441 protein-coding genes, 5 tRNA genes and 1 riboswitch (2 of these 447 running past the window's edge) are annotated in these 461373 nt (G+C 35.0%); of the genes, 227 read left to right on the forward strand and 219 right to left on the reverse strand.

The window, feature by feature from the left end:
• The 5 genes in view from BM371_RS06430 to BM371_RS06450 are tightly spaced (at most 54 nt apart) and all read right to left on the reverse strand, a layout consistent with a single transcriptional unit that may run on beyond the window.
• Positions 1-456, reverse strand: partial view of a patatin-like phospholipase family protein gene (locus BM371_RS06430; protein WP_051882514.1) — the beginning only. The gene continues 1701 nt to the left of window position 1, outside the view; only the first 456 of its 2157 coding nucleotides appear in the window; the start codon lies at positions 454-456; the stop codon falls past the left edge of the window.
• Positions 457-459: 3 nt separating this feature from the next.
• On the reverse strand, positions 460-2907 hold the full coding sequence (locus BM371_RS06435) for a bifunctional UDP-N-acetylmuramoyl-tripeptide:D-alanyl-D-alanine ligase/alanine racemase (RefSeq protein WP_034672886.1): 2448 nt from the start codon (positions 2905-2907) through the stop codon (positions 460-462).
• A gap of 3 nt (positions 2908-2910) precedes the next feature.
• Complete coding sequence (locus BM371_RS06440) at positions 2911-3213, reverse strand: type II toxin-antitoxin system RelE/ParE family toxin (protein WP_034672884.1); 303 nt, start codon at positions 3211-3213, stop codon at positions 2911-2913.
• On the reverse strand, positions 3191-3529 hold the full coding sequence (locus BM371_RS06445; protein ID WP_051882513.1) for a hypothetical protein: 339 nt from the start codon (positions 3527-3529) through the stop codon (positions 3191-3193). Before BM371_RS06445 ends, BM371_RS06440 begins: the two co-directional genes overlap by 23 nt.
• Before the next feature lie 54 nt (positions 3530-3583).
• A complete protein-coding gene (locus tag BM371_RS06450; protein WP_034672883.1) occupies positions 3584-4174 on the reverse strand; it encodes a thymidine kinase in 591 nt (196 codons plus the stop codon).
• A 61-nt stretch (positions 4175-4235) separates the two neighbouring features.
• On the opposite strand from BM371_RS06450, the gene BM371_RS06455 reads away from it, so the two are divergent.
• From BM371_RS06455 to fabG, 5 genes are all read left to right on the forward strand, one after another.
• The gene (locus BM371_RS06455; protein ID WP_034672880.1) at positions 4236-5648 is read left to right on the forward strand and encodes a midas domain-containing protein; all 1413 of its coding nucleotides are present in this window, start codon (positions 4236-4238) and stop codon (positions 5646-5648) included.
• Between the two features lie 8 nt (positions 5649-5656).
• Positions 5657-6223: a hypothetical protein gene (locus BM371_RS06460; RefSeq protein ID WP_034672878.1), complete on the forward strand. Its 567-nt coding sequence runs from the start codon at positions 5657-5659 to the stop codon at positions 6221-6223.
• The gene (gene rsmI / locus BM371_RS06465) at positions 6223-6900 is read left to right on the forward strand and encodes a 16S rRNA (cytidine(1402)-2'-O)-methyltransferase (RefSeq protein ID WP_034672876.1); all 678 of its coding nucleotides are present in this window, start codon (positions 6223-6225) and stop codon (positions 6898-6900) included. The genes BM371_RS06460 and rsmI overlap by 1 nt, the downstream gene beginning before the upstream one ends.
• Before the next feature lie 5 nt (positions 6901-6905).
• A complete protein-coding gene (locus tag BM371_RS06470; RefSeq protein WP_034672874.1) occupies positions 6906-8378 on the forward strand; it encodes a WG repeat-containing protein in 1473 nt (490 codons plus the stop codon).
• 106 nt (positions 8379-8484) lie between these two features.
• Entirely contained in the window at positions 8485-9228 is a 744-nt protein-coding gene (gene fabG / locus BM371_RS06475) for a 3-oxoacyl-[acyl-carrier-protein] reductase (protein ID WP_034672871.1), read from the forward strand.
• A gap of 54 nt (positions 9229-9282) precedes the next feature.
• On the opposite strand, the gene BM371_RS06480 is transcribed toward fabG, so the two are convergent.
• On the reverse strand, positions 9283-10791 hold the full coding sequence (locus BM371_RS06480) for a tetratricopeptide repeat protein (RefSeq protein WP_131430853.1): 1509 nt from the start codon (positions 10789-10791) through the stop codon (positions 9283-9285).
• A gap of 407 nt (positions 10792-11198) precedes the next feature.
• Positions 11199-12239, reverse strand: a complete 1041-nt coding sequence (locus BM371_RS06485; protein WP_034672867.1) for a GMP reductase — start codon at positions 12237-12239, stop codon at positions 11199-11201.
• A gap of 186 nt (positions 12240-12425) precedes the next feature.
• Between BM371_RS06485 and BM371_RS20510 the strand changes: the two genes are divergently transcribed.
• The 4 genes from BM371_RS20510 to BM371_RS06500 all read left to right on the forward strand — a co-directional run bounded on the left by BM371_RS20510 (position 12426) and on the right by BM371_RS06500 (position 15067).
• Positions 12426-12575 (forward strand): hypothetical protein, encoded by a 150-nt coding sequence (locus tag BM371_RS20510; RefSeq protein WP_165571759.1) that lies wholly within the window; start codon positions 12426-12428, stop codon positions 12573-12575.
• Between the two features lie 64 nt (positions 12576-12639).
• A complete protein-coding gene (locus BM371_RS06490) occupies positions 12640-13410 on the forward strand; it encodes a prolipoprotein diacylglyceryl transferase (protein ID WP_228423575.1) in 771 nt (256 codons plus the stop codon).
• 10 nt (positions 13411-13420) lie between these two features.
• Positions 13421-13654, forward strand: coding sequence for a hypothetical protein (locus tag BM371_RS06495; RefSeq protein WP_034672858.1), 234 nt, complete (start codon positions 13421-13423; stop codon positions 13652-13654).
• A gap of 9 nt (positions 13655-13663) precedes the next feature.
• On the forward strand, positions 13664-15067 hold the full coding sequence (locus tag BM371_RS06500; RefSeq protein WP_034672856.1) for a radical SAM protein: 1404 nt from the start codon (positions 13664-13666) through the stop codon (positions 15065-15067).
• Positions 15068-15086: 19 nt separating this feature from the next.
• On the opposite strand, the gene BM371_RS06505 is transcribed toward BM371_RS06500, so the two are convergent.
• Both BM371_RS06505 and surE read right to left on the reverse strand, forming a co-directional pair.
• On the reverse strand, positions 15087-15752 hold the full coding sequence (locus BM371_RS06505; RefSeq protein ID WP_034672854.1) for a GNAT family N-acetyltransferase: 666 nt from the start codon (positions 15750-15752) through the stop codon (positions 15087-15089).
• Positions 15752-16522, reverse strand: a complete 771-nt coding sequence (gene surE, locus BM371_RS06510) for a 5'/3'-nucleotidase SurE (RefSeq protein ID WP_034672852.1) — start codon at positions 16520-16522, stop codon at positions 15752-15754. The genes BM371_RS06505 and surE overlap by 1 nt, the downstream gene beginning before the upstream one ends.
• Positions 16523-16779: 257 nt before the next feature.
• Between surE and BM371_RS06515 the strand changes: the two genes are divergently transcribed.
• The gene (locus BM371_RS06515) at positions 16780-18909 is read left to right on the forward strand and encodes a carboxy terminal-processing peptidase (RefSeq protein ID WP_034672846.1); all 2130 of its coding nucleotides are present in this window, start codon (positions 16780-16782) and stop codon (positions 18907-18909) included.
• Positions 18910-19122: 213 nt separating this feature from the next.
• Here the strand turns inward: BM371_RS06515 and BM371_RS06520 are convergent, their stop codons facing one another.
• The gene (locus BM371_RS06520) at positions 19123-19626 is read right to left on the reverse strand and encodes a superoxide dismutase family protein (RefSeq protein WP_034672843.1); all 504 of its coding nucleotides are present in this window, start codon (positions 19624-19626) and stop codon (positions 19123-19125) included.
• Positions 19627-19770: 144 nt separating this feature from the next.
• On the opposite strand from BM371_RS06520, the gene BM371_RS06525 reads away from it, so the two are divergent.
• The 7 genes from BM371_RS06525 to BM371_RS06555 all read left to right on the forward strand — a co-directional run bounded on the left by BM371_RS06525 (position 19771) and on the right by BM371_RS06555 (position 26178).
• Positions 19771-22002, forward strand: a complete 2232-nt coding sequence (locus BM371_RS06525) for a TonB-dependent receptor (RefSeq protein ID WP_034672842.1) — start codon at positions 19771-19773, stop codon at positions 22000-22002.
• A 260-nt stretch (positions 22003-22262) separates the two neighbouring features.
• Positions 22263-22913: a hypothetical protein gene (locus BM371_RS06530; RefSeq protein ID WP_034672836.1), complete on the forward strand. Its 651-nt coding sequence runs from the start codon at positions 22263-22265 to the stop codon at positions 22911-22913.
• A gap of 60 nt (positions 22914-22973) precedes the next feature.
• Positions 22974-24302: a 2TM domain-containing protein gene (locus tag BM371_RS06535; protein ID WP_034672834.1), complete on the forward strand. Its 1329-nt coding sequence runs from the start codon at positions 22974-22976 to the stop codon at positions 24300-24302.
• The gene (locus BM371_RS06540) at positions 24289-24594 is read left to right on the forward strand and encodes a 2TM domain-containing protein (RefSeq protein ID WP_034672832.1); all 306 of its coding nucleotides are present in this window, start codon (positions 24289-24291) and stop codon (positions 24592-24594) included. The genes BM371_RS06535 and BM371_RS06540 overlap by 14 nt, the downstream gene beginning before the upstream one ends.
• A gap of 187 nt (positions 24595-24781) precedes the next feature.
• On the forward strand, positions 24782-25078 hold the full coding sequence (locus BM371_RS06545; protein WP_034672829.1) for a 2TM domain-containing protein: 297 nt from the start codon (positions 24782-24784) through the stop codon (positions 25076-25078).
• 26 nt (positions 25079-25104) lie between these two features.
• Positions 25105-25233 carry a 2TM domain-containing protein gene (locus BM371_RS20365; RefSeq protein WP_117601810.1) on the forward strand — a complete coding sequence of 43 codons (129 nt, stop codon included), beginning with the start codon at positions 25105-25107 and terminating at the stop codon, positions 25231-25233.
• Positions 25234-25434: 201 nt separating this feature from the next.
• The gene (locus BM371_RS06555) at positions 25435-26178 is read left to right on the forward strand and encodes a LytR/AlgR family response regulator transcription factor (RefSeq protein WP_034672828.1); all 744 of its coding nucleotides are present in this window, start codon (positions 25435-25437) and stop codon (positions 26176-26178) included.
• Positions 26179-26220: 42 nt separating this feature from the next.
• On the opposite strand, the gene BM371_RS06560 is transcribed toward BM371_RS06555, so the two are convergent.
• From BM371_RS06560 to BM371_RS06570, 3 genes are all read right to left on the reverse strand, one after another.
• On the reverse strand, positions 26221-26424 hold the full coding sequence (locus BM371_RS06560) for a hypothetical protein (protein WP_034672827.1): 204 nt from the start codon (positions 26422-26424) through the stop codon (positions 26221-26223).
• Positions 26425-26542: 118 nt separating this feature from the next.
• Positions 26543-27313, reverse strand: a complete 771-nt coding sequence (locus BM371_RS06565; RefSeq protein ID WP_034672826.1) for an SDR family oxidoreductase — start codon at positions 27311-27313, stop codon at positions 26543-26545.
• 14 nt (positions 27314-27327) lie between these two features.
• Positions 27328-28083 carry an SDR family NAD(P)-dependent oxidoreductase gene (locus BM371_RS06570; RefSeq protein ID WP_034672825.1) on the reverse strand — a complete coding sequence of 252 codons (756 nt, stop codon included), beginning with the start codon at positions 28081-28083 and terminating at the stop codon, positions 27328-27330.
• A 120-nt stretch (positions 28084-28203) separates the two neighbouring features.
• Between BM371_RS06570 and BM371_RS06575 the strand changes: the two genes are divergently transcribed.
• Positions 28204-28620: a winged helix-turn-helix transcriptional regulator gene (locus tag BM371_RS06575; RefSeq protein WP_034672824.1), complete on the forward strand. Its 417-nt coding sequence runs from the start codon at positions 28204-28206 to the stop codon at positions 28618-28620.
• A gap of 92 nt (positions 28621-28712) precedes the next feature.
• Here BM371_RS06575 and mnmA read toward each other — a convergent pair whose 3' ends face one another.
• Positions 28713-29900, reverse strand: coding sequence for a tRNA 2-thiouridine(34) synthase MnmA (gene mnmA, locus BM371_RS06580; protein ID WP_034672823.1), 1188 nt, complete (start codon positions 29898-29900; stop codon positions 28713-28715).
• Between the two features lie 151 nt (positions 29901-30051).
• On the opposite strand from mnmA, the gene BM371_RS06585 reads away from it, so the two are divergent.
• Positions 30052-30579, forward strand: a complete 528-nt coding sequence (locus BM371_RS06585; protein ID WP_034672821.1) for a hypothetical protein — start codon at positions 30052-30054, stop codon at positions 30577-30579.
• Positions 30580-30679: 100 nt separating this feature from the next.
• Here BM371_RS06585 and BM371_RS06590 read toward each other — a convergent pair whose 3' ends face one another.
• Positions 30680-33211, reverse strand: a complete 2532-nt coding sequence (locus tag BM371_RS06590; protein ID WP_034672818.1) for an ATP-dependent Clp protease ATP-binding subunit — start codon at positions 33209-33211, stop codon at positions 30680-30682.
• Positions 33212-33362: 151 nt separating this feature from the next.
• Here BM371_RS06590 and BM371_RS06595 point away from each other — a divergent pair, with 151 nt between their 5' ends.
• The 5 genes from BM371_RS06595 (at position 33363) to BM371_RS06615 (ending at position 37116) form a co-directional block, all read left to right on the forward strand.
• The gene (locus tag BM371_RS06595) at positions 33363-33587 is read left to right on the forward strand and encodes a hypothetical protein (RefSeq protein WP_034672816.1); all 225 of its coding nucleotides are present in this window, start codon (positions 33363-33365) and stop codon (positions 33585-33587) included.
• Positions 33587-34702: a glycosyltransferase gene (locus tag BM371_RS06600; RefSeq protein WP_034672814.1), complete on the forward strand. Its 1116-nt coding sequence runs from the start codon at positions 33587-33589 to the stop codon at positions 34700-34702. Before BM371_RS06595 ends, BM371_RS06600 begins: the two co-directional genes overlap by 1 nt.
• A gap of 138 nt (positions 34703-34840) precedes the next feature.
• Positions 34841-35260, forward strand: coding sequence for a SufE family protein (locus BM371_RS06605; protein ID WP_034672812.1), 420 nt, complete (start codon positions 34841-34843; stop codon positions 35258-35260).
• Between the two features lie 2 nt (positions 35261-35262).
• Complete coding sequence (locus BM371_RS06610) at positions 35263-36228, forward strand: glycosyltransferase family 9 protein (protein WP_034672809.1); 966 nt, start codon at positions 35263-35265, stop codon at positions 36226-36228.
• Between the two features lie 3 nt (positions 36229-36231).
• Positions 36232-37116: a glycosyltransferase family 2 protein gene (locus BM371_RS06615; protein WP_034672808.1), complete on the forward strand. Its 885-nt coding sequence runs from the start codon at positions 36232-36234 to the stop codon at positions 37114-37116.
• A 41-nt stretch (positions 37117-37157) separates the two neighbouring features.
• Here BM371_RS06615 and BM371_RS06620 read toward each other — a convergent pair.
• From BM371_RS06620 to BM371_RS06630, 3 genes are all read right to left on the reverse strand, one after another.
• A tRNA-Val gene (locus tag BM371_RS06620) sits at positions 37158-37232 on the reverse strand.
• Positions 37233-37265: 33 nt separating this feature from the next.
• Positions 37266-37340 (reverse strand) — tRNA-Val (locus tag BM371_RS06625).
• Positions 37341-37382: 42 nt separating this feature from the next.
• Positions 37383-38627: a bifunctional folylpolyglutamate synthase/dihydrofolate synthase gene (locus BM371_RS06630; RefSeq protein ID WP_034672803.1), complete on the reverse strand. Its 1245-nt coding sequence runs from the start codon at positions 38625-38627 to the stop codon at positions 37383-37385.
• A 161-nt stretch (positions 38628-38788) separates the two neighbouring features.
• Here BM371_RS06630 and BM371_RS06635 point away from each other — a divergent pair, with 161 nt between their 5' ends.
• From BM371_RS06635 to BM371_RS06655, 5 genes are read left to right on the forward strand one after another with little or no spacing between them, the layout of a single operon-like run.
• Entirely contained in the window at positions 38789-40135 is a 1347-nt protein-coding gene (locus BM371_RS06635) for a TolC family protein (RefSeq protein ID WP_034672800.1), read from the forward strand.
• A gap of 1 nt (position 40136) precedes the next feature.
• Positions 40137-40727 (forward strand): SprT-like domain-containing protein, encoded by a 591-nt coding sequence (locus BM371_RS06640; RefSeq protein WP_034672795.1) that lies wholly within the window; start codon positions 40137-40139, stop codon positions 40725-40727.
• 2 nt (positions 40728-40729) lie between these two features.
• On the forward strand, positions 40730-41809 hold the full coding sequence (locus BM371_RS06645; RefSeq protein ID WP_034672794.1) for a mannose-1-phosphate guanylyltransferase: 1080 nt from the start codon (positions 40730-40732) through the stop codon (positions 41807-41809).
• Between the two features lie 32 nt (positions 41810-41841).
• Entirely contained in the window at positions 41842-42510 is a 669-nt protein-coding gene (locus BM371_RS06650) for a hypothetical protein (protein ID WP_034672793.1), read from the forward strand.
• On the forward strand, positions 42473-43012 hold the full coding sequence (locus BM371_RS06655; protein WP_051882512.1) for a GNAT family N-acetyltransferase: 540 nt from the start codon (positions 42473-42475) through the stop codon (positions 43010-43012). Before BM371_RS06650 ends, BM371_RS06655 begins: the two co-directional genes overlap by 38 nt.
• Positions 43013-43107: 95 nt before the next feature.
• On the opposite strand, the gene bcp is transcribed toward BM371_RS06655, so the two are convergent.
• On the reverse strand, positions 43108-43557 hold the full coding sequence (gene bcp, locus BM371_RS06660) for a thioredoxin-dependent thiol peroxidase (protein WP_034672792.1): 450 nt from the start codon (positions 43555-43557) through the stop codon (positions 43108-43110).
• 33 nt (positions 43558-43590) lie between these two features.
• Between bcp and BM371_RS06665 the strand changes: the two genes are divergently transcribed.
• Positions 43591-44214, forward strand: a complete 624-nt coding sequence (locus BM371_RS06665; protein WP_034672791.1) for an endonuclease III domain-containing protein — start codon at positions 43591-43593, stop codon at positions 44212-44214.
• Here BM371_RS06665 and BM371_RS06670 read toward each other — a convergent pair.
• The 4 genes from BM371_RS06670 to BM371_RS06685 are packed head-to-tail and all read right to left on the reverse strand — an operon-like array spanning position 44211 to position 47361.
• The gene (locus BM371_RS06670) at positions 44211-45065 is read right to left on the reverse strand and encodes a sulfurtransferase (protein ID WP_034672788.1); all 855 of its coding nucleotides are present in this window, start codon (positions 45063-45065) and stop codon (positions 44211-44213) included. The two genes, BM371_RS06665 and BM371_RS06670, sit on opposite strands and share 4 nt — an antisense overlap.
• A 41-nt stretch (positions 45066-45106) precedes the next feature.
• On the reverse strand, positions 45107-45508 hold the full coding sequence (locus tag BM371_RS06675) for an OsmC family protein (protein ID WP_034672786.1): 402 nt from the start codon (positions 45506-45508) through the stop codon (positions 45107-45109).
• A 5-nt stretch (positions 45509-45513) separates the two neighbouring features.
• On the reverse strand, positions 45514-46509 hold the full coding sequence (locus BM371_RS06680) for a tetratricopeptide repeat protein (protein ID WP_034672784.1): 996 nt from the start codon (positions 46507-46509) through the stop codon (positions 45514-45516).
• Positions 46510-46512: 3 nt separating this feature from the next.
• Complete coding sequence (locus BM371_RS06685; protein ID WP_034672781.1) at positions 46513-47361, reverse strand: hydroxymethylglutaryl-CoA lyase; 849 nt, start codon at positions 47359-47361, stop codon at positions 46513-46515.
• A gap of 185 nt (positions 47362-47546) precedes the next feature.
• Between BM371_RS06685 and pepT the strand changes: the two genes are divergently transcribed.
• Positions 47547-48794: a peptidase T gene (pepT, locus tag BM371_RS06690; RefSeq protein ID WP_034672779.1), complete on the forward strand. Its 1248-nt coding sequence runs from the start codon at positions 47547-47549 to the stop codon at positions 48792-48794.
• Between the two features lie 284 nt (positions 48795-49078).
• On the opposite strand, the gene BM371_RS06700 is transcribed toward pepT, so the two are convergent.
• The 3 genes from BM371_RS06700 to BM371_RS06710 all read right to left on the reverse strand — a co-directional run bounded on the left by BM371_RS06700 (position 49079) and on the right by BM371_RS06710 (position 51042).
• Positions 49079-49339 carry a CPCC family cysteine-rich protein gene (locus BM371_RS06700; RefSeq protein ID WP_034672777.1) on the reverse strand — a complete coding sequence of 87 codons (261 nt, stop codon included), beginning with the start codon at positions 49337-49339 and terminating at the stop codon, positions 49079-49081.
• A 70-nt stretch (positions 49340-49409) separates the two neighbouring features.
• A complete protein-coding gene (thiL, locus tag BM371_RS06705; RefSeq protein WP_034672776.1) occupies positions 49410-50474 on the reverse strand; it encodes a thiamine-phosphate kinase in 1065 nt (354 codons plus the stop codon).
• Between the two features lie 73 nt (positions 50475-50547).
• Positions 50548-51042: an acyl-CoA thioesterase gene (locus BM371_RS06710; protein WP_034672774.1), complete on the reverse strand. Its 495-nt coding sequence runs from the start codon at positions 51040-51042 to the stop codon at positions 50548-50550.
• Between the two features lie 286 nt (positions 51043-51328).
• On the opposite strand from BM371_RS06710, the gene BM371_RS06715 reads away from it, so the two are divergent.
• From BM371_RS06715 to BM371_RS06730, 4 genes are read left to right on the forward strand one after another with little or no spacing between them, the layout of a single operon-like run.
• Complete coding sequence (locus BM371_RS06715; protein ID WP_034672772.1) at positions 51329-52534, forward strand: BaiN/RdsA family NAD(P)/FAD-dependent oxidoreductase; 1206 nt, start codon at positions 51329-51331, stop codon at positions 52532-52534.
• A gap of 4 nt (positions 52535-52538) precedes the next feature.
• Positions 52539-52958, forward strand: a complete 420-nt coding sequence (locus tag BM371_RS06720; RefSeq protein ID WP_034672771.1) for an energy transducer TonB — start codon at positions 52539-52541, stop codon at positions 52956-52958.
• A gap of 5 nt (positions 52959-52963) precedes the next feature.
• Complete coding sequence (locus BM371_RS06725; protein ID WP_034672769.1) at positions 52964-53602, forward strand: DUF2306 domain-containing protein; 639 nt, start codon at positions 52964-52966, stop codon at positions 53600-53602.
• A gap of 5 nt (positions 53603-53607) precedes the next feature.
• Positions 53608-54525: a YARHG domain-containing protein gene (locus tag BM371_RS06730; RefSeq protein WP_034672767.1), complete on the forward strand. Its 918-nt coding sequence runs from the start codon at positions 53608-53610 to the stop codon at positions 54523-54525.
• A 431-nt stretch (positions 54526-54956) separates the two neighbouring features.
• Here the strand turns inward: BM371_RS06730 and BM371_RS06735 are convergent, their stop codons facing one another.
• From BM371_RS06735 to BM371_RS06745, 3 genes are all read right to left on the reverse strand, one after another.
• The gene (locus BM371_RS06735) at positions 54957-55331 is read right to left on the reverse strand and encodes a ribosomal maturation YjgA family protein (protein ID WP_034672765.1); all 375 of its coding nucleotides are present in this window, start codon (positions 55329-55331) and stop codon (positions 54957-54959) included.
• 89 nt (positions 55332-55420) lie between these two features.
• A complete protein-coding gene (locus tag BM371_RS06740) occupies positions 55421-56077 on the reverse strand; it encodes a thioredoxin family protein (protein WP_034672764.1) in 657 nt (218 codons plus the stop codon).
• A gap of 10 nt (positions 56078-56087) precedes the next feature.
• Positions 56088-56630 carry a TlpA family protein disulfide reductase gene (locus BM371_RS06745; RefSeq protein WP_034672762.1) on the reverse strand — a complete coding sequence of 181 codons (543 nt, stop codon included), beginning with the start codon at positions 56628-56630 and terminating at the stop codon, positions 56088-56090.
• A 275-nt stretch (positions 56631-56905) separates the two neighbouring features.
• Between BM371_RS06745 and BM371_RS06750 the strand changes: the two genes are divergently transcribed.
• A complete protein-coding gene (locus BM371_RS06750) occupies positions 56906-57367 on the forward strand; it encodes an energy transducer TonB (protein WP_034672761.1) in 462 nt (153 codons plus the stop codon).
• A 63-nt stretch (positions 57368-57430) separates the two neighbouring features.
• Positions 57431-57850 (forward strand): energy transducer TonB, encoded by a 420-nt coding sequence (locus BM371_RS06755; protein WP_051882511.1) that lies wholly within the window; start codon positions 57431-57433, stop codon positions 57848-57850.
• 41 nt (positions 57851-57891) lie between these two features.
• Here the strand turns inward: BM371_RS06755 and mutS are convergent, their stop codons facing one another.
• Positions 57892-60480: a DNA mismatch repair protein MutS gene (mutS, locus tag BM371_RS06760; RefSeq protein ID WP_034672759.1), complete on the reverse strand. Its 2589-nt coding sequence runs from the start codon at positions 60478-60480 to the stop codon at positions 57892-57894.
• Between the two features lie 238 nt (positions 60481-60718).
• On the reverse strand, positions 60719-61603 hold the full coding sequence (locus tag BM371_RS06765; protein WP_034672757.1) for a cupin-like domain-containing protein: 885 nt from the start codon (positions 61601-61603) through the stop codon (positions 60719-60721).
• Between the two features lie 81 nt (positions 61604-61684).
• Between BM371_RS06765 and BM371_RS06770 the strand changes: the two genes are divergently transcribed.
• The 9 genes from BM371_RS06770 (at position 61685) to BM371_RS06810 (ending at position 69805) form a co-directional block, all read left to right on the forward strand.
• Entirely contained in the window at positions 61685-62566 is an 882-nt protein-coding gene (locus tag BM371_RS06770) for a bestrophin family protein (RefSeq protein ID WP_034672753.1), read from the forward strand.
• Between the two features lie 164 nt (positions 62567-62730).
• Positions 62731-63267, forward strand: a complete 537-nt coding sequence (locus BM371_RS06775) for an RNA methyltransferase (RefSeq protein ID WP_034672751.1) — start codon at positions 62731-62733, stop codon at positions 63265-63267.
• Between the two features lie 246 nt (positions 63268-63513).
• On the forward strand, positions 63514-64164 hold the full coding sequence (locus BM371_RS06780) for a CBS domain-containing protein (protein ID WP_034672748.1): 651 nt from the start codon (positions 63514-63516) through the stop codon (positions 64162-64164).
• 1 nt (position 64165) lies between these two features.
• Positions 64166-65032, forward strand: a complete 867-nt coding sequence (locus tag BM371_RS06785) for an NAD kinase (RefSeq protein WP_034672745.1) — start codon at positions 64166-64168, stop codon at positions 65030-65032.
• Positions 65033-65104: 72 nt separating this feature from the next.
• Positions 65105-66175, forward strand: a complete 1071-nt coding sequence (gene fbaA, locus BM371_RS06790; protein ID WP_034672743.1) for a class II fructose-bisphosphate aldolase — start codon at positions 65105-65107, stop codon at positions 66173-66175.
• 97 nt (positions 66176-66272) lie between these two features.
• Complete coding sequence (gene accD, locus BM371_RS06795; RefSeq protein WP_034672740.1) at positions 66273-67127, forward strand: acetyl-CoA carboxylase, carboxyltransferase subunit beta; 855 nt, start codon at positions 66273-66275, stop codon at positions 67125-67127.
• Positions 67128-67260: 133 nt separating this feature from the next.
• Complete coding sequence (locus tag BM371_RS06800) at positions 67261-67770, forward strand: DUF6973 domain-containing protein (protein WP_034672738.1); 510 nt, start codon at positions 67261-67263, stop codon at positions 67768-67770.
• A gap of 131 nt (positions 67771-67901) precedes the next feature.
• The gene (locus BM371_RS06805) at positions 67902-69305 is read left to right on the forward strand and encodes a nucleoside recognition domain-containing protein (protein ID WP_034672735.1); all 1404 of its coding nucleotides are present in this window, start codon (positions 67902-67904) and stop codon (positions 69303-69305) included.
• 107 nt (positions 69306-69412) lie between these two features.
• Positions 69413-69805, forward strand: coding sequence for a hypothetical protein (locus tag BM371_RS06810; RefSeq protein WP_034672734.1), 393 nt, complete (start codon positions 69413-69415; stop codon positions 69803-69805).
• Positions 69806-69818: 13 nt separating this feature from the next.
• Here the strand turns inward: BM371_RS06810 and BM371_RS06815 are convergent, their stop codons facing one another.
• The 4 genes from BM371_RS06815 to BM371_RS06830 all read right to left on the reverse strand — a co-directional run bounded on the left by BM371_RS06815 (position 69819) and on the right by BM371_RS06830 (position 72535).
• Positions 69819-70697, reverse strand: coding sequence for a hypothetical protein (locus BM371_RS06815; RefSeq protein WP_034672733.1), 879 nt, complete (start codon positions 70695-70697; stop codon positions 69819-69821).
• Positions 70698-70787: 90 nt separating this feature from the next.
• Positions 70788-71183 carry an ExbD/TolR family protein gene (locus BM371_RS06820; RefSeq protein WP_034672732.1) on the reverse strand — a complete coding sequence of 132 codons (396 nt, stop codon included), beginning with the start codon at positions 71181-71183 and terminating at the stop codon, positions 70788-70790.
• A 12-nt stretch (positions 71184-71195) separates the two neighbouring features.
• Positions 71196-71900, reverse strand: a complete 705-nt coding sequence (locus BM371_RS06825; protein WP_034672730.1) for a MotA/TolQ/ExbB proton channel family protein — start codon at positions 71898-71900, stop codon at positions 71196-71198.
• 173 nt (positions 71901-72073) lie between these two features.
• A complete protein-coding gene (locus BM371_RS06830) occupies positions 72074-72535 on the reverse strand; it encodes a hypothetical protein (protein ID WP_034672728.1) in 462 nt (153 codons plus the stop codon).
• 196 nt (positions 72536-72731) lie between these two features.
• Here BM371_RS06830 and BM371_RS06835 point away from each other — a divergent pair, with 196 nt between their 5' ends.
• The 7 genes from BM371_RS06835 (at position 72732) to BM371_RS06860 (ending at position 84086) form a co-directional block, all read left to right on the forward strand.
• Entirely contained in the window at positions 72732-74528 is a 1797-nt protein-coding gene (locus tag BM371_RS06835; RefSeq protein WP_034672726.1) for a DUF885 domain-containing protein, read from the forward strand.
• 519 nt (positions 74529-75047) lie between these two features.
• Positions 75048-75467, forward strand: a complete 420-nt coding sequence (locus BM371_RS20675) for a hypothetical protein (protein ID WP_228376692.1) — start codon at positions 75048-75050, stop codon at positions 75465-75467.
• Positions 75468-75541: 74 nt separating this feature from the next.
• Positions 75542-76690, forward strand: a complete 1149-nt coding sequence (locus tag BM371_RS06840; RefSeq protein WP_228423576.1) for a T9SS type A sorting domain-containing protein — start codon at positions 75542-75544, stop codon at positions 76688-76690.
• A gap of 10 nt (positions 76691-76700) precedes the next feature.
• Complete coding sequence (locus tag BM371_RS06845) at positions 76701-79655, forward strand: hypothetical protein (RefSeq protein ID WP_034677686.1); 2955 nt, start codon at positions 76701-76703, stop codon at positions 79653-79655.
• An 8-nt stretch (positions 79656-79663) separates the two neighbouring features.
• Positions 79664-83296, forward strand: a complete 3633-nt coding sequence (locus BM371_RS06850; RefSeq protein WP_051882866.1) for a DUF6443 domain-containing protein — start codon at positions 79664-79666, stop codon at positions 83294-83296.
• Between the two features lie 17 nt (positions 83297-83313).
• Complete coding sequence (locus BM371_RS06855; protein WP_131430971.1) at positions 83314-83787, forward strand: hypothetical protein; 474 nt, start codon at positions 83314-83316, stop codon at positions 83785-83787.
• Positions 83784-84086 (forward strand): hypothetical protein, encoded by a 303-nt coding sequence (locus BM371_RS06860; protein WP_034677688.1) that lies wholly within the window; start codon positions 83784-83786, stop codon positions 84084-84086. Before BM371_RS06855 ends, BM371_RS06860 begins: the two co-directional genes overlap by 4 nt.
• A gap of 238 nt (positions 84087-84324) precedes the next feature.
• On the opposite strand, the gene BM371_RS06865 is transcribed toward BM371_RS06860, so the two are convergent.
• The 3 genes from BM371_RS06865 to BM371_RS06875 are packed head-to-tail and all read right to left on the reverse strand — an operon-like array spanning position 84325 to position 85764.
• The gene (locus BM371_RS06865) at positions 84325-84651 is read right to left on the reverse strand and encodes an SUF system Fe-S cluster assembly protein (protein WP_034677689.1); all 327 of its coding nucleotides are present in this window, start codon (positions 84649-84651) and stop codon (positions 84325-84327) included.
• Between the two features lie 33 nt (positions 84652-84684).
• Positions 84685-85386 (reverse strand): 3'-5' exonuclease, encoded by a 702-nt coding sequence (locus tag BM371_RS06870; RefSeq protein WP_034677690.1) that lies wholly within the window; start codon positions 85384-85386, stop codon positions 84685-84687.
• Positions 85387-85416: 30 nt separating this feature from the next.
• Positions 85417-85764 carry a tRNA-binding protein gene (locus BM371_RS06875; RefSeq protein ID WP_034677691.1) on the reverse strand — a complete coding sequence of 116 codons (348 nt, stop codon included), beginning with the start codon at positions 85762-85764 and terminating at the stop codon, positions 85417-85419.
• 220 nt (positions 85765-85984) lie between these two features.
• Between BM371_RS06875 and BM371_RS06880 the strand changes: the two genes are divergently transcribed.
• The 5 genes from BM371_RS06880 (at position 85985) to BM371_RS06900 (ending at position 91174) form a co-directional block, all read left to right on the forward strand.
• Complete coding sequence (locus tag BM371_RS06880) at positions 85985-86545, forward strand: DUF4840 domain-containing protein (RefSeq protein WP_034677692.1); 561 nt, start codon at positions 85985-85987, stop codon at positions 86543-86545.
• Between the two features lie 85 nt (positions 86546-86630).
• Positions 86631-87197, forward strand: coding sequence for an RNA polymerase sigma factor (locus BM371_RS06885; RefSeq protein WP_034677693.1), 567 nt, complete (start codon positions 86631-86633; stop codon positions 87195-87197).
• Positions 87190-88536: an outer membrane beta-barrel protein gene (locus BM371_RS06890; RefSeq protein ID WP_081874568.1), complete on the forward strand. Its 1347-nt coding sequence runs from the start codon at positions 87190-87192 to the stop codon at positions 88534-88536. Before BM371_RS06885 ends, BM371_RS06890 begins: the two co-directional genes overlap by 8 nt.
• A 30-nt stretch (positions 88537-88566) precedes the next feature.
• Positions 88567-89532 carry a T9SS type A sorting domain-containing protein gene (locus BM371_RS06895; RefSeq protein WP_034677694.1) on the forward strand — a complete coding sequence of 322 codons (966 nt, stop codon included), beginning with the start codon at positions 88567-88569 and terminating at the stop codon, positions 89530-89532.
• Positions 89533-89638: 106 nt separating this feature from the next.
• Positions 89639-91174, forward strand: a complete 1536-nt coding sequence (locus tag BM371_RS06900) for a YifB family Mg chelatase-like AAA ATPase (RefSeq protein WP_034678274.1) — start codon at positions 89639-89641, stop codon at positions 91172-91174.
• 134 nt (positions 91175-91308) lie between these two features.
• On the opposite strand, the gene BM371_RS06905 is transcribed toward BM371_RS06900, so the two are convergent.
• A complete protein-coding gene (locus BM371_RS06905; protein WP_034677695.1) occupies positions 91309-93507 on the reverse strand; it encodes a S46 family peptidase in 2199 nt (732 codons plus the stop codon).
• A gap of 188 nt (positions 93508-93695) precedes the next feature.
• Between BM371_RS06905 and BM371_RS06910 the strand changes: the two genes are divergently transcribed.
• The gene (locus BM371_RS06910; protein WP_117601833.1) at positions 93696-94028 is read left to right on the forward strand and encodes an META domain-containing protein; all 333 of its coding nucleotides are present in this window, start codon (positions 93696-93698) and stop codon (positions 94026-94028) included.
• Positions 94029-94081: 53 nt separating this feature from the next.
• On the opposite strand, the gene BM371_RS06915 is transcribed toward BM371_RS06910, so the two are convergent.
• From BM371_RS06915 to BM371_RS06925, 3 genes are read right to left on the reverse strand one after another with little or no spacing between them, the layout of a single operon-like run.
• On the reverse strand, positions 94082-94489 hold the full coding sequence (locus tag BM371_RS06915) for a hypothetical protein (protein ID WP_034677698.1): 408 nt from the start codon (positions 94487-94489) through the stop codon (positions 94082-94084).
• 7 nt (positions 94490-94496) lie between these two features.
• On the reverse strand, positions 94497-97013 hold the full coding sequence (locus tag BM371_RS06920; protein WP_034677700.1) for a beta strand repeat-containing protein: 2517 nt from the start codon (positions 97011-97013) through the stop codon (positions 94497-94499).
• Positions 97014-97017: 4 nt separating this feature from the next.
• A complete protein-coding gene (locus tag BM371_RS06925; RefSeq protein WP_034677701.1) occupies positions 97018-97497 on the reverse strand; it encodes a T9SS type A sorting domain-containing protein in 480 nt (159 codons plus the stop codon).
• Positions 97498-97705: 208 nt separating this feature from the next.
• On the opposite strand from BM371_RS06925, the gene hflX reads away from it, so the two are divergent.
• The 10 genes from hflX to BM371_RS06975 all read left to right on the forward strand — a co-directional run bounded on the left by hflX (position 97706) and on the right by BM371_RS06975 (position 107878).
• A complete protein-coding gene (hflX, locus tag BM371_RS06930) occupies positions 97706-98938 on the forward strand; it encodes a GTPase HflX (RefSeq protein WP_034677702.1) in 1233 nt (410 codons plus the stop codon).
• Positions 98935-99558 (forward strand): DUF4919 domain-containing protein, encoded by a 624-nt coding sequence (locus BM371_RS06935; protein ID WP_034677703.1) that lies wholly within the window; start codon positions 98935-98937, stop codon positions 99556-99558. Before hflX ends, BM371_RS06935 begins: the two co-directional genes overlap by 4 nt.
• A gap of 23 nt (positions 99559-99581) precedes the next feature.
• Positions 99582-100868, forward strand: coding sequence for a cation:proton antiporter (locus BM371_RS06940; protein WP_034677704.1), 1287 nt, complete (start codon positions 99582-99584; stop codon positions 100866-100868).
• A 27-nt stretch (positions 100869-100895) separates the two neighbouring features.
• Complete coding sequence (locus tag BM371_RS06945; RefSeq protein WP_034677705.1) at positions 100896-101552, forward strand: DUF4919 domain-containing protein; 657 nt, start codon at positions 100896-100898, stop codon at positions 101550-101552.
• Entirely contained in the window at positions 101542-102264 is a 723-nt protein-coding gene (locus BM371_RS06950) for a DNA alkylation repair protein (protein ID WP_034677707.1), read from the forward strand. Before BM371_RS06945 ends, BM371_RS06950 begins: the two co-directional genes overlap by 11 nt.
• A 75-nt stretch (positions 102265-102339) precedes the next feature.
• Positions 102340-103008 carry a hypothetical protein gene (locus tag BM371_RS06955; RefSeq protein ID WP_034677708.1) on the forward strand — a complete coding sequence of 223 codons (669 nt, stop codon included), beginning with the start codon at positions 102340-102342 and terminating at the stop codon, positions 103006-103008.
• A gap of 14 nt (positions 103009-103022) precedes the next feature.
• Entirely contained in the window at positions 103023-105077 is a 2055-nt protein-coding gene (locus BM371_RS06960; protein ID WP_034677710.1) for a hypothetical protein, read from the forward strand.
• 86 nt (positions 105078-105163) lie between these two features.
• Entirely contained in the window at positions 105164-106399 is a 1236-nt protein-coding gene (locus tag BM371_RS06965) for a hypothetical protein (RefSeq protein WP_034678275.1), read from the forward strand.
• 1 nt (position 106400) lies between these two features.
• Positions 106401-106739, forward strand: coding sequence for a DUF6122 family protein (locus tag BM371_RS06970; protein ID WP_034677711.1), 339 nt, complete (start codon positions 106401-106403; stop codon positions 106737-106739).
• A gap of 65 nt (positions 106740-106804) precedes the next feature.
• Positions 106805-107878 (forward strand): calcium:cation antiporter, encoded by a 1074-nt coding sequence (locus BM371_RS06975; protein ID WP_034677712.1) that lies wholly within the window; start codon positions 106805-106807, stop codon positions 107876-107878.
• Positions 107879-107908: 30 nt separating this feature from the next.
• Here the strand turns inward: BM371_RS06975 and BM371_RS06980 are convergent, their stop codons facing one another.
• Positions 107909-108289: a group III truncated hemoglobin gene (locus BM371_RS06980; protein WP_034677713.1), complete on the reverse strand. Its 381-nt coding sequence runs from the start codon at positions 108287-108289 to the stop codon at positions 107909-107911.
• Between the two features lie 165 nt (positions 108290-108454).
• Between BM371_RS06980 and BM371_RS06985 the strand changes: the two genes are divergently transcribed.
• Together BM371_RS06985 and BM371_RS06990 are read left to right on the forward strand one after the other, a co-directional pair.
• Positions 108455-109426: an ion channel gene (locus BM371_RS06985; RefSeq protein WP_034677714.1), complete on the forward strand. Its 972-nt coding sequence runs from the start codon at positions 108455-108457 to the stop codon at positions 109424-109426.
• Complete coding sequence (locus BM371_RS06990) at positions 109426-109914, forward strand: YkgJ family cysteine cluster protein (RefSeq protein ID WP_034677715.1); 489 nt, start codon at positions 109426-109428, stop codon at positions 109912-109914. The genes BM371_RS06985 and BM371_RS06990 overlap by 1 nt, the downstream gene beginning before the upstream one ends.
• 118 nt (positions 109915-110032) lie before the next feature.
• On the opposite strand, the gene BM371_RS06995 is transcribed toward BM371_RS06990, so the two are convergent.
• On the reverse strand, positions 110033-110398 hold the full coding sequence (locus BM371_RS06995) for an iron chaperone (RefSeq protein ID WP_034678276.1): 366 nt from the start codon (positions 110396-110398) through the stop codon (positions 110033-110035).
• A gap of 189 nt (positions 110399-110587) precedes the next feature.
• Here BM371_RS06995 and BM371_RS07000 point away from each other — a divergent pair, with 189 nt between their 5' ends.
• Positions 110588-111043 (forward strand): hypothetical protein, encoded by a 456-nt coding sequence (locus tag BM371_RS07000; protein ID WP_034677716.1) that lies wholly within the window; start codon positions 110588-110590, stop codon positions 111041-111043.
• A 133-nt stretch (positions 111044-111176) separates the two neighbouring features.
• On the opposite strand, the gene gdhA is transcribed toward BM371_RS07000, so the two are convergent.
• From gdhA to BM371_RS07015, 3 genes are all read right to left on the reverse strand, one after another.
• A complete protein-coding gene (gene gdhA / locus BM371_RS07005; RefSeq protein ID WP_034677717.1) occupies positions 111177-112535 on the reverse strand; it encodes an NADP-specific glutamate dehydrogenase in 1359 nt (452 codons plus the stop codon).
• 191 nt (positions 112536-112726) lie between these two features.
• Positions 112727-113836: a DNA-processing protein DprA gene (dprA, locus tag BM371_RS07010; protein ID WP_034677718.1), complete on the reverse strand. Its 1110-nt coding sequence runs from the start codon at positions 113834-113836 to the stop codon at positions 112727-112729.
• A gap of 39 nt (positions 113837-113875) precedes the next feature.
• Positions 113876-114643, reverse strand: a complete 768-nt coding sequence (locus tag BM371_RS07015; protein ID WP_034677719.1) for a rhomboid family intramembrane serine protease — start codon at positions 114641-114643, stop codon at positions 113876-113878.
• A 179-nt stretch (positions 114644-114822) separates the two neighbouring features.
• Between BM371_RS07015 and BM371_RS07020 the strand changes: the two genes are divergently transcribed.
• Positions 114823-115755: a DUF3078 domain-containing protein gene (locus BM371_RS07020; RefSeq protein ID WP_034678277.1), complete on the forward strand. Its 933-nt coding sequence runs from the start codon at positions 114823-114825 to the stop codon at positions 115753-115755.
• 186 nt (positions 115756-115941) lie between these two features.
• Entirely contained in the window at positions 115942-116862 is a 921-nt protein-coding gene (locus BM371_RS07025; protein ID WP_034677720.1) for a DUF3078 domain-containing protein, read from the forward strand.
• Positions 116863-116921: 59 nt separating this feature from the next.
• Here the strand turns inward: BM371_RS07025 and sufD are convergent, their stop codons facing one another.
• The 4 genes from sufD to BM371_RS07045 all read right to left on the reverse strand — a co-directional run bounded on the left by sufD (position 116922) and on the right by BM371_RS07045 (position 121048).
• Complete coding sequence (sufD, locus tag BM371_RS07030; RefSeq protein ID WP_034677721.1) at positions 116922-118229, reverse strand: Fe-S cluster assembly protein SufD; 1308 nt, start codon at positions 118227-118229, stop codon at positions 116922-116924.
• Between the two features lie 102 nt (positions 118230-118331).
• On the reverse strand, positions 118332-119075 hold the full coding sequence (gene sufC, locus BM371_RS07035) for a Fe-S cluster assembly ATPase SufC (protein ID WP_034677723.1): 744 nt from the start codon (positions 119073-119075) through the stop codon (positions 118332-118334).
• Positions 119076-119208: 133 nt separating this feature from the next.
• Positions 119209-120657 (reverse strand): Fe-S cluster assembly protein SufB, encoded by a 1449-nt coding sequence (gene sufB, locus BM371_RS07040; protein WP_034677725.1) that lies wholly within the window; start codon positions 120655-120657, stop codon positions 119209-119211.
• 61 nt (positions 120658-120718) lie between these two features.
• Positions 120719-121048, reverse strand: a complete 330-nt coding sequence (locus tag BM371_RS07045) for a HesB/IscA family protein (protein ID WP_034677726.1) — start codon at positions 121046-121048, stop codon at positions 120719-120721.
• Between the two features lie 144 nt (positions 121049-121192).
• Here BM371_RS07045 and BM371_RS07050 point away from each other — a divergent pair, with 144 nt between their 5' ends.
• Positions 121193-122029 carry a GLPGLI family protein gene (locus tag BM371_RS07050; protein ID WP_051882870.1) on the forward strand — a complete coding sequence of 279 codons (837 nt, stop codon included), beginning with the start codon at positions 121193-121195 and terminating at the stop codon, positions 122027-122029.
• Between the two features lie 36 nt (positions 122030-122065).
• Here BM371_RS07050 and ypfJ read toward each other — a convergent pair whose 3' ends face one another.
• The 12 genes from ypfJ to BM371_RS07110 form a co-directional block, all read right to left on the reverse strand.
• Entirely contained in the window at positions 122066-122917 is an 852-nt protein-coding gene (gene ypfJ, locus BM371_RS07055) for a KPN_02809 family neutral zinc metallopeptidase (RefSeq protein WP_034677727.1), read from the reverse strand.
• Positions 122918-122964: 47 nt separating this feature from the next.
• The gene (ribH, locus tag BM371_RS07060) at positions 122965-123492 is read right to left on the reverse strand and encodes a 6,7-dimethyl-8-ribityllumazine synthase (RefSeq protein ID WP_034677728.1); all 528 of its coding nucleotides are present in this window, start codon (positions 123490-123492) and stop codon (positions 122965-122967) included.
• A 3-nt stretch (positions 123493-123495) separates the two neighbouring features.
• On the reverse strand, positions 123496-124206 hold the full coding sequence (locus BM371_RS07065; protein ID WP_034677729.1) for a YfgM family protein: 711 nt from the start codon (positions 124204-124206) through the stop codon (positions 123496-123498).
• 172 nt (positions 124207-124378) lie between these two features.
• Positions 124379-124915, reverse strand: coding sequence for an adenine phosphoribosyltransferase (locus BM371_RS07070; protein ID WP_034677730.1), 537 nt, complete (start codon positions 124913-124915; stop codon positions 124379-124381).
• Between the two features lie 3 nt (positions 124916-124918).
• On the reverse strand, positions 124919-126097 hold the full coding sequence (locus tag BM371_RS07075; protein ID WP_034677731.1) for an NTF2-like transpeptidase: 1179 nt from the start codon (positions 126095-126097) through the stop codon (positions 124919-124921).
• 52 nt (positions 126098-126149) lie between these two features.
• Positions 126150-127169 (reverse strand): hypothetical protein, encoded by a 1020-nt coding sequence (locus BM371_RS07080; RefSeq protein WP_034677732.1) that lies wholly within the window; start codon positions 127167-127169, stop codon positions 126150-126152.
• 162 nt (positions 127170-127331) lie between these two features.
• Positions 127332-128663 carry a hypothetical protein gene (locus BM371_RS07085; protein ID WP_034677733.1) on the reverse strand — a complete coding sequence of 444 codons (1332 nt, stop codon included), beginning with the start codon at positions 128661-128663 and terminating at the stop codon, positions 127332-127334.
• Between the two features lie 8 nt (positions 128664-128671).
• Positions 128672-129358 carry a c-type cytochrome gene (locus tag BM371_RS07090; RefSeq protein WP_034677734.1) on the reverse strand — a complete coding sequence of 229 codons (687 nt, stop codon included), beginning with the start codon at positions 129356-129358 and terminating at the stop codon, positions 128672-128674.
• Positions 129351-129872 carry a DUF3341 domain-containing protein gene (locus BM371_RS07095; RefSeq protein WP_034677736.1) on the reverse strand — a complete coding sequence of 174 codons (522 nt, stop codon included), beginning with the start codon at positions 129870-129872 and terminating at the stop codon, positions 129351-129353. The genes BM371_RS07090 and BM371_RS07095 overlap by 8 nt, the downstream gene beginning before the upstream one ends.
• Positions 129859-131256 carry an NrfD/PsrC family molybdoenzyme membrane anchor subunit gene (nrfD, locus tag BM371_RS07100; protein ID WP_034677738.1) on the reverse strand — a complete coding sequence of 466 codons (1398 nt, stop codon included), beginning with the start codon at positions 131254-131256 and terminating at the stop codon, positions 129859-129861. The genes BM371_RS07095 and nrfD overlap by 14 nt, the downstream gene beginning before the upstream one ends.
• Before the next feature lie 25 nt (positions 131257-131281).
• The gene (locus tag BM371_RS07105; RefSeq protein WP_034677740.1) at positions 131282-134341 is read right to left on the reverse strand and encodes a TAT-variant-translocated molybdopterin oxidoreductase; all 3060 of its coding nucleotides are present in this window, start codon (positions 134339-134341) and stop codon (positions 131282-131284) included.
• Positions 134342-134364: 23 nt separating this feature from the next.
• Complete coding sequence (locus BM371_RS07110; protein WP_034677741.1) at positions 134365-135723, reverse strand: c-type cytochrome; 1359 nt, start codon at positions 135721-135723, stop codon at positions 134365-134367.
• 184 nt (positions 135724-135907) lie between these two features.
• On the opposite strand from BM371_RS07110, the gene BM371_RS07115 reads away from it, so the two are divergent.
• A complete protein-coding gene (locus BM371_RS07115; protein ID WP_034677743.1) occupies positions 135908-136444 on the forward strand; it encodes a hypothetical protein in 537 nt (178 codons plus the stop codon).
• Between the two features lie 50 nt (positions 136445-136494).
• On the opposite strand, the gene BM371_RS07120 is transcribed toward BM371_RS07115, so the two are convergent.
• From BM371_RS07120 to ricT, 5 genes are all read right to left on the reverse strand, one after another.
• Complete coding sequence (locus BM371_RS07120) at positions 136495-137769, reverse strand: DUF6080 domain-containing protein (RefSeq protein WP_034677744.1); 1275 nt, start codon at positions 137767-137769, stop codon at positions 136495-136497.
• Between the two features lie 60 nt (positions 137770-137829).
• Complete coding sequence (locus BM371_RS07125; RefSeq protein ID WP_034677746.1) at positions 137830-139371, reverse strand: protein adenylyltransferase SelO; 1542 nt, start codon at positions 139369-139371, stop codon at positions 137830-137832.
• A 76-nt stretch (positions 139372-139447) separates the two neighbouring features.
• Positions 139448-141829: a penicillin-binding protein 1A gene (locus tag BM371_RS07130; protein WP_034677748.1), complete on the reverse strand. Its 2382-nt coding sequence runs from the start codon at positions 141827-141829 to the stop codon at positions 139448-139450.
• Positions 141816-142298: a gliding motility lipoprotein GldH gene (locus tag BM371_RS07135; RefSeq protein WP_034677750.1), complete on the reverse strand. Its 483-nt coding sequence runs from the start codon at positions 142296-142298 to the stop codon at positions 141816-141818. Before BM371_RS07135 ends, BM371_RS07130 begins: the two co-directional genes overlap by 14 nt.
• Positions 142291-143712: a PSP1 domain-containing protein gene (ricT, locus tag BM371_RS07140; RefSeq protein ID WP_034677751.1), complete on the reverse strand. Its 1422-nt coding sequence runs from the start codon at positions 143710-143712 to the stop codon at positions 142291-142293. The genes BM371_RS07135 and ricT overlap by 8 nt, the downstream gene beginning before the upstream one ends.
• A gap of 276 nt (positions 143713-143988) precedes the next feature.
• On the opposite strand from ricT, the gene BM371_RS07145 reads away from it, so the two are divergent.
• From BM371_RS07145 to BM371_RS07170, 6 genes are all read left to right on the forward strand, one after another.
• Positions 143989-145227, forward strand: coding sequence for an OmpP1/FadL family transporter (locus BM371_RS07145; RefSeq protein WP_034677752.1), 1239 nt, complete (start codon positions 143989-143991; stop codon positions 145225-145227).
• A gap of 9 nt (positions 145228-145236) precedes the next feature.
• The gene (locus BM371_RS07150) at positions 145237-146673 is read left to right on the forward strand and encodes an SGNH/GDSL hydrolase family protein (RefSeq protein ID WP_034677753.1); all 1437 of its coding nucleotides are present in this window, start codon (positions 145237-145239) and stop codon (positions 146671-146673) included.
• An 85-nt stretch (positions 146674-146758) separates the two neighbouring features.
• Complete coding sequence (locus BM371_RS07155) at positions 146759-147697, forward strand: ribose-phosphate pyrophosphokinase (protein ID WP_034677754.1); 939 nt, start codon at positions 146759-146761, stop codon at positions 147695-147697.
• A 56-nt stretch (positions 147698-147753) separates the two neighbouring features.
• Positions 147754-148398, forward strand: coding sequence for a 50S ribosomal protein L25/general stress protein Ctc (locus BM371_RS07160; protein ID WP_034677756.1), 645 nt, complete (start codon positions 147754-147756; stop codon positions 148396-148398).
• Between the two features lie 382 nt (positions 148399-148780).
• A complete protein-coding gene (locus BM371_RS07165) occupies positions 148781-150001 on the forward strand; it encodes an aminotransferase class V-fold PLP-dependent enzyme (protein ID WP_034677758.1) in 1221 nt (406 codons plus the stop codon).
• A 46-nt stretch (positions 150002-150047) separates the two neighbouring features.
• A complete protein-coding gene (locus tag BM371_RS07170; RefSeq protein ID WP_074958640.1) occupies positions 150048-151166 on the forward strand; it encodes an aspartyl protease family protein in 1119 nt (372 codons plus the stop codon).
• Between the two features lie 45 nt (positions 151167-151211).
• Here the strand turns inward: BM371_RS07170 and BM371_RS07175 are convergent, their stop codons facing one another.
• The 8 genes from BM371_RS07175 to hemA all read right to left on the reverse strand — a co-directional run bounded on the left by BM371_RS07175 (position 151212) and on the right by hemA (position 157341).
• On the reverse strand, positions 151212-151532 hold the full coding sequence (locus BM371_RS07175) for a type II toxin-antitoxin system RelE/ParE family toxin (RefSeq protein WP_034677760.1): 321 nt from the start codon (positions 151530-151532) through the stop codon (positions 151212-151214).
• Complete coding sequence (locus tag BM371_RS07180) at positions 151529-151765, reverse strand: hypothetical protein (protein WP_034677763.1); 237 nt, start codon at positions 151763-151765, stop codon at positions 151529-151531. Before BM371_RS07180 ends, BM371_RS07175 begins: the two co-directional genes overlap by 4 nt.
• 127 nt (positions 151766-151892) lie before the next feature.
• A complete protein-coding gene (gene hemE / locus BM371_RS07185) occupies positions 151893-152930 on the reverse strand; it encodes a uroporphyrinogen decarboxylase (RefSeq protein ID WP_034677765.1) in 1038 nt (345 codons plus the stop codon).
• 28 nt (positions 152931-152958) lie between these two features.
• Complete coding sequence (locus BM371_RS07190) at positions 152959-153645, reverse strand: uroporphyrinogen-III synthase (protein ID WP_034677766.1); 687 nt, start codon at positions 153643-153645, stop codon at positions 152959-152961.
• A gap of 149 nt (positions 153646-153794) precedes the next feature.
• Entirely contained in the window at positions 153795-154457 is a 663-nt protein-coding gene (locus tag BM371_RS07195; protein ID WP_034678279.1) for a peptidoglycan recognition protein family protein, read from the reverse strand.
• Between the two features lie 6 nt (positions 154458-154463).
• A complete protein-coding gene (locus tag BM371_RS07200) occupies positions 154464-155045 on the reverse strand; it encodes a DUF1287 domain-containing protein (RefSeq protein ID WP_034677768.1) in 582 nt (193 codons plus the stop codon).
• Between the two features lie 126 nt (positions 155046-155171).
• The gene (gene hemC / locus BM371_RS07205; RefSeq protein ID WP_034677769.1) at positions 155172-156080 is read right to left on the reverse strand and encodes a hydroxymethylbilane synthase; all 909 of its coding nucleotides are present in this window, start codon (positions 156078-156080) and stop codon (positions 155172-155174) included.
• Positions 156067-157341 carry a glutamyl-tRNA reductase gene (gene hemA, locus BM371_RS07210; RefSeq protein ID WP_034677771.1) on the reverse strand — a complete coding sequence of 425 codons (1275 nt, stop codon included), beginning with the start codon at positions 157339-157341 and terminating at the stop codon, positions 156067-156069. The genes hemC and hemA overlap by 14 nt, the downstream gene beginning before the upstream one ends.
• A 238-nt stretch (positions 157342-157579) precedes the next feature.
• On the opposite strand from hemA, the gene BM371_RS07215 reads away from it, so the two are divergent.
• The 6 genes from BM371_RS07215 (at position 157580) to BM371_RS07240 (ending at position 163953) form a co-directional block, all read left to right on the forward strand.
• Positions 157580-158605, forward strand: a complete 1026-nt coding sequence (locus BM371_RS07215) for a rod shape-determining protein (RefSeq protein ID WP_034677772.1) — start codon at positions 157580-157582, stop codon at positions 158603-158605.
• 27 nt (positions 158606-158632) lie between these two features.
• Positions 158633-159487, forward strand: coding sequence for a rod shape-determining protein MreC (gene mreC, locus BM371_RS07220; RefSeq protein ID WP_034677773.1), 855 nt, complete (start codon positions 158633-158635; stop codon positions 159485-159487).
• Positions 159480-159986, forward strand: coding sequence for a hypothetical protein (locus tag BM371_RS07225; protein ID WP_034677774.1), 507 nt, complete (start codon positions 159480-159482; stop codon positions 159984-159986). Before mreC ends, BM371_RS07225 begins: the two co-directional genes overlap by 8 nt.
• Positions 159983-162010: a peptidoglycan D,D-transpeptidase FtsI family protein gene (locus tag BM371_RS07230; protein ID WP_034677775.1), complete on the forward strand. Its 2028-nt coding sequence runs from the start codon at positions 159983-159985 to the stop codon at positions 162008-162010. The genes BM371_RS07225 and BM371_RS07230 overlap by 4 nt, the downstream gene beginning before the upstream one ends.
• A complete protein-coding gene (rodA, locus tag BM371_RS07235; protein ID WP_034677776.1) occupies positions 162007-163254 on the forward strand; it encodes a rod shape-determining protein RodA in 1248 nt (415 codons plus the stop codon). Before BM371_RS07230 ends, rodA begins: the two co-directional genes overlap by 4 nt.
• A gap of 117 nt (positions 163255-163371) precedes the next feature.
• Entirely contained in the window at positions 163372-163953 is a 582-nt protein-coding gene (locus BM371_RS07240; protein WP_034677777.1) for a pentapeptide repeat-containing protein, read from the forward strand.
• 79 nt (positions 163954-164032) lie between these two features.
• Here BM371_RS07240 and BM371_RS07245 read toward each other — a convergent pair whose 3' ends face one another.
• Together BM371_RS07245 and BM371_RS07250 are read right to left on the reverse strand one after the other, a co-directional pair.
• A complete protein-coding gene (locus BM371_RS07245) occupies positions 164033-164719 on the reverse strand; it encodes a C40 family peptidase (RefSeq protein WP_034677778.1) in 687 nt (228 codons plus the stop codon).
• A 341-nt stretch (positions 164720-165060) separates the two neighbouring features.
• Entirely contained in the window at positions 165061-167256 is a 2196-nt protein-coding gene (locus BM371_RS07250) for a glutamine synthetase III family protein (RefSeq protein WP_034677781.1), read from the reverse strand.
• 207 nt (positions 167257-167463) lie between these two features.
• On the opposite strand from BM371_RS07250, the gene BM371_RS07255 reads away from it, so the two are divergent.
• The 10 genes from BM371_RS07255 (at position 167464) to BM371_RS07300 (ending at position 180723) form a co-directional block, all read left to right on the forward strand.
• Positions 167464-169971, forward strand: a complete 2508-nt coding sequence (locus tag BM371_RS07255; RefSeq protein WP_034677783.1) for a toxin-antitoxin system YwqK family antitoxin — start codon at positions 167464-167466, stop codon at positions 169969-169971.
• Positions 169972-170151: 180 nt separating this feature from the next.
• Complete coding sequence (locus tag BM371_RS07260; RefSeq protein ID WP_034677784.1) at positions 170152-171843, forward strand: DUF6909 family protein; 1692 nt, start codon at positions 170152-170154, stop codon at positions 171841-171843.
• 242 nt (positions 171844-172085) lie between these two features.
• Positions 172086-172562 (forward strand): DinB family protein, encoded by a 477-nt coding sequence (locus BM371_RS07265; protein WP_034677786.1) that lies wholly within the window; start codon positions 172086-172088, stop codon positions 172560-172562.
• A gap of 256 nt (positions 172563-172818) precedes the next feature.
• Entirely contained in the window at positions 172819-174660 is a 1842-nt protein-coding gene (locus BM371_RS07270) for a M1 family metallopeptidase (protein ID WP_034677788.1), read from the forward strand.
• Positions 174661-174814: 154 nt separating this feature from the next.
• Positions 174815-176278 carry a DUF5687 family protein gene (locus BM371_RS07275; protein WP_034677789.1) on the forward strand — a complete coding sequence of 488 codons (1464 nt, stop codon included), beginning with the start codon at positions 174815-174817 and terminating at the stop codon, positions 176276-176278.
• Between the two features lie 171 nt (positions 176279-176449).
• Positions 176450-177196, forward strand: a complete 747-nt coding sequence (locus BM371_RS07280) for an ABC transporter ATP-binding protein (protein ID WP_034677790.1) — start codon at positions 176450-176452, stop codon at positions 177194-177196.
• Between the two features lie 235 nt (positions 177197-177431).
• Positions 177432-177992, forward strand: a complete 561-nt coding sequence (locus BM371_RS07285; protein ID WP_034677791.1) for an RNA polymerase sigma factor — start codon at positions 177432-177434, stop codon at positions 177990-177992.
• Entirely contained in the window at positions 177979-178590 is a 612-nt protein-coding gene (locus BM371_RS07290) for a hypothetical protein (protein WP_034677792.1), read from the forward strand. The genes BM371_RS07285 and BM371_RS07290 overlap by 14 nt, the downstream gene beginning before the upstream one ends.
• A gap of 29 nt (positions 178591-178619) precedes the next feature.
• The gene (locus BM371_RS07295; RefSeq protein WP_034677793.1) at positions 178620-179657 is read left to right on the forward strand and encodes a porin family protein; all 1038 of its coding nucleotides are present in this window, start codon (positions 178620-178622) and stop codon (positions 179655-179657) included.
• A 16-nt stretch (positions 179658-179673) separates the two neighbouring features.
• Complete coding sequence (locus BM371_RS07300) at positions 179674-180723, forward strand: S41 family peptidase (protein ID WP_051882873.1); 1050 nt, start codon at positions 179674-179676, stop codon at positions 180721-180723.
• Between the two features lie 105 nt (positions 180724-180828).
• On the opposite strand, the gene fumC is transcribed toward BM371_RS07300, so the two are convergent.
• Entirely contained in the window at positions 180829-182223 is a 1395-nt protein-coding gene (fumC, locus tag BM371_RS07305; RefSeq protein WP_034677794.1) for a class II fumarate hydratase, read from the reverse strand.
• Positions 182224-182569: 346 nt separating this feature from the next.
• On the opposite strand from fumC, the gene BM371_RS07310 reads away from it, so the two are divergent.
• Both BM371_RS07310 and BM371_RS07315 read left to right on the forward strand, forming a co-directional pair.
• Positions 182570-184177 (forward strand): fumarate hydratase, encoded by a 1608-nt coding sequence (locus BM371_RS07310; RefSeq protein ID WP_034677795.1) that lies wholly within the window; start codon positions 182570-182572, stop codon positions 184175-184177.
• Positions 184178-184274: 97 nt separating this feature from the next.
• A complete protein-coding gene (locus tag BM371_RS07315; RefSeq protein WP_034677796.1) occupies positions 184275-184565 on the forward strand; it encodes a hypothetical protein in 291 nt (96 codons plus the stop codon).
• 100 nt (positions 184566-184665) lie between these two features.
• On the opposite strand, the gene BM371_RS07320 is transcribed toward BM371_RS07315, so the two are convergent.
• Positions 184666-185580 (reverse strand): helix-turn-helix domain-containing protein, encoded by a 915-nt coding sequence (locus BM371_RS07320; protein WP_034677797.1) that lies wholly within the window; start codon positions 185578-185580, stop codon positions 184666-184668.
• A 98-nt stretch (positions 185581-185678) separates the two neighbouring features.
• Here BM371_RS07320 and BM371_RS07325 point away from each other — a divergent pair, with 98 nt between their 5' ends.
• The 3 genes from BM371_RS07325 to BM371_RS07335 all read left to right on the forward strand — a co-directional run bounded on the left by BM371_RS07325 (position 185679) and on the right by BM371_RS07335 (position 189639).
• Positions 185679-187745: a T9SS type A sorting domain-containing protein gene (locus tag BM371_RS07325; RefSeq protein WP_034677798.1), complete on the forward strand. Its 2067-nt coding sequence runs from the start codon at positions 185679-185681 to the stop codon at positions 187743-187745.
• Positions 187746-187920: 175 nt separating this feature from the next.
• Positions 187921-189006, forward strand: a complete 1086-nt coding sequence (gene prfA / locus BM371_RS07330; RefSeq protein ID WP_034677800.1) for a peptide chain release factor 1 — start codon at positions 187921-187923, stop codon at positions 189004-189006.
• 69 nt (positions 189007-189075) lie between these two features.
• Positions 189076-189639: an STM3941 family protein gene (locus BM371_RS07335; protein WP_034677801.1), complete on the forward strand. Its 564-nt coding sequence runs from the start codon at positions 189076-189078 to the stop codon at positions 189637-189639.
• 44 nt (positions 189640-189683) lie between these two features.
• Here the strand turns inward: BM371_RS07335 and BM371_RS20685 are convergent, their stop codons facing one another.
• Together BM371_RS20685 and BM371_RS07345 are read right to left on the reverse strand one after the other, a co-directional pair.
• The gene (locus BM371_RS20685) at positions 189684-190517 is read right to left on the reverse strand and encodes a M23 family metallopeptidase (RefSeq protein ID WP_034677802.1); all 834 of its coding nucleotides are present in this window, start codon (positions 190515-190517) and stop codon (positions 189684-189686) included.
• Between the two features lie 27 nt (positions 190518-190544).
• Complete coding sequence (locus BM371_RS07345; protein WP_034677804.1) at positions 190545-191147, reverse strand: hypothetical protein; 603 nt, start codon at positions 191145-191147, stop codon at positions 190545-190547.
• A gap of 160 nt (positions 191148-191307) precedes the next feature.
• Between BM371_RS07345 and BM371_RS07350 the strand changes: the two genes are divergently transcribed.
• Entirely contained in the window at positions 191308-192066 is a 759-nt protein-coding gene (locus BM371_RS07350; RefSeq protein WP_034678281.1) for a type III pantothenate kinase, read from the forward strand.
• A 77-nt stretch (positions 192067-192143) separates the two neighbouring features.
• Here the strand turns inward: BM371_RS07350 and BM371_RS07355 are convergent, their stop codons facing one another.
• The 20 genes from BM371_RS07355 to BM371_RS07445 all read right to left on the reverse strand — a co-directional run bounded on the left by BM371_RS07355 (position 192144) and on the right by BM371_RS07445 (position 210321).
• The gene (locus BM371_RS07355; RefSeq protein WP_034677805.1) at positions 192144-192575 is read right to left on the reverse strand and encodes a nucleoside deaminase; all 432 of its coding nucleotides are present in this window, start codon (positions 192573-192575) and stop codon (positions 192144-192146) included.
• A gap of 69 nt (positions 192576-192644) precedes the next feature.
• The gene (locus BM371_RS07360) at positions 192645-193193 is read right to left on the reverse strand and encodes an energy transducer TonB (RefSeq protein ID WP_051882875.1); all 549 of its coding nucleotides are present in this window, start codon (positions 193191-193193) and stop codon (positions 192645-192647) included.
• Between the two features lie 127 nt (positions 193194-193320).
• Entirely contained in the window at positions 193321-194241 is a 921-nt protein-coding gene (locus BM371_RS07365; RefSeq protein WP_034677807.1) for a helix-turn-helix transcriptional regulator, read from the reverse strand.
• 30 nt (positions 194242-194271) lie between these two features.
• Positions 194272-194526 (reverse strand): hypothetical protein, encoded by a 255-nt coding sequence (locus BM371_RS20920; protein ID WP_316931476.1) that lies wholly within the window; start codon positions 194524-194526, stop codon positions 194272-194274.
• Positions 194527-194849: 323 nt separating this feature from the next.
• Positions 194850-195137 carry a hypothetical protein gene (locus tag BM371_RS07375; RefSeq protein ID WP_165571782.1) on the reverse strand — a complete coding sequence of 96 codons (288 nt, stop codon included), beginning with the start codon at positions 195135-195137 and terminating at the stop codon, positions 194850-194852.
• 22 nt (positions 195138-195159) lie between these two features.
• Complete coding sequence (locus tag BM371_RS07380; protein ID WP_034677810.1) at positions 195160-195705, reverse strand: hypothetical protein; 546 nt, start codon at positions 195703-195705, stop codon at positions 195160-195162.
• 290 nt (positions 195706-195995) lie between these two features.
• Positions 195996-196280 carry a hypothetical protein gene (locus tag BM371_RS07385; protein WP_131430974.1) on the reverse strand — a complete coding sequence of 95 codons (285 nt, stop codon included), beginning with the start codon at positions 196278-196280 and terminating at the stop codon, positions 195996-195998.
• A gap of 24 nt (positions 196281-196304) precedes the next feature.
• Complete coding sequence (locus tag BM371_RS07390; RefSeq protein ID WP_034677812.1) at positions 196305-196598, reverse strand: hypothetical protein; 294 nt, start codon at positions 196596-196598, stop codon at positions 196305-196307.
• Positions 196599-196825: 227 nt separating this feature from the next.
• A complete protein-coding gene (locus BM371_RS07395) occupies positions 196826-197392 on the reverse strand; it encodes an REP-associated tyrosine transposase (protein ID WP_034677813.1) in 567 nt (188 codons plus the stop codon).
• Between the two features lie 231 nt (positions 197393-197623).
• Complete coding sequence (locus tag BM371_RS07400) at positions 197624-198664, reverse strand: DUF2931 family protein (protein ID WP_165571783.1); 1041 nt, start codon at positions 198662-198664, stop codon at positions 197624-197626.
• Complete coding sequence (locus BM371_RS07405) at positions 198588-198992, reverse strand: hypothetical protein (protein WP_034677815.1); 405 nt, start codon at positions 198990-198992, stop codon at positions 198588-198590. The genes BM371_RS07400 and BM371_RS07405 overlap by 77 nt, the downstream gene beginning before the upstream one ends.
• A gap of 45 nt (positions 198993-199037) precedes the next feature.
• The gene (locus BM371_RS07410) at positions 199038-199715 is read right to left on the reverse strand and encodes a hypothetical protein (RefSeq protein ID WP_034677816.1); all 678 of its coding nucleotides are present in this window, start codon (positions 199713-199715) and stop codon (positions 199038-199040) included.
• Positions 199716-199989: 274 nt separating this feature from the next.
• The gene (locus BM371_RS20515) at positions 199990-200151 is read right to left on the reverse strand and encodes a hypothetical protein (RefSeq protein WP_177225346.1); all 162 of its coding nucleotides are present in this window, start codon (positions 200149-200151) and stop codon (positions 199990-199992) included.
• A 110-nt stretch (positions 200152-200261) separates the two neighbouring features.
• On the reverse strand, positions 200262-200702 hold the full coding sequence (locus BM371_RS07415) for a hypothetical protein (protein ID WP_034677817.1): 441 nt from the start codon (positions 200700-200702) through the stop codon (positions 200262-200264).
• Between the two features lies 1 nt (position 200703).
• Positions 200704-202005, reverse strand: a complete 1302-nt coding sequence (locus BM371_RS07420; RefSeq protein WP_034677818.1) for a hypothetical protein — start codon at positions 202003-202005, stop codon at positions 200704-200706.
• A gap of 11 nt (positions 202006-202016) precedes the next feature.
• A complete protein-coding gene (locus BM371_RS20690; RefSeq protein WP_228376778.1) occupies positions 202017-205805 on the reverse strand; it encodes a hypothetical protein in 3789 nt (1262 codons plus the stop codon).
• 408 nt (positions 205806-206213) lie between these two features.
• Positions 206214-208085, reverse strand: coding sequence for a pyocin knob domain-containing protein (locus BM371_RS07430; protein ID WP_034677819.1), 1872 nt, complete (start codon positions 208083-208085; stop codon positions 206214-206216).
• A 178-nt stretch (positions 208086-208263) separates the two neighbouring features.
• Positions 208264-208437, reverse strand: coding sequence for a hypothetical protein (locus BM371_RS20520; RefSeq protein ID WP_165571784.1), 174 nt, complete (start codon positions 208435-208437; stop codon positions 208264-208266).
• A gap of 260 nt (positions 208438-208697) precedes the next feature.
• Entirely contained in the window at positions 208698-209735 is a 1038-nt protein-coding gene (locus BM371_RS07440; RefSeq protein WP_034677821.1) for a patatin-like phospholipase family protein, read from the reverse strand.
• A 79-nt stretch (positions 209736-209814) separates the two neighbouring features.
• Positions 209815-210321, reverse strand: coding sequence for a M15 family metallopeptidase (locus BM371_RS07445; RefSeq protein ID WP_034677822.1), 507 nt, complete (start codon positions 210319-210321; stop codon positions 209815-209817).
• Positions 210322-210588: 267 nt separating this feature from the next.
• On the opposite strand from BM371_RS07445, the gene BM371_RS07450 reads away from it, so the two are divergent.
• A complete protein-coding gene (locus BM371_RS07450) occupies positions 210589-211866 on the forward strand; it encodes a Y-family DNA polymerase (protein ID WP_034677823.1) in 1278 nt (425 codons plus the stop codon).
• Between the two features lie 51 nt (positions 211867-211917).
• Here BM371_RS07450 and BM371_RS07455 read toward each other — a convergent pair whose 3' ends face one another.
• Both BM371_RS07455 and BM371_RS07460 read right to left on the reverse strand, forming a co-directional pair.
• Positions 211918-212532, reverse strand: a complete 615-nt coding sequence (locus BM371_RS07455; protein WP_034677824.1) for a YdeI/OmpD-associated family protein — start codon at positions 212530-212532, stop codon at positions 211918-211920.
• Positions 212533-212723: 191 nt separating this feature from the next.
• A complete protein-coding gene (locus BM371_RS07460) occupies positions 212724-213857 on the reverse strand; it encodes a serine hydrolase domain-containing protein (RefSeq protein WP_034677825.1) in 1134 nt (377 codons plus the stop codon).
• Positions 213858-213947: 90 nt separating this feature from the next.
• On the opposite strand from BM371_RS07460, the gene BM371_RS07465 reads away from it, so the two are divergent.
• A complete protein-coding gene (locus BM371_RS07465) occupies positions 213948-215246 on the forward strand; it encodes a M48 family metalloprotease (protein WP_081874571.1) in 1299 nt (432 codons plus the stop codon).
• A gap of 100 nt (positions 215247-215346) precedes the next feature.
• On the opposite strand, the gene BM371_RS07470 is transcribed toward BM371_RS07465, so the two are convergent.
• Both BM371_RS07470 and BM371_RS07475 read right to left on the reverse strand, forming a co-directional pair.
• Positions 215347-216873 (reverse strand): hypothetical protein, encoded by a 1527-nt coding sequence (locus tag BM371_RS07470; protein ID WP_034677829.1) that lies wholly within the window; start codon positions 216871-216873, stop codon positions 215347-215349.
• A 205-nt stretch (positions 216874-217078) separates the two neighbouring features.
• Complete coding sequence (locus BM371_RS07475; protein ID WP_034677830.1) at positions 217079-218620, reverse strand: glycine--tRNA ligase; 1542 nt, start codon at positions 218618-218620, stop codon at positions 217079-217081.
• A 318-nt stretch (positions 218621-218938) separates the two neighbouring features.
• Here BM371_RS07475 and BM371_RS07480 point away from each other — a divergent pair, with 318 nt between their 5' ends.
• The 3 genes from BM371_RS07480 to BM371_RS07490 all read left to right on the forward strand — a co-directional run bounded on the left by BM371_RS07480 (position 218939) and on the right by BM371_RS07490 (position 221136).
• Positions 218939-219133, forward strand: a complete 195-nt coding sequence (locus BM371_RS07480) for a DUF4177 domain-containing protein (protein ID WP_034677831.1) — start codon at positions 218939-218941, stop codon at positions 219131-219133.
• Positions 219134-219158: 25 nt separating this feature from the next.
• Positions 219159-219854: a pseudouridine synthase gene (locus tag BM371_RS07485; RefSeq protein WP_034677832.1), complete on the forward strand. Its 696-nt coding sequence runs from the start codon at positions 219159-219161 to the stop codon at positions 219852-219854.
• Between the two features lie 244 nt (positions 219855-220098).
• Complete coding sequence (locus BM371_RS07490; RefSeq protein WP_034677834.1) at positions 220099-221136, forward strand: quinone-dependent dihydroorotate dehydrogenase; 1038 nt, start codon at positions 220099-220101, stop codon at positions 221134-221136.
• Between the two features lie 129 nt (positions 221137-221265).
• Here BM371_RS07490 and BM371_RS07495 read toward each other — a convergent pair whose 3' ends face one another.
• Positions 221266-222510, reverse strand: a complete 1245-nt coding sequence (locus BM371_RS07495) for a DUF445 domain-containing protein (RefSeq protein WP_034677835.1) — start codon at positions 222508-222510, stop codon at positions 221266-221268.
• A gap of 203 nt (positions 222511-222713) precedes the next feature.
• On the opposite strand from BM371_RS07495, the gene msrB reads away from it, so the two are divergent.
• On the forward strand, positions 222714-223157 hold the full coding sequence (gene msrB / locus BM371_RS07500) for a peptide-methionine (R)-S-oxide reductase MsrB (RefSeq protein WP_034677837.1): 444 nt from the start codon (positions 222714-222716) through the stop codon (positions 223155-223157).
• Positions 223158-223268: 111 nt separating this feature from the next.
• Positions 223269-224030: a murein L,D-transpeptidase catalytic domain family protein gene (locus BM371_RS07505; protein WP_034677838.1), complete on the forward strand. Its 762-nt coding sequence runs from the start codon at positions 223269-223271 to the stop codon at positions 224028-224030.
• Positions 224031-224226: 196 nt separating this feature from the next.
• Here the strand turns inward: BM371_RS07505 and fabF are convergent, their stop codons facing one another.
• The 12 genes from fabF to BM371_RS07560 form a co-directional block, all read right to left on the reverse strand.
• Positions 224227-225468 (reverse strand): beta-ketoacyl-ACP synthase II, encoded by a 1242-nt coding sequence (gene fabF, locus BM371_RS07510; protein WP_034677839.1) that lies wholly within the window; start codon positions 225466-225468, stop codon positions 224227-224229.
• On the reverse strand, positions 225469-225894 hold the full coding sequence (locus BM371_RS07515; protein ID WP_034677840.1) for a PaaI family thioesterase: 426 nt from the start codon (positions 225892-225894) through the stop codon (positions 225469-225471).
• A gap of 4 nt (positions 225895-225898) precedes the next feature.
• Positions 225899-227167: an acetyl-CoA C-acetyltransferase gene (locus BM371_RS07520; protein WP_034677841.1), complete on the reverse strand. Its 1269-nt coding sequence runs from the start codon at positions 227165-227167 to the stop codon at positions 225899-225901.
• Positions 227168-227178: 11 nt separating this feature from the next.
• Positions 227179-227784, reverse strand: a complete 606-nt coding sequence (locus BM371_RS07525; RefSeq protein ID WP_034677842.1) for a TetR/AcrR family transcriptional regulator — start codon at positions 227782-227784, stop codon at positions 227179-227181.
• Between the two features lie 325 nt (positions 227785-228109).
• The gene (locus BM371_RS07530; RefSeq protein ID WP_034677843.1) at positions 228110-228529 is read right to left on the reverse strand and encodes an OsmC family protein; all 420 of its coding nucleotides are present in this window, start codon (positions 228527-228529) and stop codon (positions 228110-228112) included.
• A gap of 89 nt (positions 228530-228618) precedes the next feature.
• A complete protein-coding gene (locus tag BM371_RS20695) occupies positions 228619-229056 on the reverse strand; it encodes a helix-turn-helix domain-containing protein (protein WP_228376779.1) in 438 nt (145 codons plus the stop codon).
• 89 nt (positions 229057-229145) lie between these two features.
• On the reverse strand, positions 229146-229484 hold the full coding sequence (locus tag BM371_RS20700) for a hypothetical protein (RefSeq protein ID WP_228376782.1): 339 nt from the start codon (positions 229482-229484) through the stop codon (positions 229146-229148).
• 124 nt (positions 229485-229608) lie between these two features.
• A complete protein-coding gene (locus BM371_RS07540; protein ID WP_034677844.1) occupies positions 229609-232308 on the reverse strand; it encodes a TonB-dependent receptor domain-containing protein in 2700 nt (899 codons plus the stop codon).
• Between the two features lie 109 nt (positions 232309-232417).
• Positions 232418-232783 carry a hypothetical protein gene (locus tag BM371_RS07545; RefSeq protein WP_034677845.1) on the reverse strand — a complete coding sequence of 122 codons (366 nt, stop codon included), beginning with the start codon at positions 232781-232783 and terminating at the stop codon, positions 232418-232420.
• 22 nt (positions 232784-232805) lie between these two features.
• A complete protein-coding gene (locus tag BM371_RS21030) occupies positions 232806-233435 on the reverse strand; it encodes a hypothetical protein (protein WP_034678283.1) in 630 nt (209 codons plus the stop codon).
• 90 nt (positions 233436-233525) lie between these two features.
• Entirely contained in the window at positions 233526-234212 is a 687-nt protein-coding gene (locus BM371_RS07555) for a response regulator transcription factor (RefSeq protein ID WP_034677847.1), read from the reverse strand.
• Positions 234213-234242: 30 nt separating this feature from the next.
• Positions 234243-235790, reverse strand: coding sequence for a sensor histidine kinase (locus BM371_RS07560; protein WP_034677848.1), 1548 nt, complete (start codon positions 235788-235790; stop codon positions 234243-234245).
• Positions 235791-235969: 179 nt separating this feature from the next.
• On the opposite strand from BM371_RS07560, the gene BM371_RS07565 reads away from it, so the two are divergent.
• Positions 235970-236458 carry an SRPBCC family protein gene (locus tag BM371_RS07565; RefSeq protein ID WP_034677849.1) on the forward strand — a complete coding sequence of 163 codons (489 nt, stop codon included), beginning with the start codon at positions 235970-235972 and terminating at the stop codon, positions 236456-236458.
• Positions 236459-236568: 110 nt separating this feature from the next.
• Here BM371_RS07565 and BM371_RS07570 read toward each other — a convergent pair whose 3' ends face one another.
• The 4 genes from BM371_RS07570 to BM371_RS07585 form a co-directional block, all read right to left on the reverse strand.
• The gene (locus BM371_RS07570) at positions 236569-236913 is read right to left on the reverse strand and encodes a hypothetical protein (RefSeq protein WP_034677850.1); all 345 of its coding nucleotides are present in this window, start codon (positions 236911-236913) and stop codon (positions 236569-236571) included.
• Between the two features lie 90 nt (positions 236914-237003).
• The gene (locus tag BM371_RS07575) at positions 237004-239043 is read right to left on the reverse strand and encodes a S9 family peptidase (protein WP_034677851.1); all 2040 of its coding nucleotides are present in this window, start codon (positions 239041-239043) and stop codon (positions 237004-237006) included.
• A gap of 91 nt (positions 239044-239134) precedes the next feature.
• Positions 239135-239875 (reverse strand): uroporphyrinogen-III synthase, encoded by a 741-nt coding sequence (locus tag BM371_RS07580; protein ID WP_034677853.1) that lies wholly within the window; start codon positions 239873-239875, stop codon positions 239135-239137.
• Between the two features lie 12 nt (positions 239876-239887).
• On the reverse strand, positions 239888-240556 hold the full coding sequence (locus tag BM371_RS07585; protein WP_034677854.1) for a DUF4271 domain-containing protein: 669 nt from the start codon (positions 240554-240556) through the stop codon (positions 239888-239890).
• Positions 240557-240631: 75 nt separating this feature from the next.
• Between BM371_RS07585 and BM371_RS07590 the strand changes: the two genes are divergently transcribed.
• The 4 genes from BM371_RS07590 to BM371_RS07605 are packed head-to-tail and all read left to right on the forward strand — an operon-like array spanning position 240632 to position 244025.
• Positions 240632-241348: a polyprenol monophosphomannose synthase gene (locus tag BM371_RS07590; RefSeq protein WP_034677855.1), complete on the forward strand. Its 717-nt coding sequence runs from the start codon at positions 240632-240634 to the stop codon at positions 241346-241348.
• A complete protein-coding gene (locus tag BM371_RS07595) occupies positions 241345-241719 on the forward strand; it encodes a DUF4296 domain-containing protein (protein WP_081874579.1) in 375 nt (124 codons plus the stop codon). Before BM371_RS07590 ends, BM371_RS07595 begins: the two co-directional genes overlap by 4 nt.
• Before the next feature lie 45 nt (positions 241720-241764).
• Positions 241765-242895, forward strand: a complete 1131-nt coding sequence (gene tgt / locus BM371_RS07600) for a tRNA guanosine(34) transglycosylase Tgt (protein WP_034677857.1) — start codon at positions 241765-241767, stop codon at positions 242893-242895.
• A 17-nt stretch (positions 242896-242912) separates the two neighbouring features.
• Positions 242913-244025, forward strand: a complete 1113-nt coding sequence (locus BM371_RS07605) for an LptF/LptG family permease (RefSeq protein ID WP_034677858.1) — start codon at positions 242913-242915, stop codon at positions 244023-244025.
• Here the strand turns inward: BM371_RS07605 and BM371_RS07610 are convergent.
• Positions 244019-244735, reverse strand: a complete 717-nt coding sequence (locus BM371_RS07610; RefSeq protein WP_034677859.1) for a biotin--[acetyl-CoA-carboxylase] ligase — start codon at positions 244733-244735, stop codon at positions 244019-244021. The genes BM371_RS07605 and BM371_RS07610 overlap by 7 nt on opposite strands.
• 86 nt (positions 244736-244821) lie before the next feature.
• Between BM371_RS07610 and rsfS the strand changes: the two genes are divergently transcribed.
• The 6 genes from rsfS (at position 244822) to BM371_RS07640 (ending at position 251065) form a co-directional block, all read left to right on the forward strand.
• Entirely contained in the window at positions 244822-245190 is a 369-nt protein-coding gene (gene rsfS, locus BM371_RS07615; RefSeq protein ID WP_034677860.1) for a ribosome silencing factor, read from the forward strand.
• A 16-nt stretch (positions 245191-245206) separates the two neighbouring features.
• Complete coding sequence (gene ftsH, locus BM371_RS07620; protein ID WP_034677861.1) at positions 245207-247216, forward strand: ATP-dependent zinc metalloprotease FtsH; 2010 nt, start codon at positions 245207-245209, stop codon at positions 247214-247216.
• A gap of 134 nt (positions 247217-247350) precedes the next feature.
• Positions 247351-247932 carry an LUD domain-containing protein gene (locus BM371_RS07625; RefSeq protein ID WP_034677862.1) on the forward strand — a complete coding sequence of 194 codons (582 nt, stop codon included), beginning with the start codon at positions 247351-247353 and terminating at the stop codon, positions 247930-247932.
• Positions 247933-247955: 23 nt separating this feature from the next.
• Complete coding sequence (locus BM371_RS07630; RefSeq protein WP_034677863.1) at positions 247956-248828, forward strand: phosphatidate cytidylyltransferase; 873 nt, start codon at positions 247956-247958, stop codon at positions 248826-248828.
• A 4-nt stretch (positions 248829-248832) separates the two neighbouring features.
• Positions 248833-249486 (forward strand): phosphatidylserine decarboxylase family protein, encoded by a 654-nt coding sequence (locus BM371_RS07635; RefSeq protein ID WP_034677864.1) that lies wholly within the window; start codon positions 248833-248835, stop codon positions 249484-249486.
• 250 nt (positions 249487-249736) lie between these two features.
• Positions 249737-251065 (forward strand): peptide-N-glycosidase F-related protein, encoded by a 1329-nt coding sequence (locus BM371_RS07640; protein WP_034677865.1) that lies wholly within the window; start codon positions 249737-249739, stop codon positions 251063-251065.
• A 50-nt stretch (positions 251066-251115) separates the two neighbouring features.
• On the opposite strand, the gene BM371_RS07645 is transcribed toward BM371_RS07640, so the two are convergent.
• The 4 genes from BM371_RS07645 to BM371_RS07660 form a co-directional block, all read right to left on the reverse strand.
• Positions 251116-251463, reverse strand: coding sequence for a DUF1801 domain-containing protein (locus BM371_RS07645; protein WP_034677866.1), 348 nt, complete (start codon positions 251461-251463; stop codon positions 251116-251118).
• Between the two features lie 22 nt (positions 251464-251485).
• A complete protein-coding gene (locus BM371_RS07650; protein WP_034677867.1) occupies positions 251486-253315 on the reverse strand; it encodes an ABC transporter ATP-binding protein in 1830 nt (609 codons plus the stop codon).
• A gap of 52 nt (positions 253316-253367) precedes the next feature.
• Positions 253368-254291 carry a M28 family peptidase gene (locus tag BM371_RS07655; RefSeq protein WP_034677869.1) on the reverse strand — a complete coding sequence of 308 codons (924 nt, stop codon included), beginning with the start codon at positions 254289-254291 and terminating at the stop codon, positions 253368-253370.
• Between the two features lie 474 nt (positions 254292-254765).
• Complete coding sequence (locus BM371_RS07660; RefSeq protein ID WP_034677870.1) at positions 254766-255155, reverse strand: DUF4293 domain-containing protein; 390 nt, start codon at positions 255153-255155, stop codon at positions 254766-254768.
• A gap of 145 nt (positions 255156-255300) precedes the next feature.
• Here BM371_RS07660 and rho point away from each other — a divergent pair, with 145 nt between their 5' ends.
• Both rho and BM371_RS07670 read left to right on the forward strand, forming a co-directional pair.
• Positions 255301-257133: a transcription termination factor Rho gene (rho, locus tag BM371_RS07665; RefSeq protein ID WP_034677871.1), complete on the forward strand. Its 1833-nt coding sequence runs from the start codon at positions 255301-255303 to the stop codon at positions 257131-257133.
• Between the two features lie 260 nt (positions 257134-257393).
• Complete coding sequence (locus tag BM371_RS07670; RefSeq protein ID WP_034677873.1) at positions 257394-257990, forward strand: superoxide dismutase; 597 nt, start codon at positions 257394-257396, stop codon at positions 257988-257990.
• A gap of 55 nt (positions 257991-258045) precedes the next feature.
• On the opposite strand, the gene BM371_RS07675 is transcribed toward BM371_RS07670, so the two are convergent.
• Positions 258046-258465 carry a DUF6146 family protein gene (locus tag BM371_RS07675; protein ID WP_034677874.1) on the reverse strand — a complete coding sequence of 140 codons (420 nt, stop codon included), beginning with the start codon at positions 258463-258465 and terminating at the stop codon, positions 258046-258048.
• A 69-nt stretch (positions 258466-258534) separates the two neighbouring features.
• Positions 258535-259734 carry an endonuclease/exonuclease/phosphatase family protein gene (locus BM371_RS07680; protein ID WP_034677875.1) on the reverse strand — a complete coding sequence of 400 codons (1200 nt, stop codon included), beginning with the start codon at positions 259732-259734 and terminating at the stop codon, positions 258535-258537.
• Between the two features lie 238 nt (positions 259735-259972).
• Between BM371_RS07680 and BM371_RS07685 the strand changes: the two genes are divergently transcribed.
• Together BM371_RS07685 and BM371_RS07690 are read left to right on the forward strand one after the other, a co-directional pair.
• The gene (locus tag BM371_RS07685; RefSeq protein ID WP_034677876.1) at positions 259973-262738 is read left to right on the forward strand and encodes a TonB-dependent receptor; all 2766 of its coding nucleotides are present in this window, start codon (positions 259973-259975) and stop codon (positions 262736-262738) included.
• Between the two features lie 12 nt (positions 262739-262750).
• Complete coding sequence (locus tag BM371_RS07690) at positions 262751-264823, forward strand: DUF5689 domain-containing protein (protein ID WP_034677877.1); 2073 nt, start codon at positions 262751-262753, stop codon at positions 264821-264823.
• Between the two features lie 280 nt (positions 264824-265103).
• On the opposite strand, the gene BM371_RS07695 is transcribed toward BM371_RS07690, so the two are convergent.
• The 5 genes from BM371_RS07695 to BM371_RS07715 all read right to left on the reverse strand — a co-directional run bounded on the left by BM371_RS07695 (position 265104) and on the right by BM371_RS07715 (position 268750).
• On the reverse strand, positions 265104-265574 hold the full coding sequence (locus tag BM371_RS07695; RefSeq protein WP_034677878.1) for a DUF6702 family protein: 471 nt from the start codon (positions 265572-265574) through the stop codon (positions 265104-265106).
• 57 nt (positions 265575-265631) lie between these two features.
• On the reverse strand, positions 265632-266384 hold the full coding sequence (locus tag BM371_RS07700) for an LOG family protein (protein ID WP_051882878.1): 753 nt from the start codon (positions 266382-266384) through the stop codon (positions 265632-265634).
• A 6-nt stretch (positions 266385-266390) separates the two neighbouring features.
• Positions 266391-267104: a nucleotidyltransferase family protein gene (locus tag BM371_RS07705; protein WP_034677880.1), complete on the reverse strand. Its 714-nt coding sequence runs from the start codon at positions 267102-267104 to the stop codon at positions 266391-266393.
• 88 nt (positions 267105-267192) lie between these two features.
• On the reverse strand, positions 267193-267606 hold the full coding sequence (locus BM371_RS07710; protein ID WP_034677881.1) for a RapZ C-terminal domain-containing protein: 414 nt from the start codon (positions 267604-267606) through the stop codon (positions 267193-267195).
• 124 nt (positions 267607-267730) lie between these two features.
• The gene (locus BM371_RS07715; protein WP_034677882.1) at positions 267731-268750 is read right to left on the reverse strand and encodes an aminoglycoside phosphotransferase family protein; all 1020 of its coding nucleotides are present in this window, start codon (positions 268748-268750) and stop codon (positions 267731-267733) included.
• A 50-nt stretch (positions 268751-268800) separates the two neighbouring features.
• Between BM371_RS07715 and xrtF the strand changes: the two genes are divergently transcribed.
• Together xrtF and BM371_RS07725 are read left to right on the forward strand one after the other, a co-directional pair.
• Entirely contained in the window at positions 268801-269322 is a 522-nt protein-coding gene (xrtF, locus tag BM371_RS07720; protein ID WP_034677883.1) for an exosortase family protein XrtF, read from the forward strand.
• A complete protein-coding gene (locus BM371_RS07725) occupies positions 269319-269762 on the forward strand; it encodes an exosortase F system-associated membrane protein (protein ID WP_034677885.1) in 444 nt (147 codons plus the stop codon). The genes xrtF and BM371_RS07725 overlap by 4 nt, the downstream gene beginning before the upstream one ends.
• A gap of 206 nt (positions 269763-269968) precedes the next feature.
• On the opposite strand, the gene BM371_RS07730 is transcribed toward BM371_RS07725, so the two are convergent.
• The 20 genes from BM371_RS07730 to BM371_RS07825 form a co-directional block, all read right to left on the reverse strand.
• On the reverse strand, positions 269969-270961 hold the full coding sequence (locus BM371_RS07730) for a cation diffusion facilitator family transporter (RefSeq protein ID WP_034677887.1): 993 nt from the start codon (positions 270959-270961) through the stop codon (positions 269969-269971).
• 229 nt (positions 270962-271190) lie between these two features.
• On the reverse strand, positions 271191-272180 hold the full coding sequence (locus tag BM371_RS07735; RefSeq protein WP_034677888.1) for an aspartate-semialdehyde dehydrogenase: 990 nt from the start codon (positions 272178-272180) through the stop codon (positions 271191-271193).
• Between the two features lie 30 nt (positions 272181-272210).
• Positions 272211-272648, reverse strand: a complete 438-nt coding sequence (locus BM371_RS07740; RefSeq protein WP_034677889.1) for a hypothetical protein — start codon at positions 272646-272648, stop codon at positions 272211-272213.
• An 88-nt stretch (positions 272649-272736) separates the two neighbouring features.
• Entirely contained in the window at positions 272737-275460 is a 2724-nt protein-coding gene (locus BM371_RS07745; RefSeq protein WP_034677890.1) for a TonB-dependent receptor, read from the reverse strand.
• 211 nt (positions 275461-275671) lie between these two features.
• The gene (gene nadC, locus BM371_RS07750) at positions 275672-276532 is read right to left on the reverse strand and encodes a carboxylating nicotinate-nucleotide diphosphorylase (protein ID WP_034677891.1); all 861 of its coding nucleotides are present in this window, start codon (positions 276530-276532) and stop codon (positions 275672-275674) included.
• 76 nt (positions 276533-276608) lie between these two features.
• Positions 276609-277652: a PDDEXK nuclease domain-containing protein gene (locus BM371_RS07755; protein ID WP_081874572.1), complete on the reverse strand. Its 1044-nt coding sequence runs from the start codon at positions 277650-277652 to the stop codon at positions 276609-276611.
• 59 nt (positions 277653-277711) lie between these two features.
• Positions 277712-279289, reverse strand: coding sequence for an L-aspartate oxidase (nadB, locus tag BM371_RS07760; protein WP_034677894.1), 1578 nt, complete (start codon positions 279287-279289; stop codon positions 277712-277714).
• 29 nt (positions 279290-279318) lie between these two features.
• Complete coding sequence (locus tag BM371_RS07765; protein ID WP_034677896.1) at positions 279319-279948, reverse strand: NAD(P)H-dependent oxidoreductase; 630 nt, start codon at positions 279946-279948, stop codon at positions 279319-279321.
• 130 nt (positions 279949-280078) lie between these two features.
• A complete protein-coding gene (locus tag BM371_RS07770; RefSeq protein ID WP_051882880.1) occupies positions 280079-282349 on the reverse strand; it encodes a T9SS type B sorting domain-containing protein in 2271 nt (756 codons plus the stop codon).
• Positions 282350-282536: 187 nt separating this feature from the next.
• Positions 282537-284786 (reverse strand): T9SS type B sorting domain-containing protein, encoded by a 2250-nt coding sequence (locus BM371_RS07775; protein WP_051882882.1) that lies wholly within the window; start codon positions 284784-284786, stop codon positions 282537-282539.
• Between the two features lie 156 nt (positions 284787-284942).
• Positions 284943-285419 carry a ribonuclease HI gene (gene rnhA, locus BM371_RS07780; RefSeq protein WP_034677897.1) on the reverse strand — a complete coding sequence of 159 codons (477 nt, stop codon included), beginning with the start codon at positions 285417-285419 and terminating at the stop codon, positions 284943-284945.
• A gap of 63 nt (positions 285420-285482) precedes the next feature.
• Positions 285483-287060 (reverse strand): replicative DNA helicase, encoded by a 1578-nt coding sequence (dnaB, locus tag BM371_RS07785; RefSeq protein ID WP_034677898.1) that lies wholly within the window; start codon positions 287058-287060, stop codon positions 285483-285485.
• A gap of 154 nt (positions 287061-287214) precedes the next feature.
• Positions 287215-289284: a T9SS C-terminal target domain-containing protein gene (locus BM371_RS07790; protein ID WP_034677899.1), complete on the reverse strand. Its 2070-nt coding sequence runs from the start codon at positions 289282-289284 to the stop codon at positions 287215-287217.
• A gap of 114 nt (positions 289285-289398) precedes the next feature.
• Entirely contained in the window at positions 289399-291477 is a 2079-nt protein-coding gene (locus tag BM371_RS07795; protein ID WP_034677900.1) for a T9SS C-terminal target domain-containing protein, read from the reverse strand.
• A gap of 88 nt (positions 291478-291565) precedes the next feature.
• Positions 291566-292801 carry an MFS transporter gene (locus tag BM371_RS07800; RefSeq protein ID WP_034677901.1) on the reverse strand — a complete coding sequence of 412 codons (1236 nt, stop codon included), beginning with the start codon at positions 292799-292801 and terminating at the stop codon, positions 291566-291568.
• A gap of 92 nt (positions 292802-292893) precedes the next feature.
• The gene (locus BM371_RS07805) at positions 292894-293256 is read right to left on the reverse strand and encodes a hypothetical protein (protein WP_034677902.1); all 363 of its coding nucleotides are present in this window, start codon (positions 293254-293256) and stop codon (positions 292894-292896) included.
• Positions 293257-293390: 134 nt separating this feature from the next.
• A complete protein-coding gene (locus BM371_RS07810; protein ID WP_034677904.1) occupies positions 293391-293768 on the reverse strand; it encodes a hypothetical protein in 378 nt (125 codons plus the stop codon).
• A 22-nt stretch (positions 293769-293790) separates the two neighbouring features.
• The gene (locus BM371_RS07815) at positions 293791-295290 is read right to left on the reverse strand and encodes a GH3 auxin-responsive promoter family protein (protein ID WP_034677905.1); all 1500 of its coding nucleotides are present in this window, start codon (positions 295288-295290) and stop codon (positions 293791-293793) included.
• A gap of 112 nt (positions 295291-295402) precedes the next feature.
• Positions 295403-295657, reverse strand: coding sequence for a hypothetical protein (locus tag BM371_RS07820; protein WP_034677906.1), 255 nt, complete (start codon positions 295655-295657; stop codon positions 295403-295405).
• Positions 295658-295819: 162 nt separating this feature from the next.
• Entirely contained in the window at positions 295820-296209 is a 390-nt protein-coding gene (locus tag BM371_RS07825) for a hypothetical protein (protein WP_034677907.1), read from the reverse strand.
• A gap of 241 nt (positions 296210-296450) precedes the next feature.
• Here BM371_RS07825 and mfd point away from each other — a divergent pair, with 241 nt between their 5' ends.
• From mfd to pth, 4 genes are all read left to right on the forward strand, one after another.
• Positions 296451-299813, forward strand: coding sequence for a transcription-repair coupling factor (gene mfd, locus BM371_RS07830; RefSeq protein WP_034677908.1), 3363 nt, complete (start codon positions 296451-296453; stop codon positions 299811-299813).
• Between the two features lie 129 nt (positions 299814-299942).
• A complete protein-coding gene (locus BM371_RS07835; protein ID WP_131430979.1) occupies positions 299943-300860 on the forward strand; it encodes a hypothetical protein in 918 nt (305 codons plus the stop codon).
• 101 nt (positions 300861-300961) lie between these two features.
• On the forward strand, positions 300962-301891 hold the full coding sequence (locus BM371_RS07840; protein WP_034677911.1) for a hypothetical protein: 930 nt from the start codon (positions 300962-300964) through the stop codon (positions 301889-301891).
• A 91-nt stretch (positions 301892-301982) separates the two neighbouring features.
• Positions 301983-302546, forward strand: coding sequence for an aminoacyl-tRNA hydrolase (gene pth / locus BM371_RS07845; protein ID WP_034677912.1), 564 nt, complete (start codon positions 301983-301985; stop codon positions 302544-302546).
• Between the two features lie 61 nt (positions 302547-302607).
• Here pth and BM371_RS07850 read toward each other — a convergent pair whose 3' ends face one another.
• The 10 genes from BM371_RS07850 to BM371_RS07895 all read right to left on the reverse strand — a co-directional run bounded on the left by BM371_RS07850 (position 302608) and on the right by BM371_RS07895 (position 311622).
• Positions 302608-303243, reverse strand: coding sequence for a carbonic anhydrase family protein (locus BM371_RS07850; protein WP_034677913.1), 636 nt, complete (start codon positions 303241-303243; stop codon positions 302608-302610).
• A 58-nt stretch (positions 303244-303301) separates the two neighbouring features.
• Positions 303302-304897 (reverse strand): SulP family inorganic anion transporter, encoded by a 1596-nt coding sequence (locus tag BM371_RS07855; RefSeq protein WP_034677914.1) that lies wholly within the window; start codon positions 304895-304897, stop codon positions 303302-303304.
• 145 nt (positions 304898-305042) lie between these two features.
• The gene (locus tag BM371_RS07860) at positions 305043-305342 is read right to left on the reverse strand and encodes a hypothetical protein (RefSeq protein ID WP_034677915.1); all 300 of its coding nucleotides are present in this window, start codon (positions 305340-305342) and stop codon (positions 305043-305045) included.
• 23 nt (positions 305343-305365) lie between these two features.
• Positions 305366-306034, reverse strand: a complete 669-nt coding sequence (locus BM371_RS07865; protein ID WP_034677916.1) for a carbonic anhydrase — start codon at positions 306032-306034, stop codon at positions 305366-305368.
• Between the two features lie 156 nt (positions 306035-306190).
• Positions 306191-306742, reverse strand: coding sequence for a serine acetyltransferase (locus tag BM371_RS07870; protein WP_034678287.1), 552 nt, complete (start codon positions 306740-306742; stop codon positions 306191-306193).
• Positions 306743-306752: 10 nt separating this feature from the next.
• A complete protein-coding gene (locus BM371_RS07875; protein WP_034677917.1) occupies positions 306753-307904 on the reverse strand; it encodes a glycosyltransferase in 1152 nt (383 codons plus the stop codon).
• Positions 307905-307987: 83 nt separating this feature from the next.
• A complete protein-coding gene (locus BM371_RS07880; protein ID WP_034677918.1) occupies positions 307988-308881 on the reverse strand; it encodes a glycosyltransferase family 2 protein in 894 nt (297 codons plus the stop codon).
• Positions 308881-310035: a glycosyltransferase gene (locus BM371_RS07885; protein ID WP_034677919.1), complete on the reverse strand. Its 1155-nt coding sequence runs from the start codon at positions 310033-310035 to the stop codon at positions 308881-308883. The genes BM371_RS07880 and BM371_RS07885 overlap by 1 nt, the downstream gene beginning before the upstream one ends.
• Positions 310036-310237: 202 nt before the next feature.
• On the reverse strand, positions 310238-311041 hold the full coding sequence (locus BM371_RS07890; protein ID WP_034677920.1) for a glycosyltransferase family 2 protein: 804 nt from the start codon (positions 311039-311041) through the stop codon (positions 310238-310240).
• A gap of 11 nt (positions 311042-311052) precedes the next feature.
• Positions 311053-311622 (reverse strand): acyltransferase, encoded by a 570-nt coding sequence (locus BM371_RS07895; protein ID WP_051882884.1) that lies wholly within the window; start codon positions 311620-311622, stop codon positions 311053-311055.
• 70 nt (positions 311623-311692) lie between these two features.
• Between BM371_RS07895 and BM371_RS07900 the strand changes: the two genes are divergently transcribed.
• Positions 311693-312700, forward strand: coding sequence for a glycosyltransferase (locus tag BM371_RS07900; protein WP_034678289.1), 1008 nt, complete (start codon positions 311693-311695; stop codon positions 312698-312700).
• A gap of 2 nt (positions 312701-312702) precedes the next feature.
• Here BM371_RS07900 and BM371_RS07905 read toward each other — a convergent pair whose 3' ends face one another.
• Positions 312703-313719 carry a glycosyltransferase family A protein gene (locus tag BM371_RS07905; RefSeq protein ID WP_034677922.1) on the reverse strand — a complete coding sequence of 339 codons (1017 nt, stop codon included), beginning with the start codon at positions 313717-313719 and terminating at the stop codon, positions 312703-312705.
• A 128-nt stretch (positions 313720-313847) separates the two neighbouring features.
• On the opposite strand from BM371_RS07905, the gene asnB reads away from it, so the two are divergent.
• Positions 313848-315668, forward strand: a complete 1821-nt coding sequence (asnB, locus tag BM371_RS07910; protein WP_034677923.1) for an asparagine synthase (glutamine-hydrolyzing) — start codon at positions 313848-313850, stop codon at positions 315666-315668.
• A gap of 5 nt (positions 315669-315673) precedes the next feature.
• Here the strand turns inward: asnB and BM371_RS07915 are convergent, their stop codons facing one another.
• The 4 genes from BM371_RS07915 to BM371_RS07930 all read right to left on the reverse strand — a co-directional run bounded on the left by BM371_RS07915 (position 315674) and on the right by BM371_RS07930 (position 319560).
• Positions 315674-316354: an NAD-dependent epimerase/dehydratase family protein gene (locus BM371_RS07915; protein WP_034677924.1), complete on the reverse strand. Its 681-nt coding sequence runs from the start codon at positions 316352-316354 to the stop codon at positions 315674-315676.
• A complete protein-coding gene (locus tag BM371_RS07920; RefSeq protein ID WP_131430981.1) occupies positions 316351-317337 on the reverse strand; it encodes a hypothetical protein in 987 nt (328 codons plus the stop codon). The genes BM371_RS07915 and BM371_RS07920 overlap by 4 nt, the downstream gene beginning before the upstream one ends.
• A gap of 306 nt (positions 317338-317643) precedes the next feature.
• A complete protein-coding gene (locus tag BM371_RS07925; protein ID WP_034677928.1) occupies positions 317644-318498 on the reverse strand; it encodes a hypothetical protein in 855 nt (284 codons plus the stop codon).
• Between the two features lie 3 nt (positions 318499-318501).
• A complete protein-coding gene (locus BM371_RS07930) occupies positions 318502-319560 on the reverse strand; it encodes an acyltransferase family protein (protein WP_074958643.1) in 1059 nt (352 codons plus the stop codon).
• Positions 319561-319736: 176 nt separating this feature from the next.
• On the opposite strand from BM371_RS07930, the gene BM371_RS07935 reads away from it, so the two are divergent.
• On the forward strand, positions 319737-320618 hold the full coding sequence (locus tag BM371_RS07935; RefSeq protein ID WP_034677929.1) for a glycosyltransferase family 8 protein: 882 nt from the start codon (positions 319737-319739) through the stop codon (positions 320616-320618).
• Positions 320619-320625: 7 nt separating this feature from the next.
• The gene (locus BM371_RS07940) at positions 320626-321465 is read left to right on the forward strand and encodes a glycosyltransferase family 2 protein (protein WP_051882888.1); all 840 of its coding nucleotides are present in this window, start codon (positions 320626-320628) and stop codon (positions 321463-321465) included.
• Here BM371_RS07940 and BM371_RS07945 read toward each other — a convergent pair.
• The 14 genes from BM371_RS07945 to BM371_RS08010 all read right to left on the reverse strand — a co-directional run bounded on the left by BM371_RS07945 (position 321454) and on the right by BM371_RS08010 (position 336129).
• The gene (locus BM371_RS07945; RefSeq protein ID WP_034677930.1) at positions 321454-322434 is read right to left on the reverse strand and encodes a WaaS/CpsH family glycosyltransferase; all 981 of its coding nucleotides are present in this window, start codon (positions 322432-322434) and stop codon (positions 321454-321456) included. The genes BM371_RS07940 and BM371_RS07945 overlap by 12 nt on opposite strands.
• Positions 322435-322445: 11 nt before the next feature.
• Complete coding sequence (locus tag BM371_RS07950; protein ID WP_034677932.1) at positions 322446-323489, reverse strand: acyltransferase family protein; 1044 nt, start codon at positions 323487-323489, stop codon at positions 322446-322448.
• The gene (locus BM371_RS07955) at positions 323490-324614 is read right to left on the reverse strand and encodes a glycosyltransferase family 4 protein (protein WP_034677934.1); all 1125 of its coding nucleotides are present in this window, start codon (positions 324612-324614) and stop codon (positions 323490-323492) included. It lies immediately after the preceding gene.
• A 70-nt stretch (positions 324615-324684) separates the two neighbouring features.
• The gene (locus BM371_RS07960; protein WP_034677937.1) at positions 324685-325623 is read right to left on the reverse strand and encodes a capsular polysaccharide synthesis protein; all 939 of its coding nucleotides are present in this window, start codon (positions 325621-325623) and stop codon (positions 324685-324687) included.
• 3 nt (positions 325624-325626) lie between these two features.
• Positions 325627-326571, reverse strand: a complete 945-nt coding sequence (locus BM371_RS07965) for a glycosyltransferase family 2 protein (RefSeq protein WP_051882890.1) — start codon at positions 326569-326571, stop codon at positions 325627-325629.
• 24 nt (positions 326572-326595) lie between these two features.
• Positions 326596-327462 carry a glycosyltransferase family 2 protein gene (locus BM371_RS07970; protein ID WP_051882892.1) on the reverse strand — a complete coding sequence of 289 codons (867 nt, stop codon included), beginning with the start codon at positions 327460-327462 and terminating at the stop codon, positions 326596-326598.
• A 143-nt stretch (positions 327463-327605) separates the two neighbouring features.
• Positions 327606-328502 carry a glycosyltransferase family 2 protein gene (locus tag BM371_RS07975; protein ID WP_051882894.1) on the reverse strand — a complete coding sequence of 299 codons (897 nt, stop codon included), beginning with the start codon at positions 328500-328502 and terminating at the stop codon, positions 327606-327608.
• 10 nt (positions 328503-328512) lie between these two features.
• Complete coding sequence (locus BM371_RS07980; RefSeq protein WP_051882896.1) at positions 328513-329568, reverse strand: acyltransferase family protein; 1056 nt, start codon at positions 329566-329568, stop codon at positions 328513-328515.
• A gap of 55 nt (positions 329569-329623) precedes the next feature.
• Positions 329624-330406, reverse strand: a complete 783-nt coding sequence (locus tag BM371_RS07985) for a class I SAM-dependent methyltransferase (protein ID WP_051882898.1) — start codon at positions 330404-330406, stop codon at positions 329624-329626.
• Positions 330393-331637 carry an ABC transporter ATP-binding protein gene (locus BM371_RS07990; RefSeq protein WP_034677938.1) on the reverse strand — a complete coding sequence of 415 codons (1245 nt, stop codon included), beginning with the start codon at positions 331635-331637 and terminating at the stop codon, positions 330393-330395. The genes BM371_RS07985 and BM371_RS07990 overlap by 14 nt, the downstream gene beginning before the upstream one ends.
• Positions 331638-331733: 96 nt before the next feature.
• A complete protein-coding gene (locus BM371_RS07995; RefSeq protein ID WP_034677940.1) occupies positions 331734-332591 on the reverse strand; it encodes an ABC transporter permease in 858 nt (285 codons plus the stop codon).
• Between the two features lie 171 nt (positions 332592-332762).
• Complete coding sequence (rfbA, locus tag BM371_RS08000) at positions 332763-333626, reverse strand: glucose-1-phosphate thymidylyltransferase RfbA (RefSeq protein ID WP_034677941.1); 864 nt, start codon at positions 333624-333626, stop codon at positions 332763-332765.
• An 11-nt stretch (positions 333627-333637) separates the two neighbouring features.
• Positions 333638-334717, reverse strand: a complete 1080-nt coding sequence (gene rfbB, locus BM371_RS08005; RefSeq protein ID WP_034677942.1) for a dTDP-glucose 4,6-dehydratase — start codon at positions 334715-334717, stop codon at positions 333638-333640.
• An 89-nt stretch (positions 334718-334806) separates the two neighbouring features.
• The gene (locus BM371_RS08010) at positions 334807-336129 is read right to left on the reverse strand and encodes a UDP-glucose dehydrogenase family protein (protein ID WP_034677943.1); all 1323 of its coding nucleotides are present in this window, start codon (positions 336127-336129) and stop codon (positions 334807-334809) included.
• Between the two features lie 281 nt (positions 336130-336410).
• Between BM371_RS08010 and rimP the strand changes: the two genes are divergently transcribed.
• From rimP to pckA, 14 genes are all read left to right on the forward strand, one after another.
• Positions 336411-336878, forward strand: a complete 468-nt coding sequence (gene rimP / locus BM371_RS08015) for a ribosome assembly cofactor RimP (protein WP_034677944.1) — start codon at positions 336411-336413, stop codon at positions 336876-336878.
• 16 nt (positions 336879-336894) lie between these two features.
• Positions 336895-338130 carry a transcription termination factor NusA gene (gene nusA, locus BM371_RS08020; protein ID WP_034677945.1) on the forward strand — a complete coding sequence of 412 codons (1236 nt, stop codon included), beginning with the start codon at positions 336895-336897 and terminating at the stop codon, positions 338128-338130.
• A 79-nt stretch (positions 338131-338209) separates the two neighbouring features.
• Positions 338210-341212, forward strand: coding sequence for a translation initiation factor IF-2 (gene infB, locus BM371_RS08025; RefSeq protein WP_034677946.1), 3003 nt, complete (start codon positions 338210-338212; stop codon positions 341210-341212).
• A gap of 311 nt (positions 341213-341523) precedes the next feature.
• The gene (locus BM371_RS08030) at positions 341524-342201 is read left to right on the forward strand and encodes a hypothetical protein (RefSeq protein WP_131430983.1); all 678 of its coding nucleotides are present in this window, start codon (positions 341524-341526) and stop codon (positions 342199-342201) included.
• Between the two features lie 245 nt (positions 342202-342446).
• Positions 342447-344360 (forward strand): S8 family serine peptidase, encoded by a 1914-nt coding sequence (locus BM371_RS08035; RefSeq protein ID WP_051882905.1) that lies wholly within the window; start codon positions 342447-342449, stop codon positions 344358-344360.
• 285 nt (positions 344361-344645) lie between these two features.
• Positions 344646-347513, forward strand: a complete 2868-nt coding sequence (locus BM371_RS08040) for a SusC/RagA family TonB-linked outer membrane protein (protein ID WP_074958646.1) — start codon at positions 344646-344648, stop codon at positions 347511-347513.
• Between the two features lie 14 nt (positions 347514-347527).
• A complete protein-coding gene (locus tag BM371_RS08045) occupies positions 347528-349102 on the forward strand; it encodes a RagB/SusD family nutrient uptake outer membrane protein (RefSeq protein WP_034677948.1) in 1575 nt (524 codons plus the stop codon).
• 27 nt (positions 349103-349129) lie between these two features.
• A complete protein-coding gene (locus BM371_RS08050; protein WP_034677949.1) occupies positions 349130-349924 on the forward strand; it encodes a hypothetical protein in 795 nt (264 codons plus the stop codon).
• A gap of 91 nt (positions 349925-350015) precedes the next feature.
• Positions 350016-351956 (forward strand): putative porin, encoded by a 1941-nt coding sequence (locus BM371_RS08055; RefSeq protein WP_034677950.1) that lies wholly within the window; start codon positions 350016-350018, stop codon positions 351954-351956.
• A gap of 12 nt (positions 351957-351968) precedes the next feature.
• Positions 351969-353555, forward strand: a complete 1587-nt coding sequence (gene bshC / locus BM371_RS08060; protein ID WP_034677951.1) for a bacillithiol biosynthesis cysteine-adding enzyme BshC — start codon at positions 351969-351971, stop codon at positions 353553-353555.
• Positions 353556-353592: 37 nt separating this feature from the next.
• The gene (locus BM371_RS08065) at positions 353593-355314 is read left to right on the forward strand and encodes an amino acid ABC transporter substrate-binding protein (RefSeq protein ID WP_051882909.1); all 1722 of its coding nucleotides are present in this window, start codon (positions 353593-353595) and stop codon (positions 355312-355314) included.
• Positions 355315-355368: 54 nt separating this feature from the next.
• On the forward strand, positions 355369-356244 hold the full coding sequence (gene fabD / locus BM371_RS08070; RefSeq protein ID WP_034677953.1) for an ACP S-malonyltransferase: 876 nt from the start codon (positions 355369-355371) through the stop codon (positions 356242-356244).
• An 11-nt stretch (positions 356245-356255) separates the two neighbouring features.
• A complete protein-coding gene (locus BM371_RS08075) occupies positions 356256-357161 on the forward strand; it encodes a GYDIA family GHMP kinase (protein ID WP_034677954.1) in 906 nt (301 codons plus the stop codon).
• A 128-nt stretch (positions 357162-357289) separates the two neighbouring features.
• Positions 357290-358906, forward strand: coding sequence for a phosphoenolpyruvate carboxykinase (ATP) (gene pckA / locus BM371_RS08080; protein WP_034677955.1), 1617 nt, complete (start codon positions 357290-357292; stop codon positions 358904-358906).
• A gap of 133 nt (positions 358907-359039) precedes the next feature.
• Here pckA and BM371_RS08085 read toward each other — a convergent pair whose 3' ends face one another.
• Complete coding sequence (locus tag BM371_RS08085) at positions 359040-359447, reverse strand: type II 3-dehydroquinate dehydratase (protein ID WP_034677956.1); 408 nt, start codon at positions 359445-359447, stop codon at positions 359040-359042.
• A gap of 313 nt (positions 359448-359760) precedes the next feature.
• A riboswitch (SAM riboswitch) is annotated at positions 359761-359859 on the forward strand.
• A gap of 83 nt (positions 359860-359942) precedes the next feature.
• Here BM371_RS08085 and BM371_RS08090 point away from each other — a divergent pair.
• The 9 genes from BM371_RS08090 (at position 359943) to BM371_RS08130 (ending at position 370169) form a co-directional block, all read left to right on the forward strand.
• A complete protein-coding gene (locus BM371_RS08090; protein ID WP_034677957.1) occupies positions 359943-362852 on the forward strand; it encodes a SusC/RagA family TonB-linked outer membrane protein in 2910 nt (969 codons plus the stop codon).
• Between the two features lie 18 nt (positions 362853-362870).
• The gene (locus tag BM371_RS08095; RefSeq protein ID WP_034677958.1) at positions 362871-364364 is read left to right on the forward strand and encodes a RagB/SusD family nutrient uptake outer membrane protein; all 1494 of its coding nucleotides are present in this window, start codon (positions 362871-362873) and stop codon (positions 364362-364364) included.
• Positions 364365-364680: 316 nt separating this feature from the next.
• Positions 364681-365100 carry a Fur family transcriptional regulator gene (locus tag BM371_RS08100; protein WP_034677959.1) on the forward strand — a complete coding sequence of 140 codons (420 nt, stop codon included), beginning with the start codon at positions 364681-364683 and terminating at the stop codon, positions 365098-365100.
• A gap of 43 nt (positions 365101-365143) precedes the next feature.
• Entirely contained in the window at positions 365144-367096 is a 1953-nt protein-coding gene (locus BM371_RS08105; protein ID WP_034678299.1) for a heavy metal translocating P-type ATPase, read from the forward strand.
• A 338-nt stretch (positions 367097-367434) separates the two neighbouring features.
• Positions 367435-367797 carry a hypothetical protein gene (locus tag BM371_RS08110; RefSeq protein ID WP_034677961.1) on the forward strand — a complete coding sequence of 121 codons (363 nt, stop codon included), beginning with the start codon at positions 367435-367437 and terminating at the stop codon, positions 367795-367797.
• Between the two features lie 204 nt (positions 367798-368001).
• Entirely contained in the window at positions 368002-368277 is a 276-nt protein-coding gene (locus BM371_RS08115) for a YHS domain-containing protein (protein WP_034677962.1), read from the forward strand.
• Positions 368264-368947, forward strand: a complete 684-nt coding sequence (locus tag BM371_RS08120) for an SCO family protein (RefSeq protein WP_177225348.1) — start codon at positions 368264-368266, stop codon at positions 368945-368947. The genes BM371_RS08115 and BM371_RS08120 overlap by 14 nt, the downstream gene beginning before the upstream one ends.
• A 113-nt stretch (positions 368948-369060) precedes the next feature.
• Complete coding sequence (locus BM371_RS08125; protein ID WP_034677965.1) at positions 369061-369735, forward strand: superoxide dismutase; 675 nt, start codon at positions 369061-369063, stop codon at positions 369733-369735.
• 110 nt (positions 369736-369845) lie between these two features.
• Complete coding sequence (locus BM371_RS08130) at positions 369846-370169, forward strand: hypothetical protein (RefSeq protein WP_074958649.1); 324 nt, start codon at positions 369846-369848, stop codon at positions 370167-370169.
• Positions 370170-370424: 255 nt separating this feature from the next.
• Here BM371_RS08130 and BM371_RS08135 read toward each other — a convergent pair whose 3' ends face one another.
• The 9 genes from BM371_RS08135 to BM371_RS08175 all read right to left on the reverse strand — a co-directional run bounded on the left by BM371_RS08135 (position 370425) and on the right by BM371_RS08175 (position 378136).
• A complete protein-coding gene (locus BM371_RS08135) occupies positions 370425-371630 on the reverse strand; it encodes an MFS transporter (RefSeq protein WP_034677966.1) in 1206 nt (401 codons plus the stop codon).
• Between the two features lie 50 nt (positions 371631-371680).
• Positions 371681-372337, reverse strand: a complete 657-nt coding sequence (locus BM371_RS08140) for a FadR/GntR family transcriptional regulator (RefSeq protein WP_034677967.1) — start codon at positions 372335-372337, stop codon at positions 371681-371683.
• 129 nt (positions 372338-372466) lie between these two features.
• Positions 372467-372538: transfer RNA gene (locus tag BM371_RS08145), tRNA-Glu, on the reverse strand.
• Positions 372539-372634: 96 nt separating this feature from the next.
• Positions 372635-372706 (reverse strand) — tRNA-Glu (locus BM371_RS08150).
• A gap of 10 nt (positions 372707-372716) precedes the next feature.
• A complete protein-coding gene (gene rpsT / locus BM371_RS08155) occupies positions 372717-372971 on the reverse strand; it encodes a 30S ribosomal protein S20 (protein ID WP_034677968.1) in 255 nt (84 codons plus the stop codon).
• Between the two features lie 77 nt (positions 372972-373048).
• Positions 373049-373369, reverse strand: coding sequence for a hypothetical protein (locus BM371_RS08160; RefSeq protein WP_034677969.1), 321 nt, complete (start codon positions 373367-373369; stop codon positions 373049-373051).
• A gap of 157 nt (positions 373370-373526) precedes the next feature.
• Positions 373527-375650 carry a cation:proton antiporter gene (locus tag BM371_RS08165; RefSeq protein ID WP_034677970.1) on the reverse strand — a complete coding sequence of 708 codons (2124 nt, stop codon included), beginning with the start codon at positions 375648-375650 and terminating at the stop codon, positions 373527-373529.
• A 6-nt stretch (positions 375651-375656) separates the two neighbouring features.
• Positions 375657-376220 (reverse strand): hypothetical protein, encoded by a 564-nt coding sequence (locus tag BM371_RS08170; protein ID WP_034677971.1) that lies wholly within the window; start codon positions 376218-376220, stop codon positions 375657-375659.
• 107 nt (positions 376221-376327) lie between these two features.
• Positions 376328-378136, reverse strand: a complete 1809-nt coding sequence (locus tag BM371_RS08175) for a chloride channel protein (protein WP_228376783.1) — start codon at positions 378134-378136, stop codon at positions 376328-376330.
• A 278-nt stretch (positions 378137-378414) separates the two neighbouring features.
• On the opposite strand from BM371_RS08175, the gene BM371_RS08180 reads away from it, so the two are divergent.
• Positions 378415-378729, forward strand: a complete 315-nt coding sequence (locus BM371_RS08180; RefSeq protein WP_034677975.1) for a hypothetical protein — start codon at positions 378415-378417, stop codon at positions 378727-378729.
• Between the two features lie 78 nt (positions 378730-378807).
• On the opposite strand, the gene BM371_RS08185 is transcribed toward BM371_RS08180, so the two are convergent.
• Positions 378808-378879: transfer RNA gene (locus tag BM371_RS08185), tRNA-Glu, on the reverse strand.
• A gap of 55 nt (positions 378880-378934) precedes the next feature.
• On the reverse strand, positions 378935-380227 hold the full coding sequence (locus BM371_RS08190; RefSeq protein ID WP_051882910.1) for an N-acetylmuramoyl-L-alanine amidase family protein: 1293 nt from the start codon (positions 380225-380227) through the stop codon (positions 378935-378937).
• 52 nt (positions 380228-380279) lie between these two features.
• Between BM371_RS08190 and BM371_RS08195 the strand changes: the two genes are divergently transcribed.
• The 3 genes from BM371_RS08195 (at position 380280) to BM371_RS08205 (ending at position 383843) form a co-directional block, all read left to right on the forward strand.
• A complete protein-coding gene (locus BM371_RS08195; RefSeq protein ID WP_034677976.1) occupies positions 380280-382868 on the forward strand; it encodes a putative LPS assembly protein LptD in 2589 nt (862 codons plus the stop codon).
• Between the two features lie 136 nt (positions 382869-383004).
• Positions 383005-383385, forward strand: coding sequence for a RidA family protein (locus BM371_RS08200; protein WP_034677978.1), 381 nt, complete (start codon positions 383005-383007; stop codon positions 383383-383385).
• Positions 383385-383843, forward strand: coding sequence for a hypothetical protein (locus tag BM371_RS08205; protein WP_034677979.1), 459 nt, complete (start codon positions 383385-383387; stop codon positions 383841-383843). Before BM371_RS08200 ends, BM371_RS08205 begins: the two co-directional genes overlap by 1 nt.
• A gap of 68 nt (positions 383844-383911) precedes the next feature.
• Here the strand turns inward: BM371_RS08205 and BM371_RS08210 are convergent, their stop codons facing one another.
• On the reverse strand, positions 383912-385444 hold the full coding sequence (locus BM371_RS08210) for a trypsin-like peptidase domain-containing protein (RefSeq protein WP_034678301.1): 1533 nt from the start codon (positions 385442-385444) through the stop codon (positions 383912-383914).
• A 347-nt stretch (positions 385445-385791) separates the two neighbouring features.
• Here BM371_RS08210 and trhO point away from each other — a divergent pair, with 347 nt between their 5' ends.
• Both trhO and BM371_RS08220 read left to right on the forward strand, forming a co-directional pair.
• Entirely contained in the window at positions 385792-387156 is a 1365-nt protein-coding gene (trhO, locus tag BM371_RS08215; protein WP_034677980.1) for an oxygen-dependent tRNA uridine(34) hydroxylase TrhO, read from the forward strand.
• Between the two features lie 109 nt (positions 387157-387265).
• Positions 387266-387841 carry a 5-formyltetrahydrofolate cyclo-ligase gene (locus BM371_RS08220; protein WP_081874574.1) on the forward strand — a complete coding sequence of 192 codons (576 nt, stop codon included), beginning with the start codon at positions 387266-387268 and terminating at the stop codon, positions 387839-387841.
• On the opposite strand, the gene BM371_RS08225 is transcribed toward BM371_RS08220, so the two are convergent.
• Both BM371_RS08225 and BM371_RS08230 read right to left on the reverse strand, forming a co-directional pair.
• Positions 387790-388368: a hypothetical protein gene (locus tag BM371_RS08225; protein ID WP_034677982.1), complete on the reverse strand. Its 579-nt coding sequence runs from the start codon at positions 388366-388368 to the stop codon at positions 387790-387792. The two genes, BM371_RS08220 and BM371_RS08225, sit on opposite strands and share 52 nt — an antisense overlap.
• Positions 388352-389518 carry a hypothetical protein gene (locus BM371_RS08230; RefSeq protein ID WP_034677983.1) on the reverse strand — a complete coding sequence of 389 codons (1167 nt, stop codon included), beginning with the start codon at positions 389516-389518 and terminating at the stop codon, positions 388352-388354. The genes BM371_RS08225 and BM371_RS08230 overlap by 17 nt, the downstream gene beginning before the upstream one ends.
• A gap of 184 nt (positions 389519-389702) precedes the next feature.
• On the opposite strand from BM371_RS08230, the gene BM371_RS08235 reads away from it, so the two are divergent.
• On the forward strand, positions 389703-389933 hold the full coding sequence (locus tag BM371_RS08235; protein ID WP_034677984.1) for a hypothetical protein: 231 nt from the start codon (positions 389703-389705) through the stop codon (positions 389931-389933).
• A 73-nt stretch (positions 389934-390006) separates the two neighbouring features.
• On the opposite strand, the gene BM371_RS08240 is transcribed toward BM371_RS08235, so the two are convergent.
• The 7 genes from BM371_RS08240 to BM371_RS08265 form a co-directional block, all read right to left on the reverse strand.
• Positions 390007-390774: a TrmH family RNA methyltransferase gene (locus tag BM371_RS08240; RefSeq protein WP_034677985.1), complete on the reverse strand. Its 768-nt coding sequence runs from the start codon at positions 390772-390774 to the stop codon at positions 390007-390009.
• A gap of 104 nt (positions 390775-390878) precedes the next feature.
• Positions 390879-392240 (reverse strand): DNA recombination protein RmuC, encoded by a 1362-nt coding sequence (gene rmuC, locus BM371_RS08245; RefSeq protein ID WP_034677986.1) that lies wholly within the window; start codon positions 392238-392240, stop codon positions 390879-390881.
• 60 nt (positions 392241-392300) lie between these two features.
• Positions 392301-393056 carry a DUF5995 family protein gene (locus BM371_RS08250; RefSeq protein WP_034677988.1) on the reverse strand — a complete coding sequence of 252 codons (756 nt, stop codon included), beginning with the start codon at positions 393054-393056 and terminating at the stop codon, positions 392301-392303.
• Positions 393057-393114: 58 nt separating this feature from the next.
• A complete protein-coding gene (locus tag BM371_RS20705; protein WP_228376784.1) occupies positions 393115-393381 on the reverse strand; it encodes a YciI family protein in 267 nt (88 codons plus the stop codon).
• Positions 393381-393626, reverse strand: a complete 246-nt coding sequence (locus BM371_RS20710) for a hypothetical protein (protein ID WP_228376785.1) — start codon at positions 393624-393626, stop codon at positions 393381-393383. Before BM371_RS20710 ends, BM371_RS20705 begins: the two co-directional genes overlap by 1 nt.
• Before the next feature lie 13 nt (positions 393627-393639).
• The gene (pncB, locus tag BM371_RS08260) at positions 393640-394818 is read right to left on the reverse strand and encodes a nicotinate phosphoribosyltransferase (RefSeq protein WP_034677989.1); all 1179 of its coding nucleotides are present in this window, start codon (positions 394816-394818) and stop codon (positions 393640-393642) included.
• Positions 394819-394911: 93 nt separating this feature from the next.
• Entirely contained in the window at positions 394912-395388 is a 477-nt protein-coding gene (locus tag BM371_RS08265) for a Dps family protein (protein ID WP_034677990.1), read from the reverse strand.
• Between the two features lie 220 nt (positions 395389-395608).
• On the opposite strand from BM371_RS08265, the gene rpsL reads away from it, so the two are divergent.
• The 11 genes from rpsL to BM371_RS08320 all read left to right on the forward strand — a co-directional run bounded on the left by rpsL (position 395609) and on the right by BM371_RS08320 (position 409325).
• A complete protein-coding gene (gene rpsL, locus BM371_RS08270; RefSeq protein WP_031503575.1) occupies positions 395609-396022 on the forward strand; it encodes a 30S ribosomal protein S12 in 414 nt (137 codons plus the stop codon).
• Positions 396023-396045: 23 nt separating this feature from the next.
• The gene (rpsG, locus tag BM371_RS08275) at positions 396046-396522 is read left to right on the forward strand and encodes a 30S ribosomal protein S7 (RefSeq protein ID WP_034677991.1); all 477 of its coding nucleotides are present in this window, start codon (positions 396046-396048) and stop codon (positions 396520-396522) included.
• Positions 396523-396528: 6 nt separating this feature from the next.
• The gene (fusA, locus tag BM371_RS08280; RefSeq protein ID WP_034677992.1) at positions 396529-398646 is read left to right on the forward strand and encodes an elongation factor G; all 2118 of its coding nucleotides are present in this window, start codon (positions 396529-396531) and stop codon (positions 398644-398646) included.
• An 18-nt stretch (positions 398647-398664) separates the two neighbouring features.
• The gene (gene rpsJ / locus BM371_RS08285; RefSeq protein ID WP_002661363.1) at positions 398665-398970 is read left to right on the forward strand and encodes a 30S ribosomal protein S10; all 306 of its coding nucleotides are present in this window, start codon (positions 398665-398667) and stop codon (positions 398968-398970) included.
• A 286-nt stretch (positions 398971-399256) separates the two neighbouring features.
• Complete coding sequence (locus tag BM371_RS08290) at positions 399257-400771, forward strand: transcriptional regulator (protein ID WP_034677994.1); 1515 nt, start codon at positions 399257-399259, stop codon at positions 400769-400771.
• Positions 400772-401133: 362 nt separating this feature from the next.
• A complete protein-coding gene (locus BM371_RS08295; protein WP_034677995.1) occupies positions 401134-402096 on the forward strand; it encodes a T9SS-dependent choice-of-anchor J family protein in 963 nt (320 codons plus the stop codon).
• Positions 402097-402163: 67 nt separating this feature from the next.
• Positions 402164-405586, forward strand: a complete 3423-nt coding sequence (locus BM371_RS08300) for a carbohydrate binding domain-containing protein (protein WP_177225349.1) — start codon at positions 402164-402166, stop codon at positions 405584-405586.
• A gap of 40 nt (positions 405587-405626) precedes the next feature.
• The gene (locus BM371_RS08305; protein WP_034677997.1) at positions 405627-406145 is read left to right on the forward strand and encodes a hypothetical protein; all 519 of its coding nucleotides are present in this window, start codon (positions 405627-405629) and stop codon (positions 406143-406145) included.
• 186 nt (positions 406146-406331) lie between these two features.
• Complete coding sequence (locus BM371_RS08310) at positions 406332-407165, forward strand: GLPGLI family protein (protein WP_034677998.1); 834 nt, start codon at positions 406332-406334, stop codon at positions 407163-407165.
• A 356-nt stretch (positions 407166-407521) separates the two neighbouring features.
• Positions 407522-408757, forward strand: a complete 1236-nt coding sequence (locus tag BM371_RS08315; RefSeq protein ID WP_034677999.1) for a hypothetical protein — start codon at positions 407522-407524, stop codon at positions 408755-408757.
• Positions 408758-408827: 70 nt separating this feature from the next.
• Complete coding sequence (locus BM371_RS08320; RefSeq protein WP_034678001.1) at positions 408828-409325, forward strand: low affinity iron permease family protein; 498 nt, start codon at positions 408828-408830, stop codon at positions 409323-409325.
• 23 nt (positions 409326-409348) lie between these two features.
• Here BM371_RS08320 and BM371_RS08325 read toward each other — a convergent pair whose 3' ends face one another.
• The 3 genes from BM371_RS08325 to BM371_RS08335 form a co-directional block, all read right to left on the reverse strand.
• The gene (locus BM371_RS08325) at positions 409349-412057 is read right to left on the reverse strand and encodes a hypothetical protein (RefSeq protein WP_034678003.1); all 2709 of its coding nucleotides are present in this window, start codon (positions 412055-412057) and stop codon (positions 409349-409351) included.
• Between the two features lie 109 nt (positions 412058-412166).
• Entirely contained in the window at positions 412167-413138 is a 972-nt protein-coding gene (locus BM371_RS08330) for a hypothetical protein (protein WP_034678004.1), read from the reverse strand.
• Positions 413138-413551 (reverse strand): hypothetical protein, encoded by a 414-nt coding sequence (locus tag BM371_RS08335; protein WP_034678006.1) that lies wholly within the window; start codon positions 413549-413551, stop codon positions 413138-413140. Before BM371_RS08335 ends, BM371_RS08330 begins: the two co-directional genes overlap by 1 nt.
• 243 nt (positions 413552-413794) lie before the next feature.
• Between BM371_RS08335 and rplC the strand changes: the two genes are divergently transcribed.
• The 28 genes from rplC to rplQ all read left to right on the forward strand — a co-directional run bounded on the left by rplC (position 413795) and on the right by rplQ (position 427648).
• Positions 413795-414421, forward strand: a complete 627-nt coding sequence (gene rplC, locus BM371_RS08340; RefSeq protein ID WP_034678007.1) for a 50S ribosomal protein L3 — start codon at positions 413795-413797, stop codon at positions 414419-414421.
• Positions 414412-415041 (forward strand): 50S ribosomal protein L4, encoded by a 630-nt coding sequence (gene rplD / locus BM371_RS08345; protein ID WP_034678010.1) that lies wholly within the window; start codon positions 414412-414414, stop codon positions 415039-415041. Before rplC ends, rplD begins: the two co-directional genes overlap by 10 nt.
• Positions 415042-415044: 3 nt before the next feature.
• A complete protein-coding gene (gene rplW / locus BM371_RS08350) occupies positions 415045-415335 on the forward strand; it encodes a 50S ribosomal protein L23 (protein WP_034678011.1) in 291 nt (96 codons plus the stop codon).
• 22 nt (positions 415336-415357) lie between these two features.
• Entirely contained in the window at positions 415358-416179 is an 822-nt protein-coding gene (gene rplB, locus BM371_RS08355; RefSeq protein WP_034678013.1) for a 50S ribosomal protein L2, read from the forward strand.
• A gap of 2 nt (positions 416180-416181) precedes the next feature.
• A complete protein-coding gene (gene rpsS / locus BM371_RS08360) occupies positions 416182-416460 on the forward strand; it encodes a 30S ribosomal protein S19 (protein ID WP_034678015.1) in 279 nt (92 codons plus the stop codon).
• 2 nt (positions 416461-416462) lie between these two features.
• Positions 416463-416861 carry a 50S ribosomal protein L22 gene (rplV, locus tag BM371_RS08365; protein WP_034678017.1) on the forward strand — a complete coding sequence of 133 codons (399 nt, stop codon included), beginning with the start codon at positions 416463-416465 and terminating at the stop codon, positions 416859-416861.
• A gap of 7 nt (positions 416862-416868) precedes the next feature.
• Positions 416869-417612: a 30S ribosomal protein S3 gene (gene rpsC / locus BM371_RS08370; RefSeq protein ID WP_034678018.1), complete on the forward strand. Its 744-nt coding sequence runs from the start codon at positions 416869-416871 to the stop codon at positions 417610-417612.
• 96 nt (positions 417613-417708) lie between these two features.
• Positions 417709-418134: a 50S ribosomal protein L16 gene (rplP, locus tag BM371_RS08375; RefSeq protein ID WP_034678019.1), complete on the forward strand. Its 426-nt coding sequence runs from the start codon at positions 417709-417711 to the stop codon at positions 418132-418134.
• Positions 418135-418146: 12 nt separating this feature from the next.
• Positions 418147-418332, forward strand: a complete 186-nt coding sequence (gene rpmC, locus BM371_RS08380) for a 50S ribosomal protein L29 (protein WP_034678020.1) — start codon at positions 418147-418149, stop codon at positions 418330-418332.
• A 12-nt stretch (positions 418333-418344) separates the two neighbouring features.
• Positions 418345-418599 carry a 30S ribosomal protein S17 gene (gene rpsQ, locus BM371_RS08385; RefSeq protein ID WP_034678021.1) on the forward strand — a complete coding sequence of 85 codons (255 nt, stop codon included), beginning with the start codon at positions 418345-418347 and terminating at the stop codon, positions 418597-418599.
• A gap of 2 nt (positions 418600-418601) precedes the next feature.
• Positions 418602-418970, forward strand: coding sequence for a 50S ribosomal protein L14 (gene rplN, locus BM371_RS08390; RefSeq protein WP_007839504.1), 369 nt, complete (start codon positions 418602-418604; stop codon positions 418968-418970).
• Between the two features lie 19 nt (positions 418971-418989).
• The gene (gene rplX, locus BM371_RS08395) at positions 418990-419316 is read left to right on the forward strand and encodes a 50S ribosomal protein L24 (protein ID WP_034678023.1); all 327 of its coding nucleotides are present in this window, start codon (positions 418990-418992) and stop codon (positions 419314-419316) included.
• A 13-nt stretch (positions 419317-419329) separates the two neighbouring features.
• A complete protein-coding gene (gene rplE / locus BM371_RS08400) occupies positions 419330-419881 on the forward strand; it encodes a 50S ribosomal protein L5 (protein ID WP_034678024.1) in 552 nt (183 codons plus the stop codon).
• Positions 419882-419884: 3 nt separating this feature from the next.
• Positions 419885-420154: a 30S ribosomal protein S14 gene (gene rpsN / locus BM371_RS08405; protein ID WP_027387207.1), complete on the forward strand. Its 270-nt coding sequence runs from the start codon at positions 419885-419887 to the stop codon at positions 420152-420154.
• A 148-nt stretch (positions 420155-420302) separates the two neighbouring features.
• Entirely contained in the window at positions 420303-420701 is a 399-nt protein-coding gene (rpsH, locus tag BM371_RS08410; protein ID WP_034678025.1) for a 30S ribosomal protein S8, read from the forward strand.
• A 17-nt stretch (positions 420702-420718) separates the two neighbouring features.
• The gene (gene rplF, locus BM371_RS08415; RefSeq protein WP_034678026.1) at positions 420719-421264 is read left to right on the forward strand and encodes a 50S ribosomal protein L6; all 546 of its coding nucleotides are present in this window, start codon (positions 420719-420721) and stop codon (positions 421262-421264) included.
• A 14-nt stretch (positions 421265-421278) separates the two neighbouring features.
• Positions 421279-421632, forward strand: coding sequence for a 50S ribosomal protein L18 (gene rplR / locus BM371_RS08420; RefSeq protein WP_034678027.1), 354 nt, complete (start codon positions 421279-421281; stop codon positions 421630-421632).
• Positions 421633-421650: 18 nt separating this feature from the next.
• Positions 421651-422172, forward strand: coding sequence for a 30S ribosomal protein S5 (gene rpsE / locus BM371_RS08425; RefSeq protein WP_034678028.1), 522 nt, complete (start codon positions 421651-421653; stop codon positions 422170-422172).
• 11 nt (positions 422173-422183) lie between these two features.
• Positions 422184-422360: a 50S ribosomal protein L30 gene (rpmD, locus tag BM371_RS08430; RefSeq protein WP_007839493.1), complete on the forward strand. Its 177-nt coding sequence runs from the start codon at positions 422184-422186 to the stop codon at positions 422358-422360.
• Positions 422361-422379: 19 nt separating this feature from the next.
• Positions 422380-422829, forward strand: a complete 450-nt coding sequence (gene rplO / locus BM371_RS08435) for a 50S ribosomal protein L15 (protein ID WP_034678030.1) — start codon at positions 422380-422382, stop codon at positions 422827-422829.
• A gap of 9 nt (positions 422830-422838) precedes the next feature.
• Positions 422839-424218, forward strand: coding sequence for a preprotein translocase subunit SecY (secY, locus tag BM371_RS08440; protein ID WP_034678033.1), 1380 nt, complete (start codon positions 422839-422841; stop codon positions 424216-424218).
• A gap of 3 nt (positions 424219-424221) precedes the next feature.
• Entirely contained in the window at positions 424222-424437 is a 216-nt protein-coding gene (infA, locus tag BM371_RS08445) for a translation initiation factor IF-1 (RefSeq protein ID WP_029297754.1), read from the forward strand.
• A 114-nt stretch (positions 424438-424551) separates the two neighbouring features.
• Positions 424552-424668, forward strand: a complete 117-nt coding sequence (gene rpmJ, locus BM371_RS08450; protein WP_007839480.1) for a 50S ribosomal protein L36 — start codon at positions 424552-424554, stop codon at positions 424666-424668.
• 9 nt (positions 424669-424677) lie between these two features.
• Complete coding sequence (rpsM, locus tag BM371_RS08455) at positions 424678-425055, forward strand: 30S ribosomal protein S13 (RefSeq protein ID WP_034678036.1); 378 nt, start codon at positions 424678-424680, stop codon at positions 425053-425055.
• A gap of 12 nt (positions 425056-425067) precedes the next feature.
• Positions 425068-425457, forward strand: a complete 390-nt coding sequence (rpsK, locus tag BM371_RS08460; RefSeq protein WP_034678037.1) for a 30S ribosomal protein S11 — start codon at positions 425068-425070, stop codon at positions 425455-425457.
• A gap of 19 nt (positions 425458-425476) precedes the next feature.
• Entirely contained in the window at positions 425477-426085 is a 609-nt protein-coding gene (gene rpsD, locus BM371_RS08465) for a 30S ribosomal protein S4 (RefSeq protein ID WP_034678038.1), read from the forward strand.
• A gap of 33 nt (positions 426086-426118) precedes the next feature.
• A complete protein-coding gene (locus BM371_RS08470; protein ID WP_034678039.1) occupies positions 426119-427114 on the forward strand; it encodes a DNA-directed RNA polymerase subunit alpha in 996 nt (331 codons plus the stop codon).
• Positions 427115-427120: 6 nt separating this feature from the next.
• The gene (gene rplQ / locus BM371_RS08475) at positions 427121-427648 is read left to right on the forward strand and encodes a 50S ribosomal protein L17 (RefSeq protein WP_034678040.1); all 528 of its coding nucleotides are present in this window, start codon (positions 427121-427123) and stop codon (positions 427646-427648) included.
• A 95-nt stretch (positions 427649-427743) separates the two neighbouring features.
• On the opposite strand, the gene BM371_RS08480 is transcribed toward rplQ, so the two are convergent.
• Positions 427744-428163 carry a hypothetical protein gene (locus BM371_RS08480; protein ID WP_034678042.1) on the reverse strand — a complete coding sequence of 140 codons (420 nt, stop codon included), beginning with the start codon at positions 428161-428163 and terminating at the stop codon, positions 427744-427746.
• Between the two features lie 148 nt (positions 428164-428311).
• On the opposite strand from BM371_RS08480, the gene eno reads away from it, so the two are divergent.
• From eno to BM371_RS08510, 6 genes are all read left to right on the forward strand, one after another.
• Positions 428312-429604: a phosphopyruvate hydratase gene (eno, locus tag BM371_RS08485; protein ID WP_034678044.1), complete on the forward strand. Its 1293-nt coding sequence runs from the start codon at positions 428312-428314 to the stop codon at positions 429602-429604.
• A gap of 90 nt (positions 429605-429694) precedes the next feature.
• The gene (locus tag BM371_RS08490; protein ID WP_034678046.1) at positions 429695-430981 is read left to right on the forward strand and encodes a citrate synthase; all 1287 of its coding nucleotides are present in this window, start codon (positions 429695-429697) and stop codon (positions 430979-430981) included.
• A gap of 423 nt (positions 430982-431404) precedes the next feature.
• Positions 431405-432319, forward strand: a complete 915-nt coding sequence (locus tag BM371_RS08495; RefSeq protein ID WP_034678049.1) for a dimethylarginine dimethylaminohydrolase family protein — start codon at positions 431405-431407, stop codon at positions 432317-432319.
• A gap of 15 nt (positions 432320-432334) precedes the next feature.
• A complete protein-coding gene (locus tag BM371_RS08500; protein ID WP_034678051.1) occupies positions 432335-433699 on the forward strand; it encodes a hypothetical protein in 1365 nt (454 codons plus the stop codon).
• A 10-nt stretch (positions 433700-433709) separates the two neighbouring features.
• Positions 433710-434633 (forward strand): citrulline utilization hydrolase CtlX, encoded by a 924-nt coding sequence (gene ctlX, locus BM371_RS08505; RefSeq protein WP_034678053.1) that lies wholly within the window; start codon positions 433710-433712, stop codon positions 434631-434633.
• A 121-nt stretch (positions 434634-434754) separates the two neighbouring features.
• Positions 434755-436512 carry a discoidin domain-containing protein gene (locus BM371_RS08510; protein ID WP_117601834.1) on the forward strand — a complete coding sequence of 586 codons (1758 nt, stop codon included), beginning with the start codon at positions 434755-434757 and terminating at the stop codon, positions 436510-436512.
• A gap of 169 nt (positions 436513-436681) precedes the next feature.
• Here the strand turns inward: BM371_RS08510 and BM371_RS08515 are convergent, their stop codons facing one another.
• Together BM371_RS08515 and BM371_RS08520 are read right to left on the reverse strand one after the other, a co-directional pair.
• The gene (locus tag BM371_RS08515; RefSeq protein WP_034678303.1) at positions 436682-437545 is read right to left on the reverse strand and encodes an alpha/beta hydrolase; all 864 of its coding nucleotides are present in this window, start codon (positions 437543-437545) and stop codon (positions 436682-436684) included.
• 77 nt (positions 437546-437622) lie between these two features.
• Positions 437623-439908: an outer membrane beta-barrel family protein gene (locus BM371_RS08520; protein WP_034678055.1), complete on the reverse strand. Its 2286-nt coding sequence runs from the start codon at positions 439906-439908 to the stop codon at positions 437623-437625.
• A 241-nt stretch (positions 439909-440149) separates the two neighbouring features.
• Here BM371_RS08520 and BM371_RS08525 point away from each other — a divergent pair, with 241 nt between their 5' ends.
• A complete protein-coding gene (locus BM371_RS08525; protein ID WP_034678057.1) occupies positions 440150-440623 on the forward strand; it encodes a hypothetical protein in 474 nt (157 codons plus the stop codon).
• A 47-nt stretch (positions 440624-440670) separates the two neighbouring features.
• On the opposite strand, the gene BM371_RS08530 is transcribed toward BM371_RS08525, so the two are convergent.
• The 3 genes from BM371_RS08530 to recJ are packed head-to-tail and all read right to left on the reverse strand — an operon-like array spanning position 440671 to position 443453.
• Positions 440671-441009 (reverse strand): DUF3817 domain-containing protein, encoded by a 339-nt coding sequence (locus BM371_RS08530; RefSeq protein WP_034678058.1) that lies wholly within the window; start codon positions 441007-441009, stop codon positions 440671-440673.
• A 59-nt stretch (positions 441010-441068) separates the two neighbouring features.
• Positions 441069-441653 (reverse strand): nicotinate (nicotinamide) nucleotide adenylyltransferase, encoded by a 585-nt coding sequence (nadD, locus tag BM371_RS08535; protein ID WP_034678304.1) that lies wholly within the window; start codon positions 441651-441653, stop codon positions 441069-441071.
• A gap of 54 nt (positions 441654-441707) precedes the next feature.
• Positions 441708-443453 carry a single-stranded-DNA-specific exonuclease RecJ gene (gene recJ / locus BM371_RS08540; protein WP_051882917.1) on the reverse strand — a complete coding sequence of 582 codons (1746 nt, stop codon included), beginning with the start codon at positions 443451-443453 and terminating at the stop codon, positions 441708-441710.
• Between the two features lie 192 nt (positions 443454-443645).
• On the opposite strand from recJ, the gene BM371_RS08545 reads away from it, so the two are divergent.
• Positions 443646-444458 carry a M48 family metalloprotease gene (locus BM371_RS08545; RefSeq protein WP_034678060.1) on the forward strand — a complete coding sequence of 271 codons (813 nt, stop codon included), beginning with the start codon at positions 443646-443648 and terminating at the stop codon, positions 444456-444458.
• 82 nt (positions 444459-444540) lie between these two features.
• On the opposite strand, the gene BM371_RS08550 is transcribed toward BM371_RS08545, so the two are convergent.
• On the reverse strand, positions 444541-446163 hold the full coding sequence (locus BM371_RS08550; RefSeq protein ID WP_034678062.1) for an ABC-F family ATP-binding cassette domain-containing protein: 1623 nt from the start codon (positions 446161-446163) through the stop codon (positions 444541-444543).
• Between the two features lie 118 nt (positions 446164-446281).
• Here BM371_RS08550 and smpB point away from each other — a divergent pair, with 118 nt between their 5' ends.
• From smpB to BM371_RS08575, 5 genes are all read left to right on the forward strand, one after another.
• Positions 446282-446740 (forward strand): SsrA-binding protein SmpB, encoded by a 459-nt coding sequence (smpB, locus tag BM371_RS08555; protein WP_034678064.1) that lies wholly within the window; start codon positions 446282-446284, stop codon positions 446738-446740.
• A 77-nt stretch (positions 446741-446817) separates the two neighbouring features.
• Complete coding sequence (locus BM371_RS08560; protein WP_034678065.1) at positions 446818-448290, forward strand: OmpA family protein; 1473 nt, start codon at positions 446818-446820, stop codon at positions 448288-448290.
• 91 nt (positions 448291-448381) lie between these two features.
• Entirely contained in the window at positions 448382-449122 is a 741-nt protein-coding gene (locus BM371_RS08565) for a YebC/PmpR family DNA-binding transcriptional regulator (RefSeq protein ID WP_034678066.1), read from the forward strand.
• A 273-nt stretch (positions 449123-449395) separates the two neighbouring features.
• Positions 449396-450220: a UDP-2,3-diacylglucosamine diphosphatase gene (locus BM371_RS08570; RefSeq protein WP_034678069.1), complete on the forward strand. Its 825-nt coding sequence runs from the start codon at positions 449396-449398 to the stop codon at positions 450218-450220.
• Position 450221: 1 nt separating this feature from the next.
• Positions 450222-451193: a glycosyltransferase family protein gene (locus BM371_RS08575; protein ID WP_034678071.1), complete on the forward strand. Its 972-nt coding sequence runs from the start codon at positions 450222-450224 to the stop codon at positions 451191-451193.
• Here the strand turns inward: BM371_RS08575 and BM371_RS08580 are convergent.
• On the reverse strand, positions 451182-451472 hold the full coding sequence (locus BM371_RS08580) for a GNAT family N-acetyltransferase (RefSeq protein WP_034678074.1): 291 nt from the start codon (positions 451470-451472) through the stop codon (positions 451182-451184). The two genes, BM371_RS08575 and BM371_RS08580, sit on opposite strands and share 12 nt — an antisense overlap.
• A 157-nt stretch (positions 451473-451629) precedes the next feature.
• Between BM371_RS08580 and BM371_RS08585 the strand changes: the two genes are divergently transcribed.
• On the forward strand, positions 451630-452073 hold the full coding sequence (locus tag BM371_RS08585; protein WP_034678075.1) for a hypothetical protein: 444 nt from the start codon (positions 451630-451632) through the stop codon (positions 452071-452073).
• A 44-nt stretch (positions 452074-452117) separates the two neighbouring features.
• Here BM371_RS08585 and BM371_RS08590 read toward each other — a convergent pair whose 3' ends face one another.
• Positions 452118-452867 (reverse strand): RDD family protein, encoded by a 750-nt coding sequence (locus BM371_RS08590; protein WP_034678076.1) that lies wholly within the window; start codon positions 452865-452867, stop codon positions 452118-452120.
• A 26-nt stretch (positions 452868-452893) separates the two neighbouring features.
• On the opposite strand from BM371_RS08590, the gene BM371_RS08595 reads away from it, so the two are divergent.
• The 8 genes from BM371_RS08595 to BM371_RS08630 all read left to right on the forward strand — a co-directional run bounded on the left by BM371_RS08595 (position 452894) and on the right by BM371_RS08630 (position 460267).
• Complete coding sequence (locus BM371_RS08595) at positions 452894-453877, forward strand: stage II sporulation protein M (protein ID WP_034678077.1); 984 nt, start codon at positions 452894-452896, stop codon at positions 453875-453877.
• Positions 453861-454823 carry a hypothetical protein gene (locus BM371_RS08600; RefSeq protein WP_034678078.1) on the forward strand — a complete coding sequence of 321 codons (963 nt, stop codon included), beginning with the start codon at positions 453861-453863 and terminating at the stop codon, positions 454821-454823. The genes BM371_RS08595 and BM371_RS08600 overlap by 17 nt, the downstream gene beginning before the upstream one ends.
• A complete protein-coding gene (locus BM371_RS08605) occupies positions 454816-455601 on the forward strand; it encodes a hypothetical protein (RefSeq protein WP_034678079.1) in 786 nt (261 codons plus the stop codon). Before BM371_RS08600 ends, BM371_RS08605 begins: the two co-directional genes overlap by 8 nt.
• Positions 455602-455616: 15 nt before the next feature.
• Positions 455617-456774 (forward strand): DUF4350 domain-containing protein, encoded by a 1158-nt coding sequence (locus tag BM371_RS08610; RefSeq protein ID WP_034678081.1) that lies wholly within the window; start codon positions 455617-455619, stop codon positions 456772-456774.
• Positions 456775-456976: 202 nt separating this feature from the next.
• The gene (locus BM371_RS08615) at positions 456977-457921 is read left to right on the forward strand and encodes an AAA family ATPase (RefSeq protein WP_394334187.1); all 945 of its coding nucleotides are present in this window, start codon (positions 456977-456979) and stop codon (positions 457919-457921) included.
• 35 nt (positions 457922-457956) lie between these two features.
• Positions 457957-459279 carry a DUF58 domain-containing protein gene (locus BM371_RS08620; RefSeq protein WP_034678082.1) on the forward strand — a complete coding sequence of 441 codons (1323 nt, stop codon included), beginning with the start codon at positions 457957-457959 and terminating at the stop codon, positions 459277-459279.
• Positions 459280-459288: 9 nt separating this feature from the next.
• Entirely contained in the window at positions 459289-459786 is a 498-nt protein-coding gene (locus BM371_RS08625) for a YegJ family protein (protein WP_034678084.1), read from the forward strand.
• 61 nt (positions 459787-459847) lie between these two features.
• Positions 459848-460267, forward strand: a complete 420-nt coding sequence (locus tag BM371_RS08630) for an OsmC family protein (protein WP_034678085.1) — start codon at positions 459848-459850, stop codon at positions 460265-460267.
• A gap of 72 nt (positions 460268-460339) precedes the next feature.
• Here the strand turns inward: BM371_RS08630 and BM371_RS08635 are convergent, their stop codons facing one another.
• On the reverse strand, positions 460340-461373 hold the 3' portion of the coding sequence (locus BM371_RS08635) for a T9SS type A sorting domain-containing protein (protein WP_034678087.1). The gene runs 652 nt beyond the window's last position; only the last 1034 of its 1686 coding nucleotides appear in the window; the start codon falls outside the window, past its right edge — the gene reads right to left on this strand; it ends in the stop codon at positions 460340-460342.

Consider the following 461373-nt stretch of genomic DNA (forward strand, 5'->3'; position numbering starts at 1 on the left):
TGAAACGTTTTTAAATAATTCTTTTAAAAGATAGACATTCTTTTGTCCGGAGCTGATGGAAGAGGGAAGGGTTATTTTTCCGTTTTTCAGAGGAATTGAAAAAAGATATTTATCGACTGATTTATTGAAAAAAGTACTTTCTTTTCTTGATTTTGGATCACGTATCAATGAATAGAAATCAGTATCCATTACAATTTTTTCGATTTCTTTCCCGGAATAACCAGACGCATACAAACCTCCGACAATAGCACCCATACTTGTTCCTGAAATATAATCGACTTTAACCCCTAAAGAATCTAATACTTTGAGAACGCCGACGTGAGAAAAACCTTTTGCTCCGCCACCTGCCAGTGAAAGCCCGATTCTTGGATTTTTCGGAATCACAAGATTCTTTTTTACCTGTGACTGTATCAGAAGTAATTGGAATGCAAATAATAGGATCAGGAGCTTTCTCATAGGCTAATCTTTTACATAAATCCGTTTCACACGTGGCGAAATGGAGGTTAGAACTTCATAGGTTATCGTTTTGCAGTATTCTGCGAATTCTTTTAAGCTTGGTTTAGCATTAAAAACAGTTACCGTATCGCCTTCTTTTACATTGGGAACATCGTCTACTTTAATCATCATCATGTCCATACAAATGCTACCGACAATCGGAGCGAGAGTTTTATTAATTCCCACATTTCCTATCTGGTTTCCAATTAATCTCGGAATTCCGTCGGCATATCCTACAGGAATGGTGGCGATTTTTGTTTTATGATCTGCTTTAAATCTACGGCTATACCCTACAGATTCTCCATTGTCTACAACAGAAATTTGTGAAATTACGGTTTTAAAGCTTACAACAGAATGCAGTTGCTTTTGTATTTCACTATTTGGTGATTCTCCTAACATTCCGATCCCGATTCTTACCATATCATATTGATGATCGGTATAGCTGGTAATTCCTGATGAATTTAAAATATGACGGATAGGAGTGTATCCCAATTTTTCTATTAAATAGGTTGAATTTTTTTCAAAAGTTTTTAGCTGATTTAAAGTAAATTCTTTTTCTTCCGGTATATCTGAAGACGAAAGATGGCTGAAAATACTTTGAACTTTTAAATTTTTATGATCTAAAGTCTGGCTTAATTGATCCAATTCATATTCCTTAAAACCAAGACGATGCATTCCTGTCTCCAATTTGATATGAATAGGATAATTTTTATCATAACCCGATTTCTGAACTGCCTGATAAAATAATTCCAAAACACGGAAACTGTAAATTTCAGGTTCTAAATTATATTCAATCACCGTTTCATAACTGTGTTGCTCCGGATTCATGACAACAATAGGAACGGTAATTCCTTTTTTTCGAAGTTCAACTCCTTCATCCACAAAAGCTACTCCCAAATAATCGATGTGATGATGCTGTAAAAATTCTGAAATCTCATAACTTCCTAAGCCATATGAGTTTGCTTTTACCATGGCCATCATTTTTGTGGTTGGCTTCAGTAAAGATTTATGATAATTGATGTTATGAAGGATTGCATTGAGGTTAATTTCTAAAACAGTGTCGTGCTTTCTGAGTTCAAGAATGTCTTTAAGCTTTTCAATCTCAAATTTTCTTGCCCCTTTTAGTAATATGATCTGATTTTCAAGTTCAGTAAGATGTTTACTGTCAACTAATTCCTGAGTATTAATAAAAGTAAAAGTTTTAGCTTTAAATAATTCACTAAATTTTGATATTTCATCGCCGATCAGGAAAACAGAATCAAATTTTTGTTCATTTACCAAATCCGAAACTTCCTCATACAGTTCTTTAGAATTTGAATTGACTCCAACAATATCTGTTAACACCAAAGATTTCTTCGGTTTATTGTATTCATTTAAAAATTGAAGAGCAGTTTTCAGAGAATCGAGGTCAAGATTGAAAGAATCATTAATCACAATATTACTCTTAATTCCTTCAATCGCTTCAAGCCTCATTTCAACGGCCTTCAGAGCGTTGATTTTCTCGACGATCTTTTTATTTTCGACTCCTAACTCCTTTAAAACTGTTAAAAGCGCCAAAGCATTAGTTAACGTCGCTTCGTCTCTTTGATGAGCGGGAAAAGATATTTCTTCATCAAAATATTGTACAACAACGTCTTCGTTTTTCGAGATATTGTTTTTAAAGTAAACGTGGTTGTAATCTTTGAAACCGTAAGAGATTAATTTTTTATCAGAATATAATTCTCTTACTTTTTTATCAACCGATAAATTGTCACCGTTGTAAATGATAACTTCGGAATCTTTGAAGAGTTTAATTTTTTCATCAATCAACTCGTCTTCCGATTTAAAATTCGCCAAGTGAGCAGTTCCGATATGCGTAAGCAAACCAATTTGCGGATGGAAAATAGTTTCCAGTTTTTCCATTTCGTTTGGTTTGGAAATCCCGACTTCAAAAATTCCAAGTTCGTGAGAATCATTTATCTGAAGCAGAGAAAGCGGAAGACCGATTTGAGAATTAAAACTTTTCGGACTTTTTACCGTAGGAAATTCGTTCCAAAGGCATTGATACAACCATTCTTTTAAAATAGTTTTTCCATTACTTCCCGTAATTCCGATCGATTTTAAATGAGAATTTTCGAAATGAAACTTGGATAATTTTTGAAGAAACTCCACCGAATTTTCAACAATAATCCAAGTTATATTTTCAAATTGCGGGAATTGATGTTCAGAAATAATAACATTGATTCCTCTGTCAATAGCAGATTCAATAAATTTTTCCCCTGAATTTTTATGAGTATTGATGGCAATAAACGCAGTATTTTTAGTAGAATAAATAATTCTGCTGTCAAAAGCAATGTTTTTGATCATTAAACTTCTGTCTCCAATAACTTTTGAATTGGTGATTTCTGCGATTTGATTTATAGTGTAGTTCATAAACTACTTTTCTGTAATTAAGTTATAATTAGAATCGGGATTTCTGAAATTGTTGATCATGTTCAAAAGATTTATTTGATTTCCTGAAATTTCGTAAATGATAGAGTTGTGCTTTGTTACCAATAGTTTATGAAATTCCGTGTCTTCATATTTTTGGTGAATAAGATTTCCATTTTCAAGTAAAGATATTTTTCTTTCTAAAATTTCATAAAAATCCTCCAAAACATCAAAGCCCCAATTTTCAATGAGAAAATCTTCCAGAATTTCCAAATCTGATTTGGCTCTATTTGTCCAAAAAATGTACATTTTTCTTTTTTGCAATTCTTTCTTTTGCTTCATTCATTACAATCGAATGCTCCGTAATTCTTCCGTTTTTTACGTCTTCAATTCCTTCTCGAATAGCATTCAAAATATCATCTTTAGAATTTTTTTCCGGCTCAATAATTTCTGCAATCTTCAACAACTCTTCCGGAAGAAATTTTTTCTCTTTCATTTTTCTAAAAAATGTAGGCTCAGAAATCCCGCTTTTTTCAATGATATATTTCAACTTGAAGGGCGAATTTTTCAAAATCTCATCAATAGAATTGCTGATTTTTATATAATTTTTGATTTCTAATATCATTTTTTGAGAGTTTTTACTATTAAATTTTAAACAAAATTAAAAATAAATATGATATTAATCCTCTTTTTTATTCAAAACTTCATCCACAAAAACTCTTCGGCTTACAGCATCGTAAGATTCTGTTTCTCCGAGTTCTACAAGATCTTTTCCTGCGGAAGTTCTCATTGAATAATTAGCAAGATTTCCTGTTCTTCTGCAAATCGCATGAACTTTGGTAACATATTCTGCAGTCGCCATCAAATTAGGCATCGGTCCGAAAGGTCTTCCCAAAAAATCCATATCGAGGCCGGCAATTACCACTCTGATTCCGCTGTTTGCCAATTGATTGGCTACATCTACAATGCCTTCATCAAAAAATTGAGCTTCATCAATTCCCACAACATCGCAATTGGAAGCCAACAGCAGTATTTCATTAGGATTTTCCACCGGGGTGCTGCGAATTTTATTCTGATTATGAGAAATTACGTCCTCATCAGAATATCGCACATCTATTTTTGGTTTAAAAATTTCCACATTCTGCCCCGCCATTTCTGCTCTTCTCAGCCTTCGGATCAACTCTTCGGTTTTTCCGGAAAACATTGAGCCACAAATAACTTCCATCCAACCGCTTTGTTTGGAATGATTAATTGTATTTTCTAAAAACATTTGTTAAATTAGCCGTAATATTTTAACCTCAAAAGTAAGCAAATTTTAACAAGAATCTACGATGCAGAACATTCAAGATTTACAGGAAAAGATTTTTTTTGAATCCAGAAATCTATTAGATATTTTGGGCAAAATAAACAATGTTGACGAGCTGATTTCAAAGCATGATCTGATTAATGATCTCGCTGAAAAAACTTCTTTTTTAAAATTGCTTCACAAAAATCTGGAGCATTACAACGGCGAAAATATCGGTTTTTCTGATAATGCATTGCTGAATGATGAGCCTGTAACTGAGGAAGAAGCTATTTTTAACAATGAACTAAATGAAATTGGTGAAAATTATCCGGAAACAGATAATGAAATTTCTACAGAAGAACAGGAAGCCATTTTTGACCATCAACTGACTGAAATCATCGAAAGTGATTTTCATGAAAATATGGTAAACCTCGCAGAAGAAAACCAGCCTGAAGCGGATGTGAATTTTGTTTCGGACGAGATTTCTGATCATTTGCAACTTGAAGAAGAGGCCGTTTTCAATAATCAGTTAAATGAAATTGATGAGGACGAAGAACCGGAAAATACGGATCAGGTTCTGAGTTTTGTAGATGAAGAGCGCATTTTGGAAGATTCTCAGCCCGAAAATGATGATGATCTTGATGAAAATATTTTTGATCAGCCGGTTACTGAAGAGGAAGAGGTTTTCAATGATCAGTTAAATCAAATTGCTGAAAATGAGATTCTTTCTGAAGAAAAAGAAGTTATAGAAGATATTTTTGAGGTTGAACAAAATGAAGATGAAATTCTGATTGAAGAAACCGAAACCGAATATCAGTCTAATGAATTCAACCATAATCAGGAAGAAATAATCACTGAAAACTCTAATGTAGAAGCAATTTTAACCGAAATAAAAAAAGATTCAGAAGCTGAAATTGTTGGTGAGAAAACGGATTTAAAAGCTGAAGACTCAGAAAGAAGAAAGATTGTTGAAATAGAAAAACCGGAGGCTGAAATAGACCAGGAAAATCTTAAATCAGACGAAAGCTTTGAAAACATGGAAGCATATCGTCAGGAAAAAAAGATAAAATTAGCGAATATCAGAGGGTTAAAAAATATTCAGACTTTGTTTGATGATGATCCTTTGGAAAGAGAAACTCCGCATGAAAAAGTTGAAATTCCTGTGGTAAAAGAAGACACCGGAAGTTTGATTAAAACAAATATTCCTACAGATTTTATGGAGGCTGAAAAGCTAAGACCAGAATTCAGACTAGATCTAAACGACAGAATTGCATTTACAAAAGTTTTGTTTGGCGGGAGTCAATCGGATTTAAATAATGCCATGACGGAACTGAACAGCTGCAGAAATCTGGAAGAAGCAAAAGAATATCTAAGTGATCTTTATTACGCAAAAAGCTGGGATAAAGTGGATGAATACGCACAGAGACTGTGGATTTTGGTAGAAAATAAGTTCGCGTAAAAACTTAAATGAATAAAACGATAACAATTTTCGGAAAACAAATAAAACTTAGAAGGATTCTGTTTTATAGTATTTTTATTGTTATTTTTTCTATTTACAGTTTTGTTGAAAAGCCTTTTATTAAGTCAATTTATCTAAAAAGTGACATTGAATATTTTGCAAATAATCATTTTTGGAAAATTTATCTTGTAATTATTATTTTCTTTTTACTATTCGGATTTTTCAAAATTGAAAAAAGTAAAGAAGCAATAGGAGGATTTGTTCTTGCAACCATATTTTTTTTAATAGTTGGTTATGTTTGGCTCAATCATTTTATTACAACGCAAACTTTATTTTTAAATCAGATAAAATCTGTTGAAAAGAAAAAGGTTGTTTATCAGGTTTTTAATCACGATAAAATAATTTCACTTAGCAATAAGACTAACGAAGAATTTATTTTCGATGATAGTTTTACAGAGAAAATAGATAGAAAAAGAAAAATGAACCAACAAAAATCTTTATCACAATTAAAACATGGGGATACCATAAATGTGTTTTATGATAAAGGCTTGTTTGGATTCAAATATTTGAATTAATGAGCGGTATACTGTATTTTGTTCCGACACCCGTCGGAAATCTTGAAGATATGACTTTCAGAGCGATTAATACGCTGAAAGAAGTAGATTATATTTTGTGTGAAGACACGAGAACTTCGGGAATTCTTCTGAAACATTTTGAGATTTCGAAACCTCTAAAATCTTATCATCTTTACAACGAACATCAGGCGACAGAAAAAGTGATTGCTGACCTGAAAAATGGTCAGAATATCGCCATTATAACCGATGCAGGAACGCCAGGAATTTCAGATCCCGGTTATTTGCTGGCAAAAGCAGGAGCAGATCATGATCTTGAAATGATTTGTCTTCCCGGTGCAACAGCTTTGATTCCGGCTTTGGTGGTTTCCGGATTACCCAATAACGAATTTCTTTTTGCAGGTTTTCTTCCGCAGAAAAAAGGCAGACAAACGAAGCTTAAACAATTGGCTGAAGAGAAAAAAACAATTGTTTTGTATGAAAGTCCACACAAGATCAATACAACTTTAGAGCAAATCAAAGAATTTTTCGGCGAAGAAACAAAAGCAAGCTTAAGCCGGGAGATTTCCAAAAAATTTGAAGAAACCAAGAGAGGAACAATCAATGAATTAATAGAATTTTCTAAAAGTAAAACTTTAAAAGGTGAGATTGTTTTAATTGTCAATAATTCTGTAAAATAATTTCATTGAAAAAACTTATTTTTATACTTCTGTCCGGCTTTTTTTCTGCACAAACTAATCAATACAAAGAAATTCTTTTATCTAAACAGCTTGGAAAAGAAGTACATTCATATTCTAAAGGGTATGGTATTGTATCTGACGCTAAAATTTCATCATCTTCCATCATAGATTCTTTGGGAAATATTTCATTTAATTATCCTTTTAAAAGTGAAATTCTCCGACTCTCGAAAGACAGATTCATTCTGCAAGTAAAAGATGGAGATGCCATCGGAAAAACGGCTTTGATTGATGCTAAGGGAAATCAGTTGATCCCATTAGATAAATTTAAATATAAAACCTGGGAAAATAAAGACCGTTTAATTGTATCACGAGATGGAAAAGACGGTGTTTACGACTACAACGGAAAAGAAATTATCCCTTTTCAGGATAAAATAGAATTTGCGAACGAAAGCAGATTTTTCATTAAAAGAGATAAACTTTGGTTTATTTATAATTTTGACGGACAACAGGTTTCTGAAAGAGAGTTCAAAGAAAACCTGAGATTTTACAAAGGAAAAGTATATTTAAATACAGGAACCAAAACCGGAGAAGTGGTTGATATTGATGGTAAAACAGTCAGTCAGTTTTCAGATCATTACATTGAAGATATTAATGGTTTTCCTTTTTTAATAACGAAAGATATTGCCAGGAATAAGTATGGGATTGTAGATGAAAATGAGCAGGTTTTAGCAGAAAACATTTACGAACAGGCTTATGTAGGGAGAAATTATATTTACCTTATTAAAGATAATAAAGTAAGTGTCTTTGATAAAACACAAAAAAAAGTTTTCCCTACCGAATATCATTATGTGAATCATTTATTTAATGGTAATTTTAAGACGCTTAAAGATTATAAAAATCCTAAAATTGCTGTTATTAAAGTGAGTGGTGAGGTGATTTTGCCAAAAGAATACGACGTTGTAGAAAGTTTTAAAATAAAAGGTGAAGATTATGTTTTTGTAAGCAAAGACAATGAAGAGAAGCTTTTAGATAAAAACTTTGAAAGTGTTTTGAAAGATGGCTTTCAGATTGAGAAAATCTTTTTTAATAATGTCATTGTTAAAAAAGAAGAAACGTATTATAAATTTTCGCCGAAAGATAAATCTTATACGCCGATTAAAGATATTGTTTCCATAAAGCCATTTCAGTTTTACCCTGCCATTATCTGTAAAAATAAAGAAAATCTTTACGGAATGCTTGATGAGGAGGGAAAAGAAATTGTTCCTTTTATCTACGATGATATCGTAAGTTTTCTTTCCGGAGATGAAGTTGTAGTACAAAAAGGAGATAAGTTTGGAGTTACCAATCTCAAAAATGAGCCCCTTAAAGAGGTGGTTTATGATAAATATTCTGCAGATAACAAAAAACTTACCCTTACAAAAGACAAAGAGTCGGAAGTTATTGACTTTAGTTCTTCCGAAGACAAAGTAATGTTTTAGAAAACCTTTAGTTTGTGAATTTAAAATTCGCAAAGACAAATTATCTATATTTGCAAACCGAATAATTTATTTATTACACTCAATTTTTAAAATAAATAATCATTATATGAAACTATTAGAAGGAAAAGTAGCGCTAATTACCGGAGCTACAAGAGGAATCGGAAAAGGTATTGCCGAAATTTTTGCCCAGCAAGGTGCAAAAGTGGCTTTTACTTACGCCGGATCTGTAGATAAAGCGAAAGAATTGGAAACTGCTTTAAGTTCTGTAACTCAAATTAAAGGTTATCAGTCTGATGCTTCAGATTACGATGCAGCGCAAAAATTGGTAGATGATGTAATGGCTGAATTTGGTAAAATTGATATTCTGGTAAACAATGCAGGTATTACGAAGGATAATCTTCTGATGAGAATGTCTAAAGAAGATTGGGATACCATTATCAAAGTAAATTTAGATTCTGTATTCAACCTTACAAAGGCGGTAATTAAGCCAATGATGAAGGCAAAATCAGGTTCTATCATCAATATGACTTCTGTAGTGGGAGTAAAAGGAAATGCAGGACAGGCAAATTATGCAGCTTCAAAAGCTGGTGTAATTGGTTTTACCAAATCTATTGCTTTGGAGCTGGGTTCAAGAAACATCCGTTGCAACGCAATTGCTCCGGGGTTTATTGAGACTGAAATGACAGCTGCTTTAGACGAAAAAACAGTTCAGGGATGGAGAGAAGGTATTCCTTTAAAAAGAGGAGGACAACCTGAAGACGTGGCAAATGCATGTGTATTCTTAGGGAGTGAAATGTCATCTTATATTTCCGGTCAGGTTTTAAATGTTGACGGTGGAATGTTGACTTAATAAGATTTAAGCTAAATATTCGATCCCTCTCATAAAGCTTATGAGAGGGATTTTTTATTCTGCATCGATGTAATTTCTCAACCAGATCTGAAGATCTTTTTCTGGGGAAAGATTGATTTTTTTTCTGAAGTTATAACGGTTATTCTCAATAGTTTTTACCGCTTTGAAGGTATAATCTGCAATCTCTTTTGTCGTAAAACCTAAATAGATGTATGCTGCAAAAGTAAGTTCGCTGGGTTTAAAAGCTTCATTTAGTTTGAGCATTTTAGCCTGAAATTTCGGATAAACTTCCTGAAATCTGGTGTAAAACGAAGGATTATTGTCTTTTGCGAGTTGTATTATTTCATCAAAAGCTTCATTAAGCTGCTGTTTCAGTTTGTTAGATTCCTGTTCCTGCAGTTCTTTTTCTTTGATAAGTTTTTCGGTTATTTCAATTGTTTTTTGAGTTTTATGCTTTGATTTTTTTAAAAGATAAATGATGAAACCTGTGATGATGATAAGTAAAGAAATGATAATGAATGTTGTTCTCCAGGTATTTTTTACTTCCTCATCATGCTTTATTTTTTCTTCTCTCATAACCTGATTAAGAGCGAAATCACGTTCTTTCTTCATTCTTTCATCGAGCTCATTATGTATTTTAAGATAGAGATCCTGGTAATATTTTGCTTCACCGGAAATTCCCTGTGAGATTTTAAGCTCGGCAATTTTCCTGTACAGTTCGCTCAGAATATCTGGGAAATTATTGTGATCGAAGTTTTTTAAAGCCTGATCGTAAAATTTTTGAGCTTCGGAATAGTTTTTCTGTGAAGCATAAAGATTTCCCAAACCCATCAATGATTCAATTTTACAAGGATGTTCATTCTCCTTAAAATATTCCAATGATTTGTTGTAATAATTCTTTGCAGAATCGATCTTATTTTGTTTCAGATAATAATTTCCATATCCCAAACAGGAGCAGCCATTTTGAACATAATCATCTTTAAAATCAATTGTTTTCAGAATCTTATTTTCTTTTTGCAAAAAATAGAACATAGAATCCGGCTTATTGATGTTCTCATAAATATAGCTCAGGTTAGAATATGCAGCACTTTCAGTAAGTAAATCTGTGGGAGTTTTCTGTTTTTTACCGTCTAAAATCTCCAGTGCTTTCCGATAATGCTTAAAAGAGAGAGTATAAAGCTCTAAAAGCAGATAATTACTGCCTAATAATGAAGAAATTCGGGCTGAATGCGTTTCGTCCGTTTCCAGGTAATCAGAATATTTTTGTGCTTGTTTAGCATAATCAATACTTTGTTTAAATTTGGCCTGATCATAATAATAGGAAGCAAGATAAAAATATCCGTATGATAATCCTTTCTCATACTGGGATTTCTGCGAAAGCTTAATGATCTTTTCTGAATAATTTAAAACATTATTTGATTTTCCGGTTATATAAAACTGTTCTGTGCTTTTTATAAGCCGATCTGCTTCTAAGCTAGAATTTGTATTCTGCGCATGAAAAAAACATGACCAGAGAATCATAATCAGCACGAGCCTGATGGAGAAAAAATATATTATTTTCAATTGATTTGTGTTTTTTATTAATACAATAAGACAGCAAAAACTAATTGTTAAAACAAACAGTTAATTTTCAAATTGTTGATTGTAATGTAAGGGAATATTAAAGGCAATTTTTATGCCATTGAATTCTTAATAAATGTAAGAATATTTGGAAGAAGAAGTTCAATCTAAAAGAAAAAAAATCCGGACACTTTTAAACCCTACAGGCCAAAATATCCGGAGATTCTTTTTTCATCATTTGTGTTCTGAACTCTGAATTGAACAATGCAAATAGACAGAAATTTGAAAAAAAATGCAAAAATACAGCCCCTCAATTAGCCCTCTAGTTCGGGTAATGCTTTAAACAGGGAGTTTTGCATATGGTTAAAAATTATTGCTGTAAAATGAAGCAAAAAAGGTTTTAACGAAATTTAACTATTAAAAACTTGATTTTCCTGTTCCTGAACTCTGATAAAAGTCGTTCTTTTTGACAATTCTTTCAATGTGGAAGCTCCTACATAAGTGCAGGTTGAGCGAACACCACCCAAAATATCTTTCACAGTTTCTGAAACAGAACCTTTGTAAGCAACCTTCACGGTTTTACCTTCTGAAGCTCTGTATTCTGCCACACCTCCTGAATGTTTATCCATTGCAGTCTTAGAACTCATTCCGTAGAAGAGTTTGAATTTTTTACCGTTTTCTTCCACCATTTCGCCTCCGCTTTCGTCATGACCGGCAAACATTCCGCCCAACATCACAAAATCAGCTCCGCCTCCAAAAGCTTTGGCAACATCTCCGGGAACTTTACAGCCTCCGTCTGCAATGATGTGGCCTTTCAAACCATGCGCTGCATCGGCACATTCAATAATGGCAGAAAGTTGCGGATAACCAACTCCGGTTTTTACTCTCGTTGTACAAACCGAACCTGGCCCGATTCCGACTTTAATAATATCTGCACCGACTAAAAGAAGCTCTTCCACCATTTCTCCGGTTACGACATTTCCTGCCATAATAATTTTATCGGGGAAATTTGTTCTTGCTTTCTTCACAAATTCAACGAAATGCTCAGAATAACCATTGGCAACATCTATACAGAGAAACTCGATTTTTGGGTGCTTTTCGAGGATGGTTTTTATTTTCTCCTCATCAGATTTTCCGGTTCCGGTGCTCAAAGCAATATACTGATGAATTTCTTCAGGTTGATTATTTAAAAAGTTGCTCCATTCTTCCGGAGTGTAGTGTTTGTGAATAGCCGTGATGATCTTATCTTTTGCTAATTCAGCAGCCATTTCGAAAGTTCCGACTGTATCCATATTGGCGGCAATGATGGGAGTTCCTGTCCATTTTTTTTTGGTATGTCTGAAGGTGAATTCTCTTTCAAGATTTACTTCAGAGCGGGACTTTAATGTTGAACGTTTGGGTCTGAACATTACGTCTTTGAATCCCAGTTTTATATCATATTCTATACGCATATTTTGGAAAATTATTTTACTTAAAATTAAGCAAAAGATTTTTAGGAATCCCAAAAAGAATTGATTTTGTAAATAGATGAGAACTTATAAGAATACAAGAATTTCGATAATTAAGAGCGCACACGATTAATACAAAAATTATAACGTTGAACTTTGAATTATAATTTAAATAAAATATTTAGACCTATGGAAAATTTAGAGATAATTGTACAAGTTTTATATGCTATTAGTTTGAATCATCAATTAATTGAAAAAGTAATAAAGAGAATTTTTAAGAGTAACAGTAATGAAAAAAGATTAGGAAGAAAGAAGAAAAAGCAAAGACATAGAAAATAGATTTATCACAATCATCTGTGCAAATCTGTGGGAAATTTATTCACAAAATCTGTTTTATCATCATTTGAAATATCCTATTTTTGGTTTCATGGATTTTCCCGTTACTTTTCAGATTTTTGGTAAAACGATTTTGGCGCATCCTATTTTTGAAACCATCGGGATTTTCATCGGGATGCGGTATTATTTTTATTTAAAAAGGAAATCAAAAGAAAAACTGTCCTTCAATACTTCTGCAGCGGTATTAATTGGAGCAACGGCAGGAGCTTTAATCGGTTCAAAGCTCATCGGAAATCTTGAAAATCCGTACACATTATTCGAAAATTTCAACTTTAAAAGATTTTGGACAAATAATACCATTGTTGGAGGTTTGGCTTTTGGATTGATAGGGGTGGAATGGGCAAAAAAAATTGTCGGTCACAAAGAAAGTACGGGAGATTTAATTGTTTTTCCTCTGATCTTGGCAATGATTATTGGTAGAATTGGGTGTTTTCTGACTGGAGTTCATGAAGAAACGTACGGAATTCCCACAGATTTTATTTTCGGGATGCATTTGGGCGATGAATATCTGAGACACCCTGTCGCTTTGTACGAAATTGTTTTTCTCATTATTTTATGGATCATTTTAAAGGCTGCTCAGAATAAAAATAAATATCCTTCAGGTTTTGTTTTTCAATTATTTATGCTGAGCTATTTCAGCTTTAGATTGATGTTGGATTTTATTAAACCCAAAATAGAAATAATAGGAAATTTAGGAACGATACAGTTGGTTTGTATTGGCGTAATTATTTATTATTTCTTGAAACTGAGAAAAATAAAATCTGTAACTTCACTTTAAATATCAAATCATGAAATTTTTAACCTTACTTGAAGTCGGTGGTTTGGAAGGTCTTGTGATAATGATTATCGGAATCATTGCCATTGTGCTTTTCGTTGTTTCGTTGGTGATTGGGGCGATTACAAAAGTCATTTATGAATGGGACAATACAAAGAAATTTTCAACAGGTCAGTTTTGGAAAACTGTTCTGATATCAATGCTTATCGGTGGTTTGATAAGCGGTTTTGTTTGTGGTGGAATGTAAATCAAAATTATGCCGGTACGAAATTATACTTATTACGATTATACGATCAGTCTTTGCCCGGAATGTCTGAAAAGGGTAGGAGCAAAGATTATCATTGAAGATGAAACGGTTTTCATGACTAAAAGATGCCCTGATCATGGATTTTTTAAGACTAAAATTGCTTCTGATGTTCAATATTACAAAAATATCAGAAACTACAATAAAGCCTCAGAAATACCTGTACATTTCGGAACCGATGTAGAATACGGCTGTCCTTACGATTGTGGTTTGTGTGTTGATCATGAGCAACATAGCTGTCTTTCGATTGTGGAAGTGACGGATCGGTGCAATCTTACTTGTCCGACCTGTTATGCGATGTCTTCGCCACATTACGGAAGTCACAGAACTTTGGAAGAAATTGAAGCGATGTTTGATATCATTGTTAAAAATGAAGGTGAACCGGATGTTGTCCAGATTAGTGGAGGCGAACCGACCATCCATCCTGAGTTTTTTAAAATCATGGATATTGCCAAGTCGAAACCGATCAAACATTTGATGCTGAATACCAATGGAGTAAGAATTGCCAATGACCCAGGTTTTGCGGAAAAACTAGCGACTTATGCACCGGAATTTGAAATTTATCTTCAGTTTGATTCTTTTAAACCTGAAGTTTTACAAGATTTCAGAGGTAAAGATTTGACGGATGTGAGAATGAAGGCTTTGGAGAAATTGAATGCTTTAAATCTTTCTACAACGCTTGTTATCGTTCTTCAGAAAGATAAAAATATTGATGAAATCGGTAAGATCATTGATTTTGCTTTAAAACAGAAATGCGTCCGCGGAATTACCTTTCAGCCTGTAGAAATTGCGGGAAGAAACAGAGAAGACTCTGCGCATGAAAAAATTACATTGACGGAAGTAAGACAGGAAATTTTAAACCAGTTTCCGCTTTTGAATGGCGATGACATTATTCCCGTCCCGTGTAATCCGGATGCTTTGGCGATGGGTTATATTTTAAAACTGGAAGGGGAAACCATTCCTTTGACGAGATACATCAATCCCGCAGATTTGCTGAATAATGAAACCAGAAATACCATTGTTTATGAACAGGATACCGGATTGCAGATGCAACTTCTTGATATTTTCAGTACGGGAATTTCTGTGGATAAAGTTCAGCCTAAAGTAAATCAGTTATTGTGCTGTCTTCCTGAAGTTTCGGCTCCGAATTTAGATTATGATAATCTTTTCAGAATTATTATCATGAATTTTATGGATGCTCATGATTTTGATGTTCGTGCTGTGAAAAAATCCTGCGTTCACATCGTCAGTAAAGACTTAAAACTTATTCCGTTTGAGACGATGAATCTCTTTTACAGGGATGATAAGGTTAAATATTTGGAAGAACTGAGGAAAGATGATAAAGTTTTGTTTTAGATAAAATAGGGTATGAAAATTATCTTTTCACACCCCATAAATTTATTTTACCTCTCAAATCAAAGCCTAGTTTTTCATAAAGTTTCTTTGCTCCGAGATTATTTTCTGCAACATGAAGGAAAGGTGTTTTGCCATCTTCGAATATTGTATTGGATACAAATGCGACCAATTGCTTGGCAAAGCCTTTTCCCAGATAATCTGGGTCTGTAATGACGGCACTTACTTCTGTCATATCATTCATCTGCATTCTCTGACCTGTTACAGCAACAAGTTTTTCATCTTTAAAAATACCGAAATATCGTCCTAATTCCGGAGTTCTGCTTTTGAAATAATGCGGATAAAACTTTTTAACAAAAACCAATAATTCTTCATGGTTTTCATGTTGAAGTTCAACAATTTCTTCAGTATAATCAAGCTCAATTTTGTTTTCCAAAACATATTGATCACAAACAAGCTGAGACATTTCTGTTTTAAATTCTCCTAACTCAGGTTTTGCTCCGAAAATAAGAAAATCATCACAGATCTTTGCATAGTCTGTGATGTTATTTTCTTTTGCAACGTTTAATGATTCTCCAAAAGCAGCAACTTCAGGATTATAAAACTTAGAATCTCCGAAGTTTAAGCAAAAATTTTTATGATATTCATTAAGTGAGTGATATACAGGGTTATCTAATTTTCCGTACATTATTCAAAATCCATTACTTCACGAAGTGTATTCATATATTCGTAAGCGGTCATATCAAACTTTACAGGTACAATTGAGATATATCCGTTTGCCAAAGCTGTTTCGTCTGCATCTTCAGATTCATCCATATTGTTGAAATAACCGGTAAGCCAGTAATATTTTTTACCATGAGGGTTGATTCTTTCATCAAAGCTTTCTTCCCATTTTGCATGAGCCTGCTTGCAGATTTTCACCCCTTTTATTTCTTCTTTCAAAAGTTTAGGAATGTTTACATTTAAAACGACACCTTTAGGCATTGGATTTTCCAAAGTTTTTCTGACAATATTTTGAATGTATTCTTTTGCCTGCGTAAAATCTGCTTCCCAGCTGAAGTCTAAAAGTGAGAACCCAATTGAAGGAAGACCTTCTACACCGCCTTCTACGGCTGCAGACATCGTTCCCGAATAAATTACATTAATCGAAGAATTGGCGCCATGATTAATTCCGGAAACCACAATATCCGGTCTTCTGGGAAGTATTTTATCCAAAGCCATTTTCACACAGTCAACCGGAGTTCCGCTGCACGAAAAATCTCTTTGAGGACCGTCTAAATGCACTTCTTCATAGCTTAATGTAGAGTTGATCGTAATGGCATGACCTTTTCCGCTTTGAGGCGAATTGGGAGCTACCACAATAACTTCTCCAATTTCATTCATAAATTCTACTAAGTTTCTGATACCCGGAGCCGTGATTCCATCGTCATTTGTAACCAGAATTAGGGGTTTTTCCATATTGTATATTTAATTTTAACAAATATATGAATAAAGCATTGCTCTAAAAACAGCTTCAATTTAATTTATGGTCAACAAAATTTTGTACAGATAATCAAAGGATTACCGTTTCATATGTTTTATTATTAAAAAAAACTGAAATTTAACGGTTATTTCTAAATAAGGTATTAAATTTGATAGTTTGTAACAGCCGTTGAGTTTTAGAGACTTATTGGCAAACCATTTTTATTAAATAATATTTTATACTCTAAAGATTTATGTGGAAAAATTTTAAACTAAATAAATTTTTACTCTTTATTCCATTAACAAGTCTTATGTTTTGTTTCAATTCGCCTAAAAATGATGACGAAAAAATGCAGACGATAATGGTGAGCGTTAAAAACACTCTTTCATACTTACATTACAGCCCAAAACCTATTAATGACGCTTATTCAAAAGATGTTTACAAGCATTATTTTGAAATGATTGATCCGGGAAAAAGATATTTTCTGCAGTCGGATATGAACGAATTTGGCAAGCATGAAACAAAGCTTGACGATTATATCAATCAGGGTGATCTGCAGTTTTATAAACTTACAGTAGACCGATTGTACCAGAGAGTGGATGAAATAGATAAGATGACACAGGAAATCTTCAGCAAACCGATCAATCTGGAAGAAGATGAAACCCTTATTCTTGAATCTAAAATTAAAAAAGTTCCTGCAGACCAAAAGGAACAATATAATGAGTGGAAAAAATTTATCAAATACAATATCCTTCAGGAAATTGAATCGATGACCAGCAAAGAAGAAGCTCAAAAAGAGAAGAAAGATTCTGTACAGAAATTTAAATTAAAAGATACCATAAAACTGGAAATTCTTTCGCCTCAGCAAAAGCTTACAAAAGCAACGGATGAGGTAAAAGATTTGGTGAAAGAAACTTTTACGAGATTTAAGAAGAGAAAGAAAATGGATTGGTTCTCGGTGTATATGAATGCCTATACAGAAGTTTTTGATCCACATACCAACTATTATTCTCCAAAAGACAAAGAAGATTTTGATACTCAGTTTAAAGGAAAAGTAATAGGAATCGGTGCAATCATTCAGGAGAAAAAAGGCAACCTTTATCTAGGTGCACTTTCAATTGGGGCTCCTGCCTGGAAATCTAAAAAACTATCCGACGGCGATAAAATTTTGAAAGTAAAGTCTAAACCGAATGAAGAAGCGGTAAATGTAGTAGGAATGCTTTCTGATGAGGCCGTTCGATTAATAAGAGGAGAAAAAGGAACTCCGGTTACGTTAACGGTTCAGAAAAAAGATAAAACGATTATAGAAGTGACGATGATTCGTGAAGAAGTAGCTATTGAAGACACTTTTGCGAAAAGTATTATCGTAAATTCTCCCAACGGAAAAAAATACGGATTTATCAACTTACCAGGATTCAACGCCGATTTTGAAGATGAAAAAGGAAGAAATGCTTCTGATGACATCAAAAACGAAATTATCAAATTAAAAGCTGAAGGAATTGAGGGGGTTGTTTTAGACCTTAGGAATAACGGAGGTGGTTCGTTGACAGAAGTTGGGGATATTATGGGATTGTTTATGAATGCAGGTCCTTATGTACAGGTAAAAGATAGTAACGGAAAAATCCAGACGTTGAAAAACAAGCAGGAAACTCCGATCTGGACCGGACCTTTAGTGATTATGCAGAACGAGATTTCAGCTTCAGCATCAGAAATTTTGGCAGGTGCAATGCAGGATTACGGAAGAGCGGTAATTGTTGGGTCTCCTCAATCTTACGGTAAAGGTACAGTACAGACTTTTGTTGATCTGAACAGATTCTTAAATACGGAAGATGATTTCGGTTCTTTAAAACTGACGATTCAGAAATTCTACAGAGTTACAGGAGAATCAAACCAGAGAAAAGGAATTGTTTCTGATATTCAGATGAAAGATTTCTTCACGTATGCAGAAATTGGTGAGAGATACGACGATTTTGCTTTGGCATGGGATAAAATTCCGAGTGCTAATTTCCAGAAAGTAAATTATTTTGATGTGAAAGCTTTAGAAAAAGCAAGCAACGACAGAATGGCTAAGAATGCAAACTATCAATTGTTATTGGAGTCTGCACAATGGAGAGAGCAGCTGGATAAGGAAGAAAGCATTACATTAAATATCAATAAGTTTAATGAATTGATGAAGCAGAGAAAAGCTCAGATTGAAAAATTCAAAAAGCTTACGAAGTATGATAACGGATTGAAGTTTGCTATGTTCCCTGCAGAAATCGAAAGAGAGAAAAAGGATGAGGTTTTCAAAAAGAAATCTGAAATGTGGGTAAAAAACCTGAGAAAAGATACCTATCTTCAGGAAGCGATGAATATAATTGCAGACATGAAAGTGAAGCAATAAAAACTTATTAATAAAAGAAAAAACCACTAACGAAAATTAGTGGTTTTTTTGTGCTTAAATTTTATGTGGATTATTTTTTATTGCAAAAGCAAAAAAGATTTTAGTACCTCTTTAGTAAACTAAAAATTTACAAAAAGAATTAGTTTCTATTTTGTGACTTAGTAATCTTTCTTTTATCAAGAATTTCTTTTGCTCTTTTGCGGTAAAATAAATCTATTTAATCTCAATACAGCCCACTCTTCCGCCTGCATTTCCTGTTGGCTGGGTCTGGAAATCATCTTTATCGGCATGTATGATTAACCCTTTTCCGATAATGTTTTTGCTTTCTTCCACGCAATCAAGACACCATTTATCGGTTTTAAAAGTGAGTTTTGCATTCCCGTCTTTATCAGCTTCAAGATTTCCGATATCGCCCATGTGGAATTGATTTTCGCCCCATTTTCCATGATTGTGGCTTCCGGGATTCCAGTGTCCTCCTGCAGATGCTGCATCGGGAGCAGAGCAATCTCCTTTCTCGTGAATATGTACTGCGTGAATTCCCGGTGTAAGCTTGGTCACGTCAAGATTTAGAATTACTTCATTTCCATCTTGGGTAAATTTTGCTGTTCCGCCGGTTTCTGTTCCGCTTTTTGCGATGATGTTGTACGTTTTTGATGTAGAGCAGGAAACAGCAAATAATGTGCATCCTGCAAGAAGTAAAAGCTTTGTTGATTTCATTTTAATAATATTTTAGTGATTAATATTCTAGTGTTATTTATCTAAAATTAAAAAATACTGCTCAGTCATACAAATCTACCGTTCAGTCACAAAAAACTTAAAGAATAAAGTTTTAGATATAGATTTGTAAGCAAATAAACAGCCATGAAGACCATTTATTCTAAAAATCTTTGCTTTTTTACCCTTTTTGTCTGCGTTCTGCATTTTTCTCAGAACGTGAAAATTACGGGCAGAGTAAGTTACAAAAATAAAGGAATCAGCGCAGTAGATGTTACTCTGAAAGATACTTATGATGGTGCAACTACCAATAAAGAAGGTTTTTTTACTTTTGAAACTTCTGAAAAAGGAAATCACACGCTTATATTTTCGCACACTAAGTACATTGGTTCTGAAAAAAATATAACAATATCGGATCAGGATTTAAATATCAATATAGATTTAAAAGAACAGGTAAACGAAATCGATGCTGTGGTGATAACGGCGGGTTCTATCGAAGCCAGTGACAAAAACAGGTCGGCAATTATCAGTCCGCTGGATGTTTATACAACGGCTGGTTCGGATGCGCAGATTTCTTCTTACCTTACCTATCTTCCCGGTGTTCAGAAAGTCGGCGAGACAGAAGGGCTTTTCATCCGTGGAGGAACCGGAACTGAAGCCAAGATTTTTATGGACGGAAGCTTGGTTAATAACTATTTCTCCAATTCTGTTCCCGGAATTGCAGGCCGTGACCGTCTGAATACGTCTTTATTTAAAGGAAATGTATTTTCCAGTGGTGGATATTCTGCGCTTTACGGACAAGCCCTTTCCGGAGCCTTAATGCTTGAAAGTGTAGATTTCCCTGATCAAAGCTCTTACGATTTTGGCGTTTCTCCTATATTTTTGAATGTCGCCCTTCAAAGAGTAAATGATGATAAAACATTTTCTTTCGGAGCGAGTGCAGGATATTCGAACTTAAAACTGATGCAGGAAGTTTTTAATTTTAATACTGATTTTAATGAAGCTCCGAGCGGTTTCAATGGTGATTTTAATTTTAGAATTAAAACAAAATCCGGCGGTGTGCTGAAATATTACGGAATGTTCAATACCGATGCAATGGGAGTGAAAACTCCTGGTTTAGATCCAGATTCACAATATTCTTTGGTAAAACTGAGAGGTAAAAATACATTTCATAACCTTTCATTCAGACAAAAGTTAGGAAGATATCTTCTCAATGTCGGAAGTTCATATTCTTTCAACCGTTCAGACCTGAATTTTTCAACCCAAACAGATGAGGTTCAGTCTGTTCCTACAAGATTACTGAACGATGGGAATTATCTTAATTTTAAAACTGTTTTAGAGAGAAAGATGAATAGAATAAGCGCAGTGAGAGGAGGTTTTGAACTCAATTATGCGAATGAAGAGCTTTCGATCGAAGATGTAAACAAAGGTTACAGAGATTTGATTTCTTCGGCTTTTGTGGAGACAGATCTTGGTTTCAGCAACAGATTTTCGGCAAAGATCGGAGCCAGAGCAGAATATTCTTCTTATCTGAAAGAAAGCAATTTTGCTCCACGATTTGCACTCGCATATCGTTTGGCTAAAGACTGGACAACCTCATTTGCTTACGGAATTTTTTATCAAAATCCTGAAAGCAGATACATCAATTCTGCGGCACAATTAGATTTCCAGCAGTCACAGCATTATATTTTTCAGGTTCAGAAAACTGCGGAAGGCAGAAGTCTGAGATTGGAGGCATTTTATAAAAAATACAATGATCTAATCAAGGTACAGAATATTGCCAATATTCCCGGACAATATCAACCTGTACAAACTGCTGTTAACAATAATGGTGATGGCTATGCAAAAGGAGCAGAGCTGTTTTGGAGAGATAAGAAGACCATTAAAAATATTGATTACTGGGTAAGCTATTCGTACCTCGATTCCGAAAGAGATTTTATGAATTATCCGATGCCTTTAAAACCGGGTTTTGCATCGCAGCATACATTGTCGGTGGTTGCCAAAAGATTTTTCCCTGAAATGAAATTCCAGACCAATCTTTCATTCAATTATGCTAAAGGACGACCTTATTATGATATTATTTCTGATAATGGAGAGAATATCATTCGAAATGAAGGAAGTTTAAAAGATTTCAGCTCACTCAATTTAAGCTTTAATTATCTTCCGAATATCGGTAAAAAAGATGCGAAGGCATTTACCGTTCTGGTATTGAGTGTTTCGAATGTCTTAGGAAGAAAAAATATTTACGGATACAACTTTTCAAGTGACGGAAATTTCAGATCAGCCATTGTTCCGCCGGTGAATACCTTTGTTTTTGTAGGAATGTTTATCAGCTTTGGGGTCGATAAAACAGAGGATGCGATTAACAATAACCTTTAAATTTACTTTAATCGCAAATCGCAGATTAGACGAAGTCAAAAGTAACAAAAGCTTTTTGACACATGAGTCACATTAGTTTAGCTAAAATAATAACGTTGATAAGAACACATTTTCTTTTAATAAATCACTTAAAAACAATTCTGGTCATAGCTGAGTGAAACGCCTTTGCGAACGAAAGATATCCTCATTTATTTAAATAAAATCTTTGCGCACTTTGCGTTTAAAAATTATAAATATCAAACAATAAAATTTTAAAAATCATGAAAAAATTAATTTTAAGTTTTGCTTTAAGTATGTTTAGCTTAACTGCTTTTGCACAGAATCAGTACGAAAAAGTAATGACCGAAAAAATTGACAAAATTGAAGCCTGTAAAACGCCCGAAGACTTCAATGCTTTAGCAAACGACTTCCAGAGAATTGCAGATAAAGAAAAAGGGAAATGGCAACCGAGCTATTACGCTGCGTTTTCACACATTCAGAAGGGAAGAGTTTTAATGCGAGAAAATAAAATGAGCGAACTTGACGCTGTTGCAGATCAGGCTCAGAAATTTGTAGATCAGGCTGAAGAAGCCGATAAAAATAATTCTGAGATTTATCTTCTTCAAAAAATGATTTACTCTCTGAAAATGATGGTAAATCCGATGGAAAGATACATGACTTTCGGAACGAAGGCAGATGAAACACTGAAGAAAGCCGAACAGCTAAATCCTCAAAACCCGAGAGTAACTTTGATTAAAGCCGAAGACGTATATTTCACACCTGAACAGTTTGGCGGAAGTAAAAAGAAAGGAATGGAGTTATTTCAATCTGCTTTAGAGAAGTTCAATTCATTTAAACCAAAAACGTCTTTAGATCCGAATTGGGGAAAATCGGAAGCTGAATATTTCCTGAGTCTGCCTGCGGAAAAATAAATATCTATTTTTGTCTGCAATAACCTTTCTATTAATGCTTATTTAAGCCGGAAACCCATTATGAAACGGAAGAATTTTATAACCTTAGCGTGGATATCTCTAGGAACATCGATGTTTTTCTTTTTTGCATTTACAAATGAGAAAACGTTCGAAAATTTCATGCTGACCATTCTCATTTCTTTCATGTACTCGTTTGTTCTGGGTGCAGGAAACGGCTTGATAAACGATTATCTCAACAAAAAGTTTCCATGGTCTGAAGCAACGACTAAAAGAGGAATTATCAGCATTGTCGTTATTCTGATTGCTAATATTATTCTGGTTTATTTCTGTAATTACATAAATTTTGTTGTTTTTCAGAAAGCGGCGACAACAGAAGAGTATTTTACGGGCAGATACAATTTTATCAATTGGTTTACCATCAATGTGGCGCTTCTGATCTCTGCTTTTCTTCATGCAAAAGGTTTTATGGACGAATTGAAAAAAACGTCTAAAAAAGAAGTTGTAGAGCAGAAATTAATTGCAAAATCAGCAAATGCCCAGTTTGAAAGTTTAAAAAACCAGCTCGATCCTCATTTTTTGTTTAATTCTTTAAATGTTTTAAGTTCGCTGATCGACGAAAATCCTGTTCAGGCTCAGAAGTTTACCGCTTCCATGTCAAAGATTTACCGGTATGTTCTCGAGCAGAAAGATAAAGAACTTGTTACGGTTGAGGATGAAATTGAATTTGCAAAAATCTACTGCGATCTTCTGAAAACGCGATTTGAGGACAGCGTGAATTTCGATTTTAATGTGGATAAAGAAAGCCTGAAAAGATTTGTAGTTCCGCTTTCTTTGCAGTTGCTTTTGGAGAATTGCATTAAACACAACTTAGCAACTTCTTCAAAGCCTTTGGTGATCAAAATTTTTACGGAAGGCGATACTTTATGCATTGAAAATAACCTGCAGATTCGCGAGCAGATCAAAGAAAGTGCGGGAATAGGTTTGGCAAATATTGTTCAGCGGTATTCTTTACTCACAAAAAAGAATGTTTTTATTGAAAAGTCTGAAGACTATTTTAAAGTAAAAATTCCTATTCTTAATGAGAAGCCAAATCTTGTTTTGAATAAAGAAGATGAAAACAAAGCCTATCTAAGAGCTCGAAAACGTGTAAAAGAGATTAAAAGTTTTTATGCAAACCTTACCTCATATTGCATCATCATTCCTTTTTTAATTTTTGTGAATCTTTATACTCAAAATAAGTATCATTGGTTTTGGTGGCCGCTTTTAGGATGGGGAATCGGGGTTGCTTCCCATGCATTTCAGGTTTTTGGGATCGGGCAATCTTGGCAGGAAAAGAAGATTCAGGAAATTATGGACAAACAAAAAAACAAACATCATGGAAAAATTTGACGAAAACGATATTCATTATCAGCAAGCTAAGAAACAGGTCGAAAGACTGCGGGGTTTTTACGGACATCTCTTTTCTTATGTGGGAGTAAATATCATGATTGCCTTCTTTAATTACAGCAATTTGGCTCCCAATGAAAGCTATTTTCAGTTTAAAAACTTCTTCACAGCCATTTTTTGGGGAATCGGACTTTTAGCGCATGCTTTATTTGTTTTTTTGCCACGTTTCGATTTTGCAAAACGTTGGGAAGAAAAGAAAATCCGGGAGTTCATGGAGAAAAATAAAGAAGAATGATAAAACTTATTCTTATCTGAAAATTAAATGATATTTAGAAGCAAATCCCGATTTCAATTGAGTCGGGATTTTTACTGTTCAGTATTGAAAAATTACAGCTCAGTCATATATAGTTGAATCGAGCATTGTTATCGACTTAAATTTGACTCAAGAAAACAAACAAATAATAATTCTAAAACAAAACATCATGGAAAATTTATCATTCAACAAAGAAAATTTAGCGTACGAAAGAGCCGCAAAAAGAGTAAGAGACCTTAAAGGTTTTTACGGAAATCTTACTTCTTACTGTATGGTCATTCCTTTTTTAATTATTTTAAATTTTTTAACATCACCAAATCATCTATGGTTTTACTGGCCAATGTTGGGTTGGGGAATCGGAATTGCAGCACACGCCGTAAACACTTTCGGGATCGGAAAAGATTGGGAAGAAAAGAAAATAAAAGAATTGATGGAGGCGGAAAGAAAGAATTCAAAATCACTTTAATTAATCATCAATAAAAACTTATTATCATGAATTATAACAGCGCACAAAAAAGAGTAAAAGAACTGAAATCATTCTACAAAAACTGTATGTGGTTTGGAATCGTTGCCTTGTTCATATTTTTCAGAAGACTCATGAAAAGCGGAGATTTGTCTTAATCAATATTTAGCGGATCTATTATTTTGACGGTTTGGGGAATTATTTTAGCTGTAAAAGCCGTAAAACTTTTTGTTTTTGATGCTGAATGGGAAAACGAAATCATTGAAGAAGAACTTAAGAAGACCAAAAAGCCGATTAATTTTTAAAACTGAAAAGATTTAATTATTTTTATTTCGGAATAAAACTAAAACCAAAGCTCAATGATAAAAACGGTCATTATCGAAGACGAAAAACCCGCTGCAAGAAAACTGGAAAGAATGCTGAACGAATTTCCTGACATTGAAGTGCTTGCGAAAATAGAATCGGTGGAAGAGGGGATTGCCTGGTTTTCTGAAAACGAACATCCACAGCTCATTTTTTCGGACATCGTTTTGGGAGATGGTCTTTCGTTTGATATCTTCGAGAAAATTTCTACGAAATCGTTTATCATTTACACCACAGCTTTCGATCAATACACTTTGAAAGCTTTTAAACTCAACAGCATCGACTATCTTCTGAAACCCATTATGGATGAAGATCTTTCGGGCGCGATTGAAAAGTTTAAATCATTTCTTCCTTCAGATCAGTCGGTAAATTCGGATGATATTAAACAGATCATTAAAAAAGAAAGAACTACACTTTCAAGAATTCTGGTAAAGATCGGATATAATCTGAAAATTGTTCAAACCCACGAAATCAGCTGTTTTTACAGCGAAAATAAAATCGTTTATCTGCAGACTCAGGACAGAGCTTATCCTTCAGATTTCACTTTAGATGAATTGACAGATGTGCTTGATGATAAGAAGTTTTTCCGTGCAAACAGACAGTTTATTATTAATTCGGATTACATCAAAAATATTCATACTTCACCCAATTATAAAGTGGAGCTCAACTTCCAGCCGCAGGAAGAAATTACAGTAAGCCGCGAACGGGTGAAGGATTTTAAAGATTGGTTGGTAAATTAGAATAAAAAAGAGGTCTGAATTTCTTCAAACCTCTAGCGATAATTATTTTTCAATTTCCTTTTCCGGCTTATAACCATATTTTTCAACTAAGATATAAGTTAGAACCACAAGAATGATACTTATCGTTAATCTCGAATTCTCAGGATGTACAATTTCCTGATAAAGATTGTATCCTAAAACAGCAGATACTACTGCAATTAAAACCTGATTTACATAAGCGTACTGATTTTTCAAAAAAGTTTTCATAATGATGTTTTTTATTGTTATTTATCAGGTAAGTATCACAATCTTAAATATGTTACAACAAATAAAAGTCCGGAAATATTGCAAACCTTATTATAAATGAATATTTAATCTGATGAATTTATTTCATTAAACTAATATTTGTAAGACCACCATCCGAAAGAATTTCTGTTCCTACAATAAAAGATGATTCATCTGACGCTAAAAATACAGCAGCATTTCCGATATCAGAAGGCAATCCCTGTCTTCCGATGGGTGTAATATCTATCCAGGTTTGTTTCACCTGATCCAAATGTTCTTCCGGTACCATTTTCCCGAAAACCGGTGTGTCAATAGAACCGGGAGAAAGGGCATTCACTCTTATTTTTCGTGGAAGTAAATCTAAAGATAAGCCTTTTGCCAATGATATTATTGCTGCTTTTGCCGCCGAATAAATCGCCATTCCGGGTGCAGCACGATGAGCAGCACTGGAACCAATCAAAATAACCGAAGCTCCGTCGTTAAGGTATGGAAGTGATTTTTGGACCGTGAAATAGGAACTTTTTAAATTTAAATCCATATATTTATCGTAGCTCTCTTCTGTAACCTGGTCAATTGTACCCATCGCTACACCATCTACTACGCCTCCTGCATTGACGACCAATACATCTATTTTACCAAACTTTTCGAAGGTGTGTCTAAAAGTGTTTTCTAAATCATCAAGATTCGTGACATCTCCTACAATACCTATAAAATCTGTGCCCAAAGCTTCAACAGAATTATTCAGAGTTGCTTTATTTCTTCCGGTAATAGTGCCAACTGCTCCTTCGTTTTTAAAAGCTTCTGCAATCCCAAATCCGATACCGCTGTTTCCACCTGTAACAACGGTTACTTTATTTTTTAATCTGTTCATTTTTATTACATTAATTATAAGCCAAAAATTCCTCCTGAAACGGCGATCTGTTCACCGGTAATCCATCCTGCATCGTCCGAAGCAATAAATACAGCCACTTTTGCAATATCTTCCGGCTGTCCGGTTCGTCCGAGTGGAGTTGTAGATATAAGTTTTGCTTCAAATTCACTTCCGATAAAACCTGCGCTGTGAGATCCTTCTGTTTCTACAACACCCGGCAATATAGAATTGATGCGGATATTTCTTCCTGAAAACTCTTTTGAAAGCGCAACTGTAAAAGCATCTAACGCCGTTTTCGTAGCAGAATACACCGAACCTGTTGGCAACGGAGAACGGCTCGCTCCTGAACTGATATTGATGATGTTTCCTCCTTTTTCACCAAATAATTTTAATGCCGACTGAATCGCAAAAACAGATCCTAAAACATTAATGTTGAATTGCTGATGAAATGTTTCAGCGGTTACCTGTTCGATAGGTTCATAATTATAAATTCCGGCGTTGTTTACTAAAATATCCAGTGTGCCAAAAGCATTTTTGATTTCGTCAAAAAGTCTGATGACATCAGTTTCTTTCGAGACATCGCCCTGCACAGCCATTGCAGTTCCGCCATTGTTGGTAATCTCATTCACAACTTTATCTGCATCTTCTTTACTCGAAGCGTAGTTTACTACTACTTTTGCGCCTTCTGCTGCAAAATATTTAGCGATTGATGCTCCTATTCCTTTTGAAGCGCCAGTAACTAAAGCTACTTTATTTTTCAATTTGTCCATCGTTCTTATCTGTTTTAAAATTCTGAGACAAAATTATTATATATAAATTTATTTTGGTAACTTTGTAACGAAAAGTAACAGTAACAACGAAGTAACGTTGTAACATAAAAGTAACCACCTATGAGTTGTCAACCCTTAAAAACAGATGGTCATAAAAAAGAAATGATGGCCGTACAGGACTCGATGGATGTATTGAGCGGGAAATGGAAAATATCCATTATTTCATCAATTTGCTATTATAATAAGAGAAGATTTTCTGATATCCTCAACGACGTAGTAGGGATTTCTAATAAAATGCTGAGCAAGGAATTGAAAGAGCTGGAAATCAATAAATTAATTAAACGAACGGTTTTAGATACTCAACCTATAACAGTACAATATGAACTTACAGCGCATGGTAAATCTCTGCAGACAATCATAAATAATCTGACAGATTGGGGAATAAAACATAGAAAAGAAATCATTGGAGGAGACAATAAAATTTCTAACGATTCTGAGCCGAATTTTGCTTTGGCTGAAAATGTTGAAGGTTCATAGTTTTAATTAAAATCTTGATAATTAATTATCAGAATTCCCAACAGATTTCTAGATTATGAACACAAAAAAAGACCTGAAAAGGTCTTTTTTATTTATGAAATCACGCCACTTCCAATCAGTTCATCATCAATATACCAAGCTGCAAACTGTCCTTCGGCAATTGCAGATTGTGGTTTTTCAAATTCCATGTAGAATGCATTTTCAAACTGATAAATCGTTGCCTTATCCAAAGCCTGTCTGTAACGGAATCTTGCCATTACTTCCATTGATTCTCCATTTTGTAATCTAAGATCTTCTCGTACCCAATGCAATTCAGAATTATCGATTTTCAACGCTTTTTTATGTAATCCAGGAAAACTGTGACCTTCGCCAACAAAGATGATGTTGTTTTCCATATCTCTTGAGACGATAAAACAGCTTTCTTTATGTCCGCCTATTCCAAGTCCCTTGCTTTGTCCGATCGTGAAAAATTGGGCTCCTTGATGTTTTCCTATTACTTTTCCGTCAGTTTTTTTATAATTGATTTTTCTGCTTAAATATTCCAACTCTTCCTTTTTTGAAGAAAATTCCGGAGTTTCCTGAGCAAAAAGGGGAGAATCTTTGAAAATTTCTACAATTTCACCTTCTTTCGGAACCAATTGTTGTTGTAAAAACTGCGGTAAACTTACTTTTCCGATAAAACATAATCCCTGAGAATCTTTTTTATCAGCGGTTACCAATTCCATTTTTCTGGCAATTTCTCTTACTTCGGGCTTCGTGAGTTCTCCAATCGGAAATAAAGCTTTAGACAATTGATCCTGGCTCAACTGACATAAAAAGTAAGACTGATCTTTATTATTGTCTTTTCCGGCCAAAAGATGGAAGATTTCTTTTCCATTTTCATCGAAAGTAGAATCTACTCTTGCATAATGTCCGGTTGCGACTTTATCTGCACCCAATGACATCGCCGTTTTCATAAAAACATCAAATTTCACTTCTCTATTGCACAAAACATCAGGATTCGGAGTTCTTCCTTTCTGATATTCGTCAAACATATAATCAACGATTCTTTCTTTGTAAAGTTCGCTCATATCAATCACCTGAAAAGGAATTCCGAGCTTTTGAGCAACCATCAATGCATCATTGCTGTCTTCAATCCACGGACATTCATCTTCCAAAGTGACCGATGCGTCATTCCAGTTTCTCATAAAAAGAGCCACGACTTCGTGCCCTTGCTGCTGCAGCAAATATGCTGTAACACTCGAATCTACGCCTCCTGAGAGACCTACTACTACTTTCATATATTCAATTTTACGAAACTCTTAACGGGAGTTCTTAGTTGAGACGCAAAATTACAATAATCCTATTCGCAAAAAAAATGATAATTTTAGGGATTGATAAAAACGATTGTTTTAAAATCACCTAAAATTTAACCAAACAAAAAATTATCATATGAAAAAACTGTTTATTGCTTCACTCATTCTTATATCAGGACTTTCATTTTCTCAGATTGCAGTAGGAACAACTGAAGAAAACAATACCCGTTGGACCTTCGGTGGAGGAATCGGCTTCGGTTTCGGAAGCAATTCGATGTTTAATCTACAGGCTTCACCTCGTGTCGGTTACAGGCTTACCGATGATTTAGAAGCCGGAGTAACAGGAACGGTAATGTGGCAGACGTCGGATTTTTATAATTCTACCATGTTTGGAGTTGGTCCTTTTGTGAACTACTATTTCGCAAGGTCTTTTTATGTAAGCGGAAATCTGCAACATTTTTTCATCAACTATAAAGACAAATATTACGACTTTAAAGCAAGTGATGAAGAAACGGCTTTGTATTTAGGGGGTGGCTATTTACAGAGAATCGGAAATAATTCTTTTCTGCAGCTCGGTATAATGTACAATGTTTTATATAAAGAGAACAATAGTATTTTTGCCAATGGACTTGTTCCGAGTATTGGGTTTGTTGTTGGTTTATAAGTTTAAAATTACTCTCAATTATCTTCGGAAATTGTGTGAGATAAAATAAAAAAGCATCGAGAAAACTCCCGATGCTTTTCATTTATAATCAATTATTATTTTAAGACTGTGACTTTTCTGCCGATTTTTTTGGCTTCGAAGTTTTTCCTTCCAATCCGTCTTTAGCGTCATTTAGATCTAAGGTGACGGTTTCGCCTTCAGTTAATTGCTTGTTTACCAACATTTCTGCCAATAAATCTTCAATATATTTCTGAATAGCTCTTTTCAATGGTCGTGCTCCAAAATCTTTATCCCAACCTTTTTCAGAGATGAAATCTTTAGCTTCAGTTGTTAATTCAACTTTATAACCTAATTTTTCAAGTCTTCCGTAAAGTTTAGTCAATTCAAGATCGATAATTTTCTTAATATCGTTTTGCTCAAGAGAGTTGAAGATTACAATGTCGTCAATTCTGTTCAGGAATTCCGGCGCAAACGCTTTTTTAAGGGCATTTTCAATAGTACTTCTCGCTCTTGAATCTGAATTTGTTTTCTTCGCATTCGTTCCAAACCCTACACCATCTCCGAAGTCTTTAATATCTCTCGTTCCGATGTTTGAAGTAAGAATGATGATTGTATTTCTAAAGTCAATTTTTCTACCTAAACTATCCGTAACGTGACCTTCATCTAAAATCTGAAGTAAAATATTGAATACATCCGGATGCGCTTTTTCAATCTCATCCAAAAGAACTACAGCATAAGGTTTTCTTCTTACTGCTTCTGTTAATTGTCCACCTTCTTCGTATCCAACGTATCCCGGAGGCGCACCAACCAATCTTGAAACAGCGAATTTCTCCATATATTCACTCATATCAATTCTGATCAAAGCTTCGTCAGAATCGAAGAGTTCTCTTGCCATGACTTTTGCCAGCTCAGTTTTACCGACACCAGTTGTTCCTAAGAAAATGAATGTTCCGATAGGTCTGTTAGGATCTTTCAGTCCGGCTCTGTTTCTTTGAATTGCTTTCACAACTTTTTTCACTGCGTCTTCCTGACCGATTACTTTTCCATTCAGTTGGTCATCCATTTTCGCTAATTTATCAAGCTCATTTTTACCAACTTTCGTTACAGGAACACCGCTCATCATTGAAACAACTTCTGCTACATTTTCTTCCGAAACGGTTTCTTTTTTCTCTTTTACATCTTTATCCCACTGATCTTGCGCCGAATTAAGCTCCATCTGAAGACGTTCTTCCTCATCTTTCAGCTTTCTAGCCTCAAGATAATCCTGAGCTTTTACCGCTTTTTGCTTTAACTCTTTGATATCTTCAATTTTCTTTTCGAAATCAATGATGGCAGTAGGAACTTTCATGTTTTTAATATAAACACGGGATCCGGCTTCATCCATTGCATCAATTGCTTTGTCTGGTAAGAAACGGTCTGTAATATATCTTGATGTTAAATTCACACAGGCAGCAATAGCTTCGTCTGTATAAACAACATTGTGATGCTCTTCATATTTGTCTTTAATCTGATTCAAAATCTGAATCGTTTCATCGATAGAAGTCGGTTCCACCATTACTTTCTGGAATCTTCTCTCTAAAGCACCGTCTTTCTCGATATATTGACGGTACTCATCCAAAGTAGTCGCTCCGATGCATTGAATTTCACCTCTTGCCAAAGCAGGTTTGAACATATTTGAAGCATCTAAACTTCCTGTAGAACTTCCCGCACCAACAATGGTATGCAGCTCATCGATAAACAAAATGACATCACGGTTTTTTTCAAGTTCCGTCATGATGGCTTTCATTCTTTCTTCAAACTGACCACGGTATTTTGTTCCGGCAACCAAACTCGCCAAATCCAAAGTGATTACTCTTTTACCAAAAAGAACTCTTGAAACTTTTTTCTGCTGAATTCTTAATGCCAAACCTTCAGCGATGGCAGATTTACCAACACCCGGTTCACCAATCAACAAAGGATTGTTTTTCTTTCTTCTGGATAAAATCTGAGAAACTCTTTCAATTTCTTTCTCACGACCGATCACAGGATCTAATTTTCCGTCTCTTGCCAAAGAAGTCAAATCCCTACCAAAATTATCTAAAGTAGGCGTTTTGCTTTTTGCAGAACCCAGATTTCCTGTCGGTTTTCTCATCTGCTCAAATTCTTCTCTGTCGTCATCGTCATCGTAAGCAGAATTCTGTGGCGCCTGTCCGGAATTTTTGAGCATCGTTTGATATTCTCTTGAAACTCCTTCATAGTCGATATCATAAGCTCCCAAAATATTCGAAGTAGGGTCTTCATATTTATAAAGAATGCCTAAAAGCAGGTGAACGGTATTAATTTCACTGCTTTTGTATTGTCTGCACTCAAGTTCAGAACGTTTTATGGCATGGTCTGCCATTTTCGTGAACGAAATATTGGTAACCTCTTCAGAAATAGGATTTAGACTTGCTGTATTTAAAGTTTCAATTTTTCTTCTGATTTGTGTTAAGTCCGCATTGAGGTTTTGAAGGATTTCTTTCGCAGAGTTTTCTGTTTTTATAATACCTAAAAGTAGATGTTCTGTATTAAGAAATTCACTTTTCAGCCTTTTAGCTTCGCTTTTGCTTTGTTTGAACACCTGGCTCAAACCTTGTGAAAACTTATAATCCATAATGTAACTCATTAGAATAAAAGCAGAATTGCTTTATATTCACAATCTAAATTACAAATATTTTACCAAAAAACAAATAATGACTTTATGGCAGAAAATAGTTTTTTATCTTATTGAAAATGACTAAGTTTGTCTTCCTCAAATATTTCTCATGAGTCCCGAGATGGTCAATTATATCGGTTATGCCGCTTCAGTTTTTATTGTTTTAAGTTTTATTCTAAAGGATTTAACCAAAATAAGGATTGTCAATTTGATCGGCTGCATCTGTTTTGTAACCTACGGGTTTTTAAACGGAATGCTTTGGCCGGTTATCATTCCGAATGCCATTATTTGCTTTGTACAGGTATATCATTTAGTGACAGCAAAGAAAAAATAATGAGCCGAAAGAAAATCATTACTTCCGCATTCAGCAACCTTTACACAGACCAGAGAATCGAGAAAGTATGCCAAACTTTGCATGAAAACGGCTATGAAATTGACTTGATTGGAAATAATTGGGGTGGCGCAGAAAAGATGGAACGGCCTTATCAATTTTCAAGAATTCCTCTTGTTTCTAAGACTTTAAAAACCGCTTATTTTGAATTTAACTGGAAATTGTATTGGGAATTGTACGGAAAAGTGAAGGAAAATAAAAATGTTATTCTTCATGCCAATGATTTGGATGCACTTCTGCCAAATTATCTCATTTCAAAAAAATATAAAATTCCTTTGGTTTTCGACAGTCATGAGATTTTTTCTGAAATGCCCGCTGTTCAGGGAAAAATGTCGCAGAAACTGTGGCGATATTTACAGGATAAAATAGTTCCGAAACTGACATTCATGATGACGGCAAGCGGAAGTTATGGTAAATGGTTTCAGAATAAATATGGTATTCAGCCGGTTATTGTACAAAATGCTCCGAGAAAAATAGATTTTAATACTGAAATTGCGGATAATCACCCAAAAATACTTTTATACCAAGGTGCCATCAATCCTTTTCGCGGAATTGATAAAGCCATTTTGGCAATGCATCATTTAGATCATATTATTTTTAAAATCGCCGGTGATGGGCCGAGAAAAAAAGAATACGAAGATTTAGTGATTAAAGAAAACCTTCAGGATAAAGTTGAATTTTTAGGAAAATTATTGCCTGAAGATTTGAGAAAAATTACCTTAACTGCAGATCTTGGAATGAGTATCGAGGAAAATGGGGGTGAAAGTTATCTTTATTCGCTTCCCAATAAAGTTTTAGATTGCATTCAGGCGCGGGTTCCTTTAATCATGGCAAGTTTACCGGAAATGGTAAATATCAGAAATCAGTTTGATGTAGGAGAAATTATTGAGAATCATCAACCTGAAACAATTGCTGCAGCCATTCGAAAAGTTTTAGATAAAGGCAGAAAAAATTATCAGCCGGAACTTGAAAAAGCGGCATCTCATTTTTGCTGGGAAAATGAAGAAGTAAAATTACTCGATGTTTTTGAAAAAGCGTCTCAGAAAATTATTGATTAAGTTTATTTTCAGACTTAAAAAATCTATTTGATTTTTCATAATTCAACTTAAAGCTTTCAAAATCTTAATGTTTTGAATATTTCCAGCAAAAATTTAAATTTCTAAATTTAGTATCTTTGCGGAAATTAATTGTTTAGAATGACCATTAAAGAAAAACAGCAGGAAATAATCGACGAATTTGCCTTTTTGGAAGACTGGGAGCAGAAGTATGAATATATTATTGATCTTGGTAAAGAACTGAAAGGTTTATCTGATGACAAAAAAACCGATGAAAATTTAATCAAAGGTTGCCAAAGTAAAGTTTGGATCGATGCTGAATTTAAAGATGGAAAACTGTTTTTCAATGCCGATTCAGACGGTATTCTACCAAAAGGGATCGTTTCTCTCTTAGTAAGTATTTACAGCGGTCATTCTACCAAGGAAATTCTTGATTCTGATTTTGAATTCATTTCAGAAATCGGGTTGCAGGAATTTTTATCACCTTCCAGAGCCAATGGTTTGATGGCGATGACTAAGCAAATTAAATTTTATGCTGTTGCATATCAACTGAAATCTTAGTTGTGACCAGAATTTTAGCATACCGTTTTTCCGCTTTTGGTGACGTCGCTATGACGGTGCCGGTTTTCCGCGAATTTTTAGAGCAAAATCCTGATGTGGAAATCGTGATGGTCTCCCGGAATAATTTTGAGAGCTTATTCGCTGATATTCCGAATGTTATATTCCATGGGATTGATCTTGATGAGTATAAAGGTTTTCTTGGGATAAGACGTTTGGGAAAAGAATTACTTAAACAATATAGACCTGATTATGTTGCTGATTTACATGATGTTATCCGTTCAAAAATTTTAGATAAAATTTATGTAAGAAAAGGGTTGAAAGTTTTTAAAATCAATAAAGGCAAAGAAGAAAAAGAAAATCTTACCAATGTCTGGAATATTGAAAAATTTCAGCTTAAAAAAACAGTGGAACGTTATGCAGATGTTTTTCGAGATATGGGTTTTAAAGTTGAACTTTCACATCAGTTGAGACCAAAATCAACTCAAAAATCAGGAATCGGTTTTGCGCCATTTGCTCAGCATAAAGGCAAAATGCTTCCTCTCGAAAAGTCCTTTGAGCTGGTGAAAATTTTAGCACAAAAAAACACCATTTATTTCTTCGGAGGCGGAAAAAAAGAAACCGAAACGCTTGAAAGTTGGGAACAACAAATTCCGAATACAAAAAGTTTGGCAGGAAAACTGAATCTTTCTGAAGAACTTAACAGGATTGCGCAACTTGAAGTAATGATTTCGATGGATTCAGCTAATATGCATTTAGCCAGTATTGTAGGAACAAGATGTGTTTCTGTTTGGGGAGCTACTCATCCTTATGCCGGATTTTTAGGATTCGGACAAAGTGAAGAGGATGTTGTACAGATTAAAGATCTTACCTGCAGACCTTGTTCGGTTTTTGGAGATAAAGAATGCTATCGTGGAGATTGGGCTTGTCTGGAAGAAATCAATGTACAGCAAATCATCGATAAAATCTAACAGATGAAAATTTCTGTCTGTATTCCCGTTTATAATTTTGATGTTAGAAGTCTGGTTTTTGAACTTAAAAAGGAAATACATGATCAAAAAATTGATGCCGAAATTATTCTAATCGATGATGCTTCAGACGGTAATTTTATAGAAATAAACAATGAACTTCAGGATCAGGTAGAACAGTTTGTTTTTCTTGAAAAAAATATTGGAAGATCAAGAATCAGGAATTTATTTTTAAAACATACAAGAAGCAATTACCTGCTTTTTCTCGATTGTGATGTTCAAATAGACAACAATTACTTTTTAGCTAATTATTTAAAGGAAATAGCGAAAGATAAAGGAGTTGAGGTTATATATGGTAACTTCAAAATAGATCCGGCTTATTCCCAAACTTTACGAAATCGATATTCTGTTGATAAAGAAATTTTTTCTGTTGAAAGATCATCTGATTTAGAACTTTTAAAAACGGTCAATTTTATAATTAAAAGAGAGGTATTTGAGAAATTTCCCTTTAATGAAGACTTAAAAAACTACGGATATGAAGATTTTGTATTTGCTAAAACTCTTGAATTTGCGAAGATGAAATTTTTAGCCATTCAAAACCCGGTAATACATTTTGATGATACTTCTAATGAAGTTTTTTTAAGTAAAACAAAAACAGCAATAGATTCTCTTTTTCAGCTTTCTCAAGATCCGGGAAATGAAAGGTTTATTAATGATATTAAAGTTTATAAAGTTGCTAAAAATATTGTGAATCTTAAAATGAGAAGTTTATTTTTGTTTATTTACAATCTCATGGAAAATAGGATGATGAAAAATTTACGGTCTAAAAATCCCAATCTCAAATACTTTGATCTGTATAAGCTTGCTTTACTGCTAAGAAAAATGAAATAATTTAAAATAAAAAAATCTCTCAGATTTCTGAGAGATTTTTGTGGGTCCTGAGGGATTCGAACCCCCGACCCTCTGGGTGTAAACCAGATGCTCTGAACCAACTGAGCTAAGAACCCGAATTTTTTTGAAAGGTTTCGTTTCCTTTTCTGTGGGTCCTGAGGGATTCGAACCCCCGACCCTCTGGGTGTAAACCAGATGCTCTGAACCAACTGAGCTAAGAACCCTCTATACTTGTTTTCTCGTTTAGAGTGGTGCAAATATACAACTTATTTGATTATCTCCAAATTTTTTTCTAAAAAATCTCCCACTACAAAGTTGCTTCCGCCGATAAAAATCATTTCTTCATTTGTACATTCTTGTTTTGCAGAAAGATAGGCTTCCTGCACGGAATCGAAAATTTTATAAGAAATTTTTGCGTTAATCAGCAAATCTTCATAATCTTCGGGATGTCTTCCTCTGTTGATCGATGGTTTTGCAAAATAAAACTCAGAATTTTCGGGAAGTAGTGTCATCACGTCATCGATTTTTTTGTCATTCACGAAGCCTAAAACAATATGTTTATGCTTTTCAATAGAATTTAATTGTGAAAAGACATATTCAAGACCTGCCTGATTGTGTCCTGTATCGCAAATCGTCAAAGGATGTTGAGAAAATTCAAACCAACGGCCGATGAATCCGGTGTTTTTGTGAACGGATAAAAGTCCTGATTGTATATTTTCGTTAGAAATTATAAAATTTAATTTTTTTAATTCTTCAATTAAGGCTAAAACAACTTTTATGTTTTTCGCCTGATAATTTCCTTTTAAATCAGATTTTAAATCAGTATTCAATAGAGTAGCGTCGATAAATAGAGCGTTTTCTTTATCGGCTTTCGCTTTGATGATGTTTTTTACCACTTCATTTTCATCTCCGGAAATGATAGGAATGTTATTTTTGATAATTCCAGCTTTTTCTCCTGCAATTTCTTCAATGGTGTTTCCTAAAATATTTTGGTGATCCAACTGTACGTTGGTAATCGCCGAAACGAGAGGAGTGATAATATTGGTTGAATCCAATCTTCCACCTAACCCTACTTCAATAATGGCAAAGTCTACATTTTGCTGATAAAAATATTCAAACGCCATAATGGTGGTAAATTCAAAAAATGACGGAAGAATATCTTCCGGAAGATTTTTTAATTTTTGAATGAAATTGTAAACAAACTCCTTATTGCAATTTTTACCATTTACTTTAATGCGTTCCGTAAAATCAATAAGATGGGGTGAGTTATATAAACCGGTTTTGTAACCTGCTTCCTGAAGAACCGAAGAAAGTATGTTGCTCGTAGAACCTTTTCCGTTGGTTCCACCGATATGAATGCACTTTATTTTATCTTGTGGATTTCCAAAAAAATCGCAAAGTCTTTTTATGTTGTCTAACCCCGGTTTATAAGCTTTCAGCCCATCAATCTGATAGTTCGGAGCCTGAACGAAAAGCCATTCTACAGCTTCCTGATATTGTTCGTTTGTCATGTCGCAAAATTCTCAAAACTTTCATTAAAATAAAACAATAATTTTCTAAATCTGTAACTTTTTTACAATCTCAACGTCTAATGGTGAAAAAGCAAATTTAAATTGCACTAAATCGAAAAGATGAAGGTTTAAAAAATGCTTGAAAACATAAATATTTCCTTATGAAAAAAGTTTTGACGGTTGTTTTAGGATTAGCCTTTGCGGGAATGAACGCACAGGAGAAATGGTCTTTGCGTGAATGTGTAGATTATGCTGTGCAGCACAACCTTCAGGTGATTCAGAATGAATATTCAAAACAAATTCAGGATTCCAATCTTAAAATTGCACAGAAAAATTATCTGCCTTCGGTAAGTGCAAATATGGGGAATAATGTAAGTTTCGGGCAGGCTTCTTTGGGAACAGGAAGTATCCGGAACGACAGATTCAGCAATAATGCGAATGTCAGTGCAGATATTCTGATTTACAATAACGGAAGACTCGAAAAAACAATCAGAAAAACCCAGTATGATGTAGAAGCGAGTCAGTACGATATTGAAACGATTAAAAACGATATTTCGCTGCAAATAGCAAGACAATACTTAACAACTTTACTGAATAAGGAAATTGTAAAAATTGCGCAAAGTGCCACCGAAAATGCCAAAAAACAATTCGACAGAGCAAAAATTACAACAGAAGTAGGAACAACGGCCCAAACAATTGTTGCAGAAGCAGAAGCAGCTTGGGCAAGAGAAAAACAAAATTTAAAAACCGCAGAAATCAACGTTGACAGAAGTTTATTTGCGTTGGCACAATTGCTTCAGCTAAAAGAATATAAAGATTTTGATGTAGAAGATGTTGAAATTTCCGAACAGCTTGCTCCACAGTTGATTTCCGTGGATCAAGTTCTCAATACGGCTTATGACAGTCAGCCTCAGATTAAAGCTGCAGAAAGCAGAATAAAATCTGCAGAGGCACAGACTGAAGTTACAAGAACTGCATTTTGGCCAACATTAACGGCAAGTGTAGGTGTAGGAACTTTTTACAATAATTTGTTAAATACGAGTTATTCAGGATATGACCAATTTGGAAATGCAACAAAAGAGCCTACTTTTTTCCAGCAGTATAAAGATAATTTTGGGCAACAAGGAGGATTGAGTTTAAACATTCCGATCTTCAACAAAGGAATTACTAAACTTCAGGTAGAGCAGTCAAAAATCAATGAAAATATTGCTAAGAACTCTTTAGAGCAACAAAAACAGGCTGTAAGACAAAATGTTCAGCAGGCTCAGTTTGATGTGGATGCCAATTATGAGGTGTATCTTTCTGCTGTTGAAGCCGAGAAAAGTACAAAACTGGCAATGGATTTTGCAGATAAAAGTTATGCTGCAGGTCGTACCACCATTTATGATCTGAATATTGCGCGAAACAACTATGCAAATGCTCAAGGTTCAGTGGAGCAGGCAAAATATAATTATGTTTTCAGTCTTAAATTATTGAATTTCTATGCGGGAATTCCTTTAAGTTTGTAAAATGTCTATTCAGTCCTTAGAAAAATATTTACCACAAAATACACTTTCGTACTTAAGAAAATGGTTTTCAGATTATTATATTCATATAAAAGTTACTAAAAACCGCAATTCAAAGCTTGGAGATTACCGTAAACTCCGTGATAATTCGCATGAGATTACGATCAATTCCACATTAGCTCCACAGCTTTTTTTCTTTGTGCTGACACATGAATTGGCTCATCTTATTGCCTTCGAAAAATACGGACGAAGAATTTCACCCCACGGAAATGAATGGAAGCTTACTTTCAGGGAAATGTTGCTTGAAAGTCTCAATGTTTACGAAGAAGATTTAAAGCCGATTATTATTAAATTTTCACATTCTCCGAAAGCCAATTTTATGGCAAGTCCGGATCTGGTAAAGTATTTTCATATTGAAAATCATGATGATAATCTTCAATATATTGAAGAACTCTCGAAAGGAGACCAATTCGTTTACAGAAACCAAACGTATTTATTAGAAGGTCTGATCAAAAAAAACTATCTTTGTATGAATCTGGCTACAGGGAGGAAGTATTCTTTCAAACCTTTGGCGAGAGTGAAAAAATGTAGTTAAATATGTCAATATCAGATAAATACTGTGTGATTATGGCAGGAGGAATCGGCAGTAGATTCTGGCCATTAAGCACGCAGAAGTTCCCAAAACAATTTCAGGATATCTTAGGTACGGGTCGCACCATGATCCAGCAAACCTATGATAGAATCAGCAAAAGCATTCCAAGCGAAAATATATTTGTCATCACCAACAAAGAATATGTAGCCTTGTCTCATCAGCAATTGCCGGAAATTCCGGAGCAGAATATTGTGGGTGAACCGTTGATGAAAAATACGGCGGCATGTAATCTTTACATGGCGAATAAGATTGCAGAAATCAATCCGAATGCAACGATGATTGTGCTTCCTGCAGATCATTTGATCTTAAAAGAAGATGTTTTCCTGGAAAAAGTTGAATTGGCGTTTTCTCTTGCTTCTTCGCAGGACTATCTGGTTACTTTGGGGATTACACCTACAAGACCAGATACAGGATATGGCTACATTCAATTTGTTGAAAAGAAAAATTCCGAATATTATAAGGTTAAAACGTTCACAGAAAAACCAATTCTCGAAATTGCTAAAAGTTTCTTAGAAAGCGGCGATTTTCTTTGGAATGCAGGAATTTTTATCTGGAATGTAAATTCTATTCACAAAGCTTTCGAAACTTTCCTTCCGGATATGACGCAGCAGTTTACCGCTTGCGAGTACAATGCTGAAGCTGAAATAAGCTGTATAGAATTGATTTATCCTAAAATTCAGAAAATTTCAATCGACAACGGGATTTTAGAAAAAGCGAAGAATGTTTACGTTATTCCTGCAGATTTGGGTTGGAGCGATCTTGGAACATGGACTTCCGTTTTCGAGAACAGCGAAAGAGACGAAAACGAGAATGCCATCAATATAAAAACGGCTCTTACATACGATTCGACAGGAAATATCGTTCATGTAAAAAATACTAAGGCGGTCGTTATAGACGGCTTGAAAGATTTTATCGTTGTAGATACAGACAAGGTTTTGTTAATCTGCCCGAGAGAACACGATCAGCAGATCAAAGACTATGTTTTGGATCTGAAAAGTCTGAAAAAAGGCGAAAAATATATGTAAATATCGGCATAAATTCTGCCACAATTTGAGCTATGAAAAAAAGTATGAACCCTGTTTTTCTTTTTGTTTTTCTGTTTTTGGGAATTTCTGTTTTTTCCCAAGACAAGAAAAAATTCTCAAATATTGATGGCGTTATGTCTAAAATAATACCCGACAATAAGATTGATTTCTGGGTGCTTGTTCACAACAGTTACGGTAAAAATAAAGAAGTGAAAATTTCCGGAACCAAAAAAGAGTATGTCCCGCAGTTCGCCGGTTTCAATCTGAGACCGGGAGAAGAAAGCTTTTATTATATTGTGTATTCTGTTGGCGGAAAAATCAGTTATATCACCGAAATTAAAGATCTTAAAGACTTTATGGGTAAAGCTGATAATGTGGAAGAAGCTGCCTTATCTGCGGTTTTGGAAGGCTATATGATCGATGAGCAGTTTGTGGATGTTGCGGCAAATTATTACGAAGATGCGTCGAATTATTATTTGGACTTGGGAAAGATCACTTCGAAAGAGTGTCCTTATCAGAAGACCCATTATACTTTAACGGTTAACAAGTCTACAGGTGTAATTTCTATTGTAAAAGACAACGGGCCGTATATGGAAGTTTATACAAAAAAATGTCCCAATAACCCGCGGCTTTTAAAAATAGAAAAGAAAGAAGAACCTAAAGATGAGCCTAAAAAGCAACCTGTCAAAAAAAGAAAATAACTTTTACGAAACCGAAAGGCTTTTGATTCGTCCCATGTCTGTGGATGATGCAGATCTTATTTTTGAGCTTTACAATATGCCTAATTTCATTAAGTATATAGGCAATCGCAACATTAAGTCTCTTTCTGATGCTGAAAATTACATTAAATTTAAATTCTTACCACAATTCGAAAAACTTGGTTTCGGAAATTATTTAATCATTTTAAAGGAAGGAAATCAAAAAATAGGAGGAGTAGGAATCTTCGAAAGAGAAGGACTGGATGTAGTGGATATTGGTTTTTCTGTTCTGGAGAGATTCGAAGGGAAAGGTTTAATGTTTGAAGCGGCCCAAAAAATAAAATCTATTGGGATGGACGAGTTTGGTTTAAAGAAAATTTCAGCCATTACTACAAAAGACAATCTTTCTTCTCAAAAATTAATCGAAAGATTAGGCTTAAAATTCCAGAGAATGGTCACCATTCCCGAAGACTCTGAAGAATTGATGTATTACGAAACAGAATGATTTTCAGATCTATTTGTCATTCTGACGAAGGAAGAATCTAAGTTTAAAATAGATTCTTCACTACACTTTTTTTCATTAAGAATGTCAGACAACAACTATTCTTCCAAAATTTGCGCAGCTGCCATTTTTGAAGTTACTTTCTCAATCACTCTTGTACAGATTCCTTTTTCATCAAAAATAAAAGTGGTTCTTACGATTCCCATATAGGTTTTTCCGAACGTTTTTTTCTCTTGCCAAACTCCAAACTTTTCGATAATATCACGGTTTTCATCAGCAATCAGATCATAAGGAAAAGCAAATTTACTGTGGAAGTTTTTCTGCTTTTTCACCGTATCACCACTTATCCCCAAAAGCTGAAATCCTGCTTTTTCCAATTGCGAGTAATTATCGCTCAGATTACAGGCTTCTACAGTACAGGTCGGCGTACTGGCTTGCGGATAAAAGAATATCACCAGTTTTTTTCCGATTAAACTCTTAGAATTAATGGCTTCTCCGTCTTGGTTTTTTCCTTCAAATTGTGGCAGTTTATCTCCAACTTTCAGCATAATGACTTATTTTTGTTCAAATTTAGTGGTTAAATGACAAAAAAGCAAAGAGCTAAACTTGTTCAGACAGAATTGGAGAAACTTTATCCTGAAGTTCCTATTCCTTTAGATCATACAGATCCTTATACTTTAATGGTTGCCGTTGCTCTTTCTGCACAGACAACTGACAAGAAAGTTAATCAGGTTACCCCCGAACTTTTTGCTGTTGCCGGAACACCGCAAAGAATGGCGAAACTGGAAGAATATCAGATCAAAGAACTGATTAAAGAAATCGGACTTTCTAATACGAAAGCCAAAAACCTGAAAAGAATGGCAGAGCTTCTTCTGGAAAGGCATAATGGAGTAGTGCCTCAAACTTATGAAGAGCTTGAAGCGCTTCCCGGAGTTGGCCACAAAACAGCTTCTGTAGTAATGAGTCAGGGTTTCGGATTTCCTGCTTTTCCGGTCGATACGCACATTCACAGATTAATGACTCAATGGAAGCTCACTTCCGGTAAAAACGTCGTAGAAACCGAAAGAGACGCCAAAAGCATCTGGAAGGAAGAGGTATGGAATAAGCTTCATCTCCAGATTATCTTTTACGGTAGAGAATATTCGCCTGCAAGAGGAAAAGGGGAGAAGGATTTTATAACTAAAATGATGTTTGAGAAGATTTAAAAAGTTCGCAGAATATTAATTTCTGTGATAATTGCTTTGCCTTCTCTTCGGCTCCATTCGCTCCACGAACCAACATATAAACCTACGGTGTCAAATCCTGCGTAGCTTAATGCGAGAATTGTATGACATGCTGTAACTCCTGATCCGCAGTGAATAATTATTTTTTTAGAATTATTTTGAAAAAAGGAAGAGTATTTTTCTTTTAAAATCTCTGGTTTTAGAAAGTTCCCTTTTTCATCTAAGTTTTCTGAAAAAGGAATATTAATTGTTCCCGGGATATGTCCTGCAACCAAATCAATGGGTTCAGATTCTCCTCTGAAACGATACGCATCTCGCACATCAATAACAGTTGCTGTATTGCTCAATAATTCATTTTCGACATCTTCTAAGGTGAATAAAGGTAAAATCCATTGATGGTTTTTAATTAATTCTGACTTTTGAAAGTTTTCTTCCCCATTTGAAAACTCTACAGCTTCCTTTTCTGCACTTTGAATTCCGCCATCCAAAACCTGAATATTTTTTAAACCAAAAGATTTCAGCATCCACCAGGCTCTTGCTGCAGCATTTGAACCATTTTTATTATCATAAATTATAATATGGGAAGTTTCCGAAATACCAAGAATAGAAACTGTTTCTGAAAATTTTTCAATTTTTGGAAGCGGATGTCTTCCGCCAAAAGCAAGATTTTCAACAGTTCCGGCTAAATCCTTATTCAAGTCAATGAATCTAGCTCCTTTAATGTGATTAATTAAGTAATTTTCATAGGCATCTTTGCCGACTCTTGCATCAAGGATAATGAGGTTTTCGGGGGGAAGATTTTTAAATTGTTGTATTGAAATAATGGGCTGCATATTAAACTAAATAAAAAACGCAGAAATCTCTGCGCTAATTGTTATTCATAAGAAAAAGTAAAGATCTGTTTCAGGTCCGGATGCAGACTTTTTGCAACAGGACAATTATGTGCCGTGGCTTCAATAAAATCTTTTTCCTCTTCCGTAAACTGATCAGGAAATACAAATTCACAGAAAATTTCAGCAATTCTTCTCGGATTCGGAGCCATAATTTTCTGAAGATTGCAATACGCTCCTTCAATATTAATATTTTTTTCCTTTCCTAAAATCGCAATGGTTGTCAATGCACATTCTGCTAAAGAAGTTGCACACAAATCTGTAGGTGAAAACTTTTCACCTTTGCCGTGGTTGTCTGTTGGAGCATCGCTTTCAATGATGGTTCCAGACTGTAAATGTTCAGCAGAACATCTTAGATTTCCTATATATATTATTTTTGAAGTCATTTTATTTATTTTTTAGTTTTTTCTAAAATTTTTTTTATTTGAATCCGTAAATCTTCTAAAGTAAAACTGTCGTTTTTAAATCCTATTGGGTAAGTTGTATGTCCTTCATTAGATTCTTCACATATCACAAATTCTGCATCTGTTTTTTCTATCTGAAGCGTTTTTTCAATATTAAATTTGCGTTCAATTTTTTCTCCGGTCTTATCAATCAAATATACTTTATAAATTGATTCAAGCGTTTTTTGAGGTTTCTCAAAAGATTTATAAACATTTATCCATTGATTATTCCACTGAAATTCATCAACGACTAGATTTTTAAATTTCATATTGTCTTCAGGCAGTTTTTTCTCAAAATAAAGGCCTTTCATCTGATCAAAAATCTTATTTGCCTCAGTAAATTTATTTTGAGCATTTAAAGCTTTAATCAACTTTTCATATAGAATATACTCATCGGGATACGCAGTTATTCCATCAAAATATATCTTTTCAGATTTTGGGAAATTTTTAACTTGTGCGTAATAAAAATTCCCGGCGTTCTTTATTAATTCAAGATACCATTTGTCATCTTTCAATTTGGAATTTTGAAGCCCTTCAATATATGTTTTCTCTTCATTGGAAAGATCTTGCTTTATTGTATATATTCGCGCTTTTTCAACATAAAATTCAGCAAGAGGAGATTTTGAAATTGCAATATTTATGTTATCTAAAGCCGGATCATATTGTTTTAAAAACATTTGTGAATAACCTTTTTGGAAATACAAAATAGCATTATCAAATTTTTTTGCTAAGGCTTTATCATAATATTCTACAGCTTTCAGATCATTTTCTTTACTAAAAAAAGCATAGCCTAAATAGTACAGTTCCTCTCCGCTTAAATTTTCACTATCTTTTTCCAGTTTAATGATTTCATCAAAATTCTGCTCATTAAATAGCTTTAAAACTTTCTGAGAAAAAAGAGTTGAGTAGGTTAAGATTAAAATGAGTAAATAAAATTTTTTCATAACCTAAAAGTGAAAAATATCTTTCGCTCTGTTATAAGAACTTTCGAAATTGAGCAGATTCAAATTATGTTCCGCTTTTTCTACGCTCATAAAATTGATTACCTGTTCGGTCGGCATATTTCCTACCAGATCATCTTTTGCCATCGGACAACCGCCGATTCCTTTGATAGCAGAATCAAATCTTCTGCAACCCTGATCATAAGCAGCTTTAAGTTTAGAATAAGAATCTTCGTAGCGGTTATGAAAATGAGCACCAAAATTCATTTCAGGGTAGCTTGATGGGATTTTCTCAAAAAGAAGTGTAATTTTTTCAGGAGTTGCCACGCCAGTTGTATCAGACAGAAGAATGTTTTTTATGCCTATTTCCGAAAAACGTTTCGCCCAGAAATCAACATCTTCCCATTTCCATACTTCGCCGTAAGGATTTCCAAATGCCATTGAAAAATAAAGGTTAAACTCTCTGTTTTCAGCTTTGGTAAGTTCAAGGATTTTTACAACATCATCAAAAGCTTCTTCCTGATTCTTATTGGTATTTCTGTGCTGAAAAGTTTCAGAAATAGAGAAGGGAAACCCCAAAATATCTACAGACTGGTGTTTTAATGCTTTCTCTGCACCACGGAAATTTCCGATGATGGCAGAAACTTTCGTATTCGAAAGAGATTTATCGATATTTTCTGCCACTTCTGCAGAATCTGCCATTTGCGGAATAGCTTTCGGAGAAACAAAACTCACACAATCCAAGACATCGAAACCCACTTCCATCAGCGAATTGATGTAATCTATTTTTTTTGTGGTAGGAATAAATTCATCCCAACCCTGCATTGCGTCTCTAGGACATTCGGTAAGAAACATTTTACTTTTTGATTTTCTCAAATATAATAAAACTAAACTATTTAGTTCTGAAGAAAACAAAGCTAATATTAAACTGAGAATCAGTAAATTATTTGTGATTTAAAATTTCAATCTCTACTATTTAACGACAATAATTTACAGTCACTACCAAAATCAGTAACTTTGTTAAAATTTATGATATTAAAATGAGTACAATAGAATTCAACGCAATGTGGAGAGAAAAACTGCTGAACCGTTTTCTCAGCTATGTAAAAATATATTCGACAAGTGATGCAGAAAGCGAAGCTACACCTTCTACTGAAAGACAATGGGATATCGCCAATTATATTGTTGAGGAGCTGAAAACGATCGGTCTGGAAAATGTATCGATTGATGATAACGGTTACATCATGGGTTACGTTCCTTCTAATCTGGAAAATGATAATCAGTCAACGATTGGATTCATCTCACATTATGATACTTCACCGGACTTCAGTGGAGAAAATGTAAAACCACAGGTTTGGAAAAATTATGATGGTAATGATTTAGTATTAAATCAGACAACAGGATTTACTTTATCTCCTTCAAAATTTGAAAGTTTAAAAAAATATATCGGTCAGACATTGATTACAACTGACGGAAACACTCTTCTTGGCGCAGATGATAAAGCGGGTTGTGCAGAAATTGTAACGGCAGCGGAATATCTGATTGCCCATCCTGAAATCAAACACGGAAGAATCGCTGTTGGATTTACTCCTGATGAAGAAATCGGAAGAGGAGCCCATAAATTTGACGTTGCAAAATTCGGAGCTGAATTCGCTTACACAATGGACGGTGGAGAAGTTGGAGAATTGGAATACGAAAATTTCAACGCAGCGGGAGCAGTGGTAAAAATCCACGGATTGAGTGTTCATCCGGGCTATGCCTTTGGAAAAATGGTGAATGCAAGTCTTTTGGCAGCAGAATTCATTCAATCTCTTCCTGCAAACGAAACACCTTCTACCACGAAAGGTTTTGATGGTTTTTATCATTTAATGGATATTGCGTCTGATGTTTCTGAATGCAAACTGCAATACATCATCCGTGATCATGATGAAGAGAAATTTGAAGCGAGAAAAAAATTCATGGCACAGAAAGTTGCTGAATTCAACGAAAAACATGGCGAAGGAACGGCAGAGGTTGAAATCAAAGAACAATACCGCAATATGAAGCAGCAGTTTGAAGGGAAAATGCATATTGTAGATCTTGCTGCAAAAGCAATGAAAGAAGCGGGAATTGAGCCTAAAATCAAAGCCATCAGAGGCGGAACAGACGGAGCACAGCTTTCTTACATGGGATTGCCTTGTCCGAATATTTTTGCGGGCGGAATCAACTTCCACGGACCTTACGAATATGTGGCGCTGGAAAGTATGGAAAAAGCCGTTGAGGTGATTGTGAATATTGTAAAAGCATAGATTTTCACTTAAATAAAATTGAATCCAGCTCTTTTTTGAGTTGGATTTTTATTTAAAACAGAACAAAGTAAATTTATATGATTTCATTAAATTTAAGCTAAATATTATATCCTATATTTGTGACTATCAAAAATATCAATGCAGTTTAGAAAAGACATTCAGGGGATAAGAGCGCTTGCTTTTCTTTTGGTTTTTATATTTCATTTAAATTCTTCCTTGCTTCCCGGTGGTTTATCGGGGTTGATGTCTTCTTTGTGATTTCCGGCTTTTTGATGACTTCTATTTTATAAATCACCTTTTCTATATTTACTTTCAGGGTTTTCTACCACATTTTCTACGAACCGTTCCTCACAAGCACCAAAATTTTTAAAATTTTCTCTTCCTTCTTCCAAGGTCATATGATTTGGACCACTTTCTTCAAGTGGATCAAACACTCCGTCGTCTTCCCAAAAACAGACATCACAGATTTCAAAATGTCTTCTTTCAGATAGTGTAAAGTATCCACAACAATAACATTGAACATTTAAATCATTCTTTTCATCCATAAATTTAAAATTAACAAAAAACCACTACAAAAAAGCAGTGGTTTCACAATATTTAAAATTAAATAAAATTTTATCCGTTTGGCTGATTGCCTAAAAAAGCATCCCAACCTTGTGCCGTTAAAGCGACCAATTGATTAGAGCCTCTTGCCACCATGAAATTTCCATCTTCTTTTTCAACTGCATGGCCAATAATGGTAAAATCCGGGTGATTTTTTATTTTATCGAAATCGTTGGGAGAAATCGTAAACAGCAATTCGTAATCTTCGCCACCGCTTAATGCGGTCATTACTGGATTTAAATTAAAATCATCTGCCGTAGAAATTGTAAGATTATCCAACGGGATTTTCTCTTCATATAATCTGAAACCTACATTAGACTGATCAGAAAGATGCAGTATTTCAGAAGCCAAACCGTCAGAAATATCAATCATCGAAGTTGGTTTGATATCCAATTGTTCCAAAATTCCTTTTACATCGGTTCTTGCTTCAGGTTTTAATTGTCTTTCCAAAATGTAATCGAAACCTTCCATTTCAGGCTGCATATCCGGATTGGCTAAGAAAACGGCATGTTCTCTTTCCAAAATCTGAAGCCCCATATAAGCGCCACCTAAATCTCCGGTTACGACTAATAAATCGTTTGGTTTTGCGGTACTTCTTCTGACAATATTTTCTTCATTTTCAATTCCGACAGCAGTAATGCTCATTACCAAACCGGCATTGGAACTCGTTGTATCTCCGCCGATTAAGTCTACTTTGTATCTTCCGCAGGCTGTTTGAATTCCAGCATACAATTCTTCCAAAGCTTCCACTGGAAAACGGTTGGAAACAGCCAAAGAAACTAAAATCTGAGTTGGCGTTGCATTCATGGCTGCAATATCGCTAAGATTTACCACAACAGCTTTGTAACCTAAATGTTTCAAAGGAACATAGCCTAAATTAAAATGAACTCCTTCCGCAAGAACATCCGTCGTTAAAACGACTTTCTTATTATCAGGATTAATAATTGCAGCATCATCGCCGACTCCAAGCTCCGAAGACTCATTGGATAAAGGAAAAAATTCTGTAAGATGTTTTATTAAACCAAATTCTCCTAATTTGGAAATGGGTGTTAATTCTGGGTTTTTATCTTCAAACATACGCTAAATTATAATTGATTGTTGATAATTGATTAATGATGACTACAATCGATCATCGTTTATCAATGATCATTTATTGATTAAAAACTGCCGGGTCAATATTCTCAGGACGGAAAGGAAGCTTCTTAAAATCTTCTCTTGTCATCAAGATAGTTTCCGCAGTTTTGTATTTGTTCATCGCTTCTACAACATCATCCGGCGGAGAAGTCATTTTTCTCAGCATGGTATCAATCCAGACTCCGGTTGCTTCTGAAGTTGCACAGTGCGAACCATCCGGAAGGTAAAACTTATGTACAAAACGATAAATCGAAGCATCTTCTGCACAACCATCGATCTCTAAACTTACAATTACTTTTTGATCTGCGAATATTTCCTTAAAAAATGAAAATCTTTCATGCATAATCACCGGACCAATTCCCCATCGGCTCATTTGGGTAACACCCATTTTTTCTTTTTTCATAAAAGCCATTCTCGTTTGCGCACAATATTGCACGTAAGATGAATTGGCAAGATGTTTATTGGCATCAAGATCGCTCCAGCGAACTTCAAAAGTATGGTAGAATGTCATTTTAAATTTATTTTAAACCACAAAAGTCACAAAAGTTTAATTAATACATGATAAAGCTGAAATTTATCAGATTAAAGTTCAAAAAAGGAATGTGCCTGAGTCGTTGATTTATGGTCACAAAATTACTTAAATAAGATGGTTTATAAAAATTGTAATTTTGCAAAAATAATCCGTTGCATAAAAGCTTTGAATTAAAAAAAGAATAATCAATTTTCACAATTCATTTTTGTTCTTTTGAAATATTTAAAAATCTAAAAAAAATTTTGTGCCTTCGGTTAATAAAATTATGAAGCAAATTATCATTATCGGAGGTGGAGCAGCCGGATTTTTCTGTGCAGCCAATCTTGACGAAAAGAAATATAAAATCACCATTCTTGAACAGAATTCTGATGTTCTTCAGAAAGTGAAAATTTCAGGGGGCGGAAGATGCAATGTTACTCATGCCTGCTTTGATCCGAAAGAGCTGATTCAGTTTTATCCTCGTGGAAATAAGGAATTATTGAGTGTGTTTACTAAATTTCAACCGGGAGATACAATGGAGTGGTTCGAAAACCGAAAAATTTCGTTGAAGATTGAAAACGATAACAGAATATTTCCGGAAAGTAATTCTTCACAGACGATCATCAATACTTTTCTCAATGAAATTCAGAAAAAAAATGTTGAAGTGAAAACAAAATGTTCCGTAAAAGAAATTGAAAAGCTTGATGAAAAATATCTGGTAAAAACAAGTCTGGGGGACTTCGAAGCCGATTTTGTTATTTATACCACCGGAAGTTCGCCAAAATCATTGAAAATGATTGAAAATTTAGGTCATAAAATCATTGATCTGGTTCCTTCTCTTTTTACATTTAATATCAAAGATCCTTTGCTGAAAGATTTGTTGGGAACAAGCTTTGAAATGGCAGAAACTTCTATTCCGAAACTAAAAACAGAAGAAAGCGGACCGTTATTGATTACGCATTGGGGACTTTCGGGACCGGCGATTTTGAAAATTTCGGCTTGGGAAGCGATTAATTTAGCCAAAGTGAAATATAATTTTGAAATTGAAGTAAATTTTATTTCAAAAGATATGGATGAAGCGGAAGAATTATTTCAGAACTTTAAACAGACAAATCCGAAGAAAACAATCGGGCAATCGAAAATTTTTGAGGTAACGAATCGTTTTTGGCAAAGAGTTTTGGAGGTTTCCAATATAGATTTGAATAAACAGGTTGCACAGATTTCCGGAAAAGAAATGCAGAAAATTTTAGAAAATTTATGTAAAAAGAAATTCAATGTAACTGGGAAATCGACTTATAAAGATGAGTTTGTAACTGCAGGAGGTGTTGATTTAAAAGAAATTAACTTTAAAAATATGTCTTCGAAAATTTTGCCTAATTTTTATGTCGCCGGAGAGGTGTTGAATATTGACGCGGTTACAGGTGGATTTAATTTTCAGGCTTGCTGGAGTGAGGCTTGGCTGATTGCACAGGATTTAAATAATTTAAACTAAAAATATGAAGAAAAATTTAACGCTCATCTTATTTCTAGGATTTACGTTCGCTTTCTCTCAAGTACAAGAAGGAAGGAAAGCAACATCTTCAGAAAAAGAATCTTCGAAAGAAAGATATGTTCCAGAAGCCGATACTCCACCTTCTTTTCCCGGTGGAATTAACGAATTCAGAGGGAAAGTTGCACAAAAAATCAACATTAAAAAAATAAAAAACGCAAGTGGAAAAGTCAGCTCATCAGCCAAGTTTGCAGTTAATACTCAAGGTAATATAGAAAACATTACGGTATATGGGAACAATGATGATTTTAATAAAGAAGTAGAAAATGCAATAAAATCTGTAAAGATTAAGTGGAAACCTGCAACATACGACTCAGAACCCATAAAATATTGGTTTCAAATTCCATTTGCCGCTTTAATTGATTAATAATAATGTTTTCAGCTAAAAAAAATATCCAGAATATTTTAAAAATCCTTCTCATTCTAGGGTTCGGATATTTCTTTTGGCTCATGCTGAAAATCACATTAGAATATATTCCATTGAAAAGCGATGTGAGTTTTTTAATGATAAAGCAAACCGAAGTAGAGCACAGATCGGAATATCTTTACTTTTTTTACACTCATGTTTATACAAGTATTTTTGTTTTATTGACGGGTTTTTTAGCGATTATCAGAAAAGATTACGGATTAAAAAACTTCCATAGAAACGCTGGAAAAATTTATATTTTTTTTATTCTGATTTTCGCTGCTCCATCTGGAATTTATATGGGGATTTTTGCAAACGGTGGCTTACTTTCTAAAATTTCGTTCGTAATTTTGGGCTGTTTGTGGTGGTTTTCGACATTTAAGGCGTACCAATTAGCACGACAAAAAAAATTCAGCGGACACAAACAATGGATGTGGCGAAGTTTCGCACTCACAATTTCTGCTATTACATTAAGAATGTGGAAGGTAATTATTGTATATTTATTCCACCCGAATCCGATGGATGTTTACCAGATTATTGCCTGGCTCGGTTGGGTACCCAACATTATTTTAATAGAATATTTAATCACAAAAAAGCACATTTAATTTATATGAAAATTTTAAAATTCACGTTACTCACTTTAGTGGCGTTCGGTTTCACAAGCTGTAAAAAAGATGCGTCAACAGAAGAAAAATCCAAAGATAGTTTAGTCGCCAAAAAAGATTCAGCCGTTGTGCCTGAAGTTCATAAAGAATATTACGGAATTTATATGGGTGATTTTGCAGGAAAGGAAATGATTACCCCTGAATTTGGTGAAGAATATGAAGGTGATGTTTATAAAAAACTTTCTCTGAAGATCAATCGTATTACCAAAGACAGCGTTTACGGACAAAGTATTGTGAATGGCAACCAAAGACCTTTTCGTGGTGTTTTTAATGAATCTACACAATCTTTTATCCTTGATGAGCCCGGAAATGATAAAACTGACGGAAGATTTGAGATCAAGCTTAAAAACGACAGCATTACCGGAAAATGGACGGCTTTTAACAAGACCGCAGTAAAAGCCCCTTTGAAAAATTTAAAGCTGATCAAAAAAGAATTCGTTTACAATCCGAATTTTATGCTGGATGAAAATTCTGACCTGATCGACTGGGAAAATCCTAAAGATTTTAAAGAAAAATATACTGACGAGGAAACCGGAAAAACTGAAACTTATACCGAATCTAAAAACAGAATTGCTTCTGATGCCGTATTCAAAATCAATGCTTCCAAGCAAAAGCTGACTGAGAAAGATCTCAAAAACCTACGCAAACTCGATATGGAAATCATAAAGAATGCAGTTTTTGCAAGACATGGGTATGCATTCAAAAAGCCGACTTACAGATACTTTTTTGAGCAAACCGACTGGTATATTCCGGTTTCAAGCAATGTCGACAGTGAACTTTCTCCTATGGAAAAAGATAATGTAGCCTTGCTGAACCGTTTTATAAAATATGCGGAAGATAAATATGATTCTTTTGGGAGGTAATGATCTGATGTGCGCTTATTTTTGCTTGAATAAGAGTATCTTGTGATTTTTGTTTAGAATCTTAATAGTTCTGTGCAGTTTTCCTTCTTCGTAAGAGAAAACTTGTAGGGAATCGCAGATAGTTCCTTTTTTATATTTTTCATTATAATTAAGGCTATCTGCAATAAATTTCTTTTCTTCACAAAATAATCTTAACTGATTGTTATTTAATGACCATCATCCTGTTTCTTTTTGTGCGCAGGTTGAATATTCATAGGTGTTGTTCTTGTTTAATTTTAATGTCAATTGCAGTACTAAAGAACCGTATTTTAATCGATTTATACTACTATTTTCAGGGGATGTGTATGTTCCAAAAATTTGTTCAGAATTTTGTTTTGAGCATGAGCAAAAGAAAATGCAAAGCAGTAAAATATATCTGACTGACATTGTTTTTAATTAGATGTGATTTTAGTTGAAATATAAAGCAATAAACATCCCACCGCATAACATAAAATATCAATCCACGAAAAAGAATTTCCGATCACGATATACACCATGCTTCCCGGTTGGAAGCCTAATTTTTCTGCAATATTGAAAAACTGAGCGAATTCTACAATACACGAAAATGCAAAGATTCCGAGAATAAGTTTTATGTCATCGGTGACGAAAAAACTTTTTACTAAAGTATAAAGGAGCATGACAACAATAACGTCTCCCAGATAAGCCCGAATAAAAAAATTATCTTTTAAAACGGTGGCAATGAGTACCTCAATGAAAAAAATCAGAATGGATAAAAGGAAATATTTTAGGTTAAATTTAAATTTCATCAGATTAATTTTGGCTAAAGCCTTTGATTTTTGTGTTAAAAAAGAGCGGACTAAAGTCCGCCCAATTACTTTTATATGCTAAAATATAATTATTTTTTCGCTTTGATCGTACAGCCGATTGCTACGGTTTTCGTCATTTTTACCGATTCATTTTTAAGTAATGCATCCACTGCGTCTTCTGCATAACGTTCGGAAACATCATTCGGATCTTCGTAATTATTATCAATTGCACCGATGTATTTTACGATGTTTTTTGAGCCTTCTTTCTGAAGAACAAATACATGTGGGGTTTTTGTAGCGCCGTATTGAGGATAAATTTTCTGACCTTCATCTACCAGATAAGGAAATGTAAAACCCTTTTCTTTGGCTCTTTCGATCATTTTTTGGTAACTGTCTTCTGGCTGTACATTCGGATCATTCGGATTGATTGCAATCACAGGATAACCCTGAGATTTATATTTCTTGTCGAGAGCCACAATTCTGTCTTCGTATTTTTTTGCATACGGACAATGGTTGCACGTAAAAACCACGATGAAACCTTTAGCTTTTTTAAAATCACTTAAAGAAACCATTTTTCCGTCTGTATTTTTCAGCTTAAAATCTGTTGCTTCATCACCAACTTCATAACCTTTCGCAGAAGCCGTTTTAGATTTTGGCTCTTCATTTTTATCGCTGTTGATTTTTGTAAAACTCAGTAATCCAAGTCCGACGATAAATGCGGTCATTAAAATTTTGAAATTTTTCATAGTATTTTGTTTAGTTTAAATTTTTAACAATAATATTTTCTAGATCTTCTTTGCTCATTTCACCGTCGTTGAAATGTATTTTTTCTCCGTTTTTGTAGAAAATAGTTACCGGGATATTTCCGTCCCAGTTTTTTTCAAATTTAGGAATCCAGGTGTTCATTCTTTTAATATCATCCAGTAAAACAACTTCTGCGGTCAGGGTTTTGTTTTTAATAAACTGAATAACGCGTTCTTTATCTTTTGCGCGATCTAAAGAAACCAAAAGCATTTTAAACTTAGGATTTGCTTTAAGTTTATCATTAACTTCTATGAAATCCGGTAGCTCTTTCACACATGGAGCACAGGTCGTAGACCAGAAATTGAGCACCAGAAAAACATCTTTTTCTTCTTTAATTTTCTGTTCAAGCAATTCGTATTTAATCATCGGAATGTCGTTGATTATTACCCTTTTCTCATTCTGAGTAGGAATTTCCTGATAAGGAGGAGTATTTTCCTGAGAGAAACCTAAAGAAACCCCGAAAATCAACACGATTACACTAAAAATTTTCTTCATACTCAAAATTAGGGAATGAATATCTAAACAATTAAAATAATGCTGTTAAACTTTGTTAATTGTTTTATTAAGCAATATGATTGGTCATAATTTAATAAGAACATTGTATTTTTATTATTAAAAAAAGAAAATACCATCATAATTCTTCTGATGGAAGCTTGTATTTAGCAATAATGAAAATTTCGATCGCAATTGGTATTAAGTTTGCTGCCCTCAAAACATATATTTTACCTCTGAAGAATTTTAGAATCAGTCTTAAATAAAAATTAAATTTAATGAAGAAAGCAGTTTTATTGCTTGGTTTGTTTTTCACATCATTTGCATTTGCTCAGGAAAAAGACACAAAAAATGTTGTTGAGAATTTCGTTCCCGATGTTTCAGCCCTGCCTGATTATAATATTGTTAAAAGTAAATTAGACCTAAAACAGGTGGTTACAAAAGCAGACACAATCCCTGAATTTCCGGGTGGAATGATGGCTTTCAAGAAAAAATATTTCGAAAATATAGAAACATTAGACCTTAAAAACAATGAAAAAGTAGATATACGACTTTACTTTATCGTGGAAAAAAACGGATATGTAAGAAATGTCGCTGCGGTTTCGAAAAACAAAAAACACGCTGAAGAAGCAGAATTGGGAGTGAAAAGAATGTTTATACGTTGGAAACCCGCAAAATTGAACGGACAAGCAGTGCGGTATTTATTCTACTTTCCTCTGAAAAGCAAAAAATACAATTAAGAAAATTACTTCGATCGATGTCAGATTTTGGCGTCGATTTTTATTTTTTGATTAAATTTGATCATGGAAAATTTCATTTTAATAATTTCTTTACTTCTAAGTGGAATTGCTTTTGGACAAAATACAAATTCTCCCTCACCGCCACCACCTACAACAAGTAAATATCCTATTTATAATAATTCCAATACGTCCGTCGATGTTTTGGCAATTTATGAAAATCCAGATCAGATGCCTGATTTTCCTGATGGAGTTTTAGCTTTTAGAACTAAATTTCAAAATGCAATTGTTTTGGATTCTTTTCGGTCTGAAAATGGAGAAAATACTCTCAAAGGACTCATTAGTTTCGTGATAGAAAGAGATGGAAGTATGACTGATTTGAAAGTTACCGGTTCAAATGAAAAATTTAATGCAGAAGTAAAAAAAGCAGTTCGCAGCATTAAAGAAAAATGGATGCCCGGAAAAATTAAAGGCGAAACAGTATGAAGCCGATATAGAATTCCTTTAACAATTAATATCAGCTAATCTTACCCTCCAATCATCTTTTTAATCGAGTTCAGCTTCATCAACGCTTCAATCGGCGTCAAAGTATTGATGTCGATTTTCGTTAATTCTTCTCTGATGTTTTCCAAAACAGGATCGTCTAACTGAAAGAAAGACAGTTGCATGTTTTCTTCAGTCACTCTTTTGATAGTTTCTGAAGAGCTACCCTGAGTTCGGCTTGCTTCCAAAGTTTTCAGAATTTCATTGGCTCTGTTGACCACTTTTGAAGGCATTCCCGCCAGTTTTGCTACGTGAATACCGAAACTGTGCTCACTTCCGCCCGGAACCAACTTTCTTAAGAAAATAATATTCCCTTTGTTTTCCTGAATAGAAACATGGAAATTTTTCACACGTTCGAAATTCACGGTCATTTCATTCAACTCGTGATAGTGGGTTGCAAACAAAGTCTTTGCCTGAGTCGGATGCTGATGAAGATATTCCGCAATCGCCCAAGCGATGGAAACCCCGTCGTAAGTGGAAGTTCCACGACCGATTTCGTCTAATAAAATCAGGCTTCGTTCAGAAATATTATTCAGAATATTTGCTGCCTCATTCATTTCCACCATAAAAGTTGATTCGCCAGCGGAAATATTATCGCTTGCGCCAACTCTCGTAAAGATTTTATCTAAAACGCCTATTTCAGCGTGTTTTGCAGGAACAAAACTTCCGATCTGAGCCAGAAGACAAACAATTGCAGTCTGACGAAGAATTGCCGATTTACCTGCCATGTTGGGTCCGGTAACCATGATAATCTGTTGAGAATCTTTATCTAAGAAAATATCATTCGGAATATATTTTTCGCCTAAAGGAAGTGCATTTTCAATGATCGGGTGTCTAGCTTCTTTTAAATCAATGGCAAAAGTCTCCGTTAAAACAGGTTTTGTGTAACTTTCAGAAACGGCTAGTTCAGACAAGCCAACTGCAACATCAAGCTGTGCAATAATATTCGAGTTTTCCTGAATCCTGTCGATGTAAATCATCGTTTCGGAACAAACCTTTCTGTACAACTGATTTTCCAGAACACTGATTTTTTCTTCAGCTCCCAGAATTTGGTTTTCGTATTCCTTTAATTCTTCGGTAATATAACGTTCGGCGTTAACCAACGTCTGTTTTCTCAGCCAGTCGGACGGAACTTTATCTTTATGAGTATTTCTTACTTCAATAAAATATCCGAAAACATTGTTAAAATCTATTTTTAAACTGGTAATTCCTGTTCTTTCGATTTCTCTTTGGCACATGTCATCCAAAAATCCACGACCTTTAGATTGAAGTCCTCTTAATCGGTCAAGTTCTTCAGAAATGCTTTCTTTAATCACATTTCCTTTGGCAAGATTTACCGGAAGTTCTTCATTCAAGTGATTTTCAAGAAGAGCAATTAGTTCATCTAAATTATTTAACGGTTCAAGCCACGCCAAAACATCGGCATGAGGATGAAGCAATCCTTTAATTTTCTGAATATTTATTAAACTTTGACGTAAATAACCTAATTCTTTCGGTGAAATTTTTTCCGCCGCCAGTTTTCCCATCAATCGGTCTAAATCTGAAATTGATTTTAACAATTCTGAAATCTCATATTTAAGATGATCTTTCTCGTTCAAAAAATCAATCAGCGAAAGTCGTCTTGAAATTTCATCAACCGATTTTAAAGGAAGAATAATTCGTCTTCGCAACAATCTTCCGCCCATTGGGGTAGAAGTTTTATCGATAATATCCAAAAGCGATTTTCCTTTCGGATGGCTCGGATAAACGATTTCTAAGTTTCTCAGCGTAAAATGATCCATCATCAGATAATCTTCCTGCGGAATAATCTGAATTTTGGTAATGTGCGCCAGTAAATTGTGATGTGTGTCTTCAACAAGATAAGCGAAAATAGCTCCTGCAGCAGTAATCGCTAAATTTAAACCTTCAACACCAAAACCTTTTAATGAATTGGTTTTAAATTGATTTGTCAGTTTTTCGTAAGCAAAATTATACTGATAGGCCCAGTCTTCAAGCTTGAAAACATTTTTATTTTTAAGCTGATCCGGAATCTGAACGCTTCTCTGATAAATAATCTCACTCGGGTCAAACGTATTAACAATATGAAGTAGTTTATCGAGATTTCCTTCACTGACTAAAAATTCTCCGGTAGAAACATCGACTAAAGCAATTCCGTATTTTTCTTTTTCTTTATGAAGCGAAAGAAGAAAATTATTCTTTTTTGAACTTAAAACCTGGTCATTGAACGTAACTCCTGGAGTTACCAACTCGGTAACGCCACGTTTTACAATTCCTTTGACCATTTTTGGATCTTCCAACTGGTCGCAAATCGCAACACGAAGTCCTGCTCTCACCAATTTTGGCAAATAAGAATCTACCGAATGATGCGGAAATCCAGCCAATTCGATATGACCTTCTCCGTTGGCTCTTTTTGTTAAAACAATTCCCAAAACCTGAGAAGCTCTGATGGCATCCTGCCCGAAAGTTTCATAGAAATCTCCCACCCTGAAAAGTAAAAGCGCATCAGGATATTTCGCCTTGATGGTATTATACTGCGTCATTAACGGGGTTTCTTTCTTCGTCGCCTTTGCCATTAAAAAATTGTCTTAAAATTGGGTTGGTAAAAATAGGAAATAAAATCCTTGAGGCAAATTGGTTATTCGAAAATCTCCCACAGATTGCACAGATTTTCACGGATGATTGAGAATAGTATTTACCTTTAATAAATTGTCACGAATGCACAAATAATTGTTTTAATGTAAAATTTAAGGATAAAAAATTAGTGTATTCGTAGAAAAACAATCTGTGAAAATCTGTGTCATCTGTGGGATTTTAATTTTTCATCTTCTTTCTCTCAAATTTAGCCAAAGCTTCCGCAGCTTTTTCATATGCCCACTTCTGTTTGTGATCTACCCATTTTCCTTTAAAAAGTTTACGCAGAATTTTATCCGTATATCGCATGATGAAAACATGGTACAGCATATTTGCAAAAATTTTAGGTTTATTGGGCAAAGCTCTTAAAGACATCGAAAAGCCAGGCTCCAGATACCGGTTGAAATGCCAAAAAGCACCTGGAATAAAAAGGGCATCGCCGTGTTCCATGAAAATTTCGTAACCTTTGGCATATTTTAAAGCAGGGAACTTTTCGTAATCCGGATTTTCGTAATCTACATCGTAAATCGTATGAACTGACAAGGGAACTTTATATAAAAACTTCGACTGTTTCTGGTCAAAAAGCAGGATTCTTTTCTTTCCTTCAAAATGGAAATGCATAAAATCTCCCAAATCAACATCATAATGCATTAAAACATGAGCCTCACTTCCACCAAAAAATAAAGTAGGAAGTCTTTTGAAAAATTTAATTCCCAAATCGGGATAGGTGAAATTTTTTAATAATTCCGGAAGACGGTCTGTGATGATATAGAAGAAAATTCTAAGGTCTGAAGGGTTAGATTTTATCGTATCGATATAATCTTTCATTTTCATTTTGGTGACCGGAGCATCTGAGCTTTTTTTAGAATCTGCAGGTTTGTTGTCGTACAAAGGAACTTCCTGTTCGCCGGCTTTTTCTTTAATAAAATCAAAATTCCATTTATCAAAAGCGTCCCATCTTTGAGAGTAGTTTTTGATGAGAAGTGGTTTTTGTTTTTTAAAGTAGTTTTCCTGAAATTCTTCCTTGCTTATATCAGTGACAACGTCTACGTTTTCTAATATCATGCGTTTTTATTTTAATGCGAAATAAAAATAGTGTTTTTTTGAATTTTATAAAAATTTATCTTTGCAGAAGACACGCAAAGCATGAGAGTTTACAATACCAAACATTTCCTGAAAATCCTGGTCAGCTTACACAAAAGCGATACCATGAAAATCCTTTTCCCAAGCATGATTTTGATGGCGGTGTATTCTTTCGGGGTACAGTATTTGGAAATCGAATATCTTCATCTGACTTCAAAATCGAAGGTCAGCAATGTAGGAATGATTCATTCTCTGCTTGGTTTTGTTTTGTCTTTGCTGCTGGTTTTCAGAACGAATACCGCTTACGACAGATGGTGGGAAGGAAGAAAACTTTGGGGAAAACTGGTAAATGATACAAGAAATTTTGCAATAAAAATCAATATTATTCTTGCCGATGACAGGCAGTCTGCAGACCAAATTGCGAGATATTTAAAATATTTCCCACACTTTTTAGCCAAACACCTTTCGCAGGAATCAACAAGGCTCGCTTTGGATGAAGATTATTCTGAAATTGAAAAATCATTGAGAAGTCACGGGCCGACCGATATGATTATTCATCTCACTCACAAATTGCATCAGCTTAAAAAAGAAGGAAAAATTTCGGATGTTGAAATGCTGTATTTAGATACTCAGATTTCAGGTTTTCTGGATGTTTGCGGTGGATGTGAAAGAATTAAAAATACACCGATTCCCTATTCTTACTCTTCGTTCATTAAGAAATTTATCATTTTGTACGTTTTAGCATTACCGATTGCCTACGTAATCAATCTTGGATTGTTTATGATTCCGCTGACGGTTTTTGTATATTACGTCTTGATGAGTCTCGAACTGATTGCCGAAGAAATTGAAGATCCTTTTAATAATGATGAAAATGATATTCCGATGGAAACCATTGCTCAGAATATCGAGAAAAATGTTCATCAGATTATGGGTGCAAAAAAGTAAAAGATTCAATTGTGTTAAAAAAACCTGTATAAATCTGTGCTATCCGTGGGCAAAAACTCCCACAGATTGTACAGATTTACACAGATGCATATTGAAATATTTAATGGAAAATCAAATCCATAAGTAAAGAAGAATTCGTAAATTATAATAAGAAATAAATTATTTTGGTACATAAATTAAAGTTAGAAGAACTGAATAGAATCGATGTAGAAACATTTAAAAAAGTTGAGAAAATACCATTGGTTGTTGTTTTAGACAATATCAGAAGTATGCACAATGTGGGCGCAACGTTCAGAACGGCAGATGCTTTTTTAGTTCAAAAAATTATTTTATGCGGAATTACGCCTCAACCGCCACATCGTGAAATTCACAAAGCTGCATTGGGAGCAACAGAAAGTGTAGATTGGTCGCATGAAGCAGACATTAATGTTACGATTAACGATTTGAAAAGCCAGGGTTTTGAAATTTTAGGAATAGAGCAGACTTCAAACAGTAAAATGATTTCAGATTTTACCATTGATAGTGCTAAAAAATATGTAGTGATTTTAGGAAACGAAGTAGAAGGAATCAGCGATGAAGCATTAACGAATATTGATACATTTCTTGAAATTCCGCAATTGGGAACAAAGCATTCTTTAAATGTAAGTGTTTGTGGCGGAATCGTAATGTGGGAGTTTGCAAAAGCGTTAGGTGTAAAATAAAAAACTATTGCTAGTAAACTTCAATTTAAATTTAAAAGAGATTGAAAAAGCCCTAAAATAAAAAAACTGCATATGTCTAAAAGACAGTGCAGTTTGAAATAAATCTAATAAAAAGTAAAAATGAAAGGCGACAAAGATACGTTTTTTTTGTGTGTCAACAAATTTTTTTGACTGAATTTTTTATTTCATCAAAAAAAAGAATGTTTTTAAGGAAATGATTCGTTTAATTTTTTATAAATTAGCACAATGTTTATCAAGGACTATATCTCAAAAGATTTTCCGTGTTTTCATCTTACTGACTCTATTGAATCGGCTAGAGAAATGCTAGACGCTTTTGGATATACGCATATTTTCATCAAAAAATCCCATCACTTTTACGGAGCGATCGCTAAAGATTTTCTTTTTGAAGAAGAGGGTACTCTAAAAAACCTCGAACATCAGATTGAGCGTTTTGCAATTTTGGAAGATAATAATATTATGGACAGTATTCGTCTGTTTTATACTTTTAATACCAACGTAATTCCTGTTATTAATAAAAACGAAAAATATTTGGGTTATATTGGTTGTGATGATGTCTTCCAGAATCTTTCACTTTATCCTTTATTTTCTGAATCGGGCGCAACCTTGACGGTTGAGGTTCCGGCAAGAAGATATTCTATGACCGAAATTGCCAATATTATTGAGAGCAACAACTCTAAATTTTATGGTGGGTTTATTAGCCTGATGTCTGATGAAGCTATTCAGGTAACGATAAAAATCAGCAATGAAAATCTTGCTTCCATTGATGCAACATTCGACAGATACGACTACAGAATTGTTGAAAAATACTATTCTGACGAAAAGACCGATATGTTTAAAGACCGATTCGGCTTTTTACAAAAATTTATAGAAATCTAATATGAAGGCAGCCATATATTCTCAGAAAAAAGATCTTGATACTTTTTTATATTTAAGTAAATTTATTTCTGAACTGGAAAGCAGAGGCGTAAAATCGGTTTTGTTTGATGAAATGGCTGAAGCACTGCAGTTTTCAAAAATATTTGAGACTTTTGCCAACAAACAGGATCTTATTGAGAAAAAAGTAGATCTTTTCTTCACTTTTGGTGGCGATGGAACGATTGTAAATTCATTAACATTTATTGAAGATTTGGAAATTCCTATTGTCGGTGTAAATACCGGAAGATTGGGATTTTTGGCGAGCTTTACGAAAGAAGAAGCCTTTAAAGAGTTAGATTCTATTTTAAAAGGTGATGTAAAAACAAGTCGACGTTCCGTAATTCAGGTGGTTTCGCCGGAGCTGGAAGATTTTTTTCCTTATGCTTTAAATGATGTTACCATTTCGAGAAAAGAAACAACTTCGATGGTGACAGTAGATTCCTATATTAACAATGAATTTTTAAATGTCTTTTGGGGAGACGGTGTTATCGTTTCTACACCGACTGGTTCAACGGCTTATTCTCTAAGTTGTGGTGGTCCGATTATCTCGCCAAACAACGAAAATTTTGTCATCACCCCGATCGCACCTCATAATCTTAACGTAAGACCTTTGGTGGTAAACGATAAAGTGGAGATTAAATTTAAAGTTGAAAGCAGAGTTCCTCAATATTCTCTATCATTAGACTCAAGGTTAATTCACATCGAAACCGATAAAGAAATTGTTATTAAAAAAGCCGATTTCCAGATTTTACTGGTGCAGCCTAATAATTTAAGCTTCTATGAAACCATCCGTCAGAAGCTGCTTTGGGGCAGAGATAAAAGAAATTAATAATTTCTCAAAAATCATTACCTTTACAAGAATTTTTAAAAAAATACCCTAATATTATATAAAAGCTAAAATATGAGCAGAATTTTTCCGGCAGGAGTTGCCACAGGTCAGTTAGTTACAGATATTTTCCAGTATGCAAAAGAAAACAAATTTGCATTACCTGCAGTAAACGTTATTGGTTCTAGTAACGTAAATGCTGTTATGGAAACTGCGGCGAAACTAAATTCACCGGTAATCATTCAGTTTTCTAACGGTGGAGCTTCTTTCAACGCAGGAAAAGGATTGAGTAATGATGCTCAGAAGTCTGCTATTGTAGGAGGTATCGCAGGAGCTAAACACATTCATACTTTGGCTGAAGCTTACGGAGCAACGGTAATTCTTCACACAGACCACGCGGCAAAAAAATTATTGCCTTGGATCGACGGATTGCTTGATGCAAGTGAAGAGTTTTACAAGCGGACCGGTAAATCTCTTTACTCGTCTCACATGCTTGATCTTTCTGAAGAACCTTTGGAAGAAAACCTTGAGATCTCTGCAAAATATTTCGAAAGAATGGCAAAAATGCAGATGACTTTAGAAGTGGAGATCGGTGTTACAGGTGGGGAAGAAGACGGTGTAGATAATTCTGGTGTAGACAACTCTTTATTATACACTCAGCCTGAAGATGTAGCTTATACGTATGAAAAATTAAAAGCTGTTTCTGATAACTTCACGATTGCAGCTGCTTTCGGAAACGTACACGGAGTTTATAAGCCGGGTAATGTAGTTTTAACTCCGAAAATCTTAGATAACTCTCAGAAATTTGTTCAGGAGAAATTCGGAACTGCTGAGAAACCAATCAATTTTGTATTCCACGGTGGTTCAGGTTCTACTTTAGAAGAAATCAGAGAAGCGATTGATTATGGGGTAATTAAGATGAATATCGATACTGATCTTCAGTTTGCTTATACAGAAGGAATCAGAGATTATATGACAGAAAATATCGAATACCTGAAAACTCAGATCGGTAACCCGGAAGGAGAAGAAAAACCAAACAAAAAATTCTATGACCCAAGAGTATGGGTAAGAAAAGGGGAAGAAACATTCTCTAAGAGATTGGTTCAGGCATTTGAAGATTTAAATAACGTAAATACTTTAAAATAAATTAATTTGAGATTTGAAATTTAATATTGTCTGAGATAAAAATCTTATCTACAAGCCCGAATTTCAAATTTCAAATCAGCAATTTCAAATCAACAATATGGCATTCGACTGGTTTAAAAGAAAAGCACAAAATATTACCACTTCTACGGATGAGAAAAAAGATGTACCAAAAGGTCTTTGGCATCAGACTCCATCAGGAAAAGTTGTGGAGCATGAAGAACTGAAGAAAAACAACTATGTTTCTCCTGAAGACGGATTTCACGTAAGAATAGGAAGTGCCGAGTTTTTCGACATTCTTTTCGACGAAGGAAAATTCACTGAGCTTGATGCGAATGTTGAAAGTATTGATATCCTTAATTTTAAAGATACTAAATCATATACAGACCGTTTAAAAGAAGTAAAAGCAAAAACAAAACTTACAGATTCTATCAGAAATGCAGTAGGAACTGTAAACGGAGCTGAAATGGTGGTTTCTTGTATGGATTTTGCGTTCATTGGCGGATCTTTAGGCTCGGTAATGGGTGAAAAAATCAGAAGAGCAGTAGATTACTGTATCGAAAAAAGACTTCCTTACATGATCATCTGCCAATCCGGTGGAGCAAGAATGCAGGAAGCAACCTACTCTTTGATGCAGCTTGCAAAAGTTCAGTCTAAGTTAGCGCAACTTTCAGAAGCAGGACTTTTATACATCGCTTACCTTTGTGATCCTACTTTTGGTGGAATTACTGCTTCTTTCGCAATGACTGCGGATGTAATTATGGCAGAACCAAAAGCTTTGATCGGATTTGCAGGACCTAGGGTTATCCGTGAAACTATCGGTAGAGATTTACCGGAAGGTTTCCAGACTTCAGAATTCTTGCAGGATAAAGGTTTCGTAGATTTTATTGTGAAAAGAACCGAAATAAAAGATAAAGTTTCTAAAACAGTAAATCTTTTGGCTGCAAAGGCTTAAATTTTAACTAAAAAAACAGATCATCTCTCTCAATTTGGGAGAGATTTTTGTTTCAATGTTTTCAGTAATTTAAATTAAATTTTGTAGGCCGATTTTAGCCAATAGTAAAAAAGCCAATTGCCAACAGCAAATTATGAGGACTTTTAAAGTGATTTTCAATACGATACGAAGCATGAGTTTAAAAAAAATACTCAGGCTCTTATCAGCAGTATTGCCGCATCCTATTTTTTCGGTTTTAAGTTTTTATGCAACGGTAAAAGCTTTTTCGATTGCTCAGAAACTTTATCCCAAAACAGCCTCCAAAAACGGCGAAGGAAACGCTTTCAGACATGCGCTTTGGTGTTGCCTGATTATGATGTATTGCTGCAAAATATCATCGCCTGAAAAAGCATTAGACTTTTGTAAAAAAATTACAGATCTGCACGAAGAATTATTTCCGAATGAACCCTTGGAAACCAAGATGGATCTTCACAACAACAAAATCGGCATGGACTATTTCATGGAAATTCTTCCCGGAATTCACCGCCAGTTCTTTGAGAAAAGTTTTTTTATTGATGAATTACAAAAGAAAACTGCCAATGCAAAGGTTTTGAAAAATTTGGATGATGATTTTGACGGGCATTTGGTTTATTTGGAAGAATAATTTACAATAGCAGTTAGATTCTACGGGATGACAAACTTACTATAAATTTCTTTTTTCAAATTAATTTATATTTCATCACTTTTTGTAATCTCAATTTTTTTTAACTAAGTTTAAACAATTAATTTAATCAGATGGTTCTCAGCAGAATTTGGTCGGCTTTCATTATCATTGCCATTGCGATTGCAAGTATAAAATATATTTCTTCAAGCCATTATAAAACTATTTTCAACGACATGGTGGTTGGGAAAGGAGGAGATACGGTGCAGATTGCCACTCAGAATATAAACTCGCTTTCTCCGATAGTGAGAGACAGTTTGATGAAGAAAAACGATTTTGCGGACAACAGGATTCATTATAAAACCGATTCTCTAAAACAAAATGTCAACGTTTATCGTGTTCAGGAAGCAGATGGAGTAATCGGAACTTCGGAAACTGCTGTGAAAATCTGTCTCGGTTTGATTGGTATTATGACCTTATTTATGGGTTTCATGAGTATTGCTGAAAAAGCAGGAGGAATCAATTTATTAAGTCGGTTGATTCAGCCTTTTTTCTCAAAATTATTTCCTGAGATTCCCAAAAACCATCCTTCTTTCGGACATATGCTGATGAATTTCAGCGCTAATCTCTTAGGTTTAGATAATGCAGCAACGCCTTTCGGATTAAAAGCCATGGAAAGTTTACAGACTTTAAATCCAAACAAAGATACCGCAAGCAATTCGCAGATTATGTTTCTCTGCCTTCATGCAGGAGGAATGACCCTGATTCCGGTTTCTATTATTGCCATCAGAGCTTCGATGGGTTCAAAAACTCCTACTGATATTTTTCTTCCTTGTATGATTGCCACGTTTGCGGCGACTTTAGCTGCAATGATTATCGTTTCACTATACCAAAAAATTAATCTCTTAAGACCGATTGTTATCGCTTATGTTGGTGGAATTTCAGCAATCATCGGACTTTTGGTGGTTTATTTGGTTCAATTGAGCAAAGATGAACTGGATGATTTCAGTAAAGTTTTAAGCAATGGTTTGATTCTTTTTATTTTCTTAGGAATTGTTCTCGGTGCCGTTTATAAAAAAATAAATGTCTTTGATGCTTTTATTGAAGGAGCAAAAGAAGGTTTCACAACCTGTGTGAAGATTATTCCATATTTGGTCGGAATGCTGATTGCCATTTCGCTTTTGAGAACTTCAGGAGTTTTTGAAGTGATTATTGACGGTATGAAATGGGTAGCTTATTCAGCCAATTTAGACGCTCGTTTTGTTGACGGACTTCCGACTGCTTTAATTAAACCTTTATCCGGTTCCGGAGCAAGAGGAATGATGGTGGATACGATGGCAACTTTCGGAGCAGACAGTTTCCAGGGGAAATTGGCAGCAGTTCTTCAGGGAAGCTCAGATACGACGTTTTACGTGATTGCGGTTTATTTTGGAGCTGTAGCCGTGAAAAATACGAGATATACCGTAATTGCTATGCTTTTGGCAGATTTGGTGGGGATTATTACTTCTATTGTGTTGGCGTATTTGTTTTTTGCTTAAACCGGCATTATTCAAAATTCAAGATTTAGAATTCAAGATTTGAAATACCTTTAAGAATTAAAATGATTCTGAATTAAAATATTAAACATAAAACTCTAAACCAACTTATGATTACCGATAAAGAATTCACTCTAAGATTGATACGTCAGTTAACTCAAGCATTAGAAAAACTAATTTTAGACAAACCTGAAGAAAGTTTGATGCAGAAAGACCTGGATTTCGATTCTTTAATGAAAGACATTTTTAAATTTGATTTTAAAGAACTTTCAGCAAAATCAAAAGAAGATATCATTGAAATTGTGAAAGAAAGACAGGAAAGAGATCATAAAGATTACTACGAAATGCTCGGAAATCTTTTCTATTATAACGGAAAGGTAGAAGCAAACAGAGATTTTTTAGATAAGTCAAAAACATTCTACGAATTTTATTTACAGACCAGCGGAATTTTTGCGCTTCCCATTATCAATAGAATTAACGAAATAAAAAAAGCACTTCAATAAAGTGCTTTTATATTTAGAATGTAATATTGTAAGTTCCTGTAGAAGAAACATTGGCTTTTTCAGCTTTTACATATTTCTTTACCCAGCCAATAGAAGTAGAAACGATGCATGGATCAGAAATTCCTCCTGAACGTCTTGCTGAAACAATATTTCCGGCTTTATCTACAGTATAAGCTATGGTGATTGATCCACCAGCCGAACAATTGTGACTTGGTTGTGCACCGCCTCTTCCCATCGTTCCGGGAATATAGCCAATCAATCTTCTGTCGATTCCGATTTTGCTGTCGCCATTTCCGTCACCACCTAAAGGGTCGCCGTTATTTCCGATTCCGTCACCTGTTCCCTGGCTTCCTGCTTTCGTACCACGACCTTTGATAAGATTTCCGATCGCAGCATTTCCTTTTCCGTCACCATTTCCGGTTTTGGAATTGGCTGTTGTTGCAGAACTTTTTGTGCTTTTTGTCGTAGAGCTCGCCGTTGATTTCTTATTTGTTTTTGAATCTTCTTTTTTAGGAGCAGTAATCTTCGTATTGGTTCCGGTGATGATTTTGTCTTTAACCTCTGTTTTTTTTGATTCAGGTTTCGGATCAGGAGTGATTACAGTCTTAGGTTCAGAAACAGTGTTCTCAACCGGCTCAGGTGAGGTTTCTATAGCTTTTGCAGCCAGACTTCCTTCCTGATTTGCAGGTTCTTCAATTCCCGAGCCGTTTCGGTTGTCACCAAAATTTACCAGCATGGTGGTAATGACTTCAGGTTCTTTAGGCTGCTCGGTGGGAGTCATTTTATAAATGAAAACAAACAACAAAATAGCAGACCATATGATGATAGAAAGTACTGCACTTTTTATCTTATCTTTATTTTCTTCGTCTCTATTTATTGTATAATCTCTCATTTTAATTGTCTTAAATTATATTTAAAACGTTTTATAGTTCACAACAAATGCACTGGTTTTTATTCGTGTATTCGTGGCAATATATACTGATTATTCTTTTACCGTTGCAATCGCAATATTGAATTTATGCTTTTCTGCAATTTCCATTAAAAAAACAACATCTTTATGCATGGTACTTTCATCAGCTCTGATTGTAAATGACTTCGCAGATTTACTCTGAAGATCATTCACGATTGTTTGCTCTACCAATTCTCTGCTTACAGGTTTATCATTTACATAATAAGATCCGTCCGGTTTTACGCTTACCGTCATCGGATTCGGGATATTATTATCTATACTTCCGGTTTGCGGCAGCTTTACATCAATTGCACTCTGATTAGCTGCTGAAGAGGTAATCATAAAGAAAATCAGCATCAGCAAGATAACGTCTGTCATCGCTGCTAAACTGAATTCCGGGTGTGCCTTATTTCTTCTCTGGATTTTCATTGATGCAGATAATTATAAAGGTTTATTAATGATGTCTAAAAATTCACCGGAAATATTCTGAGCTCTTAATACAAACTTATCAATCTTGGTTAATAAAAGGTTGTAAAAAAAGTTAGCCGGAATTGCTACTGCCAAACCTACCGCAGTTTGTCCTAAAGCGGTATAAATACCTTCAGAAAGAGTTTTGGGAGAGAAAGCACCTTCTGCATGTGATAAATCGAAAAATGCAATAATCATCCCGATAACGGTACCTAAAAGTCCCAACATCGGTGCAATACTCGGAACTACAGCCAAAAGATTCATGTTTTTCTCCATATTTGCCACCTCAATCTGAGCCTGAGATTCCATTGCGCTTACAATATCAGAAACAGGTCTTCCTAATCTTGAAATTCCTTTTTCCAGGATTCTTGATTCCGGAGAGTTCTGGGTTTTACAATAATCTGCTGCGGCTTCTATCTTGCCGTCTCTTATGAAATCTTCAATGTTATTCATGAAATTAGAATCTGTTTTTGAAGCCATTCTTCGGATGAAGAAAAATCTTTCAAAGAAAAGATAGACAGACAAAACCCCGATCGTAAGAACGGTAATCATTACTATTTTAGCAAAAATACCACCATGGAAAAGGATATCCCAAAAAGAAAATTCAAGCTTTTCTACAGGTACAACAGGTACAGCTGCCTGTGCAAATAAAATCTGAGTAAGTTCCGTTAACAGCATTAATTGTTATTTTATAATGGTTTTAAACGACAAAAATAGTGGAATATTATCAATTCATATCTTAAAATAAGCTTAAAAAATACATCCCAAAATTTAATAATGTCACAAAAAAGCAAATTTCTTTCCAAAAGAGTATTTGAAAAGAAATTTAGTGTTTTATATGACGATGAAGACTAATCTTCGTCTACTTCGATCTCGTCTTGCTTAAATTCGCACTTAAGTCTGAACGGAAGCGGAGTCTCTGAACCAGTGTAAAAATCATCAATCGTTCCTTTCCATACGACCTGAAGTTCATCCTGCTCATTTTTCTCAAAGCAGAGTTCATTATCATAAATGAAAGCATCTTCATCATCAAACAGGTTTACTTCGGTGTAAACCTCGTCTTCAGAATCATTGATTTCAAATGTTTTACCCTCAATTTCTGCAGAATCTATCGGAAATTCAATTACTTCAAGCGAAAGCTGAGGAAAATTATATTGTAACGAATCGTCATCCACATGGTCCAAACCGTCGTCTGTAATGACTTCTACTTCCAAAAAGTGTTTTTGATTGCTATAAACAGCCTTGCAGTAAGTGCTTTTTATATTGTATTTTAGAGTTTCGTCCGGATGGTAAATTTTTAAAATCCCTTTCATTATTTCCTAAAAAAGAACTTGTAATACTATGATTGTTAAACGTTTTAAGCAAAGATAAAAAATTGTACGAATGTGAAAACTATTTTCAAAACTATTTTTACTAAAATCTGAATTAATAACAGATTCAAAGTCCCAATATTAGTATTTTTGTTTTTTATGCAATATTAAATTTAAGAAAAATAAGTTATCAAGATATATGAAGAATATTATTTTAAAAGCAATTCTCGGACTTGGATTGGCTGCAGGTATTGTATCCTGTAAGAAAACGGATTCACCACTTACTAAAGTTACACCTACGAATATTGATTCTATTGCGGCTAATTATTATGAGCAGTATTTAAAGCTTTATCCTTTGGAAGCCACTTCGCAGGGAGATTTACGATATAATGATCAGCTCCCGATTAATATTGATAAAGATTTTATTTCCGGAGAAATTGCCTTTTACAATTCTGTGCAGAAGCAGCTTGAAAATGTAGATTACAAAGGTCTTTCAGACGAAGATAAAGTAATTTATGATGTTTTAGATTATACATTAAAAGACAAAATTGAAGCATATGCTTATCATCCTGAATATATTCCGTTCAGTCAGTTTACAGGATTACCATTGAATTTTCCTCTTTACGGAAGCGGACAGGGAAGTCAGCCCTTTAATACAGAAAAAGATTATGAAGACTGGCTCAAAAGAATGGAGAAATTTCCTGAATGGATGACTGCTGCTACAGAAAATTTCCGTGAAGGGATCAACAATAAAATGGTTCTTCCTCGAAAGCTGGTGATCAAAATGATTCCCCAGATGAGAGCTGAAGAAATTACGACTTCCGACTTTGATAAAAATATTTTTGCGGGACCGATAAAGAACTTCCCGAAAGATTTTTCTAAAGAGCAGAAAGAAAAATTCACCAAACTGTATCAGGAAGCTATTGTAAAAAATATAATTCCTGCCTATACAAAAATGGGAGATTTTCTGGAGAAAGAATATTTGCCTAAATCCAGAGAAACAGATGGTTACAATGCCTTGCCAAACGGTGACAATATCTATAAATTTTATGCTAAAAGCTGGACAACAACCGATAAAACTCCCGATGAAATCAATAAAATAGGATTACAGCAGGTTGCTATGCTTCGTGGCGAAATGGAAAAAGTAAAACAGCAGGTTGGCTTTAGCAGAACGCTTGAGCAGTTTATTAGTTCTGTGAAAAACGATACGAAAGCAATGCCTTACAAAACTTCAAAGGAGGTTTTGGATGGTTTTAACGGGATTTTAGCTAAAATAACTCCGAAGCTGAAAACCATGTTCAGTGTAACTCCGAAAACCAAGTTTGAGATCAGACAAACCGAAAAATTCCGTGAAGCCAGCGCAAGTGCAGAATATATTCAGGGAACTCCGGACGGAAAAAGACCGGGAATTTTCTACATGCCGATTCCTGATCCTACGAAATTCAACGTGACTTCCGGGATGGAATCTTTGTTTTTACACGAAGCAATTCCTGGACATCATTATCAGGTTTCTTTACAGCAGGAAAATATAAAGCTTCCAAAGTTTATGAGATTTGGCTGGTTCGGAGCTTATGGTGAAGGTTGGGCACATTATTGCGAAACTTTAGGTCCGGAGTTTGGGCTGTACACCGATCCTTATCAAAAAATGGGATACTTAAGCGATCAGATGCTGAGAGCGGTAAGACTGGTTGTAGATACCGGAATTCACTCGGGAAAAATGAGCAGGGAAGAAGCAATTACTTATTTCTTAAATAATATTGCCTATGATGAAGCCGGTGCAACTGCAGAAGTAGAACGATATATGGCAATGCCGGGACAGGCTTTAGGATATAAAATCGGGTCATTAAGAATCAGAGAATTAAGAGAAAAATATCAAAAAGATTTAGGCACAAAATTCAGTCTTGCAAGTTTCCATGATGAGATTCTAAGTCAGGGATGTCTTCCATTGGATGTTTTAAACAGAAAAATGGAGTTGTGGGCAGGGAAGCAGAAGTAAAATTAAATTTTATAAAAATTTAAAACCTTCCAGATTTTGGAAGGTTTTTTTATACAAGACTGTTAAAACTACTGACTTGAATTCCTTTTATTAAATATTTCAATGTTTGTATATATAATAATAATAATAATAATAATAATAATAATAATAATAATAATAATAATAATAATAATAATAATAATAATAATAATAATAATAATAATAATAATAATAATAATAATAGGATTGACATACGACAAGTTTTGTCGCTGCATAGGATTATATTTGTATTATTAACTAATAGTCAATAGATTATGAGAAAAAGTACAGTGAATTATTTTGAAGTAAATTTAAAATATTTTAGATTTGTAGAATTAAACCAAACACAAAATATGATGAACAAAGATGAATAAAACTATTAACCTTCAACAGACGCATTTTTTCGTTATGCAAAAGAGACTATTCCCTAATCTTTAGATCATTTTTAGGATTTAAAAGATTTCTATAAAATTTAAACTTAAATATCATTAAAAACAAATCATGAAAAAACTCTACATGAGTGCATTTCTTATATGCACAACTGCTGTATTGTATTCTCAGGAAGTGGTATGGCAGAAAGATATCAAATCTTCGACACAGGATTTTCTTTCTCAAGTCACCACTACCGTAGATCAGCAATACCTTATTACAGGAAGTTCTATTCAGGCTGGAAGCGGGAAGCTCGGTGCTGGAAGTTTATCTTCTACCTCAAAACAAAACAACGGGTACGATTTCCATTTGGTGAAACTCAATCAACAGGGCGAAGAAGTCTGGGAAAAGTATTTCTCAGGAGAGAACCACGATTTTCTTTCAGCAACCATGTCTACGCAGGAAGGCGGGTTTTTACTTGCCGGGACTTCTTATTCGTCGAAAGGATTAGACAAAAAAGATGTTTCAAAGGCGGATCGGATATCTGGCTAATCAGAATTAATGAATTCGGAGATGAGCTTTGGCAGAAAACACTGGGAACATCACAGGATGAAGAAGCAAGATCGGTGATTCAGACCGCAGATTTAGGATTTATGGTAGCCGGAAATATTCAGAATGCTACAAATGGTTTCGGTTCGAAAGATGTGATCGTTTCAAGATTAGACAAAAATGGGAAATTGTTATCGGAATCGATATTGGGTGGAAAAGGTCTTGATGAAGTTGAAAAGATGATTCCCACTCCCGATGGCGGAGCTTTGCTTGGAATTTATTCGAGGAGTTCCGAGATCCGTGGTACGGGTTCCGGAGCGACAGCTAAAAATTCATCATCAGAAAACCCGAATCCCGTATCCCGTTATCCCAAATCTACCGAGAATTATGGAGAAGGCGATTACTGGATTGTTAAGCTTAACAATGACGGAAAGGTAGAATGGGAAAGGAACTTCGGAGGTAAAGGAGATGACCATGTAAGAACAATGGCATTTACTTCTTCTGGTTATATTATTGGCGGAGAATCTAGATCTGAAAGATCAGGCAACAAAACGGTGGGAATAGAAGAAGGAACAGATCTTTGGCTAATTTCACTAAATACCAAAGGTGACGAACAGTGGCAGAAATCCTACAATTTCAAAAACCGTGATATTCTGATGGGCATGAATGTGATCACCGGAAAACCATCAACAGATAACCGACAACCATCAACCAAAGGCATTTTACTGGGTGGCTATACTCAGGCAGAAGGAAAAATTGAAGCTGATGACGAAACTTTCTGGATGCTCTATATTGACAATGACGGCAATGAGCAGTGGAGAAAACATGTAAAAGGAGAATCGAGGAAGAAGGAGGAAAGGTTATCTGATCTGAAGATGAATAAAGACGGCTCGATTGTATTGGCGGGAACAAGTGCCGAAGAATTAGGCAAAGAAAACTGGAAGATTGTGAAATTGGGAGACAGTCAGATCGATCAGTTGATCGAAAAGCAGGATATGAAAATCTATCCGAACCCGGTGAGCGATTACTGTTATGTGGAAATAGGGTTTGAGTTTAAGGAAGCGGATATCACGCTGTATGATATGGGTGGAAGACAATTACAAAGCCTGAAAACCAAAAATAAGGTAACTAAGATCAATACCCAGAATTTAATTCAGGGAGCTTATTTAATAACTGTGAAGACTGATGATAACCAAACTGCGAATGCGAAATTGATAAAAAAATAAAAAAACAAATATGAAAATAGAAATTAAAAAAGTATTAATTAGTGGGTTATTAGCTTTAATTGGTGTGTTTTCAAATTTGTTTGCACAACAACAAATAAGCTATGGTGACTTTTCAAATCCTGTTCCCTCTGTCTCATCAATTGCTAAATATCAAGAAACCCCTGTTGCCTTGGCAACGGGCTTACCAAATATAACTCTGCCAATTGTAAGTATTTCCAGTACAGACAAAAATATTTCTGAAAACTTAACATTATCGTACAACCCTAATACTGCTTCTGAAGGAGAATTTATAAATCAAGTGGGATTAGGATGGACATTGTTCTCTGGTGGTGTTATTAGCAGATTAATTGTATCTGGTTTAGATGAGAGGTTCGATAATTCTCAAACCGGAAACTATACCCAAAATACATTTGATGATATTTATTATTATTCCCTACCGAATGGGTTGAATGGAAAGTTTACGATTAATCGAAACAATAATTCTTTTGTAATATACGATACAGGAGTAAATAATGTTAAAATAGATTATACTAGAACTGATAATAATTCTACTTTAATTGTAGATAGCTTTATAGTAACAGACGACAAGGGGTATAAGTTTATTTTCAGTGATTACAGCCAAAACCTTTATTCAGAAAACAACAAACTGTATAGATCTGCTTTTTTCCTAAGTAGTATTAAAAGTCCGAGCGGTGTAGAGTTACTAAAATATGAATATCAAAAGGATAATAGATATTATGAAAATACAAATGTTTTATTTTATCAGAGTTGTAAACTAAAAAAGATTGACAGCCCTGGTAACGGAAGTATTAACATTACTTACTTTTTAGATCATTCTTTAGAACAAACCCTTAATGATCCATATTCAATAAGTAGTATTTCGCTGAAGACGATTACAGGAAAAACTATTACAAAATATGATTTTCTATATGAATTGAGTGACTTCTTAAATTCACACATATCAAAAAGAACACTTAAACAGCTCAAGAAAGTAGATCCTATTGTTCAATCCAATGTTTTGGAAATTACAAGTTTTGTGTATAATACGATGCCACTCCCCGACAATATACCACCTGCTTCTGGTGCATTTTCATGTTATTATCATCAAGATTACTATACAATCTATCCAAAAGAAAGAATTGTTGGAGTTTTAAAGAAAATCATTATGCCTACTGGCGGTGTAACCGAATATAATTTTGAGCCAAATGAGTTTTTTTATGATAAATCTTCTGATAACTACACACAAGCACTAAAGGAGTACATAGACCCATACATCCAGCATGTAGAACAGCGAGATGTATTTACTTACAATACTAATCAAGCAAATACTGTAATCTGGAATATACCAGGTGACCCGACAAAAAAGAAAAGGTTTTATTATATATTTACAGCAGAACCTTATCGCCAAATACAACCTCTTCCCGGTGGCGGCCTTGATACAGATCCTGGAGATGGTTCTACTCCAAATCCTTCACAACCTAATTTGATAGCAAATTTTACTATAAATAATGGCGATATTAATTTAGTAAGATGTGGAGTTACCGAAAGTCCGTATGAGTATAATACTCAGGGATATGTAGATATTTACCCAGGTAATTATACAATACAATTTATAAGCTCAGGTACAATAAAAGGAAATTTTATTACTTCAGAACTAATTACAGAAAGCCCTCCTTTTTTAAATATTGGATATGGTGATGGACTTAGAATCGGAAGTATTAAAACTTATGTTTCATCAACAAATTCAACTCCTACAAAAACAGTAACTTATCAATATAATAATTTTGATGTCAGTACTAATCCGAGTGGTACTAAAATTCAAAATGAAAGTTATGTTGATGACTTTGGAACATCTGAATACATTGTATATAAAAATATAACAGTGACAGACTCTAGTACAGATGGTTTTGTCCGACATTATTTAAAGACTCCGGCGGACTATCCTAATACCCAATATACAGTTGCTGGTGAAATTTTTGATCTAAAGCACTATTATAATATTACAAAAGGTGGGCTTGAAAGTAAGACTGAAATTTATAATAATAGTAATCAAATTGTTCACAGTACCGATTACGAGTATGATTTATTAGATCAAAGTGGTACTACACCAATCAAATCTAGTATTGGTTATGTTCGTCCAGGTATTATTAAAAGAAAAATTGTTTACGATAGAATTCATAATAGCTCTCAAGTTTTAACCAATAAAGTTGATCAAGAATTTAATAATTCTAGAGGAAATTATAAATTACTAAAGGTGACCGCAACATCTTCAGATGGGCAAATGAACGAAAAAACATTGTTTTATCCTACAGGTCTGGTATTGCAGGGGCAAACTAACGAATATCAACATCTATGGGATTCAAACATGAAAGGACTTGTTATTAAAACCACAGAGAAAAGAAATGGTACAGAGATATCTTCTCTAGAAACAAAATTTGCTAACAACAGCTTATATCCAACATCCATAATTTCAAAAAATTCTTATGATAATAGCACAATCTCACATATCAGAAATGATAATTATGACAATCAAGGAAATCTAATTCAATTTACAGTTGTAATTGATGATGCCTCAGGGGAAGGTGTGCCAACAACAATTATTTACGGGTACAACAAAACCCTTCCGATTGCTAAAATAGAGGGAGCCAAACTATCGGATATTCCTTCGAATCTTATTACCGCAATTGTCAATGCTTCGAATGAAGATGCCAATGCAACTTCAGCCCAGGAAGAGTCAAAAGAACAGGCGCTTATTGCGGCTCTAAATACTTTTAAGAATGACCCTGCTTTGAGGAATTTTATGGTAACCTGCTATACCTATAATCCGTTGGTAGGAATCACGACAACCATACCACCGAACGGGCTTATGGAATTCTACAAGTATGATTCCTTCAACAGGCTTCTGAAGGTAGTGGACGTGAACGGAAACACGGTAAAAGAGCATTTGTACAATTACAAAAACTAAGCACAATCATGAAAAAAATAATCATTTCTTTTTTATTGCTTGCGGTTCATTGCATCTATGCGCAGTCACTCCCAAGCAACGAAAACTATATTTATACGAAAACCTACCTTTCAGCTGACGGAAGCAAAAAAACAGAAACCGTACAGTATTTTGACGGCTTGGGAAGAGCCAAAGAAGTGGTACAGGTAAAAGCAACTCCTTCGGGAAAAGACCTTGTGGCACCCGTCATTTATGACCAGTCCGGAAGACAGTCGAAATCACTTCTGCCTATTCCTGTAGCAACATCCAATTATGCAGTACACAACACAACCGAAACCGATGTCAACAGCTATTATGGTGTTGCCAATGCGTTTTCGGAACAGAAGATTGAAGCTTCGCCTCTGGCAAGGGTTCTTGAAGTCGCGAATCCGGGATCAGAATGGGCAATGTCTTCAGGACATACTGCCAAGATGCAGTATCTTACCAATCAACAACCCGATCAGGTGAAAAGGTATAATACCTCAGTTTCATGGGCAAACGCTACCTTAACGACGAGCATTACCGATGTTTCATTTTATTCACCCAACCAGCTGATTAAAAACGTGGTCACTGATGAAGACGGCAAGGTAACTGTTGAATTCAAAAACTCTGAGGGGCAAACCGTATTGCTGAGAAAAGAAAGCAACTCGGAAAAACTGGATACCTACTATGTGTACAATGTTTACAACCAGCTTGCTTTTGTGATCTCCCCAAAAGCCGACCAGCAGATCACTCAAAACGGGAATACCGTAAACCCGCAAATACTGAATGAACTATGCTACCAGTACGTGTATGACAACCGCTTCAGGCAGGTAGAGAAAAAGCTTCCCGGGAAAGGCTGGGAATATATGGTCTACGACCAGCAAAACCGTGTGGTTGCTGCTCAGGATGCAAACATGAAAAACAATCCTGAACAACCCAACCGATGGCTTTTTACGCGGTATGACAAGTTTGGAAGAGTTGCTTATACGGGGAAGTTTACTGGAGGAACGAGATTAGAAGAACAGGCAAACGCCAATGCGAAAGGACTGAATAATGAAAGCAGAAATACATCGTCATTTACCTTAAACGGCCAGGAGATCTTCTATACCAATACCGCTTATCCTTCTGCCGCCTTTGTACCGTACTCGGTTAATTATTATGATACTTATCCTACAAGTGGTCTTGGATTAGATTTTTATCCTCCGACTACTAATGTATTGGAGTTTAGTATGATCAACGGAGCACAAAGTTTTTCCAGCAACGGGGTAAGCAGTATAAGAAGTCTGAAATCGATGCCTACCAGTTCGTATATAAAAAACCTGGATGATGACAGCTGGTCTGCTTCGCATATCTGGTACGATGCACTGCTGAGACCTGTAGGAAGCAGAAGCATCAACCATTTGGGAGGGTATACCAATACCGAGAAACAGCTCGATTTTTCGGGGGTAGTTTTAAAAGCCAATACCTATCATAAAAAGACCAACGCAGATCCTTCTGAAGTGGTGATCAAAGAAAGGTTTGTATATGATGATCAGTTCAGGGTAAAGCAGCATTACCATCAAGTAAACGGCAATGCTGAAGAGCTGCTTTCAGATTATACCTATAACGATTTGGGACAGGTTACCAATAAAAAAGTTGGCAATAACTTGCAAAGCATCGATTATACGTACAATATACGGGGTATGATCACAAAAGTGAATGATCCTGAGAATTTAGGCTCTAAGCTTTTCGGATATGAACTAAAGTTTGCATCGACTTCGAATGCTTCGGTAGCACAAGCCAACTACAACGGGAACATTACCGAGATGATATGGAAAGATTCTGCAGAAGATGTATTAAAAAAATACAGCTATCAATATGATGCTTACAACCGATTAACTGCGGCTTTATATCAGGAACCCAATTCAACCGTTCCTCAGAATAATTTCTTTAATGAGACGATGAATTATGATGCCAACGGCAACATTATGGGTCTTAAAAGAAACCAAAAGGGTTATAGTGGTCTTGCCGAAGAGATCGACGACCTGGTTTACAATTACCAGAATACCAACAGGCTTGTATCGGTAATCGACAACAAGAACAATTATTATGGTTATCCCGATACTTCAGGAAACACCATAACCTATGATTTTAACGGCAACATGACCAATCATGTAGACAAAGGTATTTTAGAAATCAAGTATAATGATCTCGATCTTCCCAATTATATCAAGTTTAATAATTTTGTAACACGAACGAATGGGGACGTTTACAAGAATATAAAATATTCTTATCGTGCAGACGGTACAAAGATTAAAAAAGTACATCAATACTTCTTTGGAAGAAACAGAGCTGACGCTTTTACAACAACAGAATACATTGATGGCTTTCAGTATAATAATGAATCAGGTCTGATTGGGGTTTCTAACGGATTACAGTTTTTTGGTACTTCCGAAGGGTATTATGATTATGTAAATAATCGCTATATTTACCACTACAGCGATCATTTAGGTAACGTGAGGGTAAGCTTTGCAAAAGATAACAATACAGCGGTCATAGTACAGCAAAATGACTATTATGCATTTGGGTTGAAGCACGATATTCCGGGACATGCATTTAGCGACTATAAATACAGTTATAATGGCAAAGAAATGCAGGAAGAAATTGGCATGTATGATTATGGTGCAAGGTTCTATATGCCGGATCTTGGAAGATGGGGTGTTGTAGATCCGCTGGCGGAGTACACGACACATTTATCGCCTTATCATTACGCCAATAACAACCCGTTGATGTATAACGATCCTACGGGAATGTTATCTCAATCGTTTATTGACAATCTATGGAACTCTCCATCAGGAACAACCTGGTATAATACAGGAATGGGCTTTACCAGTGATGGAGGAAGCTCTATGGACTATGATGGTAATGACATCAATTGGGGTGCAAGCTATACCAGTAGTCTTTTAGCAAGTGTTGGAGTTGGCTATGGCGGCGGCGGTGGCGGCGATGTCCAAGGTGAAATACGATTAGCTCCTCTTATGCTGGGGAGCAGTAGTATATTTTGGGGAATAGAGGTGCAAAATCATCATAACGCATTTATGGAACGATGGAACTCTAATCAGGCATTTCAAGAGCAACAAAGAGAATGGTACCGAAATTGCGGACATTGCCACGATGGTCCTATAAAAATGATTGGAGGTGCAGGTGATCCATTGGGTATTTGGGAAGTTGGAGGAATGATGCTTGCTGCCAATAGTGATGGAAATTCAAATTATATTTTAGCGGCATTAATGATTACCAGAAGTGGAAACACTGGAGGTTTAAAAGCTTTAAATGCTGCTAAAGGTGGAATGTATATTCCCAAGACACCATTGGCTCAGCACAAAGTAGGAGGCTGGGATATTCCATTACCCAGCCCACTTGCTGGTAATTATCCACATACAACTTTAGGAGGTAAAATAGGTAGTGATGGTATTCTGTACAGACAGTCTGCAACATTTACCGGCGGTTCTTGGCCTTTGGCAAACGGGAAAATAGTTCCTTGGAGTAGAGTGGATTGGACGACACACGGACGTCCTTTGGTACACCCAAATCCACATCAGCATGTTTTCAATTTCAATGGAAAGAATTGGCAATATGGCAAAGCTGTATCATTTCCTTAAAAAATAATAATAATATTATGGACATAGGTTTCGAATTTTTATTACCAATAGAGTCAAGCGTTACAACATTTAAGTTTGAACAACCTGTTTATGAATGGCAGGGAGAAAAATTTCCCCAGGGTGAGGAAGAAGCATGGTTTCATTACTTTAAACTAACAAAGTCAAATGTTCCTGAACATATCACATCCTTGTTACCAAATAATTTTCAAAGAGAGCAATGGCAATGTATTTCAATTATTGACGGATTTGAAAGTTTGATAAATGAACTTTCTGTTGATAAAAAAATTCCAGAAGAGAATAATATATTGCTGAATCTATTACATTTATTAACTAAAACACAAAAAAAATGGGTTATGATTTTTGAACCAGATTATGATTGTATAAATGAAGTGATAGAAGGAAATGTTGACATTGCTTTTCACAAAATTATTGATTCATTAACAATTGAAAGAAATGGATTTGTTCTTTGGAATGAAAAAAAAGTTGAATGAAAGAATTAATTTTAATTGTAGAAATTATTTTTTTGGAAACAGCGAGAGAAAGTTTCAATTTTCCGATTAATAATTCTATTAGATTATCTTTTTGGATTCCTAATGATGTAATTTCTACGTTTTCCGAAATTCAAGTTCAAAATAAAAATATTGATATAGGTAAAACTGAAATTGTTAAGATAAATTTAGTAGAAAGAGATTTTTTAGTAAATAGAATAAAAAAAGGTGTTGAGTTTAGAATTGGAATATTTCCAAAAGAAGTTGCTTTAGGGAAGGTCTTGGAAGTGCAGAGCAATTAAGGGGAGGATAATATTTCCTCGCTCTCACACGATCATATCGTGTGGTAGATAACAAAAAAACCTCGCAAATTGCGAGGTTTTTTGTATTTTATAATGGTTCTGTTTTGTATCAGGAAATAAAACTAAAGCGTAACAATATTTTTGAATAAAAAATAATCTAATTACAATCATATCTACACAAAAAAAAGCTTTATGAACATATCATAAAGCTTTTTTGTATTTAATTGTGGGCATTATCTTAAAGCATTCCCAGCTCGAATTTTGCTTCTTCGCTCATCATATCTTTGTTCCAGCTTGGTTCAAAAGTGAGTTCCAGCTCAACTTCTTTTACGTTTTCTACTGCTTTCACTTTATCTTTTACTTCCTGAGGTAAAGTTTCGGCAACCGGGCAGTTTGGTGTTGTTAAGGTCATGATGATGTTTACATCGGCTTCATCAGAAATCTGTACGTCATAAATTAACCCTAATTCATAAATATCCACCGGAATTTCCGGATCATACACCGTTTTTAATACTCCTATAATCTCTTCTCCTATATCGGCAATCTGGTCGTCTGTAAATTTCATTTTATCGTTTTACTTACCGTCAAGCGGTATTTTTTAATCTAAATTGATATTTCTCTGTAATAAATCTTCCTGACGCATCCGTCTGAAAATATTTGCCAAAGTTAAGACATCTTTTTCACAATAGTCAACTATTCGCTGCAAGTCTTTTTCTATGTAGTAGATTGATGAAACCATTGATCCGTCGATGTCATCTTTCGGAGTAGGAATTCCGAAAACATGAGCCAGCAATTCCAGAGAAACAAAGCTTTTGTAGTCACCGAATTTCCACAATTCCATCGTGTCGATGTGCGGAATTTCCCAAGGTTTCTTCCCAAACATCTGAAAAGGAGTAGGAGGGAGCATTCCGTTGATCAGAAAACGTCTTGCAATCCAAGGGAAATCAAATTCTTTTCCGTTGTGGGCGCAAAGAATTACATCGCGAAGCCTCGTGCTGTTGAAAATCTCACCAAACTCTATCAGCAATTTTTTTTCATCGTGATCTGCGAAGCTTTTTATTTTTAAAGTATCGTTTTTTTCGAGCATTCCGATCGTGATGCAGATGATTTTTCCAAATTCAGCCATAATTCCTGCTCTTTCGTAAAAATCTTCGGCAGAAATCTCATCTTTCCGTTGGTATCTCGTCTTTTTATCCCAAAGCATTCGTTCATTTTCAGAAAGCTCTTCCCACGTTCCGTATTGTGGAACTGTTTCAATATCAAGAAATAAAACTTTTTCTAAAGGAATATTTTGTATCATTTGCGTATTTTTTTTAGAATTAAATTTAAATCATCCTACCTGAAGACCGTTTTTCACGGGCAACGAAGGGCTTAGAAGTGTAACATCTTTATGATTTTCACCATAAACTCCCAAAACCAGACATTCACTGAAAAAATTGGCAATCTGCTTTTTAGGGAAATTAACCACGGCCAAAATCTGTTTTCCAACTAAATCTTCTTTACTGTACAATGACGTGATCTGCGCAGCCGATTTTCTGATTCCAAGATCTCCAAAATCGATTTCCAGCTGATAAGACGGGTTTCTTGCTTTTTCAAAATCATTTACCGAAATGATCGTTCCGCTTCTGATGTCTAATTTTTCAAAATCTGCCCAGGAAATTTCAGGTTTTATGCTCATAAATAAATAATAAGTGTCTTAAAGGATGTCTGTGATAACAAATGTATCAAAATTTTAAAAAAAGCTAAAAATGATTTTAATGTATAAGTTTTTACAGCTGATTATCAGTTAATTAGTTTTATGAGTTTATTTTTTTTAAATTTTTCATGCAGGATTTTTCAGAATTGTTATTTATTCATTGAGTACTCAAAAAAGAAATGTTTAACGAACAAATTAAGAAATGAAAAAATTAATGGTACTTAAAACAGTTTTAATCATGTTAGCTTTAATGTTGACTTCCTGCGACGATAATTACGAACCCACTCCGGTTGCAGTGACAGACGTTAACGGAAATTACAAAGCAAAGCAAATTGTATCACAAGGAAATACCGGAACAGAGAAAATTAATGAATTTATGGCAAAAGATTCGGTGATCATTTTCAAAGATTTTCCGGTAAAGGAAATTGTGCAGGCTGTTGTAAAAAATCCAGTGAAGGTAGAAACAGCTTTGGCAGAGATGGGGAAAATAGAATACAAGCTGAATTATACTTCGAAATTAAACTTAAATAACAATACGGTAGAGCTTACTTTTTCACCCAAAATTCTAAATCTTGAAATTCCTGTTGACGGAACGATAAAGAATACAGTGATAACACTTGCCGGAAAACAGAAAGGATATTTTGTGGGACAAGACTGGTCTCTTCGCTTTGGTATCGTTGCAGAAAAAATTACGGTAGACGGGGCAGCAGTAAGCCCATTTGAAATTATTAAATATGATTTTCCGTATTGTCTGAAGAATTAAATGGTTATTGGTAGAGATAGGCTGTGATTAATAAAAGGCAGCCTATTTTTGCATGATGTAAGCTTGGCTTACGGTGTGAGTCTAAATGGAATTAAACAAAGAGCAGATTTTAATCGATCGTCTTCTCCTGAAGGAAGAGGCTGCCTGGAAGGAACTTTTCGAAGTTTATTCCGGAAATCTTACGTATGTCTGCTCACGTTATATTCTTGATAAAGATAACGTTCATGATGTTTTGCAAAATAGTTTTATAAAAATGTTCCGTTCCATTGAAAGTTTTCAGTATCGAGGAAACGGCTCGCTCAGAGCATGGATGAGCAGAATTGTGGTGAATGAATCTTTAACATTCCTGAAGCAAAATTCTGATTTTAAAAACTTTGTTGATGATTCTGAGCTTCCGGATATGACGGTGGATGAAGAGCCTGATCTTCAGCAGATTCCTGAAGCAGTAATTATGGAAATGATAAGATCTCTTCCTGAAGGCTACCGGACGGTTTTTAATCTTTTTGTGTTTGAAGAAAAAAGCCATAAAGAAATTGCAGAGGTTTTGGGGATCGCAGAAAACTCTTCTGCCTCACAGTTTCACAGAGCACGAGTGACTTTAGCTCAGAAAATCAAAGAATATAAACGACTAAAAATAGCGCAATATGAGTAAAGAGTGGTTTAATAGGATGCGCAATAAAATGGAGGATCACACCGAAGAGCCTCCCGAAGGTTTGTGGGATGATATCAGAAAAGAATTGTTTGATGATGATCAGGATAAACTGATGCTTCCAGTAAGCGAAATCAAAGCTCAAAAAAAAGTTGTGTCTGAAAAGGGTTTAAAGAATTTATTCTATAAAGTGAGCGGAGCTGCGGCTGTTTTGGCTTTTATCATCTTTGGAGGGGTAAAGCTTTCTGAGATTTATAAAAAGAATAATGTATCAATAGTAGCAAAAAAACAGGAAAAAGCAGACATATCAAATCAGCTTTTAAACAATCGGCTTTCCAATAATATTTCAGAAAATAAGAATCTTAGTTACTCAGAACCAATAATTTCGGGTTCAAAAAAGAATTTTGGAACTTCAGATTTTTTAGATAAGATTGAAAAATATCAGCAGGAAATTTTAAAGCCGTTTAGGAGTAATATTTCTGAAAATCAATTGGATAACGGTTTGTTTTTTCCGAATCTTTCGATTGCGAGACATGATTTAGTTGCTGCGGATTTTAATCCTGAAACTATTTTCGAAGAAACTAAAGCGCTCATTTCTAAAGACGAAAAAACTGAGAAAAAAGAACTTGTCAAAAAGCGTACAAAAAAAGCCTGGATGTTGGGAATGCTTACAGGAAGCACTTCACAATACTCAGCCGAGCAGTTTCCCGGATATGCCACTTTAAACGGAGCAAGCATGAGCCTGAGTGACGAAATCTGGACGGCCGGTTATCAGGATAATCCGCTAACCGCAATTCTATTGGCTAATCAGGATAAGCCCATTGATGCAAGAATTAAACATAAAATTCCGGTAACATTCGGGCTTTCTGTTTATCGAAATTTAGGAAAAAAATGGGGAATCGGAACGGGAATCAATTACACAAAACTTTCTACAGAGCTCCGTTCGGGCAGCGAATCTGATTACATAAAAAGCGATCAGTCTGTTCATTACATCGGCATTCCGGTACAGGTTAATTACAATGTGATCAAAAAAGGAAGATTTACAGGGTATGTAACGGCAGGTGCATTAGCAGAAAAGGCTGTTTCGGCAGATATTAAGACAAAATACATTGTCAACAACGAGGTAAAGGAAGAAACCAATGAAGAAATTGATAAAAAACCCTTGCAATTTTCAGTAAACAGCGCGGTAGGACTTCAGTTTAAGATCGTTGATAAAATCGGAGTGTATGCAGAACCCGGAGTTGGATATCATTTTAAGGATAACAGTACAATAAATACAGTTTATAAAGACAAACCTTTCAATTTTAATGTAAAATTCGGGCTTCGTCTTACCATTGACTGAAAATAGTTAATCACCTAAATATATTTTAATATGAAAACAAAACTAATTTTTCTTACGGTTTTACTTTTAAACCTTTTACATCTAAATGCACAGTGCAATCCGACGGTTACCAGTCCGAGACTCGGGACGATGTTTCCGGACAAAGTAGTATTCTGCAACACAGAAACAGAAACACTTACCGTTTCCCAGACCTACAGTAGTTATCAATGGTACAAACAAGAGTGGGATTGGCAGACCCCTAATACAAATCCTTGGGTTGCCGTTTCGGGAGCAACTTCTCAAAGTCTTACCATTAATGGGACAACAGATATGCTTTATTATTTCAAAGTCCAGGTTTCAGAAGGTGACTGTACAGCAGAAAGCGCCCCTATTCTCGCCGATGGTTATGCGTATGGTCTTCCCTTTATGATTGCCAATTTCACTCCCGGAACTTTCGAAGAAACTGCTCCCGGAGAGTATAACGTTTGTGACGGCGCATCGGTACAGCTTGAAAATGGTTTTCCAGTTTTATACGGAAATCATACGTGGTTCAAATGTATACCATCCAGCAATCCGCCTTCACCGAACGAGCCATGTGCCATTCCCGGCGCTAACGGAGATGTTTATCAGGCAACAACCAGCGGACAGTTTGGTTTCTATGCCTGTACAGAATATTGCCCGGATCAGTGTGAAATGTTAAGTTCATTCGCTTTCATTACACTTAATTTCGGTGGCTGGAGTTTCTGTAATCTTGGAACAGGTGAAACCAAAAAGCCTGAAAATAATTTGAGCATCTATCCTAATCCTACAACACAACTTCTGTACATTGGCAAAACTTCGGATAAAGCTTATAAAGAAATTTCCCTTATCGACATGTCTGGTAAGCTGATCAGACAAATAAAAGACCATGCTCCTGATAAAGCGATCGATGTAAGCAGTCTCGTTCCGGGAACTTATATGATTGTTTCTAAAAGCGTTGAAGGAAAGGTCTACAGAAATAAATTTATTAAAAAATAATATCCTTTTTTCATCCATTTTTATACCTCTGATCGGTGCAGTTTTTCTGTGCCGATTTTTTTATTGTTGAATGAAAAAAATTATTAATTTTACACAAAACACAAATATGCTGATTAAAATTTACGGAAGTGCCATCTATGGCGTGTCGGCACAGACCATCACAATAGAAGTAAACATCGATACCGGCGGAGTAGGGTATCATCTCGTAGGTTTACCCGATAATGCGATCAAAGAAAGCAGTTACAGAATTTCTGCTGCCCTCAAAAATGTAGGCTACAAAATCCCCGGAAAAAAAATAACCATCAACATGGCTCCCGCAGATCTGCGGAAAGAAGGTTCATCTTATGATCTGAGCATTGCGATCGGAATCCTAATTGCTTCAGACCAAATTGTGGCTGAAAATGTTCATGATTACATCATTATGGGAGAGCTTTCTCTCGACGGAAGTCTTCAGCCCATAAAAGGTGTTCTTCCTATTGCAATCCAGGCTCGTGAAGAAGGTTTTAAAGGAATTATTTTGCCAAAACAGAACACAAGGGAAGCAGCAATTGTTAATAATCTCGACGTTTATGGTGTTGAAAATATCAAAGAGGTTATTGATTTCTTTAATGAAGGAAAACCTCTTGAAAAAGTTGTTTTAGATACCAGAAAAGAGTTCCAGGATAAAGTCAATCTTTTCCCTTTTGATTTTTCTGAAGTAAAAGGTCAGGAGACGGCAAAAAGAGCAATGGAGGTTGCGGCAGCAGGTGGTCACAACATCATTCTCATCGGCCCACCCGGAAGCGGAAAAACGATGCTGGCAAAAAGAGTTCCAAGTATTTTGCCACCTTTGACTTTAAAAGAGGCGTTGGAAACCACCAAAATACATTCTGTTGCGGGAAAAATGGGAGCAGAAACGTCTTTAATGACTGTTCGCCCGTTTCGTTCACCTCATCACACCATTTCTGATGTGGCACTTGTCGGTGGTGGAAGTTATCCTCAACCGGGAGAAATTTCTTTAGCTCATAATGGTGTTTTATTCTTAGACGAAATGCCTGAATTTAAGCGAACGGTTCTCGAGGTCATGAGACAGCCTTTGGAAGATCGTGAAGTGACCATTTCAAGAGCAAAATTTACGGTAAACTATCCTTCCAGCTTTATGCTGGTTGCATCGATGAATCCCAGTCCGAGCGGATATTTCCCGGACGATCCCAACAATACTTCGTCATTATTTGAAATGCAGCGGTACATGAATAAACTTTCGGGACCTCTTTTAGACCGGATTGATATTCATGTAGAAGTTCAGAAGGTAGAGTTTGAACAATTAGCTGAAAAACGAAAAGGTGAGAAAAGCGAAGATATCCGTAGAAGGGTTTTGGTTGCGCGTGAGATTCAGAATGAACGATATAAAGATTTGAAGATCAGTTATAACGCTCAAATGGGATCGAAAGAAATCGAACAGTTTTGTGAACTCGATGATACTTCATTCAGTCTCATCAAAACAGCGATGGAAAAACTGAATCTGTCGGCAAGAGCTTATGACAGAATTCTAAAAGTTGCACGAACGATTGCTGATCTCGAAGAGAGTGAAAATATTCAGTCACACCATATTTCCGAAGCGATACAGTACAGAAGTCTGGATCGGGAGTTTTGGAATGTCTGATAAAAAGCATTTGAAATAATTACCGATTTATTTAAACACAGATTTATCTTAAGATTTTATTTTAATCTTCTATTAATAATACTAAAAAAACCGCAGAATTTTATTCTGCGGTTTCTGATTTTATGTAAGAAAAATTATTTCTTTTTCTTTGCCGGAGCAGCAGTTCTGATTTTTGATGCACCTGTATCAGCAGGAGTATTTTCATCCTTTACCAATTTCAATTCATCTACCAATCTTCTTGCACCTGCATATTTGTCGATCGTCCAAAGTACGAAACGGATGTCAACGTTGATCGTTTTCTGCCATTCTTCTTCGAAGACGATGTCTCCACTTAAAGCTTCACTATTTCCGTCAAATGCAATACCGATAAGGTTTCCGTCTGCATCGATTACCGGAGAACCAGAGTTACCCCCTGTAATATCGTTGTCTGAAAGGAAGTTTACGGGCATATATCCTGCTTTGTCTGCATACATACCGTAGTCTTTAGCATTGTGAAGAGCAATTACTCTTTGCGGAAGATCAAATTCTTCGTCACCTGCTTTGTATTTTCCTACAAGACCTGTCATGTCTGTATAATAATTATCAGTAATTCCGAAGTAGTTTCTGTCGGTTCTGATTGGTAAAGTTGCCACCGTTCCATATGTTAATCTCATGGTAGAGTTTGCATCAGGATAGAATTTCTTTTCCGGCATTGCTTTCATTAAACCAGCTAAGAAAAGACGGTTGTTTTTAGCAAAATTATCATCAACTTTTATAAATTTCTCACCAGAAGCTTTCTGATCTGCAGAAATACCTTTTGCGATTTTTAAAAGCGGGTCAGAATCAAGTTTCAAACGGTCAGGGTTTGCAATGTAATTGCTTACCGATGTTTTGTTGGCAAATAAAGAAGCATAAGCTACTGTAGAAAGATTTTTAGCATCCAAAGACATTAAAGTAGGTGAAGCAACGTCTTTGTTTACTTTAGTCTGATAAAGATTTACCAAAGAATTCAGCATTTCTCCTTCAAGCTCAGTATTGATGTTTTCGTAAGTGTTTTTTACAGCATCTTCCAATTTAGATTTCATGGCTAATCTTCCTGCCAAATCCTGTTTCGCATAAGAATCCAACATTGGAGCAAGCTGGTAAGCGATAGAAATGTACTTTGCATTTCTTGTTAATATAGAAGCGTAGTTTCTTTCTGTATTTCTGTCTGAAACCTGTTGATAATACGTTTGAATTTGTTCTAAAACACCATCATACATTTCATTACCCGGCTGATAAGACCACTCTTTGTATCTGTTCTCGATCTCTCTTTTATCGGCAATTGTTCCGTTTTTTTCAACAGCATCAATTGTTCCCTGTCTGTTTTTCCAGTAGTTCGCAACGCTTGCATACTGAGAAGCATAATTAAGCTGGGTTGCTTTATCCTTATCCATAAACTTCTTCATAACATCCATTGCCATTTTAGAAGCTTCTACCCAAGCCGGATAATCTTTAGTCACCATTTGATCAATACCGTAAGAAGTCAGATAACGGTTTGTTCTTCCCGGATATCCTAAAATCATTGAGAAGTCACCAGGTTTGATCCCCTTAAGAGAAACAGGCAAGAAATGCTTCGGCTTCAAAGGAACGTTTGTAGGCTTGAATTCTGCCGGGTTTCCTGCTGCATCAGCATAAACTCTGAATACTGTAAAATCTCCGGTATGTCTTGGCCACTCCCAGTTGTCTGTATCACCACCGAATTTTCCGATTGATGATGGCGGTGCACCTACCAATCTGATATCTTTATAATCCTGATAAACGAAATAGTAGAATTCGTTTCCGTTGAAGAAATCTTTTACTACGACAGTGTATTTTCCGTTCTCAGAATTTTCTGTCTGAATTGCTTTCGTTTCAGCTTCAATCACAGCTTTTCTGTCTGCACCAGACATATTTTCGTTTAATTTTGAATTGATTCTTTGTGTAGCATCATCCATTCTTACCAAAAATCTTACATAAAGATCTTTAGCATTAAACTCATCTTTGTCTTTCATTGCCCAGAAACCATTCTTCAGGTAATCTTTTTCGGGAGTTGAAGCCGCAGCAACAGCACCGTAACCACAGTGGTGGTTTGTAAAGATCAAACCTTTGTCAGAAACGATCTCTCCTGTACAGAATCCTCCAAAACTCACGATTGCATCCTTTAAGCTAGAGTTGTTTACAGAATAAATTTCTTCAGGAGTAAGATGCAGACCTTCTTTCTGCATATCAACACCATTAAGTCGTTTGATGAGCATCAACAGCCACATCCCTTCGTCTGCCCTCATTTGGGCAAAGCCTAGTAAGAAAGTGAATAGTAAAAATATTCTTTTCATTTTTTAAAATAATTTTAGTGGGGCTAATTTACTAATTTTTACGTTATTTAAAGTTTAAATGGTACGAAAATGGGTATCTGTGCCTTATGAATAAGTTTTTATCAATATTTATTGGAGTTATTTGCGTACTAATGGTCTCAAACTGCTCCTCGGCGAATTTAAAAGATCACCATATCCAAAGACAATGGATGATGGTTTCTTTTGATACGTTTACGAAAGAACAGCTTATGAAAAATAAGGCTGAAATTAATCTCACCGCAGAAATGAAAGACGGAAAAATAAGAGGAACTGCATTTATGGGCTGCAACAGAATGTTTTTTAATTCTGAATTTAAATCTAAAAATAATGTGAAAATTTCAGGAGTAGGAAGCACTTTAATGGCTTGTCAGGAAATGGAGCTTGAGAATAAATTTGTAAAAGCCTTTGAAACAATGACACATTATAAGATCGAAGGTCATTTTCTTACTTTGTACGATGAAAAAGGCAATGAAATGAAGTTTCTTGCAGCAGATTGGGATTAAAAAAGATAAAGCCCGCATTACTGTAGGCCTTATCAAAATTAAAAAATTGGATATTAGTTTTTAGGAATTGTTTTTTTTATTTCTTCCAATGTTGCGGTATTGGGTATTCCTGCGACAGTGGATTTTGTATTAGTTGTTACTCTGTTTTTTCTGCTTTCCCGACCAGGAATTGTTGCTAAAATTTCTTCCAGTGATGCCGTATTTGGCAGTACCTTGTTAGAATTATTTGCTGGAGATTGTGTTGCGGCCGGTTTGTTTTTTACTTCAAGTCCTTGTTCGGATGCCAATGTTGTCGATCTTTTTTCTGCTGATCTTGCTTGTGCTTCTTTCATCATTTTGGCTTCAAACTCTTTTGATTCTTTAAGGTGGGAAGCTTCTTGCAATTCTGTTTTTTGTTTTGAATCCTGAGCGTATGCATTTATACTTAGCGTAAATAATGCGATGATATATAGTGATTTCATGAGATGGTTATTTAATGTTTACTAATATTTTGATTTTACCGATTCCGTTTTGGTCATAATCCTGAAGGGCTTTTCCGATTACCTGTCCGATTTTTACTTTTTTAAGGTTGGCTTTCATGGCGACTCCGGATTGGGATGAAGTAACAATAAGATCACCTCTTTTTATTTTTCCTCCTTCCAGACAAACTTTAGTAGGAATTACACCGATTACGCCCATCGGAACTTTTCCGATTAATTCTGATTCAATGTTTTCTTCGGTAAGAAGAACTCCGGGTTTTGTAGCATAAACTCCGGCTACAAGATTAGAATAAGGTTTCGAAGATTTTTCAACGGTTCTGTCTGAATCTGTTGAAATAATTAAAATATCGCCCGGTTCGTATTCTGAAGAGTTTCCTACAACATCAAAAGCTTCTGCTAGGTCAGCTCCACTGTTCTGGGTTCCTCCGTTGAAAAACCCTTTTCCGGTAGCGTCTATACGGGCTACGTTTGCCGGGGTGCTGCCTGCTCTGAAAACCGCAATGCTTCCTCCGCTACGCTGCTCAGCAGTAATTACCGGATTGGTGTTTGCCGTATTAAAATTCGTAAATCTTGCAGCTCTACCTGTTGCGAAATTAGGAACCCATCCGTAAATAGCATTACCAGATCCGTCTACAGTTGCTTCTACGCCATCACCTCCATTTGATGCATTGGCGGTAATTCCGTTTCCGTTTCCGTCAGCTATTGCAAGTAATGCAGGTCCGTTTCCGGAAGTGTTGCTTGCGTGAAATAATCCTGCATATCCTCCGGTTCCTGAAGAAATTCCGTAAACTCCTGCTGTTCCGAAATTGGCAAACTGAGAATTTACTTCACCTTTTACGGCAGCAGAAGTTCCTGTCGTTCTGTCTACTTTAAAATTTCCTGCAATACCGTTACCAACGGTTGAGACTGTAATAGCATCGCTTGTATTGGAGGTGTTAAAGTTTTTAAATTCTGCTGCTTTTCCTGTGCTGAATGTGGGTGTCCAGGCATATAGTGCCCTTCCGTTTCCATCAACATTTGCTTCGATAGCATCTCCGTCTTTCCCGGCATTAGCTTTTATTGCATCTCCATTTCCATCGGTAATGGCAACCAATGCATTCCCGTTTCCTGATGTATTGGAAGCATGAAATAATCCGGCAAAACCTCCTGTTCCTGAAGAAACACCAAATATTCCTGCTGCACCAAAATTTCCGAAAATTGTTTTTACTTCTCCTCTTACTGCTGCTGCGACGCTATTTGTGTTGTTTACTAAAAAAGATGAAGCATTACCATTTGTGTTATCCGGGATGTTTCCGTTTCCGTTGGTTTCAACTTCAAAAGTATTTTTGTCATTGTTTGCATTCAGGTTTTCGAATCTTCCGGCACGACCTTTACTGCTATTAATACCAACCTGGCCAAAAACTCCGACTCCTGTTCCTGTTGTATTTGTAGCTAAAAAGCCTCTCACTCCATAACCACCGCCATCATTTCTTCCTACTACTGCTCCTGCAATATCGCTCGTAGTTCTTCCTACCACCGCTTCTCCTGCGCTGTTATTGTCCCCAATGATACCTGCGGAAGTTTGGGCGCTGGTTGTACCGTGTACTGCAAAACCGCTTCCTGTTGAACTCACAATTCCATGTCCGTTTCCGGTTGTGGAGACATTTACTACTGTTCCGTTTCCTACTGTATTGGCATTAAGAACATTATTGTTATTTGAATTATTAAATATGGAAAGAGAAGCTGCGATACCATTTGTACTCGTAGATGTTAACCCTGTTCCTGAATTACTGTTAGCATAAACTCCCGTTCCTGCGCCTGTCGCATTTCCATAAATTCCCAATCCGGTTGGCGTTGTACCGTAAACTCCCCATCCGCTTCCGCCCTGTGATCCGTAAACTCCGATTCCCAAACCACCTGTTCCATTATTAATTCCGCGAACACCAGAAGAAAATCCGCCCGGAGCTGTATTGCTTACAATTCCCCTTACAGAAGCCACATTTGATGTGGTTGCATTATTAGTTCCTTCCAAAGAAGTTCCGTCGCCATCATTGGTTATAGCAAACAAAGTTGCCGCATTATTTACAGTAGCAGTGTAAGGTAGCGTGAAACTTCCGCCTGAACTTCCTGCAGATTTTGCATACATTGCATATGGAACGCTTAATAATTGACTGGTTCCTGCAATCGTATAGTTCGTTCCGCCTGTAGGATCGGTTTCTGTTTTCAGATAATAATTTCCTGATGGCCAGTTAATCGTTGAAAAAGTACCTGAAAGAACCGTTCCTGAACCTATTTCAAGACTGATAAGTCCGTTCGTATTGGTAGTTCCTGTTAATCTTTCAGAATAAACTGCAGCTCCTGCGGGTGATCCCTGAAGCACGCTTATTTTTACACCAATATTCTGGTTGGTTAATAATTGTCCGGAGCTATTTCGCACTACTGCCTGATAACTCATTTTTTCCGGAGCCTGAGCTGAAACCAAATGACAGCCCAATAAAATTCCTACGGATAGTAAAATTTTTTTCATGGTATTATTTTTTAATTATTTTAAATGTTTTGATGTTTTTTCCATCCTTGTTTACTCTGATGATGTACATGGCAGATGGAAGTGATGAGAAATTAAATTCCGATTTGGAATCTTTTATTTTTTCTTCTTTTAAAAGTTTCCCTGAAGAATCAAATAGCTGATATTCGGAATTTTTGTAATCGTTTGTAGTGAAATCCAAAAAAACAAAGTCTTTGAAAGGATTCGGGTACAATAAAATGTCATTTTTGTCTGCTGCCGAAGTTTCGGTGGTGGAAAGGGTGGTGATTTCATATGCCTGTTGCACGCCTTCCATAATCTGGCTATTGCTTCCTTTGTTGTAGTAATCGATTTGTCCGACACTGTAAGAAAGAGAGCCGTTGCTTCCTGTTGCATCTGATCCTGTGGCAAGAACTGCTTTCTGGGCATTGATATGAAAGCAGATCCCGGGAATCAAAAAGAAACAGTAGGTAAAAATTCTTTTCATGTTATTTATTTTAGGTTATTAAAAATTGTTTTTGAGATTAGTCTCTGTAAATGAATTTTTTACAATGTAAAGGTAGTGGTGAATGCAGCAGATAGGTAAGAGGTAAAAAACTGAATTTGAAAAGGTGTTTTTCCTGTTTTTGGATCTCAGTTTGCATTTAATGTTTAAAAATGTTATCTTGTAAATCTCATAAATTATATAGATTTTAATGTTAGAAAAGAAGCAACATAATTACGAAAGAGCAGTTTTGGTGGGGGTTGTGACGCAGCAACAGGATGAAGATAAACTGACAGAATATATGGATGAACTTGAGTTTCTCGCTTACACTGCGGGAGCTACTGTAGATCGTCGTTTTACTCAGAAATTAACCCAACCGGATTCCAAGACTTTTGTAGGAAGCGGGAAAATTCTGGAAATAAAAGAATACGTCAAAGAAAACGAGATAGGAACCATTATTTTTGATGACGAATTGTCTCCTTCTCAGCTCAAAAATATTGAAAGAGAAGTTGAGGTGAAAATCTTAGACAGAACCAATCTTATTCTTGATATTTTTGCCCAAAGAGCGCAGACTTCTTACGCAAGAACCCAGGTCGAACTGGCGCAATACCAATATTTGCTTCCGAGATTGACCAGAATGTGGACCCACCTTGAAAGACAGAAAGGGGGAATCGGGATGCGCGGACCCGGTGAAACAGAAATCGAAACCGATAGAAGGATCATCCGTGACAGAATTACCTTGTTGAAAGATAAGCTAAAAACCATCGACAAACAGATGGCAACTCAGAGAAATAACCGCGGAAAAGTCGTTCGTGCCGCTTTGGTAGGATATACCAACGTAGGAAAATCTACTTTAATGAATGCCTTATCCAAGTCTGAGGTTTTTGCTGAAAATAAATTGTTCGCAACTTTAGATACCACCGTGAGAAAAGTTGTTATCGGAAACTTACCCTTTCTTTTGACCGATACGGTTGGTTTCATCAGAAAATTGCCTACGCAGTTGGTGGAGTCTTTCAAATCGACGCTGGATGAGGTTCGTGAGGCCGATCTTCTTATTCACGTTGTTGATATTTCTCACGAAAGTTTTGAAGACCACATCGAATCGGTGAATCAGATTTTAATGGAAATCAATGCACATCAGAAACCGATGATCATGGTTTTCAACAAAATCGATGATTTCAGCTATGAAAAGAAAGACGATGATGATCTTACACCAAGTACAAAGAAAAATGTTTCACTGGAAGAATGGAAAAAAACATGGATGGCAAAATCCAAACATCCTGCAGTTTTCATTTCGGCTTTAACGAAAGAAAATTTCCCGGAAATGAAAAAACTGATCTATGATGAGGTGATGAAAATTCACATTTCCAGATTTCCCTACAACGATTTCCTTTTTGAATATTTCGATAATGATGAAGAGGAAAACGAAAATAAAGAAGAATGAGATTAAAATTCTTATTTCTTATCCTCGTCATTCCTTTTTTAGGATTCAGCCAAAAACTTGATTTCAAGGAAATTGAGAGAAATCTTAATAATCCAAAGTCAAATTACAACTACGAAAAGCTGATTTTTAAGTTTAAAGGAATGCCTAAATCTTTAGACAGCATTGAAGCCCGTCATTTGTATTATGGCAGAAATTTCAGAAATGATAAAATTTCGACTTTAGATAATGATTTTAAGGAACTTGCAGAAGCATTTAAAGCAGGTGATTTTGAAGAATGTATTAAAAAAGGAAAGGTTCTTTACATAAAAGATCCTACCAATCTTGATGTGATTCTTATTTTGCTCAGAGCATACGATCAGACCAAAAAAGTAGATGATTTTGTACATCATCTTTCGCAATTAAGACTTCTGACCAACGCCATAAAAACTTCCGGAGACGGAAAGTCTGAAAAAACAGCTTTTGTTGTCAATTCTGTTGGTGACGAATATATTTTTCTCAATATTATGAATGTCGGTCAGGATTATTCCAGACATTCAACAACTTATAAAGATTCGGTGATTGATGTCTGGACAAAAGACAGCAACACATTATATATCAAAGTTCTCTATATGGACTTTTAAATTTTTTTAAAAAAAACTTAGTTTTGGAGTTATACTATTCATTTTCAGCGTTAATCGTATTAGCATCTATTTTCGCCTATATCAATTACAGATTTTTAAAACTTCCGAGTACCATCGGGATCATGGTCATTGCAATCGTAGTTTCTATCATTCTTGTACTGTTTGGCGAAAAATTTCTTCCGAAAACTTTTACGCATTTGCATGATCTGATGAGCGGTATTGATTTTACTGAAGTCTTGATGGGCGCAATGTTGAATTTTCTGCTCTTTGCGGGAGGAATTCATATTAATATCAACGATTTGAAGGAGCAATTCCGGCCGGTTCTCATATTTTCGACGGCGGGAGTTATTATTTCGACTTTTATAGTAGGTTTTGGGATGTTTTATTTGCTTCCGTTTATAGGATTGCATATTCCGTTCATTTACTGTCTGGTTTTCGGAGCTTTAATTTCTCCTACGGATCCGGTTGCGGTTTTAAGTGTTTTAAAACAGGCAAATGTATCAAAGTCATTAGAGACAAAAATTGCCGGAGAGTCATTATTTAATGACGGTATGGCGGTAGTTGTTTTTACGGTTGTTCTGCAGTTGGCGATCGGAAATGAGGTTGATTTAGGAATTGAAAGTATTGGAATTCTGTTAGCAAAAGAAGCGGGAGGAGGTTTGTTACTGGGAGTTGTATTAGGATATGTTACTTCCAGATTAATGCGTGAAGTCGATGATTATATTATCTCGGTTTTGGTTACGCTTGCTGTTGTGATGGGAGGTTATCTTGTCGCAAGACAGATGCATGTTTCGGGACCGTTGACGATGGTTGCAGCCGGATTATTTATGGGTAATTTTAATGTTAAATTTAAAATGAAATCCATCACCCAGGATTACTTGATTAAATTCTGGGAGTTGATCGACGAAATTTTGAATGCCGTTTTATTTCTCTTCATCGGATTCGAATTGTTGATGATTAAAGATCTGAACCATTACATCGTTCCAGGAATTGTCGCAATTATTGTGGTTTTAATTGCAAGATTTATTTCGATTTGGGGACCGACGAAGTTTATGTCATTCAGAACAAGGTTCAGTCCGCAAACGATAAAAGTTTTATTCTGGGGCGGAATCCGGGGTGGTGTTTCTATCGCGTTGGCAATGTCTATTCCGAAGAATGAGTATAGTAATGCTATTTTAAGTATTACTTATTGTGTAGTTGTATTTTCTATTGTTGTTCAGGGTCTTACGATTGCAAAAGTAGCCAATCCGAAAAAGATTGCTGATGAAGAAAAAGAGCTCGAAAGTATTGCTTTAGAAGAAAGTCATTAATTGTTTGTCAGTCAATATAAATAAGGTATGAAAAAGCTGCTGTTTTTCCTGTTGTTGTCTTTTAGTTTTTGCTTTTCACAGGTCAATATTGAAAACATAAAAGCGGATGTGACAAATGATCCTAAAAAATTTTACTACGATAATTTGGAGATTTTTAAAACAGATCCAAAGTCATTGAATCAGGAGCAGCTCAATTATATTTATTACGGAAATAATTATGTAGACTATGGTTTTAAAAGGTCAGAGTTTAATGATATTCTTGATGAAGTTACCAAGTTTTCAAACAGAAATATTTCATTTAAAAAAGCAGCTGAAGTTTTAGAGAAAGCAAAAGACCTATATCAAAAAAATCCTTTAAACAAAGAACTTTTACTAGATCTTCAAAAATTATATTATATAATAAAAGATGAAAACAAGGGTGATTTTCATTTCAGCCAATATCAACTTTTATTAGAAACAATAAAAAATAGCGGAACGGGAAAACTAGACATATCACCACTCGTAGTGACTAATTTTTCAGATCAGATGGCTGCTCTGGAAACTTCTAAAGTTTTTGCCAGAGGAATAACCTTCACAACTAAGGTTTTACCTGATGGTTCCTGGCTCAATATTTACAAAAACGGACAGGATTTATTTTTTGTAAAAACCACTCATCATAAAGATCTTTACAAAGATGACAAATAATATTCTAAAGGAAATCAAAGAATCATTAGCTGTTTTGTCCATTCCCGAAAAAGCAGCTTTTTTTCCTAAGTTTTTCAAAACCGGAAAAGGAGAATACGGTGAAGGCGATTTGTTTTTAGGGGTAAAAGTTCCTGATCAAAGGGCGGTTGCTAAAGAATATTATGCTAAAATTTCTTTAAATGAATTGTGCGAGTTATTGTCTTCTCCGTATCACGAACATCGTTTAACGGCTTTGATTATGCTGATTCACAAGTTTGAAAAAACGAAAGATCTAGCGCTGAAAGAAGAGATCATTAATTTCTATCTGAAAAATCTGGATTTCGTTAATAACTGGGATTTGGTTGATACAAGCTGTTACAAGATTTTAGGCCGGTATGCTTTTGAAAATCAGAAAGAAAACCTGTTGAGAGATTTAGCTTTTTCCGAAAAAATGTGGTTCAAAAGAGTGGCGATTGTCGGGACGATGTATTACATTAAAAAAGGTTTGTTTGAACTGACGAAGGAATTTGTAACACAGAATCTTCATCATCCTCATGATTTGATGCACAAAGCAAATGGCTGGCTTTTGAGAGAAATGGGAAATAAAAATGAAGCCGAATTGATCTCTTATCTTAATCGATACTACAAAGAAATGCCGAGAACGTGTCTTCGTTACGCTATCGAAAAATTAGACGAAGATTTGCGCCAGGATTATCTGAAAGGAAGAATTTAAATATAAACATGATTGATTTCACTTTTGATAGCGCTCAAACTAAAAATAAGTAAATTTGTTGATCAACACCAACTTATGAAAACATACTTCAGGCAGATTTTCCTGCTGATTCCTTTATTTCTTCTGACGAGCTGTTTTGATATTTTAGATAAAATCAATGTAAAAGCCGATGGAAGCGGAGAATATTCATTAATTCTAAATGCAAGCAAGAGCAAAACAAGATTGGCTTCCATTTCAAAAATGGAAACTATTAATGGTAAAAAAGTTCCGAAAAAAGCTGAGATTGAAAGCAAGATCAACGAAGCTGCAAGAATTTTTAAAACAACACCCGGAATTTCCAATGTGAAAACTTCGATGGATTTTGATAATTATATCATCAAATTAAGCTGTAATTTCAGAAAAATTGAAAACATTAATGCCGGATTGGAACAACTGAAGGCAAAGAATATTTTAGGCAAAATGATCCCGACGAAAATTTACAGTCAGAATTTAGCGGCAAAATCTTTCACGAGAAACAAGATCAATACTTTTAAAAGTGATTACGATAAACTGAGCTCTGCAGACAAAGAGGTTTTCAACGGAGCAAAATACACATCCATTATGCAGTTTGAGAATACGATTAAATCGCAATCGAACACTGCTTATCAAATAGCTCCCAATAAAAAAGCTTTGAAACTCGACGGAAGTATTTTAGATTTTATCCTTCAGAAAAAGCAGACTCAAAACAATATTATCCTTCAATAATAACCAAACTGAATATGAAAACTCTTTTTTTTAAAACACAAATCATTACCATTCTACTTTTGGGTTTTACAGCCGTTTTCGCTCAAAACGATATGAAAATCCCTCAAAATGCTGTTTTTTATATGGAAATCAACGGAAAACAGCTGAATTCAAAAATCAACTGGGAGAAATTCAATCCGTTTTTGAAACAGATTAACGAAAAAGAGAAAAAAGCGTCGTGGAACGATTATTCCAAGACAGGAATTAAATATGATGCGATTCAGTATCATTATGCAACGGTTAATGATTCTGTAAAGTCTTACAACACGCATTTTACTTTAGACAATAAAGAAAAATTTCAGGAGTTCATTAATTCTGTGAAGAAAAAAGGACAGGAAGTTACCCGAAAAAATAAGTATTCGTATGTTGATTTGGATAATGACATCTTCGTAGCCTGGAATGAAAATCGTGCCGTTTTAAGCATGATCAGTTATCAGAAACCTTATAGATGGGATGAAGGTGTATATGCTGTAGATAGTACAGATGTTGCTATTGATAGTGCGGCTACAGCAGCAATTGATGGTGCTTATGCTGAAGAAGTGAAACCTTTTGATTATAAAGAAGAGATTGAATATCTGAAAGATGAAGTTGGTTATTTAAAGCAAAATATCAAAGATAATAATACGGAGATTTTGAGAATTCAAAAAGATATTAAATACCTGCAAAAACATCACAAATATCCTGAAGAAAAGATAGAACCGGCTGAAGCAATAGAGGATTCTACCTATGCTCCGAAAGTTGAAGTGATGCCGCCACCCATTTCACAGGATGATTATTATGAGGCAGAACCGTATGCTCCCGATTCCATTTATCAAAAAGAAATGGATTCGCTGAATATCGAAAAATTCAAAATCGTAAAAAAACTGGCAGAAGATTCTTTTGACCGATATTTCAGTTCAAATTTAAACCTTGAAGTTCCGAAAGATATGCTGAGCTTTAGAGACGGCAATTCGGATGCTTTTATTTATGCAGATTATGAGAAAATTTTCAATCAGGGAATTTACAGACAGCTTTACAAAGGTTTTAATTTCAGTAGTCTTTTAGGTAAAATGTATAATTCCAACTCTGCTTACAACCTTTATTTTGATAAGGATAAAGTAAGAATGGTTAATCATTATCAGCATAAAAATGAAGCAACCCAAAAGAGTATTTCTGAGGTTTATAAAGGAAAAAAGAATAAAAAACTGGCTGCACTTATCAACGATAAAAGCGTGGGTTACTACGTCATGAACATCAATGGCTACAAATATTTCGATATGATGTACAGCATGATAAAAGAAGCGGGAGAAGCTGAATATCAGAAAGAACTGGAGCTGATTGTTGAAACCATGAAGATTGCTCTGGATGAAGAAGCAATTGCTAAAATCGCTCCCGGAAACGGAATTTTTGTTCTGAACGAATTGAAATCTAAAAATGTAGAATACACCGATTACGATTACGACGACAGTTACAATGAAAAAGAAGTAAAGAAAACCAAAGACGTGATGGTTCCCGACTTTACTTTTGCATTTGCCACCGAAAATGAAGGCTATTGGAAACGTATTTTCGATATGTTGGTCAGCAACAAAGAAATGTCTAAAAAATTCTCTAAAGATGGCGACTTTCTGACTTTTAAAGACGAAAAAAATAAAGACGGATATCTTGATCAGATCTTCTTCACCGTAAAAGACGGAGTGGTATATCTTACAACGTCCAAAGACAATATCAAAGTGCAAAATCAATCGGATGTATCTAAGCAATGGATGAAAGATTCTGCAAAATATCCTTTATCAGGAAGATTAAACATTCAGAAGCTTTTGATTGGTCTGGATAAAGAATTTAAAAGCAAATCTGAAAAAACAACACTTGATATTCTGAAAAAATATGTCGGTGAAATGTATTTTAAAACAGAAGTGAATGGACAAAGTATTCAGACTGAAATGAATTACAATATTAAAACCGATTCTGAAAATAGTCTGATGTATTTCTTCGATTTGTTTGATGAAATTTATAAAACGTCTCTTACTCACAAATCATCGGCTACTTTGTAAAGTTCAACAGGAACGGGCTTTAGCCCGTTTTACATTATTTATAGTCAAAATTGGCTTTAGCCAAAATATTTATTTACCGGAAATTCATGAAGAAAAAATATATTGTTTTTATCATCGCAATTCTGCTTTCGGTCGGTACGTATTTTTTGTTTTTTTATAAAGATAAAAACTTAAAATATATTCCCGAAAATGCAGACATTCTGATTTTGGTTGATGTAAAAAAAGCAACAAGACAATATATTTTCAGCTTTCTGGCTCATCCTTCAAAGTGGTTTGAGGACGGAAAAAAAGATAAAAACAAAATTTCCGTTTCAGATTCCGGATTAGAAATTCCCGATTTTATACAGGTTTTTCATCTTAAAGATACCAAAGTTTCTGAATGGTATTGTGTTTTGGAAATCAATGATAAAGCAAAATTGTCAGCTTTTTTAAAAAACCGGAAGTTTGTCAATGCAGGAAAAGATAAGTTTAAAAACAATCAGCTTTTCATTAAGATTGAAGGCGAAAAATGTATCGTAGGAACTTCAGATTTAAATATTAAAAATATTGGCAAACCACTTTCTGAAACATTCAAAAATAAAAAGCTAAATGCAGATTCTTTTGTAAATGATGGATTAGGAAGTATTTCTTTTATTTCTGAATTGCGAACTCAGAATTTTTCAATTTTCATTAATGATGATGAAATTGAAATTAAAAATGAGCAAAACAAAACAGATTTTTCATCACTTATTTCTGATCTGCTGACAAAAGCTCAATTTTTAGAGACTGAACTAAATGAAGAAAATGTAAAAAAAATAGCTTCAGTTTTTAACAAAGATTTAAATGATTCTGTATCGGTTAATCATTTGAGAATAAGAGCGGAATTAGCTCAAGTCAACGATACGATTATCAGCTATGGTTATGATGATAATTTTAATGAAATTGAAAAAATCAGTTATCAGAAAATCATTCAGCCGAATTATCATATTCTTATGCAAACGTCAGATCCGGATAAAACCTGGAATTATTTTCAAAGCAAAAAATGGATTAACGATCAAAATCAATTCACGGTAATTCCGTTTCAACCTAATTTGATTAGTAAGACTGAAAACCAGATTTCAATAAAATCTACACAAAGTCCAATAAAATTAAATGAGAACAGAAAACAAAATTTTATTTTCATTAAAAATAATGCTTTATTGTATTCATCGTTTAAAACACTGAGTGATTCGGATAAGAAATTTTTCAATACAATTGAATACATTTTCTACGGAAACAAAAATCTGGATTATTCCGTAAAAATTAAGTTTAAAAAAGACCAGTATCCTTTAATACTCAGATAAAATGTGTCCTCCTGAAATTGCTTTACTTAAAACATGTACGCATTATTTTCTCCATTTGGCTTTTCCGGTGGTAATTGCCTTTGTTTTTTACCGCAAACAATGGAAAAAAGCATATCTTATTCTGTTGGCAACGATGCTTGTTGATCTCGATCATTTGTTTGCTGATCCGGTTTTTGATCCGGATAGAATGAGCATCGGTTTTCATTTTCTACATTCTTATTATGCCATTGCGGTGTATTTTTTGCTGCTATTTTTTAAAGGAAATTTAAGATTGATCGGCATCGGATTGCTCCTTCATATGCTCACCGATTTTCAGGATTTTGTGCTGTGGTGTCATTAAAATTTGATTAATATTTTCTTTTAAGATTGTAAATTTCATAGATTTTTTGTATTTTAGGAACACTTATGAAGCTTAAAGACTTTTTACATTATACGTACGTTTTTCCTGTTTTGGCGGTAATTTATTACTTCCTCAATTTGATGGGAACTGGTGTCATCTACGATGTTATTGCAGGAATTCTTTTAACGGGCAGTGTGTTGTCTGCAGTGCATCATGCTGAAGTTGTTGCCCATAAAGTCGGAGAACCCTACGGAACAATTATTTTGGCGCTCTGTATTACCATTATTGAAGTTGCTTTGATTATTTCTCTGATGGTTGCAGGAGGTGAACAAGCTATAACTTTAGCCAGAGATACTGTTTTTGCCGCCGTTATGATCATTCTCAACGGAATTATCGGAATCTGTGTTTTGGTGGGTGGTGTAAAGTATTACGAACAGTTTTTTGCAAGAACTTCAGCGACAACTTATTTGGTAAGTATTGTTTCGATTCTGGTGATTACTCTGGTGCTTCCTAATTTCACTTCAAGCGTAAACGGACCATTTTATAACGATGCTCAACTGATTTTTGTATCGATTGCCTGTTTAGTAATTTACGGGGTTTTTCTGATGGTTCAGACCGTAAGACACAGAAACTACTTTATCGTTCCTGATGAAGAAAGTGGTGAAGAGCATTATATTCCGAATAAAAGTCAGGCGATTTTTAGTTTTTTCTTTCTGGTAATTTGTTTGGTTATTGTGGTTTTGATGGCGAAAGGGCTTTCAAAAACCATTGAAGATATGGTTCAGAGTGTTGGCGCGCCAAAGTCTTTGGTTGGGGTGATTATTGCAGCTGTCATTCTTTTACCCGAAGGTTTAGCGGCAATCAGAGCGGCAAGGAATAATCAGATTCAATCGAGCTTGAATTTGGCATTAGGTTCAGCTTTGGCAAGTATCGGATTAAGTATTCCGGCGGTTTCTGTGGTTTGTATCATGTATGATATTCCGCTTGTTTTAGGCTTAGATAAAAAAGATATTATCCTTCTCAGCTTATCTGTTTTTATCGTCATGTTATCTTTAAGCAGGGGAAAAACAAATATCCTTTACGGAACCGTTCTGCTCGTGAATTTGGCAGCTTATATTTTCACAGTGATTGTGCCATAACTTTAAATTTTAAACTTGGAACTCGAAATGCTAGAGTTTTCTTGCCATTTCCATTTTATATGCCATCAGGTTAGCAATATTTTCAGATTTTGTGATCGCCATTGATGCATTCTGACCTGTGAAGTTTTCTTCAATCGTCTGCTTCCAGAGTTTAAGCCATTGTTCGAAATGTCTTTTTTCCATCGCTTCCGTCCGGTTGATCGGGAAATGTACTGCCATCGGATTTCCTTTGTAGCTCATTTGTCCGAATAAAATGGTTTCCCAAAAAGAATACATCTTTGGTAAATGTTTGTCCCAATCTACTTTTACGATGTCTTTGAAGAAAAAACCAATTGTTTCATCTTTAACTACTTTTGTATAAAATGAATTGACTAACAGTTCTATATCTTCTCTTGATTCTAAATGTTTCATAGGGATTTTTTTTAATTTTAAGCTTAAAATAATACATCAAATTTAGGGTAATTTCAAATCTTAAAGAACTCCATAAGATTGATAAGATTCATAAAAACAATATTTTATCTTTGCAAAATATTGACCTATTAAAATTAAATAAAACACAAAATGATTTAAATAATTATGGCAAGAGGTTTCAGAAAGAGAATTACACAGGAAAACACAGAAAACAGCGGTTTTGGAAGTCGTGCATCCGGAAGGTTTATCAATAAAGACGGTCTCCCGAATGTGAGAAGAAGAGGAGTGAATGTTTTCAACAGGCTCAGTTGGTATCATACGATGCTGAATTTATCATCATTTCGCTTTATCACTTATCTGGTGGTGATGTATATTTTCATCAATCTCATTTTTGCATGTATTTATTATCTGATCGGCGTAGAGCATCTTACCGGAATCGATAAAAGCGATCCGATGAATGAATTCATAGATGTTTTTTTCTTCAGCTCCCAAACCTTTACCACGGTAGGTTACGGAAGAATTGCTCCGATCGGGTTTTTGGCAAGTTTAGTGGCTACTTTTGAGGCATTTTTAGGATTGCTTACCTTTGCCATTGCTACAGGTTTGTTTTATGGTAGATTTTCAAGACCGAGAGCTTATCTCAGATTTTCGGATATTGCTTTGATTGCTCCTTTTCAGGATGTTACTGCACTGATGTTCAGATTGGCGCCTTATAAAAATAATGCGTTAACGGATGCAGATGTTACGCTTTCGGCAGCAATCGAAATTAATGAAGGAGAAACACTGAAGAGCAATTTTTACAGGTTGGAAACTCATTTAAGTAAAATTAATACCCTAGCTCTGAATTGGACGATCGTACATAAAATTGATGAGAACTCTCCTTTTTTCGGATTTTCTGAAGATGATTTTAAAAATACAAATATTGAAATTATCGTTCATGTACGTGCATTTGATGAAGTATTTTCAAATACGGTGGTACAAAGATCATCATATGTTTCGCGTGAGATTATCTACGGAGCAAAATTCAGTACAATGTACTATCCGGATAAAGAGAAGGATTCAACTATTTTGGATCTTGATAAAATTAATGAATATCAGAAAGTCGAACTTCCGGCTTTTGATATGGAAAAAGCATAATGGATTTAGAAGCATACAAAAAACAAGCTCTACAAAAGCAGAAAGAGCATAAAAAATTCTTAGAAGGTTTAAAAAAGAAGCCTCCTAAAAACCTCGATTATGTTGTTCAGGAAACCCATGAAGAAGTTTTTGAGAAAATAGATTGTCTTCAATGTGCCAATTGCTGTAAAACAACCGGTCCGCTTTATACCGAAAAAGACATCGAGAGAATTTCAAAACACCTCCGGATGAAACAAGCTGATTTTGAAGCAAAATTTCTACGTGTTGATGAAGAAAACGACAAAGTTTTGCAGAATCTTCCGTGTTTTTTTCTGAATTCTGATAATACCTGTTCGATTTACGATGTGCGCCCGAAAGCGTGTCGGGAATATCCACATACAGACCGAAAAAAGATTTATCAGATTAATCATTTAATGATAAAAAATACAGTGATTTGTCCGGCTGCATTTGAGTTTGTGGAAAGTATGATGAAGAATTTAAATAAATAATTTTGTCACTCGAAGTTCTGAAATTTTAATTTTAAAAACGTGTCGCTCCTACGAAGCTCTTTAAATGTTGAATTTGCTTCTTCTACAAATGTTTGGCTCCTCCGGAGCCGCTCCAACTTCAAAAATTTTCATTTATCTCTGAAATCCTAAACTGTACCATTTTCCCGATCAGTTCCAAAGGTAGTTCCTCCTTTAAAGGAAACTGTACGGCTCCTTTTGAATACTTGTATTTTCTTTCAATAAAATCGTTTTCAAACTCTTTTAAAGCTTCGGGAAGCGGATAAAAACCAATGTGATTTTTGTAGGCGGCGAAGTAAACCAGAGGTTTGTCTTTATATTTAAAAGCAGGCATTTGATAACCTATATATTCTTCAAAATCATGGTCTTGAGAATGAATTGTTTTTCTCAAAACTTCAAGTTTTTTCTGTACTTCTTCCGGGAAAAGAAGAAAATATTCTTCAAAATTATTGAATGTATTTTTCATTGCAAATGTTTTAATAAAAATAAAAAAAGTATTGAATAGTACATTCAATGATTTTTCTTCATGCATTTTTATCCTTCTAAAGAAAGTCATCTTTAATTATCGAAACTCATAAAAAATGTTAATGTCACTCGTTGATAATTGAGTTGTATGTTATTTGTATACTATTCATTACCAACAAAATATTATTTTATGAAAAAATTAATTTTAGCAATTTTTGCAATAGGAGGTATCTTTGCTGTTTCAGCGCAAACATCGCCTCAGAATAGAAAGACAGGTTCAACGACTGTTACAACACCAACAACAACTGAGAAGGGAACGATTATTCCCAGAGGAAATCTTAATTCAGATGTGAAAGCATTAAATAATAATCAATTAAGCACAGGGAACAATCTCAATGGAATGATGAACAGTAATTTAGACACGATGAACAACGGAGCGGTTAACTCAGCAACCCCAAACGGAACGCTTCCCCTAAGTACGGGCATTATCGATAATAAAGTTTCATCTCCGGGAACAGTCAACATTGGAACTACAGGAAGTCTAAATACTAGCGGAACTGTAAATACGGGTGTTACTACACCGATGACAGGATCGGGAGCGGGTACTACCACAACGCCGTCAACTCCTGTTAAAAAGTCAAAATAGATGAATTTGAACGTAAAAAAAAGCATTGAACTGGACATTCAATGCTTTCACTTTCACTATTACTTTTTTCCCATTTAAACCCCGGGAACAGGCTTTATGAAAAAGGCCGGGAAATTTTCCCGGCCTTATATTTTTATACCACTCCTTGAGCTAACATTGCCTCTGCTACTTTTACGAAGCCGGCAATATTTGCACCTTTTACGTAGTTTACATAGCCGTCTTCCTCTTTACCGTAGTCTCTACAAGCTTTGTGGATTCCGATCATGATCTCTTTTAATCTTGCATCAACTTCTTCTGAAGTCCAGTTTAGTCTGATTGAATTCTGAGTCATCTCTAAACCGGAGGTTGCAACACCACCTGCATTTGAAGCTTTTCCTGGAGAGAATAATACTTTGTTCTCTAGGAAATAGTTGATGGCATCAAGCGTTGAAGGCATATTTGCTGCTTCAGTTACGCAAACGCAACCGTTTTCAACCAATCTTTTAGCATCTTCAAGGTCTAATTCATTCTGGGTTGCAGAAGGAATCGCAACGTCACATTTTATTTCCCAAGGACGTTTTCCTGCATGGAATTCTGCTGATGGATATTTTTTAGCATAATCTTCAGCTCTATTGTTTCCTGAAGATCTTAATTCTAACAAGTAATCGATTTTTTCACCATCGATTCCGTCTTTATCATAAATATAACCGTCTGGTCCGGAAATAGTAACAACTTTTCCTCCCAATTCATTTATTTTTTTGATAACTCCCCAAGCTACGTTTCCGAAACCTGAAACCGTTACTGTTTTATCTTTGAAAGTCTGTCCGATTGTTTTCAGCATTTGCTCAGCGAAGTATACAACACCGTAACCAGTCGCTTCAGGACGGATTAATGAGCCTCCGTAAGCAAGACCTTTCCCAGTAAGAACTCCTGTAAATTCGTTTCTGATTTTTTTGTACTGACCGAATAAATATCCGATTTCTCTCGCTCCAACACCGATGTCTCCTGCAGGAACGTCTGTTTCAGGACCGATGTGCTTGCACAATTCCGTCATGAAAGCCTGGCAAAAACGCATTACTTCCATATCAGACTTACCTTGCGGATCGAAGTCTGAACCTCCTTTACCACCACCCATTGGAAGTGTAGTCAAAGAGTTTTTGAACACTTGTTCGAATGCTAAAAATTTAAGAACTGACAAGTTTACAGTTGGATGGAAACGAATTCCTCCTTTGTAAGGTCCGATTGCAGAGTTCATCTGAATTCTGAAACCTCTGTTTACCTGAATTTCACCTTTGTCATCTACCCATGGAACTCTGAAAATAATAATTCTTTCAGCTTCAGCCATTCTTTCAAGCAGCTTCATGCCTGTATATTCTTTTCTTGTCAAAATAAACGGAATTACAGTTACGGCAACTTCTTTTACTGCCTGTAAAAATTCCGGTTCATTCGGGTTCTTTGCTTCTATTTTTGCAATAAACTCCTGAATTTTCTGGTCAATATTATATTGTTCCATATTAGGTAGGGTTGAATATTATGTCAACAAATTTAATTTTTTTTTCAAGATTCACAATAGCTCATTTATTATTTATGGAAAATTGAATAATAATGCGCCGTAATATTATTAAACTGATAATTTTTGTTTAAATTTTATTAAAAATTAAATGTTATATGTGAAATAATGAAATATTAAGAAATCGTTAATTCTTAAATCGCAACAAATTGTCTCCCGGAAAGTGATTTTACTCTCCCTAAAAGCTCGAGTTCAAGAATTATCGGCAATATTTTGTGTGATGAGAGATCCATTTTCTGGATTAATTCATCTAAATTGATGCTAGGATTCTTAATAATTATTTCATATACTAGTGATTGATTTTCAGTCAATTGAATGTTTATTTCGCTTGAAGGAAATAGCTCTTCAATTTTGTGTGAAGATTGATTAAAGCCTAATAAATCTATTAAATCTTTTATGGTCGAAATGGCAGTCGCTTTATTTTGTAAAATTAAATGATTACAGCCTTGGCTATATTTATCAGTGATTTTTCCTGGAAGCGCATAAACTTCCCGATTATAACCGTTGGCAAAGGTTGCTGTAGAAATTGAGCCACCACCAAAAGCAGTTTCTACAACGATTGTCGAAGGCGAAAGTCCGGCAACGATTCTGTTTCTCTGGATAAAGTTTTCGCGGTCGGGTTTTTGTGAAGAATTAAACTCAGTGAGTAAAACGCCGTTTTCTTCGAGTATTTTTTCTGAAAGTTTTTTATTTTTTGACGGGTAAAATGTGTGAAACCCATGAGCTAAAACACCAACCGTAGGGATTTTGTTCTGAATAGAAAAGTCGTGAGCTTCCTTATCTACGCCTAAAGCCAATCCGCTTACAGATTGAAATCTGTAATCTTTGGTTTCTGTAAAAAAGTCTTCAATAAATTTTTTGCCATAAGAAGTAATATTTCGTGTTCCGACAATACTTACCGCTTTTAAATCGTAATTAAAATTTCCCTTTTGATAAAGAATTGCAGGAGCATCATCACATTCATTTAATAAATCCGGAAGCTCATTCTGATGACGGAGCTTGATCTGAACAGAATTTTTTTCACAAAAGAGAATTTCTTTTTCGGCAAACTTCAGATGTTCAGGATTTCCGATGTCTACAACGATCTTTTTGCCGATCCCGTCGGTTTTGTTTAGTTCTTTCTTAGGTGTTTCCCAAACTGTTTTAGCACTGCCAAAAGTTCTTACTAATTTATTGAATGTAATATCGCCGATCAGGCTGCACTTACGTAAGGCGATAGAATAGAGTTGCTCTTCGGTGTACATTTGCGTTTTTATTTTACTCAAATGTACAGAATTTAAGTTTTATTTTCTTCGTAATTCTTCAAGATGATCCCAAATGTCGTCTCTTTTTTTATGAGGAAGTTCTAAGAAATCATCGGGATGATTTTCTTTATATTCCTGCCAAAGCTTATCATCTTTTTCACTGTAATAATTAGGAAATTCCCAGATAAATTTTTTCTTTTTCTCACCTGAACTTTTAAAAATATAAGCCATCGCACTTCCCATTAAAGCGCCTGATAAATGCGCCTGCCATGAGATTTTGCTCGGTTCTTCAAGATTGTAAAACAATTCTTCAGGAAACATTCCCCAAATTAAACTTCCATAATAAAGTACGACTAAAAGCGAGATGGTAAGAAGCTTCATATTCCATCTAAAGACACCGCTGAAAAAAAGGAAAAAAGCCAGAACATATACAACGCCGCTTGCTCCAATGGTACAGGTATAAAGATATTCTCCGGTCATCATATCAATCGGAGGAAGTAGCCAAAGCAAAAGTCCTGTACTTAGCCAACCCATAATAAATACTTTTGTAGCCACTTCATTGTAAAATTGGTACAGTAAGAACATCAGAACTGCAATCGGGATTGAATTTCCCACGATATGATCAATACTTCCGTGTAAAAGAGGAGAAGTTATAATTCCGAGCAAGCCTTCCGGTAAAAGCGGAATGATCGCACCAAAGCAACTAGAGAAAAATCCCTGCGTTTGAAGAAAATATCCAAACCACATCGCAGCCAGCATGATAAGTGGTGCAAAAACTGCTTTTTTATGAATTATGTTTTTAATCATAGAGATAAGCTGTCAAATCAAAAGCCAAGTATAAATTTCGGAAATTTTGGCGATGATTTTACTTTGCGGTTGCCTTTTGCGACAAAAAGTAATAAATTTGGGTTTAATTGAATGTAAATATCCTTCAGAAATAGAATTCAAGAGTATATATTATTTGTTGTATGGAAAAAAACGGTTTAATGAAAAAGGTTTTTGTATTGTTTTTCATGTACTTAAGTTTCAGTGCATTTTCTCAGGTCATTATCAGCGATTCTGCTGCAGTTGATACCATTAAAAAACCAAGACACTGGTCTATACTTGCCAAAAACAGCGTCATGTTTAATCAGGCGGCCTTCTCAAACTGGGTAGGTGGTGGCGCCAATAATGTCGGTTGGCTGGCCAGTGCTAATTATAATCTTACGTATGAGAAAGAGCGCAACCTCTGGGAAAACATTATTATTTTAAATTACGGTCAAAATACCACAAAGGGCATCGGAACAAGAAAAACACAGGATGTAATTAATGTTTCTACAAACTATGGGAGACAGTTTTCAAAAAGTTGGTATGTTTCTGCGGGAGCCAGTTTGCTCTCTCAGTTTTCAGGTGGTTTTGAAGACGGAAATAATCCGGAAGCAAAGAAAATATCAAATTTCATGGCGCCGGGTTATGTGAATGCCGGTTTGGGTATTACTTACAGACCAAATGAAAATCTTACTGTTACTCTACGACCGGCCAACGGAAGATTTACATTTGTTCTCGATAAAGAATTACAGTTTGCGGGTAGTTACGGATTAAAAGCAGATGGAGATTTTTTCCTGATGCAGCTTGGTTTTTTGGGTTCTGCAATTTATAAAGTTAAGCTGATGGAAAATATTGAAATGACAAATACGGGATCAATATTCTCAAATTATCTTGATAAACCTGATCATATGGTTTTGTCTTACAATATGCTCCTGAATATGAAAATCAACAGGTTTGTTTCATCAATAGTAACCTTGGATCTAATGTATGATCATAATCAGATTCAAAAAACGCAGCTTAAGCAGACTTTAGGGATTGGTTTTGCATACAATATTGATAACGGAGTGAAAAGATCGGATAGAAAAGATAATCAATTCTGGTTAAAGAAATAAAAAATAATATCGAAAGTAATTCAGATCTGAATTACTTTTTTTTATCCTTAAAATTATATTTTTTTTAATGAAACTGGTTTTAATTTGTGATTAATTATATCTTTGATACCTTTAGATAAGCATAAATGTTATTTATTTGTATTAACTGTGTTTGATTTTAAGACAGACATATTAAATATATTAGTTATGAAAAAAATTTTATTACCCATTTCTTTCTTTTGGGGAGTTTTTGCTTTTTCCCAAGAAGCAAATAAAGAAACTGCCGTTGCAGATACTACAAAAACATGGTCTATTCAGGCTCAGAATACTTTAATGCTCAACCAGGCTTCCTTTTCAAACTGGGTCGGCGGTGGAGCCAATAATGTTGGGTGGCTTGCCGGAGTAAACTATAATATGACCTATGAAAAAGGAAAATATCTTTGGGAAAATATTATCGTTCTCGGATACGGACAAAACAATACACAAGGAGTAGGTACCCGAAAAACTCAGGATGTTATTAATCTTTCGACCAACTTTGGAAAAGAATTTGTAAAAAACTGGTATTTATCTGCAGGAGCCAATTTACAGTCACAGTTTGCACCCGGTTATGAAGACGGAAATAATCCTGAAGCAGCAAAAATTTCGAATTTTATGGCACCAGGTTATGTAAATGTCGGTCTCGGGGTGACTTATCGCCCAAATGATAATTTTACAATGACTTTAAGGCCTGCCAATGCAAGAATGACTTTTGTTTTGGATAAAGAATTGCAAAAAGCGGGAACTTATGGTTTAAAGACCGATGGCGATTCTATGTTGTTTCAATTTGGTTTTTTGGGAACAGCGATTTACAAACTAAAAATCATGGAGAATATTAACCTGACCAACACGGCGTCTGTTTTCTCAAATTATTTGGATCATCCTGAAAGACTTGTGCTTTCTTACGGAGCTGTTTTAAATATGAAAATCAACAGGTTTATTTCTTCTAATATAACGGTTGATGTATTGTACGATCATAACCAGATTCAGAAAACACAGCTGAAGCAGACTCTAGGGGTGGGTTTTGCTTATAATATTGATAACGGAGTGAAACGATCTGAGAAAAAAGAGAACCAATCCTGGTTGAAATAATTAAAAACAATAGGGCGATCACTTTTGTGACCGCCCTATCATTTTATATATACCTATTCTTAAAATTCAATATTTACTTCCAGTTTTTCTGTCAGAAGCTTTGAAATTTTTTCTTTCAATGGCTCAATGTCGATATTCTGCATTGCGTCGTTTGCAAAGGCAAATAACAATAAAGCCTGAGCTTCTTTTTTAGAAATTCCTCTTGCTCTCAGATAGAATAAAGCGTCTTCGTTAAGCTGACCAACAGTACAACCATGAGAACACTTCACATCGTCTGCGAAAATCTCTAACTGAGGCTTTGTATCAATAGTAGCACCTTCACTCAAAAGAACGTTGTTGTTTTGCTGATAGGCGTTAGTTTTCTGAGCAATCTTATCTACGAATACTTTTCCGTTGAAAACTCCGTGAGATTTATCTTTAAAAATACCTTTATAATTTTGGTAACTTTCGCAGTTTGGCTGATTGTGATGAACCGCTGTATGATGATCTACCAACTGATCTTTTCCGATAATGGTGATTCCGTTCATGAAAGAATTGATATTCGACCCATTCTGAATGAAATCTAAATTATTTCTCACAATTTTTCCACCAAAAGAGAAGGTGTTTACCGTCGTTAAACTATCTCTTTCCTGTTTTGCAAAAGTATGATCTACCAAATACGAAGTATCATTGTCGTTCTGAAGTTTATGCCAATCTGCTTTTGCATTCGGATACGTAAAAATCTCCGTCACAGAATTCGTGAAAACATACGTTTCGTCAAAATTGTGGTGACTTTCAATTACTTCTACTTTTGCGCCGTCTTCTACGATCAATAAATTCCTTGTATTGTAGAACGTATTTTCTTCCTGATTTTGAGATAGATAAAAAATGTGGATTGGCTTTTCAATCACAACATTTTTAGGCACCTTCAGGAAAAATCCGTATTTGCAATACGCTTGATTTAAATTTGTAAAAGCTAAATCTTTTGCAACAATCGTATTAAAATATTTGTCGAAAACATCTTTATGATTCTCATCATTCAAAGCATAATTGAATGATAAAAATTCTGCATTTTCAATAGAAATCTTAGAAAGCTCTTTATGAAGCTGGCCGTTTACAAAGACAATCCAGTCAAAATTTTCTTCTCCAAAATGCAGCTCATCAAGCTGTTCTTTGGTGATATTGTGGCTTTCTTTCGGGAAAAAATTATAATCTTTCTCGATGATTTCCTTAATGTTGGTATATTTATATTCTTCGTCTTTCTTTGTAGGAAAACCAAGTTTAACAAATTTCCCTAATGCTTCAACTCTCGTTTCATCTAAAAAACGGTGACGAAGGGTACTAAGAAATTCGCTGTGATTATTTAAAATTTGTTCGTTTAAACTCATTATTTGAACGGTTATTTTGCCTTCGTAAAAAGTTTAGATTCCTACGGAATGACAAATATTGCGTTTAATTTTTTAAATATTTAAATGCTTTTAATCTTTAAATTAATTTAGAAGCCAGTCGTAACCTTTTGCTTCCAGTTCTAATGCTAAAGATTTGTCGCCAGTTTTGATGATTTTTCCGTTCGCTAAAACGTGTACAAAATCTGGCTGAATGTAATTCAATAATCTTTGGTAGTGCGTAATCAACAGAACGGCATTTCCTTCGTTTTTGAAAGTGTTTACACCATCTGCAACGATTCTCAATGCGTCGATATCTAATCCTGAATCTGTTTCATCCAAAATAGCTAATTTAGGATTCAGCATCATCATCTGAAAAATCTCATTTCTTTTTTTCTCACCACCCGAGAAACCTTCGTTTAATGATCTTGAAAGGAAATCTTTTTTTATTCCTAATTGCTCAGACTTCTCACGAATCATTGCCAACATTTCTTTTGCAGGCATATCTTCCAAACCATTTGCTTTTCTGTTTTCGTTTAAAGCAGCTTTAATGAAATTTGTCACAGAAACTCCCGGAATTTCTACCGGATATTGAAAAGAAAGGAAGATACCTTTGTGAGCTCTTTCTTCAGGAGCATCTTCGATGATGTTTTCACCTTGAAAAAGGATTTCACCTTCAGTAACTTCGTAATCTTCTTTTCCTGCAATTACAGATGAAAGAGTAGATTTTCCGGCTCCGTTTGGTCCCATGATTGCGTGAACTTCACCCGGCTTTATTTCAAGATTGATACCTTTTAAAATTTGAGCGCCATCTTCAATTCTGGCGTGTAAGTTTTTAATATTAAGCATTATATATGTTTAAAACTTTTTTAATTTATGTTGCCTTTTCGACGAATAAGATTTTTTTTTATAGAAGATTCTTCACTCCATTTTATTTCGTTCAGAATGACAAAAACGTGTCAGACTAAGCGGAGTCGAAGTCTTATCCTACACTTCCTTCCAAAGAAATCTCCAATAATTTCTGAGCTTCAATGGCAAATTCCATTGGAAGTTTATTTAAAACTTCTTTACTGAATCCATTTACAATTAAAGCGATTGCTCTTTCCGTATCGATACCTCTTTGGTTACAGTAGAAAATCTGGTCTTCACCAATTTTTGAAGTTGTAGCTTCATGTTCTAACTGTGCAGTTGGATCTTTAATCTCGATATAAGGGAAAGTATGTGCCCCACATTCGTTACCCATCAATAATGAGTCACATTGTGAGAAGTTTCTAGCCCCTTTTGCAGAAGGCATTACTTTTACTTGTCCTCTGTATGAGTTTTGAGATTTTCCTGCAGAAATTCCTTTAGAAATAATCGTTGATTTTGTATTCTTTCCGATGTGAATCATCTTTGTTCCGGTATCGGCATACTGATGATTATTGGTTACAGCGATAGAGTAGAACTCACCGATTGAACTATCACCTTTTAAGATACAAGAAGGATATTTCCAAGTTACGGCAGAACCGGTTTCAACCTGAGTCCAAGATATTTTTGCTTTATACTCACAAAGTCCTCTTTTGGTTACGAAATTGAAAACTCCACCTTTTCCTTCTTCATTTCCTGGATACCAGTTCTGAACGGTAGAATATTTAATTTCAGCATTGTCCATTGCAATTAACTCTACAACAGCAGCGTGAAGCTGATTTTCATCTCTCGACGGAGCTGTACAACCCTCAAGGTAAGATACATAACTTCCTTCATCTGCAATAACAAGCGTTCTTTCAAACTGACCCGTTCCTGCTTGATTGATACGGAAATATGTTGATAATTCCATCGGACATCTCACCCCTTTTGGAATATAGCAGAAACTTCCGTCAGAAAATACTGCGGAATTCAATGCTGCATAAAAGTTATCTCCTCTCGGAACTACTTTACCAAGATATTTTCTTACTAAATCAGGGTGATTTTTAATGGCTTCAGAAATCGAACAGAAAATAATTCCTTTTTCTGCCAATGTATCTTGAAATGTTGTTTTTACAGAAACTGAATCTATTACAATATCAACAGCAACACCTGAAAGTCTTTTCTGTTCTTCGATGTTGATTCCGAGTTTTGCAAAAGTTGCCAACAATTCCGGGTCAACTTCGTCCAGACTTTCTAATTCCGGCTTTGCTTTTGGCGCAGCATAATATTTGATCGCCTGAAAATCCGGTTTTTCGTATTTAATGTTTGCCCAAGTTGGCTCGGTCATTTTCAACCAGATTCTGTAAGATTCAAGACGCCATTCTGTCATCCATTCCGGCTCTTCTTTTTTTGCCGAAATAGCACGGACAATATCCTCATTTAAACCAGTTGGGAAATCTTCGTAATCGATCTTGGTTTCCCAACCAAATTCATATTTTTTATTTTCTAAATCGACGCGTAAATCGTCTTCAGTATATTTACTCATTTTAATAGATTTTAGAGGTCAGAAATTAGATATTAAGTTCAATCTAATTTCTAACGTCTAATTATAAGCTAAAACTTTCGCCACAACCACATGTTCTGGCAGCATTCGGATTGTTAAAAACAAATCCTTTTCCATTCAAACCTCCGGAATATTCTAAAGTAGTACCCGCCAAGTAAAGTATAGATTTTTTTTCGACAACGATTTTAATACCGTTATCTTCAAAAATCTGGTCTGTTTCGTTTTGCTTATTATCGAAGCCCAACATATACTCTAATCCTGAACAACCACCGCTTTTTACCCCAACTCTTATATAATCTTCAGCAGGGTTAAAGCCATCTTCTGTCATCAGTTGAATCGCTTTTACCTTTGCCTGATCTGAAACCTTTATCATTGTATTTATTTAGAATGATTTATCATGCAAAAATACGAACAATAATCAGTATATAAAAATCGGTGTTTTTATTTTATCAATTTTTATCATCGATGGTTTAACTTTGATTATAATTTAAAATCAAAACTATAAATCAGAGAAATAATGAAAAAAATTGGCGTTTTTGCTATGGTACTATTAGCGCAGATTACTTTTGCGCAGACCAACAGATTTGTATATCAGGTCACTATGAAGCCAAATGCAGAAGATAAAAATGATATTAAGACTGAGAATGCCTATTTAGACATTTCGGCAGACAAATCTATGTTTTATTCTGAAAACAGGATCAAAAGGGATTCTGTGATGCGTAACAACTTCCAGAGTGGCGGAGCAAGAGGATTTAATAGAAATCAGATGGAAAGTTTACGATCTGTAATTAATTATTCCGTAGAAAAGAATAAAAAAGATCAGAAAACAATTTATAAAGACAGAATCGGAAGAGATATTTATACTTACGAAGAAGATCGCCCTTTAAACTGGAAAATTTTATCTGAAACCACAAAAATAGGTGAGTACAAAGTGCAGAAAGCGGAAACCGATTTTGGTGGAAGAAAATGGACGGCTTGGTTTACAACAGATCTTCCTTATCAGGATGGACCATATAAATTCAGCGGACTTCCCGGTTTAGTTGTGAAAGCAGAAGACTCCACCGGAGATTATTCTTTTGATTTAATGAAAAATTATAAAATCGCTGATTTTCCTGAAATGAATTCTTTTGGAAATGTGATGAAAGTAAAACGTACAGACTACGTTAAACAACAGGAAAAATATAAGTCAGATCCTACTGCTTTTATGAACAGTCAGCGAGGAAGCGGCGGAATCAATCCACCGAGAAACCGTAATGGAGGTGGAAATCAGAATCCGGCCGACATGAGAAAAAGAATGGAAGAAAGAGTAAAAGAGGAGGCTAAGAATAACAGCAATCCTATTGAACTGAAATAAACAAAAAACCTGAAGATTTTCTTCAGGTTTTTTGTTTTATCTTAAAAGCTGGCTGAAAGTATCGCCCTGCTTAATGTCTCCGGAATTATATCCTTTCATGAACCATTCTTTACGCTGTGCGGATGAACCGTGTGTAAAGCTTTCTTGATTTACATATCCTTGTGATCTTTCCTGAATATTGTCATCACCTACAGCTTCAGCTGCATTTACGGCAGATTCCAAATCTCCGGGCTCAAGAAAATGCTCTCTTTCATTGGAATATCTAGCCCAAAGCCCGGCATAAAAATCTGCCTGAAGTTCTGTAGCTACAGAAACCTGATTCAATTGAGCTTCCGAGTATTTTCCGCTTCTTCTCAGTTGGTCTGTTTTATCTAAAGTTCCCAAAAGATTTTGAACGTGATGCCCCATTTCATGAGCCATTACATAAGCAACTGTAAATTCTGTCACTTTGGCACCAAATCTATTTTGAAGTTCTTCGAAAAAGCTCATATCCATATAAACTGACTGATCTGCAGGACAATAAAACGGTCCCATTGCAGACTGAGCTGTACCGCATCCTGATTGTGTAGCGGTTTTAAACAGAACAACTTTTGCAGGTCTGTACTGCATTCCGTTGTCTTTGAAAATTTTAGCCCAGGTTTCTTCGTTTTCGGCAGTAATCATTTTGATAAATTCACCTACCTGCAATTCACCCTGAGTGAGCTCTCTTTGTTCAGTCTGTTGTGTGCTTCCGCCACCCGAAGAAAGAATCGCTGATGGATCACCACCAAGGAAAAATACAATTGCTGCGATAATAATTGTTCCCAATCCGCCGCCTACAATTGCGCCGCCACTTCCGGAACCACGTCTGTCGTCTACGTTACCGCTTCTGTCGTCAGTCCATTTCATAATTTGTAATTTTTAAAGTAAAGTTAAAAATTTTATTGAATCAGAAATTATTTGTTTTGAGAATTTCCAAAGCCGATATTTCCTTTTTTGTCGGAAAGATTTCTTTTGAAATTAATCATGCTTAAAGCAGTTACTGCTGCTTCAACACCTTTATTGCCCAAGTTACCGCCGCTTCTTGCGATAGACTGTTCTTTGGTATCATCTGTTAGAACGCAGAAAATAGTCGGAGTATCTGTTAAAATATTGCAGTCTTTAATTCCCTGTGCAACGGCATCGCAAACGAAATCAAAATGTGGAGTTTCTCCTCTGATAACGCATCCGATTGCAATTACAGCATCGTATTTTCGCTCCTTACAAAGCTGCATACTCGCATAGTTGAGTTCAAATGCTCCGGGAACGGAAAATTGTTTTATGTTTTCAGCTTTTACACCTTCTTTTTCAAGAATTTCCAAAGCTGCGTCACGCAGATTGTAGGTTACAAAATCATTCCACTCAGAAAAAACAATGCCGATAGAAAAATCTTCGGCATTGGTAATATTAAGTGGCTTGTAATCTGAAAGATTAACTGTTGCCATGTTTTAATTTAAATATTTAGACATTTCGATATAAGAATCAGACATTCCGTTGTCGTAATCCTGATATTTTTCGTCGATGGTTGTAAAGTATTTTTTAGCTTCTGCATTTTTCTTCATTCCTAATGCTACAATACCTGCTTTTCTTGTGAAATAATAGGTAGTGTAAGGATCTTCAGATGCTGAAGCAGCTTTGTCTAATAATGCTAAAGCCTCGTCATTCTTATTAAGACCAGATTTTGCATCTGCCATTACTCCAAACTTCATTGCCATTAAAGTTTTGTTGTCTGAAGAAAATTTATCTAAAAGATCATAAGCTTCCTGGAATTTTCCTTCTTTAAATTTAAGCAAACCTGCATTATAAGCAGAAAGTTTACCCACTTTGGTAGAAGAATATTCGTTATACGTTCCCAAGAATCCTGGGTTTGCAGCAGATTTTCCGCCTAAAGCTTCTTTATCTTTACCTTCAGTAAGGTTTTTTTGTGCAGCAAGATATGTTTTTACGGCTTCAGCATTTTTTGGAGCAACCACAAACTGTTGGTATCCGAAAAATCCTAAAACTCCCAAAACCAAAACTCCAAAAGTGATACTTAATGGTTTTTGATATTTTTCAAGGAATCTTTCTGTGTTTAAAGCCTCTCTGTCAAGGTCTTTAAAGAATTCCACTGTTTCTTTGCCTTCTTGCTCATTTTGAGCATTCTTTCCCAATTTTGCCATAAATTTTTAAAAAATTGAACTGCAAATTTAATTGTTTCTGAGTGATTTACAAAATACTTTGCAGGATTATTGATAAATGCTCATGAAAGATTTAAAAATCTTCTTTATTATCAATATTAATTTGTTGATTTAAATTTTATTCCGTCTCTTTCTTAAGTTGAATATCTTTTATTTAATATTCTAAAGTGTGATAAATTTCTGCATTGAATTTTTTCAGTTTTTCATCACCTTTCAGATCTTTTAAACCAATTAAAAAGCTGAACTGAACGACTTTTGCTCCTTGCTTCTCAACTAATTTTGCAGCAGCTTCTGTTGTTCCGCCGGTTGCCAGAAGATCGTCATGAATTAAAATTCGCTGTCCTTTTTTGATGTGACCTTCCCGGGTTTCTATTTCGGCGCTACCGTATTCCAAATCATATTTTTCTGAAATGATTGGTGGCGGAAGTTTTCCTTTTTTTCGGATTAAAATAAAAGGCACTTCTAAAGCGACAGCAATTGCAATCCCGAAAAGATAACCACGGCTTTCGATTCCGCAGACTGCATCTACTTTTCCTTTGCTGAACTTTACCAGATCTTCAATGACTTCTTCATACAATTTAGGATCAAGAAAAATCGGTGAGATATCTTTAAACTGAATTCCCGGAATCGGAAAGTCAGGGATATTTTCTATTGTTGCTTCAAGTTTTGAGATGAGTTCCTGCGATGCCATATTTTAAGGATTGATCTTATAACTTGAGATTTTCCACTCTCCGTTTACATTTTTAAGTCCAAATGTTGCTTTCAAAGAAGTTGTTCTCCCGTTTTTGTCCGTTACATCATAGGTTGCATTGACGATGGATGAATTTGCTGTTGAAGCATTTGTCGATACATTTTTTACGCTTACGTTTTTAATCGCTCCAAAACCTGAAGTAGGATTTGAAAACGACTCATAGCTTCCCCAACTTGGGTTGCTTGATGCATCGAATGCTGCTTTTAAATTCTGAGAACTTACATTATTTAAAAACTTGTTTACAGTAGCTTTGGGGTCTGCTGTCGGCTGCTTCGGCTGAGCCGGAGTTGTTGTATTAGGATCTGTAGTCGGAGGAACAGGATTATTCGGATCGATTACCGCAGGATCCTGAGTAACCATTGTAGAATCTGTTTTTGGTGCTTCAGGAACTTTCAATGCTGAAGGATTTACATCCAGACCGATTTTAGACATTTTAAAAGTTTTGGCTGCAGTTTTTACAGAAACAGTAACATCTATTTTATTGTCAAATATTTTTGAGGCTAATAAAGATGAGAATTTAAGACTGAAACCTTTGAAATTGTTATCCTGCATCAGGTTTTTTGCTGTAGAGAGTTTCACTCCGTTACTGAAAACTTCTAAAGTGGTTTCTAAAGCCGCACCTGTGAATGCAATAGGATTTCCTGCATTGTCAACCAATCTTGGTACAATCTGAATGGAAGTCGGTCCGTTTCCGGTATCACCGCCAAGTCTTGTAAGGATGCTCAGTGAGCTTGCTCTTACATCATTCGGATCGCTTTCTTTTGCTTTTTCGTCACCGAAAATATTCATTTCACCTAATGAAGGAGGTGCTGTACTTGCCCATTCGATGCCGTTTTGCTGTGCTACCTGATCTGCCAGAGACAAAATTTCCGGAACTTTTTTACCGTTGATCAATTGGCCGAGAGCCTTCAATTCGTTTACATCACCTTCTGCTTCTACTCCGAAAGTCTTCAGAATATAAAGCGCTTCGTTGAATTTGATCTGCTTAATGGTGGTAAGACTAGATGCCATATCGTTGATACTCGACTGTAAAGTCTGGGTTGTAGTTGCATCTACGCTGTCTTTTTTACATGACGTAAAAAGTAACAGGCTGAACATGAGTAGCAAAGAAAACTTTTTCATTTTAATAATGGTTTATGGCAAATTTAGTAAAACCTTTATTAATACAGATTTTTTATTTTTTGTTTTCTTTTTCTTTTAAATCTTCTTTAAAAAATGAAGCAAAAATAGCCTGCATATTCGGGAAAGAAGAATCCTGCCAATAATTTGAAGAATAATTACTGTTATCTTTATTGAGTTTAACTTTTCCTTCAACATCATTATCATCACGGAAATCTAATTCGGTAGGATAAAAGTTTTTGTAAGAAATAAGCTGATTATAATCTGGTTCGCTTTTATGTTTGAATTTAATGTAACCAATTTCGTTGGATTCTAAGAAATCTCTCAAATCTTTTTTAGAGCCTTTTTCGTAAGAATGATTAATCAAAGCCTTAATATCATAAAGTCTGTAGCCGAAAAGAGCCATTTCTTTTTCCTGTAACGCTGAACCGCTGATCTCTATTTCATCTTTTGTATTTCCTTTAAGTTCTTTGATGGTTGCTTTTCTGTTTTTGTATTCATCAATATTTCCGACATTCGGAAGTTGTGGAAGATCTAAAAATGCGTTGTAATCCAAAAGACTTGTTTGCTTTCTGTCTGTTGATGGATTTTCTAATCTGAATACTCTGTATTGTTCTATATTTTTGCTTTTTAGTTTCTTAGTTTTATTATCAAAAATATAAGTTGCAATTCCGTCTACATAGCAATTCAGTTTACCATTTACGGTTACATAAGCATTAAAATTTCCTTTTACAAAAACATATTTTGCAGGTTTACTGTTTTTAATGACTACCGCTTCAATGTCTTTTACACGATCATTCAGCTTTACAACATCTTTACTAATTTCATCAAATGAAAGTTTTGCAATAGCAATATTATCATAAACCAGCTGAAATTTTTCCTGATCAGCATTTAGAGAGGACTTTTCAATTTTTCCGTCGATATCGGAAGTCGCCAGAATATTTCCGTCTTTTCCGAAGACCACAACTTTTGGTAGTGGCTGTCCGGTTTTTTCAGAAACAAAACTAATGGTCTGTGCATTGAACAAACAGAATAGAATGATAAATAGGAAGCTTAACAGATACGTTTTTTTCATGGTTTTTAAATTAGTTTGAAAAGTTAGTTATTTTATATCTATTATTAAGACAACAAAATTTCGAAAAGGTTGCCTGTTTTATTTTTTAAATTGAGATTAATGCAAAAAAAAGAGACTGAATATAAAAATCAGTCTCTTTTAAGATTATTTTGTTACAAGTCCTTAGAAAGGATACTCATAAATTTCAGATTCGTGTAGATAAGGGTTCCCTGTAGGAATTAGTTTTAGTTTAGTTAATGCTGAAAGCACCGTTAACATAAATAATCCAGCCACAAATAAGATAGAACCTAGAACTAATAATAATACTTCAGGAGTATTCCAGTAAGGTCCTACTGTTCCCGGCATTACCATATTGAAGTAATCTAAGATGTGTCCTAAAATTACAACAATTGCCATCACCGTTACTACTTTGTAGTTTCTCTTGATGCTGCTGCTCACTAAAACCAATAATGGTAATAAGAAGTTTACAATAAGCATTGGTAAGAAAGTGGAAGAGTAGTGCTCGAATCTTCCGAAGAAATAGTTTACCTCTTCCGGAACGTTTGCATACCAGTAAAGCATGAACTGAGCAAACCATGTGTACGTCCAAAGCATACTTGTAGCGAAAAGGAAAACTCCTAAATCGTGTAAGTGGTTGTCATTGAACTGTGGCAAGAAACCATTTTTCTTAAGGAAAACACTTAATAAAATGATAACCGCAATACCACTTGAAAGGCAGCTAACCATTGAATACCAAATATACATTGTAGAATACCAGTGTGGATCAATAGACATCAACCAATCCCAAGCCCAAGCTGCAGATGCAAATCCGAAGAATGCAATATATCCTACCGCCCATCTGTAAAGGAACTGATAATCTAATCTTGATTTTGTTTCGTCAACTTTTTTAGACATTGCCTTAAGTTTCCAAGCGAAGAACGAAGCACCTACAACGTAGATAATTGTTCTGATTGCATAGAAAGGAATGTTTAAGAATCTTTTCTTTTCGAATAAGATTACGTCGAAGTGACCAGATTCAGGGTCTGTCAACTCAGGATCCATCCAATGGAAAAGGTGACCATTGTGCGTGATATTGAGAATCATAATGATGATCAAAATAGCACCACCCCAAGGAATATATGAAGCAATAGCTTCCATTACTCTTGTAATAATAATTGGCCATCCTGCATGAGCTGCGTGCTGAATACAGTAGAAGAACAATACACAACAGCTAACTCCGAAGAAGAATACTGCTACAAAGTGAATTGATGCTAATGGCTGATTGTGAACCTGCAAAGTAGCATGTTCCAAATGCGCCTGATGATCTTGTGGACCTGTCATTTCGCTTGAGTGAGTAGGAGCATTATGACCAGAAGCATGTAAAGCTTCCATCATATGTTCGATTTTTTCTGTAGAAATTCCTTTATTCATAAAGAATCCGACAGCAAACAGAACTAAACCTACAACAAGAAGGATTATAGAAGTTGATTTTAATTTTGGTGAAAAACTATACATTTCTTTTCTTATTTTTTAGTTTCGGTAGTCTCTGTTGTTGCTGCAGCAGCTGCAGGAGCCGGAGCTGCACTTTTCTTAAACGTATTGATTACATACATGGCAACTCTCCATCTGTCTCCAGCGTTTAGTTGACCAGCGTATGATCCCATTGCGTTTCTACCGTTTGTTAATACATAATGTACAGATCCTACAGTGATTTCTCTGTCTGCATAATTTGGTACACCAGAATAAGCTCCGCTCTGTACAATTGGTCCCTGACCGTCACCGCCAGTTCCGTGGCAAGCTGAACAAGTACGATCAAAAAGCATTTTACCTCTCTCAATATCTTTTGCAGAATTTGCAGGATTCAACGGAGATGCCGTGATTGCTTTTGAAGCATCATAACCAGCGTTGTACTCGTCAGGTGTTTTTGGAAGTTTGCTTTCCTCAAATACACCATCTTTATTTTGAGCTACTGAACCTTCTACAGGAGAAAGACCAGTTGCACCGTTATTTTTTACGAATGCAGGAATTTCATTTTCATGATCTGAATAGGCATCCTGAGCTTTCATCAAAGGATCGTATGCCACTGGGAAATACATATCCGGAAAGTAAACTAAAGGTGCATTTTCATTCGGTCCGCAAGAATTAAGTAAAACTGTAGTTAAACCTAAAACCGCTGTAATTTTTAAAATATTTTTCTTCATTTTAAGCATCTTTAACGGTTATTTCTTCTACTCCTGTTTCTATTAGTAACTGTTTTACAGATTCTACATCTTCAGTTACGAATTCCATAAGGAATTTATCATCAGTAGTTCTCGGATCCGGATTCTGAGCCGGTGCACCCGGATACATTTTGTTTCTAACCAAGAAAGTTAAAGACATCATGTGTGCTGCACAGAATACCATTAATTCAAACATTGGAACTACGAATGCAGGCATATTGTGTGCCCAGTCAAAAGCCGGTTTACCACCGATATTCTGAGGCCAGTCGTGGTTCATTACGTACCAGGTAACTGTAGCACCGATACTCACACCATATAAAGCATAAATAAAAGCAGCGTCAGAAATTCTTGTTTTCTTTAAACCTAAAGCTTTGTCAAGTCCGTGAACCGGAAACGGAGTATAAACTTCGTTAATAGCGATTCCTTTATCGTTGAATGCTTTAACGCCGTTCATTAAATCGTCGTCGTCAGCATAAAGTCCGTATACAATTTTAGTGGTGCTCATCTCCTTCTTTTGCTTTATAAGTTTCACCTGAGATTTTCAAAATCGATTTTAATTCGGCCTGTGCAATTACAGGGAATGTTCTTGCGTACAATAAGAATAATACAGAGAAGAATCCGATTGTTCCTAAATATACACCTACGTCGATAATGGTTGGTTTAAACATTGTCCAAGATCCTGGTAAGTAATCTCTTGAAAGGTTGATTACGATGATATCGAAACGTTCAAACCACATACCAATGTTGATGATTAATGCAACGATGAACGTCCAGATAATATTCGTTCTAAGTCTCTTGAACCAGAAAGAAGCAGGAACCACAAGGTTACAGATAATCAATGACCAGAATGCCCACCAGTAAGGTCCAACAGCAGCACCCGGAGAAAGATAAGTAAAGTCTTCGTATCTTGAACCAGAGTACCATCCGATGAAATATTCAGTTGCATATGCCACAGTTACCATACCACCAGTTAGAATGATTACGATGTTCATAATTTCGATATGATACATGGTGATGTAATCTTCAAGGTGACAAACTTTTCTTGCAACTAACAATAAGGTCTGTACCATTGCAAATCCTGAGAAGATCGCGCCGGCAACGAAGTAAGGAGGGTAGATTGTAGAGTGCCATCCTTTAATAACCGAAGTTGCGAAGTCAAAAGATACGGTAGTGTGTACTGAGAATACAAGTGGAGTTGCCAAACCTGCAAGAACCAAAGAAAGTTCTTCGAATCTTTGCCAGTGTTTTGCTTTACCACCCCAACCGAATGCAAGGAATGTATAAATTTTCTTGGTCCAAGGAGTTTTTGCTCTATCTCTGATCATTGCAAAGTCAGGGATAAGACCCATAAACCAGAATACAGTTGATACCGAGAAATACGTAGAGATCGCAAATACGTCCCAAAGTAGAGGAGAGTTGAAGTTCCCCCAAAGAGAACCAAACTGGTTTGGTAATGGGAATACCCAATATCCTACCCAAACTCTACCCATATGAATTACCGGGAAGATTGCTGCCTGTACAACCGCAAAGATCGTCATCGCCTCTGCAGATCTGTTTACAGACATTCTCCATCTCTGTCTAAATAATAATAATACTGCTGAGATTAGTGTTCCGGCGTGACCGATACCAACCCACCATACGAAGTTGGTAATATCCCAACCCCAGTTAATAGTTCTGTTAAGCCCCCATGCTCCAATACCTGTCCCGATCGTATAAGCGATACATCCGAATCCATAGATGAATAGAACTAAGGCTGCGTATAGTGAAATCCACCATAATTTACCTGCTCTTTCTTCGATAGGTCGTGCAATATCTTCTGTGATATCGTGATAAGTTTTGTGACCAATAATTAGAGGTTCCCTTATCGGAGCTTCGTAATGTCCTGACATTTTTTACCTATTTATTATTTAAACTTTATTTTTCTACTCTGTTTCTTACTTTAGTGTGATAGAACACATTTGGTTTTGTTCCGATCTCTTCAAGTAAATGATATCTTCTATTGTTAGAATACAATTTTCTAACGGTAGATTCTTTGTCATTCATGTCTCCGAACTGAAGCGAACCTGTAGAACAAGCTTTCGCACATGCTACTTGGAACTCTCCGTCCTTCACTATTCTGTTCTCCTTTTTAGCCTCAAGAATTGTTGCCTGAGTCATTTGGATACACATAGAACATTTCTCCATAACCCCTCTAGTTCTTACAACAACATCCGGGTTAAGAACCATTCTTCCAAGATCGTTATTCATGTTGAAATCGAAACGATCGTTCAAGTTATAAGTGAACCAGTTGAAACGTCTTACTTTGTACGGACAGTTGTTTGCACAATATCTTGTACCGATACATCTGTTGTAAGCCATGTGGTTTTGACCTTGCTTACCGTGTGAAGTTGCCGCAACCGGACAAACCGTTTCACATGGAGCATGGTTACAGTGCTGACACATTACCGGCTGGAAGATTACATCCGGGTTATCCGCAGGGTTTTCTAAAGCTCCCTCGATCCCTAAAACACCACTTCCGTATAATTCAGGAACTGCCATTCCTTCTTTTAATCCGTCGTAAGTTGTCACTTTCTGAGTAGAAGAATAGTAGCGGTCGATTCTCAACCAATACATATCTCTAGACATTCTGATCTCTTCTTTACCTACAACAGGAACGTTGTTTTCTGCCTGACAAGCAATGATACATGCTCCACAACCAGTACAAGAGTTCAAGTCAACAGATAAGTTGAAGTGAGGTCCGTCTGTATCATCAAATGCATCCCAAAGGTCAATTTTACCAGCTGGAAGAGCTCCACTAATTGTGTGATATTCCAATGGTTTGTTCCAACCTTTGTGCTCATCATCAAATGGTACGTTGATAAATTCAGCCAAAGGAACTTCTTTAGCAATATCATAACGACCCATTAATGTATTCTGAAGCTGAATACCTGCAAACTCATGATCTTCCCCTGTCTTTTCAATTGAAACATTTGAAACGACTAAGTTTGAACCATCAAATAAAGGATAAGCATTTACCCCAGTATCTGCAGTTGCTCCTGAATCTTTTTTACCATATCCTAAAGCAAGACCGACAGATCCGTCAGCTTGTCCCGGCTGAATGAATACAGGTACATTTTCTATTTTCACTCCGTTTACGGTAAGATTTACAATAGAGCCATCCAACTGCATTCTTGCGTTAAGATCATTTTCTATTCCTAATCTTTCAGCATCTTTAGGAGAAATTGTAAGGTAATTGTCCCAAGACATTCTTGTCAAAGGATCTGGTAATTCCTGCAACCAAGGGTTGTTTGCCTGAGTTCCGTCTCCGATTGAAGTCTTAGTATAAAGAACTAATTCTAAATCTGAAGCTTTGAAGTTTGCTAATTCTGCAATAGCCAGCTGAGCATTTCCGCCAGAATAAGATAATGTTGTTGCATTAGTAGAAGCTACCACACCATTATATAAAGCTTTGTTGAAAGTTGTTCCACCTAAAACAGAAGCCGAATTAGCTTTTAAATAATCATAATAATTGTTTGCAGCGTTGTTTTTTCCATTTTTCCAAACCAATAGAGATTCTTCAATCTGTCTTGATTTGTAGATTTTCTGGATCGTTGGCTGCATTAATGTATAAACACCTGTCTGAGGTTCCATATCACCCCAAGATTCTAGCCAGTTTGCTACAGGAATTACAGCTTTCGCTGCTTTATACATTTCGTTCTTTTTATCTGTAACCGCAATTACATAAGGAACTTTAGCAATCGCTTTTTTGAAATCCTGACCTTTGTGGTGAGAATAAATAGGGTCTACGTTGTTTGTAATCAATACTCCAACTTGTCCACCATTTACCCATCCTAAAAATTCCTGAAATCTTGCTTTATCAAATTCTTTAAGGAAGTTTGCTTTACCAGTGAAAGCTACTGAACCTAATTTTTGGTTAATTAAATGTGCTAAAACCTGTGCTCCTTTAGAACCATCAGCAAAAACAACAGCTTTGCTGCCTTTAGCCTGTAATTCTTTAGCGATTTCGTTAGCAATTTTATCTGAAGAACCACCTCCAACGATTGCATTGTAAACTTCAACCAAAGTTTTGTTTACTGAACTTGGCTTTAATCTGATTCTTGAGTCAGCGTTTGCACCTGTTAAAGACATATTAGATTCAACCTGAATGTGTCTCAACATCGTTGCTCCCGGAACTCTTGCTGCTGTATAAGAAGTTTCTAAGCTTGCAGCATTGTAATCTCCTAAGAAATCAGCGTGGAAAGCTACCACCAATTCAGAACCTTTAAGGTCATAAACAGGTAAAGCTCTTGTTCCGAATACTTCCTGAGCTGCATCTAATGCTGCAGAATAAGGGAAAGCATCATAAGTTACCAATTCAGCGGTAGGATATTTTGCTTTAAATTCAGCAAAAAGTTTTTTGAATGTAGGAGAAGCGAAAGACTGAGATAAAAGAACAATCTTTTTACCTGAAGCCTGAGCTTCGTTTAATCCTTTCAAAACGAAATCATCTACTTTATCGAAAGTTTCGTCTTTCCCGTCAAGTTTTGGCTGCTTTACTTTATCGTTATCGTAAAGAGAAAGTACCGCCGCCTGAGCTCTTGCATTAGTTTTACCTAAATCTCCAGCTGCCGGGTTCGGATCGATTTTGATGGGTCTACCTTCTCTTGTTTTTACTAAAACACTTGCAAAGTCGAAACCGTCAAAATATGTTGAAGCGTAGTAGTTTGGAACTCCAGGAATAATATCGTGAGGTTTTACTACATAAGGAATCGTTTTGATTACCGGTGCTTCACACGCAGCCAAAGTTACTGCTGCTGTAGAGAAACCTAATAGTTTTAGGAAATCTCTTCTGGATGTACCGTCAGTTTTTTCGGCACCTTCTAGGAAATCTTCTACCGGAATTTCTTCTTGGAACTCTTTAAGAGCCAGCTTACCGTTTAAGGCAGGGTCTTTAAGTTCGTGAATACTTCTAAATTGTATTTTGTTTGAAGCCATTTATACTTCTAATTTTTTAGTTATTAATAATGACATTTACCACACTCAAGACCTCCAATTGCATCTACAGTGATCTTACCACCATCTTTCGGGTATTGCTTTTTAAGCTTTTCGTGTAGATTTTTGAAGTATTCTTTATTATAACCGTTGTTCATATCAACTTCAGTTGTTCTGTGACATTCGATACACCATCCCATAGTGAAGTCGTTTGCCATTTGTACAACATTCATTGTATCGATTTTTCCGTGACAAGCTTTACAAACTACGTCGATTTTATTGTCAGGATTTTTCTTGTTGAATGAGTTGATGATAGCTTGTTCACCTGCAACTACGTGTTGAGAGTGGTTGAAGTAAACGAAATCAGGCATGTTGTGGATTCTTGTCCATTCTACAGGAGTTGTTTTACCTGTATATTGTTGTTTCGCGGGATCCCATCCTGTAGCAGCATATATTTTCTGGATTTCTCCGTCATAGAATGCTTTGTCTTTTCCTGGTTCCATGTAGTGATCTGCATTGTATTCAGAAATTGTTCTGTGACAGTTCATACAAACGTTCATCGAAGGAATTTCAGATACTTTACCGTATTTAGCACTTGAGTGACAAAGCTGACAGTCGATTTTCTGTTCTCCAGCGTGAATTTTGTGAGAGAAGTAGATAGGCTGTTCCGGCTTATAACCTTTATAAACACCGATCCACATGATCCAGTTCCAGATACCGTAAGTTGCTAAAATAGCAAGAATTGCAAGCAATCCTTTTCCGATATAATGGTATTTTGCATAGATTTCGCTGAAAGATTTAACCCTTGTTTCATTAAGTCCTGCCAAATCTTCTGACTGACCCAATTTTACCAATTGTCTTAGTTTGATTAAGATCCAAACCAATAAACCAGCAATAGCAATAAGTGAAATGATTACAATACTAGAAGTTGTATTGTTGTTTTGCGGTGCTGCAACCGTGTTTTCTGTAGTTGCTTTAGCATCAGCTTTAGGCTCTTCAACAGGAGGGTTTGTTGTATAAGCTAAAATATCGTCGATATCCTTATCTGCAAGATTAGGAAAGACCTGCATTTCAGTCTTATTAAACTTTTCAAATACTTCATTTGCATACTTATCGCCCGAGGCTCTAAGTGCTTTGTTGTCTTTAATCCACTTGTGAAGCCAGTCTGTGTCAAGTCCCTGCTCAGTTTTCAGTCTGTCTACCACACCTTTCAGTGCCGGTCCTACTACCTGTTTGTCTAAAGCGTGACATGCCGTACAGTTTGCCTTAAAAAGTTTCTCACCATTTTTAGGATCGCCGTCTTGCCCGTAAATTGAAGCACTTGTTGATAGCAATAAACCTATCGCAATCAGCCCTTTTTTATAATGCTTTCTCCAACTAATCATTTAAATTATCTTATGTTAGTAAATATTGAATGTGTAATCAATTCCGCAAAAATAATATTTTTAAGAAGAATTTAACGGCTTTAACAAAAGGTAAAATGTCATATGTGTTTAATTTGTAACTATTCTAAATAACTGCGTTTGCTGGTTTTTTTTATTTATTATAAATTTGCTGAAACAAGTTTAAATGAGAAATTTCATCAAAATATTTTCGGCTTTATCTTTTTTTGGTTTTTATACAATTGAAGCACAGCAGGTTGTGAAAAAAGACACACTTTCGGGTACAGAACTTACGATTACTATGGATTCTCGTGTAAATGAGGCTTTGGAAGCAATAGAAGATCGTTGTGCGAAGGCAGCATCAACTAAATTCTCGTCAGGAAATGATGACGATGAACCAGCTAAACCGACAAAAATTTATGTTCCGAGCAGAGAACTGACCAATGCGGAGATCTGTAGAAAAAATCCTAAAATTTTAGGATATAAAATTCAGATTACCACGGTAAAAAGTAATGATGAAGCAAATGAAGTGAAAGCTTATTTCAGAAAAAGATTTCCAAATCTGAAGGTTGAAGTAGATGCTTCGTTAAGACCAAACTATAAAATTCTTGCAGGAAGTTATTTCTCAAAACAAAGTGCAGCAGGTGATTTGGCGCGTGTGAAAGAATATTTCAAATCTGCTTTGCCAATACAGTACAGAGTTTTCTGTGCAGAGGCAAAATAGTTAGTTTAAATAAAAAATTAAAGGCTGAGAATAAATTTTCTCAGCCTTTTTTATCTGTAATATTGATTTACAAAATCATAAAATTCCCACATTCTTACATAATTATTGAAAAGCAAGAAAGTGAACATTATACCAAGTAAAACTGTTAATAAAGATACCATCTTCGGAGAATTTCGGTAAGAAAAAAACAGCCAGCCCAACATAATCGGGAATGCAAAAACAAAATGACCGCCATAAATGTATGACGTGTGAAGCCCGAATCTCAAAACACAATGAATTAAAATGTCAACAAACATAGAAAGCATTACAATCTGAGCAAGCTTGTTTTTAAAATTTCTGAAATAGCTCCAGAATATTAAAATTAAAAGTAATCCTATAAAAATATAAGGAACGATTGAAGTGTAAACATCCATGAAAAGTGCTTTGTAATAAAAACCTTTCATATTGTGCTTTTCACGGATAAAGAAACTGGGGAAAAGAATACTGCCACCAAAAAAGTAAGAGTAAATCATATCCCATGTCGGAGTAGATTTTACATTAGAGAATTTCTCGTATTGTTCGCCTGATTTTGACAGAATATTTGAGTATTTAAAATCAATTCGGTAAAGATAAAGCGCAATAAAAGCCACGCAGGTAAGTGAAACTCTGAAAACGGCATTCCCAAATTTTTTCCAGCTTTTAAAAAGGCCTTTTTCAAACGCGATGGGAATAAAAACTTTAATAATATTGGTAACCGTTAATCCACCAACGGTAATTCCTGCTAACACTAAAGCTGAACCGGCTATTTTTTGATCTTTTTTAAATTTTATTGCGGTATAATAATTAAATAAAACCAATAAAAATAGAGTGTAAGTATACGTTTCCGGAGTGAAAGAAAGCAAAATGTTCGTTGAAAAAATACTGAAAAAAGCTACAATCAGAATATTTAAACCTAAAGGAAGCTGAATAATATTTTTTAAATATTTAAAAATCTGAATTAAACTTAAACTGATTGTGATGTTGCTCAGCCAAGCCAATGTTAGTCTGAAATTGCTTCCTGTTTTTCCACCTGAAATATAAAATGCCAATTCACGGATCCAGTTGAAAAAATAATAGGAGAGTGGGTGTCTTTCAAAGCTTCCGCCGCTCATAACGATGGCTTTATTGTCGAAACTAAAATACCCATCCCAAGGAATTCTTGCATCAAAAATAATGCGGTAATGCTGTGCTAAATAAGTTCCGAAAATTCCGTAAGCGAGAATAAAGAGTACAAATAAGCCGAATTCTGCCCATGAAGACGGAAAAACGATCTTAAAAAAGTTTAAAAATTTAGATTTGAATGACACTAATTTATTTTTTGCAAAAGTAAAATAAAAAACCCACCTGAAAAGGTGGGTTAGATATATTTATGAACTACAAGACAACATCGAGCATCCTGAAACATCATCATATCCTGATGGTCTTTTTATAGATAATTCAGGAAATATTTCTTCATATGGATTTTCCAAAGCCTTGGTAAGTTTTTCTAGCATTTCAGTTTTTCCGTTGTTGATTTCTTCAATACATTCGTACAAAAGGTAGTTTCTCAGGATAAATTTAGGATTAGTTTTCTTCATTAAATCTAAAGATTCTTTTTTCGAAATTTTATTTTCTCGTAATCTCGACTCGTAAGATGAAATAAAATGTTCAAGTTTTTGAGTTTTTGATTCGTCTAAAAATCCATACGAAACTGATGAAAAAAGATGTTTAATATCAGAATTTTCATCAAGCTTTTCCAATTGATTAAAGAACAAAGTGTAATCCAACTGTAACTCCTGCATTAAAGCTTGCCAATTTGTGAAAAATTCTTCGTCATCTTTCTTTAGCTCATCAAAACCAAATTTTCTGCACAGCATTGTATCATGAGCTTCCCAAAAATAATTACCATAATTATTTAATGTTTCTTCCAGAAATTTTTCATCTTTTATCAAAGGAAAAAGCGCATTTGCCAATTGCCAGAGATTCCATTGCGATATTTGCCCCTGCTTTCCGAAAGCATATCTTCTTCCCGGAAGATCCGTGGTATTTGGTGTGAAATTTAAATCATATTCATCCATCATCGAATAAGGTCCGTAGTCAATCGTTAAACCTAAAATCGACATATTGTCTGTATTCATCACCCCATGTACAAATCCAACTCTGAACCATTCAACCATTAAATCGGCTGTTCTCTTGCAAACCTCAGTGAAAAACGCCTGGTATTTTTGTTCGCCTTCAGGTTTAATATCTTTAAAATAATTTTCAATAGTGAAATCGGTAAGATCAATTAATGTGTTAATTTCTTTTTGGGCAGACATCAGTTCAAAATGACCAAAACGGAGAAAACTTTCAGCAGTTCTAATGATTACTGCGCCTTTTTCTTCCTGAGGATCTCCGCTGTACATAATGTCGCGAACCACACTTTCTCCTGTAAATGCTAAACTCAAAGCTCTGGTTGTAGGAATTCCTAAATGATGCATTGCTTCACTCATCAGATATTCCCGAACAGAAGATCTTAGAACAGCTCTTCCGTCCGCATGACGGGAATAAGGAGTTGCTCCCGCACCTTTCCATTGAATTTCGTTTTTTTTACCGCTTTCATTGGTGATTTCTCCGGCAAGAATGGCTCTGCCGTCTCCTAACTGGCCTGCCCAGTTTCCGAACTGATGTCCTGCATAAGCCGTTGCGTAAGTCTTTATTTTTTCAAATAAATTTGTTGCTGCTAAAAAATTAATGTCACTTTCTTGAAATTTTCCCAATCCTATTTCTTCTGAAAATTTTTGATTAAATGCAACCAGTTTTGGGTTGTCAAAGCCAACAGGATTTACTGTCGAAAAAAGAACTTTAGGCGTATTTCTCTGCATTGGATTTCCTGAAAAATCACCTGGAAACATGTCAATAAAAGGCTGAGTAATTTGATCAATATTCATGTTTCAAAGATATTAAAACAGAAAACAAAAAAGACCCTTCAGTAATTGAAAGGTCTTATGATTATTATAAAGAATTTTATTTGTTAAAGTCAATATCTTCACTGGTGTTCAGATGTTCATTGACGTTGTCTTCTTTCTTACCGGAATTGTTCTTCGGTCCTGTTTCTGCAGGGCGAGGGTTTTTCAGATCATCAATGGTCTGAAGCCCGCCGTCGTCGCCGTATCCGCCACCAAGTCCCTGAAGATTACTGCATCCGTCTTTCCAGTCGAGAGGTTTTACGAATTTATCGTCAGGAGATATTTTTAAGCTTTTATCGGCCCAGACTTTCTTCATGAAAATTGCCCAGATCGGAAGCGCCATTTTTGCTCCTTGTCCTTCACCGGTTCCCCAGAAGTGTGTTGCTCTGTCTTCCCAACCAACCCAAGCTCCGGTTGCAAGTTTAGGTACAATTCCCATAAACCAACCGTCGGAATTATTCTGGGTTGTTCCCGTTTTACCGGCAATTTCTACCGCTTTAGATATTCCTTTTCTTCCTAATTCACCTGATGCAGTTCCGTATTGTGCAACACCCTTCATCAATTCAATCATGGTGTAAGCGTAATTAGGGTTCATTACTTCTTTAGGTTCAGAAATGACTTCTTTTATAACTCTTCCGTTTACGTCTTCAATTCTCCAGATCATTTCCGGTTTGTTGTAATTTCCGTAGTTGGCAAATGTGCTGTAAGCTCCAACCATTTCGTAAATGGTAATATCTGAAGCCCCTAAAGCCATCGGTAGACTTGTGGAAATTTCTTCAGTAACCCCTAAGTCTCTCGCCGTTTGAATAACACTTTGCGTTCCTGACATTTCAGCCAGTCTTAGTGCTACAGGGTTTTGAGAATGTGCTAAAGCGTCTTTTAATGTCAACATTCCGCCTCTTCCAGGAACATGGTAACTTCCTTTATTGAAGCTTGCGTTTGAGATTGTTGAACAAGGTGTTAAGCCTAATTTCATAATCGCAGTCGCATAAACGAAAGGTTTGAAGGTTGAACCAACCTGTCTTTTTCCTTGTTTGATGTGATCATATTGGAAGTGTTGCCAATCAATTCCTCCAACCCAAGCTTTAATTTCACCTGTTCCGGGAACCATAGACATTAAACCAGCCTGTGCAATTTGTTTATGGTATCTGATAGAATCCCACGGACTCATCTCAACTTCTTCTTCTCCGGCCCATGTAAATCTTGACATTTTTATAGGCTTTTTGAATTCCATCATAATTGAATCTTCAGAAACTCCGGCTCTACTCAACTGTTTGTAACGACCTGTTCTTTTTACGGCCTGCATCATTACATTGTGTGCCTGTTGATCATTTAGGTAATAAAAAGGCCTGTTTTTTCTACCTCTTTGTTCTGCATCAAATCTTTTCTGAAGATCTGTTAAATGTTCTTTGATTGATTCTTCGGCATATTTCTGCATTTTAGAATCCAGCGTAACATATATTTTTAAACCATCTTTAAAAAGATTTAAAGGTTTCCCTGTTTCTTTTTCGTAATCTTTAAGATAGGTGTCTATTTCCTTTTTCAAATAAAACTTATAATATGCAGAGTAGTCATCAGTGATATTTTTAATTGGATGATAATCTGTAGTAATAGGTGTAGCAACAGCCTTATCATAAGTTGACTGATCTATGTAACCTGTCTCAAGCATTTGAGATAATACGACATCTCTTCTTCTTTTAGCTCGGTCTGGATTCCTCAATGGGTTGTTTGCTATTGGAGCTTCCAACATTGATACAAATACAGCAGCTTCAGGAAGTGTCAACTGTGTTGTCGATTTATTGAAATAAATTTTTGATGCCATTTCGACACCATTTGCGTTGTAAGTAAAATCAAATTTATTGAAATACAATGTGATGATTTCCTCTTTTGTATATCTTTTTTCAAGACTAACTGCCACAACCCACTCTTTAAGCTTCTGAATAGCTCTTTTTACTGGATTTCTTGATGGCTCTTTTGTAAACAAGAGTTTTGCTAACTGTTGTGTAATGGTAGAACCTCCACCTCGGTCGCCACCATATCTTACAGCTCTTAAAATTGATTTTAGATCAATCCCTGAATGTTCTTTGAAACGCTCATCTTCTTTTGCCTGAAGGGCATAGATTAAATAAGGAGGCAAATCTTTATATGTAACCGGCTGAGTTTTTTCTTTTTCGAATTTACCTAAAAGAACACCGTCTGAAGAATAAATTTCAGAGGCAACATAAATATCCGGGTTTTCAAGTTCTTTTACATCGGGCATTTCACCAAGAAAACCTTGGGAAACCGCAAAGAAAAGTCCTGAAATTCCTAAAACCACAGCAATAAGACCGATCCAGATGAATTTCACCCACCTCTTCCATGCTGTGATTTTTTGGTTCTTTTTAGGAGGAAGCGGGAACGTTTTTCCCTTGTTTCCTGTATTTTGCTTATTTTGTTCCATTTGTACTTACGGTTTTTGCCGTTTCTACTTTTATTCCTAAATCTTCTATTCCCGGAAGATTATCATTTCTCATTGCCTGAGCAACAGAAATTTCATAATTGCCTTTTTCAGGAAATTTATAATTCAGTTTATACTGAAATAAAGTCTCTTTTACTTCTCCAAATCCTGTTCCCAGCCATTCTCCATTTGGTTTTGCCAAAACATAATTCAATGTATCGGTTTGCCTGGCTTTGGTTTTAGGATCAGTAAGATTTACAATGAACCTTATATTGCTGTAAGGATATTCGTTGTTGTTTCTTACAACAAATATAAGATTTTTAGGATTTTGCGGATCCGAAATTTCAAGATTAAATTTTTGTTCGGTCTTCTTATCCCATTTGTTATCAACATTGTTCATCACAACATTTTCTTCGGAAGCATTGCAGCTTACCAAAAAAATAAGGAGAAAAAATCCTGAGATTTTATGCATTATTATCTTTTTTTGGAGGGAATTTCTTTTTGAACTTCTTTTTGGGTTGTTGATTTTGAGGTTTTTTCTCAGCATCATTATTTACAGCGTCCACTTTTTCCAAGTGTGGTTTTGGCTGTTGTTCTTTTTGGGGTTTCAGATTATTATTCTGATTTGGTTTCTGAGGTTTTTCAGATCTCATCGGTCTGTCCTGTCTTTCACCCTTGTCAGTTCTCTCCGGTTTATCGTTTCTGTCCGGTCTGTTCTTTTTTTGTCCCGGATTTTGATTGTTGTTCGGTCTATTTTGATTTGAATTCTGGTTTTGGTTTCTGTTTTTATTGAAACCTCTTTTCTTTTCAAAACGGTCAACACTGTTTTCCTGAATTAAATCTACAGTTTGCAGAGAAAGTTCTGGCTGTTTCAAATCTTCGAGAGGTAACGTTTTTTCACCTCTTTTATTTTTTGAAATCAGTTTTTTAACCAAATCTACATCGAAATCGTACCAAGCCATTGAGCTGTCAACATATGCAAACCACATTTTCTTTTTGAAAACATCGATTTTTATACAAAACGCCCGACCTTTTTCGGTGTCAAGAACGGTTGATGAAGACGGAAAATGACTTAACGCATCAAGATAACTGTCTAATTCGTAGTTCAGACAACATTTCAGTTTACCACATTGTCCGGCTAATTTCTGAGGATTAATGCTTAGTTGCTGGTATCTTGCAACATTGGTGTTTACCGATCTGAAATCAGTAAGCCATGTTGAACAGCAAAGTTCTCTTCCGCATGAACCGATACCTCCAACTTTTGCCGCTTCCTGTCTGAAGCCAATCTGTTTCATGTCGATTTTTGTGCGGAAAGCTCCCGCAAATTCTTTAATCAACATTCTGAAATCCACGCGATTATCGGCAGTGTAGTAAAATGTAACTTTAGAAGAATCACCTTGATATTCAACATCGGTTATCTTCATCTCAAGACCTAATCGATGCGAAATTTTTCGAGCCTCAATTTTTACATTTTCTTCTTTTTTTCTTGCTTCCTGCCAAACCTCAATATCTTTTTGGTTGGCTAATCTATATATTTTGAGGGCATTGTCTTCTGAAGATCTTTTCTTCTTCATCTGAATTTTTACCAATTCCCCTGTGAGGCTTACTACCCCTACATCATGTCCCGGACTCGATTCTACTGTTACTACGCTACCTATATGTAAAGGAATGTTATTGACATTCTTAAAAAACGATTTTCTGTCATTTTTAAATCTAACTTCTACAAAATCACACCTGGTTTGCGCAGGATTTTGTACGTCAGACAGCCAATCGAAAACACTTAATTTATAACTATTACCGCAGGTATTTACACTTTCACAGCCATTCGCAGATTTAGTTCCGCAAGAATGTGCAGAATCGCCGGATGTTTTACATCCACAACTCATATTATAATTTGTTTAATCTTGCAAATTTATTGATTTTTATCTTTATACAATTCCAAATGTACTAAATATTAATTTTTGAATTTGTTTAATATTAAACATCATCATTAATGTGTGATTTTTTGATGTTTAATTGTTTGTAATTCAAAAAGATATTGTATTTTATGTATTGAATGTTATTTTAAACATAGTTTTCTTTTGGCGCTTAGTTTAAAATATTAAGATTTATTAACAGGTGTATCTAAAATAATTTTATATTTGGGTATATAATAATAGTCTATGAAAAAAATATTAGTATCAACTGCTTTATTGGCTGGAGTTTTGTCTTACGCAGGAGGCTTTAGAGTTTCTTTGCAGGGGGTGAAGCAATTGGCAATGGCGCACACCAGTGCTCATGCTGAAGATGCGAGTGTTGCATTCTTTAATCCGGCAGGTATGTCATTCATTCCTTCTAAACTGAGTGTTGTTGCAGGAGGCTTCGGAGCAAGTAATAAAGTTACTTTTCAGAATCTAAACACTTTAAACAGTACAGAAACAGATAATCCTATCGGTACCCCGATTTATGCGGCGATTGCCTACAAGCCGATTGATAAATTATCAATTGGTTTCAGTTTTTCTACGCCTTTCGGAAGTACAATTCAATATCCATACGATTGGGAAGGAAGAGAAATGGTGCAGAAGCTTGAGCTAAAAAGCTTTTATTTCCAGCCGATGGTTTCTGTGAAAATGGCAGACTGGTTGTCTTTCGGAGCAAGTTATATTTATGCTACAGGAAAAGTAGACTGGGATAAAGCGGTAACTCAATTTGGCGGAACGGTTAATATTAATGATGATAAAGCAACAGGTCATGGTTATGGTTTTGGTTTCTATTTCCGACCGGATCCTAAATTTGATCTGAGTATTGCATATCGTTCACCGGTTGATATGAAAGCTAAAAAAGGAACTGCAACTTTCAGAGTTCCTGCTCAGACTACGGTAAACGGACTTTTAGGTCTGAATGCAAACGGACAGGATGCGTTTACAGCAACTTTACCTTTAGTTGAAGAATATACAATCGGTATGACCTATAAGGTAACACCAAAATGGCTAATTTCTGCCGATTTTAACTATCATGGTTGGGAAAGATACAGTCAGTTGACTTTAGATTTTGCTAATGCTCCGATTGGAAATCAGGCAGATCCTACGGTTTTGGTTGCGCCAAAGAATTTTAAAAATTCAAAAACGGTAAGATTGGGAACTCAGTATGCGTTCAGTAATATGATTTTTGGTCGTTTGGGTGCTTATTATGATGAATCTCCGTATTCTGATGAAGACTTTATTCCTGAGACGCCTTCTTTCGATTCTTTTGTTTTAACAGGAGGTTTAGGCTTTAAGTTTAATAAATTCGGAGTTGATGTTGCAGGTGGTTACGTAATGCCACAAAGCAGAGATGTGAAAAATGACTATTTAGGATTCTACGGCCAAGCGAAAGCAAAAGCGTTCTATTTTGGTCTTGGTTTATCGTATAATGCTTTTTAAATTTAAATTATGAAAAAAATAATAATATCTACAATCGCTGTTTCTGCACTTCTTTTTACAACAAGCTGCGAAACAGATTTTGATACTGATGTACAGGATATAGTCGTAACGAAAGGTGAGGCAGATTTCTCGAAATTTATTTCTTTGGGAAATTCGCTTACTTCGGGCTACAGAGATGGTACACTTTATTCAGGTGGACAAAATGAATCTTTTCCAAGTATGATCGCTATGCAGATGAAACTTGCAGGAGGTGGAGAATTTAAGCAGCCATTAATGCCAAATAACGTTGGAGGATTTATTGGTTTGCCGGGATTTCCAGGGAAACTTGAATTGAAAATGGTTAACGGAGCATTAAGCCCCGTTGCAAATGCGCCTGCTGCGGCCTTAGACGATGTTAAATCAGGTGGGCCATATCAAAACATGGGTGTACCCGGAGCTAAAACCTCTCATTTACTTGCGCCTGGATATGGTAATCCTGCTGGTCTTTCTTTAGGTCTTGCGAATCCTTACTTTGTACGATTTGCTTCGTCTACTACAGCTTCGGTTGTTGGTGATGCATTGGCTCAGAATCCTACTTTTGTTTCTTTATGGATCGGGAATAATGATGTACTAGGATACGCAACGACAGGTGGAGATGGTTCGAATCCTATTACTCCGGTAGACGGAGCTGTAGGAGTAGGTTTTACAAATACTTATACTGCTTTAGTCAACACGGTTTTCCCTTCCGGAACTACCAGAAAAGGGATCGTAGCAAATATTCCTAACGTAACAAGCGTTCCGTTTTTCACAAGAGTTCCGGCAATGCCGCTTACAAATCTTACGGATGCGCAAGTTGCTCAGTTAAATGGAGGGTATGCTGCTTATAATGCAGGGTTGGCGCAGGCTAAATCTTTAGGAGCAATCAACGATGCGGAATATCAGAAAAGACTAATCAAATTCACAGCAGGAGCTGTAGCCAACGGAGCTGTTATTGCAGATAAAGATTTGTCAACGGTTCCTGGATTACCAAAGTACAGACAAACGACAGCAAAAGATTATATCTTACTAACGGCAAGTGCAGTGCTTACGCCTCAAGCTGGTGGAGGTACTTCAGTTCCTTTGGAAGATAAATTGGTGTTAACGGAAGCTGAAGCGGCAAAAGTTATAACAGCTACTACTTCTTATAACGCAACAATAAAAAGTTTGGCAGAATCAAAAGGGCTTGCTTTTGTTGATATGAATGCTAAAATGACAGAATTGAATTCCAAATCAGGAATTTCGTGGAATGGTGTGAAATATACTGCTACTTTCGTAACCGGCGGAACATTCTCTTTAGACGGAGTGCACCTTACCGGCAGAGGTTATGCTATTGTTGCGAATGAATTTATCAAATCAATTAATGCGAAATACAAATCTACTTTACCACAGGTAGATCCGAATAAATATTCAGGGGTAACATTCCCTTAATATTCAGGAGATATAAAAACTTAGAAACCACAGGATTGATTCTTGTGGTTTTTTTTTAAATTTGCAAAATCTTTAAAAAGTAAAAATGGCCGATCAGTTAAGTTATCTGTTTTCTACAAGAACGAGTAAGGATCTTGCAGAAAAAATTGCCCAACATTATGGGAAAGAATTAGGAAAAATCAACTTTCAGGAGTTTAGCGACGGAGAGTTTGAGCCTGTTTTAGACGAATCTGTAAGAGGAGGAAGAGTTTTCCTTATCGGGTCGACATTCCCGCCTGCAGACAATCTTTTAGAGTTGCTTCTAATGATTGACGCTTCGAAAAGAGCTTCTGCGAAAAGTATTACTGTCGTACTTCCATATTTCGGTTTGGCAAGACAAGACAGAAAAGACAAGCCAAGAGCACCAATCGGGGCTAAACTGGTTGCAAATCTTTTAACCGCTGCAGGTGCAACAAGAGTAATGACGATGGATTTGCATGCAGATCAGATTCAGGGATTCTTCGAAATTCCTGTGGATCATTTGTATGCTTCTACTATTTTCGTTGATTACATCAAAAACCTTAACCTTGATAATCTTACCATTGCTTCTCCGGATATGGGAGGTGCGAAAAGAGCGAAAAATTATGCAGGTCACATTGGCGCTGATGTTGTAATTGCTTACAAAGAAAGAAAAAAAGCAAACGTTGTAGAAGAAATGTTCCTTATCGGGGATGTTGAAGGGAAAAACGTTATTCTTATCGACGATATGATCGATACTGCGGGTACACTTTGCAAAGCTGCAGATATATTGATGGAAAAAGGAGCAAAATCTGTAAGAGCAATGGCTACTCACGGAGTGCTTTCAGGAAAGGCTTACGACAATATTGAGAACTCAAAATTATTGGAAGTTATTGTAACTGACTCAATTCCTGTAAAAACTAATTTGTCATCTAAAATAAAAGTGCTATCTTGCGCCCCATTATTTGCAGATGTGATGAAGATGGTGCACGAGCATCAATCAATCAGTAGTAAGTTTGTTATCTAATTGATAATTAATTTGTTGCAAATTAAATTGAAAACAATTTTTTAAATTTTTTATAAATGAAATCTATTACAATTCAAGGTACAAAAAGAGAAAGCGTGGGCAAAAAGTCTACAAAAGCTTTACGTGATGCTGAATTAGTTCCTTGTGTTGTTTACGGAGGTGGTGAGCCATTGAACTTCTCTGCAGAAGAGAAAGCGTTCAAAGGTTTGGTATATACTCCTGAAGCACACACGGTATCTATTGAGGTTGACGGACAAACTATTCCGGCTGTTCTTCAGGATATTCAGTTCCACCCAATTACAGACAAAATTATTCACGCAGACTTCTACAGATTATCAGATGATAAGCCTGTAATTATGGAGGTTCCTGTAAGAATTACTGGTCGTTCTAAAGGTGTTGTAGCTGGTGGTGTTCTACGTCAGTCTTTCAGAAAACTAAAAGTAAAAGCAATCCCTGCAAACTTACCTGATGAGGTAGTTGTAGATGTTACTCCATTGAAAATTGGTAACAAACTTTATGTAGGTAGCATCAAAACAGAAGGATATTCTTTCATGCACCCTGACAACGCAGTTGTTGTGGCTGTTAAGATGTCTAGAAATGCAATGAAAGGTGGTGCAGCAGCACAGGATGATGATGAGGATGAAGAAGTTGCAACTGAAGAAGGAGCGGCTCCAGAAGCAGCTGAAGCTTCAGCAGAATAAGAATTTCTTATTTAAAATATAGAACCTGTCAATTTTTTGGCAGGTTTTTTTATGATTAAAAGCAAACGTTATCAGTTTAAACATTTCAGTGTCTTTTTATAAGTGAAATCGAAGATTCGACGTAGTCAAACGGCTTTGTGAAACTAAAAATATAGTAGTTAGAAAAACTTTGCGTCCCTAATAGTATTAAATTTTAAGTTTACGATTAAAAATCTATAATATAATTTTCCATTCTTAGCGTTAAAAATAATTAAAATAAGTTCATCTAATCCATCGAATCTTTCTATCAGCTCCCAACAATCACCATCAAACAAGAATCCGAAAAAAAGCCGTAAATTTGATGGGTTCTAAATAAAGAACGTTTTAATTAAAATTTTAATAAATGTTTGACATTCAGGAAATCAGAAGTCAGTTTTCTATATTAAATCAGGAAGTGAACGGTAAACCTTTGGTTTACTTAGATAATGCAGCGACATCTCAGAAACCGAACTCAGTTTTAGAGGTTTGGGAAAAATATTATAAAGAACTCAATGCAAATGTGCATCGCGGAATTCATACTTTAAGTCAGTTGGCAACCGAAGAAATGGAACTTTCAAGGAGAAAAATCCAAAAGTTCATCAATGCTAAACATGATTTTGAAGTTATTTTCACCAAAGGAACAACGGAAGGATTAAACCTCATCTCCTATATTTTAACTTCAAGATTAAAAAAAGACGATGAGATCATCATTTCTTACCTTGAACATCACTCCAATATTGTTCCATGGCAATTGCTTTGTGAAAGAACAGGAGCAAAATTAAGGGTGATCCCAATTGATGAAAACGGGATCTTACAGTTGGATTATTTAGACGAGTTTTTAAGTGAAAAAACGAAAGTAGTATCCGTAAATCAGGTTTCCAATGCTTTGGGAATTGTAAATCCTGTTGAAGAAATTATTGCTAAGACAAGAGCCAATTCGGATGCATATATCGTTATCGATGGCGCACAGTCTGCTCCACATTTTACCATTGATGTTCAGAAACTAGACTGTGATTTCTTTGTGTTTTCAGGGCATAAAATGTACGCTCCGATGGGAACCGGGATTTTATACGGAAAACAGGAAATTCTTGAAAATTTGCCGCCTTTCCACGGTGGAGGAGAAATGATTGCGGTTTGTTCGTTTGACGGTACAACTTACGCAGGCTTACCTTTTAAATATGAAGCGGGAACTCCAAATGTTGGTGGAAATATTGCTTTAGGAGCAGCGGTTGATTTCATTAAAAAAATAGGACAACAGAATATTCAGAATCACGAAAATGCTTTGTTGGAATATGCTCAGAAACAACTTTTAGAAATTGAAGGTTTAAAAGTATACGGCGAAAAAGCTCATAGAACGGGTGTAGTTTCCTTTAATCTCGAAGGAATCGGTATTTCTTCCGATGTAGGGATGATTCTTGATAAAATGGGCGTTGCGGTAAGAACGGGGCATCACTGTACACAGCCAATCATGGATTTCTTTAATATCGCAGGAACAGTTCGGGCAAGTTTTGCGGTCTATAATACATTTAATGAAATCGATTTGCTTGTAGAAGGTGTGAAAAAAGCACAAAGAATGCTTTCTTAATAATTAACAGACTGTTTCTATGAGGCAGTCTTTATTTTTTTATGCTATGATGAAATATAAAAACCTTTATGCTTTTGCATTTTTAATTTTCCCTTTGTTTGTAAGTGCTGTAACCATCCCTTTTGATTATATCGACGGGAAAATAATCATTAATGTTGATATTAAAAATAAGAAGCACAATTTTGTTTTTGATACGGGTGCTTTAACAATAATATCTAATGAACTCCAAGGTTCGTTAAACGAAAATAAAGCTAATATTATTTTTGAAGCTACAGATGCAAATAACTCTAAATCTAAAATGGATGTCTTCTCAACTGATGAACTGAAAGTTGCAGATTTAAAATTTAAAAATATAAATTTTTCATTCGCTGATATAAGTTGGATGAATTCTCGTGCATGTAAAAAAATCAGTGGAATTTTCGGAGCGAATATGATGAATAATAAAGTTTGGCGAATTGACTTTATAGCTAAAACAATTGTTGTTTCAGATAAGTTATTGGAAGATTCAGTTCAATCCGTTTCAATTCCATTTTCTGAAGAATATTTTACCCATGTTCCCACAATTAGTGTTAAGATAAAAAAACATAATTTTAACATGTTTTTTGACACGGGAGCAGGTTCTGGCTTTTCGTTGGATCCAAAATCTTATCAATTAGTAAAAGACGATGATTTTTTGATTTTTGAAGGGCTTTTGTCACAATCTTTAAGTAGTGTGAGTAAAGGCGAAAGGCAGCTTGATATGATGAATGCAGAGATACGTAACAAATTTCTTGGAAAGCAGATTGTTGACAGCAGCACTGATTCTCGAAATCTGATCGGTACAAAATTTATGGAAAATTTTCTTGTTGAATTAGATTTTATTTCTAAAAATATTATTCTTCACAATTTAAATAAAACTCCTGATTACAATAGTTTCGGAGTTGCTTTTGCACCTGTTGATGATCATTTGATTGTTGTGAATAAACTAAAAATTCCACAATTGTCAGAATTGAATGTGGGTGACAAGATTCTCAAAGTAAATAATATTATTACCGATAAAATAAATGGCGATACTTTTTGTCAGGTTAAAAAAGTGATAGACGATAGTCAAATGATAACATTCCAGACTGAATCGGGGAAGGAATTTAAACTTGAAAAGAAAAATATTTTAGAATATCTGAATTAAAAGATAATAAATAAAATCTTTTTCTAAAACCAATTGAAATTTTTTTTATTTTTCCCGTTCTATCTTTTCCAGATTTTGTCTTGTATCAAAGACATCAGCAATTTTAATGTGCTTGTTTCCTTCATCAATAGAATAAATTATTTTGTAATTTGATTCTACAATATAATGATATTGAATGCTTCTGTTTTCTAAAAACAATTCTCTTTGCCCAATTTTAGGGTTATGGATTAATTTTTCAGGTGCTAAAAGAATTCTGGTTATAATTTTTAATGCAACTTGATGACTTTTCGAGGTGTTTTCGTAATAATTGAAAATTTCATCAATCTGCTTTTCAGAAAATTCCGACCAAATAACTTTGTATTTCAATTTGAATATTTTGAAAGAAGTTCTGAAGTTGTTTTAAACTTGTTGTTTTCAAAATCACTCTCTGATTTAGAAATTCTTTCATTCATTTCTTCAACAGTTAATGCCTTGAGCTTATTTTCTTCTTCAATATTTTTGGTTTTTTTTAGTAATTTTTCAAACTGAGCAATCACTTCTTCACTTTGAAGCTTAAGGAAATCCTGTATGAATTCTAATTTTCTTGATTGAATGTCCATTGTAGAAAATATTTGATAATCAAATGTATAAAAATAAATTTAGAATTAAAAATCCCTTTCAAATAGCTGAAAGGGATTTTATTTTAATTGATTTTAAAATCTGCATTATCCACAAAAACGGCGAGAATTAAAATTCAACATTCGGTTTCCAATCCACCACCGCTCTGATAAACGCTTCCGCATTTTCCACCGGAATATTAGGTAAAATTCCGTGTCCTAAATTGGCGATGTATTTATCTTTTCCGAAACGGTTGATCATTTCCGTTACCATTTTTTTGATGGTTTCAGGGCTTGAATGTAATCTTGCAGGATCAAAGTTTCCTTGTAACGTTACTGAATTGTTTGTCAGCTTTCTTGCCATTTCCGGACTCACCGTCCAGTCAACTCCCAAAGCTGAAGCTTTAGATTTTGTCATGTCATCCAAAGCAAACCAGCATCCTTTTCCGAAAACCACCACATGCGTCAACGGACTCAATGCTTCAACAATCTGATTGATATATTGCCATGAAAATTCCTGATAATCTGCCGGAGAAAGCATTCCGCCCCAAGAATCAAAAACCTGAACCGCAGAAACTCCTTTTTCAACTTTTCTTTTCAAATAAGCAATCGTTGTGTCGGTGATTTTCTGAAGTAGTAAATGCGCCGCTTCCGGTTGCTGAAAACAAAAAGATTTAGCAATATCAAAAGCTTTGCTTCCTTTTCCTTCTACGCAATAGCAAAGAATCGTCCACGGAGAACCCGCAAAACCAATCAAAGGAATTTCGTTGTCTAATTTCTGTAAAGTAAGCTCAATCGCATCAAAAACGTAACCTAAAGTATCATTCACATCGGGAACAACAACATTCTTCACATCTTCCATCGTTCGGATCGGGTTATCCAGCCAAGGTCCGACAGATTCTTTCATTTTGAAATCAATTCCCATCGCCTGAGGAACTACCAAAATATCAGAGAACAAAATCGCTGCATCCAAAGGAAATCTTCTGATCGGCTGTACCGTGATTTCAGAAGCCAGTTCCGGAGTCTGACATCTCGTAAAAAAGTCATATTGATCACGAAGTGCAATGAATTCAGGTAAATATCTTCCTGCCTGTCTCATCATCCAAACCGGTGGTCTTTCTACGGTTTCTCCACGAAGTGCTTTTAAATATAGGTCGTTTTTAATCATAATTTTAGTTGATGCTTGTCGGTGTTCCTTAAGGTTTAATTTTCATTAAAGTTTCTTTTATGACCGACAACAGGTTTGCCAGAGTGTTTTCTTTACTCGTGAAAATCTCTGATTTTGTATGTCTTTTTAGTTCTTTGGAAGTGGTTTCTCCGATTGAAAAAAGGATTACATTTTCCAAAGAATTATTTTTCGCAAAACTACGAACTCCGCTTGGGCTAAAAAAAACTATTGCATGATATTTTTCATGTATCGTGGGATTTAGCTCTTCTGTTTGATAAACTGTGACTTTTTTATACTGAATATTCTGCAGCGGAAGTTCATTATCCAAAACATCAATTGCCAAATTTCCGCAAAAATGAATGAATTTTTCGTGAACGCAGTTTTCAATAATGAACTGAGAGAGCGTTTCCGCATTTTTCAACACCTTAAAAGTTCCAAACCCGTTTTTGCGAAGTTCTCTTTTGGTTTTTTCGCCAACGCAATAGATTTTATTATAGTTTTTGGCTGTGAAATCTTCATTTGGCTTGAAACCGTTTTCAAAAAAAGATTTCACCCCATTTGAGCTTGTGAAAATAAGAGAGCTGTTTTTTAAATCAAAACTTCTTACGTAAAGTGATTTTGTTTTTATTACCTCTATGTATTCAACCGAAATATCATTTCCTAATTTTTCGGAGATGTATTTTGGGTCTAAAATTTTGGTAAATAAAATTTTCATTATTTTTTTAGCAGTTTATTTGTCATTCCGTAGGAATCTAAACATTTTATGTTAAATGCTTTGCTGAGATTCCTACGGAATGACAAAGTGGTCGTTAACTTCATTATTTATAAAATAAATATTGAATCTTTTTTATCGCTTTTATAAAACTAATTAGCTGGCTTATCTTTTAATTTTAAATCAGAAACTTGCTGTCTAACTTTATTCATGAAGTCTTTTCCGGGATCTTCTTTTCCGGTAAAATAATTTGGGTCAGACTCCTTCCATAATTTAGAATTTCTGAAAACTCCGTACTCTGAATGACCGATGAGATATTCAATCTTATACTTTTGAGTTAAATATCTTACCAGTTGTGCATTGGCTTCAACCTGCTTTTCGGTTAAAGGTTGCTTTTTGCTTCCGATATTTTCAACTCCGATAGCACAATAATTTAAACCAATCGTATGTCTTGCAAATTGTGTTGGTTCCATCAATTGATAAATAGTTCCGTCGCGATCGATGATGAATTGCGAAGAAACATTTAAAGTACTTTGTTTTTTTAATGTATTTCTTGCGCTTTCAAGATGTGTTTTATTGAAATATTTAAAATTGCTTTCGACCGTTCCACCTGCAGTGTAATGCAAAACAATCATTTTGGGAGTAATGGTCGGGTTTTTTTGATTCAGACCGTGGTGGTCTTTCAGGTATTCTAAACTTAAAGCTATTCGTTCTGCAGAATAATTAATGGGTTTTTCAATAATTTTTAAACCTGAATTCTGTGCAAAGCTTACATTTAAAATCAATAAAAAAAGAACAAAAATTATCTTCTTCATCATGAATTATTTTGAATATTGATAATGTCCGGTAATATCAAATTTAAACAAGCAGTCTTCAAGAACTTGTCCGGCACCGATATTATGAACGATTAAATATCTTTTTCCGTCTGCAGATTTTTTATTAACTACAATTCCGATGTGCGTTAAATTTCCGGGAAGAAGCCAGGTTACAATATCTCCGGGAACATATAATTCGGGCTTGGTTTCTGTTGATTTTGATTTCCCGAATTTGGCAAAAAAAACTTGCAGATTGGGAACTCTCCTATGATCAATATTGGTGTCTGGTTTTTTCAAACCGAATTTTTTAGGATATTTAGAAAAGTTTTTCTTCATATCTTCATGTACTTCTTTTTGCAAATCAATTCCAAGTTTTCTGTAAGCTCTGATGATCACATCAGTACAAACGCCTTTATCTGCAGCAACATCACCATTGGGATATTTAATCGAAACATACGCAGGATCATAAGTGACTTTATCTCGTGTTAAACTCAAAGCTGCATCAGATAGTTTTTGCGCAAACTGATTTTGGGCATTCGCTGTGAAAACAAAAAACAGAAAAATGAGTATTGAAAAGTACTTTCTCATCGGCTTAAAATTTAGAATTGAAAACAGTTTTGTAAAGTTCAAAAATTAATTTTAAACATGAAGGTACTTTAAACATAAAGAAATGTTAAGATTCGGATAAATCTTAATTTTGCTTAAACCTAAACCTTAAATCTGACTTTTAATCTCGGTCATCAATTCCTTTCCACCGTTTTCAAGAACAACATTGGCAAATTTTTCCCCAAAATTTTCTACTTCGTTATACTCAAAACTTTCATCGGTTGCGATGTAGTTTTTCCCGTCTAATGAGCAAAGTGCCGCTTTAAATCTGATCTGATTTTCAATTTTTTCGGCAAAAGCTCCAATGGGTGCAGTACAGCCCCCTTCCAAAGTGCTCAGGAAATTTCTTTCCATTTCTACACAAGCCTGGGTTTCTTTATGGGAAATCTGTTTCAGAATGTCGTTGATTTCTTTTTTGTCAGAATGTCCCGCAACTGCAACCACGCCTTGTGAAGGTGCAGGAATCATAAACGGAATAAATTCGTAATCGATATCCATTTTCATTCTCTTGATTCCGGCAAGAGATAAAATAGTCGCATCAAAATCCTGCTCTTCCAGCTTCTGAAGTCTGGTTTGTATATTTCCTCGGATGTCAAAAAACTCGGTATCGGGATAATGTTTAGACCAAAAAGCTCGTCTTCTTAAACTGCTTGTTGCCAATTTAAGCTCATGAAATTCTTTATTCATTGCCGATTTTCTTCTGATCAAAACATCTTGTGGATGATCTCTTTCGAGATAAGAAATGATTTCGATGTTTTCCGGAAGTTTTGTCGGAACATCCTTTAGCGAATGTACGGCGATATCGATCTCGTCGTTGAGCAAAGCAATATCTAAATCTCTTGTGAAAACTCCTGTAATTCCTAATGAATACAATGGTTGATTAAGATTTTTATCGCCTGAAGAAACAATCGGGACAATCTCGGTAAGATGGTTTAGATTCTGCAAATGTCTTGCAACTTCTCTTGCCTGCCAAAGTGCAAGTGCTGAATTTCGGGTTCCTATTCTAATGCTTTTCATTGAATTCGTTATTGGGTTGTTCAACTAAAATTTCGTGCATTAATTTACTAATTTCTTCGGCTTTCAAAGGGTTGTCGATAATATATTTTGCAAAACGGTTGGTAATCTTCTGAATCATCTTATCAGAAAGTTCCATGTCGTTGATGTTGATGTATTTATTTTTTCTGTAGAAATTGTGCATTTCATTACGTTCCATATTTTTAAGAACAGCTTTGAAATGATGGATGTTCGGAGCCAGTTTTCGCTTTTTCTCCCATTCCAGAAAATCTTTGGTCATTTCTTTAATAATGAGTTCCGCTTTTGGGATTTCTTTTTCACGCTGCTGAATGGTTTCCTGAATTTGTTTTGAAAGTTCATCCACATCAATTAAAGTAGCATTTTCAACTTCCGAAACATTTTTATCAACATTATGCGGAATCGAAAGATCAATAATCAGAATTTCTTTTCCGTTTTTTAAATGTGATTTGTTGATGATCGGCGTTTTCGCTCCGGTTGCAACGATGAGAATATCTGTATTTTCTAATTCCTTTTCAAAGTCATGATAATCGATGTTGGGAATATTGTATTTCTCGGAGATCTTGGCTGCTTTTTCCTGAGTTCGGTTGGCAATTTTTATCTTAGGCTGGTAAACGTGTTTTACTAAATTTTCTACCGTATTTTGTCCGATTTCTCCAACACCCAGAAGAAGGATGTTTTTTTCGGTAATTCTTTTCTGATTATTTAAAATATAATGAACCGCCGCATACGAAACAGAAGCCGCCCCGTTTGAAATTCCGGTTTCATTCTTTATTTTTTTTGAAATCTGAATAGCAGAATTAATAGATCGTTCTAAAAAAGGATTCGAATTTTGTCTTTCTTTTTTAAAACGTGCATACGCTTTCTTAATTTGTCCTATAATTTCAAAATCACCTATGATCTGGCTTTCCAAGCCTGCTGCAACCCTGAATAAATGATTTAAAGCTTCTTCCTTTGTTAAAATATTGGCAAACTGAAGAAAATCTGACAAATTCACCCCGATTGTTTTGCAATATTCTTCAGCTACAAAAAGATAGTTTGAAGTAGTGGTGTAAATTTCGGTCCTGTTGCATGTAGAAACCACAAAAGCATCCCCTAAATTTTCATCATGAATTCGGGTGACAAAGTTTTTGATGTTTTCATCAAAAAATGCAAATTTCCCTCTCGTCTCTACATCAGCTTTCTCATAGCTGATCGATAATACGGCGAAATTTGTTGTCTGATGTATATTAGAATACTGTATCATAAGCAGTCGCAAATTTAAGCAATTTTTATGGATGCAGCTTGTGATAGTCTGTATGATAATTATCGTAAAAAGCTATGAAAATCCATTTTAAACCTAAATTTAGAATGGGTAAAAATAGAAACAGTTAGGGTTGTGTACTTTGTAAATTTTAATAAAAATTTAACCAAATTATCTCTTGTTAATTATTTTTTACTACTGTGAATTTTATATCTTTGTAAACTTAAATCAAGCAGAAATTATGAGTTTATTCGATATGTTTACGCAAGAGATTGCGATAGACCTTGGTACTGCCAACACGCTTATCATACATAATAATAAGATTGTTATAGACCAGCCTTCAATTGTCGCAATTGAACGTTCCACCGGCAGACCTATTGCGGTCGGTGAGCAGGCTAAACATATGCAGGGTAAAACCCATGAAGATATTAAAACTATCCGTCCGTTAAAAGATGGAGTAATTGCAGATTTTCATGCTTCTGAGCACATGATTAAAGAATTTATCAAAAAAATTCCAGGAATTAAAGGTAAATTCATTCAGCCTGCTTTAAGAATTGTGATCTGTATTCCTTCAGGAATTACTGAAGTTGAAAAAAGAGCGGTAAGAGATTCTGCTCAGAAAGTAAACGCAAAAGAAGTACGCCTGATTTACGAGCCAATGGCAGCTGCAATCGGAGTTGGTATTGATGTACAGAAACCTGAAGGAAATATGATTATCGATATAGGTGGTGGTACTACCGAAATCGCTGTTGTTGCTTTAGGAGGTATCGTTTGTGATAAATCTGTGAAAATTGCAGGTGATGTATTCACCAATGATATTGCTTATTTCTTAAGAACACACCACAATTTATATATCGGAGAAAGAACAGCTGAAAGAGTGAAAATCGAAGTAGGTTCTGCTGTTGAAGATCTTGATGTAGATATCGATGATATTCCGGTACAAGGAAGAGACCTTATCACTGGTAAACCAAAAGAAATTATGGTTGGTTATAAGGAAATCGCAAGAGCTTTAGATAAATCAATTATCAGAATTGAAGATTCTGTAATGGAAACCCTTTCTCTTACGCCGCCGGAATTGGCAGCAGATATTTACAAAACAGGTATTTATCTTGCAGGTGGTGGTGCTTTGTTAAGAGGTCTTGCAGACAGATTACACAAAAAGACAGGTCTTCCTGTATTCGTAGCAGAAGATCCTTTGAGAGCTGTTGTTCGCGGAACGGGTATTGCCCTTAAGAATATGGATAAATTCAATTTCTTAATTAAATAATTCTAACTTTTTACGACCTTTATCTGAATGGGATTTTTGCTGAGATTATTTTCGAAGAATGCTCTTTTCGTATTCTTTATTTTCCTGCAAATTATTGCTCTCATTTTGATATTCTCTAAAAATGCCATGCAGCAATCGTGGTTGGCCGGGCAAACTGCGGCTTTCAACTCCTGGGTTTCGGGAGGGATTGATGAAGGAGTTTCTTATCTTAAACTAAAACAGGTAAACGAAGATCTTGTTGCACAGAACAAATCTTTAATGGTACAGCTTTACGGAAAGCAAGGTGCTGCAAATCCCGTATTCAGAAAAGTTCACGATACTTTAGGAGGCGGACAAATCTATACTTTTGTTGATGGTGAAATTGTTTTCAACAGCATCAACAGAAGAAACAACTATTTTACAATCAACCGAGGCAGAAGAGACGGAGTGTATCCTCAGATGGGCGTAATGGCTCCGAAAGGGATTGCCGGGATTGTGATTAATTCTACCGATAGTTATGCTTTGGTACAATCCGTTTTAAGTGTAAATAAAATCAGGATTAATGCTGCCCTTAAAAATTCAGGATATTTCGGAACTCTTACGTGGAGAGGAGATAATTCTCGGGTCATGCATTTGGCGGATGTGCCAAAATATGTTTCCCTGAAAATTGGCGACACCATAGAAACCGACGGAAAATCGGCGATATTTCCTAAAGGGGTAATGATCGGAACTGTTGCAGGATATTCCGTAGACAATAAAACAGGATTTTGGGATATTTCAGTTGAATTAAGCGAAAAAATGGGAGCTTTAAATAAAGTTTTCGTTGTTAAAAATCTTAAAAAAGCTGAGGTTCAGAAGATTCAGGACACGATGCAAGCTGTAATAAAAAAAGAAAATGATTAGCAGAACGATATTTACAGATCTTTTGATCATGGCTTTTTTGGTGGCATTACAAGTTTTTGTATTGAACAGAATTACGCTGTTTGGTAAATTTACTCCGGTTCTATATCCGGTTTTTGTCATGTTTTATCCTTTTTTCAGAAATAAATTTCAGTTCTTAGCTCTGAGTTTTTTAATTGGGCTTTCCGTAGATGGTTTTCTGGGTACATGGGGAATCAATGCCTTGGCAACTACAGTAATTGCTTATTTCCGTACGTTGATTTTCCGTACGTCTACAGATACTTCTACAGATTTCTTTTCGTTCCAGTCTCTGCAATGGACGCAGTTTTTACTCTTTCTGTTTTCAAGTATCTTCATGCATCAGCTTTTGGTGCAGTATATCGAGTTTTTCAAATTCAGCAGAATTTTTGAAATCTTACTTAATGTGTTGGTAACTAGTGTAATTTCCTTTATATTTATCATTGTTTACGCATTAATCTTTAAAATCAAACAGAAAGTTTGAACGCACGCCATATAAAAATCTTAACCGTTCTCATTGTCATTGCTCTTATTTTTGTAGCAAGGCTTTCTTATTTGCAGCTGTTTACAGACCGTTATGCACTTAACGCAGCCAACACGTCTATTAAAACTGAATATGTAATTCCTCAGCGCGGAGTTATTTTCGACAGAAACGGTAAAATTCTGGTGGGAAATCAGCCTGCTTACGAAATTTCTTTCACTCAGGCATTGATGAAACCTGATTTTGATACGCTGGCTTTCTGTAATTTAATGAAGATTTCAAAACCAGAATTTATCAATAAGATTAAGCTTATTAAAAAGGAAAAATATTATTCCAAGCTCACCCCGATGACTTTTTTTAAAGATCTGAGCAGGGAGGAGATTGCAAGAGTTCAGGAAATTATATTTAAATATCCGGCATTCAGTATTGTTCAGCGTCCGCAAAGACAATATGAAGTGTCAACTTCCGGAAATCTTTTGGGCTATACAAGTGAGGTGAACGACAGGGAAATCAAAAAAGATTCTACCTATTACCTTCCCGGTGACCTCATCGGTAAAACGGGTGTAGAAAAGGCTTACGAAAAAGAGCTTCGTGGGGTGAAAGGGGTAAAATATATTCAGAAAGATATTAAGCTTAGAAATGTTGGCCCTTATAAAAACGGTTCGTTAGACAAAGACGTAATTACCGGAAAAGATATCACTCTGACGATTGATTACGATCTTCAGAGAATGGCCGAAGAAATGTTGGTGAATAAGCACGGTGCTGTTGTCGCTTTAGATCCAAATAATGGTGAAGTTCTGGTTGCAGCGACCGGACCGGATATTGATCCGAATCTTTTTACCGGCCCTTATAAATCAAAAAATTTATATGCTTTATCGAAAGATACGATCTATGAAAATAAACCGACTTTCGACCGTTCTTTACAGGCGGGCTATCCACCCGGATCTACTTTCAAATTGCTGACTGCTTTAGCAGCAATGCAGATGGGCGTGATGGATGAAAATACAATTTTCCCATGTGGCGGAGGTTTCTATTATAAAGGTAAAAGAATTAAAGGTCATGGTGGAGCAGATCCGCTGATTCCTTCTATTCAGGTTTCCAGTAACTGTTTCTTTACGTATGCATTTATTGCCATTATTAAAAAATATCCGGGAAATCCTTCAAAAGGAGTTGATGAATGGAAAAAAATCATGAGCAGCTTTGGAGTAGGAGAATTTTTGAATAACGATTTTGCTGTTGGTGCAAAAGGCAGAATTCCTTCCGGAGATTTTTACGAAAGGAGATTTAAAGCCATTATTAAAGCAAGCGGTTCTACCAAAAAAGATTATAAAAACTGGGATGAAATGTCAACCGGAGCTATTTATAACGGAATGGGGCAGGGAGATGTTTTAGTAACGCCTATTCAGTTGGCAAATTATGTTGGTGCGATTGCAAACCGTGGATGGTATTACACGCCTCACATCGTAAAAGCGATTGACGGGAAGCCAAATCCTGATCCCAGATTTAAGGTTAAACATAAAACTTTAGTAGATCCGAAACATTTTGGTCCTGTTTTAAAAGGAATGGAAGCCGTTGTTCTACGTGGAACTGCGAGAGGCCTAATGTCTAAAGATTTCACACAGTTAGCAAAAACGGGAACAGCGCAGGTTCCGCAAGGAAAAGATAACTCTATTTTTGTATTGATTGCTCCTGCTGATAAGCCGAAAATTGTTGTGGTTGCTGTCATGGAACACGCAGGTTTTGGAGCAACCTGGGCGGGTCCGGCTTGTACGGTTATTGCTGAAAAATATATTACAGGAGACTTAAAACGTGAGCATCTTTACAAAAAAATGATTACGTCGAGTTTCATGCCTGAATACAAAAGACAGTGGATTGCTGATTTAAAGAGAAAAGGTTTGTATGTAGAACCAAAACCGGATTCGCTGAAGCTAAAAAGAATTCAGGACAGCTTAAATCTGATTAAGAAAAAGAAAGAAGCACTGCAAAAGAAAATGAATTCTAACCCCCAAAAACCTAAGAAACCATGAAGTGGACAGAAGGAGTAGACAAACTTGGGCTTGGATTGTACTTTTTGCTTTGCGTTTTCGCTATTGCGAATATTTACAGTGTTGATGAGGCTTTAGGTAAAAAACAACTTATTTTCTTCGGAATTTCTCTCTTTGTTGGCATCATTATTTTTGTCAGCAGAAGCAAGTTTTTCGAAAACATGGCTGGAATTATTTATATCGGAGGAGTTTTGATGCTTGCCGGTCTTCATGTTTTCGGAACGGAAATTCTCGGTCAGAAAAACTGGTATAAATTCGGAAGCTTTACGATGCAGCCTGTAGAATTCTCAAAGATCGGGACAGCGTTGATGTTGGCAAGCTATGTTTCGAGAACCGAGTTTAATCTTAAAGATACAAGGTCATTAATAACGGTTTTGGCCATTATTGGTATTCCTGCCGTAGTGGTGCTGTCAATTCCCGATGTTGGCTCGTTACTTGTTTTTACGGCTTTTTTCATTGCTTTATACAGAGAAGGTCTTTCGGGAAAGCTTTTCCTTATCGGAGGTCTTTTTGGAGCTGTATTTTTAATTGCTAATTACCTGAATGATCCCTTAAAATGGAGTCTTTGGTATTTCACAACTTTTATCATTATCATTGGCGGATTGTGGTTTGCTTTTAATGCAGCTTTTCTCCGTAAAAATATTTATACACTTTTACCGGGAGTAGGTATTGTTCTTCTCTTGGCGGCATTGTCATTTATTTCACCGGTTATTTTCGAAAAACTTCCTAAGCACCAACAAGAGCGTGTTGAGGTTTTGTATAAAGGAGAAAAAGAATTCCGTGATACTTCAGGGTATAATTTACTGTACTCTAAAACAGCCATCGGTTCCGGCGGAATGTTTGGAAAAGGATTTCGTGAAGGCTCTGTTACTCAAGGTAAATTTGTTCCTGAACAGGAAACCGATTATATATTTTGTACAGTTGGAGAAGAATGGGGATTCGTCGGAAGCGCCGTTTTGGTCTTTTGTTACATGATTTACATCGGTCGAATCTATTACCTCGCAGAGAAACAGAAATCGATATTTAACAGGGTTTTCGGCTATTGCTTTGCTTCGATCCTGTTGATGCACTTTTCAATCAATTTAGGGATGGTTATGGGACTTTTCCCGACAGTTGGTATTCCTTTACCATATTTCAGTTATGGTGGAAGTTCATTACTTGCCTTTTCGATCCTGACTTTTATTTTCTTTAAACTCAATCACGCTGATAAAAACAGTTTGGTATAAAGCTGGAAGAGGTAAGTTGGGTGATGGAAGTTTAAAGCCATTCTTCAAATCTTTTTCATTTGAATCTGCGCAATTTCCCAAATCAGCGAGATATATTTCTAAAAATCAAATAATACTATGAGAGAAGTCTATATCATTGACGAAAATTTCGAAAACATTGATTTTACTCAGAAACTTTTAGATTTAGGCGAATACGAGAACTGCACTTTCCGAAACTGTAATTTTGAATACGTAAATCTTTCCGAATTTAAATTTACTGACTGCGAGTTTATAGAATGTAATGTAAGCATGACAAAACTTGTGGGAACTGCTTTTCGTGAGGCTGTTTTTAAAGACTGTAAAATGTTCGGAATGGCTTTTAATGATTGTAATGAATTTGGAATGTCATTTAAATTCGAAGGTTGTGTCTTAAACAATTCTGTATTTTATCAATCAACAATCCGAAAAACAATATTTAAAAATTCAAAATTAATTGAGGTTGATTTTTCTGAAGCTGACCTTATGAATGCTGTGTTCTCAGGATGTGATCTCAGTGGTGCAATTTTCGACCGTACCAGTCTTGAAAAAGCAGATTTAAGAACTTCTTTCAACTATACCATAAATCCGGCTTTAAACAAGCTAAAGAAGACCAAATTTTCACTTTCTGAAGTTCATGGTCTCTTGCGTCAACTTGATATAGAAATCGATAAAAATAGCTAATCTCAGCTGTCATGAAGTACAAAAATTAAAGCCATCAAATAAGATGGCTTCATTTTTAATATCAATCAATTATTTAAGACTAATTTACGGATGCTAAATTATTGTAGTTCTCTCCGTTTTCGTTGATCACCCTTTTTGCGAATCTGAATTTAGGTCCCCAGTAAGAATCATTCAGTGACGAGACCATTACTCCTTTCGACGTTGCCGCATGAATAAACTTTACTTCTCCTTCTTCTGTAACGTCTTCCACGATTCCTACGTGAGAGATTCTTCTACCGTGAGAAAAGAAAATAAGATCACCTTTCTGAAGATTTTCTTTCTCAACACTTTCTCCTTCCTGAGATTGAGATGCTGCAACTCTTGGCAAAGTAAGACCTGCTGCTGCACCGAAAACTGATAATACAAATGCTGAACAGTCGATTCCGTTTCTTGTTGTTCCTCCGTATCTGTAAGGCGTTCCAAGATAAGTTGCTGCTTCTGCTAAAATGTTATCAATGGTCTTATTATGTTTGATCGCTTTTGCGATTTCAGAATTTTTTAAAGAATTTTTTGCGTTAGATAGCGCAACTGCTTTTTCAGATACAAAAGAGCTGATTAGCAATTTTTTATCTTTCTCCAACTGAGTGTCGATAGCAGTAAGTTTGGCATCTGTTTTGTATTCTTTAGTGTAAGTTGCCGGTTTTGAAACTACGTAATTTGTTACGCATGATTGTAGTGATATTGTAGAAACGAAAGCAACTAAATAAAACAAAACTCTTTTCTTCATATAAATTTGATTATCCGTGTTAAAAAGGTATATTTATTTCTCTAAAGCATTACAAAAGTAGATATTCCAGCTAAAAGAGCCTCGATATGATTATTATCAGGTTCTTGATTTAACACATTTTAACATAATGTATCGTTATGTTAAAGAAAAACAAACCGCGAACTCCCTTTTTTGGTGAATGAGCGGTTTTTTTTATTAAGATTTTTTAACAAAATAATTCCACTTTCCTTTATTCATCGGATTTTATAATTTTTGTGATTCTTAAAAATACTATTAAGAAATTATAAAAAAAGTTCCCCGGAAAACCAGGGAACCTTCACTAATATGGAACTTTACAGATGTTATCTTGTAAATAACATTTCTCTATATTTAGTCAGTGGCCAAAGCTCATCGTCAACCATCATTTCAAGGTCATCAGAAGCCTCTCTGATTCCTTCAAATAATGGGATAACTTTCGTACAGTAATCTTCTGCCTGGGTCTGACTATTGGTTACAGCTTTTGCTGCTTCTCTTGCTTTAATTAAATCTTCAACACCCAGTTTAATCTTTGAAACATTTTCAGAAATATTGGTGATCAAACTCATTTGTTCTTTCGCTAAAGTTTTGAATTCTTTATCTCCGAAGATTTCTTTAAGACCTTTTACGTTTTCAATTAATCTGTTCTGATATTTTAAAGCGGAAGGAATAATGTGGTTTCTTGCGATATCACTTAAAACTCTTGCTTCAATATCAATTACGGTAGAATATTTTTCTAATTTGATTTCGTTTCTTGCCTCAACTTCTCTGTGAGTGAAAACTCCGATTTCTTCGTAAAGATCCAGGAATTTTTTATCCATTTCCTGCTTAAGAGCTTCCGGAGTCGTTTTCAAATTGTTCAACCCTCTCTTTTTAGCTTCTTTAGCCCAGTCATCAGAATATCCGTCACCTTCAAACATGATGTTTTTACACTGCTTGATGTATTCTCTCAATACATTGAAGATTGCTTCGTCTTTTTTAAGACCAGTTTCAATTAAAGCATCAACTTCTTTTTTGAAATCGTTTAATTGTTTTGCTGCAATCGTGTTCATTACTGTCATCGACTCAGCACAGTTTGCTGCAGAACCTACTGCTCTGATCTCGAATTTATTTCCTGTAAATGCGAAAGGAGAAGTTCTGTTTCTGTCAGTGTTATCCAACAGAATTTCAGGAATTTTTCCAACTACATTTAGCTTTAAATCTGTTTTTTCGTCTGGTGAAAGTTTTCCTTCCGTTACTTTTTCAAGCTCTTCCAAAACTCTGAACAACTGGCTTCCGATAAATACAGAAATAATTGCCGGTGGAGCTTCGTTTGCACCTAATCTGTGGTCGTTACTTGCAGAAGCAATACTTGCTCTTAAAAGATCCGCATATTCGTGAACTGCTTTAATTGTATTCACGAAGAACGTTAAGAACTGTAAGTTTTTCTTAGGATTTTTTCCCGGGCTTAAAAGGTTTTCACCTGTATCGGTTGCTAAAGACCAGTTGTTGTGCTTTCCGCTTCCGTTTACTCCCGCGAATGGCTTTTCGTGGAATAAAATATGGAAATGGTGTCTGTGAGCAATTCTTGCCATTACGTCCATCAACAAAGAGTTGTGGTCTACCGCAACGTTTACTTCTTCAAACATTGGAGCTAATTCAAATTGGTTTGGAGCTACTTCGTTGTGTCTTGTCGTAACTGGAATACCCAATTTCATACATTCAACTTCCAACTCTTTCATGAAGTTCATTACTCTTGTAGGAATTGAACCAAAATAGTGGTCATCAAGCTGCTGTCCTTTTGCTGGAGAGTGTCCAAGCAAAGTTTTACCTGTTAAAACTAAATCCGGACGTGATTGATACAAAGCTGAATCAACCAAAAAATATTCTTGCTCCCAACCTAAAGTAGGAGTTACTTTCGTTACATTTTTGTCAAAATACTGCATTACGTTTGTTGCAGCTTCGTCTACAGCGTTCAATGCTCTTAAAAGAGGTGCTTTATAATCTAAAGTTTCTCCTGTGTAAGAAATGAAAATTGAAGGAATACACAATGTAGTTCCCATAATGAATGCCGGAGAAGTAGGATCCCAAGCTGTATAACCTCTCGCTTCGAAAGTGTTTCTGATACCACCATTCGGGAAAGAAGATGCATCCGGCTCCTGCTGAATCAATAAATTTCCGCTGAATCTTTCGATCGCTCTTCCGCCTTCAATTGGAGTGAAGAAAGAATCGTGCTTTTCTGCAGTAGATCCTGTCAAAGGTTGAAACCAGTGTGTGTAGTGTGTTACACCTTTGCTCATTGCCCAGTCTTTCATTGCAACAGCAACTTGGTCTGCAATGTGTCTTTGGATTTGAGTTCCTTTTTTCATCGCATCCAAAATAGATTGGAATGCTTCTTTCGTTAAATATTCTCTCATTGTTTCTTCTGAGAAAACATTTTGACAGAATAATTCTGACAATTTTACAGGAACTTCGATAGAATTATCTTTTCTAAAGTCCTTAAATGGTAAAGTTTCTAACGCTTTGAATCTTAAAGTCGACATATTGGGTTTGATTTTACGGGGCAAATTTACGAAAAAATTGAAACAAAAATTAATTACCCCTATGTTTTTTATGATAATTTGTAAATAAATATAATTTTAAGATGAAAACACCCTCTTGATTTTATGGGGGTGGCTTTGAATTGGCTTTGATTTTATTATTTTAAATTTATGATTAAGAATTCTTACTTTTGAATAAATCCAAATTGTATGATTAAAAAATCGATATGTATTATTTCTTTTCTTCTGTTTATAACAGCATTTTCTCAAAAATCTGAACCGATATATTATGATAAAGAATGGAAGGTGACTGCAAAATCCAATGCTTCTTATTATAGATTAATGCCGCAAAAAGAGTTGGGCGAATTGGTTTTGCTCCAGGATTTTTATATGAACGGAATACCACAGTTTGAAGGATATACTTTAAAGAATAATGAAAATGCCTATGTAGGAGATATTGTTTGGTATGATGAAAACGGAAATGACGAGAATTTTAAACAATATAGAAATGAAACTAAAAATCTTACCTTATTATATTATTATCCCAATGGCAAAATCCGAAAGAAAGTTCAGTATAAAAATGGGGTAAAAGATGGTGAAACTGTAATTTATAGTACAGACGGAACTGTTTTAATGAAAGGAATTTATGTAAAAGGAAAACCTGAAAGCGGAAGTTTTGAAAGAATAAAAAACAATGATGATTATGATTATAATGAGAAAATTCAGGAAGTTTCTTCGTTAGATAAAGGAGCTCATAATGATGGTGAAGATTTGATGGTTGTTCCACCGCCGCCGCCAATTCCTCAAACAAGAGGAGTTGAGCCGCAAACTATTGCGCTTTTAGAACCAATAGGGGAAGTGAAAAATTCTTCAAAAAAAATCAAAAATAGAAAAGCAGTTACTGAGAAAATATTTTGGGCAAATTCAAAACAAATTGCTCAGGAAACAGTTTTTGCCATTGACGGGGGTTATTATAAATCTATTGAACAGAGAAATTACGACAAGACGGGAAAATTAATTCAATCTTTGAATGAGGCTAACTTTTACGATTATGGAAATGATATTACAAATGGATTAGATTATGAGTACTATCTCCAGAATAACTTTGCAACCGAAGTTAAAACCATTATAAAATACGCAGGTAAATTAAGATCAGGGAAGACTTTTTCATATTTCCCGAACGGAAAAATTTCAACAGAAACTTTGTATAAAGATGGTTGGAAAGATGGCGAAGAAATGGTTTATGATGAGAACGGAAAATTAAAAAGTAAAAGAATTTATAAAGAAAATGAGCCTTTTCAAGGAAATTTTGATGCAAATGCAGGTGCGTTTATCGTGAATTTAAATTACGTCAACGGTTTAAAAGATGGTGAAGCAGTGGTTTTCGATGAAGAAAAGCAAATCGTTGCAAAAGGCATTTACAAAGACGGAAAGCCTTTTAACGGAACTTTTGTTTTGCAACTTGATGATCGTTCCGATGATTATGAATTGATCAATGTTGACAATTTCAAAAAGACTGGTCTGCAAAAAGTATTTGGTTACCGATTGGAAAATCTAGAAAAGACCTACATGATGAAAGATGATAAGCTTCATGGGATCACAACTTTTTATGATAAAGGCGAAATTACCGGAACATTAGAATATAAAAATAATGTACCTTATAATGGGACTTTAGTTAGTGACGAAAAAGCAATCATTTACAAAAATGGAAACCTTGCTGAAGAAACCTATTTTAAAAATCGATATAATAAAGAAGGAATTCAAAAGCAGAAAATTTATGAAAACGGGGTTTTAACAAAAGTCAAAAATTATTCTTTCACCATTTCAGATAAGCCACAGGAATTTTATGAAGGGATTTTGAAAAACGGAAAACCTTTCTCCGGCTATTTTGAAACGGAAGATGATCGCGAGTTTAAACAAGTTGATTATTTTGAAAATGGAATCCGAAAATTTCAGTATTCCAATGATTATCTGAAAAATATGGATAATTATCAACATCAATTATATGATATAAAATCAACTTATAAAGGCGGGGAAATTTTTGATGGTGTCGAATATAAGCTCAATGAAAAGCAGTTCATTTCAAGATATTGGAAAAATGGCGTGTTGAAAAGTTTCGACTGGGATTTGTTTGCCATGCATTATTTTAACAGAATACATTTTGAGTTGAAAGGGAATGTAATTGAAATCAAAGATATGCAGGCGAACAAAAAAGCTGAGATTAAAATCGAACAATCAGGGAATACTTTCAATAAACAGCTTTCTATCGACGGGGAACTTGTTGATTCGACAAGAAAAGAGTATTTAGAATCAAAATATAAAGAAGGATTAATTCTTTATCGGGAGCAAGACGGGAAAATTTTTGCGACAAAAGTAGACCTAGCTGATGAGTCTGTCGAGTCTAGCGAAGGAACGGAATTATTTTACAAAGTGTATATGCTTGTTAAAGAATCATCAAATATTCAGGTAAGTTTTAACGATTTGTCTGAAAAATTTGTTTCAAACAAATTCATGGAAGAAACTGATGAAAACGAAATTATAACAGGTGTTCAAACCGACGCAGAAGGAAAACCAAAAGACGGAATTCTTATTACGCCTACTGAGAATAATAACTACACTTTACAACTTTACATGAATCGAAAATTAATGAAAACGATAGAGAAAGTGAGTTTCGATAAAATTAAAGATGAAATAAAAAAGTTGGAAAGGTTAGATTAAATATGAATAAAACTTATTCTTAATTTCTTTTTACATATTCCGATAAGTATTAATTTTAAAAACCATTTAATCTATTAACTAGGTTTTTAGATTAAACAGCAAGTTGCTGAAAATTAGTGTATTAAAATATTAAAAATATTTTTCGTAACTTGCGAGACTTTTTATAAAAATTTTAAATATATGACAAATTCTAGAGCAAGAGAAACCACCGAGGCAATTGAAAGACTATACATATCTATGAGACATTTGTTTTATAGAGGTTTTTTCAAGCCAAGCGGAGTTTCGGGAGAAAGCATTAGAAGTTTGTTGAAGACGATCAATCCGGAAATTTACGGTACCATGAGCATTCCAAGTAAATTGGAATTGGATGGTTTGATGTATGTTTTAGACAGACTTCCAGAAGGTATTGAAGAATGTGCTTTCATTCATCTTACATCAGATGAAGGTTTTGATAAAGGAAGTTTTGAGCCGATCGTTCCTAAAAAGAGAAGAAGAAACTGTTACAGAATCGACGAACATCAGATGAACATTGAAGTTCTTTTGGGGCGTTCCGAAATCTACGATATTCTTACCCACCTTACTTTTTTATTTATAGAAGCAGATAAAATTCGTAACCTCGCATTTATTCAGGATGAAAACTGGAAGCCGACAAGAGCTTTCAAAATCATAGAAGAAGTAGTGAAAGGCGAGAAAAAATTCAGCAGAAGAGAAAAAGAGGTGGCATTGATTCATTTGTCTTCATTAATCGGAAGAACTTTTGATGAAACGTTAAATGCTTATAACACTTTTGGCGATGATGAAAACCCGGACAGATTGTTTAAAATCATCTATCATTTAGGGAAAGTAAGTCTGGAAGATGCAAAGCAGAGCCGTGAAAGAGAAATTCATTTCAGTGCAATCCTGAAAGAAAGAGTAGGACATCACTATTTCGGAGAAAAATGGGCAAATAAGGTGAAAGAAGTTTTATTTGAAAACGACCTTCATATGCGTCCTTTACACATCATATCTGCCAATATGCATTCGGTAAAAAATATGCTGTTTGCCAATGACGCTCTAAAGAAAAAACAGACTAAAGATGTTGACTATAAACTTTACCAGGAAATTTCTAATAAAAAAGATCTTCGTGATAAGGTTTTAAAATATGCGTTGGAAGAAGGTTTGATTTATATTGATGATAGAAGCGGAAGTAATATTGATGTTCAGATCATTGATTTAAGCAAGGTTGATCTTAAAAATACACCATTTAGCGGAGTGAAATTCGCGGGAGAAGATGTAATCATGGTTTTTGATTACGCTTTTGGAGAACAGGCTTTTGAGGTGATGGATGAGCTTTTAAGACCATTCGAGCAAAAAGGTGAAGTGTATATGATGAAAGTAAAATCGGTTTCCATTATGGGTAAGGCGGGAATTCTTGCCGGTGGAAAAGGCGATATTATGATTCCTACTTCGCATATTTTTGAAGGAACAGCCGACAATTATCCGTTTGAAAATGCCCTTAAAAAAGAAGATTTCGTTGATGATGAATTACAGGCTTTCGAAGGTCCGATGATTACCGTTTTGGGAACATCACTGCAAAACAGAGATATTCTTCAGTATTTTATGAATACTTCGTGGAAGGCAATCGGGCTTGAAATGGAAGGGGCGCATTATCAGAAAGCAATTCAGGTAGCTTCTAAAATCAGACACCATATTTCCCCGGATCTATTTGTGATGTATGCTTATTACGCATCAGATAATCCTTTGGAAACAGGTTCTACGCTATCTTCAGGAGGTTTGGGATTAACCGGAGTAAAACCAACCTATCTGATTACATTAAAAATCCTTGAGAAAATTTTACAAAGCGGAGCAAAAGAAGTTTCTGCTAAGAAATAATTTGATTTTTAACTAAATATAAACCTCGAATGTTTTCATTTGAGGTTTTTATTTTAACCACAAATAGCGCAAATGTTTTTCACGAATAGCACAAAGTAATAGTGTTCATTTGTGCTTTTTCATTTGTGAAACTTGTGTTTAAAAATTCTCAAGATTATACAATTCCTATAAACAACCATCTGTGAAAATTTGTGAAATCTGTGGGAGAACAAAAATAGTTATCTTTAAAAAAATAAAAACAAATGAGCACAACATCACAATTAGCCAAAAGATTCAGAGAAGTTTTGCTGGATGGGAAATGGATTGCCAATACCAATTTTAAAGATCAGCTTTCTGATGTGACTTGGGAACAGGTAACCACAAAGATTGGTTCTTTAAATACCGTCGCAATGCTTGCTTTTCATATTGATTATTATATTGCAGGATTGATCAATGTGTTTGAAGGTGGCGATCTGGAAATCAGAGATCAGTTCAGCTTTGATCTTCCTCCGATTGAATCTCAAAAACAATGGGAGGAATTATTGAACAAGCTTTGGGATGATGCCGAAAAATTCGCTTCTTTATTAGAACAAATGCCGGATTCTAAGATGAATGAAGTTTTTGTTGATCAAAAATACGGAACTTACTTAAGGAATATCGACGGAATGATTGAGCATTGTTATTATCATTTAGGTCAGATTACTTTAATTAAAAAATTGATCTTGTCTAAACAAGAATAGCACTAATATTTTTCACCAATTACACAAAATTATTAGGATCTGTTTGTACCTTTCATTTGTAAATTTGTGTTTAAATATTCTCAAGATTGCACCGATTCTTTTACGCAATCATCTGTGAAAATCAGTGAAATCTGTGGGAATCTAATTTAACCATTACATGAAAGCTATATCTAAACCCCAACGAAAAACATCTTCAAAGCTTCATATTTGAGGCTTTTTCAAAAATTACCTACCTTTAGACAAATAAAATTTATCAATGAAAAAATCGTTAATCATCCTTTTTACGTTTGTTATTTCGCAGTTTCAGGCTCAGCAAAAAGCCTATTATCAGCAGGCTGCACAATATAAAATGGATATCGACGTCAATGCAGAAGAATTTACTTACAAAGGGACACAGACTTTAAAATACCAAAACAGTTCGCCCGACGAGCTCGATGTGGTGTATTTCCATTTATACTGGAATGCTTTTAAACCAAATTCCATGATGGATCAAAGAGTGGCAAGTCAGGGAAAAAACGGGGATTCCAGATTACAGAAAGACGGAATTTCAAGATTGGCATCTATTCCGAAAAACGAAGAAGGAGCTCAAAACATTCACTGGATTAAGCAAAACGGAAAAAACCTGAAATTCGAAATCCAGGAAACCGTAATGAAAGTGTATTTGGATAAGCCGATGAAACCTCGTTCAAAAACAACTTTCACTATGGAATGGGATGCGGTAATTCCTCAACAAATTAGACGTAGCGGAAGAAATAACCGTGAAGGTGTTGATATGACAATGACGCAATGGTATCCTAAAATTGCTGAATATGATTACGACGGATGGGCAACTTTCGATTACATCGGTAGAGAATTTCATGCACCGTTTGCGGATTTTGATGTGACAATTAAAATCAACAAAGATTATATTGTCGGAGCGGGAGGAACGCTTTTAAATCCGACTGAAGTAAAAGGTTATGATGCTTCAGCACAGATTAAAACAGACCAAAATAAAGCAACCTGGAAATGGAAAGCTAAAAATATGCTCGACTTTGCCTGGGCTGCAGACCGTGATTATTCGGTAGAAAGCTTTGAGGTTTCAGAAGGTCCGAAAGTGTATTTTGTGTATCAGAAAAACGATAAAACTAAATATTGGGGTGAAGCAAAACCTTACGTAACCAGATATTTCCAAATCATGAATTCTAAATTCGGGAAATATGCCTATCCTTCTTACGCATTTATCCAGGGTGGCGATGGCGGAATGGAATACGGAATGTGTACCATGATTCTGGGTGAAGCAAAAAATCTTGAGGATTTAATGGGATTAATGGTGCATGAAGGTTCTCACTCGTGGTATCAGCAAATGTTGGCGACCAACGAACCGACAAGACCTTGGATGGATGAAGGTTTTACAAGTTATGCTGAAAGCTACGTAATGCATCAGTTGTTTCCACCAAAAGATAACAGACCGAATGCTTTCGTTGAAAAACTTGATGCGTACAGAAAGTTTCTGAAAAAGGGAATTGAAGAACCTGCGGTTTGGTTGGGTGATCATCATGACAACGGTTCGGCATATTCCTACGCAAGTTACGTGAAAGGAGAATTGTACTTGGTGCAATTGGGGTACATTGTCGGAGAAGAAAATTTGTCTAAAATTATGACTGAGTATTTCAAAGAATGGAGCATGAAACATCCTACAGACAGAGATTTCCTACACATCGCACAGAAAGTTTCAGGCATGGATTTGAAATGGTTTCATCATTATTGGATTAATACGACTAAAACAATCGATTACGGAATTAAAGATGTTCAGTATGGTGATAAGTCAACAACGATAACTTTGATAAATAATGGTCAAGTTCCTATGCCGATTGACTTCTCTGTAATTACTGCGGATAACAAAATCGTGAATTACCAGATTCCTTTAAATATGACGCATACCTGGAAAACCAAAGATGCTTTCGGAGAATTTACTACTTTAAAATACTGGCCGTGGATACAGAAAGAATACACGTTTACGATTCCTTACAACAAATCTCAGATAAGCGCTTTAGGAATAGACCCAAGCGAAAGAATGGCAGATGTGAATTCTGAAGATAATTTTGTTGAAGTGAAGTAATGAAGTTTTAAATAAATCTAAAATCCCCGAAGACTTTTCTTTGGGGATTTTGTTTAAATTCAATTCAGAGCGGATAAAATAAATATTCCCTTTAATAGTGACAAATTCTGTAACATTTAAACCATTATCTTTACTAATATTTAAAAAGTAAACTATGTTTAAAAGATTTTTGAAGCTGGAGTGGAAAAGTTTTTTTAGAGGATCTTCAGTCGGGATTAATCTGGCGATGAAGATTTTCAGAATTATCGGGATTTGTTTCTTTATTTTTTGGCTTGCCATGATGTCTTTCATTGCGTATTACTATGTACAGGAAGAAATGAAGGAGGATCCGTTGAAAATTATTTCACGTTTTCTGATTATTGGCTGGGTAATCGATTTGGTTTTCAAATACATGATTCAGCAGATTCCGACGCAGAATATCAAGCCTTTTCTTACACTTAATATTCCCAAAAAAGTGGTGGTCAATTACACTTTGATTAAAACATTTCTCACGCCGCTGAGTTGGTTTAATTCAATATTTATTATAACATTTTGCGGAATTTTAGCCTTTAACGGATATGGTTTTCTGGGGATTTTTACTTGGTTTGTAGGAGTTTCATCAATGTTTTATCTGAATAATTTTCTCAATCTTTTATTTAATGATAAAGAGAATGTAGCGATTGGGGTAGGCGTTGTTATTGCCGCTTTATCTGCTTTGAATTATTATGATATTGTTCCGGTTTTATCTTACTCCGAAAAGTTTTTCTATAATCTTTACGAGCGACCTTATTTTGCGGTAGTTCCTGTGATGCTTTTCGCAGGTCTTTGGAAGGTAACCTACAATTACATCCGAAAAGGATTTTATCTTGATGAAGGTCTCGAAGCTAAAAAAGAAATCGGGAAAACCGAAAACATTGCTTTCCTGAATAAATATGGTGCTATCGGAACTTTTATCAATAATGATATTAAGATGTTGAAGCGTAATAAAGTAACGAAAGGCGTTTTAATAGGAAGTTTTATGTTCGTATTCTATGGTTTACTGATGTTTACCAGCGAAATATACAGCACGCCCACAATGATGATGTTTATGGGACTTTTCGTAACGGGAGGTTTTCAGTTTACTTTCGGACAAAGAGTTCCTGCATTTGACAGCGCTTATTATCCTTTGATGATGACGCAGAATGTTCCTTACAAAGAATATCTAAAGGCAAAATGGTGGCTGATGAATATTGTTACGGCAATCTCTATAATTATCGCCTTATTTTACGCATATTTCGGTTGGAATGTTTACTTCGCATTTTTTGCGGCAGGATTGTACAATATTGGAGTGAACTCACAATTTACGCTTTGGTCCGGTGCTTATAATAAAAACTTGATTGATCTTAATGCTAAAGAAAAAAGAGTCGGTCAAAAAAATACACTTAGCTTCAAGGCTTTTATTTTAATGATTCCTAAAATGATCTTACCAATGGTAGTTTATGGTGTGACGGAAAAACTTTTTGGTATTCCTGCAGCAGTTGTGACGATTGGTGTTTTAGGATTAATTGGCTTTCTTCTCCGTGAAAAAATCTTCGATATTATTATTAAAAAATATAAAACCGAAAAATACAGCACGATTGAGGCTTTTAAGAAAGATTAATTTTTGAAGAGCCAAGATAAAAGGCAAAAGTGAATAAGTATTTTTGTTGATAAACTATTCATGTCTTTGCTGAGTGTAACGCCTTTGCGACCGAAAATATTCACTGTTAAAATGAAATAAATCTTTGCGAACATTGCGTTAAAAACAAACAACAAAATTAAAATCAAAACAATGATCACAATACAAAATTTAAAGAAAACATACGGGAACGCAACCGTTCTTAATATAGAAAATTTAGAAATTACCAAAGGCGAAACCTTCGGTTTGGTTGGAAACAACGGAGCCGGAAAGACAACGCTTTTCAGTTTAATGCTCGATTTGATACAGCCGACAACAGGTTTTGTGAGTGTTGAAAATATCAAAGTAAACGAATCTGAAGCTTGGAAAAACAAAGTTTCTGCTTTTATCGATGAAACTTTTTTAATTGGATATCTTACTCCCGAAGAATATTTCTATTTTATCGGCGAACTGAGAGGGCAGAATAAAGCTTCTGTGGATGAATTTTTAAAGCAGTTCCATGATTTGTTTAACGGCGAAATCATCAATTCCGGAAAATATGTAAGAGATTTATCTAAAGGAAACCAGAAAAAAGTCGGCATTATCGGCGCATTAATTGGTAAGCCGGATATCATTATTTTAGACGAACCTTTTGCCAACCTAGATCCATCCACACAAATCAAATTAAAAAATATGATCCGTGATTTTGCCAAGGAAAACGGAGTAACGTTTTTAATTTCAAGCCATGATCTTGCGCACACCACAGAAGTTTGTAACAGAATTGTTGTCGTAAACAAAGGTGAAGTTGTTCAGGATATCCAAACAACGCCTGAAACTTTACGTCAGCTTGAAAAATATTTTGAAGATCAGGTTAACTCTGGAAAGACCGAAATTATTTCTGAAGAAACCTCATCAATCTAAGATTTTTAAAAGAGCACAAGGTGGCGACATCATACAGCATCGGGTATAGCCCGATGTTTTTTGATAAATAATAAATTGAGTTGTATTAGGATAATAATTTAAAAAAAATATAACATTCATTTTCAGTTGGTTATATTGGTTTAAACAAAAAAATAAAATTTTCTGTAACCATTTTAAACTTTTACTGTCTTTACTATAGAAATCGAAGATTCGACGAAGTCAAACAGAATAAACCATGAAGCTTTTGTTTAATAATAAAAAAGAAGATTTGCTGAGCCGCCTCAAAAGGCAGGATCCGGCTGCGCAGAAAATCTTTTATGATCAGAGTGTAAAAAAATTCCTGAGTGTGGCAAAAAGTTATGTCAGCGATTTGTATCAGGCCGAAGACTGCGTGATCAAAGCATTCTGTAAGATTTTTAAACATATCGAAAGCTTTCGTGGTGAAGGAAATTTCGAAGGTTGGGCGAGAAAAATTGTGGTTAACGAATGCCTCAATTTTATCAAAAGCCGCAAAACGGTTTTTTATCTCGACGACGTTCATGCTTCTGTTCTGGAAGATTTACGCGAAGAGCCTGTAGATTTTGATTTTAATGCACAGGAACTTCTCGATCAGCTTCCGGATGCGTACCGAATGGTTTTCAACCTTTATGTGATTGAAGAATACTCGCATCAGGAAATAGCAGACACACTGAATATTTCTTTGGCTGTAAGCAAAACACAACTCTTCAGAGCTAAAGAAAAATTAAGAAAGATTTACTTTCAACAACAAAAAAAACTGAAAAATGAACTCGTATAAAGATAATTTTGAATACCAGATAAAAAAACAGATCGACGAAAGAGAAATTGCTCCTTCAAGAGATTTATGGGCAGATATTCAGGCTCAAACTGAAAATATCCAACCCAAAAAATCAAATCTTAACTGGGTTTTACTGGCTGCTTGTTTTGTTTTGCTATTCGGTTTAGGAGCGGTTTTGTTCTTAAATAATGATACTGAATCTACGGTGCAAATCGCTGAAACAGGAAAAAAGCCTTCTGTGAAAGAACAGGATGCTGAAATACAGCCGGAGAAAATAAATTCTCAGGAAATTATTCAAAAGCAAAAGGAAGAGAGATTTACTCAGACTAATAATTCGCCAACTGAATTAAAAATAGAAAAAGAAATTCTTATAAAAAATGATCTTCCATTAATTAAAGAAAACCCTTCTGAAATTGCTTCTCAGATCATTCAGAATCAGCCGGCGAAAATCATGGCAAAATCCGATTCTGTAAAGGTTCAGAAGAAAAAAAGATATGTTGATCCTTCAACGCTGCTTTTTTCTGTAGAGCATAAAGATGTCATCGATAAATCGAAGGATGGGAGCAATGTAGCGACCATCGACCTCAATACGAAATAACCCAATTTTAAATTTAAAAAAATAAAAATATGATCAAGAAATTTATCATCACAGGAATGTTGTGCCTTGTTGCGACCTCAATGAATGCACAAAGAAAAACATTTAGCCTGAATCTTCAGCCAAAAGAAGATACTACGGTAAGCCCGATTGTGAAGGAGAAAGTTGAAGAATACGCTTCGAAAATCAACGAAATCATTCAGGAAGAAAAAACACAGATGGAAACCGAACTGAGGTTTCTTCAGGAAAAAAATCTTGACAAAGCTGAGTTTGATAAGCAAAAAGCTCAGATTGCAGATACGTATTCTCAAAAAATAGATACAAGAATTGAAGCTTTGGGATTTGATTTGGATCAGGTGATTCAAAAACAGGTAAGATATTCTCTTTTGAATTCTGATGTCACTTCAAATGAAGAATTAAAAGAAAAACTGTTGAAAAAGTTTCAGTCTAAAAAAAGCTTTGATCCTTATATTTCTTACGGAGTTATGACTTTAACGAATGATAAACCGGATAATGATTTAGATAAAAACTTAGGTTACGCCAATAACTTTGAATTTGGTTTAAAATTTAATTATCAGTTTGGCAGAACCAGTCCGTGGGGATTAATTTCAGGTTTAGGCTTTTCCTGGAGAACAGTTCGTACGGATAATAATATGGTTTTTGCAAAACAAAACGGAGATGTTTTTCTTACTAAATATGAAGGAAGTCTTGATAAATCGAAATTAAGAACAGGTTATCTGATGATTCCTTTAGGTTTTCAATATAATTTTTCAAAGCTGAAAAGTGCCGGAATGGATGTTCAGTACAGGCCTTATTCAGATGGTTTCAGAGTTGGTGCAAACGTTTACGGCGGAATTAAAATGGCTACGAACAATATTGTGAAAGAAGACAGCCAGGGTTTCAGAGATCGCTCAAATTATCAGGTAAATCCTTTTGTTTACGGAGCTCAGGTAACGCTTTCTTATGACAATATTTCTCTTTTCGTAAAAAAAGATTTCAGCAATTTCTTCAAAGATTCTTATTTTGAAAACGACAAGGCTCTGGTTTTCGGAGTGGCTTTAGGATGGTAATTTATTACGTTTGAAGATGAAGAAGATTTTATTACTGATCGGCATATTCTGCATTGTTTTCAAGGGGAATGCACAAAAGCTAAAGACATCGCGGGACAGCACAAAAATATTTTACGATAAAATCTTTAAAGCTTTCGAAGTTGCTTACTTATACAAAAAAGATTACGATTGGAAGAAGTTAAAGACTGAGACATTTCAAAACTTAGAATCTGCAAAAGATTTTAAGGGATCTTTATCTGAAGTTAAAGTTTTATTTGAAAAAGTTAATGCCAATCATTCGGTTGTGTCTTATCAGGAGAAAACGTATGGGATGAAAACAAATATCCCATGGGATAATTTCAGTGAGCAATGGATGAAGAAGTTTAATGCCAAGCCGAAATTTGAAGCTCAGGTTTTAGATGGAAAATATGGTTACATCTTAATGCCCAATATATCATCGGATGATTTCAGTAATGAATATATAAATAAAACAGCACAGCTTATGTATGACAAAATTGCAGAATTGAAAACCAATAATAATCTGGAGGGATGGATTGTTGATCTTCGTTTCAATAGCGGTGGAAACTCTGCGCCGATGTTGTTGGCTCTTTATGATTTGCTGGGAGATAATGTAGTTTGGGGAATGCTGGATGAAGATAAAAAACGTGCTGATTGGACGAGGCTCAATAAAGGCGCATACGATCAGGGAAATAAAAATCCGTCTAATATAAAACCAAAAGGAGAGCTTTTAGATGAAGCCAAAGTTGCAGTACTTATAGGTGGATTAACGGCAAGTTCGGGAGAAATTACAGCATTAGCGTTTAAAGGGAGAGTTAATACTGTTTTTATTGGCGAAAAAACAATGGGTAAAACTACATCAAATTTTATTGTAACGCTTCCTTTTGGTGGATTTATGTCATTGAGTAATGGGTATGATTGCGATCGGAATAAAAATTATTATGCTCAGATACCTCCGGATGTTGAGATTTCAAAACAGGATAATTTTGAAGACTATATGTCTGACCAGAATATAAAAGAAGCAATAAAATTTTTCAAGAATAAAATTCATAATAAAAATGACATATAATATAATTTGGTACAATAATTGAGATATGCATATCAACATTCACATTAACAAACAAAACACTCCGCAGAATTTTCTACGGAGTGTTTTGTTTTATGTCGTGGAATATTATTTCAAGCTTCCCACCATATCTTCAGGTTTTACCCACTCTTCAAACTGTTCAGCCGTTAAAAGACCAAGATTTAAAGCTTCTTCCTTTAATGTTGTTCCGTTTTTGTGAGCGGTTTTTGCGATTTTTGCAGCATTTTCGTAACCGATATGAGTATTCAATGCAGTTACCAACATCAGAGATTTATCAACCAATTCTTTGATTCTCTCGTGATTCGGCTCGATTCCTACTGCGCAATGATCATTAAATGAAATACAAGCATCAGCAATTAATTGAGCAGATTGTAAGAAATTATAAGCCATCACCGGTTTAAAAACATTCAATTCATAATTTCCCTGTGTTCCCGCAAAAGAAATGGTCGTATCGTTTCCTAAGACCTGTGCGCAAACCATCGTCATCGCTTCATTTTGGGTAGGATTTACTTTTCCCGGCATGATTGATGAACCTGGCTCATTTTCAGGAATATGAATTTCCCCGATTCCTGAACGTGGTCCTGAAGCCATCAATCTGATATCCTGAGCAATTTTATATAAAGAAACCGCTAATTGTTTTAAAGCGCCGTGAGATTCTACAATTGCGTCGTGAGCAGCCAAAGCTTCAAATTTATTTTCTGCCGTTACGAAAGGAAGGTTTGTGAATTTCGAGATATACTCCGCAACTTTTACGTCATAGCCTTGAGGAGTATTCAAACCTGTCCCAACCGCAGTCCCCCCCAAAGCCAATTCGGAAAGATGAGGTAATGTGTTTTTTAAAGCTTTAATTCCGTAATTCAATTGAGCAACATATCCTGAAAATTCCTGTCCTAAAGTTAAAGGCGTGGCGTCCATCAAATGCGTTCTTCCGATTTTTACAATGTCTTTAAATGCAACAGCTTTTTCGTTCAACGTATTTTTTAGTTTCTCAACTGCCGGAATGGTTACTTCAACCACTTTCTTATAAGCTGCGATATGCATTGCGGTTGGATAGGTGTCGTTTGATGATTGAGATTTATTCACATCATCATTCGGATGAACTTCCGTTTTGTCACCTAAGTTTCCGCCTGCATTGAAATGAGAACGGTTCGCGATCACTTCATTCACGTTCATGTTGGATTGAGTTCCTGAACCGGTTTGCCAGATCACTAAAGGAAATTGGTCATTCAGCTTTCCTTCTAAGATTTCGTCGCAGACTTTTCCGATCATGTCTCTTTTTTCAGCGGAAAGAACTCCTAAATCGGTATTGGTAAATGCTGCCGCTTTTTTTAAATAAGCAAAAGCTTCGATAATTTCGTGCGGCATAGAACCTTCCGGACCAATTTTAAAATTGTTTCTTGAACGTTCTGTTTGTGCGCCCCAAAATTTATCAGCAGGAACCTGCACTTCACCCATGGTGTCTTTTTCTATTCTGTAATTCATTGTGATTGAAATATTTGTTTCTGTTTAGTTTTAATTTAACCACAAAAGGCACAAAAGAATTTGCTTTAGTTTTAAGTTGCATACATGAATGTTTTAAGTCCACAAAACTGAAAATCGAAGATTTTCAAAAACTAATGTGTTCTTTATTGCGATTTTTATTAAACTTAAAGAATCTAATGTGTTTAAAAGCTTTTGTGACTTTTGCGGTTTAAAAAGTTTCTCTAAAGTTAAACAATGCTAAAAACACTCACAATTTATAATCATTATAAATACGTATTTAAGTCATTGATTTTGCTCATGTTTTTTTGCGTAAGCTGTATTTTTGCATTGAAAATAAAAAAGTAAAATGGATTTTAGATATCAGGATCCGTATCCGATTTTGAAAGATGATACGGTTTATAAAAAATTGACTTCAGATTATGTAAAGGTTGAAAAACATGGCGAAAGGGAAATTTTAACCGTAGATCCGAAAGGTCTTGAGCTTCTTGCAGAAGAGGCGATGGCGGATGTTTCTTTTATGCTTCGTTCTTCACACTTGGAAAGTCTGAGAAGAATTATTGATGATCCTGAAGCGACTGATAATGACAGATTCGTTGCTTATAATTTATTGCAAAATGCTGCAGTAGCTGCGGAAGGCGCTTTGCCTTCTTGTCAGGATACAGGAACAGCTATTGTAATGGGTAAAAAAGGAGAAAATGTTTATACGGGTGTTGATGACGGAGAATATTTAAGCAAAGGAATTTACAATACCTATCAAAAGCGAAACTTAAGATATTCTCAGGTCGTTCCTTTGACAATGTTTGATGAAAAAAATTCTGGTTCAAATCTTCCCGCACAGATTGATATTTATGCTAAAAAAGGAGATTATTACGAGTTTTTATTCTTAACAAAAGGAGGAGGCTCAGCAAACAAAACTTTCTTGTATCAAAAAACTAAATCTTTACTGAACGAAAAATCTTTGGAAGCCTTTGTAAGAGAGAGAATTTCAGATTTAGGAACTGCAGCTTGTCCGCCTTATCACTTGGCTTTGGTTATTGGTGGAACTTCTGCGGAAGCAAATTTGGCTGCGGTGAAAAAAGCATCTGCAAAATATTACGATAATCTTCCAACGGAAGGAAATGAAGCCGGACAAGCATTCAGAGATTTGGAATGGGAAGCAAAAGTTCAGAAAATTTGCCAGGAAAGTGAGATAGGAGCGCAGTTTGGCGGGAAATATTTAACGCACGACGTTCGAGTAATCAGACTTCCTCGTCACGCAGCTTCTTGTCCTGTCGGAATGGGTGTTTCTTGTTCGGCAGATAGAAATATTAAAGGAAAAATTACCAAAGAAGGTATTTTCTTAGAGCAATTGGAACAGGATCCGAAAAGATTTTTACCTGCAACGCCGCCACATTTGGAAGAAGCGGTTGAAATTGATTTGAATAAACCAATGCCTGAAATTTTGGCTGAACTTTCAAAATATCCAATCAAAACAAGATTAAAATTAAACGGAACTTTAATTGTTGCAAGAGATATTGCTCACGCAAAAATCAAAGAATTATTGGATGCAGGACAACCTATGCCTGAATATTTTAAAAATCATCCGATTTATTACGCAGGACCGGCAAAAACTCCGGAAGGAATGGCTTCAGGAAGTTTCGGACCTACGACTGCGGGTAGGATGGATGTTTATGTAGACGAATTCCAAAGCCACGGCGGAAGTATGGTGATGTTGGCAAAAGGAAACAGAACGGCTGATGTAACCAATGCTTGTAAAAAATATGGAGGTTTCTACATCGGTTCGATCGGAGGTCCGGCTGCAATTTTGGCAAAAGATAATATTCTGTCTGTTGAGGTTGTTGATTTTCCTGAATTAGGAATGGAAGCAGTAAGAAAGATTGAGGTAAAAGACTTTCCTGCATTTATCATTACAGATGATAAAGGGAATGACTTCTTCGCAAATCTTGCGCATTAATTAGTTTAAATTTAAAATAAATAGCAAAAATCAGCTTCTATCTTTTGCCTGAAAAGGAAAAATGTTTTATTTTTGCCCTAATCTTTAAGAAAAAAAAATGATTTTATCAGCATTTTGGCCGTTTTATCAGTTCCTTTGGACAATCTATTTCATTACAATGTTCCTTGTAGGATTCTGGTGTATCTTTATGTTTTTCGGATTGGTCATTCCAATGTGGTTAACAGAAGGTTTAAAAGAATATTTTGGTAAAGTAAAACCTTTCGATCCTGAACAAATCAGAAGCAAGCTTTTGACAGAGCAGGAAGGAGTTGAGGTTATTTACAGTGCTCCAAAAGGTCACGGTCCTTTCTTACACGATAGCCACGGTCACGATCACGGACATCATTAATTGATTGTCATTGCTTTCCCACATGAATTCCGGGAAAGTAATATCAAAGCAAAACAACATATATGAAACCACTAAAAGTAATTTTGGTGGTTTTTCTTTTTTATCCTAACCTCAGCTTTTCAGGAGAAACACCAAACTTTTTTTTGAAAGCGCGGGTGAAATTCTGTACATATTCATAGCCGCATTCTATTGCAATTTCTTTAATCATCACTTTATTGTTGACAATCATTTTCTTGGCTTTCAGCATTCTGAGTTCCGAAATATAATCGACGATGGTTGTATGATAATGCTCTTTAAATTCTTTTCTCAATTTATTCTGATTAATCCCTATAATTCTGGAAATTTCTTCAATTTTCAAATTCCTGTGATAGTTTTCATCTAAAAATTTCTTAATGGTTTCCGGAGTTTTAGATAAATCTTCTGCAATATCCTTTTCATTAAACTGCTCAAAAATTAAAATTAAAAGCTTAATGATTTTAGCTTCAATAAAAAGCTTCTGCATAACCCCTTTTTTAGAATAACCGGAAATTTCCTTTAAGATCATATGCATTTCTACGGTCATAAGTGGCGGAGTTTCTTTATGAAGAAAAATAAAATTGTTATTCTTCATGTTTTCAAGAATTTCTGCACTTTCAAGGTTAGATTGTGGTTCAATTAAATCAAATACATACTGATAATTTACCTGAATCTGAAAATATTTTAGAGCTTCCTGATTTTCCGTCCATAATTCCGCACGGTTTTCCGATGACGAATAATGAAGGATGTACTGGTTTTTTTTAAACATGAAATTCGTATCACAATCTGAAGCCTGCAAATTGATATTCGGGCTTAGTAAAAAAAGCAGATTAAAGCTCGATTCTCCCTCAATAAAATTTGATTTCAGATATTTTTCTGTTACTGTATCTTCATAATAGACTACTTTAATGTCTTCAGATTCAAAGAGTAAGCTTCTTTTTGTTTCATTCATCTTATTACTCGGTTTTGTTTCATAATACTCAAGTAGAAAAATCTGCATCCGATAAATGAAAGTTTGAAAATGATAAGTATAGAATGATCGGGCAGACTAATTTTGCGCAAAATTAAATTAAATTTAGAATAAATAAAAATAATTTTATGTTTATTAATCTACAATCTAAAGTAAAAGGAATAGGAGTAGGGATTGGAATTCTTACAATGGCGATAAGTTCGCTCAATGCGCAGCAATGGGTTGATGTAGGCTCTGCAGGAAATATTTCTGCGGGAACGAGCAGCTATAATAATCTTGCCATCGATACACAGGGAAACTATTATATATCTTATTATGATGTTTCTGTTCAAAAGGGTTCTGTACAGAAATTTAACGGAACCTCTTGGTCTTATGTTGGCGGAAATGCCGGAATTACTACAGGAACGGCAACATTTAATTCTTTATCCACAGATTCTTCAGGAAATGTTTTTTACACCAATCAGGACGGTTATCCGAATTCCGGGATGGAAGTAAGAAAATTTGACGGAAATACATGGACATCATATGCAAAGCCATTCACAGCGACAATTAATTATCAGGCTTCAGCAGTTTCTCCGAATAACAACACCCTTTTCGTTTACTCAAATTCAGAATCAGGCTCGGTAAAACGATATGTAAATAATGCATGGGAACAGGTTGGAGCTACAGGTTTCGGTACGCCGGCTTTTTCAGAAATGATTGTTGGAACTAACGGGAAAGTATATGTTTGTGGAATTTCTTCAGGTGTAAAAGTATTTGAAAACTCAGCAACTGCTACTTCATCTGATCAATGGTCATTGGTCGGAGGTGCAAATGTGGGAAGCACATTTACTGAAGGAGTAAATTCGACGGCAGACTTTGCATTAGGAGCCGATAATACAATTTATGTGGTTTATTCTTCTCCGGCATCAAACAACAGAAGATTAAACGTAAAGAAATTCGACGGTACAAACTGGGTTCAGGTTGGTAATGCAGATTTCGGGATTTCAAATGATTTGTATAATGTTTCCATCGCAGTAACGCCTTCAGGAAAATTGTATGCTGTAGCAAGCGGATGGATTATAAATGGCGGAAAAAATACGGTTTATCAATATAACTCTACAAACAATACGTGGGAAACTTTCGGAGGAGACTTTGTTTCTGATGGAACAGCTACTTACAATGATTTGCAATATGATGCCGTAAACAATACTCTGGTTCTTACGTATTCTCAAAACGGAGTAAGAGTGAAAAAGATTCAACTAGCAAATACAACTCCTGCGTGCAATAATGCTGATCCGGGAACTAATCCTGGAGATACAGGCTGCGTAACTTTTACATACAAAGGTCAGCAAGTTACTTACACAACAGTAAGAGGTGCAGATGGTAAAGTTTGGCTTCAGCAAAATTTGGGAAGCTTACAGGTTGCAACTTCTATGACAGATGCCGATTCTTATGGAGATCTTTTCCAGTGGGGAAGATGGGATGACGGTCATCAAAATCGAAATTCAGCAACCTCTAATGAGCCTTCACCAAACACTCCGGTTGGTTTGAATAATTCGGCTTCTTTTATTTTAGGATCTTGGTGGGGAGGAAATGATCTTAATGATCAATGGACAGCAAATTCTAATTCTATTACCTCAACAAACGGAGCAGATCCTTGTAAAATTGTAGGCTCAGATTGGAAAATGCCAACCCAGGCCGATTGGACAGCCACTAAAAATGCAGAAGGAATAAACAATCCGGCAACAGCATACGCAAGTAAACTTAAGCTTCCGGCGGGAGGTAACCGTTCATTTACAAATGGTAGTTTTGAATTTGTGGGACAGAGAGGCTATTTCTGGAGTTCAACTACTACAGGATTGGGAGCTAAATATTTATATGTAGGTACTACTATTGGAAATCCATCAGCGGGAGCACCGAGAGGGCAAGGTTCTTCTGTGAGATGTATCAAAGAAATAACAAGCGGTTTAGGAACTTCCGATATTAAAAAAATAACATTAGGAATTTATCCGAACCCGACCAATGGAATTTTAAATATCAAAACAGATTCTGAGGTTGAAAAAATAAATGTTACGAGTATGGTAGGCCAGAGAATGGATGTGCAATTTATTAATAATCAGATCAATATGCAGTCCCTTCAGAAAGGAATTTACATCGTTGAATTGCAATTGAAGGGCGGGCAAAAAGTTTCGAAGAAAATCATTAAAAACTAATAACCATTTATAATAATTGATTCATATTATTAATTTTTTTACACCAAAGGCTCATGTGTTTTGCATGAGCTTTTATTTTTAGTTTAAAACAAATAAAATCAGAGATCTAAAGTCATGAAATTGAGCTTTTGTTCTTCGTTGCCAATTCCGTATCTTTGCCAACTAAATTTTTAATATGTCTAAATCATTAATTCCAAAATTAGAAGCGATAAAACAGAGATATAATGAGGTTGCCGATCTTATTATTCAGCCTGATGTCATTTCAGACCAGAAAAGATATTCTTCTTTAAACAAAGAATATAGTGATTTGGGAAAAATTGTAAGAGTTTACGATCAATATAAAGGAGCTTTAGATACAATCGAAGAGTCAGACGAAATCATTGCAGACGGTTCGGATAAAGATTTTGTTGAATTGGCAAAAATCGAAAAAAATGAAGCTTTAGAAAAAATTCCCGGTCTTGAAGATGAGCTTAAAGTTCTTTTGATTCCTAAAGATCCTGCCGACGATAAAAACGTTATTGTGGAACTTCGTGCCGGAACTGGAGGAGACGAAGCGGCGATTTTCGTGGAAGATGTCTACAGAATGTACACTATGTATTTCAAAACGAAAGGTTGGAGACATGAAGTGACCGACTCCAACGAAGCGGCAAAAGGATATAAAGAACTCATCATGAAAGTGGAAGGAGAGGGCGTTTACGGAGTGATGAAGTTCGAATCCGGGGTTCACCGTGTACAGCGTGTTCCGGAAACTGAATCTCAGGGTAGAGTTCATACCTCAGCAATTACGATTGCGGTTCTTCCCGAAGCTGAAGAAGTTGATTTTGAATTAAATCCTGCCGATATTGAGATGCAGACTTCACGTTCAGGTGGAGCAGGAGGTCAGAACGTAAACAAGGTTGAAACTAAGGTTCAGTTAACACACAAACCTTCAGGAATGGTGGTTGTTTGTCAGCAGGCTCGTTCTCAGCTCGCAAACCGTGAACTGGCAATGGAAATGTTGAGAACCAAACTATACGACATCGAATTGCAGAAAGTTCAGGGAGATATTGCTGCACAGCGTAAATCGATGGTTTCTACCGGTGACCGTTCTGCTAAGATTAAAACATACAATTATCCACAAGGAAGAGTTACCGACCACAGAATCAACAAGTCGATGTACAATCTTGATGCCTACATGAATGGTGATATTTCAGAGATGATTGATGCAGTAATTATGGCCGAAAACGCTGAAAAAATGAAAGGAGAAGAGGATAATTATTAATTCTTTTTCTTTTAATAATATAAGCTTCTGATAATTCGGAAGCTTTTTTAATACATAAACAAATATTTTATGGATATTAATAATGAGTCACAACAGATTGAAATTCCATTAAGTAAAGTGAAAATCGGCTTATTGTGTTTAGGGGCTTTGTTATTTGTTGCTTTAGGATTGTTGTTAATTATTTACGAACCACAATCAATCAACTATTCCAATAGGCACTCTTGGATAATGAGACCTTTCTTTCGTTTTTTAGCAGGACTTCTATTCGTTATTTTCTTCGGTTTTGCATTAATCATATTATTTATCAGATTGTTTAATAAAAATCCGGGATTAATCATTAATGAAAAAGGTATTATTGATAATACAAGTATTTTTGGTTTGGGATTTATCCCATGGAAAGACATAAGAGATATCAAAATTGTAAAAATTAATAATGGAAATTTTATTCTTGTTTTGCTTAAAAATCCATCTTATTATATTAATTCAACAAATCATTGGTTAAAACGAAAATCACTTAAAACTAGTTTTAAATATCATAATACGCCACTTTGTATGTCTGCTAACTCTTTAGCCATCAACTTTGATGAGCTATATCAGTTACTGATAAATAGTAAAAAAGAATTTAAAAAGTAAAATTCTTTTACGTTAGCAAGAAAATTAAAATTCAATTTTTGAAATTAATACCCTCTCGCATACGATTTTCCCTCTTCTAAATATTCAGTCTTATCTCCGTGTCCGGTTTTAAACAGCGTTTTTACCGTAAGTCGGTTTTTATCTGCAGTTGCACTCGGAAGAAAAGTGACGAAATGCAAATGAGGACCGCTGCTCCAGCCTGTATTCCCGCTCCATGCGATGGGCTGACTTTTAGTTACCGTTTCTCCAACTTTTACTTGTGCACCATTTTGTTGAAGATGAAAATATTCAGCAATCGTTCCGTCAGAATGCAAGATTGAAATATAATTGCCGTAAGGAGCGCAGTTTCTCGTCGGGCAGCTTTGATTATTATTTTGAACAATATCAATGACCATACCTTCGCGTGCCGCCAAAACCTCGGTTCCTTCAGGCATGATAAAGTCTAAAGAATTTTCATTTTGATGAGAAAAACTGCCGTTATAACCTTGGTGAATCCAAAGTGCTTTTCCCTTGCGAAAAGGCAGATCGTAGACATAATTTTTGTCGTAGTTTTTTATGGTGATATCTCCCTTGTAGCTTTTGTAATTTGGCATTTTCTTTAGTTTCCAGCCTTTTTTCTTGTCATTTACCACAAAATAAGTGACCTTATATTTTGTTGTTTTTGCGGGAATTACTTGTGTTATCTTATATAGCTCCGGCTTTTTTAAGTTCTCCACTTCCGGCTGACCATTGAAAACCAGAGAAACTGGATATATTTCCTGATTGTCTGCATAATAAGTGAGTGTATCACCATTTCTCTCGGGATACATTTTTATGTTTTTTTGTGAGAATACAAAAGTAAACTGACTTATAATGATGAGAACTAAAAATTTTTTCATTTTGATATTTTTAATTTGCGAGATTATTTATTTAATGATTTCCTGCAAATCATTGTAAACCTGCGTTTGAGAAAATTCTCCAAAATAACTTCTATACTTATTGTTATAAATAATCACATAGCTGCTGCAAGGATAGTGATATCGGAAAAAAGTATTCTCAATAATGTTTTTAGGATCTTTAAACCACTTTAGCTTTTTAATCGTTTTTATATTTGTATTATTTTTATAGACATACAGAAAATTTGATTTTTTTATTTTATCCAAAAGTTCTTCTTTTTCTTTGTGCCACAAATATTGGCTTGTTGCTGTTGATGTTCCTGAAGAATTGCAATAGTCTTTTCCAGGGTGAAATGTGATAATCGTCGGTTGATTTTTTTCTAATTTTATATTTAGTAAATTTTGTAAATCAGTTAGTATTTTTTCAGATTCTACGCTTCCCTCTTCTGACCTGTTAATGATAATTTTACAGATTTGTAAAGAATCATTGCAGGCTTTAAACCCTCCTTGTATAAGTTTACGATTGTTGTAAATTTCTTCTGAAATGATTTTATCGTTTTCATCTTTAAATATTTTCTGCCCAAATACAGATAAAGACTGAATAATAAGAATGAGTGCAAAGAGTTTTTTCATATTAGTTTGATCTAAATAAATCTATAACAAGTATAAACCATTTTCATTAATATTGAAAGGATATTTTTAAAGAAAAGTATTATTTTTACCCTTGAAAAATTAATAGGATATTCATCTTTATTATCGAATTCTGATGAATTTCCGGCTGAAAAATATGTCTATGAATTCTATCGTAATCAATGTTGGAAACAGCAATATCAGATTTGGTCTTTTTGATGATGATAACTGTGATATTTCGTGGATTATCAATACAAAGCCTTATCGTACTGCCGATGAGCTTCACGGTCAGATGCTGATTCTGTATCAGACTTATAAAATTAATCCCCAGGATATTAAAAAGATAATTGTAGGTTCTGTAGTTCCGCAATTAACGAGAGAAATTACTTCAGCGATCAGAAAAATCCACGGAATTATGCCTGTTATGGTAGACCGTACTACACCTTCTGAAGTTGTGGCAAAATCGAAACAGATGGGAACCGATATTTATGCCAATCTGGTTGCGGCTCACAATATGTATCCCGGAAGAAAGAAAATTATTTTAGATTTCGGAACTGCGCTTACCGCAAGTTGTGTCGCCGAAGATGGCGAAACAATGGGCGTTATTATTGCGCCGGGAATTATAACTTCTTTAAATTCATTGATCAGTCAGACCGCTCAGTTACCTGAAATTGAACTGGTAAAACCGAAATCTGTTTTAGGTTTAGATACAGTTACCTGTATGCAAAGCGGTATGGTTTACGGCTTCCTCGGAATGGTAGAAGGCTTTATCGATCGGATTAATGATGAGGTTCAGGATGACTGCTTTGTCATTGCAACAGGCGGTGTTTCCCATGTTTACAAACCTCTAACCGAAAAAATTCATATCGCAGACCGCCTTCACACGCTGAAAGGTTTGTATTTCTTAGGAAAAGATTTGTAATTGAGATTGAGGCAAAGATTAAGGTTAATGAAAATCTTATTGGATATTTTAGTCTCAACCTCAACCTTAGCTTTAACCTACCTTTTCGATTTAAAAAACTCTTTTACGATAGAAGAGCACTCGTTTTCCATTATTCCGGTAACAATTTCTGTTTTAGGATGAAGGGAAAGATTTTTATTGATAAATCCACGCTGTTCGTCTCTTGCGCCGATGACAACTTTCGAAATCTGTGCCCAGGAAAGTGCTCCGGAACACATTACACATGGTTCTAAAGTCACATACAGGGTACAGTTGACAAGGTATTTTCCTCCTAAAAAATTGGCAGCAGAAGTTATAGCCTGCATTTCAGCATGTGCGGTAACATCATTTAATGTTTCGGTGAGATTATGCGATCTTGCAATCACACGATCGTTTGAAACCACTACACAGCCAATAGGAACCTCATCTTTCTCAAAAGCTGATTCGGCTTCCCGCAAAGCCATTTTCATAAAATATTCGTCGGTAAACATAAAAATAAAAGCTTAGTACAAAACTAAGCTTTTCAATAATTATTTTTTGAGATTAATTTAAGTATAAATTTATTCGAAATTCAGTGCTAAAGGAAGCCTGAATTTGTATCTGACAGGAGTTCCGTTGATGTAAGCAGGGGAGAATTTTTCAGAAATTGAGTAGACTGCTATTTCAGCCTGTCGGTTAAATGTAAAATTATCACCTTCTGCTTTTACGTTACTGATGGTTCCGTCTTTTTCAACAATAAAACCAACATTCGTTTTTACATTTCCTGATTCAGAATATACTCCGTCTCCGTAAAAAAGCTGGGCAATTTCTTTTCTTAAAGCATTAATTCCGCCGGGATAATCGGCTGTTTTGTCAATCGTTTTAGAAAATTCAGCGCTCTGTTGATTATTAGTTTGTGCAGGTTTTAATCTCTTGACGTCTTCAAGGTTTTTAACCTTTAATAAAGCTGCAATGAGGGCGACATTTTCAATACTGTCCATTTTTTTCATAAAGAAAAGAAAGTCATTCTTCACTGCTGATTTGTACAGCGGATTACTTTCTGCATCGAATTTCTTCTTGAACTCATTATTAAGCGAAGTTCTATGTTGATTATAATAATGTTTTACCATTCTGAATTCCTCGGTCTGTTGGGAAAAACAAAATGTCGAGACAAAAATCAAAAACAGGTATAAAGCTTTCAACGGATTCTAATTATATGTAAATGTAATCAAAAAAGATGCAAAAACAGATTTGATTTTACGATTCAAAATAATTATTCAGTGATTCCTGCAAATGTTTTTTAATGTCTTCAACTAAATTTATCGGTTCTAAGACTCTTACTTCTTTCCCATACGATAAAATTTCCTGCATAAAATCGTACGTAGGATGCAGGAAAAATTCAAAATAAATCTCTTCAGGTGTTTCTTTTGTTTCTGTTTGTGACTGGTGCAAAGGAAAACTTCTGATGTATTCGCCCTGATGACGGCTACATTTCAAGACGATTTTCTGTGGGTTTTGTTCGGTAAGATTCATCACTCCGAAAGCATTTTTGAAATGCTCCCTGAAATTGTATTTGTACTTTTCTCTGAATTTCTGAGGCGTCACATCCAGATAATTAATCCGGTCTAAACCGAAAGATTTCAGTGCTTTGTCTTTGGTGTCAATCGCAATAAGATACCATCGGTCTTTGGATTCTTTCAAGGCTAAAGGATGAACTTTTCGGGAAGTCATCAGTTTGTTTTTGTAGTTGTAATGTTCAAACAAAACAATTCTTTTATTGCGGATGGCAAAGAACAAATCATAAAAATTTTCTGCTCCGCTTGGTTTTCGGCTTTCAAAAAAGATGTAATTGGCGAAATCGGGATGATTGTTTAAGGCATTGCTTACCTGGAAAGACTCCAGCAATTTCTGATTGTACTCATCCACTTCCATCATCGGGCGGCTTTCGATATAATAACGGTTGTCACCCTTTTTCTTGTTGTGAATGGAAAGATTAAAAAGATTGGAAATCTCACGAATATCTCTCTGTAAAGTTCGAATAGAGTAGCTTTTGATATCTGCATCCTGAAACTCAAAAGAGTTCAGAAGATAATCTTCCAGCTGGGAATAGGTAGCCGGAGCGCTCTCTAATTTTTTGATGATTAGTGCATATCTCGTAAGGTAAAAATCTTTTTTCATGCCTGAATTTTATAAAACAAATATAGGAGCTTACTGCGACAAATGATGTCGTGTTTTGTTTTTGTGGATAAGTTTTACGCTAAAATATTCTTCAAGATGATGGGGAAGTTTTTGAGAACTATATTTGGTGTATATTTCCATACCTTTATTCTTTTGGCAAAATCTTAAACTCTCTAAAAGAATTTCTTTGTAATCATTTCGGGTAAATACATCAAGCCAGCCCACTACGGCAAAACTTATGAAGTATAAACCTTCAGGATTATGAAATTTGTAATTTCTGCTCATCATTGTATGTTTTTATAAAGGTAAAAAATAATATAATCTGAGTAGTTGGAATTTAAAATAAAAAGCCACACGATGGAATCGTGCGGCAGCGGGGGATTAATAAAATTTTGAGTTGCTACTTCACTCGCAGAAAAAAACATTTTTCCTTTGTAGATTAAGCCAATCTTTTTCTCTGCATTCTCTACAAAGAGTTCTCAAAATCAGAAGATTATTCGGTAAGATTTTATAGTGTTTGAATAGTTTTTTTCTTTAAAAGTTCAATATAAAAAGCACAGATTCAAAATCTGTGCTTTGAAGTTTACTGTTAACTATTAAGAGTTCTATTAATTAGGATCCCAAACACCATATGATGCAGGTTTCCAAGTGCCATCCTCATATCCTTTAATATAGTAATCAACATCCATAGCAGTGCCAAACGGAATAACAATACCTGTATCATTTCTAACAAGAAAAGGTCCGTTTCCTGCTAATCGATGTTTCTTGTAATCCTTAGCTCCATAAAAATAAATTCTTCCATAAGATTTATCAATTATAACATCGTTGGGAATAATTAACTCTACGTTTATATTTTCAGATATCTTTTTTACATATCTTTCTGCGATTTTATCCATTTTTTCATTATTTAACATAATCTTATTTTACTTTTAGATATTCAAAATATTTATAATCTCCTGTCTTGGCTAATACTCCAAACTGTCCATCAGGCAGAATCAACCTGTTATTTTTCTTAACAATATTAAAAACATGACCTATAATAGTTTTAGAGCTGGTATTGTAGGGATAGATAACTCCTATTTCTCCATCTTGCATTCCATTTGTTCCTTTTAGGTCTCCTATTTCAGTTATTTCAGTAAATTTACTGCCATAAATTTCTTCTAACAACTCGACTTCTTGTCCTTCAGAGTGTAAAGCACTTGATATCTTACCAGTTTTCAAGTATTCTACAACTTTTTTTACCACATTTACACAGTTAGTATTAGAAATCATTACAACTTTTCCATTTACCACATGATGATTAAAGTATGGTAGTACTTCATAAATATAATCCAGTGCATTTTCAGCGGTAATTTTACCTTCAATTATTGCTTCCTGAAGAGCTTTCCATCCTGCTTCAAACTCCTCTGCTGTCATACTAATACGTGAAGGAAGATTTTCTGCCATTCCTGCAAGACGGCTCATCTCATCTTCCAGCTTTGCAATATTACCTCCAGCTTTTTTGTAAAGATAATCTAAAAATTTACCCGTCCTACTAGCTGAATTTGCATGAAAGAATTTTTTCCCTTTATAGAGTACAGCTATTTCTTTATCTGCATTCTCTATAAAAAGAATATTTAATTTTTCAAAATCAGAAGAATTGTTGGTAATATGCTTATAATGGTTATTAGACTCTTTTCTCTAAAAGTTCAATATAAAAAGCACAGAGTGAAAATCCGTGCTTTGAAGTTTACTGTTAACTATTAAGAGTTCGATTAATTAGGATCCCAAACACCATTAGAACTTGGTTCCCATGTACCATCCTCATAACCTTGTATATAGTATTCTATATCATCTGATGTTCCAAATTGAATTACTGTTCCTACATCATTTTTTACAAGAAAAGGACCATTACCTGCTAAACGATGCTTCGTAGAATCTTTGGCAACATAATCATAAATATTTCCATAACTCTTCTTAATAAAATCATTAGGAATTTCAAGTTCAATATTTATCTCCTGACCTATTTCGTTGATGTACTTATTTGCTATGTCTAGCATTTTATTATCTGTTAACATATCTATTTATTTTATTTTTAAATATTCTATAAATTCAGCTTTTTCAAAAGTTTGCATTATTCCTTTTTGACCATTAAGAAGAATGAGTCTGTTATTTATTTTAATAACAATGAAAACGTGCCCATGCTTAAATCCTTGTTTATAAATATACATTATTCCAATTTCACCTTCGGGTATATCAATAGTTCGAATATCTTGAATTTTAACAGGCGAAGAAAATTTACCTCCAAATATTTCCTCTAAAACTTTAACATCTTGTCCTCTTGAATGTAATGCTTGAGATATTTTACCTGTTTCCAAATATTCTATTACTTTTGAACTACATTCACGCAATTCGAATCAGAAATCATTTTAAGTTCATTGTTTACTATATGGTGATTAAAATATGGCAGTACATCATATATATAATCCAATGCATTCTCAGCTGTAATTTTACCTTCTTGTATTGCTTCTTGAAGAGCTTTCCATCCTGCTTCAAATTCCTCGACCCCCGCTGCCGCACGAATCCTTTCGTGTTGTCAGTCATCTTAGAAATCAAACATTCTAAAAACCACAACGTCATCCAAAAGTCCTTTTTCATCGGAATAATCTAAAGCACTGCTATATCTGTAATCTTCTGCACGAAAAACCAAGCCCGCTTCTACAGGGTTTTGATGGACATAATTAATCTTTTGGTTGATTACATGATTGCTCCACAACTCAATAGGTTTATTGTCATGTCTCCAAAATTGATATTGGTTTACATTCGAACTTTTTGAGCCTTCTTTGAGAAAGAAGTTTAAAAGAAATTCTTTTCTGCTTTCTCTAGGATTTTCTTTAATAGCCTTAACAATTGCCTTGCTTGTAAATCTTTTGAAATCACCGATCATAAGTTCTGATTTCTGACCATTGATACTTCGAAAAATCAAGTGTACATGGCTTGACATGATACACCATGCATGAATTTCCATACCTTTATTCTTTTGGCAAAATCTTAAACTTTCTAAAAGAATTTCTTTGTACTCATTTCTGATAAATACATCCAGCCAACCGACGACGGCAAAACTTATGAAATATAATCCTTCAGGATTATGGAATTTGTAATTTCTGCTCATCTTTATGTTTTTATTAAAGATAAAACTTTTGAGAGAGTTTGTAAAATAAAAAGCCACACGATGCAATCGTGCGGCAGCGGGGGCGATATAATCGAGCGGTAGCAGGGGGTAACGGAGGCTTTCATATCTAAAATATTTAAAACTAAGCGTTTCTATATAAAAAGGCTCAGATTATAAAATCCAAGCCTTATATTTTAATTTACACACTTCGTGGGATAGTGTCTGAAAAACTTATAGTATGAAGTATTCTACTTCTGTAGCATAATCAAAATCAACATCTTTACTTTCTTTTCGTGTAGGTTGTTTATTCTTGAATCTTACTATTTTTTCTTTTACATTGTTCGAAATCAGATATATTATTGCATGTTCATCATCATTTTCTATTTCCAACAATAATTTTATTTCTTTTAATTTTTTTTGCTCAATATACTTTTTAAAATTTCTAGGCATAGGTACTTTACAATTATAAGAATTTCCTAATTTGCTTAACCACGCGATTTGCTCAAATTGAACTGGAAGTTTTTGATGTACTTTTATTTCTCCTTTACCTTGCTGTCCTTGATAATATGAACCATCAGAAGAAATATAACTAAATACTACTTTATTATATTTTTTTTTATTAAAATCAAAATACATATCATATTCCTTTTCATTATTTGCCCATGCTTCGTAAGGAATCCCGTGGTTTTGCCAGTAGATGTAGTATTTTCCCCAGTTCTCAAAATTCTTTACTTTATAGCGTTCATCAGCAGTATCATCGTAGCTTCCTTTTAGCTTTGCCTTTATCACTTCTATATTTACTAAATCATTAGCTTTTCTGTCTATGGTTTGAAACCAAACCCGTATCCAGCCTCCAGGTGCCATACCGACCACCAAATGTCCCGAGTTATCTTCGTCATCCAGATTATATTCATTAAACAAATCTCTTATCTTTTCTTGTGGGAGCAGGACTTTTCCTTCATAAGTATAATTCTCCGCTCCGCTAGCATAATGAATAAGTACTTCCTTTGGGACACTTTTCCATTTCTCTCCTACAACACTTCCATAAGTTTGTCCCCAACCTGGATCAAGGCTTGTAAGGCTTCCATTTCCAGCATTTTCAAAACCCACTCTAACATCTGCTACAGGATAGTACTTGGGAGCCGAAATACCCGCCTCCCATCTGTATTTTTTTTTGTTGCAAGATTGTAATAGGCTAAGACTTATCATAAGCAGCCAAAACAGGTGTGTAGTATTCTCTTTTGTAAGGTGGATTTTTAAATTCTTTTTCATCAGTAAAGTGGGGTACGTTGGCATAAACAAAATTATAATGATCTAATGCATCTGCTAAAGGTGCATTGAAATTCGCTGATAAATGTATAAAATTCCTCATAAGATAGCTGTTCATTTCTGATGAAATATTATAATGACTTTGTTCATCAATAAGGTTAGGATATGTTATTAATTTGCCATCTTTGTTTACCCAGCCATGCTCTGCCATTTTTTTAAGCAGTTCATAATATGTTTTCAGATCCTTTTGCTTTCCATCGCCTACAGGATAAATATATTCTTCGGGATATTTTATATTTAAACTAGGGTTATCTGGTTCTAAAAAAGCCACACGATACAATCGTGCGGCAGCGGAGAGGAGAGTAACAGCTTCTATTTAATTTTCTAATGACCAAATCGAGTTAAAATTATCATTCTTATTGTAAAAAACTTCTATATAAAATAATTTTGGTGTTGCATGTATTATTGCCGGATATTTATTGTTAATTAAAAAAACATCATCTGTTGTAGGCGTTTTATAGTTGAATTTATTTCTAAGCAAGTTTTCATACGAGCCCGTTGAACTGTAATTAATTTTCAAAGAATCAAGAATTTTCTTTACTTTATTAAGTTTTATAACTTGCACATTTTCTTTTAAAAAATTATCAATAATATATAGCCTCGATATTAATGAATCATTTCGAAATTGATAGTAAATAAACTCATTTTTAAGCTCTTGGTCAAAATATTTTAATACTTCTGAATTTTTAGATGAATAACTTTTTAACCTACCTAAAGGGTAATCTTTTCTGCCCTTTAAAATATAATCAGGTTTGACATTAGAGAAAAAAATAGTTTTATCCCCATTTTTATCATTACCAATTTTATCATATTCATATAGTTCTAATTGTCTGATTTGGTCAATTGATTTAAGATCAGAATCAATAATAGGGTGTACTTCTTTTTCGCATGAACTTAAAAACACAATTACAAGTAAAAGCAAGAATTTTTTCATTTTATGTAAGGTTTTTTCTGTAATATCATTTTGTAATATAATAGTTAAAATTTCTTCCATTATAAAGTCAGTATCCCCGCTATCGCACGAATCCTTTCGTGTGGTCAGTCATATCAGAATCCTAACATTCTAAAAACAATAACGTCATCTTGTTTTACATTGGAAATTTTTGCAGCTTCTCTTAGAAAAAATCTAATAAAAATTCTTTTTTGCTTTCTTTAATAGCTTTTATAATTGCTTTGCTTGTAAATCTCTTTAAATCACCGATCAAAAGTTCTGGTTTCTGACCATTGATACTTCGAAAAACCAAGTGTACATGGCTTGACATGATACACTATGCGTGAATTTCCATACCTTTATTCTTTTGGCAAAATCTTAAACTCTCTAAAAGAATTTCTTTGTATTCATTTCGGATAAATACATCTAACCAACCTACAACGGCAAAACTTATGAAATATAAACCTTCAGGATTATGAAATTTGTAATTTCTGCTCATCATTGTATGTTTTTATAAAGGTAAAAAATAATATAATCTGAGTAGTTGGAATTTAAAATAAAAAGCCACACGATGGAATCGTGCGGCAGCGGGGGGAGATGCTTCCCATTTTAATCTAAAATAATTAAACTTCTTGCAGATTGTTTTTTGCCATCTATAGTTAATTCTTTTAAGTCACATATAATTCCTTGTTTCTTATTTATAATTAGTGTGTCTACATCAAAATCATATATTTTAATAGTTTTGCTATTATCTTTTATAAAAAGAGTATCTTTTATAGATTTATTAAATAACATTTCTATAGATAATATAAATCCTTTGCCATAAGATTTTTTCTCATATTCTATTTTTTTTCCGGCAAAAATAACATCAGTTTTTTCTTTATTTAAACTAAATGTTGCAAAGTCTTTCGTGATATATATTCCCTTCAATCTACAATCACAAATGATTTTTTCATGTTTATTTTCTTGATTTCTATAGGCAATATAAATATAGCAACTAATTATTGCTAAAATTATAATTACTAAAATTATTATAAACTTTCTTTTCATATTATTTAACTTTTATATAACCGTAATAATTCTTAATAAAGTGACTTCGAGAAATAGGAGATTTAAGAAATCCTTTATTAGGATTTTTCCTGTCATTTCCATTTTTATCTTTAACAGTGTCCCTTCTGTCAAAAGGATTAGTTCCATATGAATAAGCAAAAAAATCAACCAAATATTCTAATTGACCATTTTGATTTAATATTTCAAATTCTCCATTAATTTCACTCTCTAATACTATCCAATGATAATCAAAACCTTGAAAGTCAATATCGTCATTAATTAAATCAGAATCTACCATTAACATTAAACGATAACCATCTTTAATTTGTTTATTAACATCATGAATAATATTTGTGATTTCACTTTGATTGTGATTTAATCTTTTAATATATCTCTCAGACCCATTTTCTCCTACATCTTGATATCCTAAAAACTTTTCTGAAAGAGCTATCATTGTTTTAGGCCAATTAATTGCTTGAACATCTTCATCTCCTCCTTTATAGGAAGGATTATCGGTATTTCTTATTCCAGCTAAAGTAATATAGTCCACGATAGACATATTTGTTTTTTCTGGAAATCCGTCTTTGTCAATTTTTTTTTCTAATAATTCTTTGCTTGGTTTTATAGTATAATTATTATATGTAGCTTCTCCTTTTCTAAAAAGGTCTCTACAAATTTTTTTATAATCCACATAATTCTCCTTAGCTAAAAGATAAAATAAGCATGCCATACCACACAAGGAAGTTCCTCTCTGATCTATTTTCCATGCTTCTATTCTATTTCCTAAATCTGTTTCGAAAAAGATTTGATCAAACCATCTAAACCTATTGTGTTTCCAAATTTTTAAAAAAGCATTATTGTTTTTATCTTTAATGTAAGCACGAATATACAAAAATCTTCCACAAGATTCTAAATTTCCCATATTTACGGTTATTCGTTCTCCTCTGGCTTGAATTGGTAAACTTATTATTTCTCCTGTATCAAAATCATTATAAGTAATTTCCCATTTAATAGATGTTAATTCCGTTGTTCTTTTCCCAATATATTCTTCAACTTCAAAGGTGTAATTTTTGCCATTAATCATCCCTTTTTGAGTATTTATTTTTTTTCCATCATTTGCGCTTCCATCTTCTAAAGCAGTTACAAGCTTTATCTTTTTTATTTCATAAATTTCATTAACATCTTTTCCTATATTATTTAACTCCAATGTTTTTATTTTAGAAATTCCTAACTTTTTTATTATACTCATTTTATAAATTTTTAAAGTTAAAATAGAAATGGTGGCAGTAAACCACCATTTCATAAAAATTAATTTTATCCAAGTGTTGTTTTATCATCACCCGTTCCTTCTAATCTGATATCATCCAAACTAAAAGAAGTCTCACCTTCCAATTCCTTCGGATTTTCACAATTCTCAGGATGTTCCTCAACAAAAATTGGTAAAGGCTGGTCAGGATCTACTTTTAGTCCTACAGATTCTGCCTGTAAAATTGTCAAAGTAGTTGGAATTCTCGAAATCCAGAATTTACCTTGAGGCTCTCCCGCTGGCTGTCTCATTTCATCCACGATAGACATATACATCGGATCTCCGATGACAGGAACTTCACCGCCATTCCATATTCTTCCGGTGGTCATAAAGAACTGAACAGCATCTTCGAAACCGGGTTTTACGGTAACAATTACTCTTGCCATACCTGCCTGTAAGAAGTTTCTGAATAACGGATCTGTACTTTGCGAAAGATACATTTCCTGCCATTTTTTCCTGTCACCCCAATAGTACGGATAGAATGTGTAATCCATAATTTCCCATTCAAAAGCCTGCTCCATAAACTTTGCCAGCGCAGCATACTGCTCAAGATTTTCCCCTAAGATTACTTGAAAGTTACTCATTTGATCACCATCTGTGTAAGATTGTCCCAATGTATTTAAATAATCCTGCAATAAATAAGCGATACAGTTGTGTTTCAGAATAACAGATTCCATCTCACGGTAAAAATTACCAAGCATTTCTTCATTATTTGTCTTTTCCTCTTTCGCTTTTTCTTCGGCTTCTTTCTGCTTCACCAAGAAATCGGCATAAGCTGTTTCATAGGCTTTAATAATGTTGTCGAAGTTTTCCTGCTTCCACGCAGCCATAAAAGCATCCGATAGTGTACATTTAATTTTTACGACGAACGACATTTCAGTTGTTCCATTACTACCGGCGTACTGCATTGCATAGTTTCCAACCACATTAATTCCTGTAATTGTCTGATTGCTTCGCAGCCAGCCTTCTCTGTTGTGGTTTTCGAAAGTTAAAAAGCCTCCTTTTAAATTATCTATGGTAAGCTGAGAAGAATTCTTCTTGAATCTATTATAAAATGCATAGGTAATATAAGCTTCGTAACCTTTGTAATTAGTAGGGATCGTAAGGTTTAAAGTTCTTGGGGCTGCACTATTATCGAGATTCTGCTGTCCGGTTTCCGCAGTATAAATGATACTGGATTCAGGCAATTGGGTTATGGTTACCCCATAATAATCTGCCCAGTATTTTATTTGCTGTTCGGTTGCCGATTTAGAATCGGTCATTTTCCAGATCCCTTCTGCTTTTCTAGGGTCAATAGGTTCTTTGATATTTTCTTTGGTTACAAAAGTCGCCAATTTGTGAAGTCTTGCCGGTTCCGGAATCATAAATTCAAACATGGTACGTTTACCATAATTGTAGATTTGATTCTTCATCTTTTTATCTACCCATCTGTAAACTCCGGTAATGTGTTTTGGTTGTGCAGCATCAGGATTGTTGGTATCCGTTACCTTTCCGCGGTTATCAAATTCATGAACATTGGTTTCGGTATATTCTTTAATGATTTTCTGAACACGTTCTTTATTGATTTTGGTAAGAACTCTTTCCATTGCACGCTCGGTAATTTCCTGAGATTTGGCAACGGCTTGTCTTGTGCTGTCATGCTGAGCCGTATTGTTCGCGTAACCACCTCCAATGTCAAATTTATATACACCAGTATTGTAGCTGAAATTTGTACTTGCAGTAATGCTCTGTTGTTTATCAATTTCTTTGGCAACTTCAGTCTGCATTTCATTTCTTTCGGCCTTTGTAGTATCGGAAATCTTTTCGGTTTCGATAGACTCTGAAGTTGTATCGGTAATTTCGGAATAATCCCTTGAGACTGACGACTTGTGACGCAATTCACTAGCCATAACGTTTTCGATATTGGAAACTTCTCCGGGAACATAGGCATGAATACTCTGCTCTACCTTTAAATAATCCGCAATTCCTAATCTTTTCACACCAAAATGTTTTGGAATAAAAGTTCCCGGTTTTGGAGTGGTTCCCGGCTCGGAAGGATTTTCGATTTCCTGTTTTACTCTTTCGGTATAGAGAATTCCGGTGTAAGGCTGTCCCATCGTTACGCCTAAAAATTCAAGATTGGCTTCTTCTCCATTATTAAAGAATATTTTAATTTTTAAGTTTCTGATGACTTTCCCAAACTTGTTGAGTAACATCAAAGGGAAAGTTACTTTGCCTCCGGAAACAGTGATGTTTGAATATGTTTCTTGATGAGAACCGTAGTCTGTAATGGCGTCGATTTTTGCAGAAGCTGTGCCCCAAGAATTACTTTCGGCCTGATAATAGAATGTTACATAAGAATTAGAAGCAGCCTGCTGATTAGCCTGAAGATAATAGGTTCTTGAGATTGTATTTGACGACGTACTGAAATCATTTACGGGAATTAGCGCTCCGCCTAAATTGGCATATACTTTTTCATTAAGAGGTGTTTTTTCAAACAAAATTTTTGTTTGCGCGCTTAGTCTTTCTGTTAATTCTTCAAATACTTCCGAATACGTATCATACTCCTTATCCATAGAAACAATAGCTTCTCCTACCTGTAACTGCCTGTCGGAAATCACACCGATCGATGAAAAGTCTAATTCTTTTCCATCTGCATCTGTGAAATGATTAACAAACATTTTTAAAGATTCTGTCGATAGCTTAGCTTTAAAGTCTTCAAAATTCAGCTCATCTCTGTATTCAAAAGTAAAAGGGGGTACTTGTAATTCTTCCAGAGCTGCAAATAAAGCACGGATTTCCTCTTCAGACATTTCTTCAGTAATCCTGGCCTCGATTTCCGCATATTTTCGGTTGTATTCATCAATTTCAGACTGATAAAGATCCAGGTAATCTTTATAGGCAGTATCATAAGCTTTGTCTTTCATCTTATAATACCACTTTTGAACTTTCTCAAGCTCTGCTTTTAGTTTTTCTAAGCCTTGTTTTTCTAAATCTGCAGCCGATAATTCGGATATTTTTTCTCCTTCTGCTTTCAGTTGTTCCTGAACAGCCATTGGAAGTTGTTCGGCATTGATGGGATCTTCAAGACCAACTGCTGATCTACCTACTGTAAAAGCTCTGTTGGTAATAATTGTTGACCCTGAATTATCTGTTCCGTCACCGAAAAATCTTAACGGAAGAACTACTTTTGCTTCCAATGATTTGGCAATTAAATCTTCCCCATTGATTTTTTTAAGTTCATCCGTTGCCTGTAACTGACAAACATAACCAAAGTGAATTGCTTTTAAAATATAAATAATTGCTTCTTTTACGTAGAAATCGCTCTGCATGACGGTTTGGAACATCAGATTATCCCATAAAGCTTTATAATGTTCCGGTGAAGTAGCGTCATATAAACTAACAGCATTGTTTTTATCCTGGTCAGTAAGTTCATGTTTTTTAGCAATCTTTCTTCCTAATTTTAGGGATTCTGCAAAAACACCAGATTCAATCTGTGCTTCATTGGCAAATCCGGTTGGAATAAATTCTTTTGCCGCACGTTCCATTGCCTGGAATTTTGCTATTGCAGAATCTGTTTCAGAAACCTGACTGTCAAAAGCGCTGTCTAAATCTTTTGGTCTATGGATAAATCCTAAATTATCAACTTTAGTTTCTGTAAGTTGAGGGTTTCTTAAGCTTACAAATCTGAAAAGTGTTTGTGATGCGTTGTTATTTGTGTTCATATTATTTGTTGATTTATAATTAATAATTCCTTCTCCAATCAAGGATTCTGCAACAGTAAAAGGAACTGCTTTTGCTGAAGTATTTGTTGACATAATAGTCTAGGGTTAAAATTTTTATATAATTATTTGTTTTTAGTGCAGTATGTTAGTTGTAATGAGGAGTAAAGTGAAGTAGTAGGCAAAACGTATGATTAGCGCTATTACTTAAATCAAGAATGTTTCTATCAATTGATGAGAAACGTAGAGTCAAAACTCTCGTTTTGAGTAAATAATACTTGACAGGAAGTATAAATCCTGTATCACAAATATTCCTTACAACAATAGAAGCTTGAGAAATATCTAGATAATTAAAAGCCTTATTAATACTATCTATATAAGTACTATCATTAACAGGTTTAAGACACTTAATAATAGTATCTATACCTTTAATTTTTAATACAAGTGGTTTCGTATTAAAGTTTATAAGCTACTCAATTAAGAGTGGCTTGATTTATATATTTATTAAGAAATATTTGGTATTGGATGAACACCTGAATTAATTTGATTTATCAAATTATTAATTTTATCAACAACAAATTTTCTTTGTACAAAATCAAGGTTACTCATAGTATTTGAAAAATCAGTATTTGAAGTAATACCTTTAGATGTTATTTTTGTTACAACTGGAACATCACCAACCCCATTATCAAAAAAAGCTTCTAAAGATTGTGCTATAGGGTCTAATATTAATGCAGTTTTTCTATAAAATGGTGTTGGTGTACCCTCTGTTAAATCTCTATAACTTGAATATAAATTAATACCTCCGCCACCTTCTAAGTTCACAGATGTGTTATAAGCATAATTAGTTTCTTGTTCAGGACTAAATAAACCAAAAGACATTGCATCAGGAAGTATCTCTATTTTATTGATAGCATCAATCGGATCACCTATACCAAAATTCTTATTTACTCTATGTTCAATTTTAAAATTACGATTAACTTTATCTAAATGAACCTTTGTTTGTTGTCTATCAGCATCCATTCCATCTGATAACATAATACCATTTTCATTTAAAATAATATTTCTATCATAATTTACTTGAATAGGTGTTACTCCATCTGAATCAACCTCATCTTTTGTCTGAGCATATCCAAAATTAATATAAGATTGAGATTGCTCAATAACAGACCTATTATATTGGCCATCGTTAAAACTGATATTAAAATAAACCTGTTCAGGAGCTATAGTGACTAAACTATTTCCATCAGAAGATTCAGCATAACTACCCTTATTTAAAACATTTTGTAAATCTTGCATTACATCTTGGTTCTTCCATTTCAACTCATCTTCTGAAACATAAAAGCAATTTGTTTCTTCCCAAGGAGTTGAACTCCAACCTACATAATGATAAACAAAATCACCATTATTAGTGAATGATCCTATTCCTGAAATAGGAGTACCTGATCCATTTTTATTATTCCAACTAATTCCCTTAACATCTATACCATTATCATTTTGTTTTATAATAATATTAGCGCTATCTTCAATAACTCCACCTCCGGTTAAAGCACCTCCTGATAATGGTAAAAAATTACCTGTTCCTGATTTTTTCCAATCAGACCAACCTAAATTATTATTTTTTGCTCTTGTCCAAATTTCACCGGTAAGCAAATCAATAGCTATTTGAGTTTGTTGATTCTCTTGATGCATTTGAGTTAAAACAGTTCCATTATCAAACGGTCTGTTTAATGTATTAACATTAATTCTTAAAAAACAAGTTCTATCAATAGCATTTAAGTTAGTGGTTGAAGGAGCATCAAGACTCCATAAACCTGTCCCATATAATTGACCTAAGCTCATAGCTTGATCTGTCTCAATAGCATTTGGAATAAATGGTGCTGTATCAAATGTTTTTTCACCTTCTATAAATTGATCTCCTGTCTTCATGACTACATTACTAAAGTCGACAACACTTGATAGTTTATCCCAACCAGCTACACCTGTATTGTCAATATCAGAAACATAAACGTAATTATCTCCACTATCAATAATATTGTAAACATCTCCTTCTGACATACCTGTAATAGCATTAAGAGCTGCTAAGTCTGCAATAGAGCCTTTTATTTTATAGATACCCGCAGCTTCTGTAGGAAGTTTTTCATCTTTGTGCCAATAGGAGTCTTGCCATTCCCAGAAATCTTCCTGTGTAGGTTTGTCACCATTTTCGAATAATTTTTTTAATTCTTCTTTTGATTTCATTTTTATAAATTTGTTTGCTTTTAAGATTAAAATTTCGAAGCCTCTTTTTATTAGAGTAACTTCAGTTTCAGCCTTATTTTTTAAGGTGGTTTCCGGCAAAAGATATCCACCTTTCTTTTTAATAGAGAAAGTCATTTTGTATTTTTTTAACTGTTAGTTTTTAGACGTATTTCTGGCTGTTCAGACTTTTTTTAGAAGTCGAATTCAGAATTTTGTCAGGAAAGATTTATGATTGTTTTGTGTTTTTATTGATACTTCAAAGGTACTCTTGATGAGCGACAGAACTTGACGTGTTTTAATTTTATTGTATATTTTAATTGTAAAAATCCTCTTCTAAAACATCACTTTCAAAATCTTCCCTGAAGAAGTTTTCAATGTCATCAAGATAATTTTCGTAGTCGATTTCGGTGTTTTCAATATCGCTCCAGTTAATGGTGTAGAGATCATCATTGATGATTATATCGGAATTGTGATTGGGTGTTTCCATGTTTTTGTGCTTTAAAAAATTAGTTGTTTTTTGAATATAATTCTTGCTGTTCAGCATAAAGAAATGTTGAATGATAAAGTGTTTAAAAGTTTAAGATTTTGTTTTTTTGTCTTTGTTTATACTACAAAAGTAGGAGAGCGGAGCGACAAAAGTCGACGTGTTTTTTCAGTGTTTAAAAAATCTTTTTAATTAAGTAAACAGCTTACAAATGATGAATATAATTGAATTAGCTTATATTTGTCATTTATAAGTTAAAAAGCTTATATTTTGTTTCTGATCAGCTTTTGTACAATTTGATTTAAAGTTTCTCTGTTGTCGTCAATATAGCTTAATCCTGCCTGAATCAGGTTTTCAATATTGGATCTTCTTACATTATCCATTGCAGGAGAAGCATTTTTCAGAGACGGATTGATACGATAGTAATTTTTTTGGTTTCGTGCTCCCAAAGTCTGAAACATCTGACAAAGCTGATAATCTACTGTTTCTGCATTGGCAGACATCAGAATATCGATAATCGGAGTTACCCAACCTATTTTTCCGGCTTTTTCCAGCTTTTTGAATGAATAACTTTTAGATTCTATTCCGGTCCCGATAGAAACAATGATCATGTCTTTTACCGTGGGATGATTGGCCTTTTGGTGGTTTTTCAGAACTTCAGCAAAAGGAATTTTTCTGGCTTCAGCATAGGCACAAAGTGCCGGATTATTGGCAAACATTCCACCGTCAATTAAACTGAAAATCTGTCCATACATCGATTTGATCTGAACCGGCGTAAAGTAAGTTGGAGCAGCCGAAGTCGCTCTGCAAACATCTTTCACATAAAAATTATCTGTGATTAAGCTGGCTTTCCATGAATTAAATAATTTTGCTCTTCGGTTTTCTATGTCATAACTTGTTATTAAACAGGGTTTTATCAGTTCTTTTAATTCTAAATTACCAAAAAAATCATTCAGGTTTTTTTCTAAAGCTTCCTGAGAGATTTTTTCATTGAAAAGCCCATAAGGATTAATCAGTCTTTCCCAAAAAGAGACCTGAAATATATCACCACCTTTTTCGGAATACAATTCCAAACCTTTCTGAATGGAATATTTTGCTTTTCGGTGTTCGTCGGGACACAAAATAATTGCCGCAATCAATGCTCCCGTGCTGCTTCCTGCAACCAGATCAAAATAATCACCAAGCTTTGCGCCCGGTTTATCATGAATCTGCAGCTGCTCTTCTATGTAGCGTAAAATAATACAAGTTATGATACCTCTTATTCCGCCTCCATCTAAAGAAAGTAGGGTTGTTTTTTTCATTTTTCTACTGTTATTTTGGTAGAGTAAAGATAGGAGCGGGAAGCGACAGAACTTGACGTGTTAAATAAATTATGATAAATTATTTTTCAAATATCACATATCCATCCTTATCCCTTTTCAGCTTAGAAAGCGCTCTCCAACTCGTTTTTACCAACCCCTTTTTAGTCGGAAAATTCTTCTTCTCGAAATGCGGAAGGTCTTTAAATGTTTTCCAGTTTCCACCCCAGTCCCAACCATGTTTTGCGAAAATTTTCACACATTCGTACCAGTCGGCAATTTTGTCGTTGTCCCAATCTTTTGCAGTGTCCCAACTTGCTGTTTTTCCGTCAATAATTAAGCACATATCGACTGCCAAACCGTAATTGTGAATGCTTTGTCCTGCTTTTGCATTGGTTACTTTTTTTCCTGAAGTCACTCTTCCGATGGCGTACAGTTTTTCCTGTTCCTCAAAACTTCGCAATCCCTGGGTAATTCTGATCTTGGCTTTTCCTGTTAATGCTGCATCGCATTCTTTAATAATTTGTTTTACTTCCTCTCTTACAAAAGGATGCAATTTCTCAATTCTTTGTTGGGTTACTTTATCCATAATTTTTAATTTTTTTCTGAAACAAATGTAGAGGTATGTTGCGCCAAAACTTGACGTGTTCAAAAATAAAAATCACCATTTTTAAATTAAAAAATACATTTTTTCAAGATGCTGATTAATACATTAATACGACAAATCTTGACGTATTTAAAGTTATATAACTGGTTGATTTTTAAATTAATAATGTCAATGTTAAAGTTTTTGATTAAACATAATATTCTATTTTAAAGTTATAGATTTGTATTTTAAAACAGCAATTTTTACTCCATGTATGCTTTAGTCGACTGCAATAATTTCTTTGTTTCCTGTGAGCGAACGCTCAATCCGGAACTTGAAAATAAGCCTGTTGTTGTGCTTTCCAACAACGACGGATGTGTTGTGTCGAGAAGCAAGGAAGCCAAAGATTTAGGAATTCCGATGGCAGCTCCGGCGTTTAAATATAAAGAGCTTTTTAAAAAGCATGATGTAAAGTGTTTCTCTGCAAAATTCGAACTGTATAATTTTAAAAGCCAGGAGGTTATCGAAATTTCAAAATCTTATGTTGGAGAAAAGGATTATGAGGTTTACAGTATTGATGAACTTTTTCTGGATCTTACAAGTTTTAAATATGTTGATATTTTTAATTACTGTATTCAATTAAAAGAAGAAATTAAAAATAAGGCCAAGATTCCCGTAAGTATTGGTATTGCTCCAACGAAAACGTTGTGTAAGATTGCAAACAGAATTGTAAAAAAAGATCCTGAAAGATTCAACGGAGTTTTTGCTTTAGATACTCCCGAAAAAATAGAAAAGGCCTTAAAATGGTTAGAAATTGGTGATGTTTGGGGAATCGGGAGAAGGCTTGCCATAAAAATGCATGACAATGGTGTTCACAAAGCATGGGATCTGCTTCAAAAACCGGAAATGTGGGTGCGGAAAGTCATGGGAATTCACGGGGTAAGAATGATCAACGAGCTGAAAGGAATTCGTCAGTTGGAATTAGATTCACCATCACCCAAAAAATCTATTGCGGTGACGAGAAGCTTTATGCAGATGCTTACCAAAAAAGAAGAGGTTCGTGAACGTGTGGAAACTTTCGGAATGTATTGTTCTGAAAGGCTAAGAAAACAAAATACCTGTTGTAAAATGGTTACAGTTTTTGTACAGACCAACCGTTTCCGGAAAGATTTACCAGAATACAGAAATGCTAGAACTCAGATCCTACCCAATCCGACAAACTCCTCAATTCTTATTGGAAGGGTTGTAAACGATTTGTTTGAATCTATTTTTGAAGAAGGTTTTCATTATAAAAAAGCAGGAGTCATTGTCAATGATTTTGTACCTGAAGACCAGAGATTGATTAATTTATTTGAAGAAGATACTCAAAATCAACATTTGCCAGTGATGAGAGCAATGGATGCAATGAATAAAAAGTATGGTAAAGATAAAGTGCGCCTCGGAAGCATGAGTGGAAAAAATACTTGGGGACGGGCTCAATTATCTCCGGAATACGAAGCTTTCCTTAAAAATAATACGCTACCGGAAGCTAATTTCAGATTCCACTAAAAATTTAGTTTAAAATTAAAATTGTTTCAATCTTGTAAACTTCCAGCCCAATCACTTCTTTTTCTCATATTTCCAATTCCTGCCTTTTCCTTCGGAAATCCATTCTATTGCCTGTTCGATTCTTTTATTTCGGGTAGCTTCAGTTTTAGCATCAATAATCCAATTGATGTATTCTTTTCTGAAAGAAGGCGATGATTTTTGAAAAATTTCCAATGCTTTTTTGTTTTGATCTAAAACGTTATGAAAATAATCGGGAACTTCGATTTCAACTTTTGAAGGGGGAGCTTTTTTCATCGTCACTCCCATATCGGTAAGTTCCACAGCTTCGAGAATAATTTTTTTAAGCTGAGGTTTGGATGGCAAATCTTCCAGCCTGGTAATCTTTCCTAAGCTGAACATATTGGTTTTTTCGGCGTCAGTTTCAAGATTTTTTATCGTTGTCATTTCATCATGTAGCCAGAATCCCATGCTGCAATATTGTTTAAACGAAACAGTCGAACAAAGAATTTTTCCTTTGTACATAAACGTCGGGAACTTCCATTTGATCGCTTCTTCCGCATCCGGACAAACCTCATGAACAATTTCCCGGAGATAATTTAAAATCGGTTTCGCAAAATCTGCAGACTTCTCAATATATTCATCCACTAAAGGATTGTATTTTTCCATGTTTTTACTTTAAATGAAGTTTAAACATTATGATTTTTAGTTTGTAAGGCTTTTTTAAGATTCAGATCAATCTAAATTCAGACCTACTTAATAAATTTCTTTAGAAATCCTTAAATCATCTTAAATCTTAATTAAACTTAATGGTTCAAAAAATATTCTCAAACTCAACCTTAGCCTAAACCTTAGCCTTTTTAAGCAAACAACTTCACCGTTTCATTCACCAAAAACTTCACCTGATCCGGTCTTCCTCTGTCGTTTTTAGGATTGTTCATATGACTTCCGGTTCTCACAATAACCATTTTGTGCTCCGGAATCATGATGATATATTGTCCTTGCAAACCTAAGAAATAATAATGTTTAATCGGATTATCATGATTGATCCAAAATCCCATCCCGTAAATTTCTCCGGATTTTTGGGTAGGCGTTCGCATTTTTTCTATAAAATCTAAATTTAAAATTTGCTCATCTCCCACTTTTCCGTCATTCAAAAATAACTGCCCGAGTTTTGCAAAATCTCTTGAATTGGAGTGAATACAGCAATATGTTTTTTCCATTCCGCTTTCATCGACGCTCCATTCTGCATTTTGCTCCATTCCCATCGGAATCCAGAATTTTTGAGATAAATAGCTCGATAAAGATTGATTGACTGCCTTTTTTACCGCAAATCCTAAAAGCTGGGTTGAGCCGCTTTGATATTCAAATCTTTCACCCGGTTTTTCTTTAAATCTTCTCGAAAATGTAGCCTTAATGAGACTTCTTCCATAATAAGCTTTTGCATTGGGAAGAAAAGGATTGTTATAATTTTCATCCCAATCAAGCCCCGATTCCATCTGAGCAAGATTCTTTAAGGTGAGATCTCTTCCGAAAGGTTTGTTTTTAAATTCTTCGTAGTATTCAGAAAATTTATGATCAATATTTTCGATTTTTCCTTCCTCTAAAGCCTTTCCCAAGAGCATTACAGTTACTGCTTTTGCCATTGAAAAAGAATTGGTTTTAGAAAGTTTATTGTAATCCTTCCAATATTGCTCGTGAAGTAATTTCCCGTCTTTCACGACAAGAAATGACGCAGTATTGGAATGAAGAAGGTCATCAGTAATATTTTTAGGTAAATCTTTTTTGTTGTAATCAGGATGCTCATCCCAAAGAACAGGTTTCGACGTGTGAATGATATTGCTGCGAAACAGTTTTCCATCATCGATATTGGCACTCATTCTTCCTCGTAAATAGGTTTTTGAAATACCGCTGAAGAGATAAGAATATCCTAAAAAATAAAAAATCACCGCTACAGCAACTAAAAATGTGGCGATGTAAACAAGAATGATCATAGGCAGTTGGTCTTAAACAAATTTAAAATAATTTTAAAAATAAAATAGATGTATTATCAAATGAATTATTTTTGTGATTATTGAATGATTATGATAAAAAAATACCTCTTTTTTTTACTGCTTTCTTTTTCGGTGATTTGTTCCGCTCAGGTGTACAAAACCATTGATACTGCAGATTATATTCAACGAAAAGATTTTATTAAAAATTACTCGGTCAACAATGAGCTTCTAATAAAAAATCTCAAAACACAATATTCAGGGAAAACGGGCATCGAGTTGTCTAAAATCTATAAAGAGGTCGGGAAAAACTTTGAAAAACAAGTTAAGAATAAAGACTTTGTTTTCAACTCTGTTTTCGATGCAAAAGTGAAAAATCTGTTGGAGCGTTTGAGAAAAAACAATCCTCAGATTCCACAAAATTTAAAAATCCTTATTGCAAAAGACAACACACCAAACGCTTACTGTTTTGCAGACGGAACTTTTGTGATCAATATGGGACTTTTCAACTGGCTGAATAACGATGACCAGCTAGCCGCCGTAATTTCGCATGAATTAGGGCATAAAATTACAGAACACACGATGAAAAGCTTCCTGAATCTTATCAATCAGGATCAGCTGGATAAATTGGTGGTTCAGGACATTAAATCAGCTAAAGAAAACCGTAATCAGAGAGCTTTTAATGTTTTAAAAAACAGGATTTACAGGAAAGGTGCAGAAAACCGGAAACAGGAAATGCAGGCGGATTCTTTGGGATATGCCGTTTTTAAAAACAGTGATTTTAAGAAAAATGAATTTATCAATACCTTAAAAAGACTGGAAGATTTTGATACGATTTCGCCGAGAACATTAAAGATAGAGACATATAAAAAGTATTTCGGACTTCCGAATCAGGAATTCAAAGACAAATGGCTTAAAAAAGAAGATTTTTCCCTGTATAATTACAATAATTTTAACGATAAACTAAATAAAGATTCTTTGAAATCTCATCCGGAAATTGCCTTAAGAATTACCAATCTCAAAAAACTTTTCCCTGAATTGCAAGCTGAACTAAAAGATGAAAAAGCATCCGAGTCGTACGCTGTTCTTGAGAAAATTGCAAGAATGGAAACCCTGCCCAATTTTTATCATTCGGAAGATTATGGAGTCGGAATTTACGCAAGCCTGCAGTTTTTACAGGACGGCGAAGAAGAAAAATATTATAAAAGCTGGTTGGGAAAATGTTTTGCTAAAATTTATGAGGCACGAAAAAATTATAATTTAAACCGTTATCTGGATAGAGTAGACCCCAAAAACCAGAGTGAAAGTTATCAGCAGTTTCTTAATTTTATGTGGAATTTAAGTCTGGATGAAATAAAAAATATTGCGGAATATTATCAGAAAGAATCGTAAGTAATTTTATTTCCCGCAGATTTCATAGATTTTTGAAAAGAAAAAAGCCTAACAAATTTCAAATCTGCTAGACTTTTTTATGCTTCAATTTTAGTTTTAATTAATAATTCAGTCTTTCCAAACGAACCTTATTGAACTTTTCTTTTTCGTTTATTTCTCTCAAAAGAATAAATCCTTCTTTGGCAACATAAGGAATAACGGTGTAATTGTCTTTCTCAGAAATAGGAATAACTTCCTGCTTGAATTTTCCGTCAACAACGGTATTGATGAAGAGATTCCATTTTTTTTCTTTGGTTACCTGATCTTTTTGATAATCTCTGAAGAAAAATACAACATCTTTTCCGTCATTCAGATATTGTGAAAATAGATAATCGCTGTTTACCCATTTTGATTTTGCTTTTTCAAAAACCTGAACATCTTTTACTTTAAAATCTTTATCAGTATTAATATAAACTAAATCCGTCGTTTTAGGAGCGCTGTATTGTCCTTCAGGCTTGAATTTTTCAGACAGAATTCCGACACTTCCGTCACTCATAAAATAGACGTCTTTTGTCTGGAGAAAATATCCGTTTTCTACACCTCCGTCTGCACTGAGCTTAGGAATATGAGCTGAAAGGTCGGGTTTGTAACTGATTGTTTTCAAATCTACATTATAACTTTTCTTATCAAGCATCAAACGGGCAAAACCTTTATCTCCTTTTTCGTAATTTCTGCCTAAATAAACAACTTTGTCATCGAACGTTTTATCATTATCAATTTTTCGACCGCTTGAATATAAAGCGTCAATATTGTAGATGGTTTCAGGGGAAAGTCCGGTTAATGGCTTATTAGAAACTTCTTTTCCGGTCTTCATGTCAATGACAAGAACCGAGAAAGTCTTGTCGTCGTCATTTACTTTTCTCAGAATTCCGTAAAGAAAATTTTCGTCTCTTTCAAGAATAGTAAGGTCTGAAAATACCTTTTTGCTTCCGTCAGTATTGTAGCTGTATCGCCACATTTGCTTCTTGTTTTCATCAAATCTGATCAGGCTGTTTTTATTGACGTATTTTCCGTAATCATTCAGTTCTATTGCAAGATAACCGCCTTCTTTAATTTCTGCTACGGAAGAAAGATAGTTGTATCCTTTGTCTTTTTTCTCCGCACGGGTTTCTTTTCTTTCTTCTTTAAATGATTTTGGCTGTGTAATTTCTACGAAAGTTCCGTTTTCCTGGTAATCATAATAAACTTTCGGCTTTATCGTATTGGTTTTAGGATCAATAACCATAGAAACAGGTCGTGTTGCATCTTTAGCCAAAGCCTGCAAATAATTAAAATCGGAAGGCTGCAGAATAATCTGACCTTTAAAATCTACATATCCGTGATAATTAGCGACCAACATATTCGCCTCGAATTCTTTATTGGCAACCTGGTTAAGGTTTTTATCTAAAAGTACATATTCGAATTTCTGAGTTTTTTTATCGGTTTTGCCTAAAGAATACATCGAAACATAGCCATATAAATTGTCTTTGGTGTCAAAAAGTGCATTCATTCCGATGTTTTGTCCTGAAGCTAAAGAGGCTAAATCCTGAGTTTGGGAAAAAGCAAATGTCTGGATAAATCCAAACATTAAAAGAGAGATTTTCTTCATAGTTATTATTTGAATCCAAATGTAATGAATTAAAGGATAGTTTAAATATGCCGAAGAAAATATTTTAGGTTGCATTTTTCTCGAGATTTATTCAATAGGGGCGGACTTTAGTCCGCTCTAATAAAAATGTTTGCAGATTGGCTTTAGCCAAAACTTAAGAAATAATTAAACAACAAAAAAGCCCTGATTTCTCAAGGCTTTCGATCTATATTTTAGAAAGTAAATTTCTGAAACTTGTTTTCTCATCGATTATTCTTCTCAATTCCGAAACAGGAACTCTTTCCTGAACCATGGTATCTCTGTCTCTGATCGTCACAGTGTGATCTGTCAAAGAATCGTGGTCGATGGTGATACAATATGGTGTACCTATCGCATCCTGTCTTCTGTAACGTTTTCCTATCGCATCTTTTTCTTCGTAGAATAAATTGAAATCGTATTTTAAATCATTGAAAATATTTTCTGCATATTCTGCCAAACCGTCTTTCTTCATTAACGGAAGAATCGCCGCTTTAATTGGTGCTAAAGCTGGTGGTAAAGATAAAACTGTTCTTTCTGAACCGTCTTCTAACGTCTCGTCTTTTAAACAATGAGAGAATATAGAAAGGAATAATCGATCTAAACCTACAGAAGTTTCCACCACATAAGGAACATAGTTTTCATTTCTTTCAGGGTCGAAGAACTGAAGTTTTCTTCCTGAGAATTCTTCATGCGCTTTTAAATCGAAATCCGTTCTTGAGTGGATACCTTCCAGTTCTTTAAATCCAAACGGGAAATTAAACTCAATATCAGCTGCAGCATTTGCATAGTGCGCCAATTTCTCATGATCGTGGAATCTGTAATTTTCATCACCTAAACCTAACGCTTTATGCCAGTTCAGACGTTTTTGTTTCCACTGTTCGTAGAATTCAAGTTCAGTTCCCGGAGCTACAAAAAATTGCATTTCCATTTGTTCGAATTCACGCATTCTGAAAATAAACTGTCTTGCAACAATTTCATTTCTAAATGCTTTACCGATTTGTGCGATACCGAAAGGAAGTCTGTGACGGGATGTTTTCTGAACATTTAAAAAGTTAACGAAAATACCCTGAGCAGTTTCCGGTCTCAAATAAAGATCCATCGCAGAATCTGCAGAAGCACCCAATTTAGTTCCGAACATTAAGTTGAATTGTCTTACTTCCGTCCAGTTTTTCGAACCGGTGTCAGGATCAGCGATTTCTAATTCTTCAATTAAAGCTTTTACATCGGCAAGGTCTTCTTTTTCAAGAGATTTTGCCAACCTTGAAAGAATTTGTTCTCTTTTTGCTCTGTATTCCAAAATTTTCGGATTCGTTGCAACAAACTGTTCTTTATCAAAAGCCTCCCCAAATCTTTTCGCTGCTTTTTCGATTTCCTTGTTCTCTTTATCTTCAATTTTTGCACAATAGTCTTCCACCAAAACATCTGCTCTGAAACGTTTTTTAGAATCTTTATTGTCAATCAAAGGATCGTTGAATGCATCAACGTGGCCTGAAGCTTTCCAAGTTGTAGGGTGCATCAGAATTGCCGAATCAATACCCACAATATTTTCGTTAAGCTGTACCATCGCTTTCCACCAGTATTGTTTGATATTATTTTTCAGTTCTGCACCGTTTTGTCCGTAGTCATAAACTGCAGATAAACCATCGTAAATCTCACTCGAAGGGAAAATAAAACCATATTCTTTAGCGTGAGAAATCACTTTCTTGAAAACATCTTCTTGCTTTGCCATAAATTTTTCGTCTTGACTGCAAAAATAGTGAAAAAGCAGGAAGTAGGAAGCGGGATGCTGGAAGTTTTTGCGTTGCAGATTTTTAGTAGCCAGGAACCTGCTTTCCGCTATATCTTTTGCTCTTCGTTCCTCATCACAAAAGGATGCCGCTGCAATCAGGGCTATTGACAGAAGTGCGTTAAATAAAAATAAACCTCATAGGTTTCAAAAACCTATGAGGTTTAGCATAATTTAAATTTAGCCTCAATCTGCGCAAATCAAAAACCCGTTAGATTTAAACTCATAGAATTTATTGTACTTTTAAAATTAAAAATCATTATGAAAAAAAGATTCGAGTATAAAACAGTGATTATTGAACCTAAAGGATTTTGGGGAACCAGATATGAACCAGCTGAAATTGATAAAGTTTTAAACCAGCATGGAAATGAGGGCTGGGAATTGGTAACTGCAGAAAGCAGAGATTATGGAGGAACTTTTTATGGTATTATTTATACTTTTAAAAGAGAGTTGTAGAACTAATTATATTTAGTTTTGCAAAATGTTAGAAATTCTTTATCAGGACGAACATTTAATTGCCATCAACAAACCCAGCGGATTGTTGGTTCACAAATCTTTTTATTCCGGAGAAGCCGATACATATGCCATCCAGGAATTGAGAAAGCAGATCGGGCAGAAAGTTTATCCGGTACATCGATTAGATCGAAAAACTTCGGGTGTCTTGTTGTTCACTTTAGATAAAGATACACTGAGAATGATGAGCACTCAATTTGAGGAAAAACTGGTTGAAAAAAAATACATCGCCATTCTCCGGGGTTGGGCAAAAGAAGAAGAAACGATCGACTATGATTTGGTGAATGAAAATGAAGTCAAGCAGAATGCAATTACGTATTACCGTCGTTTGCAGACATCAGAAATAGATTTACCTTTTTTAAAACATCAGACCTCGAGATATTGTTTGGTAGAAGCTATCCCTGAAACGGGACGATTTCATCAGTTGAGAAAGCATTTTAAACATATTTTGCATCCAATTTTAGGCTGCCGAAAACATGGTTGCAACAAACAGAATAAATTATGGCTTCAAACATTTGGCGTCAACAAAATGACGCTTCATGCGCATCAATTGAGTTTTAATCATCCTGTTTCTAACGAGAAAATTACGGTAAATGCTGCGATAGATGATGATTTTAAAAGGGTGGGAAATATTTTGAATTTCGATTTGAGTGCTTATTCTTAATTTCCATCAGTATACAGTTGGTCATGCTGAAAGCATCTAAACATAGTATTAGATATGATATAAATAATTCGAGCTTAGATTCCTGCAGAATGACAAACTCTGGAAATACCTCTTTGATTTAACAGATCAAGCAAGATTTGTGTTCATTGGCGAAAACATTTGTGAAACTTGTGTTTTATAAAAACTATCACACATCAATAAACCATTAATTTTAAAATGAGTATTTTTGTAAAACTTTTTTTCAATGTACAAATCGCTCATTCGCCCGATTCTTTTCAAATTTGATCCCGAAGAAGTACACCACTTTACTTTTTCAATGCTCAAAAATTTCGGGTTTCTTACAAAATTATTCCTTCCAAAACCTCTTGTTGACAAGCGTCTTGAAAGAGAAGTTTTCGGCTTAAAATTTAAAAATCCTGTAGGGTTGGCTGCCGGTTTTGATAAAAATGCGGTTTTATTTAACGAATTAGGCGACTTAGGCTTCGGATTTGTGGAAATCGGAACGGTAACGCCAAAAGCTCAGGCTGGAAATCCTAAGAAAAGATTGTTCCGTTTAATTGAAGATGGCGGAATCATCAATAGAATGGGTTTCAACAATGAAGGTTTGGAAGCCGCAATTGAAAAACTGAAAGGCAACAAAGGAAAAATTATCATTGGCGGAAACATCGGAAAAAATACCAATACAACGCCGGAAAATTATACACAGGATTACCTGGATTGTTTCGACGGTCTGCATCCTTACGTAGATTATTTCGTTCTGAATGTAAGCTGTCCAAACGTTGGAAGCCACGCAAAACTGGAAGATGTCGAATATTTGAGAGAACTAATTACAGAAGTAAAGAAAATCAACCAATCAAAGTCTGTACAAAAACCAATTTTATTAAAAATTGCTCCGGATTTGAATAACAATCAATTAGATGAAATTATTGAACTGATTGCTGAAACAAAAATTGATGGCATTGTAGTTTCAAATACATCGGTAAACAGAGAAGGTCTGAAAACATCGCCGGAAGTTTTAGAACAAATCGGAAACGGTGGCTTAAGCGGAAAACCTATTCGTGAGAGAAGTACAAAAATGATTAAATATCTTTCGGATAAAAGCAACAGAGCATTCCCGATTATTGGAGTTGGCGGAATTCATTCTGCAAAAGATGCGATTGAAAAACTGGATGCAGGTGCAAGTTTGGTTCAGCTTTATACCGGGTTTATTTACGAGGGTCCGCAATTAATAAACGATATTAATCAGGAGATTTTGACCAGAGCAAGTAGAATTTCTAGATAATTTTTATTTAAAACATATTGGAAAGCAAAATCGATGAGGTTTTGCTTTTTTTGTCTCGCTGATTTAGCAGATATGGCAGATTTAAAGTTAATTTATCTGCTAAATTTGCCCAATCTGCGTGAGATTATCTTAAATGAAAAAATGCGAAATCGTATAAATAATTAGCCCAACCAATCCACCGACTAAAGTTCCGTTCACACGAATAAATTGTAAATCTTTTCCAACTTCCAGTTCCAGTTTCTGGCTCAACTCTTTTCCCTGCCAATTTCCAACAGTCGAGCTTATTAATGTTGAAGCTTGATGTGTGTTTCTTAAAATGTATTTATAAGCAGTCACTCTCACCCAATGATCGATTTTATTTTGAAGATTTTCGTCGGTTTTTAAATTTTGAGAAAATTCATTCAGATTTTTTGAGAGATATATTTTTAACGTAGAATCATCATTTTGAAGTTCTTCCATCAGTGTTTTTTTAATGGAAGTCCAGATGTCTGTTGAATATTCAGCTAATTTATCATTTTTTAAAAGGTCATTTTTAATGGTTTTAAACTCGTCATTCCATTTCGGATCTTCTTTTAAATCATGGGAAAATTCATAGATTTTTTTGGTAATTAAATCGCGGATTTCGTGATTCGGATCTTCTTCAACTTCTTTAAAAAAATCTGAAAGTCCGCTCGCAATTTTATCGGCAATCTTATTATCAACAAATGAAGGAATAAAAGAATAACTCCCTTTCTTTACTCTATCCTGAATCATTTCATCGTTTTCGATAATATAATCTTTGATCTGTTTTGAAAGATTGGTAATGATTTTCTGATGGTCGTTTTTGTCTAAAAGATAGTTGATTCCATTTCCGAGAATAGCATTGAGTTTAATGTTATCGGTCATTTCAGAGACCTTGTTGCTTATAAAATGACTTACTTCAGAATCATCGAGTTTATTTAGAATATCTAGAATGATATCAGATAAATTTTTAATTAAAACTTCCTGATTTTTCTCCTTTCCAAGCCATTCTCCCACAAACCCTGAAATTTTAAGCTTCTGAATATAAGGACGAATGGTTTGAGGTGAAAGAAAATTAGAAACCACGAAGTTTCCCAGGTTGTCACCGAGTTTTTGTTTACTGTTTTCAATAAGATTGGTGTGCGGAATCGGTAAGCCAAGCGGATGACGGAAAAGTGCAGTCACTGCAAACCAATCTGCTAAAGCCCCGACCATTGCAGCTTCGGAAAATGCTCGAACATAACCAATCCAATGTGACTCATGAGTTTTTTGAAGAATAGTAGTTACAATAAATATAATCGCCATCAAAACAAAAAGTCCTGTGGCAAAAGCTTTATATTTTCTAAGCTGTTTTCGTTTCGATTCGTCATTCATATTCTCAAATTTACTAAATTTGGTTGTTTGTTTTAACCACAAAAGTCACAAAAGAATTGCATTGAAAATTTAAGTTGAAAAAATTCATCTGAAAAGTTTACAATAATTTTACATTTTGTGATCTCTCATTTTTAAGAAATTTAAACTTTTGTGACTTTTGTGGTTAAATTTTTCAATACTTAATCTGTTTTAAACAAAATTCTATGCAAAACGAAGCAAAAAATAATCCATATTACTCAAGAACTGACAGTACAAAACTAAATGTTTCCAATGACGAATGGTTCAAAATTCTTTCTCCAGACTTATATGCTATTGCAAGAGAAGCAGCGACCGAAAGACCTTTTACTGGAAAATATAATGAGTTTGATGAATTGGGAGAATATTACTGTGCGGTTTGTGGTAATCATCTTTTCCGTTCTAACCAAAAATTTATGAGCAGCTGCGGTTGGCCAAGCTTTTTTGAAGCCGATAAAAATGGAGTAGCGTATCACCGTGATTCATCTCACGGTATGGAAAGAATTGAAGTTGTTTGCAAGCGTTGTGATTCTCATTTGGGCCATGTTTTTAATGACGGACCGGCTCCGACCGGCGCAAGATACTGTATGAATTCTGTAAGTCTGGAATTTGTTCCTGATTCAGAAAATTGAAATAGGGTGAGTTAAAGTTTCTTAAATTGAGTTAAACTTTTTCATATTTAACATGTTGATAATTATGATTTTATAAATTTGTAACCGCAATTTGAATTTAACATAATATTTATGAAAGGATTTTATAGCCTATTGGGCATTGTTTATATGGTCACGACTTCTTTCCATTTTTCTGGTGAAAAAACCGAATTGAAAAAAGATGTTACCATCTCAAATGAAACAAAAACCGTTGCTGTCAGTACATCCAAAAAAGATACCAAAGAAATGAGTTCTTCTGAAGAACTTTACAATTCTATATTATTCGAAACAGATCATAAGCTTAATTTTGATGTTTTTTCTAAAGCAATTTTAGGATTTAATAATCTTAAAAAAGCGGGAAAATTAGATGAAAGCGCACATTTACTAACGGTTTGTGATTTCTCAATGTCATCCAATACCAAAAGGCTTTGGGTAATCGATATGAATGAGAAAAAAGTTTTGTTCAACTCACTGGTTGCTCATGGGAAAAATACAGGAGAAGAATTTGCAATGAATTTTTCTAATACAGAAAGTTCTTACCAAAGTAGCCTTGGTTTCTATGTTACGGATGTAACATACGAAGGTGGTAACGGATATTCACTGAAACTTTTAGGTATGGACAAAGGTTTTAATGATGCGGCTTTACAAAGAGCGGTTGTAATGCATGGCGCAGATTATGTAAGTGAAGAATTTGCCGCAGCTCACAAAAGAATCGGAAGAAGCTGGGGGTGTCCTGCTGTTCCGAGAGCTTTAGCTGAACCGATTATCAATACAATCAAAGGGAAGAATGTTCTTTTTATTTATTATCCCGATCAGAATTATCTTTCATCTTCGGAATGGTTGAAAGAAGCATAAAACGAAAAGCAGTCGATGACTGCTTTTTTTTATTTGTACTGAATTTTTTGAGAATTTCCATCTGGATTGTCATTCTGACGAAGGAAGAATCTATATTTTTCTCCCGCAGATTATGCTGATTTACCAGATGTTTGCGTATATAATAAATCTGCGTTATCAGTTAAATCTGCGAGATATTTATTTTAAATTTAAGAGATTAAGAAAACTTCTTAAAAACCAAAGTCGCATTATGCCCTCCAAATCCGAAAGCATTACTTAAGGCAAAATTGATATTCTTTTCCTTTGCTTCCCCAAAAACAATATTGATATCTTTAGGAATATTTTCATCTATTTTATGAAGATTAATCGTTGGCGGAATAATTCCGTTTTCAATCGCTTTAATCGAAAGAATCGCTTCTGCAGCTCCAGCAGCACCTAGCAAATGCCCGGTCATGGACTTTGTAGCACTGATGTCGAGATTTTTATTTCCTTTAAATAATTTCGTGATTCCATTCAATTCAACCAAATCTCCCAATGGAGTAGAGGTTGCATGAGGATTGATGTAGTCAATGTCTTCTACATTAATTTCGGCTTCTTTTAAAGCCAATTGCATCGCTTTTATTGCTCCGACTCCGTCTGGATGAGGTGCAGTCATGTGATACGCATCGGCTGTCATCGCTGCTCCTACCAATTCTGCATAGATTTTTGCACCTCTTCCCTTTGCATGTTCGTATTCTTCCAAAATTAAAGAACCTGCTCCTTCACCCATAACAAAACCGTCTCTGTCAGCATCGTAAGGTCGGCTTGCCGTTCCAAAATCATCATTTCTTGTAGACATCGCTTTCATACTCGAGAAACCTCCGATAGAAGCTTCTGTAATCGCGGCTTCCGAACCTCCGCTGATAATTACTTTCGCTTTTCCAAGACGAATATAATTGAAGGCATCCATCAAAGCAGTATTTCCTGTTGCACAGGCAGAAATCGTAGTGTAATTAATTCCCTGAAGCCCATATTTCATGGAAATCATTCCTGAAGCCATATTTGCAATGAATTTAGGAACGAAAAACGGATTGAACCGCGGAGTTCCGTCTCCTTTTGCAAAATCATTCACTTCATTTTCGAAAGTGATCATTCCGCCCTGTCCTGTTCCCCAGATTACACCAATATCAAACGGATCCATAGTTTCCAGCTCCAGCCCCGAATCTTTCAAAGCTTCTGCTGTAGAATACATAGCATATTGTGAAAAAAGATCACTTCTTTTGATTTCATTATGCGTTAAATGAAGTTTCGGATCAAAATTTTTAACCTCACAGGCAAAATGCACTTTAAATTTTTCTGTATCGAAATGAGTTATTTTATTGGCACCACTCACTCCATTGATGCTGTTTTGCCAAAATTCTTCGACTGTATTTCCCAAAGGCGTCACTGCGCCAAGACCTGTAATGACAACTCTTTTCATTTAATTGTTGATTTTGAATAAATTAGAGGTTCCTCTAGCGATTAAGCGTGTTTTGTCTGCGTTCCAGATTTCGCATTGCGCGTTTACAAATTGCTTCCCTCTTTTGATGATTTTAGTTTCGGCTACAATATTATCATTTTCTTTTGCAGTTGAAAAATAATCGATGCTATTATTTACGGTTACGATGAAAGTTTTTTCATTTAAAGAAAACATGGTGGCTCCAATTACATCGTCGAAAATCGCGGCAGTAACTCCGCCGTGAAGATTTCCCATGGGATTCAGCCATTCCGGCCTTACGGTATATTGAAATTCCAACTGACCTTCTTCCACAGAAACAACGATCGGGTTGAGCCATTTCATAAAAGGCGACGGAGACTCCGTAAATTCTTTCCCTATAAATTTCTTTAGTTGTGCTATTCTATCCATATTTTTATTTTTCTAAAATCATCGTTACCCCTTGTCCACGAGCGGCACAAATGGAAATGAATCCTTTTCCGCTTCCTTTTTCGTGTAAAATTTTCGCTAATGTTCCGATGATTCTTCCGCCAGTTGCTGCGAAAGGATGTGCAACGGCAAGACTTCCGCCTTTTACATTTAATTTATTTCTGTCGACTTTTCCTAATGCTTTTTCCAGTCCGAATTTTTTAGCCAAATCATCATTTTCCCAGATTTTTAAAGTTGCTAAAACCTGTGCAGCAAAAGCTTCATGGATTTCATAATAATCAAAATCTTCCAAATTCATTTCTGCTTTTTTCAACATTCTGTCGGCGGCAAAAACGGGAGCAAGTAATAAATTTTGTTGATTTTCAACATATTCAATTCCTGCAACCTCGGAAAAGGTAATATAGGCTAAAATCGGTAAATTATTCGCTTTTGCCCATTCTTCACTTGCCAATAAAACTGCAGATGCCCCATCGGTAAATGGTGTTGAATTTCCGGCTGTCAATGTGCCGTTTTGTTTATCAAAAGCGGGTTTTAATGTGGCTAATTTCTCTAAACTTGTGTCTCGGCGAAGATTATTGTCTTTATCTAAACCAAAAGCGGGTGTAATCATATCATCAAAAAAACCTTCGTCATAAGCTTTTGCCATATTTTGATGACTTTTAAAAGCCAGTTCATCCTGTTCTTCTCGTGAAATCTGATAATGTTTTGCCGTAATTTCTGTGTGTCCGCCCATGACCAGACCAGTTTTTGGTTCTTGTCCTTTATAGGGAATCGGCATCCAATCTTTTAATTTTGGACTTAATAATTGTTTTATTTTTCCAAAAACAGATTTTTCTTTATTGGCTTTTATTAAAGCTTTTCTTAATCTTGATGAAGTTTCAAAAGGGATATTGCTCATTGCTTCAACGCCACAAGCAATCCCGCTTTCAATTTGACCTAAAGCAATTTTATTTCCAATGTAAACAGCGGCTTCAATTCCTGTGTCGCAAGCTTGTTGCAAATCACACGCAGGAGTTCCAGGATCGAGAGAAGTGTTCATAACAGTTTCCCTGATGAGATTGCTCTCGGAAATGTGTTTGATTGTTGCTCCTCCGGCAACTTCGCCTAAAAGCTTTCCTTTAAGATTATAGTTGTTGATTAATCCATTGAGCGCGGAAAGCAGTAAATCCTGGTTTCCTTTGTCTGCGTAAGCGGTGTTCATTCTGGCAAACGGAATTCTGTTGTATCCTACAATTGCCACTTTTTTTGTTTCCATAATTGTGAAGTTTATGATGGAAGAATATTTAATTCATTATCAATCATCTGAGTGATTTTGTTTAAAGCAAGGTTTAAAAATTTCTCATCTCCCGTTGTTTTGGATAATAGAATTCCGCCTTCAAGAAGCATAATGAAAATAGATGCATATTCTTCTGCATTTGCTTTTCCATTTAATTCTCCATTTTTCTGACCTTGAATAATAACTGCAGAAACCTTTCCTGCCCATTCTTCAAAAGATTTTTTCACCTGATGTTGAAGATTTGGAAATGTATCATCGGATTCTGTCGCCGCATTCAATAACGGGCAACCTCCGTTTGAAAAAACTGAACGCCAGTTTTTTTTGTAGAAATCAACAAAAGCATGAAGTTTGTCTAGAGTTTTCGGAAATTCATCACTGAAAGAACGTGACATATTTTTGCTTAATAAGCTCGAATTGTATTTATAAACTTCAATGGCTAATTCATCTTTATTGGCAAAATTTCCATAAATGCTTCCCTTCGTCAAACCTGTTGCCTGAGAAATATCAGATAATGTCGTCGCAAGATAGCCTTTGCTGTTGAACAAAGTCGCTGTTTTCTCGATAATAAATTGTTTTGTCTTTTCTGCTTTTGACATTTTATCAATTAATTATGATACAAATATACAAAATATACCGTTCGGTATATTTTATTTTAAATTCAATATTATTTGTTGAATCTATTGAATTAAAACATTAAGATTAATAACTGAATCTTGGTTTTTAAAGTTTTTGGCTGAAGGCAATTGAATGTGTTTAATGAAAAAACGGGCTTTAGCCCGTTCCTATTGATGATTGCTTCATCATTATTTTATCCATTAGTTTTGTCATTCTGTAGGAATTTAGGAAGAATTATTAGAAATATAATTGTAAAGATTTTTGCTTAGATTTCTACCGGAATGACAAACTTTGTACTTTAAATTCTTAGTTAGCCAAAGTAGCTTCCAAAGTAATTTCAAAGTTGAATGCCGCACTTACGGGACAACCTTCTTCAGCGATTTTAGCATACTTTTGAAACTCTTCTTCTGAAATTCCAGGAACTTTTGCCGTTAATGTCAATTCAGACTTTGTAATTTTTCCGATGTTCGGATCTAAAGTGATTACCGATTTTGTAGTCAGTTCTTCAGGAGTATAACCAGCCTGGGAAAGTTCTGCGCTCAATTTCATGGTGAAACATCCTGCATGAGCGGCTGCCAATAATTCTTCAGGATTTGTTCCTACACCATCTGCAAAACGGCTGTTGAAAGAATATTGAGTTTGGTTTAAAGTTGTACTTTGAGTAGTGATGTGTCCGTTCCCTTCTTTGATGTTACCGTTCCAAACGGCTGTTGCGTTGCGTTTCATAATTTTTTGTATTTAATTGTTTAATGTTGTTTTGTTTTGATGTTACAAATGTATGGCAGATATTATTCCAAAGCATTAGATAAAAAGGATTAAATATTGTACTTTTTTCCCGAAGTGTAATTTTTCTTGAAATTGGTGGGAGTGCTTCCGATTTTATTGGTAAAAAGGCGGTTAAAATAAGCCGGATCCTCATAACCTAAATCATAAGCAATCTCTTTCACAGGTTTATCGGTATAAAATAAAAGTCTTTTGGCTTCCAGTAGAATTCTGTTGATGATAAACTGATTTGGGGATTCAAGATTTAAACTTTTGAATTTATGGGTTAATGTTTTCGGAGCCATATGAAGCAGGTCTGCATAATCGGCTACATTATGTTTTTGTCTGAAATGAATTTCCAGATGTCGGCTGAAATCGCGGAAAACGTCGAGTTCATTGCTTGGAATTTTTATCTCGTCATTATCGAGATTTTGTTTTTTCCATTTTCTTGTGGCGCGGATGATGATTTGTTTCACGTAAGTTCGGATCATTTCTTCAGCGGAAGAATCTTTCCATTCCAGCTCGTCTCTGATACTTTGAAATAAACTTTTAATGATGAAACTTTCTTCTTCATCAAGCTCTAAAAAGGAATTTCAAAAACATTATGAAAAAGCAGTCCGTCACAAGCCACTTCCTTATCATGAATTTGAATACAATAAAAATCGCGGTTATAATATAAAAGTGTTGCATTTTCTTTTCCTGTTTCAATTTTTAAATGCTGATTGGTCAGGAAAAATAAAGTAGGTTTGGTTGTGGTAAAGTGATTGAAGTCTACAGAAAGTTCATAGTTTGCCGGAACAAAGAATACTTTAATATCATATTTAAATTTGTTTCCGTTAATTGTTTCCAGATTTTTTTCTGAAAAATTTTCCAAACCCAGTTTCTTATAATTGTCTTCGAAAATAAGCGGCTGTGACATTCATTTACTTTATGTTAAAGATACAAAAAAGCACGATTCCCAATTATTAAATTATTGGAAACCATGCTTTTTAATTTGAAAATTTGAGAATGAAATCATTTGAAAATCACTCAAGCTCTCAAACTTAAAATGTTACATCCAATCCAACATAAAGATTAGCTTTCATAATCGGCGCATACACCATTCCGCCATCAAAATAATTTCCGAAAGGATTTTTAAAATCTACAATCGCATTTTTCTGATAGTAAGAAGTTAGGTTTTCCCCACCAAGATACGCTCTTATTTTTTGATTAAAATTCCTTGAAATCTGTGCATTCAACACAGCGTAAGACTCAGAATAGGTTGGTAATTGAAATTCTGCCGGATTGGTTGAAGTATTCGGAAGTCTTTGTTTTCCAACTAAATTCAAAGTCGTATCAAAGCTCCAGAATCCTCCTTTATTATTTTTGTTGGTAGAGTAGGCTAGATTTACAAAACCTCTGTTCTTCGCCATAAAAGGAACTTCACGTCTTCCATCCAGATAATCCGCCTGAACATCGTAATATTTATACGCTAATCTTACTTCAAAATTTTTGAATGGCGTAAAATCCCACTGCGTTTGGAAAGAATTAGCGAAAGATTTTCCATCCAGATTATAGAAAGTCAGTTGCTGAGGTGAGCGATCTAAATCCACCAAGACCTGATCCTGGAAATCTGTTCTGAAAAAGTCAGCAACAATCGTAGATTTTCTTCCGAAAAGTTTGAATTCCTGTTGTAAACTTGCTCCATAATTCCAGGCAACTTCGGGTTTTAAACCATAAATATTACCACCATTTTGCAAAACCTGAATCGAGCGGTTCGATGCAAAATATTGCTGACTTTCCGCAAAAACATTGGCTGTTCTGAAACCTCTTCCTGCTGAAAGTCTCAAAATAGTCTGTGGTGTAAAATCATATTTAAAGTTCAACCTTGGTGTAAACTGAGTTCCTGCCAAATTGTGGAAATCAACTCTTGCTCCGGTAACCAAAGTATATTTTAAACCTGTTAAAGTATATTCTGCAAAAGCTCCGGGAACGATTTCGTTTCTTTTAAAATTATTGGTTAAATAATCTTCTTCATAACCGTCATACATGAAGCTTGCTCCGGCTTTGTACTTATGATTAGTATTTCCTAAAATACTCTCAAAAATCAAGTTGGAATAATAAGTATGCTGTTTTCCTGCATAATTTCTTAAGCCGAAAAAGCTGTCCTGCTGATGATAAACATATTGGTTCATCCAGCCTAAACTCTGGTAAGGTTTTCCTTTGAAAACATATCCTGTTTTATTCCATACCTGAAACCTTGAAATATCAATTCCGACACCGTAAAGTGACTGCTCTTTCTGGCTTAAATTTTTATCAAATCCGATTTGCCCCGAAGTCCTTTCGTCTTTTAAAAAGTTAATTCCGAAGTGCGAACCAAACCCGGAATGCTCCAAGTCATTAAAATTTAACAAGTAAGCAGCATTGATCTGAGTTCCTTTTGGTCTGTCAAGAAAAGTGTCATCATTCATGTCAGTATCTCCGAAGGTTCCGTTACCGTGAAGCAGAAATGTTTGCGTCCAATGGTCATTAATAGGCTCTACGTGGGTAATATTGGCTTCGGCTCTACCATTAAAATCTGCAAAAAGGTTTAATGAAGTTTCAGATTTTTCAGCATGCTTGATTAATTCGGTATTGATTTGCCCGGTAATACTTTCGTATCCGTTTGTCACTGTACTTCCACCTTTTGTTAATTGAATGCTTTCAATCCATCTTCCGGGAATAAAGTTTAATCCATATGCTGAAGCCAGTCCTCGGATTTCAGGTAACAATTCTTTGGTTAAGCTTGTATATTTTTGATCCAAACCTAACATTTTCAGTTGTTTTGTTCCGGTTACCGCATTGCTGAAAGATACATCAACGGTTGCGTTCGTTTCAAAACTTTCAGATAAATTACAGCATGCCGCTTTTAATAGCTCTTTTTTATCAATATTAAAAATCAGCCCTGCATCTTTCTTACTGATTGAAGTAGCCGCTTTTGAACCTATAATATTTACCTGTTCAATGTTTTTTTCTCCGGAATTTTCATTTGCTGAATGATCTTCTTCACTGTCATGATTGTGCTTGCTATGATCTTCCTTTTTTGTTTCTTCTTCATAATGCACTTTTGGATTTTTTTCACCAAACCCAATTTCTCTGTCATAAAGACAACAACCGGGAAGATTTTTGTAAACCGAATCCGGTGCTTTGAATTTTTCATTGTCATGACCGACATCTGCAATTTTCTTTAAAATCTTGTCGGCAGAAGTTTTTACAGTATCAAATTTTAAAGTAACTGTTTGTTTTTCTGCATTCCATTCTGCAAAATCTGCTCCGGACTCTTTTGCTGCTTTTTCAATTCTGGCTTTACAAGAACCGCAGTTTCCTTTTACATAAAATTCATTCTCATTTTTTTGATGTTGGTCATGATTTTCAATTGTTGAGACCGTTTTAGAATCTCTTTCATAATGACAACATCCCGGAAGTTTATCGTACGTTTCGTCTGATGCTTTGAACTTTTCATTGTCATGCCCCGCTTCCGCTACTTTTTTAAGAATAATATCTGCTGATTTATCGTCGACAGTTTCTATAGTCAGAGTTTGGGAATCAATAGAATAGTTTGCTGATTTCGCTCCTGCATTTTTTGCCGCAGTTTCTATTCTGTCTTTACACATCTCGCAGTTTCCTTTTACCTGAAACTGATTTTTGGAAAGGGTTTGAGCAGATATAAATGTATTTAACAGGAATAATGTTCCAAGAATAATCTTGGTAATATATAATTTCATTTTGTTTAAAAATTTAGATTAATTGAATTTAAAGTAACAAGCTAATCATGTAAAAGTTTAACAACCAATGGTAGATTGTTCAACTTATACATTGCTGCATTTTGTTTAATTAACCTAGTTTTGGCGGTTGCCAGATTTCTTTTAAACCGTTTGAAATGTAAGGATCAGAGTACTGAACCTGTATTTTTAGAATATTTTCGAAAGAGGAAATTTGCCAAAAGTTGTCTTTTGCAAAATGATTTTCAACAAAAGTATGGCAGGTCATACAGAACGAGCAACAGTCGTCATTGCATGATTTGTGGTCTTTTTTGCTGTCTTGTGAATTGTGATCGCTGTGATCTTTTTCACAGCACGAATTGATATTCGATTCTGTTTTGCAGCAGTTTTCCTGTGAAGCCTGGGCATAGAAATTATCCTTAGGAATCAGAAAAATTCCCAGACAAAAGATAATGACTAAAATTTGTATTGGCTTCACGAGGCAAATTTACAAAAAATATTTAAAGTGGAGCTCCAACTTGTTTAGCACAATCATGCCAAGGTTCGCCATGAGCAGGATTAAGCTTTGGCTTCGGACCAGTATTGGCCACTGCTGGTTGCGGAGTAGGAGTTGGTTGCGGCGCTTGTACCTGAACATTTTGAGGGGCAGGTTGTGCTGCAGGTTTGCTATTTAAAGGCTGTCCGACAGGAATATCGCATCTGTGACCCGGCTGTCCGTGTGGCGGATTCATTCCGGGAGCTGTTTTTTGAGGAGTTGCAGTGCTTGTTGTGGTTACTGTTCCGGGACTCATAGAATTTGGATCGATCTGGATCGGAGCATTTCCGTTTACCTGAATGTTTTGTGTGTTTGCAGGAGCAGGAGCTCCATTCAAAGGTTGTCCTACAGGAATATCACATCGGTGGCCAGGTTGTCCGTGAGGCGGATTCATTCCCGATGAGGTAACCATCGTAGATCCTGCCTGAACGTTTGATGTTATTCCTGCCTGATCAATTAATGAAGCTTTGGGAGTGTTGATCGCAACGTTAGGCTGAGTTCCGGCATCGTCTTTTAAATATGTTGGTTTTTCGTCTTTTTTACATGAAACAGCAACAAGTGAAGTTGCAAGAAGTCCTAAAAGTAAATTTTTCATATTAATTTTCTTCATAAAAAACAAAATTAGCAAAACATTTTGTATTGTTTTGCTAATTTTTGAATTTTGTTTGAATGTATAATATTCTTTTTAGTTTTTCACTAAAAGTCTGAAACCTTCACCGTGAACATTGATGATCTCTAATCCTTCATCATCTTTAAGAAGTTTTCTAAGTTTAGCAATGTAAACATCCATACTTCTTGCGGTGAAATAGTTTTCTTTTTTCCAGATTTTTCTCAATGCTAAATCTCTAGGCATAAAATCATTTCTGTGAAGACAAAGTAATTTTAAAAGTTCATTTTCTTTTGGCGAAAGTTTGTATTCATTATCACCTACTCTCAACTGTCTCAACATAGAATCGAAGAAAATATTGCTGATTTTGAATTGCTCCTGCTCCTCATTTTCTAAAGTAGAGCTTCTCTGAAGAATTGCCTTGATTTTGTATAAAAGTAATTCTGTATCAAACGGTTTTGTAATATAATCGTCTGCTCCCAACTGATAACCTTTCAGGATGTCTTCTCTCATATTTCTTGCCGTAAGGAAAATAATCGGTGTGTTTTTATCGATTTTTTTCACGTCTTCTGCCAATGAAAATCCGTCTTTTTTCGGCATCATGACATCGAAAATACAGATGTCGAATTCGTTTTCTGTAAATTCTTTCAAACCCTGTTCTCCGTCTACCGCAAGCGTAACTTCAAAGTTGTTTATGGTAAGATAATCTTTCAGTACTGCACCGAAACTCTGGTCATCTTCTACTAATAATATTCTGTTGCTCATATGTTTTATATTTATTATTTGCTTAAAATTTTATGCCATCGGAAGCTTGATAATGAATTTGCTTCCCTGATCTTTTTGCGATTCTACAATAATCTGTCCTTTGTGAAGCTCTACAATTTTCTTAACGTAAGAAAGCCCCAAGCCTTGTCCTTTCACATTGTGAATATTCCCGGTTTCTTCCCGGAAGAATTTTTCAAAAATCTTGGTTTTGTTCTGGGTTTCCATTCCCATTCCTTTATCTGCAATCTCCAATACGTACCAGTTTCCTTCATTTTTGGTTTTAATGCTGATTTCCGGTGTTTCCGGTGAGTATTTATTAGCATTATCCAAAAGGTTGACAAGCATATTTGAAATATGGAATTCATCAATCTTAAAAATATAATGGGTTGCATTGAACTCCTCCGTCAATATTCCGTTTCGCTGCTGAATGATAAGGTTGAAAGATTCTGTTGTCTTTTTAATTAATTCCCTCACATTGGTTTCTTTAAGGAAGAGTTCTACCTCATTTCGTTCAAGTTTAGACATATTAAGAACATTCTCAACCTGTTTTTTCATCCTCAAGTTTTCCTGTTTGATGAGGTTTGAATAATATTTAACCTTATCAGGATTGGTCGCAATTTTATCATTTGCCAAAGAATCTGTAGCTACCGAAATGGTTGCTAAAGGTGTTTTGAACTCATGTGACATATTGTTGATGAAATCAGTTTTCACTTCCGCCAGTTTTTTCTGCCTCATCATATAATTAATGGAAATGATGTAAATTCCCAAAATCGTCAACAATGAAAGAAATGTTCCTAAAAGCATAGGCCAGTTATTCATCGCTAAAGAATATTCTTTTTTAGGAAAAACTAAAGCCAGTGTATATAAAGTACGGTCTTTTGTGTCTGTGAATAAAGGATAAGAATAAGAATTGGTATCTTTTTTCTCCTTAAAAACCTTATTAACAATATTCGTCAGCTTATTGTTTTTGTCTGTTATTCCATATCCGAATTCTGCAGTAATGCCTTTCATTCTGAGTTCTTTGGTAATCACAGAATCAAGAACTGTAGGATCAACTCGCTTAGTTAAGGGTAAGTTATTTCCATTTACCTTTAGGAATTCTTTAAAATTATAATCACCACTTTCAATATCCTGATTGATTTCTGTCGTTAAAAGTTCACGTTGAGAAGTATCTCTTTTAATTTTATATGCTGCATCATCAGTGTACATTTTCGTTAAAAGAAGAGAATCGCCTCTTTTTGAAATGGGAAGCTGGGTTGTCTCAATAATATTTCGATAATAAACAATAGATTTCTGAGTTCCGGAATCCTGAGTCTGCTGAATTGTTGTAAGAGATGGCTTATCTTTATTTGCTTTTACATTATCTCTTAAATTTGCGTAATTTTCATTAAAAAGTTTATCTACTTCAATTTCAGCAATGTTTTTTGAAGTATTTTCCAAAGCGGAATAAACTTTGTTGGAAAATTCCTGTTCCAATGCAACGTAATAATTTTTAAGCCAATAAAACTGCAGTGTGACAAAGACAATAAGCGAAATTGTCATAAAGACCGAGATTATCGGGATGAATTTGTTGTTCATTGAATAAGAAAATTAAAATTGTGAATGTTAAAATTAAACATTTTAAGATTTGGTAAACAAAAAACACGCCAAAATATTGTATATTTTTTCTTAAAAATAGTCTTTTTAACATTTTATTATAAACTGTGACCACTTTTCTTAATGAAACTACGATATTTATTAACTAAAAACCATTTGTTATGAACTCAAAAATTGTATTTAATCAGGATTTCGAATCGAAAAGCATCTATGTAATGAAAATTTATAATGCTGATGTATCCAAAGTGTGGAATTATTTTACAAAACCAGAACTTTTAGACCTGTGGTGGGCTCCAAAACCCTGGAAATGTGAGACTGAAAATCTGAATTTTGAAGAAGGTGGAGTCTGGCTTTACTCAATGAACGGACCGAAAGGTGAGAAAGTTTTTTCTCTTGTAAAATACGGAGAAATCAATGAGCACAGAAGTTTTGATGGGATTGATGCTTTCTGCGATGAAAACGGGAATATCGATAAAAATTTTCCGCAAACCCAATGGCTTATTGGTTTTACAGGAGTAGAAGAAGGAACGAAAGTTTCTGTCAATATGCATTTTCAGTCAGAAGAAGATATGAAAAAACAGTTGGAGATGGGTTTTGAAGAAGGTTTTAAAATGGGTTTGAACCAGCTGGAAGAAATTTTCAGTAATTGAAAATTTGAGAGTATGCTAATTTGAAAATTAAATTGCAAAATGTATAAAGAAAAATGGAAAGTAAATGTACTCTCCATTTTTTTATAATTGATTTTCAAATTATCTAATTCTCAAATTAGCTCTTCATCCTGAAAATACTGAATGATTGCTTTTTTCATCAGAATTTGCTGTTCATTAGGTCTTAGCTCGGGAAGTTCTTCCAGCTGAGTAAAATGGGGATATCCGTCATCATCATAATGCGAAAATTTATAATATCCAAAAGGTTCTAACAGTCTGCACACTGCAATGTGAATCAGGTTTACTTTATCATCTTTTGTGTATTTCTGTTTCCCGCTTCCTAATTCCTGAAGACCAATAAGAAACAAATAGGTTTCTATCGGTGCATTTTTTTCAGTGTCAAAATTTTCAATGAAAAATTGTTCTACTTTTTGCCAATATTCTGTTTCGTTAATCATTTCTTTTTTTTGTTGGATGATGGATGTTGGGTGATGGACGAAATAAATTGAAAATTTACATCAAGCTTCCTGCACCTAGCATCCAACACATTATTTTTCAAGTTTAAGTAAAAACGCAAATTCCAAAGCATCTTCTTTTAAAGATTCAAATCTTCCGCTTGCGCCGCCGTGTCCGGAACTCATATCGGTTTTGAAAATTAAAATATTGTTATCTGTTTTTAATTCTCTCAATTTTGCCGTCCATTTTGCCGGTTCCCAATATTGCACCTGAGAATCGTGAAATCCTGTTGTGATCAGAATATTAGGATAGTCTTTTGCTTCAACATTGTCATACGGTGAGTACTCTTTCATGTAATGGTAATATTCTTCATCATTCGGATTTCCCCATTCGTCATATTCCCCGGTTGTCAAAGGAATTGTTTCGTCCAACATTGTAGAAACTACATCTACAAAAGGAACCTGTGCTACAATTCCGTTGAATAGAGTAGGTTCGTAATTCATTACAGCTCCAACCAATAATCCTCCTGCACTTCCACCCATTGCATATAAATGTCGTGAAGAGGTGTAGTTTTCTTTAATCAAATGTTTTCCGGCATCTATAAAATCGTAGAATGTATTTTTTTTGAACAGCATTTTTCCGTCTTCATACCATTCTCTTCCCAAATATTCTCCGCCACGAATGTGAGCAATTGCATAAATAAATCCTCTGTCGAGAATCGACAATCTCACATTAGAAAAACTCGCATCAACAGTGTGCCCGTAACTTCCGTAGCCATACAAAAGAACCGGGGTTTCCGCAGATTTTTTGGTGTCTTTATGATAAACCAGAGAAATAGGGATTTTTGCTTCCCCATCTCTAGAATCGGCCCAGATTCTTTCAGAAATATAATTTTCAACAAAGAATTTTCCGCCCAAAACTTCCTGCTGTTTCAGAAGTGTGGTGGTTTTTTCTTTCATGTTGTATTCGTAGGTCGAGCTGGGTTGTGTCAAAGAAGTATAGCCATAACGCAGAACTTCTGTATCAAATTCAAGATTTACACCGATATAAGCCGTGTAAGTAGGATCAGAAAAAGGTAAATAATAAGATTCCTGAGTTTTTTCGTCAATGATTTTTATCTGGAGCAAACCTTCTTCTCTTTCTTCAAGAACCAGATAGTTTCTGAAAATTTCGAAACCTTCCAGTAACACTTTTTCTCGGTGCGGAATTACATCCACCCAGTTTTCCATTCCGCAGTTGTCGATTTTTGTCTTTACAATTTTGAAATTGGTAGCGTCGTCTGCATTGGTAATGATATAAAATTCATCTTCATAATGTTCCACAGAATATTCCAGATCATCAATTCTTGGCTGAATCACTTTCCATTCTGCAAAAACATTATCTGCAGGGATAAAATGATGCTCATCTGAAATGGTGCTCGAACTCGCCATGAAAATATATTCCATCGATTTCGTTTTGAAAACATTCACGTCAAACGTTTCGTCTTTCTCATGGAAAATTAGAATATCTTCTGAAGTTTCAGTTCCGAGTTTGTGTCTGTAAACCTTGTAAGCGCGGAGACTTTCGTCTTTTCTGATGTAGAAAATATGTTCGTTATCGTTTGCCCAAACTGCTTTTCCGGTTGTATTTTCAATTTTGTCTTGAAGAATTTCTCCTGTTTTTAAATTTTTAAAATTTAAATTATAAATTCTTCTTCCTACGTCATCAGAAGAGAAAGAAGCTAATTCGTTATTAGGGCTTACTGCAACATTCGCCACCTCAAAAAAATCTTCTCCTTCTGCAAGAATGTTTACATCAAGAACAATTTCTTCTTCACTTTCAAGAGTTTTATACTTTCTGCAGAAAATGGGATATTCTTTTGCTTCTTCGTAACGTACATAGTACCAGAATTCGTTGAAAAAATAAGGCAAAGACTCGTCATCTTTTTTATATCTGGCCTTCATCTCCTCGAAAAGTTCTTCCTGAAGCTGCTCTGTGTCTTTCATCACAAATTCGCTGTACGCATTTTCTTCTTCAAGATATTTTCTTACTTCGGGATTTTCTCTTTCATTCATCCAGAAATAATTGTCTGTTCTTCTGTCGCCGTGAATTTCGAGTGTTTTTTCTATTTTTTTTGCCTTGGGAGCTTCCATCTAATGTTAATTCTTGTTCAAATTTAATTAAAAAAAAACCATCTTTTCTTATTAATGAAAAGACGGCTGTTTTTATAGATATACTTAAAGTCTATTTATGAAGAGCTTTGATATATTTTTCCAATGCCATAGTCATTGAAGGGGTTTCTTTTGTTGGCGCCATTAAATCTACTTTTAAGCCTGCGTCTTCTGCTGCTGCGGAAGTTGTAGGACCAAAAACTCCGATTTTAGTTTCTTCCTGTTTGAAGTCGGGGAAGTTTTGCTGTAGCGATTTAATTCCTTGCGGACTGAAGAAAATCAACATATCATAATCTTTGATGTTGATGTCTGTCAGATCACTGCAAACCGTTCTGTACATGATTGCTCTCGTCCATTCGATATTTGCTGCATCCAGAGTTTTCGGGATATCCGGACTCAAAACATCTGAAGAAGGTAGCAAGTATTTTTCGGAAGGAAATTTCTTGAAAAGCGGCAAAAGATCTGCGAAGTTTTTTTCGCCGAAGCTGATCTTTCTTTTTCTATACACAATATGCTTCTGAAGATAGTTGGCAATTGCCTCAGACTGACAAATGTATCTCATTGTGTCTGGTACAGAAAACCTCAGTTCTTCAGCAAGTCTGAAGTAATGATCAATCGCATTTTTACTGGTAAAAATTATACCTGTATATTGTGTGAGATCTATCTTTTGTGTTCTAAGTTCTTTGTTGTCTACTCCTTCGACGTGGATAAAAGGGCGGAAGTCAATCTTTATTTTTTCCTTCTTCGCAATTTCCAAATATGGAGAAGACTCACTAGGTGCTGGTTGAGAAACCAATATTGACTTTATTCTCATCATGTACTTTTATTAAATAAATAATAACTTCCAAAGCATCATCAGCGGTGCAATTTGGAGGGTGCAAATATACAAAAATTTATAATACCATTTTTGTGGTAAGATGTTGTTTCTGTGAAACAAATAGAAAAATACCTTGAAAATGAATACAAAACAGAAAAAACACAAATAATAAATAAATGCACTATTTCTGTCTATCGGGAAATAGTAGTGGGTTACACACAAAATAATGAGTAAAACTGAAAGGATGAAGTGAAATTTGGTGGAGGTAAAATAAAAAATACTCCATTTTTTTCCGTCACCTATCGATTGGAAAAATAAAAATCCTAAAGCTGTTCTTACAAAATAAAAAAGCGAAATGATAATTATAGTATAGCCGATTTTATTCAGTTGATATCCGAAAGGCTGAAATTCGGCAATATATTTCGGGATGATCGGAACATATTGGGAGACCAAAACACTTAAGCTTAAAATAGTAACCACAGAAGTAATGATCCAACTCGGAAGATTATTGCTTGCATCATAATATTTCTGAAGAAGAAAATCTTTCAGATTGGCCTCGCGCTCCACGATATTCATCATAAAGATGTATAAAAAAAGACATCCTATAAGGATAAAAACTACCCAATCATTATTTTCAGGTATTCTTACTTCGTTTTTGAAAGATTGTAATAATGGCAAAGGAAATTTTTTGCAAAATTATAGATTATTTTGTATAAAATAAAAAACTTAAATAAACTATCTTTGCAAACTGAAATGAAAAAACTCGTCATAATTCCGACCTATAACGAAAAGGAAAATATAGAAGCTATAATTTCCGCTGTTTTTGCATTGGAAGAAGAGTTTCACATTCTGGTGGTAGACGATTCTTCGCCAGACAAAACAGCCGACATCGTAAAAGAACTTCAGAAAAAGTTTCCTCACAACCTTCATATTTCCATAAGACACATTAAAGACGGTTTAGGAAAGGCATATATTCATGGTTTTAAATGGGCACTTCAAAATAATTATGATTATATTTTTGAGATGGATGCCGACTTTTCACATGATCCGAAAGATTTGCCCAAACTTTTCGAAGCCTGCAAAAATGCAGATATGGCAGTAGGTTCACGTTATTCTAAAGGAGTAAATGTAGTAAACTGGCCAATGGGAAGAGTTTTGCTCTCCTATTTTGCTTCAAAATATGTAAGATTTATTTTGGGACTTCCTATTCACGATACAACTGCAGGTTTTGTATGTTTTTCGAGAAGAGTTTTAGAAGAAATAGGTTTAGAGAATGTTAAATTAAAAGGATACGGTTTTCAGATTGAGATGAAATTCAGAACTTTCAAGAAAGGCTTCAAAATTGTAGAAGTTCCTATTATTTTTACCAACAGAATTTTAGGTGAAAGTAAAATGAACGGCGGAATTATTCATGAAGCAGTGTTTGGAGTTTTAAATTTAAAATGGAAATCAATGATCAACAGGTTATGAAAAAGCTGATTTGTTTTTTGATCTTTTTGTTTTTTGTTTCCTGCAGCGAATATGTAGACAAACCAAAAAATCTGATCGATAAGACCAAAATGTCGGAAATTATTGCCGATATGGCGATTAATGATCAGGTCATTAATTTATATCCGGGAACAAATTTAGAAAGCGGAACAAGATTTATTCTGAAAACCCACAATGTAAAAACCGACGATTTTGTAGCAAGTTACCGATATTATATCGTGAAACAGAAAATGGAGGCGATTTTGAATGATGCTCAGAAAATTATTATAGAAAAAGACCCGAAGTCTGAAAAGAAAATAAAAGGTAATACCGAAATTAAAACGACAGAATTACCCAAACTTGAAAGACGATAATGAAGTAATGCTTCTCGATCCTAAAAGAAGCTAAAATGTAAAAGAATGAATTTTTTTAATATAGAAAAAACCTCAGAAGGAAAAGCCAGAGCGGGAGTTTTATCCACCGATCACGGAACGGTTCAGACACCGATATTTATGCCTGTAGGAACTGTTGCAAGTGTGAAAACCGTTCATCAGAGAGAAATAAAAGATGATATTAAAGCTCAGATCATTTTGGGAAATACCTATCATCTTTATCTTCGTCCGGGAATGGAGGTGATGGAAGCAGCAGGAGGCTTACATAAATTTATGAATTGGGATCTTCCGATTCTTACCGATTCAGGAGGTTTTCAAGTGTTTTCGCTGTCAGGTAGCAGAAAAATGTCTGAAGAAGGAGTGAAATTCAAATCTCACATCGACGGAAGCTATCATTTATTTACTCCGGAGAAGTCTATGGAGATTCAACGACAGATCGGAGCCGATATTTTTATGGCTTTTGATGAATGTGTTGCGTATCCTTGCGATTACAATCAGGTGAAACTTTCAATGGAAATGACGCATCGCTGGTTAAAAAGATGCATCGACTGGAATGCAGAAAACCCTGAATTATATGGTCATAAGCAAAGATTTTTCCCAATCGTTCAAGGTTCTACTTATTCAGATTTAAGAAAAATTTCGGCTGAAGTTATTGCTGAAGCAGGAGCTGAAGGAAATGCAATAGGCGGGCTTTCTGTAGGTGAGCCTGAAGAAGAAATGTACAGAATTACCGATGAGGTCACCGATATTTTACCGAAAGATAAACCGAGATATTTGATGGGAGTGGGAACTCCATGGAATATTTTAGAATCTATCGGTCTCGGAATCGATATGATGGATTGTGTAATGCCGACAAGAAATGCCCGTAATGCAATGCTTTTCACTTGGCAAGGCGTGATGAATATGAAAAATGAAAAATGGAAGAAAGATTTTTCTCCGTTGGACGAATTTGGGACGAGTTTTGTTGATCAGGAATATTCAAAAGCGTATCTGCGTCATTTATTTGTATCTAAAGAATATTTGGCAAAACAAATTGCATCAATCCATAATCTTGCATTTTACTTAGATTTGGTAAAAGTGGCGAGAGAACATATCTTAGCGGGAGATTTCTATCAGTGGAAAGAATCTGTTGTACCTGTACTAAGACAAAGACTGTAAAAAATATTTAAGACAAAATGCTTAAAATAGTAGACGGATATATCGTAAAAAAATACCTTGGAACTTTTAGTTTCATGTTGATATTGCTGTCTATTGTGGTTTTGGTTATTGATGTTCAGCAGAAAATTCCGCGTATCGAGAGAGCTACGGCAATCGATCCGAAATTAGATCTGAATTATTTCTTAGTTCATTTTTACCCATTTTGGATTATCAATCTTGTGGTGACATTTTTGTCTATTCTTGTTTTCATATCGGTAATTTATTTCACCTCGAGAATGGCAAATAATACCGAAATTGTCGCCATTATAAGCAGTGGAGCAAGCTTTCACAGGTTTGCGAGACCTTATTTTTTGACTTCTCTTTTTATTGCGGTTATTTCTTTGGTAGTCAATCATTTTGTTTTACCGTGGGCTAATATTAAGAAAAACCAGCTAGAAGCATATACTTATAATGCCACCAATAAAGAGAAAATTTTAGGAACGGCTCCTGTTGCGGCGCAATTGAGTAAAACAGAATATATTTTCATCAATTCCTGGAATAAGCAGGAAAAAAGAGGCTATGGTTTCCTGTATCAGAAATTTGATAAGAACCGAAAGCTTGTTTATGAACTGAAATCCACAGACGTGTATTGGCAACAGGCTAAAAAAAGCTTTATGCTGAATAGCTATCTCGAAAAAACAATTAATAAAGACGATTCTGAAAAACTCGGGCAAGGTTTTGAACTGAAAAAAGATTACGGACAAGATCCTGAAGAACTTTTCCCAAACGAACTTTTAGGACAAAATAAAACAACGCCGGAGCTGATTAAATTCATAGAACGCGAAAAAGATAAAGGGAACAGTAACCTGAATTCTCACCTCAATGAGTTTCATCAGCGTACTTCAATGCCGGTTTCAATTATTATTTTGACTTTTCTAGCACTTTCGCTTTCGTCTCAGAAGAAAAGAGGAGGATTGGGGATCAACCTTGCAATTGGTATTTCCTTAGCCTTTGTTTTTGTATTTTCATTCGAAGCCCTAAAGGTTGTATCAGAAAATAAAGTTTTGCCACCTGCGCTCGCTATGTGGCTTCCCAATATTGTGTTTTTACCGATTACCTTATTTTTATACTTAAAACGAGCCAATCAGTAAAGGAGTTTTATTTCTTTGTGATAAAAAGATTTTAGACCTGATTTTTCCAGATCGATCCAAAGTCTGCCGTTTTCGTCAGCATTTTTGATGATGCCATTTTGTCTTGAATTTTCCAGTTCAAAAACAGAAATTTCATCTTTTCTGAATAAATTTAAATTAAATTGCTCTAAAATATCCTTTTCAACCGGAATATTATTGAGTTTCTCAATTAAATAATCATGAAATTCTTCCGTAAATTTTTTGAGTTCAAATCGATTTCCCGTTTGGGTTAGAAGTGATCCGGCATTATTTATTTCATCAAATTTTTCCTGGAGAATATTAATTCCGATTCCGATGATGAAATAGTTTTCGTTGTTGATTCTCTTTTTTTCGATCAGAATTCCGACGACCTTTTTATTTTTCAGAATTATATCATTCGGCCACTTTATTTTCACTATCTTTTCAGTCAAATTGGCAAGATAGCTTTGTACTGCGATTGCGGTATAATAATTGAACATAAAATCGGAATGAGTAACCGACTCTGTTTTTACAGCCAATGTGTAAGCTAAATTTTGCCCGATAGCTGATTTCCAGGTGTTTCCGTACTGCCCTTTTCCTTTTGTCTGGTTAAAAGTATACAAACCCACAAAATTTGACTGCGGATAAAGTAAAAGCTGAGGTATTTCGTCATTAGTAGAAGAACACTCGGTGCGGTAAAACAGCTCACTCATTTAAGAAAACTTTAAGACTTTAAAAGGCTAAAAGTAAGGCTAAAGTAAAAGAAAAACAATAAATTTGCAGATTATAGTATTTTTTAATGAATAAAACAGCAGAAAAACAAGAATTATTAGATAAAATCGTTGAAGCCATACAGGATGTAAAGGGAGAAGATATTATGATCTTCGATCTTTCTAAAATTGAAAATTCTGTGGCAGAAACTTTCGTAATATGTAGCGGAAATTCTAATACACAGGTAAATGCATTGGCAGGAAGTGTAGAGAAAAAAGTGAGAAACGAACTAAAAGAAAGACCTTGGCACGTAGAAGGTACCGAAAACGCAATGTGGGTTTTGGTAGATTACGTTTCGGTGGTGGTGCATATTTTCCAGAAACAGACTCGTGAATATTACGATATCGAAGAACTTTGGGGAGATGCAAAAATTACCAAAATAGAAAATGAAATATAAATTTTAAAAGTAATAGATGAATAATAAAGGATTTAACTGGTTTTTCCCCATTATGATCATAGCTCTTTTGCTATTCTTTGTCACCACTTCTTTAGGTGACAGTGGGGCAAAATCTATTGATGAAGACAGCTTTTTCAAAGAAATGCAGGCTGGGAAAATCCAGAAAGTGTTAATAGACAAGCAAAAGCAGAATGCTGAGGTTTATTTAACACAAAATGCAAAAACAGAAACAGTAAAAACTCAAGATAAAAGTCCGGCTCTGTTTCCGTCACTGGGAATGACTCCAAAAGCAGATTTTACACTGAAATATGGTGATTTGCAGTTGTTCTTAGCAAAGTTTGAAACGCTAAAAGCTGAAAATCCTGCAATCAAAACAACCAAGGATTATGCGGAAGGTGAAAGTCCTTTGATGAGTATTCTTATTCAGGCATTAATCTGGATTGCAATCTTGGGATTGTTCTACTTCATTCTTTTCAGAAAAATGGGAAGTGGAGGTGGTCCTGGAGGACAGATTTTCTCAATTGGTAAGTCTAAAGCTAAACTTTTTGACGAAAAAGAAAGAATTCAGACAACATTTAAGGATGTTGCTGGTTTAGAAGGTGCTAAAGAGGAAGTTCAGGAAGTTGTAGATTTCTTGAAGAACTCAGAAAAATATACAAAACTGGGAGGTAAAATTCCTAAAGGTGTACTTTTGGTTGGTCCTCCGGGAACCGGTAAAACCTTATTGGCAAAAGCGGTTGCAGGTGAAGCGAAAGTTCCTTTCTTCTCACTTTCCGGTTCAGATTTTGTTGAAATGTTTGTTGGAGTAGGTGCTTCAAGAGTGAGAGATCTTTTTGCTCAGGCTAAAGCTAAATCTCCTGCAATTATCTTTATTGATGAGATCGATGCCATTGGTAGAGCGAGAGGTAAAAATAATTTCTCAGGCGGAAACGACGAAAGAGAAAATACCCTGAACCAGCTTCTTACAGAAATGGATGGTTTCGGAACCGATACCAACGTGATTGTAATGGCCGCAACCAACAGAGCAGATATTTTAGATAAAGCTTTGATGAGAGCGGGTCGTTTTGACCGTTCGATTTATGTAGACCTTCCGGAACTTCATGAGAGAAGACAGATTTTTGATGTTCATTTAAACAAAATCAAATTAGACGGAACGGTAGACAGAGAGTTTTTGGCAAAACAGACACCTGGTTTCAGTGGAGCAGATATTGCAAATGTTTGTAATGAAGCAGCTTTAATTGCGGCAAGAAATAATCATGAATCGGTAACAAAACAAGATTTCCTTGATGCTGTAGACAGAATTATTGGCGGTCTTGAGAAGAAGAATAAAGCAATCAAGCCTTCTGAAAAGAGAAGGGTTGCTTATCACGAAGCAGGTCATGCAACAATTTCATGGTTGGTAGAACACGCTTCGCCATTGTTGAAAGTAACAATTGTTCCGAGAGGACGTTCTTTAGGAGCGGCTTGGTATCTTCCGGAAGAAAGACAATTGACGACTACTGAACAGATGCTGGACGAAATGTGTGCAACTTTGGGAGGTAGAGCAGCAGAACAGGTGATTTTCAACAATATATCTACAGGAGCACTTTCTGATTTGGAAAGCGTAACGAAGAGAGCTCAGGCGATGGTTACAATTTATGGTTTGAGTCCGAATATTGGTAATATTTCTTACTATGACAGCTCAGGCCAGTCTGAATATTCATTCGGAAAACCTTATTCCGAAGAAACCGCTAAGAAAATTGATATTGAGATCAAAGGTATTATCGAAAATCAATACGACAGAGCGATTCAGATCCTGACTGATAATAAAGATAAGCTTGATGCTTTGGCAAGTAAGCTGTTAGAAAAAGAGGTAATTTTCCGTGAAGATCTTGAAGAAATCTTCGGGAAAAGAGCGTGGGATCCTGAGTTGACAGAAAAACCGGTAACCAACACAATTCCGGATAAAGAAGTTATAGGAGAACAGCCGTCTGAAGATGTTAAAGACAACGAAATTCAGGCTCCTGAAAGTTCTACACAAATCTAAATTTGCATCAGCATTTTCATATAAAACCCGACAAAGATTTATTTGTCGGGTTTTTTGTGATTTAAAACTATATTCTTAGACGAATTATAATTATATTTTCTATTTTTGTATAAAGTTGACTAAAATATACTAAGTTGAGTTTATTTAAAAAGATTGTAAGCAAACTTACCAACCAGCCCGAACCAGAAGAAAAACAAAGTCTGGAAAAGCTTGGAGATTCGCTGAAAAATGCAGATCTCGATTATAAGTTTGCGCAATTATTTACGCATTCAGGTGGCTTTTTCAACTATTGTGCAGATGAGGCAGAAGCGCTGCAGACTTTAAATCAGATTTTGAAAATCGAAGGGATCAATTCTGTGTTCTGTTGTGATAAAGATTTGCAGGGATTTTTAAATGTTGTTAAAACAAATTATACTCCTGAATTAGAATCACGCAATGATGCTGCCTTTATCACCTGCGAATATCTTATTGCATATGACGGAAGAATCATGCTTTCGCACAATAATATTCTGCATTATCACTCTTCAAGACTTCCGGAGAAAATTATCATCATGGCAAACGTTTCTCAGATTGTCAATAATCTGAACGATGCAATGGGAAAGATAAAACGTACCGGAAATATCAAAAATCTTACTTCAATCAGTGGAAACCATTCTAAGCTGGATCCTGCTGCTAACAATAATACGAAGCTGTTCTTGCTATTGCTGGAAGATTAGCCTCGATTTCTAAACTATAAATTTTGGACAAAAATCTTATTCAGAGAACGCTTTCGGGGATTGTTTATGTAGCAGTTATTTTTCTTTGTACAACTCCTTTCGGAGCACAGCTTTTAGATACAGTTTCTCCCGGTCTTGTTCAGCAGCAATATCTTTATTATGGTTTAATCAGCCTGCTTTTATTGGTTGGAACCTGGGAATGCATGAAGATCATGAAGTTTGGCGACAGCTATGAAAAATGGGTTGTATTTCCCTTAGTCGTTTTTGTTTTTTATTTATTCTCCAAAAGATATTTTCAACACGGATTTTATTTTGATTTCAGATTATGGGAAATCTTGGCGCTTTCTTTAACGTTGATTGCCGTTGTTACTTTATTTAAATTTTCAAACGAACTTTATTTAGACAGCGGAAAGCTTATTTTTACAGTAATCTACGTTGCCTTACCATTTTCGTTTGCATTAGGTTTGCCTAAATATTCATCCTACGAAAATACATTTTCACTGGAAGTTATCTTCTTATTCTTACTGATTTGGAGCAGCGATACTTTTGCATATTTGGTTGGTAAGTTTTTCGGAAAGCATAAAATGGCTCCTAAAATTTCACCTAAGAAAACATGGGAAGGTTACATTGGAGGAGTTGTTTTAACTTTGGTTTTATCTTATTTCGTTGAGCAATATCAACCACAGCTTCGTGGAAACTGGATGATTGTCGGTTTTCTAATTGCTGCATTTGCTCCTTTGGGGGATTTGGTTGAAAGTCAATTGAAAAGAAATTTCGGGGTAAAAGACAGCGGAAACATCATTCCGGGGCACGGTGGCGTATTAGACAGGCTCGATAGTTTTTTAATCTGCGTTCCTGTCGTATATTTGTACTTTATTATAGAAAAATTTATTTAAACTCATGAAATTACATAAGGAATCGAAAGGAACGATTACGGTTGCAACAATACTTTTTGCTATTATTGTAGCGGTATCTATTTATTTCCTTGAAATGTGGTCGCTTCTGATCATTATCCCGTTATTGGTTATTTATAGCTTGGTATTCTGGTTCTTCAGAGTTCCAAATCGTGATATTCAGGATCATGTGGAGAATGTGATCGCTCCGGTTGACGGAAAAGTAGTTATGATTAAAGAAGTAGAGGAGGATGAATTTATCAAAGGAAAAGCCATTCAGGTTTCTATCTTTATGTCTCCCTTGAATGTTCACATCTGTAGATATCCGGTTTCCGGAAATGTGATTTACAAGAAATATCATCCGGGAAAATATTTGGTTGCATGGCATGAAAAATCTTCTACAGAGAATGAAAGAACAACGGTTGCTGTAGAAAGCTTAACTCATCATAAAGTGGTTTTCAGACAGATTGCAGGATATGTTGCCAGAAGAATTGTTTTCTATTGTAATGAAGGCGATGCAGCCAAAGCAGGACATGAGTTTGGTTTCATCAAATTCGGTTCAAGAATGGATATTTTCCTTCCTTTGGATACAGAAATTATCTGCAAAATTGGTGATAAAACGAAAGGAGGTGTTGATGTTATTGCTAAAATGAGAGATTAATACTTTTAAAATATTATATCATAAGAGCTGTTTCGGAAGGAACGGCTTTTTTAATGATTAAAATGTAAAAACTCTATATACATCTGTTGTTTTGATTGTTGACAGATTGAAGTAGGTAATAGATTATCTTTAATAAAAATTTACTTTAAATTTAAATTCTTTGATGTTTTGATACTCATTTAATACTTTTGTCTTTTTAATTGTTCTTATTAGTTGTAGTTTTGCCTGAAATCGACAATTTAATATTTAAATGAAAAAAATTCTACTTCCTTTAATGATCTTGGCAGGTTTAAGCAAAACAGCTGCACAAACAACAATCAATGTATTTTCTCAAATTGTTTTTTATGACGGTTATGCAGCAAATGTTTCTAATCCCGTTCCTGCCAATACAATCCGGTTGGCAAATTACAGATATGCTAAAAAATTAACGGATGCAGAACTGAATTCATTTCAGAATAAAATTACCATGAATGTAACGATTGGTGCATTGTGTGATAATTATGACAGAATTGGAGGGGTACATATTGCGCTGGTTCCAAAAAATCAATTGACTTACACATTAAGTGACACCGGAGTAAAAAGAATCGAAATCGGAAGGTATATTACTCCTTTCATGAATAAAAATATTTCTCCGACTTCTGTTCCTTATACTTATGAATTGGATAATCTATACGCTGTGTTTAGCAACACTGCCATTAGAAATACTTACGATATCTATGTAGAGCTTGATGTCTTTGGTGTTCCATATACTGCAAATACACAAGTTGTAGGTTGTGCGGGAAGAAATGATGTTTTCGAAGGTACGCTGGATTTTGTTACATCGAATGATCCCACTATCACAAATTCTTATAATAATCTGCTTCCTCTTTTAGATTCAAATGAGCTTAATAATTACAATAGTACAGATCAACCGGGAGAAACGGTAAGACTGGTGAATTTTAGCTTGAATCAAAGTACAGACAACGCTAAGTTTTTCATTGTTACGACACCTCATGGAGCTAATTCTGGCGGTGAAGAGTATGTGAGAAGACAAAATTTTGTTTATTTAGATAATGCTCAGGTTTTAACATTTACTCCGGGAGGAAAATCTTGTGAACCTTACAGAATGTACAATACGCAGGGAAATGGTATCTATGGAACAACTGTAAAAACCACACTTTGGTGGACATCATGGAACAACTGGTGTCCCGGAGATTCTGTCCCTATCAGAAGCTTTACATCTACTTCACTTGCAGCGGGAAATCATACCATAAAATATGAAGTTCCTACTGCGGTATTTCAGGGGCAGGATGGTAGAATTGTGCTTTCGATGTATATGCAGAGTACGAATCAGATGTTGTCGGTAAAAGATCTTTCGACGGTTGATGTTTCTGTTTTTCCGAATCCTACTGCAGATTTTGTAAATATTAAATCTGATCAAAAGGTGAAAAATATTGTCGTTTATTCTTTGGATGGGAAAAGATTGGATGAAGTAAAAGATTCGAGAGTTGATCTTACTGCTTATCCGAAAGGAGGCTATTTGCTGGATATTACTTTGGAAGGAGGCCTGCAGTTTAAACATAAAATAATCAAGAAATAATTTTCAACATTTCCATAAAAAGAAGAGAAGCCAATTTTGGTTTCTCTTTTTTATTTAATGTACTGTTTTACCTCTGTGATCAGATTTAAAATTAAATCAACCGGCAAATCCTCACTTTCGTCAATTAAAAGGATTTTAAACTTCTTTCTGCCTTCGCTGATGAGCAAAGGGTGATCTAATCGGTCGCCGTGATAGAAACTAATGTAATGTTTTTTGTGTTTCTTGCTGTAATATAGGTAACACAGCATTTTCTTTTTAAATTTAAAAAAGGGCAACCCAAAACTTAAAGTTTCGGTAATATTTTCGGTATCCGATTCTAAGATCTTTTTTCTCAAAAACAAAAGAGTACTTCTTTCAGGCTCATCGATTCTGTAGAAGTACTCTTGTATGGGATTCATTTCAAATTAGATTTAAAATATATTAGTCAAAATTCTGAAGCTCAACCAATTTTCGATAAGTTCCTCCGCGAGCGATCAATTCATGATGGCTTCCCTGCTCAACGATTTTCCCTTTTTCCATCACCACAATCCAATCTGCTTTCTGGATAGTTGAAAGTCGGTGTGCGATCACAAGTGAAGTACGGTTTTCCATCATTTTTTCCAAAGCTTCCTGCACGAATTTCTCTGATTCCGTATCCAAAGCAGAAGTTGCTTCATCTAAAATCATAATCGGCGGATTTTTAAGAACGGCTCTTGCAATGGAAATTCTCTGCTTCTGACCTCCTGAAAGTTTTCCTCCGGCCTCACCGATATTAGTATCGTACTGATCAGGAAGATCCATAATGAAATCATGAGCATTGGCAACTTTTGCGGCATTTTGAACCTGTTCTAAAGTTGCATTCGGTATTCCGAGCGAAATATTATTTCTGATGGAATCATTAAACAAAATATTGTCTTGGGTAACCAATCCAAACAGTTTTATGTAGTTGGATAGTTTTATATTTTTAATATTTTCTCCGTCTACAAGAATTTCTCCCTGGTCTACATCATAAAAACGGGTGATAAGATTGGCAATTGTACTTTTTCCGCTACCACTTTGTCCTACTAATGCCACAGTTTTACCTTTGGGAATCGTAAGTGAAAAGTCTTTCAGGACATCTCTTTCTTCATACCCAAAAGTGATGTTTTTAAACTCTACATTATGGTCGAAACCGTTGATTTCCTTTGCTCCTTCTATCTCCTTGATATGATAATCTGCATCTAGAATTTCAAAAATTCTTTTTGCGGAAACTTCACCTTTCTGAATATTCGAAATTGCAGACGAAAGCGCTTTTAAAGGTTGTAAAATGGTATAGAATAAGGCAATATAAGTAATAAACTCACTTCCGGATAAACCTTTCCCCTGAATCGCTAATCTTCCGCCGAAATACACAATCATACCGATGGTGACTGCCCCCAAAAGCTCACTTACAGGCGAAGCTAAAGCTTTCTTCTTAAAAAGACGTAAAGAAAGAAATCTTATTCTATTCAGGACATCATCAAACCTTTTCTTGATTTGAGGGGATGCGTCAAAGATTTTAATAATTTTAAGGCCTACTAAAGTTTCATCTACAAAAGAGTACATTTTTCCCAATTCGTTTTGTGCTTCTCCTGTATCTCGTTTAAGGCTTTTCCCGATCATTGAAATGATGGTACCCATAATCGGAAAAACGATCAAGGTGAAAATAGTCAGCTCAAAGTTGGAATATAAAAGATAGCCCATTGTAATAATAATCACAATCGGGGAACGTATAATGTCGATTAAACTGTTGAGAATGTTGCCCTCGACTTCACCAACATCGGAGGTGATTCTCGCAAAAACATCTCCTTTTCTGGAATTCGTAAAAAACGAAACCGGTAAATCTAAAATTTTATCATGAAGTTTAATTCTGAAATCCCTGGAAACACCTGTTCTTGAAAATGTAAGGTAAAACTCTGAAAAGTAGCTGAAGATATTTCTCAGGAAAAACATAGAGATAAACAGGATGCAGGTAATCAAAAGAATATATTCAGGACCTTTTTCTATCTGCAGTTGCTGAATGTAATAATTAAAACTATCTTTTAAAAATGATCCGGCTTTGGTGATACCTTCGTACACCGGCTGTGAACTGACTTTCTTTGCTTCTTTATCAAAAAGGATATTCAATACAGGCATGAAAAAAAGCATGGCAATAATATTGAACAGGGCGTAAAGAATATTAAAGAAAATACCAATCGCAATAGATTTTTTGTACGGAAGTATGTTGTCTATCGCTCGTTTATAATAACTCATTAAATTTTAGATTAATCTTACAAAAATAAGGAAATTTAAAGATAAGACGTTCTTAATTGAATTTTACTTTATCACTATACTTAGGATTGAAATTTTCAGGGTTCAATTTCTCTAAAGTTTTGGCAAAATTGTTGATAATCTGCGTCATGTTTTCGGAATTTACGATGCTCATATCGTCATTTGCCTGATGATAATGCTTTATTTTGCTCATATCTGCAGTAGAAATAGAATGTGCAATAATTTTTTTCTTCACAAAGCTTACGTTATCCGATCTGTAAAACAGCTGCTGCTTCGCATAAGGATCAGGATGGATTTTTAAACCGTTTACGGCATTTTGGTTAAACAGTTCATCAAGATCTGAAAATTCGTCACCTGTAATGAAAACAGTATTTTCGCCAAATTCTGCTTCTGTAGCCACCATTTCAAAATTAAACAAAGCAGAAAGGTTGTTATAAATAGGGTCTAATTTTTTATCTTCAGAAATAGCCTGTGAACCCAACATTCCTTTTTCTTCCCCATTGAATGCCATGAAAACCATAGAAAATTCAGGAGTTTTACTTTTAAAATAATCGGCAATTCCTACCAAAGTTGTGATTCCGCTTGCGTCGTCATCTGCACCGTTGTAAATGTTGTCTCCGGATTTTTTGCTCATTCCGATATGATCGAAGTGTCCTGAAAATCCTAAAAATTTCTCTGAATTTCCTTTTTTAATCCCACAAACATTGTAAGCTGTTTTTCCTTTGTAATTAAAAGGAACGAGGTAAGAATTTCCTGTGCAATATTCAAGATTGTTTTCTTTGAAAAGCTGTGCAATGTATTCTGCTGCCTTATCGTTTTCGGGAGTTCCTATTTCACGGCCTTTCATTTCGTCTGAAGACAACGTTGAAATCACGGTTTTTACTCTTTCTTCGGAAACATCCTGTGCAAAAGCTGAAGCTGTAAAAAGTGATAGGGAAAGATAGATTAGCTTTTTCATATTTAAATTGTATTATTTCTTTGATTTAATATTTTGGTTATCGACTATCGGTCACAGTGCTTATTTTAACGCAAAGTTCACAAAGTTTTTTTAAACTACGAACTGTTTTATGGGTTCGCAAAGGCGTTTCACTCAGCAAAGAAAACTAAATCCTTAGGTCATTAGGATTATGGTTATTCAATAATTATTAATTGAATGTGTCGCAAGTTTGTGTGAAATGTTGCAGAACCGTTAAAATATTTAATTCCAAAAGATTTTGCGGGAATTCTTGAAAATAAAAATTGCCACGAATGCACGAATTATTTATTGTGATTTTTTAAATGTTATTCGTGGCAATTTAATTTGTTTGACCAAATTGTCACTGATCCAAATACTTAAAAAGATTTTTACGCAAAGCCATCTGTGAAAATCTGTGGGGAATAAAAAAACAGCTCCTAAAAAGAAGCTGTTCTCACTCAAAAAATCGTTGTAAGGTTATCGAAGTCTGTCTACAGATTTTACGAGCCTCTCATCTTTTTTGATATAAATGTTTGCCAAAAACAAACAGATTATCGCAATCAATGGGAAAACCGGCTCAATACCCTTCTCAGGAAAATCTATTCCTCCGGATAAGTTTTGTAACCAGTACGCCAATACACCAATCAACAAAGCGTTTATAATAATGCTGAAATTATTCAGCAAGATTTGTCTTTTTCTGTTGTTAAAGCTAAACAGACTGAATGCTCCTGCCAAAACCAAAACGACTGAGGCAACTTGAATCACCGGAATGCCTCCGAAAACCTCCACATCCTGTCCTGTAATAAAAAGGAAAACTGCTGCTAAAACAGACAGTAAAATCCATATAGTCTGTATCCTTTGTAACATAGAATTTTAAATTCAGTAGCAAAAATAACATAAATTTTGCACAATTCAAAAATAAGTGTAGATTTGCAATATACAATGTACTTGAAAACAAAAGTCACCGGACTTACTTTTCTTACTCACAACTAATTACATTTTTACATTAAATATGTTTAACATAGAAACGTTAAGGTCAAAATCCGTAACGGAATTGACTAAAATCTTAAAGGATTTGGGCGTTAAGGTTGCAAGAAACAGCAATGAAAATGATAAGATCTTTGCTATTCTTGATTTTCAGGCATCCAACCCTAAAGTTACAAAAGATTATTTCAATACCACAGAAGTAACAGCAGCTGCAAGCGCGGATGAAAAGCCCGCTGAAAAGGTGACAAAGCCTGTTGCTAAAAAACCTGCTCCTAAAAAAACTACCAAACCAAAGGCTGAAACCGAAACGAAAGAAGATCAGCCAAATCCGGAGCCGGAAGCTGCCAAAACAGAACAAACGCCTATTGAAGAAGTAAAAGCAGAGACAACACAGGAAACTACCGAAGAAAAACCTGCCCCTTCAAACAACAAACAGAAAAGAAAAAGAATTTCACCTCCTGCAGCAGCCAGCGAAATTGAAGCAACAGGAACAATTGAACTTCCTACGAATACAGATTCTCAGCCAGTTCAGGCAAAAGAAGAAAGACCGAAAAGACCGCAAGGTCAACCACAACAAAATCAGAAAGGTCAAAACCATCCACAGCAAAACAGTGGAAATTCTCAAAACCAAAACCGAAATCAAAATAATAACCAGAATCCTAACCAAAATCAGAACAGACCGCAACATGCTGAAAGATCTGAAAGACAGGAAGAACCGCAGGAACAGAAAAAAGAATTCAGTTTCGACGGATTGGTTAGTATTGAAGGTGTTTTAGAAATATTACCAGATAATTACGGATTCTTACGTTCGTCAGATTTTAGTTATATTTCTTCACCGGATGACGTGTATGTTTCTACAGCTCAGATCCGAAATTTCGGATTAAAAACAGGTGATACTGTAAGAGGAATTGTAAGACTTCCGAAAGAAGGAGAAAAATATTTCTCATTATTAAAGCCAACTGAGGTGAACGGCCGCGATTTAGCTTATATCAAAGATCGTGTTGCTTTTGAATATCTTACTCCATTATTTCCTGAAGAGAAATTTAATTTATCAGGAGATAATTCTACAATGTCAACAAGAATTGTAGATTTATTTGCACCTATCGGGAAAGGACAAAGAGCGATGATTGTTGCACAGCCGAAGACCGGTAAAACAATGTTGCTGAAAGATATTGCCAATTCTATTGCAGCCAATCATCCTGAAGTCTATATGATGGTTCTTTTGATAGACGAACGTCCGGAAGAAGTTACCGACATGGAAAGAAGCGTAAATGCAGAAGTTATTGCCTCTACTTTTGATGAAGCTGCTGATAAGCACGTAAAAGTTGCGAATCTGGTATTGGCAAAGGCTCAGAGAATGGTAGAGTGTGGTCATGATGTAGTGATTCTTTTGGATTCTATTACAAGATTAGCCAGAGCTTACAATACAGTGACTCCGGCTTCCGGAAAAGTACTTTCTGGTGGTGTTGATGCCAATGCACTTCACAAACCGAAAAGATTCTTCGGAGCGGCGAGAAAAATTGAAGGTGGCGGATCTTTAACGATTATTGCAACCGCTTTAATTGACACAGGTTCTAAAATGGATGAAGTTATTTTTGAGGAATTCAAAGGTACCGGAAACATGGAGCTTCAATTGGACAGAAAAATTGCCAACAGAAGAATTTATCCTGCAATCGACTTGGTTTCTTCAAGTACCCGTCGTGATGATTTATTAATGGATGAAGTTACTGCGCAGAGAATGTGGATTTTAAGAAAGTATCTTTCTGAAATGAATCCTATTGAAGCAATGGAATTTGTAAACAAAAATATCAGAGGAACTCTAAATAACGAAGAGTTTTTGATGTCGATGAATAAATAATCTTATTGATTTCAGATATAAATACAAAGCAGTCATATTTTGGCTGCTTTTTGTTTGTTTAAAATTATAATTAGTAAAAATAAATTTAAACATGATATTAACTCTAAATTGATTTAAATTTAACTAAACAACGATCATAAATATGTTTTGCCGAAGTTTTTGTTATTATCAATGTTAAAGATTTATTAAAATAATCCGTAATTTTTGAAGTTGGCTTGAATATTGGCTAAATTTGAATCATAACATTAAAAATAAAACTTATGTCATTCGAATTACCAAAATTAGGATATGCTTACGAAGCTTTAGAGCCGACAATTGATGCAAAAACAATGGAGATTCACCATTCAAAACATCACCAAGCGTATGTTGACAATTTAAATAAAGCAATCGAAGGAACTGATCTTGACGGATTGTCGATTGAAGAAATCTGCAGAACAGGTGTTGAAAAACCTGCTGTAAGAAATAATGGTGGAGGTCACTTCAACCACACGCTATTCTGGGAAATTTTAACTCCTGGTGGAAGCAAAGAGCCTGTAGGAGGTGTAAAAACCGCTATAGACAATTATGGTGGTTTCGAAAAATTCAAAAATGATTTTTCTGATGCTGCAAAAACAAGATTCGGTTCAGGATGGGCTTGGTTGGTAAAAAATGAAGACGGATCGGTTTCTGTAACTTCTACTCCGAACCAAGATAATCCTTTAATGCCGGTTGCTGATACAAAAGGAACTCCGGTTTTAGGATTGGATGTTTGGGAGCATGCTTATTATTTAAACTACCAAAACAGAAGACCTGATTATGTTACAGCATTCTTCGATGTTGTAAACTGGGATAAAGTAGAAGAATTATTCAACAAATAATCTTCATTTGTAATAAACAATAAAAAAGGTTCAGAATTTTCTGAACCTTTTTTTGTTAACCGAATACATCGCTTGATTGAATTCCATTTAGCCTCAATTTATACTTCCAATGAACATAAACAAAAATCTGATATAATTTATACTCGAATTTAATTCCATAGTTTTCTTTTGGATTATAATCTATTAAGGACTCAATTATATCACGATACTTGCCGGTACGGTAATAAGAATTCCATATATTAACCAGCGAAGCATTTCTACTTTTTAAGTAAGACTCTTGGTAATAATTTATTGGTCGTGCTATTGAGTTTATAAAGTAATAGAATTCTGTGTCAATAACAATTAAATCCCATTCTCCATCATCATTTTTCTCAGCTTTTATTACATAATCTTGCTTGTTGTTTGTAGGATTGTTTTGCGCAAATAATTTTAATGGAATAATGATCAAAACTATTAGAACGAAAAAATTTTTCATAATTAGTGATTTTATACGAAGTTAATGATTTTATACGAAAAAAGCACTCCAAATAGAGTGCCTTTGTTGTTATTTTTTGATGTATTCTTTCTGAAGAACCGAAACAGCGGGAAAGTGATCGCTGTAACCTCCTGTGAATCGGTCGCCATCCCAAGAACGAAGAGGGTATCCTTTCCATTGTCCTTCTTTATTAACAAGATAAGAAGGCGCATAGATCTCTGCTTTAAAAATGGTATAAGCTGGGGTAAGCTTTTCTTTTGAATACAGATTCTGGGAAACAATAATCTGATCAAATAAATTCGGGGCATCTCTGTAAGCTAAAGATGCAACACCAGCTTTGTAAAGCTTATACATCAAATTATAGTATGGTTTTTTATCAGATAAATCTTCGGGGCTTTCTACTGCGCCAAGATATTTTTTCAAACTCGGACTTACAGGATCATCATTATAATCACCCATGGAAATTAGTTTAATTCCAGGGTAGTCTGCAGATAATTTATCCATTTCGCCTTTTAAAACTGCCGCAGCTGCATTTCTTCTTGGTTGGGAAGCTGCTTCACCACCACTTCTTGAAGGCCAGTGATTCATAAACACGGCAATTTTTTCTCCGTCTAAAAGGCCAATTGCTACCAAAACATCTCTTGTATATTGTCTTTTGCCATCTTCATTGTATACTTTGATTTCTTTGGTATAAGAATTCTGTAGAACAAATCTGTTTTTCTGATATATAAGAGCAATATCGATTCCTCTTGCATCATAAGAGTTATAGTGTACAATACCATAATTGCTTTTTGCTAAAACAGGCTGCTTTATAAGATCTTCAATTACCTGTCTGTTTTCAACTTCTATAAGACCGCAGATTGCAGGATTATCATTCGTATATTGTCTGCCAAGCTCAGAAATTACTTTTGCTTCGTTCGCTAATTTCTGGTTGTAGTATTTTGTGCCCCATCTTTTTTTACTATTTGCAGTAAAATCATCTGCTAAAATCTGATGACGGATAACTTTTTTTCCTACTAAAAGTTCGTTGCTCCATTCTCCTTTGTAATCTTCAGTAGTTTCTAAATATTTAAGAGAATCAATCGGAACACTTCTATGGAATTTAGGATTTGAGAACGGTACTGTTCCGTCAATATAATCTGCAGAAACAATAGTGTCCCAAAGGTTTTCTACATTTAAAAAAGCTACTGCCGCTCTTTTTACCTGTTTTTGCTGAGAAAAACCAAGTGTAAAGCAGAAAACTGCAATTATGAGTGCGAATTTTTTCATGTTATCGTAATATTCAAAAAATTGAGGGGGTAAAATTACACAATTTACATCAATAAAATATTAAATTAATCTTAATAACTGTTTTTTGATTTCAATCATAAAGAAGCTGTTTTTTTAGGATATCATTTACTTGTTAAGAATATTTAATAGAATAAAATGCAGAAAATGTTTGAGTTAATGAAAATAATCCTAAATTTGTTGCCCCTTAAATAAAGAAGGTGTAAAAAATAAGTTTATTATGATTAAAAAACTATCCCTAATCTCTTTGTTTACACTATTACCTGCATCCTATTACTATGCACAAACTACTGTTTATGCGTATGTTAAAGGTCAGGATGGTAAGCCTGTAGAGAGAGCAGAGGTTGATCTTGAACAATCTGTTGATGATGTAACTGCAGACAAAATCGGTTACTTCCAGTTTGTAGATTTAAAGCCAGGACATTATCTTATTACCGTTGCAAAACCGAACTTCGAATCTAAGATTGTAGAGTTTGATGTAACTGCTGATGAGAAAAGAAAAGACTTAGGTGTGATTGTTCTTAATAACAGTTTAGGAAGCGATGCCGGAGTTGTTGTGATTGATGATTCTGCAAACGATACAGAAGACGGAGGTTCTGCAATGCAACCTACAGTAGGGCTTTTGAGTTCAGGTAGAGATGCATTTCAAAATGTTTCGGCTTTTGAATTGGGAGCTTACTGGTTCAGACCGAGAGGGGTAGACAATCGTTTTGAAGATGTTTTATTCAACGGGGTTTCTATGTCTAAAAATGATGACGGAAGAATCGATTTCAGCAACTGGGGTGGTTTGAACGACGTGACAAGATATCCTTACGAAAATGTAGATAACATTACTCCTTCAGAATATACGTTTGGTAATTTGGGAGGTGTGGTTTATTATAATACAAGAGCATCTTCTTACAGAAAACAGACTTCATTAGCGTATTCATTCACGAACAGAAGTTACTTACACAGAGCAATGGCAACGTATTCTTCCGGAATGAGTAAAAATGGTTGGGCGTTTACTGTTTCAGGAAGCAGAAGATGGGGAGATCAGGCAATTATTGATGGAGTTTATCAGGATGCTTATGCATATTTTGCATCGGTTGAGAAAAAATTCAGCGAAAGACACTCTATTAACTTTACTGGTTTCGGTTCCCCTACATACAGAGCTTCAAATTCACCGAATACTCAGGAAGTTTACGACATCATGGGTAAAGACTACAATTCATATTGGGGATGGCAAGATGGTGAGAAAAGAAATTCAAGAATCAGAAAAGTATTTGAACCGATGTTTATGCTTACTGATTATTTAAAAATCGGTAAAAACTCAAACTGGACAAATACGGTTTCGTACCAAATCGGAAGTGATGCAAGAAGCAGATTAGACTGGTTCCGCGGAAAAGATCCGAACCCAACCTATTATAGGAATCTACCAAGTTATGGACTTGTAACAGCTGATGAATTTAGAGAGAAGTCTCAAATTGACTGGACGAGTTTATATTCTCAAAATAACAACATTCCTGTCGAAACTTATACAATTGGTATAAATCCGGATGGAACTCCAAAAACAATAAAAGGAAAAAGAGCTGTTTATACTTTGGTGGAGGACGTAAATAGAGATAAAACTTTCAATTTTGCATCTCACTTTGATACAAGACTAAAAGATAATTGGAAATTAAATATCAACTTTAATTATCAGAATTTGAAGTCTGATAACTTTAGAAGGATAAAAGATTTATTAGGTGCAGATTTTGCATTTAACCGAAATGCTTTTAACAATGATGTACAGTACAATGTAGATGATCCTAACTTTACTGTGAAAGTTGGTGACAGAACACAATATTCTTATGAGCTAACTAAAAATCATTACTCATTAAATATTTCATCAGAGGTCGATTTCAATAAATTTAATATCGTAGCATCTATTTTCAGTTCTTATTCTGAATCCCAGAGAGAAGGAGATTACAAAAGCGGTATTTTAATTTTACAAAATAATTCTAAAGGCAAAAGTGCAATCTATGATGCTTTAGATGCAGGTTTAAAAGGGAAAGTGACTTACAAAATCAATGGTAAGAACTTTATTGTTTATAATGGGGCATTCTTTAGCTTAGCTCCGACTTTAAATGAATTATACATTAATCCTAGAGCTGTAGATTATTTAACTCCAGGAGTTAAAAATCAAATTATCAACTCTAATGATTTAAGCTATATCATGAGAGGTCAGATTCTTAAATTAAGATTATCAGGTTATTATACAACAGTAAGTAATTCTACAGAAATTTCAAGATATTATGCCGTAGTAGCTGATCAAACAGGGTCTATGAATACCTTAATTAATGAAGCGATGACAGGTGTTGATAAGAGATATATAGGCGCAGAACTTGGTTTTGATGTGAAAATTACCCCAACATTAAACGCAACAGGGGTTGCAAGTATTGGTGAATATAAATATACAAACCGTCCAGATGTGTACTCATTTGATGATTTAAATGATTTCAGAAGCTATGGTAAGGCAAACATCAAAGATTATAAAGTAGCTGGAACTCCACAAAAAGCATTTTCATTTGGTTTAAAATACAATTCACCTAAATATTGGTGGGTAGGTGCATCTGCAAATTATTTAATGGATCAGTATCTTGATTTTTCAGCATTAAATAAAACAGCTTCAATGTATACAGATCCGGGAACAAATGATACATATGCAGGCGCAAGTCCTGAGTTGATTCAGCAATTGACGGCGCAAACTAAATTTGATGATCAGTTCATGTTAAATGCCAATGCCGGAAAATCTTTCCTAATCGGCAAATACAGAATGGGAATCAGTGTATCTGTAAATAATATTCTGAATAATAGAAATTATGTAACGGGTGGTTTCGAACAAGGTAGAGCGGCTAATTTCCCGCAACTTCTTGAGGAGTCTCAAAGAGAAACACCTCATTTTGGACCAAAACTTTGGTATGACAGAGGAATTACGTTCTTTACAAATGTTTATTTAAGATTCTAAAACAAAGTAATAATGAAAAAATATAATTCAATTTTAAAATATATTTTCGCAATCTTTGCTGCACTTGTAATTACAGGTTGTGTGCATGATGATAAATATGATGAGCCAAACCTTGATGGTTATCAGTGTGCAGATCTTACTGCTACAATGACGCTTACTCAACTGAGAGCTAAATTTGCTCCTACTGCAACTGCTGCTTTTGTTTTTCCAGACAATTCCACTGATATTGTTGAAGGATATGTTTCTTCTACTGATGAAACGGGAAATATCTATAAGACAATTTATATTCAAGATAAGGCTGAAAATCCTACACAAGGTTTCGTAATTAGCGTAGATGCGGTAAGTAATTATACAAACTATCCTCAGGGATCTAAGATCTATATTAAATTGGCCGGTTTGGCTTTAGGAACTTATGGTGGAGTTGTTCAGTTAGGCGTAAAAACCGGAACTGAAACACCGGCAACTTCCGTATCTAGAATTCCTGAGAAACTTGTGCCGGCAAGAATTTTCAGATCATGTTCGATCAGAGAAAATATTGTTCCTAAGAAAATGACTTCTTTACAGATGGTTTCTGCAAACGATCAATATATCGGATGTTTGATTCAGATGGATAATGCAGAATTCGACAACAGAATCTTATGTACAAACTTTGCTCCCAATGGTGTTACTGTGGACAGAATCATCAGAGATAATACAACAACGACAACTAGAGTTGTAAGAAACAGTGGTTATGCATCATTTGCCAATCAGATTCTTCCTTCAGGAAACGGTAAATTTGTTGGTATTTACAGCAAATTCAATAGCACTTACCAAATGTACATCAACAAGGTTACTGATCTTGAGATGACTAAATTCCCGAGAATCGACGGTATTGCATCAAACCCTTGTGAGTACAGTGATAACGGATTAACTCAGAAAACAGTTGCTGAAGTTAAGCAATTGGCAACAAGTCCACTTACATTGATTACAGGTGATTTTGTTCTTAAAGCTAAAGTAACGGCAAACGATAAATCAGGTAACCTTTTCAAATATATCTATGTTGAAGATGCAACAGGAGGTATCAGAATTAATATCGATAAAGCTGATATGTTCAACGATCCTAGATTTGTTGTAGGTAAAGAAGTTTATGTAAAACTTAAAAACTTATATGTAGGAGCTGTTTCAGGCGAAATTCAGTTGGGAACTCCATTCAGTGGAGCAGTTGGTAGAATTGCAGAAGCTGATGTCTATAAATATTTCTTTGATTCTAAAAAACCAATTACTGCAGTTACTTCTACTGAGAAAATGATTAACCAATTTACTGCTGCAGATGTAGGTAGATGGATTAAAATTAAAAACCTTCAGTTTATCGCTGGAGATTTAGAAAAAGTGTACGCATCAGGAGCGGTTACCAACAGAACTTTAGAAGACTGTTCAGGTAACAAAGTTATATTGAGAACCAGTAATTTCGCAGATTTTGCAGGTCAGGTAATCGAAGGTGGAAAAGGAGATGTTTATGGTATTCTAAGTATTTTTAATGGTACTTATCAGCTATGGATTACTGATGTTTTGGGTGCAGATTTGGATGATCCAAGATGTGATGGTTCAGTTTACACACCACTTCCTGTATTATACAAAGATGATTTTGCTGCAGGTGGTTTTGGTACAGACTGGACGACCGTAAACGTTGCAGGTACTCAGATTTGGAATACTTCTAACCAAGGTAACGGAACCAATTACTATGCAGTAATGAGTGCTCCATTGGGAAGTGTAGCAAATGAAGATTGGCTGATCTCAAAAACAGTAAGTTTAGCAGGAAAAACAAAGGCTGCTGTAAGCTTCACAACTGACGTGAGATACTCAGGACCTGCTCTTCAGGTTTATGCTACAGAAAATTACACAGGAAACCCTGCTACAACGACTTGGGTTGCTTTACCTGCTGCTCTTGATACAAATACAGCAGCATTCGGAGATTGGGTAAGCTCAGGAAATGTAGACTTATCAGCGTTCTTAGGTAAAAATGTAAGAATAGCATTTAAATATACTTCAACATCTTCTGCAGCGGCAACATGGGAAGTTGATGATTTCAAAATTAAAGGTCAATAATAATTGATACTTGTAAAATAAAAAAGACGGACAGAAATGTTCGTCTTTTTTGGTATAAATGGGTAAATGCACAATGTATTTATTTTTGATTGTCTAAAGTATAATATTCCTTGCTCCATCGGAGCAATATCTGTGTAGAAAAATTAAGAATGCATTTACATTGCGCTCCGTAGGAGCGCTACATTTAATTAAAAATATTAAAATTAAATCTATTCGGATATTAAAATAAAAAAACCACTGCAAAAGCAATGGTTGTTATATAATTTAAATTAAAATTCTTTTAGAAAGAAACCTCATTTACCTCTTTTCCGCGCTGAAAATTCATCGTTTTCAGATTTCCTTTATAAGCAATATTCACAAGATTAATCTGCTTAGGAAATGCGCTTAAAAGTATCGTGTTCTTTATTTTTAGACTGTTGATGTCAGAAACACCTCCTGTTTCAAAATATACCCAAACTGTTTCTCCGCTTACCTGACTTCCGGTGAATGTTAAATTCTTGGGAGAACCATTTACAAATACGTCAAAGTTACTATTTACATATTTTTTTACTTCGGCTTCAAAACCGGCAGTATTTCTGTTGATCTTTATAGCATCAGAAATATGACTGGTATTCATCTTCGTTGTAAACTTCAGTGTTTTGCTTCCGTCGACATAGTCAACCTTCGTCATCGAAGAAAAGAAGTCAAAAACCGTGAAGCTCATCATTATTAAAAATGTAAAAATACTCGATACATATAAAATTTTTTTCATCTCAATTTATAAATTTACAGCATTTTGCTAAATAGATTGGGTCAAATTTAGTGCCAATTAAAAATTAACGTTTACAGAATATTTGTCATAAAAAGCCTTAATGTGTGCAACTGCTTCATCAGCGGTATCTACCACACGGTAAAGATCAAGATCGTCTGCAGAGATCATTCCTTCATGAAGTAAAGTTTCTTTAAACCAGTCGAGTAAACCACTCCAGAATTCTGTACCAACCAGAACAATCGGAAAACGTCCTATTTTGTTGGTCTGAATTAGCGTAAGCGCTTCTGTAAACTCATCTAGGGTGCCAAACCCACCCGGCATCACGATAAAGCCCTGCGAATATTTTACGAACATTACCTTCCTTACAAAGAAATAATCAAAATTCAATGAGTACATCTTATTGATGTAAGGATTAAAGTGTTGTTCAAAAGGTAGGTCGATATTTAATCCGATTGATTTTCCCTGAGCGTTGAAAGCGCCTTTATTTCCGGCTTCCATAATTCCGGGACCGCCTCCTGTAATCACTCCGAAACCAATTTTCGTAATTTTTTCGGCAATTTCTACCGCCATCTGGTAATATTTGCTTTCAGGCTTTAGTCTTGCTGAACCGAAAATAGAAACACAAGGTCCTATTTTTGCCATCTTTTCGTAGCCGTCTACAAATTCCGCCATTACTTTGAAAACCATCCAGCTGTCTTTGGTAATGGTTTCGTCCCAGGTTTTTTCACGTAGACTGTTGTGCAGCTTTGTTTCGTTGATATCCGGTTCTGTATTTTCTATACTTTCGTCTCGTATTCCTTCAATGCTCATCCTAAATTATTTAAAATATTTCTCTGCTTCAATCACAGATTCCGGTCTTCCTACATCTACTAAAATGCTTTCATGCACAAAGCCATGAATTTTTTCGGTCTGCATCAGATCCAGATATTCTTCCATCACAGAAAATTTTCCCGTTCTTTTAATCTTATCAAAAATCACTGGATTGATGCAGTGCACTCCGCTAAAAGCAAGAGGTCTGAATCCCTTGTTGAATTCTGCAAGACGCTGTTCGCCGGTTTGTACATTGAGCCATCCACGTAAAACCAAATCATCATTAAACAGCAGTTTTCTCGAACTTTCTCTGTCTGAAACCGCTAAGGTAACAAAATCTTTAATTTCTTTATGGTATTTCACAAAATCATTGATGTTGATATTCGTCAGAATATCAGCGTTCATGATCAGGAAATCTTCTCCATGATTGAGGAATTCTTTAGCAAAAATCAGGCCGCCTCCGGTTTCCAGAAGTTCATTAGATTCATCGGAGATTTCAATCTTACAGCCGAAGTTGTTGTTTTCTTTTAAAAAACGAACAATCTGATCTCCAAAATGATGAATGTTGATCACGAAATCAGTGATTCCGAAAGCTTTAAGATAATTGATATTCCTCTCTAAAAGCGGAATTCCGTTTACTTTGGCCAAAGCTTTCGGATGATGATCGGTAAAAGGTTTCAAACGGGTTCCTTTTCCTGCCGCAAAAATTAATGCCTTCATAATTATAGGTAATGGGTAATTGATAATGAGTAATTCATGAGAATAAATATTAATAACGATATTAAAAATATCACTTATTACACATTACTTATTGCTTATTATTAAGTTGATGCTGTTCATCGTGATGAAGGCTGATTTCTACTTTATCACCATATTTTTCTTCAATAAAATGAGCAATTTTTATGGCCGAATATACCGATCTGTGTTGTCCACCCGTACAACCGAAATTGATTTGGAGATTTTCAAAACCTCTTCCCAAGTAATTATCGATATTGATAGAAACTAGACTTTTAATTAATTCTAAAAACTTGGGCATATCGGTTTTCGTTTCCAGATACTCCTGCACGCCGATGTCGTTTCCGGTCTGGATTTTATATTCTTCCACTCTTCCCGGATTTAAAATCCCACGGCAGTCGAATGTAAAACCGCCGCCGTTTCCGGTTTCATCTTTAGGAATTCCTCCTTTTTTATATGAAAAACTGTGGATGTCTATGTGTAGCATGTTTTTTATTTACTTTTTTTGAATATTTAAATTTTCACAGTTTTGTCATTCCGTAGGAATCTAAATATTTTTATTCCATTTAAAGGGTTGAGATTCCTACGGAATGACAAAGCGTGTTTTAAAATTAATTGTTTAATATTTCCTCAATTTTCAATTTTGTTTTCTCCAAATTCAATTGCCCAATCACTTTTTTCAGCTCAGGGAAGTTCATGATTTCTTCCCAATTTTCAGCAAAATCTGTAATATTCTGAATGCCTTTTTCGATGCTTGAAATAAAATGTTGCTTCCTTTGAATCAGTCCGCGGAAACCATAAGCTCCCAAAACCTGCAGAAATCTCATCATCTGAACTGGTTTCACCGAATTTTTTAGTTGATTTTGAATCTCTGTATTTTCAAACTGCTGAATATAAAATTCAAGCATTTCATTTTTAAAATCTTCCGGAAAATTGGCTTTAGCCTGAAACAGAAAAGAAATTACATCGTACATCAGAGGACCTTTCATTGCCGACTGATAATCGATAAATGAAACTTCATCGTTATCATTTACCATAATATTCCGAGCCTGAAAATCACGGATCATGATTCCCTTCGGTTCGAGATTTTCGATGAGGTCAGCGATTTTTTTGAACTCTTTCAGCAAGGTAGATTTGTGATATTCCATTTCCAGAACATCAGCCACAAAATTTTTGAAATAATAAAGATCATGGATAATGGGAAGTTCGTCGTAACTTTCATATTCGAAAGTTTTTTTGAAATCTATTTTACCTTCGGTTTTTGTCTGAAGTTCAAAAAGTTTTCTGAGTGTCTCTTTTACCAATAGTTTTACCCTATCCGACAATCCTTCTTCAGCAATAATTTCTGAGAGTGTCTTTTTACCTAAATATTCCTGAATATACATTTTTCGGTCATCAGAAATATAATACATGACCGGAGTATTGAGTTGTAAATCAGAAAATACATTCGAATAATAGAGAAAACTTTCGTTTTCCGGAATATTGTCGTTACAGGTAATGATGTATTTTGCGTTGCGGTTTTCAGCCAGAAAATTTACTCTTGCAGAACCGCTTTGAGCTAAAGTGATAAATTCAACAGATTTTTCACCAAAATAATTTTCAAAAAATATTTTTACGTCTTCTGAAGTCATAATATGCCAACAAATATAGTGATTTACATACGAATTGTTATATTTGCAACATGTTAAAAGACTTTAAGCCTGTTTTAGGAATATTGTTGCGCTTCATCATCATTTACCTGGTGTTGCTGTTTGCGTATCAGTTTTATCTTAACAGTTTTAAAGAATCTGGTTTGGATCCTTTTTCCAGAATGATTGCAAATCAGGTGATGTTTTTGCAAAACTCAATGGGTTTTCCTTCGGCTCTTTACGACGATGTACCTAAACAACAGATATGGTTTCATGTAAAAACAGGCTTCGTTACCAGAATGGTAGAAGGTTGCAATGCTATTTCTGTAATGATTCTCTTTGTCTCTTTTGTCTTTGCTTTTTATAAAGGAACTAAAACTTTCGTTTTTGTAGCGATTGGTCTTTTGATACTTTACATTATGAATGTTTTGAGAATTGCAGGGCTTAATATTGTGTACAGTGATTATTCAAAGTATGGTAAAATGACGCATGACTATGTATTTCCTGCTGTGATTTACGGAACAGTGGTTGTGCTTTGGCTGGTCTGGATTAAATTTTTCGCATTAAAAAAATGAAAGTCTTAAGCTGGATATTAGTGCTTTTGGGTGTTGCAGGTCTTATCTCGGTGAGAGTTTTTGAAGACCGCATCTTTTATGATCCTTTCCTGAATTATTTTTACGAAGCAGATAAACAGGCAGCATATCCTGATTTTGAATGGGGACGTTTAATTATAAGTCATTTGTTCCGATTTATATTGAATCTTTTATTTTCAAGTATTGTCATTCATTTTATTTTTAAAAATAAAAACTGGACTTTACAGGGAGCTGCATTAATATGTATTGTTTTTGCCATTACTTTCCCTATTTATCTTTACTGTATTTCAACAAAATTCGAGATCGGGTTTCTTTTTTCTTTTTATATGAGAAGGTTTGTGATACAGCCTTTGATACTTCTTCTTATTGTTCCGTTGTTCTATTATCGAAAGCAAATGTTGGTAAGAAATATTGAAGACTAATCCAAAATTTTTTTAAGCTCATAAAAGCACTGCTAACTTTTATAGAAGTTTTGCATTTCCTGTATAATCTTTGTGTTTTTGATTAGCCCGGATTGAGCGGCATGTCTGAGCTCTTTTCTTTGGATTTCAGCGCGGCGGCTTTGCCGCCGCGCTGAAATCCAAAGAAAAAGCGAGTAGCGAAAGCCGGAAATAGCTCCTGAAAACTCTCAGACTGTATGTTTATCTATGCTTGTTACGTTTGCGGGAGTCCATTTTACCCGTTTTACAAATGGGAGTTCGCGGACGGGACAATTCATGATCTGGCAAACAGGACATGAAATGGTTTTACAATCATCCATATGGAAATTGAATTCTACGGTCCTTTTTGTATTTTTTGCCAGTAAAATAATGACGTTTTCCATTTCCTGATGGGCTTCACGAAGGCTGTAATAATAGGGTAGTGTGATGTGTGCATCGATGTGAAGGGAAGAGCCAAACTGCTGGATTTTCATGTTGTGAATGTCTATCCATTCTGTTTTTCTGTTTTTTTCTAAAAGGTCTATGATGTTGTTTAAAAGTTCCGGATCCTGTTCGTCCATAATTCCGCGAAGCGATTTTCGAACAATTTTATAACCGATAAAAATGATATAGAATCCGAATAATAGGGCTACGACAGAATCGATCCAGTAGATCTTGCTAAAGTAGACAATTATTAAACTGATGACGACTCCCAATGTTGTAATGGTGTCGGATTGTAAGTGTTTTCCGGAAGAAATTAATACTAAAGAATTTTCTTTTTCACCTTTTTTGATGGAGATATAGCCTAAAATATAATTGATAATGGCTGTTGCGGCAATGATGGCAATTCCCCAGTCTAATTCGCTCAGAACTTTTCCTGTAACCAAACTGTTGATGCCTTCGTAGATGATCATAATTCCGGCGATGGCGATGAGTGCTCCTTCGATACCTGAAGTTACAAATTCTACTTTTCCGTGCCCGTAAGGATGGTCTTCATCTTTTGGTTTTGAGGCTAGATGCAATGAATATAAACCCATAAAAGCACTGATCACATTCACGATACTTTCCATGGCATCAGAAAATACGGCATCGGAATCGGTGAGTTTCCAGGCGATAATTTTTCCGACAAAAAGAATGATTCCGAAAACTGCAATGAGCTTCTGGAAACCTACTTTGTCTTTATTTATTTTCTTTGTAATCATTACTTTCTTTAAAAAATTTCTGAACTATTAAGGTCTTTTAAGGTTTAAGAATTTTTAAGGCAAATATCTGAGATATTTTTTCAGTTGATAGGATTTTATCCTATCCTTTAGTAAGCCGTCCCTTCGGGACTTGTTTTAGCCATCAACTACCAAACAAATTCTACCAACTAAAATAATTATTCGATAAAAAAAAGAATCTCTTTTGGAGACTCTTTTTCTTTTTGTTAGTTTATACTAAGTTGTTTTCTACCAAGTATTCTGCGATCTGTACTGCGTTTGTTGCAGCGCCTTTTCGCAGATTGTCTGCCACAATCCAAAGGTTGAGTGTTTTTGGCTGGGAGAGATCTCTTCGGATTCTTCCGACAAAAACTTCGTCTTTTCCTTCTGAATATAAAGGCATCGGATATTCGTTGTTTTTTACGTTATCCATTACCACAACTCCCGGAGTTTCAGATAAGATTTTTCTTACTTCGTCAAGATCAAATTCGTTTTCAAATTCAATATTCACACTTTCAGAATGTCCTCCCTGAACCGGAACTCTTACTGCGGTTGCCGTTAAATTAAATGTGTCATCGCCTAAAATTTTCTTAGGCTCTTTCATTAATTTTATCTCTTCTTTTGTGTAATCGTCATCTGCAAAAACATCACAGTGCGGCAATGCATTTTTGAAGATCTGATAAGGATAAACTTTTTCAGCATCCTCACCTTTGATTTCTGCATTAAGCTGATCAACTGCCGCTTTACCCGTTCCTGTTACGGACTGATAAGTGGAAACGATTACTCTTTTAAGATCGTATTTTTTATTCAACGGACCTAAAACCATGACCAACTGAATGGTAGAACAGTTTGGATTTGCAATGATCTTGTCTTCTTTCGTTAATACATCAGCGTTAATTTCAGGAACTACCAGTTTTTTTGTAGGATCCATTCTCCATGCGGAAGAATTGTCGATTACAGTTGTTCCAGCTTCAGCGAAAAGAGGTGCGAATTCTAAAGATGTTCCGCCCCCTGCTGAGAAAATTGCTATTTCAGGTTTGGCAGCTATAGCGTCGTTCATGCTTACAATGGTGAATTCTTCCTGTTTATACTTCACCTTCTTGCCAATAGATTTTTCCGATGCTACCGGAATTAGTTCGGTGATAGGGAAGTTTCTCTCTTCGAGAACTTTAAGCATAACCTGTCCAACCATTCCTGTTGAACCTACTACAGCTACTTTCATTGTTGTTTTAAAAAATTAAGTTAATATAAATTAAGCTCCGAAGACTCTTGCCCACGGAAATGCATATCCGAATAATGCTACCGCAATCAATCCCATAAATACGATTCCTAAAGAAATGGTATCATTAGATTTTACTTTTTTATTGATGATGGTCATCAAAATTGCAGCAATAAGCATTGAAGCTGGATGTTCTACATATTGAAATCTTGAATAAGCGTTGCTCATCAGTGTTACAGAATCTAAAGCCGCTTTTACAGCCGGAGAGGTAAACCACAGTACAATCCCTAACAAAAACTGAATATGAAAGAAGATCATGGTGAACAGGGTTGTTTTCTTTAGGAATTTATTTACTTTCCCACTGAAACCAAACATGGTTGCCAAAAGTGCAATAATGAATAAGGCCACCAAAAGGAGTTCAAGATAAGCAAACCCTTTATGAGCATTGATTAAAATTTTGTAAAAATCCATACTTCTATTTTTTCTATTTTTAAAGTATACAAATATAAAAAATCCCAGCGATAAAGCCGGGATTTGATATGTAATAAGTTGTAAATTATTAGAATTTAAACGCAACAGAAGCTGCCCAAGTTCTACCGAATCCGAAGTAAACAGTATTATTTGTGTCTAAACCTTTGTAGAAGTTAGCTGGGTTATTAATATAAGCGTCATACTTTTGCTGAGCTGTACCTGTCGAAGTTGTAGTAAAATCTGCTAAATCTTTAACGTGTGTAGAAGATTTTCCGTCAGAAATGTATGTGGTATCAAATAAGTTATAAACGTTACCTGTAAGAACTAATCTTTGGTTTTTACCTAAATCAAATGTATAAGATAAACCTAGATCAAACAAGTTATAGCTTGGATATTCTAAAGCTCCTTTACGTCCGTTGTTTGTAGTTGTTCCATCAGCTTTTACATATACATCAGCAAAATTGATTAAACCGTAATAGTTGCTATAATAATTCCAGTTACTAAAAATACTTAATTGTTTAACTGGTTTTAATGTAAATCCTAAAGCAGCTGTCGTTTGAGCCGCATCAGAAACTTTCACTCCGTCTAAGGCAAAACTTACTTCTGCATTGCCATTAAAAGTAATAGGAGTTCCGTTTTCGTCATATAATGTTCCTGTTGGGTTTCCTTTATATTCCCAATTTCCTATTGAAAACATTCCGTTGAAAGATAAATAATCTGTAACTTTTAAAGTTCCTTCAAATTCTGCTCCCATGTGGATTTCCTGAATTCCTGTTAAATTAGCAAAAGGTCTGTTATAAACATTTGTTCCTGTTGCTGGTAACGCCGGATTGATAGGAATACCTGGTAAATTTGTAAATCTTTGGTATCTGTCTTTCCAAGATGTATAGTAAAGGTTTACGTTTGCATTAAAGATTCTGCTTCTGAATCCGTAACCTAATTCTGCTGAAGCAATTTTCTCGTTAGTTAATAACGGATTCACAATTTGCTGGTTTCCAGTTGCTCTTCCATCGGGACTATTTACAGCAGGGTTTGTACTCGTTGCAGGAGCAAGCGGTGAGTTGAAAACAGAATTGAAAAGTGGCTGTTTAGCATAATAACCAACATTTGCAAAAACATTGTGTTGATCGTCAATATTATAGTTAACTCCAGCTTTCACGTTAAATCCAAAAAGAAATTTAGTGTCTGTTTTTTGTGTAACAGCTTGTCCCTGTTGAATAACACCATCCTTCAACCAGTTGTCAATTCTTTTATATCCTTGTTCTGAAACCGATCCTTGAACGAACGCAGAAACTTTATCTTTTGAATATTCAATTTGTCCGAAAAGTCCTCCCCACAATACTTCACCGTCATAGTTTCTGTAAACAATCTGGCCTTTGTCCTTAACTGTTTTTACGAAAGGATTTGCAGAAGGAGTAGGACTTTGTACAAGAGTAACATCATATCCTCCAGGATTGTTCATATCATCTTTTTCAATATACCTGTTATTCCCCCAAAGATCTGTTAAAACACCTGGATGATAACCATAATAATATCTTAAATCAATTCCTCCTGAGAAATTCCAGTTTTCATTGAATTTGTGTTGAAAGTTTGATAATAAACCATACCAATCGTGTGAATTGATACTAGCTCTTCTTGCTAATCCATTGTTTCTGGTTGCTACACCTGGAGTTGCATTTATTTTGTTGATACCAGTGTTATTTGCTACTGCAGGATCCCAAATTACATTTTGTCCTTGGTTCCATGCTTGGATATCATCGAATCTAATCAAACCATCGGCTGTTTTAGGTAAGCTGTTGATGTTTGTACCATTGATACTTCCAATAACACCTGTTCCACCTCCTCTTCCCCAAGATCCGTAAAGAACTGAAGATAATTTTGATCTTTCAGAAATTTTCCAATCCCAGTTAACTGATGCAACCGGTTTGCTGTAGAAATTGATTGATTGAGACATGATATCTCCATTCATATATCCCCAGTTTGAATTGTATCTTCTGTTTGGCTCACCATTTTCACCATATTTAATGAAGTTTGCAATTGAACTTTGGAAGTTCTGCATATGCCATTGTGGTGCGCCTGTAAATGTAAATTGGAAATCATGCTTTTCGTTTGGCTGATAACCTAAAGCAAAATAATAGTTGTAAGCTTCGAAATCAGATCCGTCAATATAAGTTGCTCCTGCAGTTCTAGCCATTAAGAATGAAGTTGACCAACCTTTTGCAGATTTACCTGTATTATAAGAAAATAGAGTCTTTAAGTAGCCATCATTACCAACTCCTAAGAATACGTTTCCTTCTTTTTTCTTGTCTGCTGCTCTTGTAATGATATTTGTCGTTCCTCCTACAGAAGCAATGGCTAATTTTGAAGATCCTAAACCTCTTTGCACCTGCATTGCAGATGTAACGTCTGATAATCCTAACCAGTTACTCCAATAAACTGCACCATCTTCCATTCCGTTTACAGGAACACCATTAATCATTACAGCTTGGTTGTTGGTATCAAAACCACGGATATTCATACGACCATCACCGAAACCTCCTCCGCCTTTTGCAGCGTAGATTGAAGGCGTGGATTTCAAAATTTCAGGGAATTCCTGATTCCCTAATCTTTCAACGATTTGTGCTTCTTTAATTGTAGAAACTGCAACCGGTGTTTTTCTATCTTTAGCGATATCGGCAACACCTGTAAGAACAACAGCTTCAATATCTTTTGACCTGGTGTCAGCTGTATCCTGAACCTGTTGTGCATAATAAACACTAGCTGTTGATAATGTAATTATCGCAGTTAGCATCGATTTGTTGATTAATTTCATAATCGTAAGTAATAGTTAGAATTAAATTTTATGCAAAATTCGACAAATAAACTTTAACTATTATTAACTTAATGTTAATTTTTATTGATTACAAATAACATGTAACTAATTGAAAATCAACAATAATTGAAAATAATCAATTTTACAGTGAAAAAATCATATTATTTAATTTTTAATAAAATACATATGTTTTTATTAAAAATATAATGTATTACATAGCAGCTTTTAAGCTTAAATCTATATTTTCTGCAGAATGAGTCAATGCTCCAGCAGAGATATAAGTGACTCCGGTAGCAGCAATATCCTTCAATTGATCTCTTGTAATTCCACCAGACGCCTCACTTTCGCAAGAACCATTAATTAGTTTAATGGCTTTAGCCATTGTAGCAACATCCATATTGTCAAGCATGATTCTGTCGACCTTTGCATTGATGGCTTCCTGTACTTCTTCGAGATTTCTTGTTTCGACTTCGATTTTGAGTTTTTTCTTCGATTTCTTCACATAATCTTTTGCCATTTTTACAGCATTGGTAATGCTTCCGTTATAATCAATATGGTTGTCTTTCAGCATAATCATATCGTAAAGTCCGTATCGGTGATTGGTTCCGCCGCCGATTGCGACTGCCCATTTTTCGCAAACCCTAAAATTCGGAGTCGTTTTTCTGGTGTCTAAAAGTTTTGTTTTTGAACCAATTAATCTCGAATCCCAATCATGGGTTAAGGTAGCAATACCGCTCATCCTTTGCATGCAATTAAGAACCAGCCTTTCTGTTGAAAGAATTGATCTTGCACTTCCTGTAACGATAAAAGCAATGTCGCCAACTTTTGCCATTTCACCGTCTTTGATGAAATTCTCTATTTTCAGATTTTTATCGAAGGTTTTGAAAATGATTTCCGCCAGTTCAACTCCTGCCAAAATGCAGTTTTCTTTTACTAGAAGCTTTGCACTTTGCTGTAAATCTTTAGGAATTGTAGACAATGTAGAATGATCGCCATCCTGAATGTCTTCTTCCAAAGCATTTTTGATGAATTGTTTTAAAACTTTATCTGTGGCGTAGCTTGGTCTTTTCATATGTGGAGATTTTTTAAGGTCATGCGTAATCGCAGCTTTTTAATTGCTTTTGTGTTTATGAATCACGACGATTACATTATTGTAATTTTTTTAATTCGTTTTCGACTTCTTCTATTGACGGAAGATGAGATTTAAGGTTTTCGGGTAATACTTTTTTCAGCTCATAGGAAGAAATTCCTAATGGCTTGTGAAGATCAGTTAGAGAATATTCTGCAATAATTTCATTTTTGTCTTTACAGATGATCATCCCAACTGTTGCATTGTCGTTTTCATCTCGCAATTGTTTATCAACAGCGGTCACATAGAAATTAAGCTTTCCGGCAAATTCAGGTTCAAAATGCCCGGTTTTCAGTTCTATTACTACATATCTTTTTAGTTTAATATGATAAAATAGTAGATCAATAAAAAAAGATTGGTTGCCAATAGAAATTTCAACCTGTTTTCCTACAAATGCAAAGCCGTTTCCCAATTCTATCAGGAACTTAGAGATATTTTCTGTCAGAGCATTTTCTAATTCCCTTTCTTTATAGTTCTCTGTAATATTGATGAAATCAAAAATATATGGGTCTTTCAATGTTTCACGGATCAGATCGCTTTCGTAATCAGGCAATGTCTTTGAAAAATTATTAATTGCTTTTCCTTGGCTTTCAATAAGATTACCGGAGATCATATTCAATAAAACTGCTCTGCTCCAACCATTTTCTATGGTTTTTTTGATATAAAAATGAGCTTCTTGAGTGTTTTTACATTTAGTTAATATTTCTACATGATGCCTCCAAGGAATTAAAAAAAGACTTTCTAATAAATCGTCACCAAGTTGGTGACGATTTTCATTGTCTTGATTATAAAACAGATAGAATCGTTTGCAGTATTTTAAATTGCTTTCAGAAAAACCTTTTATTTCAGGAAATTCTGTACGTAAATCTTTACTTAATTGTGAAAAGAAGCCGGAGCCATACGTATTCTCAAAATTTCGTTCGGAAATTTCCTTTCCTAAATCCCAATACATTTCTATCAGAGCAGAATTCACCTGAATGGCGGCTTTGATCTGGCTTTGCTGAATTTTTTGTTTTAAATCTAAAATCCAACGGATATATTGTTCATTGCTTTTTTGTAGCATATTCAAATTTAATATAAATTCTAAATCTGACGTTTTTAGGATTTTTTAATAATAATCAATTATGCCTGAACTAAATCTTTGTTGTAAAATGCACCTTTATTTTGAGTCATTTCCATTGATTGGGTAATGATCAGATGCGCAACGGTTGTTAAATTTCTTAATTCTGAAAGTTGGGGCGAAAGAATAGAGTAGTGGTAAATTTCATCAACGGCAGCTGCAATTTCTGCATGTTTCTGAAGTGCCATTTTCAGTCTTCGGTTGCTTCTCACAATTCCTACAAGATCGCTCATCATTTCCTGAAGCTGTTTTCTGAGGTAAGAAACGATGACCATTTCATCGATGATTTTCATTCCTTCTTCATTCCATTCCGGAACAGCTTTTAGATCATCAAAATTGAAGTTGTTTTCTTTTAATAATTCTACCGTTTTCATTGCAGCGTTGTGACCGAAAACAAGACCTTCCAATAATGAGTTGGAGGCCAATCTGTTCGCTCCGTGTAATCCTGAGTTTGTACATTCACCAACGGCAAATAGATTATTGATAGAAGATTGTCCGTCTTTATCGGTTTCAATTCCGCCCATCAGATAATGGCAAGCCGGAACTACAGGAATCAGTTGGGTAAAAGGATCAACTCCTTCATCTTTACATTTTTTATAAATATTCGGAAAATGCTCTAAAAATTTTTCATGATCCATTTCTCTGCAATCCAAGCCGACATATTCGTCTCCTGTGATTTTCATTTCGGCATCAATGGCTCTTGCAACGATGTCTCTTGAAGCTAATTCTTCTCTTTCATCGTATTTATGCATGAATTTTTCGCCTCTTTTGGTTCTTAATTTTGCGCCGTCGCCACGAACTGCTTCGGAAATTAAAAACAACATTCCATCGATTTTGCTGTATAAAGCTGTCGGATGAAATTGATAATACTGCATATTGGTTACTTTACCTTTTGCACGGGCTACGAAAGCAATTCCGTCTCCGGTTGCAATGGTCGGATTGGTGGTGTTTTTATAAACATGTCCTGCTCCGCCTGTTGCTGCTAAAGTAATTTTGGAAGTAATTTTTTTGATAGATTTAGATTTTTCATCTAAAATATAAGCTCCGTAACAGTTGATTTCGCCTTCATTCAGTTCTTTTCCCGGAACATGGTGTTGTGTGATAATGTCGATCACGTAGTGATGATCGAGAATTTCAATATTGGGGCTGCTTTTTGCGGTTTCGAGTAAGGCTCTTTCGATTTCAAAACCGGTGATGTCTTTGTGATGTACAATTCTGTTTTCGGTATGACCGCCTTCTCTTCCTAAGGCAAATTTTCCGTTTTTCATGTCGAAATTTGCGCCCCATTCAACGATTTCGTTAAATCTTGCAGGTGCTTCTTTCACAACCATTTCAACAACATCAAGCTTGCTTTCGCCGTCTCCGGCTCTCATCGTATCGTCGATATGCTTCTGAAAATTATCATTTTTCAAATCGGTAACGACAGCTAAACCGCCTTGTGCATATTTGGTATTGCTTTCGTCTTCGTCAGATTTTGTTACAATGATTATTTTGGCATCGGGAAACTGTTCGGAAACTTTTATGGCATAAGATAATCCGGAAATCCCGGAACCAATCACTAATACATCCGCTTTTATCATAGTTTTGCTTTAAGACAATTGTCTAAATATTAAATAAATTTAAACAATTTTTCGTTTGGTTTTCTTACTTTTTTCATGTGTTGGAAATGATCTTCTTCAGAACGATAACCTAAAGCCAATGTAACAGTCACTTTTTCTCTATCATGATCAATATCCAAAATCTCTTCAATTAAATCCTGTCTGAAACCTTCCATCGGGCAAGTGTCGATATTTTCTATAGCTGCAGCATACATCAGATTGGCTAAAACAATGTAAGATTGTTTTTCTGCCCAGTTGAAAAGTTCGTCTTCGGTTTTCTGGCTGACGTGCTGATTGATGCTGTTTTTAAAAAGATCAAGCTTCCCGAGTTCAATATTTCGTACTTCGGAAATGTGATTGAAATAGCCATTGATATAATTTTCTTCAATCAGTTTTTTTGAAACAATGACTACCAAATGTGAACAGGTGGAAATCTGCGATGGATTGTAAAATGCCGGAATCAGTTTTTCTTTCATCTCTTTGCTTTCTACCACCAATATTTTGTAAGGTTGCAATCCCAAAGAGCTTGCCGCCAGTTTTCCAGACTCTAAAATGCTGAGAAGAGCTTCCTGAGGAATAATAAAATCAGGATTAAATTTTTTTACAGAATATCTTCTGCTTAAAGCTTCCAAATAATTCATAAGACAAATTTAAGAATTGATGCCGAATAAAGGTTGTTTTAAGTAAAATATCTATTTGTAAATTTTCTAAATAAAAAATCACTCCCCGAAGGAAGTGATTCAAAAAAATTAAGTATAGTATGAAAAAAAATTATTCTCTGTTTTTTACCATAATCCAACCTGTAAGTTTTACAGGAGTTTTGGTTTTGTTGTTTTCATTCCACGTTACAGAATACCAGTAGCTTCCTGTAGGAACTTTTCTTCCGTTTGCGGTTCCGTCCCATTTATACTGATTGGTTTTGTCTCCTTGATGAAGTTTTGCTCCGTAACGATCGTAAATGTTAAAGACTAAATTAAGCTTATTGCCCAAAGCAGAATAGTCTACGACATCATTGCGACCATCGCCGTTTGGTGTAATTACATTGATGATGTTTGGTACCGTTACATCTACTACCATAGGTTCACAATCGTAAGCATCTTTTACAAAAACCTTATGAATTCCTCTTGAGATATTGGTAAACATATTAGAGGCCTGCCAGTTTACATTATCCAAAGAATATTGGTAAACTGGTGTTCCGCCGTTTGCATACACTGTAATTGTTGTAGCAGATACGTCAACTGATGTAATGACTGGCTGTTCTGATGCAAATATTTTTACATCTTGCTTCACCGTACAATCTCCTGTTTTCAGCTTTACCCAATATGTTCCTACACCAACATTCGAAATTGTCTGTGTGGTTTCTCCTGTGCTCCATTCGTAAGCATCGAATCCTGTACCTGCATCCAATGTGGTTTTATCTTCGATGCAAATAATCTTATCTTTTAAGATTTCTGAATAAACCGGTGGGATGACAGTCAGTGTCACTTTAGCAATTGCATAACATCCGTTTGCATCGGTTACTTTGATGTAAACAACACCGCTTGGAGCAGTGTATGGTTGCGGAGGTGTAATCTCATTGGTTCCATTAATGGCATCCTGTAAAGACGGATAGTAATTTTTTGTAACCCCTGTCTGCGTTGTTACAGGTGCATTGGTTAGATTGAATGTTCCCATCGAAACATTGTTTTCAAGGAAGCAGCTTCTTAAAGTGGCGTCATTTACCGTAACTACAGGATAGTGGTTTAATGTAATAACTGCATTATCCGTACATCCTTGTGAGGTAGTAACTTTCACGTGTACGGTACCTCCGGCTGCTGAAGGGTAATTTGACCAGTTCAGAATTTCTCCCGTACCTGCATTTAAATTTGCCAAAGTAGGGTAATACTTTTTCGTTACCCCGGGTTGTGTGGTGACTGCGGCGGTGCTAAGGTCGAAGTAAGCCAGCCCTTCATTATTGTTATTACAAGCGGTTATTGTAGCATCATCTGCGGCAAAAGGGCTCGGATTTAACACAATTCTGCCGTCACCATTATCACAAAGTGTAGAAGTAGGATCTTTTACCACCACTGTAATTGTTGTATTTCCTGAATATTGAAAATTGTTCGGGAAAGCAATTGGAGTAGGATTTCCTAATACATAATAAGTGATGATGTAATTTGAAGGATTATTTACAAACTGATTTGCATAAGATGTTAAATCAATAAAGCCATTTCCGGTTGCCGGGTTTGTACAAACAAAAGGTGTAATTGTAGACTGTAGAATTGGAACTTTATCGATGAAAATCTTCGCATTTTTTATTGAATGTCTCGCGCTTGCTGCTCCAGTACCTGCAGAAAAACCGAAATATCCCTGTGTCATACCGATTGCACCGCCCGAAGGAGCAAAAGAATCGTCTACAATTATAACGCCGTCTATTCTTATCTGAATTTTCCAATTGTTAATATTAGCAGGATCTACTTCTCCATTTACTTCCACGTGTTTGTAAGTTGCTCCCACGAAAGGTTGTGTAGGGTTCAGATCCGGTGAATGAAAGGTGCTGTTTGCAGTCATGTTATACTCGATGTTCGGACTTCCGGCAGGAACATTATTCGTCCCATAAAGAAGGTGAACCTTACTCATTTGTCCTTCCGTACTGTTATTGAATATATCAAATGCAACCATTAATCCGTTTGCGTTGGCAGGAATTCCAAGTCCGCCACCGGTAGTAAATCCTGTAGGAGGATTGGATAGATACCAGAATGTAAGACCATCACCTCTTCCGTAAGAGGTTGTTCCGTTTCCGTCAATTCTGAAATCAAATTCAACTTTCCATTTATCGCAATATTTTAGGTTGATCGGGTTGGACAGTTTAATAGCACCAAACTGGCTGGTCTGGTCTGCTGTAAGCTGTACAAAATCACTTGTTGCAGAAGCTGACGGAACAATATCCCATCCTGTGGTATTAATAACAGGGGTTCCGGTAAGCTGGTAAGTTTGTGCTGTAAAATCTGAGTTGATGATTGATAAAACGAACAAAAAACTGAGGAGTAAAACTTTCTTCATTTTTAACTTAGAGATTTATTGTTTGGTAAAATTATCGGTTTTTTTATTTTAAATAGTGAGATCTAAAGCTTAGAAGTAGCAATAGAGTACATCATGAGTCATTATTAAAAGCTATGTTTTTAATAATAGGGTTGAGAAATTCAAAATTTAAAAAGCACCACATAGATATAGTGGTGCTTAGTATAAATTATTCTCTGTTTTTTACCAATACCCAGCCATTGTATTTGGTCTGTGTATTGTCGCTTTCAGTCCATGTGATGGTGTACCAGTAAGTACTTGTTGACAATTTTTTACCTCCGGAAGTTCCGTCCCAGGTGTAATTTCTAAATTTGTCAGCCTGATATTTCATGTTTCCGTATCTGTCATATACTGTAAAGACAAGATTTTTCTTATAAGCAAGAGCGCTGTAATCGATGAAGTCATTTACATTATCTCCGTTTGGCGTGATTGCGTTAATAAGATTCGGTACTGTAATCTGAACTTCGGTAGGTTGGCAATTGTAATAATCTTTTACAAAAACTTTTACTTCGCCTCTTGGAAGCCCGGTAAATACATTAGAGTCCTGCCAGTTGAGACCGTCTAATGAAAACTTATAAGGTGCTGTTCCTCCTGAAACATTTACAGTGATTGTATTGTTAGCAATATCGATAGTAGAAATCACAGGAGTATTTGCTTTTTTTACATTTACATTCTGTAAAGTATAGCATTTTCCTGTTTTTAAAAGAACCCAATAGTTTCCTACTGCAACATTTGTAATAGATGATGTTGTAGCTCCCGTGCTCCATTCATATCCGTCAAATCCAGGACCTGCATCCAACGTTGTTCTTTCATCAATACAAATGATTTTATCTTTTAAAATAGATGATTTAACGGGAGGTAATACCTTTAGCGTAATTTTTTTAATAATAAAACATCCGTTTGTTCCTGTGATCCTTACAAAAACTTCTGTTGATCCTGAAATATGTGTTGTTGCAGGAATAATTTCATTCGTTCCGCTTAATGCGTTGGATAATGAGGTGTAAAACTTCTTAGTAATGCCTGCTTCATTTGAAACATTTGCCGTTGTAAGATCAAACAAAGCTGTATTGGTAGCATTTTCAATAAAACAAGATTCGAGTACGGCATCAGTAGATACTGGCAACGGATGGAAAATCAGTGTGATCTCAGCGTTTCCGGTACAACCTTGTGGTGTTGTAACCTTTACATACACTTTTCCGGGTCCAGAAATGTAGGAAGTGTAGTTGGTGATCTCATTTGTATTTGCGTTAAGATCAGCAAGAGTTTTATAATATTTTTTAGTAACTCCGGGAACAGCTGTCACATTAGCCGCTGAAAGATCATAAGTTGCGGTTGTAGCTCCATTATTATTGCAAGCATAGAGATTGACATTATTTGCCGTAAATGGAGATAGCGTCAATAAAATCTTTCCATCGGGGTTGTCGCAAAGAATCGATGCATTATCCCTGATGATTACATTTACAGTTGTATTTGCATTAAACTGAAAATTTGTTGCATTAGAAACGGGTACGCCTCCCACCATATAGGTAAATGTATAGTTTGCAGGGTTTGCAACAAACTGAGAATTAAAAGAGGTTAAATTAACTGTTCCGTATCCTGTAGTAGGATTTGGGCAATAACTCTGTGTGGCAGTCGGATTTAGTAGACTTACTTTATCAGTATAAATTTTAACATTTTTGATAGAATGTCTGGATCTGTTTCCTCCGGTAGAAGCTGAGAAGCCAAAATATCCGTTAGTCATTGCTGCGGCTGTTCCTGATGCAGTAAAAGGCTGATCGCAGATAAGGTTTCCGTCTATTGTGATTTTTATATTCCAGGTATTTGGTATCGAAGTGTTTACCTGAGCTGTAACTTCAACGTGCTTATAATTAGTTCCCTGAAAAGGCAGGGTCGTATTCATATCCGGGGAATGAAAAGAACTTCCCGGAGTATTAAAAAACTCTACATTATTGTTATCGGTTGTGTTTTGTACCTGCCCGTAAGCAACATGTACCTTGCTCATTACTGCCGTGGTTGTGTTGTTGTACGTATCAAATCCTACAATGAGACCGATTGCATTCTGAGAAACTCCAAGACCGGATCCCAGAACACTTGCTACAGGAGGATTTGCCAGATACCAGAAAGCAATACCATCTCCGTTGGCGGTTTGGTTAGAGTCCATTCTGAAATCGAATTCAACCCTCCATTTGTCGCAATATTTCAGGTTGATGGGATCATTAAGTCTGATCGACCCAGATTGATTATTTGTATCGGGAGTTAACTGAATAAAATCACCTCCGGTTCCTACAACTGTTGGAGAAACCATTGTCCAGCCAGTTGTGTTAATTGGCACTCCTGTGAGTTGATAAGTTTGGGAAGATAATTTCCCGGAAATACAAAGTACAAAAAGGGTAAAATAAAACAGTAGTTTTTTATTCATTTATTAGCATACTTTAATTAGACGCGTAAAGATATTAAATCTGAACCAATAAATATGTAAATGCTGTTAATTTTGTAAAAAAGTTTGATTATTTTGTAATAAAAAATATCAATGATAACGAAAAGTTGAATATGATAACTGAGATTTTAGTCTTATTCAAAATAAAGAATTGTTTTCAGTACCTTCGAAATAAGTGTCTATTTCGAGGTTTTCTGAATTTGCAGCAGCAACTGCAAGCTTATCGCAAAGCTCGTTTTCAAAATGTCCTGCATGGCCTTTTATCCAATGCATTTTAGGATTGTGCAGATTGTATAATGCTACAAATCTCTTCCAGAGATCGGGGTTTTTCACATTTTTCCAGCCTCGTTTTATCCAACCGGAGATCCAGTTTTGGTTAATGGCATCAGAAACATATTTGCTGTCGGTAAAAACATGAATGTCATTCTCCGTAGATTTCAGTTTTTCCAAAGCAGTAATCACGGCCAAAAGTTCCATTCGGTTGTTGGTTGTTTTTCTGAATCCTTTAGAGAATGTTTTCTGATAATTTTTTTCGGGAACACGCATTAGGATTCCATAACCTCCTTTTCCGGGGTTTCCGCTGCAGGCTCCATCTGTGTATATTTCTATTCGCATTGAGGTTGAGGCTAAGGCTTAGGTTAATTATTATTTAGATTAAATTTTACCTTAACCTAAATATTAAAAAGGAAAATCTTCTTCATCGTCAAAATCATTCATCGAAGATCCTGAAAGTTTAGAACTGTCCGGAAGATCGAATGCTGCTCCCGGTTGAATGGTTGTTTTAATTTTTTCGAAACCACTTGGCTCTCCAAAAGAAGAATTGTACCCCATTCCGTTGGTTGCCTCTTCAATATTCCCAAATTTTGCAAAATGCTTCAGGAAAGATAATCTTACATCTGCAGTTGCACCATTTCTGTGTTTTGCAATGATCAATTCTGCCTGGTTTTCTGTAGAGGTTTCTGCTCCGTCTTCATCATTATCCCAAACCGTAATTTTATAATATTCGGGTCTGAAAATAAATGATACAATATCCGCATCCTGCTCAATCGCTCCCGATTCCCTTAGATCTGAAAGTTGAGGTCTTTTTCCGGGACGCGTTTCCACACTTCTTGACAGCTGCGAAAGTGCAATTACAGGAACGTTCAATTCTTTTGCAATGGCTTTTAATGAACGGGAAATCATCGAAATTTCCTGTTCACGGTTTCCACTTCCTTTTCCGCCTCCTCCTGCGGTCATTAGCTGAAGATAATCGACCATGATCAGTCTTACGCCATGCTGCATAACCAGTCTTCGGCATTTTGCTCTGAAGTCGAAGATGGAAAGTGAAGGGGTTTCGTCAATATATAGAGGTGCATTTTCAAGTTCAGATACATTGGAGAATAATCTCTGCCATTCTTCGTCATCCAGCGTTCCTTTTCTTAATTTTTCTGAAGAAATTCTTGTCTCGGAGGCAATCATTCTGGTAATTAATTGTACCGATGCCATCTCGAGAGAGAACAATGCCATCGGGATTTTGTACTCAACGGCAATATTTCTGGCCATTGAAAGGATAAATGCTGTTTTCCCCATCGCAGGACGTGCAGCAATAATGATGAGATCGGAATTTTGCCAGCCTCCGGTTTCTTTGTCTACATCTCGGAATCCTGACGGAACTCCGGAAAGTCCTTCCTTATCTTTTAAAGATTTAATCGTATCAATTGCTTGTTTTACCAATGAATTGGCGGTATCGAATCCTTTTTTAATGGTTCCGTTGGTAATTTCAAAAAAAGACTGCTCGGCTTTATCTAAAAGTTCAAAAACATCTGTTGACTCTTTGTATGAAGAATCGATAACGTTGGCTGAAACATTAATCAAGCTTCTCAAAATATATTTTTCAAGAATGACACGAACGTGATATTCGATGTGGGCTGATGAACTTACACCCATTGTAAGCTCAATAATATAATGGTCACCACCTGCCTGATTGAGTTTATCTGTCTTTTTTAAATCCTGAATGATCGTCATGATGTCAACAGGCTGATTGGCTTCGTATAATTTTAATATGGTAGAAAAAATTACAGAATGTCTCGGATCATAAAAAACTTCCGGAGTAAGCAGGTCGATAGAATGGTCGAGCCCTTTTTTGTCAATTAAAAAAGTACCGATTACCAATCGTTCGAAATCTACTGCATTGGGAGGCATTTTTCCATCTGCAATCGACAATTCTCTTGCAAAGTTTCCTTGTGTAAGAGATGATAGTGTTTCTTTCTGCGCCATATTGCAAAGATAGTTTTTTTAGAAAATAATCTGAAAAGAGTAATTAAGAATTATTGTTGATAACTCTTAAAATACGAGTAATGAAGGCAGTTATTTTATGTTAATAAAAAAATCACCCCATTTCTGAGGTGATCTTATTATTATGAAAAATGTGCTATTCTCTGTTTTTTACAAGTACCCAACCGTCGTATTTAGTAGGTGTACTGTTTTTGTCATTTTCATTCCATGTAATGGTATACCAGTAAGTTCCTGTAGGGATTTTTTTACCTCCTGAAGTACCGTTCCATTTGAAATTTCTTATTTTATCAGCTTCATAGATCTTATTTCCGTATCTGTTGTAAACTGTAAATACAAGATTCTTTTTATAAGCTAAAGCTGAATAATCAACTTCGTCATTTACGTTATCTCCGTTCGGAGTAATTGCATTCACTAGATTAGGTACAGTAATCTGGATTTCGGTCGGATTACAGTCATAAGAATCTTTTAAGAAAATTTTATTTTCCCCTCTTGGTAAACCTGTAAATACATTTGAATCCTGCCAGTTTGTTCCATCTAAAGAATATTGGTAAGGAGCAGAACCTCCTGATGCATTTACTGTAATTGTATTATTGTTGATATCAAGACTTGCAATGACAGGTTGTTGCGAAGGATATACATTTACTTGCTGAAGCGTGAAACATTTTCCTGTTTTTAATTTAACCCAATAAGCTCCTACGCCAACTCCAGTAATAGATTGTGTTGTAGCTCCGGTGCTCCATTCGTATCCGTCAAAACCTCCTCCTGCATCTAAAGTTGTTTTATCTTCAAAACAGATCGTTTTATCTTTAAGAACTGAAGATTTTACCGGTGGTAAAACTTTTAAATTAATTTTTGTAATGGCAAAACATCCGTTTTCGTTTGTTACTCTTACGTATACGTCTGTATTTGATGTAATGTAATTGTTAGCGGGAATAATTTCATTTGTTCCGGCTAAAGCATTAGCTTCGGATATAAAGAATCTTTTTGTAATTCCTGTTTGAGAAGTTACATTAGCCTGAGTAAGGTCAAATGATGCTTTTGTAATGTCTCCCTCAATAAAGCAAGATTCTAAAAACGCAGGTGTAAGAACAACAACGGGGTGAAAACTTAATGTAATCGTAGAATCATCCGTACATCCTTCAACAGAAGTAACTTTTACATAAATTGTTTTTGGAGCAGACACGTATGCTGTGAAATTCGTAATCTCATTCGTACCTGCATTCAGATCTGCCAGTGTAGGATAATATTTCTTGATAGCAGTAGCATCAGCAAATACATCTGCTGTTGTAAGGTTAAATGTGCCTGTACCGGCTCCATTGTTGTTACAAGCCTTTAATGTAGCATCTTTAGCTACGATATTTCCTTGTTTGAATTTAAATTTTCCGGTTACAAAACATCCGTTAATAGGATTCGTCGGACTTGTGGGATCAGTATATTTTAATCGGTAATAGTAAATAGTTGTCCCGTCTACAACTGCGGTTGTTAGAGGGTTGTTTCCGGTAACTGCATCATTTGTCTCATCGTGATAAGTTACTGAAAAGTTTGGATTTCCATTAAGAATTCCTGCCGAAAGAGTGGTGAAATCAAATGACATTGGAAGTGCACATTTTAAAATTTCATTAGGCTGCGCCGGATTAGTGGCATTTGGAACTCCCGGAGTAATAAATGGATTAGGAGTCAAAGTCGGATCATTGAAAGCTGACGTTAAAGTGGCTGTACCTCCCCAAGTAAGAGAGAATCCGTTTGTTGAACCATCCCAGTTATCAATAACCAGATAGTAGGTTTCTCCTGCGATTACATCCATATAAGGACTCATGGTGTCAACAGCACTAGGTCCGGTCGGAGATAGGGTAAGTGACAATCCTGTTGGGCCATCACTACCGTCGTAGTTACAACGTATTGGTGGGCTTAATGCGCCACAGGTTTGGTTTGGTCCATACACCCCGAAGTCGTAATCTGTCGCAAATACATTAGGATTTATTACAAAAGTCAATGTTCCTGAAGTTGCGACTGTAAAGGTGTACCAAGTTGAGTGATTCTCATCAGAGGATAAACAACCCATCAGGTCTTCATCAACAAGACCCGGCCCATCCGAGGTATAAGAAATGTCAGAATTACCACAGACTGGCATTGCTGAAACACAGTCGGATTGTGAGTAGTATAATTGTGATGTTATTAAAATAAAAAAGAGTAATAATTTTCTCATTTTCTAAATGATTTTAAATACAAATTTAACAAAAATATGCTTAAACAGATTAATTATTATGTAAAATCAAAAAAAAGCCACTGAAGAGTGGCTTTTATAATTGTATTATTTATTTTATTCTCTGTTTTTTACTAAAACCCATCCTGAGAATTTTATTGGGGTTTTGTTTTTATTATTTTCGTTCCATGTTACAGAATACCAGTAGTTTCCTGTAGGAGCTTTCTTGCCTCCATTAGCAGAGCCGTCCCATTTGTAACCATTGGATTTATCGGCTTGGAAAATTTTCGTTCCGTATCGGTCGAAAATACTCAACACTAAATTCTGCTTATTAGATAAAGCCGAATAATCGATGAAGTCATTTACTCCATCTCCGTTTGGAGTAATTACATTGGTAATATTAGGAACAACAACAGTAATTTCAATCGGGTTACAATCATAACTGTCTTTTACATAAATCGTGTGATCTCCTCTTGTAATATTTGTGAAAACATTAGAATCCTGCCAGTTAACATTGTCAATCGAATATTTGTAAGCAGGAGCTCCACCAATTACCTGTACCGTGATTGTGCTGTTAGAAACTTCAATATTTGATACAACAGGCTGTTCAGATGCAAATACTTTTACTTCTTGTTTAGCAGTACAGTCACCTGTTTTTAGCTTAACCCAATATGTACCCAGTCCTACATTTGAAATTGTTTGCGTCGTTTCACCGTTGCTCCATTCATAAGCATCAAATCCGGGACCTGCATCCAGTGTTGTTGTGTCTTCTGCGCAGATGATTTTATCTTCAAGCACAGTTGAATAAACCGGAGGAATTACGATTATATTAATTTTAGCAATATTGTAACATCCTTCTGCATTTGATACTCTCACATAAACAACACCATTCGGAGCAATATAAGGTTGCGGTGGTGTTATTTCATTGGTTTGATCAATAGCGTCCTGTACAGAAGGGTAATATTTTTTAGTCATTCCCGACTGATTGTTTACGATGGCTTCATTTAGATTAAATTCTCCCATTGTAGGAGTTCCCTCTATAAAACATGCTCTCAGAGTAGCTTCTGTTACGATAATTTCAGGATAAAAATTCAGCTTAATCTCAGCAATATCAGTACATCCGTATGGTGAAGTTACCAAAACAAAAACAGAGCCTACAGCAGATACGTATTGATAAGGGTTTGTAATTTCGTTCGTGTTATTATTCAAATCTGCTAATGACGGATAGTATTTTTTTACAACAGTAGGATCATTAATTACATTTGCTGTGGTTAGATCAAACATTGCTGTTCCTGCATTATTGTTGTTACAAGATGTTAAAGTAGCATCCACAACATTGATGGCACGCTGAACAAATTTGAATGTTCCCGGAAGCCTGCATTTGCTTATCGCTCCACCAGGTGCACTAGGATCAGAATAAGTGATTACATAGTAATAAACATCGGTTGTGTTTACAGGCAATACTCCTAAGATCGGATTGTTTCCGTTAAGTGCATCATTAGAATTTTTATAATAACTCACTACGAAATTCGGGTTGTTATTAAGAATACCTGCTGATAATGTGTTAAAATCAAAAGTCGGTGGTTCATTACAAACAATTACTTCATTTGGTGAAGTAGGAGTAGGTCCTGCATCTCCCGGCGGAATAAACGGATAAGGCTGAAATGCAGAATTAAAAGGTGATACCAATGTTGCTGTTCCTCCCCAGACTAGTTGAAATCCGTTAGCACTTGATAAAAAGTTATCAATAACTAAATGATAAGTCTGACCTGCAATTACATCCAGATATTGACAGAAAAGCGGACCTCCTCCGTCTGCAGTGGTATTTGTACTGGTCATATTCAGACCTGTTGGTCCGTCAGCGCCGGAATAATTACATCTAATGGGTGTCCCTAAATTATTACATGCTTTATCCGGGCCATATACAGCCCAGTCATAATCATCTGTAAAAACATTAGGATTAATTACAAATGTTAAGGTTCCTGATGTTGCAGCTGTGAAAGTGTACCATACTGAGAAATTCTCATCATCGCTAAGGCAGCCTCCCAGGTCTTCTAATATATCTCCCGGTCCTGTTGGGGTAAAGGAAATAGGTGAATTTCCACAAACCTGTATCGTTCCTCCACAATCTGAGCTCGACTGGCTAAAGACAGTTTGGGAAATAATCATTAAAAAAATGAGTAGAAATTTTTTCATTCTTGAAATATTTTTAATACAAATGTAAAGAAATTATTAATCTTAAATTAATTTTCATTGCATATTCTTACATAACGTTTGGGAACGATTAATATTGCATTCTTCTTAATTTAGGATTGGTGGTTCCTACAATAAGGGCGATCAAAACAGTCATGCTGCCACCAAAAACGACCGATCTCACGACTCCTAAAAGCTTGGCCATCAATCCGCTTTCAAATTGCCCCATCTCGTTGCTCGACATGATGAAAATTGAATTGACACTTAAAACTCTTCCGCGAATATGATCCGGAGTCTTCAGTTGAACAATTGTTCCTCGAATAACCACAGAAATTCCATCCAGCATTCCGCTTAAAACCAAGAACATGAATGAAAGCCAATAATAATGCGACAGTCCGAAACCGATAATGCACAATCCGAAACCGGCAACCACAGCCAATAATATTTTGCCTTGATTTTTTCTTAACGGTACTAATGATAGGGTGGTAATGATGATCATCGAGCCAATATCTGAAGCCGCATTCAGAAAACCGAAACCTTCTGCTCCCGATTTTAAAATATCGGTTGCAAACACAGGAATCATGGCAACTGCTCCTCCGAAAAGTACCGCAAACATATCCAGACAAAGCGCTCCCAGAATTTCTTTAGTTTTAAAAATATAAGAAATTCCTTCACGCATACTTTCCATTACTTTGATTTCTTCTTTTTTGTACTCCGAAAACTGAGGTTTAAGTTGCCAGAAAAATACTGAAGCGACAACTAAAAGTGAAATGATCACCATTAATGTCCATTTAACGCCAAAAAAACCAATTAAAAATCCTCCAACAGCATGACCGCACACGGATGAAACCAAAAATGTTGCCTGATTTAATGTAATAGCGCTCGGAAGATTTATTTTTTCAACAATTTTAGGAATCATGGAAGGAACAATTGGTCCGATAAAAGCTCGTGCAATTCCCGTAAAGAAAATGACTCCGTAAATAAAATAAGTAATTTCGTGCCCTGTGAAATGAAGTTCCACATCAAAAAATGCAGGAATCATCAATAAACTGATCAGAAAAACATACACGTAATTGCAGATCAGAAGTAGTCTTTTCTTTTCATTCATATCAATCACATGACCTGCATACAAAGCACAGCTTACCGCCGGAATTACTTCAGAAAGGCCGATAAGCCCGATCGAAAAAGGATCTTTTGTCAACTGATACACCCACCATCCGAGTAAAGTAGCAAGCATTCTGAAGGCTAAAACAATAAAAAATCTTCCCGTAAGAAGATTTCTGAATTCAACATTTTGTAATGTTTTGAGCGGCAATAAAGAAATCATGCGCAAAAATAGCCTTAAATATTCATTTAAGGCTATCTGTATTTTAATTTTCAAATGATAAATAAAATACCACCTGAAAGATTTTGTCTATTTTAGTCTGCTCTCAAAGAACTGATTACAATCGCAGCAGCACCTGCAGCTCCAATCAAAACGGCACCTCCTGCAACTCTTGCTTTTGATCTGTCTTTTACAGAAGCTACATTAGATTTTGGGATGATTACTTCTGTACTGTCTTTTTTTCCTGCAGTTCCGATCAGGTTGTCACCATCTATATTACGGAAAAGAAATTTTTGTTTTTTTGAACCATCTCTCGGAGTTACCACATAGATTTTTCCTGCCTGAAGAGTTGAGTAGTTATTCTGCGCAATATCTTCGCTGTACTTTGTTGTTGCACAAGATGAAATTACAAATAAAGACGTTAATAATGATGTTTTTAAAAGTACAGATGCTTTCATTATATTTTTTTAGTTTTCCAAATTTATAATTTTTTTTGAATATACGTTTTCATTAAAAAGAAAATCTCATATTTTTTTATAAGATTTTAATCTAAAATGAGACAATTTTATATTTAAAAGATAATTTAGCTTAATTAATTTGCGCCACTTCCAAATGCAGCAGCAGTATCGGCTACAACATCTGTAGCTTTTATCATTACGACAACCAAAGTCGTTAAAGAGGCAATTCCTCCGGCGGTTGCAACAACTGCAATTGCTGTTTTGTCTTTTCTTATCTCTGTAATATTGTTTTTTGCAATGAAGATTCTTTCATTTTTTCTGGTTCCAATAATGCTGTCTTTAGAAATGGAAGTAATGACCATCGGAATTTTGCTTCCGTCAGCCTGAAGAAACGTATATTTATTTCCGGCTTTTATATTTGTATAATTGTCGGGATTTTTAGCAGCACTATATTTCAAAGAACTACAGGAAGTAACTAAGATGATGATTAAGACAGATAAAATACTTTTCATGATAAGTGATTTTTGGTGTTTTTTATTTTTTATAGACTTTCAATAAATCTGCAATTTTTCTGTCGTTTGCGAGTCTTGGGATTTTGTTTTGTCCACCCAGTTTTCCTTGTGCTTTCGCATATTCCTGAAAAGCATTTTTCTGAAGTCTTGTAATATGAAGTTTCTGCAGAATATTTCCGGAAATCAGATCGTCATAATAGGTGTTGCGTTTTCTAAGCTGATCATCCAGTTCGTTTTTAAATAAATCTAAATTTTCAGGCTCTTTTTCAAACTCAATAAACCACTCGTGATAAGGCAAACCTTCTTCAGGATTCACTTCTGGAGCCAAATGGAATTCAGTAATCTGAGCCGGAAACTTTTCGACAGTCGATTTTATAGCTTCTTCCACTTCAAAAGCAATCACGTGCTCACCAAAAGCCGATGTGAAATGTTTCGTTCTTCCACTTACCAGAATTCTGTGCGGATTTTTATCAATAAACCGTACAACATCACCAATCGAATAGGCCCATAAACCTGAGTTGGTTGTTAAGATTAAAGCATAATCTTTATTAAGCTCAACATCTTTTAAAGTTAATCTCTGTGCATCTGGTTTTCCGTATTGTTCTAAAGGGATAAATTCATAGAAAATTCCGTGATTCGTTAAAAGTAGCAAACCTTCTTTGGTATAATCGTCCTGAAACGCAAAAAAACCCTCCGAAGCCGGAAATGTCTGTACAATGTCTACTTTTCCGCCTAAAAGTTCTTCCATTTTATCGCGATAAGGTTCATAATTTACACCACCTGTAACGATAAGTTGAAGATTTGGGAAAATCTGCTTGATTTTTTTACCGTTTTTTTCGATCAGCTTTTCAAAATACATGATCAGCCAGGGCGGAATTCCTGAAATCAGCGTCATGTTTTCTCTCTCAGTTTCTTCTACGATTTTATCGACTTTAGTTTCCCAGTCTTCAATCATATTGGTTTCCCAGCTTGGCAAACGGTTTTTCTGAAGATAATTTGGGATGTGATGGGCTACAATTCCTGAAAGTCTGCCGGTTTTTACACCAAAAACTTCTTCAAGCTCAGGACTTCCCTGTAGAAAGATCATTTTCCCGCCAACAAAATCGGCATTGTTTTTTTTAGCAATATAATGGAAAAGTGCGCTCTGAGCTCCCTTCACCTGAAATGGCATTCCTTCTTTAGAAATCGGGATGTATTTTGAACCGGAAGTTGTTCCTGAAGTTTTGGCAAAATATTCGGGAGTTTCTATCCAGAGAATATCGCGCTGTCCACGTTTTACTTTCTCGACATAAGGTTTCAGATCTTCATAATCTGCAACAGGAACTTTCCCCTGAAAATCTTTTACAGACTGTATGTTTTCAAAATCGTACGTTCTTCCAAAAAGAGTTTTTTTAGCCGTATCAACAAGAGATAACAATAGTTCGTCCTGATTTTTTTCTGCATTTTTCTTGAATTCTTCTGCTTTTTGAACATGTTTTTTTGCCCAAATCAACGCCGCATTTTTCTTTAGAAAGTTTAACATGGTTCAAATTTATAAATAAGTATAGAATCCAGAGAAAATATTTGAATAAAAAAACCGATGATCCTAGGCATCGGTTTATTGAAATTTGATTATGAATGACAACTATATGTTGTTATTTGTTTTGTTTATACCTTTTATCGGGCGTTCCGTCTTTCTTCAGCATTTTGTTTTCTTTGTATCTTTTGTCGGGAGTTCCGTCTTTTTTCAGTTTTTGTGCTGGTTTTACTGCTTTTGTTTCGACCGCTTTCATTGGTTTCGTTGTTGTTGCAGTTTTTGCTGCTGAGCTTTTTGTAGCCGGAACAGCTTGTTGAGCAGTTGCAAATCCCAATCCTAAAATGATGGACATTGCCGTAAGAAATTTTTTCATTTGTCTTATTTTAATTAAGTAAATGTAAGGAAAAACTCATTACAAAAATTCGTTTATCAAAACTTAACTAAATTTTATAAATTCTTAAATTCCAATTAATTCCAAATAAAAACCCGCCTCCAAAAAAGGAAACGGGCAACATATGAATGAGTTATTATTATATTATCTTGTACAGTTTGCTCTCCAGGTTTTACCATCTGCGGTATAGAGCATTTTCAATTCATTATTGTCGATTCTCACATATACCAATGCATTAGAATTTACCATCACCAAAGTGTTATCACCTTGTTTTTCAAATTCAAGACCATTCAGATCGGGAATTCCGTTTGAGAATCTGAAGTTGTACTTAGTTCCACTTGCGATTTTTGTGACAAAAACTTCCCCGTTATCAGTAGAAATATCATTGTCATTATCAGTATAAGCGATACTTCCTTTGTAAGTTCCTGCAAAGAAGTCGTTGTCTGCAGGATCATCATCGTTATTACATGATGAAAGTGAGAAGGCCGTGAAAAGAAGTACGAATACCCCTAAAATTTTGAATACATTTTTCATAATATTATTTTTTGGTTTGTGACAATTGAATTTCCAAAGATTGTGCCCAAATTGAAATTGCGAATAATTTTAACTTTTTTTAAACAAATTTTTCTAAAAATTAAGAGAATTGCATTTTTGGGTTGAAATTTGATTGATTTGACCTAAAAGGTTAAAAATAAAAAATAACGTATCTTTGGCATAGTTAAACGGTTTCGGAATTATCCCGAAATCGCTTTTGTCGTTTATATCTACATTATTTATGCAGTTAAAAAATATCAGCGAAAATTTTCTTCCCGATTTGCTTAAAAATGAATATGGAAAAGAAATTTTCTCACAAATTGATACTCAGCCGCATCTTTCTGTAAAAGGAAGTGCGGGTTCTTCAGCTTCGGTTTTCACAGCCGAACTTTTCCTTAGTTATAAAAAAAACCTGCTTTTTCTTGTTGATGACAAAGAAGAAGCATTGTATGTAAACAGCGAATTGGAAGATCTTCTTGGGAAAGAAAATGTACTTTATTTTCCGGCAACCCATATGGAGCCTTATCAGGTTGAAAAAACGCAGAATGCAAATCTGGTATTGCGAACGGAAGTTTTAAACAAAATAAATTCAGAAAAATCTCCGAAAGTAATTGTTGCTTACATCGGGGCACTGTCTGAAAAAGTTCTGAAAAAGGAAGATTTTAAAGCAATTTCTCATCATATAAAAACTGGAGATCAGCTCGATTTTGATTTTGTAGATGAACTGCTGAATCATTATCAGTTTCATCACACCGATTTTGTTTCCGAACCGGGAGAATTTTCTGTACGTGGCGGAATTGTTGACGTGTTTTCTTATTCTAATGAAAAGCCTTACCGCATTACTTTCTTCGGGAATGAAGTTGAAAATATTAAAACTTTTGATATTGAAACTCAGCTTTCGGTGGACAAAGTAGACGAATTTCAGCTGGTTTCGAATATGAATTTTTCGGTTTCGGGCATAAAGGTTTCGTTGCTCGAAATCTTACCTGAAGACAGTATGATCGTTTCAAAAAACGGAATTGTCGGTTTGCAGAAGCTTCGTGCTTTTTATGAAAAGGCATTAGAAAAGTACGATGGTTTAAACAAAGATATTGCGCATAGAACACCGCAGGAATTATTTATTTCTGATCAGGAATTTCTATTTGATTATAAGAAGTTCAAAACTATTGATTTCAGCGCTGTCGGAATTGAAGAAATCAAGTCGGTGGAAATTAAGCTTAATCAGACAACTCAGCCTTCTTTCCATAAAAATTTTCAGTTATTGATTGAAGATTTGCAGGAGAAAAAAGAAGAAGGTTTTGATCTGTGGATTTCTTTTTCTACCGATAAGCAAAAAGACAGATTAGAATCTATTTTTGAAGAGCTTGGTCATCAGACTGCTTTTAAAAGTTTTAAATCTGAACTACATGAAGGTTTTGTAGATCCGGATCATAAAATTTTGGTGTATACCGATCATCAGATTTTTGACCGTTACCAAAGATATAAAGCCAAAAACGCTTTTGCAAAATCTGAGCAGTTGACTTTGAAAGATCTGATGTCTCTGAAAGTGGGCGATTACATTGCTCATATCGATCACGGGATTGGTAAATTCATGGGATTGGTAAAAGTAAACAACGACGGGAAAATTCAGGAATGTTTTAAACTTACTTATAAAAATGGTGATTTGTTGTATGTAAGTATTCATTCGCTTCATAAAATCTCGAAATATAATGGTCCCGACGGAAAAGAAATTGTTCTGAGCAAGCTCGGTTCACCAACCTGGAAATCTTTAAAACAGAAAACCAAAGCAAAAGTTAAGCAGATTGCTTTCGACTTAATTAAATTATATGCCGAAAGAAAAACGGCAAAAGGCTTTGCTTTCACGCCAGATTCTTATTTACAAAATGAGTTGGAAGCGAGTTTCGTCTATGAAGATACGCCGGATCAGGAAAAAGCTACGATTGACGTGAAAACCGATATGGAAGCCGAAACAGTGATGGATCGACTGGTTTGCGGAGACGTTGGTTTCGGTAAAACCGAAGTTGCGATACGCGCTGCATTTAAAGCGGCTACGGACGGAAAGCAGGTTGCTGTTTTGGTTCCTACCACGATTTTGGCATTTCAGCATTTCAGAAGTTTTAAAGACAGGCTTAAAGATTTTCCTGTAACGATTTCTTACCTGAACCGTTTCAGAACCGCAAAACAAAAGAATGAAACCATTGAAGGTTTAAAAACCGGAAAAGTTGATATTGTAATCGGAACCCATCAATTAGCTTCAGATAAAATTAAATTTAAAGATTTAGGTTTATTGATTATTGATGAAGAGCATAAATTTGGGGTGTCTGTAAAAGATAAGCTGAAAACTTTAAAAACAAACATTGATACCCTTACTTTAACCGCAACACCGATTCCGAGGACATTACAGTTTTCTTTGATGGCAGCAAGAGATTTGTCGGTAATCAAAACACCACCGCCAAACAGACAGCCTGTAGAAACCCAGATTGTCGGTTTTAATGAAGAGCTGATTCGTGATGCGGTTTCTTATGAATTACAGCGAGACGGACAGGTTTATTTTATCAACAACAGGGTTGAAAATCTGAAAGATATTGCAGGCTTGATTCAGAGGCTGGTTCCTGATGCAAAAGTGATTACAGGTCATGGGCAAATGGATGGAAAACAGCTTGAGCAAAACGTTTTGGATTTCATGGAAGGTAAATATGATGTTTTGGTTTCCACAACGATTGTAGAAAGTGGAGTAGACGTTCCGAATGCAAATACGATTTTCATTAATGATGCGCAACGTTTCGGAATGGCAGATCTTCACCAGATGAGAGGAAGAGTAGGACGAAGTAACAGAAAAGCATTCTGTTATCTGATTACACCACCGTTTGATATGATGACTGCCGATGCAAGAAAAAGGCTGGAAGCCATCGAACAGTTTTCAGATCTTGGAAGCGGTTTCCAGATCGCCATGAAAGATTTGGAGATTCGTGGCGCAGGAGATCTATTGGGTGGTGAGCAAAGCGGATTTATCAATGAAATGGGTTTTGAAACCTATCAAAAACTGATGCAGGAAGCATTGGAAGAATTAAAAGATGACGAAAACTTCGAAAATCTTTTTGAAAATGAAGAAGACCGTCAGAAATTATTCAAATCTGTGAAAGAAGTGAATATTGATACCGATTTGGAATTGATGTTACCTGATTCTTATGTTTCCAGTACGGAAGAAAGATTGCTACTTTATCAGAAATTAGCGGAAATTGATAATGAAAAAGATCTGCAGAAATTTGAAGCCGAATTAAAAGACCGTTTCGGAACTTTGCCTGAAGAAGCGATTAACTTACTAAAAAGTGTCGCCTTAAAATGGCTTGCTGCAGCCATTGGTTTCGAAAAAATTGTCATGAAAAACGGAATTTTCTTAGGTTATTTCCCAGGTAATCCACAGGATAAGTTTTACCAGACAGAGAAATTCAGGCATATTATTACCTATTTAACCCGAAATCCTGCACAGGCTCAATTGAAAGAAAAGGCTGGAAAAGAAGGAAATAATCTCATGATGCGGAAAGACAAAGTGAAGAATGTAGATGAGGTGAATGTGTTGCTGAAATCTATTTTAGGAGTTTAATTTTTTATCAAATAAATTTATAAAGTCAGCTTGAATATACTTTAAGCTGACTTTTTTTGTTAAAACTTCAGAAAAAGCTCTATAATGTTGAAAATAATTTATATTTGCCAGGAAATAATTAAAAATGCTATGACCAGAAACAAATTTTTAACAGGAATATCTGCTATACTTCTTGGCTTTATGCTTTCTTGCGATAATACTACGGCTGATCCTATCAATAATACTTTAAACAATCCCAATAATCCGGGCGGAAGCGGTGGAGGAGGAAGTGCTCCTTCAATTACAGGACCGCGAATTTTACATAAAATAAATGTGAATAGTGTGACAAATCAGGAATTTGTAACCAATGGAAATGTTCTTGAAAAAGCAATTTTCAAGGAAGCGAGTGGTCCTACTTCATTCTTAGTCGGAACAGTTACCTATACTTCGGGAAAAGTTACAAGAGTAAAGTTTGCGCAAGAAGTTAACGGTGCTCCGGCGAATACTTTATCATATGATTTCAATATTACTTATGATTCAGGAGGAAAAATCAATTACACGACTTGTCAAACAATGTTGGGAACAATGCCGAGTTTCAACAGTGAATACACTTATACATACGATGGTTCTGGAAAGATAACGAAAATTGTAGAGAAGAAAAAATCTGGAAGCACTTACACTCATTTCATCAATTATAATCTTACAAATAGCGGAGATAATCTTACAAAAATGGTTAGTGAGTCGGGAATTACGAATGCGGCTGGTGTTCCGGATTTATCTGCTACGGTATTAACTACAACATATGATTACACTTCTTATGACGATAAAATTAATCCTTATACAACACTGCCAAAAACATTTTTTGTAATGTGGAGTTTGCTACATCCAATTAATTTTCCTTCATTATCTGCTAATAATCTTAAAAGTTTTAATATCGTATATCCTTCTCCTGTTCCGGGTATACCAGGTCAGGTAATTCCTGGTGCTTATACTTATTTGTACGATACTCAAAATTATCCTGTTTCGGATCAGACACAGGCACAGAAGTATATCTATAAGGCGTTATAACCAGAATTTTGTTATTAGTTTTATGGGAATATTAATAAAAACATGATTTTTATACAAAAAAAAATTATATTTGTGGAAAAATAAATAATCCCCCTTTAGAAATGAAACGATTTTTCTATTTTATTTTAATCATCGCAGGGTTTTCTTCAGTGAACTCTTGTAAAGATATGACCAATGAAGAAGGAGATCCGCTTTTGGATCTTAATGACAATACAGGTTTAATTGGTCCGAGAGCTCTTTCAAGAGAGATTACCGACTTCGGAACAATTGCTGAGTACCAGTACAGCGGTCTGCTTCTTACGAAAGTTCTTACAGAAAAAGGTTCTGTAACCAATGTAGAATGGAGTGGTGATAAAATCAGTAAAATAACATTTAACGGTTTTCTTGATCTTGATAATGACGGTGTATTAGATACAGACAGTATTTCTTATACTCAACAATATACTTACGGAAATTTAGGAAGACTTACATTAATCTCTGAGAACAGATCTGTTTACAGAAGATTAGCACCTGTTCCTCCTGCAACAGTAGGACCTTATGCTCTTTACGAAAAGACAAAAGCAATATATAATCTTACGTACAGTGCTACAACTGCAAAATTAGCATCAATTGTAATGAAAAGAGGGAAAGATATTGTACCTTTTGAATACACAGATTATACAAAAGCTGCTTATTCTTACTTAGGAGATAATGTTTCTACAGTTTCAAAAGAAGTGGGTAAACTGATTACAAACGGAACAGTATTTGAGCCAGCTGTAGAAAAATATGATTTCGGATTTACAAACTACGATTCTCAGATCAACGGTTATACACTTTTACCGTTTGAATACAAGGTTTCAGTGCTTATCTCAACCAATATCAATGATGACAGAAGCTTGATGTTGTCACCAAACAGCCCAAGAAGAGTTTCTGTTACTGATATGACAGACCCGGTTCCTACACCAATCGTAATCTCTACGAATTATAAATATGATCCGCAGACATATATGATTCAGGGATTCGGAGTGAATTACTTCTACAAACCATTATAATTAAAAATTAGTTTTTTAAAATATTTTAAAACTCAATCCTTATCGGGTTGAGTTTTTTATTTCAGAACCCTTAATTTTGCAAAAATTTCTCATGAAATATTTAATTGTAGGTCTTGGAAACAAAGGTCCGGAATATGAAAATACACGTCACAATATAGGTTTTAAAGTCGCTGAAAAAATTGCAGAAACTTTAGAATCATCATTCAATACAACAAATTTCGGCTGGATGGCTGAAGGGAAATATAAAGGAAGAAAAGTATTGGTTCTGAAGCCTGATACGTATATGAATCTTTCTGGAAATGCCGTAAAATACTGGATGCAGAAAGAAAATATTCCTTTAGAAAATGTAATGATCGTTACGGATGATCTTGCATTGCCGTTCGGAACTTTAAGGATGAAAATGAAAGGTTCTGATGCCGGCCACAATGGTCTTAAAAATATTCAAGAGGTTTTGCAGACCCAGAATTATGCAAGACTGCGTTTTGGGATCTCTGCCGAATTTTCTGAAGGAAAACAAGTAGATTACGTCTTAGGAACCTGGAATGAAGAAGAAACTGAAAAGCTGCCTGAAAGAATCGAGAAATTTTCGAAAGCCTGTTTGTCCTTTGTTTTTGCAGGGATTAACAATACGATGTCTGCTTTTAACGGTAAATAAAAATAAGTTGGGGCGGAAGCTTTGCTTCCGCCCCAACTGTTATGAAAGATAAATGTTTGTTTTATAGCCAGGTTACAACGCCGGTTTCAACGTCATAGTTTGCTCCGACAATCTTGATCTTACCTTCTTCTTCAAGTCTTTTCAAAGTAGAGCTTTGCTTACGGATATCGTCAATTGCATTTTTTACATTGTGCTGATTCAGTCTTTCAAGAAGATCTGCATTTGCAGAAGTACGCTCTTCTCCATCTTTTATAATGGTTTTAATGATGGGGTCAAAATGATCAATTAAATGGTTCAAGTTATCCATACCCATTCCTTCGATTTTGGCCGCATCTAATCCGCCTTTTAAAGCTCCGCATTTTGTGTGACCTAAAACAACAACCAATTTAGAACCGGCTACGTTACAGCCAAATTCCATTGATCCTAAAATATCCTGATTTACAAAGTTTCCTGCAATTCTGATACTGAAAACATCTCCCAATCCCTGATCAAAAATAAGTTCTGCAGAAGTACGGCTGTCGATACAGCTTAAAACTACTGCAAATGGCCACTGACCTTCACGGGTAGCATTTACCTGCTCCAAAAGATCTCTGTTTGCCTTCAAATTATTTACAAATCTCTGATTTCCTTCTTTTAAAAAGTCTAATGCTTTTTCCGGTGTAATCGTCGACTGGGTTTCTGATGTATGTGCTTTCATATGAATTTATTATTTTGAATTATTATTTAAAATTAAAGTTATAAAAAATTATTTGAGCTTACATTGCTCTTTTATGGGTAATGACGATGTGAGAGTCTTCATCGGTTTCGTAATCTTTATACGAAGTTTTGAAGCCTAATAGTTCCACATTAATATCTTCTTCTTTCGCCCGGATGTTGGCAAAATCCTGAATCATTTCCAGTACATCTGTTGCGATATATGATGTTCCTCTCGCATCAATCGTTACCGTAGAGTTAGATTTAATGTTTTTCAATGTCTTTTTAATGGCTGCTTTGTTAAGGAAAGATACTTCTTCAGCCAATTTTATCGTAATTCCGTCTGCATCGCTCAGTTTTTCACGGCTTAAATAATAAGCACGCTTCATATTTCCCTGTAAGATATAGAACACTGATATTGCTAAACCAATTCCTACTCCTTTCAGCAAATCGGTTGCTACAATTGCAACAACGGTAGCCACAAACGGAATGAACTGGAATTTCCCCAAATGCCAGAAATGCTTGAATGTTGCCGGTTTTGCCAGTTTATATCCTACCAAAAGTAAAACCGCTGCAAGGGTTGCCAAAGGAATTAAATTCAGAATCACAGGAATTGTCAACACACAAATCAACAATAGAAATCCATGAATCATCGCTGAAATCTTTGAAGTCGCTCCCGCATTTGCATTAGCAGAACTTCTTACTACAACTGATGTCATTGGTAATCCGCCGATAAATGAGCTTACAAGATTCCCGATTCCCTGAGCTTTTAATTCTAAATTGGTATCGGTAATTCTTCTCTGGACATCCAGTCGATCTGAAGCTTCAATACAAAGTAATGTTTCAATGGATGCGACAATGGCAATCGTTGCACCCGCAATCCAGACTTTCACATTGGTAAAACCATTAAAATCGGGTAGGGTAACAAGATTTTTAAAATCGTCAAGACTTTGCGGAACCGGTAAGGAAACCAAATGCTCTTTACCGATTGCTAATGAACTTCCTGATAATTTGAATAATTCATTCAGTAAAATTCCGACAACAACGGCCACTAAAGCTCCGGGAAGCATTTTCATTCTTTTTAGGAATAAAACTTTATCCCAGGCTAAAAGTAAAGCAATTGACACAACGGTTACAATTATTGCTCCCGGATGAATCGCTCCAAAAAGTTCTGAAAAATAATTAAAATTTAAACCGTTATCAAAAATAGATTCATGGCCTTCATAATCTTTGTCAAAACCTAAAGCATGCGGAATTTGTTTTAAAATAATAATGATTCCGATTGCCGCAAGCATTCCTTCAATCACATTATTTGGAAAATAATTGGAAATGCTTCCTGCTCTTATAAAGCCTAAAATCAGCTGGATAACACCAGCAATAATACCTGCGCAAAGAAACAGCTCAAAAGCCCCCAAATCGGTAATTGCTGTTAAAACAATGGCCGTAAGACCTGCAGCAGGTCCCGAAACCGAAATATTTGAGTTACTGATTGAGCCGATAACCAAACCACCTACAATACCTGCGATAATGCCGGATAACGGTGGTGCACCGGATGCTAAAGCAATTCCTAAACATAAAGGAAGAGCTACTAAAAATACAACGAGGCCTGAAGGGAAATTCTCCTTGATTCCTTCAAATAATGAATTTGTTTTTTTCATGACAGCGAAAAATACTTAGTGTAACCGATTGACCTTAATTAAAATATTAATTAAAATCACCAGTAATAAAATTGGAAATTAATTTAAAAAGACATCTATTCAACATCAGAATCTGATATGAATATTTATTTTGGTCTGTGAAAAATTAAGCTTCCGGAGGTGGAGAAAATATGGTGAGAAATGGCGAAAGATGACCAGAGTCATCAATCAATACAAAGGATCTGCGCTCGAGATCTGGTTCGAAAAACTTCAGAAAATCATGTACGTTCAGAGTTTTGGGTAAAGTCTTCTCGTAAACGGTAAATGATGAATAATGAGAGTGTGTTTCTTCTTCGTTCAGAATTACATTAGTTCTCTGTAATTTCCATCCACAAATCGCAGCGATGCTTGGCAAAGCTGTAAAGTTGATGATAAACAGTAATGTAATGATACTCCAGAATTTCATTTCACTCAAATTTTTTAGAAAGATTATTTCGTCTTTCTGCTCATAACCCAATCTGAACTTGTAAGATTATAGATCTTTTGAATGTCTTTTAGGATCTCTTCAAAGTCGATCTCCAGATCAATAATTTTACCCGTTCTAAGGTCGAAAACCCAGCCGTGAACAATAGGATATTCTTCTAAGATATACCGTTCCTGTACACAAGCCATTTTAATAACGTTGATGCACTGCTCCTGAACATTCAGTTCCACAAGCCTGTCATAACGTTTGCTTTCATCATCGATAGAATCTAATTCAGCCTGATGCAGTCTGTACACATCACGAATGTTTCTCAGCCACGGATTTAAAAGTCCTAAATCCTGAGACGTCATCGCTGCTTTCACACCACCGCAGTTGTAATGTCCGCAAACGATAATGTGTTTCACTTTCAGATGCTCTACTGCGTATTGTATCACCGCAGTGGAACTCATATCCAAAGTGTTGACAACATTGGCAATGTTTCTGTGAACAAAAACTTCACCCGGTTTGGCTCCCATCAGTTCTTCTGCCGTGGCCCTGCTGTCTGAACATCCTATGTAAAGATACTCAGGATGCTGAGTTTTGGCAAGATCCTCAAAGAAATGCGGATTGTCTGCTAATTTAGATTCTACCCATTTTCTGTTGTTTTCGAAAATAACTTCGTACGAATTCTTCATTAATTAAATTTTAAAGATTATAATTATTTATTTCGTTTAAATTATTTTCAAATTCAATAGACTGAATCAATAATTATACAAAAATATTAATTTTACTGAATTATCAAGCATTTTTAACAAAGTTTAATAAAGATAAAGATATGATAAAATTCAGCTTTAAATCTTATTATTTATATAACCATCTGTGGCATTTTCGTTAGGGAATATGTTTGCAGGATTTCCGGCTACAATCGAATTTTCAGGAACATCAAAATTGACGTATGCATTCGGAGCGACTAGAACGTTGTTTCCGATAGTTATTTTTCCTACAATTACGGCGTTCGGACCTATCCAGACCTCATCTCCGATTACCGGATAGCCTACATTTTTCCCGCGGTTTTGTTGTCCTATTGTAACTCCCTGAGCAATATTGCAGTTTTTACCAATTTTTGCTTTGGGATTAATCACTAAACTCCCCCAATGTCCGAGATAAAAACCTTCCCCGATTTCTGTTTCAGGGTAAATCTGAAAGCCGTATTTGATCTGGAAATGTCTCAAAACAATTCTCCAATACAAGCCTAAAAATGGCGTCTTATTATATTTTTGGGTTTTTCTGAAAATATAAATAAAATGAAGATTCGGATTAAGGCATTTCTTCCAAATCTGAAATGTTGAAAGCCATTTTCCGCTTTCCCGATAAAAATCTTTCTGAATAATTGTATAACTCATTTCACTGCTTTTAAAGGTTATCAATAATTTCCTGAAGATGTGCGACAGATTTCTGCAGCACGAAAGGAAGTTCAGCTGAAGCTATTTCTTTTCTGTAGTGATCTGCAAGTTCTTGATTGTTCAAAATCTTTTTCATGCCTTCGTAAATTCCGGTTTCAGAGTTTGGCGTGATAATTCCCAGCTTTCCATCCTGGAGAAGATCTTTTATTCCTGAAACATCGGTAGATACAATAGGTTTGTTTAAAATTAAAGCTTCAGCAATTATTGTTGGAAAGCCCTCATGTCTTGAAGACATGATATAAAAATCTGCTTTTTTAAGATAAGGGTAGGGGTTATCTCTGAAACCGAGCATTTTAACGGTTTCTGTGATACTCAGATCATTCAGCTTTGTTCTGATGTTTTCAAAATCAAAACCGTCACCAATAATAATGATCTGATGTTTTAATCCTTCATCTATCAGTTTTTTATGTACATCCAGAAGCCTGTCGTAACCTTTTTGGGGGTAAACTGTTCCGATCGTAATAAAAGTTGGAGTAGTGTCGGAAAAAGGATAATCGTTAATTATTGTATTCGCTTTCTTTAAGGTATCATCCTTATCTATTGGATTAAAAATTTTAATAACTGCTTGTTTCTCCTTTTCACTTTGAGCAACTTTCTGCATTTCCTCTTTCAGTTTATTGGAAATGACCAATATTTTATCAAATTTGAAAAACTGCCTGATTGCATCCGGAGTATATTCCTTTAGATTAAAGATATCGTTCTGTATCCAAATGATCTTTTTTGAATCTTTTTGCGGGCTGGAAAGAAGCTCTTTATACATTCCGTGAATAGCAGCTATTTCCACATCATATTTTTTATTTTTCAGCACAAATCGATAAAGAAGCCACGGAAACCACAAAAACATTTTCTGATAAAGTACCCTGAATGCTTTCACCGGAATTTCATTAGGTTTGTTTGTGGTGATCATTTCCCCTTTAAGCAGGTAATGTAGATTGACCCATGACGGAACTTCCTTGATGTACATACCTGTGTATAGATTAATCAGTAGGTCTATTTCGTATTTGTTTTCGGGGAGATTTTTGAGAAAGTTAATCAGAACTTTTTCTGCACCACCGTGACGAAGAGAACCAATACGGATGAGGATTTTCTTTTTTTGTGACATTAATTTAAAATTTATACTCTTTTAATTAATTTATCTTTAATAGGCGGCAGATTAATGTTCTGAAAATAAAAAAATATTTTTCATTAAATTAATTTTGACACAGGATAGAGCAGAGTAGCTAATACTTTTACAGGAAAAGATTTGAGTTCAGAAATTGTTTTTTTGAAACCTCTTTGATCAGTTGCCGAAAACTTTAAATATCCTCCAAGATTTCTAAAGATGGGTACAGGATGAGCCCACAATTTTGAACTATAGGTATTCAAAAAAGCTTTGTAATTTTCTGCAAGTCCAAATGCATTTTTTTTATCATAAAACTGGTTGGCGAGAGATTGCTCGTCGTTTTCATCTCTGTAATAGATACGGCTTATTTTATTGATACAATAATGAAATCCCAGAGTGTCAAACTGAAATTGAAAAACGCCTTCAGGGATAAAACCTTTACCGCTAAGTTTTTCAAGATTAAGTTCCATTTTTTTATAAATTTCAACCTTTCCCATTCCCCATTTATCTCCCTTTACATTGTATTTGTAACGCATATCAAATATACTGCAAATAAGAGGTTCTTCAGGGAATTTATCCCCAACAATTTTTCCATTTTGATCCTGACAAAGAGAAGAGACAAAAACAATATTTTGTTTATCATTGATTTCTTTCCATTTTTCTACAAGCACTTCTAAGGCATCATCTAATAATGCATCGTCTGAATCGAGAGGTGAAAAATAGGTTCCTTCAGAAAGTTCAATTCCTCTGAAAAATGTTATAAACTTGTGCTGGTTTTCCTGATGATAATACCGGATTCGGAAATCTGCCTTTTCCTGAAATTGTTTTACCAATAGATTGGTGTCATCTGTAGACCCATCATCTATAATAAGCCATTCAAAATCCTTGAAAGTCTGTCTCTGTAAAGAGTCGAAAACCCGAGGCAGCGTATGAGCACGGTTATAAGTAGGGGTGAGGATTGTAACTAAAGGCTTCATTATTGTTTCAGCTTGTATTGTTTTTCGAAAACGGATGTTACTTGCCGGTAGATTTGATCGTTATCAAATTTTGATACAGAAACTGTAGCGTTGCGTTTTATTTTCTCAACAAGTTCATTATCGGTCAGAAAAAGTTTCATCCCTTGATATATGGATTCTTCGGTCGGTTCTACAAGTAAACCATCATAGTTGTGTTCAATCATCTCAGGTATACCGCCCACATTTGTGCTGATTGTTGGGATCTCAAGACCCATAACCTCTCCGATGGTTAACGGATAAGATTCAGATTCAGAAGGAAATATAAAATAGTCTGAATTTTTTATATAGGGATAAGGGTTAATTTGCGAATCCAAAAGAAGGTAAGATTTTTCTACACCAAGATCTTTTGCTTGATTTTTCAGATTTTCCATTTCTGTACCACCGCCAATTACTGCAATAGAATGATTATATCCTTCATCTAAAAGTCTTTTGTGAACTTTCATAAGGGTATGATAGTTTTTCCGAACATGCAACCTTCCCATCGAAGAAAAAACCGGTCTTTGATTGTAAGATACAGGAAACTCTAAAGATTTTTTTCTTGCTTCTTCAATTTTTATAGCATTGTAAATGACAGAACTGTTTGGATATTCTATATTGTATAATTCTTTGATGATGTCTCTTGTCTGCCGGGATCCGAAAATTACCCAATCGAATTTTTTAAGACTGGTAATCCGATGCATGACGCGTTTCTGATCGGGGTCATAAGAGACATCGGTGTGAAACCAAGCTACTTTTCTTGCTTTCATCGGGCTATTCAAAACAGAATCAAAATCGGTATATCCTGATGCAACTTCTATGTCAAAATCTGTTTTGATATATTTATTATAAAGTGCCTTAGGATTTTTTCTGTAATACCACAATATAATGGCTCTTTTTACCAATTGAAAGAATCTGATCGGCTTTTTGGCACTCATGTCTTCTCTGCCTTTCTGAACACTGGTCACTTTAATGTGAGGGGGGATTTCATTCCTGAGCTCACCCTGAAAAGTATTGAGAAGCAACGTAATATCGAATAATTCTTGTGGTAAATTTTGAAAAAGATCCAGAATTACTCGCTCTACACCTCCCATTTCCATGGAACGGTGATAGAATAGAACTTTTATTTTTTGGGACATTTGTGTATTTTAAAATTAATCTTTAAAAGACAAATATAAGTATTGTTAATCTTTTTCTTTTGTGTTTTACAAAAAGATATTCTTTATAACTAATAAATTTCGATATCTTCAAGAACATACTTGTAGCGATGAAGTAATCTTAAGTAATATAAATATTCTAATCTACAGACTGGTCTATATATTTTCTGTTATTGGCTTTTAGTTATGAAAATTTTCTAAGAATTTTAGTTAAAAAGTTATTCTGTTTTTCTTTAAGAAAATTGGGTAGATTGTCAATATCTTTTATTTTTCTATGAAAAATCTTTTCAAGATTTCTTCTTTTGGCAGCATCTAAAATGACTTGATGCCAATTGTTATTTAGTTTCTCTTTCTTTGAAGATTCCTGAGATACGCCTTTATCATGCAATCGATAATAATAAAGAGGAGTGTTAATGAACGTTATGTGTCCGACTTCATAGAGCTTTAAGTACAAATCCTGATCAACAGCAGAAGTGAGCTCGGTATTAATACCTTCAGTTTTGTTATAGGCAGCTTTTTTAAATGTAAAAAAGTGGTTTACCTCCAGAAAAATATTAAAAAAAGATTTTCTACCATTTTTTACGGCACGTGAATGTTGAAATATACGGAGAGGCTTTAACTCATTATTGCATAAATAAAATTTCGAATAGGTTGCAATATTGTCTTTATGGTGATTTTCTATGCTGAGTTGAAGCGCATTTTCAGCAAGTGCATCATCAGGATCTAAAAATCCACAAATTTCTCCGGAAGCTAGTTCTATACAACGTCTTTTAGTAAAACCAACCCCTCTATTATTTTCATTTTGAAAAAGCTTTACTTTATCATCGTCTTTCGTAAGCTGCATGACTTTTTCGTAAGAACCATCCGTAGAGCAATCGTCAACGATAATAATTTCAAAATTATGATAGCTCTGATTGAGAATGCTTTTATAGCACTCTTTAAAGTATTCGTAATGATTGTAATGGGCTATGAGAATTGAAAAGAGCATTCTGTGATATATTAGTTGTTTAGAGAAATGTTTTTTTGATCTTGTTTATTGATGATGATGGAATTGCTGGGCACATCTTTATGAATCACACATCCTGCTCCTAAAATAACATTGTCACCTATGGTTACATCTTTTAAAATGATAACATTGGTGCCTGTCCACACGTTGTTTCCTATTTTTACCTTTCCGATATTGAAATCTGTTTTCGAAACCGAAAAGGGCTCTTTTGTATATTGATGATTATGGTCGAAAATTTTCATGCCCTCACCTAAAATACAGTTTTCCCCGATTTCAATTTCTCCAAGACATGAAATTGTAGCTCGGGTAATGTAGGTTCCATCACCGATGGAAAATTTAGCATTATTTTTAACAGTAATAAAATTAGAATGATTGATCGTTACATTCTTTCCGAACCGGAATTCTGCGTCATCGGAAATATCTAAAAAATTATTCGAACCCAGTTTGAAGGAAGAATCTACGATGCTTTTATCAGTAAAAAAAAGCTCGCGATTTTGGGCATCAATGCAACTATTTGCGAAATTTCTTAATTTTATGAAAAATCGACCTAAAACCTTTCTCATCCAAATTGTTTTTTCAAAAGTATTAAATATTCTTTATAGTTTTGCAATAATTAAAAGCAAAAACAACTTGATGATACCCAATCAACCATTAGTCAGTATTAATATTCCTGTTTTTAAATGTGAGAAATACATTCTTCGATGTCTTGAATCTGTTAAAAATCAAATCTATAAAAACCTCGAAATTATTCTGGTAAATGATTGTACTCCTGATAACAGTATGGCTTTCATCAACAAATTTGTACAGGAAAATCCCAATCTGAATATTAAAATTCATGAGCATCAAAAAAACTCTGGACTTTCTGTGGTGCGAAATACCGGGATCAAAGCATCTGCAGGAGAATATATTTATTTTCTAGATAGCGATGATGAGATCACAGAAGACTGCATTGCGCTGCTTGTTGATAATGCTTTGAAAACTGATGCACAAATCACGATTTCGCAAAACCGATGGATCAATACTTTTGATAATACAACGAAAGATTTCGGTTTTCCTACGACGGCAGATAAAAAATATTATAATAACAGACTTGAGATTTTTTCTGTTTACAGTAATGGCGGTTTTCCTTCATCATCCTGGAACAAATTAATCAAACGAGACTTTATTGTTGATCATGAAATTTATTTTGTACCGGGATTATTTGCACAAGATGAGTTGTGGTTTTTTGATCTTCTTCTGAAAACAGATACTTTATCAATCATTGATAACATTACTTATCTTTATTATCTGCACGGCGAATCTGTAATTTTTAACAGAACGAAGAAGAATTTCGAAAACTTCTTAACCATTTTGGAATATTTTACCAAAGCTTATGATAAGGAACAAAATGTAGCGTTGAAAAAAATGATTAAAAAGAAGATTATTCTGTTCAAAGAAATGGTTCTCATCATGCAGTGGAAAGCACTGAAAGATAAAGATTATTTAGGCGTAAATATTTCAAGAATGCAGAAACTTACAAAATTGACAATAGCAGATTACTTCGATTCTGATTTTAATGCTGACATCAAAAAGAAAAATTTCTTTCAAAACATTCCTGCAGATCTTTCTGCAAAATTATTTGTCTGGAGGTTTGAACGATAATTTTAGTTTTTAAATTTATAAAAAGCAGAGATCAGAGAAAAGCTGGAAAGCAGGATTGAATTGTACATTTTTGTAACACCTGAAAACTGAGATAGAACATTTTCTTTATCAAGCTCAGAATAGGATTGAAGCAGTCTTTGCTTCTGAAATGATTGTTGCTCCGCAGTCATGCTTTTAAAAAAATAATGATATGTCTTAAGACCGTTTACAAAGTTCCGGTATGCAGTAAGCTCAAAGATAGATTTTCTTTCTTCGTAAATCTTTTTCTCTATAAAAATGTTTCTCAATAAAACATCGGTTCTTACAATATCTATTTTTTTTACAGATGGCATTTTAGCAGAAGAATCCGGGTGTATGTAATGCGTATATACAGCATCACAACTGCCGATAAACTTTGCGTTTTCGAAAATCATTCTTTCTACTATTTCATCTGCATTTAGAAGAGGTTCTGTAAACCTGAATGAATGAGATTTGAAAACTTCCTTGCGGTATAATCCTCTGATGTGAATATCATATTTGCCAACCGTTTTTTTTATTGCTTCTTCACCAGAGATTTTTCTAGAAATAAATTGAGTGTGATTCTCAAAACGAATGTCGAGATTAATCATATATTTCAGTTCCCCGGATGTAAATCTTGTGTCGACAATCGGAGTAACAATATCTAAATCGGGCGATTGGGAGAAAGTATTAAAACATTTTTCAATAGTATCCAGTTCAATGAGATCATCATGATCAAACAAGAAAATAAACTCTCCGGATGCCCTATCTTGCCCATAGGCTTTAGAATATTGTGCATACTTTTGATTTTCTTTTGTATAGACTTTTACCCTGGAATCCTGCTTTTCAAAATAAAGCAGCTCTTCTAAAGTAGAATCTAAAGAACCATCATTTACACAGATGAATTCTATGTTCGAATAAGTCTGATTCAAAAGGCAATTCATGGAAGATTTTACAAAATCACCCAGTTGTACTGAATTGTAATAGGTTGTAATGACCGATATTAAAGGATAGTCTTGCATAATTTGCAAATATCTGAAAAATATTTTTCAGATATTATTGATTAAACGACAAATTATTAACGTCTTAGCATAGAATTACGAATAGATTTTCATAAAATAATGTTAGATTTGTTTCTTAATATAAATACATGTGTGGCATTGCAGGAATTGTAAAAAAAAATATTCTTGAGGAAGATTTCTACAAAGAAACTCTTAAAAATATGACCAGTTCTATTATTCATCGGGGACCCGATGATGAAGGACACGAATATTTTAATAACTGCTTTTTAGGCTTCAGAAGACTGGCAATTGTAGATTTGTCAGAAGATGGGCATCAACCGATGTATTCCGATACTAAAAATGAATGTATTGTTTTTAACGGTGAGATTTATGGTTACCGCGAATTAAAAAAGGATTTAAAAGATTATCCTTTTCAGAGCAATACCGACACGGAAGTTATATTATCCCTTTTTAAAAAATATCAAACCAGACTGCCGGAATATCTCAACGGAATGTTTGCATTTGCAATTTGGGACGAAGATCAGCAGCAGTTGTTTTGTGCAAGAGACCGTTTTGGTGAAAAGCCTTTCTATTATGCTATCGGTAAGAATGGTGAGTTTATTTTTGCTTCTGAGATCAAAGCGATCTTAGCAACAGGTCTTGTTGATGAAGAATTGAATGATGAGGCGATTTATCATTTTCTAAGACATATGTATGTTGGAAGTCAACAGAGTATTTATAAAAATATTAATGTTTTACCACCTGCTCATCAGCTGATTTACAAAAATGGCAAAATTGAAATCTCTCAATACTGGAATTTCCCTCAGAATAAATTACAAATATCCGAAGAGGAAGCTGTATCTGAATTTAAAAATTTAGTTGAAAAATCTGTTAAAAAACAATTGGTTGCAGATGTGAAAGTGGGTGCTTTTCTCAGTGGCGGACTAGATTCAGGAACATTAGTTGCACTTTCTTCGCAGAAAAATGAAAATTTAACGACATTGGGATTTCGGTATGAAGGAGATTTGGATGAGATGCCCGATGCAAGAAGTATTGCTGAAAAATATAAAACTGACCATAAAGAAGTAGCGTTGGAAACCTCAGAAATTTCTAAAACTCTCGTTGAAGTTTTGAAAAAAATGGATGAACCGCTTGCAGATACAGCCATCCTTGCAACATACACCATCTGTAAAGAAGCAGCTAAAAACATGACGGTTGTGATCACAGGAAATGCGGGTGACGAATTGTTTGGCGGTTACAAATGGTATCAGAAAGAGAAAGAAATTCTTGAAAAGGGTAGTGCAAATTTTTCGCTTTTACCTTTTTATAAAGCAGGTTCTGTAATCACCGAAAAGCTGGGATTTGAAAAATCAAGACAATATTTTCTAGATAAGGTTTTCAGAGCCAAGTTTCCGGATATTGTTTCTTATCAGAAAGGGAAAGTCCATAATAATTTTTCTCATGGGGAAACTTCACAGCTGTTAAATTCCATTTCAAAATATGAACATTCTTATGCATTCGATTTAGATAAAAACGACCTGAATACCTGCATGAAGATGGATCTCACCAACATTATTCCAGGAGATTATATGGTGAAAGACGACCGTATTGCCATGATGCACTCTATTGAACTGAGAACCCCATTTTTAGACAAAAATCTGGTGGAATTTTGCTCTGCGCTTCCTGCTGAATATAAGGTGAATGCCAATCAAACCAAAATCATTCTGAGAGAGGCTTTTGGAGACCTGCTTACCTCAAATATTCTGAACAAGAAAAAACAAGGTTTCGGTGCTCCTATTGCAGATTGGCTGAGAATTCCTGAAATGGAAAAACTGACGAAAGATATTTTACAAAATCCGTCTTCTAAAATCTTTACAAAACTGAATTTTGGTGAAGTTCAGAAGCAGCTCAACTACAATTATAAGCATTGGTCGCTATTGGTTCTCGGAATCTGGATGGAGGGGCACTAATTATATTACAGGTAATATTTTTCTAGTATTTTTTTAAGATAGTTTTCCTTATTATTTAGATTATTTTCAATAAAATATTGTTCAATATCCGGAATATTAATGTCATATCCCGAACCGCTTCTAAGGAGATTTATATCTACTTTTTTGCTGTAAAACTGTTCTATGATTTCAAGGATTTCAATAATCGAATAATTTTTGATGTAAGCAACATTTACAACTCTGTTTAATTTCTGGCTATCAATGAGAGCAAAAGTAACATTTTTAATATCATCAACATCGATGAGGTTGCGGGTTGCTTTTGTGTGAACATTTATGGTTTCGTTGTTGTGGACGGCCCGTATAATGTAATTGATCAGTAAATTGGGATTTCCTCCTTTGCCCACTGCATTGCTTACTCTTAAAATAAGAAATTTTGGGCATAGTTTTTTTATGAGCTGCTCCATTTTCAATTTGTGGAGTACATAGTCACTGCCTGTTTTTGAAGAATCATAAATGCTGCAGGTAGAGAAATAAACAAATGTCTTTTCCTTATTTTCTGCAATTGTATTTTTTATCAGATTTTCTTCTCGTAAAAACTCCTCAGCTCTTGTTTCTAATGAATTTGATACTCCGGATGCAAAGAAAACAATATTTTCTCTGTCGTTATTTGTAAATAGTGACGCAATAAGTCCTTTTCCGATAATCATAGTGTTGTAATTGAGAATAGTATTTTTGTGGCATAATTAAATATCATCAAGTATCCATTTGTAAATAGATAATCTATATTTCCTAATTTCAAATGCGGAACAAACAATACTGTTGATACAAAGATAGTTAAAGCTTCATTTCTTGGTGCTATATATTTTGCAATAAAACTGTCTATTTTAAAATGAAACTTTTTTATGTAACCAATTTCTCCACCCAATTCATAAGTATATATAAAGCTGCTGATCAAAGCAAAAAATATGAATCTTTGCCAATCCATAGCAATGAAATAGAGTGGTATTGCACAAAAAAGTTGTAGTAAAAAAGTTGTGGCAAGAAAGGAACTGCTCAAAGAGCCATTGTCTTTCTTGAAAATAAAAACATTTATATTTCTAAAGTCATTGTATCTTACAATCACAAAGATAAGCGAAGCAAAATATTGAAGATATAATATCCCACGAGAGAATCCTAGACTGTACGCAGAAAAGTTGATGAAAATAATATTTTTCGCACTAGAATTAATGTAAAATAGTGGTGTTGGTAAGTCTTTTGTATAACTATTTTCAGGAAGATAGCTTTTAATATTTTCAAAAATAATATCTCCTGCTCCAACAAATCCATGACTAAAAATCACAATTAAAAAAGTAAAAACAGGAATGATGAAAAGGAAGTTCCATACATTTTTCAGAGGTGTTTTTTTTATTGAATACAAGTAAATTAATAAAAACGGAACCGTATAAAAAAATATCATTTCATGCAATAAGATCCCTACAGATAAAACTAAACTTAAAAGCAGCAGCTTAGTGAAGATATTGTTTTTTGCCAGCTTAATTATTTTACAGCAAAGGATAATGAGTAATAAAAGCAAGCTGTCTTTTAGTCTTATTCTGTTATCTAAAAGTAAAAAAAACAAGCCTGAAGGCAGAAGCAGAAAAAAAAGGGAGATGTTTTTTTTAGTAAAATTATAAATAAAATATGCTATCAAAAGAGCATAAGTTATAATACTGAAATATTTCGTGATCGCAAGCAGATTCATACCTGTGATTTCATGTAGCCAGATGAAGATTTCTCCCAATAATCCTCTTCTGATAAAACCTGCGGAATAATTAATCAGTAATTCTGCATCAAAATAATCGAGTTTATTTGGTATGTAAAGCAGATATTGTATTCCCTGAATAAGGTATATTAATATCAGAAGGAAAATAAAAATAAATTTCAAATTAATTTTCATGCGTTTCATGTTTATCTGAGCACAATGATCATGTAAGGCCAGAATCAGAGTGAGGTAAATTTACTTTTTATAAAACTCCTTTATCTTCTTGTGCCCTACATGTAATATTACCTCTTCTCCCAAACCTTCATTACCTTCACAGAGGCACCATTGTTTTGGCAGGATGTATGGGTAAATTCCTGTTTTCCATGCAGTTTTCCACATGACTAAAGAAGATCTCGAAGGATCGTTTTTCATAGTTTCGGCACAGGTTTTATAGAAAATATTGCCTCTTTCATCATTTTTCCAGAGTGTCATTGGGCTTTGGTTGTAAGAATGCCCAAGTCCTAAGCTCTCATCTTCTATTGGTTTTGCATCTTTAGACCAAATCATATCCTGTCTTAATAACTGTCTGTCATTATCAGGAACACAAAATCCAAATTTTCTGGTAAGATAAATCAGTGCTATAATGTCGCTGGAAACCACTTCCATATCAGAATCCAATACACATTTGAAGTCTGCATCTGACTGCGTAAGAGATAGAAATTTAAAGTAGTCTGCAGTTCTGTATCCGTATCTTTCATGCTCAGGATTGATAACAGGAGAATTGGTTTTGATGAGGTTTACACCATCAATTTTCAGATCAAAGTCAGAATACACAGTATATTTTGCATTTGGAAAGTATTCTTTTAAAGTTCTGAGAGATGGGTCTAATCTGGATTCGTTATTTTGAAAATCTGCGCCACCGCCGTTTACTCTTTGTTCTCCAAATTCAGAAAATAAAAATTCTATACTTAGGGAATTGATAAATTCATTATCCGTATCTGAGAATGGAATATTTCTAAAAGGTTTTCTCTTTTTTTTGTTGACGGCAAAAGCATCTCCTTTCAGAATTGCCCACGCACGTCCCAGTCTATACAGCAAAGTTCCAATCATTTTTTATCTAATAGAAAAGTTTATTTTTTTTATTTTTTCACGGAGTGGTTTTTCTATAAACAGATAGCTGAGAGCAGAAAAAAACAACAATGCTGTCACGCCACATAAAAATAGTTTCAGATCTCCAAAAATCCTTAGCCTTTGTAAGGCATATTCTGTAAAACCAAACACAGGTATCTGTAATATATAAATTCCATAACTTATCTCTCCTAAAAATACGAAAATTTTCTTGCTGAAAATTTTTGTGATTATCCCGGTATTTAACGATATGAAAATAATCAATGGTATAAAAATCAAAGCTAATAAGCCATCATGGTAATTCAAATATTCGGGACGGAAAATAAGCGCTAATGGAATAAGGCAAAATAACAATGTAATTATCCAGTCATAATTGCCGGATCTGTTCTTTAAATGCTGTATGAAAAACAGTCCTGCAAGATTCCCTGCAAGAAACTGATTAATATGCATAAGCGGAAAATAGAGAAGAAACCTTTTTGTAACAGATTCATTGATGATTATCCAATTACCATTTATAGCACAAAAAAGAAAGACCTGTGTAAAAAACCAAATCAAAAAAACGGGTATTACCAACTGTTTCAATTTATATTTTTGGTAAAAAAAATTGAACATTAATGGAAATATTGCATAGAATAAAAATTCTACGGATAATGACCATCCTGTAAGATTGACCGTGAAAACTTTTTCCGGAAACCAGGCCTGCAACATTAAAACATTTAAAAGCAAATCGGAAAAAACAAAATCTTCTTTTGCATCAAAAGTCTGCAAAATAAGCATAAGTAGTATTGCAAACAGGTACAGAGGATAGATTCTTGAGAATCTGTTTTTGAGGTAAGAATAAGAATCAATATTTTTTTTGCTCCCATAAGCAATAATCATAACGAATCCGGATAAAATAAAAAAAAAGCTAACCCCAATATTTGCCTGTGTGAGAATTTTGCTGACCAAAGGATGAGAAAAAATATTAAGTGGTCTTCCAAAGTGATAAGCAACAATAGCAATCGCTGCTACAAATCGGGTGAAAGTAAGTTGGTCAATCTTCATTCGGAGATTTTTTGGGAAATAAAGTTTTTCATCAAAGCTCCAGAGTTGTCGTGCTTTTAAATGATTTTAAACACCTCTGTCGCAAAATACATTTTCTGAAACCGAAAAATGATTTTGGCAAATATAGTAAGATTAATTTTATAATGAATTTCTTCCTATTTTTGTTAAAAATTTAAATGATGAATTTCCTTCCCATTGTATTCACCTGCGATGATTTTTATTTTAAATATACCAGTGTGGTTATTGCTTCCCTGCTTGTAAATCAAAATAAAAACTGCCAATATGAAATTAATATTATCAGTGAATACATCAGTAATGAAAATAAGGCATTAGCCGAAAAACAAATTTCAAAATTCAGCAATTTTTCTATAAAATTCATCATTTTAGAAGATTTCGATGCAGGAAAATTTTATCTGAATTCTTATATGACTGTAAGTACTTATTACAGGTTTTATATTCCCCAATTGTTTAAAAATTACAAAAGAATTTTGTATCTGGATAGTGATCTGATCGTAGATGCAGATATTTCTGAATTGGCGGTCATGGATTTTGATGATAAGCTTGCGATCTGCAGCCCAAGTCCGTTCATTGTAGATAAAGTGAAAGCGGGGAACGATGAGGTTTTTACAAGAGAATATTTTCAGGAATATCTGAAAATGCCCGATCCTACGTTATATTTTAATGCAGGAGTTATGCTTTATAACCTCAAGAAAATGCACGAAATCGAAATTACAGAGAAATTTTTCAATGCAATTGAAGAGATTAAAAAGCCATTATTGCAGGACCAGGATATTCTGAATTCGGTTTTGTCCAGAAACGGAGGAGTAAAGATGGTCTCCAGTAAATATAATATGACCAAGGCTTACACGATAACTTCAAAAAGAATTTTTCTGGAGAATCTAAAAGAATTGTTCGGGATCAGTAAAAAGGACAATTGGTTTTACATCTACCATTACGTAGGAAAGGAGAAACCGTGGATGGAAAAAAGAATCGACGGACTGTTGTTCGAAAAATATGCTAAAAAATCACCTTTTTATTCTTTAATTTTCCCTAAATAAATTCAAGATGCTGTTTACCGTTTTTACACCCACTTACAACAGAGCTTATATCATTGAAAATCTTTACAAAAGTCTTCTTCGGCAATCTTGTAAAGATTTTGAATGGCTGGTTGTAGATGATGGTTCTACAGATCATACTGAAGAATTGATAGGTTCTTTTATCAAGGATGGTAGAATTACGATTTGTTATTATAAACAAAAGAATCAGGGTAAGCATATTGCGATCAATTTCGGGTTGCGAGAGGCAAAAGGTGACTGGTTTTTTACAGTAGACAGCGATGATTTTTTGCCCGATGATAGTCTGGAAATATTAGCTCAAGAAAGCAAAAATGTATTGAGAACGGATAACGCAGGCTTGGTAGGTCTGAAATCCTATCCTAATCAAACTGTTATAAAAAGAACGTTTGACGGCAAAAGTATGGAATGCTCTTCTTTAGATTTTACTTACAAATATGGGTACAATGAAGAAATGGCGGTTTGCCTGAAAACGTCAGTGGCGAAGAAATTTCCGTTTCCGGTCATTGAAGGCGAGAAATTTTGCCCGGAATCTTTAGTATTGAACAGAATGTCTAAAAACTATTCATTTTATTATTTTGGAAAATCCATCTATACGGGAGACTATCTTGAAGATGGCTTGTCTGCAAAATACTGGGAAAATTTCAAAAAATCGGTCAATTACTCGCTGATTTATTGGTCGGAGCTTACTGCTTCTGATGTGCCAAAGGAAATCAAAATAAAAGCGCTTAAAAATTATTTTACATTTTCACACAGTATACCCAACCGCTTGCTGAGAATTCTGAAAGATATTTCTATCCCAAACATCTTTTTATATTACCTAAGCAAGTAGTTTTTTGATCCAGTTTTCGAATTCATATTGATCTGTAATTTCATGATCAATAGGTCTGTAAGGTTTTGTAAGAAAGTCTGATAGTCTGTCGAAGTTGTTGAAATCTGTTACGAAAATATTATCCGGGTGGTAAAAATCGTATTCTTTTACCGTCGGGTTATTGGTGATCATTTTCTTTCGGTATTTAAGGGCTTCAAAAAAACGAAGTGAAAGTCCGCTGTGTTCATCCCTTTTCAAATCGATAAGAATAGATGATTTTTTTACCATGTCAAGGTTTTCCTGATAAGAGGTTCCATCGATAAGGTTTTTGATTCTGGAGTCGGTATTGACGTAGCTTCTGTCGGTATTGAGATAGATAAGAGGGTTTGTTTTAATGGTATTCTCATCAAGATAGGTAAACAGATTGGTGATTTTTTGATGTCTATCTGCGAGGTACTGCCCAATATAGAAAAAATCATACTCTGCCATATAATCCGTATTGTCTTTTCCAAAAAAACAATTGGTGATAAATTTTAGATGGTAACCCGGATTATCTTTTATATCATTTTTATCAAAAACAAAAATTTCATCAAAATAATTTCGGTACGATAAGATCTTTTTAGATACAGAAATCCCATCCAGTTGAAAATCGACCATCTTGTCGCTTATTTTTCTTGCCTTTTTCAATACAAATTCAGGAACCAAATCTCCACGGATGACCACACAGTAATCGAAATGATCATTCCCGAGCTGTTTAAGGCTTCTTTTGCAGTATTTTTCAAAATTCGCATGGTTCGCAGTAATGGGGTAAGAGTTGTTTTTTAAAACATTTCTATAAAAAATATTCACTATTTTTTGCCATATACTAAATTGATTGTAATAGAGTTTATCCTTAAATAAAATTTCCAAATCATAGCTGTTTTTTATAAACTGTTCTACAAACGGCTCTCCGAGAACTTGATTTTTGTAAATGAAAAGAATAGAAGGCATATCAATCAAATTTAAGTTTTTTTCATATTAAGGAAAAACTTTTCGTAGGATATATAAGATATCCAGGAAACTAATATAGTCAGTCCAAACGATAATATGTAAACGAATATATTGTACATACTGTGATTAATCAGCGGATATGTAAGCTTAATAACTAACAAGATAATCATCCAATGATACATATAAAGGCCGTATGAAATCTTACCTAGAAATTTAGTTAAAGGATTATCCACATCAAAAAAGGGATTGAGAACAACAGAAAGAATCGTAAAACCAAACATGAGAGCATAGATTTCATCTGAAAATGTCCCGAATCTTACATTAATAAACCAAGCAGAAATTGGGATGACTATACTTATGATTGAAATGATTTTGTTCTGAAAAATCCTGATAAAAGGATTTTTCTTAGCCAATAAAAAACCCAATAATCCTCCATACGCCATACAATTAAATTTAGTCTGATGAAAAAACTTCTGCACAAAAGAATATAATTTCTCATGATGAAACGTATGCTCATTAATATAATTAAACAAATGCGGAAAAAATGTAAAAAATATAATAAATAAAGAACAATACTTGATAAACCCTTTTCGTAAAAAAAACAATACCGCAAAAGGCCAAAATAAATAAAATTGTTCTTCTACTCCTAATGACCATATTTGCGGGCTGTTTGGCCATGACGAATTAAGGGCAGGCGGAACATTTGGAAAAATAGTTAAGCAAAGTATAATAGTTCTTCTAGGTATATCAGTAGAGAATAAGAAAAATGAAAGAAAAATAATAAGGTAATAGAGAGGCCATATTCTAAGTATTCGTCTTATATAAAATTTTTTTAAAAATATTGTCTTGTGCTTATCAATCTCCTGAATTAATAAATAGGTTATCAAAAAACCACTTAAAACAAAGAAAAGTGTCACAGAAAAATGGGCATCAGGAAACAGCATAAAATCTGTACGGGATACATTATGCTGCTCTTTGATGAGTTCAATATGGCTCCAAACTACAATGAGGGCGGCAAGGGCTCTTAATGTATCCAGTCCTTTTAAATATTTCATCTAGTGTTTTATAATTATTTGTTCTAGCCTTTGTCTCCATACTTGCCAATTCAGTTCCTGAATATACTTTTCTCTTGAAGCAATAGACATCGCCTTTATTTTTTCCTTACTTGTAAGTATATTTTCAATAGCATCGGCATAATCTTCAGGAGAAGAATTTTGTGGAAGAAGCAAGCCCGTTTTGCCATTTTCAACATGCGCGGAAACACCTCCCGTATCGGTTGAAATTACAGGCAAGCCATATCCTGCAGCCTCACAAAATGCAATAGGTGTACAATCTGCTTTTGTAGGAACAAGTAAAAAGTGAGACTGTAAAAGATGCGTCTGAATTTTTGCTAAATCATCCGGAAAATTTTTGTTGAGATAGGGTATAATGTTTACCCATTCATCCTGAATTTTCGGGTTGCAGCCAATGATTTGCAGTTTAACCGAATAGCCTTTTTGATGTAGGATTTTTACTGCTTCATAAGCAAGATTTCCTCTTTTCCTTTCCCAATCTACAGCGAGAAATAAGAAAACAATATCTTCACCTTTGCTTTCATTGAAATTCAAAAAATCAGGCACCGCCAGATTGGCGCCGAATTTTAAAACCTTCACTTTATCATGATTAATTCCGTAATGATTCACGGCATAGTTGGCTGCCCATTCGGAAGAGAAAATATTAATTGAACTTTTCTCAAGCATCCTCTTTTCAATCCTTTTTGTTTCCCATTTAGAAAGCCAGCCGAAACCTGAATAGTATGGATAATAGTTCAGCAATTGTGCAACATTGGCATCATTCAGATAGATAATAGGAGTATCGGTATTTACAAACGCAAAATCGTTGAGGTATGTTGGCACGAAGAGCAAATCAAATTTCTTTGTTTTGAGAAGGTTTGTTATCTTTTTTCCTAACTTTTTAGAAGAAAAAAAATTAACTTTAGTATTGTAACCGCGATTGAAAATCTTGTAAAACAGTTGATGGATCTTATTAAGTTTAGCGATTTCATTTTCATTTAGTAGCTGTTGCGGAATCCATTCTACTTCGTAACCCAGTAATAAAATCTGCTCATACATCTTGAACATGGTTCCGGACCAGTTTGCTTTGTTGTCAAGCGGCATTGAGCTGTAAAAACCAATTTTCATATGAGCTGTTATGATGTTTATAAATTTATTGAGAAGAATTTTTTGATGATTGTTTTTTTTAATATAAATGCTACTTCAGATATTTATTTTTCAAATTTCTTAAAATGAATTTGATATAATTTATCTCATGCTTTACAATTTTGTGATACGGAAAAGCGCCACCGGTTATTGAAAAGAGAAAAGCATTTCGGTGGTATCTTCCCAGAAATATTTCTCTGTCTAAATAATTTCTTTGGTTTCCTGTAAATTTTATGAGCGTTGGGACATGATTTGGGCTCGCTTTTTTTAAAAAAATATCAGCAAGCTGCTGATAGCTGCTTTTTAATCTGAAAGAGAAATAATGTCCCACTTCATTAGCAGAAATCATGCTTATTCTGAAATCTTTATTTTTTTTCATGACAGAGATTGCCGCAAGATAAATAATGAGATAGTCCGCAAGATCGCCGATGTTTTGAATTTCATCTTTGTTGTTTTTTATATCTTTAAAAAACTCATAAGGTTGCGGAGAGGTGTAGCAGGCGAAAAATTCCTGGTGCCATGCAGAAACAAACTTGTTGTTTTTTGGTGTCGCCAGAAACCAACTTTCCAGAATAGGATTCTGCATATCTGTCGTACAAAAATCTGAGTAGAAACCCAATAGATCGTATTTTAAATTTTCTTTAAGATCATAAACCCACGATAAGTTTTCAGTAAGAATTGTACTGATATCTATCCATATTCCGCCGTTTTTTTTAAGAATTTCAAGTCTTACAAGATCAGTATAATTTACAAAAGGGAGATCTTTTCTTACAGGGAGAATATCGGGAAGATAATTTTTTACATTTTTTGTGTTCAGTATGATGAGCTCAAAATTGGGAACGAGTTTTTTAAATTGGGTGATGCATAAATCTACCAATTCTGAATCACTATGGGTGTCCCAAAATGACCAAATGATTTTCGGAATAGGCTCAAGGTTTTCTGCTCCTTCTCCCCAGTTTACTTTTGATTTATATTTATCAAATTTTTCCATTTGCTACGAAAATAAGTTAAGTAGCTTTGCTACATATTTATACTGTATTTTATCTAAAAGAACCTGTTTTTGTACCTTCTTTTTTATATTTTTTGTGAATAATTCGGTAAATAAAATGTTGGTTTTTTCTCTTACACCATCTTCTACAGGGAATTTGTCATACCGAAATCTCATATACTGTTTTGTAATTGCATCTTCGTACACAATTTCACTCACCCCAAGCTTATTTCTGAAATACTGAATAGATCTAAGTTCTTCAATATAACTTTGCCCTGTTTTTTTGACATTGAATGAAACTTTTACTGAATGTTGTCTGAAATAATTTAAAAACTTTCCACAAATGGCAACATCCTGTAAGCGGCTCATTTCTGCCCAAAAAATCCAGTCTCCGGCGAGTCTATAATTTTTATATTCATCAGAAATCTGGTAATACAGCTCTTTTTTAAAAATTGCCATACTTGCATTAACGAGTTGATTAAAAGGAAGGAGCTTTTTCTCTATATATTCGTTTTTATCAATTATTTCAGAGATTGAATCTGTGCAAATATGCGGGTAAAATGTGTTTTTTTCGGTATTGTAAAAAATGGACTGACAGTGCGAAATTCCAATATTTTTATTGTCAGTCGTTGGTGCCAATAGGTTTTGCAAAAGTGTAGGTTCACACCAATCATCACTTTCCGCAATCCAAATCCATTCTCCTTTGGCAAGTTCGATGCCTTTTTGCCATTGTCTGAATGTGGAACCCGAATTTTCTTCATTGTAAATTATATGAGAGACGTTGGGGTGATTTTTATATTGTTCTATAACTTCTCTACTGTTATCAAGCGATAAGTCATCCAATATAATAAGCTCAAAGTCCTGAAACGTTTGATTTAATACAGAATCAATACGCTCCTTAAGATAGGGCGCATGATTATAGTTGGGAATGATGACTGAAACTAGTGGCATAATAGAGTTTTACCGGCAATTAAATTATCTTTTAAAAAGTGTAGTTAACTTATTTATATACGATTTAAATTTAAAATACCTGGAGTTAATAATTTTATAATGAAATTTTGCGTAGAGGTTTTTTTTATCTAAAACGATATAGTAATCTTCTAAAAATCGTCTGAATAAAATTTTACGCTGACCATCATCAAGGATATTTGAATATGCAAAATCGTAAACAGCAATCTGATTAGCCGCTAAAACTTCCGATTTGCCGCTGCTGTTATTCGGATGAATCCGGTATAACGTCAAATACTGATCTATGAATTTTATCTTTACCTCAGAATTCTTTAGCAATTCTACCCAAAACAGCCAATCCTCATGCAATTGAAATTTCTCATTAAAATACAGATTATCGATGATTTCCTTTTTTATAATCGGGGTATGTATCGGGATATTTAATCCTTGATCCCAATACTTGAGTAATGCCTCAATATTTAAAGTGTGATCTTTTAAATTGCAGAAAGGTTCTTCAATTTTATCGGCCTTTAGATGTTGAAAATCGGTGTAGATAAAGTTGAAATCATCTTTAAATTTTAATGATTCTTCAAGCTTTGTGGGTAAAAGCAGATCGTCGCCATCAAGAAATTGAATCCATTGCCCGGTAGCTTTTTTCAGACCGGCATTTCTGGAGTGGGCAACCCCACGATTATCATGCTTTATATATAGAAATCTGCCATCTTTTTGCACCCAATTTTCGGCTATTTCCCCTGTACTATCAGTAGAACCATCATTTACAATAATACATTCCCAATTTTGATAAGTTTGGTCGCTTACAGACTGCAAGCACATATCAAGATACTGGTCTTGATTGTAACAGGGAATAATTATGGAAACTAAGGGATGAGGCATAAATTGTGTTTTTAAAGCAAATATATTAAAAATCTTGCATTTAGGAGGGCGTATTGGGGCTTTATGTGCTTACTTAGAGAGTATATTCGATGTATTATTTGATCAATTTAAGTTTACATAAATTTAAAAATAATTTGTAAGGCCTAAAGTGAATTTACATAATGTATTTTTTTTAAGGTCTTTGCAAAAAGAATGAATTTGAACTTTTTGAGGTAATAATTAGCAATTGAATAATTGGCTTTTTGCTTGTTACTATAGCAATGCCATAAATATTGATAGATAACCTGACTTACAAATTCTAACGGAAAGGTTTTAGAATGATGGAGGATAAATTTTTCACGAAATTTATTATAAGCATTATCTTTTAACTGATTCAGGTGTTGAGCACCGGATATACTGATCTCTGAGATTCTTACCTTTACATGAGTGGCACGATTATAATATATTTCACCATAATCTGAGAAAGATAGAATTGCAATGTCGTCGCTTCCCCAAGCCAACGGAATTTTTTCAAATCGATGTTTGTGATATTTATCTGTCCGAAATATGTTTTCTGATAAACTGCTATTTACTTTACCTGAATATTTATTTATGAAAAATTTTTCGGCAGCAATAGTGTCTGTATTATAGTCATTAATCTTAATGGTTTCATTGTTTTCATCAATATGGTGATGTATTGTCTTCATACAATAAATCTTGTGAGAATCGCAATAATCGACAGATTTATAAAATTCTTCAACGAAATTATCTCCTAAAACATCATCATCTCCCAAGATCTGAAACCAGTCTTCTTTTACATTTTCTAATATTCTTTCCCATTGTAGCACCAGATTCTTGCCACCCAGATTTTCAGTATAATTATAATATTTGTATTCTGTTGGGTCAAAATATTGCTGAATAATTGGATGCGGATTCTCAGGACTTGCATCATTCCCAATATAGATAACAAAATCTTTATTGGTCTGTGTAGCAACAGACTTTATGGTTTGTTCAAAAAAATCTATTTTATAATAAGGTATGACAATGGCAAGCTTAGACATTTTTTTTGATTTAGAATAAGTTTTTAAATTTTAGACTCGGGCTTTCAATATAACGCCAAGATAAAAATGCTAAAATGTAAGTTACGAAAAGACCTGTTATCATTAGCAATATAGTATTTAAATTAAAAAAATACATCAGCAATTGTTGTATGAAAAAGCCATAAATATAAACACCATAAGAAATATCTCCAATTACTTTTCCTATTAAATTTACAGGTGAAGTATTTAGTTTAGATAACATAATAATTAAAATCGGCAGTGCCAATGGAGTTATAGCTTCATACAGATTGAAGAATATTGAAGTGATCAATATGCAAGATAAAGACATGCGTACAAATAATGTATTAAACTTTTTAAAGTTTAAAAAACTCAGTATTGAGCCAGCAACGAAAAAACTTGCCAATTTATATGATAATTGACTTGTTAATAAAAATTGATCGAACAAAAAGCTCAGAAATAGAGGTTTAAATTGTAAAAGTAAGTACGATACGGTAAAAGTCAATATAAGTACAGCTTTAACGAAACCTGAGCGTTTCTTGAAAGGGAATAACAAAAGCAGAAAGAGATAAAGACTGAATTCGTAGCTTAAAGACCATAAACTTCCGTTAATTGCGCCGGGATACGGATTATGAGTAAATACTCCATCAACATTGTATTGTACTCTGTATAATGATAGTACATTTGGAAAGTAGCTCCAATAAGATTTTTCATCAAATATATTTCTTCCCTCATAAACGAAAGGTAAAATAAGCATTGTAAACAGAAGCAGAACTACTAATGCAGGAAAAAGTCTTAAAATTCTTTTCCATAAATAGCTTAGGATAGTTTTACTCCTTTCTAAACTTTGAAAAATGAGATAACCACTCATTGCAAAAAAACATTCTACAGCAAATCGCCCCAAATCAATCTGATCATGAGAATAATGCAGAAGCAATTCTTTTTTTCCGGTTAAAGGGAATGAGTGGGAAATTATAACTCCGGATGCTAATATTAATCTAATAAAGTCAAAGTTATTTCTTCTGTCTACGGCAATTGTTTTTTCATTATTGTGAGTTGCATCATTCATGTATTATGATATAAATTTTTTAATTTAAATAAGATAAAACGCTGATGGGAACTTATCAGGCTTTAATCTTTTTCAGTACAAGAGTTTGGTAACCTTCATTGCACTGGTTTAAATCATACTGGTTGGTAAACTTCTCGATAGGTTTACCGTGAATCTGCAATATATTTTCTTTGGATATTCTGTTTAATATCCTGTTTTTGAGATTGTATTCTTTTCGCTTTCTTTCTCCTACAATTTTAATTTCCTGAAGAATCACTTCAACAATTTCAAATTTTGATTCGAATAGCTTATGAAAATCGTAGAAATTCCATTCAATGACGTGATAAGGATTATTGGGTGCCGTATTCGTGACTTTTGTGATAGGGGTAGAAATTAATAACATCCCGTCATCAGCTAAATTTTCGTAAAGATTATTAATGAAATCAAGATAATTGGGAACATGTTCTATGGTTTCAAAGCTTATGATAACATCAAAAGGGGTTTCGTCTTTGTATTTTGTGCCATCTTCGACTATTCTTGTAATATTCGTGTGACCATATCTGTGTTCGCCATATCGTATAGCATCTTCACTCAGGTCGACTCCTACAACCGAATCTGCCTCTCCCTCTGTTGCTAAAAGATAAGTTCCGTACCCACAACCTGAGGCAACATCCAAAACTTTTTTGTTTTTCACATATTGAAGCGCATATTTATATCTGTTTAAATGCTCGTCTTCATATTTTTTTAGCATGAAACCATATACCCATCTTTCTGCTTTTCCGTAAACGAGAAGATCGGATAGGTTTCTTAGTTCGAAGTTTGTACAGAACAATTCTTCAATAATATTATTTTCTTTCATTTGTCCAAGTTTGGTTTATAGTGAAATATCCTTGCGAATAATCGGGTTTTTCTTGCTCAAAATTATCTTTCACGTTGATTTTCAGTCCTTTATCGTAATAATCGTGGGTTTCGGAATTATCACCAATGTATATTTCGCAATTGTATTTTCCTGATTTCAGAGGGAAGCTTGGTATTTCACAAAATATGATATTTTCACCTGATGATAGATCAAAAGTTTGCTGAAAATGACCTGAAAAAGGGGTGAATAGCCTGTTCCCCAAATCGTCATTAAACCCAATTCCTATTTTAATATTTTTGATATTTTTATTCGACTTTATGCGGAACTCCAAAACTCCATCCTGCATGGTCTGTAAATTTTCGGAATCATCATTTCCTTTACGATACGATTTGAAATCTTTCAGATAAATGTTTTTGTGGGAATTTGGTATTATGTTTTCACTGTCTGAATTATGTGTATACAGACTGATGATTGATTTAATGTCCGAGCTGCCTTTTAAAAGACCGTTTTCCAGCATAATTCCTTTTTGGCAAAGTTGTAGAATGCTCGGTAAGTTGTGACTTACAAACAAAATCGTTCTTCCCTCACCTTTGGTGACATCACCCATTTTACCAAGACATTTTTTCTGAAATTCAGCGTCTCCTACGGCCAGAACCTCATCTACAATAAGAATTTCAGATTCTAAATGTGCAGCTACTGCGAACGCCAAACGTACATACATTCCGGAAGAGTATCTTTTTACCGGAGTATCAATATATCTTTCTACGCCCGAAAAATCAACAATTTCATCAAATTTTCTGCTGATTTCTTTTTTGGTCATTCCCAGAATAGCTCCGTTGAGGTAAACGTTTTCACGACCCGTCATTTCCGGATGAAAACCTGTCCCTACCTCAAGAAGAGAGGCAATTCTTCCGTTTGTATAAATTTTTCCTGTTGTTGGTTTTGTAACTTTGCTCAATAGTTTTAGAAGAGTAGATTTTCCGGCTCCGTTTCTGCCGATAATTCCTACTGCATCGCCTTGTTCAATTTCGAAATTGATGTCACGAAGCGACCAAACATATTCTGAACTTCCTTTCGCTGATCTGTCGTTGGATTCACCAATCATCAGATAAGGATCTTCTTTTCCTCTTACTTTATGCCAGAATCGGTTTAAATCGTGGGTTAATGTTCCTGTTCCTACCTGACCGAGACGGTATTGTTTTGATATATTTTCAGCTTTTAATGCAAGCATGTGTTTTTTTTGTTTAATGTTTAAAAAAGTTTAAGATTCAAAATAATATGAGGCAGTGATTTTAAGATGAAATGTAATAATCACTTAGTATTCATATTATACCGTGTCTATAAAAGATTTTTCTGATTTGTTGAAGACCACAATTCCTGCAAAAAGTATTACAATGATAAAAGCAAAGCTCATCAGTAGTCGCGGCATGCTGAAATCTCCAGATCCTATAAAGCCATATTTAAAACATTCAAAAATAGGTGTTAAAGGATTAAGGTCAGCTAAAAATCCATAGCTTCCCAGTTTTTGTTTTACCAATGAGGTTGGCAAAATAACTGGTGTAAGCCACATAAACAAACTTACTCCAAAACCGAGTAACAAAGACAAGTCTCTGTATTTAGTAGTAAGTGAAGAAAATATCATTCCTAAGCCTAAAGAAAATATAGCAAGAAAAATAATCAGAATAGGGAATGAGAAAGCCCATGAATTGGGATGTACCTCACCTTTAAACATATAATATCCCAAAACAATCCAAAATAATACCAGTTGTATGCCTAAACGCATGAAACTCGAAATAATGGAAGAAATTGGCGTTACCAGTCTGGGAAAATAAACTTTCCCGAAAATTCCCGCATTCCCTGTAAACACATTTGAAACGCTGAGCATCGTGGTGCTGAAGTATCCCCAAAGTGTATTTCCTGCAAGGTAAAATAATATTGGCGGAATCCCGTCTGTCGGCAGATTTGCGATACCTCCGAAAACCAAGGTAAAAACAAGGGTTGTAAGGATAGGATTTATAAAAAACCAAAGCGGGCCTAGGATGGTCTGTTTAAAAGAAGAAATAAAGTCTCTTTTTACAAACATTAAAACCAGGTCTCTGTATCGCCAGACTTCTTTCAGATTGAGCTGGAATAAAGAGTGACCAGACTCAATGGTTTCTGTCCACTTCTGTTGTGGTTCATTCATTTGTGGGGAATTTTTTGCAAATTTAAAATAATTAATTGATTGGCAGTCTTCTGAATCATGAAATCTTCATATTCAGGCAAAAACATAGCTAATATATTAATATTTTATCTTTCAACAAAAAAGCTAATGATCACAGATCAGTAGCTTTTTTATATTTGATGTTATTTCTTTTTATTTATTAACAAGCTTCTTCAGGTATTCACCGTAACCGCTTTTTCCGTATTTCACGGCAGTCTCCAAAAGCTTTTCTTCATTAATGAAGCCGTTTCTGAAAGCGATTTCTTCAATGCATCCGATCTTAAAGCCCTGTCTTTTTTCAATAACGCTTACGAATTCTGAAGCATCATTTAAAGAATCGAAAGTTCCCGTATCCAGCCAGGCTGTTCCCCTGTCTAGAACACCGACTTCCAATTTTCCTTTATTTAAATAGACATTGTTTACATCGGTAATTTCCAGCTCACCTCTTGGCGAAGGCTGAATGTTTTTAGCGATTTCTACAACTTCGTTATCATAAAAATACAATCCCGGAACTGCATAATTTGATTTTGGCTTCAAGGGTTTTTCTTCAATAGAAACTGCTTTAAAATTATCATCAAATTCCACAACACCATATCTCTCGGGATCTGAAACGTGATATGCAAAAACAACCCCGCCATCAGGATTGGTCTTATTTTTCAATAAAGTTCCCATTTCAGAACCATAGAAAATATTATCTCCTAGAACGAGTGCTGCTGCGTCGTTTCCGATAAACTGTTCACCCAGGATGAAAGCCTGTGCTAATCCGTCCGGACTTGGCTGTACCACGTACTCAATATTACAACCGATCTGCGAACCGTCACCTAAAAGTTTGATGAATCCGGCTTGATCGTGCGGAGTGGTAATGATCAGAATATCTTTAATTCCTGCTAAAAGCAATGTGGAAAGCGGATAATAGATCATCGGTTTGTCATAAACAGGCATTAATTGCTTGCTTACAGCGATGGTAAGAGGATAAAGTCTTGTTCCGGAACCTCCGGCTAAAATAATACCTTTCATCTTTTGTGTTATTAGTTGTATTGTTTTTCGTAGTATTTCTGATAATCGCCGCTGGTTACATTCTCCAGCCATTCTTTGTTTTCTAAGAACCAATCTATTGTTTTAGCGAGACCCTGTTCGAAAGTAACAGAAGGTTTCCAACCCAACTCAGAATTCAATTTTGTTGCATCAATTGCATAACGTTTGTCATGACCCGGTCTGTCTTTTACATACGTAATCAGCTTTTCAGAATGACCTGCAGGATTTCCGAGCTTTTCATCCATCTGTTTGATCAATTCTTTTACCAGATCAATATTCTGCCATTCATTAAACCCTCCGATATTATAAGTTTCTCCCGTTTTAGCTTCGTTAAAAATCTGATGAATCGCTTTTGCGTGATCAATGACGAATAGCCAGTCTCTTGTATATTTTCCGTCACCATAAATAGGCAGTGGCTTTTCATTAATAATATTAAAGATACAAAGAGGAATCAGCTTTTCAGGAAAGTGATTCGGACCGTAATTGTTTGAGCAATTAGATACAATAAAAGGCATCCCATAAGTGTTTCCATATGCTCTTACCAAGTGGTCTGAAGCTGCTTTTGAAGCTGAATACGGAGATTGAGGATCATAAGAAGTGGTTTCTAAAAAGAATCCTGTTTCACCTAAGCTTCCGTACACTTCGTCTGTAGAAACGTGGTAGAAAAGATTTGTTCTTTTTTCATTAGGGAATCTTCCATGCGTATGATCCGGGTTTAACGTCCAGAATTCTTTGCATAGATTTAAAAGATTTGCCGTTCCGTTAACATTGGTATTGATAAATGCCATCGGATCAGTAATGCTTCTGTCAACATGACTTTCCGCAGCCAAATGAATGACAGCATCCGGATTATATTTTTCGAAGATTTTTCTTAGCTCTTCAGGTTTTGTAATATCTGCTTTTTCGAAAACATAATTCGGCTCATTTTCGATATCCTTTAAGTTTTCAAGATTTCCGGCATAGGTCAGAGCATCAAGGTTAATGATGGTAGATTCCGGATTATTCTTCACGAACTCTCTTACAACATGGGAACCGATAAATCCGGCTCCGCCGGTAATGATAATGTTTTTCATATTTTTATGCTAGTGGCCGCTGGCTTCTGGCTTTTGGCATTTATTTAATTACTTTATAAACTGAACCTTTTACTTGGATCTTTTTACTTTTATCTTGTCTCTTCCCCAACAGTTTTCCTTCCTATCGATTTATAGAAAAATCCTTTCTGCTGCGGAACTTCAAGCGGGAACATGTTTCTTCCGTCAAAAATAGCTTTATTGTTCATCTTTTTAGCCATCAGATCAAAATTAGGATTTTTAAATTCTGGCCATTCTGTAGCAATAAATAAGGCATCCGATCCCTCTAATGCATCATACATGGTATTGGCATAAGATATTTTGTCACCTAACAATTTTTTTACATTTTCTTCGGCGATAAGATCATAAGCGACAATCTCAGCTCCTTTTTCTAAAAGAAGAGCAATATTATCAAGAGAAGATGCTTCTCTGATGTCATCTGTATTGGCTTTAAAAGCTAATCCCCATATCGCAATTTTCTTTCCTTTAATGTTGCCTCCGAAATATTTTTCAATCTCCGAAACCAGAATTACTTTTTGTGAAATGTTTACTTTTTCTGTAGCCTGAAGAATCTGAAAGTCAAAATCATCATTTTTTCCGGATTTAATAAGAGCTTTTACGTCTTTAGGAAAACAGCTTCCACCATATCCGATTCCCGGAAATAAAAATCGATGGCCAATTCTGTCGTCACTGCCCATTCCTAATCTTACTTTATCTACATCAGCACCAACTTTTTCGCAATAATTGGCAATTTCATTCATGAAAGTAATTTTTACAGCTAAGAATGAGTTGGATGCATATTTTGTAAGCTCAGACGATTTTTCATCCATAAAGATAATAGGAATTCCTGTATTCGTAAATGGCTGATAAATTTTTGCCATAATATCTTTTGCTTTATCAGAGCTGGATCCTACAACCACTCTTGCAGGATTCATAGAGTCTTCTACGGCAAAACCTTCTCTCAAAAATTCAGGATTAGAAACTACATCGAAATCGATAGTTGTTTTTGAGGAAATTGTTTCTCTTACTCTGTCGGCTGTTCCTACGGGAACTGTACTTTTGTTGACAACCACTTTATACTCTGTCATCATTTCACCAATATCATTGGCTACTTTCAGTACATAAGAAAGATCCGCCGAGCCATCTTCTCCGGGTGGAGTAGGAAGAGCAAGATATACAACCTCACTTTTATCTAAAGCTTCTTTTAAATTGGTAGTGAAAAATAACCTTTCGGATTGGATATTTCTCAGGAACATTTCTTCAAGGTTCGGCTCGTAAATAGGTACGATGCCGTTTTTCATTCCTTCTACTTTTTTTTCATCGATGTCAACACAATAAACCGAATTGCCAAGCTCTGCAAGGGTAGTTCCTGTTACCAAACCCACATAGCCTGTTCCTACTATTGTTATATTCAAAATATATGTTTTTATAAAATTCGAGACAAAAATACTAAAAATTGTTTCATTGTATTTTTAAATCAATAATAACTTGCAAAAGGTAAGCTTAAAAATTTTGATTTTTCTGAACATTAATTTATTATGGAAGCGTAAATCTTATTAAGAAACTTATTTTATTGATTATGAACCAGGTTTGTGTATTTTATAAAATTGTAGTATATTTGCATAAGATTTACGGAAAAAAATGAGAAGGCTTCGAAGAGAAAGCCTTTTTTCGTACTGGTAAATCATGATAGAATATGGAGTTTAGAAAAAATATTGAAACATTATTAAATGATTTCCTGGAAACAAGAAAAGATTTGTTTCTTATTGATTTAAAGATTTCTGCAGGAGATGACATCACCGTGATTCTTGATGGAGACAACGGTGTTTCTGTGCAGGATTGTCTTGATGCGAGCCGTGCCATTGAGTTTAATATGGATCGTGAAGAGCACGATTTCAGCCTTCAGGTAATGTCTGCAGGATTAAGCGAGCCGCTTTCGATTCCGAGACAGTTTCAGAAAAATATCGGAAGAGAAATTGAGGTTTTGCTTAATGATTCAACAAAAATCGAAGGCGAACTGGCAAAAGTAGACGACGAAAAAGTCACTCTTGTACTGCGTTACCGAAAACCGAAAGAAGTAGGTAAAGGTAAAGTAGATGTGGAGGAGGAAAAAGAAATTCCTTACTCTGAAATAAAGAAAGCATTGGTAGTACTTAAATTTTAAAAAGAAAAAAAGATACATGGATAATATAGCGTTGATTGAATCCTTTGGTGATTTTAAAGACGAAAAAGGGATCAGTAAAATTGATCTTATGGCGATCATTGAAGATTCTCTAAAAACTTTGCTAAGAAAAAGATTTGATTCTGATGATCACTTTGATGTGATTGTAAATCCTGATAAAGGAGATTTTCAGATATTTTTAAATAAAACCATCGTGGAAGACGAAATGTCTGAAGATGATGATCTTGAAATTGAAATTACAGAAGCCAAAAAAATTGATCCGACTTTTGAAGTTGGTGAAGATTTTACCATGGAAATTCCGGTTGCTCAGTTAGGAAGAAGAAATATTTTGACGCTGAAACAGATTTTAGCAACAAAATTGCAGGAGCATAACAACGCAATGTTGTACGATCAGTTCAGAGACCGAATCGGAGAGATCGTAATTGGTGAAATTCACCACATCCGTCACAAACATGTGATCTTATTGGATGATGAAGGAAACGAATTTATCTTGCCTAAAGAAAATCAGATCCCTTCAGATTTCTTCAAAAAAGGAGAAAACATCAGAGCGATTGTTGAAACAGTTGATTTTAAAGGTTCAAAACCACAGATCATTATTTCAAGAACAGCTCCGAAATTCTTGGAGAAATTATTGGAATTAGAAATTCCTGAAATCCAGGACGGAACAATTATGCTTAAAAAAGCAGTGAGAATTCCTGGTGAAAAAGCGAAAATAGCTGTGGATGCTTATGACGACAGAATCGATCCGGTAGGAGCTTGTGTCGGAGTAAAAGGTTCTAGAATTCACGGTGTTGTAAGAGAATTAAGAAACGAAAATATAGATGTGATCCAGTGGTCTAAAAACCCTGAGATTATGGTGAAGAGAGCTTTAGGTAATGTTACCATCAATAAAATTGACATCAACGAAGAGACCAATTATGCTTTGGTGTATACTCCGGTTGAAGAGATTTCTAAAGTTATCGGTAAGCAAGGACAAAACATCAGACTGGCTTCATGGTTGTCTGGGTACGAAATTGATGTATACAGAGAAGCAAGTGAAGATGATGACGTAGACTTGAGAGAGTTTAATGATGATATCGAACAATGGATTTTGGATGAGTTCAAGAAAGTGGGTCTTACCACTGCAAAATCGGTGTTGGATAAAGATACGGAAAGTCTTCTGAATATGGTAGATCTTGAAGAGGAAACCATAGAAGACGTGAAACGTATATTGAGAGAGGAATTTGAAGATTAATATTTAGAAATAAATTTTAATAAACAGTAAAAAAGAATACTTTAATTTTAAGAATTAAAAAAAACAGTAAATAATATAGATGCCAAAAATTAGATTAAATAAAGCGGTTAAGGAATTCAACATTTCGATGTCCAGACTGGTAGAATTTTTACAGTCTAAAGACTTCGTGGTTGAAAACAATCCTAACGCTCAATTAGAAGAAGCGGCATATTCTGCATTGGAAGCTGAGTTTGCCAAAGATGGTGAGCAGCGTAAAGCTTCCCATGAGGTGGTGATTTCTAAAGTTCCGGAAGAAAAACTGGAAATGGAAGAGAAAAAAGCCCCTGAAGTAATAAGAGCTAAAGCTAATACAAAACCAGAAACCAGAATTTTAGGTAAAATAGATCTTGAGCCTAAAAAATCTGAACCTGTTGCAGAAGAACCAACTCCTGCACCTGCTCCGGTAGAAGAAAAGAAAGAAGAAGTGAAGGAGGTAAAAGAAGAGGTGAAGAAAGAAGAGGTTGCACCGGTTTCTGAAGTAAAAGCAACTCCTGAAAAACAGGAATTTAAGGTTCTGGATAAAATTGATCTTTCTCAGATAGAAGGAAACAGAAACAGACCTGCAAAAAAAGATAAACCAAAAACAGAAGAGGTAAAAGCTGAGGTAAAACCAGCTGAACCGGTGAAAGAAACTCCGAAACCGGTTGAAAAACCTGCAGAAAAAGTACAGGAAGCTAAACCTGAAACTGCACCTGAAGAATCTCAGGAACCTCAGAAAATAGAAACTGTTTACCAAAAGCTAGACGGGCCTAAAATTGTCGGTGAAAAAATTGATTTAACTCAGTTTGCACCAAAACCAGGTCCGGGAGCGAAAAAGAAAAGAAAGAGAATTGAGAAACCGGGCGGTCCGAACCAGAATACTGGGAACAACCAACAAGGTGGAAACAATCAGCAAGGTGGTCAAGGAAACCGTCCTCAAGGACAAGGTGGTCAGGGTAACCGTCCACCAGGTCAGGGAGGCCAAGGTGGAAATCGTCCAGGCGGTCAGGGTGGACAAGGCGGTGGAAACCGTTTTGGAAACAACAACCAAGGCAACCGTCCACCGGGACAAGGTGGTCAGGGTGGAAACAGACCTGGCTTCAACAGAGGCGGTCAAGGTGGTAACAGACCGGGACAAAGAACAATGCCTGTTGAATTAACTGACGAGCAAGTTAAAAATCAGATCAAGGAAACTTTAGAGAAGCTTACCAATAAAGGAGGTAAATCTAAATCTTCTAAGCATAGAAAAGATAAAAGAACTTTCCGTAGAGAGCAGGATGAGCGTCAGCAGGAAATGGATGCTGCAGACAGAACGCTGAAAGTAACTGAATTCATCACTGTTGGTGAATTGGCAAGTTTAATGAACGTTTCTCCTACAGAAGTTATCTCTGCTTGTTTCTCCTTAGGAGTAATGGTTACGATGAATCAGAGATTGGAAGCAGATACTTTATTATTGGTAACAGATGAATTTGGTTATAAGATCGAATTCTCCGATGCTGATCTTGAAGATACAGACTCTGAAGATGAAGTAGATACTGAAGAAAGCTTATTACCGAGAGCACCGATTGTTACCGTAATGGGACACGTTGACCACGGTAAAACCTCATTGCTGGATTACATCAGAAAAACCAACGTTATCGCTGGTGAATCTGGAGGAATTACTCAGCACATCGGAGCTTACAATGTGAAGCTGGAAAATGGTCAGAGAATTACATTCTTAGATACACCGGGTCACGAAGCCTTTACCGCAATGAGAGCGAGAGGTGCCCAGGTTACCGATATTGCAATTATTGTGATTGCTGCCGATGATGATGTGATGCCTCAGACGAAAGAAGCAATTTCTCACGCTCAGGCTGCAGGTGTACCGATGATTATTGCCATCAACAAAGTAGATAAACCGAATGCAAATCCTGACAACATCCGTCAGCAACTTTCCGGAATGAATATTTTGGTCGAAGAATGGGGTGGAAATGTTCAGGCTCAGGAAATTTCAGCGAAAATGGGTAATAATATGGATCTTTTATTAGAGAAAGTATTACTTCAGGCTGAAATGTTAGAACTGAAAGCTAATCCTGAACGTACAGCAAACGGAGTTGTTATTGAAGCATCTTTAGATAAAGGAAGAGGGTATGTAGCGACAATGTTGGTGCAAACCGGAACTTTAAAAGTTGGTGATTATGTAGTAGCAGGTAAAAACCACGGGAAAGTAAAAGCTTTACTGGATGAAAGAGGGAAAAACCTTGAAGAAGCGGGTCCTTCAATTCCGGCAACGATCTTAGGATTGGACGGAGCGCCTACAGCAGGTGATAAATTCCGTGTTTATGCTGACGAAAGTGAAGGTAAAGCTATTGCGAATAAGAGAGAGCAGTTACAGAGAGAATTATCGATCAGAACTAAGAAGCATACGACACTTGAAGAATTGGGTAGACGTATTGCTTTAGGTGAATTCAAAGAATTGAACATTATCCTTAAAGGTGATGTGGATGGTTCTGTAGAAGCACTTTCTGATCAGTTACAGAGATTATCAACAGAAGAAATCAGCGTGAAAATCCTTCACTCAGGTGTTGGACAGATCACTGAATCTGATATCAACTTAGCGGCAGCATCTGACGCGATTATCATCGGATTCAACGTAAGAGCCGGAGCAAATGCGAAAGATCTTGCTGACCGTGAAGAAATTGAGATCAGAACGTATTCTGTAATCTATAAAGCAATCGATGAAGTGAAAGAAGCAATGGAGGGAATGCTTTCTCCGGAAATTCAGGAGCAGGTAATCGGTAACGTTGAGATCCGTGAAGTATTCAAGATTTCTAAAGTCGGAACGATTGCAGGTTGTATGGTTCTTACCGGAAAAGTAACAAGACAGTCTAAAGTAAGATTACTGAGAGACGGTATCGTGAAATTCGACGGTGAGCTTGAAAGCTTGAAGCGTTTCAAAGACGACGTAAAAGAAGTAACGAAAGGCTACGAATGTGGTCTGAACCTTAAAGGGTATAATGATATTGAACAGGGCGACATTCTTGAAGTATACGAAGAGGTTGCTGTGAAGAAAAAATTGAAGTAATTTAATTTTGTATATATTAAAAACTGCCCGCATCTTTGATGCGGGCAGTTTTTGGCTTAAACCGAATAATCTATGTTAAAGAATATTGGATCAGAAGCTTTGTGGCTTGAAAAATCGGTTGTATTTTTAACAGTATCGTTTTTTATGTTTTATGACAAAAGTAGAAAAACCTTTTTATAATATTGGTAAATGGTATTTATAAATCAAATATATCTAGCATGAATGAATTTAATTTGTATTTTTGTTATATAAAATATAAAATATAAAATATAAAATATAAAATATAAAATATAAAATATAAAATATAAAAAATGAAAAAGATAATCTTAAGTATTCTAGTAATCTATTCAAGTTATGGTTTTGCACAAAATGTGATTTTAACCAGAGATGCTTTTTCTCAAGGAACTGCTCTTTCAGCTATGGTAAACACAAGAACAGGTAAGTCTTTAACTTATAGTGAAGTTGCAGGTTCACCATATGTTAATGTGAATTTTTCGATGGCAAAAATTGCAGAAAATTATGAAAAAATAGCTGTAAGATATAATAGCTATGCTGATCAAATTGAATTTGAGAGAAATGGAAGTATAATGGTTTTACCCAAAGAAACATTATTCTCAAGAATTGAAATAGAAACCCCAAAGCAAACTATAGTTAATCTTGAAACAAATGATGAGCTAAGCGGATATTTTTATGAAATTGTAAATGGTAAAGTAGCACTTTACAAAAAGGTAAAAACCATTTTTATAGACACAAAACCTGCTTCTAATAGTTATTCAACTGAGGAACCAGCACACTTTAAATTGCTAGATCCTATTTTTTATATCAAAAATGATAAAGGTTATATTAAAAAACCTCGAAATCAGAAAGAAATTATTGCACAGTTTCCAGACAAAAAAGATGTATTAAACGTATTCTTTAAAGAGAATAAAATTAAGTTTGATAAAGAAGATGATTTAAAAAAACTTGTTAGTTATTTAAATAAGAATTAGATCAAATAATAATTTTATCTCTATTTCAACAATCTTAATAGGAACTTAGTTCAATTTAAAAGTGATAATATATTGAAATAATCTACCACATATTTAATATATGGTAGATTTTGTTGTATATAATGTGTTAAACCAATTAATATTTGTGTAATTGGTTTTTTTTTAACAATTTTACAAATTGAATAGATTATACTGATTTGTTTATAAATCAATTTTTTAATACAAAAAAATAATTTAAATTAAAAATGAAAAAAAAATATTTTTTATTAATGCTTTTACCTGCATTATATTATTCACAAACTTCTAAAGAGAAAGAGATTATTGCTTCCCAATCAAATCATAATGGTAATGAAAGATTAAAAATTGAATTGAAGAATTATGAAGACGAAAGATTACTTCGCGTTGCAAACTATTTAGAACAACATCCAGATGATCAAAGAATTGTTAAGTTTGGGGAGTCAGGCGTGAAAGAAATAAAAGATGTTTCTGCTAATGGTGATGTCTATTATGTTTCAACTTACAATGAAGGAGCAGCAATTACAGCGAGAGCAAATAGACTATATAATGGTGGTAGTTTAGGGCTAAATATTCAAGGTCAAAATATGACCGCAGGGATTTGGGATGGAGGAGTTGTACGCGCTTCCCATCAGGAATTTTTGCAGGGATTATTTTCAAAGGTTAATGTAGTAGATGGAGGAGCAATGTCAGATCATGGTACACATGTGGCTGGTACAATTGCAGCGACTGGAGTTAATCCCTTAGTTCGAGGTCTAGCATTTAACGCTTCGCTTAATTCTTATAACTGGACTAATGACCTAAGTGAAATGCAAAGCGAAGCTTCTAATGGACTATTAGTTTCCAATCACTCTTATGGTCCTGATTTAACTACAGATAGTCAACTGTGGTATCTAGGCGCCTACTCACAAGATGCAAAACTTATTGATGAATTATGTTTTAACAATCCTTTTTATCTACCGGTCTTTGCCGCTGGGAATAGTAGGAATATAACTACTCCTCCGTATTCAACACAGGCGTCGGCTAAATCAGGATATGATATTATTTCTGGAGATGCTATAGGTAAAAATGTTTTGACTGTTGCAGCTGTACAGGAGGTTCCCGTTTATACTGGAAGTAGTAGTGTTATTATGTCTAGTTTTAGTAGCTATGGCCCAACCGATGATGGTAGAATTAAACCGGAAATTTCAATGAAAGGTGTTAATGTTTTTTCAACAACATCAACATCCGATTCTAGTACAGGTTTTAAGTCTGGAACATCAATGGCAGCACCTGGGGTTACAGGTGTAGTTGTTTTATTGCAACAATATTACAACTTATTGTATTCAAATTATATGAAGGCAGCGACTGTAAAAGGTTTAGTGATGCATACAGCAGATGAAGCTGGGAATAACCCTGGGCCGGATTACGCGTTCGGTTGGGGGCTTATCAATGCAGAAAATGCAGCTAAAGTGATAAGAGATAAGAATCTTAGCTCCGGAAGAACTATCATTGAAGAGAATACATTAGCAAACGGAGCCACTTTTACAAAGTCAATAATTACAAACGGAACACAGCCATTGAGAATATCTATTTCATGGACGGATCCTATGTACGGAACTCCCAACAGTTCTGAAATAGATCCCCCTACAAAATATTTAGTAAATGATCTCGATGTAAAGGTAACATCATCTAATGGAACTGTATATTATCCGTGGAAATTGCAAGGCATGACAGCTCCCACTAGCCCGGCAACAAATATTTCTGCTAATAATACAGATAATTTCGAACGAGTGGATATACCAGGCGTCGCAGATACATATACTATATCAGTTACTCACAAAGGTTCTTTGACAAATATGACACAGAATTTTTCATTAATTGCTAGTGGTGGTAATATTGGTACATTAGGGACAAATAATATTTTACCGAAAGAAAATGAAATTAAAATTTATCCTAACCCAGCCAATGATTGGATTAATTTTATTAATAATAACGGACAAGAAGCAACTATAGTATTATTAGATGCATCTGGTAAATTATTGAGAAAAGAAATTATTAAAAATGGCAAAATTTCTGTAAAGGATTTGGTAAAGGGGAATTATATGCTTATATACTCTGATAAGAAAAACAAAAGCCAAAGTTTTAAATTTATAAAAATCTAATTTTAGATTAGAGTTGAAGATAAGTCAAAAAAAACAGTTTAGTATTTACTAAACTGTTTTTTTTTGAAAATAAATTTATGTTAAAACTTTTTGGATTTTGGAAGAATTAATTTTATTGATAATTATAATATATGGGAGATTTGCAATTGTATATGCAATATAAAAACATAATCATTGTTAGTTTTATAGTTAATATAATCTTACTTATCATAAAATAGAAATTAAATTTGGTGATGTTAATTTTTTTTAACATATTTGCACCAAATAATATTAAAATTTGTTAATATGAATGTGAAATTTAAGGTACTAAGCGTAGGCGCTTTGTTTTTTTTAGGGCAAATTATTGATGCACAACAAAAAGATACATTAAAAACCACTCAAATAGAGGAGGTAGTAGTGCAGCAAGGTATCCGAACGGTTACTAAAAGAACTGCGGTTACAGCTACTCAAAAAATTGACAATGATTTGATTGAAACCAGAGGGCAGACTAACGTACTAAATGCTGTACAGGGTCAGTTAGCTGGGGTAAATATTTCCACAGGAACTGGTCAGCCTGGAGCAAAGCCAACGGTTATTATTAGAGGTGTTGGTACTCTTACGGGTAATACAGATCCTTTGTATGTGATTGACGGTTTTCCATCTAATGCGGATAATTTCAGATCGATCAATCCGTACGATATAGAGACCTTCGAGGTTTTAAAAGATGCTGCGTCAATTTCAGAATATGGAAACAGAGGATCCAATGGGGTTATTGTTATAACTACCAAAAGAGGTAAAATGGGTGGCTCAAGACTTAGTGTGAGATATAATGCTCAGACTGGTTTGTCCTTTATGCAGAATAATCGATATAGATATTCTGATGCCAAGCAATTGCTAACATTAGAGAGAATGAAAGGTTCTGGTCCGGGAGCTTCAATGACTCCGGCAATGATAGAAGCTAATGCTGTAGATACTGATTGGTTGGGCTACTTTTTTAGACCAGGTTTAATGACATCGCATAATGTTAATGTTGAGAAGTCAGCTAAGAATTTTTCTAGTTATTTTTCTGCAGGTTACGTAGATCAAGATGGTATTCTTTCTGATACTTATTTAAAGAGATTCACATTTAGATCAAATGTTACGGGTAAAAGCGATAATGGTAAATTCAACTATTATGTAGGTATGGCAGTAGGGTTGTCAAAAAATTCTGATCAGCCAAGTACTGGTACTGCAGGGGTGAACCAAAACCCAATTTTAGGAGCTTTACAATCAGCACCATACATCAGTCCTAATCAATATACTACATCTGGACAATTATTTGCAGATTATATTGCAGATGGAACATTAAGACTTAGTCCCTTGTTTTTGATTGATAAATTAAAAAATTCGTACAATAAATTCAATGAAACTAGAATTGATGCTACTTCTGAATTGTCATATAAGTTGTTGGATGGTCTTACTGTGAGAAATAGATTGAATGCTCAAGCTCAGTTGCAGAGACAGAATTTTTTAATTGAAGGTCCTAATAGTTTAAATGCTTTATTATTCTCCCCAACAGTAGGCGTTTCTTCACTTAACGGCGGAGCGTTTAATGGAAGAGAACAATTTATCAACAACCAAACCTTCATCCTTAATGAACTTATTCAGGCTGATTACAAAAAGTCTTTTGGTAAGCATTCATTCGGTATTTCTGGTGCCATGGAATATAATTTCTCTCAATTTGAAGCCAATAATCAGGTTCAAAGAGGTCTAAATCCTAATACTTTTGTGCCAGGAGTTGGAACAGGTTACATTATAGATACTTCAGCCAATGATTTTTATGTGCCTACAGTTTCTACTTCAAAAATTAAATATAATCTAATCTCTTATATTGGATCATTTGATTATGATTTTGACAGAAAATATGGTGTAGTTGCCTCTATTAGAAGAGATGGTTCATCTAGATTTGGAAGCAACAGTACATGGGGTACATTCTGGTCAGTGGGTGGACGTTGGAATCTAGATCAAGAGGCTTTCATGAAGAACTTAGAATTTGTAAATATGTTCAAAATTAGAGGTTCTTATGGAACGGTAGGTAATCAGAGGATTGTAGATGGTTCTCCTTTTGCAGGTATTTTGCCTCCAGGGTTTTTAGACATCTATACTCCAGTTAATAATACCTATAATGGTGGTTTAGGGTTAGGAATTGCTTTCGGAGACGCCGATTTGAGATGGGAAACTACAAAAACGTATAATGTTGGTGCTGATTTCGAGTTTTTTAACAGAAAACTACGTGGATCTTTTGACTTTTACAATAAAAAAACCCTAGACATGTACTATGTTGATCAAATAGCTCCGATAGTTGGTACAACTTCAATTAGTCGTAATACTGATATTACACTCCAAAATCAGGGATTTGAATTGCTTTTAGCGTATGACTTAATTAAAAATGAGAATTTCAGATTAACCATTAATGGTAATGGATCAATTAACAATCAGGAAGTATCAGATATTGCAAGAGCAGGAGGGGAGATTGCTGAGGGAAGCACGAGCCAAACTAGAATTAGGAATGGTGAGCTACCTTTCTTATATTATCAATTTCATTATTTGGGGGTAAATCCTTCTAATGGTAATTTGTTATTTGAGGATGCAAATGGAAATGCAACAGAGAATCCAGTAAATGCAGATAGAAGGTTGGCAAAATACAATCATTTACCTAAATATCAAGGAGGCTTTGGATTTGATTTAGATTATAAAGGATTCTTTGCTACAACATTATTTACGTATGTTGGCGGAATTTATAGAATGGATTGGGATCTAGACGGTGCCTATGATCCAGATAATATTGGAGTTTTCAATGTATCCAAAGATTTACTAAATGCGTGGACTCCTACTAATACCGGTTCTAATATTCCTTCACTTACTGCATCTAACAGAGGGCTTAGTGAAAGTTCTGACCGTTTCTTAACAGATGCGTCTTATTTGAGATTAAGAAATGTTCAGATAGGTTATAGAATTCCTAAGAAATTCTTGGAAGGAACATTTATAAATGATTTGAGTATATCTTTACAGGCAGAAAATTTAGTAACTTGGTCAAAATGGAGAGGTTTTGATGCCGAAAGTCCAAGAGTAAGTGATCAACTTCAATATCCAAGCGCTAGAATGTTTACAGTAGGTTTTGATGTTAAATTTTAATAAATTAGAAAAATATGAAAAATTATATAAAATTAGTATTACTAAGTGCAGGAACGCTTTTTGTCTCTTGCGATAATGATCTTTTAGAACCATATACACCAGGTCAACTTACAGAAGAGGTTGCACTTAAAACAAGTACTGACCTTGGGAATTTAATGAATTCTGCTTATGCAAATATATCTTCAAGGTCTGAAGCTGTTGATGTTTCAGTCTTTACTGATGAGGTCAGTATAGGTTTCGGTAATGGTGGTCAAGGAGTAGGTGATGATTATGTATTTTTGATGAATCCTGGATCAAGTCTTCCACAGAATATTTGGGCAAATTCTTATGCTGCTTTAGCGAGAATAAATAGAGTTATTAAATATGCTGATATTATTGTTCCTTCTAATGCTGCTGATGCACAGGTGATTGCAAGAATAAAAGCACAGGCTTTAACAATGAGAGCGTATTGTCATTTAAGACTATTGGCTTATTTTACAACAGATATGAAAGACAATAATGCTTTAGCTGCAATCATTTCTGATAGAGTTTTTACTAGTACAGAAAGCCAGAATCCTAGAGCTACAAATGGTGCTTTTTACGCTTTTATTCATAGTGATTTAGATACTGCTATTTCTTTATTTACAGCGAATCCAACTGCATTTAGTAATGTTACGGCTAATGAAATTTTTGCAAGAGGTCTTAAAGCGAGAGCTTATGCTTACAAAGGTGATTATAGCAATGCGTTGACATATGCGACTCAGGTAATTAATTCGGGTTTAGTTCTGGCTAACCCGACACAATATAGACAAGTATTCTTTTCAGATAATCAGCCAATTAATGCAGAGGTGATTTTCAAATTAAGGAGAACTCCAGTGCAAAATGCTCAAGCTAGTAATCTTCACAATGGGTGGGTTTCTTTACAGCCAAACTTAGCAGGTTCTCCATTCTATGAAATGAGTAGATCATTGCATAATGTGTTAAATCCTACGAATTTACCAGGTTCTGATGTAGCAACTTTGGGTGATGTAAGAGCTAATGTAAACATAGCACCTTCTTCTATTATTGATCAGACATATTTGACATCTACAGATATTAGAAATACAGACAAGATTATTATTAATAAGCACGGTGGTACTGCGTCAGGTACTACTACATGGGCAACTACAGCGTCTAATACAAATAATAATGATTTTAAAATTATGCGACTTTCAGAAATGTATTTGATAAGAGCTGAAGCTTATGCGGACGCTGCAAATCTTAACCTTGCTGCAGCAGCTGCGAATGTAAAATCAATTAGAGATGCGCGTTTTGGAGCGGCACAAGCTGCGCCTGTTTATTCTTCAGCATCACAAGCATGGGCAGGTATTTTAAATGAAAGAAGAATTGAGTTCTCATACGAAGGTTATCGTTTTATAGACCTAAAAAGATTAGGAACTTTAGCTGGCCAAGGTATTGATAGACATCCGGCAGATTATAGTTATTCTAGTGCAATCTATCCAGGTGCAAATCCTACTAACTTGCCTTTAAATAGTTTCAAATGGGCATTGCCTATACCACAAGTTGAGATTAATGTAAATAAAATTATCCAACAAAATCCGGGATATTAATTTAAATAATTTTTAATTGAAAGAAATATGAAAAAGATATTTTTAGCTTTTTTTAGTATTGTTCTTACAGTGTTTTTTGTAAACTCTTGTGAAGAACATGAGAATCTAACTTATGAAGGTGATTCATTACTTCATTTCGACAGAAAAGATCAGACTGCACCAAGTGGTAATGCGAAAGTTACTTACGGAGTTACAAAGGCTGTTTCGGGAGATCATACTGTTGAGTTAGTTTTAAACTCTGCAAAATCAACCGCTGTACTTGGAACAGATTTTACAATTGTTGAAGGTACTGATGTTTTGAAAAGTGGTTCTGTACTTGGTGATTTTGTTATTAATGTAAATCCTGCTGCTGCTGCTGCTAAGAAGGAGGTAGTTTTTAATGTAAAATCTTCTACGCTTAAGAGTGCAACGTTTAATCAAGAAGTTTTAGTTAAATTTAGTTGTCCATCTGCTTTAGCAGGAACTTATCAATATTCTACGGTTAATGCGTTCGCTCCTGGATTAGCTGTTGTACCAGGACCTATAACAGGTAATGTAATTTTGCAGCAAGTGGGCGATGGTATTTATTCAATTTCTGATTCTAGCTTTGGAGCTTATTCAAAATGGTCAGGTTATGCACCTGCTTCAACTGGAATTAGACTTGTAGATCTGTGTAATACTCTTTCTTTTACCGGAGCTAATATACAATATGGTGATACTTGGTCTATTTCTGATGTTGTTGTAAATGGTAATAAATTAACATTTAAGTGGACAACTTCATATGGAGAATATGCTACAACTACTTTGACTAAATCAAATGGTAATTGGCCACCTCTCAACTAATAAGTAAATTTTACTATTAATATAAACCCTGTCTCACGACGGGGTTTTTTATTTCCTTTTATTTCTTATTTTTGCCTTACAATAAAAATAAATGAAATACCCTTTTCTCATCATATTTTTTCTTGCCTCTTTTTTTAAAGCTCAGGTTATTGTCAACAAGACTGACTCCAATATGTTGGAGAAGAAAATGAAAGATACACTGATCATTGATTCCGGAACAAAAGATTCTTTAAAGATTTTTAAACCGACTATTAATGATTATCAGTATCAGACACAGTTTTCTGAAAAGAAAGTTTTTGATACAGCGATGACGTTTAATAAAACGTATATTTTTTCGCAGTACAACAACAGAGATGATTTCGGAAGGGTACAGTTTGCGAATATTGGTTCTGGATTTAATCCTTTGTCTTATGAAATGAATGCTGAACAGAATCTGGCATTACTTCCTACAAACAAGTCGTACGGAATTTTAGGAATTAACGATGTAAAATATTATGATGTAAAAACACCTACCGCTGCTTTTATCTATCATACGGCAATGAGAAATGGTGCTGCTTTGCAGTCTACATACACCCAAAATATTGGTAAAAGATTCAATTTTTCGCTTGATTATATGGGATTGCGTTCGCAGGGATTTTATAGAAATTCTCTAGCTTCAAATAACAATACTTTATTTTCCGGTCATTATACTTCAAAAAGCGGAAACTACGAATTGTTTGCGCACTACCTTCATCAAAACGTAAACAATCAGGAAAATGGAGGAATTATTAACGATGATCTCTTTCAGTCTGGGAACAGACAGTTCAGGAACAGGCAGAATGCGCAAGTTAATTTAGCATCTTCAAGTTCGCAATTTTCATACAGAAGATATTATTTAAGTCATCAGTTTACACCTTTCAATTCTGAAAAATTTCCTTTTAGAATAAGACATACCCTTTTTAATCAGGGAAACAAATATTATTATGGTCAGGATGCGCCTGAAGAATATTGGTATTCAACAGCTGCAGAATTAGTAAACGGATTCCCACTTCAAACTAAAAAATACTCAAACAATTTTAGTAACACATTAATTTTGGTTTTTGATAATGAAAAATTCAAATTAGATGCAGGAATTAGATATCAGATGTTAAAATTCGGAGTTACCGATATTACTTTGCCGGTTCTAGAAATTCCAAATGAGATTAAAGAAAACAGATTAGGAGCGGTAGGAAATCTTCAGATTAAACTATTTGATAAGTTCCAGGTAAATTCATTTTTAGAAATATCTAAAGGAAGTCAGTTCGGAGATTATCTCAAATCGACAAACAATGTGAAATTTGAGCCTATAAAAGATTATTTTGTCAATGCAAAACTGAATTTCCAAAGTGCTTATCCGTCATTTAATTACCTTGCAAATACCTCTGTTTACAATAATTATAACTACTTTCTTTCTGACGCAAAAAACCAGTCGGTTATGGAAGTGGGAGGAAGTTTAAATCTGAAATGGTTCAAGACCGAATTGTTTGCCAACTATTTTAGAATTGAGAACTATACGTATTTTGATATGGCTGCAATGCCAAGACAAAGCGCAAGTTCTTTAAATATTTCTCAGATCGGTGGTGATGCTACATTCAGCTATGGCAAGTTTCATTTAAATACAAGATTACAGTTTCAAAATGCTTTAACCAATAAAGATTTGCTTCCAATGCCTTCTATAATTGGAAGAGCCAATTTGTTTTTCCAGTCTAAAGCTTTCAAAAATGCAGCGGAAATTCAGGCAGGTGTAAAAGTGTATTACTTTTCAGAATTTGCAACGAGAGAATATTTTCCGATTCTTAACGAATATATTTTGCCAAGCGCAGACTCATTCTCGATCGGTGGACAGCCGATTGCAGATCTTTACTTTAATATGAAAGTGAAAAAAATGTTTTTCTTCATCGAAGGACAACAAATGGGAACACTTATTTCTCATAATAAAGCTTATGCATTTCCACATTATCCGGTCTACGATTTCAGACTGAATATAGGAATTGTTTGGTATCTGTTCAACTAAAATAAAATCAGGTTGAAAACAATAAATAAAATAGCATTTAACGAGATTGAAAGCATACCGCAACTGGTAAAAGATTTTCTGAATCATCAGATAGAAGGTTTCGAAAACTATACTTTTTCGTTAGAAAATTTTGCAAGACAAATTCATTCAAAACAAAATTCTTTCTCATCAGAGAAAAGAGAAATTCTCGTTGAGACCCTTAAATCTCAGCTTTCTGATTTTACGATTTCAAAAAAACAATCAGAAAATTTAGAGAATTTAAAACAAAAAAATACATTTACGATAACAACTGGACATCAGCTGAATCTTTTTTCAGGACCTGTGTTTTTCGTATATAAGATTCTCCAGACGATAAAAACCTGCTCATATTTACAGCAGAATTTTCCGGACTTTAATTTTATTCCGGTATATTGGATGGCTTCTGAAGATCATGATTTTGCTGAGATTAATCATTTTAAAACAGAGAATAATTACTACGAGATCAACGAGAAATCCGGAAGTGCTGTAGGAAGAATTCAAATCAATGATACCTTTTTCATTTCAGAATTTGAAAAAGAATTCAAAGATTCTATTTTCGGAACTGAACTGATTTTAATGCTGAAAGAAGCGTATAAAACCGGAAATACTTTAACGGAAGCAATTCAGACGCTTGTAAACCGATTGTTTAGTGACTTTGGTCTGTTAATTTTAGACGGCGATTCAAAAGCTTTGAAAAATCAGATGAAAGATGTTTTTAAAGATGAGCTTCAAAATTTCAGCTTACATCAAAATTCAAAAGCGAAAGTAGATTTTCTGACTGAGAAATACAGTAAAGTTCAGGTGAATCCTCGGGAAATAAATCTTTTTTATCTTTCTGAAACCAGAGACCGGATAGATTTTGACGGTGAAAAATATTTTGTGGTCGATAAAAATATTCAGTTTACCGAAGAAGAAATTCTGACTGAGCTTGAAAACTTTCCGGAAAAATTCAGCCCGAATGCATTGATGCGTCCTGTTTATCAGGAAACGGTTTTGCCAAACCTTGCTTATATCGGAGGAAATGCTGAGATCATGTATTGGCTGGAACTGAAAGATTATTTTTCTGAAATAAATTTACCTTTTCCTATTTTAATTCCCAGAAACTCAATGTTGTTTTTAAAAGAAAAAACGTTGGGTAAAATGGCTAAGCTGGATTTAAAAATGGAAGATTTCTTCCAGAATTTCACTAAAATTACCAATAATAAGATTTTAGATAACAATGAAATTCTTAATTTGCTTAATGAAAAAGAAAATCTTCTCACGAGACAGTTTTCAGAATTGAAAAATGTAGCTGAAACGACAGAGCAATCTTTTGGAAATCTGGTAAAAGCTGAAGAAGTAAGACAGCTAAAGTCTTTCGAAAGAATGAAAAAGAGGCTTCTTAGAGCTGAGAAAATCAAGCAAAGCGAATTATTGGAGCGTCTTGAAAATTTATTTTTAGACGTCCATCCTTCTAAAACATGGCAGGAAAGAATTTTTAATTTCTCTGTGTTTTTTGCAGACTTAGGCTATTCGTGGATAGAATTTTGTCTGGAAGAAATGGTTGTGGAAGATTCAAAATTAATAATTGTTGCCATTTAATTTTAAAGAAGTATTTTTGTAACTTATAATATCGAAAATGATTAAGAGGTTTTTTGTACTATCTGGTTTATGTATGTTTTTGGGCTTATCTGCTCAGAAAACACACACGGTTATAAAAGGGGATACTCCATACAATATTTCTAAGAAATACGGAATTTCTGTAGATGAGCTATTCAAGTTAAATCCTAAAGTTAAAGAAGGAAAACTTGCCATTGGTGATGTTGTTAATGTAAAAGGGGGTAGTAATTCCACTACAAAAACACCTGTTACAACTACTTCTGCACAGACAGGTAAAATTATTCTTCAGCCAAAACAAACTATTTACGGTATTACAAAACAATACAGAATTTCTGAAACGGATCTAAGAAAATTAAATCCTGATCTGGATTCTCACACCAAAATCGGTGACGAAATCACGTTGCCTCTTGAAAGCATAAAAAAATATGGCGGAAATCAAACTGTAGCTACAACAAAACCTGTTGAAACAGCGCCTGTGGAAACTGCTTCTGCATCAAATACTAAAACGAAAATTGATTCAGGAAACGAAAGATCTTCAGCTTCGAATTCCCACTCAGGTCAGGATGAATATGCTACTTACACTGTAGAATCAGGAGATACTGTTTTTTCAATCGTCAATAAATTTGGGGTTAGCATTGATGAACTGATTGCATTAAATCCCGATTTAGCAAAAGGTTTAAAAGCCGGAATGGTTTTAAAGATCAGAAAACTTGACGCAGCATACATTAAAAAGAATGGTGATGCTTTAAGTGTGGTTCTAATGTTACCTTTCGGTTACAATACAGGGCAAACACAATATCGTGCTATGGCAACCGATTTTCTTACAGGTGCTAAACTAGCGATTGAAAGGAATGCTGCTGGTGGACAAAAATTAGATATAAAAATTGTTGATTCAGGAAATGAAGATTCATTCAAGAGTTCTTTGTCTCAAATCAATCCAAATAATACCGATTTAATTATCGGGCCATTTTTCAAGTCAAATGTGATTGATCTCTTAGATTTTACAAAAACTCAGAAAATTCCTGTGGTTGCTCCTTTTGCAAACTCTCCGGAATTATACAACTACAGCAACCTGATTATCGTTGAAACAAACGACCAGACGTATGCCGATAAAATTGCGGAAGAAGTAAAATCGGTTTATTCTGATCAGAAAATATATATTCTTGCAGATTCGAAAAAAGATAATGCGAATTATCTGAAGTCTAGTCTTGAAAAAAATGTTAAAAATGCACAGGTAAGTATTGTATCGTCTGCTTCTGATATTCAGTTGGATCAAAATATGATGACAGGTCAGTCTGCTCCCGTTATTGCCATTTTAGCAAGCGATAATGATACAGTAGGGGAAGCTTTTTCTAGTAAAGTTATTGCTTTGTCTAAAGAAGTTCAGGGTGTGAAAGCCTTCAGTATGTATGCTGTTCCGAGCTTCGAGAAAAAAGTTGACGAACTAAGTCAGGCAAGTCTTGTTTATCTGATGGACAGAAAGATTAACACGGATGGCAATTTTGAAAAAGAAATTTTAGCGGCTTATAAAGCAAAATATTGTAAAGTTCCTGGCAAATATGCTGTAATTGGTTTCGACGTTGTTAACGATATGTTGACAAGAGAAAACAAAAAAGGCGAAATCTTTAAACAGATCAATAAAGTTCAGACCCAGCTTGCTACCAAGTTTGAATTTGTAAAATCTAAATCAAACGGAGCTTATGTAAACACTGGTTTCCGTGTGATCAGATTGGTTCCTTAATTTTCAGGAACGGTATATTAAACTAAATATTTGTATTAATTTTTAAATAAATAAATGAAAGCACTTGTATTTCCTGGGCAGGGATCACAGTTTGTAGGTATGGGAAAAGAGTTGTACGATTCCCGTAAAGACATCAAAGATCTGATGGAATCTGCCAATGAAATTTTAGGTTTCGATATTCTTTCCCTTATGTTTAGCGGGACAGATGAAGATCTTAAAAAAACTGAAGTTACACAACCTTCAATCTTTATACATTCTGTTGCTGCGCTGAAAGCTGTAAATGGTCTTGGTGCAGAAATGGTTGCTGGGCACTCTTTAGGAGAATTTTCTGCATTAGTGGCAAACGGAGTTTTATCTTTCGATGACGGTTTGAAACTGGTTTCTGAAAGAGCAAAAGCAATGCAGGCTGCTTGTGATGCCAATCCGAGCTCGATGGCTGCAATTTTAGGATTGGATGATGCTAAAGTAGAAGAAATCTGTGCATCAATCAGTGGAGTTGTTGTTCCTGCAAATTACAACTGTCCCGGGCAATTGGTGATTTCCGGAGAAACGGCTGCAGTAGAAGAAGCTTGCGCAAAATTAAAAGAAGCAGGCGCAAAAAGAGCATTGCTTTTACCGGTAAACGGAGCTTTCCATTCACCATTAATGCAACCTGCACAGGAAAGATTGGCAACTGCTATTGAGAACACAAAATTCAGAAACGCAACAATTCCTGTTTATCAGAATATCACGACAACTGCTGTTACAGATCCTGATCAGATTAAAGCGAATCTTATCGCTCAGTTGACAGGTCCTGTGAAATGGACACAGTCTGTTCAGAATATGATCAAAGACGGAGCAACTAATTTCGTAGAAGTAGGTCCCGGAAAAACACTTCAGGGATTAATCAAGAAAATTGATAGCGAAGTAGCTTCTGCTTCTGCAATCTAAATTACAATACAATGGGCGAAATTTATTCACCGGGAAAGCTGATGCTTACTTCAGAATATTTCGCTGTAGACGGAGCTCTTGTCCTTGCTGTACCCACAAAGCTAGGACAGGAGTTTTTTTTTGAAGAAAAGCATGACGGAAAATCAATCGTTTTCTGGGAAGCTTATCATCAAAACAAATTATGGTTAAAAGTTGTCATTGATTACAAAAACTGGCAGATTTTAGAGACCAATATTACTTCAAGCGCAGAGTTTATTCTGAAAACTCTCCAAAATGTTCAGAATCTTTCTGAAACTAAATTTAAAAATACAACGACCTATCTTTTAAAAACAAACCTTCAGTTTCCTCCAGATTACGGTTTGGGAAGCAGCTCTACTTTAATGAATAATTTGGCAGAGTGGGCGCAAATTGACCCTTTTCATTTGAATTCAATGAGTTTGGGTGGAAGCGGGTACGATATTGCTGTTGCGCATGCGAAATCTGCAGTATTATTTCAGAATAAACCTGAAATACATTTTGAGAAAGTAGATTTCAACCCAAGTTTTAAAAATGAACTGATTTTTATTCATCTTAATCAAAAACAGGATAGCCGTGAAGCAATCAATCTTTACAAGTCAAAATTAAAGTCTCAAAATCTGATTGATGAATTTTCTGATCTCACAAGAAATATTTTAATGTGTAATGAATTAGATAAATTTTCTGAACTAATAATGTTACATGAACAAAATATTTCCGATTTTATTAAAATTCCTACAGTTAAATCACTTTTTTTTGCAGATTGTGCAAAATTTGTCAAAAGTTTAGGCGCTTGGGGCGGAGATTTTGTAATGAGTGCAAAATTTGAAGGCTTTGAAGACTATTTTTGGGGAAAAGGTTTTACAACAATTTTCGAATGGGATGGTTTAATTGATTGTTAGTCAATTGATTAATTAAATCATTTTTTATTTGCCATTTTCGCTTATATGTTTATATTTATCGAAGTTTAACAAATAGTTAATATTAATTATGTTAAACCGACAAAAAGCAAAAAGAAAATATAAGTAAAATGAAAAACGCCAGAATCATCCAGGATTTACAAAAATTAGGGATTAAAGGAGATTACGAATTAATTTATAATCCTTCATACGAAGAATTATATCAAGCGGAAGTTTCGCCTGAAAATCAGGGTTTTGAAAAAGCTGAACTTACAGAATCGGGTGCAGTTTCTGTAAAAACAGGAATTTTCACAGGTCGCTCGCCTAAAGACAGGTATATTGTACAGGATGATGTAACGAAAGATACTATTTTCTGGGATGGTAAAGTAAATTTACCAACAACTCCCGAAGTTTTCGAATCTTGTAAAGATTTAGTTTTAAATCAACTTTCTAATGCCAAAAAAATCTATGTTGTCGATACATTTTGCGGTACAAACGAAGATACAAGACTTAAAGTAAGATTTATCGTGGAAGTTGCGTGGCAGGCGCATTTCGTTACGAATATGTTTATCAGACCTTCTCATTACGATTTAGAAAATTACGGTGAGCCGGATTTCACAGTGATCAATGGTTCAAAAACAACCAATCCAAACTGGGAAGAGCAGGAATTAAATTCTGAAAATTTTGTGATGTTCAACCTTACTCAAAAACTGCAGATTATCGGAGGAACTTGGTATGGTGGAGAAATGAAAAAAGGAATGTTTGCAATGATGAATTATTACCTTCCATTAAAAGGTATGGCTTCAATGCACTGTTCTGCAAACGTCGGTGAGGAGGGAGATGTTGCTCTTTTCTTCGGACTTTCAGGGACGGGAAAAACAACTTTGTCTGCAGATCCTAAAAGATATTTAATTGGAGACGATGAGCACGGTTGGGATAACAACGGAGTTTTCAACTATGAAGGTGGATGTTATGCTAAAGTAATTGATTTGTCAGCAGAAAAAGAACCGGATATTTTTAGAGCCATCAAGAGAGATGCGCTTCTTGAAAATGTTGTTGTAAATAACGGTATTGCCGATTATACTGATGGTTCTATCACAGAAAATACGAGAGTTTCTTACCCGATCTACCATATCAACAAAATCGTTTTGCCTTCAAAAGCTGGTCATGCGAGCAAGATTGTTTATCTTTCTGCTGATGCTTTCGGAGTGTTGCCTCCGGTTTCAATTTTAGATGAAGATCAGGCTCAATACCACTTCCTTTGCGGATATACTTCAAAATTAGCAGGTACAGAGAGAGGAATTACAGAACCTGAACCATCGTTCTCTCCGGCTTTTGGGGAAGCATTCCTTACATTGCACCCAACAATGTATTCTAAAACATTAATCGGGAAAATGAAAGAGCACGGTGCAAAAGCGTATTTGGTAAATACAGGTTGGAACGGTACCGGAAAGAGAATTTCATTAAAAGATACAAGAGCAATTATTGATGCGATCATCGACGGATCAATCGAAAATGCTGAGAAAACTACTCTTCCAATTATGAATCTTGAGATTCCGAAGACATTGCCAAATGTTTCTGAAGGTATTCTTGATCCAAGAGAAACCTACAGTGATGTTGCAGAATGGGAAGAAAAAGCAAAAGATCTTGCTGCAAAATATATCAAAAACTTCGAGCAGTACTGCGGTAATGACGAAGCCAAAAAGCTGATTGCTTCTGGTCCTCAATTGCAGGAACAGACCATTTAGAAATAGTGAAGAAAGGCTCATCAATTTGATGAGCCTTTTTTTATTTTATCATGAAGTAATCTGCGTAATCCCTAAAATCTGCAAGAGAAAGTTTTACGCAATCATCTGTGTAAATCCGTGATATCTGTGGGAATTACTTCAAACTCAAAATAGCCAATCGATATCCCTCCATTCCAAAACCTGATAATACTGCATCGGTATTTGTTGCTGTCACAGATTTCTGCCGAAACTCTTCTCTTTTATAAATATTGCTGATGTGAACTTCCACTTTCGGCTTCTGAATATTCTTTAAACAATCCGCAATCGCATAAGAATAATGCGTAAAAGCTCCGGGATTAATAACCAACGCATCAAAATCATCATGCTGGAGTCTGTTAATCAATTCTCCTTCAATATTCGATTGATAATATTGAATCTCATAGGAAGGAAATTCAGATTTTAAATTTTCCAGATAATCTTCCATTGAAGTAGTTCCGTAAATCTCTGGTTCTCTTGTTCCCAGCAAGTTCAGATTCGGGCCGTTTACTATTAAAACTTTCATCCTATAAAATTAAAAAGTTTTTCCGTCAGTTCGAGTGTTTTTCGAAATGAAATGAAGAAAAATGTATCGGGAACTTTTAAAAATATATTAAGGTATTTAAATTTTTTTTAATGATAATCTAAATTACATTTAAATCTCAATTTTATCATTACATTATTTTTAATGATATTTCTCATATTTGAAAATTTAATATTTTTTATAACTGTCTATAATTGATGTTTTTAAAATAAAATTACGTTAATTTTTATAAAATTTATATTCAAAATTTTAAAGTCTACTTGTTTTGTAGACTTTTTGTTTTTAGATTTGCAACGGCTTATAAAGAAAGATGGAGGGAACTGACCCTATGAAATCTTAACAACCTGCACTGTGCAAGGTGTTACATTCAGCCTTGAAAAAGGAAAGATGAGCAAAGTGTTAATCATGATTATTGATGCCGTTTGCTGTCTTTTCTATAAAAGGTCAAAATTTAATTAGCAGTAAATAAAATGGATTATGATTAGCAAAAATTTAATTAATTCTAAAATTTGGATTCCACCAGTTGCCGCATTTTTCTTTGGAATTGCGAATGTGAACGGACAGGAAACTAAAAAAGACACTCTTCGGGAAAAAGAGATTGATGAAGTGGTAGTAGTGGCTTACGGAAAAGCTAAGAAAACAAGTTATACAGGTTCTGTAGCAACAATTTCGAGCGAAAAAATCAACAACAGACCCGTTACCAATATCACAAAAGCTTTGGAAGGGCAGGTGCCCGGTCTTCAGGCGGTAAGTTCTTCGGGGCAGCCGGGTTCTACAGCTTCCATCAGAATCCGTGGAATCGGTTCTGTAAGTGCATCAAGCAACCCATTATTCGTGGTTGACGGAATGCCTTTTGACGGAAATATCAATTCTATAAGCCCAAACGATATTGAGTCAATCAGTGTTTTGAAAGATGCGACGGCGAGTTCATTATACGGTTCCAGAGGAGCAAATGGTGTCATTATTGTTACCACAAAATCCGGTAAAAAAGGCGAGGCAAGGGTAAACTTCAATATAAGCCAGGGTTTCTCGAGCCGAGCGGTAAAAGATTATGAACAGGTAAATACAGACCAGTATTTCCAGTTGTATTGGGAAGCTTTGAGGAACGGCTATAAATCAAGTCAGGTTTCTTCTCAGCAGGCTGCGCAGATGGCGACCGATAACTTGGTTAATGCTTTAGGCATTAATCCTTACGGTTCAAATTATGCAAAACCGGTTGGTACAGATGGAAGGCTTTTATCGGGTGCAACTCCGTTGTGGAATGACGACTGGAGAGATATTTTACAACGAGTTGCCTCTCGAAATCAGGTAGATTTGGATTTCAGCGGAGGTAACGAAAAAAGCAATTATTTCTTCTCTTTAGGATATCTCGATGATAAAGGAATTGCTATTGGTTCTGGTTTCAGAAAATACAGCTCAAGATTAAAAATCAATTCTGAAGTGAAAAAATGGTTGAATGTCGGAGCAAATTTAGCCTATACCAACAGTCTTCAGGAAGCACCGCCTTCATCAGATTCCAGAACGGACAATATCATCAATGCGGCGAGAGTGATTCCGTCATTTTATCCTTATTATGAAAGAAATTCGGATGGAAGCTACAAATTGGATGCAGGTGGAAATTACATCTATGATTTCGGAAAATACCGCCCGACAAGTGCTTTACAGAATCAAAATGCAGCAGCGACTTTACCTTTAGACAAGAACGAAAACCGTGAAGATAACTTCTCAGGAAAAGGTTTTGCAGAATTTATTTTCCTGCCTGAACTGAAATTCAGAACTAATTTTTCAGTTGATTTGTTGAATTATAACGGTCATTATTATACCAATCCTTTATTGGGTGAAGGTTCTGAAATCGGAGGTTCTGTCACCAAAGCCAATTCGAGAACGCTTTCTTATACGACGAGTAATATTTTAACCTACGATAAAAAATTCGGGCAGCATCACCTCAATGTTTTGGGTGGTCAGGAATTTTATCATTACGAATACCAGACGATTTCAGGGAACAGAAGCCAATTTTCACTGCCTTATTATTATGAGCCGGATGCTGCAGCTTTGTTAGGAAGTTTCAGTGGGAACAGTGATAAATTAGGTTTGTTAAGTTATTTAGGAAAAGCGGAATATGATTATCAGAACAAATATTTCGTTTCCGGATCGGTAAGAGCAGATGGTTCTTCCAGATTTTCTCCTGAGAACAGATGGGGAACATTCTGGTCAGTCGGTGGTTCCTGGAAAGCTTCCAACGAAGATTTTATCAGAAAACTGAATTTCTTTAATCAGTTAACACTTCGTGCAAGTTACGGAGGTCAGGGAAATGATAAGTTGAGTACCTATTATGCGTACCAGAGTTTGTATGCTTTCTTTAATAATTTAGGTGAGGGCGGAACGGTTGCAAGTAAATTACCAACGCCAGATTTGAAATGGGAAACGAATTTAAACCTAAATGTAGGATTGGAATTTGCAATTTTAAACAACCGAATTAAAGGTAACGTCGAATATTTCCAAAGAAAAAGCCAGGATCTTCTATTTGATATGCCTTTAGCTCCGTCATTGGGATTCAGCGGATTCCAGGCAAATATTGGAGAATTGAAAAATACAGGTTTTGAGTTTTCATTATTCACAACTCCCATTAAAACGAAAGATTTTGAATGGAATATTGACCTTAATTTAAGCACTTTAAATAACAAAATTACCAAACTTCCAAAAGGTTCCATCGTAAGTGGAACGAAATTGTTGCAAGTCGGAGGTTCCATCTATGATTTCTTCATTCCTGAGTGGGCAGGAGTAGATCCAAGCAATGGAAACCCGCTTTGGAAAACAATCACAACAGATGCCAACGGAAATACGGTAGAAGGAACGACTTCGGAATATGCAAAAGCTACAAAAACGTTGCAAGGCTCATCACTTCCAAAAGTAATGGGAGGTTTCACGACAAGTTTAGCGTATAAAAACTTTGATTTTTCAACATTGGTGACTTTTAGTATCGGTGGTAAAATTTTAGATACCGACTACACGATGATTATGCATAACGGAAGTGCTGCAGGAAGAGCTTGGAGTTCAGAAATGCTGAACCGATGGACACCCGAAAATCCTTACACAGACGTTCCTGCTTTGAGTACAACGACCAACAACTGGACTTCAGCATCGTCAAGATTTTTATATTCCGGGACGTATGCAAGAGTGAAAAATATGAGCTTAGGTTACACGCTTCCAACTGAATATTTTGAAAGATGGGGCGTGAAAAAATTCAGATTGTATGTACAGGGAGAAAATCTTTTAACCTTCTACAAGCACAAAGGAATGGATCCTGAACAGACCCTTGACGGAACAACGTATTACCGTTATCCTGCGATGAGAACAATCACTTTCGGTTTACAGGCAACGCTTTAACATTTAAATGAAAAAACAATGAAAAAATTAAAATATTTATCTTTTGCTTTAATCACAGCATTCGCTTCAGTAAGCTGTGAAAACGATTTGGAAACGGCTCCGACCAACCAGGCGAGTGAAGAAGAGGTTTTTAAAACGGCAGAAAGCGCAGAAACGGTAATCAACGGAACTTGGGCGAAATTTAATGATGACGGAACAACGTATGCGAACATCGGTTATTCAACAGTATTAAGAACGAGTGACGCTATGGGAAGTGATGTGGCGGTTTTAACCAACAAATACGGGTTTCCGGCAGCTTATGCTTTCACAGATTTGGTCAATAATGCAGGAAGTCGACCTCTGTTTATCTGGAGTTTATTGTATTCCACGATTAATAATATGAACAATGTTATTGCGAGAATCGATGATGCAGAAGGAAGTGTGGAAAAGAAAAATCAGGTAAAAGGTCAGGCAAAAGCGTTGAGAGCTTTTTGTTATTTAAATCTGGCGAGCTTTTATCAGTTCAGTTATTTGAAAGATAAAAATACTTTAACGGCTCCGATTTATACAGAGCCTACCACGACTAATTCCGTAGGAAAGAAAAGAGCAAGTCTGGAAGAAATGTATATTTTAATAAAAAGTGATTTGACGGATGCTGATCAATTGCTTCAGAATTATTCAAGAAACAATAAAGATAAAATCGACAGATCAGTCGTGAACGGCTTGTTGGCAAGAGTGTATTTAAACACAGGAGATTGGGCAAATGCGGCAGCTTCTGCAAAAATTGCAAGAAACGGTTACGCTTTAATGGCACCTGAAAAATATAAAGAAGGTTTCAACGATATCAGCAACGGAGAATGGATTTGGGGTCACGGACAAACGCAGGAGCAATCGGGTGAGAGTTATGCATTCCATTTTTTAGACGTTTCTTCGTCGGGAAGTTATTATTACAGCTTCATGGCAGACCCTTATTTCAAAGATTTGTTTGATACCAATGATATTCGTTATTCATTGTTTTCATGGGACGGGCTTCCTGGAAGAGAAGGTTTGCTGAGATATGCTAAGTTTAAATTTAAAGCCAATTTAATTGCCGATATCGTTTACATGAGAGCGGCTGAAATGTATTTAATTGAAGCGGAAGCGGAAGCCAGAAATGGAAATGTTTCGAATGCGGTTACAGTTTTAAATCAACTAAAATCTGCCAGAAATGCAAATGTTTACAGCGGTTCTTTAGCACAAAATGATGTCATTAAAGAAGTTTTAATCGAAAGAAGAAAAGAATTATTCGGGGAAGGGTTCTCTTTGTCGGATATCATCAGAACGCAGGGAACGGTTGTAAGAAAACCTTATACCAATACAAACGGACAGGCGATACAAGTGCAGGTTACCATTCCCGATGGAACAGTAAAAACAGTAAACGGCAGAGGTCACACCATCTTTGCTTTTCCTGACCAATCGGCTTTTGCTCCGAACAGCAGATATTATCTATTCTCGATTCCGCAGAAAGAGAGCGAGAATAATCCGAATTTATAGTTTAGTTTTAATTTTTCAAGAAAGTCGTTGCATTCTGTAGCGGCTTTTTTGCTTTAATGAAATGTTTTGGTAAACTATCTTTAAATTAACCACAAAAAATGTACAAAAGATTATTTAGATAAGTAAAATCCTTAAAAGAGAAAAGTGAGAGATTTTAAAAAAGCTATTGTCTTATTATTTATTAACTTTAAATAAAGCATTTGAAACTTTTGTCTCTTTTGTGGTTAAATAAAAAGTTTAAAGAAGTTTGCGGTAAATCAGAGAGAAAACATTTAAAAAAGCTAAATTTGAGATAAGAACGTTAAAAATTTTCCTGATGAAAACAGACATCGAAAACAAACTCATCGACAAAAACACCAAACCCACAAGCATGAGGATTTTGGTGTATGACTTTCTAAGTTCTCAGGAAGCAGCTCTTTCTTTGTCTGAAATCGAAAATCATTTTGAAAATGCCGATAGAACCACAATCTACCGAACTTTGAAAACTTTCGAAGAAAAAGGAATCGTGCACAGCATTCAGGAAAATACAACGACTAAATACAAGCTTTGCCATGACGGTTGCGATGAAAGTACGCACAAAGATTGGCATCTTCATTTCTACTGTAAAATCTGTAAACAGACGACCTGTAAAGAAGATATTTCCTTTCCGCAAAATATTCAGACTAATTTCAGAATCGATGAAATAAGGCTTTTCGCAAAAGGAATCTGTGAAAGCTGTCTTGAAAGTTTGCAATAGCATTGCATTCGGGTTTGGCTTAATTTTGACTAAAATTAAAGTTATGGAAGAATGTTGCAGTACAAAACCTAAAAAAGAGCACAATCATCATCACGAAGACCACGACCATGAGCATTCTCATGATGTGGAAAATCAGTCTGTTTTCCGGCTGTTTCTTCCGGCGATTATTTCTTTTGTCTTATTGCTGATTGGAATTAGTTTCGATAATTTTATAGAAAACACTTGGTTTAACGGATGGTTTCGTCTTTTCTGGTATTTAATAGCCTACGTTCCGGTTGGGTTGCCCGTTTTAAAAGAAGCTTTTGAAAGCATTAAAAATGGCGATGTCTTTTCTGAGTTTTTCCTGATGGGAATCGCAACAGTCGGTGCTTTTGCCATCGGTGAATATCCGGAAGGAGTTGCGGTAATGTTGTTTTATTCTGTGGGTGAAGTTTTTCAGGCAATGGCAGTAACGAAAGCAAAGACAAACATTAAATTACTTTTAGACCAGCGTCCTGATGAGGTGACAGTTTTGGAAAACGGACAACCAAAAGTGGCAAAAGCAAAATCGGTGAATATCGGAGAAATTATTCAGTTGAAATCTGGTGAAAAATTAGGATTGGATGGCGAATTATTATCCGAAAAAGCTTCATTCAATACATCAGCATTGACTGGAGAAAGCAAACCTGATACAAAAGTAAAAGGCGAAACCGTTTTAGCCGGAATGATTAATCTGAATTCAATGAGTCAGGTAAAAGTGACGGCGGCATATAAAGACAGTAAGCTGAGTAAAATACTGGAGCTTGTTCAAAACGCAACATCTCAAAAAGCGCCTACAGAATTATTCATCAGGAAATTTGCGAAAATTTATACGCCAATCGTTGTATTTCTTGCCATCGGAATTACTTTCTTACCGTATTTTTTCGTTGAAGATTATCAGTTTAAAAGTTGGTTGTACCGGGCCTTGGTATTCCTGGTGATTTCCTGTCCGTGTGCATTGGTTATTTCTATCCCGCTTGGTTATTTTGGAGGAATCGGAGCGGGAAGCCGAAATGGAATTTTAATTAAGGGAAGTAATTTTTTAGACATTCTCGCCAACATACAAAATGTGGTCATGGATAAAACCGGAACAATGACGGAAGGCGTGTTTAAAGTTCAGGAAGTCCATTTTAATGATGGTTTTAATAAAGATGAAATTTTAAAATGGGTCAATGTTCTGGAAAGCAAAACAACACATCCCATTGCAACAGCCATTCATGATTTTGCAGGCGAAATCGACCATTCTATTGAGCTGAAAAATGTGGAAGAAATTGCAGGACAAGGTCTGAAAGCCGAAATTAACGGAAAAGAATTATTGGTCGGAAACTTAAAGCTAATAAAACAGTTCAATATTTCCTATGATGTAAATGCCGAAAATATCGTCTACACCTTAATAGCAATTGCTTACGATAAAAAGTTTGTCGGTTATCTCACGATTGCAGATTCGATAAAGGAAGATGCAAAACAAACCATTAATAAGCTTAAATCTCTGAATGTAAAAACAACAATGTTAAGCGGCGACAAAACTTCCGTCGTAGACTTTGTTGCTAAAACATTAGGAATCGAAAATGCATATGGCGATTTGCTTCCCGAAGATAAAGTCAATAAAGTAAAAGAATTAAAAGCAAAAAATCAGTCAGTAGCTTTTGTTGGGGACGGAATCAATGATGCTCCTGTTGTTGCCTTAAGTGATGTCGGAATTGCAATGGGCGGATTAGGAAGTGATGCTACCATTGAAACTGCGGATATCGTTATTCAGGATGATAAACCTATGAAAATTCCAATGGCAATCAATATCGGAAAACAAACCCGAAAAATTGTCTGGCAGAATATTATCTTGGCATTTGCTGTAAAAGGTATTGTTATTGCTCTTGGAGCGGGAGGTTTGGCAACGATGTGGGAAGCCGTTTTTGCGGATGTCGGTGTAGCTTTACTGGCAATTTTAAATGCGGTAAGAATTCAGAGAATGAAGTTTTAAGGGGCGGGAAGTTAGAAGCTGGTTGCTGGAAGCTTACGAGCAGGTTACAGATTTTGTGCTTGCTCTCTCATTCAATAGGGGTAGGTTTTTATCCCGCCTAAAAAGAAGATAATTTCAATTGGCTTTAGCCAAAACCTTATCTCTCGCAGATTTTGCTGATTACGCAGATTTAAAAATAATCAACACAAACATCTGTGCAAATCCGTGTAATCCGTGGAAACAAAAAAACTTCCATCTCCTAACTCCCTACTTCCAACTTACCCATCTCACCTGACTTTCATCATAAATTACCGCTCAACTCAATTTTCTACACTATATTTGTGCTAAAGATTTGATACTTGAAATTTTTCATATCGTTTTTCATCGTTTTTACCATTGCAATACGTCCTGTTTTGCCGATGTTAAACTATGTAATTAACTATGATTATATCGTAAAAAATCTTTGTGAAAACAGAAATGTAGCAGATTCCAACTGTAAAGGAAAATGTTATGTCGGAAAAGAATTGGCAAAAACAGAAAAGCAATCCAGCAATTCTCAGAATGTAAAAATTGCAGGCCTGGATGTGTTTTTGTCTCACGAAATTCTCTCTTTCTCAGAATTTTCTCAATCAAATATTCAATTAAAAAAAACTAATTCGGATTATATTGATTCTCATACTTCAGAATATTTCTCCCGAATATTCCATCCTCCTTTAGCTTAAAATGTATTTAAACTAAATGTTTAGTTTATCTAATATTGAAATAACTTAGCTATCATTTGCTGAGTATAACGCCTTTGCGAACGAATAAACATCAAGTCTACAAAAAACTTTGCGAACCTAGCGTTAAAATAATTTCAACATTAAATTTAGTTTAAAAAGCACTTATTTAATTCAACGCAATTATTAATTTCAATTTAAAATAAAATGAAATCAAAGATTTTATTAACAGCATTTTTATCTGTTTCATTATTAGCCTGTGCTCAGGAAACCCCGAAAGTAAAGCATAAAAAGAAAAATACTCCTACAAAAACAACTACCCCAAAAGTGAAGTTTGCGAATGCGGTAGACCCGATTTGTAATATGCCAACGGAAGCCGATATGAAAGATACGGCAGTTTATAAAGGAAAAACGTACGGTTTTTGCAGTTCAATGTGCAGAGACGAATTCAAAAAAAATCCTGAGAAGTATGCCCAAAAATAAAAAGCAAAACAATACGAAAAGCAAAATCATTATTCCGATTGTGGTAATTGCTTTGCTGTTTGTGGGAATTGGGATTGGGATGAGCTATTTTAAAAACAATCTTTATACGGTGATGAAGGTTCCTGATTTTGAACTGACGGATCAGAATAACAAAAAAATTACCAGTAAAGATATGTTGGGAAAAGTATATTTAGTTGAATTTTTCTTCAGCAAGTGTCCGACGATTTGTCCGGTAATGAATACCAATATGAGATTTATTGAAGATGAGATCAACAGTCCCGATTTCGGTATCATCTCCATCAGCATCGATCCGGAAAATGATACTCCCGAACTTTTGAAGCAACATGCCAAAAAGATTGGAGCAAAATCTCCGAACTGGCATTTTTTAACAGGAAACCGGGATTACATTGGAAATCTGGCTGACCAGTTTGATATTTATGTCGGAGACAAAGAAGACGAAAGTGAAAATCTCAACCACAGCGGAATGATCGCACTTGTCGATCAGGAAGGAAATATACGTTGCCGCTACAACAAAGAAAATATGCCGATTCTATATTATTCAGGATTGAATTATGAAGACAAAGAAGGAACATTGCCTAAATTAAACGGCAAATATCATCCCGACCGAGAGATCTTAATTGAGGATGTTAAAAAATTATTGAAAGATTAATAAAAGGGAAGAGGGGAGCGGGAAGTTATAGTACCCGGCTGTAAACTTCCATCTTCCATCACCCCACTTCCAGCAACAAAAAAATAAATGTTCAACCATATAAACAAAAAGTTATGAAGATTTTTAAAATCGCTGCACTAAGTGCGGTTTTCGCGGCGCAGTTTGCGTTTGCACAGTTCAAGCAAACGCCTTTGCCGTATGCTTACAATGCATTGGAAGGAAATGTAGATGCACAGACTATGGAAATTCACTATTCAAAACATGCAGCAGCTTATGTTGCCAATTTGAATAAAGCAATTGCAGGAACTCCACAGGAAAAACAGACGTTGTTTCAGATTCTTTCAAAAGCAGGAACTTTACCAATGGCGGTAAGAAATAACGCAGGTGGTCACTACAATCACGAATTATTCTGGACTGTTTTAACCCCACAAAAAGACACAAAACCTTCTGCAAACTTGGCAAAAGCCATCAACGATACTTTCGGAAGTATGGATGCTTTCAAAGAAAAAATGGCAAAAGCGGGAGCAGACCGTTTCGGTTCTGGCTGGGCTTGGCTTTCTGTAGATAAAAACGGAAAATTGTTCGTTTCTTCTACGCCAAATCAAGACAATCCTTTGATGGATGTTGTGGAAGAAAAAGGTACACCAATCTTCGGAATCGACGTTTGGGAGCACGCTTATTACCTGAAATATCAGAACAAAAGAGCAGATTATCTTACTGCGATCTGGAATGTAACCAACTGGAAAGAAATCAGCAGAAGATACGACGAAGCTTTAAGCAAAAAATAATCTTTTCAACCTAATTTGCAGCATATTTCTCACCTTTTTTACGGTTTTCAGACCTCTGTTTCCGTTGGTGGAGTATGCTGTAAATTATCAATGCATCAGCGTAGAATTGTGTGTCAACAGGAAAAAATGTGAATCTCCACTGTAACGGAAAATGTTATTTAGCAAAAGAATTATCCAAAACAACCAATACAGATTCTTCACCTTTACACAAAACAAAAAATTCAGGGCAGAAACTTCTCGACATCTACGTTCTTCCTGAAATTACCGAAATCACTAAAACAGAAAACGCTTTCTTTTCAAATTCAAATTTTCTTTACGAAACGGCGTATTTTTTCTGTCCGAAACCTATTTTCAAACCACCGGTTTTTAAGTTATTTTTTCAAATCTTGTTTAAATCACAGAAGTTTTGCATTTGTTTTAAAATTATCGTGTAGTTGTCATTCAGTAGGAATCTCAACAAAGATTTTCACGTTATGATTTTAAAAACTCCGCTTAGATTCCTACGGAATGACAAAGCAGGTACTTCGAGCCGTGCAAACTTTTGTGGTTAAGATTGAATGGTTCCATTCAGCAGACTTTCTATTAAAATTTCAACTTAAAAAATTTACAATGAAAATTTAATAGAATTTTAGGATAAGCTGATTCAAACGCATATTTTACACCTAATATTCTAATTATTTTCAGAAATATTATTTTTTGTTTCCTTTTATATTGGGTAAAAATGCAGTAATAATACCCATTAACGGCAAGAATGCACAGATTTTAAATACATATTCAATACTCGTATCGTCTGCAACTGCTCCTAAAATGGCAGATCCAATTCCGCCCATTCCAAACATAAATCCGAAGAACAATCCGGCAACCAAGCCGATTTTATTAGGCATCAAATCTGTTGCATAAACTAATATCGCCGAAAAAGCTGAAGCAATAATTAATCCTATTAAAACAGCAAAAATAATTGTCCAGAATAGTGGTAGGTAGGGAAGACACAGGGTAAATGGTGCAGCTCCCAGAATAGAAATCCAGATGATTTTTTTTCTGCCGTATTTGTCGCCGAGTTTTCCGCCTAAAATGGTTCCTACGGCAACTGCAGCCAAGAAAATGAACAAATAAAGCTGAGAATCCTGTACAGATACATGGAATTTGTCAATCAGGAAAAATGTAAAATAATTCGTCATTGAAGCCAGATAAATGTATTTCGAAAATACCAAAGCCAATAAAACGCTGATAGAAAACAAAACTTTTTTTCTTGATAATTGTATTTCAATAACATCACTCGGATGTTTTGATGATTTTCTTGATGATAATCTTTCTGAATACCAATTCCCGATCCTCCATAAGACGATGATTCCAATGAATGCTGCGATTGCAAATAACCCTACATAACCTTGTCCCAAAGGAAGAATAATTAAGGCAACCAACAATGGTCCGATAGCACTTCCCGAATTTCCACCAACCTGAAAAATGGACTGCGCCAAACCTTTTTGTCCGCCCGATGCCATTTGCGCCACTCTTGAAGCTTCAGGATGAAATATAGATGAACCCATTCCGATTAATGCAACCGAAATTAAAATCACATAATATTCATGAGCCGCCGCCAATAAAAGTAGACCTGCCATAGATAATCCCATTCCGATGGCCAAAGATCTCGGATTTGGTTTTTTATCGGTATAAATTCCTACAAAAGGTTGTAGAATAGATGCTGTAAGTTGGAAAACCAATGTGATAATTCCGATCTGTGCGAATGATAATCTGAATTCTCCTTTTAGAATAGGATACAATGACGGAATTGTAGATTGAATTAAGTCATTTAAGAAATGAGAAAAACTGATCATAAACAAAATCGGATAAACAATTTTGGTTGTGTCAATGGTCTTGGTACTTATATTTTCCATAATATTAAATCATATTCATCATATCATCTGATGAATTTTATTAAAAATTTTTAGTAGGTTTGATCAACAATTTTTTGTGCAATAACAGACGCTTTATCTGAATCCTGACCTGAAATACACTGATAAAGCTCTGTATGTATTTTTTGAGAAATTTTAAATGATTCGGTATTGTTATCATGCTTCGTCTGAAACGAACTCATAATATGTTTCGTAGCGATCTTGTAAATCTCTTTTAAAAGTTTATTTCCGCAAGCTTCTGCAATAGCAAGATGAAAATTGGCATCAGCTTCATAGCATTCTGAAGCTTGATTAGCTTCTGCAAACTGAGCTCGGAGTTCTAAGTATTTTTTTATGTTTTTTAAATCTTTTTCGTTTCGGCTTATTGCTGCTTTTGCCGCAATTTTCGAATCGAGAAGAGAACGGACTTCCTGAACGTCTTTAATTTCCGCTTTATTCATTTGCGCTTCTAAAGACTCTTCAGCATTTTTAGAAATTACAAAAGTTCCTACACCTTGCAGTACATTCAAAATACCTTTAATGGACAAAATTTTAATAGCTTCACGAATACTTGAACGACCAACACCGTAGATTTTCATCAGTTCAGGTTCTGTCGGAAGTTTTTCACCAATACCATATTCATCGTTGGAAATTCCTTCGATCAATCTCTCTGCTACTTCTTCCGCTAAAGTCTTTCTTTGAATCTGCATAATCAGAACATCATATCATCTGATGAATTGCAAAGATATAGTATTAAAGTTTTACCAAATAGGTTTAATTTATGATTTTTAACCATAATTAAAACGAAAAAGAGATTTCAAAATTTGAAATCTCTTTTGTAGCCCGTAGGGGAATCGAACCCCTCTTACCAGAATGAAAATCTGAGGTCCTAACCGATAGACGAACGGGCCATCTACCAAACTACAAATAAATCTGTAGGGTTAGTTTTTGTTTTTATAAGTTTCAACTCTTATTTAATTATTCGGTTAGTAATAATTAAAATTTAGTAGCCCGTAGGGGAATCGAACCCCTCTTACCAGAATGAAAATCTGAGGTCCTAACCGATAGACGAACGGGCCAACTATATAATTACGCTAATTTATTAACGTGCTTAGTCAACTTACTTTTCAAGTTAGCCGCTTTGTTTTTGTGGATAATGTTTTTCTTAGCTAATTTATCCAATAAAGCGATAACTTTAGGCAATTGCTCAGATGCAGCTGCTTTGTTTTCTTCATTTCTCAAGACTTTCATTGCTGTTCTAGCAGTCTTGTGATAGTATCTGTTACGAACTTTTCTAACTTCGTTTTGTCTTATTCTCTTAAGTGCTGATTTATGATTAGCCATATCGTTTAAATGTGAGTGCAAATGTATAGACTTTTTCGTTACCCACCAAATTTATTTTTGATTATTTTAAAATATTTTTAGTTTTCTTCTGAAAGGTACTTTTTAAGCTTGTCCAGGGCTTGTTGTACTCTAATATTTTCAGTTTCGTTTTCTATTTTGTGGATGATATTTTCCAACATAATTATTGCATTATTCCATTCTCCCGTAGAGTTGGAAAAAGTAAGTCCGTCGATGGTTACTTCAAAAATACTTTTCTCTCCGCTCCTGTAGAGTTTGAAACTAATTTTATCATCCTTGCCTGTGATCCCTTCCGTACTAGTTTTTAAATCATATCCTTTCGGGTTTGAGCGAATTTTATTAAAAAGCAGTTTCGCTTCTTGAATTTTTAAATTCGGCATGATAAAAAATTTGGTAGTTCTGAGAGTATGGTAATAAGTACTCTTCAAATAATGAAATATAATTTTTACCAATTCTGATTTTAATGACCCGCAAAAGTCATTCAAAACTTTTGCAAAAGTAATATTTTTCGAATGCTAAACAAAATCTAATTTAAAATTACTTAAAAATTCTCTTGATCACGTTTCCAATTTCCATGAAATCATCATGATTGCCTACAGATCTTTTTTCAGAACTGGTTGTGTCAAACTCGGAAAAAGGAAAAATGAGAAGGTAGTTTTTATCTAGTAAATACCTGTTGAGCAATTCTGGAATACGGCGCATTTGTGGAATATAAGATTTCATTCCCCTTCTTGCCATGAAAACGATCAGTGCTTCGTCTGTTTTTAGCTCTGTTGCTGTTTTTTCACCGTCTTTCCAGGTATTCATGATGATGAATTCTGCTTCTATATTGGCTTTTTTTATGATTCTCTGCAAAATATTCAGAATATTTTCAGAAGCGTAGAAGGTAATGGTCGCTCCGGAATTTCGGGCAATATTCCAGACTCTTAGAAGCGCATGGAAGAATCCTGCTTCCTGATGAGCATTTTCAGGAAGCATAACTGCATATTTTTTTATTGTCGATAAAGGTTGGGCAGCATGATATACGAGAACATTCACATCTTCACTCTGCAGATACCCGTTGTAAAGATTAAATGCAAAAGATGGAGAAAAGCCTTTTTCATCTTCGAGAGCAATAATGAGATCGGTAATGTTTTGTTCTTTAATAACATTGTTGACACCGTTGATCACATCGTTGTCATATCTTTTTAATGGCTGAATTTTTACATCAGCTGCAGCACCCGTGTCAGTTGCGAGGTGAAGCAGTTTTTCCGCATTTTTTACTGAAGACTCGTTTTTATCTTCATTAATAACATTTAAGGCAAATAGATTTTCTGTATTCGAATGGGCTTTAATTAAAGTTCCCAGATTCACCATTCTTTCGACCGTTGCTTCATAGTTTAACGCTAAAAGAATGTTTTCCTGTTCATGGCTGTTTCCGGAAATGGTTTCTTCATTGTCCTGCTCTGCAATTTTCTGTGCATTAGACATCGAAATAAATGATGAAATAGTACAAGAGACGAGAATCAACAAAATACTTCCATTAAGCACATGCTCGTTAAGCAATCTGATGGGCTCTCCTGTTTCGGTTTCAGAAAGAATAATATTATATCCAACCATTACAGAAGCTAAAGTTGCTGCTGCCGAAGCCGAACTGAGCCCGAAAATAAGTCTTCCTTCTTCTTTGGAAAGTCTGAATGTTTTCTGAGTAGCAACTGCGGAAAGGTATTTTCCTCCGATAGATGCAGTAAGCATGATCGCTGCAACTTCCAGGGTTTCCCAGCTTTTAAAAAATACTTTAAAATCGATCAGCATTCCCACACTGATCAGGAAAAATGGGATAAATATGGCGTTCCCGACAAATTCTACACGATTCATTAATGAAGAAGTATGCGGAATGAGTCTGTTCAAAGCCAATCCGGCAAAGAAAGCTCCGATAATTGCTTCAACGCCTGCAAATTCTGCCAGTAAAGCAGCAAGATAAATCATCACCAATACAAAAATATACTGTGATATTTTATCATCAACTTTTTTGAAAAACCATCTTCCAATAATGGGAAAAATCAATAAAACGACTAAAGCAAAAACGATAAATGACACTGAAAGTTTCACCCAGAATTCTGTTCCCACATCACCCTGAGACATTCCTACGATAATCGCAAGCACCAAAAGTGCCAAAACATCTGTGATCATGGTTCCGCCCACCGTAATGTTGACCGCGGAATTTTTAGCGATCCCTAATTTACTGACCAAAGGATAGGCGATCAATGTATGTGATGAAAATAAACTTGCAAAAAGTATTGAGGTTAAAATCGAAAAATCTAAAATGTAAATTCCACCTAAATAGCCCAAAACAAAAGGAACGATGAATGTGTACAAACCGAAAGTGAGGCTTTTCCATTTGTTTTTCTTGAAATCTCCCATGTCGATTTCCAGACCTGCCAAAAACATGATGTACAGTAAGCCGGTAGTTCCCGTTACTACAATGCTGCTATCTCTCGACAAAACATTGAAACCGTTTGGTCCGATTACGGCTCCTGCGATAATCAGGCCTAATAAATGTGGAACTTTTATTTTATTGAGTAAAAGTGGTGCTGCCAAAATAATGATGAGCACCAAGAGAAACTTCAGTACCGGATCTTCGATGGGAAGACTTAGGTTGTGTATGCTTAGTAAAGTCATTTGTGCTTATTTTTTAGAGCGAATCAGTTCAACGGAGAATTTTGCCATACAATTGTCTACAGCAATAGTTCTTACCCCTTTCATTTTGGTGTCTGAAATATCATTCAGAAGGACATTCATATCCACTTGTTTTTTTGCAGTGGAATCTGTTTTAAAATTAAGTTTGATTTCGTTATTTTCAAATTTTCCGGAATATAAACGTACCAGATTGTTGTTGTTGATGATTTTGCTAAACAGTTGGATGGAATCGCTGGCGAATTCCCAGGTATCGGTACGCTGATCTCCGACAACGTAATCGCTGCAGTTGGATTCTGTACAGATTACTTTTCCGGTCCAGACTCCGGCAATTTCATCGGGCCATTTTACAATTTTGATGGAATCCGAATGTTGCTGATTGAAAATACTGTCTCTCATTTTCAGAAGAGATTGATATTCTGCTTCCTTTTGGGCAAACAATTTTTCTTTATCCAATAATTGCTGTTCTCTCTGCATTAATTCATTGGATTTTTCTTTGTTATCGCAGTTTATAAGGAATAATAAAAGGAAAATTAAAAGTGCAGGATTTTTCATAAAAGTAAGTTGTTCTTTAAATATAAGAAAAAATTACCGATCAATCCAAGATTTCGGTTGTAAAAAGATAGTGTTGAGAAGAATTTAAGCCTTATAAAAGCTGAATATTATGATGAATAATCTCTTAACAATTCTCTGTAGCTCATAAGAATTGTTGATTTTGAAATAAATCCGATGAATTGGTTTTTATCATTTACTACGGGTAAATTCCACACGGCGGTATCATCAAACATTTTAAGAATTTCCAATGGCTGATTTTCCGGATGAATAATTGCCGGAGGCGTTTTCATGATCTGAATAATCGTTGCCGAAACTTCATCGTTTGTAAACAGATAAGGTCGTATATCATCCAATGTTAAGATTCCTCTTAAAGTTTTTTGATCATCAACAACTGCAAAAATATTCTTGTTGCCATTTTTTACCAGTTCAAACAGTTCTGTAATTGGGGCATTCTCTGAAACCGCTTGCGAATATCGGTCGATAAAATCTTCGGTTTTTAAAGTAAATAATAAATTTTCATCATGTTTGTTGGTGAAAATTTTTCCCTGATCGGCTAATGATTTTAATTCTGGCGAAATAGGAGAGAACCATTTAGCAATTAAATATGCCATAATTGAAACAATCATCAGCGGAATAAACAGATCGTAACCAAAACTGGATTCTGCAATTAGAAAAATAGCCGTGAGAGGAGCGTACATCACACCGCTCATCGTTCCTGCCATTCCGACCAGGACAAGATTGGTAACCGGAACGTTTTCAAAACCTAATTGTTGGCAAATAATCGCAAATAAATATCCGACAGTACCGCCTGCAAAGAGGGAAGGTGCAAAATTACCACCGTTTCCGCCACTGAAAATAGTGAAAGAAGTAGCAAAAGCTTTTAATATTAAAACCAAAACCAAGAAAATGATGATCGTAAAATTTTTGATCTCAAAATATCTGAACAAACTATTTTCTATGATGGAATGCGTGTTTCCATTGGTAAAAGCTTTTACGGTATCATAACCTTCTCCGAAAAGAGGCGGAAAAAGCACACATAATAACGATAAAACTGCACCGCCAAACATTGCTTTTCTTAAACGGGATAGTTTTAACTTTTTAATAAAATGTTCAACCTTTTGGGAAATCACCACAAAATATCTTGCGTACAAACCACTGAAAATTCCTAAAATCAAATAATAAGGAACGTTGAGATAATTAAAAGCTTCTCTTGTATAAAACCTGAAAAGCACATCTTCCTGAAGTAAAATCCGGGACAGTAAACTTCCGCAGACCGCTGCAACGACCAAAGGAATGAAATCGGTAAACACAACACCGGTCAATAAAATTTCAAAAGCAAACATGATTCCTGCAATCGGCGCATTAAAAGCTGAAGCAATTCCTGCTGTTGCGCCTGCAGCAAGCAAAAGTGTTCTTTCTTTATAGCTTAAACGGTATGTCTGTGCATAATTGGAACCAATGGCAGCTCCTGTAACGGCGATCGGGCTTTCAAGACCTGCGGAACCACCAAAGCTCACTGTAATGGCGCTTTGGATAATCTGAGAGTACATTTTTACTGAAGATACAATGCTTGAGTTTTGTGCTATTTCATATAAAATTGCTCCGATGCCTTTTCTGTCTTGTCCTTTAAAGATTGTAAGAACAACCAAAGTGGTAAGAACAATTCCTAAGAACGGAAATATAATGTAGAATAAGATCTGATATTCAAAATGAACTTTGGTAGTAATAAAATAATGAATATTGTGAACCAGAGTTTTCAGGATTACTCCTGCCAAACCTGCGGTGCAGCCTACGAGAATTCCGGATAAAACCAGGAATTGATTTCGGCTAAGTCTGTTGTTTAACCAGTGAAGGATGAGCTCGTAGCTGCGTGCTTTTTCGAGCCCATACTTTTGAAAGTCTCTTTTAAACTTCAAAAAGCTCAGAAACTTTTTTTTATTATGAATATTCACCGGCTTAGATTTTAGAAGTGAGTTGAAATGAGAAGAAACGCAAATTTAGGGAATATTTTTCAGGCAGAGATATCGTGATTTCAATTCTTTATTGATTGACCCGAATACGGAATCTGATTATTTAATGTTCTGATTATTATGCAAATAATTTTAGGTAATTATTTCAACCTTCAAAAATCAGAAGAGATCTCAGTAAGAAAGAATAAATTTGTTGCATTTATTAGTCTGTTTAGAAAAATATTATGAATAAAAAGTATATCAAGTTTTTACCTCTTATTATTGCTGTCATAGCTATTAGCGTATATCTGGTTTATGCCAATTATAATTACGCCAGATTTTCCCGCGAGAAAGTGAATTCAAAAGTGGTAGGCAGAAGTAATTGGCAGTTAAGAACTACTGAATTTTATTTAGAAAACGGATTACAGGTTGACTCAACCGGAATTTTGCCATATAATATTAAAGTAGGAGATTCAATTTCTAAAGAAGCGAATAGCCTAAAATTTAAAGTTTACAGGAAAGATAAATTTCAGAGGTTTGAATTTTATAAAGCTTATTAAGAATGTAGTTTTAAAATATATTAAAGATAATTATAGACAAAAAGCCCTCTGAAGAGAGAGCTTTTTTGTTTTGGTAAGTAGCCTATAGGAGAATCGAACTCCTGTTGCAAGGATGAAAACCTTGAGTCCTGACCACTAGACGAATAGGCCAAATTTTGAGGTTGCAAAAGTATGAATTTACTTTCAAACTTCAAAATCATAACCTTTATTTAAAATTCTTCTGAATAACGGTGTTTTTTATTCCTTTGTCTTCCAGTTCTTTCTGAAGTTTCACGGCGTCTTCCAAAGTGAAAACTTTTCCGTAGGTGTAATAGAACATGCCGTTTGATTTATTTCTTTCCACATCTTTCAGGGTCTGCAGAATATAAGAATTGCTGCTCAGTTTATCTTTTCCTGTATAGACTTCAATGTTGTAGTATCCAATACTTAATTTCTGATTTGGCATAAATCCTACTGCATATGCATTTCGGAATCCTGCATCTTTAGCCGTTTTAAGATTAATGTCTTTTATAGAAGCCATATTGGTAACACTGTAATAATATTTGTACAGTCCGTTTTCTTTAATGGTAAGAACATAATTCAGACCTTTTAGTTCAGGGTCGCCGTTATTGTATTTTACAGGCATGGTCATCAGTAGAATTCTGAAATCATTTTTCAATGCTACTTCTGCCGGTTTTTCAGGTTCGGGCTTTTTGGTGACAATTTGCACGCCTCCTTTTCTATCAATTGCTTTTTTATAATCAATAATCGCTTTGTAAATATTTTCTGCAGTTTCCTGTTGCCCTTTTTCTGAATTTAAAAAAGCTGCATCTTCATAATTATTCACAAATCCGGTTTCAATAAGGATAGATGGCATCGCACTTCTTCTCAGGATGTGAAGGTTTTCCTGCTTCACACCTCTTGAAAAACGTCCTGTTTTTTCAAAATTTTCTTCAACAAAACTTCCCACAATCAGGCTGTTTTCAAGATATTTACTTTGCTGAAGTTTTAGAGCGATAAGAGATTCTGGTGAAGAAGGATCATAAGAAGCAAACGTTTCCTTATCTTTTTCATCAAGATAGATTACGTTGTTTTCCTGTTTTGCTACTTCAAGGTTTTCTCTGTTCTGTGCCGGTCCCTGTACGAAAGTCTCGGTTCCTCTTGCAGTTGCCGATCGGCTTGGTGAAGAATTTACGTGAACCGAAATGAAAAGATCTGCCTTGCTTCTGTTAGCTGTATTGGTTCTGTCAGTCAATGAAGGATATTCGTCAATTTTTCGGGTGTAAATAACTTTAAAATCTTTGTTTTTTTCAAGCATTGCCCCTAATTTCAGAACAATTGCCAAGGTAACATGTTTTTCCTGAACAAGACCAATGTCCGGATAATTTCTATTAGCTCCGTTATCACTTCCTCCGTGACCTGCATCCAAAACGACCGTGAATTTTTTTTGTGCGAAAATAAATGTAGAGGAGAATATGAGTAGAAATGCTAAAATTATTCTAAAATTTAGTTTGTACATCTTACAGTTTTAAAAATTATATTAATTTTGAGCCAAATTATACAGAATAAAATTGGACAAAACCGTCTTCAAAAATATATTACAAATTTTAATTATCCTAATTTTTAACAGTTTTTTAGCACAGAAAAATCCTGAGAAACTGAAAGAAGCTACGATAATTAATGATACTATTTCCAAAAAAGATACCATAGCTGTGCCTAAAGAATCTCTGCAGGATATTCTTTATACAAAAGCCGATGACAAGCGACGCGATGTGCAGAAAAAGATGATTTATCTGAACAAAAATGCTCAGGTGAAGTATCAGGATATGCAGATTGATGCCGATTACATCTCCATAGATGAAGAGAAAAGTCTGATTTTCGCACGCGGAAAGCAGGATTCTTTAGGGAATATTGTTGAATTGGCACAAGTGAATCAGGGTGGGAAAAAGTATGAGGTAAAAAGCTTTAATTACAATACAAAAACAAGGGAAGCAATAGCCTACGATGCAAGAACAGAAGAAAGTGAAGGTCTTATTGTTGCCGATAAAACCAAAAAATACAACGATTCTGTTTTTGTAATGCGTCATGCAGAATTTACTACCGATTCTTACTACATAGAAAAAAAAGATACAAGACCCGATTATCACCTTTTGGCATCTTATATTAAAATGCAGAAGGGTAAAAATAGCTCATCTTTGATTGTAGGGCCGTCGCAGATGTATATTGAAGACGTTCCGACTCCATTGGTTTTGCCATTTGCGATATTGCCTTTTTCAAGCAAAAGATCTGCAGGTATTTTGATCCCGAGTTTTGGGGAAAGACAGGATGTGGGCTTTTTCCTGAACGGAATTGGATATTATCAGCCGATAGGAGAGCATTTTGACCTTAAAGTTCTTGCCGATATTTATACAAAAGGGAGCTGGAACTTAAGACCTGAAATGAATTATCTTAAAAAATACAGATATACGGGTAATTTCTCAGCAGATATCGGAAGTACCGTACGAGGAATTAAAGGTCTGGATAATTACAGTAAAACAGGAACTTACAGAATCGCATGGAGACATACTCAGGATGCAAAAGCGAACCCGTTTCTTACCTTTTCTGCTTCGGTGGATATGACGAGCCAGACATTCTACAATAATACGGTTAACAATAATTATATTATGGATCAGAGTGTTTTGAGAACTCAGCAAAACTCAACACTTACTTTAACGAAAAGGTTCCTGAAGCTTCCTGCAACCATTACAGGAACGGCTTCTTATTCTCAGAATTTTGCTACCGGATTATCCGATTTGCGTCTTCCGCAAATGAACGTTGCCATCAACCAGTTTTATTTATTTAAGTCTAAAACGGGCGTAAGAACAGGTCTTTTGGAAAATATCACCGTGAATACAGGTTTAAATCTATCCAACTTTGTAAGCATGGAAGAAGGTGGTTTGTTTACCAACGAAATGTGGGATAAAATGCAGACCGGCCTTAAAAATAATATTGCTTTAGGAACGAATACTACTTTTGCAAAATATTTCACCTTCAGTTTGGGAGCAACGATTGACAATGCCCTAACCACAAAAACGCTGACGAAATTTTACGACCCTATTCAGAATGTTGAGGTAGATCAAATCAATAAAAAAATAGCAGGATATAGTATTTTTTCAACAACAGCAAGTGTTCAGACCCAGCTTTACGGACAGGCCAATTTTAAAAAAGGATCAGCAATACAGGCAATAAGACATATGATGACTCCGAGCATCGGATTTACTTATTCTCCTGATTTCGGTGGGGAACAATTCGGTTATTTCAGAAATTATTACAACGCGAACGGAGCGTTGACGCCGTATTCTATTTTTGATAAAGGAATTGTAGGATCACCCACAACCGGTATGGTCGGTGCTTTGAACTACAACATCGGAAACAATGTTGAAATGAAAGTAAGATCTAAAAGTGATTCTACAGGAGTGAAAAAAATGAAAATTTTTGAATCCCTGAACATCAGCGGTAATTACAACTTTGCTGCAAAAACACATCCTTGGTCAATTATTTCTGTTAACGGACAGTCTTCTTTCTTTGATAACAAATTAAGTGTCAATACAAGCTTAACAATCGATCCGTACAAAATATTGTTTGCGCCGGGAGAAGATACCGGTATCAGAACAGAGGATTTTGGTCACTTCAGTGTACAGGGATTCAATGTGCAGGTTTCTTATCCTTTAAGTAACGAACTGTTTGGAGAGAAAAAAGATTATTCTAAAATCTATTCTCAAAAAGGAGAAATCAGAAACGAAAATTACTTCTTTGATGATGATAATTACGCTCATTTTGAACAGGCATGGACTTTAAATGTGAATGCCAATTACCAATATTCAAGATCGCTTTCACGAACGGCGACCAAAATGGCGTCGATCGGTTTAGATGGTAGTATTAAATTAACTCCGTACTGGAATATCAACGGAAGTACACACTACGATATGGTGACCAAAGAACTGGCTTATACAAGAATCGGTTTCTCGAGAGACCAGCGAAGTTTTACTATCAATTTCAACTGGGTTCCTTTCGGTCAGTACAAAGTGTATGACTTCTTTATCGGAATTAAAGCGAATATACTAAGTGATGCATTAAAGTATAAAGACAGAAGTTTCACCCAACCGAATGCACCTTTCTAAAGTCATGTTGATTTTAGAATATAAATTTTATCTTTGCAGCCGAAGTAAAAATCGAATGACTTATCATTAAATTGTTTAATATTTCATGATAAGCAGTGTATTACAAGATATTTTTTAGAAATAATAAATCTATATAATGAAAAAGACAATCAACACAGTAAATGCTCCTGCAGCGATCGGACCGTACTCACAAGCAAATCTTGCAAACGGAGTTTTGTATATTTCTGGTCAGATTCCTGTAGATCCTGCAACAGGTAAATTGGTAGAAGGTATCGAAAAAGAAACGCATCAGGTTATGAAAAATTTGGAGGCGATTCTTACAGAAGCCGGAATGACCTTTAAAAATGTTGTAAAAGCGAGCATCTTCCTTAAAAGTATGGATGATTTTGCTGTGATGAATGATATTTATGCATCATATCTTGATGCTGAAAGCTATCCTGCTCGTGAAACCGTACAGGTTTCTTGTCTTCCAAAGAATGTTGATATCGAAATTTCTATGATCGCACATCAGGATTAATGAGCTTTATAAGAAATACATTTGCAGTTTTGGTAGGTCTTGTGATTGCAGGGCTTATAATCACTCTTGGTATAAGAGTTTTTCCGCAGTGGGTAACCTTTGAAGCATTTGCTCCGTTTGAGCATTGGCAGAGATTTTTAGAAAGCATGAAAAATAATGATGCCTTTTTTGGATTTTTGCTGTTTATTTCAGGTTTGGGAACTACTGTGGGAGGAGTTGTTACTGCCTTGATTGTAAAATTTGCAAAGGTAGCTTATGCAATTCTTATTGGTTTTATTATGCTTTTTATTGCAATGTTGGACGTGATTATATTTCCCTATCATCCTACATTTTATAAAATATCTATATTTCTTGTCTTTTTTCCGTTTGCATGGATGGGAGGTAAGATCGTTGAGGTAATTTATGAAAGAAATAAAAAGAGAAGAATTGCTGAAAAGATGAATAATCAAAATAATTAAACTATTATTTTTAAACATAAAAAAACGCTGCAGAATCTGCAGCGTTTTTGTTGTATGATCTTTTTTGTTTAGTTAGGCATTTTGAATCCTTTTGTATAAATTCTTCCGTAGTCATCTACGAATTTTACCTGTACATTTCCTTTATAGCTTTCTAAGATTTTTTCAACATCTTTTTGAGAATTAACTGGCTTGCCGTTGATCTCAATCACGATATAATTATCAACGATACCGATTTTAGCCATCTCACTTCCTTCAGATACGTTCTTCGCTACAACACCGCTGTTTAAGCCGTAATCAGTTTTGAATTTTTCATTTAACGGATCGAACTCAGCTCCGATTTTTTCACTTACACTAAGATCTGCTTTTGTTCTTGTAGAAGTTCCTCCTTTTTGATCTTTCAACGTAACGGTTGTTATATTTTCTTTACCATTTCTCAGATAAGTAACCTGTACTTTATCTCCTGGTCTTTTACTTCCGATGGCAGCAGAAAGATCTGCAAAATCTGTAATGTTGTACGTATCGATTTTTGTAATGATATCACCTTTTTTGATACCTCCGTCTTCAGCACCGCTGTTTTCAGAGAATCCGGTTACAAACATTCCCGAACCTGCTTTTAATGTAGCTTTCTGATCTTTATTGTAAGCTGCAACCATTTGGTCGTTGGAAAGATCTAAAGTAGTTACACCCAGGAAACCTCTTTGTACAATACCAAACTTCTTAATATCTTCAATGATTTTTCTTGCTAAATTCGCAGGAACTGCAAACCCGTAACCTTGGTAATATCCGTTGGTTGATGAGATTGCAGAGTTGATTCCGATAAGATCACCATTTACATTTACCAAAGCTCCCCCGGAGTTTCCTGGGTTAATTGCAGCATCGGTCTGAATAAAGCTTTCAATAGGATTTGTTGCTTTACCCTGTCCGCCTAAAATTCCGATTCCTCTTCCTTTAGCTGAAATAATTCCCGCAGTAACGGTTGAATTTAAACCTAGCGGGTTACCTACTGCTAAAACCCATTGTCCTACTTCCACATTATCAGAATTGGCAAAATTTAAATAAGGTAAACCTTTCTCTTCAATTTTTAATAATGAAATATCTGTATTTGGATCGGTTCCTACCAAAGTTGCGATGTATGATTTCTTATTGCTTAAAACTACTTCAAGCTTATTTGCTCCTGCCACAACGTGGTTGTTTGAAATAATATATCCATCAGGAGAAATAATTACCCCTGAACCTAATCCGGAAGGCATGTTGTCCGGAGCCTGTTGCTGCTGTCTTTGTCTTTGCTGACCTCTTCCTCCAAACGGATCGCCAAAGAAGAAATCGAAAAGATCCTGCTCGGAAGCTCTGCTTGTTGCTCTGCTCTGGTAATTTTTGATGGTTACGACCGCCGGAACCGTAGTTTTGGCTGCTTTTACAAAATCATCACCCACTGCTGCAGAATTCATTCCGACAAAAGATGCGTTGGTAGATTTTGTAAAATAAGATTGGTCTGAACTGTTTGAATCAGAACCTAAATATTGTTGTACGCCGACAGTCGTTGCTCCTGAAAGCACTCCAACTACAGCAAATGGTAATAGTTTTTTAAATGTACTCTTCATTGTATGTCTTCTTTGTTTGTTTGAATTGTTATTTTTTATCTTACACAAATTTAATGCTAAATAAGTATGTAAATAATCTTAAGTGTTTCATTTTTAACTAAAATTTAACGACAATTATACCATTTTATAGTTTATGTCATAATTATAGTGGTAGTTTAACACTGCTTAAAAAATTATTAAAGACAAAATGTCATATTATAGATATGCAAAACAGACAAAAGGTTAAATTGTAATTCATAATGTCAAAATTTATGCCTTCACCGATCTAGTGATCTTTCTCATTTTAAACTTTTTTAAAATTTAGCTATATTTGCAGAATTATTTTTCTCACTTAAAACGTTTATAGCATGCAACTGTACAACACCTTAAGCGCAGAAGAAAGAGCTCAACTTATTGATGAAGCTGGTAAGGAACGTCTTACATTGTCTTTCTATGCGTATGCCAAAATTGAAGATCCCAAAAAATTTCGCGACAATTTATTTATAGCCTGGAATGCACTTGATGCGTTGGGTCGTATTTATGTTGCCCATGAAGGAATTAATGCTCAAATGAGTGTTCCTGCAGACAATTTTGAGGCATTTCGAAATACTTTAGAAGAGTATGACTTCATGAGAGGTATTCGTCTGAATGTTGCCGTTGAGCAGGATAATCACTCTTTTTTAAAATTAACAATAAAAGTCAGACATAAAATCGTTGCCGATGGTTTGAATGACGAAACTTTTGATGTTACCAATAAAGGAATTCACCTGAAAGCTCAGGAATTCAACGATATGTTGGAAGACCCGAATACGATTGTTGTAGATTTCAGAAACCACTACGAAAGTGAAGTGGGGCATTTTGAAGGAGCAATTACGCCCGATGTAGAAAACTTCAGAGAAAGTTTGCCAATTATCAATGAGCAATTACAGGATTTTAAAGAAGATAAAAATCTTTTGATGTATTGTACCGGCGGAATACGTTGTGAAAAAGCAAGTGCTTACTTCAAACATCAGGGCTTTAAAAATGTTTACCAATTAGAGGGCGGAATTATTGAATATACCCGCCAGATTAAAGAAGAAAATATTGAAAGTAAATTCATCGGAAAAAACTTTGTATTCGATCACCGTTTAGGAGAAAGAATTACAGACGATATTATTTCTCAGTGTCACCAATGCGGAAAACCCTGCGACAACCATACGAACTGTGCAAATGATGCCTGTCATTTATTGTTTATCCAGTGTGACGAATGTAAAGCGGCGATGGAAAATACTTGTTCTACAGAATGTCTGGAAACCATTCATTTACCTTGGGAAGAACAGGTTGCCAAAAGAAAAGGTCTTCAGGTTGGTAATAAAGTGTTCAGAAAAGGAAAATCTGAAGCTTTGAAATATAAAAATTCCGGAGAGCTTTCAACACAGACTTTGGCAAAAGCAACAATAGCTGAGACAAAAGATATTCGTCAAAAAAGAAAAGTTAAGAAAGCTTTGATCGGTAAAGCGGAACATTATTACTCAAAATCGAAAATTGCACAGTTTTTAATAGAAAATAATGAATTATCTGTAGGAGATAAAGTATTAATTTCAGGTCCGACCACAGGAGAGCAGGAGATTACAATAAATCAGATTTTTGTTGATGGTGAATTCAGCAATACTGCTAAAGTTGGTGATCAGATTACGTTTGAACTTCCTTTCAGAGTTCGTTTGTCAGATAAAATATACAAGATTTTAGATTAATATCATAATAACAAGGTTGAAAACTCCGTAAGAGTTTTATCTGTGTATTATTTTGCAGTTTAACATAATGGCGCTCCGTAGGAGCGCTATCTTTTTTATAAATTTGATGATGAAAAAGTCTGAACTCAGAAAAAAGTATTTGGGAAAAAGAAAATCATTAACTGTAAATGAGATTTTTCAATTGTCGAATGAGATTTTTAAAAATTTCATTGATTACTTTAAACACTCTTCAGGAGAGAAAATCCACATTTTTATTCCTATTGAAAAGTTTAAAGAAATCAACACTCATATTTTTATCGATTACTTTTTAAGTAGAAATATCAGAGTTTTTGTTCCCAAAATTGTTGATACTAAACTAATCTCCGTTGAGATTTTTGCAGATACAAAATATGAAATTAATGATTGGCAGATTTCTGAGCCGACTTCTAATAAAGATTCAGGGGTTTTAGATTTTCATTATGTAGTTACTCCATTACTTTATGCTGATAGAAATGGAAATAGGGTAGGCTATGGCAAAGGTTTTTATGATGGATTTTTCGAAACTATTTCAAAAGAGACAAAAAAAATCGGAGTTAATTATTTTAACCCCGATGAAAATATCGATGATGTCTGGGAAAATGATATTCCGCTTGATTATCTTGTTACGCCAACAGAAGTGCTGTCTTTTTCGGGAGCATCCGAATAAAATTTAATAAAGTAAAACTTGAATTCTTTATTTTTTTCTTTTGCTTTAGAAACCAAAGTATATTGTGCACTTCTTTCGAAGTTTCCGATTGGTTTGTTTTTGTCGCCAATATATTCTACATTAAATTTGGCATAGTCCAGAGTATCTTTATCTTTAATCGATTTAAAGACATTAATGTTACTCACTTTTACTTTCTTTACTTTCAGGCTTTCAAGTTCTTTAAAAAGCCCCTGGAATGTTACTGAATCCGATTTTTGAAAATATTTTTCAATTTTAGAATATATAGCGGTGTCGATTTCGGTATTCTTGTTTCCGGAAAGGTAAAGCGTTGACAGATCAAGCACATCCTGCACTTTTTGCATGGTTATGGCATTTATTGCCTGTGCGCTGTCCATCTGAACACTTATGTTTTCAGTATTTCTAAGTTTTTCAAGATCGCTGATGCTGTTGGTTTCCTCTTTTTTGCATGCAATCATGATGATTCCTAAGAGTATCGTCAAAAACAAAATGTTATTTATTGTTTTCATGGCTTGAGATTTTAAATTTGATAGATACAATTTTCCCCTTCGCTTTTATCATTTCGATAACGTTAAGGTTCTTTAATGATGTTGTAGGTGTGGTTACCAGAGTAATATAGTCTTCTTTGTCTAAAGTTTCGAGTCCGTAAATATCGCTGTCGTATACCTGAGTAATGACGGCATTATTACTGATGAGGCTTTCCAGCTGTTTTCTTTTTTGTTTAATAAGCTGTTCCGAATTTTCCCCGTTAATATCTTTTATAGAGAAATAATAAAGAGCCATTTTATAATCATCAGGCTTTAGTTCTATTGTTTCTTCTTCAGGGGCATTTTCAAGATTTCTGTTAATTTCAAGATTTTCATAAGTCGTAGAACTTATTTGCATTTTCAATGTTTTGTCCTTGGTAGGATATCTGAAGCATTCTCCCGGTTTTATTCTGTATAAAATCGGAGATTCATTTTCTTTAATTACTTTTATTTCGATATCTCTTTGTACGCTTAAATTTCTATCGGCGTCAGTAAAACAATACACATAAGTTTTCTGAAAAATTTCATCTTTAAATCCTAAAAGGCCTAAAAGCGTTACAAAAATTGCTGTTGCAGTAATCCAAGCTGTTTTTTGATAGTTCTTTTTAGGGTTTTTTATCAGTGTTTTTTGAGCGATTTCAGAATTGTCTGAATTTTTGTTAATATATTGATTTTCAGTATTGTTTTTTTGTAAATCATTTAATTTTGGCGCGTCAGAAACGCTGTTTTGAGGCTTTATTTCATCCGAATCTGCAATGTTTACTTCTGAAACAATATTTTGAAGTTGACTCGCTTCTTCATCAGTTATTTTGTCTTCATCTTTGAGTAGTTCCCCTGCAAAAAGATGGGTCTTTTTAAATTCATACCAAGAGTCGTAACCCGCATAAATGCTCAATAAATTGAGCATGTCAATACGCGGAAGTTTTGTAACCGGAGAAGATTTGAAATAAGTGTAAAAAGACTTTTCACTGATGTTTCCTTTCGCTTTTTTTCGAAGGTCTTCCTGAAAGTAAATGATATCAATGCCTTTCCACTTAGATATTTCATCATAAGAAGGGGTGTATTCTTTCAAGTATTGAGCTTGAACGTCCTTTTTGAGCTGCTCAAAATGTAAAAGGTCTAAATCTGTCACTATTTAAAAAGTAGTTAAGTTTTTGATTGTCAGTAATGTTTATTTGTAAAACTGTTTTACAAAGGTATTACAATTATTTTTCATAAACAAATTTTCTATCTGCTATACCTTTGTCTTGTTCAAATAACCGAACAGAGAAAAAGATTTTAAAAAACAATATTAACAAAATTAAATTTAATTTATTATGAAAAAGTCATTATTCGTAGCTGCTATCGCTGCTATCTCTTTAGTTGCTTGTAAGAAAGGTGAAGCTACAACTTCAACTGATTCAATCGAAGCTAACAAAGATTCAATTGTTGCTGATATCGATTCTACTGCAGGTGCTGCTAAAGATTCTATCACTGCTACTGCTGATTCAGCTAAAACTGAAGTTAAAGCTGCTGCTGATTCTGCTAAAACTGCAGTTAAGCACTAATCAGTTACGACTGAAAATAAAAGAACCGTTTCGCTCAGCGAGACGGTTTTTTTTATGTCTGATAATCTAAAGATTATTGTTTCTTCTGCTTCAAAGATTCATAGCAGGTAATTGCTACTGCATTGCTTAGGTTTAATGAATCAATGCTTCCGCTCATCGGGATCAAGGTGTTTTGTCCCTTTTCATACCAGAAATCGCTTAAACCTGAATGTTCTGTACCAAATAAGACAGCAGAACGTTTTTTGAAGTCTCTTTTAAAGAGATCTTCTGCAGTTTCATCCATAATGGTAGTGTAAATACTGAAACTGTTTTTTAGTAGGAATTCATACACCTCATTATTCTCAGCCTGAAAAATTTCCATTCCGAAAAGGCAACCAACACTTGACCGGATTACGTTTGGATTATAGAAATCGGTTTTTCCGTCTGCAACGATCAATGCATCGATTCCGAAAGCTTCACAACTTCTTAAGATTGCACCGAGATTTCCGGGTTTTTCTACTCCTTCAACGATGATTATCGTGGAGTTTTCTTTTGGTTTAAATGAGTTCAGACTTGCTTCTTTTGTTTTGTAAACGCCGATGATGCCTTCTGAAGTTCCGCGATAAGCAATTTTCTCGTAGATTTTCTCGCTTACAAAATGAGTTTTTTGTTTTGGAATTTCTCCTTTGAAAATACTTTCGCAAAGGAAAAACTCAAGAGCTTCGAAACTGTATTTTTGGGCTCTCTCATTTTCCTGTTGTCCTTCCACAACGAAAACTTCAGATTTTTTTCTGAAGCGGTTGTCCGTTAAAAGTTTGGTAATATATTTTATTTTTTCGTTCTGGAAACTCTCGATAACCATGATTGATCAATTATGAATGATAATTGATGCAAAAATAACTTTTTAAAAATAATTTATCGATAATAATAGAATACTGCTATTCAAAATCAATTGTCAAAGAAGATTTAATCTCCAATAGTATTATCCAAATGATCGGTCAGGCTTTGCGGAAGTTCTTTTTTATTTTTAATTCCAAGTTCTTTCATTCTTTCCGCTTGTTTGATTAAGTTATCTCTACCTGAATATAATTGACCATACGCATCATTATATACATTTTTTGCCTGATCCAGATTTTTTCCTACTTTTTCTAAATTTTCTATGAAACCTACAAATTTATCATACAGTTTTGCTCCTCTTTCTGCTATTTCCATGGAGTTTTTGTTTTGATACTCGCGTTTCCAAAGATCGGCAATCAGTTTTAAGGAAGTGATCAGATTGCTTGGGTTTAATAATAAAATACGTCTGTCGTAAGCAAAATTCCAGAGATTTTGATCGGCTTGCATTGCGGCAATATAAGCTGGCTCACTCGGAATAAACATCATCACAAAGTCCAAAGATTTGCCGTAATCGTCATATGCTTTCTGGCTTAGTTGATTGATGTGGTTTTTTATGGAAGACAAGTGCTGATTCAGTTTGATCATATAAACATCCTGATCGGTTTCATCAACCAATTCTGTAAAAGCAGTGAGAGAAACTTTAGAATCGATGATCACATTTCTTTCGTCCGGATATTTTACAACAGCATCAGGTCGCATTTTTTTACCTGAAAACTCCGAAAACAAAGCTTTATTATCTTCATCGCGAAGTTCATGCTCCAGAAAATATTCTCTGCCTTTTACCAGCCCTGATTTTTCAAGAATGCTTTCAAGAATCATTTCGCCCCAATTTCCCTGGGTTTTGCTTTCTCCTTTTAAAGCTTTGGTTAATTTTTTAGCATCATCAGAAATCTGCTGATTAAGCAAAGCAAGTTCTTTAACTCTTTCGCCTAATGAGAATCTTTCCTTGTTTTCTTTTTCGTAAGCTTCATTAACTTTATTTTTCAGATCGTTGATTTTCTCCTGAAAAGGCTCAAGAATATTTTTGAGGTTGTTTTGATTTAATGTAGTAAATTTTTCCGTTTTTTCCTCTAAAATTTTATTTGCCAGATTTTCAAATTGCAGTTTACCCTCTTCCTGAATTTTTTTTGATTCTTCTTTTTGGGCTTTAAGAAAAGTATTTTCTGCAGAAACTTTTGCAAACTCACTTTTCAAATCATTTAAAAGATCAGATAGCTGAAGAGTATTGTCTTTTTCGTTTATAATAATTTGCTCTAAATCCTGAATTTTAAGATTTGAATTTTCTAAATTTGCATTAGATTTAATATTTGTATGATTCAGTTCATCATAAGAATTTCTTGAAACCATATTTGATTTCAACACAAAATAAACAATGACAGTGCCGATGATTCCTCCGGCAAAACATCCAATGATGAGATAGGTGATTTCCATTTTTCAAAATTACAAAACAAAGAATGATTTTATTTATGGTTTATCGTAATATCTGAAGAATTAAATCGTTTTTGTCTGTTCTAAAATCTCAATATTTTTCACGACATTATTACTCTCGCATTTTCTCAGTTCTTTGGCTAAAGCTGATGAAAGTAGTTTAGGATTTAAAATCTGTGAAGCCACTTTTGCCGCTGCATAATCTACGATATTGATAACCGAATCTTTCAGGAAATTAGGAGTGCTGGAAGCAATAACTGCAGTTGCCCAGGAAGTATCTCTGGCTTTTGAAATGGCAAAATCTAAAACAGCATTATCCTTACCGCTGGAAAGTTTGTCGATAAGATGTACCGGATAACATATTTTATTTAATGAATCCTGAACATTCTGATTTATCGAAGCAATTACCGAATTAATTCTTTCAAAATCATTTTTAAGAGGGTTGATTTTTCGATACGGCATAATCGATGCGGCTGAAATTCCTAGATCTAAATTGATGTGCGCATTGATGCCCAGAAAAATATGCTGCAGAATGAGAAGATCTTTGTTTTTAGCTGCTTCAAAAGCTAAATACCACGAATTGCTGCATTTTTTACCGGTCGAATAGTTTTCCCACGCTTCCAGATAACGACTTGCGAAAGCAATGTCGAGTTGTGTCATTCTTGGATTGTCTTCAAATTTTTTCTGCTGAATTCCTTTTAAAACCTGTGCGGTCATAATTCTGTAAGTACAAGCAAAATACCCGACCGGACTTTGATTGGCTTTGCTCCAAACGATAATTTCGTCTAATTTTTTCAGAACTTCTTCGATGGTTTTCATTGGGTTTTAGTTTTAATTAAAGATAAGAAAAAACCTCACAGATTTGCGAGGTATATTATTAAGGATTCTCTTTAGAAATTTCATCATGATGTTTCAGATACAACGGTAAAGCTGCGGAACCATACCACGAAAATATTTCATAACTGAAAATTCCTGCAGCAACGGCAGGATCTGTTTTTACCCAAGATTCTGCTTCATCTTTTGATTTTGTATTGAAAATAAACATTCCGCGGTAATCACGCTGATTTTTTTCTAAAAACGGACCGGCAACGGTAATCTTTCCTTCTTTGGCTAGTTTACCGATGTTTTCCATGTGGCCTTTCATCAGTTCTGCTTTTTTTTGTCATCAATTTTTGCAGTTCCGGTTGTAAGCATGACGATGGTATATCCTTTCATGCCATATTGATCTGCGCCTAAAGAATCTGCTAATTTTTGATTGTATGCATTTTTTTGATCGGAAGAATTTCCGTTTTTCCCGGGAGTTCCAGGTTTTCCGTCTTCGCCTTTTTTGTAGACTAGACAAGAATTAAAAAGAAACGAAGTCACAGCAAATAGCAATATATTTTTCATCGTGTTGAAATATTTAATCTTTAATTCTTAAAAATTCTTTTGCCAGTTCAATCATTTTCGGATCGCCGGTGTATTTTCCGTGCTCATCCGAAAGTTTTACGGTAGGAATCCATTCTTTGTTCGGAGCCTGAACGCCAATTAATTTCATAACGATATTCATTGGTTTTAAACCGACATCATTAGTGAGATTCGTCCCTATTCCGAATGAAACACCGATTTTTCCTTTGCAGTATGAAGTAATTTCTTCTACTTTTTCAAGATTTAAAGCATCTGAGAAAATAATGTATTTAAATAAAGGATTAATGCCGTGACGCTGATAGTGGGCAATCGTTTTGTCTGCAAATTCCAGAGGATCACCACTGTCATGACGAACTCCATCAAACAGTTTTGCAAATTTTTTATCAAACTGCTGGAAAAAAACATCGGTTGTATAAGTATCTGAAAGAGCGACTCCCAAATCACCCCGGTAAACATCTACCCAGTGTTCTAAAGCTAATTCGTTCGCCATTTTAAACCCATATTCTGCAGCATGAAACATAAACCATTCGTGCGCATGAGTCCCGATTGGTTTTACACTGTATTTCATTGCGAAATGTACATTTGAGCTTCCAATAAAAGTAGATTCCTTTTTCTGTGTCAAGGCTTCCATGACTAGGTTTTGTACTTTGTGGGAATGTCTTCTTCGGGTTCCAAATTCTGCGAAAGTAACGCCCAATTTATTTAAAGAATCTGCTTTCTCAAGAGTTTTGCTCATCACCACTTCATTGGAGTCTCTTTCCATGTGATTCATTTCGTAATGGAGCTCACTGATTAAAGCCAATAACGGAACTTCCCAAAGAATTGTTCTGTACCAAAGTCCTTCAACGGTCACTGAAAGATCATTCCCGGTTTGCACTATTTTTACTTCAGACGGATCATAATGGTACCCTTCAAGAAAATCTAAATAGGGTAAATCTAAATAAGGACAGGTTTTTGCTAAAAATTTTTTCTCATCTTTAGTAAGTTTAAGTTCTGCCATTTTATTGACAATTTCTCTTAGTGCGTGATCAAATCCTTCCGGAAAATGATGTTTCCCGCGATTGATAAATTCATATTTTACGATCTGGCTTGGGAACAATTTTACCACGGCGTTTTGCATCGTGATTTTATAGAAATCGTTGTCGAGAATAGAGTTAAGGCGAATGTTTTGCATATTGTGTAATTTTAACGCAAATTTAAATATTTAAAAATAAAAATCGTCTAAATGTAAGACGATTTTTGAAATAATGTAAATTTTACTGTGGTATTATTTCCCAAGATATGAATTGTACATCCACACTTCTTTTTCCTGCTCTGTGATGTAATCGCTCATCTGAGAGTTTGTTCCTTCATCTCCTGCTTTGTCTGTAATATCTAAAAGTTCTCTCTGTAAATCGATCACCACTTTAAAAGAGTTTAAAATGATCTCAACACTTTTATTGCCATCGTTTACTTCTTTGCTTTCTTTAATGGTAGAAACGGTAAGGTATTCTGAATAATTGTGGGCAGGAGTTGCTCCTAAAGTCAGAATTCTTTCTGCGATTTCGTCAATTTTTAAAACTAAGCTGTTATAGAGCTCTTCGAATTTTGGATGTAGGGTAAAGAATTGTTCTCCTTTAATATTCCAGTGTGAGCCTCTTGTGTTTTGATAAAAAACAGAATAGTTAGCTAAAAGTACATTCAGTTTTTCTGAAATGTTTTTGCAGTCGGCTTCATTTAGGCCGATAATGTTTGCATTTTTCATAAGTTTATTTTTTATGGTAACAAATTTACGGAGCTTCTCGCTGAAGGCTCTTTAAAATTGATAGTTTAAAACTATTTTCATGAAAGAATATTTATGTTGTTATCAATCACAATGCCATTTTGAGATTAAATAAATTTTAAATCAGGGCAATATTTATTTATAACTACTTGTAGATTAAAAAATTATTATTACTTTTGCACCCTAAAATAAAAGCAATTAAATGCCTACTATTCAACAATTAGTTAGAAAAGGAAGAGTCGCACTTACCAAGAAGAGTAAATCGGCTGCCCTTGATTCTTGTCCACAAAGACGAGGTGTATGTACGAGAGTATATACTACCACTCCTAAGAAACCTAACTCTGCACTTAGAAAAGTTGCAAGGGTAAGACTTTCAAACGGTAAAGAAGTTAATGCCTATATCCCGGGCGAAGGACATAATCTTCAAGAGCACTCGATAGTATTGGTACGCGGGGGGAGAGTAAAAGATTTACCAGGAGTTCGTTATCACATCGTAAGAGGTGCATTAGATACTGCTGGAGTTAATGGTAGAACTCAGAGAAGATCTAAGTACGGAGCTAAGAGACCTAAACCAGGACAAGCTGCTGCTGCACCTGCAAAAGGAAAGAAAAAATAATCATTAAATAAGGTACAGAAACAATGAGAAAGACAAAAGCGAAAAAAAGACCGTTGTTACCAGATCCAAAGTTTAATGATCAATTGGTAACTAGATTCGTAAACAACCTAATGCTTGACGGTAAGAAGTCAATCGCATTCAAAATATTCTATGATGCATTGGATATCGTAGAAACTAAAAAAGGAGAAACTGAAAAAACAGCCCTTGAAATTTGGAAAGATGCATTAACAAACGTTATGCCTCACGTAGAAGTACGTTCTAGAAGAGTAGGTGGAGCTAACTTCCAGATTCCTATGCCAATCAGAGCGGATAGAAAAATTTCTATGGCAATGAAATGGTTAATTAGCTACTCTAAAAAGAGAAATGATAAGTCTATGGCTTTGAAATTGGCTAATGAAGTTGTAGCTGCTTCAAGAGAAGAAGGTGCAGCTTTCAAAAAGAAATCTGATACTCACAAAATGGCGGAAGCTAACAAAGCTTTCTCACACTTTAAATTCTAATCTGAAATGGGTAGAGATCTTAAATTTACAAGAAATATTGGTATTGCTGCGCACATTGATGCAGGTAAAACTACCACTACAGAAAGAATTTTATTCTATACAGGGGTAAACCACAAAATTGGAGAGGTTCACGATGGTGCTTCTACAATGGACTGGATGGAGCAGGAAGCAGAAAGAGGTATTACTATTACTTCTGCTGCGACTACTTGTTCTTGGAACTTTCCAACAGATCAAGGAAAAGCTTTACCAGAAACTAAACCTTACCACTTCAACATCATCGATACACCGGGACACGTTGACTTCACAGTAGAAGTAAACAGATCTTTGAGAGTATTGGATGGATTGGTATTCTTATTCTCTGCAGTAGATGGGGTAGAGCCTCAGTCGGAAACAAACTGGAGACTTGCTGACAACTACAAAGTTGCGAGAATGGGATTCGTAAACAAAATGGACAGACAAGGTGCTGACTTCCTTAACGTGGTAAACCAGGTTAAAGATATGTTAGGATCAAATGCAGTTCCAATCGTTTTACCAATCGGTGCTGAAGAAGATTTCAAAGGTGTAGTTGACTTAATTAAAAACAGAGCGATCATCTGGGATGAAGCTGGACAAGGTGCTACTTTCGAGGTAGTTCCAATTCCGGAAGATATGAAGGATGAAGTTCTTGAATACAGAGAGAAATTAGTAGAAGCTGTTTCTGAGTATGACGAAACTTTGATGGAGAAATTCTTTGAAGATCCGGATTCAATTACAGAAGAAGAAATCAATGCTGCATTGAGAGCTGCTACTATCGACTTATCTATTATCCCAATGACTTGTGGTTCTTCATTTAAGAACAAAGGAGTACAGTTTATGTTGGATGCAGTATGTAAATATTTGCCTTCTCCATTGGATAAAGATGATATCAAAGGTACTGACCCAAGAACTGATGCTGAAATCACAAGAAAGCCATCTGTAGATGAGCCTTTCGCAGCATTAGCATTTAAAATTGCTACTGACCCGTTCGTGGGAAGATTAGCATTCTTCAGAGCTTACTCTGGAAGACTAGATGCAGGTTCTTATATCTTGAACACTCGTTCAGGAGATAAAGAAAGAATCTCAAGAATCTATCAGATGCACGCTAACAAGCAAAATCCAGTAGAATATATTGAAGCTGGAGATATTGGTGCAGCGGTAGGTTTCAAGTCTATCAAAACTGGTGATACAATGTGTGACGAGAAAAACCCAATCGTTCTTGAATCTATGGTTTTCCCTGATCCGGTAATTGGTATCGCTGTTGAGCCTAAAACTAAAGCTGACCAGGATAAAATGGGTAACGCTCTAGCTAAATTGGCTGAAGAAGATCCTACGTTTACGGTAAGAACTGACGAAGCTTCTGGACAAACGATCATCTCTGGTATGGGTGAGCTTCACTTAGATATCATTGTAGACCGTATGAAGAGAGAATTCAAGGTTGAAGTAAACCAAGGACAACCTCAGGTAGAGTACAAAGAAAACTTAACAAAAGTTGCCAGCCACAGAGAAGTTTACAAAAAGCAGTCTGGTGGTAAAGGTAAATTTGCTGATATTGTATTTGAACTAGGACCTGCTGACGAAGGTAAAGTTGGTTTAGAATTCATCAATGAGATCAAAGGTGGTAACGTTCCTAGAGAATTTGTTCCTGCAATTGAAAAAGGCTTTAAAGCTGCAATGAAGAACGGTCCATTGGCTGGTTTCGAAGTTGAAGGTATTAAAGTTACTCTTAAAGATGGATCTTTCCACGCGGTGGATTCTGATGCTCTTTCTTTTGAAATGGCTGCAAAATTAGGATTCAAAGAAGCGGGACGTGCTGCTAAACCAGTAATTATGGAGCCTATTATGAAATTGGAGGTTGTAACTCCAGAAGAATATATGGGTAACATCATTGGTGACCTTAACAAGAGAAGAGGTACGATCAGTGGTCAGGAAGAAAAGAACGGTGCTGTTGTTATCAAAGGTTCAGTTCCACTTTCTGAAATGTTTGGATATGTTACGACTCTAAGAACACTTTCATCAGGAAGAGCTACTTCTTCTATGGAATTAGAGAAATACCAAGCTACTCCTCAAAACGTTGCTGACGATATCATCGCAAAAGCAAAAGGTTAATTTTTTAAAGTACAAGAAATGTCACAAAGAATCAGAATAAAACTTAAATCTTACGATTACAACTTGGTAGACAAGTCTGCTGAGAAAATCGTAAAAACGGTAAAGGCTACTGGTGCTGTTGTAAACGGTCCTATTCCATTGCCAACGAACAAGAGAATCTTCACAGTGTTGAGATCTCCGCACGTAAACAAGAAAGCTAGAGAGCAGTTCCAATTATCAGCTCACAAGAGATTGATGGATATCTACTCTTCTTCTTCTAAAACTGTAGATGCTCTAATGAAATTAGAACTTCCTTCAGGAGTTGACGTAGAAATTAAAGTGTGATAATTGAGCCTTTGGGCTTATCATCTTAATATAAATCCCTTTTCGAAAGAAGAGGGATTTTTTTGTTTAAAAAATATTCTATGTAAATTATTATTCAGAATAATTATTAAGAATTTAATATATAGTCAGTATAATGTGTAAGTTCTTTGTAATCAGTTGTTAATAAATGCTTTTTTTGTGTTTTCTGAAGAATTATTCCTTATATTTGAGTAGGATGCTTATCGAAAATAACGGTTTTCGAAAATTGAATATATCTACTCATATAAGTCTATAAAACACATTTACAATGATTTTTAAGTATCAAAATTTTTTCATTATATTTCTTTTAGTTTGTATAACAACTAATTGTTTCTCCCAAAAATTAACAATAAAAAAAATTGACAGCCTTTGTAAGATACTTGAGGATAATGATGCGTTTGTTAATTTAGGGCATAAAAAAATCTTACAACTGTCGAATGATGTATACATCAATTCTAAAAAAAATAATTACGAGCGAGGTCAGTTAATCGCTCTTAAAAAAATAATTGAAACTGACTTCAATACCAATCAGTTGAAAGATGCTGATAGTAAGATTCCTGAAGCTATACAACTTGCAGAAAAGCTAAATGATACACAGAAACTAGTTTCTTTAATAGACTATAAAGCGAAATATTTAATCCATTTAGGATTTTATAAAGAAGCCAGAGAAAAATTGAATCTTGCACTTTCTCTAAGTACTAAAATATCGGATAAGGATAAAATGTATATTATGAGGGCTTCAATTTTTAATGATATAGGAAGTGTATTTGAAGAGCTTTCGGCTGAGAACAAAAATAATTTAGATTCATTATATTATTACGTTGATAGGGCATATGTAGAAGCTAAAATGATTAGTACTAATAATCCCAAAAGAAACAGATTGGTAGCACAATATGCCCGAGTGAATGGTGCAAGTTTATTATACGCAGGCAGGTATGAAGATGCAACAAAATATTTTGCAGAAGCTGAAAAACTTTTGCTTAATGAAAAAGATACAAGATACATTGTGCCTGTTTACAGATTCCTAGGTGAAGTAGAATATAAAAAAGCCCATTTAGAAAAGTCTATAGACTATTTTCAAAAAGCGATTGTGCTTGCAGAAAAATCTGAGTATTATACGGAATTGGTTTTCTTATATCCGGCTATAGCTTCTCCTTATAAAGATTTGAAAAATTTTGAGAAATCAACTTATTATTTGAATCTAAGCAGAAAACTCAATGAGAAAATCGAACTAGAAAAAAAATCAAATGTTGAAAAAGTAAGTATTGAAAATAATAAAGAAGAAAAAAAAGAATCTCAGCTGGAACTGTATATTTTAGCAGGGCTTATGATAGTATTAAGTATTGCATTAGGATTATATCTTAGGTTTAAATTAAAAAATAAAAAAACAGTCAATACTTTTGAAAGCAAGCAAAAGAATATTATTGGCGACAACAATGCAGATATTATAGAAGATACTGATAAACATCCTCTAAAAAATATTGATGCTGAACAAATTAAATACTTAATAGACTTAGCTCGGAATAACGATGAGTCTTTCTATTTGAAATTTTTAGAAGTATTCCCTTATTTCAATAAAAAACTTCTGTCGATCAGTCCTAATCTTTCAATGTCAGACCTTGAGTATTGTGCTTTGATTAAGCTTGATTTCAATACCAAAGAAATTGCTCAGGCAAAAGATATTTCTATAAGGACTGTTGAAAGCAAAAAATACCGACTTCGCAAAAAGCTTAATCTTCCCGAAGATATTAAAAATATTAACAGTTGGTTTTCTGATTTTTAATAGTCTATCATTTCAAAATCCTTTTTTTCTTAAAAAAACTCCTGAAAATGTCTTTTTGAAGTGTACCTGAAGTACTGTTTGCGTGTATTTTAGGCACATTTGAAGTGATAATCATAAGCATTCTTTCTTTTTTAAAAGATAGACCGGAATATCTTTGTCGCCATATCATACAATTATGATTACACTATAAAGCAATCATTTTAAGATTGTTTTATCTTTTATTTTTCAAGTTGGTATTGGGTTATTTGCTGAGAATTTATTTTAATTCTTTAGAATATTCATGAATGAACAATGAGATCTTGAGAATAAACAGTTCTTCTTAACAAAGAAAGGGAGGCGTTATTAAAAGAAGTTAAGGAAATATGAAATTATCTCTATTCGTTTTACTTGTATTATTTAGCTATAATCATGCACAGACTGTACTACTAAATGAGGATTTTGAAAGCTACCCAGATTTTACCATTACCAATTTTGGACAATGGACGAATCTTGATTTAGATCAACTCAATACAACTACAACAATTGGTGGTAATCCTTCTCCACCATTAAATTGGGTAGCAACCTGGCCAAATGCTGGTGCAAAAATGTCATACCAGATTTTTAATTTTTCACAATCTAACGCAACAAATGATTTTACGGGTGCTACAGGAGATATACGAAATTTTAATCCAAGAAGTGGGCAGAAATATGCTGCTTGCTGGGCTGGGAAGATGGTACAGTCTTTTCAGGGAAACGACGATTGGCTTATAACTCCTCCAGTTACTTTAGGATCTTCGAATAATCAAATTTCACTATATCTCAAAAGTCTTTCTAGTTCTTATGGGGATGAGAAATTTCAGATAGGTGTTTACTTAGGTACAGGAAATCCCGTTACTTCTAATGATTTTACAATTATAAATACTCCTCCCTTTCAACAGGTTACCCAAAACCTCAACATCGATAATAATTGGAGGAATTTCATCTATAATTTGGATGCCTACTCAGACCAAACGATTAGAGTAGGTATTCGATGTATTACGCAGGAAGCTTCTGCTTTGTTGATAGATGATGTGAAAATTACAACATCAACAGTATTTATTTTGGGTGTTTCTGATCATTTAGTAACAGATGAAGTTATTATTTGTCCGAACCCGGTAAGAGATGTTTTAAACATTATGACAGATAAAATAATCTGCAATGTTCAGATATACAGTACAGATGGTAAGTTCCTAAAAGCATCTTATGATAAAACAATTGATGTCAGTGAATTTACTAGTGGAAATTATCTGGTTAAAATTTTATTGAAAGAAGGAAAACAAATTATACAACAGATTATAAAAAAATAAAAAGACAACTAATCAAATTTTAAACGCAATGAAAAAAAACTTTTTTCTTCTGCTAATCCCTTTATTGATGGTTTTTAGCATACAAGTTAGTGGGCAATGTGCCTCCACAGGCAGTGTCACGGCAACTATTTCTACAACAGCAAATACCTGCGCGGGAAATGGCAAAATCACAGCTGCTTTTAGCAATGTGGCAAATACAACTATTCAGTTATTGAAAGGAGGAACAATATTACAATCAGTAATTGCTCCTACAAGCCCACATACATTTACAAATTTACAGCCTGGTATAGACTATCAGGTAAAAATCGTATGTACAATTGATAATAGTATTGTATATTCTAATAATACTAATATTACGGTTACAGATAATTATGTACCCATAAGTAATGCAAACATTTCAGTTTCGAATGTTTGCACTAATTTTACTCCAGGAGGAACGATAACGGTGAATGGCGTTACTGGAGGAACTGCTCCTTATCAATATTCGATCATTTTAAATAATAATTCAGGGTATGATGATACATTAAGTTCATATTCTGCCAGTCCCTCTAAAAATGTATCTTCATTTGGTACATATCAAATCCGTATCAAAGATTCTTGTGGAGGTTTCAGTACTTTTTCGAGAACTATTTCCCCCAACCAAGATCCTGTTAGATTTTATTGGAGATCAAAAAAAATATGCGGTTCCAATCAGGTGCAAGGTTCTATTTGGTATGCTTATAACCATTCAACTGGGGGTAGTTTAAGTGAATCAGATTTAATGCCAACAGGCATCAAATTGAAAATACAATCCGGAAATGCTTCTGGTGCGGTACTTTTTGATGGTGTCTATACTGCAGGTAATCCTTTTACGTATACTGAAAATACATCCCATATCTATTATGTGACTGCAACTAATGCATGTGGAGCATCGGTAAGTTACACACACAATCTTTCCAATCTAACGGGTGGAAATCCGGAATTTTTAAATTTTATACCGACAGCTACCACTAGTGGCTGTGGAATTAGTGAAACTGAAACCTTATCTATTGATTTTTCTGAACAATATTATTGGAATTTCCCTCTTCTAATTGAGGTGAAAAATTCATCTGGTGTTACTGTACATACAACTTCAAACTTCAATGGAGCCACATGGACTTTGTCAGGGCTTCCTCTTGACACTTATACGATTATTGTTTATAACTCTTGTTCCCCTTCAGGATCTGTAACGAAAATAGTAAATAATCCCGCAGCTGCAGGACAGCCGGTTTTAACATTATATCAAAAAACAAAATGGAAATGTGAAGGTGGTGCAATGGCGCTTACTCAAACGGGAACAACACAAGGAGTCATTGCTATTTCAGGTTATTTTCCAGATGCAGATAATGCTGTTGTAACTATTACTTCCGGGCCATCCAATGTCGGAGTACAAGCGATACGTGTGGACAATCAATACTGGGGGTGGACTAATTTAGCAATAGGAACTTATACGGTTTCGTACACTAGTTGTGGTACATCTCATACAGGAACTTTTACAATAGAAAATAATACAGATGTTTTAGATCAAAGTCTCATGTCTACAGCGGTTTCTACATGTAATAGCGGAGGGAATATTAGTTCTGTGCGTGTTTATGACGGGGCGTATCCGTCGATTGTTGAATTATTAAATAGTTCAGGAGTTGTTGTAGCCTCAGATGCTATTGGTAATTTTAATAATATCGCACCAGGAACTTATACAACAAGATTAGCTATACGCCCTTGTGATATGCCATCAAAATATTACTTTATTCCTGGTAGTACGGTCGTTATCAGTAGTCAATCATCTGGAGCCTCAATTACTTCTGCAGTCGGTGTTATTTGTGAAGATGCATCCGGTAATCCACTTTCCACAGGATCAGCTTACATTGACTTAATTGGCGTAGCTCCATATACAGTAACATATAGAGTTCAGGGTTCCGGTTCAGCGTATACCACAATTAACACCTCAAGTTCAAGCATACAGATCAATAACTTAATTGCAAATACTATTTATGAGGTCAATTTATTAGATTCTTGTGGTACTAATGCAGCGTCATCTGTTCAAGTAAAAACAATGGGTACTTTGGCCGCAAATAATACAAGCCAGCCTTGTGTAGGTTCTCCATATACTTTATCGATGCCTCATTACGCTGGAGCAGCTTATGAATGGACAGATTCATTAGGGAATGTCATTTCAAATACGCGCACTTATACATTTGCTAATTATTCGGCATCTAATAACGGAACATATACATGCAAGATAACTTGGAGTGCCTGTGTAACAAGATATGTAAATGTAATATTAAACAGCACACTTTGTGGACAACCCATTGGCATGTGTGGTGTTTTGGATAGTGACGCTGACGGTGTTTTGAATTTTTGTGATTTAGACGATGATAATGATGGTATTTTAGATACCAATGAATGCAACAGCGTAGAAAAAGTTGTCAATGGTAATTTTGGAACCGCTACGGTAGCAGACTGGACAGGCTGGACAAGAAGCGGGACTGTAAATGGTTGGGTAAAAAGTTCCGGTTTTGCGGCAGAATCTAGTAATGATACTTCCGGCACCTCTTTACTGACACAGACTGTTACAGGTTTGGAAATAAATAAAACTTACACACTTACTTTTCGTGTAATGGCAGTTTCAAGTGAGCCCAAAGAAAATACATTAAATTTTTCTATTGGTGGAATTAATTATTACAGTCAAACAGCTGCATCGATAACAGCGGAAGCGGGAGGTAATTTGGTTTTTGTTACTAAAAGCTTCGTATTTACACCCACTACAACCAGTACAGTAATTGAATTCCTTTCAACAGTTTCAGGAACGGGAGTATCTGGCGATGATGTTTTGGTGAGGGATGTAAGTATTCTAACTTGTGAAAAAGATACCGATGGAGATGGGTTTGATGATTATTTAGACTTAGATAGTGATAATGACGGTTGCTTGGATGCTATAGAAGGAGGGGGAGCTATTACCTCTTCACAACTTGTGACAGCAACGGGAACGGTATCGGTAGGGTCAGGATCTACTGCGAATAATCAAAATTTGGGTAATACAGTAAACGCCAGCGGAATCCCCACTATTATAGGTGGTGGTCAAACGGTAGGTGATTCCTCAAATGCAGCTGTTAATTCATGTTTCTGTTATAAGCCCGCTGTCACAGATGGAAATACATATCCTGCCAAGCACGGTATTACCGCTTTAGGAAGAGCAGGCGCAGAAAGTGATAATTGGCCAATGGTAAGACAAAGCGCATGGACAGTTTTAGAAGCAAAAACAAAAGGTTTTGTTGTAAATAGAGTAGCTTTTGCGAACGCAGACAATAACCCGGCTACTCCGGATGTACCCACAGGAATTTCTGCAGCCAATTTTGTTGAAGGAATGATGGTATATGACATCACAAACAAATGTTTGAAAGTTTATACTTCTAAAGATGGAGGAACTTCTTTCGCTTGGTATTGTATGACTACTCAGGCTTGTCCTCAATAGTGAAATTATTGAATTAAAAATTTTATTTAAATCTAAGACAATGAAAAAAATATTCATATTCATATTATCAACAATATATGCCTGTAGTTTTTCGCAAGTGGCTATTGGTAAAGGCAGTGTTACTAATACTTCTGTCTCTTTAGAATTTGAAACGGATAATAAAGGTATGGTTTTACCTTGGGTTACAACAGCAGCGGGAGTTACCGGCGCAGTAGACGGAACTATCATATATGACGTTACCGATCATAAAGTGAAGTATAGAACAAACGGTTCTTGGTTTGACCTGAGCGTAGATACAAACGGAACGGCAAATACAATTTTGCAAGATTCTAAAACGGAACTAACCAACGCAAAAGTTGCCATTGGAACGAATGCAGCAATAGATGCTACTCCCGGAATTCTGGTGCTTACAGATGCTGATAAAGCTATGATTTTGCCTAAAACTACACTTCCACACCTGAATGTTAAAAATCCTGCTGCAGGAATGATTATTTATGATACTGCCAATAAGCAGCTGGCCGTTTTTAACGGAACAGTTTGGAGTTTTTGGAAGCCATAAATTTTGTTGACTTAATTTTTTTCCCAACTTCAATTCTTCAAATGAATTTAGAATAAGTTGAGTTATTATAGCGTGATTTTATTTTTCCCTTTTCGACAGAAAAGGGATTTTTTTTATTTTTCAAATAAATAGTATTATGTATTGCAAGGTTCTATTTAATTTATATCTTTGCTGAAAATAACTGACATGAAAAATATATTAATACTTTTACTGTTGATAAGCATCACATTATCCGGACAAACACATCGGTTCATCTATGAATATCATTACAAGATGGATTCCACCAATACCGATTCCCGAAAAACAAGTATGGTTTTGGATGTAAACCCGGAAGATGTAAAATTTTATAATTACGATTTTGTGCTTACAGATTCAACAAACAAAACCAAAGGGCAAAACCATGTGATCTGGGATGATACACCTGCAGTCACAAGAAAGAGAAATTCTGATATTAATGTAAATTATATCGTTTTGCAGAATATGTTTTCTGTTGAGACTCAAGATAAGATCAATTGGAATCTCCAAAACGAAACCAAAACTTCCGGAATTTATTCTTTACAAAAAGCAACCGCCAGATTTGGTGGCAGAAACTGGACTGCATGGTTTACTAAAGATATTGCCCTGAATGAAGGACCTTATAAATTCCGTGGCTTACCGGGGATGATTTTCGAAATTTATGATGATAAAAATAATTTTAAATTTTCACTGGTTAAAAGTTATAAACTAAATAAAACATACGAAACTCTTGGCATTTTAGAGAACTTTGGAGGTCAGAAACCTGTTAGAATCCCGGAGAGCAAGCTGAAAAAAATCATGCTCGATCATTACAATGATCCGCTGCATGAATTTAAAGAACATATTAAAAACAATACAGATCCTACTGCCCGTTTTATGGTGATGGGGATTGAAGTGAAAAGTCCTGATCAGCTGAAAGAATTGTCGGAAAAAGTACAGGAGAACATCCGTAAAACCAACAATCCCATCGAAATAGATAAAGCCATCAAATATCCTGAAAAATAGAAATTAACTCTGCTGAATTCGGCGGAGTTTTTTATTTATATATGCCACATAATGATTTATTTTTTTTAAATATTAATTGATTTCGAATTATTTTTATATATGCTTTTATATAGTTTTTTTATTATAAATTAGTTAATGTGTTATTTTTTTTATTAATTATTTTAAAAATATGCATAAAATTTGTATAGATGGAAATTAAATTTTATTTTCGCAAAACTAATTCTTCAAATAGCCGTAATAATATAATTGTTAACAAAGCCTATTCCCCTTAGAGGCTTTTAATCAAATTATTAATGAGACTTATTTGTAAAGAATTAATCTAAAAACATAAATATAATTAACAAAAAAATTAATAGATGAAAAAAAAAATATTATCACTAAGTACGTGTGTACTTACCTCATTACCAATAATAGCTTTCGCGCAGGTTGGGATTAATACGACTTCGCCCTCAGCAACTCTGGATATACTCACAACTGCTTCGGATACAAAATCTTTAGAAATTAATAATACATCAGGAGCAGAAACATTTACTGTATTGAATAATGGGAATATTGGAATAGCGGATGCGTCTCCTTCCGTGCCGGTACATTTTAAATTAAATAATACTCCTACAACATCAGCCAAGAGTATAGGGGGCCAGAATTATGATGTTACCGGTTTTATTTCAGATCAGACTCTACAGTCGGCTACTACTAATGCAAATAATATTCAGAGTTTATTTCAGAGTACCTTTTCATATACAGGTACTGCCAAAAATAATAATGTGCTTACAGTAAATGCTGTATCACAATCTCCAGCTTTAAATAGCTATTCCAATACCAATGCTATTAATGCAGTATCAGAAAACAAAAATGCAAGTAACGGGATCTTATCCGCAATCAATGCAATAGGCAGATCTTCTGCCAATATAGGAACGCTTACAGGAGGTATTATAGGATTTTCCAATGATACGGGAACGGCAGGCTCAGCGACAGGATTGCTTGTTAGAAATTCAAATGCTTTGGGAGCTTCAATTACAAACTATAGAGGGATAGATATGAGTAATATTGTGAACTCCGGAAGTATAACAAGTACTACAGGTCTTTATATAGGATCTTTGACAGCCGGAACACAGACATCGAGATATTCTATTCAGTCCACTGATATTAATGCAGGGATGTGGCATAGAGGAAGATTGAGTTTAACACCATTAGTTGATCCTAATTCCACATCCACCCAACTGACTACATCTTCTTTAGCGGTAGCAATAGATGTTGATACAACACTTCCTACAAGCGGTTTTGGAGTTAGCCAGAATACCATTGTAATGGGAGATGGTTTTGTAACTACCAATCCTGTCTTTTCATTGCCAAATCCTAATCTGGCTAAAGGAAGGATCTATACAATTATTGTTACCAGTTCCTTAGCTCCTGTAACTCTTAATGTAACAGGTGGTGCAAATATTTACCATATCACTGAAACAGGTGAATATTTGGGAGAAGCCTCCTATACTTTACAAAAGGGAAGCAGAACATATATTTCAGATGGTTTCAACTGGTATGTTACCTCAAGCACTACGGAGATAAATGGTAATGGGTATTACTCCAACTAATCAAAATTTAATAAAAACTCTGTCAATTTTGGCAGAGTTTTTTTATCTACATTTGAATAAATTAAGATAAATGAGTAAGTCAGATAAAAGCATTTTCGAAAGATTTTCCAATTGGGCAACCAAATTTACAGGAAGCTCTTATGCATTCATCAGTGCAACTGCTATAGTAGTGATTTGGGCCGTTACCGGTCCGGTTTTTAATTATTCTGAAACCTGGCAACTGGTTATCAATACAGGAACGACGATCATTACTTTTCTCATGGTTTTCCTGATACAGAAATCCCAGAATAAAGATTCTAAGGCCATTCAGATTAAACTCAATGAACTGATTGCAGCCAACGAAAAAGCAAGCAACCGTATCGTAGATATAGAAGATCTTACAGAAAAAGAGCTCGATCAGTTACATTGTTATTACGAAAAACTGGCAGATTTTGCAGAAGATGATGAAGATATTCACGCTTCACATTCCATTGATGCCGCGAAAAGAAACCAGGATTATAAGCATGACTTTTTCAAAAAGAAACATGAGGAATGGCTTCTGAAACAGGAACAAAAAAAGGAATCGTAATGATTCCTTTTTTTATTTAAAAACTATTTCTTCATAAAATAATCGAAATAAGTACAGCTTCCCAAAAGCTCCCTCGCCGTTTCGGTATTTGAAAACTGAGATTTCAGTTGGGTAAAATACGTTCGGTATTTCTGATTTTTCAGGTCGCCCATTTGTTTTTCGTGAGCGTCGTTTTTCTCAGACCATTTCGGATCGGCATAATCGATATTGGCTTGATGCTTGGCTTCATACTGATAATATTTCCCTTGTTCTGCACTCGCCATCTGGAAAAGTATTCTCGCTTTCTGTTCTCTGTCGGCAGCCAGGTCAAATGCTTTTTTATAATAATTGATGGCCAAATCAAAATTATCCGGTTCAATGAAAGTCGTGTAGGTGAAATTTTTATAATAATACTGATACGGATTTTGTCTTTCCGTTGCCCAAAAATCATATTTACCTCCATTGCTGTTATCGACATCCATTACAAAAAGCTGTCTGTAATATCCGAGAATTGAGGTGTTGTACATTACATTTCCGATAAGCTGATTTGCTTTAGCGGCTTTTGCATCTTTTCCGGTTCCAATTTTTTTAAGCTGAATCAAAGCATCGGCTAATTCAAGTTTATTCATTTTGGGTTTGATAAAAGGGAAGGCAGAATAATCATCAGCTTTCATACTTTGTTCATCAGGACTTTGGAAACTCTCCCAAACATTATGACCAAAAACAAGATTCGGGATATTGTTGTAGCCATCATAATTACTTCCGTCATAAACCAGCTTTTCGTAATTTCCGGTTTCAGGATTGTATCTTTCATAGTTCTCTCTAGGAATTCCTGAAAATTTTAATGCCTTTTGATAATAAGCTTTAGCTTTATTAAAATCTGCCATTCTCATCGCTCGGTCACCATAAATGTCGGCAAAGAATGCATCAATATTTCCTACATTATCAAGATTTTTAGCAATAATTTGCTGCTCAAACTGGGTCTTATCTGGTTTTCTGTAAAACTCTTCAACACTTTTTACCAAGCTTGAATTCGGATTGTATTTTAAGTCGGAAAGTTTATTATTCATCAGGAAAGATTTTCCGTCTTCACCCTGCAGAAAATAACGGTTTGCCAAAACATCTTTCAGAAATTCGGCAGTCGATGGAGCTTCACCATAATAATCGTATTCGGTAATTTCCGTGCTGTCTTTTTTTACAGGTTCTTTTTCAATAAAATATTCAGCATAATCTTTCATCAGATGATCTTCATACTCTGCGTCGATCTTAGGTTGGGAAACAATGTCATTCAGAACCTTCATGCGCTTGATTTCTTCAAGATATTCCGGATTGTTGGTTTTGATGTCTGCTAAAATATCACTGCTTTCTTCATAATCTTTTTTAAGGAACTTTAAATAGGCATCGGCAATCTGCCAATATTCATCTTTAGACTTCTCTTTAGTTTTAGCTGTGAATTTTTCGAGGTCATCGATAAAATCTTTCTGATTTTGATCTTCAGACCAGTAATAAGAATTGTTTTTAACAAACGTCGGAATTCTGTCCGGATTTTCAAACAGCTCGTCATTACTTTGATCGGCTTTACTGTTCGCCTTGTCAGATTTTTTTCCACCAAAAAGATTTTTAAAGAAGAGAACGATTTTCTGCCAGAAACTCAGTTCTTTTTTCTTAACTTCAGTTTTCTGAGCGGTAGAATTGCTGTCTTTTTTATCCGAAGTCTTGTTAGAATCTTTTGAAGCATAATAATAAGTCGGAAGATAATTTCTTTCCAGCTCATTAATGCTTCTTGCAGCCATCACTTTCAGAATTTCAGAATTCGGGTCGACTTCATACATTTTTTCCATCATCGGAATCGGATTGGTAAAATCTTCATACCCCAAAAGAAAATATGCCATATTTTTCTCTTCATTCGTTCCTGCTCTTTTCATAATGTTGTTAAAAGAAGCAGAATCCGAAAGTTTCATCGAAACAAAAGAAGATTCTTTACGGCTTTTTGAGTTCATAAAAACCTGAAAGAAATTCCAGTTGGCCTCATTTCCCAATTGAAGTCCTCTCTGAGCTCCGGCTAACTGGTCAAGCGCCATATAATAAGGTGCACCCTTTAATTTGATCGGCTGAACATAGGTTTTGAAAGCCTGAACTGCCGCATCATAATTTCTGGTATAATGATTAAATCTCACCAACTGATAACCGTAACGTTGCTTGATTTCAGGATTTTTCGCTGCATTGTATAACGAAGTTAATGCGGAAATGGTTTTGTTGTAATCTAATTGCGTCGCATTTTTATCATTTTCATTTTCCCGATAATAAAAAGAATCTGCACCTTCCACAAAATTGATTCTCATGTAAGGCTCGAGATATTTAGCTTCAATTAAATAATCTACCGCTTCTCTGTATTTAGCATAAAAGCCAGTTCCTATTTTTTTTAAAAGCTGATTATTAGGGTTTCCTTTTTTTAAAGCATTCAGATCATTCAGGCTGATTTTGTTCACAAGATAGTCGGTTTCAGCATAGCTCATCTGATTGCCGAAAAATTTTCTCCATGATTCAATATTTTCATCAGGAATTTGTGAAGACTTAAAATCGGTATAAAATCTTGATGAATAATTATGTAAAAAAGGAAGATAAGACTTGTCTTTGATGATGCTTTGCGTGAAAAGATTGAAATAATCATGGTCGGGATCGGACCAGGCGCAAGCTTCAGTTTTCGTAAAGAAAAGCGAAGCGACAGCAATGCTTAAAATATACTTTTTCATATTGATTTAGGTGTTTTGTTTTTAAATTTTAATTCCCACAGGTTTCACAGAATTTGCACAGGTTTTTTATTCGAATCTGGAACTTCCAGCATCTGTCTTCCAACTTCCATCAGAAAATCCGTCCTTCCACAAATTTACTATCTAATTGATAATATATAATGTTATAAGTGTCGATTTTTTTATCTAAAAACTGAATGGCATTTTCAAGCTGTTCCTCAGATATTTCTTCAACTTTAATTTTGAAACCTTTATTGAGGAAATTCCCAAAATAAAATCCGTCTTTCAAAATTTCAACCTCATTGTCGGAAATCTTTTTGAAATCACGGTTATTTAAGTCTTTTGTAGAAAGTGCATTGATTAGTTTATGTTTTCCTAAATGATTAGTCACAATTCCCCATGAATAAATCGGAAGTGCAACTTCAATCTTTTTAATCGGATAGCCTTCCAGTTTTGATAAATAAGATTTCAGAATATTCAAGTCTAAAATTGAATTTTTATCTGAATTTTCCAAAGGCGAAGAAGTGGAGTAGCACATCAGATATACTTTTTCAACGGGCGGAATTCCTGTGAGGTTTTTGTCTTTTACCTGATGAAGTCGCAAAGTGCAGCTAATTTGTTTGCCGGAAATTTTTTTCAACTGTTTTAAAAATTCAAAATAGTCGTCTCTTGTTCCTGCCGTCCAGTCGCAATCAATTTGTATTTCCTGATTAACTTTAAGATGGTAATCTGCAATTTTCTTTTTGATTAAATCATTTACTTTTTTTGCCAGAAACGATATTTCTTCTTTATGTATATTAATAAAACTTCGGTTGGTTATGAAAACGGTAGGAACAATTTCTTTTTCTGTGTCAAAACTTTTGTCTTTGATAATGACGGCAACGGGTTCAAATTTTCCGTCTACTTTATCAACATCAAAAAATCTTGTGTACAAAAAAGGAACATTGGCTTTGGTTAGAACATCTTTCTCTATATTGTTAAATTTGAGATTCGTCTTCCAGTAATAAAATGTGTAGGGATGTTTTTCTTGTTTGGTGCACGAAATAATAAATAGAAAAACTAAAAGGTAAGATATGGCTTTCATTATTTGTAAAGAATACTTTCACATGAGCAATTGATTTCTGCCATTTCGGAAACGGGACAACAATCATCAGACTTTTTTATATTTCCTTTTTCGTCGGTAAGATAGATTTTTTCTTTGTTAAATTTAACGTAGAAGGTTTCGTTATAGGTTTTGAAATGTACCTTCATTACGTTTGGATTGTATTTCCCGGCATTAATTTCTTCTTTTGTTTCTTTTCCGTCTGCCTGATTAATCTGCAGAAAACCGAAATGCACGTTTCCGTTTTTCTTTACATCAAGATAATAAGCCGGTGTTCCGGAACCACTTGCTCCGTCTTCGATATTAAAATCTCTCTTTCCTGTAAAAGGAATTTGGGTCTGTGAAAATAATGCTGCACTGAAGCAGAACATGATGATGGTGAAAATAGCTTTCATAGATCTTTTTTCTCAAAATTAAAAAATTATTCAGAAGAAATTCATTTCAAAAATGATGCAAATCTGCTAAATGATTAAAAATCAAAATATTTTACATGAAATATTTGTCAAATTAAATTTTATTCATAAATTTGCACACTCATTTTAGGGGAGGAGTATGCCTAAATTCAAACTTAGTAATTACTTGAGTGCCCGAAAAATGACAGTGAACCCAAGAAAATTTTATAACATATTATATAAATAATGTCAGGTATTATTGGTAAAAAAATCGGTATGACATCTTTGTTTAACGAAGAAGGAAAGAATATTCCTTGTACAGTTATTCAAGCTGGTCCGTGCTCGGTTTTACAGGTCAGAACCATTGAAAAAGACGGTTATAAGTCAGTTCAATTAGGTTTCGATGACAAGAGTGAGAAGAACGTTGGTAAAGCGTTAGCTGGTCATTTCAAAAAGGCTGGTTCAGCTCCTAAAGCTAAGTTGGTAGAATTCTACAGAGAATTCGTAGACGAAGTAAAAGTAGGAGAAGAAGTAAAAGTTGATTTGTTCTCTGAAGGGGAATATGTTGACGTAACAGGAACTTCAAAAGGTAAAGGCTTCCAGGGTGTTGTTAAAAGACACGGATTTGGAGGTGTAATGCAGGCAACTCATGGTCAGCACAACAGACTTAGAGCTCCAGGTTCTATCGGTGCTGGATCTGACCCTTCAAGAGTATTCAAAGGGATGAGAATGGCTGGAAGAATGGGAGGTAAGCAGGTAACTGTACAAAACCTTCAAGTATTAAAAGTGGATCAAGAACAAAATCTTTTAGTAGTAAAAGGTGCTGTTCCGGGAGCTAAAAATTCTTATGTAATTATCAGAAAATGGAACTAGTAGTATTAAATACATCAGGAAAAGAGACCGGAAGAAAAGTAACTCTAGACGAAACAGTATTCGGAATTGAGCCAAATCAGCACGCGGTTTACTTAGAAGTGAAGCAGTACCTTGCAGCACAGAGACAAGGAACTCATAAATCAAAAGAAAGAAGCGAAATTACTGCTTCTACTAAAAAACTTAAGAAGCAAAAAGGATCTGGATCTGCTAGATATGGTGATATTAAATCTCCAACTTTCAGAGGTGGAGGTAGAGTATTCGGACCTAAGCCAAGAGACTACAGATTCAAATTGAACAAAGCTCTTAAGAGATTAGCTAAAAAATCTGTTCTTTCTCAGAAAATGAGAGATAACAGCATTAGAGTTTTAGAAGATATGAGCTTAAACGCTCCTAAAACTAAAGATTTCATTACATTATTGGATGCTTTGGCATTGAACGGTAAAAAATCTTTGTTTATTCTTCCTGAAGCTAACAAGAATGTGTATTTATCTTCAAGAAACTTACCTAAAACTAAAGTAATGAACTTCAACGAAGTAAGTTCTTACGATATTGTAAATGCAGGTGAAGTTGTGTTCTTCGAAGGTGCAGTAGAAAAATTCCAGGAAAATTTAAAGAAATAAATCATGTCTATTATCATTAAACCAGTTATCTCAGAAAAGGCTAATTACCTTACAGATTTAAGAGGTTCTTATTCTTTCTTGGTAGATACTAAGGCGAATAAAATCCAGATTAAAAAAGCTGTTGAAGCAGCTTATGGTGTAAAAGTAGCAGACGTTAACACAATGATTTATGCTCCGAAGGTTTCTTCGAAATACACTAAAAAAGGTCTTCAAGTAGGAAAGACAAACAAATTGAAAAAAGCGGTAATCAAGCTTGTTGAAGGTGAGGTTATCGATATTTTTGCTGTAAATTAATTATTAATTATAAATAATAGTAATGTCTGTTAGAAAATTAAAACCTATCACCCCGGGACAGAGATTCAGAATTGTAAACAATTTTGAGGAAATTACTACCAACAAACCAGAGAAATCTCTAACCGTTGGTATTAAAAAGTCAGGTGGACGTAACCAAACTGGTAAAATGACCATGCGTTACACCGGCGGTGGACACAAAAAGAAATACAGAATTATTGACTTCAAAAGAAACAAAGCAAACGTTGAAGCAACTGTAAAATCTGTAGAATACGATCCAAACAGAACTGCATTTATCGCTTTATTAGAGTACGCAGACGGAGAGAAGAGATATATCATCGCTCCAAACGGTATCAAAGTAGATCAGAAAGTAGTTTCAGGAGAAAGCGTAGAGCCAAATGTAGGTAACGCAATGAAATTGAAAAACATTCCATTGGGTACTGTAATTTCTTGTGTTGAAATGAAGCCTGGTCAAGGTGCAATTTTAGCAAGAAGTGCTGGTTCTTCAGCTCAACTTACTTCAAGAGACGGGAAATATGCTATCATCAAATTGCCTTCAGGAGAATCTAGAATGATCCTTACTGAATGTATGGCAATGATCGGTTCAGTTTCTAACTCTGATCACCAATTAACTGTGTCAGGTAAGGCTGGTAGAAGCAGATGGTTAGGTAGAAGACCAAGAACAAGAGCGGTAGTAATGAACCCTGTAGATCACCCAATGGGAGGTGGTGAAGGACGTTCTTCTGGAGGTCACCCAAGATCTAGAAACGGTATGCCGTCTAAAGGTTACAAAACTAGAAAGAAAAACAAAGTGTCTAACCGTTACATCGTATCTAAAAGAAAATAATTATGGCAAGATCACTTAAGAAAGGACCGTTCATTCATCATACTTTAGATAAGAAGGTTCAGGCAAATATAGAGGCTAATAAGAAAACTGTTATCAAAACTTGGTCTAGAGCATCAATGATTTCTCCGGACTTCGTAGGACAAACTATCGCTGTACACAACGGGAAATCTTTTATCCCGGTTTACGTTACAGAAAACATGGTTGGTCACAAGTTAGGCGAATTTTCTCCAACAAGATCTTTCAGAGGTCATGGTGGTAACAAAAACAAAGGAAGCAGATAATCATGGGATCAAGAAAAAGAGAAAGTGCATTAGCACGTAAATTAACAAATCAGGATGTAGCGAAAGCGTTACACAATGATTGCCCGTCTTCTCCAAGAAAAATGAGATTAGTAGCTGATATCATCAGAGGAGTAGAAGTAGAAAAAGCTTTAAGCATTCTAAAATATTCTAAAAAAGATGCGTCAAACAAATTGGAGAAAGTTTTACTTTCTGCAATGGCAAACTGGCAAACTAAAAACGAAGGTGCTGATATTGAAGAAGCAAACCTTATCGTAAAAGAAATTTTTGTAGACAGTGCAAGACAATTGAAGAGACTAAGACCAGCTCCACAAGGTAGAGGGTACAGAATCAGAAAAAGATCAAACCACATTACACTAATCTTAGGTACAAAAGAAAAATAATCAAGGTATGGGACAGAAGACAAATCCAATTGGTAACAGATTAGGTATCATCAGAGGATGGGATTCTAACTGGTTTGGCGGAAACGATTATGGAGACAGAATCGCGGAAGACTACAAAATCAGAAGATACCTTGAAGCAAGATTATCTAAAGGTGGAATTTCAAAAATCTATATTGAAAGAACACTAAAATTAGTGACAGTTACAATTACTACTGCTAGACCGGGATTAATCATCGGTAAAGGAGGTCAGGAAGTTGATAAATTGAAAGAAGAGTTGAAAAAATTGACTAAAAAGGATATTCAGATCAACATCTTCGAAATCAAAAGACCTGAGCTTGATGCAGTATTGGTTGCAGACAGCATTGCAAAGCAAATCGAAAACAGAATCTCTTACAGAAGAGCTGTGAAGATGGCAATCGCTTCTACAATGAGAATGGGTGCTGAAGGTATCAAAGTTCAAATCTCTGGTAGATTGAACGGAGCTGAAATGGCAAGATCTGAGTCTTTCAAAGACGGAAGAATTCCATTGTCTACTTTCAGAGCAGATATCGATTACCATATCGGTGAAGCTCTTACTCAATACGGAAAGTTAGGGGTAAAAGTTTGGATTATGAAAGGTGAAGTTTACGGTAAAAGAGAACTTTCTCCATTAGTAGGACAACAGAAAAAAACACCAGCTGGAGGTAGAGGAGAGAGAAATGACAGAGGTGGTGATAGAAAACCAAGAAGAAATAATAACAACAATAACTAAAATTTTAGATAGAAATTTTGAATTTTAAATTACCGTTACTTTTTTAAAATAGAAAAATCTAAAATCTAAAATCTAAAATCTAAAATTTAGAAATTTATGTTACAACCAAAAAGAACCAAATTCCGTAGAGTTCATAAGATGAAAATGAAGGGGATTGCTCAAAGAGGTAATCAACTTGCTTATGGTACTTTCGGAATCAAAGCTACAGAAGGAGCTTGGATCACGGCAAGACAAATTGAAGCAGCTCGTATCGCTGCGACAAGATATATGAAGAGAGAAGGTCAACTATGGATCAAAATCTTCCCGGATAAGCCAATTACCAAAAAACCAGCGGAAGTACGTATGGGTAAAGGTAAAGGTGCTGTGGAATATTGGGTAGCTGTAGTAAAACCAGGTAAAATTATGTTCGAAATCGGAGGTGTACCTTACGATATCGCGAAGGAAGCTTTAAGACTTGCTGCACAAAAATTACCGGTAGTTACCAAATTTATAGTTGCGAACGATTTTGTTAAACCTCTTTAATCTCTGAATATAATGAAACAAGCTGAAATTAAAAATCTAAGCCTTGAAGATGTTCAAGCTAAATTGGCTGAAGCTAAAGCTGAATTCACGAAAATGAAATTAGCTCACAAAATCAGTCCACTTGAAAATCCAATCCAAATCAGAGATTTGAGAAAGACAATCGCAAGATTAAACACTGAGTTAACTAACAAACAATAATTTCATTTTACAATGGATAGAAATTTAAGAAAAGAAAGAATCGGAGTGGTTTCCAGTAATAAAATGGAAAAAACTATTGTTGTTAGCGAGACTACAAGAGTAAAACACCCGATGTACGGTAAATTCGTTTTGAAAACGAAAAAATATACTGCACACGACGAAAACAACGAATGCAACGAAGGAGATACAGTTCTTATTTCTGAAACTAGACCTTTGAGCAAGAGCAAGAGATGGAGATTAGTAAGAATCATTGAAAAAGCTAAGTAATAATGTTACAAACAGAATCAAGATTAAAAGTTGCTGATAACACAGGTGCTAAAGAAGTATTGGTTATCAGAGTTCTGGGAGGAACCAGAAGAAGATATGCTTCAGTTGGTGATAAAATCGTTGTTACGATCAAAGATTCTACACCATCAGGAAACGCTAAAAAAGGTCAGGTATCTAAAGCTGTAGTAGTAAGAACTAAAAAAGCAGTAAGAAGAAAAGATGGTTCATACATCAAATTCGAAGACAATGCTTGTGTATTGCTAAACGCAGCAGGAGAAATGAGAGGAACACGTGTTTTCGGACCGGTTGCTCGTGAGTTGAGAGACAAAGAATATATGAAAATCATTTCATTAGCTCCTGAAGTACTTTAATATTTAAAATTTTAAAAAAATGTCAAAGTTAAAAATAAAAAGAGGAGATAACGTCATCGTAACTACAGGTAAGAAAGGTCTTAAAGGTGGTACAGGTGAAGTTATTGAAGTGATCAAAAAAGAAGGAAGAGACCCTAGAGTTATCGTTGCAGGACTTAACATCGTTAAAAAACACGTTAAGCCTTCAGCTTCTAACCCTCAAGGAGGAATCACTGAGAAGGAAGCTTCTATTCATATCTCAAACGTAGCTTTAGTTGGTAAAGACGGTAAAGCTATCAAAGTAGGTTACAAAATCGAAGGAGATAAGAAAGTAAGAATCAACAAAAAAACGGGTGAAACTTTATAATTTTAAATAACACATGGAATATATAGCAAGACCCAAAAAAGCATATAAAGAAACGATTGTTCCAGCAATGATGGAAGAATTCGGATACAAATCAGTAATGCAGGTACCAAGACTTGAGAAAATTATCTTATCTCAAGGTTTAGGAGACGCTACTGCTGATAAAAAAATCATCGATTATGCTGTAGAAGAACTTACAAATATCACTGGTCAAAAGGCTGTTGGTACTATCTCTAAGAAAGATGAAGCTGCTTTCAAATTAAGAAAAGGTATGCCTGTAGGTGCTAAGGTAACTCTTAGAGCAAACAAAATGTACGAATTCTTAGACAGACTTACTTCTTCTGCTTTGCCACGTATTAGAGATTTCTCTGGTATTAAAGCTGAAGGTTTCGATGGTAGAGGTAATTATAACTTAGGTATTACTGAGCAGATTATCTTCCCTGAAATCGTAATCGACAAAGTAAAGAAAATCCAAGGGATGGACATTACTTTCGTTACTACTGCGAAAACAGACAAAGAAGCTAAAGCATTATTAACTCACTTCGGTTTACCATTTAAAAAGAACTAAGAAATGGCTAAAGAATCAATGAAAGCGCGTGAGCGCAAAAGAGAAGCACTAGTTGCTAAATACGCTGACAAAAGAAAAGCTCTTAAAGAAGCAGGTGATTACGAAGGACTTCAAAAATTACCTAAAAATGCTTCTCCTGTAAGATTACACAACAGATGTAAGTTGACAGGTAGACCAAGAGGATATATGAGAACGTTTGGTATTTCCAGAGTAACTTTCAGAGAAATGGCAAACAACGGTCTTATCCCGGGAGTTAAAAAAGCTAGTTGGTAATTAATTACTAATTAAAAAATCGGAACAATTAAGTTGTCGAGATACTAAAGAATAAAAATATCAGACCGAAGTTTTCTGAAGTCTGATATTTTAATCTTCAAGTCTTTTCAAAACTGGTTGTTCTTTAACCAATAATTTAAATAGAAAAATGGTAACAGATCCAATTTCAGATTTCCTAACTAGAGTAAGGAACGCACAAAGCGCAGGCCACAAAGTGGTGGAAATTCCTGCATCGAAAATCAAAAAGGAGATTACAAAGATTTTATTTGATCAAGGGTATATCTTAAACTACAAGTTTGAAGACAACGCTGTTCAAGGAAACATCAAAATCGCTTTAAAGTACGACAAGCAAACCAACAAACCAGCTATCAAGTCTATCCAAAGAGCTTCTAGACCAGGTTTGAGACAGTACAAAGGTTCAGGAGAACTTCCAAGAGTACTAAACGGTTTGGGTATTTCTATCATCTCTACTTCTAAAGGAGTAATGACTGACAAGAAAGCTAGAGAAGAGAAAGTTGGCGGTGAAGTAATCTGCTATGTTTATTAATTTTTAATCAAAGGAAAATGTCAAGAATTGGTAAAGCAATTATAACGATTCCTGCTGGTATTACAATCACTGAAAAAGAAGGGGTTGTAACAGTAAAAGGTCCTAAAGGAGAACTTTCTCAGGAGCTTACAGAAGGAATCACAATTGAGCAAAACGACGGTCAGCTTAACGTTAACAGACCATCTGATGCTAAACAACACAGAGCGCTTCACGGTTTATACAGAGCGTTGATCAACAACATGATTGTTGGTGTTAATACAGGTTTCGAAAAGAAACTAGAATTAGTAGGAGTAGGATACAGAGCTTCACACGCAGGTCAAAAACTTGAGTTAGCTTTAGGATTCTCTCACGGTATCGTTCTAGAACTTCCAAACGAAGTGAAAGTTGATACATTGACTGAAAAAGGTAAAAACCCAATTATTACTTTGACGTCTCACGATAACCAACTTCTAGGAATGGTAGCTGCAAAGATCAGATCTTTCAGAAAACCTGAACCATACAAAGGAAAAGGGGTAAGATTCGTAGGAGAAATTGTTAGACGTAAAGCTGGTAAATCTGCTTAATAAAAATTAAGAAAATGGCACTAAGTAAATTAGAAAAAAGAATCAGAATAAAAAGAAGAGTAAGAGGAAAAATCTCTGGATCTTCTGAATTGCCAAGATTATCTGTATATAAGAGTAATAAGGAAATTTACGCTCAGTTAATCAACGATAAAGACGGTAAAACTTTAGTATCAGCTTCTTCAAGAGAGAAGGGGGTAGATGCTAACGGAACAAAAAGTGAAGTTTCTGCTGCTGTAGGTAAAGCAATCGCTGCTAAAGCTATTGCTGCAGGAATTGAAAATATTGTATTTGATAGAAACGGATTCGTATACCACGGTAGAGTAAAAGCTCTAGCTGACGGTGCGAGAGAAGGAGGACTTAAATTCTAATCATTAAATTTCGGAAATATGTTAGGACTAGATAATATAGAAAGAGTAAAACCGGGAGGATTAGAACTTAAAGATCGTCTCGTAGCTGTTAATAGAGTAACAAAAGTAACTAAAGGAGGTAGAGCTTTCGGATTTTCTGCAATTGTTGTTGTAGGAGACGAAGCTGGAACTATCGGTTTTGGTTTAGGAAAATCTAAGGAAGTTGCTTCTGCTATCGCTAAGGCTGTAGAAGATGCTAAGAAAAACTTAGTAAAAGTTCCTGTAATGAACCATACGATTCCTCACCAGACTACTGCTAGATACGGTGGTGCAGATATCTTCTTGAGACCTGCTTCTCACGGTACAGGGCTTATCGCAGGTGGTGCGGTAAGAGCAGTACTAGAATCTGCTGGTATTCACGATATCCTTTCAAAATCTAAAGGATCTTCAAACCCTCACAATGTGGTAAAGGCAACTTTCAAAGCATTGTTAGACATCAGAAGACCAGAAGAAATCGCAAGAATGAGAGGAGTTTCTCTAACTAAAGTGTTTAACGGTTAATATTTAAAACAATGGCAACAATCAAAGTAAAGCAAGTAAGAAGCGCTATTGGTAGAACAAAAACCCAAAAGAGAACGCTTGAAGCATTAGGATTTAAGAAACTTCACCAAGTTGTAGAACACGAAGCTACTCCTTCTATCTTAGGAATGATAGCTGCAGTTAGTCACTTACTTGAAGTTCAAAAATAATTTTTAAAATAATTTTAAAATGAATTTAAACAACATAAAGCCAGCTGCAGGATCTACTTTCAATTCAAAAAGAATTGGTAGAGGACAAGGTAGCGGAAAAGGTGGTACTTCAACAAAAGGTCACAAAGGTCAGAAAGCAAGAGCTGGTTATTCTCAGAAAATCGGTTTTGAAGGAGGTCAGATGCCTTTACAGAGAAGATTACCGAAATTCGGATTCAAAAACGTAAACAGAAAAGAGTTTAGAGGTATTAATCTTGATACGATTCAAACTTTAATTGAAAATAAATCTATTACAGGAGATATTACAAGAGAAGTTATGATCGAGAACGGATTAATCACTAAAAACGAATTAGTGAAAATTATGGGGAGAGGTGAGTTGAAATCTGCGGTTTCAATTTCTGCTGACAAATTCACTAAATCTGCTGAAGAGCTTATCGCTAAAGCAGGTGGAAAAGCAATTACCTTATAACAATTACTAATGAAAGAATTTATACAAACCCTCAAAAATATTTGGAGCCTTAAAGAACTTAGAGATAAAATTCTTTTCACTTTAGGTATTATCCTTGTGTATAGATTCGCATCTTTTATCTCTCTTCCTGCAATTAACCTTGCAGAGGTGGGAGATCTCTTAGAGCATTATAAAAATCAAGGCGGTAACAAGCAAGGAGCAGGTCTCCTTGGCTTGCTTTCGTCGTTTACGGGGGGAGCTTTCAGCCACGCTTCCGTAATGGCGTTAGGTATCATGCCTTACATTTCTGCTTCTATTATTGTTCAGTTGATGGGGATGGCTATTCCTTATCTTCAGAAACTTCAGAAAGACGGAGAATCGGGTAGAAATACACTGAATCAGATTACTAGATGGTTAACGATCGGAGTTTGTCTTGTACAGGCGCCTTCTTACTTAACTTCTATTACCCAGTTGTTCTTACCTTATGCTCAGTTCCAGTCTGCATATTTTGTAGACCCTAATTCGATTATGTTCTGGTTACCAAGTATTGTAATCTTGGTGGCGGGATCTGTATTTGCAATGTGGTTGGGTGAGAAAATCACCGACAAAGGTATCGGGAACGGTATTTCTATCTTAATTATGGTAGGAATTCTTTCAAGATTACCGGAAGCATTTGTACAGGAGATCGCAGTACAAAACGGAAAAGGAGGATTGGGTTCAATCATGATCCTTGTTGAAGTAATATTCTGGATGTTGGTGGTTCTTTTAGCAGTAGTATTATCTGTTGCGGTAAGAAAAATCCCTATTCAGTATGTAAGCAGAGCTCAGGCTAGAGGAGGTGTAAACAGAAATCTTATGCAGGGAGCAAGACAGTGGATCCCGTTGAAAGTAAACGCAGCAGGTGTAATGCCGATTATCTTTGCTCAGGCATTGATGTTCGTACCTGGTTTGCTGACTAAATTCGACGAGTCAAATACTTTTCTTGCAGGTTTCAAAAATGTATTCAGCTGGCAATACAATGTATTGTTTGCTTTATTGATTATTATCTTTTCATTTTTCTATACCGCAATTACAATTCCGGTAAACCAGATGGCCGATGATCTTAAGAGAAACGGAGGTTTGGTACCGAAAGTAAGACCAGGTAAAGAGACCGCTGATTATTTAGATGATATTTTATCAAAAATTACCTTGCCAGGTGCAATATTTTTATCTATCTTTGCAGTCCTTCCAGCAATAGTGCATGGAAGTCTGGTTCAGACAGATGCGTTCGCCTTATTTTTCGGGGGAACTTCGTTGCTGATTATGGTTGGGGTAGTATTAGATACTGTTCAACAGATCAATACTTATCTGCTGAATCATCATTATGATGGCTTAATGCAGTCTAAATTATCAAGATCGACTGGATATTAATTTATGGCAAAACAAAAACATATTGAACAAGACGGCGTTATAACGGAAGCACTTTCGAACGCTCAGTTCCGTGTAGAGCTAGAAAATGGGCATGTGCTTATTGCTCATATCTCTGGTAAAATGCGTATGCATTACATTAAACTTTTACCTGGTGATAAGGTAAAATTAGAAATGTCTCCTTACGATCTTTCGAAGGGGAGAATTACATTTAGATATTAAAACAAAATGCCAAATGGATTCTTATGGTTTCCATTTGGCTATTGTTAAAAATAAATATTTTCAGGTGAAGTCGAAAGATTCCATTTGTTCTTATTAAAAAATAAATATTTTCAAATGAAAGTTAGAGCATCAATTAAAAAAAGAAGTGCTGATTGCAAAATCGTTCGCAGAAAAGGCGTTCTGTTTGTAATCAACAAGAAAAACCCAAAATTTAAACAAAGACAAGGCTAAAATTAAATTATGGCGAGAATTTCAGGTATTGATTTACCAAAAAACAAAAGAGGCGTTATCGGTTTAACTTACATCTACGGAGTTGGAAGAAGTACTTCTTCTGAAATCCTTAAAGCTGCCGGTATCAGCGAAGACAAGAAAGTCAACGAATGGAATGACGATGAATTGGCTGCAATCAGAACTTATATCTCAGAAAACATCAAAGTTGAGGGAGAGCTTAGATCTGAAGTGCAATTGAACATCAAGAGATTGATGGACATAGGATGCCAACGAGGAATACGTCACAGACTTGGATTACCTTTAAGAGGCCAGAGAACGAAAAACAACTCTAGAACCCGTAAAGGAAAGAGAAAAACAGTTGCTAACAAGAAAAAAGCTAGTAAATAATCGTTAGGAATTATGGCAAAACAAACAAAAGTAGTTAAAAAAAGAAAAGTAAAAGTTGAGGCTATTGGTGAAGCACATATTCAGGCTTCTTTCAATAACATCATCATTTCTTTAACAAATAAAAACGGAGAGGTTATCTCTTGGGCTTCTGCCGGTAAAATGGGTTTCAGAGGTTCTAAAAAGAATACTCCATTTGCTGCTCAAATGGCAGCTGAAAATTGCTCTACTGTTGCTCACGAAGCTGGTCTTAGAAGAGTAAAGGTGTATGTGAAAGGTCCTGGTGCAGGTAGAGAATCTGCAATCAGAACAATTCACAATTCAGGAATTGAAGTTAGTGAAATCATTGATGTGACTCCTATGCCTCACAATGGATGTAGACCACCAAAAAGAAGAAGAGTTTAATTTTTAGAATTTACCCATTATGGCAAGATATATTGGACCTAAAACTAAGATTGCTAGAAAGTTTGGTGCTGCAATCTACGGAGATGATAAAAACTTCGAAAAAAGAAAAAACCAACCGCCAGGACAACATGGTCCTAACAAAAGAAGAGGTGCTAAGAAATCAGAATATGCAGTTCAGTTAGCTGAAAAACAAAAAGCTAAATATACTTATGGTATTTTAGAAAGACAGTTTGCTAATCTATTCGACAAAGCACACAGAAGTAAAGGTGTTACCGGTGAAGTTCTTTTGCAACTTTGCGAATCAAGATTGGATAACGTTGTTTACAGATTAGGTTTTGCTAAAACACGATCTGCTGCAAGACAATTGACTTCTCACAGACACATTACTGTGAACGGAGAAATCCTTAACATTCCATCTTATTTAGTAAAAGCTGGTGATGTAATCGCTGTAAGAGAAAAATCTAAGTCTCTTGACGTTGTTGCTGATGCTTTGGCATCAAAAGCAAACTATGAGTGGTTACAATTCAACGACGAGAAAAAAGAAGGTACTTTCGTATCGGCTCCTGAAAGAATCCAAATCCCGGAAGACATCAAGGAACAGCTTATCGTCGAACTTTACTCTAAATAATTTTTTAATCAATTTTTTGCTCAACCCAATAATATGGCAATTTTACAATTCATAAAACCCGATAAAGTAATTCTACTTAACTCTGATGAATTTAAAGGTCAATTCGAATTTCGTCCTTTAGAACCAGGTTTCGGGCTTACAATCGGTAATGCTTTGAGAAGAGTGTTGCTTTCTTCTCTGGAAGGATACGCTATTTCATCTATCAAAATAGAAGGTGTAGAGCACGAATTTTCAACTATCCCTGGAGTAATCGAAGACGTTACCGAAATTATTCTTAACCTTAAGCAGGTAAGACTAAAAGCTACAACAGAAAACCAGGCTTCTGAGCAGGTTGTTGCTAAAGTTTCAGGTAAAACTGTGGTTACTGCAGGAGATTTGGGACAGTCTATCAACGGATTTGAAATCTTGAATCCTGAGTTGGTAATCTGCAACCAAAACTCTGATGTTACTTTTGAAATTACGTTTAATATAGAAAAGGGAAGAGGGTATGTGCCGTCTGAACAAAACAAGTCAAACAATGCTCCTGTAGGAACTATTGCTATCGACTCTATCTTTACGCCGATTAAAAAAGTACAGTATAGTATTGAAAATTACCGTGTAGAGCAAAAAACAGACTACGAAAAACTTGTATTAGATATAGAAACTGATGGTTCCATCAGCCCTCAGAATGCTTTAACTGAAGCTTCGAAGATATTAATTTATCACTTCATGTTGTTCTCTGATGAGAGAATCACTTTGGAGACTGAAGCCGTGAAAGCATCTATCCAGTACGATGAAGAAACTCTTCATACAAGACAATTACTTAAGTCTAAATTAGCAGATATGGATCTTTCTGTAAGAGCCCTAAACTGTCTGAAAGCAGCTGAAGTAGAAACTCTTGGTGAGCTTGTTTCTTACAGTAAGTCTGATTTGATGAAATTCAGAAATTTTGGTAAAAAATCTTTGACAGAACTAGAAGAATTGGTGCATTCAAAAGGTCTTAACTTCGGTTTCGACGTTGCAAAATATAAATTAGACGCTGATAATTAAATAATAATGAGACACGGTAAAAAATTCAATCACTTAGGAAGAACGGCTTCTCACAGAAGCGCTTTACTTTCTAATATGGCTTGTTCTCTAATTGAGCATAAAAGAATCAACACTACTGTTGCTAAAGCTAAAGCTTTGAGAGTATATGTTGAGCCTCTATTAACAAAAGCAAAAGAAGATACTACACACAACAGAAGAATTGTTTTTGCATATCTTCAAAATAAAGAAGCGGTTACTGAATTATTCAGAACTGTAGCTCCGAAAATCGCTGAAAGAAACGGTGGTTATACAAGAATCATCAAGACTGGTTTCAGACCTGGTGATGCTGCAGATACTGCTCTTATCGAGTTGGTAGACTTCAACGAGCTTTACAATCCTAATGCTGAAGAGAAGAAGACTACAAGAAGAAGCAGAAGATCAACAACGGCTACTAAAAAAGAAGCTGTAGTTGCTGAAGCTCCTGTAGTAGAAGAAAAAGTAGAAGAGCCAAAAGCTGAAGCTACTGATTCTACAGAAGAAAAAGCTGGAGAATAATATTCTTACAGATATAAAAAAAACCGTTCAGATTTCTGAGCGGTTTTTTGTTTTACTATCCTTTTCGGGAATCCTTAAAATTTAAAATATTTATATTAAATTTTAGTCTTTACAAGTTCAATGATGTTTTCACCCTGATGTAAAATTAAGCTGTCACCTTTTACAACCGCTTTCATGTCTTCTTTTTCGTACGTAGTTTGATTAGGCTTTGCTTCTGTCTTGTCAAGCACAAAAGTTTTATTGTTATTTCTTATAGAAACCGTTCTGTTATTAGGATCATAATTAAAAACGACTTTTACCGGGCTTCCGTCTATCGCCTGATATACGAAGTCTGTCTTCACTGTTTTTGTACCGTTTACACTCACGTTGTAGGCAATAGTAGAATCAACAGTTCCGTTGTCGGCAAGAATTTCTGTATTCGCAGAATCAGATTTCACCACCCCTTTGTTGCCTTCTTTTTTGCAGGCAATAACCAAAGACGAAAGCATGCATAATGCGATAATTTTTTTAATCATATTATTTTAGATTTTTATTGTTTTAAATGAATATTAATACTCGTAAAATTAACTAAAATTTAACTCATATTTCAACAATCTAAATGCGTATTTTATTGAAAAAAGTTAAATTTTGACTAAATTTGTCTAAACTATAAAATAAACAAAAATGAGTTACATTTCTTACATAGAAGCGAGACAAATTTTGGATTCAAGAGGAAATCCTACAGTTGAAGTTGATGTATTTACGGAAAGCGGTGCGATGGGTCGTGCAGCAGTTCCTTCCGGTGCGTCTACAGGAGAGCATGAAGCAGTTGAATTGCGTGATGGTGGTTCAGAATGGATGGGGAAAGGTGTTTCTAAGGCTGTAGAAAATGTAAGAGAAGTAATTGCACCGGAATTGGTGGGTCTTCCTGTTTTTGATCAGAATTTGATCGATCAGATCATGATTGATTTAGACGGATCAAACAACAAAGGGAATTTGGGAGCTAATGCTATTTTGGGAGTTTCTTTGGCTGCTGCAAAAGCTGCAGCAACAGAATTAAAATTACCTTTATACAAATATGTGGGTGGTGTAAATGCAAATACACTTCCTGTTCCGATGATGAACGTAATCAATGGTGGTTCTCACTCAGATGCGCCGATTGCTTTCCAGGAATTTATGGTAATGCCGGTAAAAGCAGATTCTTTCTCTCACGCTTTGAGAAAAGGAACTGAAATTTTCCACAACCTTAAATCTATTCTTCATTCAAGAGGTCTTTCTACTGCGGTGGGTGACGAAGGAGGTTTTGCACCAACTTTCAAAGGAACTGAAGATGCTTTGGATACTTTGCTTCAGGCTATCGAAAAAGCGGGTTACAAGCCGGGTGATGATGTAATGATCGCATTAGACTGTGCTGCTTCAGAATTTTATAAGGATGGAATTTATGATTACAGAAAATTCCAGACTGCTGATGCACCTCAGTTCTCAAGCAGTGAGCAGGTTTCTTACTTGGCTGAATTGGCAAATAAATACCCAATCATCTCTATTGAAGACGGTATGCAGGAGAATGACTGGGAAGGTTGGAAAATGTTAACAGATAAAATCGGTGACAGAGTACAGTTGGTAGGTGACGATTTATTCGTAACAAATGTTGAAAGATTGTCAAGAGGAGTAAAAGAAGGAATCGCCAATTCAATTTTGGTTAAAGTGAATCAAATTGGTTCTCTTTCTGAAACAATGGCAGCGGTACAAATGGCTCAGCACAACAAGTTCACTTCAGTAATGTCTCACAGATCGGGAGAAACTGAAGATTCTACAATCGCTGACTTAGCAGTTGCAATGAACTGCGGTCAGATCAAAACAGGATCTGCTTCAAGATCAGACAGAATGGCAAAATACAACCAATTGTTGAGAATCGAAGAAGCTTTAGGTGAAACTGCGGTTTTCCCGGGGTTGGATGCTTTTAAAATCAAAAGATAATTAATCGAATTTATAAATAACGGCAAGCGATAATTTTAGTTTGCCGTATTTTATAATTAGTAGTATATTTAGAAACAAAATAAATAAATAATGTCAGACAACAAAGTAATATTGAATTACGCAGGTAATTCGTATGAATATCCAATCTTGGATAGCACTATCGGAGACAGAGGGATCGATATTTCAAAATTAAGAGACCAAACAGGTTTAATCACGTTAGATTTAGGTTACAAAAATACCGGAGCTACACTTAGCGACATCACTTATTTAGATGGGGATCAGGGAGAATTATTCTACAGAGGATACCCTATCGAGCAGATTGCTGAAAAATCTAACTTCACAGAAGTAATGTACCTGTTGTTACATGGTGAATTACCAACTACAGAACAATTCAATACCTTTAACGGTAATATCAAAAAATATAATTTCGTAGCAGAGGAGATGAAAAAAATCATCGATGCTTTCCCTCGTTCTGCTCACCCAATGGGAGTTTTATCGACTTTAACTTCCGCTTTAACGGCTTTCAATCCAAAGGCTGTTAACGTAAATTCTAAAGAAGAAATGGATCTTGCTGCAGAATTGTTGATTGCTAAATTTGCTCACCTTGCAGCTTGGACGTACAGAAAAACTTTAGGTTTACCGCTTAACCACGGTGACAACAGCTTAAATTATGTAGAAAACTTCTATAAAATGGCTTTCAGATTACCAAACGAAGAGTTTGAAATCAACCCTGTGGTAACTGAAGCTTTAGATAAATTATTAATTCTTCACGCAGACCATGAGCAAAACTGTTCTACATCTACAGTAAGAATGGTAGGCTCTGCTCATACAGGTCTTTTTGCATCTGTTTCTGCGGGTATTTCTGCACTTTGGGGCCCACTTCACGGTGGTGCAAACCAGGCAGTGATCGAAATGCTTGAATTGATCGAAAAAGACGGTGGAGACGTAAACAAATGGGTTGCTAAAGCTAAAGACAAAAACGATAGCTTCCGTTTGATGGGCTTTGGTCACAGAGTTTACAAAAACTTCGATCCAAGAGCAAAAATCATCAAGAAAGCTGCTGACGATTTATTGGCTGCTTTAGGAATTGAAGACAAAGCTTTAGATATTGCAATGCAATTAGAAAAAGTAGCTCTTGAAGACGAATACTTCATCGAAAGAAAATTATATCCAAACGTAGATTTCTATTCTGGAATCATCTACAGAGCATTAGGAATTCCTACAGAAATGTTTACCGTAATGTTCGCATTGGGAAGACTTCCGGGCTGGATTGCTCAGTGGAAAGAAATGAGATTGAAAGGGGACCCAATCGGAAGACCAAGACAGGTTTACCAAGGCGCTCAAAAAAGAGATTATATCGATATCTCAAACAGATAATACTGTTTTTTATAAAATCGAAGTCCCAAAGTTTTTGCTTTGGGATTTTTTTGTTTGTTGTTAAAGTGTAATAAAAGTAAGATTGTCAAATCTGACACAATTTAAAATATATTGTATTTCTTTAAGTTTAAGCCCTTGTTTAACTTAAAAAATTGAAGATCCAAAATTCTTTGCTTACCATTGCCTGAAGTTGAACATTGTATCAATTATCCAAATTAAAAATATTTAGAAATTTAATAAAGATTTTGTCCTTACAATTGTTAGTATTATCATTAATTCTATCTGAAATTTTATAGATCATCAGATGAAATTAGTGAAGATTCTTTAATTTTCAAAACTATTTAAAAACTCCTTAATTTAGGCTAAATAAAAAGCTTTTCTCTTCACTATCGTTTGATTATATTTGCTTAATTCTCATTATATATGAAATTAAATATTAAAAACGAAACAGGAAGGCTAAGATCGGTGGTTCTCGGACAGCCCAATTCTATGGGAGCAGTTCCTACACTAGAAGAAAGTTATGATGCAAAGTCATATTACACGATAGAGCACAATATGTATCCTAAAGAAGAGGATATTATCAACGAAATGAATGCTTTTGAAGCCGTTTTAAAAAAATATGATGTTCAGGTTTTCCGTCCGGATATTATTCAGGATTACAATCAGGTTTTTGCAAGGGATGTCGCTTTTGTGATTGACGATAAAATGATTATTTCTAATGTGATTGCAGACAGAGCAGACGAACAAGAAGCTTACAAAGAAGTTTTCGAAGAAGTTGCGTGGAGAAAAATTATCAACCTTCCCGAAACTGCACATATTGAAGGTGGTGACGTTATCGTCTGGAATGATTTCCTGTTCATCGGAACTTGTTTCAGCGAAGATTACAGAAACTATAAAACGGCAAGAACCAACGAATATGCGATCGAAATTCTGAAAGAATATTTTCCGAAAAAGAGAATTATCGATTTAGAACTAAAGAAAAATGATAAGATTCCTTACGAAGGGATTTTACATTTAGACTGTACATTCAATCCGATTGGAAAAGATAAATGCATCATTTATAAAGATGGTTTTGTGGATGAAAGTGATTATAATTTAATCATCGATATTTTTGGAGAAGAAAACTGTTTCCACGTTACTGCTGAAGAAATGTTTGAAATGGTTCCGAATATTTTCTCGATTTCTCCGGAAGTGGTGGTGTCTGATAAAACCTTCACAAGAATGAATAATCATCTAAGAAACGAATGGGGAATGACTGTTGAAGAAATTCCATATAGAGAGATTTCTAAAATGGGTGGGCTTTTACGTTGTTCTACAATGCCTTTGATTAGAGATTAAAAATTTTAAAACCTATTGAGAAAATTAGTTTTATTTTTTCTTCTGTTATCTATAATTAAAACTTATTCCCAGCAAAAACTGAACTGGGCTGAAGTTTTATATGGAGATATTAGAAGTTTAAAAGAAAATAAGATTAAAATCTTAAAGCTTAAAAAAGGAGATGAAGTTTTACGAACTGTTGAAGTGATCTCGGATAATTCGATTGTTGCAAAAGACTCTTTAAATGAAGTTTATTTTATATTTGATAATCAAAATCGATTGTTTTCTATAAATTCTTTTCGAAATAAACAGAAGCAAAAATTTAGATTAAACTTTCAAGATAATTTTATCAATGGAATTTCAAGGTCAGTTGATGAAAACGGAATAGAGTTTTACAGTCAGTGGTCAAAAATTATCTTCAATAACCTCTCTTATGAAGAGAAAGAAACTTATAGTTTTGATAAGAATAAGAATGATTCTTTAAATGTTTTCAGAATAAAATATTTCTTTAATAAAGAAAATTTTGATTTAGGTTACAAAGGAACATATCAAAATGGGAAAATTTGGAACAAGAAATATTTTAATCAAACTGAAGTAAAAAAAGAAGTATTTGCTGATTATTATATCATAGATTCCATTTTACAGAAAGATTATAAAGTAACGAAGTATCATTTTGAAAATTATCCCGACCATCAAAATATAAAAATCGAAAATGATTCTGCCTTAACCATTCAAAAAAAATTGGGAAAGATGATCAGTGAAAAATTAGAATATGCTTCTGTTCCTTTCAGAGAGATTTTCTACGATGAAAACGAGAATGTAAAAGAAAAAATTATTTATAAAAATTATCAAAACTCCTTTAATGAATGGGTTTTGTGGGAAGAAATAAAATATGACGGAAAAGGAAAACGGCTGAGCCGAAAGTTTCCCAATAAAGATACTTATAAACTGAAAGATGGAACTTTGGTTTATAGAAAAAATATGAATAGAGTAAGGACTTGTGGCAATACTTACTCTGTCAAGAGAAATTCTTCATTTAATTATTTACAAAGCTATTCTTCATCGATATTATTTAGTATAAAATGGGCGAAAAACTTTACAGATAATTTTGATACATATAGTATAGAAGAAGATGAAGAAATGATCTATGGGCAGTTAGATTTTAATATGAATGGGGTTGCCAAAATTATAGGTGATTATTCCGCATCAACAGATGTGAAAAATGAACTTGTAAGAACATCCAAGTCAATGACAAGAAACGGAAGAAACTTAAAATATTTTAAAGATTTGGAAGTAGAAGCTGAAACGAATTCAGGAAAAAAATATAGAATTAATCTTTCACAGAATCCTGAACTTCTATCTTTCCCAATTCACACGTTTTTAATAAAAGAAGAATATTAAACAAAACAAAATGCAAACAACAGATACAGTATTAATGATAGAGCCAATCGCATTCGGTTACAATGCAGAAACGGCAGAAAACAATTATTTTCAGGTAGAACAAAAAGGTGCGGATATTCAGTCAAAAGCTTTGGCGGAATTCAAAATCTTTGTTGAGAAACTGAAAAGTAAAGGAATTAATGTCATTACCATAAAAGATACCATCGATCCCCATACTCCGGATTCTATTTTCCCAAATAACTGGGTAAGCTTTCATAAGGATGGAAAAGTAGTTCTATATCCGATGTTTGCTTCCAACAGAAGAGTGGAGCGAAGAGAAGATATTATTGAGACAATAAAAAATCAGGGTTTTGAGGTTGCTGAAATTGATGATTGGTCGTTACCGGAAATTCAGGGACATTTTCTTGAAGGAACAGGAAGTATGATTTTTGACCACGACAATAAAATTGCTTACGGTTCGGTTTCTTTAAGATTAGATGAAAATCTTTTCAGAGAGTTTTGTTCTAAATACGGATTTACCCCGGTTGTTTTCCACTCTTTTCAGACGGTAGGAGAAGAAAGACTTCCGATTTACCACACCAATGTGATGATGTGTGTTGCCGATAAATTTGTGGTCATTTGCCTTGATTGCATCGATAATGAATTGGAAAGAAGCAAAGTAACCGAAACAATAAAAAATTCAGGAAAAGAAATCATCGAAATCTCTGAAGAGCAGATGCAGCAGTTTGCAGGAAATATGCTTCAGGTTCAAAATCAAGAAGGCGAAAAGTTTTTGGTCATGAGCCAGACTGCTTATCAATCATTAAATCAGGATCAGGTTTCTAATATTAAAAAATATTGTGAGATTATTTATTCAGATTTAAATACAATTGAGGTAAACGGAGGCGGAAGTGCACGTTGTATGTTGGCGGAAGTTTTCTTACCTAAGAAATAATATAATAAATTTTAAAAATAACAGAGCTCTTATCAAAACTTTGATAGGAGTTTTTTATTGATTCATTATCAAACAACCTTCCAAAAATTCGACTAACTTTGTACAAGTGAAAAATGTTGTTATGATAAAAAAGTTATCTATAAGTCTGGGAATTTTGATTTCAGCATTCTCTTTTTCTCAGCAAAAAACCTATTGCAATCCAATCAATATCGATTACGGTTATACCCCTTTTGAAGTTTTTTCGAAGCAGGGAAAACACCGTGCAACGGCGGATCCAGTGATTGTAAATTTCAAGAAAAAACTTTTTCTTTTTTCGACCAACCAGGAAGGATATTGGCACAGTGATAATATGCTCGACTGGACTTTTGTGAAAAGAAAATTCCTTCGAGATAATAAATATACCCACGACTTGAACGCCCCCGCAGTTTGGGCAATGAAAGATACTTTATACGTTTATGGCTCAACCTGGGAACAGGATTTTCCGATCTGGAAATCTACGAACCCTACAAAAGATGACTGGAAAATTGCTGTCGATACATTAAAAGTCGGAGCTTGGGATCCTGCTTTTCATTATGACGAAGATAAGAACAAACTCTTCTTATATTGGGGATCAAGTAATGAATGGCCGCTTTTGGGAACAGAGGTTAAAGTAAAAAATCTACAATCTGAAGGTTTTGTAAAACCTATTTTAAGACTAAAACCTGAAGATCATGGCTGGGAAAGATTCGGTGAGTATAATGACAACGTTTTTCTGCAGCCTTTTGTAGAAGGAGCTTGGGTAACGAAGTACAAAGACAAATACTATATGCAATACGGAGCTCCTGCAACAGAGTTCAGCGGATATTCTGATGGTGTTTATGTATCAAAAAATCCTTTGGAAGGCTACGAATACCAACAGCACAATCCGTTTTCCTATAAACCGGGAGGTTTTGCAAGAGGAGCGGGGCACGGGGCAACATTTGAAGATAATTTTAAAAACTGGTGGCACGTTTCAACCATTTTTATTTCCACTAAAAATAATTTCGAAAGACGTTTGGGAATCTGGCCTGCAGGTTTCGATAAAGACGATGTGATGTACACCAACACCGCTTACGGAGATTATCCAACTTTACTACCTCAGTTTGCTCAAGGGAAAGATTTTTCAAAAGGGCTTTTCACGGGCTGGATGTTGCTGAATTATAATAAACCGGTTCAGGTTTCATCAACTTTAGGAGGGTATCATTCCAATTTTGCAGTAGACGAGGATATTAAAACATATTGGAGTGCCAAATCAGGGAATTCCGGAGAATGGTTTCAGACTGATTTGGGTGAAGTTTCTACCATTAATGCCATTCAGATTAATTATGCAGATCAGGATGCTGAGTTTATGGGAAAAACAGAAGGGAAAATGCATCAGTATAAAATCTATGGTTCAAATGACGGCAAAAAATGGAAGGTCATTGTCGACAAAAGCAAAAATACCAAAGACGTACCTCACGACTATATAGAATTAGAAAAACCTGCTGAAGCAAGATATTTAAAAATGGAAAACCTCAAAATGCCGACAGGAAAATTTGCATTAAGTGGTTTTAGGGTTTTTGGAAAAGGGGCGGGAATAAAACCCGGAAAAGTACAGGGATTTGTTCCGTTAAGAGCTGATGCTAAAAAGTATGGTGAAAGAAGAAGCATTTGGATGAAATGGCAACAGAATTCTGAAGCAGACGGATATGTGATTTATTGGGGGAAATCTCCTGATAAATTATATGGAAGCATTATGGTTTACGGAAAAAACGAATATTTCTTTACGGGAGCAGATAGAGTAGATTCTTATTATTTCCAGATTGAAGCGTTCAATGCCAACGGAATTTCAGAAAGAACAGAAGTCGTGAAGTCTGAATAATTAATTTGAACCATTAAGATTTATTAAGGAGTTAAGGGAGATTAAGGTGAATATAAAATTTCTTAAGCACATTGCTTAAATTTGCTTGCAAATTCTTAATTTATCTAAATACCATAATAAATCTTAATGATTAATTCTACAACGCTTTGGGAACCTCCAAGGCGTTTTTTTATTTGGTATGTTTTAGAAATTCATCAATTCTGTTAATTATGATAGGAGCATTTTTCTCGTTATCCCAGTCAAGATGACCTCCGGGAAACTCAAATGACTGGTTGACAACTTTATTCTTATTTAAAACAGAATCTAAAATTTTCTTTTGTGATAAAGGGATGACCTGATCGTTGTTTCCATAAAATGAAATTGTTGCGGGAGTGTTTTCATTAATCCAAAAAACAGGATTGGGAATATCTATGTTTGTAATATCGGTAGGTGTAGGTTGTGTTGCATCTATCATCTTTTTTTCAACAAAAGAATAGTCAGAATAATTTCGGAAATCAGGATGAGTTAAATCTGCAGGGCCTACAATGTTTACTACCGCTTTTACATTGGTTCTATGCTTGCTTTCAAAAATTCTATTATAAGCATATAGCATTGATAAATGTGCACCTGCGCTGTTGCCTATCAAAATAAATTTTGGGTTTAGCTTTAATTCTTCAGATTTTTTGGCTAATAATTCTAAAGCATTGTCGATATCATCTGTTTGTGTCGGAAGAATGAAAGAATGATCATCTGCCAATCTGTAATTAATATTTGCAAAAGCATAGTCGGGAAATTTTTCCATCAATGAAAGTGTAAAATAGGTGAGATTAGATTTATCTCCGGCTTTCCAACCACCTCCGTGAATGAGTACAAAAATACCTTTTATTGAATCCTTGTTTTGGGGTAAGTAAAAATCAAGCTTTTGTGAAGTATTTTCACCATAAGATATGTTTTCTTCAATTTTAAAAGAAACTCCGTCTTTAAATGTAATATTCTTATCATTACAACTTAAAAATATTGTCAGTATAAATAAAAGAAACACATATTTTTTCATAACCATAAAAATAATAAAACCCGCAATCTCTCAGCGGGTTTTGTACAAAATAAATATATATATGAAAATGATGAATGTTATCTCGTTCTGCTTTTGATGTCGTCTGAAGCGCCCTCAATGTTTCTTACTTTCTTCACTTTTTGGTTTCCGAAGTTGTACGTAATGCTGAAAGTTCCGCCTCTTCTGAACTGGTCGTTTCTTACATAGTTGTAATTTCCGTTGGCTTGGTAATCTTCAATTTCCACAATGTTTGTTCTTAAAACATCATTTAAGTTTAAAGCAAATGTCCAGTCGTTCCAGTTTTTCTTGATGCTTAAATCTAAACTCATCAGGTTTTTAAGCATTCCCAATTCGATTTGCTGCTTGTCGACAAAGAAATAATTTACACCTAAAAACCAGGTTTTCTTTTTGTCTAAACGGATCGTGTTGTTGGTTTGAATAAGGATACTTGTAGAACTTATTTTGTTTTCATACAAAGGGAAAACATCTCCGGAAGTAGGGTCAACGCTTAAGCTACCATTATTTACATTTCTCTGAACTCCGATATTAAAATTTGTAGTTAAATATTGATTAAAGAATGTTTTCTGCATTCCCAACATTACAGACATTTCCTGTTTGTCACCAAAATTCGTACGGATGTATCGTAGTTGTTTATAAGAATCTTTTATCGGAAGATTGGTTATAGGATCAATAACAGGATTTCCGTTCGCATCTCTTCTGTCTTTTAAAATGTCTCTTTGAAGTGGAACCTGCGTAATAACATCTTTGAATAATGAATGATTTACAATCAGGAAATAAGAATTTTTAAACATATAAGTCAATTCCTGATTATAGGTTGAAGATGCTTTTACAAAAGGATTATTTTGGGTATAATTGTCTTCAGTAAGAATATTTCTCACCGGATTCAGTTCCCAGAAGCTTGGTCTTCTCATTCTGCTGGAAAATGCGTACGAAATATTATTTTTATCGTTAATTGCATAATTTAAACTTAAATAAGGAAGCACATTGTTGTAATTTCTTTCGATTCTTCTATATTCCTCAGCTGCATTGTCAGATGTTCCCAAGCTGTTTGTAATCTCATATCTTGTTCCGATTTTCCCGGAAAATTTATCCGAAAACTTCTTCTCTAATGTAAGATACATACCATAAATGTTTTCATCATAGATGAAATGGTTTGGTGCAGACTCAGTAGGTTCTCCTTCTATGAAAGTGTCGTTTTGGGTATCGTTATCGGTTTTAGTTTTATTAAAGTTTCCTCCGATTGAAACGGTAAAGTCATTTTTAAACTTCTGAATATAATCTACAGTACCCGAAAAGTTATTGATGATTTGTGGAAGATTTTGATAAATGGTTTGACTCAAATTTTTATCATTTCCCATAGCATCTGCGAAATAAGTTTTATTGTCTGTAAACTGAAATCTCCTGTAATTAAGATAAGCCGCATTTACATTCAATTTACTTCCCAGAGAATCGGTTTTCAATTCGTAATTTAAATTAACAGAATTATTATACGAACGAGCATCTTCTCTATTTCTTGAGTTGGTATAATTGGTTATATAAGACTGTGATTCTGTGTCAAAAGATTTAATGGTATTGAATAAATTAACCGTAGAATTATAGCTTTTGTTGGCATTCGAGTTCCAGGATAGTGCTAAATTGCTTTTTTCGGTTAATTGATAATCAAAATTCAGATAACCCCCGATGTATTGGTTTGGATCATCAATATTCCCCGTAGATTCGTTGGAAGATAAATCATTACCGTTTCTCAAAACATAATGTTGCGCCTGAATATTATCGCCACCGTAAAGATTTGCACTTATTCCCAGCTTGTCTTTTCTATAGTTTGCAGAAAAACTTGCAGAGCTACCATTGTATTTATTCTGAGAATTAGACATTCTCATATTTCCGTTCAAACCGTCACTCATTTTCTTTTTCAGAACAATATTGATGATTCCGTCTGAAGCTTCCACCTGAAACTCACTTCCGGGAACAGTGATTACTTCAATTTTCTGAATGTTTTCGGCAGGAGTGTTTTTTAGAAACTGAGCAAGAGATTCAGCATCCATATTAGATTTTCTGCCGTTTATGTAGATCAGAGCATTGTTTTTTCCTGCGATTTTAAGAGTCTTGTCATCCGTAGTTGAAAGAAGCGGTGTCTGTCTTAAAAGATCAAAAGTTGTATTTCCTTTTGTAACAGGAGATGCAGCTACATCATAAACAAAACGATCGCTCTGTTTTTTGAAAACCTGCTTCGTCATTACAACTTCCTCAATTTTCTGGGTCTTTACCGAGTCATTTTTTTTCTCTTGTGCAAATGTAAATCCGCTTAAGAAAAGTGCTGCTATAAATATTTGAGTTTTCATAATTGTTATATTTTAAGTTTAGATGCTTGTATTTGTTATTAATTTACATTGCAAAGATATGTAATAAATTAAGTATCTTGCAATACAAAGTAGTGAAAATGTTTTTATTAAAATTATAACTGATTGTTTATCAGTTAATAAAAATGTTTTTAAAATTTTACTACTTCCAAGTTTATATACAATAAGACAACTAAAGCAGATATTTTGTTACAAAAATTATTAAAAAAAATTACTTCAGCAATTGAAATTTGTAGGTACAGATTTCAATAGTCTTCAGACAACAGGAGATATTAATTTTACGGCAACTTCTCCTACTACAAGTTTGGGTAATCTTACTATTTGCACTGCTGTGACAGAATTTATTACGAGTCAAACAGATACACAGGCTGTTAAATATTTTGTTTCTCCAATAATTGCTGGTGGAAATTCACAGACTCCGGCTCCAACGATAGGATTTTATGTAAGTTCACAAAGTGCGGCAGGAGGTTTTTATCTGAACTCTCAAAACGTGCCTGGAGTTGGAACTTATACCTCTAATTTTAGTTTGGAATCTTCGGGAGGACTTATAAATGCTAACGGAAATAATCTTACAATGCAAATAAGCAATTATGGAGCGGTAGGACAATACATTGATTTTACAATAAACGGAACTTATACCAATACAGCAGGTTCACATACATTAAGTGTGACAGGACATGTTATTAGAGATAATTAATAGATGTAAATCGTAACAAAAGAGAGGCCGTAAGAAAGCCTCTTTTTTTATTCTCTGTCGAAACGAGCAAGTTTTTTATCGATCCAAATAGTGGCAAAAGGGAAAAAAGCAGCAATCAAAGCAAAAATGCTGTCTTCGTCGTCCCAGGAATAAATTTTTCTAGTAGAAGGCACGAATAAAAGGTATAACGTGAAAAATAATCCGTGAATACTTCCGATCGTACTGATATAAATAATGGCGAAAATGCTTTCAGGCTCAACCCTGATCCAGATCATCGCTGTAAACAAGAAAAACCAGGAAATTGCCTCCGCTAAACAGATCTGCTTAAACCATCTGATGATTTTTTCCTGAGAATATTTTGAGAAAAGATTTTCGAGAAACTCCATTACATTAAATCTTAATTTTGACTAACAACTAACAACTAACAACTAACAACTAACAACTATTATTTGTAAAAACTACTTCCGTCCAGATACTCGAAAACTTCCGGAGGCAGCATTGGTCTTACATTTTTACCCAGCATAATCATATTTCTGATTTCAGTTGCCGATAGTTCGATAACAGGTGCTTTGATTAATGAAATGTTTTCATGCTGAAGATAATCCGAATCTTTCTTTTCACCTTCAAAGACTCTAGGATAAACAATAATGTGATGATTTTTCAGAAGAATTTCATAGTTTTTCCATTTATGGAGACTCTTCAGATTGTCTTCACCCATGATGAGACTAAAAGAATAATCAGGATGTTTCTCTTTAAGATAGGTTAAAGTATCAATTGTATAGCTCGGTGTTGGAAGAGAAAATTCGACATTGGAAGCACGCATTTGCGGATAATTCTTGAGCGCCAATTCTACCATGTCGAGACGATTGTGATCATTTAATAATGATTTTTTTTCTTTAAATGGATTCTGAGGACTTACCACGAACCAAAGCTCATTCATATCCGAATTTTCCAGGATATAATTAGCCAATATCAAATGTCCGATATGGATTGGATTAAATGATCCGAAGAATAAACCGATTTTTTTCATTTTCATTATTTTTTACCACGATGTTCACTAAGATTTTTCACAAAGTGCACGGGTTTAAAAACTTCCATCTTTCAACACCCCGCTTTCATCAGAATGAAACTTCACATCTTTGATATTCAAACAATGCGTTACATTTCCTTTCCAATGATTTTCTTCGAGAGTAAATGCGATATCGAAACTTTTGGTTCTGAAATCATCGGCGTATTGGCCAAGTTTAAAACCGACACACTCGATATTTCTTCCGGTAGATTCCTGTTTGATGTAAAATTTCAGGTGATTGTTATCTTTTCCCATCGTTTTTAGATAGCCGGAAATTTTCTGATTTTTTAAAACCAGATTGGGCTTCATATTGTGAGGTCCGAAAGGAGCAAGTTTCCTGTGGAAATTAATAAAATCTCTGTTGATTTCATCAATGTCAACATCGCAGTCAACCGTAATTGAAGGTTCTTTTTGATGGTCTTTTATTTTCTCGGCAACGATTTTTTCAAACTTAATTTTAAAATCTTCAAATTTCGATTTTTCCATTGAAAGACCTGCAGCAGCGTGATGACCTCCGAATTTCAGGAAATATTCAGAACACAGATCCAACGCTTCATGTACATCAAAATCCGAAACGGATCTTGCAGAAGCAACCATTTCACCGTTGTTTCCGTCAGTGAAAACCAAAGTTGGTTTGTAGTGTGTTTCTATTAATCTGGAAGCAACAATTCCAATGACGCCTTTGTTCCATTCAGGATGATAAACAATCGTAGAAAACTTTGTTTCCTGGTGAGATTCAATAATCTGGTTTAACGCAGAAAGGGTAGAGTTCATGTCCAGTTCACGACGTTCATCGTTGAGATTCATGATGTCGTCTACAATTTGGTGAGCGTGTTTCAGGTTGTCTGAAACCATTAATTCTACAGCGGCTTTTCCATGCGAAATTCTTCCTGCAGCGTTAATTTTCGGAGCAATTTCAAATACAATATTCGAAATTTCAAAATGAGAAAGTTTATCTTCCGGGATGAGAAGTCTCAGTCCCATATTTCGGGTTTTTCTGAGCATTTTTAAGCCCATTTTAGCCAAAACTCTGTTTTCCCCGGTCATTGAAACAATATCGGCAGCAATTGAAATAGCTAAAAGATCAGTTAGCTCAAAAAGCTCCTGTTCAGGAATTTTATAAATGGTGTTCAGACCCTGGCAAAGTTTAAAACCTACACCACAACCTGAAAGTTCTTTGAAAGGATATCTGCAGTCGCTTCTTTTAGGGTCTAAAACCGCGGTTGCATCAGGAATTTCATCACCTGGTAAATGGTGATCACAGATAATGAATTCAATATCTTTGCTTTTGGCATAATTAATCATATCTAAAGCCTTGATACCGCAGTCTAAGGCAATGATGAGTGTAAAGCCATTTTCTTTGGCGAAATCTATTCCTTCCGTTGAAATTCCGTAACCTTCGGAATTTCTGTCGGGAATATAAAAATCTAGATATTTTTTATGAACGATTTTTCTTAAATAAAGATACATTAATGCGACAGCGGTAGTGCCGTCTACATCATAATCTCCGTAGATTAATATTTTCTCTCCGTTTTCAATAGCAGTGGCAATGCGCTCTACGGCTTTTTGCATATCGGCCATCAGAAAAGGACTGTGAATATCATTCATGTTGGGCTTGAAAAATTCTCTCGCCTTCTGGTAATTGTCGATTCCCCTTAGAACCAATAATTTGGACTCAAAAGTTCCAAAACCAAGCGACGAACTCAATCCATCAACAATCTCTTCATCAGGTTCGGGTTTATAAATCCATTTTTGACTCATGTCACAAAAATAGGTAAAATTTATTTGAAAAGCTATTGGAAATTTATGCTTTAATATATTTCAATCTGTGCAGGAAGACAATTAATTTTTAGATGATATGATAAAAGTCTTTATGAATTATAGAATAAATTCTACATCCCGATAAAAGTCTTTTTTCCGAATTGTTTATCTTTGTTCCACAAATTATATAATATGAAAAAAATACTGGTTTCTGCACTTTTCATTGGTGCTTCAATGGCTGTTAATGCTCAAAAGATTAATCTGGGAAAAGCTGCCGGTGTGGTTTCTAAAGGTGCTTCTGCACTCACTTTCTCTAATGCGGATGCTGTAAAATTATCCAAAGAATCGGTAGATTATATGGATAAGAATAATCCAGTTGCTGGTCCGAAAGATCCTTATACGGTAAGACTAAACAAGCTTTTTGCAAAACACAAATCTCAGGACGGATTAAACTTAAATTATAAAGTTTACAAAGTTTCCGACATCAATGCTTTTGCTTGTGCAGATGGAAGTGTACGTGTCTTTTCTTCATTGATGGATATCATGACGGATGACGAATTGCTTGCAGTAATAGGGCACGAAATCGGTCACGTAAAAAATGAAGATACAAAAGATGCCATAAAGTCTGCTTATCTGAAAGCTGCTGCGTTGGATGCTGCTTCATCTGCTTCGTCTACGGTTGCCAATTTATCTGAAAGCCAGGTAGGGAAAATGGCAAATGCTTTTCTGGATGCTTCACACAGTAAAAAACAGGAAAATCAAGCTGATGATTATTCTTATGATTTTATGAAATCTAATAACTATAATGTTGTTGGGGCGTATACGGCATTTAAGAAACTGGCACTACTTTCAGAAGGAAGTACACAGTCTAAATTCCAGAAAATGTTTAATTCGCATCCGGACAGCAACAAAAGAGCTGAAGCGATTAAGAAAAGAGCTGAAAAAGATGGTCTTTGGAAAGATCCCGGAACAGTTTCTTTGCCTAAGACTAAGCTAACGAAATAATAGAATTTTTATAATTAAACAGAAACTCCTCAAAATTAATTTTGAGGAGTTTCTGTTTAATAAGTTTAAATGTTTGTTGAAATTAAGCGTACATTTTTTCTCTTAATTCTTTTACTTTTTTATCAGCAAGATATTCATCGTATGTCATCTCTCTGTCGATGATTCCGTTTGGAGTAAGCTCGATGATTCTGTTACAGACTGTTGAAAGCATTTCGTGGTCATGAGAAGCCAATAAAAGATTTCCTTTAAAGTTCGACAGTGAGTTGTTCAGCGTTGTGATGCTTTCCAGGTCTAAGTGATTGGTAGGTTCGTCTAATAAAAGAACGTTTGCTTTCTGAAGCATCATTCTGCTGAACATACATCTCATTTTTTCACCTCCTGAAAGTACTTTACAAGATTTCAACGCTTCATCACCGGAGAATAGCATTCTTCCTAAGAATCCTCTTACGAATTCTTCGTGACGCTCTTCATCGTTTTTCGTGAATTGTCTCAACCAATCTACCAAGCTTAAGTCTTCCTGGAAGAAGTTTGTATTGTCCAAAGGCATGTGAGATTGGTTTGTAGTAACTCCCCAAGCAACAGTTCCTTTGTCTGCTTCTGTATTTCCGGCCAAGATTTCGAAAAATTCTGTAATTGCCAAAGAGTTTTTAGAAATTACAGCAACTTTATCACCTTTTTTTAGATTTAAATCGATGTTTGAAAATAATAACTCTCCGTCTTTTGTTTTCTCAAGACCTTTCACATCTAAGATCTGATCTCCAACCTCTCTTTCAATTTCGAAAATAATTGCCGGATACCTTCTAGAAGAAGGTTTAATATCATCGATGTTCAATTTATCGATCATTTTCTTTCTTGCAGTTGCCTGTTTAGCTTTTGCAACGTTTGAGCTAAATCTAGCGATGAAGTCCTGAAGTTCTTTCTTCTTTTCTTCCGCTTTTTTATTAGCCTGAGCTCTTTGTCTTGTTGCTAACTGAGAAGCTTGGTACCAGAAAGAGTAGTTACCCGTATAAAGATTTAATTTAGCATAATCCAAGTCACCGATGTGCGTACAAACTGTATCTAAGAAGTGACGGTCGTGAGATACAACGATTACCGTGTTTTCATAGTCTGCCAAGAAATCTTCCAACCAAGAAATAGTGTCAATATCAAGGTCGTTCGTAGGTTCATCCAGAATAAGTACATCAGGATTTCCGAAAAGCGCCTGAGCCAAAAGAACTTTTACCTTGTCTTTGTTTTCAAGCTCGCTCATCATTTGCCAGTGCATATCATCTGTAATACCAACGTTTGAAAGCATGGTTTGAGCATCAGATTCTGCGGTCCATCCTCCCATTTCGTCGTAGATTACACCTAGTTCACCTGCTTTAATCCCGTCTTCATCAGAGAAGTCTTCCTTGGCATACAGCGCGTCCATCTCCTCTTTTATCTCGAATAATTTTTTATTACCTCTCAAAACCGCTTCAAGAACAGTATATTGGTCATAAGCAAAGTGATCCTGCTCAAGAACTGACATTCTTTTTCCAGGTTCCAAAGATACGTGTCCTGTTGTTGGGTCTTGTTTTCCTGTTAATATTTTAAGGAATGTAGACTTTCCTGCACCATTTGCTCCGATAATCCCGTAGCAGTTTCCTTTCGTAAACATAATGTTTACCTCGTCAAAAAGAACTCTTTTCCCGAATTGTAAAGATAAGTTAGATACTGTTAACATATAGTTTTGTAAATTTGCGCAAAAATACGAAAAGAATTTGGGTAAATGATAATATTGTAATACTCAAGTTTTTATATGAAAGCAAATTTTGTATTTTTAATAACAAAATTTAAGAATAATGAAGATTGAAAAAACAGTCAGAATATTAAATAAAAGAGCACGCTTTGAATATGAAATTCTCGAAGAAATAGAAGCCGGAATGGTTTTGACAGGTACGGAAATCAAATCTCTTCGTATGTCTAAGGCATCGATCACAGAGTCTTTTTGCCAGTTTATTGAAGGGGAATTATACGTCATTAATATGATGATTGATGAATACAAATTGGGAACTTTTTATAATCATAAAACAAAAAGGGAACGGAAGTTGCTCTTGCACAAAAGAGAATTGTTAAAATTTGAAAAAAAGCTTAAGGATGCAGGAAATACAATTATTCCTTTAAAACTTTATATTAATGAAAGAGGCAAAGCTAAAATTATTATCGCTTTAGGAAGAGGTAAAAAACTCTTTGATAAAAGGGAGGCCATAAAAGATAGAGAAAATAAACGAAACCTCGATAGAATATTAAAGAAAAGTTAAAAATCATCCTGAAAACTTTGTTTATAAAGAAAAATTATATTTATTTTGCAATATCAATTATTTAATCATTTAATTCTATGAAAAATCTAAAATTAGGAATTTCAGCATTGGCGCTTACGGTTGCCTCTACTGTTTTCGCACAGACGACCAACAATCCGTGGATGATCGGAGTTGGTGCTCATGCGGAAAACCATAAAGCACAAGCGGGTAATTTTAGCAATACCTTCTCTGCTTCTAATTTGACGAAGACTATGTTCAATATGGACAACTTCTCAATTACACCTCCATTATCTAAATTAACAGTTGCTAGAAACATCGGTAAAGGTTTAGTTATCGACTGGCAAACTACTGTAGGTAATGTTGAAAACCAGAGATTCAATATGGGTAAAGAATTCATGTTGATGACAGGTCTTGGTTTCCAGGCTAAAGCAGCAGGCCTACTTTGGAATGAAGAATCTTGGTTCGATCCTTATTTAAGAGTAGGTGCTAACTATTTAAGACATGACTATACATCTCTTTCTTTCCCAAGAACTGATGTTAACGGAGTTGATAATGGAAACGGAGAAAACGGAAATGAGCAAGGAAAAGCTAATCATTTCACTGTTTCAACTGGTGCTGGTGTTAACTTCTGGTTGACTAAAAACTTTGGTTTAGGTGTTCAGGGAGACTATGTTTCAACTCCAGGTGATAAAGCTACTTATGCTAACTTCTGGCAAGCTTCTGCTTCTTTGAACTTTAGATTCGGAAACAGAGACAGAGATAAGGATGGTATCTTAGATAAAGACGATTTATGTCCAGATACACCAGGTTTACCAGAATTTCAGGGATGTCCTGATACAGATGGTGACGGTGTTCCAGATAAAGACGATCAGTGTCCAGAAGTTGCAGGTCCGGTTGAAAACAACGGATGTCCTTGGCCAGATACAGATGGTGATGGTGTAATCGACAAAGATGACGCTTGTCCATCAGTTGCAGGTCCTGCAGAAAACAACGGATGTCCTTGGCCAGATACAGACGGTGATGGTATCTTAGATAAAGATGATGCATGTCCTACAGTTCCTGGTGTTCCAGAACACAACGGATGTCCTCCTCCAGCACCAGTAGAACCAATTGATGTAGTTATTACAAGAGAATTCAAAGATCTATTGTTTGACTTCAACAAAGCTACAATCAAACCAGAATCTAATGGTAAATTAGAGACTGCTGCTAAGATTATTAAAGACGCTCCTGCTCAGAATTTCGTAATCATCGGTATGACTGATAAGAAAGGTAGCGAAGCTTATAACTTGAACTTATCTAGACAAAGAGCTGCGGCAGTAGTTGCTGCTTTAGAAGCTAGAGGTGTTAGCGGATCAGTATTGAAATCTATCGGTATTGGTGAGCAAGAAGCTACAGTTCCTGAAACAGCTTCTGATGCTGAAAGACAAGCAGACAGAAAAGTTGTTGTAAGAGCGATCTCTGGATCAGAGTGGGAAACTTACAAGAAGTCTGACTTACCAACTAAAAAAGCTCCAGCTAAGAAAAAAGCTCCAGCTAAAAAAAGAAAATAATTAATTTTTCTAAATAATAAATACCTCCGGTTTCCGGGGGTATTTTTTTTGTTGTTGATTTTGAGTATTTTTGTCGAAATTTAAATCTAAAATGGGAAGAGCGTTTGAATATAGAAAAGCTTCTAAAATGGCTCGTTGGGATAAAATGGCCAAAACTTTTTCTAAAATAGGAAAAGATATTGCATTAGCTGTAAAAGCAGGTGGAGCCGATCCGGAATCGAATCCGGCATTAAGAAGATGCATCCAGAATGCGAAGGGTGCAAATATGCCAAAAGATAATGTAGAAAGAGCGATCAAAAAAGCAAGTGGTGCTGATGCTGAAAACTACGAAGAGATCACTTATGAAGGATACGGTCAAGGTGGTGTTGCATTTTTTATAGAGTGTACAACAAACAACACGACAAGAACTGTAGCTAATGTAAGGGCAGTTTTCAATAAATTTGATGGAAACCTTGGTAAAAATGGTGAACTAGCTTTCATCTTCGACAGAAAGGGGATTTTCACAATCGATTTGGCTCAGATCAAAATGGAATGGGATGATTTCGAAATGGAAATGATCGACGGAGGAGCTGAAGATGTTGAAAAAGATGAGGAAGAAGTAATGATCACGACTGCATTTGAAGATTTCGGTTCTTTATCTCATAAATTGGATGAGCTTGGAATTGAAGCAAAAAGTGCAGAGTTGCAAAGAATTCCAAACAATACGAAAGAGGTTACGGTAGAGCAGTTTAAAGCAAATATGAAAATGCTTGACCGTTTCGAAGAAGATGATGACGTTCAAAACGTTTATCACAATATGGAAATTACAGACGAGCTTTTAGAGTCTCTTTAAAAAATAACTCTGTTTGTGGCAGAGAGAAATTTATCGCCACGAATACACGAATTAATATCATAACCCTTACTCAAAGATGTAATGATATTAAATTTGTGTATTCGTGGCTTTTTTAAACAGTACAGCAACAAAAATAATATAGCATTCATATACAGTTAATTTTCAATTAGTTTCTTTGCAAAAGAATCAATTGTGAAATCGCCATCCTTGGTAAATAGAAATACTAATTGACATGGCGATCACTTTTGATCATTAGTAAGATAATTGCTGCAAATGAAAAGAAACGTTGAATTGGTTGTTATTTCGGATGTACATTTGGGAACTTACGGATGTAAGGCTAAAGAGCTTCTAAGGTATCTAAATTCTATTCAACCAAAAACATTAGTTTTAAATGGTGATATTATCGATATATGGCAGTTCAAAAAATCTTACTTTCCTAAGCCTCATTTGAAGGTGATCAAAAAGATCATTTCATTTGCAACTAAAAACACAAATGTCTACTATATTACCGGTAATCACGATGAAATGTTCAGGAAGTTTACCGATTTCGAATTGGGTAAGCTGAAAGTCTGCAACAAACTCTGTCTGGATATTAATAACAAAAAAACGTGGATCTTCCATGGGGATGTCTTCGATGCATCGGTTCAGCATTCAAAGTGGATTGCAAAACTGGGCGGAAAAGGCTATGATCTTCTCATTGTCATCAATAATGTTGTCAATTGGTTTTTAGAAAAAATGGGTAAGGAAAAATACTCATTTTCAAAAAAAATCAAGAATAATGTGAAAAAGGCAGTCAAATATATTGGCGATTTTGAATTAACAGCCTCCGAATTAGCGATCGATAACGGATATGATTATGTGATTTGTGGACACATTCATCAACCACAGATGCGGGAAGTTGTTAATAAAAAAGGTTCATGTACTTATTTAAATTCCGGCGATTGGATTGAAAATTTATCGGCTTTAGAATTTGACCAGAATGAATGGAAAATTTTTCACTACGAAGACCACAAACATTTGCTGAAAGATGATGAATCTGAAGAAATTCAGGATATTAACAATTCTGATCTTTTGAAAATTGTAACCCAGTTTACTTAGTATGAAAGTATTGTACGCATTTCAGGGGACAGGAAACGGTCATGTCGCAAGAGCACAGGAAATTATTCCGATCCTTAAAAAATATGCTTCAGTCGATACGCTGATCAGTGGCCATCAATCTCAATTAAAGGCTGATTTTCCGATTAACTTTCAACATCAGGGTATTTCCTTGCTTTATAACAAGACAGGCGGAATTTCATATAAAAAAATTCTTTTCAGGAATAATTTTCTTGCAGCATTTAAAACAATCAAAAATATCGATTTAAGCAGGTATGATCTGATCATTAATGATTATGAACCTTTGACGGGTTGGGCTTGTAAAATGCAGAATTTAAACATGATTGAGCTGAGTCATCAGGCTTCGATGAGTTTTAAAGAAACCCCAAAACCTTCAAAAAAAGATTTTTTGGGAGAATTAATTTTAAAATATTATGTTCCGAGTGAACGGAAAATAGGTTTTCATTTTGAAAATTATCATCCGCAAATTAAAAAACCTGTTATCAGAAGAAAAATCAGAAACCTGAATCCTCATAAAAAGGGATTTTATGTAGTCTATCTTCCGAGTTTTTCTGATGAAAATATCATTAAGGTTTTAAGAGAAATTCCTGTAGAATGGAAAATTTTTTCGAAATACAGTAAACTTCAGGTGAAAATAAAAAATGTTGAGGTTTTTCCTATTGACGAAATACAATTTTTAAAATCATTCGAAAACTGTGACGGAATTCTTTGCAATGCAGGTTTTGAAACTCCTGCCGAAGCACTTTTCATTGATAAAAAGCTGTTTGTCATTCCCATTCACAATCAGTATGAACAGGAATGCAACGCCGCAGCTTTGGATAAAATGGGAATTTCCAATTCTAAAATTTTAGATGTGGAGGAAATTAAAAAATGGGTAGCATCGGATCTTCATTTCAAGGTCAATTATCCTGATGATATTGAAGATATTCTGCTGAATGAAGTTTTAGTTCTGTAGAAAGATATCTTCCACATCATTCATTCTTCTCATTACTGCCCTTGCGTAAGAACAGTGTGGATACACTTTCCAATTGTTTTCTCTTGAAAATTTAATGGCTTCTTCCACTAAAAACTTTCCCATCCCGCGACCTTCAAATTCGGGATGTACCAAAACGAATGAAATAATCAGTTTCTGATCTTCGGGAAAAATAGTGTAAGTCAATCTTCCGATTTCTTTGATTTCATTGTTAAGGGTGATAACTCCGCCGTTTCCTGATTTATTATTTTCGAATCTCATAGCTTATATTTTAATTGAAATTAAAAATACAAAAACTGCACCGTGAAAGTTTTGATCTAAATCAAGAATGGAAACGTAAATGGACAATTCATTTTTAAAAATTATATCTTTTTAAAAGAAAATGCCAAATATTCCGTTTAATTCTTAAATTTGGTCAATGCAAAAGTATCTTTATCTTATCATTATATCATTGTGTCTTGTAAGTTGTTATACTTATCAGGTGAAAAAACCTGTAGATCCGGCAATTGACAATAAACAAAATCCTAAAAATAATGCTGCAGTTGCTAATAATACTGCTCCGGGACAGAAGGATGTACAACCAACACCTGCTCCGATCAATGTTAAGGAAAAACTTGCACCGAATAAAAATGTAAGAATTGATGTTGGTGGTAAGAGCTATAAAGTAATTGTTGACCGTTGGGAAAGTGACAGTCTTGTCGCGCACCCGGTTCGTCAACCAGATAAAGTTCTGAAATTCCACAAGGATCAGATCGATGCTGAGAGAATTGCTGAAAAACGATTTTCACAACCCATCGCCGATATTATTACGGTTGCAGCTTATGCAGGAATTGGTGTCGGGATTTGGTCTCTTCTGCAGTAGTTTTTAAATTTAAACAGATTTAAAACTAAAGAATCGACGATCGATTAACTGTCTTTTCCGGTGTAATAATTATAATCTTTAATAATAATTCCAATAAACTGTCTTTCGGTCATTTTTGTAGGATCGATTTCAAGCTTAAGAATGCTTTTTATTTTTTCTGAAAGCTTTGTAATGACTTGTCGGTCATCTACGCTAAGTGCTTTTATATAATTGTCTTTGATGATTCTCATATCATTATCACTCAAACCAATCACCTGCGGAAAAGAGGGAATATAATCTTCGTGAATATTTTCCAGAATTGTGTGAGAAATATTGATGTTGTTTTTTAGGGAAATAACAGCTGTTCCGGAAGCAATATCTCCCAATCTCTGATTATTTTTAGAAACGATCATAGAAATTAAACCCACCACTCCTGCAAAAGTTGTATCGATTAATCTGAAAACCCAGCGGATCAGATAATCTCCGAAACTTGCCTGATAACCATCGATTTTCACCACCCGAATTTTCATTAGTTTTTTTCCTGGTGTCTGACCTTCCATCAGGCTTTCCAAAACAACAGGGTAAATAGAAACGGGAAGTGTAATGGCGATATAAACAGCCATTTGAGACCATTGATCCAGCCCATCTAAAAGGTATCCCAAATTTAAAATACTGAAGAAAATATAAAATGCGGCAATGATGTATGCGACTTTGATTGCACCATCTATAATGTATGCCAGAATCCTTTCTCCAATACTTGCAGTGATAAAATTAATATTTACATTTTGAGAGGTATTTATCGCAATTTGAGACATAATTTTTATTATTTTAGCCTTACAATATGAGAGAGGTTTATTTCATTAAACAAAATAAAGAAAAATGGTTGGGAATTGAGCAGGTTGTTCAAGGGAAAATTAAAAAAAATCCTGATGACCTGTCTTCGCTGTATATCAACCTTGTGAATGATCTTTCATTTGCACAGACTTATTATCCTAAAAGCAATACTGTTGTTTATTTAAATCATCTTTCATCTCAGATCTTTCAGAAAATTTATAAAACCAAAAGAGTTGAAGAAAACAGGCTGGTTTACTTCTTCAAAACTGAAGTCCCGCTTATTGTTTACGAATACAGAAGGTATCTTGTTTATTCATTTCTATTCTTTATATTTTTTATGCTGATTGGTGTTCTTTCAGCGATTTACGATAAAGATTTCGCCAATCTTATTCTGAGCGAAGGTTATGTGAATATGACCATCGAAAACATCAAAAACGGAAACGCAGTCGGTGTTTATCAGGATGGCTCGACTTGGGGAAGTACCATCGGAATTACATTCAACAATATTTTGGTCGGCGCAAAACTGTATATCTACGGAATTACCTGCGGACTTGGAACTTTATATCTTTTGATGCAGAATTCTATTATGGTAGGAACTTTCCAGTATTTTTTCTACGAACATGGAGCTTTGGGGGACAGTGCAAGAGGAATCTGGCTTCACGGAGCGTTTGAGATTTTCAGCATGGTGGTCGAAGGGATGTGTGGTTTGATTTTGGGAACTTCTATACTTTTTCCAAAAACGCTTTCAAGATTTAATTCATTTAAAAACGGATTCAAAAATTCATTTAAAATATTTTTAAGCACAATTCCATTTACAATTTGTGCCGGAATTATCGAAGGTTATGTGACAAGACATGCGCTAAAAATGCCGTTGGTTCTTAATCTGATCATTATTTTCGGCTGTATCGGAATTATTGGCTTTTATTATTTTATCTATCCTCATATTGTTAACCGAAGAGTAAAAAAACATATCAATGATGCAATTTTATAAAAAAAGAGATTTCGGAGCGTTTATTAGTGACAGTTTTGCGTTCTTCAAACAATACGGCAAAAACTATTTCAAAAATTATATTCTGCTGAACGGGCTTTTGATGATTGTGATGGTTGCCATTTTTATTTTCGGCTACAGAGAATTATTTATGCAGATTTTTGGTTCGAATATGAGCGGTGAAAGCTACTATTTCGAATCATATTTTGAGAATAATATGGGAATGTTTATAGGGGTTGGAATCGTTACTTTTTTGCTTTTTATGGCATTAATGATTGTCAATTATCTTTTCCCGGTTTTTTATATGAAAAGACTTGCAGACGGACAAACTACCATTAAAACGGATGATATTCTTGCGGATTTTAAGCAGAATTCAGGTAAAATTGGTAAACTTTTATTAGGTTTAATATTTATTGTTATGCCTTTAGCAACCATTATTGTTGGGGTTTCCTATGCTTTAATTTTTGTCGTTATAGGTTTTTTTATTTTGCTGCTTGTTTTCCCGGTTGTCATCAATATCATCAACTTTTTAATGTTTGATTATTTCAACAGCAGCAGAGGTTTTTTTGAAAGTTTAAGCTATTCCATCCGTTCTCAGTTTTCTTACGCAAATAACAGGGAAGGATCGCCTTACTGGAAATATTGGGGTGCAACTTTGGTTCTGTTGATTATTTTGTACGTCATTACCACCATTTTTACCATGATTCCGATGATACTTTTCATGTTGAATCTTTTTACCACTGCGCCTGACGGAAATTTTGAGCAAAATCCTTTTACAGGTGGTTTCGGGGTGCTGATTTTTGTATTGTACGGAGTATCTACATTAGTTTCATTTTTCCTTTCAAATCTGTTGTATGTCAATTCAGGATTGATGTACTATGACAGCAGAAGAGATTTTCATCAGAAAGTAGAACTCGAAGAAATTGAAACGATTGGCGTCAATGAATAAAATTCTTCTTTTTTTATTAATAATAATGAATCTTGGGTTGATTAAAGCTCAGGATTATGAAGACGATTTTTACATCGAAGATACTGTTGTGACTGCACATTACAAGAATATGTATGTTGCAGATTCTGTTTTGAAAGCAAATCCTCAAACAGAAAACAAAGTTTTCCCGAAAAAGTTTAAAGAAAATCTCCCTTCGAGATACAAAGGAAATGAGTTCGACTATACGACTTCAAAGCCAAGAGAATCATTTTTTGAAAAGCTTCAGCGCAAAATAATTCAGCTTATCCGTGCGATTTTTGGGGATACAAGCTTAGAAACCTCTTCACAGATTACTAATGTCGTTATCAGACTTTTTGCCATCGTTTTGGTTGGTTTTCTATTGTATTTTATTATTAAATTTTTAATTAATAATAATGGTTTAAGCTTTTTCGGAAAGAAAAATAAGAAAGTGGAAATCAATGATGAGGAGCTTCATGAAAATATCCACGAAATCAATTTTCCGCAAAGCATTGCAAAGTTTGAAAATGACAGAGATTACCGTTCTGCAGTACGTTATCAGTTTCTTTATAGTCTTAAAAAATTAAGCGATAAAAAACTTATCCTCTGGAATCCTGAAAAGACAAACAAAGACTACGTTTCTGAATTAAAAGCGAATCATCTGAAGAATGATTTTTATAATCTTTCCTACATTTTCGATTACGTTTGGTATGGAGAATTTAGTATTGACGAAAATAGTTACAACAAATTTAAAAACCAGTTTCAGGGTTTTAAACCGTAATAATCTTCTTTAAAAATGAATAAAACTTTCAAAATATATGCTGTTATTTTCATCATTATCATGGTGATTCTTGCATTGTTTGAAGTAAACAAAAAGGAAGTTACAGACTGGCGCAAAAATTTCGACGTTAATCAGAAATCTCCTTTTGGGCTTTTCGTTTTTAATAAAGAAGTGAAAGATCTTTTTAAGAATAAGCTGTCTAAAATTGATGTTGCTCCTTATGACTATTATACTGAGAAAAGTAGAAAACCACACAATATTCTGGTCATAGAAAGCGAAATCGACCCAGAGTCGTGGAAGAAAATTTTAAATGAAGTTTCCAAAGGTTCCGATGCAATGATTATTGCAACACGGCTTCCTAAAAATGTTTCAGATTCAATTGGTTTTTATGGTTCTAAAATTTCCTATGAAGACCAAAATGTTTTAAAGCTAACCGATAAAAAATATCAGAACGATTTTATTAAGCTAGATAAATTTCCATCAGGAAGAGGTTTTTCTTACATCAAACCTAATGTTCAGGTTTTAGGAAAAACCGTTGAAGAAAATAATGAAGACCAGGCAAACTTTATCAAAGCACCTTTCGGGAAAGGAAATGTTTACGTGCATTGCGAACCGCTTTTCCTGACCAATTATTATCTGCTGAAGTCTGGAAATGTAAGATATGCTCAAAGTGTTTTTTCTTACCTGGAAGATAAAGAGACTTTGTGGTTTGTTGAAAGTAATACCAGAGAATCTAGTTTTCTGTTGAGGTTTATTCTTTCCAATCCGCCTTTGAAATACGCTTGGTGGGTGTTTTTAGGAGGAATGGTTTTGTTTATTTTCTTTAATATAAAACGAAAGCAGAGAATTGTTCCCATCATTGAACCACTAAAAAATACTTCGGCTGATTTTGTGAAAAGTATCGGAAATCTTTATCTGCAGGAAGGTGATTTCCATGATATGATGGCAAAAAAAGCACAATATTTTTTAAATAAAGTAAGAATTGATCTTTTGATTGATACCCAGAATCTGGATGACGAATTTGCGAAAAAACTTCAGTTAAAAACCGGAAAACCAGCAGAAATGATTACCGAAGCCATTGATTTAATCAAGAGAGCGCAAGATCCTTATGCAAGTGTAATGAAAGAAGATTTGGCACGTATTAACAAGCTTTTAGACGATATTTTAAAATAGAGATTTCGGAAGACTCCGTAGGAGTCTGACCTTTGTAGAAAAAGAAGAAGTGAAAGGTGAGCTCCGTAGGAGCGAAACAGTTTTTCTAAAATAAAAACAAAACAATATGGAAAATAACGAAGAACAGAATGTAGAATTTCAAAGTTCGATCAACCTAAATAAAGAACAAAAAACTCAGGACGAATTTCAATCAAGAATTGATATGATCGATCTTCGTGAGAATTTAAATAAAGTAAAATCGGAAATCGCAAAAGTAATTGTCGGTCAGGAAAATATGGTTGAACATCTTTTAGCTGCTTTGCTTTCCAACGGTCACGTTCTGATTGAAGGAGTTCCCGGGGTTGCGAAGACGATTACGGCAAAATTATTATCAAAAACGATTGATGTAGATTTCAGCAGAATCCAGTTTACGCCGGATTTGATGCCTTCCGATATTTTGGGAACATCGGTTTTCAGTATGAAAAATTCAGAATTTGAATTTAAAAAAGGTCCTATTTTCTCGAGCTTTATTCTGATTGATGAGATCAACCGTTCTCCGGCAAAAACTCAGGCTGCTTTGTTTGAGGTAATGGAGGAAAAGCAGATTACCATTGATGGTACACGCTATGAAATGGAAGAACCATTCCTTGTAATCGCCACCCAAAACCCAATTGAGCATGAAGGAACGTATAGGCTTCCGGAAGCTCAGCTTGACCGTTTTTTATTTAAAATTAATGTAGGTTATCCGACCCTTGAACAGGAAGTTGCGATTATCAAGAACCAACATGACAACAGATTAGAAGATAAAACGGAGGCGGTTAATAAAGTTATCACCGCACAACAGCTTAATCACTACCAAAAATTGGTAAAAGAAATCATTGTTGAGTCTCAACTGATTGAATACATTGCTAAAATCATCATCAATACAAGAGAAAATCAATTCCTGTATTTAGGAGCTTCTCCAAGAGCCAGCTTAGCATTATTAACGGCTTCCAAAGCTTTTGCTGCATTGAGAGGAAGGGATTTTGTAACACCGGAAGATATTAAAGAAGCGAGTTATGCAGTTTTAAGACACAGAGTAATTGTTTCTCCTGAAAGAGAAATGGAAGGTCTTACTGCTGATGAAATTATCAGACAAATTCTGGAAGGAATAGAAATTCCTAGATAATTTTGTTTAAACTACAGAAATCTGCCATCTGAAATATGAAAAACTTATACATCAATACACGTTTTTTCTTTGCACTCATCGGTGTAGGAATGCTCTATGTTTTGGCATTTTTCTTTCCGTTTTTTATGATTTTAGGACATTCACTTTTATTGTTGATTTTCCTAACGGTATTTGTTGATTATTTGCTCGTTTTCAGAATGAAAGATGCGGTTTTGGCCCAGAGAATTTTACCTGAAAAACTATCAAATGGTGATGAAAATGCAGTAAAAATTGATATTAAAAACAATTACATTTTTAAAATTAATGTAAAGGTAATTGATGAAATTCCGTTTCAGTTTCAGAAAAGAGATTTTTTAATTACAAAGGAAATTGAATCGGGGAAAAATATTTTGTTTCAGTATTTTTTAGAACCGAAAGAAAGGGGTGAATATCATTTTGGAGCGTTAAATATTTATGCTTCTTCGCCGATAAGTTTCGTTTCTAAAAGATTTATATTTCAGAAAGATGCTAATCTGGCTTCATATCCTTCATTTATTCATTTGAGAAAGTACGAACTGATGGCTCTCCAGAATGAATTTCTTTTAGGCAGAATCAAGAAAATCAGAAAATTGGGACACACTATGGAATTTGAGCAGATTAAAGAATATATTCCCGGAGACGATGTTCGAACGATAAACTGGAAAGCCACTTCAAAAACAAATCGTTTAATGGTAAATCAGTTTCAGGATGAAAAATCGCAGCGTATTTTTATGCTGATTGATAAAGGAAGAACGATGAAAATGCCTTTCAACAGCTTAAGTCTTCTCGATTATTCCATCAATGCAACAATGGCTTTGTCTCATATTATTCTCAAAAAAGGCGACCGTGCCGGAATGATGACTTTTTCTAAAAGAGCTGAAAACAAAGTTGCGGCCGATAACAAATCAGGGCAACTAAGAAAAATTTCTGAAGCTTTATACAATATTAAAACTGATTTTTTTGAAAGCGACTTCAACCGGTTGTATCAGGATGTAAAATACTCAATTAATCAACGAAGTCTGGTTTTGCTTTTTACCAATTTTGAAACGTTGGATGGTTTAAACAGACAAATGAAATACCTTCGTGGAATTGCCAAAAATCACTTGCTGGTTGTTGTTTTCTTTAAAAATACCGAAATTCAGAAGCTCATTCATACCAATCCCGAAAATATGCAGGAAATTTATGACGAAATTATCGCCGAAAAATTTGAGTTTGAAAAGAAACTGATCATTCAGGAATTAAGAAAATATGGAATTTATTCTGTGTACACGCTACCTGAAAATCTTAATGTAGAGGTGATTAATAAATATCTTGAGATCAAGGCAAGAGGAATTTTATAAACAAAACAGATGAGAAAATTAATTATTGTTGCAGTCATTTTGCTAATAATTGTAAGCTGCGAGAACAAAAGAGAAAGAATTCAGAGAGACGGTGAACCTGAAGTTTTGCTCGTACAGCCTGAAGATGCAGGAATGAATGCCGCTATTGAAAATGCAAAGAAAACTTTTCAGACCAATTTTCATCCGGCACTGATAAGTAAGAACCCTGATTTCTCAAATTTTGCGATTAAACAAAGGTTTGATACTCAGGAAGGCGGCGAACATATCTGGATTGGAGATATTGTTTTTGATAACGGGAAATACCGTGGAATTATTCAGAATGAACCGGTAAATCCTCTTGATATTAAACTTGGAGATGAGATTGTTGTAAACCTTGATAATCTTTCAGACTGGATGTATTATGATAAGAATGTGGTGAAAGGAGCTTATACCGTAAAGGTTTTAAGAGAAACCATGAGTAATGAAGAAAAAAAAGAGATGGATTCACAGGGTTTGATTTATGAATAAAACCTAATACAATTTAATCTTAACTGAAGATTTTATAATTTTGTACCAAGCAATAAGCAAAATGAAAATTACTTTAAACAGAATCAACGACGATTTTTTATTTGAATGTACCAACGCTCAGGGAAATTCAATTTTACTGGATAATACTTCTCAACCTGGGGCAAAAGGCGTTTCGCCAATGGAAAGTGTTTTAATGGCGGTTGCTGGTTGCAGCGGAATTGATGTTGTTTCAATTTTAAAAAAGCAGAGACAGGAAATTACCAACTTTAAAGCAGAAGTTGAAGGTGAAAGAATTCCTGTGGATGATGCGAAACCATTCAAATCCATCAAGGTGAAATTTTTACTGGAAGGAAATATTGATCCTAAAAAAGCTTTGAAAGCATCAGAATTATCTTTCGATAAATATTGTTCTGTATCAAAAACTTTGGAGCCAACCGTAGAGATTGGATATGAAGTTTTTGTAAACGGAGAGAAGGTTTAAATGAAATGAAATAAAAATAAAGGCTGTACATTTGAAAAATGTACAGCCTTTTTAATAATTATTGGTTAGATATTATTTTTTAATGACCTTCACGTTTTCAGATGTTCCGTCTGTCATGGTTAAATTTAAAATATACAATCCTGATTTTAAATCTCCTAATTGAATTGCTGATGATGGATTGCTTATCGTTCTGATGCTTCTTCCCGAAAGATCTGTCACCACAATTTGTTTCACTTTTTCAGCATTTTTAATGGTAATAGTTTCACTAAAAGGGTTTGGAGAAATCAGATTTTTCTTCTCTGTTTTTACCTCATTTGTTGATAAATTATCAGGAGCTAATGTAACGGTTATTTTCCATGTATTGTTATCAACTTTATTAAATGATGTGTCACAGCCTAAACTTTCATCTCCCCATTTTCTCCATGCATTCATTTGGAAATTAACGGTTCCCGTAAGATTATTTGCCAGAGTTAAGCCCGATCTTTCATAAGAATATGTTCCCTCTGTGCCTCCCGAACCTGATGATATTGCAGATTCGGCTGTACTATTGGTGGTACATACCAAAATACTTCTTTGTTCAGACATGTAAGCATTATTTGTTGCAGTCATTTTATAAGCAACGGTTGTAGATGAAATTTTATAACCTGCAGGAATCGTTACAGATAAAGTTCCGGGACAACCTGATGTAGATGTTGCTGTCGGATCGTTGTCTGCAAATTCTGTACTGATATCACCTGTTGTTAAAGTTGCAGTAACCTGACCTGGGGTAAATGTTATCATCTTCCAGAATCCTTTAGTCGTTCCACAGTTTGATCTTACCCAGAAATAATGGAGCTGCCCGGTTGCTAAACCGTTCAGAGGTACCGAAGTTGTACCTGCAGAAACCGAACCCGTAGGTGAGGTTGTTGCACTTGGCGGAGTTCCTGTGGTGTTGTAATAATACTCATATCCTGAAGAAGGAGCACTTGTTGGTGCTGTCCAGCTCAATATGGCACTTACGGGTGTTGTAGTAGCAGTAATGTTGGAAGGAGGTAAGCAAGAATTGTAAGCATCTGCTGAAAATGCAAAAATATTAGGAATACTTCCTCCAGTGCTTGTTTTAGTGA

It is taken from the genome of Chryseobacterium formosense (genome assembly GCF_900116415.1).
Taxonomy (GTDB): Bacteria; Bacteroidota; Bacteroidia; order Flavobacteriales; family Weeksellaceae; genus Chryseobacterium; species Chryseobacterium formosense.

What these genes read in the sequence shown, in the direction of transcription:
- BM371_RS06905 (WP_034677695.1), bottom strand. Translation starts at nt 93,507, where the DNA reads ATGAAAAGAATATTTTTACTATTCACTTTCTTACTAGGCTTTGCCCAA.
- sufC (WP_034677723.1), bottom strand. Translation starts at nt 119,075, where the DNA reads ATGCTTAATATTAAAAACTTACACGCCAGAATTGAAGATGGCGCTCAA.
- BM371_RS07000 (WP_034677716.1), top strand. Translation starts at nt 110,588, where the DNA reads ATGAAAAAATTAATTTTAGCAATTTTTGCAATAGGAGGTATCTTTGCT.
- BM371_RS07740 (WP_034677889.1), bottom strand. Translation starts at nt 272,648, where the DNA reads ATGGATTTTTACAAAATTTTAATCAATGCTCATAAAGGGTTTGCTTAT.
- BM371_RS07105 (WP_034677740.1), bottom strand. Translation starts at nt 134,341, where the DNA reads ATGGCTTCAAACAAAATACAATTTAGAAGTATTCACGAACTTAAAGAC.
- BM371_RS06740 (WP_034672764.1), bottom strand. Translation starts at nt 56,077, where the DNA reads ATGAAAAATTTCAAAATTTTAATGACCGCATTTATCGTCGGACTTGGA.
- BM371_RS20690 (WP_228376778.1), bottom strand. Translation starts at nt 205,805, where the DNA reads ATGTCAACAAATACTTCAGCAAAAGCAGTTCCTTTTACTGTTGCAGAA.
- BM371_RS08120 (WP_177225348.1), top strand. Translation starts at nt 368,264, where the DNA reads ATGCCCAAAAATAAAAAGCAAAACAATACGAAAAGCAAAATCATTATT.
- BM371_RS07875 (WP_034677917.1), bottom strand. Translation starts at nt 307,904, where the DNA reads ATGTCACAAAAAAAGAAAATCCTCATCCGTATTGGTTCTCTTCGTCAC.
- BM371_RS08480 (WP_034678042.1), bottom strand. Translation starts at nt 428,163, where the DNA reads ATGATTAAAAAAATTATCGCATTATGCATGCTTTCGTCTTTGGTTATT.
- rpsK (WP_034678037.1), top strand. Translation starts at nt 425,068, where the DNA reads ATGGCAAAACAAACAAAAGTAGTTAAAAAAAGAAAAGTAAAAGTTGAG.
- mfd (WP_034677908.1), top strand. Translation starts at nt 296,451, where the DNA reads ATGCAGTTAAAAAATATCAGCGAAAATTTTCTTCCCGATTTGCTTAAA.
- BM371_RS07245 (WP_034677778.1), bottom strand. Translation starts at nt 164,719, where the DNA reads ATGAAGAAAAGAGTTTTGTTTTATTTAGTTGCTTTCGTTTCTACAATA.
- BM371_RS08510 (WP_117601834.1), top strand. Translation starts at nt 434,755, where the DNA reads ATGATAAAAAAGTTATCTATAAGTCTGGGAATTTTGATTTCAGCATTC.
- BM371_RS20920 (WP_316931476.1), bottom strand. Translation starts at nt 194,526, where the DNA reads ATGAGCAGAAATTACAAATTTCATAATCCTGAAGGTTTATACTTCATA.
- BM371_RS07145 (WP_034677752.1), top strand. Translation starts at nt 143,989, where the DNA reads ATGAAAAAAATATTAGTATCAACTGCTTTATTGGCTGGAGTTTTGTCT.
- BM371_RS07255 (WP_034677783.1), top strand. Translation starts at nt 167,464, where the DNA reads ATGATTAAAAAATCGATATGTATTATTTCTTTTCTTCTGTTTATAACA.
- smpB (WP_034678064.1), top strand. Translation starts at nt 446,282, where the DNA reads ATGAAGATTGAAAAAACAGTCAGAATATTAAATAAAAGAGCACGCTTT.
- mreC (WP_034677773.1), top strand. Translation starts at nt 158,633, where the DNA reads ATGGGATTTTTGCTGAGATTATTTTCGAAGAATGCTCTTTTCGTATTC.
- BM371_RS07895 (WP_051882884.1), bottom strand. Translation starts at nt 311,622, where the DNA reads ATGAGAAAGGTTTTAGGTCGATTTTTCATAAAATTAAGAAATTTCGCA.
- BM371_RS08620 (WP_034678082.1), top strand. Translation starts at nt 457,957, where the DNA reads ATGAAAAACTTATACATCAATACACGTTTTTTCTTTGCACTCATCGGT.
- BM371_RS07835 (WP_131430979.1), top strand. Translation starts at nt 299,943, where the DNA reads ATGACCAGAAACAAATTTTTAACAGGAATATCTGCTATACTTCTTGGC.
- fabF (WP_034677839.1), bottom strand. Translation starts at nt 225,468, where the DNA reads ATGAAAAGAGTTGTCATTACAGGTCTTGGCGCAGTGACGCCTTTGGGA.
- rpsM (WP_034678036.1), top strand. Translation starts at nt 424,678, where the DNA reads ATGGCGAGAATTTCAGGTATTGATTTACCAAAAAACAAAAGAGGCGTT.
- rplN (WP_007839504.1), top strand. Translation starts at nt 418,602, where the DNA reads ATGTTACAAACAGAATCAAGATTAAAAGTTGCTGATAACACAGGTGCT.
- BM371_RS07950 (WP_034677932.1), bottom strand. Translation starts at nt 323,489, where the DNA reads ATGAAATATTTAAAAGGACTGGATACATTAAGAGCCCTTGCCGCCCTC.
- BM371_RS06450 (WP_034672883.1), bottom strand. Translation starts at nt 4,174, where the DNA reads ATGTTTTTAGAAAATACAATTAATCATTCCAAACAAAGCGGTTGGATG.
- hemC (WP_034677769.1), bottom strand. Translation starts at nt 156,080, where the DNA reads ATGAAAAGCATTAGAATAGGAACCCGAAATTCAGCACTTGCACTTTGG.
- BM371_RS07025 (WP_034677720.1), top strand. Translation starts at nt 115,942, where the DNA reads ATGAAAAAAATTTTATTACCCATTTCTTTCTTTTGGGGAGTTTTTGCT.
- BM371_RS06645 (WP_034672794.1), top strand. Translation starts at nt 40,730, where the DNA reads ATGTCAATATCAGATAAATACTGTGTGATTATGGCAGGAGGAATCGGC.
- BM371_RS07905 (WP_034677922.1), bottom strand. Translation starts at nt 313,719, where the DNA reads ATGCAAGACTATCCTTTAATATCGGTCATTACAACCTATTACAATTCA.
- BM371_RS07935 (WP_034677929.1), top strand. Translation starts at nt 319,737, where the DNA reads ATGATGAATTTCCTTCCCATTGTATTCACCTGCGATGATTTTTATTTT.
- secY (WP_034678033.1), top strand. Translation starts at nt 422,839, where the DNA reads ATGAAAGAATTTATACAAACCCTCAAAAATATTTGGAGCCTTAAAGAA.
- BM371_RS07415 (WP_034677817.1), bottom strand. Translation starts at nt 200,702, where the DNA reads ATGAAAAGAAAGTTTATAATAATTTTAGTAATTATAATTTTAGCAATA.
- BM371_RS08550 (WP_034678062.1), bottom strand. Translation starts at nt 446,163, where the DNA reads ATGTTAACAGTATCTAACTTATCTTTACAATTCGGGAAAAGAGTTCTT.
- BM371_RS08520 (WP_034678055.1), bottom strand. Translation starts at nt 439,908, where the DNA reads ATGAAAACTCAAATATTTATAGCAGCACTTTTCTTAAGCGGATTTACA.
- hemA (WP_034677771.1), bottom strand. Translation starts at nt 157,341, where the DNA reads ATGATACAGTATTCTAATATACATCAGACAACAAATTTCGCCGTATTA.
- rplX (WP_034678023.1), top strand. Translation starts at nt 418,990, where the DNA reads ATGTCAAAGTTAAAAATAAAAAGAGGAGATAACGTCATCGTAACTACA.
- BM371_RS08160 (WP_034677969.1), bottom strand. Translation starts at nt 373,369, where the DNA reads ATGCCGAATTTAAAAATTCAAGAAGCGAAACTGCTTTTTAATAAAATT.
- BM371_RS08210 (WP_034678301.1), bottom strand. Translation starts at nt 385,444, where the DNA reads ATGAAGAGTACATTTAAAAAACTATTACCATTTGCTGTAGTTGGAGTG.
- ricT (WP_034677751.1), bottom strand. Translation starts at nt 143,712, where the DNA reads ATGAGTTGTGGATGTAAAACATCCGGCGATTCTGCACATTCTTGCGGA.
- BM371_RS06540 (WP_034672832.1), top strand. Translation starts at nt 24,289, where the DNA reads ATGGAAAAATTTGACGAAAACGATATTCATTATCAGCAAGCTAAGAAA.
- BM371_RS06570 (WP_034672825.1), bottom strand. Translation starts at nt 28,083, where the DNA reads ATGGACAAATTGAAAAATAAAGTAGCTTTAGTTACTGGCGCTTCAAAA.
- BM371_RS07085 (WP_034677733.1), bottom strand. Translation starts at nt 128,663, where the DNA reads ATGTATAGTTTTTCACCAAAATTAAAATCAACTTCTATAATCCTTCTT.
- BM371_RS07315 (WP_034677796.1), top strand. Translation starts at nt 184,275, where the DNA reads ATGATTTTATCAGCATTTTGGCCGTTTTATCAGTTCCTTTGGACAATC.
- BM371_RS06495 (WP_034672858.1), top strand. Translation starts at nt 13,421, where the DNA reads ATGAAATTTTTAACCTTACTTGAAGTCGGTGGTTTGGAAGGTCTTGTG.
- BM371_RS07540 (WP_034677844.1), bottom strand. Translation starts at nt 232,308, where the DNA reads ATGAAATTATATATTACCAAGATTATTCTTGGAACATTATTCCTGTTA.
- BM371_RS20510 (WP_165571759.1), top strand. Translation starts at nt 12,426, where the DNA reads ATGGAAAATTTAGAGATAATTGTACAAGTTTTATATGCTATTAGTTTG.
- fabD (WP_034677953.1), top strand. Translation starts at nt 355,369, where the DNA reads ATGAAAGCACTTGTATTTCCTGGGCAGGGATCACAGTTTGTAGGTATG.
- BM371_RS07700 (WP_051882878.1), bottom strand. Translation starts at nt 266,384, where the DNA reads ATGAGCATTGAAGGAATACGAGACGAAAGTATAGAAAATACAGAACCG.
- BM371_RS07820 (WP_034677906.1), bottom strand. Translation starts at nt 295,657, where the DNA reads ATGAAAAAATTTCTTACGGCAATGTCCATCATTTTAGGATTGGGATTT.
- BM371_RS07505 (WP_034677838.1), top strand. Translation starts at nt 223,269, where the DNA reads ATGAAAGGATTTTATAGCCTATTGGGCATTGTTTATATGGTCACGACT.
- mutS (WP_034672759.1), bottom strand. Translation starts at nt 60,480, where the DNA reads ATGGCAAAGGCGACGAAGAAAGAAACCCCGTTAATGACGCAGTATAAT.
- BM371_RS07260 (WP_034677784.1), top strand. Translation starts at nt 170,152, where the DNA reads ATGACAAATTCTAGAGCAAGAGAAACCACCGAGGCAATTGAAAGACTA.
- BM371_RS07310 (WP_034677795.1), top strand. Translation starts at nt 182,570, where the DNA reads ATGGATTTTAGATATCAGGATCCGTATCCGATTTTGAAAGATGATACG.
- nadB (WP_034677894.1), bottom strand. Translation starts at nt 279,289, where the DNA reads ATGATAAAAGCGGATGTATTAGTGATTGGTTCCGGGATTTCCGGATTA.
- BM371_RS07710 (WP_034677881.1), bottom strand. Translation starts at nt 267,606, where the DNA reads ATGCTACACATAGACATCCACAGTTTTTCATATAAAAAAGGAGGAATT.
- BM371_RS06945 (WP_034677705.1), top strand. Translation starts at nt 100,896, where the DNA reads ATGAAAAAGCTGCTGTTTTTCCTGTTGTTGTCTTTTAGTTTTTGCTTT.
- BM371_RS07670 (WP_034677873.1), top strand. Translation starts at nt 257,394, where the DNA reads ATGTCATTCGAATTACCAAAATTAGGATATGCTTACGAAGCTTTAGAG.
- BM371_RS06485 (WP_034672867.1), bottom strand. Translation starts at nt 12,239, where the DNA reads ATGCGTATAGAATATGATATAAAACTGGGATTCAAAGACGTAATGTTC.
- BM371_RS07840 (WP_034677911.1), top strand. Translation starts at nt 300,962, where the DNA reads ATGAAACGATTTTTCTATTTTATTTTAATCATCGCAGGGTTTTCTTCA.
- BM371_RS06435 (WP_034672886.1), bottom strand. Translation starts at nt 2,907, where the DNA reads ATGAACTACACTATAAATCAAATCGCAGAAATCACCAATTCAAAAGTT.
- BM371_RS07565 (WP_034677849.1), top strand. Translation starts at nt 235,970, where the DNA reads ATGAACTCAAAAATTGTATTTAATCAGGATTTCGAATCGAAAAGCATC.
- BM371_RS07135 (WP_034677750.1), bottom strand. Translation starts at nt 142,298, where the DNA reads ATGCATAAAATCTCAGGATTTTTTCTCCTTATTTTTTTGGTAAGCTGC.
- rpsE (WP_034678028.1), top strand. Translation starts at nt 421,651, where the DNA reads ATGTTAGGACTAGATAATATAGAAAGAGTAAAACCGGGAGGATTAGAA.
- BM371_RS08240 (WP_034677985.1), bottom strand. Translation starts at nt 390,774, where the DNA reads ATGGTTATCGAGAGTTTCCAGAACGAAAAAATAAAATATATTACCAAA.
- BM371_RS08300 (WP_177225349.1), top strand. Translation starts at nt 402,164, where the DNA reads ATGGTTTTTAGCATACAAGTTAGTGGGCAATGTGCCTCCACAGGCAGT.
- BM371_RS06680 (WP_034672784.1), bottom strand. Translation starts at nt 46,509, where the DNA reads ATGAAAAAATTTTATTTACTCATTTTAATCTTAACCTACTCAACTCTT.
- BM371_RS07675 (WP_034677874.1), bottom strand. Translation starts at nt 258,465, where the DNA reads ATGAAAAATTTTTTCGTTCTAATAGTTTTGATCATTATTCCATTAAAA.
- BM371_RS08320 (WP_034678001.1), top strand. Translation starts at nt 408,828, where the DNA reads ATGAGTAAGTCAGATAAAAGCATTTTCGAAAGATTTTCCAATTGGGCA.
- BM371_RS07080 (WP_034677732.1), bottom strand. Translation starts at nt 127,169, where the DNA reads ATGAAAAAAACGTATCTGTTAAGCTTCCTATTTATCATTCTATTCTGT.
- BM371_RS07800 (WP_034677901.1), bottom strand. Translation starts at nt 292,801, where the DNA reads ATGATTTCTTTATTGCCGCTCAAAACATTACAAAATGTTGAATTCAGA.
- BM371_RS07375 (WP_165571782.1), bottom strand. Translation starts at nt 195,137, where the DNA reads ATGGATAAAATCGCAGAAAGATATGTAAAAAAGATATCTGAAAATATA.
- BM371_RS08590 (WP_034678076.1), bottom strand. Translation starts at nt 452,867, where the DNA reads ATGTCTCAAATTGCGATAAATACCTCTCAAAATGTAAATATTAATTTT.
- BM371_RS07125 (WP_034677746.1), bottom strand. Translation starts at nt 139,371, where the DNA reads ATGAATATTGATCAAATTACTCAGCCTTTTATTGACATGTTTCCAGGT.
- BM371_RS06685 (WP_034672781.1), bottom strand. Translation starts at nt 47,361, where the DNA reads ATGTTTCTTACCGAATGTCCTAGAGACGCAATGCAGGGTTGGGATGAA.
- BM371_RS07865 (WP_034677916.1), bottom strand. Translation starts at nt 306,034, where the DNA reads ATGAAGAATTCGTACGAAGTTATTTTCGAAAACAACAGAAAATGGGTA.
- BM371_RS06765 (WP_034672757.1), bottom strand. Translation starts at nt 61,603, where the DNA reads ATGATATTAGAAAACGTAGACGTTGTCACTGATATAAGCAAGGAAGAA.
- BM371_RS08035 (WP_051882905.1), top strand. Translation starts at nt 342,447, where the DNA reads ATGAAAAAAAAATATTTTTTATTAATGCTTTTACCTGCATTATATTAT.
- hflX (WP_034677702.1), top strand. Translation starts at nt 97,706, where the DNA reads ATGTTAGAAAAGAAGCAACATAATTACGAAAGAGCAGTTTTGGTGGGG.
- BM371_RS07075 (WP_034677731.1), bottom strand. Translation starts at nt 126,097, where the DNA reads ATGAAAAAGTTTTCTTTGCTACTCATGTTCAGCCTGTTACTTTTTACG.
- rplQ (WP_034678040.1), top strand. Translation starts at nt 427,121, where the DNA reads ATGAGACACGGTAAAAAATTCAATCACTTAGGAAGAACGGCTTCTCAC.
- ctlX (WP_034678053.1), top strand. Translation starts at nt 433,710, where the DNA reads ATGCAAACAACAGATACAGTATTAATGATAGAGCCAATCGCATTCGGT.
- BM371_RS08105 (WP_034678299.1), top strand. Translation starts at nt 365,144, where the DNA reads ATGGAAGAATGTTGCAGTACAAAACCTAAAAAAGAGCACAATCATCAT.
- BM371_RS08075 (WP_034677954.1), top strand. Translation starts at nt 356,256, where the DNA reads ATGGGCGAAATTTATTCACCGGGAAAGCTGATGCTTACTTCAGAATAT.
- BM371_RS06720 (WP_034672771.1), top strand. Translation starts at nt 52,539, where the DNA reads ATGAAGAAAAATTTAACGCTCATCTTATTTCTAGGATTTACGTTCGCT.
- BM371_RS07190 (WP_034677766.1), bottom strand. Translation starts at nt 153,645, where the DNA reads ATGAAAATTTTATTTACCAAAATTTTAGACCCAAAATACATCTCCGAA.
- BM371_RS08225 (WP_034677982.1), bottom strand. Translation starts at nt 388,368, where the DNA reads ATGAAAACAATAAATAACATTTTGTTTTTGACGATACTCTTAGGAATC.
- BM371_RS06605 (WP_034672812.1), top strand. Translation starts at nt 34,841, where the DNA reads ATGACCATTAAAGAAAAACAGCAGGAAATAATCGACGAATTTGCCTTT.
- BM371_RS07470 (WP_034677829.1), bottom strand. Translation starts at nt 216,873, where the DNA reads ATGAAGAAAATCTCTCTTTTAATGTTTGGATTTATCCAGACATTTGCT.
- BM371_RS06995 (WP_034678276.1), bottom strand. Translation starts at nt 110,398, where the DNA reads ATGAAAAATACATTCAATAATTTTGAAGAATATTTTCTTCTTTTCCCG.
- BM371_RS06455 (WP_034672880.1), top strand. Translation starts at nt 4,236, where the DNA reads ATGCAGAACATTCAAGATTTACAGGAAAAGATTTTTTTTGAATCCAGA.
- rplV (WP_034678017.1), top strand. Translation starts at nt 416,463, where the DNA reads ATGGGATCAAGAAAAAGAGAAAGTGCATTAGCACGTAAATTAACAAAT.
- BM371_RS06770 (WP_034672753.1), top strand. Translation starts at nt 61,685, where the DNA reads ATGAGAGTTTACAATACCAAACATTTCCTGAAAATCCTGGTCAGCTTA.
- rpsQ (WP_034678021.1), top strand. Translation starts at nt 418,345, where the DNA reads ATGGATAGAAATTTAAGAAAAGAAAGAATCGGAGTGGTTTCCAGTAAT.
- BM371_RS08600 (WP_034678078.1), top strand. Translation starts at nt 453,861, where the DNA reads ATGATGCAATTTTATAAAAAAAGAGATTTCGGAGCGTTTATTAGTGAC.
- BM371_RS07805 (WP_034677902.1), bottom strand. Translation starts at nt 293,256, where the DNA reads ATGAAAGCATCTGTACTTTTAAAAACATCATTATTAACGTCTTTATTT.
- BM371_RS07735 (WP_034677888.1), bottom strand. Translation starts at nt 272,180, where the DNA reads ATGAAAGTAGCTGTAGTAGGTTCAACAGGAATGGTTGGACAGGTTATG.
- BM371_RS08570 (WP_034678069.1), top strand. Translation starts at nt 449,396, where the DNA reads ATGAAAAGAAACGTTGAATTGGTTGTTATTTCGGATGTACATTTGGGA.
- gdhA (WP_034677717.1), bottom strand. Translation starts at nt 112,535, where the DNA reads ATGGAACAATATAATATTGACCAGAAAATTCAGGAGTTTATTGCAAAA.
- rnhA (WP_034677897.1), bottom strand. Translation starts at nt 285,419, where the DNA reads ATGCGAATAGAAATATACACAGATGGAGCCTGCAGCGGAAACCCCGGA.
- BM371_RS07385 (WP_131430974.1), bottom strand. Translation starts at nt 196,280, where the DNA reads ATGCTAGACATAGCAAATAAGTACATCAACGAAATAGGTCAGGAGATA.
- BM371_RS07960 (WP_034677937.1), bottom strand. Translation starts at nt 325,623, where the DNA reads ATGGAAAAATTTGATAAATATAAATCAAAAGTAAACTGGGGAGAAGGA.
- BM371_RS07090 (WP_034677734.1), bottom strand. Translation starts at nt 129,358, where the DNA reads ATGCTTAAAATGAAGAAAAATATTTTAAAAATTACAGCGGTTTTAGGT.
- BM371_RS07460 (WP_034677825.1), bottom strand. Translation starts at nt 213,857, where the DNA reads ATGATCATTCTTGTTTACATCGCCACATTTTTAGTTGCTGTAGCGGTG.
- BM371_RS08470 (WP_034678039.1), top strand. Translation starts at nt 426,119, where the DNA reads ATGGCAATTTTACAATTCATAAAACCCGATAAAGTAATTCTACTTAAC.
- BM371_RS07465 (WP_081874571.1), top strand. Translation starts at nt 213,948, where the DNA reads ATGATAAAAAAATACCTCTTTTTTTTACTGCTTTCTTTTTCGGTGATT.
- BM371_RS08190 (WP_051882910.1), bottom strand. Translation starts at nt 380,227, where the DNA reads ATGTACAAACTAAATTTTAGAATAATTTTAGCATTTCTACTCATATTC.
- BM371_RS07980 (WP_051882896.1), bottom strand. Translation starts at nt 329,568, where the DNA reads ATGAATGATGCAACTCACAATAATGAAAAAACAATTGCCGTAGACAGA.
- BM371_RS07280 (WP_034677790.1), top strand. Translation starts at nt 176,450, where the DNA reads ATGATCACAATACAAAATTTAAAGAAAACATACGGGAACGCAACCGTT.
- rsmI (WP_034672876.1), top strand. Translation starts at nt 6,223, where the DNA reads ATGAGCGGTATACTGTATTTTGTTCCGACACCCGTCGGAAATCTTGAA.
- BM371_RS07900 (WP_034678289.1), top strand. Translation starts at nt 311,693, where the DNA reads ATGATACCCAATCAACCATTAGTCAGTATTAATATTCCTGTTTTTAAA.
- BM371_RS07250 (WP_034677781.1), bottom strand. Translation starts at nt 167,256, where the DNA reads ATGTCGACTTTAAGATTCAAAGCGTTAGAAACTTTACCATTTAAGGAC.
- BM371_RS20685 (WP_034677802.1), bottom strand. Translation starts at nt 190,517, where the DNA reads ATGAAAAAATTTTTAGTTCTCATCATTATAAGTCAGTTTACTTTTGTA.
- BM371_RS06890 (WP_081874568.1), top strand. Translation starts at nt 87,190, where the DNA reads ATGAGTAAAGAGTGGTTTAATAGGATGCGCAATAAAATGGAGGATCAC.
- BM371_RS07440 (WP_034677821.1), bottom strand. Translation starts at nt 209,735, where the DNA reads ATGAAAAAAACAACCCTACTTTCTTTAGATGGAGGCGGAATAAGAGGT.
- BM371_RS07645 (WP_034677866.1), bottom strand. Translation starts at nt 251,463, where the DNA reads ATGAATCCCATACAAGAGTACTTCTACAGAATCGATGAGCCTGAAAGA.
- BM371_RS06755 (WP_051882511.1), top strand. Translation starts at nt 57,431, where the DNA reads ATGGAAAATTTCATTTTAATAATTTCTTTACTTCTAAGTGGAATTGCT.
- BM371_RS06735 (WP_034672765.1), bottom strand. Translation starts at nt 55,331, where the DNA reads ATGAAATTTAAATTTAACCTAAAATATTTCCTTTTATCCATTCTGATT.
- BM371_RS06670 (WP_034672788.1), bottom strand. Translation starts at nt 45,065, where the DNA reads ATGCAGCCCATTATTTCAATACAACAATTTAAAAATCTTCCCCCCGAA.
- BM371_RS08325 (WP_034678003.1), bottom strand. Translation starts at nt 412,057, where the DNA reads ATGAAAAAGTATATTTTAAGCATTGCTGTCGCTTCGCTTTTCTTTACG.
- rpmJ (WP_007839480.1), top strand. Translation starts at nt 424,552, where the DNA reads ATGAAAGTTAGAGCATCAATTAAAAAAAGAAGTGCTGATTGCAAAATC.
- BM371_RS08565 (WP_034678066.1), top strand. Translation starts at nt 448,382, where the DNA reads ATGGGAAGAGCGTTTGAATATAGAAAAGCTTCTAAAATGGCTCGTTGG.
- BM371_RS07690 (WP_034677877.1), top strand. Translation starts at nt 262,751, where the DNA reads ATGAAAAAATATAATTCAATTTTAAAATATATTTTCGCAATCTTTGCT.
- BM371_RS07420 (WP_034677818.1), bottom strand. Translation starts at nt 202,005, where the DNA reads ATGAAATGGTGGTTTACTGCCACCATTTCTATTTTAACTTTAAAAATT.
- BM371_RS06655 (WP_051882512.1), top strand. Translation starts at nt 42,473, where the DNA reads ATGAGCCTAAAAAGCAACCTGTCAAAAAAAGAAAATAACTTTTACGAA.
- rplR (WP_034678027.1), top strand. Translation starts at nt 421,279, where the DNA reads ATGGCACTAAGTAAATTAGAAAAAAGAATCAGAATAAAAAGAAGAGTA.
- eno (WP_034678044.1), top strand. Translation starts at nt 428,312, where the DNA reads ATGAGTTACATTTCTTACATAGAAGCGAGACAAATTTTGGATTCAAGA.
- BM371_RS07925 (WP_034677928.1), bottom strand. Translation starts at nt 318,498, where the DNA reads ATGATTGGAACTTTGCTGTATAGACTGGGACGTGCGTGGGCAATTCTG.
- BM371_RS07355 (WP_034677805.1), bottom strand. Translation starts at nt 192,575, where the DNA reads ATGTTTACCGACGAATATTTTATGAAAATGGCTTTGCGGGAAGCCGAA.
- BM371_RS08625 (WP_034678084.1), top strand. Translation starts at nt 459,289, where the DNA reads ATGAGAAAATTAATTATTGTTGCAGTCATTTTGCTAATAATTGTAAGC.
- BM371_RS08310 (WP_034677998.1), top strand. Translation starts at nt 406,332, where the DNA reads ATGAAAAATATATTAATACTTTTACTGTTGATAAGCATCACATTATCC.
- BM371_RS07855 (WP_034677914.1), bottom strand. Translation starts at nt 304,897, where the DNA reads ATGAAAAAAACAAATTCATTATTTGAAGGAATCAAGGAGAATTTCCCT.
- BM371_RS07275 (WP_034677789.1), top strand. Translation starts at nt 174,815, where the DNA reads ATGTTTAAAAGATTTTTGAAGCTGGAGTGGAAAAGTTTTTTTAGAGGA.
- rpsT (WP_034677968.1), bottom strand. Translation starts at nt 372,971, where the DNA reads ATGGCTAATCATAAATCAGCACTTAAGAGAATAAGACAAAACGAAGTT.
- pckA (WP_034677955.1), top strand. Translation starts at nt 357,290, where the DNA reads ATGAAAAACGCCAGAATCATCCAGGATTTACAAAAATTAGGGATTAAA.
- BM371_RS06715 (WP_034672772.1), top strand. Translation starts at nt 51,329, where the DNA reads ATGAAGCAAATTATCATTATCGGAGGTGGAGCAGCCGGATTTTTCTGT.
- BM371_RS07195 (WP_034678279.1), bottom strand. Translation starts at nt 154,457, where the DNA reads ATGAAGAAGATAATTTTTGTTCTTTTTTTATTGATTTTAAATGTAAGC.
- rpsD (WP_034678038.1), top strand. Translation starts at nt 425,477, where the DNA reads ATGGCAAGATATATTGGACCTAAAACTAAGATTGCTAGAAAGTTTGGT.
- rpmD (WP_007839493.1), top strand. Translation starts at nt 422,184, where the DNA reads ATGGCAACAATCAAAGTAAAGCAAGTAAGAAGCGCTATTGGTAGAACA.
- BM371_RS06975 (WP_034677712.1), top strand. Translation starts at nt 106,805, where the DNA reads ATGAAGCTTAAAGACTTTTTACATTATACGTACGTTTTTCCTGTTTTG.
- BM371_RS07240 (WP_034677777.1), top strand. Translation starts at nt 163,372, where the DNA reads ATGAGAGAAGTCTATATCATTGACGAAAATTTCGAAAACATTGATTTT.
- xrtF (WP_034677883.1), top strand. Translation starts at nt 268,801, where the DNA reads ATGTTAAAAGACTTTAAGCCTGTTTTAGGAATATTGTTGCGCTTCATC.
- BM371_RS08165 (WP_034677970.1), bottom strand. Translation starts at nt 375,650, where the DNA reads ATGACTTTACTAAGCATACACAACCTAAGTCTTCCCATCGAAGATCCG.
- BM371_RS07890 (WP_034677920.1), bottom strand. Translation starts at nt 311,041, where the DNA reads ATGCTCTTTTCAATTCTCATAGCCCATTACAATCATTACGAATACTTT.
- BM371_RS07940 (WP_051882888.1), top strand. Translation starts at nt 320,626, where the DNA reads ATGCTGTTTACCGTTTTTACACCCACTTACAACAGAGCTTATATCATT.
- BM371_RS07495 (WP_034677835.1), bottom strand. Translation starts at nt 222,510, where the DNA reads ATGAATGACGAATCGAAACGAAAACAGCTTAGAAAATATAAAGCTTTT.
- BM371_RS06560 (WP_034672827.1), bottom strand. Translation starts at nt 26,424, where the DNA reads ATGAAAACTTTTTTGAAAAATCAGTACGCTTATGTAAATCAGGTTTTA.
- BM371_RS07480 (WP_034677831.1), top strand. Translation starts at nt 218,939, where the DNA reads ATGAAAAAAAGATTCGAGTATAAAACAGTGATTATTGAACCTAAAGGA.
- BM371_RS06575 (WP_034672824.1), top strand. Translation starts at nt 28,204, where the DNA reads ATGAGTTGTCAACCCTTAAAAACAGATGGTCATAAAAAAGAAATGATG.
- BM371_RS07490 (WP_034677834.1), top strand. Translation starts at nt 220,099, where the DNA reads ATGTACAAATCGCTCATTCGCCCGATTCTTTTCAAATTTGATCCCGAA.
- BM371_RS07570 (WP_034677850.1), bottom strand. Translation starts at nt 236,913, where the DNA reads ATGATTAACGAAACAGAATATTGGCAAAAAGTAGAACAATTTTTCATT.
- BM371_RS07290 (WP_034677792.1), top strand. Translation starts at nt 177,979, where the DNA reads ATGAACTCGTATAAAGATAATTTTGAATACCAGATAAAAAAACAGATC.
- BM371_RS07955 (WP_034677934.1), bottom strand. Translation starts at nt 324,614, where the DNA reads ATGAAAATTGGTTTTTACAGCTCAATGCCGCTTGACAACAAAGCAAAC.
- thiL (WP_034672776.1), bottom strand. Translation starts at nt 50,474, where the DNA reads ATGTTTGAAGATAAAAACCCAGAATTAACACCCATTTCCAAATTAGGA.
- BM371_RS06710 (WP_034672774.1), bottom strand. Translation starts at nt 51,042, where the DNA reads ATGACATTCTACCATACTTTTGAAGTTCGCTGGAGCGATCTTGATGCC.
- BM371_RS07580 (WP_034677853.1), bottom strand. Translation starts at nt 239,875, where the DNA reads ATGAGAATAAAGTCAATATTGGTTTCTCAACCAGCACCTAGTGAGTCT.
- BM371_RS07445 (WP_034677822.1), bottom strand. Translation starts at nt 210,321, where the DNA reads ATGGATAAAGTAACCCAACAAAGAATTGAGAAATTGCATCCTTTTGTA.
- BM371_RS07775 (WP_051882882.1), bottom strand. Translation starts at nt 284,786, where the DNA reads ATGAATAAAAAACTACTGTTTTATTTTACCCTTTTTGTACTTTGTATT.
- BM371_RS06675 (WP_034672786.1), bottom strand. Translation starts at nt 45,508, where the DNA reads ATGACTTCAAAAATAATATATATAGGAAATCTAAGATGTTCTGCTGAA.
- BM371_RS06445 (WP_051882513.1), bottom strand. Translation starts at nt 3,529, where the DNA reads ATGATATTAGAAATCAAAAATTATATAAAAATCAGCAATTCTATTGAT.
- BM371_RS07015 (WP_034677719.1), bottom strand. Translation starts at nt 114,643, where the DNA reads ATGATTAAAAACATAATTCATAAAAAAGCAGTTTTTGCACCACTTATC.
- rpsC (WP_034678018.1), top strand. Translation starts at nt 416,869, where the DNA reads ATGGGACAGAAGACAAATCCAATTGGTAACAGATTAGGTATCATCAGA.
- bcp (WP_034672792.1), bottom strand. Translation starts at nt 43,557, where the DNA reads ATGCTGAAAGTTGGAGATAAACTGCCACAATTTGAAGGAAAAAACCAA.
- BM371_RS08580 (WP_034678074.1), bottom strand. Translation starts at nt 451,472, where the DNA reads ATGAGATTCGAAAATAATAAATCAGGAAACGGCGGAGTTATCACCCTT.
- BM371_RS07110 (WP_034677741.1), bottom strand. Translation starts at nt 135,723, where the DNA reads ATGATTAGTTGGAGAAAGCATTATAAAAAAGGGCTGATTGCGATAGGT.
- BM371_RS06520 (WP_034672843.1), bottom strand. Translation starts at nt 19,626, where the DNA reads ATGAAATCAACAAAGCTTTTACTTCTTGCAGGATGCACATTATTTGCT.
- fbaA (WP_034672743.1), top strand. Translation starts at nt 65,105, where the DNA reads ATGAGCAGAATTTTTCCGGCAGGAGTTGCCACAGGTCAGTTAGTTACA.
- BM371_RS07325 (WP_034677798.1), top strand. Translation starts at nt 185,679, where the DNA reads ATGTTTATTAATCTACAATCTAAAGTAAAAGGAATAGGAGTAGGGATT.
- BM371_RS06950 (WP_034677707.1), top strand. Translation starts at nt 101,542, where the DNA reads ATGACAAATAATATTCTAAAGGAAATCAAAGAATCATTAGCTGTTTTG.
- BM371_RS06650 (WP_034672793.1), top strand. Translation starts at nt 41,842, where the DNA reads ATGAAAAAAAGTATGAACCCTGTTTTTCTTTTTGTTTTTCTGTTTTTG.
- BM371_RS07200 (WP_034677768.1), bottom strand. Translation starts at nt 155,045, where the DNA reads ATGAGAAAGTACTTTTCAATACTCATTTTTCTGTTTTTTGTTTTCACA.
- rpsN (WP_027387207.1), top strand. Translation starts at nt 419,885, where the DNA reads ATGGCTAAAGAATCAATGAAAGCGCGTGAGCGCAAAAGAGAAGCACTA.
- asnB (WP_034677923.1), top strand. Translation starts at nt 313,848, where the DNA reads ATGTGTGGCATTGCAGGAATTGTAAAAAAAAATATTCTTGAGGAAGAT.
- rplD (WP_034678010.1), top strand. Translation starts at nt 414,412, where the DNA reads ATGGAACTAGTAGTATTAAATACATCAGGAAAAGAGACCGGAAGAAAA.
- BM371_RS06985 (WP_034677714.1), top strand. Translation starts at nt 108,455, where the DNA reads ATGGCAAGAGGTTTCAGAAAGAGAATTACACAGGAAAACACAGAAAAC.
- BM371_RS08220 (WP_081874574.1), top strand. Translation starts at nt 387,266, where the DNA reads ATGAAAAAGTCTGAACTCAGAAAAAAGTATTTGGGAAAAAGAAAATCA.
- BM371_RS07395 (WP_034677813.1), bottom strand. Translation starts at nt 197,392, where the DNA reads ATGAGCAGAAATTACAAATTCCATAATCCTGAAGGATTATATTTCATA.
- BM371_RS06955 (WP_034677708.1), top strand. Translation starts at nt 102,340, where the DNA reads ATGAAAACATACTTCAGGCAGATTTTCCTGCTGATTCCTTTATTTCTT.
- BM371_RS06895 (WP_034677694.1), top strand. Translation starts at nt 88,567, where the DNA reads ATGAAAACAAAACTAATTTTTCTTACGGTTTTACTTTTAAACCTTTTA.
- BM371_RS08295 (WP_034677995.1), top strand. Translation starts at nt 401,134, where the DNA reads ATGAAATTATCTCTATTCGTTTTACTTGTATTATTTAGCTATAATCAT.
- BM371_RS06960 (WP_034677710.1), top strand. Translation starts at nt 103,023, where the DNA reads ATGAAAACTCTTTTTTTTAAAACACAAATCATTACCATTCTACTTTTG.
- BM371_RS06440 (WP_034672884.1), bottom strand. Translation starts at nt 3,213, where the DNA reads ATGTACATTTTTTGGACAAATAGAGCCAAATCAGATTTGGAAATTCTG.
- BM371_RS08560 (WP_034678065.1), top strand. Translation starts at nt 446,818, where the DNA reads ATGAAAAATCTAAAATTAGGAATTTCAGCATTGGCGCTTACGGTTGCC.
- recJ (WP_051882917.1), bottom strand. Translation starts at nt 443,453, where the DNA reads ATGAGTCAAAAATGGATTTATAAACCCGAACCTGATGAAGAGATTGTT.
- BM371_RS07660 (WP_034677870.1), bottom strand. Translation starts at nt 255,155, where the DNA reads ATGTTACAAAGGATACAGACTATATGGATTTTACTGTCTGTTTTAGCA.
- nadD (WP_034678304.1), bottom strand. Translation starts at nt 441,653, where the DNA reads ATGAAAAAAATCGGTTTATTCTTCGGATCATTTAATCCAATCCATATC.
- BM371_RS08265 (WP_034677990.1), bottom strand. Translation starts at nt 395,388, where the DNA reads ATGAAAAATGCAAACATTATCGGCCTAAATGAAGCCGACTGCAAAAAC.
- BM371_RS07045 (WP_034677726.1), bottom strand. Translation starts at nt 121,048, where the DNA reads ATGATAAAGGTTTCAGATCAGGCAAAGGTAAAAGCGATTCAACTGATG.
- BM371_RS07360 (WP_051882875.1), bottom strand. Translation starts at nt 193,193, where the DNA reads ATGGTAAAACATTATTATAATCAACATAGAACTTCGCTTAATAATGAG.
- BM371_RS06665 (WP_034672791.1), top strand. Translation starts at nt 43,591, where the DNA reads ATGACAAAAAAGCAAAGAGCTAAACTTGTTCAGACAGAATTGGAGAAA.
- BM371_RS07605 (WP_034677858.1), top strand. Translation starts at nt 242,913, where the DNA reads ATGCTTAAAATAGTAGACGGATATATCGTAAAAAAATACCTTGGAACT.
- BM371_RS07515 (WP_034677840.1), bottom strand. Translation starts at nt 225,894, where the DNA reads ATGGATAGAATAGCACAACTAAAGAAATTTATAGGGAAAGAATTTACG.
- BM371_RS07930 (WP_074958643.1), bottom strand. Translation starts at nt 319,560, where the DNA reads ATGAAGATTGACCAACTTACTTTCACCCGATTTGTAGCAGCGATTGCT.
- BM371_RS07815 (WP_034677905.1), bottom strand. Translation starts at nt 295,290, where the DNA reads ATGTTAAACTTTCTAAAGAAAAATGCGGCGTTGATTTGGGCAAAAAAA.
- ypfJ (WP_034677727.1), bottom strand. Translation starts at nt 122,917, where the DNA reads ATGAAATGGACTGACGACAGAAGCGGTAACGTAGACGACAGACGTGGT.
- BM371_RS08180 (WP_034677975.1), top strand. Translation starts at nt 378,415, where the DNA reads ATGAATAAAAAGTATATCAAGTTTTTACCTCTTATTATTGCTGTCATA.
- rplO (WP_034678030.1), top strand. Translation starts at nt 422,380, where the DNA reads ATGAATTTAAACAACATAAAGCCAGCTGCAGGATCTACTTTCAATTCA.
- BM371_RS20520 (WP_165571784.1), bottom strand. Translation starts at nt 208,437, where the DNA reads ATGGAAACACCCAATCACAATTCCGATATAATCATCAATGATGATCTC.
- BM371_RS06935 (WP_034677703.1), top strand. Translation starts at nt 98,935, where the DNA reads ATGAGATTAAAATTCTTATTTCTTATCCTCGTCATTCCTTTTTTAGGA.
- BM371_RS08595 (WP_034678077.1), top strand. Translation starts at nt 452,894, where the DNA reads ATGAGAGAGGTTTATTTCATTAAACAAAATAAAGAAAAATGGTTGGGA.
- BM371_RS07850 (WP_034677913.1), bottom strand. Translation starts at nt 303,243, where the DNA reads ATGAAAGCACATACATCAGAAACCCAGTCGACGATTACACCGGAAAAA.
- BM371_RS07915 (WP_034677924.1), bottom strand. Translation starts at nt 316,354, where the DNA reads ATGATTATCGGAAAAGGACTTATTGCGTCACTATTTACAAATAACGAC.
- BM371_RS06565 (WP_034672826.1), bottom strand. Translation starts at nt 27,313, where the DNA reads ATGAACAGATTAAAAAATAAAGTAACCGTTGTTACAGGTGGAAACAGC.
- rplC (WP_034678007.1), top strand. Translation starts at nt 413,795, where the DNA reads ATGTCAGGTATTATTGGTAAAAAAATCGGTATGACATCTTTGTTTAAC.
- BM371_RS07765 (WP_034677896.1), bottom strand. Translation starts at nt 279,948, where the DNA reads ATGAATTATTTGGAAGCTTTAAGCAGAAGATATTCTGTAAAAAAATTT.
- BM371_RS07530 (WP_034677843.1), bottom strand. Translation starts at nt 228,529, where the DNA reads ATGAAACGCAACGCAACAGCCGTTTGGAACGGTAACATCAAAGAAGGG.
- BM371_RS07270 (WP_034677788.1), top strand. Translation starts at nt 172,819, where the DNA reads ATGAAAAAATCGTTAATCATCCTTTTTACGTTTGTTATTTCGCAGTTT.
- rfbA (WP_034677941.1), bottom strand. Translation starts at nt 333,626, where the DNA reads ATGAAAGGTATTATTTTAGCCGGAGGTTCCGGAACAAGACTTTATCCT.
- rodA (WP_034677776.1), top strand. Translation starts at nt 162,007, where the DNA reads ATGAAGTGGACAGAAGGAGTAGACAAACTTGGGCTTGGATTGTACTTT.
- BM371_RS07520 (WP_034677841.1), bottom strand. Translation starts at nt 227,167, where the DNA reads ATGGAAACAAAAAAAGTGGCAATTGTAGGATACAACAGAATTCCGTTT.
- BM371_RS06805 (WP_034672735.1), top strand. Translation starts at nt 67,902, where the DNA reads ATGGTTCTCAGCAGAATTTGGTCGGCTTTCATTATCATTGCCATTGCG.
- BM371_RS06785 (WP_034672745.1), top strand. Translation starts at nt 64,166, where the DNA reads ATGAAGGCAGCCATATATTCTCAGAAAAAAGATCTTGATACTTTTTTA.
- BM371_RS20515 (WP_177225346.1), bottom strand. Translation starts at nt 200,151, where the DNA reads ATGAGCAGAAATTACAAATTTCATAATCCTGAAGGTTTATATTTCATA.
- BM371_RS08630 (WP_034678085.1), top strand. Translation starts at nt 459,848, where the DNA reads ATGAAAATTACTTTAAACAGAATCAACGACGATTTTTTATTTGAATGT.
- BM371_RS07300 (WP_051882873.1), top strand. Translation starts at nt 179,674, where the DNA reads ATGAAGAAGATTTTATTACTGATCGGCATATTCTGCATTGTTTTCAAG.
- BM371_RS07590 (WP_034677855.1), top strand. Translation starts at nt 240,632, where the DNA reads ATGAAAAAACTCGTCATAATTCCGACCTATAACGAAAAGGAAAATATA.
- BM371_RS07065 (WP_034677729.1), bottom strand. Translation starts at nt 124,206, where the DNA reads ATGGCAAAATTGGGAAAGAATGCTCAAAATGAGCAAGAAGGCAAAGAA.
- BM371_RS06600 (WP_034672814.1), top strand. Translation starts at nt 33,587, where the DNA reads ATGAGCCGAAAGAAAATCATTACTTCCGCATTCAGCAACCTTTACACA.
- BM371_RS07595 (WP_081874579.1), top strand. Translation starts at nt 241,345, where the DNA reads ATGAAAAAGCTGATTTGTTTTTTGATCTTTTTGTTTTTTGTTTCCTGC.
- BM371_RS08050 (WP_034677949.1), top strand. Translation starts at nt 349,130, where the DNA reads ATGAAAAAGATATTTTTAGCTTTTTTTAGTATTGTTCTTACAGTGTTT.
- BM371_RS06865 (WP_034677689.1), bottom strand. Translation starts at nt 84,651, where the DNA reads ATGAAATTTACAGACGACCAGATTGCCGATATAGGAGAAGAGATTATA.
- BM371_RS08235 (WP_034677984.1), top strand. Translation starts at nt 389,703, where the DNA reads ATGAAAAAGTCATTATTCGTAGCTGCTATCGCTGCTATCTCTTTAGTT.
- BM371_RS07860 (WP_034677915.1), bottom strand. Translation starts at nt 305,342, where the DNA reads ATGAAATTCTGGAGTATCATTACATTACTGTTTATCATCAACTTTACA.
- BM371_RS07430 (WP_034677819.1), bottom strand. Translation starts at nt 208,085, where the DNA reads ATGACTTTCTCTATTAAAAAGAAAGGTGGATATCTTTTGCCGGAAACC.
- BM371_RS07640 (WP_034677865.1), top strand. Translation starts at nt 249,737, where the DNA reads ATGAAAAAAATTCTACTTCCTTTAATGATCTTGGCAGGTTTAAGCAAA.
- BM371_RS07680 (WP_034677875.1), bottom strand. Translation starts at nt 259,734, where the DNA reads ATGAAAAAATTCGCACTCATAATTGCAGTTTTCTGCTTTACACTTGGT.
- BM371_RS06725 (WP_034672769.1), top strand. Translation starts at nt 52,964, where the DNA reads ATGTTTTCAGCTAAAAAAAATATCCAGAATATTTTAAAAATCCTTCTC.
- BM371_RS07790 (WP_034677899.1), bottom strand. Translation starts at nt 289,284, where the DNA reads ATGAGAAAATTATTACTCTTTTTTATTTTAATAACATCACAATTATAC.
- BM371_RS07335 (WP_034677801.1), top strand. Translation starts at nt 189,076, where the DNA reads ATGGATATTAATAATGAGTCACAACAGATTGAAATTCCATTAAGTAAA.
- infB (WP_034677946.1), top strand. Translation starts at nt 338,210, where the DNA reads ATGCCAAAAATTAGATTAAATAAAGCGGTTAAGGAATTCAACATTTCG.
- BM371_RS08100 (WP_034677959.1), top strand. Translation starts at nt 364,681, where the DNA reads ATGAAAACAGACATCGAAAACAAACTCATCGACAAAAACACCAAACCC.
- pncB (WP_034677989.1), bottom strand. Translation starts at nt 394,818, where the DNA reads ATGCAAAACATTCGCCTTAACTCTATTCTCGACAACGATTTCTATAAA.
- dnaB (WP_034677898.1), bottom strand. Translation starts at nt 287,060, where the DNA reads ATGGCGCAGAAAGAAACACTATCATCTCTTACACAAGGAAACTTTGCA.
- BM371_RS08040 (WP_074958646.1), top strand. Translation starts at nt 344,646, where the DNA reads ATGAATGTGAAATTTAAGGTACTAAGCGTAGGCGCTTTGTTTTTTTTA.
- BM371_RS06830 (WP_034672728.1), bottom strand. Translation starts at nt 72,535, where the DNA reads ATGAAAGGGATTTTAAAAATTTACCATCCGGACGAAACTCTAAAATAC.
- rsfS (WP_034677860.1), top strand. Translation starts at nt 244,822, where the DNA reads ATGAATAAAACAGCAGAAAAACAAGAATTATTAGATAAAATCGTTGAA.
- BM371_RS06535 (WP_034672834.1), top strand. Translation starts at nt 22,974, where the DNA reads ATGAAACGGAAGAATTTTATAACCTTAGCGTGGATATCTCTAGGAACA.
- BM371_RS08200 (WP_034677978.1), top strand. Translation starts at nt 383,005, where the DNA reads ATGAAAAAGACAATCAACACAGTAAATGCTCCTGCAGCGATCGGACCG.
- sufB (WP_034677725.1), bottom strand. Translation starts at nt 120,657, where the DNA reads ATGAGTAAATATACTGAAGACGATTTACGCGTCGATTTAGAAAATAAA.
- pth (WP_034677912.1), top strand. Translation starts at nt 301,983, where the DNA reads ATGAAATATTTAATTGTAGGTCTTGGAAACAAAGGTCCGGAATATGAA.
- BM371_RS06925 (WP_034677701.1), bottom strand. Translation starts at nt 97,497, where the DNA reads ATGAAAAGAATTTTTACCTACTGTTTCTTTTTGATTCCCGGGATCTGC.
- rpsL (WP_031503575.1), top strand. Translation starts at nt 395,609, where the DNA reads ATGCCTACTATTCAACAATTAGTTAGAAAAGGAAGAGTCGCACTTACC.
- BM371_RS07365 (WP_034677807.1), bottom strand. Translation starts at nt 194,241, where the DNA reads ATGAAAAAAGATTTTTACCTTACGAGATATGCACTAATCATCAAAAAA.
- BM371_RS08545 (WP_034678060.1), top strand. Translation starts at nt 443,646, where the DNA reads ATGAAAAAAATACTGGTTTCTGCACTTTTCATTGGTGCTTCAATGGCT.
- BM371_RS07225 (WP_034677774.1), top strand. Translation starts at nt 159,480, where the DNA reads ATGATTAGCAGAACGATATTTACAGATCTTTTGATCATGGCTTTTTTG.
- BM371_RS07650 (WP_034677867.1), bottom strand. Translation starts at nt 253,315, where the DNA reads ATGAGTTATTATAAACGAGCGATAGACAACATACTTCCGTACAAAAAA.
- BM371_RS06915 (WP_034677698.1), bottom strand. Translation starts at nt 94,489, where the DNA reads ATGAAATCACTATATATCATCGCATTATTTACGCTAAGTATAAATGCA.
- BM371_RS08515 (WP_034678303.1), bottom strand. Translation starts at nt 437,545, where the DNA reads ATGAAAAAATATGTGTTTCTTTTATTTATACTGACAATATTTTTAAGT.
- BM371_RS08610 (WP_034678081.1), top strand. Translation starts at nt 455,617, where the DNA reads ATGAATAAAACTTTCAAAATATATGCTGTTATTTTCATCATTATCATG.
- BM371_RS07755 (WP_081874572.1), bottom strand. Translation starts at nt 277,652, where the DNA reads ATGCTACAAAAAAGCAATGAACAATATATCCGTTGGATTTTAGATTTA.
- BM371_RS06745 (WP_034672762.1), bottom strand. Translation starts at nt 56,630, where the DNA reads ATGAAGAAAATTTTTAGTGTAATCGTGTTGATTTTCGGGGTTTCTTTA.
- BM371_RS07990 (WP_034677938.1), bottom strand. Translation starts at nt 331,637, where the DNA reads ATGCTTGCATTAAAAGCTGAAAATATATCAAAACAATACCGTCTCGGT.
- BM371_RS07635 (WP_034677864.1), top strand. Translation starts at nt 248,833, where the DNA reads ATGAAATTACATAAGGAATCGAAAGGAACGATTACGGTTGCAACAATA.
- BM371_RS08065 (WP_051882909.1), top strand. Translation starts at nt 353,593, where the DNA reads ATGATTAAGAGGTTTTTTGTACTATCTGGTTTATGTATGTTTTTGGGC.
- BM371_RS07610 (WP_034677859.1), bottom strand. Translation starts at nt 244,735, where the DNA reads ATGAGTGAGCTGTTTTACCGCACCGAGTGTTCTTCTACTAATGACGAA.
- BM371_RS06730 (WP_034672767.1), top strand. Translation starts at nt 53,608, where the DNA reads ATGAAAATTTTAAAATTCACGTTACTCACTTTAGTGGCGTTCGGTTTC.
- BM371_RS07410 (WP_034677816.1), bottom strand. Translation starts at nt 199,715, where the DNA reads ATGGAAGAAATTTTAACTATTATATTACAAAATGATATTACAGAAAAA.
- BM371_RS07400 (WP_165571783.1), bottom strand. Translation starts at nt 198,664, where the DNA reads ATGAAAAAGAATTTAAAAATCCACCTTACAAAAGAGAATACTACACAC.
- BM371_RS07070 (WP_034677730.1), bottom strand. Translation starts at nt 124,915, where the DNA reads ATGGCATCGCAGGAACTCATCTCAAAACTTGAAGCAACAATAGAAAAT.
- BM371_RS08140 (WP_034677967.1), bottom strand. Translation starts at nt 372,337, where the DNA reads ATGCAGATTCAAAGAAAGACTTTAGCGGAAGAAGTAGCAGAGAGATTG.
- BM371_RS20695 (WP_228376779.1), bottom strand. Translation starts at nt 229,056, where the DNA reads ATGATCCGAACTTACGTGAAACAAATCATCATCCGCGCCACAAGAAAA.
- sufD (WP_034677721.1), bottom strand. Translation starts at nt 118,229, where the DNA reads ATGAGTTTAAACGAACAAATTTTAAATAATCACAGCGAATTTCTTAGT.
- BM371_RS07350 (WP_034678281.1), top strand. Translation starts at nt 191,308, where the DNA reads ATGAATTCTATCGTAATCAATGTTGGAAACAGCAATATCAGATTTGGT.
- BM371_RS07870 (WP_034678287.1), bottom strand. Translation starts at nt 306,742, where the DNA reads ATGAGTTATACAATTATTCAGAAAGATTTTTATCGGGAAAGCGGAAAA.
- BM371_RS06585 (WP_034672821.1), top strand. Translation starts at nt 30,052, where the DNA reads ATGAAAAAACTGTTTATTGCTTCACTCATTCTTATATCAGGACTTTCA.
- BM371_RS06980 (WP_034677713.1), bottom strand. Translation starts at nt 108,289, where the DNA reads ATGAAACATTTAGAATCAAGAGAAGATATAGAACTGTTAGTCAATTCA.
- BM371_RS07155 (WP_034677754.1), top strand. Translation starts at nt 146,759, where the DNA reads ATGGCCGATCAGTTAAGTTATCTGTTTTCTACAAGAACGAGTAAGGAT.
- BM371_RS06530 (WP_034672836.1), top strand. Translation starts at nt 22,263, where the DNA reads ATGAAAAAATTAATTTTAAGTTTTGCTTTAAGTATGTTTAGCTTAACT.
- trhO (WP_034677980.1), top strand. Translation starts at nt 385,792, where the DNA reads ATGCAACTGTACAACACCTTAAGCGCAGAAGAAAGAGCTCAACTTATT.
- rpsG (WP_034677991.1), top strand. Translation starts at nt 396,046, where the DNA reads ATGAGAAAGACAAAAGCGAAAAAAAGACCGTTGTTACCAGATCCAAAG.
- BM371_RS08045 (WP_034677948.1), top strand. Translation starts at nt 347,528, where the DNA reads ATGAAAAATTATATAAAATTAGTATTACTAAGTGCAGGAACGCTTTTT.
- BM371_RS20705 (WP_228376784.1), bottom strand. Translation starts at nt 393,381, where the DNA reads ATGAAAGGCCACATGGAAAACATCGGTAAACTAGCCAAAGAAGGAAAG.
- rpmC (WP_034678020.1), top strand. Translation starts at nt 418,147, where the DNA reads ATGAAACAAGCTGAAATTAAAAATCTAAGCCTTGAAGATGTTCAAGCT.
- mnmA (WP_034672823.1), bottom strand. Translation starts at nt 29,900, where the DNA reads ATGAAAGTAGTAGTAGGTCTCTCAGGAGGCGTAGATTCGAGTGTTACA.
- BM371_RS06870 (WP_034677690.1), bottom strand. Translation starts at nt 85,386, where the DNA reads ATGATACAAAATATTCCTTTAGAAAAAGTTTTATTTCTTGATATTGAA.
- BM371_RS06850 (WP_051882866.1), top strand. Translation starts at nt 79,664, where the DNA reads ATGAAAAAAATAATCATTTCTTTTTTATTGCTTGCGGTTCATTGCATC.
- BM371_RS07180 (WP_034677763.1), bottom strand. Translation starts at nt 151,765, where the DNA reads ATGGACATTCAATCAAGAAAATTAGAATTCATACAGGATTTCCTTAAG.
- BM371_RS07995 (WP_034677940.1), bottom strand. Translation starts at nt 332,591, where the DNA reads ATGAATGAACCACAACAGAAGTGGACAGAAACCATTGAGTCTGGTCAC.
- BM371_RS06875 (WP_034677691.1), bottom strand. Translation starts at nt 85,764, where the DNA reads ATGAGCATAAAACCTGAAATTTCCTGGGCAGATTTTGAAAAATTAGAC.
- BM371_RS07215 (WP_034677772.1), top strand. Translation starts at nt 157,580, where the DNA reads ATGAGTTTATTCGATATGTTTACGCAAGAGATTGCGATAGACCTTGGT.
- ftsH (WP_034677861.1), top strand. Translation starts at nt 245,207, where the DNA reads ATGAATAATAAAGGATTTAACTGGTTTTTCCCCATTATGATCATAGCT.
- BM371_RS07525 (WP_034677842.1), bottom strand. Translation starts at nt 227,784, where the DNA reads ATGTCAAAAGCAGAAAAGACAAAACAATTTATTATCGAGAAAACAGCG.
- rpsJ (WP_002661363.1), top strand. Translation starts at nt 398,665, where the DNA reads ATGTCACAAAGAATCAGAATAAAACTTAAATCTTACGATTACAACTTG.
- BM371_RS07880 (WP_034677918.1), bottom strand. Translation starts at nt 308,881, where the DNA reads ATGAAGCCTTTAGTTACAATCCTCACCCCTACTTATAACCGTGCTCAT.
- BM371_RS06970 (WP_034677711.1), top strand. Translation starts at nt 106,401, where the DNA reads ATGTGTCCTCCTGAAATTGCTTTACTTAAAACATGTACGCATTATTTT.
- rplB (WP_034678013.1), top strand. Translation starts at nt 415,358, where the DNA reads ATGTCTGTTAGAAAATTAAAACCTATCACCCCGGGACAGAGATTCAGA.
- BM371_RS07455 (WP_034677824.1), bottom strand. Translation starts at nt 212,532, where the DNA reads ATGGAAAAATACAATCCTTTAGTGGATGAATATATTGAGAAGTCTGCA.
- BM371_RS07975 (WP_051882894.1), bottom strand. Translation starts at nt 328,502, where the DNA reads ATGTCTAAGCTTGCCATTGTCATACCTTATTATAAAATAGATTTTTTT.
- BM371_RS06555 (WP_034672828.1), top strand. Translation starts at nt 25,435, where the DNA reads ATGATAAAAACGGTCATTATCGAAGACGAAAAACCCGCTGCAAGAAAA.
- BM371_RS06815 (WP_034672733.1), bottom strand. Translation starts at nt 70,697, where the DNA reads ATGAGAGATTATACAATAAATAGAGACGAAGAAAATAAAGATAAGATA.
- BM371_RS07795 (WP_034677900.1), bottom strand. Translation starts at nt 291,477, where the DNA reads ATGAAAAAATTTCTACTCATTTTTTTAATGATTATTTCCCAAACTGTC.
- BM371_RS06640 (WP_034672795.1), top strand. Translation starts at nt 40,137, where the DNA reads ATGTCTATTCAGTCCTTAGAAAAATATTTACCACAAAATACACTTTCG.
- rplE (WP_034678024.1), top strand. Translation starts at nt 419,330, where the DNA reads ATGGAATATATAGCAAGACCCAAAAAAGCATATAAAGAAACGATTGTT.
- hemE (WP_034677765.1), bottom strand. Translation starts at nt 152,930, where the DNA reads ATGATTAAAAACGACCTATATTTAAAAGCACTTCGTGGAGAAACCGTA.
- rho (WP_034677871.1), top strand. Translation starts at nt 255,301, where the DNA reads ATGTTTAACATAGAAACGTTAAGGTCAAAATCCGTAACGGAATTGACT.
- dprA (WP_034677718.1), bottom strand. Translation starts at nt 113,836, where the DNA reads ATGTACACCGAAGAGCAACTCTATTCTATCGCCTTACGTAAGTGCAGC.
- BM371_RS08290 (WP_034677994.1), top strand. Translation starts at nt 399,257, where the DNA reads ATGATTTTTAAGTATCAAAATTTTTTCATTATATTTCTTTTAGTTTGT.
- BM371_RS06990 (WP_034677715.1), top strand. Translation starts at nt 109,426, where the DNA reads ATGGATTTAGAAGCATACAAAAAACAAGCTCTACAAAAGCAGAAAGAG.
- fabG (WP_034672871.1), top strand. Translation starts at nt 8,485, where the DNA reads ATGAAACTATTAGAAGGAAAAGTAGCGCTAATTACCGGAGCTACAAGA.
- fumC (WP_034677794.1), bottom strand. Translation starts at nt 182,223, where the DNA reads ATGAATTACAGAATAGAAAAAGACACCATGGGTGAAGTGCAGGTTCCT.
- rplP (WP_034678019.1), top strand. Translation starts at nt 417,709, where the DNA reads ATGTTACAACCAAAAAGAACCAAATTCCGTAGAGTTCATAAGATGAAA.
- nadC (WP_034677891.1), bottom strand. Translation starts at nt 276,532, where the DNA reads ATGAAAAGACCAAGCTACGCCACAGATAAAGTTTTAAAACAATTCATC.
- BM371_RS08090 (WP_034677957.1), top strand. Translation starts at nt 359,943, where the DNA reads ATGATTAGCAAAAATTTAATTAATTCTAAAATTTGGATTCCACCAGTT.
- BM371_RS07730 (WP_034677887.1), bottom strand. Translation starts at nt 270,961, where the DNA reads ATGATTACAAAGAAAATAAATAAAGACAAAGTAGGTTTCCAGAAGCTC.
- BM371_RS21030 (WP_034678283.1), bottom strand. Translation starts at nt 233,435, where the DNA reads ATGAAAAATTTACTTTTAGGACTTCTTGCAACTTCACTTGTTGCTGTT.
- ribH (WP_034677728.1), bottom strand. Translation starts at nt 123,492, where the DNA reads ATGGCAACAGTTAATCTTTCAGATTACAAGCCACTTAATATTACCAAT.
- BM371_RS08095 (WP_034677958.1), top strand. Translation starts at nt 362,871, where the DNA reads ATGAAAAAATTAAAATATTTATCTTTTGCTTTAATCACAGCATTCGCT.
- BM371_RS07555 (WP_034677847.1), bottom strand. Translation starts at nt 234,212, where the DNA reads ATGAGCAACAGAATATTATTAGTAGAAGATGACCAGAGTTTCGGTGCA.
- BM371_RS06845 (WP_034677686.1), top strand. Translation starts at nt 76,701, where the DNA reads ATGAAAATAGAAATTAAAAAAGTATTAATTAGTGGGTTATTAGCTTTA.
- BM371_RS06750 (WP_034672761.1), top strand. Translation starts at nt 56,906, where the DNA reads ATGAAGAAAGCAGTTTTATTGCTTGGTTTGTTTTTCACATCATTTGCA.
- BM371_RS07825 (WP_034677907.1), bottom strand. Translation starts at nt 296,209, where the DNA reads ATGAAAAATGTATTCAAAATTTTAGGGGTATTCGTACTTCTTTTCACG.
- rimP (WP_034677944.1), top strand. Translation starts at nt 336,411, where the DNA reads ATGGAGTTTAGAAAAAATATTGAAACATTATTAAATGATTTCCTGGAA.
- BM371_RS07485 (WP_034677832.1), top strand. Translation starts at nt 219,159, where the DNA reads ATGTTAGAAATTCTTTATCAGGACGAACATTTAATTGCCATCAACAAA.
- BM371_RS08205 (WP_034677979.1), top strand. Translation starts at nt 383,385, where the DNA reads ATGAGCTTTATAAGAAATACATTTGCAGTTTTGGTAGGTCTTGTGATT.
- BM371_RS07450 (WP_034677823.1), top strand. Translation starts at nt 210,589, where the DNA reads ATGTATGCTTTAGTCGACTGCAATAATTTCTTTGTTTCCTGTGAGCGA.
- BM371_RS08170 (WP_034677971.1), bottom strand. Translation starts at nt 376,220, where the DNA reads ATGAAAAATCCTGCACTTTTAATTTTCCTTTTATTATTCCTTATAAAC.
- BM371_RS06910 (WP_117601833.1), top strand. Translation starts at nt 93,696, where the DNA reads ATGATGGTTTCTTTTGATACGTTTACGAAAGAACAGCTTATGAAAAAT.
- BM371_RS08250 (WP_034677988.1), bottom strand. Translation starts at nt 393,056, where the DNA reads ATGAAAACCATCGAAGAAGTTCTGAAAAAATTAGACGAAATTATCGTT.
- BM371_RS08615 (WP_394334187.1), top strand. Translation starts at nt 456,977, where the DNA reads ATGATCGATCTTCGTGAGAATTTAAATAAAGTAAAATCGGAAATCGCA.
- BM371_RS08605 (WP_034678079.1), top strand. Translation starts at nt 454,816, where the DNA reads ATGAATAAAATTCTTCTTTTTTTATTAATAATAATGAATCTTGGGTTG.
- BM371_RS06615 (WP_034672808.1), top strand. Translation starts at nt 36,232, where the DNA reads ATGAAAATTTCTGTCTGTATTCCCGTTTATAATTTTGATGTTAGAAGT.
- surE (WP_034672852.1), bottom strand. Translation starts at nt 16,522, where the DNA reads ATGGAAAAACCCCTAATTCTGGTTACAAATGACGATGGAATCACGGCT.
- BM371_RS07725 (WP_034677885.1), top strand. Translation starts at nt 269,319, where the DNA reads ATGAAAGTCTTAAGCTGGATATTAGTGCTTTTGGGTGTTGCAGGTCTT.
- rplF (WP_034678026.1), top strand. Translation starts at nt 420,719, where the DNA reads ATGTCAAGAATTGGTAAAGCAATTATAACGATTCCTGCTGGTATTACA.
- pepT (WP_034672779.1), top strand. Translation starts at nt 47,547, where the DNA reads ATGAGTACAATAGAATTCAACGCAATGTGGAGAGAAAAACTGCTGAAC.
- BM371_RS08030 (WP_131430983.1), top strand. Translation starts at nt 341,524, where the DNA reads ATGAAAAAGATAATCTTAAGTATTCTAGTAATCTATTCAAGTTATGGT.
- rfbB (WP_034677942.1), bottom strand. Translation starts at nt 334,717, where the DNA reads ATGAAAAACATTATCATTACCGGCGGAGCCGGATTTATCGGTTCCCAT.
- infA (WP_029297754.1), top strand. Translation starts at nt 424,222, where the DNA reads ATGGCAAAACAAAAACATATTGAACAAGACGGCGTTATAACGGAAGCA.
- rpsS (WP_034678015.1), top strand. Translation starts at nt 416,182, where the DNA reads ATGGCAAGATCACTTAAGAAAGGACCGTTCATTCATCATACTTTAGAT.
- BM371_RS07715 (WP_034677882.1), bottom strand. Translation starts at nt 268,750, where the DNA reads ATGACTTCAGAAGACGTAAAAATATTTTTTGAAAATTATTTTGGTGAA.
- rmuC (WP_034677986.1), bottom strand. Translation starts at nt 392,240, where the DNA reads ATGGAAATCACCTATCTCATCATTGGATGTTTTGCCGGAGGAATCATC.
- BM371_RS20710 (WP_228376785.1), bottom strand. Translation starts at nt 393,626, where the DNA reads ATGAAAAATATATTGCTATTTGCTGTGACTTCGTTTCTTTTTAATTCT.
- BM371_RS06700 (WP_034672777.1), bottom strand. Translation starts at nt 49,339, where the DNA reads ATGGATGAAAAGAATGATTTAAATGTTCAATGTTATTGTTGTGGATAC.
- BM371_RS06780 (WP_034672748.1), top strand. Translation starts at nt 63,514, where the DNA reads ATGTTTATCAAGGACTATATCTCAAAAGATTTTCCGTGTTTTCATCTT.
- BM371_RS08330 (WP_034678004.1), bottom strand. Translation starts at nt 413,138, where the DNA reads ATGAAAGCCATATCTTACCTTTTAGTTTTTCTATTTATTATTTCGTGC.
- BM371_RS07685 (WP_034677876.1), top strand. Translation starts at nt 259,973, where the DNA reads ATGATTAAAAAACTATCCCTAATCTCTTTGTTTACACTATTACCTGCA.
- BM371_RS06835 (WP_034672726.1), top strand. Translation starts at nt 72,732, where the DNA reads ATGAAGAATATTATTTTAAAAGCAATTCTCGGACTTGGATTGGCTGCA.
- BM371_RS07150 (WP_034677753.1), top strand. Translation starts at nt 145,237, where the DNA reads ATGAAAAAAATAATAATATCTACAATCGCTGTTTCTGCACTTCTTTTT.
- BM371_RS08495 (WP_034678049.1), top strand. Translation starts at nt 431,405, where the DNA reads ATGAAATTAAATATTAAAAACGAAACAGGAAGGCTAAGATCGGTGGTT.
- BM371_RS06885 (WP_034677693.1), top strand. Translation starts at nt 86,631, where the DNA reads ATGGAATTAAACAAAGAGCAGATTTTAATCGATCGTCTTCTCCTGAAG.
- BM371_RS08585 (WP_034678075.1), top strand. Translation starts at nt 451,630, where the DNA reads ATGCAAAAGTATCTTTATCTTATCATTATATCATTGTGTCTTGTAAGT.
- BM371_RS06900 (WP_034678274.1), top strand. Translation starts at nt 89,639, where the DNA reads ATGCTGATTAAAATTTACGGAAGTGCCATCTATGGCGTGTCGGCACAG.
- BM371_RS07320 (WP_034677797.1), bottom strand. Translation starts at nt 185,580, where the DNA reads ATGCAGATTTTTCTACTTGAGTATTATGAAACAAAACCGAGTAATAAG.
- BM371_RS07965 (WP_051882890.1), bottom strand. Translation starts at nt 326,571, where the DNA reads ATGCCACTAGTTTCAGTCATCATTCCCAACTATAATCATGCGCCCTAT.
- BM371_RS07945 (WP_034677930.1), bottom strand. Translation starts at nt 322,434, where the DNA reads ATGCCTTCTATTCTTTTCATTTACAAAAATCAAGTTCTCGGAGAGCCG.
- BM371_RS07655 (WP_034677869.1), bottom strand. Translation starts at nt 254,291, where the DNA reads ATGAAAAAGCTAATCTATCTTTCCCTATCACTTTTTACAGCTTCAGCT.
- BM371_RS07985 (WP_051882898.1), bottom strand. Translation starts at nt 330,406, where the DNA reads ATGAAAGAAAATAATATTATTGAAGAATTGTTCTGTACAAACTTCGAA.
- BM371_RS08115 (WP_034677962.1), top strand. Translation starts at nt 368,002, where the DNA reads ATGAAATCAAAGATTTTATTAACAGCATTTTTATCTGTTTCATTATTA.
- BM371_RS06500 (WP_034672856.1), top strand. Translation starts at nt 13,664, where the DNA reads ATGCCGGTACGAAATTATACTTATTACGATTATACGATCAGTCTTTGC.
- BM371_RS07810 (WP_034677904.1), bottom strand. Translation starts at nt 293,768, where the DNA reads ATGAAAAGTATTTTATCTGTCTTAATCATCATCTTAGTTACTTCCTGT.
- BM371_RS08055 (WP_034677950.1), top strand. Translation starts at nt 350,016, where the DNA reads ATGAAATACCCTTTTCTCATCATATTTTTTCTTGCCTCTTTTTTTAAA.
- BM371_RS06545 (WP_034672829.1), top strand. Translation starts at nt 24,782, where the DNA reads ATGGAAAATTTATCATTCAACAAAGAAAATTTAGCGTACGAAAGAGCC.
- prfA (WP_034677800.1), top strand. Translation starts at nt 187,921, where the DNA reads ATGTCTAAATCATTAATTCCAAAATTAGAAGCGATAAAACAGAGATAT.
- BM371_RS06515 (WP_034672846.1), top strand. Translation starts at nt 16,780, where the DNA reads ATGTGGAAAAATTTTAAACTAAATAAATTTTTACTCTTTATTCCATTA.
- BM371_RS08530 (WP_034678058.1), bottom strand. Translation starts at nt 441,009, where the DNA reads ATGGAGTTTCTCGAAAATCTTTTCTCAAAATATTCTCAGGAAAAAATC.
- BM371_RS06800 (WP_034672738.1), top strand. Translation starts at nt 67,261, where the DNA reads ATGAGGACTTTTAAAGTGATTTTCAATACGATACGAAGCATGAGTTTA.
- accD (WP_034672740.1), top strand. Translation starts at nt 66,273, where the DNA reads ATGGCATTCGACTGGTTTAAAAGAAAAGCACAAAATATTACCACTTCT.
- BM371_RS07160 (WP_034677756.1), top strand. Translation starts at nt 147,754, where the DNA reads ATGAAATCTATTACAATTCAAGGTACAAAAAGAGAAAGCGTGGGCAAA.
- BM371_RS06825 (WP_034672730.1), bottom strand. Translation starts at nt 71,900, where the DNA reads ATGCTGTTAACGGAACTTACTCAGATTTTATTTGCACAGGCAGCTGTA.
- BM371_RS07475 (WP_034677830.1), bottom strand. Translation starts at nt 218,620, where the DNA reads ATGGCAAAGCAAGAAGATGTTTTCAAGAAAGTGATTTCTCACGCTAAA.
- BM371_RS20365 (WP_117601810.1), top strand. Translation starts at nt 25,105, where the DNA reads ATGAATTATAACAGCGCACAAAAAAGAGTAAAAGAACTGAAATCATTC.
- BM371_RS06505 (WP_034672854.1), bottom strand. Translation starts at nt 15,752, where the DNA reads ATGTACGGAAAATTAGATAACCCTGTATATCACTCACTTAATGAATAT.
- BM371_RS07705 (WP_034677880.1), bottom strand. Translation starts at nt 267,104, where the DNA reads ATGAAGGCATTAATTTTTGCGGCAGGAAAAGGAACCCGTTTGAAACCT.
- BM371_RS06880 (WP_034677692.1), top strand. Translation starts at nt 85,985, where the DNA reads ATGAAAAAATTAATGGTACTTAAAACAGTTTTAATCATGTTAGCTTTA.
- BM371_RS07295 (WP_034677793.1), top strand. Translation starts at nt 178,620, where the DNA reads ATGATCAAGAAATTTATCATCACAGGAATGTTGTGCCTTGTTGCGACC.
- BM371_RS08085 (WP_034677956.1), bottom strand. Translation starts at nt 359,447, where the DNA reads ATGAAAGTTTTAATAGTAAACGGCCCGAATCTGAACTTGCTGGGAACA.
- nrfD (WP_034677738.1), bottom strand. Translation starts at nt 131,256, where the DNA reads ATGTCAGGACATTACGAAGCTCCGATAAGGGAACCTCTAATTATTGGT.
- BM371_RS06595 (WP_034672816.1), top strand. Translation starts at nt 33,363, where the DNA reads ATGAGTCCCGAGATGGTCAATTATATCGGTTATGCCGCTTCAGTTTTT.
- BM371_RS06920 (WP_034677700.1), bottom strand. Translation starts at nt 97,013, where the DNA reads ATGAAAAAAATTTTACTATCCGTAGGAATTTTATTGGGCTGTCATTTG.
- fusA (WP_034677992.1), top strand. Translation starts at nt 396,529, where the DNA reads ATGGGTAGAGATCTTAAATTTACAAGAAATATTGGTATTGCTGCGCAC.
- rpsH (WP_034678025.1), top strand. Translation starts at nt 420,303, where the DNA reads ATGGTAACAGATCCAATTTCAGATTTCCTAACTAGAGTAAGGAACGCA.
- BM371_RS07050 (WP_051882870.1), top strand. Translation starts at nt 121,193, where the DNA reads ATGAAAAAAATTGGCGTTTTTGCTATGGTACTATTAGCGCAGATTACT.
- BM371_RS07170 (WP_074958640.1), top strand. Translation starts at nt 150,048, where the DNA reads ATGATGAAATATAAAAACCTTTATGCTTTTGCATTTTTAATTTTCCCT.
- BM371_RS08125 (WP_034677965.1), top strand. Translation starts at nt 369,061, where the DNA reads ATGAAGATTTTTAAAATCGCTGCACTAAGTGCGGTTTTCGCGGCGCAG.
- BM371_RS06630 (WP_034672803.1), bottom strand. Translation starts at nt 38,627, where the DNA reads ATGACAAACGAACAATATCAGGAAGCTGTAGAATGGCTTTTCGTTCAG.
- BM371_RS06810 (WP_034672734.1), top strand. Translation starts at nt 69,413, where the DNA reads ATGATTACCGATAAAGAATTCACTCTAAGATTGATACGTCAGTTAACT.
- BM371_RS06635 (WP_034672800.1), top strand. Translation starts at nt 38,789, where the DNA reads ATGAAAAAAGTTTTGACGGTTGTTTTAGGATTAGCCTTTGCGGGAATG.
- BM371_RS08575 (WP_034678071.1), top strand. Translation starts at nt 450,222, where the DNA reads ATGAAAGTATTGTACGCATTTCAGGGGACAGGAAACGGTCATGTCGCA.
- BM371_RS07885 (WP_034677919.1), bottom strand. Translation starts at nt 310,035, where the DNA reads ATGTCCCAAAAAATAAAAGTTCTATTCTATCACCGTTCCATGGAAATG.
- BM371_RS20675 (WP_228376692.1), top strand. Translation starts at nt 75,048, where the DNA reads ATGAAAAAACTCTACATGAGTGCATTTCTTATATGCACAACTGCTGTA.
- BM371_RS07970 (WP_051882892.1), bottom strand. Translation starts at nt 327,462, where the DNA reads ATGCCTCATCCCTTAGTTTCCATAATTATTCCCTGTTACAATCAAGAC.
- BM371_RS06965 (WP_034678275.1), top strand. Translation starts at nt 105,164, where the DNA reads ATGAAGAAAAAATATATTGTTTTTATCATCGCAATTCTGCTTTCGGTC.
- BM371_RS06525 (WP_034672842.1), top strand. Translation starts at nt 19,771, where the DNA reads ATGAAGACCATTTATTCTAAAAATCTTTGCTTTTTTACCCTTTTTGTC.
- BM371_RS07165 (WP_034677758.1), top strand. Translation starts at nt 148,781, where the DNA reads ATGTTTGACATTCAGGAAATCAGAAGTCAGTTTTCTATATTAAATCAG.
- msrB (WP_034677837.1), top strand. Translation starts at nt 222,714, where the DNA reads ATGCAAAACGAAGCAAAAAATAATCCATATTACTCAAGAACTGACAGT.
- BM371_RS06855 (WP_131430971.1), top strand. Translation starts at nt 83,314, where the DNA reads ATGGACATAGGTTTCGAATTTTTATTACCAATAGAGTCAAGCGTTACA.
- tgt (WP_034677857.1), top strand. Translation starts at nt 241,765, where the DNA reads ATGAATTTTTTTAATATAGAAAAAACCTCAGAAGGAAAAGCCAGAGCG.
- BM371_RS07770 (WP_051882880.1), bottom strand. Translation starts at nt 282,349, where the DNA reads ATGAAGAAAGTTTTACTCCTCAGTTTTTTGTTCGTTTTATCAATCATC.
- BM371_RS07115 (WP_034677743.1), top strand. Translation starts at nt 135,908, where the DNA reads ATGAGAAATTTCATCAAAATATTTTCGGCTTTATCTTTTTTTGGTTTT.
- nusA (WP_034677945.1), top strand. Translation starts at nt 336,895, where the DNA reads ATGGATAATATAGCGTTGATTGAATCCTTTGGTGATTTTAAAGACGAA.
- BM371_RS08490 (WP_034678046.1), top strand. Translation starts at nt 429,695, where the DNA reads ATGTCAGACAACAAAGTAATATTGAATTACGCAGGTAATTCGTATGAA.
- BM371_RS07560 (WP_034677848.1), bottom strand. Translation starts at nt 235,790, where the DNA reads ATGAACAACAAATTCATCCCGATAATCTCGGTCTTTATGACAATTTCG.
- BM371_RS07285 (WP_034677791.1), top strand. Translation starts at nt 177,432, where the DNA reads ATGAAGCTTTTGTTTAATAATAAAAAAGAAGATTTGCTGAGCCGCCTC.
- BM371_RS07020 (WP_034678277.1), top strand. Translation starts at nt 114,823, where the DNA reads ATGAAAAAGGTTTTTGTATTGTTTTTCATGTACTTAAGTTTCAGTGCA.
- BM371_RS07380 (WP_034677810.1), bottom strand. Translation starts at nt 195,705, where the DNA reads ATGAGCCGTCTTGCAGGAATGGCAGAAAATCTTCCTTCACGTATTAGT.
- BM371_RS07745 (WP_034677890.1), bottom strand. Translation starts at nt 275,460, where the DNA reads ATGAAATTAATCAACAAATCGATGCTAACTGCGATAATTACATTATCA.
- BM371_RS07265 (WP_034677786.1), top strand. Translation starts at nt 172,086, where the DNA reads ATGAGCACAACATCACAATTAGCCAAAAGATTCAGAGAAGTTTTGCTG.
- BM371_RS06590 (WP_034672818.1), bottom strand. Translation starts at nt 33,211, where the DNA reads ATGGATTATAAGTTTTCACAAGGTTTGAGCCAGGTGTTCAAACAAAGC.
- BM371_RS06860 (WP_034677688.1), top strand. Translation starts at nt 83,784, where the DNA reads ATGAAAGAATTAATTTTAATTGTAGAAATTATTTTTTTGGAAACAGCG.
- BM371_RS08135 (WP_034677966.1), bottom strand. Translation starts at nt 371,630, where the DNA reads ATGGAAAATATAAGTACCAAGACCATTGACACAACCAAAATTGTTTAT.
- BM371_RS20700 (WP_228376782.1), bottom strand. Translation starts at nt 229,484, where the DNA reads ATGTCACAGCCGCTTATTTTCGAAGACAATTATAAGAAACTGGGTTTG.
- BM371_RS08315 (WP_034677999.1), top strand. Translation starts at nt 407,522, where the DNA reads ATGAAAAAAAAAATATTATCACTAAGTACGTGTGTACTTACCTCATTA.
- BM371_RS06460 (WP_034672878.1), top strand. Translation starts at nt 5,657, where the DNA reads ATGAATAAAACGATAACAATTTTCGGAAAACAAATAAAACTTAGAAGG.
- BM371_RS07345 (WP_034677804.1), bottom strand. Translation starts at nt 191,147, where the DNA reads ATGAAAAAACTCTTTGCACTCATTCTTATTATTCAGTCTTTATCTGTA.
- BM371_RS07575 (WP_034677851.1), bottom strand. Translation starts at nt 239,043, where the DNA reads ATGGAAGCTCCCAAGGCAAAAAAAATAGAAAAAACACTCGAAATTCAC.
- BM371_RS07695 (WP_034677878.1), bottom strand. Translation starts at nt 265,574, where the DNA reads ATGAAAAAAATTTTATATGTATCGAGTATTTTTACATTTTTAATAATG.
- BM371_RS07130 (WP_034677748.1), bottom strand. Translation starts at nt 141,829, where the DNA reads ATGGAACAAAATAAGCAAAATACAGGAAACAAGGGAAAAACGTTCCCG.
- BM371_RS08305 (WP_034677997.1), top strand. Translation starts at nt 405,627, where the DNA reads ATGAAAAAAATATTCATATTCATATTATCAACAATATATGCCTGTAGT.
- BM371_RS08335 (WP_034678006.1), bottom strand. Translation starts at nt 413,551, where the DNA reads ATGAAAGCTATTTTCACCATCATCATGTTCTGCTTCAGTGCAGCATTA.
- BM371_RS07095 (WP_034677736.1), bottom strand. Translation starts at nt 129,872, where the DNA reads ATGAGCACCACTAAAATTGTATACGGACTTTATGCTGACGACGACGAT.
- rplW (WP_034678011.1), top strand. Translation starts at nt 415,045, where the DNA reads ATGTCTATTATCATTAAACCAGTTATCTCAGAAAAGGCTAATTACCTT.
- BM371_RS06820 (WP_034672732.1), bottom strand. Translation starts at nt 71,183, where the DNA reads ATGAAAATCCAGAGAAGAAATAAGGCACACCCGGAATTCAGTTTAGCA.